Source organism: Flavobacterium gossypii, from assembly GCF_014138495.1.
In the GTDB taxonomy this organism is placed as follows: Bacteria; Bacteroidota; Bacteroidia; order Flavobacteriales; family Flavobacteriaceae; genus Flavobacterium; species Flavobacterium endophyticum.
In genome coordinates, this window is the sequence record NZ_JACJIS010000003.1 from 1 (window position 1) to 368277 (window position 368277).

Genomic DNA, 368277 nt, shown 5'->3' on the forward strand with positions numbered 1-368277 from the left:
ACATCCGCGTCGAGCGTGCCCGAGAAGTCGACAGTAGCGCTGCCGCCTTCGCAGATGACAGGAGACGCAGTAGAGATAGTCGCACTAGGGGCTGCTATGACAGTTACGGTTATCGTTTCTGAAAGAGGTTGCGTGCAGAAAGGCGCCGCATCGGAAATCACACGCACCAGTTCATAGTCGTAGGTACCGGCTGCGGGAAGCGTCTCAAGAAGGATGTACTCGCCAGTAGCGTCTATCTGGATCTGCGGCTGCGGTGTGCCGTTGAGCGTGTAGTCGACGTGCGCCAGAGGCTGACCGTTGATCCTGATGCGTGACTGGCTGCCGAGGCATACTTGCGCGTCGATACGCGTTATCGTTGCAGTCGGAAGCGGCACGACGGTGATCGTCACCGAATCCGAGACGTTCTGCTCGCACGGAGGCGTGCTGGCCGTGGAGGCCTTCACCAGCGTGTAGGTATAGGTGCCCGGAGCCAGCGAGGCGGCGATGGCTATCGTGCCTGCTCCAGCAGCATCAAGGGTGAGCGTCTGCTGCGTCCCCGAAGGGTCGGTGTATGTCACGATGGCGCCAGGGGTCCCCTGGACGTCTATAGTCATACCCATCCCCTCGCATATCGGTGTGTCCGAAGTCGTGATCTGGGCGGTTATTACGTTTTCTGTAACAGTAGCTCCATTTGAAAGCGACTGTGAGCAGATAACAGTATTATCCGAGCCAACTATCCTTCCTTCTACCAATGTATAAGTAGTCGTTGCTGTCAAAGGGCCTGAAAAAATATAAGTACCGCTTGCATCTAGGGTTACTGATTGTACAGTCCCTGCATTTATTCTATAATCTATAACCGCATTTGGTATTCCATTAATCGTAAACGTTACTTCTTGTCCGAGGCAAGCGGAAGAGGGAGATGCTGTTATGGTCGCATTTGGAACGGGATAAACTCTTAGGCTAAAATCGGTAATACTATAGCATTGGGAAGCATTATTTGTCACTCTCGCAAAAATCTGTTGCGGATTAGAAGTATTGCTAATAATGTCTGGCAAAGGCAATATTTTATCAATAGCATTTGCTAATGTCGTGTGAAAAGTAATCGTATTGTTTGTCCTATCAGGGTTAATAAGGTCTCTGTACGTATTGAGGTCAAAAATCCCTACATTAGGCGTAATGCTGCAGGTTCTTCTTTCTCCAATCGCATTGGCTTGCGGCGGCGTTGGAAAGGCACCTCCATTTAACATAGCCGAACCGATCCATTCCAATTCAAAACCACCATCGCCTTCCGGCCTGTCAATCGCAATATAATAGGATTGTCCTGCTACCACATTCAGCCATCGCACATAACCATTTCCGCTAGCTCCGGGACCCGCCTGAGTAGCTGTTGTACTTCCATACATTCCGGTATGGTTACTTGTCAATCCAGCCTCTCCGGGATTTGTTGTCGCGCATCGGATGGGACTTCCTAGATTGGAGCAGGGTCTATTTGGACCGAAGACCCAGAAATCATAGTCCACATTAATATCAGTATCCAAAGGTTTTAAGTTAAACCCTAAAGTTCCTGACTGGACAATATTAATTTTAAGCCAAATCGAATTGTGTTCGAGACCGCCACAGCCAGACACTTCTTGAGTGTTACCTATTCCTTCTGCATTTGACGTGAAATTGCCGTTACCGCATACTGTAATAGCATTGACGCAATCGTTCGGTTCTTGGGCACTGACGTAATTGCTGAAAATTACTAAAAGACCTATAATCAGAAACTTTTTCATCTTTAAATGGTGCAATTTTTGAAAAACCCAACAGCTAATCTTTGTATTTCAAAAGATTAGCTGCCAGGGAATTTGTATTTCTTTTTAAGACTGTTTCGCCTTACTTTTTGATAATCATAAATTCAGAACGTCTGTTTTGTGCATTCTGTTCATCAGAACAATCGGCCTTACAGTCGATTTTTGGCTCTGAACTGCCAAAGCCTTTTCCTGAAAGGCGTTCCTTGGCGATTCCTTTAGAAACCAGATACTGGACAGTAGCTTGTGCTCTTTGGTCTGAAAGCTTCAGATTATAAGCAACGCTACCTTTATTGTCTGTATGGGATTTCACAAAAATAACCATCGATGGATATTTGTTCATTACCGTAACCAGCTTGTCTAGCTCATTGGCTCCCTGTTGGGTGATATTGCTCTTGTTGAATTCAAAATAGATGTTCTTTAGCAATACTTCTTTGTCGGTAATGATGACTTCTACTGGTTCTAGAGCTGCTTCAACAGTTGCTTTTCCTCCTTTAGCTTTGGCTATCGTATAAGTCCCAGGCTCATAGTCTTTTTTGGAAACTTGGAAAACATAGTCGGTATCGCATTCGACATCAAAGGAAGCTTCTCCTTTGGAATTACTTTGCTTGGTCGCAATTATATTACGCTTGTTGTCCAAAATAGCAACGCTGGCATCAGGCAGCAATTGGCCTGTCTTACGATCCTTCACTACGGCTATGGCTTCTACCCTGCAAACTGGAACTGCCTTGATGATATTGTCTACGCCGTTTCTGTTGGATGAAAAATAGCCTTCATTTTTATTGGTATTAAAGCTGAATGAAAAATCATCTTTTTCACTGTTGACCGGTTTTCCGACGTTGACGGCTTCTTCGTTTTTAGCGATATCAGCTTTAAAAACATCCAATCCACCAAAGCCTTGTTTTCCGCTTGAAGCGAAATAAAGCACCGTATTGTCGCTGATAAAAGGGAAACCTTCTTTTCCAGCTGTATTCACATTCGAACCTAAATTTTGCGGCTTGCCATAATTATTTCCGTCGACGGTTACTTTCCATATATCTGAATCGCCGTGTCCTCCTGGCATATTAGACGTAAAATAGAGTGTCTTTCCGTCTTGGCTCAAGCTCGGGTGCGTTACAGAGTAATTTTTGCTATTGAATGGGAGGGCTTGGATGTTGGTCCATTTTCCGTCAACTTTTGTTGCTTTGTATATTCCCTGTTGTCCGATTTTTACATTATTTTTTCTGTCTTTGTCGAAATTTCCGTCATTCAGACCATCTCTTGCAAAGAAGATTGTGTTTCCATCGGCGCTCACAGTTACAGGCCCGTCGTGAAAACTGGTATTCAGTTCGCTTACTGTTTTCGGTTCTGATAGCGTACCATCGGCATTTCGGATGGACTGAAAAACATCTAAATACGGCTGCTTGACCCATTTGTCTGTCTTGTTCGAATTATTGCGGGTACTGACAAAGTATAAGATATTATCGCTTGAGAGTACAGCCCCAAAATCGCTTTGGTCTTTGCTGTTGATAGTCGTCTCACTTATATCGAACAATTTGTCCTTGCTGGCTAGGCTTGGAATATAATTTGGGTTTGCCTTATGGTCTTTTGCTCTCTGGTCGTTTGGAAGCAGGCTTGCAAATTTGTCCATTTGTTTGTTGGCTTCTTGGTATTTGCCTTGTGATTTCAGCGCCTGCGCAAAACGATAATAGGTTTCTGCGTCTTGGTTTGTCGCGACTGCCTTAGCATACCATTTTGAGGCTTCTTCCATATTAAAAACGTTGTAGTAGCTGTCGGCAAGCTGCTTGTAGACATGGCTGTCTGCTTTGTTGCTTTCGGCCAGCTTCAGATATTCTTCTATCGCGGCTACATACTGATAGCTGTCGTATAGATTGTCTGCTTTTTCGGAACTTTTATTCTGCCCATAGCTCGACATAAGAGTTAAAAACAAACCTGCGGCAATGTATATTTTTTTCATTTTTATGCTCTTTTAGGTTAGAAATATCTTGGTGAAACGGATACTTTTTTCGGGAAATTCAAATCAAACAATAGCATTATCTCATGCGATGCTTGAGTCGTTACCTTCAAGTCTGAAATGATATGGTCATAAGCATAACCGATTCGGATATTCGGCGTTATGGCATAATTGACCATCCCTCCAAATGAATCGTCCAGACGATAGGTCGCTCCGATTTCAAAACGGTCATAGAACATCATGTTTGCACAAACATCAAGAGATGTCGGTGCTTCAAAAGCAGATTTCAGCATGAATGACGGTTTAAATTTTGTGTTTTCTGATAAATCGAAAACATAACCTCCCGTCAGGAAATAATGCTGTGTTTCTGAACCAAATTCATATTCTCTACCATCGTCTTTCACATCCAGGTGCTTGCTTTTCAACATGTTCGGTACCGAAAGTGCAAGATAGTATTTCTGGGTATAATAAAAGAAACCTGTTCCTAAATTTAGAAAGGTATTGCTTGAATTTTCCCTAAAAGCTGGGTCATTTATATCTGGCACATGGCCGTTACCGATATCACTGAACAATCCAACTTTATGAAATGTGGCTCCAGCTTTTATTCCTAAAGCAAGACGGTGCTCGCCTCCTAAGTTTAACGTATAGGAGAAATCTGCATAAACGTTATTTTCTTCTACAGGACCGATTTTGTCCGTAATTGCAGAAAGGCCTAATCCTACATTTCTTCCGACAGGACTGTGAATGGATAAGGTTCCTGTTTTTGGCGCTCCTTCGATATCTACCCATTGGGCACGGTATAGCAATCCGATGGCGAGATTTTCTTTAGAACCTGCATAGGCTGGATTCATTACGTTCATGTTATACATGTACTGCGTGTAATGAGGATCCTGCTGTGCCTGGGCGTCTATCATAATCATAAACGCAAAGGCTAATGTAAAATATATTTTTTTCATGTTTCTCTATATTTTTCTTTGATATAACAGGCTGCCTATCTTTTAGACAGGCAGCACTGTCATTACTTTTTATGATTATTAATATTCTCTATTGATATAAACCCATCCTGTTACGGTAGTTCCGTCTTGTTTTGAGATGCTATAGAAATAGGTCGCGTCTGGCAGTTCTTTTCCATCACTGCTTTGGCCATGCCATTCGTTGGTATAGTTTCCTTTAAACTTGTAGACTTCTTTACCATATCTATTGAAGATGCTAATATGTCTCACTCCCATTCCGCTCAAGTCAAAACTGTCGTTGAAGGTGTCGTTATTAGGAGAGATTCCTTTAGGTATCAGCTTGCATGAAGTACCATCAACCGTAAGACTAGCTGTATTTGAGCAAGAACCCGATGTTACAGCTACTGTAAATTCCATCGGCATCGTTGCATTTGGATGTTGTTCGATATATTCGTTTACGTTAAATCTGTCTGAATTTCCACCTACTGTAAGTCCGTTACCATCTTTCCATGTATAACTTGCCGTATCTGGATTGAAAGAACCGTTTACAGGCACTGCAGTAAGCCACAATACTTGATCTACACATTCTTTAGTTACTTCGGCTTGGATATTTTCGGTAATCGTAATCGTAAAATTACTGCTGCCACCAAGATTACAAGTAGCTGTATTTGATACTATTTCATACGTGATCTGATAGATTCCAGGCGTACTTTGTGAAATCGAAATTTCTCCTGTAACGGCATTGATTACTAATCCTGATGGGGCTCTAAAACTACCTCCTGAAGTAAATCCTGCTGCCAGTTCTGGCAAATCATTACTATTACTAGAGCAATAGGTTTCGTTGTATGTAAAGCCTGTCACTGGAGTGATTCCGCTCGTTAATACAATAGTTGCTGTGAATTCTCCTTCTTCTGTACAAGTTGCCGTATTCTGAGCTAACGTATACACGATCTGATGTGTTCCTTCTGTAGCTCCAGCAAGGCTGATCTCACCAGTTGTTGGGTTTACCGTAATTGTAGTCGAAGCAAATGTACCTCCTGTACTGAATCCTGTTGGCAATATCGGCAACGGATTTGCAGTTGAATTGATACAAGCATTATCATAGCTGAATGTTACTTGCGGCGCCACTAAAGCATTTATCGTAATGCTTTGTGTATGGCTTCCACCTGTATTACAGCCTGATGGAGTAACATTGTATGTGATGCTATACGCTCCTGCTGGGCTATTTGCCAAATCAATCTCTCCGGTAGTGGTATTTATAACCAAACTTCCAGTAGCCTCAAAAGCACCTCCTACATAGAAATCCTGAGCCAAGGTTGGCAGTGGATTCGCTTCGGCTTTGCAATACGAAGCTTGATAGGTAAAGTTTGTCACTGGCACTGTATTCTGGTCTATCTGTACTTGGAAACTACTGTTTCCTGCATCTGTACACGTAGCGGTATCTGAATTCAAGTTATAAGTTATAGTATGGTTTCCAGCTGTTGCTGTTGTCATATCGATTTCTCCTGTCAGCGGGTTTACAGAAAGTGTTTCCGATCCGAATGTACCTCCTGCAGTAAAACCTGTACCCAATGCAGGCAAAAGATTTGCATTGTTCAAACATACTGGTGTTTGGTATGTAAAATCAATTACAGGAGCTATAGCTGGTTCAATCGTAACAGAAACTGTGTTTTCTCCAGCATCTGTACAGCCTATCATTCCGATAGCGTATTTAACACTGTACGTTCCTGATGTACTTGCGCTCAGGTTTATTTCTCCTGTTGTCGTATTGATACTTAATCCCTCTGGCGTAGCGTCGAAAGTTCCTCCTGTTGTAAAACCTGGATTCAAAGTAATAATCGGATTAGCTCCAAGAATACAATAGCTTGTATCATCATATAAGAATCCGACTTCAGCAGCCGTTCTTTCGCTTACCGTTACATTAATTGCAACTCTAGGACCTTCGCAACCGTTAGTATCAACATTGCTCACATAATAGGTCGTTGTTCCAACAGCATCTGTTTCTGGCGTAGGGGCCGTTAAAGTACCTGTTCCGCCTACTTCGTCTGTATACCATTTTAATGTATAGTTTTCAGTCGGCGTAGCAGTCAATGGCTGAGAAACAGCGTTTAGGCAATACTCAACTGGACTTACGACTGTTGGTACGTCGCTAAATCCATTATAAGTAACTGTTATGCTTTTATCGCAATATCTTGTTTTCCAATAGAATGTATAGGTTCCTGGCGTATTAAATCCTGAAATTGTTGTTGACTTATTGTTCGGGCTTTCGATAATCGCTTGTGCAGGATTGTTTTCAGCCGCAGACCATGAACCAACGCCTTGTGCCTCTAATAATGTAGAAGTTTCGTGGCAGGCAAGCGTAACAGATTCGGTTTCTATATCGGTGTTTGCAACAATACTAACGGCATCTAAAATATTTCCAATCGCATTATCTTTTGACCTGAAAACAAATCGCGTTACTTCTTGGCCAGCTGGAACATCATAGGTTCCTTCATAAAAATTCCATGAAAGCGTACCTAAATGGTCTTCAACCAATACAAACGGACCTGACGGCGGACCTGCAAGCAATTGTAAAGAGCTGTTGCTACCTCTTGCAGAATGGGCATAACTATATTTAAATTGCGTAATCTCTGAACTGTCAAGATCTTGGAACGTTCCTTTGACGTTTACAAGATCCGAAGGATCAGTAGGTTCATCGGAATCAGGTCCAAGCACTTGGATGACCTGACCACCTTCGTAAGGCATATAACCGTCTATTCCTAATGCATTTCCGAAGAAAAAGTCAGTATAAAGTTCTGTATCTTCTTCTGTGAAATTGCTTCTCCAAGCCGGCACCATATTTTGGGAGTAGAAATTACCCAATCCAAAATCGGCTTCCGGTCTCTCAAAACCTCCATTGACAATGTCCATTGCGCAAAGATCCTGTGGCGTTGTGATACAAACATCAAATGTGCAAGCATTAGGCGCTATATCGTTTAACGTTGCTCTTACTTTGTAAGTTGCTCCTACTTCCAGTTCGGTACTGTAAGCCATCACGATTACATTATTGTAAGTACAAACCATTTCTTCTAAACCTGTACCTCCAACTTTGTATAATGTCAACGTAATTTTTGGCGACACCTCATCTGCGTTATTACCCGATTGATAACGGTTTTTTGCTGAGAAGTTACTTAGTTCTAGTACATGTACTTTTGAAGTAGCTACAAACTCAAACCAGACATCTCCTCTATTGACACCGCTACAGCTCATTGGCTCGGCAGAAACCGTTGCACCGATAAAGCTGGCTTTAGTAACCGATTGTCCGCAAGCTGCAGTTGCATTTACAGGTATAGTGATTGCTCTTGAAGCATCGTCGTTTCTTACAAATTTCTTAGGGCCTGACCAGTAACTAGTGTTATTAGTACCACAGACAGCTCTTACAAAAAATTCGTACGTACCAGCTGTTAAATTGTCGAAATCAGAGGCCAGTGGCGTATAAGAAGTCGTGGTAACTACTGTTCCAGATTGTGGCAGCGTACCATTATTGAGTGGCTGTATGCCTACTTCCCATTGTGTTTCTGTACCGCCAGCTGTCCAAGAAAGCACGCCTGTTTGGCTTACTGCAAGGTTTGTTGGTTGCGGACAGGTAATGACTCCGCAAATTGCCAAACCTCTATATATGGTGCTTCTTGGTGTTATAGTTCCTAAGTCACCTGTCCAGATTGTATTTCCTTCTGAATCTTTTACTTCAACTAAAGCACCTGGGTATTGGCCAGGAGCAGTACCAACTGAATCCCAAAACAATGAAAATTCAACTCCAGTACATAAGAATACTGTAAAATCTACAGGAGCAGGAGTTTCGTTCCATGGGCCTGTTGGGAATTCGAGCGTTTGTAGTTTCACTCCGTTTTGCATTACGTCAATTCCTCCACCAACACCTGATGAACCGGCACCGCTTAAAGTGATTGTATATTCGCAGAGATTCTCGAAACTGCATCTTGTGTTAAATTCAAATGGTCCAATCCATTCGCTTTTTTCAGTAGCACTACATACTGATCTTACATAGTACTCATATCTTATGGCTGGCGTAAGGCCTGTCGCTGTATAAGGGTTTGAAGATGTATTGTGCAAATATTGTGCATCTCCGTCGCCAACAGGAGCTGGCAATTCTTCTGGCTGAACATATACATCCCAAGATGTTTCCGTACCGTTAGAATCCCATGAAATCTTAGCTTCGGTATCGATAATATCGCTAACCGCAAGATTGTTAGGTGCTGGACATGATGGTATATCTTCGACAACCACTTTGTCTAATACCAGCATCTGCCCTCTATAACCCCATGGATTAGGGTCTTTTTGAGGAATATGCCATGCGATATTTATATTGCCTGTAACACCAGCCGGAAGGTTTATTACTTTTTCCTTCCATTCTGGATTGTTAAGCGGCGGAACATCTTCATAATCTACTTCGTATAATACTGTTGTAAACTGAGCAGGCTCAATTCCAGTAGTCGACAATCTTACTGCAAGGTCTTCTTGAAAATCTGACCCAAGAACTCTATAGTAATAGCGCAGGCGCTGGCCAGCTCTCACTGTTATCGTCGGCGAAATAAGCCAATCGTTATTATTACCATTAGAGCCTGTAAACATTACTGCTGCATGCTCGCCTTCGTAAGGATTTAGCGTCATGTTAAGGTTCCATTCAAAAGTATCGGCATTGCCGTTGACTACTCTCCAGCATTCTTCTGATGGAGAACCTGGGTTGAATGTTTCAGTAAATGGCGTGGTAAAGGCTGTACATAAAGTCGTAAATACAAAAGGGCCAACCCATTCGCTTTGTTCAGTGGTACTGCAATACGCTCTTACGTAATATTCATATTGTGTATTAGGCTGTAATGGGTCTGTTCCATACGCAGTATTGGTATTTGTCAGGTCTCCGTTCACTGTTGGAATACCCAAACCTGCGGCTTGTACCACAACCTGCCACTGAGTTTCTTCATAACCAGGAGTCCAAGTTAAAACAGCTGCATTTTGTGTAATATTAATGGCTTTAAGTTCTGATGGAGCTGGACATGCCGGAGCATCTTCCACTTTTACATCATCAATATGCATTACTGAGGTACCTCCTGCTATGGAGAACGATGGCGGTACCCTGAAAGCGATGTATACCGGACCGTTGGCATTGATATAAAGAGATTTTTCGATAAAATCGGTATTTGTAAATTCCATCAGCGGCATGACAACGCTAAAACTCGCTGGATCTGTGTTTGTAGTAGACATCAAGACTTCTACTCCATATCTCGGATTTGGGAAGAAAGGACTCAAGGCTGCTCTGTATTTGAACTTTAACGCTTTTGTACCTACAACATTGATCGCTGGAGAGATAAGCCAGTCGTCATAGGATGCCGTAGGAAAAGGAAAGCCCCTGCCTTGAATTGCGGCTACTGTATTGTCTAAACGCCAAGTAGTACCGTCTGAATTAGCATCAGCAAAACTCCAGCATGATCTGTGCGCGTTTGCATCTGTAATATCAAAGCTCTCGTAAAAAGGCGTATCAAAAACACCGCATACTGTAGTGAAATAAAATGGCCCGGCCCAATTGCTTTGCTGTGTTGATGAACAATACGCTCTTACGTAATATTCATATTGTGTTGCGTGGGTAAGATCTTCGGCTGTATATTCAGGATCATCGATAAGTTCTCCTGTTCCAGTTGGTATGCCTGTGTCTTTTAGCTGTACTACGATCTGCCATTGTGTTTCTGCATCGCCAGCAGTCCATGAAAGATCAGCTGTAGTTGTAGTAATATTTTCTGCTACTAGAAGGATAGGATCCGAGCATTCAGGCTTATCTTCTACTACAACATCATCTATAAAAAAGTTATATGCCGTTTCTCCTATTTCTGGGTGAACATAAAATGCAAAATTTATATTTCCTGTTATCGATTCTGGTATATTGATAATTTTTTCAAGCTGATCATTATCCGTATCGATTATTTGCGAAGGCAATAATACCGTGGTAAAATCTCCTTGCGCTATTCCTGAAGTAGATAAAACCACAGAAAAGCGTACCGCCCCACCTGAAGTTGAATATTTAAACTTAAGTCTTTTAGGAGTTGTGCCAAGGTTAATGATAGGAGAAATCATCATATCATTGTTTTCTCCTTGTCTGTCTCCTGCTCTTAGCCTAATATTATCGAACGATCCTGTCCACTTGCTGCCATCGTTATTGATATCTAAAGGAATCCAACATGGCACTGGGCTAGCTGCTCTAGCTCCAGTAAATGGTTCAACATACGGAGTATTGAACAAACATTGAGTAGCAAATCGATACGGATTACTCCAATTGCTCGGAACTCCACCGCACACAGAACGGACGTATAAATCATACGATGTTCCTGCAGCTAATCCGCTATTTATCAGATTGTCAATATTGGTATTCGTTGACGTTCCCGAACCAGTTGGAATACCTGCTCCTGCGTCTCGTACCACATATTCCCATGAGTTTGCCAAATTACCTACATTATCCCAAGATACCGAAACACTATCTGTTGTCAGGTCTTCAAGGGTAAATGTAGCAGGTGGTGCACAGGTAGCAAAACTCAATTCGAAAGTGAAGCACACACTTGCATCTGAATCGAATGTTGTCGAAATCACGATAATATACGTATGCCCAGCTTCTACATATAAATTAGAAATATATTTGGGAACATTTGTTTCGGTAGTATTCAATCCTGCGATACAGCTTACACCTACATCAGCACAATCTTCATAGACAAATACTCCTGTAATTGCATTTCCAAAACATCCTGATCCTTGCGAATACGGAAGTGTTAGTTGTTTTATATTAACCAAACCATTCTGAGTCGGCGTATACGAAAAGAAAGCTTTTGATCCATTAAGGAAGTTTCCTGTTGTTGAAGGCGACAAGCAGCCTGTGCCTTGAGTCGTATAACTCGTCGGATTATCTGCAAAGAGATTTAGATTGCTTGAAAGCGTATAAGGTGTCGTAGTAAAAGGAATCACTATCGGCGTACTGCAAGACAATCCTAATATTTTTGTCCTGAAAGTAAAAGGTCCGGCCCATGAACTTGCCGTATTGGCATCACAAATAGCCTTTATATAGACATCATACGAAGTATCAGCAGCAAGTGAAGGCGGCGAATAAGAATTCGAAACGCTTACGCCTGTAGCTGCAGGAGTAGTTCCTTGCAACACGACTTGGATTTCAAAATCGGTAGCCGTCGGATGCGTCCATGACAAGTTTGCGCTATTTGAGGTGATATTGCTTGCCGAAAAATCAGTTTGGTTTACTTTTAGGCACGACTCAATTACCCTAACGTTATCTATAAACCAGGCATCACCACTAGGCGTTGCTCCTGTTTGCGTGTTTATAACTACAAATGCGATGTATACAGGCAATCCGACAGGCACATCTGAAGGGATTTCGACTATTTTTTCTTCGTAGGCAGTCTGCGAACCAACATTAAGATCCGCTTCCGTCCATGACTTTAATACTACCGAATATCCAGCGGGATCGTTTTGAGACGCCGTGGATAACCTGATCTGATAGATTGCCCCGTTATTTACGGCACTTGATTGTTTTGTAAAAAAACGTATCTCTCCATGTTCAGGAATTGGAACAGGTGGAGTCGCTAAAAAATATTGCGCCGTAGTACCAGCTCCGATATTTTCTGAGCTTGGGTCTATAAAAGCGGCTTTCGTTCCTTGATAGCTATCTGAGGTAATGCCCCAATTTAATGTACCGTTGACCCTAAAAGATTGCCATGGCGGGATAGGCATGCCGCTTTCAAATGTCTCTGTAGCCATTTGAGCATAGCTGCCCATCGACATAAAGAATAAAAGCAAGGGGATAACGGTTCTTTTTCTAATACTATTATGTATTAGCCAATTCTGAATTTTGGAATAGAATCGATAACGATTAATCAGCAATAGAAGCTGACATATTATCGAGGTAAATAGTAATTCTTTTCTCATAAGTCATTACATTTTTCAGTTAGTGTTTCGTCATAAAAATAGGGACTCTTACTAACGTATTTTGAAAAATGTCTTTGCTATTTACCGAAATTTGAAAGGCTAAAACAAAGTTTAAAATATTAAAAATCAAATGATTAACTATAAAAATTCAAATGATTCGCCTAAACAGATTTTACTCTCGAGTTTTGAAGATTTTCAATAGTTTTGTTTAATTTTAATATATTTTTTTTGTTTTTTCTAAGTAATATAATGAAAAATATAACAACTAATATTATTACTATTAAAGTTGTTAGGATATAATAATTGTATTTATAAATTTCTGTTTTAAGATTTTTATTTTGAGTTTTATATCCTTCAGTAATTAGATTATTGATGGATTTTCGTTCTGATTCTTTGACCTTTAATTGTGTCTCTAAATAACGAGCATGAAATATCTTGTAGTTTTCCCAATCATTAACCGCCAGATAATTTTCTACAAGACCATTATAGATTCCTCTGTTCAGGACTAAATCTCCGACGTCATGTGATATTTTGTGTGCTTCTTCGAGTTCTTTTATGGCATCTCTATACCTACCTTCTAAAGTATAGACTTCTGCCAAGCCTTTTTGAGCGAAAGCCTGAAGGCTTTTAGCTTTTATGCCTTTTGCGATTACAATAGCTTCTAAAAAGCTTTTCTTAGCCGCTTCATTGTCTGATAGCAGAATATAGCAGTTTCCTTTGTTATAATTGGCGATGCTTAAATTGGCATTTACTATGGAATTCTTCACATTAGCAAGTTCCGCTATCCCTTTATTAAAAAAATTAATGGCAATATCGCAATTCAGTTTTTCTTTATAAATAAATCCTCTCACGATATAATTCCTTCCGAGATGGAGCCGCACCGAATCTTTAACTGGATAAGCCAGACATAGCTTTTCCGCTTCATTCAGGTATTGTATGGCCTCATCATAAATCATCAGCTGCTGGTATTGGATTGCCATTTTATTGACAATCTTAATTTTCAAGATCGGGTCGTCGATCTGGCCTGACAGATGGTTTGCCTGGATTACATATTCTAATGATTTCTGATAGTCTCTTTTTGAAGAATAAGCATCCGCAACCAACATCAGCCCTTTTATCTTCGTCTTGACATCGTCTTTAGAATTGGCTATAATCGATTTACCGACCAACAGAGCTTTATCAGGATTTTCATAGATTTCCAAAGTACTGGCCTTGACGATGCTGTCTATGTTCTTGGTCTGCGCCACAACTGTAGTACAGCATAGCGTAACCATGCTTACAAGAAAGGTAAAAAAAGAGTAGCGGTTATGCATGGCTATTTATTTTTTCTTGTTTTTTGGCTTCTGTTTCTTCTTTTAAAAGCTCGATAAAAGTTCCTGGCGCTATTCCTGTGATCGATTTAAATACCGTAGCAAAGCTGCTATGGGATGAAAAACCGCTCTTTTCAGCTAAATAGCTGATTTTATAGTGCATGTAATTTGGGTCTTCTTTCAGCTTTTCGATAATAAAATTGATACGCAGTTTGTTGATATACGTATTGAAATTGTCTTGGTAATGCTTGTTGATTATCTCCGACAAATATTTGGTATTCGTATCAAATTGCCCTGCCAAGACAGCGAGCGACATTTCTTTATTGGTGTATCTGACGGAATTCTCGAAACGTTTTAATTTTGCCAGTATAATCTGTTCGGTCTCCACTGGAATGGCAATTTTTTTGTTCGTTTCTTTCTTCTCCGGATGCAGCTTGACCGTATTATTCGTGCTTATTTCTAGATAGCTGATAATTTCTTTTAAACGTTTTTTCTTGATGTTGCCCTTCAGCCAAAGTAAAAACCCAGCAATCAAAACAAAAATGAAGAGACCTATAGCTACATAAAAATAATCTGCATGTCGATTCTTTGCTTTTTGAAATTCGGCTTCCTGTTCTTGACTGATTAAATTATAAGCGGAGTTGACAGCTTCTTGCTCAGTATTCTCTACATAGCTATGCAGTTTCAGGAATTCATTATCCGTTAACTGATGATTTTCTTTATCATTCAGCGCCAAATAATTGATGCTCAGCTGCCTGTCTATTACTTTGAGAAGGGCATCATTACGCAGTTTTTTTGCCATTTTCATAGATTGCATCAACGTATCGATAGCTCTTGCGTGCTGCTTTTCTTGAAAATAGACAAGACTCAGTTCATTGAGTATTGTTATTGCATTTAGAAGATTAGGACTTGCTACTTTGTTTGGCAATTGTTGCGCTCTTTTTAGATAATACGATGCAGAATCTAATTCGGCCAGACCGACATACGCTTTTCCTTTTGCAATAGTAAAGTCTTGTTGCAAGGAACTGTCTTTGTCTAAAACGGATTTGTATTTGCTCCCAACTTTGTGAAGCTGCTCGAGTGCTTTTTGGTAGCCCTGCCTGTCGAGGTACATCCCGGAATTGCAGATCAGTATCTTGGCTTCAAAATAACCTTTGTCTTCTTTTGATTTTAAATTAGGGATAATTCTGGAAGCTTCTTCAAGACATTTTTTTGCCTGATTGTCAAGATACAACGTTTTTAATAACTGTGCTTTGAAGAGTAATATTTTGATCGTTTCATCTTTTCCTGTATTATCCGAGTATTTTCCTGCTTCAAATGCGTTAATGACTGAATTGTTATAGTCGCCTTTTGCCCAATAGCTTTCGGCCATCAGCAGGTAAAATTTTGTTTTTTGAGCATCGGATTGTGTATTCCTGAGTAGGTATTCGCCAATTTTTAAAGCTTCGTCCGGACTCGAATTCACCAACTCATACGCCTTATCCAGTAAAGCTTCATTTTGAGCCGAAGATTGACTATAGGCACTATTTCCCCATAAGCAAATTGCCGTGGCAAGCAGTAAACAGATATAGTGGCGACAGATTTTCATTTAGCCTATTCTAAATTGAGGTTTTCCGTAAAAAAACACTTTTTACAAATATATCCTCTTTTCTCTTATTTTAGGAAATATAGAAGCATAATCACAAATCCCTTGTGAAATTATTTAAAAAAAGCCGCTAAACAGTATTTAGCGGCTTTTTTTAATCTTTTCTCCATTTTTTAGTTTCTTCAAAAACATGCTCCAAAATCTTAGCCTCTTTTTCATCAAACTCGACATTCCGTCTGGACATCACTATTTTGGCGGTCTCAAAGGCCTTTTTGGTAATATAGGTCGTAAATCCTGAAGCTCCGCCCCAAGAAAAACTCGGCACAAAGTTCCTTGGAAAACCACTGCCGAAAATATTAGCGCTCACGCCGACAACTGTTCCTGTATTAAACATGGTGTTAATTCCGCATTTGCTATGGTCGCCCATCATCAGTCCGCAAAACTGCAAGCCGGTTCTTGCAAAACCTTCTGTTTCGTAGCTCCACAATTTCACTTCCTCATAATTATTCTTGAGATTAGAGTTATTACTATCAGCTCCTATATTGCACCATTCGCCCAAGACAGAATTCCCTAAGAATCCATCATGCCCTTTGTTAGAATATGCAAAAAGAACCGAATTGCTGACTTCTCCGCCAATTCTTGAAAACGGTCCTACAGTCGTAGCTCCATATACTTTAGAAGCTAGCTTTACCTGCGCTCCTTCACACAAGGCAAATGGCCCTCGAATGACAGAACCTTCCATGATTTCAGAGTTCTTTCCGATATAAATTGGTCCTGTAGAAGCATTTAGAGTGACAAATTCCAGCTTTGCTCCTTCTTCAATAAAGATATTTTCTGGCGAAATTACATTGACGCTTTTCGGGATAGGCTGTGAAACCCTATCTTCTGTCAGCAGTTCAAAATCCTCACGGATTGCGGTATCATTTTTCTTGAAAATATCCCAAGTATGCTCGATTGTAAGACAATCATCGTTGTATTCTATTATTTCGTAATTGTCAAAATCAACTTCTTCCTGGCTGTCTTCGGAAAAAAAAGCAATTACTTCTTCACCTTTAAAAATAGCCTGATTTTTCTCTAACGACTTTACCATTTCGGCCAAAACTTCATTAGGAAGAAAAGAGGCATTGATCATGATGTTTTCCTCCATTTCTACCATCGGGAATTTTTCCATCAAGTATTCTTCCGTCAGGCTCGTGGTCGTATAGCCAAGGTATTTTTCCCACTTTTCACGAATGGTCAGAATCCCTACACGAATATCGGCAACAGGGCGGGTAAATGTAAAAGGCAATAAGGCGTTTCGAACGGTTCCGTCAAAAAGTATGTAGTTCATCTTGTTTAGTTTATAGTTGATAGTTATTTAGTTGATAATTTTAAATCTGTGATTTTGGGTTTCTGATTTTAGACTTAGGAACTCAAGGCCTTAGGAACTTTGCTCCTTAAAATCTTAGTCTCTTAGAACCTTAACTCCCCAAAGTTACAAAGTAAAAAGAATAAATTGCAAATAAAAAAGCCTCCCGATATGGAAGGCTTTTTCTTATTTTGAAACAAGCAAAAATTATTTTGCGTGTTTAGCGTATTTCGTTTTGAATTTGTCGATACGTCCTGCAGTATCAATCAATTTAGACTTACCTGTGTAGAAAGGGTGAGATGTTCTTGAGATCTCCATTTTTACAACCGGATATTCAACTCCTTCGTGAATGATTGTTTCTTTTGTTTCAGCTGTAGATTTAGTGATAAAAACATCTTCATTAGACATGTCTTTAAAAGCAACTAATCTGTAATTCTCTGGGTGAATTCCTTTTTTCATCTTATTTGATTTTTATTCGATTTAATTATAATTCGTCTTGAAGCTTTTCATGTTGAAAAGGTATAAACTCCTTATAACTTTTTAATTTTTAAACTTTTATTATTTTGAGTCTGCAAATTTACAATTATTTTTCAATAAACAAATCTTTCCTTCTCTTTTTTTTCTAGTATTATGAATTGATTTTTAGCGTAGTGTAAATGCGGATTTCTTATATTTGTAGATTAATTCTTAAATAGAGAAAAAATGAGCGAAATTACATCTCCTGCTAAATCGGCAGTTCAATATGGATTATTTTTTGGAGTAATTATAATTTTAGAATTTGTGATTCCTTATGTAATGGGACTAGATCTAATAAAAAATCAAGCTCTTGGATTAATAATCAACCTATTGAATTATTTGGTCCTGCCTATTTTATTTATAAGTTTAGCAATAAATAATTTCAAAAAGAACATCAATAACGGCTTCCTTTCTTTTGGCCAAGGGCTAAAAGCAGGAGTTTCAGTAACTACAATAGCAGGTTTACTATCAGCAGTATTTATGATTATCTTCTTTCTGATATTCCCAGAATACGGACAAGAAATCTTAGAAAAAACAAGAGAAGTGATGGTTGAAAAAAATCCCAACATGACTCAAGAGCAACTAGACATGTCGATTTCAATGATGGAAAAATTCACTAAACCGTATATTGTTGCCCCTTTTACAGTAGCCATGTATGCTTTTCTTGGCTTAATTTATTCACTTATAATTAGTGCAATTCTAAAAAATGACAAGCCGCAAGGTTACTAATAAATGAATCTATCCATTATTATCCCTCTTCTCAACGAAGAAGAATCTTTAAAAGAATTACAGCAGTGGATCGAAAAGGTCATGACTGCTAACAATTTTTCCTACGAAGTCATTTTTATTGATGATGGCAGTACCGATAATTCATGGCCAATTATTGAGGAACTGTCAAAAGAAAACCAAAACATAAAAGGAATCCGTTTTTTGCGGAATTACGGAAAATCCCAGGCTTTGCACGCCGGTTTTGCAAAAGCACAAGGCGATGTCATCATTACGATGGACGCTGACTTACAGGACAGTCCGGACGAGATTCCTGAATTATACTCGATGATTATCGACCAGAAATACGATTTGGTTTCTGGCTGGAAGAAAAAACGCTTCGATTCTGTCGTTTCTAAGAACCTTCCTTCCAAATTATTCAATTGGGCCGCCCGAAAAACCTCTGGCGTAGCGCTGAATGATTTTAACTGTGGATTGAAAGCTTACAAAAAAGTAGTCGTCAAAAATATTGAAGTTTCTGGCGAGATGCACCGCTACATCCCCGTTTTGGCAAAAAATGCCGGATTTGCAAAAATCGGCGAAAAAGTTGTAGTACACCAGGCTCGAAAATACGGCTCCACGAAATTTGGCATGGAGCGCTTCATCAACGGTTTCTTAGATCTGATCACGATCTGGTTTCTTTCCCGATTCGGAAAAAGACCGATGCACTTGTTTGGAGCATGGGGCGTGGTAATGTTCTTGATTGGCTTTTTATCAGCCGGATATATCGGTTTCATGAAGCTTTACAGGCTTTATGACAAACAATCTACCATATTAATTACGGATAACCCATGGTTTTATATCGCCTTGACTACCATGATTATCGGAACACAGTTGTTCTTAGCCGGCTTTTTAGGCGAAATAATACTAAGAACCAAAAATAACGAGGAACGTTATAAGGTTTCTAAAGAAATAAATCTTTAAATTTAAAGTTGAATTTTAAATTTTAAATCCCGAATGCACATCGAACAAAATATATTAGACAAAGTAAACATCTGGCTTTCGCCTGTATTTGACGAAAAAACACATAAGGAAATCACAGAAATGATGACTTCTTCTCCAAAAGAATTAGAAGAAAGTTTCTATAAAAACCTTGAATTTGGAACTGGCGGCATGAGAGGAATCATGGGCGTCGGGACCAACCGTATCAACAAATATACGCTTGGCAAAAATACGCAGGGAATTTCTAATTACATGAAAAAGGTATTCCCAAATGAGCAGTTAAAAGTGGCTATTGCTTACGATTGCCGCCACAACAGCGATACGCTTGCAAAAGTAGTCGCTGATGTTTTTTCCGCGAATGGAATCAAAGTGTATTTGTTTTCTGAAATGCGTCCTACTCCAGAATTGTCATTTGCACTAAAATACCTGAAATGCCATGCAGGAATTGTCCTGACTGCTTCGCACAATCCACCTGAATACAACGGATACAAGGTCTATTGGCAAGACGGAGGCCAATTAGTTCCGCCGCAAGATGCCGAAATCATACAAATCATTGAAGCTTTAGGATATGACCAGATCAATTTTAAGGCGAATGAGAACCTAATCGAGTATATCGACAAAAAAATAGACGAAGCTTTTGTGAAGTCAACCATTGAAAACGCAAGTTTCAACACTCCTTCTGAGGCCAAGAAAAATCTAAACATAGTCTACACTTCACTTCACGGAACTTCTATAAAATCAATTCCTGAAGTTTTGTCAAAAGCCGGCTATACAAATGTCAATATTGTTCCAGAACAGGCTGTGCCTGATGGAAATTTTCCTACCGTAAAATCTCCAAATCCAGAAGAACCGGAAGCCTTAACTATGGCGTTGGCGTTGGCAGAAAAATTAAATGCAGATCTTGTTGTAGGTACAGATCCCGATTCTGACCGTCTTGGCGTAGCTGTCAGAGACAATGACGGCAAGATGATTTTACTAAACGGAAACCAGACAATGGTCTTGATGACTGCATTTTTATTGGAGCAATGGCAAAAAGCAGGTAAGATTACTGGAAAAGAATTTATCGGATCGACTATTGTTTCTACGCCAATGATGATGGAATTGGCCACGGCCTATGATGTAGAATGCAAAATCGGCCTGACCGGATTTAAATGGATTGCTAAAATGATCAAGGATTTTCCCGAGCTGAAATTTATCGGCGGTGGTGAAGAAAGCTTCGGATTTATGGTCGGTGATGCTGTTCGTGATAAAGATGCCGTAGCCGCAACCTTATTGGTCTGCGAAATTGCTGCTCAAGCAAAGGCCAATGGAAGCTCACTTTATAAAGAACTTTTGAATTTATATGTAGATTTTGGGTTTTATAAGGAATATCTAATTTCAATAACCAAAAAAGGAATTGAAGGCGCTGCAGAAATCCAAACCATGATGCTACAGCTGCGTCGAAATCCTTTGAAAGAAATCAACGGGCAAAGAGTACTGATGGTTGAAGACTACGAGAATTCAACTGCAAAGAACTTATTTTCTGGAGAGACAGAAACATTGGAAATTCCAAAATCCAACGTCTTGATTTATTATCTGGAAGATGGCACAAAAATATGCGCTCGACCAAGCGGTACAGAACCTAAAATAAAATTCTATTTCAGCGTAAACGAACCACTAGAATCGGTCGAAGATGCCAAGAAAGTGGAAAAAAATCTAGATCAAAAAATAAAAAATATCATTGCAGAAATGCATCTGCAATAATTCATCAATAAATTAATGGATGCAAATTTAAGAAAGTTAATCCCTTTTGCTTTTCGGTATAAAAAAGACATTGTTTTAAATATTGTCTACAACGTTTTTTATGCTTTTTTCTCAACAATTTTAATGGTTTCAATGATTCCAACATTAAATGTATTGTTTGGGCTTAACGAAAAAGTTTTCACAAAACCTGAATATACAGGAATTGAAAATTTAAAATCATTTTCCGAAGATTATCTAAATTATAAAGTTACCCAATTTACAGAAAATAGCGGCTTTGAATACGCCATGATTTTTGTAATTTCTATTATCATCGTAACTGCATTTTTAAAAAATTTCACAAACTACTTAGCATCCTATCACATAACTCGGCTTAGAAATGGCGTTTTAAATGATTTACGGGAAAAATTATACCTTGTAATTATCAATCTTCCTATTTCTTATTATTCAGAAAAAAGAAAAGGAGATGTCATGTCGAGAATGCTGGGCGATGTTAACGAGGTTAAAAATGCATTTTTTCAAGTTTTGGAGCTTGTAGTTAGAGAGCCGTTAACGATTGTATTCTCAATTGCAGCCATGTTTTTTATAAGTGCTAAACTTACATTGTTTGTATTTTTATTTATTCCAATTTCTGGCTTTATCATTTCTAGAGTCGGAAAAAATTTAAAAACTAAATCAACAAGAGCTCAAGAAGAAAACGGACTACAAATATCAATCTTAGACGAAACATTAAGCGGTTTGAAAGTAGTTAAAGGCTTTAATTCTGAAAATGTTTTTATATCAAAATTTAATTTGTCTTTAAAACGATTATTACGTTTATCAAATAGCATTGGAAACAAAAATAATCTGGCTTCACCTTTAAGCGAATTTTTAGGGATTCTAACCATTGCCGTTCTATTATGGTATGGCGCACAATTAGTTATTGTAGACAAATCTTTGTCACCAACAACATTCATTGCTTATATTGCTCTGGCATATACGATTTTAACTCCAGCAAAAGCAATTTCAAAAGCCTCTTATCAAGTAAAAACAGGGCTCGCTGCAGCTGAACGTGTTTTTACATTAATGGAAGAAAAAAATGCAATCACAGATAAACTTGATGCTATTGAGAAAAATACTTTCGAGGACAACATTCATATCGATAACATCAATTTTAGGTACGAAAAAGAAAATGTCCTCAAGAACTTCTCGTTAGATGTCAAAAAAGGACAAACCGTCGCTTTAGTCGGACAATCGGGAAGCGGAAAAAGTACTATTGCCAATTTGCTTACCCGTTTCTATGATGTTCAAGAAGGGATTTTAAAAATTGACGGCGTAAATATAAAAGACATCACTATGAAATCTTTGCGAGACCTGATGGGACTGGTCACACAAGATTCTATTTTATTCAACGATTCTATAAAAAACAACATCAAATTAGGCAAACAAGACGCAACTGATGAAGAAATAATTGACGCGTTGAAAATCGCCAATGCTTATGAATTTGTAAAAGATTTGCCTCTAGGAATCAATACAAATGTGGGCGACAGCGGAAACAAATTATCAGGCGGACAAAAGCAGCGATTGAGCATTGCTAGAGCGGTCTTGAAAAACCCTCCGATCATGATTTTGGATGAAGCCACATCGGCTCTAGATACCGAAAGCGAAAGATTGGTTCAAGTTGCATTGGAAAACATGATGCAGAACAGGACTTCAATTGTAATCGCACACAGGTTATCCACCATCCAAAAGGCGGACAAGATTGTCGTCATGCAGAAAGGTGAAATTGTAGAACAAGGAACCCACGACGAACTGCTAGCCAAAAACGGAGTGTACAAAAAATTGGTAATGATGCAGTCCTTTGAATAACAAACCCTAAATTATGTATCAGAATAATCCAAACATAAGCCTTCCGGAAAATAGCGACACAGTCGTTTGGAAATATTTGGATTTATCTAAGTTCCTGGACCTGTTGTTGTCCAAAAAACTTTTTATGTCACGTTCTGATAAATTTGAGGATCAGTATGAAGGTACTTTCAGCGAGCCTACGTTTGAGGAAATCCGGAAAATTTCTGAAAACAATCCTGAATTTCTAGACGTATACAAAACCCAGAGAAAAAATGTAGTCATCAGCAGCTGGCATATTAATGAATATGAGTCTTTTGCCATGTGGCAGATTTTTACCCAAAACAGCGAAGGACTAGCCATACAATCTACAATCAAGAGAATACAGGAATCGTTGCATTTGGAGAAGCACTACGAACAGCACATTGGTGAAGTAAATTATATCGATTATAAAAAAGAATACATTCCTTTCGATGATGATTTCTTCCCTTTTCTTTTCAAACGCAAAAGTTTCCAGTACGAGAGAGAAGTTCGAATCATCTCAAATCTTTCTTCTCATAACCTTACCATCAACGAAGGCGTCAAAATAGACGTGGATATCAACAAACTAATTGAAAAGATATACATACATCCAAAATCAGAGAACTGGTATAAAAACCTCGTAATTCAGCTCGTAGGACAGCTTGGCTTCGACTTTACAATCGAGAAATCAGATTTAGAAAGCGATATCTTGATTTAAGAATAAAAAAATCCCCAAGTTAAGTGCTTAGGGATTTTTATTTAGGCTCCGTTGTTTCCAATCGGATCATATTTTTCAGTTTTCCAATCAGGAGAAAGCAATTCTACATAATAATAATGCACTAAATCGTCTTTATCAAAAGCTCCATTTTTGTTAATGTCTTCGATAGTCCTGTAATACAGCCTATTTTGAGCTTCAACAATATTCCAATCAATCAATTCTTGGTAATCTTCTGAAAGTTTATGGAAATGCTTTCCGTTAAATTCGCTGATGTAAAGGCATTTGATATCGTTTGCATCTAATTTTCCGTCTTTATTCGTATCCATGTCGACCAAAGAGTAAACCAAAATCTGCTTTTTGGTCTTATCTGAAATCGTATTTAGGAAAGTAACCGTCTGCATTTGTATTTTCTTATCCGTAAGCGGTTTCAAGGCTGTAGAATCAATATGCTGGAATTTGAGGTTTTCAAAATAACCCGTCAGTTCAAAACGATTGTAGTTTGAAATCGCGTAGCTTACAGAATTGGTCTTGCTTGTCCCGTAGGTCTTTGTGTTTCCATCATAGATACGAACATCGCCAATGGCATGAATCAGATATTTGGTACCTTCCATATGAATCGGAAGATCAGCAATTTTTATCTGTGAAGAATCTGCTTTTGCAGTAACTTTTTCAGGCTTCGTATCATAAATCACCTTCGGAGTTTCCTTCTTTTCTTCGCAGCTAGCCAAACAAGCTAATGCTACTGCTAGTATATATATTGGAAATTTTCTCATTTCTTAAGCTTAAATAGTCATTCAAATATAAAGATAAAACTTCAGAATTTCAATTTATAATCTTGCCGTCAGCTTAATATTGAAAACCCTTGTGGTCATATAATTCGGAATTCCGTACTGCACCTTCGTATAAACATCTCTAACCCAAGTATTTGTTATTGCATTTTGGTTATTGAATAAGTTGAATATCTCCAATCCTAAAGACAAATCTTTGAATTTCTTCAGCCAATGTCCGTCAGGTCTTGTTTCGTTTTTCTCTGTAAAGACATAGGAAAAACCTACATCTGCCCTGCGGTAATCACGCAAACGGCTTTGGTACACATACGGATCAGCATAGGACGGAGAGCCGCCTGGCAGGCCAGTATTGTACACAAGGTTCAGATATAATTTCAGGTTAGGAATGTTTTTCACATAATCTTGGAACAAGATGCCGAACTTCAATCTTTGGTCTGTTGGTCTTGCTATGTAACCGCGATCGTTTATATTTTCTTCTGTTTTCATGTATCCGAAACTGAACCAAGATTCGGTGCCAGGAACAAATTCTCCGTTCAAGCGCGCATCAAAACCTGTAGCATAGGCCTTGGCATCGTTATTGGCGCTGTATCGGATTCGTACGTTATCAAGCGTGTAGGTATTTACATCTGACATTGATTTATAATAAGCCTCCGTGACCAGCTTAAATGGTCTTTCCCACATCTTGAAACTATAATCATTGCTCAAGACGACATGTATCGATTGCTGTGCTTTCACATCTGGATTTACCAAACCGTCAGCACCACGGAGTTCTCTGTAAAATGGCGGCTGGTGGTACAAACCTCCCGACAGGCGGAAGACCATATCGCTTTCCCAATCAGGTTTTATGGCAAACTGGGCTCTTGGGCTGAAAGTCGTCTGATTTTTTCCGTCTATATCATCTCCAGAAACTTGCCAATTGTGGGCTCTTACACCGAAGTTATACCAAACATCATGGCTTCCAAGCATGCTTTTTTTGCTCCATTGTACATATCCAGAAAGCCTGTCGATTTTTGTATAATTTAAAGCTCTTACATTTTGATACGGCACTAATGGTCCTGTATACGGATTGTACGGCTGATCGCGAATTGGCAAATCAATAATCGGCGGATTTAATGAAAAACCTGCAGAGTCGATGACTTCCCACTCCACAATCCTATCGCGAATATCCTCACGGGTATATTTGAAGCCCCACTCTATCTTATTTTCGTTAATGTTATGGAAACCCTTTACTTCGGCATTTACGATCAACGCATCCAGATCATTTCTGGCATGGTTTAACTGAGAACCGATTTCTTGTGTATAGACGATGTTTCCTAAATTTCCAGAGCCAATGTTTGTGTCCAATTCGCCAAAGCTATAATCGGCTTTGATATCGAAATATTCTTGTTCTTGGGTATGATAAGCGGAAGCAATAAACTTCAAGGTGAAATCTTCGCTTGCCTTTAAAGTTGTTTTTAAAGCCCCGAAATAGGTATCGTATTGGTCTTTTTCTTGTCCTTGATAGAATACCAGTAATGCTTTCGGATCATCAATCGTTCCGAAATTGGTCTGTCTTGTCAAAGGTTCGTAGTTGTATTTGTTTTGGGAAATGTTCCCAAGAAAGCTCCATTCCCATTTGTTATTCGGATTATAGGTCACATACGTCTGTACATCGGCAAACGTAGGCCTGAAATTGGTCTCAGTTTCTTGACTGTTTACGAAAAGACTGTTATCTCGGTAACGCACGCCTGTAATCGCAGCCCATTTTTGATTTTTTGAAGCGGTTTCGACCATCAGGCTTCCTCCTAGAAAACTAGCTTCTAGAGAAGCACCGAAGCTTTTAGGTCTTCTGTAGGTAATATCCAATACAGACGACAGTTTATCGCCATACTTGGCTTGAAATCCTCCGGCAGAAAAATCTACATTCTGGATCATGTCGGTATTGGTAAAGCTCAATCCTTCTTGCTGGCCCGAACGAATCAAAAAAGGACGGTAGACTTCAATTTCGTTTACATATACTAAATTTTCATCATAATTTCCGCCTCGGACAGCATATTGCGTACTTAATTCGCTATTGGAATTTACGCCTGGCAATGTTTTCAAAAGGTTTTCGACACCTGCGTTAGCACCGGGAATCAATTTTATATCTCTAGGAGCAATATTGGTAATTCCTTCTACTCTTTTTCGGTTGTCATAAATCTCGACAGTACCGATCATCTCAACCTTTTTGCTTAAGACAGGATTGAATTCAAAATCTTCGTTAGGCTTCAACTCAATATCCAAAGAGGAACTTTTATTTGCTAAGTGCGAAAAAACAATTGTTATTTTTTGGTTGGCCGGAACCGTCAGTATGTAAAATCCATTTTCGTTAGAAGTCGTCGAGGTATTTTTATAGCTGACATCTACATCTTCGACTGGCTGGTTGTTTTCATCTAAAATAACACCTTTAATTCTAGCGGTCTGTGCGAATGCGGCCAAGCCTATAAAGAAAAAAAGGACTGCAAATAAATTATTCTTTGTTTTCAAATTATACTCTTTTATTGTTGTTGACTTCTAAAAAAATGCGACTCAAAGGTAGTAGAATTTCCCATATTATCAGAAACAACTATTTTTAAATCATTTCGCCCTTCATCAGCGATATTGTCCTCAAAATTATACGAAAGCTTTTTAGTTTTGTAATCGTATTCTAACAAAATCCATTTTCCGTTCAGATATCCGTTATATTCTGCGATTCCAGACATATTATCGGATATATAAATTTCTAGGAATTGCTGCTTGCTGATCCATTTGCCTTCTACAAAATTTGGATTGCTGATTTTCGGCGCAATCGTATCCCTTGCTAAAACGAATTCACCTAAATCTTTAGTATACGTCGTAAAAATATTTCCTTTTCGATAAGTCTTATTATAGCCAAGACGTTTTCCTTCCTTGGAAGCGATAAACATTTTTGCTTTGTCAGCCTCGGAAGAAACTGCATCTTCAAAAGTCATGGTGATATTATTATGCACAGGAACAGCTTCGTTATGGAGATACAGCACCGTGTCTTTTACATCAAAATCAAGGTAGAAATCTTCATAAAAAGTTCCGGCCGGTACAAAAACAGTAACATTGTCTTTTGCATAACTATTGTCTTTTCGTGCTTTTAGAAAAAAGCCGGAGCGCTTTTCTTCCTTCGGAACGGTTATCGGCAAGGATGAATATTGAATTGGAATGTTGATAATGCTCTTGTTTTTATTAAAATCAGAAACTTCAACTTGAAAATTCTGATAAAGATTAGGAAGCACTTCAACCATCCCATAAGTATTGTTAGACGTTATGATGCTCAAAAGATACGGCTCGATCATAAACAGCTTTTGCACCCTTTGACCGGTCCTCTTGAATCTAGAATAGTCAATCAGCGCATTAATGTAACGTCCTTCATCAAAAGCAAAAGAATCAAATTGGTAACCGAAAAAAGGTTTTCCGTTACACAATCCTTGCACTTTAAACACCCCATTTTTGTTATAACTGTTGTCGAAAAGATCGTAAGTATTGACACCAAATCCAATTTTTCCGTTGGCAACAATTTTTTCTGCGATGTAGCTGCCGTCTTTCTGTAGCGAAAGATTGACTTCCATCGGCCGCTGCATCTGGTTTACGCTAGAACTGTCGCCGATAGGATACACTACAAGATTGTTAATTACAGGAGGCCTAGTATCTTTTATCTGTATGTCAAATCCGAAAAACATCGGATTAATTATCTTTTCTGTTTTTGAATCACGAAATTCAAAATGTAAATGCGGTCCGCCAGATCCGCCCGAATTTCCAGATAATGCGATAATATCTCCCTTTTTAACCACAAGTTCATTTTCTGCAGGAAACATTTCGACTTCAAATGCTTTTTGAGCGTATTGGGCTTTTTTGACATACGCCTCGATTGCAGGGGAAGCTTTTTGAAGATGCCCATAAACAGTGGTATAGCCGTTGGGATGCGTGATATAAATAGCTTTTCCGTAGCCCCATGTAGAAATTTTTATTCGGGATACGTAACCGTCAGCCGCCGCATAGACATTCAATCCTTCTTTTTGCTGCGTCTTGAAATCAAGTCCGGTATGGAAATGATTTCCTCTCAATTCTCCAAATGTTCCAGATAAATAAAGTGGGATATCCAAGGGAGAACGAAAATAATCTTTTGGATAGTCGTTTTGTCCAAAAACCGTGAGGGTAAATAATAAAAAAATTAGGCTAAATCGCATAGTAAAGGTTTTTGCTAATATAAAAAAAAGCGTGAAGAAAATATAGAATTTTCCGAAATTATAACTCCTTATTTTACAAATTATTACAACAAAAGGTTCGATTAAAAAGATAATTTAAGGAAAAATATTGCAATATTTAAATAGGAATAGTAACTTTGTAAATTATGTAATGAATATTGACTCCAATGAGTGAAATTGCGCAAATCATTGATACTCTTGAAAGCAGGCTTGAAAAACTCATCGCAAAAATTGAGGGTTTGGAAAAAACATCACGCGAACTGCAGCAAGAATTGAATCAGGCCGCAATAGTGATGCAGAAACAGTCGAAAGAGATCGAAACGTTGAAATCACAGCATGACACACTCAGAATAGCCAATTCATTATTAGGCAGTGAAGAAAATAAAAGAGATACAAAGCTTAAGATAAATTCATTAATCCGTGAAATTGATTACTGTATAGCACAGCTTTCAGATTAGTAATTATGGACGAAAAGCTTAAAATTAAAATATCAATCGCAGACAGAGTCTATCCCTTAACAGTAGACATGTCACAAGAAGAAGGGTTGCGAAGCGCTTCCAAAAAGATTGATTTAATGATTAAGCAATTCGAAGAGAATTATGCGGTTCGTGACAAACAGGATGTTTTGGCAATGTGCGCCTTGCAATTTGCATCGCAATTAGAGCAGAAACAAATCGATTCTTCGACAGATAATGTTGAAGCCAACGAAAGACTGAAGAAGATTAATGATTTATTAGCAAGCTATCTAGATAAATAAAAAACGTTCTTTAACATAGACTAAAATACTGCCTACATTAGTTCATATTTGGTAAACTCAACACTAACAAATTAAAATGAGCAAATCATCGTTACTAAAGCAAGCTGCCTTGAGCAGATCCTTGAACAGCGAGTTAGCTCAAAACTTGTCTTAACGAGTTTATACAAGCAATCTAATGTAGGCTTTTTTTATATATAAATTTCAACAAACATGGACAGTACATTAATTATAATTATTTCAGGAATCGTAGGCATCGCAGCAGGTTTTGCTATTGCAAAAGTGATGGAAAGGAGCAACGTTTCCAACCTGATAAAAAACGCCAAAAAAGAGGCCGCATCGATTTTAAAAGATGCAAAAGCAGAAGCCGAAACCAACAAGCAGCACAAAATCCTGCAAGCAAAGGAGAAATTCATCGAACTTAAGTCAGAGCACGAACAAGTAATCTTGGCTAGAGACAAAAAAATAGCAGAAGCAGAAAAAAGAACAAGAGATAAAGAATCTCAAGTATCAAATGAACTAGCAAAAACTAAAAAGGCGACCGATGATCTTGAAGCAAAAATCAACGATTATTCTAACAGAATCGAATCGCTAGAAAAAAAGCAAGCTGAAGTAGACAGATTACACAAAAGCCAAGTAGAACAGCTTGAAGTTATCTCTGGATTGTCTGCCGAAGAAGCGAAAAACCAATTGGTTGAAAGCTTGAAAGCTGAAGCAAAAAGCAGCGCTATGTCGCACATCCAAGAAACGCTTGAAGAAGCCAAGCTTACGGCACAACAAGAAGCGAAGAAAATCATTATCAATACAATCCAAAGAGTCGGTACAGAAGAAGCTGTCGAAAACTGCGTTTCTGTATTCAACATCGAATCGGATGATGTAAAAGGACGAATCATCGGCCGTGAAGGTAGAAATATCCGAGCTTTGGAAGCAGCAACAGGTGTTGAAATCATCGTTGATGATACTCCAGAAGCCATTATCCTTTCTTGCTTTGACCCTGTACGTAGAGAAATTGCTCGTTTGGCATTACATAAATTGGTAACCGACGGACGTATTCACCCTGCCAGAATCGAAGAAGTAGTAGCCAAAACCGCTAAACAAATTGATGACGAGATTATCGAAGTTGGTAAGCGTACGGTTATCGATTTAGGAATCCACGGATTACACCCAGAATTGATTAAAGTGGTAGGACGAATGAAATACCGTTCTTCTTACGGACAAAACTTATTACAACACTCCCGTGAAGTTTCTAAGCTTTGTGGAATCATGGCAGCTGAATTAGGACTGAATGTTAAACTGGCAAAAAGAGCCGGATTATTACACGATATAGGAAAAGTGCCTGATACGGAAAGTGATCTTCCACACGCATTGTTAGGTATGCAATGGGCTGAAAAATATGGCGAGAAAGAAGAAGTATGCAATGCAATTGGAGCGCATCACGACGAGATTGAAATGAAATCATTGCTTTCTCCGATCATCCAAGTTTGTGATGCTATTTCTGGAGCGAGACCTGGAGCCAGAAGACAGGTTTTAGACTCATACATCCAACGATTAAAAGATCTTGAAGATATTGCTTATGGTTTCCAAGGAGTGAAAAGCGCCTATGCGATCCAAGCAGGTAGAGAATTGCGTGTTATCGTAGAAAGCGAAAAAGTTTCTGATGATAACGCAGCAAACCTTTCTTTCGAAATCTCACAGAAAATACAGACTGAAATGACTTACCCTGGACAAGTAAAAATCACGGTTATCAGGGAAACAAGAGCTGTAAATATTGCGAAATAATTTACAGAATACATCTAAAAAAAGCTCCTCATTTATTTGAGGAGCTTTTTTTAGTTTAGGAATATCCTGCAGATATCTTCAAGACAGACAGGCTTCAGGAAATAGTCTTTTACTTCGTTAGGAAAATCTTTGGCCTTATTCAAATCGAAAGGGCTGTTAGAAGAGCTTACCATATAAATTACGGTTTCCTTATTCAGCGATCCTTTGATCTTTTGGAATTCTTCCAGAAACTGCCATCCGTCCATTACTGGCATATTGATATCCAAAAGAATCAGGTCTGGTAACGTAGTTCCGTTTTTGGAATTTTCTTTTAGGCCTTCAATTGCTTCCTGCCCATTTTCAAAAAAACGTGAATTGACCTCTATATTATTCTTTTTCAATAAATTTTTTAATATAAAATGGTAGATTTTATCATCATCAACCACGAAAACATCATTAAACTTTTTCATTAAAATATATTTTAAATGCAGTTCCTTCCCCAACTTTGCTTGTAACTTCAATTTTTCCACCCATGGCTTCGACCTGATTTTTTGTTATAAAAAGGCCAATTCCTCTAGAATCCGGATGCTGATGAAACGTCTTATACATCCCAAAAAGCGAATTCCTATATTTATCCAAATCTATCCCGAGTCCATTATCTGAAATCGTCAGTACTTTTTTCCCTTTTTCATAGGTCAGCTGATAGGTGATTTCCAACTGTCTGTCAGGATGGGAATATTTGATCGCATTTGTCGTAAAATTCAAAAGAATGCTTTCCAAATAAGCCGGGTTATAATTTATATACACGTCATCCGGAATCAAGCTTATGATTTTTACATTATGCTTATTTATCTTTTCGCTCAGAACATTCAGCGTTCTCTGAAAAAACTCATTCAGATTCAGGTTTTCTCGAGCAATCTTTATTTCTGTGTGTATGCTGACCAATTCGTTCAGATGTTCTATTGTCTGGGTCAATTCGTTCGAAATTGTTCTCAGGTGCAACAGCGTTTCTTCGCGTTCTTGAGTATCCTGAATATCGTCAACTAGATCAAGAAGCATCGTAAAATTCCCAGCATGCGAACGCAAATTGTGCGAAACGATATGAGCGAAATTCAATAACCTGCTATTCTGTTCGCTTACGATATCAAGCGTTTTTTTTAACTCATCTTCTCTTTCTTTTTGAGAAGAAATATCGGTATGCGTTCCTATAATTCTTAACGGCTTCCCGGCTTTGTCGCGTTCAATTACCTTACCGCGGTCGAGTATCCACTTATATGTTCCTTTTCGCCCCTGTACTCTATGCAGGTTTTCATAAACTGCGGTCACTCCTTTTAAATGCATGTCGATATCCGAAAGATATTCCTTCCTATCGTCAGGATGCACTTTTGAGGTACAGTTTTCAAACGAATTGATTCCTTCTTCTTCATCAAGATCAAGAATTTTCATCGACTGCTCAGAATAGAAAACCGTATTGTTTTGGAGGTTCCAATCCCAAACACCGCCCATAGAAGCTTCTAGTGCAAACTCAAAGCGTTTTTCAGATAAGATCAGTCGTAATTCTTGTTCTTTGTTTGCCGTAACATCGGCAATTCGTCCATAAAATACGACACTCCCATCTTCTAAAGCTTCAGGTTTTGCCGAGCCTTTCAGCCAGCGGATTCCTTTTTTCGGAAGCAGAACCCTATATTCATGGTTCCATCTTGTTAAGGTATCCCTTGATTTTAGGACTGATTTTAAAAATCCTTTCACGTCTTCCTTAAGAATGCGATCTGTTATCACGACTCCAGCATCATGCTCAAGATAATCTTTTTCGAACCCGTAAATCTCCATAGCGGAGTGGCTTACAAATGGCATACTGTAAGTATTATCCTTTTCAATTTTAAACTGAAAAATCAGATCTGGAATTTCTTTCAGAAGCTTTTCATAAAATTGATTCGAAGTGTAAGATTCATCTGAATTTACGTAATTCTCGAATGGCATTAAAGGTTAACATATTGGTTAGGTGGCACAAAAGTATATACCAAAATGTCAAATCCATATAGGAAAAACACAAAATCGTTTAACGGTTATTTTCTTGGATGAAATGCATTCATAACTTGGGTAAGATGCCTTCTGTCGAGGTGTACATAAATCTCTGTAGTCGTAATCGATTCATGTCCAAGCATCAATTGGATTGACCGAAGGTCTGCCCCATTTTCTAAAAGATGGGTAGCAAAAGAATGCCGAAATGTATGCGGGCTGATTGTTTTTTTAAGATTGATTTTTACCGCCAAGTCTTTTATTATCGTAAAAATCATAGCCCTTGTCAGCTGTTTTCCTCGTCGGTTAAGAAACAGCGTGTCTTCATGACCTTTTTGAATGGAAAGATGCGATCGTATCGAAGTCTTATACATATCGATATACTTCTGCGTAAGATTTCCGATTGGGACAAAACGCTGCTTGTCACCCTTTCCTTTTACTTTTATAAAACCTTCTTCAAAAAAAAGGTCCGAGATCTTGAGAGACACTAATTCCGAAACCCGCAATCCGCAACCGTAAAGTGTTTCCAGCATGGCCCGGTTTCTTTCGCCTTCGTTGGAAGACAAGTCTATCGCGCCGATAATCTTGTCAATCTCATCCGTTGACAATGTATCGGGGAGTTTTCTGCCTATTTTGGGGATTTCTACAAGTTCCATCGGATTATCATTTCTATAATCTTCAAAAATCATGTAGCTGAAAAAACTTCTCAATCCCGAAATGATTCTTGCTTGGGAACGAGGATTTACCGTTTTCGAAATATCGTAAATAAATTGCTGTATCACTTCTTCAGAAATAGCAACAGGACTTACATTTATTTGATTTACAGAAAGATACAAAACAATCTTTTCTATATCAAACGTATAATTGTCAATCGTATTTTTTGACAAGCCACGCTCAATCTTTAAAAAAGATTGGAAATTTTTAATGTATGTCTCCCAGTTTGCCATTTGCTGAATGTTGCCGAATTACTATGCTGGCATAATAAATGTACTTGTTTGTCTACTAACAAAAATAATCTAATTATGAAGCTATTAAAAATTATTTCGACAAATGTGCTTTTGATTGGCGGAATGCTATCTTTTTCGACTCAAAAAGTACAGGCCCAATCTGATGGCTCATTTAATAAAGCTGGATTTGGAGTAAAAGGCGGTCTGAATTACGCCACGATTACAAAAGGTGACTTTGATGAAGGTCCTGATGCCAGGACGAGTTTCTATGTAGGTGCTACGGCTGAAATTCCGCTGATAGATGATTCCTTTTCGATTCAGCCCGAAGTTATTTATTCAAGACAAGGTTTTGAAAGGAATTATTCTTTTTTAGGAAGCGATTATACTGCAGAATACCAATTGGATTATATCAATGTTCCTGTATTGGCAAAACTGTACATCGTAAAAGGATTTAGTATTGAAGCTGGTCCTCAGTTCGGATTCAAGATTAATGAGAAAATTGATTTGGATGCTGGCGACGACGATGAAGGAAATGATTTGGATGAAGTAAATGATTTCGATATGGGATTGGCAGCAGGCCTGACTTTTCAATTTGACGGAGGTTTGTTCATTAATGGAAGGTACAATCACAGTTTTAATGAAGTTATCAAAGATTCTGATGCTAAAAACTCCGTTATACAATTCGGATTGGGATATAAATTTTAACATTTCCCATTTCTCCACCAAGTTTAGATAATATAAAATTTAAAAAACAATCAAAAGTTTATATCTAAACAAAAAAATATTATATAATAACCATAAATTATAAACTTTTACACTTAAAATAGTTAATTTTTTGTGAATTATGAAATATTTAGAATTTTAAGACCATTCTTAAATCTAAATTTGACTTACAAACCTTAATTAAAAAAAGAAGATTATGAAGCTATTAAAATTAATCACAGCAGGCTCAATTTTATTGACGGCTATGACAGCAAACGCGCAAGAAGCAGACAACACGACGAGCAGACAACCTAGCTTGGGCGTAAAAGGTGGTGTAAATTTTGCCACCGTTACTGGAGATGATTTTGACAGTCCAGACTCAAGAACAAGTTTCCACGTAGGTCTTGTTGGAGAATTACCATTGGCAGATATTCTTTCGCTTCAGGTGGAAGCATTATATTCTGGACAAGGTTTCAAGTCTGATATTGACGGAGGGCTTATAGGCGGCGATGGAAAAGTAGAATACCAACTTGATTATATTAATGTGCCTGTGTTAGCGAAAATTTATGCTACGAGAGGTTTAAGTTTTGAAGTCGGACCACAGTTCAGCTTTAAGGTAAACGAAGAAATTGATTCTGATGCAAATGACGACGGTGGCGATTTAGATTTAAATGAAGCCAAAGACTTTGATTTCGGAATTGCCGGCGGTATTACTTTTCAAACCGACATGGGACTTTTCGCAACCGGAAGATACATTTATGGCGTAACCGAAATTGTGGAAGATACAGATGTAAAAAACTCTGTTTTTCAAATCGGTATTGGATATAAGTTCTAATACAATCAAAAAGCTATAAAAGACAAAGCCTTTGGAAATTCCAAAGGCTTTCTTTTTTAATTAGTTTCAAGTCTAATAAATTATTTTCTTAGCCACTTTTGCTCCTTCAGCAGTGACTACCTGAACAATAAGTACCTGTTCTGTCGGAGGCAAGCTTTTGATGATGGTTTCCGTAGCATTGATCTTCTGGCCATCAAATAATAGCCTTCCTTGAATATCAAAAACTTTGACTTCCCCAATTATGGCTAATCCAGCATTTACCACAACACTTTTGTCTTTTTTATAGATAATAATGCTTTCTGCATTAAATTCTGGAACTCCAAGTGCGTCATTCTCATACACAATCTTGAACCTGCTATCAAAAGTTCCTATGCTAGATGTGAAACTGTAAGGACCCGATTTCAGATCATGGATAACATTCAGAAGATTGTCTTTTAGATAGATATCTTGAGTTACAAATAATCCGTCTAACATGTCAAGGCTGATTGTGAAGGTTCCTGCAATAGTAGCCTTGATGCCCAGATCTACACTATCAGCTTCATCAAATGGCAGTGCACGTCCTTGGATGGTTAGCTTTTGTGCATTACTGATGGAATAAATTGAAACATAATTTCCTCCAAACAAATTCCCGTCAAAACCTCTATCCAAGCCATTTGTAGCACCTTCGATATATCCGATTAATGTTTGATTGAAAGCGCCTTGGCTGTTTCGTATGTTAAGCCAGAATCGATTCTTTTCAATTCTTGAATTGATCGTATTGCCATGAGGATTCGAATTTCTGAAGAATTGGTTGTTTTCATCTTGAACACGCATGTCGTTTATAAATCTTACTGGAACATTTCCAAGACCTCTTACAAAAAAGGCTTGGCCAGAAGCCAAGTATTTTGTCGGCGTTGTAGTATTGAAATTATTGCTGATTTCAGGGTGCAACGGATCTGGAGTCGCAGGCGAAGTCGCAACACCACCCGAAAGATTATACGTTGCATAATCATTAGCCGTATAATTGTAAGTCTGGTCGCCAGGAATTGCGTTGCTTGGTGCCGAATTATGCGTCCATAAATAAATCGTTCCGTCGACAGCCGCGATATTATCCGGATGCGATAAAAATTCATCTATATCTAAAGCAGATGGATATGGATTTCCCATCAAGTTCCATTTATAATCGGCTGGCAGTATACTCGTATTTCCGTAAACCGGAATTGAAATATTTGCATTATTAGGAATCCCCTCGAATGTCGCAATATAAGGTATAGCTGCCGTAGTAGAAAAACTTTGCGGTGCCCTTACGATATATCCTTTAGCATCAAGCATTGTGGTATTGCCATTCATGTGGGTTACCCAAGCTTGGCTCACTGGATTCCAGCTATAATATTTGTCTGCTAAGGTAGTAGGCGACAAATTGTGTAGCGTCTGTCCTGCAACTGGAGATGACCAATACGTAAAGTCAAGCCTTTTCATCGGCTGTGTATTGCGTTTTGCCTTGATGATTCCGATGTTTGTGTTAGCCGTTCCTGCTGTCTGTAAAAGACTTGCGGTATCTTCGAGAGTAAAGGTAGCCGCCGGTTTTATCCTTACCTGATTTGCAATGGTAATCGTATTATCAGCATTAATAACAACATTGCCGCTATTTACTTGTAAAAGACAGCCCGAAAGATCTCCTGTAGAGCTATAATTGCCGTTAAAGATTATCTTCTCTGTACCGGTTATCGGCGAGGTTCCAGTACTCCACGAAGTACCATTCCATATATTAGAATTTCCAGAAATGATGGAGGTATCGGTTGCATGGCATCCAGAACCGTTTGTTACAGTTGCAGTATAGGTTTGCGCCGTATCAGGATAAGCATAGACCGTAGCACTATTGCCTCCAGTATAAGGAGTCGTAAGCGCTGCATCTGTATACAATCCCGTTACAGGCGTCCATGCTACTGGTGAAGGAACAGAAGTTCCGGTGATTCGAATATCGTCAATATTCCAACCATAATTCCAACCCGAATAATACCTGAATCGGACTCTTAAATTAGGCTGATTGATATAAGCTGACAAATCAATATTCACTGTGGAAAAATTTGTCGGAGCTCCTTGATCGCTTGTATAGGTCTGTAATGCAGTCCAGACTCCATCTAAATCTCCATCGGTATTGACTTCAATAATAGCTCGGTCCGGTGCCTCATCATTCACATATTCGTAGTAATGCCTGAAGTTAAGAGCCAAAGAAGTATAATTATACGTACTGATAGCACCGCTCATGGTCAGGGCGTTATTAGAATAACCAAATAAATCATAAAAAGAATCAATTGCTCCAAAATTGCTTCCCGAACTTACTGTTTCATAGCTTATATACTCACTTGGACTTTCTTCAATATACCAATATCCATTTGCTGAAGATCCATAATCTTGAAGCATCATAAGCGTAGAAGTAGACACTTCAAAATCTTCGTAGAAAAGCGTATCTGTTGTTCCAGAGTTACTTCCAGTTGCTACCAACTCGATTACGCCGTCGCATAAATTCGCAGCAGCTGGAGTTACAGAAGACGCTGGGGAAGAATAAATAAAGGCATTTACCGGAAATCTAGGGCTTTCGCAAATTCCATTATAGGCCGTCACGTAATAGGTTTTTGTAGTTGTCAATGAAGGCGTCACAAAAGAACCTGTAGTTGTGGTTGCAACGGGACTACCGCTGCTTATGTATTCGTACCATCTGTATTGTGTTGTACCCGAACCTCCAACAGCCGTCAAAGTTACTGTTCCGGGACCGCAATGTTGCCCAGAAGTCGCTGTAACCGTAAGCGTACAGGTCGGGATTACGGTAATCAGGTAATCTTCTACTTCTCCATTGTTGAAAGTAGCTTGGCACGGATTATTGCTGGCATTTCTTGCCAATTTTATTCTCAATCGAGTCGTGCCAATAGTTGCGCCGGCCGGAACAGTAATTGTCAAGCTATAGGTACCACTTCCTGCAGCGGCAGTTGGTCCCGCTACGACTTCTCCTCCATCGGCAAAGTCGCCATCCTGATTCCAATCTGCAAAAAGGTAGATGCCATCATTATTATGGCCGCTTGAAGTTGTCACTCTAATTGTCGAGGTAGCTGTTCCTTGCATTACAGAAGCAATAGACCCCAAACCAGTATAATCCGCATAATTTGACTGTGTTGTCGTATTGGTAAATCCTCCGGAAACTACTCTTGAAATATATTCGTTGTTGTTGGTCGATGTTGAAGCACAATAACACATGGTAGCACTTGTAGTAAAACTCCAAGTCGTTGGCGATCCTGCTGTAGCTCCGCAAGCATTCCTTGGCACGATTCTCCAGTAATACGTAGTCGACGCTGCTAATGTGCCTGTGCTATAGCTGTTTGTTGTCACATTGCTTGTTACAAGAGCCGGTAAGCTTCCTGCACCAAAATAAACATCATAAGAAGTAGCGCCAGCCACAGAAGTCCATGTTATAGAAGTTGTCGCTCCTGTTCCTGAAAAGCAAACACCAGTAGCGGCATTAGCTGGCGATGGTCCTGATGCAGTTCCTGGCAAACTATTAACTGTAACAGCCAGACTTCCTGATCCTGTACTCCAGCAACCCGTAGTATTATTTTGGGATCGAATATAATACGTTCCACCAGTCGTTACAGCATATGTATTACCGCTGTTTGCAGTAGATGTCCCTGTTGCTGTTGTCTGCCAATACCAAGTCTGTCCGGCTGGAGGGGTCCCTGATCTTGTCAATGTGACTCCAGGAGAAGTACATTGGGGAGAATTGCTCGTCGGGTTTCCTGGATTAGCAGGCAAAGCATTTACTGTAAATGCCGTACCGAAGTTCGTTGTCCCTCCTGGCGTGGTAACGCTTACATTACCTGTTGTTCCTGTACCTATTGTAACGGTAATCGAAGTTGCCGTATTATTCGTAATTGCCGCTGCAGTTCCTCCAATTGTGACACTAGAGGTACCGGACAAGCTTGTTCCTGTTATTGTTAATGAACTTCCAACACAACCATTAGTTGCGCTGAGTCCTGAAATTACTGGAGCCGCAGGTAAGCTCAATAATGTAACTACAATATTTCCTCCGTTTCTATTTCCTGATGCATTACAATCAAATTCATTAAGCTGAATTCTATAAGTTCCTGTTGTTGCTGGTATAAAATCAATGGAAGCTCTATTGCCAGTACAGGCAGGCCCATCATCATCATTATATCCAACCGCAGTCCCTCCATTATCCCTAATTGTCATTTGGGTATCATATGTAGATGCACAACTCGAAACTCTGTAAGTTGCTCCAGCTTGCATTCCAGTAACAACAAAATTTCTTCTTCCAGCATTATTTTGATTTGGTGAACAAGAAATGTTATTTCCAACAATCGTGGGGGCAGCTGTTGTACATGCTGCATTAGTTGTATAAGCTGCACATTGTGCATAACTTACATCTCCAATTAAAAAAACGATCAAAATTAAGGCAACTTGAAAGATATTCTTAAGAGACAAACTACCATTTATCGAATGAAAAACATCTTTATTTCTTTCAAATCTAAATTCATCAATTGATAAATTATTGTAATTATTTTTCATAGTCTAGGGGTTTAACATCGAAATTTATAATAAAACCAAATGTTTTTAACATAAATTCAAACCCACAAAAGCATTTTCACAATAATTACGATTAACTACATTTCCATATCGTTCAACTACAATATTTGCCTCTTCCTGTTGATAAGTTTTTTTAATTTTTGGACAGAAAATAAAGAAATCAAGTAAGATTAAACCTACTTATTGCTATTAAAATCGTCTAATAAACACATTTATAAGAGAAAAAGTTACATTTTTCATAAAAAAATAAGAGCGATTTCCCAATTTGGAGAATCGCTCTTACCACCTAACCAACCATTAAAACAAAAACTAATTCTTCATGTATTTTTTATAATTCTCAGTATCGATTCTGGCCTTCAAATCGTGCAGCAAGCTATACAATCCGAAGAAGGTCCTATTGATATACAAAAAGTGTTTCGAGCCTCGATTACCATTCATTTTTCGTAGCTTCGAGTCTTTGCTATATTCTTCGCTAAGCTGTGCCATTTCGCCAAAAAATTCTTCATCAGAAAAATCAAAAGCTTCCCTTTGAAAAGGCTTCGTGAACAGATCAAGCAATTGGTGGAACAATTGAGAGAAATAGACTATCTCTTCTTTTGTATCATCATGTCGCAAGATTTCCAATTCATATAATTTTTCTAAGAAAAGCACCGGATTATCAATAATTTCAGGCTTCGCTAATTCAAAATAAGGAACATAAAAATCTTCTGGAACGTGTTTTATACAGCCAAAATCAATCGCAATAAGATTGCCTTTTTCATCAATCAGAAAATTTCCTGGATGCGGATCTGCGTGGACCTGTTTCAATTGGTGCATTTGGAACATATAAAAATCCCATAGCGCCTGCCCGATCTTGTCGCCTTTAGCTCTATCTTCATTATGAGCCGCAAATTCAGACAAATGTTCGCCTTCCATCCAATCCATCGAAATAATCTTTTTAGAAGATAGTTCGGGATAGTATTTCGGAAATTTCAAATTAACAATCTCGCTACAAGCTTCTGCAATAGCAACGCCTTGACGCAGTTCCAATTCATAATCGGTCTCTTCTAGCAACTTATGTTCTACTTCTTTAAAATAGCGTTCAGAATCCTTGCCTTGCAGATTAAACATCTTGATAGCAAATGGTTTTACGATTGCCAAATCAGAACTGATGCTATCTGCTACGCCTGGATACTGGATTTTTACAGCCAGCTTTTTGCCGTCTTTTGCAGCCTTATGTACTTGGCCAATACTTGCGGCATTTACTGAATCGGGCGTAAACGAATCATACAGTTCTTCGGGAAACATGCCCAGATATTTCTTGAACGTTTTCCTTACTAATGGAGCTGACAGCGGCGGTACAGAAAATTGTGCCAATGAAAATTTTTCCACGTAAGCTCTTGGCATGATATTTTTATCCATACTCAGCATCTGCGCTACTTTCAAGGCACTTCCTTTTAAGTTTTTCAAGCCGTCATAAATATCTTCTGCATTATTTTCATTCAGCTTTTCTTTCGTCAGGGAAGGATTTACGATTTTTTCGCCATAATAAGCAATATAATTACCGCCAACTTTGAATCCGGTTTTTACCAGCTGTCCGGCCCTTTCGATTTTATTTACAGGTATCTTGTCTAATGTTTTCATCTTTCTTATGCTCTTTCTTTCCAGATAAATTTTCCCAAATCAAACAGGCTTTCTAACGGCGTCGTATCCAATATGTCAAAAGTTGCTTTTACCGCTTTTTCAATCATGATATCGGTCTTTTCAAATCCTTTTGATGTATCTTCCAGCCAAAACTTCAAAATAAATAAGAACTGAAGCCAAGCACCTTCAGAAAAAACCGGCCTTGTGATTTTTTTCACCTTGCTGTCTTTTTCGGTTTCACCTGACTTTAATATATCTACGATATAATCTTTAAAATGGTTTCGAAGCGATGCCAGCTGTTTTAAATTGCGGAGGCCTTCTTTGTTGTCTTTCAACGCATAAAAGATATAACTCCTGTTCAGCGTCAGGATTTCAAATAGCGTAAAATAAAGCGACAGCAATTTATTCCTGTTTTCATAGCTTGAATAATTGGAATCTTTTTGCAGCATACCGACTACGTTATCAAAAAACTTGACCCAGATAGCTTCTTTTACAGCATCTAGCGAATTAAAGAAAGAATAAAAATCGGCCTCTTCTATCGCGTGCTCTTTGCAAAAAAGGTACACATTTTTTGGAGCCTCATTCTTTTCTAGAACAGCATTCATATAGAGTCCGATCAATTGATCGTCGTCAATAAGCTGTTTTTTTGACTTTGGATTCTTTGCTGTTGCCATGATTCTTTTATCTTTTAAATTGTACAGTAAAGATACGTTTCAATTATTTCTGAAACATATAAACATCTGTTAAATATCTTTCAAAAAAATTGAACTATTCATTTCACAACCAAATAGATTAAGGCATAAAAAAGGCTGCCTTTATAGACAGCCTTTGCAATTTTATAGTGTACAGAATTTAGTTTTTCACCTCTTTTTGAGCGTCCTGAACCATTTTCTCATTTGCAGTAATCGCAAATTCAACACGACGATTCTGAGATCTTCCCTCTGGAGTATCATTTGTTGCAATAGGATCAGCAATTCCTAATCCTGTAGTATTAAATCTTGAAGCCGAGATTCCTTTGCTTGTTAAATAATTTTTTACAGAAGCTGCTCTTTCTCCAGACAATTTCAAATTGTAATCCGCTGGACCAGTACTGTCTGTATAACCATAAATCTGGATATTCGTGTCAGGGTATGAGTTAAACACAGATACCAATTTATCCAAATTAGCTTTTGCAGTTGCTGTTAAAGTAGATTTGTTCGTATCAAAACGCACAGCATTTTCATTCAATGTCAATTTGATTCCTTCACCTACTCTTTCTACCTCAGCACCTGGCAGGGCATTATCAATTTCTCTTGCCTGTTTGTCCATTTTGTTTCCGATAACGCCACCGACAGTTCCACCGACAACGCCTCCAAGAACAGCTCCAAGAGCCGTATTCCCGCCTTTACCTAAATTGTTCCCTAAGACACCACCTATTACGGCACCTGCCACAGCACCAATTCCAGCACCTTTTTGGGTATTATTTGTGTTTTTTACAGACTCACAGCTTGTAAAAAATGTACCTACAGCAAATAGGCATGCCAATGAATATATTGCAATTCTTTTCATATCGATTATTGTTTTTGGGTTAGTTTACTTTTGTAAATTGATATACGACATCAGTCAATTTTCCTCCTACATCAATCTTGTCAATCAATTGGAATGAACTTTCAGTCTGGTTTGCGACTGCCAATACATAACCGTCTCTGACTTTTTTTGCTTTTTCGCCAGCGTCAAGAACCTTAAGGACAAATTGTCCGTCTTTGTTAACGAACCATGTGATTGGCGAACTGAATGCTGGACATCCCGTTTTGGTCAATGCCATTTCTCCTTTATTATTATTAGAGATAAATTTCCAAGTACTTCCTACAAAACATTGAGAATCTGCAAGCTGGAATGAATTTACCTTAATGTATTCTGAGCCCGGATAGTTGACAGAGCTAATAACCCAATTTCCTTTTATCGCAACTTGCGAAGACCTATCCGTCTTGGTGTTTGTTATCGATGAAGTTTTGCAGGATGCAAATAGCACGGCAAATACTCCTAATAAGATTAATTTTTTCATAGATTGGTATTTTTAAAGTTTATTACACTACAAATATACAATGGAATGATTTTGAAATGTTAAAATTTCGATTTTATTATCTTAAAATTAACAATTCAGCCAATTTGTCATTCCAATACTATTTGGTATCCTATTTGAAAATAAAAATCTCGAAAATAATTAACAATATTAATATCAATAGTTTATGACAACAGGAAAAATTAATGTTTCGGTAGAAAACATTTTCCCGCTTATCAAAAAGTTTCTTTATAGCGATCATGAGATTTTCTTGCGCGAACTAGTATCGAACGCTACCGATGCTACCTTGAAGCTTAAACATCTGGCAAACATCGGCGAAGCGAAAGTTGAATATGGAAATCCGATTATCGAAGTAAAAATCGACAAAGAAGGAAAGAAAATCCATATCATCGACCAAGGTTTGGGAATGACAGCGGAAGAAGTTGAAAAGTACATCAACCAGGTGGCTTTCTCCGGTGCTGAAGAATTTCTTGAAAAATATAAAGATTCTGCCAAAGATTCAGGAATCATCGGACATTTCGGTCTTGGATTCTATTCTGCATTTATGGTGGCAGAAAAAGTCGAAATCATTACCAAATCTTTTAAAGACGAGCCTGCCGCACATTGGACCTGCGACGGAAGTCCAGAGTTCACGCTTGAGCCTGCTGACAAAACTTCTCGCGGAACAGAAATCATCCTTCATATTGCCGAAGATTCTCTTGAATTCCTAGAAGAAAATAAAATTTCTGGACTGTTGCAGAAATACAATAAGTTCATGCCGATTCCGATTAAATTCGGGACAACAACGGAAACGCTTCCAAAACCAGAAGATGCTCCAGAAGATTATGTAGCTGAAACTATTGAAGTGGACAACATCATCAACAATCCGAATCCAGCTTGGACAAAACAGCCAGCCGATCTTACGGAAGACGATTATAAAAATTTCTACAGAGAATTGTATCCGATGCAATTCGAAGAGCCGCTTTTCAACATCCATCTGAACGTAGACTATCCTTTTAACCTGACAGGAATTTTGTATTTCCCAAAAATGACAGGCGACCTGCAGATTCAGAAAGATAAAATCCAGCTGTACCAAAATCAAGTCTATGTAACGGATAATGTAGAAGGAATCGTTCCTGAATTCTTGACGATGCTTAAAGGCGTTATCGACTCGCCAGACATTCCGCTGAATGTTTCGCGTTCGTACCTTCAGGCTGACGGCGCAGTAAAAAAGATTTCCAATTACATCACTAGAAAAGTAGCCGACAAGCTAAAATCTTTATTCACTGAAAACCGTGAGGATTTTGAGCAAAAGTGGAACGACATCAAGATCGTATTGGAGTACGGAATGCTTTCTGAACCTAAATTCTATGAAAAAGCTGGCGCATTTGCCTTATATCCTACGGTAGATGACAAGTATTTCACGCTTGACGAACTAAAAGAAAAGACAAAAGATGCCCAGACCGATAAAAACGGAAATCTTGTGATTCTTTATGCCTCTAACAAAGATGCGCAGCACAGCTATATTGCCGAGGCCAAAGCCAAAGGCTATGAAGTACTGCTTTTAGACTCGCCGATTATCTCGCACTTGATCCAAAAGCTGGAAGCTGACAACGAAAAGCTGACATTCACACGTGTAGATTCGGATCATATCAACAACTTAATTAAAAAAGACGAAGAAACGATTTCTAAGCTTTCTGAGGAAGAAAAAGAAAAATTAAAAACCGAATTGGAAAGTGTTATTTCAGATAAGAAATATTCTGTGCAATTAGAAGCTTTAGACAGTCAGTCGGCACCATTCGTAATCACGCAGCCAGAATTTCTGCGCCGTATGAAAGAAATGAGTCAAACCGGAGGTGGCGGTATGTTCGGAATGGGGAATATGCCAGAAATGTACAATTTGGTGGTGAATACCAATCACGAATTAGCTTCCAACATTTTAAATTCTACTGACAAGTTGCACCAAGAAGCTTTAGTGAAACAAGCTCTAGATTTGGCAAAACTATCTCAAAACCTATTAAAAGGCGAAGAGCTGACCGCTTTTGTAAAGAGAAGTTTCGAACTGATCAAATAGTTTTTAGATTACTTATAAAAAGCAAACCTGCAAGTAAAATTGCAGGTTTTTTTATTGCTTACATTAGCACATTAAAAAAGGCGTCCAACCAACTGAACGCCCTTTTTAAAGAAACTTAACTAACTATTTTTTTACAATTTTTAAAGTGTTTTGATTTCCATCAGTATCTCTTGCTTTTACCAGATAGCTACCCGCTGAAAGCTGAGAAGTATTTACGTCAACCGACTTACTATCTCCGACTTGCTGCATTACTTTCTGTCCCAAATAATTATAAACCATTATTTCAGAAATAACAGCCTCCCCAGAAACCGTCAAGACATCGCCCACTGGATTCGGATAGGCTTTAAACTTGATGGCGTCTTTTTCATCCGTCCCTAAAATAACTGCCTGATAGGTTATTGTTACCTTCCACGTATTGTTCGCTACGCGATTGTATATTCCGTTACAGCCTGTCGTTCCATACGTTCTCCAGGCCCTTAGCTCAAATTGTACCGCGCCAGTCGCTCCGTTTGCAATAGTAAGATTAGAACGGTTGTATTGATAGGTTCCTGAAGTATCTCCCGCACCACTTGTTATGGCAGCTTCTTTCAAACCAGTCGTATTACACACTAAGATGGAACGCTGTTCTGACATAAATCCATCTGCAGCTGTCTGCATAGAATATGAAGTCGCTACAGAGGCAATTTGATAACCAGCAGGAACATTCACAGTCATTACCCCAGGGCATGCAGTATTTGAGGAAACAGTAATAGCTGTGCTGGTTGTTTTATCCGTAAGAATATCCCCAGTAGTATGCGTTGTAGTGAGCTGTCCTGTCGTAAAACTGGTAGGTCTCCATACTCCTTTATCTGTTGCACCGCAATTAGATCTCACCCAAAAATAATACAGCTGTCCTATGGTTAAATCGTTAAGCGTCAAGCTTGTTTGAGTAGACGCCACATTGCCTGTAGGTTCCGTATCGTTATTTGGAGCAGTAGCTGTCAATGAATAATAATAGTCATATCCATTGCTTGGCACAGATGGAGGAGCCGTCCACGAAACTGTCGCTCCCGATGCCGTAGTTACAGCTGATAATCCTGTCGGAGATGGGCATGTTGGCAGTATTTCGGCACTGGCGCCAAATAAGTTGAGAACACCCTCTTCAATTGAAGTTTTAGTAATCGTAATTCCAGAAATTTGCTTCGACTGGTTTGATGGCAAGATGGCTACTTCCATCTGATAGAGTCTTGGATTTCCAGAGGGACTTTCAACAACGTCATTGGCCAAATTTACTCTCCCTATACCCGAAATTGCTACAGGCAATGCAGATGAATTAAACCAATCCGGAACTGTGGAAGGACTTAATGCTTGGGTTGTATTGTCCGAAAAGTTAATTGTTCCAGAAATTGTCGCCGTACCGCTGCCAGAAGTCAGGAGTAAAAATAGTCGAGATCCTCTAAGCGGATTTGCAAAAACCAGAGTACCGCTTTCATTTTGTGTCGGAATTCGCAACACATTATTAGCCGAATAGGAAGCCATCTGAAATTGCAAGCCTGCAGTTGCCGTACTGTTTATCAAACCATTGATTGGCAAAGCCGTTGCCAAAGGAGTTCCTGCAGCCGTTGCTTGAAAATCTGCGGTAATAAAGGCAAAATTTGCATTATCTACCGCAATAGTCGTTGAGGATGTCGATAAGCCTATTCCGTTTGCTATAACATCTGCATTAAACCCTGAATTTACCTGAAAGGCAACAAATTCTTGTGCTTGAGAAAATAGGGTCAAAAAGAGGGAAGAAAGACATAGTAAAGTTTTTTTCATAAAAAGAAGTTTAGGTTGAAGAAAGAATTAAAAATCAACCATAAAGACTTATAATTATCATCTTTTTAGTTAATTTACTCGAAACTAATTCTTTTATTTATCAAAAAAAACTACATTTTATTCAAAAACCTATAATAAGAATTATAATCACAAAAAAGTTAAAATTGTAGTCAAAACAAAGCAATATGTCATCTAAAATTAAATTACTTCAAAAAACACGACAGTAGACTAGGAAGCCACTATAATTGTTTCATTTTCAATATAAAACTTATAAAAATAGGTTTGTGATTTTTCTTTTTAGCTTGGTTTTAATTCAAAATAAGATGAACAAACCAGAAGTGATTCATTCAATAATCCAAAGCAGGACGGGCTTGTCGGTTTGCTGCAGCTTTTTGTCCAAAACCCTCATAAAATCATCCGAAACTGCCGGGCAGCCCCAGCTTAAGGGAGCATACTTTGGGTAAATTTCTTTATCTGAAACAGCGCTCCAAGAATGCAGCACTACCACCCTATCTACCGCATTTTTGTTGGTTTCTTCCAATCCATGCAGCCAATATTTAATCTTGATTCCCCAAGTACTAGAATCCCTTTTGCCGATTTTATATTTGCCCTTTGAAGAGCAATGGCTATCGTCTTTATTACTGAATTTTGCCTTTTCCCATTTAGTATCGTTATCTTCTTTGACATCGCAGCTGCCGTGTGTGACGAGATTCTCATTGCTGATTTGGTTGGTCTTGAAATCATACACAAAAAATCGGTTCTTGCCAGAATGAATGCTCAAGTCGATCAGAAAATAATAACCTTCATTGAATTTTTTATCCTTGCAGAATTCCCTAGCCTCTTTATGAAACGCTGCATAATCGCGCTTCTTGACAATTTCCTCCGAAACTGCTACCGAAGATTTATCACAGCTTATAAATTGCAAGGCGACAAACAAGAGGATTTTGTGAATCATACAAAATGGGGGCTTTTAAGTTGAAAGTACATTATTATCTATTAACTAAAATCCTGTTAAAATAGTATCTTTTAATAGCAAAAAAACTTTTAGCAAAAAACTATGCTTTATCTTTGCCCGCTTTTAAAAATTGAAAGAATGTTTGGAAATAAAGTATTGAAAGGAGTTTTTCTTGTAGGCCTAGGCGCTACAAGCTACGGAATGCTGGCAACTTTTGTAAAAATGGCTTACGACCAAGGCTATACGACAGCCGAGGTTACTTCGTCGCAGTTTTTGTTCGGGATTATCGGAATTCTTATCATAAACGCTTTCCAAAAATCAAGAAAAGACAATGTCGTTATCAAAGCGACACGCAAAAATATCACCCACCTGATGATTGCCGGTACCTCTACAGGACTGACCAGCATCTTCTATTACCTTGCCGTTCGCTACATTCCCGTTTCAATCGGAATCGTATTGCTTATGCAGACGGTCTGGATGGGCGTTTTGCTTGAAATGTTTCTCGAAAAAAAGTTGCCTTCAACAACAAAAATAATAGCAGTAATTATCGTCTTGGCGGGTACTGCGTTGGCAACCAATCTTATTAATACCGAAGCTACCCTAGACTGGCGCGGTATTGCGTGGGGATTAATGGCTGCAGCCTCTTTCACGACCACTATGTTTACAGCCAACCGAGTAGCCTTAGGAATATCTTCGGCCCAAAGAAGCTTATACATGCTTTTGGGAGGTGGTATTATCGTACTCACTTTTGCGCTGATTACACAAAATACGCCTTTCGATGTCAGCATATTCTTAAAATGGGGAATCGTCCTTTCCCTATTTGGCACCATAATTCCTCCCATGCTTTTGAATGCTGGTTTTCCGCTTACCGGAATCGGATTGGGAAGTATCGTGTCATCGCTAGAACTTCCAGTTTCTGTGCTTATGGCCTTCTTCCTGCTGAATGAAGAAGTCGTATTGCTGCAATGGATAGGCATCGTGCTTATCATTCTGGCAATCGTCATCATGAACGTCAAATTCAAGAAGAAAGAAATTTAATCCTTTTGAAGCCAGAAATTGCCTAAATTCGTAAAAACGCTTTTATGGATTTACCTTGGCATTTATACCTGATGGCCTTTCTATATATTTTGGCCGGACTGAATCATTTCAGAAACCCTAAAATGTATGTCAGGATAATTCCTCCCTATTTTCCTAACCCAAAACTGCTAAATATCTTGAGTGGACTGGCAGAAATATGCTTCGGACTGCTTTTATGCCTGCCTGATTATTCCACATACGGAGCTTGCGGCATCATCTTTTTGCTTATTGTCTTCCTTCCCGCCCACATCCATATGCTACAAGACAAAAAGGCTAGTTTCGGATTGCCAAAATGGGTTTTGATACTACGTATCCCATTACAATTTCTGCTGATCTATTGGGCCTATTTATATATTTAGAAACCTTCGTACTTTTTTAAACGTATACAACAAAATAATTCCATTATTTTGCAGTGGCATTTTACCGTGCCGCCCCAATTAAAAAAAATACCACAAACCGTTTAAAATGAGAAGACTATCTCTAAAAACCACTATTGACATAACGTTCCTCGTTATTGTCGTTTGCTTTGCAATGTTGGCCTACTCCATCCACAACCGATCTCAATCTGTAAAGCAAAACAGAATTATTGTAAACCATACCAGCAACATCAACAGCGTATTAGAAAAAGTACTTTCTAGCACGATCGATATCGAAACAGGAACACGCGGCTATACCATTACGGGTGATGAGAATTATCTGGAAGTTTACAATCACGGACATAAAAACCTTGAAATTTGGATTGATTCGTTACGTTCCATGAACGAAACCGATGAACTACAGATCAAAAAGCTCGATACGCTTGAAAAGCTGATCGATTCCAAGAAAAAGATCAGCGCAATGGTCATCCAGGCCCGAAAAGAATCTGGCATGGAAAAGGCCGCAGAGATCGTAAAAAAAGGCCGTGGAAAGGAAGTCATGGATTCAATCCGAAAATCCATACGCGATTATCAAAATCAAGCAGTTTTGATATTGACTGAAAATCTAAGCCAGACAGAAGAAAACGTAAAGGCCCGAAACAATAATTTCTTTTTGTTTACAGGCATTACTTTTATCATCTTGATTTTTGCCTACATAAAAATCCGGCAGACTACGCAAAGGCTTCTTCTGGATAAGATTATCCAAGAAAACCTGATGGACGAGCTTACGATACAGAACCAACAGTTGAATGATTTTGCCAACATCACTTCGCACAACCTAAGATCGCCTGCCTCTAACATTACTGCCCTGATCGCTACCATCGAAGAAAACAGTCCGGTTGAAGAATACCGGATGATTTTCGACATGCTTAAGAAAGTAGCGCAGAACCTGAACGATTCCCTAAACCAATTGATGGAAGTTCTCCATATCAAAAAGAATAAGATTGTCGAAAAAGAACTATTGGCATTTCAAGAAATTTTCTCCAAGATTACCGAATCGCTGCAGGGCGAAATCCTGAAATCCGGCGCGATCATTAAGGCCGATTTCAAAGAAGTTCAAGAAATTGCGTATTCCAGAATCTACCTAGAAAGTATCTTCCACAACCTGATCAGCAATGCGATCAAGTATAGAGCAGAAGACAGGACTCCCGAAATTACGATCCGCTCTGAAAGAAAAAATAATATTGTTTATCTTTATGTCATCGATAACGGACTCGGAATTGACTTAGCCAAGAACGGCCACAAAGTTTTTGGCATGCACCAGATTTTCCATAACCATCCCGAAGCCAAAGGCATAGGGCTTTTCATGACGAAAACACAGATAGAAAGCATGAAAGGAAAAATCTCAGTAGCCAGCGAAGTCAATATCGGCACCACGTTTACCGTTATGTTTGGTACTTAAAAACTAAATACTACAGCCTATGAATGATATCGTAAGTTATTTTTCAACTATTCCCTCACTGCACCGAGGCCTTATTCTCGTTGGGGGTATTGCTATCTTTTGGATAATTGAAAATGCATTTCCCTTGTTTCGCTTCAATTATAAAAAATGGAACCACGCGGGAATCAATATCTTCTTCACGCTGACCACGATCGTCGTGAACTTCATCTTGGCTTTTATATTATTGCTTTCTTCAGAATGGGCCATAAAGAATGATTTTGGCGTCTTGCAATGGCTACCAGAACTGCCGCTTTGGCTCTATACGCTGATCGGCCTTCTGCTGCTAGACCTTATCGGCGCCTACCTTGCCCATTTAGTACAGCACAAGACCCGATGGCTGTGGCATTTCCATCTGATCCACCATACAGATACCTGGGTCGATACCACTACTGCCAACAGGCACCATCCCGGCGAAAGCTTTATCCGCTTTGTATTTACCGCCTTGGCTGTCTTGGTTGCAGGTACTCCGATGTGGCTTGCTTTTTTATACCAATCGTTGTCTGTCGTCTTTTCGCAATTCAATCATGCCAATGTTTCGATGCCTGAAAAATTAGACAAATACATCAGCTATATTATCGTTTCGCCAAACATGCATAAGGTACACCACCACTATATGCTACCTTATACCGATTCAAATTACGGCAATATCTTTTCTATCTGGGACAGGCTTTTCGGCACTTTCACCTCCCTTCCGAAAGAAGACATCATCTATGGCGTCGATACGCACATGCAGCCATCCGAAAACAACCGTCTTTCTAATTTGATCAAAATCCCGTTCCAAAAACACAGGTCGCCTCAAAACAATCCCAAATAAAAAAATTTATGCCTGCTTGAAAAAGTAATTATTTTTTTTCTTAATATTGATTAACAATTAAAAAACGTATACAACTATTTTATCTGAATTAATTTTCATGTAATGAAGAAAGGCAAAAACATTGAGCTGACTTGGGAGGAAAATGAAAAGCTTGTTACATTGGCTTTAGAAGAAAGAAATCCTTTTGAGATTATTAAAAAAGAGTTAGGATTAGCCGAAAAAGAGGTAATCGAAATTATGAAAAAGAAACTTACCGCAGATAAATTCGAGCTGTGGAAGAAGAAAGCAATGGCCAGCAAACCAAAACCAAAACCGCCCAAAATTGATGATTTTGACGATGATTTAGATGGCAAATACTACATCAAGAATAAATTTGATTAACATATATTACCCTTAAAAATATTCCGAAAAGGAATATTTTTTTTTGCCTTATCGCAAAATAATTTGAAACTAAAATTAATTTTATTTAAATTTGTATTAATAAAGTTAATATTTATATTAATTAATTTTAGTTTATGACACCAAAGCTTCCCATTCATTGCCCCAGCTGCAGCGATTCCCTTTTGGTCTCCCAGCTCAAGTGTGAGAATTGCCAGACTACCGTTTCGGGCCACTACTCGCTTCCCTTCTATCTCCAGCTTTCGGAAGAAGAACAAAACTTTATCCTCCAATTTTTCCTGACCAGCGGCAGCCTTAAAGAAATGGCTGTGCAGATGGGCAATAGCTACCCCACTGTCAGGAACAAGCTAGACGATATTATTGAAAAGATAAAAAAACTTAAATCTGAAAACCCATGAAAAAACTACTACTCAATCCTTTTGAAAACACTTCCGAAACAAAACTCCTTCTCTTTGGATTAGCACTGACAGCTGCTGGAAGCTATCTCGCCTATCTTTTCAATGGAAGATACGACGGCGTTATCGATCTCCATTTTGCCGGAACCGTAACCTTATTACAGCCTTTTCTAGACAACCTGATCAATATTGCCTGTCTAGCATCGGCCTTGTTTCTTACCGGAAAGCTAATCAACAAAAAGACCCGTTTTATCGACATCTTGAATCCGGCACTCATTGCTCGTGTGCCTTTTTACCTATTGACGCTTACAAACTTCAACAACTTTATTTCCGACATCACAGAAAGCCTACTTGAAAAGATAGACCTAAAAAATATGCCGACTGATATAGACATAGCGCCTTCAAGTGTTTTAATGCTCACCCTGTTTTCACTGCTTGCCATTATCTGCATCATCTGGTTTGTCATCCTGCTGTACAACGGCTTTAAGATTGCCGCCAACAGCAAGACAAGCCTGCATAAAGTATATTTTGCACTGTCGATTCTTGCGGCAGAAATCATTTCTGGAATTGCCATCTCACTTTTAAACTATTAGATCATGATCAAAAAAATACTTGCATTTAGCTTTGCCCTATTCTCGGCTATCGCTGCTTTTTCTCAAGAAAGCAAATTCACAACAGAAGAAATCGCTGTCAGTACTATGCTTAACGGAACTTTATACAAACCGGAAAAAGCATCCAAAAAAACAGACCTTATCATCCTGATTGCAGGTTCTGGTCCGACAGACAGGGACGGAAACCAGCCTGGAGCTTCAAGCAATTCTTTGAAATTTTTAGCTGAAGGATTGGCCAAAAAAGAATACGCCGTTTACAGTTTTGACAAAAGAGTGATTGCCGAAATAAAGTCAGGAAACCTTGACGAGTCCAAATCCAATTTTGACATCCTGATTCAAGACGTAAAGGATATCGTTTCCTATTTCAAGGCCAAAAAACAGTTCAGGAAGATTATCATTGCCGGCCATAGCGAAGGCTCTCTAATCGGGATGAATGCAGCCACAGCCAACACCGATGCTTTTATTTCGCTGGCAGGCGCCGGAAGACCTATTGACGAGGTTTTGGTAGAACAGATCGGAAAGAGGGCTCCTATGCTAAAAGAAGAAACCGCCAAAAGCCTTGAGCTGCTCAAAAAAGGAGAAACCTTTGAATCCAAAAACCCAATGCTGGCAGGCCTTTTCAGAAAAAGCGTACAGCCTTATATGATTTCTTGGCTAAAACACAATCCGCAAGAAGAGATAAAAAAACTTGCTATTCCGATTCTGATTATCAACGGAACCAAAGACATTCAAGTTTCAGTTCAAGATGCCGAGCTGTTGCACAAAGCCAATCCTAAATCAGAACTGGTGCTAATCGAAAACATGAACCATATCTTTAAAGAAATCAAGGGCGACGAGACGGAAAACATGCAAAGCTATACCAATCCAGACCTTCCGGTGATGCCCGAACTTATTGAAAAAATTACTATCTTTCTCAAAAAAGTGTAATTCTTTCTTAAATAAAACCTAAAGCTGTAACAAAAGACAAGCTCAAGGCACTTATCTAGGACAAAATAAAAGATAATGAGAAAAATAGTTTATTCACTGGCCGTTGCCGCATTGCTATGGAGCTGCAAGCCATCTGAAAATGTAGTTTCCAATACTGCAAAAAATGAAGTCCAGGTACAGATCGACCTTACCAATATCAAAGACGATAAAGTAATGGTCACGGTCACGCCGCCAGCGATTAAATCTGAAAAAATAACCTACCATCTTCCGAAAATAATCCCAGGAACCTATTCTGAAGATGATTATGGGAAGTTCCTAGAAAACGTAAAAGCCTACGACGCCAAAGGCAATACCTTGGTTGTAGCCAAAGTAGACGACAACTCATGGACGATCAGCGATGCCAAAAAGCTGGCCAAATTGACCTATTGGGTAAACGACACCTATGATATCGAAGGAACACACGATATCTTTTCGCCAGCCGGAACCAACATCGAGGCAGGAAAAAACATCATGCTGAACACCCACGGTTTTGTCGGCTATTTCAAGGAATTTATAGAAACGCCTTACCAAGTAAGCATTGCGCATCCGGCAACCTTATGGGGCGCCACATCGATGACCGACAAGGATGCTGCAGACACCAACGACGTATTCACGGTTTCCAGATACTCTGAGCTGGTAGAGAACCCAATTATGTATTCCAAACCAGACTACACTACGTTTACCGTAAACGGTATGGAAATCCTGATTGCTGTTTATTCTCCAAATGGCGTATTTACAGCCGAAAGCATCACGCCGGAAATGAAGACGATGATGACGGCCCAGAAAAATTTCTTGGGAAAATTCAATTCTACTAAAAAATACAGCGTGCTGATCTACCTGTCTGACACGTCCCGAAAAGACGCCCAAGGCTTTGGAGCGCTGGAGCATCCTACGGCCACTACTGTGGTAATGCCAGAAGCCATGCCAAAAGAACAATTGGCAGAACAATTGAAAGATGTCGTTTCGCACGAATTCTTTCATATCGTAACTCCGCTGACGATACACTCTAAAGAAATACAGTTTTTCGATTACAATAATCCTAAAATGTCAGAACATTTGTGGATGTATGAAGGCGTTACCGAATATTTTGCCAACCTGTTCCAAGTCAACCAAGGCTTGATTACAGAAGACGAATTCTACCAAAGGATGGCTACCAAGATTGCTAATGCCTCGACTATGGACGATACGATGCCATTTACCAAAATGAGCTCGTCAGTATTGCAAAAGCCTTACAAAGACCAATACCAGAACGTCTATGAAAAAGGTGCGCTGATTGCCATGTGCCTTGACATACAGATCCGCCAAGACAGCAACGGACAAAGAGGCATTCTTGACCTGATGCAGAAGCTTTCTAACGAATACGGAACTCAAAAAGCATTTGACGACACCGAACTTTTCGACAAGATCGAATCGCTGACTTCTCCTGAAGTAAGAAAGTTCCTCGATACCTATGTAGCAGGACCGACACCGATTCCGTACGATGTTTATTTCGCCAAAATGGGCGTTACCAAAGCAATGACCCAAGTTGCCGGCAATGTATTTCTTAAAGGACAGGAGCCGAATTTCTCGATAAACCCGCAGACCAAAGAAATCTATGTCCTTCCAGGCGCCGAGAATCTTGATTTCTACAAAAGCCTAGGCATCAAACCTAACGATATCATAAGTGAAATCAACGGTACCAAATACAATCTGGATAATATATACGACATGATTATTGGCAGTATCGCGTGGAAAGAAAACGACCCGATTACAGTAAAGATAAAGCGCGGCGGCAAAGAAATGTTGCTAAAAGGAACCGTAAAGCTTCCGCATGACGAAATTGAAGGCTTTCAGGCTACCGACGCCAGCAAGGCAAAACTTAGAGAGGCTTGGCTAAAAGGATAATTTAGCCTCTGTCAGAAAACTAATCCCCAATTTAAAATCTAGATTGGGGATTTTTTTATTATTTTGCCGCGAATTAGAAATTTTGGAAACCGCCTGAAAGGCTGTCCATAAGAAAACACCCAGACCAATTATGAAAAAAATAGTGTTTGCTTTAGCAGCATTAGCCATCATCTCTTGTAAGGAAGAGAAAAAAGCAACAGGAAATCTCCACATCAAAGGTAATGTAGAAGGACTCACACAAGGAACGCTTTATATCCAAAAGATGGGCGACAGTACCTTAGTTCCGGTCGACACGATTAACATCAAAGGAAATTCCAATTTTGAAAGCCACCTGCAGATCGACTCGCCAGAAATGCTGTATCTTTTTCTAGACCGCGGAGAAACCAACAGTATCGACAACAACCTGATGTTTTTTGCCGAGCCTGGCAATATGACCATAAACACTACATTGGCCTCTTTCTTTGCGAACGCGAAGATAACCGGTTCTAAAAACCAAAAACTGTTTGAAGACTACAAAAAGATTATGAGCCGCTTTACAAGCAACCAGCTCGCGTTAACCGAGCAGAAGCTGCGTGCCTTGCAGTTCAATCGCGAAGCCCCTTCAGACATCGAAAAGAAAAATGACGAGAACATCAAAAAGAAATACCTGTTTGCCATTAACTTTGCGCTAAACAACAAAGACCATGAAGTCGCGCCTTATATTGCTTTGGCTGACATTTATGACGCCAACATCAAATACTTGGATACGATCAACAAATCGATGACTCCAAAAGTAGCCCAATCCAAATATGGAAAGATGCTTACGAAATATATAGCCGACAGAAAAAAGATCGGAGAATAAAACAAAAAAACGTCTTGAAAATTCAAGACGTTTTTTTATCCATTTTATAATTCGGAAAATTCTTAAAAGCAAAAAACCATCTGAATTAACAGATGGTTTTTTATTGAGCCGATAGAGGGACTCGAACCCACGACCTGCTGATTACAAATCAGCTGCTCTAGCCAACTGAGCTACACCGGCATCTCAATACGGGTGCAAATATAGTTCTGAATTTTAATTTTCCAAAAAAAATCTGCACTTTTTTTTATCTTTTTTCGACTACAAAGCGTTGATTTTAGCAACCAATTGATTAGCAGCTTGTTCTAATTCTGTATGGATTTGCTTGAAATGTGCTTTTTTATTTTCTACATTTTTTGCATTTACTTTTGCGATCAAAGAATCAAAAGTAACGATTGCTTCATCAATTAAAGCCTCAGAAGCTTCAGTCGGTTTTCCTGTTGTAGACATTTCCCAAATGTATACTGCTTCAATAATATCTCCTAAAACGTAGTTGATGTCTTTCTTTAAATTCTTAACGTTTGCCATTTTTATTTTAAATTTTAATTTGCGATTGCAAAATTAAGCATAATCTTTCTATTTGAGGCAATTAAATATAAATTTCTAAAAGCACGGCCTTTCCTTGCAGTGTAAAATCTTCCATAGCTGCCGGAACCAAGATAGTATCTCCCTTTTTATAATTCCATGCCTTTCCTTCATAATCCAGCTGAAATTCTCCTTCCATGCACATATATACCCTAAAGGAATCCTCGGAATTGCTTATGCTTATCTTCCCGCTTAAAGGCAAGTAGTTCGTAGTAAAATAAGGACAGCTTACCGCGGGATTGCTCTTGTTCGCTTCCTGCGCATACTCTCTTTTGGCATCGGCCGTATCATAATGAATCGCGTCCAGTGCCAAGTCAATATGCAGTTCTCTCGATTTGCCTTCCGCATCTACCCTGTCCCAGTCATAGACCCTATAGGTTATATCCGATGTCTGCTGGATTTCGGCAATAACAATTCCTGCGCCTATGGCATGAATCGTGCCTGTTTCCAAGAAAAAGACGTCCCCTTTTTTCACGGGAATCTCCTTCAATATCGATAACAATGTCTTGTTTTCTAGATTTTTTAAATAATCTTCACGGCTTGACTTTTCTTTAAAGCCTACCACAATTCTTGCTCCTTCGTCGGCCTGCATCACATACCACATTTCTGTCTTTCCGAAAGAATTATGGCGTTTTTTAGCCAATTCGTCATTCGGATGCACTTGGATCGACAGGTCTTCCTTCGCATCGATAAATTTGAACAGCAAAGGAAACTCTGTACCGAACTTCTCGTGTATTTTAGTTCCCAGTATTTCTGCCGGAAATCGAGAAAGCAACTCCGAAAGTAATTTTCCTTGATACTCACCTTCAGAAATTCGGCTCACATCACCCTGCACTGTAGACAATTCCCAGCTCTCGCCGGTTATCTCGGATGTTATAGGCTTGTTGAAGATGGTTTTCAACTTGGTGCCACCCCAGATACGCTCTTTGAGTATCGGCTCGAATACCAGTGGATATAGTTGTAGACTCATATTATTTTTTGGAAACAAATTACAGAAATTCCTACTTCTGATTGTAATACTATTTTGCTAATAGCTTATATGATTTTCAATATGCGTATTTCGCTCTCGCCATAAAACAGACTACTCGCCTTTATAGCTGACGAAATTTCGAGGCGTCTCATACAACACGATCTCAAGATCCATGTCGGCACCAAGCCTCTTGCGTATCTTATTCCAGATTACGACCGCAATATTTTCGGCTGTAGGATTCAGCTCAAAAAACTCAGGAACATCTAGGTTTAGGTTCTTATGGTCGAAAGGCTTTTCTACCTCTTCAAGGATGATATCCGCCAAATCCTTAATATCAATCACATAGCCCGTATCCGGATTGATGCTTCCCGTCACGCTGGCTACCAATTCATAATTGTGCCCGTGGAAGTTTGGGTTGTTGCATTTTCCGAAAACCGAATTGTTCTTCTCGTCCGACCAGTCTTTTCGATACAGGCGGTGCGCGGCATTAAAATGGGCTTTTCTGCTGACAGTTACTCTCATTTAATTTATGATTTATGATTTGAGATTTAAGATGTGTATTGTATAATCCAAAATCTAAATCGGAAATTTATAGCTTATGATCTTCAAGAAAATGATAGAATTCGTCAAAAATAATCTTGAACCAGACGGTATAGCTATCCGGATGCTGCTGCATGTCTTCCTTGATGGCATCGATGTCCATCCATTTCCAGCTTTCTACTTCTTCCGGATTTATCTCAGGTTCCCCGTCAAAGTAGCCGATCATGACGTGATCCAGCTCGTGTTCCGTCAGTCCATTGTCAAACGGAGCCTTGTAGATAAAATGAAACAGCTCTTTCAACTCGGTCGAAAATCCCATCTCTTCAAAAAGGCGGCGATTTCCTGCCTGTATATTCGTCTCGCCTTCGCGCTGGTGACTGCAACAGGTGTTCGTCCATAACAGCGGCGAATGGTATTTCTGCGAAGCGCGCTGCTGCAGCATCACTTCGTTTTTTGAATTCAGTATGAATATTGAAAAGGCTCTGTGGAGCTGCGCTTTCTCGTGCGCCTCCAATTTCGGCATCAATCCGATCGGTTCGTCTTGTTCGTTGACTAATATTACTTTCTCTTCTGTCATAACTTTTTATAGCTTGTCAAAAATACAAAAAAGAAATGGCTTGCAGAAATCAATGTCGGCAGTAGGAATTTTACCTGTACTAAAAATGCCTATATTTGATTTTAATAGTTACAAAACCGACATTCCCAACATGAAACCCTTCGCTTTAGCATTCCTAACCTTGCTCTTCTGCAGTTGTGCTGCTCCTAAAAACACAAAAATAGCATCCTATTCTGACCTAATCGACAAAGTCAAGAATATCAAAGACAGTATCAGCGTAGGCAAGATGACCATACATAATGCTTATAAGAGCCAGCTGCTAGCGCATCACAACGGAAGATTCGACAGCACGATGATATTAAAAAAAGTCTACCAGCCCAACAAGCATGTATTTGACAGCTGCCTGTCGCAGATCTTTGGTGAAGAAAACGGAAAGAAATTCAAGCCTGAGGGCTTATATATGTGGAACAGAAAACTATTAGCCGAAAACGAATCCCTGATTCGGCAAAAACTAGCCGTACTCGATTCTGTTAATGTCGACCAGCTCTTTACAAAGCACCTCAACGCACTGCAAAAGATCACAGGCCAGCAAGGAGAAGGCAAATGGCTCGTGTATTTTGGCCCTAAAGGTTTCCAGATTTTTGGGGGCTGCGACAACAACGCCATGATTTTAGACATGTTCGGTTCTGATTGGACAATGCAATCTATCGACAAGGTTTTTGCACATGAACTGGAGCACCTGCTTTTTAATCCGATACTCGAAAAAGATCCTAACGGCCGGACCGGATTGGGCATTACGTTAGACGAGGGACTGGCCGCCTATTTTACGTCGCTCTACCTGAACCAATCCCAAGAAGAAGCCTTATATGGCAAAAACACCCAAATATTGCTAGATAGGGAAAAGGAAATTTTTGAAAAGCTGGAGCCCTATTTTTATAAAACCAACGAAGAGGGCTGTCCTATCTTTAGGCACTGCGGCAGAAACAGCGACTGCAAGCCGGTTGTAGAAGGACTGCCTAAAGAAGCCGAAAACGAGCTCTGCTATTTCTTAGGATTCCGAATCATACAGCACTATGTAGCGCAAAACGGAAAGGATTCCTGGAAAGACATCTACACGATTTCATTAAAAGACTTTTTTGAAAAAAGCGGTTATAAAGAGTATATTCAAGGAAAAAGGCCTTAAACTCTTTTCTTTTAAAATAATCTGTTCTAAGAAGAGTAAGACTTCTTGTATCTTTGTCGTAACAATAAACCCAAACGAATCCTGCGCTACAGCTTTATTCCTCGGCCTGCCCTTTTTTAAAATACTATGAAACGATTTTTCTCCATTCTCCTTATTGCCTTAACAACAATCTGCTCTGCCCAAAAGACCGAAATCTATGTTATCGGCAACATACACGACAGCGTTCCCAACTATCATCCTAAAATACTATTGGGCATGCTAGACAAAATAGGACCCGACATCATCCTGCACGAGGTCGACAAAAAAGGAATGGAAGACTATGCTCAAGGCAAAAATCTTAATGAAAACGAGGTCATAGCCAGCAATCTCTATTCAAAAAAACGTCCCAACACCATGAGGCTCCCTTTTGAATTTGAAGGAAGAAACCAATACCGCAAAGACCAAGGCATGGTACCGACAGATAATTTGACAGTCAAATTAATCGACAGTCTTTATAAGGCAAAGCAATTAACTCCAAAAGAGGCAAAAATATACGAAGACTTTAATGCGTTCACACAAGAGCTGATGAAGATTGCCGAAGGAGCGCCCGAAAAATTCAACAACCCGTCGACAGATCGTATTGCCGAAAAAAGACAAGAATCTCAATACCACGAGCTCTTGAAGATAACCGACAGCAGGCCCGAATTTTCAAAGCGTTTTGTCACCAAACCCAACGGCGAAAAGATAAGCTATAAAGATGGCTTTAAGAAAATGTCTGGTTTTTGGGACCTCAGAAACAAGACCATGGCCCAGAATATCTATACTGTTGCCCAACGGCATCCTGGCAAAAAAATAGTAGTGCTCACAGGCTTCTTGCACCGATATTACCTGATCAAGGAATTAAAGGAATTAAACAAGCAAGATTTTATCCTCAAAGAATTTTACGACTAAAGGCTGTTTACCTTGCTTCAGTCGTATTGTCGTTATAAAGCACGGGCATCTTCCCTTTCCATTTATTCCAAACCGCATCATTTCGCAACAATCTACACATAAAGTGTGCTACGTTGCTGCGGCTAGTATAACCCGGATCAAACAGGGCGCTTCTTGTGGGCGAAGGATGTAGCGAATAGGTTGTTACAGACTTCTCGTCAATCAAGCTATCAGGACGTACAACCGTCCATTCGACAAAGGGATGGTTTGGGCCTATTTTCTTTCTCAAGTAATCAGCTGCTCTTTCATTATCACGATGCGGAGGCAGCAGCAGCCGAAACAAGCCTATCACGATTTTCTGCCTAAAAGAAACCCGCTCGTCCAAATCCCTGTTGCTATTTCCTGCCGTATTCATCAACACCAGCCGAATCGGTTTTTCTGGCGCGTTCCTAATAGCGGCCTCGCAAAACAATCGGATTGTTTCCTCAACCAGCCGTCTTGGCTTTCCATATATTCCTTTAAGGTTCGAGTTATGCCCCAGACAAGAAGCTATCGATTGGCAGTCTTTAAGGTATGCCGCCATCTCATCAACGCTGATAGCAGTAATAGCATTTACCCTGATAACCGTAATACGTTCATGGCTCTCCCATTGCTCTGGAATAAGACTTGAAGAGCGGACAATTACTTTTACCTTTTGCCCAGCTTCCAGCAATTGTGCTACCAATAACTTTCCTGTTGCACCACTTGCTCCCACTACTGCTGTTATCATATTTTGAAAAGTTATATTCTTGTTACGGCTTTTTACTCTCGCTAAAATAACTGCCCCGAATCATTTCTCAAAACGGAAAACCGTAAAACCACCCATTTATTAGGCAACAATCCAGCCTTCCGTGCAAACAAGGCTTATTTTGTGATTGTGCAATTCAGCTAAAATCAAAAAACATTCCGGATTACGAGCCAAAAGTATTGGATGACCGTAGGAAAGAACTATATTTAGCCTCCATCTCGCCCCTAAACCTACAGAGCAAATGTCAGATACTACCAAAAAGCCGGCTACCATAGTCGGAAGAATTATGTACAAGATAAAAATATTTGCCAAACGCTATTATAAGTACCCCTATCCCGAGGAAGCTTTCTTCAAGGATATTGCCGAAAAGACCGTATGCGACGCGCACAGCAACTGCGAAAAAGAGGTTTTTACAAAACAAAAGGTTTTGCTGCTTTGGCTGTATGTCAAGAGCCAGGCCCTGAAATACATAATCATGGTCCAGTGCGAGATGAAAGAGAAGTTTGTCAATCCTGCACAGAAGCTGTTCTATGCCCAGAAAATAGGGACTGACGTTGCACATATCGATGAAAAGCTCGAAAGCCTCAAGCTCCAGTTTTCCGATTCTGAGGACATTATGAAAAAGTGACACTTTTTTTTCGTATATTTGCTATTCACCTTTGCTTTAGTTGAAGTTTTTTCAACATTTCTCTTTCTATTTCATAGGCGACTTAAAAACAACTGCCTATGAAAAATCTAAGGATTTGTCTAGTCGATGACGACAAGGACGACAGGGAAACTTTCCAAGATGCATTTAATGAACTAAATTCAAATAACGTCTTAATGACATTCAAAAACGGTCTAGAAGCCATCGATTATCTGAATGCCATAGAAGATGTTCCTGATATTATTTTTCTTGACTTAAATATGCCGATTATGGGCGGTCTTGAAACATTAAGGGAGATACGAAAAAATGAACGCTACAAATTGCTTTCTGTAGTGATCTATTCTACTTCGTCTTCTGAAAAAGATATCGAAGAAACGCTCGTTGCCGGAGCCAATATCTATATTACAAAGCCGACCAATTACCGAGTCTTAAAAGATATGCTTACAAAAGTAATGAAGATGAACTGGCAGTACCATACATCTGAATTAGATAAGGATACTTTTGTATTTGCTATCTGATTTCTTTTAGTTAGACACGGCCTCTTTTAGTGCTTTTTCTCTTTCCTGCTCAATGTAATATATACAGCAAGCTGTCACTATGATTATAGCAAAGACAAAGTAAAAAATCTTATAATTGAGCTTTTCCTTCTTTTCTTCTATTGGGTCATCATTAGGTATCATAAATACTTCTGGTTACTTTTTTCGGAAAGGTAATCCTATTTCATGCCCTATAGTTATAAGATTCCAACTATAGTTTACAGCTATTACGGTTTTTCGTAATAACAAAATGGAAACCAATCTACCGAATCTGAAATTTACATAAAACTGCTTTCTTAATTTAGTAAAAGCCTTTAAAAACAACAGCTGAGAGCTCATTAGGGCTTTCAGCTGTCTTCTTATTGGATATTTTTTTGCATAAAGTATTGTGTAGTTAAATGGCTTCATATATATTTGCAGTCAAATAACTTCATAATGAATTTAAGACGAGACGTTTTCCAGGCCATAGCCGACCCTACAAGAAGAGCCATCCTTCTATTGGTATCATCACAATCGATGACCGCTGGCGCCATAGCTTCTAACTTTGATACCGCAAGGCCGACGGTTTCAAAGCATTTGCAGATACTTACCGAATGCGAACTGCTCAAGCAGGAACAGAACGGCAGAGAAATGTATTACCACCTAAATCCGAACAAGCTGAAAGAAATAGCCGACTTTATCGAGCCGTTCCAAAAAATGTGGGACGACAGGTTCAACACGCTCGAAACCATCATGAAAAAGTACCAATCAAAAAAATAAGTTTATGGAACGAAAGACAAAAATCAACGCAGAAGAGGATAAGCAGGAACTGCTGATTACCAGAGAATTTGACCTGCCTTTGGAATTGCTTTTCAAGGCGTACGAAGATCCCGAGATTGTAGCACAATGGATGGGCACGAAAGTAATAAAGCTCGAAAACAAAAAGCACGGAGGCTATCAGTATGAAACCTCAGACAAGGAAGGCAATGTACTGTTTAGCGCTAATGGCACCATCCATGAGTTCCTTCCGAACCAAAGGATTACCCGTACTTTTGAGATGGAAAACACGCCTTTTCCGGTACAGCTGGAGTACTTGGAGTTTGAAAAGCTGACGGACACTACCAGCAAGCTCACCATGCACATCGTTTACAAATCGGTCGCCTTTAGGAACCAAGTACTGCAGCTGCCTTTTGCGCAGGGCATCAATATGGCGCATAACCGACTTCAAGAAATTGCAGACCGCTTAAAATAACACACTATGGAAAAAAGAAACAAAATTATTTATTGGATTTCGACACTCTGGCTGGCGCTGGGAATGGTGTCGACCGGAATCGTACAGTTGCTGCACGTAAAAGAAGAAGCCGACATGATGGCCCATCTTGGCTATCCTTTATATTTTCTGACCTTGCTGGCGGTATGGAAATTTTTAGGCGTTATCACGATACTTATTCCTAAATTTACGTTGCTAAAAGAATGGGCCTATGCAGGCTTCTTCTTTGCCATGACGGGAGCCATCTATTCGCACATTGCTTCGGGCGATGCCGTGAAAGAACTATTCCCTCCCCTAGTATTGCTGGTATTGACCATGGTATCGTGGTATTTTAGGCCGGCCAATAGAAAAGTAAATTTCGTCAAACCTTACAATCAATAATGATATGGACAGCAAAAAGAAACTCTCGGCAGAACACAGCCAGACATTGCTCGGCATACTGAAAGCGCGTTTTGAAAAAAACACCCACCGCCATAAAGGCCTGAAATGGGATGATATACAGGCAAAGCTCGAAGCACATCCTGAAAAGCTATGGTCGCTCGACGAAATGGAAGAGACCGGCGGCGAGCCCCATGTTGTAGGCCATGATGCAAAAACAGGCGAATATATCTTTTATGACTGCGCGCCAGAAAGTCCTAAAGGCCGCAGAAGCCTCTGCTTTGATCCGGAAGCCTTGGCTTCAAGAAAAGAGCACAAGCCAAAAGACAGTGCTGTTGCAATGGCCGATGCTATGGGCATCGAAATCCTGACGGAAGAACAATACCGCGAACTGCAGCAGTTCGGTCCGCTCGACACAAAGACTTCGAGCTGGATAGCGACTCCTGCTCCTATCCGAAAGCTGGGCGGCGCGCTCTTTTGCGATTACCGCTATGGTACTGTATTCCTCTATCACAATGGCGCAGAATCATATTATGCGGCCAGGGGATTTAGAGGGTCGTTGAGGGTGTAGAAATCTTAAACAAGAAATGATCAGGAAAGTTCAACTTCCCATAAAGTAATTCGCTAAAATTAATAGAGCGGTTGGCGTGTCGTATCTTCTTATTTCTTGACAAATTTTTTGATAAAAGTGCCTTCATCATTTTCTATCTTAAGCAGATAAATTCCTTTTACCAGATCGCTTACGGCAATTTCTTTAATAGACTGCCCGCTTTGCTTTTTCACCATTTTTCCGGTCATATCATAAATCCAAATATTCGAAACAGCATCAATATTTCCCAAATATAATTGGCCATCAGTTGGCACAGGATATAGTGTTACCTTATTTTTCTTAAAGTCATCAATAGAAAGCATACAGGCCAAATCTTCAAGCTCTTGTGAAGTGCAGAGCGACCCTAAATATTCGTTTGTACTCGCAAGCCCGTATAGAACTTCAGTAGAAGGAAAAACAAAAGGTAATTCAGTAAAGGTCTGGTCTTCAAAATTCATGTCAAGCAATTCGTTATTGGGATTTATTGCTAAAATAGTCCCGCTATCACAGCTATTGTATTTAGTAGTAAGTCCCCACAACTGAAAATAACCCGGATGGCACAGAATATCAACTAAATTGCCAGATGCTAAATTATAGGCCTTAACGATATAAACAGACCCATCGTCAGACCATGTCTGGAAAACGAGATTGCCCTTATAAAAAGTAAGGTCGCCCGAAGTATAAAAGCCCAGATAGGCAACATTCGTAATTGTATTGGTAAGCAAGTTGTATTTGTAAAGGCTTTTTTGGGAAGAATTGATCATATACAATTCAAAATCATTACTGCAAACCAATGATACATAACAACATGGCGGCAATTCGACGATAAAAGTAGTCTGTCCTGTCTGAGGATTAATCTGATAGATGCTATTTTGGGCAACTCCGTACATCACGCCTGTAGGCGAAATAGCAATATCTCCGATTAAAAAGGGCGTTGGTCCTGCTGTTGAAAGATAAGTTGACGTATAATCCTCGTTGATTCGATAAATCTTCTTTTCATTAGAAACTCCATATATTGTCTGGGCTTGTATTGTTGATGATACAAATAATTGCAACAACATGAGCACAGACAAATAGTTCTTTAGCGGCATTCTATACATAGTAGTTTTTAGTACATCAATTAAATTTCTACTACGAAGTTAACATTAATGCTTTAGAAAATAGACAAAAAGAACTAAGTTTCTTACTAAAAGAGCATGTCAAAAACTCACAAAGATGAATTATAAATCTAAACAAGCAGATTTATTTTCTATTTTTGATTTGATTCGTAACAGAGAATATCAGAACCATGGAGTTTGAAACTTGGCAATATAGTATCAATCTTCCTTAACCAACAGATCAATAAAATGTTTACCATAGCACAAATCCAGCAAGCACACAGCAAAGTAAAATCAGGAGCCGACTTTCCGGCCTACATCAAAGAAATCAAGGCATTGGGAGTCACCTATTACGAAACCTTTGTAGCCGATGGTCATACCGAATATCATGGAACTGCCGATTATAAAACAGCGACCGATACTAAATATAACATAGTGCCCATCGCCGACCGCTACAATCTCGAACAGTTTAAAACCGACCTAAAGGTACACCAGCAAGGACAGAGCGATTATCCTGCTTTTATAGCTGTAAGCGCGGCATGCGGCATCGAGAAATGGGCCGTTAGCATGAAAAAAATGACGTGCACGTATTACGACAAGGCGGGCAATGAAGTATTAGTAGAACAGATACCGCAGTAAATTTTACAGCGCTTCTAAAAAGTCCATATATTCAGGTATGCTCTTTTCAATCCATTCGCTTGTGGCATTCAGCTCGATACCGTAATACGCAAAAAAGTAACGGTAGTCTGCCCTGATATAATCAAAAGTCAATTCAAAAGGAGCCGTCAGCTCCCGCAAGGTATATTTGTATTTGCCGTCGGCTCTGTATTCTTCTTCGTCAATTCCTACTGAGAGTGCTAGTGCTATTTTCTTTCCGCCCAACTTATAGCCGCTTTGGCTTCCGTAGGCCCAGCCATACGTGAGCACCTCATCGAGCCATTTTTTAAACAAGGGCGGACAGTTAAACCAATAAAAAGGAAACTGGAATACGATCTTGTCATACGATTCCAGCAGCTGCTGTTCTTTTACCACATCAATCTTTTCATCAGGATAAGCCTCATGCAGACGATGGATAAAATAACGGTCTGGGTATTTTTCTAATTCTTCTATCCATCTTTTATTGATAACGGATTCTTGCAGGTTCGGGTGTATGATGATGACTAGTGTTTTCATGCTATTATTTATTTACAAAACGTAAGCAAAAGTACGCCGCCACGGTCAATTTTGTATATTAGCAACCCATTGTAGGATACTATCAAAAAGGGAAGTAATGACTAAAATCAAGGAAACATCGACTAATTTCGAAAACAAAAAGCTATTGGCAGAAGAATGCCTTGAGGTTTACGCTTCAGGCATCATCGGCGGACAATGGACATTGGCAATATGCTGCTACCTGATTAACGGCAAGCTGCGGTTTGGAGAACTAAAAAAATGCCTGCCCGCTATTACAGAACGAATGCTGACGCTGCAATTGCGCAAATTAGAAGAAAATAAGATTGTAACGCGCACTGTTTTTGCAGAAGTTCCGCCACGAGTCGAATACGAGCTAACTCCTATCGGCTATCAGCTTAGTACCATCATCAAGAATCTTGAAGATTGGGGAAGAAAGCACAAGCAGCTGATGAAATCCTAACACTAATCAAACAAACCCAATGGCAGCGACCTTTTTTGCAACACAGGCCGACTTTAGAAAATGGCTCGAAAAAAACCATACCAAAGAAACAGAACTCCTTGTCGGTTTCTATAAGCTAGGCAGCGGCAAGCCTTCCATGACATGGTCAGAATCTGTAGACCAAGCGCTTTGCTTTGGCTGGATTGACGGCGTACGCAGGTCCATTGACATAGATAGCTATTCCATTCGCTTTACGCCGCGAAAAAAGACAAGCAACTGGAGCGCCATCAACATAAAAAAGATGGAAGCATTGACCAAAGCCGGACTGATGACCGAAGCAGGGCAAAGCGCTTTCACCCAAAGAATAGAAGGCCGATCCAAGATCTACTCCTATGAAAACGAGCCTGTACTTCTTGATGCCGAATATGAAAATCAATTTAGAAAGAACACGGCAGCCTGGGATTTTTTTAATAGACAAGCTCCCTCCTATAAAAAGCTAACAATCCATTGGATCATGGATGCCAAGCAAGAAAAAACCAGACAGTTGCGGCTAGAAAAAACAATACACCAAAGCGAACAGCAAAAAAGAATATAACAATAATTCTCTCTATTTATCGGGCTTTAGCAGCTGCTTTTAGAATTTCCCATATTTTTTTTTCAATTATTTATTGCACAGTTCTAAAATATGTATTTACTTTGAATTACAAAGTACTTTAAATCATTAATCTTAAAATCATTATTATTATGAACAATGCAACATCACATTCAGACCCTACGGCCTTACGAAGAAGACTATTGATTGGCGCAGGAATTGCCACAGCTTTGATTATTTTCTTTCTGTTAAACGCTGGCGAATCGAAACCAGAATGGGGAAAATACTGGAGAATCAAGCCTCTTATAATGGTGCCTCTGGCAGGTGCTTTTGGCGGCGGATTATTCCATTACATCCAGCAATTCATCGGCGGCCAGAAAACTTGGACACGAATAGCCGCTTTCTTAATCGGCGCGATTGCCTTTATCGTTATCTTATGGATCGGCACTGTTTTAGGACTTAACGGTACTCATTGGGATTAATACCTAAAACCATGAACTTGCTTTCCCGATTCGAACAAGCACATCTGCAGGCAAAAGGCAATAGATGGCTACGTTATTTCACCGTCTTTTGCCGCATCGCCTTGGCGGCAGGCTTTTTGCCTTCGGGCTTTGTCAAGATTGCAGGAGAACGCTTTACTTCCCTGTCTGTCAACCATCCCATGGGAAATTATCTAGAAGCCCTGCACGAAACCAGCTATTATTACACCTTTATAGGCATCGTGCAGGTTACAGCCGCTATACTGCTGCTGATTCCCCGTACGGCTACGCTTGGAGCTGTGCTTTATTTTCCAATCATCCTAAACATCTGTATCCTTTCGTTGGCCGTACGTTTTGAAGGTTCCCTCCTCTCCTCTCCGTTAATGGTACTTGCCAACCTGTACCTCCTTTTTTGGGATTATGACAAGCTCAAATTTATACTCCCTTTTAACCGTTCTCCCCAAGATGCCTTTCTAAAACAGCAAACCCAGAGCACTAAATTTCCTGTTGCTTTCTTTGCCATATCCGGGGCAGCTGTTTTTATCCTAGTGCTTATCATTACAAACTTGTTCGAAATCCAGCCTCATAACACCATTTCCGATTGCGAAATACAATGCAAAAACAGTGACAATCCCCAAGCCTGTATCGACTTTTGCAATTGCATTCATGTGCAAGGCAGGCCGATTGAAAAATGTCTGGAAGCATACGAAAAAGCAAAAAAGAAATAATAATCTTAAATCACAATCAAAATGAAAACGAAACTATTTACTAGGGTCACTGCCTTATCCATAGCAGTAACTTTTGTTGCCTTGCTGCTCGGACTTATTGGTGCTGCAATGTCTAGTTTTTATCCCGGGCTTGCCGTCTTGATAGTTATGGCTTTGATTACAATTTCCTCTAGGTTGTACGCTACAAGAATAAGCGCCCGATCTAATGATTTTCAGCGAAACTATTATACAATATTCACAATTATTAATGTGCTGTTAATCCTGATCGCGTTATGGATGACATTTGTAATTGTTCACGACCGTGTTCTTGGGGATTGCTGATAAAGAGTTTTAGGCTATGCTAAAATAATTCCTATATTTGATTTCAAACAGTTAAAAAGGTTCTGTTCTATGCAGAACTTTTCATAAAACAAATAGAATGAAAAACATAGTAAAACTTTTGATCTTGCTGCCTATTCTGTCATATTCACAAAACAAGGAAGAAGCTGACAAGAAAGTCAATGAAGGCGTTTCTTTGCACGACCAAGGAAAATACAATGAAGCCCTTTTAATGTATGAAGATGCCTTGAAACTAGATAAAAACAATTTTCTTGCATTGTCTGAAAAGGCTTTGACACTAAACGCAACAAAACAATATTCTGAAGCTGTTGAGGCTAGCAAACTTGCCATTAAAACACACCCAAAAAACGATTTAAAAAATGTTTATGTCTCTTATGCAAACGCTTTAGATCATCTTGATCAGGTTAAAAATTCTTTAAAAATATACGACGAAGGTTTGGCTAAATATCCAGACTATTATCAGCTTCACTACAACAAAGGCATCACTTTAGTAAATGCGCAGCAAATTGACAAGGCACTCATTTCTTTTCAAAACGCTACAAAATCGAATCCTAATCATTCCAGTTCATTTAATGCGTTGGGAATTTTAAATAAAGTCAGCAACCGCATTCCTTCAATTTTATCTTTTAGCAGATTTTTAGCTTTAGAAAACAAATCGTCTAGAGCAAAAGGAAATTACGAAATGATCATCAGCCTTATGTCGCAAGGCGTTTCTCAAAAAGAAGATAATTCTATCTCTTTAGTTATTAATCCTAATTCTATAAATGAAAACGGCAAAAAAACAGATAATGATTTTTCGTCCGCAGACTTAATATTGTCAATGGCTGCCGCATTAGATTACGATAGCAAAAACAAAGACAAGACAGAATGCCAAAAATTTATAGAAAAGTTTGGAACCCTATGCGAAGCTTTAGACGAATTAAAAAAGGAAAACAAAGGATATTATTGGGAATTCCTTGTGCCTTATTTTATAGAAATGAAAAAGGAAAAACTAATCGAGCCTTTTGCATACATTGTTTTTTTGCCGTCACAAGATAGTGATGTGATTAAGTTCCATAAAAATGAAGCGATTAAAATTCAACAATTCTATGATTGGTCCAATAATTATAAGTGGAAATAAACTATAAAAAACAATTTAAAAGAAGCTTTATAATAAAAATTGACAACCTACTAAAACTACCATGGCACAATCAAACGAAACTACCCAATACTACCACGGCACAAAAGCAGACCTAAAACAAGGAGACCTCATCCAGCCCGGTTTTAATTCCAACTACGGAAAACAGAACAAGGCAAAATATATTTATTTTACGGCAACCCTCGAGGCAGCAACTTGGGGTGCCGAGCTTGCTCTTGGCGAAGGTTCAGAAAGAATCTACATTATAGAACCGACGGGCACTTTTGAAGACGACCCTAACCTGACCGACAAAAAATTCCCTGGCAATCCTACAAAGTCATATCGTTCCCAGCAGCCGCTTCGCGTTATCGGAGAACTAAAAGAATGGCAGCCGCACACTGCCGAACAGCTCAAGACCATGAAAGACCATTTAGAAAAACTAAAACAGCAAGGCATCGAAGCTATAGAAGACTAGCAGCTTGTTGTTCTTAGGCGCAAGATAGATGTTATTTTAACATGCATGATACCACATAAACCTTTCCGAAAGAATCTTTTACGCCACAAAATAATTTAATATATTTGATTAGAAACAGTTACAACTAATATAGCTGACATCCTGCCACCTACCCCCACAAAGGCAAGCAAAAGTTTATACTAACAATCAAAACATAAAAATTATGAATCCAAAAAAAATGTGGGCCAATGTAGCCGTAAGCAATCTAGAACGAACCACTAAATTCTATACCCAATTAGGATTTAAGCACAACGGAAGCTCTAACGACTTGACAAGCTTTTTTTTCGGTGAAGACAATTTTATAATGCACTTCTTCCTGCCAGACATCCTCAAGACCAATACAAACATCGAAATTGCCGACTCGCACCGTTCCAACGAAATCATATTCACCCTTTCTGCCGAAAGCAAAGAACAGGTAGACAATTGGGCAAAAGAAGTAGAAAGCGCAGGCGGAACCCTAATTTCCGAACCCAAAGAATTCGGAGAAGGATATTACGGTTTTGTTTTTGCAGACCCAGACGGACATAAGTTTAATGTCTTTTATATGTAAGACATCGCAAACACATATGCTTTAGAAACTAATTCTAAGGAAGTAGTACAGCTTATTGAGATGTTTATGAAGAACTAAAACTTAAGACATATAGCAAGAATTTTGAGTCACTTCAAAACAATTGAATATATTTGACTTTAAACGATTATATATAATAGCAACCAATGAGCAAGAAATCTACAGCATTGTTCTTTTTAATGATTTTATTTTCTTGTAGTACAAAAAATATAAATCCCAATACCACCTCTATTCAATTGGAGCTTGGAAAACTAGAAAAATTTGTTGATCTCGAAAAAAGACTAAATGCTGTAGAAGTAACCAGAAATCACTATGTAGACATTAGCGAAGGTATCTACCCCTACATAAAAAACCATACATTCAAAATTTCTAAAGACTTTATGTTATCACCCGAAAAAGGAATTGAATTACGAAAAAATTATTACTACACAGATGACAACGAAGTAAAGCTTATTTTTTACAAATGGAGCGATGTTAATTCGGCAGAAACTCCTAAAAACAAGTTTAAGCAAATTTTTAATAATCTCGAAAAAGAAATCACCAACAAACTAGGAGCAAGTTCTTCAAAAAATATAGAAAGCAAAAAAACAAAAAGCGACGATACTTTTAGAGACGACATCAAATGGCAAAATTCCGAAATAAAAGTCTATATGTTTAGATTCGGAGACAGGCAGAATAGCTTTAACGAAATTAACGTAGCAGTGTATAAAGACTAAGCGATACTATAAAATTCTAAATCAAAAACATGAAGAACTATTTATTTTTATTTCTAATAATCATAAGCTGTAATAAAGCAACCCAAAAAGACAATATACAAGCAACAAAACCAGCCTCAAAAAAAGAATTAAAAAAATTTTACGATTCCGATAAGATCGAGCATTTCTATCTCAACATTTCAGAAGACAGTATCCTTAATCTTTTAAAGCTGAAGAATGAAAACAAAGACCAAAAAAAATTAAGGCAATTATTAGTCAGCGATTATCCAGATTCTGTTTCAGGGCCCAATTTTGAAACCGACTTAGTTAAATATAAATTTACCAAAACAGAACTAAGTGAGCTAAAGAAAAAAGAAGTAGAAAAAATATTCAGCCAGCAAGATTCTACACCATCAGAATTTCTTTCTTGTGTGCCCTACTATCGCGACATCTTTATTTTTAAAAAGAACGACTCTATAGTCGGAATTGCAAAAATTTGCTTTGATTGCGGCATTTCGACATTCTTAGGATCAAACGTCGATACCAATGAATTTGGTTTGCATAGTGAATTGAATAAACTTGAGAAAATCGTACGTAACAAATAAGCTCCCGCTTTAATGAAAAAACTAGGCATCCTACTACTCACTATCCTAATCGCTACCCTATTAGCCGGAACCTACGGAGCGTTGCACGACCAGATAACCTATACCATTTCATCAGAATACTTTACAGTATTCAAATTTGAGCAATTTGGCTTCCAAGATTGGGGAAGTAACAATCCCCGTTTAACCACCGCCCTCATCGGCTTTTTAGCAACATGGTGGGTCGGCCTCTACATTGGCATTGTTCAAGGCCTGGTCGGACTAATCCACAAAAGCCCAAGGCTGATGTTCAAATACGTCTTCAATGCCATACTCATTACATTAGGTACAGCTATTATATTTGGAATATTCGGAGGAGTTATTGAAGCCTTAAGCGGAGAAACCGACCCGAGCTGTTTTCCTTATGACGTACAAGATTGCAGAAGTTTTTTTATTGTCGGCTCCATTCATAATTATGGATATCTCGGGGGCGAAATAGGAGCCATTATGGGTTTGGCCTATCAAATTTATCAAAAGAAGAAAGCTGTAGTATAGCAGAAAATAGCAAAACAAATTAAAATGAAATCATTTATTCTTATTTTTTTCCTCTCTCTAACATCAACAATTTTTAGTCAAGATTTTCAAGGAGAGATAAAATTGACAAAAGATAGCGACACTACTTTTTGGTACTATCGTCATTTAAAAGACATTAAAAAATTAAATCTTATCAACCCAAAATCCGAAGCCAGTTTTTTAAGAATAAGTTCCTCAAGATATATCATAGAACTTTCCAAAAATTCAAATAAAATCTACTTTCATGTAAACGGAACATATGACGATAGTCTACCTTCGGAAATATATGTAAAACGTTATGCCTTAAGACAAGAGTAAGTCCGTCAAATTAAAAACCTATACGACACATTAAAAATTCAAGAAATTCCATCAGACAAGCTGATAAAAAATTGGAAGCAAGGATTTGATGGAATTACCTACTTCTTTGAATTAAAAGAAACAAAATCCTATTCATTCAAAAGTTACTGGACTCCTTCTGCACAAGATGAATTTGAAGAATCAAAAAAAATCTTACAATTCATAAATGAGCTTGACAAGATTGTAGACTACCCCGCAAAAAGAAAAAAGTTCGAAAATGAAATCCCCTTTTCGCAATGGTCATATAATAATTCTGGGATAACAGTATCAACAATTCCGAATACAAAAGCATATAAACAAGCAAAAAAGAACCAACGCAAAAACAAAAAATAATACCTTCTAAAAAAACAATCTTTTAACCATTTCTTCTACTATAATTTATATCATAATCTTTAATACTATTTACGCCTCATCAAAACATTTCAATACATTTGATTTATAACCAGAAAACAAAAGCTAACTGTGCATCTGCTATATTTATGAAAAAAATATATTTAATATTCTTATTTCTAGTTTCAATTCCTGTCTTTTCGCAACAAAGCGTCGAAAAAGTAACATTAGGCTATGCATGCGGATATGGAGGTTCAGAAACACCCGTAATCATAAAGTTTGCCAACCTTTTACATGCAAAAGAACACAAACAGATCAGGGCATTATTATACTCAAAAATTCCAGCAGAAAATTTTCTTGCTGTTGTTATTAGTAAAAGATTAGCAGATAAAAAAACCATTACATTAACAGAAGTAGAGCTAAAAAGAATTGACGAGCTATACAAATCAACAGAAAAAGTGCCGCTCTGTGGCGGTTGCACTTATTATAAAGAAATAGAACTGACAAAATTATTGAACTCAAAAGAAAACGTAGCAGAGGCAATAGAGTATTTTTTTGGTTTATAAATAGCAGTAAAAAGACTTAAGCTGTCTTAAAACATTTGACAACCTCTATCCAAAACGTAACATTCCCTTACAGCAAAATACAAAACCGTCCTATGAGGCGGTTTTTTTATTCCATACTACCAAACACTTCATCGTCAAAAACACACGCTTTATCAAATACTTTAGTAAGAATTTACTTTGGATTAAAAAATCAATACATTTGATTTCAAGCAAATAGAATTTCAATATTAAAACTATATCTGCTTCCAGCCAATCTATAAATCAATCCATACAATATGGAAGAGACAACCGCAATAAAACTGATAGCAGACTTTAAAGAAACAAGCCTACAGCTAAAACTTAACGAAATCACGAGCCAATTAATTGGCAAATCGCAAGTTGTTGAGTATAACCAAAACAAAGTATTCGAAGCAGCTCTTATTGTAAAAAAAATTAGCGCACAAATTGACGAAATAGTTCATGCTGCCGGAATACTAAATTCTTTGCCGGCAATCTTACAAGAAAACGAGAAAATCGAAAGCATATCCCTTGCTGCTGGCACAGGAAAAGAAAGATTTGATCTCAGCACGAATCTTAGAATTGCCGAATTCAAATTTTCGGAATGGAAAAATGGCAATGATTCCAGAAAGAGACAAGTTTTCGCAGATTGTGTCAATTTGCTTCTATTTGAAACCGGGAAGAAAAAAGAACTATATGTTGCAAGTTGCCCACAAGTAAAAAACTTTTTTCAAAGTAACGCTGGGTGGAAAAATATGCTTTCAAAAAGTGGCGGATTAGCAATAAGACTGCAAGAATATCTAACTGCCAATAAGCTAGAAATCCAATCAGTAAAAGACGTATTCAGTCTAGCGAATATCGAAGTTTTTGATGTAGACGAAATCATACAAAACCATCAATCCAATTAAATAATCTAATAAAAATGGAAAAAATAAGTATCAAAGAACTCTACCAAAACAAAATAGACGAAATCTGGAACAAAGCAACAATCAATAAAGACTTGTTCACAAGAGGCTATGTTGTTCATGAAGAAGTAATAAAAAATGCCATATTATTTATTGGAATCAATCCTTCTTTTTCTGGAAAAAATCTAACGCTGGGGAGCCATTTTGTAAACAATGAAAAGAATGATAAAATATACAAATATTTTAAAAAGTTCATAAAAATATCCGACAAGGTCCAACTCCCATGGACACACCTCGACCTACTATATTTTCGTGAAACAAAACAAAAATACATTTGGGAGTTATTAAAAGAAAAGAACGGTGTCGATTTTGTCTACAAGCAATTACTGCTCTCAAAAGAAATGATCCTAAAAGCAGAACCCAAAATAATAGTGGTCTCAAACGCAATGGCCAAGCACTTTATGGGATTCGACAAAGACAAAGTTAATGATACAGGCGTTTGGATGGATTTCGATTTTTCATTTGACGATGATTTAGGAACATACCGCATCACAGATACAGAATTTAAAGGCGTACCCATATTTTTCACCAGCATGCTAACCGGACAAAGAGCATTAGACAACGGATCTTTTGAAAGATTGTTCTGGCATATCAATTTCGTACTAGAAAAATTAAACACTCCTAATTCATAAACTGCAATGCAAGACAAAATAACCTCCGTCTGTTTCTATAAAGCTTGGCACGAATCCGTAAAAGACGATAAAAAGCTATTATCCGAAATATGGAGAAAAAGTCATGTCTACACCAGTCATGTCTTTTCTCAAGACGGCATACTCCACACTGTAGCACAAAAATTACAACTACTTTATTATTCAAACTATTATTACCTCGATGCAGTATTCTACAAACCCGAAGACGTCATCAAAGAAAACGAGTTTTGGTTCAAAGACATCAGGATAGCTTTCGAACACGAAAACAATTTCAGAAGCGGATTATACAAAGAAGTCTCCCACTTGCTTACCACCAATGCAGACCTTAAAGTTTTAGTTTCTTATCCAAACGGAGAGATAAACGATGAGTTAGAGTATTTACATTCTATCATTAGCAAAAGCCGACAAGCAAAAGCAATATCAGACGACCAAAGCTTTTTAATAATTCTTGGGTATGAAAATGAATTTGAATGGCAAGGATGGATTTATAATGAAAACAAATGGAGTGACATTTCAGATAATCAAACACAATGCTTTCAAAGCATTTAGCAAATTACACTATTTCATTTCATATCGTGATTATTTTAACGTAAAATATGCGCACTTTGTCTAATAATTGGTAAAAATATTTGATTTTTCTTTATAAAATGTACATTTGACATGCTAAAAAGTTGCAAAACATTAAAAAATTTACAAATCAGCAAAGTATATGAATATTGAAAGCATCTTAAATAAAATTAACCTCTTTGACGAATTAGTAAATAAATCAGGGTTTAGAAGAGATATTGGAGACTATTTTCAGGCAATTCAGCAGTCACAAAATCAGAATTTAGTTTTCATGAAAGATTTGTCAAATAAAATAAAGGCCTATCTAAATGATATACAAAACAACTCGTTAGATTCTGAATTAAAAATTGTTTTGAAAGATAGTACTCCTTTTACTTCCTTAGAAACCATAGAAGATCTAGAAAACATCGATAGTAATAGTCAAATAGATTCGAATGATTATTATCATACCTTGTATGCTATTTTACAGAAACTTATTGATACAATTGATACAAATGCGACAGAACTTAATACTGTAAAAGGCACATTTTCAAAATATGTTTCTGACCAATTAAACAAATGGTCAAATGATGAACAAGCAATTGTTTCACTTGTCTTTAAGGATTTACAATCTACGGGAAATCTTAAGGACTTTGCCAAGGTTCTACATCGTTGGAATAGGACATTATTGGTTTACCATACAATTTTAAAATCAGAATCACCTCAAGAAATACCATTAGTTGAAATACAAAATGGTTCAATAGATGTCATTTTTAATATTGATCTAGATGTTGCAATTGACCTAACAGAATTGATCACAACTGGTTTAAAAGTTTATGGTGCATATCTTCTCTATAAATCCAAAATTGCAAAAGAGATTATTTCTTCTTATATGGGAAATAAAAAACTCATAAAAATGGAAGAAGAACGTGAAATTGTTATGTTAGACAATATTAAAGATTCTATAAAAGAAAAAATATCAGAACAACATAAAGAAAAATTAAAAACGGACAAAAAAATAGACAAGACCGGAATAGATAAAAAAATAGATGAAGTTAGTACAGTAATAACAGATCATATCATAAAAGGAAACGAAATAAAGCTATTAAATGCACATGAAGTTTATGAAGGTGAAGAAGATAATCCTTCTATAGAACTACGTCGAGAAACTGCTATAGTTAAGGATAGATTTAAAAATCTAGAACAAAAAGACAAACAAGTTTTAATCGATAAATTTTTAATTAAAAATGAAGAAGAGTAGAAAGAGATTATCAATGCTAATCCCCAACACCATTACCAAGCTAAACTGTGTTATGAGAAATGTAAAAACCATCAACTATGGAAGATGACAATCCTTTTAAAGAATTTGAATATTTTACTGGAAAAGTTCCAAATAAGACGTACGTCTCAAAAAGAATTTCTTCTAAAAAAATTGACGTTGTAGATGGTGAGTTGAAAGAAGTAATAATTCCTATTCGCTATGCTTCTAAAGTAGTTGATGTTGATCATTCTTTCGAATTCATTAAAGAAAAAGGCGAAGTAAAATTGAGGATTTCAGGTGGTCATAGACAAGAAATCACTGCAAAATTTTTAGAAGATAGTCGCGGCATATTTACCCTTCAGATTCAAAAATATACAACCGCAACAGGAATGCCTCATAAAACTTATTTCTCATTTAGAGGGGATGAACTCAAAATATTACAGGATTTTATAAAAAATATATTTAACCTTCAAATTGAAGATGAAAATAAGTTTAGTATAAGCGATAGCGAATTAGCCAAACTTACTTTAACCAAACAACAAGCATACACTATCTATAAAGAAAACCGTGAAATATTTTCAGAAATATTAGAAAATAAGATAACTGAAGCTGATATAAAGAACTTAGTTTACAAGAAAGCTCAATTAGAAATATTTGAAAAACTACTTACAGATGAAGAATACTTTATTGCTGCTAAATCAAGATTAGATGTAAAAAAAGATGAAGCATTATGGCAATTATATTTTGAACAAAACTCATGGATATTTGGTTATGGATTAGATTACATAATAAATGTTCCACTTCAGGATAAAAAACTTGAACAAGTAGTTCAGGGTTACGACATTGTAAATCGTGGTAAAAGAATCGACGCATTAATGAAATCTCGAGGAATAATTAGTTCCTTATGTTTTGCTGAAATTAAAACTCCAAATACCAAATTGCTAAATGCAGAGTACCGACCTGCTGTTTTCCCTCCATCAAATGAAGTTGTTGGTGGAATTACTCAAATTCAAAAAACAGTACAAAATTCTCTAGAAAATCTCGTAAATAAAATAACACCATCAGATAAATCAGGAAATCCAACTGGAGAAGAAATATTTATGTATAAACCAAAATCATTTCTTTTAATTGGCAAACTAGAAGAATTTCAAACCGAATTCGGGGTTAATAAAGAAAAATTTAGTTCATTTGAAATTTTTAGAAAAAGTATAAATGATATTGAAATAATAACTTTTGACGAGCTTTTAGAACGTGCAAAATTCATTGTTTACAATGCAGAAAATTCGTAAAACATTCTAGAAAAACAAAAAACCGCCTCACAGCGGTTTTTTCAATTTCTTCCCCAAACACCTCACTCCAAAAAGTGCCCGTTTTTCCTCTGCACCAATAGGCACATCAGAATGATATAAAGCCAAATCATGCACGATCCGCAAAGACTTCGACAATTCCGAAGCCCCGTAGAACAGCACAAAATCAATAAATTCACATTGAGACGGTGTTAACCACACCTTTACCTTTGATACGTTTTGGGTATTATCTGTAGCTAGTCTGCTACATTGCTTTTCAGAATTTTGCATAACTCTTCACAAGTATTTCTAATTATACTTAGTAACATTCATAAAGTTTGCATTACAAACATACACCTTATATAAACATATAGCCGTTTGTAATCATTTATATACGGATAATTACAAAACGAATCTATTCATTATTTTCCCACACATACGGAAACCCGTAAGCATCCTAAAAATCAATCCGTTATATTTGATTGTTTTGAACTTTATATTAACCTTTACACACTACCATTTATGAAAAAACTACTTTTATTAGCAATCCCCTTACTACTGTTCGGGTTTACATCACTCAGCAGCAACTCTAAAAAAGAAGAAGCCGCTACTCACAAAAAGATGCTTGCCAACTCTTTGTGCGTGGCATCCTGTACAGCAACGCATATCAGGGTAAAGATAGCAGGAGACCCGCTGCCTCCAGGAACCATCAATTGGTATCTTGACGGAGTTCTTGCCGCTACCGGAGGGCGTATCTTTAATGTCCCAAAAACGGCTACAGTCGTAACGGTTACAGTAGGCAGTCCCGGAGTTTTGATCGCAGGAGATAACATATCAACATTAAATGCGCAATGTGCCGCCCCTCCTTGCCCATAATAAGTACAATACGTGATAAACAAAAAAGCCTCTATCCAATAGAGGCTTTTTTAGTGTAGGGCCGCCGAAAAAAGAAAAATGCGCCCTGCTAGTAGTTTATAGTGAGTAGAAATTCATTTAATGCCTTTAGAAACTCCTTTCACGCTTTTAGAAACTCTTTTCACGCCTTTAGAAACTCCTTTCACGTCTTTAGAAATTCATTTCACGCCTTTAGAAACTCCTTTCACGCCTTTAGAAACTCTTTTCACGTCTTTAGAAATTCTTTTCACGCCTTTAGAAATTCATTTCATGCCTTTAGAAGCTTCTTTCATGCCTTCCGAAGCCCAATGGGCCTAGGCCGTAGCAATCCCCAAGCTTTCCGCAATCTTTAACGCACATTTCTCCCCATCAATAGCGGCCGAAATAATACCGCCCGCATAACCCGCACCCTCGCCGCACGGATACAAGCCTTTCAATTGCACATGCTCCAAAGAATAAGCATCCCTCGGAATCCGCACTGGCGATGAAGTTCTCGATTCAGGCGCATGCAAAATAGCCTCATTCGTCATATACCCTCGCATCGACTTCCCAAACTGAACAAACCCCTCGCGCAAAATCTGCGTCAAGAAGCCCGGAAAAACCTGCCCCAGTTCCACAGGCGTCGTCCCCGGAACATACGAAGTCTTCGGGATATCCGCCGAAACCTTGCCCTGCGTAAAATCTACCATACGCTGTGCCGGAACCCGTTGCGTCTCTCCCGCCAGATGCCATGCCCTTTGTTCAATACTTTTTTGGAATTCCATTCCTGCCAAAGCGCCAAACTTAGCATAGGGCTTAAAATCTTCCAGTTTTAACTCCACCACAATACCCGAGTTGGCCGTTTCCTGATCTCGTTTAGACGGAGACCAGCCATTCGTCACCACTTCCCCACGACTTGTAGCACAAGGCGCAATCACCCCGCCCGGACACATACAAAAAGAATACATCCCCCTTCCATTCACCTGCTTCACAATCGAATAAGGCGCTGGTGGAAGATAGTCTCCCCTATAATCGCAACTATATTGTATGCTGTCAATCAGCGTCTGCGGATGCTCCGCACGAACGCCCAAGGCAAAAGGCTTGGCCTCTATATATATTTTCTTTCGATCCAGCAATTCAAAAATGTCGCGTGCCGAATGTCCTGTTGCCAAGATCATCTTCTCCGCTTTGATAACGTCGCCCTTTTGTGTCTGCACGCCTTCAACAGCATCTCCTTTCACCAAAATATCCGTCACGCGCGTGTCAAACAACACCATGCCGCCAAACTCAATAATCTTTTCGCGCATCGCCTTGATAATCTTCGGCAATTTATTCGTCCCGATATGCGGATGTGCCTCTATCAAGATCTCTTCCGAAGCTCCAAAGCCTACAAACAATTCCAAGATACGGTCCACATCGCCTCGCTTCTTAGAACGCGTGTATAATTTGCCGTCAGAATACGTTCCCGCGCCTCCCTCACCATAACAATAGTTAGAATCCTCATTTACGATATGATCCCTATTAATTGCCTTCAAATCTCGACGGCGTTCCTGCACGTCTTTGCCACGTTCCAGCACGATAGGCCTTAGTCCCAGCTCAATCAATTGCAACGCCGCAAACAAGCCCGCAGGCCCCGCGCCTATCACAATCACCTCCTGCTTTCCAGACACGTCTTTATAATCAGGCAATCCAATTTTAGTTTCCTCATACGCCTCGTTCCAGTAGGCCTGAATCTTAAGATTGATTTTGATTGCCTTTTGGCGCGCGTCAATAGAACGCTTGATGATAGCAACATGCCTGATCTCTGCAGGTTTTACCTGCATCAGCTTGGCAACATGTTCGGTCAATAATTGCGGATTGGCAGCCACCTCTGGCGTCACCTGTATTTGAAATTCTCTTGGCATGGCGCAAAGGTAGAAAAATTTAAAGATGTTTGTAACCCTCCAAAAAGCAGTACAATTTTCAGACTATCGCTTTTCCTCATAAGCCCTCAACGCAAACGAAGCCAGCCAATGCTCGCCCTCATAATTGCCATCTACGACAGAAGGAAGCGAAAAATCAAGATGATGGTCTGCCAAAGCCTTCAAATGCGAAAACTCCTTAGGATATTGGTTGATTAAGTAATACAAATTCCAAGCACGGCTAAAATTCAAACCGTCCAAGTGTACCAGATGTCCGTCCGTTCTGTCCGAAACTCGCGCTACGTCCCAATTAAACTTTTTGTCAAACAGCGGCTTCGAAAAATCCTTTAACCATTTCAAAAATTCCGCTTTAGGCAAAATACGTTGCATGGTTCCAATCTCTTCCAAGCAAGGCGAAAGAAAATCCGTCCCGCTCGGTTCCCAATTCAACGGACATTCCCTATCCTTTTCAAACAACCTGATGGCATTCTCCTTGATGCTTTTCTGCAAAGCTACATTCTTAGAATACACCGCATAATCCCAAGCAAAATTAAGCCCAAAAGCCGTATTCGAATGCGTTCCCGCCCTCACCGGATACAATAGTTTAGGCAAGAATTCGATATACCTTTGAATAATAAGGTCAGACAAAGGCTTTAAGTTGCCTGCCAATTCTTTGGCAAACGGTTCCGAAGAAGTTTCTAGCTCCAACTGCAGTTTCAACAGCCATGTCCAGCCATACGTACGCTCAAACGACTTTTCATGCGCCTTAGAAACATAATCGATTTCCTTTTGGATATTTTCTTTAGAAAGATTAGTATGCAGCTTGCTGATGATTTCCTCCTTTTTGGCCAGATCCGGAAACTTCTTCAACAAATACACCAAGCTCCAATGCCCATGCACCGATGAATGCCAGTCAAAACAACCATAAAATGCAGGATGCAATGCTTTAGGCGATTGCAATTCGGTACTGTCTTGCAACAACTGACCTAATTTGTTCGGATATTCCTGTTGCAAACACTTGATAGGCAGTGTCGCCAGATGGTTCGCCTTTTCTAACGTCAGTTCCTGCGAAAACCCGAACTGGAAGCAAAGAAGAAAAAAGTAGTGAGATAATTTCATGGTGCATCTTTTCCCAAAAATAAACTTTTACGGCTAATTTGCCGCAAAAAAAGAACAAGCCATTTTAAGTTTGTAGATTTGCATTCCTAAACAGAACACACCCATGTCAAGAAAAATAAAACTCATCTGGGATTTCAGAGGACCTGCTGGCGCAAAAACAGCAGAGCACCACGAAATCCATCTTAAAGAATTCATCCAAGCCGAAAAACTACCGCTAAATATCACCGGATTCGAGGCCATCAACGAAATGCACGCTATTGCCTATATGGTCGTTGCCGAAGAAAATATGATTGCCGTTCGTGATGCTTTAAAACCGCACCGTGGAGAAGTTTGGGAGGAATAATTTTGGATTTATGATTTTTGATTTTTGATAGGGTATTTCATATTCTATGACTTTTGATTTCGAATTGAACCAAAAAAAAGATTCCAGAAAGCACTACCTCCTGAAATCTCATATATTAAGCCATAAATCTAAAATCTTATATCAAAAATCCCAAGTTAATTCGCTACTTCGCTAATAAATTTAATCCGCATCAATCGAAGTTCTTCAATATCATAATCGCCATCAAACTCTTTCAACGCATCTTTTATATTGTCCGAATGCGACTCCATAAAATATTCATGGATTTCTTCCTGCTGGTCTTCATCCAAAATGTCGTCAATCCAATATTTGATATTCAATTTCGTTCCAGAATACACGATCTGCTCCATTTCTTTCAGCAAGACATCCATATCCAATCCTTTGGCTTTGGCAATATCGTTTAAAGAAAGTTTTCGATCAACGTTCTGGATAATGTATAATTTCAACGCCGAGTTCGCTCCTGTAGATTTCACCACCAAATCATCCGGACGGATAATATCGTTGTCTTCTACATAGCGGGCAATCAGCTCGACAAAGTCTTTTCCATATTTTTTAGCCTTTCCTTCCCCAACGCCATGAACGCTTCCCAATTCTTCAATAGAAATAGGATATTTCAAAGCCATATCTTCTAAAGACGGATCTTGGAAAACCACAAAAGGAGGAACACCTAGCTTTTTAGCTACTTTTTTACGCAAGTCACGCAACATGCCCATCAAAGCCTCATCAGCAGTACCCGATGATTTTGCCGCCGTAACGATAGCCTCGTCTTCCGTCTCGTTATATTCATGGTCTTCCGACATCATAAATGAAGTCGGATTCTGGATAAAGGCAGCGCCTTTTTCGGTAAGTTTTAATATGCCGTAGGTCTCAATATCTTTTGACAGATAGCCATCAACCAAAACTTGACGAATCAAAGCCATCCAATAACGTTCCTCAAAATCAGAACCGCTACCAAAGAACTTCTGCGTATCGGTCTTATGCGCTTTTATCGTAGCATTAATCTTGCCTATCAGCGTAAAAATAATCTCTTTTGATTTGTATAAATGTTTGGTATCGCGAACTACTTTCAGCAATTTGACCACTTGGTCTTTTGCTTCCACTTTCTTCTTCGGATTTCTAACATTGTCGTCCATATCGGCTCCTTCGCCAGTCTCGCTGTCGAATTCTTCACCAAAATAGTGCAGCAAGAATTTACGTCTCGACATCGAAGTTTCAGCATAAGCAACGACTTCCTGCAACAACGCAAAACCAATTTCTTGTTCCGCCACAGGTTTTCCAGACATGAACTTTTCTAATTTTTCTACATCTTTATACGAATAGTAGGCCAAACAATGACCTTCGCCACCGTCACGTCCTGCCCTGCCCGTTTCTTGATAATAACTCTCTAATGATTTCGGAATATCATGGTGGATCACAAAACGAACGTCTGGCTTGTCGATTCCCATACCAAAGGCAATCGTTGCTACAACAACATCCACATCTTCCATCAAGAACATATCTTGGTGTTTGGCACGTGTTTTAGCGTCCAATCCTGCGTGATACGGAACGGCACTGATACCGTTTACTTGTAATACCTGTGCAATTTCTTCTACCTTTTTACGGCTCAAGCAATAAATAATTCCCGATTTCCCTTTATGTTGTTTGATGAAACGGATAATATCCGATTCAATATTTTTTGTCTTGGTACGTACTTCATAAAACAGATTCGGCCTGTTAAAAGACGCTTTGAACGTATTGGCGTTCACCATATCCAAATTCTTCAAGATGTCTTCTTGCACTTTTGGCGTAGCCGTAGCTGTCAATCCAATCACAGGAATGTCGCCCAGCTGCTTTATGATGGTTCGCAGGTTTCTATATTCCGGACGGAAATCATGTCCCCATTCCGAAATACAGTGTGCTTCGTCTATAGCCACAAACGAAAGCGGCACGCTTCTCAAGAACTGTATGTATTCTTCCTTGGTAAGCGACTCAGGCGCTACGTATAATAATTTGGTGATTCCCGAAACGATATCCTTCTTGACTTGGGCAATTTCGGTCTTGGTAAGTGATGAATTCAAAACGTGGGCGATTCCGTTTTCAGAAGAAAGACTCCTGATAGCATCGACCTGATTTTTCATAAGTGCGATTAGCGGGGAAACTACGATTGCTGTTCCATCCTTAATCAGGGCAGGCAGCTGGTAGCAGAGGGATTTTCCGCCACCCGTGGGCATAATAACGAATGTATTATTTTGGGTTATGATACTCTTGACAACTTGTTCTTGCAATCCTTTAAATTGGCCAAAGCCAAAATATTTTTTTAATTCTTTGTGGATGTCAATTTCGTTTGAATTCATTCTTTTTTAATGGTATTTTACATAAATTTGCACAACATAAAGATACAACTTTCTTTTATAACCACAAATTTTATAAAAAATCTGTTTTGATAGAAAAAGAAGCAATATTGGCCTCTGCCAAAAAAACAATATTAGCTGAAAGTAAAGCAATTGCAAATCTTTCAGAGCTCCTCACCAACGATTTTGCCGAAGCCGTAGAAATCATTTTCAAGTCAAAAGGACGATTGATTGTCACCGGAATTGGAAAAAGCGCCATCATCGCCCAAAAAATTGTGGCAACGCTTAATTCTACTGGAACTCCGTCAATGTTCTTGCATGCCTCCGAAGCCATTCATGGCGATTTGGGAATGGTACAAAAAGACGACGTAGTCATCTGCATTTCAAAAAGCGGCAACAGTCCCGAAATCAAAGTCTTGGTTCCTTTGCTAAAACGTTTCGGAAACATTTTAATTGCGATAACTGGAAATTTAACTTCTTTCCTTGGAAAAGAATCCGATTACGTCTTAAATGCGTATGTTGAATCAGAGTGCGATCCTATAAATCTTGCCCCGACAAACAGCACCACGGCACAGCTTGTTATTGGCGATGCTTTGGCTGTTGCATTGATGGAGCTTCGCGATTTCAAAAGCGAGGATTTTGCTAAGTACCATCCTGGCGGCGCATTGGGCAAAAAGCTTTTGCTTCGCGTAAAGGATATGCTAGACACGACGCACAAACCGGTCGTTTCTCCCGATTCCAGCATCAAGAAAGTGATCGTTGAGATTTCTGAAAAAAGACTGGGCGTTACAGCGGTTGTAGAAAACGAAAAGGTAATCGGCATCATTACTGATGGAGACATCCGAAGAATGCTAAACGACCGAGATACTTTCAGCGACCTGACTGCAAAAGACATCATGACCAAAAATCCTAAAGTGATTAAATCCAACGACATGGTTGTTGACGCTTTAAACATCTTAGAAGATTTTTCAATAACACAGCTTGTCGTTGTTGACGACGGCAATTATTTAGGAGTAATTCACCTTCACGATATTTTAAAAGAGGGAATCGTATAACATGGCAAGAAAGAAAAACGTAAATGAGATGTCGTTTCTCGACCATCTGGAAGAACTCCGATGGTTATTGATCAGAAGCACATTGGCTATAATAATCGCTGCGACCGTCGCATTCTTTTTCAGTGATTTTATCTTTGATGAGATTATATTCGGACCAAAAAATCCTAATTTCATTACCTACCGTTGGTTCTGCGAAGTCAGTAAGTTTTTTGGTAGCGACGGCGATGGTTTTTGTGATTACAAAATCAATTTCGACGTACAAAGCCGTGTCATGTCCGGGCAGTTTAATGCGCATTTATGGACATCCGTTACTGCTGGCTTTATCATTGCCTTCCCTTTTATTCTTTGGGAATGTTGGAAATTCATAAGCCCTGCGCTGTATGACAAAGAGAAAAAGAACGCTAAGTTATTTTTAGCAATTGCTTCTTTCTTGTTTTTCTTGGGCGTATTGTTCGGCTATTTTATCATCACGCCGCTTTCCATCAACTTCTTGGCGGGCTATCAGGTGAGTACGCAGATTCATAATGACATCGACCTTGATTCATACATTTCATTAATACGAAGCACGACGCTGTCTTGCGGATTGGTTTTTGAATTGCCGATCGTCATGTTCTTCCTTTCCAAATTAGGCTTGGTAACCCCTGTATTCTTGAGAAAATATAGGAAGTATGCTATTGTTATTATCCTGATCATTGCGGCCATCGTGACGCCACCAGATGTGGTAAGCCAGATCATTGTTACGATTCCATTATTAATATTATACGAGCTCAGCATCTTTATTTCGGGCTGGGTACAAAAAAACAAATTAAAAGATGAGCAATCTAGTTAAAGAATTCAACGATTACCGTCAAGTGATGAATGAAAAATTGCTTAACGATAACAATAAGGTCATCAAAAGAATCTTCAATCTTGACACCAACGCCTATATGGACGGTGCTTTAAACGTCAAGACCAAAGAATTGCTAGGACTTGTAGCTTCTGCCGTATTGCGTTGCGACGACTGCGTCAAGTACCACCTAGAAACCTGCTACAAAGAAGGTATCTCCAAAGAAGAAATGATGGAAGCCATGAGCATCGCGACTTTGGTTGGCGGTACGATAGTAATCCCGCATTTGAGAAGAGCTTACGAGTTTTGGGAAGCCCTAGAAGAAAATAAATAATTGTTAATTAGTAGGAACGTTAGTCCGAATAGTTGTTTATTTGTTCGGGTAATTTACAATACATTGGAATATGATCTTAAGAGCTGATAATCTGGTCAAAACATACAAAGGAAGAAGTGTCGTAAAAGGCATTTCGGTAGAAGTAAATCAAGGCGAAATCGTTGGTCTTTTGGGTCCGAATGGTGCCGGAAAGACAACTTCTTTTTACATGATCGTAGGCTTGGTCAAGCCAAATAGTGGTAAAATCTATTTGGACAATACTGAAATTACAGATTATCCGATGTATAAAAGAGCGCAAAATGGTATCGGATATTTGGCTCAAGAAGCTTCGGTTTTCAGAAAACTGAGCATTGAAGACAACATCTTAAGCGTACTACAGCTGACCAATCTTTCCAAACAAGAACAGGAAGCTAAAATGGAAAGTCTTATAGCTGAATTCAGCTTGGGACATATCCGTACCAACCGAGGCGACTTGCTTTCGGGTGGTGAAAGACGACGTACTGAAATCGCACGTGCCTTAGCAACAGACCCGAAATTTATCTTATTGGATGAGCCTTTTGCAGGTGTCGATCCAGTTGCAGTTGAAGACATCCAGAGAATCGTAGCGCAGCTAAAAAACAAAAACATCGGTATCTTGATTACCGACCACAACGTTCAGGAAACGCTTGCTATTACAGACAAGACCTACCTGATGTTTGAAGGTGGAATTCTAAAAGCAGGTATTCCAGAAGAACTGGTTCAAGATGAAATGGTTCGAAGAGTATATCTTGGACAGAATTTTGAGCTTCGTAAAAAGAAATTGGAATTTTAAATCGCAGATTTAAGATTTTAGATTGCAGATAATAGAAAACCCAGAAGTTTAAAATCACTTTTGGGTTTTTCTATTTTTAGTTGATGGTAAAATACTGTAGCTGCTTGGGAGTTCCGTTGTAGATATTGACATCTACAGTTCCGTCAATACCAGGAACGGTTGCTTTTTCGGTAAACTGCCAGAACGTCCATTCGTCTTTGATGGTTTCTTCAAAAAAATTGTAGTTGGCAATCCAAAATGTATAACCTTCAAATTCTTCTTTTAAGAAATCATTGTAATAGCTTTCGCCAGAATAGATAATCGGCCTTACGTTGTAATGCTTTTCTACCTTTTTCAGCCATCTTTTCAATCCTATTTTCAAACTGTCAATCGACTGTTCTTTGGGTAATTTCTCGATATCCAAAACAGGCGGCAGGTCGCCTTTGCGCAACTTTACATTCTTGATAAAATTTTCGGCCTGTGCTATAGAATTTTCATTCGGACGGTAATAATGATAGGCGCCTCGAATAAGCTTGTGCTTTTTGGCTTCTTTCCAATTTTCTTTAAAGGTGGCATCCACCCTATTTTTTCCGGCAGTCGCCCGTATAAAGACAAATCCCAACGGAAAAGTCTCTTCGATAGCAGTTGTCTTTTCCCAATCGACCTTGCCTTGATATTCTGACACGTCAAAGCCATATACTTTATTTTCGTGCTTGCTGAGGACTTGGTAGATTCTGACATCTGCAATTCGCTTTTCTTCGTCAGAAAGCTTTTTGTCTGTCTTAAAACTGAAATAATATGCCAGTCCTTCTCGATAATGATAAGCAGTTCCAGCAACCAGAAGAATAAAAAAAGCCCAAATAGAAAACTTTAATACGTTACCCGAAAAGAAACTTTTTTTCTTTTTGGATTTTCGTACTGTCGAAGGTTTTCTTCTTGGAACTGGTTTCTTCATTCAGTAAAAATAAACGTTTTTGGGAATTGTCAGACTTCGGACCGAAAATTAAAACAGTCCTTCCATCATTAAAAAAGAAGAAACGAATTTTAAGCCTTTTTCTTATTTGTCACAATCGACAACAGGATATAGAAAATAATCAGCAACGGAATTCCTAGTGCTTTAAAAAACAGCAAAAGCAGAAGCGATACGGCTAGAAAAATAATCTGAAGCTTGTTTTTGGCAAAACTGGCACTTTTTACTTTTAATGAAAAAAGTGGAATCTCGGCATTCAACATAAAAGCACTTAGCAAAGAAATCACGAGTAAAACCCACTCATTGCCCAAAGCCTGTGACACAAATTCATAGTTATTATCAAGCAAGATAATTGGAAGACTCAGTATGAACAATGCATTAGCAGGTGTTGGAAGTCCGATAAAAGAATCCGTCTGGCGGGTATCGATATTGAAATTCGCCAAACGATAGCAAGAACCGAGCGTAATGATAAAGCCTAAAAATGGAAAGAACATCATAGGCAAATCGGAAGAAGGAAAGCCCAAAGCCTGGTTCATCAGCTGATACATCACAAGTCCGGGAACAACACCGCTGGTTACCATATCGGCCAACGAATCTAATTGCAAACCTAGCGGACTTGAAACTTTAAATAGCCTAGCAAAAAAGCCATCGAAGAAGTCTAAAAAGATACCAAGGCAGACAAAGAAAAAGGCAAGTTTAAAATCTTGATGGAAAGCAAAAATCAATGCAATGCATCCTGAAAAAAGATTGAGCAATGTGATGATGTTCGGAACTTGAGCCTTAATTCGCATGTCTTGTTGTTTTTTAGTTGGCAAGACTGCAAATTTAGCACAATAAGTTTATAGTGCAGTGCGTTTCTTATTACAGATTTTTACTTGATATTGCTTTACTCGGATTTATTGTTGATGGCGAAGAAGGAAGCTCAATAAAAATTTATATTTTTGGACGATAATTTAAGAATACAGATTTCGGTTTGTAAAAACAATTTGCTTTGAAAAAACCCCTTATAGCCTCTTTCCTTTTAGTATGCTCTTTCGCTTACAGCCAAGCGGTTAGAAAATATTCCAATGAATTTATGAATATCGGTGTCGATGCAGCTGCTTTAGGTATGTCGAATGCCGTGACTGCCAGCACAGGCGATGTTAATTCTGGATATTGGAATCCGGCCGGATTGATTCATTTGGAGGACAAACAGGCTTCTCTGATGCATGCCAGCTATTTTGCCAACATTGCTCAGTACGATTATGCCGGATTTGCCATGCCGATTGATGATGACAGCGCTTGGGGATTGTCTGTAATTCGTTTTGGAGTAGATGATATCTTGAACACGACCGAATTGATCGACAGCGAAGGAAATATCGACTACAACCGAATCAGCTTGTTTTCTACTGCAGATTATGGCGTAACTTTTTCATATGCCCGAAAATTAAAGATTCCTGGATTTCAATATGGTGTGAATGCTAAGGTAATCAGAAGGGTTATCGGTGATTTTGCCAATTCTTGGGGATTTGGGTTTGACGTAGGGCTTCAGTTTGAAAGAAACGACTGGAAATTCGGACTTATGGTGCGAGACATCACGACTACTTATAACATCTGGAATATCGACGAAGAAGCCTACAATAAAATCAAGGATGCTATTCCGGGTGAAAACCAAGAATTGCCAGAAGACTCCGAAATTACCTTGCCAAAAGCACAGCTCGGATTGTCTAAGAAATTCATCATCCGATACGATTATAGCATTATGGCCGCGGCAAACTTGAACATGAGCTTTGCCAGAACAAACGATATAATTTCTACCGACGTCGTAAGTATCGATCCTGCTGTCGGATTTGAATTTGGCTATACCGACTTGGTCTTTTTGAGAGGCGGTGTCGGAAACTTCCAGAATGTAAAACAATTGGATGGAAGCGAAAAAGTGGGCTTCCAGCCTAACATAGGCCTCGGATTCAAATACAAAGGTATCCAAGTTGATTATGCGCTGACGGATATCGGCGACCAGAGTGTGGCTTTATATTCGAACATCTTTTCTGTAAAAGTAGATTTGGGCATCTTCAGAAGATAATTTCTTTGTCTTTAAGAATTTATAAAAGCTTGCCTGCCAGCCTAAATTATTGGTTTGTTTTGCGGATATTTGTGTTTTAATTTTTATCCTATGTCAAGAATTAGACTTGTTATCCTCTTCTTATCCTTAGCCTGTCCCCTATTCAAAGGTTTTTCTCAAAGCGCTATCTTATCGGATTCTTCTAAAGTAAGCATACTGACTATCGGCACGGCGAACGAATCGCATACTTTATACGGACATACCGCCATACGCATTTTTGATGCACAGCGCGGATTGGACAATATCTATAATTTTGGCTACTTTGACTTCGACACGCCTTATTTCTTGGCAAAATTCGTAAAAGGCGACCTTCAATATTTTGTAGCGACAGATGCTTATCCGGGCTTTGAATACAATTACAGACAGGAAAACCGCTCTATTTATGAGCAGGTTCTTAATCTGACAACCGTCCAAAAGCAGAAATTGTTGGATGAGCTGAACAAGACTTTGTATTCTGACGAGCGCTTCTATACCTACAAGTTTATCGACAAGAATTGTACTACTATGGTTATCGACAAGATCAATGATGTCTTGGGAAGCAAAGTCATTACCACAAAAAAGCCTGTCACCATAACCTACAGAGAAATTCTTAATCCTTATTTAGAAAACAGCTTTTTTCAAAAACTAGGCATCAATATTATTTTTGGTCCGAAAACCGACAAAAAAGCAGAAGTTCTTTTCTTGCCTCTGGAATTAATGAATGTCTTAAAGACTACTACTTATGAAGGCAAGCCGTTAATTTCTGAGACGAAGACGATTTTTGAAGCCAAGCCCGAAAAGGCTTTTTCTTTCTGGAACAACATTTATTTCTTTTCTGCCTTGATTCTTTTGGTTGTCGTACTGAAAAACAACAAAGTGTATGCTTTTTATTTTGCAATTTTAGGATTGCTGGGCGTTTTCCTATCGCTAGTCGGTTTTTATTCCCTGCATGAAGAAGTACGTTGGAACTACAACGTGCTGCTATTTAATCCTACGTTGCTCGTATTGCTGTATTTCTACAAAAAGAAAAATCGTAAGTGGATTTCCAACCTGTCTTTATTTAACTTGGCTTGCATCGCCATCTACCTCGTCATTATTATCAATAAGGCACAATTGCTATTATTCATGGCACTATTGATTACCTCAACCATTGGCTTGGCTCGATTTGCAAGAAAAAACAGAAAGATAAAACCGGTAAACGGCTAGCTATTGCCCGCGATAGAAGAGAATCGTACTGATCGTCTTGATCGTGATATTGATGTCCAGAAAGACGCTTCGATGCTTGATATAGTACAAGTCATATTGCAGCTTGATCAGGCTATCCTTAATCGAATCTCCATACGAATAATTGACCTGAGCCCAGCCCGTTAATCCAGGTTTTATAACGTGTCTTGTCTGATAGAATGGCATCTGGCTAGCAATCTGCTCCACAAAAAAAGGTCTTTCGGGTCTCGGTCCGATGACAGCCATGTCGCCTTTCAGGACGTTTATAAATTGAGGAAATTCGTCGATTCTTGACTTTCTTAAAAACTTCCCGAAAGCTGTAATCCTTCTATCATTTTGGGTTGCAAAAACAGCCTTATCTGTTTCTGCATTCTTCACCATCGTCCTAAATTTATAAATCTTGAACACTTTGCCGTTCTTGCCGACTCGTTCCTGAATATAAATCAGCGAGCCTTTGTTTCCTATAAAATTGGCCACATAAATAAAGGGCAGCAGATACAGTCCGATTGCAATTCCAAACAACGATACTATAATCTCCAGCAGCCTGACCAGCAGCAGATACAGCTTGTTATGATTGCTGCGACTGAATGGAAAATAACGGTAAAAATCCCTGTCAACATATTGCACGGGAATCCTTTGTGTTATCATCTCGTATACTTGCGTATATTCTCTGATGACAAACCCTTTTTCAAGAAGCATCAAAAGGTCATTATACAAATCAACCGTTATCCCATCTGTCTTTTGCGAAGCTATGACGATTTCAGAGATAGCATTCTTCTTTATAAAGTCATTCAGTTTTGGAATTTCTATATTTTCAATGTCTGGCAAGTCAGATACGATTTCGCCTTTAGAATCGGTATTGACAAATCCGAGTATTTTGTAATGCGGATCTACTTTTACCAATGACATCACGAGTTCTTCCAGCTGGTTCTTGTCGCAGACCATGACTACTCTTTTTAGAAATCTGTGGGAAGCCAGAAAGGACTGATAAAAAATCCTCCATCCAAATAGCGCCAAGGTAATCGCCAAGAAAAAATAGATAATCTGGAGCCTGTTTGAAGGAAGTACAGGCGTGAATATAGGCGTCAGCAGAAAGAACAAAACCGTTGTAGAAGACGTGAGCAGTATGCTCTTGATAACCTGGTATTGGTTACTTGCCGTTTGGAGATTGTACATTTCAAAAACTGTCCCCAAGATATTCAGGTATAATCCTAAAACAATTGTCCAATAAAAATTAGCCTTAGAAATACTAAAATAGTCAAACTTGAAGAGTAATCCAACAACATAAAGCGCTCCAACAACTGTCAAAACATCAAATAACCGTAGCAGGAGCTTTCTTTCAGAAATCTCAAAGTGTATTTTCTTTAAAGGAGGCATTATTATAGGTTTGGGAAAGCATGCAATTTAACATTATTTTAGAAATATAAATCTATTGCTCATGCAAAATTTCATTCCAAAATAACTTTACTTCCTGCCAATCAAAACTTTCCGCTTTCAGGCGAGCATTCTGGGCTAGAGAGTCTGCGGTATTTTTGTCTTTTACGATGGCTTTGATTGCCTCAGCCATGGCTTCTGTATTTCCATCATTGATCAAGAGTGCCGTCTTGTTGTTTTCGAGCAGAAAGGGAATGCCTCCGACATTCGTGCTGACAACAGGAAGTCCTAAAGCCATCGCTTCGATAACGCTGATAGGCGTGTTGTCAAAATGGGTCGTATTCAAAAAAAGATCATAGTCTTCCGAAAGGCGTATCCAGTCGGATTTTGATAGCTTTCCTGTAAATTTAATATCGAGTCCGTATGCCGAAGCCAGCTTTTTTGTTTTCTCCAGAGAACCATCTTTGTCCGGACCGACCATGCACAATGTTGCTTCCGGAAACTGTTCTTTTATAATTTTAAACACCTCAACAGCCATAAAAGGATTGTAAATTGACGCAAAAGCCCTGACCCATAAAAGCTTTGGCTGCTCGATCGCTCTTTTCTTAAAAGGATAGTTATCAATTTCTATCGTATTCGGAATGTAAGTCATGTTCCTAAAACCTTGCTTCTGAAAGTGGTCCAGAAGATAACCAGAAGGCGCTACGTTTTTATACGCATGATTAAAAATCATAGCGCACAATCTTGGGTGATTTGCTAGTCTTTTTGGCAGGTCGCCTCCCCGAAGCATCGTTATATACTTTATACCCAAAACCCTCGCCAGCTGACTGACCAAGAAGGCATACCAAAAGTTTGAGGTACTATAGGTATCGATAAGCACAAAGTCGGCCATGTTTCGCAATCGGACTGTTGCCGACAGCATATCGAGCAGCCTTGCCATCTTGTTCTTTTTTGAAGAAGCATACACCAGACCATAGCCTTCGCTTTCCAAAAGCGGTCCCAGCGTTTCGATAGAGGTTACGGAAAAACCATGACATGATAGCTTATTCCCTATGTACAGCAGGTTTTTCAATAGAATATACTTTTAATAGGGTTAGCGAATAGATAAAAGCGGGGGCTGCGAGCCGCATGGCCGCATGGTTGATGGTCAGCAACCAGAAGATAAAAAGGGACAGGAGATAAAAATGCTGTCGGTTGTCGACATACAGCACAAGCGGCGTAAAGAAAAGAATCAGGATTGCGAAAATACCCAAAGAACCGTGTTCTGCTAGCATACGGGTCAGCTCGTTATGCGAGGCTGCCTTTATTCCGGTCGTTTCTTCGCGATATTCTTTGTTTTTTCCGACTCCGATTCCTAAAATAGGATTATCTAAAAACATCTGGAGTTCGGTCGATGCGATCTGCTCTCTTCCTCCGAGCCGGTCTGTTTTTTCTCTTCCGGCCGCATCTTGGTTGGCATATCGTTTATCGATCAGACCGCTGGTTTGTAAGGAGCTGTACGCCCAGACTCCCATTCCTGCCAAGACTGTCAGGATAATCACAATATTCAGTTTTAATTTGGTCTGTACATTCGCCAGTAAATAGAGTGTTCCTAAAAGCACTACAATCATTGCTATTCCGGTAATCACGCCTCCGCGAGAGAAAGTAACAATCGCCCTAAAAGTAATTACCAATGCGAAAAACAGATTGATAAACAAGTATCTTTTGTTCGATGAATTTAGGAGCATTCTGGCAAAAAAGATAAAAAATCCTAGCCCTAGAATAGTCGAAACCTGATTGGGTCCAAAGCCTCCCGAAGTTTCAAAATTGGAAGAAGTTCCTGTAACCACATCTTTTACATCGGGCGTATAAAAAAACAAATAGCAGACAGTAGAGAGAATAGGCAAGACTACGGCAAGAAGCACATTGGACAATTCTTCCAAAGAAATTCTTCGCCTGTAGGCATAAATTGCACTGACCCCCAAACACACAGGTCCTGTGATATTAAAGGCGATGGCTTTTCGAACGTCTGTCCCTATATCCAGAGTTGTTGTAGAAACTACGACCCCGGGAATCAGAATTAAGAGATAGACCCAATAAGGGATAGAACTTCTAGAGAAACTGCTGTAAAGTATTCCCAAAGTCATGAAAAAGGTAATGGAATACTTCGAAAACTCGTTCAGGAAATTACCGCCCGTCATTCGGAGCAATACCTCTATTCCAACCATGTATCCGGAAATATACAGTACTTCGTTATGCTTATTGGATGTTTTTAAAACAATCAAAAAACCCGTCAATACGGCAAGCAGGCCATAAACTTTAGACAAAAATGGAAATAGGTATACGGCAAAACCAATTGCAATATGCAATCCGATCAGCCCTATATACGTTATCTGTTTTCCGCTACTCTGCATCTACAATTCTTTGATATTGCAATATTAAAGCATTCATTACTATTTCCTCAGAATATTTTAATTGTATTGATTCACTCAAAGCAGCAGCCATCTCTGTCCTGAATTCTTTATCGCGAACCAACCTGTCCAATTGGATCTCTAGTTTTTTTCTATCCGTAGGGTCAAAAACAAGTCCGGTCTTTTCGTCTTGTATTATTTCTGAGCAATAGCCCACATTTGTAGATACCACTGCCAAATCGGAAAGTCCATATTCTAGCAAAGTTACCGGAAATCCTTCATACAATGATGCCAATACGCCTATAGACCCTTGCTCTAAAATGTTATAGACATCAGGAGCGCTGCCGTAAATAAAAACGGCTTCTTCTACATCATTGTTCTTAATGAATTGCTTCAGTTGCAAAGAATAGCCATCGTTATACTCTTTTCCGATAAAATGCAGGCTCCATCCTTTATCTTTCAACCCTAGGTTAAAAAAGGCTTCCAAAAGTGCTATATGATTTTTCGGATTCCTAAGATTTGAAAGGCAGACGATTCTCTTTCCGTCCTCACCTTTTAAAATCGTACGTTTTTCTTCGTTTGCGTCTTTGACGGCAAAATTAGGCAGATACAGAATATTTTTGACTATCAGATTCGCCATGGCCCAGCTTTTCAATTCGGTATTGACAACCACCACTGCCTCAAAGAATCGAGAACAGCTTTTAAGCATTTTATTTTTATAGATGCTTTGCGCTGCCCTTCCTCCATGATGATCGTGCCAAACAATCTTGATCTTCGGATAGGTCAATTTTAGCAATACCGCCAAGAAAAAAGAAGTTCCGTGCGCATGAATGATTTGTATCTGCTGTTCTTTGATAAATTTCTTTAGCTTGGAAACTGCTTTGAGGTCGAAGGTACGCTTGCGCTCTAAAAACAAATACGAAACGTTTTCATTCAGCCGCTCCTTTAAAGGCCCTTCCTTTCGCGTAGCCGCCAATGCCGAAAATTCAATTCTTGAACCCAAGCTGTTGGCATAATTTACAGCCATGCGCTCTGCACCGCCCGCTTCAAGCGAATCTATGAGTTGAAGAATCTTCATGGTCTTTTTAGCAGCTGCTTGATTTCGTTTTCAAAATAGTCCAACGTATACTTTCTCGACCAAAATACGGCTTTTTCAGCTTTCCTCTGATATACTTCTGGCTGTTGTATCAAGTTGATTATCTTTTGGCCGTCTCTTTCAATGTCCATATCTAACAGCACTCCTCTTGCTTCTTTATCAAGCATATTCGGAACGCAAGACACGGCACTAGAAACCGGCACGCAGCCCCAAAACATGGCTTCCGCAACAACTTTCGGCCATCCTTCGCTTTGCGAAGGCAATATCAAAAAATGGCTCTTTTCATAAGCTTCTTGAAGCTGCTCTCTTGTCTGGTTACCCCGCAAGAATACGATATCTTCCAATCGGTTATCTACAATATATTGCTGCAAGGAGCCTCTTTCTGCACCATCTCCAAAAAAATCCAATTGCACGTCCTGTCCGTTGCGAAATAACTTTTCTGCCAGCTGCACGGCATACAAAGGCCGTTTGCCTTTGGCCAATGTTCCTGCGAATAAAAGTCTTATTTTGCCGTCCAAGCTTCTTGCAACAATAGGCTTTTTGTCGTTATCCTGATAGGTTGCCGTAAAGAAAGGCTTGATATTTTTAGTCTGTTGCGGCCATTCGCCATATACCAATACTTGCATGTTTTTAGTTAAAAACGTATTGCTCAAAATCCATTTTTGCAGTCTGTAGCTCAGCGGCTGCTTTGATTTTGGATCCCAGTTTCCTGCATATTTTGCAGTCTTGGGAGTCTTCGGAAAAAAGATTTGCACCAAACAACCTAACAGCCCCATATTGCCTGGACAGCGCAGATGGATGTGATCGGCTTCCTTCATAGCGCTGTATATAGTCCATAAAATTTTAGGCATCTTTACAAACGCCTGCGCTTTTGCTTTTAATCCGATAGCTGTAAAACTAGGTACTTCTAAAAACGTAATGGCTGTATGATCGTACGCCAAATGGATCGGATTTGGTTTTATATGTGTTAGCGGAGCTACCAAAAGCACTTCATCAGCATAACGGTTCCATAGATTCATTTCACGCACATAGGGAGCATAGGCATACAGCCGATGGTCTTCTTTCAAGTGTGGCACGTGCGTGATTATCGCGAATTTCATGGTTAGACGGATTTAGATTTGGGCAGGTTCCTTTTATCTTCGTTTACTAGAGTCAGTCGGCCGTTTCGGAACTTTTCGAAATCAAATTTAGAATAATAGGCCGTATAATACTCCATGCACGACTTTCTCAAAGCCCCATAGACTTGGCTGTCTAGCGCAAGTGCTTTTCTGACGACACTTTCTACAGAATCAAGATTATCGTACGTAAAGCAGTTAACTCCGTCTGTCAAACTGGGATTAAGCCAATCTTTATAATTCAGGATGGGAACTACCCCTACCGACAAGGCTTCGATAACATTATGGCACAACGGCATCGTCATGCCTGGAGCGCAAAAGATAAATTTTGCCGTAGACAGATAGTAGCGCCATTTTGCCGAAGGAATAGCTCCAGACTGCCATTTCATCAGTACCAGCTTGTCTAGATATTCATTTGTTTTATACTTATTTACCAGCTCGTCGCCTGTAATCATGCGGCATTCTGGTAGTGAAATTAGTTTATCGTAGATAACAGAACGGTTCAGTACCCCGAACTTCTCCATCAATGTAGGATTATCATAAATTTTTCGCTCAAAATTACCGCTGATGATGATACCAACATGCTTACTGTCGATAGTCTCTAGCCCGCTGATGTAATTCTGCGGATGCATGATATACGGAATCACATTAGGAATATAGTCTGTCGCTTCATAAACCCGCTGGTACTCATAATCCATCCTAAAATCAGCGCTCTTTTTATGCGAGAACTTTCTAAAAACCTTGGTCTTTTTAAAAGGTTTCGAGAAATAGAGGTTGTCTATCTTGCCAAACCATTTTGAAAGGATAAAAAGGTGGAATAGCGAAAATCGGATCACGATAGGCTGCGAGTACGATTGCTTCAGTAAAAAAATCAAATTCAGATAGCTCCTGACCTTTGTATTCGGCTTTAAGTCAATATAAAGCACAGGTGCTTCCGCCCTATAATAACGGACCTCAGAATAAGATCCCTTAAACTCTTTGACTTTCTTTCGTATTTTTTTTAAAAGGAGGCTCATGCTTTTGGTTTATAAAAAATTAAGCTCCACCAACCCATAGTTCTTCCCAGAGATTCCATAAAGGCTTGTTTCTTGTCTTTGGAAGTAAAGACATTGCTCAATCGAATCAAGGTGAGCAGCAGCGTTATGCTGTGCCATTTCAGCCGGGCTTCAAAAGAAGGCTTCGGATATTTGGCCCGCCATACATACCAGCCGTTCCTTACGACCATCCTGCCATACCGATAGGCATTGGGTCTTCCGGAAGCATCGTGATAATGCGCCAAAGTAGCATTGGTATTGACATACAATTTGCCGGTATTTGAGAGCCTTAGTGTAAAATCGGCATCCTCATACAATCCATACCCTTCAAAATAGGTCGAAAACCGCAGTCGGTCAAAGACATCTCTGCGAAAGGAAGAAACACCGCCCATCAACTGCTGTGTTTCATAGACCTTGCCCGAAGGAGGTAAAAAGCCGATACTCCGTCCATGCGAGTACTCTGGCGCAAAACCTGGCGGCACATTGCTGTCTAATCCTAGTTTCTTTCTGGCGGCAAAACGGGATCCATCCTTGCGTTTCCATCCGTCATAAACAAATTCATTTGTTTTAGGCTGATAATTTTCACCAACAGGCAGCCAAGCCGTCTCGTTAACAATATAGCCTCCAACACCAAGTGCTTCGGGATACTCTTTATATACGTTAAGGATTGCTTCAAAATAATCGGGTTCCAACACAGTATCATCATCTAGGAAACAGATTATCTCCGTGTCGCTGGCAACCCTGTCGATTCCATAATTGCGCTGGCGGGTCAAGCCTCTGTCCTCAGGAGCTACTTTATGATAAAAAAGCGACTCATAGGTTTTCTTTGCTAGTGCTTGCTCGGTATAATCATCTGGGCTTCCATCTACAATCAAGATCTCATTCGGATAGCGGGTCTGCTTTTGTACTGAATCCAAAAGAGTCAGCAAGGGCATCGCCCTTTTATATGTACAGATAACAAGTGAGAATTTCATGCGGTTCCGTTGAGATGGAACAAATATAGAAATTTAGAAGCCAAAATCTGCAAGGCATGATTCTATAATACAGTCGCCCGTCTTTTCCTGTAAATAGCTGCGGCGAAAAGCGATGATAAATAAAATAGAATAAAAAAAGGCGCAAGCTTTTGCTCGCGCCAGTAACTAAAAAACCAGATAGTATCTTTTTTAAAATCCCTTATCAATTCAAGGTCATTCCGCCATCCATTACAAAATCGGCACCCGTAATATACGAAGCTCCTTCGCCACATAAATACGCGACCATTTTGGCAACATCCTCAGGCACTCCTACTTTTTTAAGCGGCACTACGTCGGCAAGATGGTCCCAGATAGAAGCTGCTGTTTTTTCGCCATACGATTTGTTCAGCACATCGGTCCTTGTAGGGCCCGGACTTATGGTATTGACCCTGATTTTTCTCGGTGCCAGTTCTGCCGCTGCTGTTTTGGCTATAGAATTTATAGCCGCCTTGCTGGCTTGGTAAATAGAGCTTTTTGGACTGTGAAGGGTTGCCGTGTTGGAAGAAAGGAAAACTACCGAAGCGCCATCATTCAGCAAAGGGATAAACCTGCTCAACGTAAAATACGCTCCGCGGAAATTGATATTCATCACACTGTCAAAATTTGCTTCGTTTGCTTCCTCTATCAGATCTGGCGTACCCGTAATTCCTGCATTGATAAACAGAATATCTGCCTTGCCAAATTGTTTTTCAACCGTTTCTCCAAGCAGGTCAATATCGTGCAGGTTAGACTGGTCTGCTACAAATGGAATGGCTCCGATTTCGCTCGCTGCTTTGTTAATCGCCTCTTTTCTTCTGCCTGTGATAATTACGGTAGCGCCTTGTGCTATAAGTTCTTTTGCTGCGGCAAGTCCAATTCCACTGTTCCCGCCTGTTACTATGGCTACTTTGTTTTTTAAATTCATTTTGTTTGTATTTTTTGCCAAAGGTATTTCATATTGATATACATTTGTAATCAGTATCACAGAGTATACCAATAAAGAATGGAAAGAAACCAGAAAGAAGAACTTCGAGCACTGCAAGACACGCTCTATGTCATAGGCGGAAAATGGCGCCTGCCTATTATCAACTCCATTTGCAACGGCAATAAGCGTTTTCGCGAAATTGAGCGCAGTATTCCCGGCATTACTACGCGCATGCTATCTAAAGAATTAAAAGACATGGAAATGAACAAGCTGGTCAAAAGGACGGTTTATAACGATACGCCTGTCCTTATCGAATATGAGCCGACGGAATATTGCAGGACTTTTGGCACCATTATCTTATCGATGATCGACTGGGGCAGAGAACACAGAAAAAAAATAATTGAAGGGGATACTTTTTAAGTAAGCCAATATATTCATAGCAAGATTTGCAACTTACACAACTCATCCACCACGTTCAACAGCTTAAAGCAGCTTTGCTTTAACCTGTCTAACTGGTTAGACAGCTTCTTACAACTTGAAACAGCCCGTCTAACAGAGTTGACAGCTTCTTACAACTTGGAACAGCTTGTCTAACAGAGTTGATAGCTTCTTTCAACTCGAAACAGCTCGTCTAACAGAGTTGACGGCTTCTTTCAACTCGAAACAGCCTGTCTAACAGAGTTGACGGCTTCTTTCAACTTGAAACAACCTGTCTAACAGAGTTGACAGCCCCCCATAATTCGGATTTACAATATGTGTCTACAAGAGAAGAAAAAAATAAAGCTAATTTAAAATCAAATAGATTAGAAAATTATTACCTTTTGAAAGTATATGAATTAAAATTTGATAATGTAGAATCTACAGTTAGAATTTACGTGAAATACAACAACATTAAGTTTCATCAACACAAAACCATACCTACCGCTCCACAGCAATACGTTCCAATTGCCGAAACACCGGAATCAGGGATTTTCCTCTTTCTGTCAAAAAATACTCAATATGCAACGGCTTCTGCTTGACGACCACCTTTTCGAGCAGCTCTGCTTCTACCAGCTCTTTTAGGGCAACTGCCAGCGACTGCTTATTAGATCCCTCTATCATACGCAGCAAACTATTAAATCGCAAATCCGACTCAATCGCCAGATAAAATATTTCAGGTTTCCATTTGCCCGAAAGCATTCGCAGAAGCCCTTGCGCCGGACATATCTCTATGGTATTCAGCAACTTTTCGGTAGTCAGATTTTTTTGACTCATTGCACTGTATTTTTTTTTAACGGAAATTTAGGAAAAATAAATCAATTCTAGGCGGTATCCGAAAAGCCTTTAATAGAGTAGGAACAACAACCCTAAATCATACCAAATGAAAAAAAAACTATTTATCGCGGGCGCTTTGATAGCAGCCAATGTTGCTCTTGCCCAATCTTGGAAACTGACCGGAAACTCTGGTACCAATCCTACTTCAGAATATGTAGGAACTAGCGATGCTACCGACCTGGTAGTCAGAACCGCCAACAAAGAAAGATTTCGCGTAGCCGCCAACGGAAGCATTGGTGTAGCCACAGCACCCGATCCTACTATTTCTTTTAAAGTAGGCGGCAGAACTCAAGTTGTTGCCGACGTCAACAGCGACGCTTTTTACATCGGAAACAATGCTACAAACATCGGCAACGGAATGTCGCTTCTCTTTTTGCGATATACCCAATACCAGCCAGAAAACCCTGGCGTGCTAGATGTTTCTGGCATGACAAGCCCTACGCAATATGAGCAGTTCTTTACGCTAAAAGCCAACGGCAAATTAGGGCTTGGTACCATCAATGTAGACTGTGCCGAATGTACCGGCTACCGTCTCTTTGTCAAAGAAGGAATCAAGACCGAAAAAATAAAAGTTGAATTTGCAGACCAACATGGCTGGGCCGATTATGTATTCGAAAAAGAGTACGAATTGATGGACCTTAAAAAACTCGAAGCTTTCGTAAACGAAAACAAACACCTGCCAGAAGTCCCTACTGCCAAAGAAGTCGTAGACAATGGACTGGAACTAAAAGAATTCAACGCCCTGCTATTAAAAAAGATAGAAGAGCTTACACTCTATGTCATCAAGCTAGATAAAGACTTGGAAGAAAGCAATGCCAAGATCAAAAACTTAGAAAACAACGCTTCTAAACAATAGCAGTATGAAAAAAATAAAACTTTTTTTATTCTTCTGCTCTTGTGCGGCTTGGGCGCAAAACCCGCCAGAAAATCTGCTGAGGATGCAATGCATATCTGATAAAGCAGATCACGAACATCTAGACAGCAACAATTTGTTGGAGAAGAAAAACACGCCTTTTTCCTATTGCGGAAACACTTCCCAATACTACAGCCAGAACAGCCTTTATGTCCCAAAGCCTACGCAGGATATCATCTACATCAAGCTGAACTTTATCTTCTTGACCAAACCAGATGGTACCGGCAACTTTGAAGAAAACAACCTTGAGCACCAGCTGGTCTGGGACGATATTATTGCCAATATGAATTACAGGCTGGGCCATATTGAAATTCCGCAAGACGTGACCTGCTACAATTACGATCCCAATCCGGCAAACCATGTCTATGATTCTAGGATAAGAGTAATTGTCAACAGAGTCTGGAAGGTTGATCCGGCATGGAATTTTCTGGTGACAGGCTACGTTCCTTCTGAAGGTCCTTACAGTAATAATAGTATCCTGATACCCGGCTATAATTATTATTACTCCTATTACGACAACGACCCGACTATCCGCGAAGGCATCAATGTCGTATTCGCCAATAACGGCGAGCTTTATGAACAGCTGGCACAAGGCAACTGTGCATCGGGCATTGCAGAAACAGGCTGGGCCGCTTCAGAATTTCCTAGCGAGTACAACCTGAGCCAAAAATCAAGGCAGTTTTGGCCGGATATGTATACCAAGTACTTGTCTATGAAACACTGCGTCACCCAGCAAAGTTATCCTTGGAGCGATGTAAGAGGCTGGTATGTGGGAGTAGGTTATTCTAGCTTTGTGCATGAACTCGGACACAGCCTCATGTTATACCACCAAGGTTGCAATGATCATGTGATGAATGCGCAATGGAATACCAACCACAATTACATCAGCAAGGATGAAATCGGAAAGATGTACCGATACGCTTCTATCTCTAGCGTAAGGCAATATTTTACGGAAGACTCCTATACACACGATGTCTTTAAGGTCAACTCCGATGAAACTTGGGACTTGAATTTCAGAATCTATTCCAACGTACAGGTAGAAAATGGCGCGACACTCAACAGCACCTGCAACATGATCATGCCTGCCGAAAGCCGCGTCATTGTCAAGAACGACAGCCATTATATTATAGAATCGGGAAACATTAGCTCTGCAGATAATGAAAATTGGAACGGAATCAAGATTGAAGGAACGGGCGACCTGCTGATCAAACCCAATACTCTTATAGACAATGGTTATTTTTATGCCTATACAAGCAATAGCGTCTTGCCAGCCTTTAAAGCGCCAGTAGATGAAATCGCGATGAGAAACCAACAGGCAGTTGAGGATAAAACGCTCGTTACCGATATAAAAATATACCCGAATCCAGCACATTCCTATTTTAACATAGATACCGGCAAGGAAAAATTAGTCTCTTGGGAACTCTATGATTTATTTGGAAGGCTGATCTTAAAAGAAAGCACTCCGCAAGTCAACGTGCAACAGCTATCAAAAGCAAATTATATACTAAAAGTAAATCTAGGTACGAAACAGCTCTCAAAAATCGTCAGTGTAAACTAACTAAATTGTAGAGAATTATAAGCCTAAAAAAAATCCTGATAGTAGTATCAGGATTTTTATTTTATAGCTAGCAGAATAATCTCTTATTTTAAAAGTCCTTCCGTCTCGGTTAAAAAAGTATCCAGCGATTTTTTGATATCGACATCCATCCTATCCGCCAAAACAATAAGCCACCAGATACTTTCGCCCAATTTATGTTCCAGTTCGGTAACCGTATCTCCCTTTGGCCAGCGGCCTTGCTGTGACATCGTATGGCGGCCCACTAGACCCGCATCGGTCAAGAATGCCAAAGCATCTTCTTCTACGGTCCATTCGTTCCCATGATGCTTTATTTCCAGCTCATGATATTTTTTTCGTAACGCCAAAGAGCGCGCTATGATAGTGTCAAGATTGTTCTCTTCCATTTTTTAAATATATTAAAGTAAATCTGCTTTTGCTGTTGCTATTTTTCCCTTGCGAAAGGTCAGGTCAAACAGTCCTCCTATTTTTCCTTCGGGAAACGTTCCGGTAAATTCCACTTCCAGATACGCTTTGTTATCCTGAATGTCCAACTTGACGAGTCGGGTCTGTGTCTGGTATCCTATAAAATAGCTCGTAAAATACTCCCGAATTCCGGCATGACCCTTAAACGTTCTCCCGACAGACGGGTCGTCTAGTACGGCATCTTCCCAATAACTTTCCAGATAGCCTTCGGTATCGTAAGCATTGCCTTTATTGATCCAATCTGAAACAAACGATGTGATATCCATTCCTGTAGTTGTGTATTAGTTAAAAGAAGCCCTGAATTCTAAAGGCGTTACATTCGTCTTCTTTTTAAAGACTTTGCTGAACGACTGCGGATGCTCGAAACCCAGTTGGTATGCTACTTCTGCTACAGACAGCTGGGAAGTAGAAAGGTATTCCTTCGCCTTTTCGATCAGCTTTTCATGGATGTGCTGCTGCGCATTCTGTCCCGTCAGCGAACGTAGCATATCGCTCAGATATCTTGGCGATACATTCAAGTGCTGCGCCAGATAGTCTACCGTTATCAGTCCGTTTTTCAAAGGCTCTTCCTGCTCAAAATAGGATTCCAGCACTTCTTCCATCTGGGCCAGCAAGTCGTGATTTACCGCCTTGCGCGTAATAAACTGCCTTTTATAAAAACGATTGCCATAATTCAGCAGTACTTCGATATACGAAATCATCAGGTCTTGGCTAAAATCATCTATCGTTCCGTTCAGTTCCTGCTCTATGCTATCTAGCACTCCAAGGATAATTGTCCTTTCCTTATCCGATAAATGCAAGGCTTCATTGGCTTCATACGAGAAAAAACCGTAGGATTTGATGTTCTTTCCTAAAGGATAATTTCTGACAAAATCAGGGTGCATCAATAACGAATATCCCTTATACTCCGTATCATCGCCGATGATTGAGATCAACTGGTTCGGAGCCGTAAAGACCATACCGCCTTCATCAAAATCATAATATCCTTGTCCGTAGCCGATAACTCCTTTCAGCGTTTTCTTATAGGAAATCTTATAGAAGTTAAACAAAAAAGAACTTTTAAGATACGACCTGTCCAATACCATCTTGGTATTGTCAACCAGGCTGACCAGCGGATGCAGTGGTTTCGGCAGTCCAAGCATCTGGTGCAGCTCTGAAATCGAATTTATTTTTACCGGACTGTTAGGCTCTTTTTTCATATAGCTAATTTACTAAATCCCCGAATACCATCGCGTTCATTTCTTTCACCGCTAATTCGGCACCGATTTCTAGCCTTCTTGCATACAATTCGTTGGCAAATTCTCCGGCAACATAACGCAGCTGGTTCTTGCCGTCGGTAGCGGCTTCATACACTACATCAGCAATCCATTCTACGGGTTCAAAATTAGACGGATTCATCAATCCGAACAGTTTCTCCAGACCCGACTCATACGCAGGGTGTCGTGCGACATCCAAGGCATTTCCTGCAAAATTAGTCTTGATTCCTCCAGGAGCAATTGTTTTTATTCCGATGCTATGAAGTCCTAGCTCATACGACATGCCTTCACTCCAACCTTCTAGTGCCCATTTGGTCGCATGATAGATAGAATCTAGAGGAAATGTCAGCAGTCCGCCGATAGAAGTCGTAGTAATAAACAAGCCTTCCTTTTTTTCTCTGAAATACGGAACAAAAGCCTGAGTCACTCGGATAACTCCTAACAAGTTCGTATCAATCTGACGTACTAACTGCTCATCAGACAAAGCTTCCAGTGCTCCGATAAGCCCATAGCCCGCATTGTTAAACACTACATCAATAGCATATTTTTGCGTCGCTATCTTAACGGTTTCTTGGATGTTGGCTACATTCGTAACATCTAAAGGCAAGAGCGTAACATTCTCTAGCAAGCTCAGTTCTTTTTCCTTGTCTGGGTTTCGCATGGTAGCAATAACGTTCCAGCCTTTGCTTTGGAATAATTTGGCAACTCCTTTGCCTAATCCTGATGATGCTCCTGTAATAAAAATTGTCTTTTGCATTTTTTTGTTGTTTAAAAGTTATAGGACAAAGTTCAGCAGAAGCCATCGCACCCATGTTGCCATAATTCCATTTGTAGTAGCCAAAATGACGGATGTCCCTAAGCACTAGCTATAATAAAAATCAAAAAACTTCTATAAAAAAACCCGACACTTTCATGTCGGGCTTTTGTTTTGCGGATAATCTTACTCTTCATAAATGTAAGGTATTTCAAAAACAACCTTGGCCCCTACAACCTTCTCGTCTTGGTCTTTTATAGTATCGGTCTGCACGACAAAATTTTGGTTTTTGGTGTAATTAATCAATCTTTCTTTAGTAATGGTCATTGCTAGCGATTTGTGATTGCTTATTGTTTTTGAGCCGTCAAATCCTTTCCCGTTATCCAAGATTTCAAAAAACAGCTTGGCATCTATTAGGTAAAAACGGATGGCAATGGTACCATTTTGGTCTTTGTCTGCCAAGCCATGTTTTATGGCATTTTCAATAAACGGCTGTGTCAGCATTGGCGGTAAAAACAGCGATTCGGTATCGATTCCTTCTTCGATTGCAATCGTAAAGCCAAACTTGTTGCTGTATAAGAGCTGCTGGATGAGCAAATAATTTTCCATCATTCCCACTTCTTCGGCCAACGAAATATAATTTTCGTTTGAATTCTCCAGAATCTGTCTGGTCAAGACTGAAAATTTATTCAGGTAGTTTATAGCATCTTCGTCTTTTTTATCACGGATCAATGCTTGGATGTTGCTAATCGAATTAAAAATAAAGTGCGGATTCATCTGCGTGATGAGCAGCTTTTGCTTGATCTGGTTTTTCTCCAATCCCGCAATTGCCTGCTTTTGTTTGGTATTTCTGTAATAGAAATAGCCTCCTAACAGCAATGCCAGAAGTGCTCCGGAAAGTCCGATGAGCCAATTGTTTTTGGTTGCGGTTTTCTTTTGCGCAGTCAGCTTATAGTTCAATTCTTTTTTCTCGAAATCGTATTTAAGAAGCTGTTGTTCCAGCTCATTTTTAGAGGCTTGAATCTGACTGGAATCGACTATCTTCTCATGAAATTGGTACATTTCAAGCGCTCTTTCAAAATTTTTAGTCGCTTTGCTGATATCATAAATAAGATGGGCGCCTTGCTCTTGAAGGTCTTTGCTTCCTGTTTTCTTGCTTAGTGCAAAACCTTTCTCTGCAGCAAGACCCGCTTGGGTGAGATTTCCTTTTTTGATATATAAACTAGCAAGTCCGAAATGAGCACTGGCTAAGGCAGCATCATTTGTGGCCTCTGCTAGCTCTTTTATAGACAAGATCTCGTTAAATATTTTTTCTGCTTCGTCAAGCTTATTGAGATGCATTTTGGCATTTCCCAATCGAGATAAAAGAAGGCCCGTAATGGTATGGTTTTTTATTTTTCTGGATATTTGCAATGCCCTGTTGCAATAGTCTATTGCTTCTTCGAACTGATGGAGCGATGAATAGGAATAGGCTATATTACCATAAGCCAAGCATTTAAGATAGCTGGTGTGGTCATTTGGCTCTTGTGCATACGAATCTTCATAATACAGAATGGCTTTTTCATTATAGGCTATTGCCTTTTGATGCTGCTTCTGGCCGATATAAATCTGTCCCAAAGCAGAATAGGCATAGGCCATATCATCTACATAATATTCTTTATCTTTTTCAAAATATTTGATTGCCGAAAATATCAGCGGTATCGCCTTATCGTCTTGGTTCATCCGCACATAAAGTGATGCTTTTACAATCATTTCGCTGTACATCTCATCATACGCTTTTACCGATTTAAGAAGGGCAATGCTTTTGTCGTGATACGCTAATCCTTTTTCGCGTTCTTTTGTAAAAGAGTACTCCGTTCCTACAGTAGAATAGTAGCCGGAGAGCCACATGGTGTATTTTTTCTTCAGTTCGGGAGGATTGTTTTTTTTATAATTCTTTACCGCAATCTTTCCCAGCATGGCATTCAAGACATAATAATTCTTGTCGTGCTCACTATAGTAATCCATGGCATTCGATACTGCTCTTAGTTTGGTCGTATCGTGAAACTTGGGATTGTTTACTAGGGTCTTTATCGAATCGATAATCTTGTCTTGGGAATAGGAAACAGAAAACGCAAATAAGAGTACTAATAATGTAGTTCGTTTGGTTGTTCTATGCATGGAGGAAAATAGATACGGTTACTAAATTGAGCCTCAAATATAAAAAATTAAAAGAATAGCTGTTGGCATGGAATGTTAGGTTTGCGCCAACAATGCACTCCGTCGAAGCTATTTTTTGTCGCGCAGCTTATTGGCCCAGTGCAAACTGGCTGCCCATCGGGCTTTGAAGTTCTTAAAATAGGCAAAAGGATTGCGTATGGGCTGATATTTATAGAACTTAAAAAAGGAAACTATCTTATAACCGTCTAATTGCCAAGATGTTTCATGTAATAGCTTGTAGAGCATGACTGTAGGCGATGGCTTAGGCAATAGCTTATCATCCTTCCAAGCTAATTTCGGTTTTGTTCTAAAGCCACCTATCGGTGCCTTGAGGTGCATTATCTGAGGGTGCGGGAGATATAACACATCATGTCCTCTTTTTCGCAGCTGCATTCCAAAATCAGCATCCTCGCCAAAACCAAATTCAAAACGCATGTCAAATTGAAGACCTTCTAAGGCACTCCTCTTGACGATGCTGCATCCCGAACCAAAAGTCTTCCATTGAAATACCTTGTCAAAAACGGCCTTTTCGCCCGCCTGCAAACATTGTAATGTATACGCGCTATTCCCATAATGCCGTATCTCGACAGCCGCTTGCTCTAAGAAATCATTACTGATGCGAATATCATCATCGGCCAGAAAAATCCATTCACTTTCTACCTGGGCCAAGGCTAAATTTCTAGCATTGCACGCCCCCGCTTGGTGCGTAAATGTATGCAAAACCAAAAAGGGCCAAGACTCAGACTGCAGATACGCTAGTCCACTTTGGCTTTCCGCTTCAGGGTTCTGTTCTACGATAATCACCCGTTGCGGCAGCAGCGTCTGCTCTGACAAATCCCGCAAAAAATCATGTAAGTATTTTTCCCTCCCGATGGTAGGAATCACCACATCAAAAGTCGCTGATTCCATGATTTCTTTTGAAGATTGCACAGGAATCTGATCAAAAATAGTGTTCGGCAATCTTCTTTTCTGATAAAAAAAGCTCTTAAAAAAAGAAAGCAACGGCAGCTTCTTTTCATGCACTACAAAATTAAGCAACAACAAAAAGATCCATCGTAGCCGATAATGCTGCCTTACGAATCGAAACAGAGTCGCCTTGCCTGTCGGTGCTATTTCAAAAGCAGCACTCCCATTCGCGAGCAGCCGAGGTTCAGAATAGCACAATAGCCCTAGAGGCATAGCAAGTTTTGCAAGAGAATGCAAGAAATAATCAAAATTCCGATCAGGCACTATGTGTTTTTCAAGACACAGCAGTACGCTGCTATGCAGCCCTCCAACCATAGAACTCATTCGCCAGCTGGCAAAGGTCGAATTCAGGTCTGGGTTAGCAAAAAGACTTTCGTCCGCATATCCAATACTTTCTGGAAGATACTTTCCAGACGACGGAGCGTACGAAGCCATTATTTTTTTATGATGAAATACTTCCGAAAGATGTTCCTTATTGAGATGCTCTCTTTGCGATTCATGGCACCAAAGCACCAAAGAATCAGGAAACGTAGATGCAATCTCAAAAAGCGCTTTGGGAATAGAAACTGACTTTATAGGCAGTGCCTTAGAATCCGAATCATTCCAAGCCTCTGTCACCCTATTATTTTTATGATAGAGGATGATCATAGCTGCTGCTGATAAAATTCAATATGCTGCAAGACTGTTTTTCGTATGTCGAAGACCTGCTCGGTACGCACTCGGGCATTACGGCCTATTTGTAGCGCAAGCTCTTTATCTGCCAGCAGTGCCGTGATTTTGGAAGCATACAGAACATGATCCTTCGGATGCACGAGAAATCCGCTTTCACTGTCTATGATAAGCTCCTGTGCCCAGCCAATATTGCTATTGACAACCGCTTTCTGCATGGCCATAGATTCAATGGTAACCATGCCTTGTGTTTCTGCAAAAGTCGGAAAGACGCATACATTGGCTTTTTGCATGTAGCCCTTTACTTGAGCATAAGGTACCTTGCCTAGATAGCTGACTTTGTTTTTTAGCGATTCGTCCAACATCGAATATAACAGTTGCCATGTAGAAGGCGATCCTGTCTGGATGTCAAAAGAATCAGCGCCGATCAAGACCAGCCTTATGTTTGGATAGGTTTCGGCTGCTTTCTCTAAAATAGCAGGAAGCTCCAGCACACCCTTTTTACGGATAAGCGTCCCTATGTATACCACCAGTCCCTGTTCAAAATCTTCGGGAGTTTCGTTGGCAAAATCAGAAAGTAAGATTCCGTAATGCAGAACCCGTATCGCTTTGTCCTTGATTCCGAAGAGCTGTTGCGTAAGCGTACCTGCAAATTGTGTAGGAGCAATAAACGCTTTCGCTTTGGCCATTCCAAGCTTTTCAAACCATAAATTCTTTAGTTTTTGTTTCCTATTTTCTAAGTGGCAGAAATAGGTATCGCTTCCATGAAAACGAATAACCAGAGGCACCTTCAAGTTCATAAAAGCAGCAATACCTGTCCAATCGGGAGCTTCGATAAGGTCAATTTTATCAACAGAAACAAATCGGTTCAGATAATCCTGTAGGTATTTACGATAGAAAAACCATCCAAAATAGCGATATTTCTTGTGCCGTATCAAATGTATTTTTATGCCGTCCTCTACAAAAACAGCATCTGTTTTTTGAGAATAGACAAAAACCGAAACAGCAACTCCTTCCTGTACCAATGCCGTAGCCAGGTTCTTGATGCTAGTTCCGATTCCGGCAGCATGCAAGACTTTTTCATGTGGGTATTCGGGTGTAAGAAAGGCGATGTGCATCATTTAAAAAATTTATCTAGCAGAAATTGGGTAAATACTGTGGCTCCTTTTTCGTTCATGTGTCCGCAAGAAGAAAAACAATCTTCGTCCGTCACGACATCCTCAAAATTATGAACTTCTGGATACAATTTCACTACTTCTTCAAAATAAGCGATATTTTTTACGTTCTCGCACATAGGCGTCGTCACGGCAATCAATCGGATCTGGTTTTCGCTGCATATTTTTTTGATTGCCTCATAGGCCCGATTCTTTTTTGGGTAATGCTTCGAAAGGTCATACTTCATGTTGTTTCCTGTATTTTTTAAAGGATAAAATCCATAATGCTGCAAATTTTTAGAAGGTCGTTCGGCAACTGTAAAAAACAATTCCCGCATCCCGATTTTCGCATCGTATTTCAGATAGCGGTAAAAAGGAAGGTAGTACAATTTGTCAAAATCAGCTATATTTTTATAATAGCCGCTGATTAAGTCCGATTGGTTCAGGTAAGGATAAAAATTAGCCCGTGTTCCTTCAGAATAACCGTTGGAATTAATATTGAGGTCTACCTCAACGATAAGGCTCTTTATTTTTGCGCCTTTTGCCAAGAGCAGTTGCAACAGTAATGCGCTTTCTTCCAGCCGCGAGCCGCTCATTCCGAAATTATAAGCCGTAAGTCCTCTGTTGATAAACGATTGCGGTACAAAATGATTATTTGCTCTAGACGAACCCAAGAAAATTACATCATATTCCTGTGCAGTACCAGTATACGCCAAGGCAATCTTATTCCGAGGCTTGCTGTTGGTATAAAATGCAGTAAAAGTATAATCCAGCAAGTAAGCGGCCAGCAAAATGGCGAGCAACAAACCTAAAAGATAATAGACAAATTTTTTCATGAATAGAAAAGCCTGGGTCTCAAATTAATGTGAATTACGTTCCAAATCCTTAATCTTCTGCGCTAATGCAGCGGAAAACAAATGAGCCCCTTTGGTATTCAGGTGAAAGGTGTCATAAAAATAGTCCGAAGACTGCGATAGGGAATCCTCAGACATATCCAAAAAGTAAACTCCCTTTTGCTCGTTAGCAAAATCAGCCAGTGCCTGTTTTAATGGCTGTGTCAGACGTCTGCCAACTGCTAGTCTCTCTTTATATTCTGGTGCCCAAACCAAGATAACTGTAATAGAATCTTTAATCCTTGCCTTCACGAACGATTTCATCTGTGCCAAGTCTTTTTCATAAGACCTTTTAAAAGCAGGATCCGAAAGTCTTTTGAGGTTATGGCCGTCCCTTTTAAAGGCAATGGATTTTGGAGAAAACCCGTCAGTTACAGCATCCTTATTTTTAAACTTCTTTCCCAAAAAAGACCCTAAACCAATCCCAAGAAATCTTTTTTGGGTATTGTATTTCAGCAACGGAATACGATCTACCCACAAATAACGGCTATCAAACAAACCTAATCCTTTTTTAAGACCTTGATCGTCTAGATAAGGCAAGAATTGATGTTCTTCTGGAAGCTGGACAGAAGGAGTAAAATGAGCCAAGTCGACATTTTGCAAGATTATTTTAGGCTTTTTATTGTGTTCTGCATATAGGTTATATTTCAATTCTTGCAGATTATAAGAACCAGCGTTAAAAGAAAGGTTATGCACTTTCTTATTTGAAGCCGCAGAAAGCAAGTCTGGATCATAAGAAACCACGCCTCTCGAAGACCCTAAGATTACCATATCTGCATTAATGGTGCCTTTTAAGATAGCATTCCATTCTGAAAACAGTGTGCTCTTCATTTTCTTTAATCCAGAATCAGCCGCCAACTGTACCGCATAAGAGAGCAGGAAAGAGCCGACAAGAATCTGTACGATATAAAGCAGGAACTGTTTCATCTAAAACTGGAAATAAATAAAGCTTTTATATTCCGAATAGACGCCAAACAGTAGCAGTACTATGATGGCCAAACAGATTTTAGGATAGCTGTATTTTCCTGAAATCGGCTCGATCTTATAACGGTTAAACCATTCAAAACCTACAAATAGCACCAGCATCAAGACCAGTTCAAAGTTATACCGCTCGATGTTGAAATATTGAGGCTTGAATTGCAAGTTAGAAAACATTCTCTTGATATAGCCAAAAGCATCTGTAATCGTTCGGGCCCTGAAAAAGATCCAAGCCAAACAGGTCAGTGCAAAAGTCAGCCCGATTTGCGGAATCAGTTTCATGCCTTGAATAAACGCTACACGCTCAATATTTCCGGTATGCGTCCTGTTCTTGTTGCTCAAGAGTAATGGCAAGAAATATAGGGCATTTAAGAATCCCCAAGCCAGAAAAGTCCAGTTGGCACCATGCCAGAAGCCGCTGACCAGAAAAATGATAAACGTATTTCGAATCTTCATCCACGTGCCTCCTTGGCTTCCTCCTAGCGGAATATAAAGATAATCCCGAAACCACGACGAGAGCGAGATATGCCATCGGCGCCAAAACTCGGCAATATCCCTTGAAAAATAAGGATAATCGAAATTCTTAAGCAGGTTGATGCCGAATAATTTGGACGTACCCAAAGCAATATCCGAATAGCCCGAGAAATCGCCATAAATCTGGAACGCAAAATAAACCGCCCCTAAAACCAAAGACAAGCTATTCATGCTCTCATAATTGTCAAAAACAGCATTGGCATATTGTGCACAACTGTCGGCAATCACTATTTTTTTGACCAGTCCCCATAAGATCTGGTGGATTCCTTCCTTGGCCTGCTGATAGTCAAAATTGCGTTTGACTTTGACCTGTGGCAGCAAATGCGTGGCTCGCTCAATAGGACCTGCAACCAATAGCGGAAAATAACTTACGAAAAGTGCATAATCGATAAAATTACGCTCTGCCTTTATTCGTTCCTTATAAATATCGATGATATAAGAAAGTCCGTGGAAAGTATAAAACGAAATACCTACTGGCAAGACCAGATTGAGCAGAAACGGATTCGCCTGCATGCCAAAGCCCTCAATCAGTTTGGAAAACGATACCGCGAAAAAGTCATAATATTTAAAGACGCCCAGAAACCCTAGGTTGACACCCACGCTGATCCAGAACCAAGTCTTCCTTTCCGTTTTAGAGCGACTGTTTTCTATTTTCAATGCCGTGAAATAGTCCAGCCCGGTCGAAAAGACCAGCAAGAACAAGAACCTCCAGTCCCAGCAAGAATAGAAATAATAGCTGGCAATAATCAGCAACGTATTTTGTGCCTTCTTCGATGAGTTAAAAACAAACCAGTACAGAAAGAAAACTATAGGAAGAAATATCGCAAAGGATAAGGAGTTAAAAAACATAGATTAGTGGATTATGTTGCGAATGGCTTTCCAGATTCTTACGGACGCATCTTGGAACGGCTGCTGGTTGATGACCTCAAACCATTCTTTCGCATGAGAAATGTTAGATTTTGGGTTTTGCAATGTTGTTCGGATTTGGTCCGCGATTGCTTCAGGCGAATGTAGCCAGACTACGGCTTCAGTAGCCGGCATGGAACGGAAATGTACATAATTATAAATTTTCTTGACCGAAGAGCTCGTATTCGCCGTACGGGCTGTATCATAATTGACAAAACTGCACGGCTTGTCATAGCACGCATAATCAAAAACCATAGAGGAACCCAAGTTCACTACCATTTCTGTATGGAAGATCGTATGCTGCTGCAGCAAGATATCTTCTTTTGTTGGTAATATGGTATTCCAGCCTTCGCCTATTTTTTTCCAAAGCGGTGACAAGCTGGTGATAAGATCTTTGTTTTCTTCCAAAACAGCATCATAACGAGCTGAAAAATCTACCGGGCAGCGTCTAAAAATAATGCCTAGATTATATTCTTCAGCATTCAATTGCCGAACAGCTTTGGCTGTATCCGACAAGTATTGTTGATCGTCTGGCGATGTCGTAATATCATCTCCCGAATAGCAGATGTATTTTTTGGCAATATCCAATCCGTTGGTCTTAAAAAACGCTTCTCTTGACTGCAAGCCATTTCGGTCAGCATGAAGTTCAAACTGAGGAGTCCCTGTCACAAAAACCTGCTGTGGTCGGATATAGTCATAATAATACAAAAGTTCTTTTTTCATGTGCTCGCTCCAGACAAAATAATAATCCGTTTCTACCACCATCGTGGCCTTCGGAAGATTATCCCAAGAAAAGATAAACGAAGCCGTTGGTATACCTAGATCTTTCGCTGCCAAAAGTGGAGCAATGGCCAATACCGGACGCTGGTTGGTGCAAAACACCATAGCTGGCTTTTCTTTTTGCAGCGTTTCAAGCGAATGCTGGTAAAACGGAGTGGTCCGTTCCAGTTTTTTTATTTTTTCGCGTACCCTTTCCAGTCCGCTTTTTGAAGTATGTGTTGCTATCAGTAGACGTGTCGCACTACTCTTGATGGCACTTTTTATATTCTTATACGAAAAAGGAAAACGATAATCGTCATATACCCTGTCATTGCTTTTTTGGATATTCAAGCTCAGCTCGATATGCTTCCGCGCATTTTTATAGATGTCGGTCAACGGATGTGTTTTCGCATGTCGTATTTTTACTTCCTGATAGCCTTCGGCAGCCAAATCAAAAGGCGTATTGTTCCAAAAGACAGGCTCAAAACCCTCTTTTAGTCCCAATTCATAAAAATGAGAATAGGCAAAATTGCGCAATCCTATCCCGTCGGGTAACAATATAAAAATCTTATTTTTCATGTTGCATACAATCTTTGACTAGCATTCTTGTGAAAACTTTGGCGCCCTCCTCATTGAGGTGTCCGCAATTATAAAAAAGCGTATCATCGAGCGTTTTAGAATAATCTTTCAGGCTGGGAATCTTGCGCTTAAGCTTATCAATATAATCCGATTGCCGCACAGTAGAACAAAACGGGGCACAAAAATAAACAACTTCGATGTTTTTATCTTTGCAAAGCTGATCGATTTGATTAAAAACCTTGTTTTGGGCAATAATGCTATCCGGCAACCTGAAATTGTTGTTTTTTATGAACTTGACCTGCTTTGGAACAAAGCCGTCTGTAAAATCAGTCTTGCTTTTTTTGCCTATCACCGAAGAAAAGAATTCGCGAAAGCCTATCTTATAATCATTCACCTGATAACGATAAAACGGAATGTAATAGTAAGCCAAGTAATCGGGGTTGCTTTTTTCGAGGTGATTGCGGATTATTTCGTTTTTTCGAATATAGGGAAGCGATTCCGAACTTACGATAGTCGATATAGATTCTGTATTAAAAATATAATCGACCTGCAGGAAAAGTTTTCCTATTTTCAAATTGTTATGAATAAGCAACTGCAGCAAAAGATAATTGTCATCTAATTTGGCACCCTGTATCCCTAAATTCAAGACTTTCTTCGAGGTCAATGTTTTGATAAGTTGAGTATCTATATGGTTTTCAACTCTTGAAGATCCTAAAAAGACATAATCGATTTTCTGGTCCTTTAGGCCCAGCACATATTTTGTTTTGTTTCGCGGAATTGAACGTGTGTATACTTCTGTGTAGGCCCAGTCAAAAAGACAAAGCAACAGCACGGTTGTCAGCAGGATAACACCTATTTTTCTTATAAATTGCTGCATCAGGATGGAAGATAAAAGATATTATCTTCTGCAGATCGTAAAAATGTATTTTTAGGCGAATCCAATATCATCTATAAATCTCTAAATTGTTTCTGATGGTTCAATTGCCAAATATCTTGATTTTTTAGGGAATCAAGGAACAATTCGGCACTATTCCCTGCACCAAAATCTTCTTGCTGCAGCTGTACTTGATGGCTGTCGACAATTTTGAGCGCTTCGCTTATACTTTCAATGCTGTAATCTGTATTTATAATATCAGAATGCACGGCCCTATTCTGCTGACGCGTCCCTATATTGATAATCGGGATACCATAATACGGCGCTTCCCGAATTCCAGCGCTGCTGTTTCCTATGATGAATTGGCTGTTCTTGAGCAGCGTAAGGAAATATTCAAAACGCAAGGACGGAAATATCCTGAACCTTGGATGTCCTTTCAATTTTTCATAAGAATTTAGGATAGCCTTGCTTCCCAAGTCGTTGTTCGGATAGATAACGACATAGTTATGATGGTCGTTGAGCAAAGCCTGGGTAAAGTTATCCGAATACTGAATCATGTGTGTTGCCTCGGTCGTTACGGGATGGAACATCGCAATGGCAAAATCGTCAAACCCGATTCCGTAGTAACTTTTCGCAATCTCCAACTCAGGAAGATTTTCAGAAAACATAATATCTACGTCAGGAGAACCGATGATAAAGACAGAAGAAGCCATCTCCCCCATCTGAATCAGCCTTTTGGCAGCCTGTTCGTTAGACACAAAATGCACGTGGCACAGCTTGCTGACGCTATGGCGAATCAGTTCGTCAACGGTTCCCGAAATTTCTCCTCCTTCGATATGCGCCACCAGAATGTTATTGAGAGAACCTACAATAGCTCCTGCCAAGGTTTCTACTCTGTCACCATGAACAACAATCAGGTCAGGCTGGCATTCTTTTACGTAGGCAGACAATCCTTCGATAGTTTTTGCCAAGGTCAGATCCATCGTCGTCTCGTCTGTATGGTTAGAGAACGTATGAATGTTCTGGAAGTCACAGCGCTCGATTTCAATAAGCGTATACCCGTATTCTTCCTGCAGGTGCATTCCGGTCACGGCAATATAGGGCACAAATCCTGAGTCTTTTTCCAATATTTGGATCAAGGATTTGATTTTCCCGAAATCAGCTCGGGTTCCGGTAAGGAAAAGTATTTTTTTCACGGCTTACTGAATATCGTTCCAAATTAGCTGTTCATCATTTTCTATGGCTCTTGTTGCCTTTTTTCCAAGAATATTATTGAAATGCTCGGCAAGAATCTTTCCGGTTCCAGGGCGCTTTACCCAGATATTTTCTTTTGTAAAAACCTCCCCTTCTGCTATAGGTCGGATAGAACAGACCGTAGCAAAAGCAAAGTCGATAGTAACCTGTTCTTCTTTTGCGGGTTCTTTGCTGCCTCCTCGCATCTGCCAGATCTCATGGCTGCCTGCTATCAGTTCTTGGCAAGCCGTCTCATCCATACTGCAGATGATATCGGGTCCTGTTCGGTTCATATGATCCGTAAAATGCCTTTCTAAGATGGAAGCGCCTACGGCCACGGCACCCAGACAGGCATTGTTGTTCAGCGTATGATCGCTCAGACCGAAAACCTTATTCGGAAATGCCTCATGCAGCTGTGTCATGGCACCATAACGTACCAAATGAATCGGTGTCGGATATAAGTTGGTCGTATGCAGAAGCGCTACGGGAATATTGTGTTTGTCAAAAATAGCAACTGCTTTACTGACACTTTCGATGGTATTCATTCCGGTACTTAAGATGACCGGCTTTCCAAAGCCGGCAATATGTTCGAGCAACGGATAATTATTGCATTCGCCGGAACCAATCTTATAGGCTGGAATATCAAATTGTTTCAAGCGTTCGGCTGCAGCACGAGAAAAAGGTGTCGAGATAAAGATCATGCCTTTGCTTTCGACATATTCTTTGAGTTCCCGCTCATCTGCTTCGTTCAAAGCGCAGCGTTCCATGATTTCATAAATAGAAACCGTGGCATTGCCCGGCACTACTTTTTTGGCGGCTCCGCTCATTTCATCTTCCACGATATGGGTCTGGTGTTTTACTACTTCTGCGCCCGCTCGATGTGCAGCGTCTACCATTTCTTTTGCAACAGCCAGAGATCCTTCATGATTGATGCCTATTTCTGCAATTACTAAGGGCGGATAATCAGGTCCAATTTTTCTTCCTGCAATTTCTATGTATGGATTCATTGTTGTATGTTCAGGGGTTTTTCTATGTTTTATAGGGTATGCTTTTTATGCAGGTAAACTGCATAGTCAAAATCTTCTAAAGTATCAATATCGACACTGCCAAAAGGATGGTCGATTAACATTGGATAGGCTTCTTTACTGATAATCGTATCGTTAAGGATTAGTTCCGATTTGCAGATATACAACAATCCGTTTTCAAAATACAAAGGCTCTAGGTCTTGGCTTCGTTGTCCCGGTTCGTAATTAAAGGGAATGAATTTATCTTCTTTAATTTTGCCTAGTTTTTGGTGGCTTTGGGTTACAGTAAAAAGGTTTTTGTATCTTCCTTTTTCATAAATCTCAAAAGCATTCTGTAGCAAATTTTTAGGCCTAAGCGGATTGGTCGGTTGCAGCAGCACTACCGTTTCAGGTTTCGATTCTAATGATTCCAGTACATGCTTTAAGGCTGTCACTGTCGGTTCTAGATCGCCTGCCAAATGTTGCGGCCTATCAATTACTTGCGCACCATAGGCTATGGCTATTTTTTTAATCTCGGCATCGTCTGTGCTGACATACACAGCATCAATACGGCTGTCCGCTTGGGCATATAAAATACTATGCGCCACGAGCGGGATACCGCCCAACAGCATGCTGTTTTTCCCCGGCAGTCTTTTGGATCCGCCTCTCGCTGGAATTATGGCTATCGTCTTCATCGTTCTAGGCTTTTTTTAGCATCAAAGATTCTTTCTTCCATACCTTGACTCCATGTTTCTTTGGAATAAAGTTCTTTGGGTATAGAAGGATAACTACTGCTTTCTGACAGAAATTCTTCAATTGCCTCTATCCATTCTGAAATAAAATGCGGGTTTTCAATCAGCCTGCCTAATTTTCCATGCTGTAGTACTTCTGGAACACCGCCCAAAGCGGAAGCAATGCAATAGCACCCGCAATGCAAGGCTTCAATCAAGCTCAGGCCAAATCCTTCGTGCCATAGTGTCGGAAACAGATAAGCATCGGTAGCTTGATAATATTCAGGAAGCTCGCTATTAGGCATTTTCCCTAAAAAAACAACGCCTTTTATAGTCTCTTTTCTATTGGTTCCTATGACAAGCAATGTACAGTTGTCATGATTTTCTTGTATGCGATTCCATACATCCAGCATCAGATCCAGTCCTTTTTTTGGTCGGTCCTGCGAGCACCAGATAAAGATTTTTTCAGAGGTAAATCCTAGTTTCTCTCTAAGCGCTTTCTTTTTCTCAGGAGCTATTTTGTAAAATTTGTCGGTATCAATTCCGTTGTGCAATACCGAAAATCGGCACGGCAATATCGTATAATATTCTTTATGTGCTTTGTAGCTGTCGTAGGTCAAGAGTACCATTTCATCAATAAACTCGTAGAAATTTCGGCTGTCTAGATTGCCATAAAAGGGCGCGAAGCCATGATAAAAAAACTGTATGTAGTATCGGTTTTTCAATCCTTTGGAGGTTAGAAATTCCTGTAGCGGTTTGATGATTCCAAAATTATCAACAACCTGAATAATATGCTTTTCTCCAGTTGCCAGAATCTTTTCAAGCGCTTCGAGATAGCCGATATAATTATTTTTATGGTATTTTTTCTTAAGCTTGAGTGTCAGCGTCTGCCCTACGATTTCATAGTGTATGTTTGGGAATCGGGTTTCGGGCTGCTCGCAAATGATATAGTCGATGGAGTGCTTGCCTTCTAGGTAGTTTTGGTACAAAGTAGTCCAGCTTCCAATCTTGGAATACGGTAGCGGGAATTGGGATATCAAAATTACTTTAGCCATAACTATTATTTAAACGGACAGGTTTCCATCAGGCCATCCTGTATTTCTTTAATTTTTTCTGGTGTGGCAGTCGATTGGACGGCATTAAAAAGAGCTTCGATTTGATTATCTTCCAACTTTTCCGACACAAACTTTGGAGCATAATTCTCGATGCCTACAGACTCGAAATAATCTTGATATTTGATTCCGTCTCCAAAAACATTGTCCGAAAACTTGACCCAGACAGCCGGAATATGATAGGCCTGCGAAATAATAATTCCGTGCAAGGAAGAAGAAATTATCCTTCTGCATTGCAAGATCAGGTCGGTCACGCTCTCGACATCATTGGTCATCAGGTCGATTATAAGAACATTGCTTTGTTCTTTATACATTTCTGTTCCCAGCTTATAATCGGCATAATGCGGAATGATTCCCAAATCGTATTTTGCCTGTTTCTTCGGATTATAAAATCGCGGCAACAAAAGCGCCGGATCTCCATATACTTCAGGAACTTCATAACCTTGCGCTATCAGATGTTTTCTGGTCTGCGGTCCACGGACGGCTAAAAATACGGCTTTTTTTATTTTATATTCTTTTGAAATGATGCCGCTTCCCCAGACTACACATTTTCCTTCTACTTGAGCCAAAATACTTCCTGCGGTCAGGTAGACAGTCTTGAATGTATCCAAGAAAGAACGCTTTTTAGGATGGGTCCAAACCGCTTTTTTTCCAGAAATCTTTTCGACAAGATAGCATCCCACGAGATCGCCGTAGTTTTCTTTTGTCTTGCCAGCAAGGTGGATTTCGCTCCACCAAAAAAGCCTGATATTTCCGTTTTGGGACATAAACCGGGTAAGATTAGCTTTAGGTTTTTATTTTAAAAATAATGCTGCTTGGGTTTTCTTTGACCTGATAAATATAGGGGTTTGTATGGTAAAATGAAACGATATGCAGCAGGATTTGGTCATTGATTTCTTTAAGGCTGTAGAACTGCGGTACTTTTTTGCCCAATTGCTTCTTCAGCATGTATTTGGCCGTAGCCTGAACAGGATTTTCCTTAATCTCAATCGCCAAGATTTGGTTTTTAGCATTGGAAAGCTGTTGATAGAGGAAATAGTCTATCAATTTCTTCTCATTATAGAGAGTGGATACTGGAAAAGATTGCAATTCGTTCAGTTCTATGTCGGCCATAACATTTCCCCAACCTTTAGGATTTACTTTGGTGGCATTTGTCTTTAGATTATGCAACAAATGCTGGTGGTTGGTTTCTACAATTCCAGACAATTGCAGTTCTTTGTTCAGGGTCTTGGTTTCTCTCTTTCTATAATTAGGATGCCACTGGTGCAACATTAAGAGCTTTTCATCATAGTATTCAACCTGACATCCGGTATTTTTTAAGCGATTGTGGATGTCGGTATCTTCGGCTCCCCAAAAATGAAAAAACTCATCAAAGCCATTTATTTCTTTTAGATAGGAAACTGGAAAAAGTGTCATTCCTGTAGCTTCTTCGTTGGTCTTGAAATTAATTTGATAAGACTCAAAGGCCTTATCTTTTTTTGTCTCCTGTTCGGAAAGAAATCCTACTTGAAAATAAGTAGCTTTATTCGGGTCGAGATGCTGTTCTAAAACAGCCGTGAATTGTGAGTGGAAGATCATGTCGATATCCGCTACAAAACAATAGCCGGAATCCATGTTTTTTACGGCATAATTTAAGGCTTTGCATTTGTTCCAAGGCTGGTCTTTTACAGGAAGGTAAACATAAGACACAAAATCATATTTCTTGAGCAAGGTTTGCGCTACTTCCGCCAATTTTTCCTCAGAGCCATAGTCTATGAATACTACCTTGAAATTCTGCTTCGATTGCTGCGCCAACGAATCGATAGAACGCTGAATGCGCTTTATTTCACGGTTTCGGTAAGGGTAGACAATGGTTATCATAAATAATGTTCTGCAGCTTCTTTGGAAAGCCCTTTATATCTTAAGCATTGGGTCAGTATTTTTTTTCTCAAAAAGAACTTGGCAAATAACTTATTTTTTATCCAATATCCCAACTGGGTTGAAGGAATCGTATTTAAATTCAATTTGCTTTCTGCTACATACTCATTAGGCTCGATTTCGTCTAATTTCTGCTGCATCCAGTCTTCTTTACTGTTGCCCATGTGATAGGCAAAATTATCCAGCGTAGATAACCTCCATAGTCCTTTTTTAACAACCGGAAGATCCAACAGTTCCTTTTCGCTATCGCCTCCGAGCTTATAGCCTGAATACTTTTTCTCCAGCTTTTCAAATATCGCTCCTCTATAGGTCGTAATAAAATGTCCCGCTCCGACAACAGCCTTAAAATCTTTGCTGGAAACAGTCAGGTATTTATCTAATTGGTACTTATTATAGAATCGTGGATAGCCGATGCTGGCAGCAAATTCTTCTAGTGCTTTGGGATTTTTTACATCCGTAAAGTATAATTTTTTAGAAAAGAACAATTCATACCATATATTGGTTGTATAGGTTTTGAAGGATTTGGCCGATGGTGTCGGACAAACGGCTCCGGCTTTTGGAAACGCATTAAAGACAGCATAGGTTTCCTTCTGCCACTGATTCAAAAACAGCACGTCGGAATCTGCGATGGTAACCAGTTGGAAATTATTCCCTGATAAGCCTTTCAATACAGCATTTAGTTTTCCGATGCTTGGGCAGTGGATGACCTCGTGAATTTTGTGCTCTTCAAACAAGTTGTTCAAATAATCGACAATCTCTTGACAGCTTCCATTATTGACAATCGTGAAATACGTCTTTTTATGGCTGGTCAGCAACAGCGACTCCATACAGTATTTTAATATTGCAAAACTGTCCTTAAAATAATCGTCTTGGTTGGGAATATAAACAGGAATCACGACCTGATGGAAGTACTCTGAGGCCTCCTGCTTTTTATCTTTATGTGGATTAAATCCTATTCGCATACCTGTCGTTTATTATTTGGAATACCTCAAAGCTCTTTTTGCAATTATCGTAATGAAACTGAAATAGCTTCGTATCCATCCTTTTTTTAGATGCAATTTTGTTATCCTCAACAGAAACGAAATTACCTTTTTATTGGTTAAATAGCAATTGTGCGTCTTTTCTATAAGGTAATTAATTTGGGCAGGATTAAAATAGTGTGAATGTTTGTCTAACAAATAGATGTAAAATCTGAAGCTTGCTTCTAGTTTTTGAGCGTTGAAAAAAGAACTTCCTGAAATGCTTTCGGAAGATATTCTCACATAGACCACCGCGTTGTTTAGTGTAAATATATTTTTAAAATCCGAAAATTCCATTACGGCTAATACATCTGAAAACCATGCTAATGGAAAATCTTTGAATCTTATTTTTTGTATTTTTTCCTTTCTAAAAACATATTCGCTCAATGAGCTTCTAGTTTTTCTAAAGAACGAATCAATTGAATTCTCGATTTTTGGATGTTGATAAACAGTAGAAATGAGACTTCCTTCTTCATTTATTTTATAGGTCGCATACCTGACAACTGCTATTTCTTCTGCTTGGATTTCTTGGAAATGATTATAAAATTCTTCGACAGCATTTTCACCCAGCACATCATCATCTCCCAAAATCATTATCCATTCTTGATTTTCTGCTAATGCGATACACCTTTCCCACTGCTTGACTAACGATTGGCTTCCTAAATTAGCATCAAATCTTTGATAGGAATAGTCAATTTTGTCTTTATATTTTTCTAACAAATCACTTGGGTCTTCGTTGCTTGCATCATCGCCAATATACACCTTAAAATCTTTATTGCTTTGTTGGGCCAAAGATTCTAGGGTTGCTTCAAAGAAGCGAATTTTATAATATGGAATAACAATTGCAAGCATGAACAGTAGCGCTGTTAAACAGCGGATATTATTGGGTTCCTAATAATTTTGCCAGAGATTCTGTCATTCTTTTTTCATCAGAACGGAGCTTGCTTCTTCCGTGCAGTCCGTCAATATAAATGTTAGGCAGATGATGGATCAGGTTATCTTCAAAATCAGAGACGCAGATCATTTTTTTCATGCCTCCAAATTGGAAAACATCGGTATTGACTTTGCATTTGCTGCTGTATTTGTTGGTTCTTTCGATTTTTAATCCTAGCGTCTTTTTAATTTTTCGGGCTATCTTAGAATACAAAGTATTTTCTACTACCAATTCTTTAAAATCCAGCTGCTTTCCGATTCTCGCTAGCTGTTCCTTAGTCAATATGAAAGTGGCTTGGTGAAGGTTTGAAAAATGGGCAAACTTTTTCCCGTTATAAATTTCAACAGAATTAAAATCCCATTCAAAATCTAAATGATAGGCCGGATAATATTTTCCTGTTTCGTTTTCTTCAAATTGTATCAGTCCCGTAATCCTGTTTTTAGGCAGTATTTTGGAATAGCTCAAATGGTTGTCGATATGCTTTTCGGTAAACAAATGGTCGTTTTCTCCATATAAAAACACATCAAAATTATCCTTGTTTTCCCAAATAGTCGTTCGGCAAGTCAAGGGCAATAACTGATAATCGTCTAATATAAAAACATTTACTATGTCAATTCCGTCGATATTCAGGTCGATATTCGAATTTACGATTATCGTGACGTCATATTTTTTAAAGCTCTTCAATTCGGCCACAACTCTTTCCAGAAAACGAAGCTGTTCGTTTCCGTAATTAACTAATACAGCTAAGATTTTAGTTAAATCTTGATTCATTTGGTGGAGTTATTTACTATTAGAGAGAATTAGTTAAGAAAAGGATAAGGATTGTTTTTTATTTCATTCTTAATTTTTGCAACCTGTTTTTTACTACTGTAGAGTTTTTTCAGATATCGTATCGAATCTAAAAAATCGGATTTATTCCAATTAACCAGCGCTTTAATTGCTTTCTTGAAGGTCAGTCGTATCATTTTGTTCACAGACAAATTATTGCTAGGATTCATGAGCTTTAAATCCTGAAGATTTGCCAAATTTCTAGGATTAGAATTTCTGACTTGCTGTTCTCTGTCGTGATAGGCGAAAGCATCGGGTACAACGCCAACTTTTAAGCTTTTAAACTTGCATCTATTGACATAATCGTTGTCTTCTGCATAATGAAAAAAATAGGGATTGAAACCTCCTACTTCATGCAACGTTTTTTTGGAAAGCAGCCAAATGGCGGCATTGACAAATCTGACGTCATAGATCGGCTTCATTTTTTTATTCAGATAAATATCAGAATACAGGTTCTTACAATTGCTTGGATTGATATAGGTTTGGAAATACAAATCAATCTGATTTCCTTGTCCATCCAAATGAATCGGGCTCAAGATTCCATAGCCTTTATGAGTTTCCATTTGAAGCATCAATTTCTGCAACGTGTCTTCTTTCAGATAAGCATCTTGATTTAGCAGTAAAAAATAGTTTCCTCCTTTTTCCAAAGCTATTTTCAGTCCGATATTGTTTGCTTTCCCAAAGCCTAAATTTTCTTTATTTTCTACGAGAATGGCTTGGGGATATTTATTTTTAATGGTTTTTACAGTAGCATCTGACGAATTGTTATCGACAATTACTAACGTAGTTTTATAAGAGGAATTTAGAACAGAATTTACACATTTTTCAATCCAACGCATGGCATTATAGGTCACAATTATGACATATATTTTATGATCCATGGACGCAGATTCCGACATATACTCTTCTTTTATTTTAATTTTCTTTTCAAAAACTTAAACGGACTTAATATAAAATGTCCTGCTTTATAGGTAGCGCTATTTTGGATTTCATTCACCAATTCTTTCTTGCTGATGCTTCCTCCGTCAAAAACTGAAATGTTTTGTCTTTTAAAATCGCCGTCACAAGCTATGATTATTAAAAAGAGTGCATTCCATTTTTTTTCTCTAATTGCAGCATAATCTCCTGAAAAGAATTTCAATTCTTTGAGATACTGCTCGTCCAGCACCATGGAATTGCCATTATTATAAATTTGCGACAGCAATTGAGTTTGGCTGAAATATCGAGATGCTAAGTCTGAAAATTCCTCTTTGTACAATTCTTTCACATGGAATTCGTTTTCCAGTTTCCTCATGTCAGAATAATACAATTTATCTGGAGTAGAAATAATCAATAGGCCGTTTGGTTTCAACACTCTTTTTATTTCCGTCATCATTTCATCATGTTCATCATGATGTTCGATCGTTTCATAACTTACGACAATATCAACAGAATTGTCTTCTAAAGGTATTTTGCTCGTACTGCCGACTAAAAACTCAATGTTTTGTTTTTTGTATTTCAGCTTTGCCTGTGAAATGCATTCGTTGTCAATATCAACTCCATAAACAAAAGAAGCTTTTTCGCTCATCAAATGGCTACCATAACCTTCGCCACAAGCTATATCGAGGACTATCTTATCACTGCAATATTCTGTTGCAATAGAATACCTGTGCAGATGTTCGATTGCTATCCTGTTATATACGAAAGTTTCCAGCCTTTCTCCTGTCCAGTTTTTCATTATGCTTTTATTCCCAGTTTAATAACGGCCTGACTACTCCAGGTATTTTTCCTGAATAATCACCCCGTGCGGATGTATCATTTTTAATTTCTATCACGTTGAAGCCTACAATATCCATTTCATGAAATTCTACAAAAAAGGGCTTGTAGCGCATGATGGCAAAACTGCAGGTGTAGCTCCCTTCGGCTAAAAGAAATTTAGGAATGGTGATGGTCTTTTTGTGCACTCCTAAAGAAAGAGGTTCTTCTAAAGTTGAAGAGTCTTTGTCATGTGAACTCAAAATATGCAGTCCTTGATTGTTGAACAAATTAAAACCATGCGTAAACCGCTGCCCTTCTTTTAAAATTTCATAGGTGAATTCTACTTTTATATCCTGCGACATCAGATGGTTTAGCGCTACTTTGTCAGTAGAGTCTAAAACTTTAACTTCCTTCAGCTTGATAAAATCGGAACTCGGAGCTTCTTCAACACTCCAATCTCTATACGGCTGCTGTTCGGCATTTTTTAAATATCGGTCAATACAGTCTTCCACCGCGCCTTCAAAACTAACTTGTCCTTTTTCGAGCAGAATTCCTCTAGTACACAAACCCTTGACCGCTGCCATGTTATGGCTCACGAACAAAACCGTTCTCCCTTCGCCTTTTGAAATGTCTTGCATCTTTCCAATAGCTTTTTTCTGAAATTCGGCATCACCAACAGCTAGTACTTCATCGACAACTAAAATTTCAGGTTCTAAAAAGGCAGCGACGGCAAATGCTAAACGAACCGTCATTCCAGAACTGTATCTTTTTACAGGCGTATCAATATAACGCTGGCAGCCGCTGAACTCAATGATTTCATCAATTTTAGATTTGATTTCTTTTTTGGTCATTCCGAGAATGGCCCCGTTCAGGTAAATATTTTCCCGCCCGGTCATTTCGCTATGAAAACCCGTTCCTACTTCCAACAGAGAAGCAATGCGCCCTTTTGTTTTTATGACTCCGGTTGTCGGTGCCGTAACTCTTGAAAGTATTTTGAGCAGTGTTGATTTGCCAGCTCCATTTTTGCCAATTATGCCTAAAACTTCGCCTTTGTGGACTTCAAAATTAATATCATGCAAAGCCCAGACATAATCTGATGTGGCTTTTGAGGAACGATCATTGACATCGCCTACTTTAAGGTAAGGATCTTCTTTGCCGCGGATGTTTGCCCACCAGCGGTTAAGATCATGGCTGAGTGTTCCTGTTCCCACTTTACCTAAGCGGTATTGTTTTGAGATTCCTTCAGCTTTCAGTATTATTTCATTGCTCATTTTTGTGGTAGAAACTTAAAATGTTGCGATTGTAATGTGGCCTGCCAAATATAACAATTATAATGCAATAAGAAATTTAATTTAAACGATTCCGTCTTGTCAAAATACCTCTAAAGACTGCACCGTTTCATATATTCTGTTATAAAAAATAAGGATTATTAAATTTATGCCATAAATTTGCAACTGAATCTTAAATCCATACAACTTTGTTCTTCTTTACTAAAAACAAGCCGATTCTTAAAGACCTTATTGAGAGCTATGTTGATATCCATTCCCACCTGTTACCGGGAATTGATGATGGCTCTAAAAACTTCGAAACCACACTTTTTCTGGTCCAATCTTTACAGAAAACAGGTTTTGAGCAGTTCATCACGACTCCTCATGTCATCAAAAATATCTGGGACAATTCAAGGTCTGGAATTGAAACGCTTCTTGCTTCAACAACTGAAAAGCTTGCACAAGAAAATATAAATCCATTGTTTAATGCCGCCGCAGAATACATGATGGATGATTCTTTCTCAAAGCTAATCGAATCTGAGAAATTACTTACGCTAAAAGACAATTATATTCTTGTGGAAATGTCTTATATCAATCCACCCATGCAATTGTATGAGATCATCTTCAACATACGTGTGGCGGGATATCAGCCTGTATTGGCGCATCCAGAACGGTATATTTTTTATCACAATAATTTTGACGAGTATAAAAAATTAAAGAAGGCCGGTTGTTTGTTTCAGTTAAACCTTCTTTCGACCGTAGGATATTATGGATCAGGCGTTGCCAAGGTTGCGCAAAAGCTTCTAGAAAAAGGAATGATTGATTTTACGGGTTCTGACCTGCATCACGAAAATCACTTGAGAAGTTTTGACAAAAAATTATTATTCTCAGATACAACCGCATTGAAAGAAGCAATAAAAGGTAATAACTTTTTTAAACGATAATAAAAAAAGCCCTTTAAAAAGGGCTTTTCTGTTTCTGTAAGATATTTATTTCTTGAATATGTTTTTGTACCAAGGTTTTACTTCTTCTTGAACTCCATAACCGTAGCCATAACCGTAGCCATAGCCTTTCTTGGTTACCTCTGTAGCATTTAATACAAGAGACATGTTTGGTAATTTCTTTTGATTATAGAACATTTCTGGTATATGAAGCAATCGCTTATCTAAATAATTTGCTCTAACCACATAAATAAATGCATCTGCATTTTTAGCAATCAATAGCGTATCCGTAACAACGCTTACTGGAGCTGTATCTACAATAATATAATCGTAAGCCTCCTTTAGTTCAGCAAACATCTTATTTATCTTGTCATTCATCAAAAGCTCTACCGGATTTGGAGGTATAACTCCAGAAGATAGTACATGGAAATTTTCAAAATTATCAAGCTTCGTAATATAGCTGTCTAAATTTTTATCATGTTTCGAAAGGTAGTTTGTAACTCCCTCAGACTTAATTGGTATATATTCTGCTAATTTCGGATTTCTAATATCCATTCCTACAAGCAGTACTTTTTTTCCAGATAGTGCAATTGTGCCAGCTAAGTTTACAGAAATAAAAGTCTTCCCTTCGCCTGGAATTGTCGAAGTGACAAAAATCGTCTTTCCTTTGTCGCCTTCAACACCTGTCAGCATGAATTCTAAATTGGTTCTCACAATGCGGATCGCCTCAGCTGAACTAGAGCGGCTATTGGTATTGATCATTTCTTCATGTGATTCAGATTTAGGAACATCTCCTAGGAATGGAATTGCCAGACGTTTTTCAATATCCATTCTGCCTTTAATTTTTGTATTCAGCAATTCTTGCAAATAAATAATTGCACCTGGAATAGCTATCCCGATAACTAAAGCAATAAGATAAATAACGCTTTTTTTAGGCGAAACTGGAACTCCAGAATAATAACTTGCATCAATAACTTTTGCACTTTGCTCTGTTGCAGCAAGAGTTAAAGCAGTTTCTTCTCTTTTTTGGAGAAGATAAAGATATAAAGCTTCTTTTACTTTTTGTTGTCTGTCAATAATCCTGAATTCTCTTTCTAGACGTGGCACTTCGGCTTTCTTACCGCCAATTAAGGATTCTTGTCTGTCTAAATTTCTCTTTGTAATTGCTAAAGAAGATTGCATTCTGTTTAAGCTTTGGCTAATGTTTGATTTCATTGCCTGAATCTTCTTTGCTGCATTTACTACTACTGGATTTTCTTTAGTAGCTCCCGCTGCAATCCTACTATATTCAATAATAAGCCTATTGTATTCTGTTATTAATTCCGATGCTTCAGACTGCGTAGAAAGAAGGTTGCTTGGAATGAGGTCTTCGGGACCGCTTGAATTTAAAAACTGTCGCATCGATGCAACAACATTTAACTGGATCTCCGTTTCAATCAGCTTCTTTTGATATTCAGCAGCATTTTCAAGAAACATGGTGGCTTCAGTTGGAATATCTGTAAGATTATTTTGTTTCTTAAATCCTTCTACATCTTTTTCTACATCTGTAAGTTCATCTGTAATTAGCTTCAAACGTGTAGCGATAAAATCGGATGTTTTTTCGGCAACAATATTCTTGTCTTCAATAGCATCTTGATTGTAGATATTCACTAGAGTATTTAGAAAATCTGCAGCCCTTTGTGAGTTTGGATCAACAACAGAAAGTTCTATGACACTTGTATTTTTACCAACAGGAATAATTCCTAGGGCGCCTCTATAATAATTTGTGGTACTTTCAATAGGATAAATGATACAATCCATAGAAAAAGCTTCTTGTTTCTCATCAAGGTTAGTTTTTGAAACAGAAAGTGTGCCTTCAGGAATTTTAATTAATTTTCCATATTGAAAAATTCCTAATTCTACATCTTCATCCCTAGAAAGCTTGAATTTGTTTGCATCTACAGATTCAACAGTAAATACATGTGTTTCTTTTTTATATTGCTCATTTAATGGTGAAAAAACTACTATAATAGGAGAAGCCTTATAAAGCTCTGAAGATTTAACTCGACCGTGGCTTATGTAATTAACGTTTAGATGCAGCTCATTTACTGTTTTTTCTGTCAGAGTCCTTGATTTTAAAATCTCAACTTCATTATCAACATTACTTTTTGAAGTACCGACCCCTAGATCTGATAAAACGGAAAGTTCGGAAGCCAATCCTCCTTTTTTGTCGTCTTTTACTAAAATTGTAGCTGTAGCCCTAAATAATGGAGTTGTATATCTTAGATACAGGAAAGCCACGCCTAAAGCAATAATTCCTGAAAGTACAAACCATTTCCAATGCACAAGATATTGCTCTATCTGTTCTCTTATATTAAAATCAGATTCTTGATTTTCATGCGGAATTTCTTGCTTGTCGCTCATATTAATTATCGTATAGTTAAGGCTATTATAGTTACCAATAAAGATATAGAAGAAAGAACGATTGCTGTATTTGGGCCAACTACAGAAGAATTAATCTTTGTTTTATTGGGCTCAACATATACCACGTCATTTTGCTTAAGATAGTAAAATGGAGAATTCAAAAAGTCTGCTTTTGTAATATCTACTCTTGTCGCTTGTTTTTTACCATTTTCTTCTCTGATGACCAAGATATTATCTCTTTTGCCATAAACGGTCAAATCGCCAGACATACTTAATGCTTCCGTCAATGTGATTCTTTCGCTAGTAATAGTATGAATTCCTGGCTGTGTAACCTCTCCCTGAACCGTAATCTTATAGTTGAGAATTCTAAGATTTATTGACGGCTTGTTTATGTATTTTTCAAGCTCTTTAGTCATTTTAGCAACAGCTTCTGTTCTTGTCAGACCACCGAGCTGGATAGCTCCAAGTATAGGAAATTGAATAAATCCCTTAGAATCAACTAGATAACTATTCATTCTAACTTGCTGATTTTCAACTTCAGATGTTGACTGCAATACTAAAGATGGCATATTAAATGGTGCCGCTACTTCTGGATTTTCGGCCATAACGACAATCATAAGTAAATCATCTGGCTGTAATCTTGTTTCGTAAGATGTTGAATTTTCAAGCTTTGAAAGCTGATCTATGTTTTGATAGTAAGTCATATCTTTTCTTGAAGCACAAGAAAAGACCGCTAGCGATAAAAAAATTAAAATTATTGGCCTAAAATAAATCAGCTGTTTCATATGGGTTTTTAGTGCAAAGATACTATTTAACAATTAACACACTAGTCGAGCGACTATATTTGGTCTACGTGATTGTTGTCTAATGTTTCGAAAACAGAATTCATACTTTTAAATTCGGGAACAATAAATTTCATTTTTGCAACAATTTCTTCGTTGGAAGTAATTTCTGAGCTGTCTATCAAATCATGGATAGCCTCGCTGACTGCATCAAAATCATCAAAAATTTCTTCAGCAATCATTATTTTTTCGTGATGTGTCGGAAGTGTTTTTGCTGTATCGTTTAGCAATTCTTCATATAATTTCTCACCAGGACGCAATCCTACTACCTTAATCTTTATTTGTTTGTCGGGCATAAAACCTGCCAGCTTAATCATCTTTCTTGCCAAATCAATAATTTTAACAGGGTCACCCATATCAAAAATATAAATCTCGCCTCCATTACCCATAGCACCTGCTTCAAGAACTAATTGACAGGCTTCTGGAATAGTCATGAAATACCGTATAATGTCTGGATGCGTAATTGTGATAGGCCCTCCTTCTTCGATTTGCTTCTTAAAAAGCGGTACGACTGAGCCATTGGATCCTAAAACATTTCCAAATCGTGTGGTAATGAATTTAGTTCCGTTATTCTCAGAATCATTCCTATATTTATAATTCAAAGATTGTACATACTTTTCTGCAATTCTTTTACTCGCTCCCATGACACTGCTTGGATTCACAGCCTTATCTGTAGAAACCATAACAAAACGTTCTACTTTATACTTATGGGATAAATCGGCAAGAATTTTAGTACCTAATATATTTGTAAATACTGCTTGTGAAGGATTCTCTTCCATCAAGGGCACATGTTTGTATGCTGCGGCATGATATACTACTTGCGGTTGGTATAGTTTAAAAACCTGCTTTAGAAGTTGTTTATTCCTTACATCAGCCAAAACGTTATGAATCATTATCTCAGGATTGCAATTTGCAATTTCCAGCGACAAGCTATGCAAAGGCGTTTCCGCTTGATCGAGAATAACGATTGTTTTTGGGTTAAATCCTATAATCTGCCTTACGATTTCACTTCCAATAGAACCAGCAGCTCCAGTAACCATAATGGTTTTGCCTCTTAATTGAGAAGATATAGAATGTGTATCTAGAACAATCGGTTTTCTTTCTAGCAGATCCTGAATCTCGAAACTTTTAATGTTTTTCGAGATTTCCTCTTGATTTTCCCAATCCGTAATTAATGGTATTGTATATACTTTATAGTTGTATTCTAGGCATTCGTCTACGATAGCTAGTCTTTCTTCTTTGGTAAGTGTTTTGTCTGCAATAATTAAAGCTTCGGCTCCAACAGAACGCATTACGACAGGAACTCTTCTTTTGAGCTGCAGAATAGGAAGGTCAAGAATTCTTTTTGAGCTATTCTGTCCAAATTTATCAATAAAACCAATTAATTTAAATCGGCTTGGATTTTCTGACCTTAAAGCATTGGCTACCGCTATTGCATTGTTGTCAAACCCATAAATTAGGGCTCTCATCTGTCCGTCTTTTCTTGAAATATTAAGATATTTTTCGAAAGTCTGCTTTACTACAATACGATAGAAAAACAAAAAACAGAAAGAAATTACTCCATTAATGAATATACCCGTATTCAGGAATATTTTATATTCATGATCAAGCATGAATACAAAATTGACAAATACCAAGGTTATAAGAGCACAAAATTGGGCGAAAAATATTTTTACAGCATCAATAAAAGAGGAGTGTCGTATAATTCCAGAATAGGTTCGGAAAACCCAAAAGAAAAAAATATTTACAGCAAAATAAAGAATTGTCCCATAAAAGAGATAGCCGTCAGGAATATAGGTAAGTTTAATTCCTTTTAGCAACAGGTATGTTATGAGCCCTGCAGCAAATACAATACTCAAATCCAACAATAAGACTACCCATCTGGGAAGATATCCCAAATTCTTAAAACTAAAATTTAATTTTAGCGCTGACATTGCCGTAAACAAATCAGATCTAAAGGATTTTTTATCCAATTCTTTCAATTTTTATTTTTTTAATTTGGGGGAAATTCTAATAGTCCGGCTATTGCTTGGCAAAGTTATGTAAAAAAGAACTATGTTAAGCAAATACTAAAATTTTAAGTATTTATTAACTATTTTTGTTAATAAATCCCCTGCAAATCATAACAGACGCTACAATATCACAATTATTTTTTAAAATTATGATAATTTTTTAATTATGCTTTTTATTGAAAAAAGTTATTTAAAACCGTCTTAATTCTATTTTTGTCGTCATCAGATAAGTTAGATCCAGAAGGCAAACAAAGTCCGTTGTCAAATAATTTTTCAGAAACATCTTTTCCATAATAAGGATATTTTTCAAAAACAGGCTGAAGATGCATTGGTTTCCATAGTGGACGGCTTTCAATATTTTCTTGTTCTAAAGCCAATCGTAAATCTTCTCTTGTCTTGCCATTATTTTTAGAAGGGTCTATCACAATAGCAGAAAGCCAATGGTTTGAAAAATAATCTTCATTAGGCTCGCTTAATACGGTTACACCATCAATATCTTTAAAATAATCTGCATAAAAATCATGCATCTTTCTTCTTAAAGCTACATGCTTATCTAGGATTTCCATCTGACCGCGACCAATTCCCGCACAGATATTGCTCATCCTATAATTATAACCCACTTCACTATGCTGGTAATGTGGCGCATTATCTCTGGCTTGCGTAGAAAGAAAAACTACTTTGTCTTTGGCCTCTTGATTTTTGGTTACGATAGCACCGCCTCCAGAAGTTGTTATAATCTTGTTCCCATTAAATGACAATACTCCGATTTCTCCGAAAGTACCACATCTTTGGTTTTTATAATGACTTCCCAGTGCTTCTGCGCTATCTTCTAGAATAGGAATTTCATGTTTTTTTGCTACTGCATGGATCTCATCTACTTTGTATGGCATACCGTAAAGGTGCACCGCAATTATTGCTTTTGGTTTTTTGCCATTTGCTATCCTATCAATTATTGCTTCTTCTAAAGCAATTGGACAAAGATTCCAGGTTTCTTTTTCGCTGTCAATGAAAATTGGCGTCGCTCCTTGATACATAATTGGGTTGGCAGACGCAGAAAATGTCATGCTTTGGCAGATTACTTCATCTCCAGCTTTCACTCCTAGAATTATTAGGCCCAGGTGTAAAGCTGCTGTACCAGAACTCAGAGCTCCAACAAAGCTCTCTTGTCCGATATATTTTTCTAAATCTTTTTCGAATCCGTTTACGTTTGGCCCTAGCGGTGCAACCCAATTGGATTCAAAAGCTTCATTGACATAATTTTGCTCGGTTCCTCCCATGTGTGGGGAAGAAAGCCATATTTTTTGATTGCTCATTTTATCTTATCTATTTTTCTGTATATTTTATAATTCTGCCTGGGTTTCCAACAACAACAGCATAATCTTCAACATCTTTCAACACTACTGATCCGGCCCCGATAACCGCCCATTTCCCAATCGTAACGCCTTGTATTACAGAGGCTCCAATGCCAACATGTGTCCCCTCGCCTACTTTGACATCTCCTGCCAATGAAGCATTTGGTGAAATATGGGCATAGTCGCCTATGTTGCAATCATGATCTATTACTGCGCCTGTATTAATAATGCAATGTTTCCCAACAACTGAGTCAGGGTTTACAATAGCTCCCGCCATCACTACTGTTCCTTCTCCGATGGAAGAATATTCAGAAAGTATGGCTTTTGGATGTATTACCGTATGAAATTTTGCACTGATTTTTTCAGATATCATTTTGCGAACCTTATTATCCCCAATAGAAATGGTCAAAAGAGTGTCGCTGCTCACTTTAAAATCTTCCGCTTTAATGATAGGAATTTCATAAAGATGCTTTTTCTTCGGGCTATCATCTAAGATAGCTTCTATAGTATCGCCCTGCAAAAAAACGGAATCCATAATTACTTTGCAGTGCCCACTTGCTCCATATAATACAATGTTATTCTCCATTAAAAGGTTCTATTGTGGCAGCATCTGCTGCGTTTATACCTTCACTTATTATTACTTTTTTTACTGTCATAAAAAGTATTTTCATATCTAATTTAAAAGAGATATTATCAACATACCAAACGTCTAGTTCAAATTTTTTATCCCAACTGATGGCGTTTCTGCCATTCACTTGAGCCCAACCCGTAATTCCAGGTTTCACTTCGTGTCTTCTGTTCTGAAAATCCGAATACAAATGCAGATAGTGGACCAATAATGGCCTAGGACCTATAAGGCTCATATCTCCTTTTATAACGTTTATCAACTGCGGAATCTCATCAAGTGAAGTCTTACGGACAAAAGCACCAATTTTGGTCAATCGATCAGCATCAGGAAGCAGTTTGCCTTGCTTGTCTTTCCTATCGTTCATAGTCTTAAACTTGACTATTTTGAAAATCTCACCATTTTTCCCAGGCCGTTTCTGTACAAAAAAAGGTTTTCCCTGATTGGCAAAAAACAAAAAGATCGTTATTACCAAAAATATGGGCAACAAGCATATAAATCCCATCAGGGACAAACTAAAATCAATTATTCTTTTTATATATCTTTTATATATCATGTACTAAATCAGTTTTTTAGCAACGAATTATAATATTCACGCCATAGTCCTGTCAGGATGTTTTTTGAAAAATGTTCTTCAACATACTTCCTGCCGTTTATCCCAAGATTTTGTCTTAATGTACTATCTTTTATCAAAACTTCCATCTGATTATAAATGGAATCTACATCATGAGCTTTATGTCTTAAACCTGTAACATTTTCTATAATAGTGTCTTTAAGTCCATACGTATCACTGCACAATATTGGTCTCCCGCAAGCCGAAGCTTCAATTATACTTAAGCCGAATGCTTCTCTATGGCTAGGCAGGCAAAAAACGTCTCCTACTTGCATCAGGTTTTCGGGCTTATCCGTAGAACCATACAAAGTATAAGTTCCCTGGTCTAACTCCGCTGTGATTTTTGCGCTTATATTCTCTTCATCAGGTCCAATTACCAAAAGCTTTGCTTCGGGATACTTTGCATTGATTTTTTTAAAAGCCCGGACTAAATCCATTATGCCCTTGTCTGTATTTAATCTTCCTAGGAACATAAAAACGAAGTCTTCCGGAGAATAGTTAAATTCTGATCTGATTTTTTCTCTGATTTCATTTTTCAACGAAAATTTTGAAATATCAATACCGCTTATTGTTCCTTTTCCTAACACGATTGATCTGTTAGGTTTGATAATTTTATTTTCTATTAAAAAATTTCTTTGTGGCTCTCCATCAACAATTATATCTGTACTTAAAGCCACCACAAACTTATCCAAAGTCATCAGAAATTTTTTAAAAACTCCTTTTTTAGTATGCCAAACCTGTCCGGTAAAAAAATAAACTCTCTTCTTTACGCCTACTATCTTACTGGCAAGAATACCTATAAGTCCTGCTTTGGGTGTAAACGTTGTCGTCACATCAAAGTTGTTCTTATTGAGATAACGAATCAACAGAAACAGTGCTTTGATATCTTTTAACAGACTAATTTTTCTAAAAATGGGTATGTGCTTTACTTCCTGTAAGTAGCCATTCGAATAATTTTTAATTTCCGGGTCGTCCAAATTAGCCACAAGGTAAACATCATAATCTTTGGAAAGCACTTCAAAATGGTTCTCCAAAAAAGCTTTTGCCGTATAAGGAGTAGATACTATAAAACAAATTTTCTTTTTCATAGCGCTATTCCTTTTTTAGGGCTTCCAGATTATCCTCAAAATTCTTTAGTACATCTTTTTTATTATGCTTTTCTTTTCCAAAATTCCATGCTTTTAAGCCCTTATCATTTAAGCTTTCTGTATGGTCAATTAGATTTTTTAACTTATCTAAAACTTCCTGATTATTGTTTGCCGTAACGCCAATGCCATTATCATAAAGATATTTGATTGATGCTGCTTCTTTCCAACCCATTGCAAAGATAGGTTTTCCAGCTTCTAAATAATCTACTATTTTGGTAGAGAATGACAGAGAAGTGGCTAACATCTGCTGTTTTTCAAAAGACTCCACATGTACGAGTATATCGCCATCATTTAAAATTCCCGGAATTTGAGAATACGGAACTTTGCCCATTATTTCAACCGAACCGGAGCTTTCTAATCTGTGCCTTACCTCTGGAGTAATTTCATTTGCAGTATACAAATATAACGTTGCTTTAATTCCATTTGAATTAATCGTCTTTAAAGCATCAGCTATAGAAAATAGGCTATGAATCCTTCCATAAATTATATTACCGGTATAGATTAGCTTTAAAGGTACATTTGGAGAATGTGTTGGTGGAAAATTTGTAAAATCTCCTGTTTTATATAAGATATCGAAATCGAGGTTATAGATTTTTTTATAAACTCTAGATTGCTCATCAATGATACAATAGTTTTTAGCTGCCAATCGTATGCTTTTGTCCATATGTTTCCGAAGGACAAATCTATTTACCCAATACAAAGGCGACCAGGAATATTGCCTGTAAGTAACCAAATCATCGCAGTGAAAATATACGACTTTTACACCTGATTCTTTTTGGACAAATTTTAAAATGTCATGCATGTAAAAGGAATCATACGAAGGCGAATAGATAACATCAGGATTAAAGTCTTTAATAAAATCTTTTAATTCTTTGCTTTTCCAGTTTACCATTTTCCAAAGTAGTTCCCTGCCCCATAAAAATATGTGGAATCTATTTTTTCTAAAAAAGTCATAGATTTTCTTCTCATTCTGCTCATCTTTGACTTCAGATGTGGCTAGAACAGTTTCTTGTCTGTGAACCTTGATGCCCGCCACGGGGGTTTTCCGCAGGAGTTTCTTAAGAAGAAGACTTTCTGATATTTTGAAATAATTTGAACAAATCTTGTTGTTTGGAATTTCGTCTCTGCAGTATATATTGGCAATATTCTCCGCATCCCAATTTTGAAAGAGATTGGACAAAGTATTCCCGCTATTGTTCGTATCATTCCAGGAATCACGACTTATTACTAAAACTTTTGGCTGTTTTTTCATTCCTTGATTTAGATTTACCAGTAACAAGCGCCTTCAATAGCTTCTGCTTTCTTAGGCTTTTCTGTTTCTAAAGGGCGAATCCAATTTTCGTTGAAAATTTTCTCAAAAATCGGCTTATAATTTCCCTGTTCCCAACGACTGCCTTTTATACCAAACAATAATTGTGTTGCTCCTGCCAAATGTATCGCCTGCTTGTTCATCTTTTTCACTCTTGCTGCCAAAGGAAAACCATAGGCTCCGCATCCGATAATGGCTATATCAAAATCAATCTTTTCAATTTCTCTTGTCATATAATCCAATGCGTCAAACCAAGTTTCAAATCCTTCCGGCTGATTGCCTGCTATTGACTGAACTGCCTTGAATGTTTTTAATTCAAATTCTGGTAAAATATCAGAACCTGGGAATAACAGTTCTCTTTTTTTATATTGCAGTTCGATTGAATCCTGAAACGGATGTACAACCAATACTTTCTTTCCTTTTAAAGCTGCACTCCATGGTTTTTCAGAAAACCAGGGTTCTAAATTTCCAAGTGTCGTAATTTGGGATTGAGGAGCAAAAGTCCCGATGATATAATCTTCTAAAAACCAATTCCAGGCGCCAAGAATATCAACCTGCGTAGCTGCAGTTTCCATTTCATTTACATATCCTTGCAAAAGAGAAATATCCTTGGGAAAAAATCCAGCATTGGAACACAAATAATTGAATTTTAATTTAGATATAGGAGCACCTAATTTTTTGTGCAGGTAATAACTCGCCAAAATATCATTTTCACACCCTCCGTATCTGCCTGCCATAAATGGTTTGCCAGATAGGATTCCTTCGTAGATAATCTTATTTGCCTGTTGGATATCTAAAACTTTTTTACCTGCCACAACTTGTCCTTGTGGAACACTTTTCTTTAAAAACCGTACCGTGGAGTATTTGTAAACTGTTTTAAAAAGGCTTTTTATAAAAATCATGATTATTTGTTTTTAAATTTTGCTGCCAGCTTTAAAAGTACCGATTTAAAAAGTTCTTTTTCGTCAGCACGCAGTCCCGTAAACCATACCGAAATTATATAAAAAAGAGATATAAGAACAGCTTTAAAGGAAAAACGAATCAAAGTTTCTGCCGGCAGAAAATAATTCAATAAAAATCCGACAGAAAGCGTCAATACAAAAGTTCCAATCAAGCTGTAATAGCATTCTTTAAAAAATCGTGGTATCTCTAGTTTTATTTTTTTCCAGTAGATAAAATTCATACCTATAACATGACAGAGCATAGTGCCAGAAAAGATTCCTATGGCACATCCCATAGCTCCATAATGAGGTGCTAAAATAAAAGAGATTATAACGCTGAGAATAGAGGCACCTACAAATATCACGGCTCTATATCGCAATTCGTTTATAACAAATAAATAGGTATAGGCAATTTCCTGGGTTAGGGTCACAAATCCCGGCAAGATTAATAGCAAAATAACATAATATGACTCACTAAAACCACTTCCCATCCATAGAACTACAAATTCTTGTCCAAGAACCACAAGTCCTATGATTAATAGTCCCATCAATATCAATTGAATCCTGCCAACCCGAATCATCAGATTGGTGATCTCATGAAGATTATTTTTTTGTGTATCAAGTTGTGACACTTTAGGCAAAAACAAACCGTTCAAAGCATGTGCTAATGTCCAGGTATAACCTTCAATAATGATTCCGATTGAGAAAATGGCTATTTGCTCTGTTCCGGAAACTATACCCAAAATAAACGGAGCAATATTGATTAAAAGCCTTTGTGCAATTCCGATAATCGATACCCAAAAAGAAAACTTGACCAACTCTCCCAAGAGTTTTTTGCTTTTATACCTGAAGTCAATCTTAACGGATGTTTTCTTTGAGAGATAGAAAAACTTTATGCCTATAATAAGCATTCCAATGGCTGCATTTATGGCAACCAAGGCATATAGCTTATAGCCTAACAGTAATGCTATGATCATTAAGATTACAATTCCTACCTTACTGATGATGTCGCATAATTTTAAAAGAACAAAGCGTTCATAGGCAATCAGAACTCCATCCAACGGCATAAACGGAAAGGAAATCAAGCTAAAACCGCCAGCAATCAGATAGACTATTTTAAACTTTTCAATTTCAACTGGACTTAACTCAACAAATATGTGCTCTATAAAAAAATAAACAACAATTAGCGTAATCAGGATCAAGCCATTAATCAGCAAATAAAACTTTGAAGTAAGCCCCAACATCTGGTTTATTTTTTCGGGCTCATTATTTGCCTTGTATTTGGATAGAAAACGTGCAATTGTCTGTCCCAAACCAAAATCCATCACAAAATAAGACAGAAATGCCGTAACCAAAATATACAAACCATAATCTGATTTGCCTATTTGCTTAATCATCCAGGGCGTGTATAGGAAGCCTACAATAATATTAAATACTATTGCACCATAAGATATGATAGCTCCTAATTTAATTTGACTTGAACTGTTCATCGAATACAATTTAGATTATCGAATACCCAACAATGTATTATATAGTTTCAGCAAGTTTATTCTTTTGGCAACCTCTCTTCCAATCCATATCAATAAAAGGCAGGCTAACATATAGATAATTGGATTTAAAAATTGTGACCAATAATTCTGAATCAAAAATCTTCTCAAAGGAAAAACCAAAAAGTGGGTTAAATATATGGTAAAAGTAAAATCTGCTATCCTTAAAAAATTAACTCTATTAAAAAACTTAAAAGTAGAAATTGAAAAAATTAAGAGCATTCCCATCACTTCATTTACTAATGCAAATTTTGAAAAATACCCATATTCGTCTTCAAGCCTGACCGAAAATAAAAGAAAAATCACATACGTTATCAGTACGTAAATGGCGTATTTATTCAAAAAATGAAGTACATCTGTAAATTTATCCTTTATAATATAACCGAGAGAGAAGAAACCTATCCAATTAAATGGGTTTAAATAATTATTTATCTCATGCAAATTAATATACTGCAGATATCCTTGGCTTGTAATAAATAGAGAAATTATGTTTAAAAATATAAAAACATACGCAAATATTTTTTTATTAAAAAATGCAAAAACTCCGTAGCTAAAGATCAATACTGTCAGGTAATACAAATATGTTCCGTTTCCAATAACCCAATTAAACCAGGAAATAAAATTTTTCGGATGATCGCTTATAACAAAAGTGATAGAACCCAAAAATGCCCATGGTATAATGACGCTGGTTATTTTTTTTTTGAAAAATTTTCCTGTTCCATACTTGGATATATTGAAAAAAAATCCTGAAATAAAAAAAAATGTTACTACCCCTAAACAGCCTATCCTCTCAGCTATGGCACTATAATAAGAATCATCATTAATTCTCGAATGTGCTAAAATCACAGATAAGATGGAAAATATCTTTGCGATATTGAAAGAAGAGCTAACTTCTGGAGTTGTATTGTGGCTCATTATTTGTTAAATCGTCTTTTTGCTCCGTTTAGAATACTTTTAAAATCTCCATCTAAAGCCCTGTAAGTTATAGATTCAAAAAAACGGTACATTTTTACAAATGGATGTCCATGTGCCATAATTCTATCTATTCTTTTTTTATAGTTCACGTCTTCAATGACATACTTGGGATGTTTTAAAGGAAATTCAATTTCATGAGGTTTCATGTAGAATATTTTTTTAATTCCTTTGGGAAGTATGTGCATAGAAGTGGCTCCATGTGTGGCGTTAGAATCTATTCCAATATTAGAAATCAGGTTATATTTAGGAACAATATTTAGCCTGCTGTTTAAAATTGCTGCAGAACCAAAAATAGATTCATAATGTGCCTTACCGCTATTCTTGTGGTTTGTGGCATTTTGGACAAAATGTTTATAGGCTTTAGTTCCCAAAACACCTTTTGCACTTTTCAGGGCATATTCGTCTTTTAAAAAATCATAATGTTCTTCCCATTTATCAAAAACTCTTCGCCATGAAGCCCAGCCCGTAATGGAACCAGATTTTGAGAATGTATAACTATAAGGCGTGTCTTCATAAACCTCCATCTGATTCATTCCGCAAATCATATTTATGCGTTCATCATCTTTGTAATAGTGTAAAAGTTCATTACAATATCTAAAAAAGCTTTGAGAAGGAACATCGTCATCTTCAAGAACAATCCCATGTTCTTCATTAGTAAAAAGCCATTTTTGAGAAATAAACTCAGAAGGATCACATCCAAAATTCTCTTCTTGGTACATGTGTTTTACTTCACAATCCCAATCTATGTCTGCAACAATTTCACGACATTGTTTAATATTTTCAATATCGTCCTGCCTATTCAGCCTAGGACCGTCCTGATATAAATATAATTTTGATGGTCTTGCAATTTTTATTTGTTCAAAAACCTTTTCCAACGGTCTTGGACGTGCAAAGAAAAGGATCAAAACGGGTATATCAATTAAATATGGTTTTTTATCATTCTGCATCATTTCAGTATATTTGTTCTTAACTCATTTATAAATTGTTCATCTAATAATTTGATTGTTTCTCTGCTATTATAAGGCAAATTAACGTCTATTTTTTGTATTGCCCGTGCTATCTCCTCAGGAAAATCATTTTCATAAAAATAAATCTGATTTCCTATTTTCGATTTTTCAACACAGTCAACCTTACCAGACACTACCCTGAGACCAAGGCCCATATAGGATAATATTTTACTTGGAAATGAGGTTTCTAAATATTTACCTTCCATTTTTTGGGTACTTAGCCCTATATGGCATTGTTGTGCATACCTGATATAATCATCTCCGTAATATGCCCCATCAAAAAGAATTTTACAGGCAGAAACCGGACTTACTTCTTCAATTCTTTTTTTCAAAATATCTACTTCTCCAAAGCCAATAATATGAAGGACGTAATTTTCATTTAAGAATAACGCACTTTCAATCGCATTAAATGCTCCTGCTTTAATCTGGTCAATAATTCCGGCATAAAGTATATGGATTTTACCATCCTGTATCGGCTTTGCAAATATCTCATTGACAGTATAGCTTCCATATATTACATAACCAGGCCTGCCTTTTGCTATTTTATCAACGAGGAGATCCGTGGAAAACAGAAATGAATCTGCAGCTTTAAATATTTTTATCTCAAGTTTATCAAAGAAAGAATGCAAAGACGAAACATCCGAATAAATTTCTTCCACTTCCAAAACCAGATAGAATCCTTTTATTTTTTTTGCCAATAAGACAGGAAGACATAGCCAAGGAGAATGGTATACAATTATCTTTTCATTCTTTTTTGCATTTTTGAGAAGAAAGAAAAACAGCCATGATAAAGAAAAAAATATTTTGATAAATTTTGTAATTCTTCCTGAAAACGCAATACTTGGCGAAAAAGTTATTTGCTTTTTTCTATTTACTTTTAAAACAGTTTTTCTAAGAAGCGGTTTGTTTTTTACCTCATCATAAAACCACGAAGGAGATATCAAATGCAACTTATATCCTGCATTTAAGATTGAACTACAAATATAATCCATCTTACTAATTGCTGCTGGCGATGATACCCTCACACCATTTCCAGCAATATCATATAATCCTATATATTTTATTTCTCTTTCCATACTATAGATAAACTTCTTCGAGTCTCATTTCCTGCCAAAAAAACTTGTATCGCATATCCATATTCGATTTTAAGAAAAAGAAAAGTAATATGGCTATCGTATAGAAATACGCTAATCGTTCTATCTTCTTACTCGAAGAGCCAAATGATCTTAAAATTAAAGGGATGATCAGCATAATAAATATTGAGAAATATTGCACTATTCTCATATATCCGTGTATAGCAAAAACTAATGAGAGAAATAGTATTCCAATCATTAAAGCAAAATAGTAAAATGTCGATTCAGGATTAAGTTTAATAATCCTTTTATACCGTACTAAAGCCATAATTGACACTAAGAGCATCAAACACACAAACGTTATTGGTCTCAATTCTTCCATATGCTGGTATTCTTCATATGAATTAGTCAAGCTAAAGATATATAAGGCAATACTGTTACTGATTAACAACAGGATAGGAAATAATGCTATAACTATCCAAAAATAATAATTGGGTTTCTTAAGATAAGTTATAAAATATAGAGGTATAAATACAAGGCTGGTTTTATGTATAGTTGATGCAATCAAAATAATTAGGAGAAAATAGAATAGTTTTCTTTTCTTCAAAAACTCAAAAGCAAAAAGAGTTCCTGCTGTTGCTATAGTCTGCCGATGTCCTGTTATTGAAAAAAAACTATAAAATAACACTGAATAAATCACAAAAGCTACCATTGTTCCCCGAAGTTGATTGGTATTACTGTAGATAAAACGGCCTAAGGCAGTAAAAAACAATATGGCGATTATGAAAAGAAAAAGCTGATATTCACCAAAAACTGAGGACACTACTTTTTCTAAAACCGTAAATCCTGGGTCTTTACCCAGATTATATTTATAATAATCTATAACGACTTGCCAGACTCTGTCCCATGACATGTTTTTTGTTTCCTCAAAAGACAAAAAATAGTTATAGGTATCTGTACCGACGGCTACATTTCGTAGTCCGGATTGAAGTATTAAAATAAAACATATCGTTTTTATATATCTTTTTCTATTAAAGTCGCTATCCTTATTCCTTTTTCTGGAATAATGAAATCCTATTAATAGAATAAGCGCTATAACGATCAGGTTAACTATCATAGCCTAAAATATCTTTATATATACCAATTGTCTGATTTATATTGGTATAATAATCAAAATTTTCAATTACCCTTTTTCTACAGCTAGCAGAAAAATACTCCCTGCCCTTTTCTTTAACCTTATTAATGGCTTCAGACAGCTGCTCAACATTTCTTTTTTCTACTACATAGCCGCAATTTTCACCTAACACTTCAGGACAGGCCGTCGAATCATAAACTATTGCAGGAGTTCCGCAACTTAAGGCTTCTGCTATTACTTTTCCAAATGTATCTTCGGTTGAAAGATGAACATATACATCTGAAAAAGAATAAGCCTTGGCTAATTCTTCTTTTCCATGCACATAAGGAATATGTTTTATGTTATGTGGCAGCAACTTCTTACCGTCTATATTTCCAATCATCACGATTTGCATATCATCAGAGATAATTTTTGACAATTTTAAGGCATCCTGAAATTTCGGATCATTGGAATGCCAACTGGCGCTAACCAATAAAATTGTAAACTTCCCGGAATCTACATCATACGTGGTTGAAAAATTCTGCTCTCCAAAATCTTTAAAAGTAGTATGGTCAATCCAGTTGTATATCGGGCTGATAGTATACTTATTCAAAAAAGATTTTTTTACCTCGTCTGCCAGCCAATTTGAAACCGGAATAACGGTCATTTGCGATACGTTCGTAAACCATTTCTTTTTGTCATCATACATTTCGCTCGAACTGTCAAAAAACAGACTTGGCGGGTATTTTTTTACTTGCGGACACGCATAACAATGGGTCTGCCATTTATAACATTGTACATCTGTATAATGGGCACATTTTCCTGTAAAAGCCCAACAATCATGTAGCGTCCATGCCAATGGAGTTCCAGATTCAATCAAATATTCAAACAAAATCTGAAGATTCAGATAATTGCCATGAAGATTGTGAAGATGGATAACATCCGGGTTTATTTCCTGAATATAGGAAACCAACTTTTGAGTGCCTTTTTTTGTAAAATAGCCTTGCTTTCCCAATAATCTTGAACCCACATTATGCAGATGATTTTCGATGACTGTCCCAATTTTATAACTCCTGGCATAATCTGTCGTCAGCTGTCCATAAGCAATAAAGCATTCGTGTCCTTGATGTTCCAAGACATTTGCAATATCTTCACAGATAGAGCCAGTACTTCCGTAACCGGAAACGGTATTAATCATCAGGACTTTCATGCTTTTCTTAGTTTTTTTTCCAAACAGTACGATTCACATAATCGGTATAGCTCAGTATAATACGAACCATTTTCTCAGACACATTGGGCATCAAATAGTCTGCAACAGGTCTGAAATTACGTTCATCACCTGTTTTTTGATATTGAAGCTGTACCAATCCCTGCATTATTCTTTCCGGGCTAAGCCCTACCATCATTACTGATGCTTCTTCCATTGCCTCTGGCCTTTCGTGAGCTTCACGGATATTTAATGCCCTGAAATTCAAAACAGAAGATTCTTCTGAAATGGTTCCGCTATCAGAAAGCACTGCAAAAGATTTCATTTGTAGAGCGTTATAGTCATTGAATCCTAATGGTTTTAAAAACTGAACATTTTTATGCATTTGGATGTTTTTCTTTTCGATCATATTACGTGTCCGTGGGTGTGTACTTACTATAATTGGATAATCATATTTCTCTGCAATCATATTCAAGCTCTGCATTAAGCCTTCGAAATTTTTCTCGCTGTTAATATTTTCTTCTCGATGTGATGAAACTACGAAGAATTTCTCTTCTTGCAGTCCTAATCTTTCTAATACATCAGAAAATTTGATTGACGGAAGATAATGATTTAAAACCTCAAACATTGGAGAGCCAGTCTTTATAATTCTGTCTGCAGGCAATCCTTCTCGTAAAAGATATTCTCTTGCAATGTCACTATATGTCAAATTAATATCAGAAATATGGTCGACAATCTTTCGGTTTGTTTCTTCAGGAACCCTCTGATCAAAGCAACGATTTCCTGCTTCCATATGGAAAATAGGTATTTGTCTTTTCTTTGCCGGTATAGCACAAAGGCAGCTATTGGTATCGCCTAATACTAGGAAAGCATCTGGATTTTCACTTTCTAATAGCGGGTCTATCTTGATTAAAATTTGGCCGACAGTTTCGGTAGCTGTGGCACCTGCCGCATTTAAGAAAAAGTCAGGCTTGCGAATACCCAAATCATCAAAGAAAATCTGATTTAATTCATAATCATAATTTTGTCCAGTATGGACAATAATATGCTCAATTGCTTCTGATTTATCTAAAGCGGCCATAACACGAGAAAGACGGATAATCTCCGGCCTTGTCCCAACCACTGTCATTACTTTTAGTCTTGATTTCATTATAATCTTTCTCTGGTCCAGTTAGTTTTTTCCTTTAGTATTTTTGCGGGTGTTCCTGCAATCAATAAATTTTCATCAAAAGTTTTGCCCACTAATGAACGAATTCCTATTACGCAATTATCCCCAATTGTTGTGTTTTTTAGCACAATAACATCTTGTCCTATCCAGACATGGTTCCCTATATAAATATTTCCCGCCGGGTTTATTCTTATATTTTTCTCAGCATCAATTATGCTATGGGAATCTCCTGTTTTGAATTTAACTCCCGAAGAAAGCATACAATCTTTTCCTATATAAACTTTGCTGTTATTTTCTGAAACTCCAAAATCAACAGATTCTATTGTTGTTTTGCTATCTATAAATATCTCACAGTTATTATCTTCTATCCAAAAAACTCCAGATTTAATGACACAGTTATCTGCTATCGTAATCTTATTATCATTCCCATAAATAAAAATGGTAATATCTCCTAAAAAACTATTTGACTCGAATTTTATTTGATTATTGTTTCCTCTTATTTCAACTTTTAAGTTTCTTGGAAAAGATTTTTTAGTAAAGCTATTATTGACTCCGTTTATTTTTTTTCTAAAAACATTATAAACAGGAATTATTAATCTCTTTACATTCGATATTAATCTACTTTGTCTCATACATTTTCAAAATAAGTATCAGGGTCGTTTGGATCATAAAATTCATTTATCCAAAAAATCGTATATAATTCCTCCTCGCCTACGTTCTTGATGTTATGCGTATACCAGACAGGCATGTCTACATAAGCAGGTTCATTTCCATCTAAATAAAAATCGAGTACTTCATCTGTACCAATTTGTCTCAGTTGTATTAGTGCCTTACCTTTAATTACTGCAAAACGTTCAATTTTTCGGGTATGGAAATGATTTCCTCTTGTAATTCCGGGAACGGTCGTAGAAAACGAAACTTGGCCGCCCACATTCAATCGTATTACCTCAACAAAAGCGCCTCTTGGATCTGTATGTTGGGTGAATTTGATTGGGAAATAATTTGGAATGTCCATATAACAGCGAAATGTGTTGAAGAGATTTACTTCGAACTTGCTGTTTAATTGAGGAATGATTCCTTTGTCTTGGTATTCTGATTTGTATTTTTCAAGTAAGGAAAGTAATCTAGAAACTTTAGATTCTGAAGTATGTGGAACAAAGACTTGTTCTTTACTTTCACTGCTTCTGATTTCTTTTATGATCTCATCAACTAATTCGCCTACATAAATCAGTTTCAAATCACCATCGACTTCAATTGTCGGTGTTTCATTTCGAGCTATTTTATGGGCAAAAGTAGCTACAACAGAATTGTAGTTGGGATGTCCAAAAGGTCCAAAAACATTTGGGATAATCATTCCAGTAAATTTTCCATCAGAACTTTTAGCCCAATCAGCCATCAATTCGCGGCCTTCTCTTTTTGATTTTCCATACAGATTATCTCGTTCTTCTTGAGTAGAAGAAGAAAAAAGAACATGGGCTTTGCTATTGGTATTTTTTAATGAGGTCACAAGTTTTTGCACCAAACCTAAATTGGTATCATAAATGACCTGAGGGTCATTATGCCGATTCATGGCGGCCAAATGGACAATTACATCGCATTGTGAAACAAAATCATTTAATTTTGATTCTTCATCAAAAAAATCTTTGTGAAAATCAATCCTTTGAAACTCTTCTTGGAACAGCCCCAAAGTATTGTACAAATGTTTTCCAACAAATCCGGCTTGGCCTGTAATTCCTACTTTTAGCATCTTATTTTTTTACTATATTATATTTCATTTTTCCAATCCAACCACATTTGGCTCTCAAACCTGAAATTATCTTTTGAAGATTCTTCTACTGAAAAATCAGAAAAAACAATCATTCTTGAATTGGGTTCTAAAGCTTTAAATCCGTTTGCAAAATTACCCGGAATATGCAAAACTTGGTTCTTATCGGCTTTAAGTATTACTTTTCTAACTTCTAGTTTTTCGGAAGGTTTTTCCCAGTTATCAGGTCTTACGACTGCGACTAAGAAACTTCCAGAAATTACCTGAAACCATTTTTGTTCTTTTTTATGAGCTTGCCATGCTCGTATCACGCTTGTATCAGGGTGTTCGATGATATAATAACGCTTAACAGCTGAAAGATCAAAATCATTGACAAAACTCAATTTTCCTCTTTCGTCTTCGTAGGCTCCACCTTGAATTATCTTTGGTTCCTCGTTCATTATCCTGGCATTTGTGCTACATCTTCACCAAAGACTTCTTTTCTTATCAAAGGCAATTTCACTAAAAGCTTTTTCATTCCTTCAACGCCTAATTGCTCTGTGTTGTGAGAATGATAATCTTCTATTACAGAAATATCCTTTTCACCTTCAGAAAAATATTGGGCATAATTTAAATCTCTATTATCTGCAGGGATTCTATAAAATTCGCCCATGTCTTCGGCTTTTGCCATTTCTTCGCGAGTACAGAGTGTTTCATATAATTTCTCTCCATGGCGTGTTCCGATAATTTTGACTTCATTGTCTGCTTGGCATAAATCTTTTAATGCCAAAGCCAGATCATTTATCGTTCCTGCTGGAGCTTTATTTACGAAAAGGTCGCCTTGATTTCCGTGTTCAAAGGCAAAAAGAACCAATTCAACTGCTTCATCCAATGACATTAAAAAACGAGTCATTTTTGGGTCAGTAATAGTAATCGTCTTTCCTGTCTTGATCTGATTTAGAAATAATGGGATAACAGACCCTCTGGAAGCCATTACATTACCGTATCGTGTCAAGCAAACAGTTGTTTTATTTTCGCGGATATTTCTTGCGGCTGCGATAGCTACTTTTTCCATCAATGCTTTAGAAATACCCATAGCATTTATTGGATATGCCGCCTTATCTGTACTGAGACAGATTATTTTCTGCACACCATTTGCTACAGCGGCGTCAATTGTATTTTGAGTTCCAAAAACATTGGTTTTTGTGGCTTCAATCGGAAAAAATTCACATGAAGGCACTTGTTTCAAAGCAGCAGCGTGAAAAACATAATCTACGCCATGCATTGCTTTTTCGATACTGCTATAATCGCGCACATCTCCAATATAGAATTTCAGCTTGTCATTTTTCAGCTGATTTCTCATATCGTCTTGTTTTTTCTCATCGCGAGAAAAAATCCTGATTTCTTTAAAATGATCCGTGCGCAAGAAACGATGTAAGACTGCGTTTCCAAATGAGCCGGTTCCTCCTGTTATTAAAAGTGTTTTATTTTTCAACATACTTATTCTGCTTTTAAGCTTGTGTCAAGCTATAAATTATTTAAATTTTACAATCTGCCGTCAACCGTATTTCCTAATACTCCTTTTACATCATAGAGAATACTTTTTTCTGCTTGAAGTGATTTATAATCTAGGTTTAAAAATTCTTCATGTGCAACTCCAAGCACAATGGCATCAAACTGATATTTTGGACATTGATTAGTTGCATCTAAGTTATACTCATGTTTCACAGATGAAGGATCTGCTAATGGATCATAAATCGTAACTGATATTTCATATTCTTCAAAAGCTTTGATCATATCCACAATTTTGGTATTCCTTACGTCAGGGCAGTTTTCTTTAAAAGTAATTCCAAGCATTAAAAGATTTGAGCCGTTGACTTTGATTCCTTTTTTGATCATGAGTTTTACCACCTGCGATGCCACATATTCCCCCATGCTGTCGTTCAATCTTCTTCCTGCCAAGATAATCTCTGGATTGTATCCAACTTCTTGCGCTTTTTGTGCCAAATAATAAGGATCAACTCCTATACAATGTCCTCCTACCAATCCTGGCTTGAAAGGCAAGAAATTCCACTTCGTTCCTGCTGCTTCAAGAACAGAATGTGTATCAATCCCTAATAAGTTGAATATTTTTGCCAGTTCATTAACAAAGGCGATATTGATGTCTCTTTGTGAGTTTTCGATTACTTTTGCTGCCTCGGCTATTTTAATGGACGGTGCCAAATGTGTGCCTGCAGTGATTACCGATTTGTATAATTCATTTACTTCTTGTCCGATTTCGGGTGTAGACCCAGCTGTCACTTTAAGTATTTTTTCTACAGTATGTTCTTTATCGCCTGGATTGATACGTTCTGGAGAATAACCTACATGAAAATCTATATTAAATTTTAAGCCTGATATTTTTTCCAAAACAGGTACACATTCTTCTTCAGTAACTCCTGGATAAACAGTGGATTCATAAATAACGATATCTCCTTTTTTTAACACTTTGCCTACTGTTTCACTTGCCTTATATAGCGGATGCAAATCGGGGCGATTATTTTTGTCTACAGGAGTGGGAACTGTAACAATGTAGTAATTACAATCTGCTATATCATGTAAGGAAGAAGAGCACAGCAATCCATTTTGATTATTATCAAAATTTTCTACCAATACTTCTTGCAGTAAATCATCGGATATTTCTAAAGTACTGTCAATACCTGACCGCAAACCATCTATCCTGTTTTGATTAATATCAAATCCTACCACAGAATATTTTGTTGCAAACAGTCTTGCTAGCGGCAACCCCACATAACCTAGACCAATTATTGCAATTTTTTTTAAACCCATTGAAACGTATTTTTATTATTTGCCGACTATTGTTCTGTAAATTAGCGATGTTCTTATCTTTTGTCAAAAATTATTTAAACTGATGCTTATTTTAAATTTTTCCAATACCAATCTACAGCTTCTTTTAGTCCTTCCCTTATTTTATATGTTGGTTCATAACCTAATAATTTTCGAGCTTTTTCAATACTCGCTAGCGAATGGGGGATATCGCCTTTTCTATTAGGTCCGTGCTTGATTTCAACAGAACCAATTTTTGAATCCAAAATAGTCAAAAATTCTTTTAAATAGCCTGCCAATTCATTCAGAGTCGTCCTATCACCAACTGCTGTATTATATATTGTGTTGAGTGCTTCTTCATTGGTAACAAGAATGGCTTTTTCATTCATTTGTACTACATTGTCAATGTATGTAAAATCACGTGAAAAATCTCCGTTCCCATTTATCACAGGGCTTTCATAATTCATAAATTGCTTCACAAATAACGGAATAACCGCTGCATAGGCTCCGTTTGGATCTTGACGTCGACCAAAAACGTTGAAATACCTCAAACCAATAGTTTCTAACCCATAGGTTTTGCTGAAAATATCTGCGTATAATTCGTTGACATACTTCGTAATTGCATAAGGAGACAAAGGCTTTCCTATTTTCTCTTCAACCTTGGGCAACGTTTCAGAATCACCATACGTAGAGGAACTTGCCGCATATATAAAGCGTTTTATCTTCGCATCTTTAGAAGCAACAAGCATGTTTAAAAATCCAGAAACATTGACTTCATTGCTTGTTATAGGATCATTTATAGAACGTGGCACTGATCCGAGCGCTGCTTGATGCAATACATAATCCACGCCTTGTACAGCTTCTCTGCAAATATCCAGATTTCGAATGTCACCCTCCATCATTCTAAAGTTTGGATTGCTAAGAAAGGGAGCGATATTATCTTTATGGCCTGTCGAAAAATTGTCCAAACAAATAACCTCATTTCCTTTTTCCAGGAAATATTCGCATAAATTAGATCCTATAAATCCCGCACCCCCCGTTATTAGTATCTTCGACATTTTCTTTACCGTTTCTTACTATTCTGAAATAATTATTTTTCATGTCAATATACAAAAGCTACCTGACTTTTTATTTCTTAAGGTACTTTTCTTGCAATTTACTTTTTATTCGCCAATCGTAACAAATACTGTCCATATTCATTCTTTTGTAATGGAGTTGCTAGATCAATCAATTTTTCTTTTGTGATATAGCCCATTTCAAAAGCAATTTCTTCTAGACAAGCCACCTTAAGCCCTTGTCTTTTTTCAATAGTCTGGATAAAGTTCGAGGCTTCTAATAATGATTCATGGGTTCCTGTATCTAGCCAGGCGTAACCGCGTCCCATTAGTTCTACTTTTAGATTTTTTGAATGTAGGTAGTCTTGATTCACCGTCGTAATTTCTAATTCTCCCCTATTGCTAGGCTTTATTGTTTTTGCAATGTTTACGACTGAGTTCGGATAAAAATACAATCCCACAACAGCATAATTGCTTTTTGCTTCTTTAGGTTTTTCTTCGATTGAAATTACATTTCCGGACTTATCAAATTCGGCTACTCCATAACGTTCTGGATCTTGTACATAATATCCAAAAACGGTAGCTTTTTTCTCAATCTGAACGTTTTTAACAGCTGTTTTAAGCAGGTCTGTCAAACCATGGCCATAAAAAATATTATCTCCTAAAATCAGACATACGTCATCTGATCCGATAAATTTTTCGCCTATAATGAAAGCTTGGGCCAATCCATCAGGACTTGGCTGTTCAGCATATTCGATCTTTATCCCGAAATCATCTCCATCTCCTAAAAGATTCCTGAAATTAGGCAAATCATGAGGAGTCGATATCACCAAAACTTCGTCAATTCCTGCCAACATCAGAACAGAAAGCGGATAATAAATCATCGGCTTGTCATAAATCGCCATTAATTGCTTTGATATGGATCTTGTCAAAGGATACAGTCTTGTTCCCGAACCTCCAGCTAATATTATCCCTTTCATACTTGTATTTTTAAGCTTTTAGTATACCTAAAACTTATTGTTTTTATTTATATTGTCTAAGCATTTCTCTAAGCTATGCTTATAATCTGAAATTTCTATTTTGTAAACTTCTTTAATCTTGGTCTTATCTAATAATGAATAGGCCGGCCTCTTTGCTGGAGTCGGATATTCTGTTGAAGGAATTCCGTTTACATTGCAATTGCTTTTGGAAATTTCTTTAATAGCCAAAGCAAACTCAAACCAGCTTATTTCTCCTTCATTTGAAAAATTATAAACGCCTTCATGCCAATCTTCAGATGTTATAATTTTTAGTATAGCTTCGGCCAAATCTTTCGCATACGTTGGGCTTCCGATTTGGTCATTGACAACGTTTATCGAATCGCGTTCTTTCATTAATCGCAACATCGTCTTTACAAAATTGTTTCCGAATTCTGAATAAACCCACGAAGTCCTGATAATAATGCTATTTGGATTATTTTTCAAACAGGCTAACTCACCTAATAATTTTGTCTTGCCGTATTGGCTTTGAGGATTTGTTGAGTCATTTTCTTTTAAAGGAACAGCTGATGTGCCATCAAAAACATAGTCTGTCGAAATATGAATTAGCTTGCAATTATTCTGAAAACACCATTGAGCTATAATGTCAACAGCTTTGTGATTGATTGAATCTGCAAGTTCTATTTCTGTTTCTGCTTTGTCTACTGCTGTATAAGCGGCGCAATTGATAATGTAATCAGCTTTTGTTTTATTCAAAAAAGTCGTTATATCTTCTTCATTTTCAAGTGAAAAATCAGACCTGTCTACAAAAACAAAATCAAACGCTGGATAGTGAGAGGCCAAAACCCTTAGCTCACTTCCTACTTGTCCGTTTGAACCTGTTACTAGTATTTTTTTCATAAGATGCTCCTACTCTAAGTCTTTCAGTCCGCCAAGAATTTGATCTTTTGCTGAAACGATGCATTCTTTACTATCGATTTTCCAATCAATATTTAAGTTTGGATCGTCAAAACGAATTCCTCTTTCGCTATTCTTGTCATAAAGTTGGTCTACTTTATAAGAAACAACTGCCGTAGGACTCAAAACCGAAAAACCGTGTGCGAAACCTTGCGGTATCAACAACTGTTTTTTGTTTTCGTCAGATAAAAGAACGCTGAAATGTTGTCCGTACGTTTTAGAATCTTTTCTGATATCTACAGCAACGTCTAAAATTTCACCTTGCAAAACACGCACTAATTTTGTCTGAGCAAAAGGCGGCAACTGTAAATGGAGTCCTCTAATGACTCCATATTTTGAAAAGGACTGATTGTCCTGAATAAACTTTATATGAATGCCGTTTTCTCTGAATAGTGCTTCATTATAAGATTCGAAGAAATAGCCTCTTTCATCTTCAAATACTTTTGGAGTAATGACTAGCAAATCTTCTATTGGCGTATTTTCAATTTTCATTTCAATGTATTTTGCAATTGGAATCTTGGAATGACTAATTATATTGCTTTTCGTAATATTTGCTGTATTCTCCGCTGGTTACGTTTTTCAACCAATCTTCATTTGACAAGTACCAATCGATGGTTTTTTCTAAACCTTGCTCAAATGTTACGGAAGGTTTCCAACCTAACTCTTTGTGTATTTTTGAGGCATCGATAGCATAGCGCAAATCGTGTCCTGGACGGTCTTTTACGTACGTAATCAGTTTTTCAGAAGTTCCTTCTGGTCTTCCGAGCTTGCTGTCCATAATCTTGCAGAGCAATTTTACTAGATCAATATTTTTCCACTCGTTAAATCCTCCAATATTATAGGTTTCATGATTCTTACCTTCATGGAAGACCAAATCGATTGCGACTGCATGGTCTTCTACGAAAAGCCAATCGCGTGTATAATTTCCATCACCATAAACGGGCAAGGATTTATTATTGATAATATTATTGATGAAAAGCGGTATTAATTTTTCAGGGAAATGGTTCGGTCCGTAGTTGTTCGAGCAGTTTGTCAAGACGTACGGCATACCATACGTTTCTCCATAAGCACGAACAAAATGATCGGAACTTGCTTTCGATGCAGAATAAGGTGAGTTTGGATCGTATGGGGTAGTTTCTGTAAACAATCCCTCTGTTCCTAGGCTTCCATACACCTCATCGGTACTGATATGATAAAAACGTTTTCCTTCGAAATTTCCTTTCCAGGTTTCCTTAAAGGCGTTCAAAAGGTTCATTGTGCCGATAACGTTTGTCTTTACAAAGGCTAAAGGATCGGTTATGGAACGATCTACATGTGATTCTGCTGCCAAGTGCAATACGCCTTCAAACTGGTGTTTTGTAAACAAGTCGTTTATAAAATCGGCATCTACGATATCGCCTTTTATAAAAGTATAATTCTGTTCATTTTCAATATCTGCAATATTCTCAAGATTTCCCGCATAGGTCAAGGCATCGAGATTAAAGATATGGTATTGAGGATAACTCTTCACAAATCTTCTGACAACATGAGAGCCAATAAAACCAGCTCCTCCCGTAATTAGTATGTGTTTCATCTTTCTGATTTTATGAACCAATTCCTTTGTATATAAAGCCCATTTCTGTTAATTGTTTTGCATCTAGAATATTTCTTCCGTCAAACACAAAGGCTGGCTTCATCATATTGTCATAGATTTTTTTCCAGTCATAATCACGGAATTCATCCCATTCTGTCAAAACAGCGATAGCATGGGCATCTTTGCAAGCTTCATAAGGTGAGGCAGCTACAGTTACTTGCTTCTTGTTTTCTTCAGCAGTTCTTGAATCTAAATAATTTAAGTCTGAAAGTATCTGTCCTTCGGCTACTTTTGGATCAAAAACATAAAGTTCTGCTTGCTCATTAATCAAGTCATCTGCTACATATATCGCAGCTGATTCTCTTGTATCGTTTGTGTCTTTTTTAAAAGCCCAACCCAAGAAAGCAATCTTTTTTCCTGAAACAGTGTTATAAAGCGTAGTAACAATTTTATGCGAAAATCTTCTTTTTTGGTGATCGTTCATGATAATCACTTGCTCCCAATAATCGGCTACTTCGTTTAAGCCATACGCTTTAGCAATATAGACTAGATTCAAGATGTCTTTTTGAAAACAAGAACCGCCAAATCCTACTGAAGCTTTTAAAAACTTAGGTCCAATTCTGCTGTCCATTCCAATAGCTTTGGCTACTTCGCTGACATCAGCACCTGTCTTTTCGCAGAGTTCTGACAATGCGTTTATAGAAGATACTCTTTGTGCTAAGAAAGCATTTGCTGTCAGTTTAGACAACTCTGAAGACCAAAGATTGGTTGTCAAAATTTTCTCTTTTGCTACCCAGTTTGCATATACATCTACAAGAGCGTTTATCGCATGCTGCCCTTCTTCTGTTGTATCGCCACCTATTAAAATCCTATCTGGATTTAACAAATCTTGCACGGCCGTTCCTTCTGCCAAAAACTCTGGATTGGAAAGAATCTGAAAACGGACGCCATTTCCAGTATTGTCCAAAATATTTTTGATGGCTTCCGCTGTACGAACCGGAAGCGTCGATTTTTCGACAACTATTTTATTTGATTTTGAAACTCTTGCTATCTGTCTAGCACAAAGCTCAATATATTTTAAGTCAGCCGCCATTCCTTTACCAGAACCGTAGGTTTTTGTAGGCGTATTTACAGATATGAAAATCATTTCTGCTTCGTCGATAGCTTTTTCAACGTCTGTAGAGAAGAACAAATTTCTACCTCTGGCTTCGGCTACGACTTCTGCGAGCCCTGGTTCATATATTGGAATATTATTGGTGTCTTTATCATTCCAAGCAGCTATTCTTGCTCCATTCAAATCAACAACAGTAACTTTAATATCAGGACATTTTTGCGCAATAACGGCCATAGTTGGCCCTCCTACATATCCTGCACCAATACAGCAAATCTTTGTTATCTTCATTCTTATTTTTTGTTCTTATTGCAATTAATTTAAATTTTGAGCAGCAGATTATCGCCATTACTACTCTTTTTAAAGAGAATGTCAGTATATTCTTAATGACGTTCATCCTAATAAATACTATTTTAGTATAGTATAAATCTTGGCAAAAGTAAGGCTTTTTAACATTATAACACATTTATAGTATCATTCAATTTCTAAATATAGAAAAATTTAAAATCTCATGATTGGCCTATAGATATTGACATAAATTTTATTTCATTACCTTTTTGTGATTTAACCCAAAAATACAAACAATTTAACAAGCGCACTTTATTTAGTATTGTAATTAATTCTAATTTTACTGCCCCTTTTTATAACTTTAACATAATTCAAAAACTTATTCTTTTTATTACTACCACTTATGATAAAAAAAGTATTTTTTCTTCTCATCCCCATGGGAATTTTTGCACAAAACAAACCATTTGACCCCGTAAAAACACAAGAGCGAATTACCCAGTTCATTTTTTCAAAACCAGACAGTGCCAAAGTTTATCTTGACATAATGCTAAAGCACAATTATCAACTTCATGACACGGTTGTTTCTAAAAACTATAACAATTATGGTGTTTATTATAGCTTGACTTCTAAGCACGATTCAGCAAAAATATTTTTTAATAAGGCCGTATCAAAATCAGCCAAATATCCTAAAAATAGGGCTGGAAGCCTTATCAATCTTTCTATCGCTTATCGAAATACAGGAGATTATAAAGCTTCGCTGGATTATCTGGAAGATGCTCTAAAAATTTATGAGTCTTTAGACAATGAAAAAGGAAAAGCGATTGTCTATGGAGAAATGGCTTCGAACTATGCTTATATGATCGACAATAAAGCTGCCACAAAATATTTATTGAGAGGCATCGAAATCTTGAGCAAGTTGAATGACAAAAAAAGTTTGATGGTTCAAAAGCAGAAGCTGGCTAATATTTATTTTAAGGTCGAAAACTTCAAGTTTGCTATTGATCTCTACGAGGAATGCCTCCCGGCGATGAAAGAGGTAAAGGATTTAAAAAATTATTACCTAACGCTTATCAATTATGGCGATTGCCTAACGTATGTCAAAGACAATTCTAAAGCAAAAAGAGTGCTTTTAGAAGCTGCAGAAGGACTTGAAGATTTTCACAACATGGAATTCATAAGCTTGGCTTATAGCAAATTAGGAAAAATAGCTTTACAGGAAAAAAAATACGACCTTTCCAGCATTTATTACAAAAAAGCATTTGACGGGATAAAAAACACCAATTCTTTTCGATTCATGCTCATTGGCGCCGAATATATCCAGCTTTTGAATCAGACTGAAGAATTCGAAAAAGCACTGGGAATCATCAAATTAGTAGAAAATTCGCCAAACAGAAAAACGTTCAATGCAGAAGACCAAATGTTTTTCTACCAAGTGTCTGCAGTCACTTTTAAGCATACTAATATAAAAGACAAAGGAATCGAGGCATTAGAAAAGGCAATAACCATCAAAGATTCTTTGTCCAAGGCCAATAATGAAACCATCACGAAAGAATTACAAGCAAAATTCCAGACAGAAATCCAGCACGAAAAGAATATTTCTTTAAAAAGGAAAAATGAACTGCTAAGCCAAAAAGTGAAAGCCCAAAGAGGAAACTATTTTGTTATTGGAATTGGAATCCTAATTCTTTGTATAGCCGGATTTGCTGTTTCAAGAGCTTATTGGCTCAAGCATAAACTGCAAAAAGCAAAACTGAGAGAATCTGAAGCAGAGAAAAATAACCTTTTAGAAAGAAATGCCTATAAAAGGAAGATTACCGATAATCAAAAACAGATCATACAGCTTCGCGAACAAGAATTAACATCTATGACTCTGCAGCTTGCCAATTTGCAGGATCAAATTTCTTCTATTATTGAAAGCGAATCTTCAAATGCTGATCCGAAATCGAATACTGTCAAATCTTCATTGCAACAACTCATAAAGCAAAAAGACTACTGGAAAGAGTTTTCAATTAAATTTGGGCAGATACATCCTGACTTTAAAGGCAAGCTTCAAGAACGCTTTCCTATACTGACCAAGAATGATATCAATTTCTGCTCTTTACTAAAATTGAATCTTTCGAATAAAGAAATTGCTACCCTGCTCCAAATCTCGCATGAAAGCGTGATTACAAAAAAGTACCGTATCAAGAAAAAAATACAAATTCAAGATGATAATGAATTTGAAAAAATAATTTCAGAAATCTAAACTGAAATTTTAGTCTAAAAAAAGCCTGCTAAATGCAGGCTTTTTTATTACGTGATTTCTGTATTTTTTTTCAAATAAGCAAAAACGAAAAGCTATCGTCAAAATGAAAAAACGACGAACTTACTTATTTCTTCGACGAACTGCAAAAAATCAAAAAATGGGTAGTTTAAAAAGTCATTATGACTTTTTAATACGTAAAAATTACGTGTTCGGTTTTGTTGTTTTATAGACAAAATATAGATTAAATTATAACGCATTTAAAATCAAATAGTTACATATTAATTTTCTTCTTCTAAAAATACCGTTGTCTATATTTTATCTATATCCTTTTCAAGTCTTTTCGCGTAATTATAGGCTTAATTTGTCACAACATTAACAAATACCACACCCCAATCTATTTTAATTACACTTTCAAGGCAATAGGCTTTCCCATCTGTTTGTAAGAGAAGGAAAGCATATCCAGCGGAAAGTAAAAAACAAAAAAATAATTCTTAACATGATTGTCTATGCTAAAAAAAATCCCCTACCGACTGCGGTTCCTACTGTATCTTTTTACAGGCATAATTCTGTTTACAGTTGTCAGACTGCTACTTCTCTAAACACATTCATTATTTAATAAATAACGAATACAGATAAACTGCCGGGAACAATGATTTTTGTTTCTGTCCCCTATTTCAATAAATATTAACCAATCAATTAAACATGAGAAAATTATCACTAATTCTCTTCATGGTCCTCTTGTGCGCTACTTCTACTTATGCACAATCCCCCGAGGATCAAAACAAGGTACTGCAAAAATGCATTGACCTTAAAGAACTCCAGGGTTATTTGCCTGGAAAAACGGCTCAGCCGCTTTATGTTATGCAACACGGTGTTTCATTTGGCAAAGAAATCAATGCTTCAAAAAACGGAAAATCTTTGGTGTTTTTATCCAAGAATGAAATCAACATGCAGCACCCTGATTCTTACTTTTTGTTTTGGCTGTTTGAGATCAACGAAAAAACAGCTCGTGTGTCATTTGTCTATAATTATGACCAAAATCAAAGCAAAAAAGCTGTCAGGGCTGACCTAGAGCTTAACAGAAATGGCTCTGAATGGACGATAACTTCAGTAACAATTAATAAAGTCTAATTTATGGAAAATAGGAAAAATTACTTTCAGAAATTATTCTTGACGGCTTTGTTGGCGATACAAACTTTTGTGCTTTTAACTTCTTCTGGAGCCGAAGCACAGCAAAGAATCATCAACAATAATAAACTCCGTGTTGGAAATGGTGCAGAAAACTCTATCAACAACACAGGAAACATGCAGCAACCTTTTTATTACAACTCAATTGCTGCACAATGGCGAAAATTGACATATAGCAATTATGCTCTTGACAATGCCTATGCAGTTGGAGGAGATGGAACCAGTGAATGGAATTTAAATGGAACCATCGTTCAAAATCCAGCCTTGACCAACCAAACGATCGATTATTCAGGATTCACGTATACTACCGCTCCAAATGGATATGGTACGGTCGTATCAAAAGGAAATATAAATGTGGGTGGTTCGCTTCTTGAAGTCGAAAATACTTTTAGTCTTTTGCAAAATGCTGGCTACATTGAAGTAAAAGTAAAAGTAAAAAATGTGAGTGCCGCACCAATCAGCAATGTTAGAATCTGGGTGGGTACTCGAGATGATTTTGTTGGTCTGACAGACGATAACATTAAACAAAAAGGAAATTTAGTAAATGGGGCATTTGTATTAAACACTTTGCCATCACAACCTTCCGCCGCATTAAAGATTTATAATAATGACGAGGCTATTCTTTTTTATTCCAATTCTCCAAGAGGAAATACAATCGTAAATAGTTGTTGCAATTGGACCAACGTCATCAATCAAAATCCGCAGACTTCTGTAGTAAATTCAGGAACTACCGATGGCTCTTATGGTTTCTATGTGCGTTTCAACAATTTAGCCGTAAATGCCAGCGATGAATTCACTTGGTATTATGCTGCAGGAACAATCGCTGATATTGATGAAATCATTGAAGATGTTGCACAAGCAAGTGGAGCCGTAAATAATATCACGTATACCTCAGCTATTTTTAATTCTACTTCAGAAAATGCTGTAAATGGTTATTATATTGTCGTACCGCAAGGCTCAACAGCTCCAACAGAAGCTCAAATCCAAGCAGGTACCAACTACGGATCTGTTACATCAATAGCCCATGGTTCCTCTGCTATGCCTGCTAATGTTGAAACTGCGTTTCCGATTACGGGATTATCTCCTAATACAACTTATGAATTGTATTTTGTAACTCGAGATGCTGTTCCTGCCTATTCAACAATTTACCACACTACGTTTACCACGCTAGCATACACAATTCCAAATGTAACAGCTACGACAGCTGCGAGTTCAATAACCGCAATCACAGCTGCATCAGGAGGAACAGTAGGTTCCGACGGCGGACAAGCGGTTACGGCGCGAGGAATTTGCTGGAGCACTTCCGCAAATCCGACAATTGCAAATAGCGTAACAACGGATGGTTCTGGTCTTGGCACATTTACAAGCTCAATGGCTGGATTGAATTCAGGAACAACCTATTATGTCAGAGCTTATGCTACAAACTCTGTAGGAACTGGTTACGGACCTCAAGTTACATTTACAACTGTAGCAAATAACAATCCGACAATTTCAGCTGTAACAAATCAGGCCGTATGTGCAAATGCAGCAACTACAGCCCTAGCCTTTACAGTTGCCGATGTTGAAACTGCTGCAGCCAACCTGACAGTGACTAGAAGTTCTTCTAATACAACTCTTGTCCCAGTTTCAAATATCGTTTTAGGAGGTACAGGCGCTAATAGAACAGTCACAGTAACGCCAGCAGCCAACCAACATGGAACGGCCACAATAACACTTACAGTCACTGACCAATTGGGCGCTACTGCCACGACGACATTTACTCTAACAGTAAACCAGTTTCCTGTAATTTCGTACGCATCGGCTACCTATAATTTATACCAAAGCCAGACGATTACTCCTATTGCCGTTACAAATACAGGCGGTACTAGTACAAACTGGAGTATTTCGCCAGCTTTGCCTGCCGGGTTAACTTTTAACACTGCCAACGGAACCATTTCAGGAACTCCAACAGGGTCGCAATCTTCTGTTAGCTATACTGTAACAGCAAACAACAATAGCTGTACTGCCACAACAAGCTTTTCAATCTACATAACTCCATGCAACACTTTTAACGCATCAGATGTTATAACAAATGGAAATGCTATCTTAATCGGAAATGAAGCACGTCTTACAGAAAACATAGGCAATCTATTCGGTTCTGTTTGGGGGAAAGCAAGACTTGACTTGAACGAAAACTTCAAAATCAGTACGCAGCTTTATTTCGGCTCATCCGACGCAGGAGCTGACGGACTTGCTTTTGTATTGCAACCTTTATCATCCAACCAAGGCACTTTGGGAGGCGGAGTAGGATATCAAGGCATTATGCCTTCTCTAGCGGTAGAGTTTGATACATATTACAATCCTGGTTCAGATCCTATTTCGAATGACCATATCGCGATTGTAAGAAATGGCCAAGCACAAATCATTTCAGCTCATTCTGAGTTTGCACCTTACTATAATGCCGGACAGATAGAAGATGGCAATTGGCACGATGCTGTTTTTGAGTGGATCGCGGCTTCAAAAACGTTTAAGGTAACTTATGAAGGCTCGGTAATCTTCAATACCGTAATCGATATACCTACTACCATTTTAGGAAATCAGTATGCGTATTGGGGATTCACGGCAGCAACTGGAGGTTCTACAAGCGAACACAGAGTACGTTTTAACGGCTACTGCTTAACATCGATTGTAAGCACGCCACCTACAATTTCAGCTATTGCAAACCAAAGCTACTGCTATAATACTCCAGGTTCAGTTACTGCTACCGTAGCTGACAGTGAATCACCTGTAGCTAACATTTCGCTTCAGGCTACTGGCTCTACGAATACGGCTTTGCTTCCTTTGACCAATATTTCGATTTCAGGAACTGGAGCTACAAGAACAGTAAATTTCACTCCTGTAACGGGACAATTCGGAACTTCAACCGTAACTTTAACAGTAACAGATGGCGATGGTTCTACAGCTACAAGAACATTTAATGTTACTTTTAACGATACTGTAAATCCTACAGCTATTGCCCAAAACGTTACTGTTTATTTAGGAACAAACGGGCAAGGCTCAACAACAGCTACGGCTATAAACAATGGCTCGTCTGACAATTGCGGTATTGCTACTATTACAGCTTCGCCGCTTACTTTCAACGGAACAAATCTTGGAGCCAATACAGTAACATTGACTGTAACTGATGCAAAAGGAAATGTGGGCACGGCAACATCAACCGTAACGGTTATTGATAACATCGCTCCAACAGTAATAACGCAAAACACAACTGTATCAATTGCTGCCAATGGTCAAGTGGTCCTAACTCCTGCCCAAGTAAACAACGGTTCTTTTGACAACGTAGGAATTACTTCATTAACAGTAAGTCCAAGCACGTTCAACTGTTCTAATCTAGGTCCAAATACAGTAACGCTTACAGCCACTGATGCTAGCGGAAATACTTCTTCATCAACAGCAGTAGTAACGGTTCAAGACACTACAAATCCGACTATTATTACCCAAAATATCACCGTACATCTAAATGCGGCCGGTATTTACAATTTAGTCCCGTCAGAAGTAAACAATGGTTCTTATGACAATTGCAGTATTTCTAATCTCGGAATTACCAGAGCTTTATTTACCTGCGCTGATGCTGGACAAAGTTTCACTATTACGCTTTTTGGGAATGACCCTTCAGGAAATTTAGGCGCGACTACCGCGGTTGTAACCGTAGCCGACGTGATGGTTCCTAATGTAATTACTCAAAACATTACAGTACAGTTAGATGCAAACGGACAAGCTACGATTACTCCTGGGCAAATCAACAATGGTTCAACAGACAATTGCGGTATTGCTTCTTATTCGTTAAGCAAAACTACTTTTAATTGTTCTGAGACTGGAGCAAACACGGTAACATTATCGGTGACAGATATTCATGGAAATGTAGGAACCTCAACAGCAGTTGTAACGGTTCAAGACATTATCAATCCAACAATCATCACTCAGAACATTACGGTTCAATTAGACGCTAATGGACAAGCAGTAATTGTTCCTGCAGCTGTAAATAATGGTTCTTTCGACAATTGTGCTATCGTAACTTATGCTTTAGACAACACGGCTTTTGACTGTACAAACGTAGGATCGAATACCGTGACTTTGACAGGAATAGATGCTAGTGGCAACTCAGCTTCAAATACTGCTATAGTAACTGTCGAAGATACAATCGCACCTATCGTGCTTACTCAGAATATCACCGTTCAGCTAGATGCCAACGGACAGGCAACAATCACGCCTGCACAGATTAACAATGCGTCGACTGACAACTGCGCTATCGCAACTTATGTTTTAGACATAACAAGTTTCAACTGTACGAACGTTGGATCGAATACCGTAACCTTGACTGTGACTGACGTAAACGGAAATTCAGCTTCGAATACCGCTGTTGTAACTGTAGAAGATTCAATCGCGCCGATCGTGCTTACTCAGAATATCACCGTTCAGCTAGATGCCAACGGACAGGCTACGATTACTCCGGCTCAGATTGACAATGCGTCGACTGACAACTGTACTATCGCAACTTATGCTCTAGACATAACAAGTTTCGACTGTACAAACGTTGGACCGAATACCGTAACCTTGACTGTGACTGACGTAAACGGAAACTCGGCTTCAAATACTGCAGTAGTAACTGTAGAAGATTCAATCGCGCCGATCGTGCTTACGCAGAATATCACCGTTCAGCTAGATACCAACGGACAGGCTACGATTACTCCTGCACAGATTGACAATGCGTCGACTGACAATTGTACTATCGCAACTTATGCTTTAGACACTACGGCTTTTGACTGTACAAACGTTGGATCGAATACCGTAACCTTGACTGTGACTGACGTAAACGGAAACTCGGCTTCGAATACCGCTATCGTGACTGTGGAAGATTCAATTGCACCGATCGTGCTTACGCAGAATATCACCGTTCAGCTAGATGCCAACGGGCAGGCTACGATTACTCCGGCTCAGATTGACAATGCATCGACTGACAACTGTACTATCGCGACTTATGCTTTAGACATAACAAGTTTCGACTGTACAAACGTTGGAGCGAATACCGTAACCTTGACTATAAATGACGTTAACGGAAATTCGGCTTCAAATACCGCTGTCGTGACTGTAGAAGATGTTATAGCCCCTGTAGTATTGACCCAAAATATCACTATTGAATTAGATACAAACGGTCAGGCAACGATTACGCCTGCACAAATAAACAATGTGTCTACCGACAACTGTGCTATTGCAACTTATTCATTAGATAAGACAGCTTTTAACTGTACAAATGTAGGTCCGAATACCGTGATCTTGACAGTGACAGATATCTATGGAAATGCCGCTTCGAATACCGCTGTAGTAACAGTAGAAGACAATATCAACCCTAGTGTTCTTACACAAAATATTACGGTACAATTAGATGCTAATGGTCAGGCAACAATCACGCCTGCACAAATAAATAACGGTTCATTTGACAATTGCGCTATTGCAACGTATACTTTAGACACAACTGCTTTCAACTGTACAAATGTTGGTCCAAACACAGTGACTTTGACTATAACAGATGTCAATGGAAATGTGGCTTCAAATACTGCTGTAGTAACTGTTGAAGATAACATCCTTCCAACAATGATTGCTCAAAACGTGACGGTTCATCTAAATATCAATGGTGAATATACTTTGACTATTGCAGATGTAAACAATGGTTCTTTTGACAACTGTGCTATCGAAACGATGGGAATCTCTCGTTCTTTCTTTAATTGTTCAGATATTGGATCTACAAACACGATTACGCTATTTGGTGTTGATGTAAACGGAAATTATGCTTCTACAACAGCTATAATTACTGTTGCCGACATGATGGCTCCTACTGTAGTTACTCAAAACATTACAGTACAATTAGACGCTGCTGGACAAGCAACAATTATTCCTGCTCAAATCAATAATGGTTCGACAGATAATTGTGGTATTGCTTCGTATGCTCTTGACATAACTGCTTTCAATTGCACGAATGTGGGTCCAAACACAGTGACGCTTACCGTAACAGACAATTATGGAAATGCTGCTTCAAATACAGCTATCGTAACTGTAGTTGATCAAATTGCTCCGACAGTAATTACGCAGAACATCACTGTCCAATTAGATGCTAACGGACAAGCGACAATTACTCCTGCTCAGATCAACAATGGCTCTACAGACAATTGTACGATTGCAACTTATGCGCTAGATGTAACAAGTTTTGACTGCACAAACGTTGGTCCAAACACAGTAACACTTACGGTAACTGATGTCAACGGAAATGTTTCGGCCCAAACAGCTATCGTGACGGTAGTCGATCAAATTGCTCCGACAGTAATTACGCAGAATATCACGGTTCAATTGGATGAAAACGGACAAGCGGTAATCACTCCTGCTCAAATAAACAATGGTTCTTCAGACAACTGTTCAGGCGTTGTGTATACTCTTGACATTTCTGACTTTACTTGTGCCAATGTGGGGGCGAACACAGTAACCCTTACAGCAACGGATGCAAGTGGAAACGTTTCTTCTAACACGGCTATTGTAACCGTTCAAGATGTGATCGCTCCGACAGTAATCACTCAGAACATCACTGTCCAGTTAGATAGTAACGGACAAGCAACGATTACTCCGGATCAGATCAACGATGGTTCATCAGACAATTGTACTATTGCAACGTATGCACTGGATGTAACAAGTTTTAATTGTGCCAACGTAGGTACAAATACAGTGACTTTAACAGCAACTGACGTAAACGGAAATACAGCTTCAAATACAGCAATCGTAACTGTAGTTGATTCTATTGTTCCGACAGTAATTACGCAGAATATCACAGTTCAGTTAGATGTAAATGGACAGGTGACAATTGCTCCAGCCCAGATTAATAATGGTTCTATAGATAATTGCGCAATTGCAACTTATGTGCTAGATGTAACAAGTTTTAACTGTACGAACGTGGGTCCAAACACAGTGACTTTAACAGTGACTGATGTCAACGGAAATACAACTTCAAATACGGCTATAGTAACCGTTCAAGATGTAATGGCTCCATTTGCAATCACGCAAGACATAACCATTTCTCTTGACGCAGAAGGAATGGCGTATGTTACCGCTATGGATATTAATAATGGTTCTTCAGATAATTGCGGCATCGCCTCTATTACAATAAGCCAGACCGCATTTAACTGTGGCGAAACAGGAACCAATTTCGTGACAATGACCGTTACAGATGTTCATGGAAATGTTTCAGAAGCTGAAGCTATCGTTACCGTAATCAATACTTTTGGCGATAATGATGGCGATGGAATACCAGACAACTGTGATTCTGACGATGACAACGACGGTATTGAAGATTCAATCGACAACTGTCCGCTTACTTCCAATCCAGATCAGATTGATACTGACAACGACGGAATTGGCGATGCTTGCGACGACGATTACGATAATGACGGTGTTCTAAACGAATCAGACAACTGTCCGTTCACCTATAACCCAGGTCAGGAAGATATCGATAAAGATGGAATCGGAGACGTTTGCGACTTGACAGAAATCAACATTTCTCAAGCCTTTACACCAAACGGCGACGGAGTCAATGATACTTGGCAAATTATCAACATCACGAACTATCCAAATTCTGTAGTAAAAGTATTCAACAGATGGGGTTCTGAAGTATTCAGTGCCAAAGGATACAAAAATGATTGGAATGGTCATTATAAAGGTTCTAGCAATCCGCTTCCAGAGTCCTCATACTATTATCAAATTGATTTAGGAAATGGAACTCCTGCTTATGAAGGATGGATTTACCTTACACGATAATCAGCAATAAATAAAAATGACAATCATTATGAAAACATTATATAAATTAAACGCTGTACTGTTATTTTTCTTTGCCGCTTTCGCGTACGGACAACAGGAAACCAACTTTACAATCTACAGAAATAACATGAACATCATCAACCCTGCTTATGCAGGGGCTGATGGTGAAACCATAATCTCAAGCAGTTTCAAGAGCCAATGGGCCGGAGTAAAAGATGCTCCCGAAACTCAGGCTGTTTCTTTCGGAACGCCTACCGGAAAAAGATTAGGTATTGGACTTTCTGTGATAAACGACAAAACCTTCGTAGAAAAGCAAACTTCGGTTTTTGCAGACTTCTCTTATTTGATTCCTATGAACGAAACCCTTAATCTTTATTTAGGAGTAAAAGCAGGAGGAAATTTCTATGACGTAAATGTGAATGGATTACAGACCTACAATGTGTCTCCAGATCCGTCATTGGTCAACATCAGCAGGTTTAATCCAAATTTTGGAATTGGAGCTTATTTGAAGCATGAAAAGTATTACATCTCGCTTTCTTCTCCAAAAATGCTCAGCACGCAACGTGCTAAAAATGAAGATGGCGTTGCAACAGTTGCTTCAGACAGGCCGCATATTTATTTAAGCGGAGGTTATGATATCAAATTGAATGAAAATTTCATGCTGAAGCCTTCGACATTGCTTCGCTATGTAAACGGAGCTCCTACTTCTTTAGATATTACAGGAGTTTTAAATTACAAGAAACAATTTGAACTGGGTGCTGCTTATAGAACTGACAAAGCTATCAGTGGATTAGCAACCATAAAAGTCAACAACTGGCTTGATTTCGGATACGCTTACGAGCATTCGCTAAGAGATGAAATTGCAAGCGTGACTAATGGAACACATGAGTTTTACTTGCGATTCAACTTAACGCCAAAAGCAAACTAAATGTTTTGATTACAAATTTTGGCAAACAGAAAGCGGGGACAATTGTCCCCGCTTTTTATTTATATTTAGAGCTCTTTTTAAACAGTATCAATAAAATTCTTTTCGGTCTTATTAAAAACTAAAAGGCCTAACAAGAAAATCACGATTGAAAATACCACAGAATAGATAAGTCCAAAGGCTGTAAACTCACCTTTTCCTAAAAAAGAGTATTTAAAAAACTCAAAAAGACTTGTCAGCGGATTTAGATAAACAAGATTTTCGTAACCATACGGCTTCAATTTTTTTACTACCAAAGAAGTCGGATAAACGACAGGAGTCAAGTACATATAAAGCTGCACTCCGAAACCCACCAAAAAAGTCAAGTCTCTATATTTTGTCGTAAGAGAAGAAATTATCATTCCAAATCCGAGAGAAATCAATGCCATTAAAAGCAAAAGGATTGGTGTAAAAACGATTTCCCAATTCGGCAGCGTTGCTTTTCCTTTCGCGATAAAATAGAACATCACGCAAATAAAAAACAAAAACTGTATCCCGAATTTTAAAAGATTAGATATCGTTACCGACATCGGCATGATAACCCTTGGAAAATAAACCTTGCCAAAAATATTCTGGTTGGATTTAAAAGTATCTGATGTAGACTTAAAACAGTCTGAAAAATAAAACCATAATGTGTTTCCGGCCAGTGCAAAAAGGAAGTAGTTAATTCCGTCCGACTCAATCTGGGCAATCTTATTGAAAATTACAAATTGGATTATAGAAGTCAATAGCGGCTGAATCAAAAACCACAATGGCCCAAGAATCGTTTGCTTGTAATACGTCACTATATCTCTTTTGACAAACAGCAACAGCAAGTCGCGATACCGCCAAACTTCTCTAAAATTAAAGGAAACTAATTTCCTCTTCGGTGTTATTTCATAGAGCCATTGCTGGTCTTTCAGGCTGTTTTCCATCTCTTTTGTTATTTTCTCAGCCATTTTTTAGATATTCTTTTTAAACGATTTCCTGACTCCTCTTCGTCATGATATCCATTGCTGTAGTCTCCGTAGCCATAGCCATAGCCGTAACCATATCTGGCCTTGCTTTCGTAGCCATTAAAAATAATGCTGATATTGCTGAGCTCGCCTCTCTTATGTTTGTCGTTTACCAAAGCAAGCATTCCTTTTTTGGTCACATTTTGGCGGACAACATATAAAGTAGCATCACAATATTGTGCCAGTTCCAACGCATCAGAAACCAAGCCTACTGGCGGCGTATCTAAAATAATATAATCGTATCGGCTCTTTAGATCATCTAAAAGTTCCTTCATGCTATCGCCCAAGATCAATTCTGCTGGATTTGGAGGAATAGGTCCCGAGGTAATAACATCTAAAAATGAAATTTGTGTTTTTTGGATGATCTCATCTGCTGTTTTTTGTCCGATCAAATAATTGACCACCCCGAAAGTATTGTCAAGATTGAAATCGCCAAAAATCTTCGGCTTTCTCAAATCCAATCCCACGATAACGGTCTTTTTTTCGCTCAAGGCAAAAACAGTAGCAATATTAATCGAGCAGAAGGTTTTTCCTTCACCACTGATAGACGAAGTCAGCATCAAGGTTTTTGCACCCGAAAGGTTTTGCTTTTTATACAAAAATTGAAGGGAAGAACGTATAGCCCTAAAAGATTCTGCCAAAGCCGATTTAGGCTTTTCAAGAACCGCAAGATTGCTAGGCGTCTTCTTTTTGCCGACAACACCAAGGAGCGGAATTTTTGTCAACCTAGAAATATCTTCGGCCGTATGAATACTGTTGTCCATAAATGTGATGATGAAAACAATCATCAGAGGAATCATCAATCCTAAAAACAAAGCCAGTACATAGTTTACGCTGGTTTTCGGACCAATCAGTCCGCCGCCGGTATCTTTTGCAGAATCAATAAAATGAATATCCGAAAGATTGGCCGCCTTGACAATGTTGGCTTCATTCCTTTTTTCAAGAAAAGTATTGAAGATGTTTTCGGCTAGATCGTATTTTCTCGTAATCTTAAGCAAATCTTGCTGGTCTTCAGGAAGTCGCTTAATAGTACTTTCGGCTTGTCCGATTCGGGCATTGACCAGCGCCAAGTCGTTCTGGATTACCGATTTTGCCGATGCAATATTTTCTAAAAGGACTTTTTTGATAGACTCCATCTCATTGTCAAAATCTCTAAAAAATCTATCGTTCTTTACCGCATAAGCTTTTTCTGAACGCTGGATAGAAAGCGCTATTAGCCTAGAAACGTTTCCGACAATATTTGGATCGTCGATTCCAGCAACAGCTGGAGCCGGCAGTTTTGAATAATCGACACTGTTATTCAGATACGATTTCAAAGTGTTATAATAAGATATCTTACGATTGATAGCGTCTCTTTCGACGTCTAAGCTTGTAAGTTTTTCGGATATTATTCCGCCTCCGTTTTCTAATTCAAGAACATTTTTTCCTCTTCTAAAATCTTTCAATTGGCCTTCGGTACCCTTCAACTGGCCTTCCATTTCTATCAAGGTACTGTCGATAAAAGCAATCGTATTGATGGCAAATTGGTTCTTGCTGTCGAGTTGGTTCTTTTTTAAAACCTCAACCGTTGTATTCAGATAATCGACCATACGGGCCTTATTTGTACCCTGCATAGCCAGCTTCAATATCGAGCCTCCTTTATTGTCGCTCTCTACGCTGATACCTTGGTATTGGCCGACAACGCTATTGACATTGTCAAATCGTACAAAATATTCTTTCCCGGCATAGGAATTTGCATCGGGTTTTAATTGCAGTTTCCAGTTCAGATACGGTAATTGTACCTGCTGCCCTACTTTAAATTTCTTGGTATATTCTCCTACTGGAACGGCAATCTGGCTGTTGCTTTCATCATAATAATTGATGAGATTGACGCTTTCACTTTCAAAGGCTAGCGAAAGTTCGTATTCGGAAGCATTTACAAATTTTATTTTGATAGGAATTCCTGAAAGTTGTCCTTTGGTTTTATCAATATTGACCTTAAAAGGAGCTTCGCCATAAGCATCAATCATATTGTATTTTCCTTGCTTGAAATATTTGATATAATATTCCAATTTGGCCACGACGATTTCATTATGGGAACGCGATTTCAGGGTAGTTATGATGGTCTGTACTTTATCTGACGTACCGCCCCAGTTAAAAACCAAGCTCGTATTTGAGGTAAAAAACGGATTGCTTTCTTCACGAATGGCGATAAGGCTCTCCATTCCGTAGATTTTCTCTTTTCGGACATTTACCTGATAGGCAATCACGAAACAAACGATAAGGCTTGCCAAAAACCATTTCCAGTAGCTCAATATTTTTATCAAGAAACCTTTGAAATCGAAATTGTTTTGATTCTCAAAAAATGAAAAGTCTTTTGGGTCAAGCATGGTTATGATTATCTATTTAAAAGCACTATTGTTGTGGTAACCAAAGAAATCAGGGTAATGATGGTTCCGAGCGACTGAATTCCAGTCGTACCGGTTCCCCAAGATTTTTGTTTTAATGGCTTAATATAAATATAATCGTTAGGCTGTATATAATAGTAAGGGGAATTCATCACGTTTCTATCGGTCAGGTCAAGCGTATGCATTTCGGTTCCGTGCGGGTATTGGCGAATGATTGTTACTTCTTTTCTGTTTCCGACCATGGTTATGTCGCCAGAATTGGCAATGGCTTCCAGTACATTGACCTTTTCTTGAAATAAGGTTTTGGTTCCTGGTGACGCAATTTCGCCATTTACAGTATAACGAAGCCCGGCAAGTTTGACATTCACAAAAATATTGGCTTCTTTGTTAAAGTATTCATCCAGCAATTGCTTTTCAATCTTAATTCTGATTTCTTCCAGAGTAAATCCGAGTACATTTACTTCTCCTAAAACGGGAATTCGTATGTTTCCATGATCGTCAACAGAATAACCATTGAAGTATAAGCTTTGTTCACTTTGAGCATTTAGATTCGTCTCCGAAGCATTGAACATTTCGACCAATTTGGCGTCTAATGCCTTGATTTTGATGCTTAAGATATCGTTAGTTTGTACTCTATAAGGCTTTGCCATTACCGGATTTACGGAAGGAGTACTTTCAGAATCATTTTTTTTCTGAAGGTAGATCAAATCTTGGCTAGGGACGCAAGAGGTAAAAATAACAGCCGTCAATATCAAAAGAAACAGAAGCGCCTTCTTCATTATCAATTTTTTAGTAAACAAATATAGTTTTTCATTTAGAATCTGGTAAACAATTCTACGTATTTTTGAATGAATTTTCGAAGGGTACGCGGTGCAGGATACTCCTTCCAAGCGTTACTTCATCTGCATATTCCAGCTCATCACCTACTGAAATTCCTCGGGCAATCGTAGATGTAACGATATCGCATTCTTTTATCTGCCTGTAGATGTAAAAATTGGTGGTATCGCCTTCCATAGTCGAGCTTAAGGCAAAAATAAGCTCGCGGATATTTCCTGTTTTTATTTTTTCGACCAATGTTGGAATGTTGAGCTGGCTCGGTCCGATTCCGTCGATAGGGGAAATCTTGCCTCCTAAAACGTGGTAAATCCCTCTAAATTGCCCTGTGTTTTCAATGGCCATGACATCACGGATGTCTTCAACGACGCAAATCAGCTGATGATCACGGTTTTGATTGGAACATATCTCACAGATGGCAACATCGGAAATATTGTGGCAGCTTTGACAGAATTTGATTTCTTCACGCATGTTCAAAAGCGCTTGAGACAGCAAACCGGTCTGCTCTTTAGGCTGTTTTAGCAAATGCAACACCAATCGCAATGCAGTCCGCTTGCCTATTCCTGGCAATTGCGACATTTCATAAACTGCTTTTTCTAAAAGTTTTGAAGAAAATTCCATAGACTGCAAATATACTAAACAGCGCCTTGATTCCTAATATGCATAAAAACTGTTTTAAACAAAAAAGCCTCCTGATGAACAGGAAGCTTTTTATTTGTTTTTTATATAAAAGCTATTTGACTGCTTTTGCAGATACTGCCGCTTTTTTTATCTCGTCTTTGAAAGTCGTCTTAGCTTTGACATCATAACCGCCAGAAACCATAATCGTATTCTGCTCATCGACTTTTACAACATAAATCTCCATAACCAAATCTTCTCCTTGATCGTTTTTGATCATGGCTGTCTGGTATAAGATGCTTTTGCCTTTTTCATTCAGTTCGCCTTTCTTTACTTCTGTCAGATCTTTGTCTTCTCCAATAGCCTGCATTTCTTTTTTTGCTTCTTCATAAGACTGCGACATCAGGTTAGCCATTATAAAGGCAACAGGTTCTGTCGACATGTACATATTTCCTTCTGCCATTGGGAATAAGGACTTATTGAAATTCATATCAATCTTGACGTCAGAAACGGCTTCTTCTTGTGCAAAGCCTGCATAGGAAACTAAAAACAGGACAACTGCAGTAACGATTTTTTTCATTTATTTTCTTTTTGATTTATATCAAATTTAGAATAAAACTATGATTAATTGCTATTTTTGATTAAATTTTATTTGCTTTGCAATAAACTCAGACTGATGCAGCCACTTACCATTCTACTCATAATCGTCATTTATTTCGGGATATTGATATTGATTTCCAATAGGGTCAGCAAGAAAGATTCAGGCAATGACGCTTTTTTTAAGGCCAATAAAAATTCGAAATGGTATCTTGTAGCTTTTGGAATGATTGGGACAGCCTTGTCTGGCGTGACTTTTATTTCTGTTCCTGGACAGGTCGGTTCGCCTGATATCCAATTTAAATATTTTCAGTTTGTTTTGGGAAATGCGATTGGTTTTATCTTGATTGCAAAAGTACTGCTTCCGTTGTATTACCGCATGAACCTGACATCAATTTATGGATATATCGAACAGCGACTGGGCCATATTTCGTACAAAACGGCGGCTTCTATTTTTTTAATAAGCCGTACGATTGGTTCTGCAGCACGGCTTTACCTAGTGGTTATTGTTTTACAACGTTATGTATTTGATGCTTTTGGAGTTCCGTTTTGGGTAACAGTCTTGATTTCGCTCGGATTGATTTTTGCTTATACCTATCGCGGCGGCCTAAAAACGATTATTATTACTGATACTTTACAGACCTTATTCTTAGTTTCTTCTGTCATTTTTACGATTTATTTTATCTGCGACAGCTTGGATTATAATATCCCTGAAGCATTTGAAGCCGTAAAAAACAGCAATTATTCTAAAATATTTTTCTTCGAAGATTGGCTCAAAAGCAATTATTTCTGGAAGCAGATTTTGGGAGGTATTTTTGTGACCATAGCCATGGTCGGACTTGACCAAGACTTAATGCAGAAAAACTTAAGCTGTAAAAATATCGGTGAGGCTCAAAAAAACATGTTTACATTTACGGGAATATTTGTGGTTATCAATATTTTCTTCTTGAGCGTAGGTGCGTTGCTTTATATCTATGCAGAAAAAAATGGCATCAGTGTTCCTTTGGATGCTGTGACTGGAAAGCCAAGAACGGATTTGTTATTCCCTGAAATTGCTTTTAATTACTTGACTTTGATTCCGTCGATTGTATTTTTATTAGGCTTAACAGCAGCTACTTTTGCAACGACAGATTCAGCATTAACTGCATTGACGACTTCTTTCTGCGTTGACTTTTTAGGAATGGACAAGGCCGAGAATGCTTTGAACCCGAATATGGTGCGAACTAGGCATTTTGTCCATATTGGGTTTTCGCTATTAATGTTCCTTGTGATTTTGGTAATCTATCTTTTAAACAGCGATGCTGTAGTAGGATTGATTTTTAAAGTTGCGGCATACACATATGGCCCGCTCTTGGGATTGTATTCTTTTGGGCTATTTATGAAAACAAAAACGGTCAATGACAAACTTGTTCCGATTGTCTGCATATTGGCTCCGGCAATTACTTTCTGTATCAGTTCGTATTCTACGGAGTTATTTGGAAATTACCAATTTGCCGAAGAACTGATTATTCTTAACGGCGGCCTGACCTTTTTAGGATTGCTTTTAATCAGCAAAAAGGCTACGAAAGAAACACGATTTTAATGTTCTTCTTCAAAATAAAAATGACTTGGAATATCCAAGCCATTTCGTATTCTTAAAACTGATTCGTTGAAAGCAGTACTAAAGTACAAGCAACTTCCACTTTGATATTATTTACTTTTAAAAGCTGGTAAAATTCTGGATTTTCCGTACCAGGATTAAAGATTACTCTTTTTGGAGACAAGGAAATGATATAATTATAATAATCTCTTTGGCGTTGCGGGTTTAGGTATAAAGTAACCGTATCAATATTTGTAAACGGAATTTGTTTGGTCTGGATTTTTACGCCCAAAACTTCTTCTTCTTTCAAGCCTATCGCAACTACAGAATGTCCTTTTCCAGTTAGGCTTCTGATTGCCATATACGAATAGCGTGCCGGGTTCGACGAGGCTCCTAATACTAATGTCTTTTTGTTTTTCATGGATAAATATATAGATGCAAATTTACTTATTTTCAGGGCGGAAGCACTATTTTTTATTAAAACAATAACATCAATAAGTTCCTTTGATGGTTTGGTAATAATCTATCGGGAGCATGTCCCCTACTTTCAAAGAACCTAGATATCCTCCAACCATCACGCCATATAAAGGCTGAAAGTTTCCGTTATTGTCAACTATGAGAACTTTTTCGATAAAGTCAGCAAGCGATTGCTTTTTGCCGTCATACATAATATTAAAAGGTATTTTAACTTCTTCGTATTTTAAAACTTCTATTTTTTTCGTCCCGTCAAAATTAGTAGCAGTGCCTTCTTTTTTATATACGGCAGTTTTCTTTGTGGGCTCTTTAATGAGCGTAACTTTTTTCATGCCCAAAGTATCGCTCACTTTAAAATATTCTTTTGGATCTACTTTAAATCGGTCTACAAAAAGAGCCAGTTTTTCTTTCTCCCAGCTTTCGTTCGCTATCGTATTTACAAAATGAGAAGTCGATCCCAAATAAGATTGCGTCCTTCTTTTATTTATCTTTTTAGTTTGGGACAATTCTTTATAAAATGTTGAACCTGCAAAATAGCTTTTCGCAATAGAAAAACTGGACAGACTTCTTTTCCTATATTCAACATTAAAATCTACCAATTCGAAGAAAACTTCATAGCCCAGATAAGCGTTTTTTATTTTGATCGGTTTATGCGAAGTAGCGCTCAAAGTATTTGTTGTGATATCGTAAAACACATTAATATCGTCTTCATTTAGGATTTTGCACGAAAGTCCGGCTTCTGTAGTTCCAAGAAATTGTTCCTTGAAAGCTTTCAGCATCTCTTTTCGGGTAAAGGGTCCTTTTTCGAGAACAACCTCAACCATGGCGATTGCTTCTTCTTCCATCAAAGCCCGAATCTGTTTGTTTTGAAAAGGATTCTCCAATCTTATCGTCTTATATCCGACATAGCTTATTATCAAAGCAGCCTGACTATTTCCGTTTCCATTAATCTTGAAATAGCCCTCGGCATCTGTCACAGTCGAGATAGTAGTTCCATCGAGATACACTGTTGCGGCTTGCAAAACATTATTTTGCATGTCATAGACATGGCCTTCCAATGTCTGTGAATGAACTTGCGATATGGAAAACAAAATCAGTAAAAGGGTAATTTTATTTAAGAGCTTCATTTTAAAAAGAATGGTGAATTACAAATATATCGAATATGGAATTTCCTTCCTATGCCGTGCGTATAAAATATAACTTGGTGTTTGATAATGATAATTTATTTATAACTTTACTACATCCAGCATTTCCGATTTTAATTTTACAACAAAAACTATGGAGATTTTCATTTATGTTTTCGCTGCACTTTTTTCAGTTATCAATCCTTTAGGAGCCGTACCAATTTTTGTGGGACTGACTCAGCAAGACACCAAAGAAGAGCGCTCCAGGATATCGCTTTGGACAGCGATCAATGTTTTTATAATTCTGATTATCTCCTTTTTTATAGGACAATATGTGCTAAACTTTTTCGGAATCAGCATTGATGCCTTAAGGATTGCTGGAGGATTAATCATTTTGAACTCCGGATTTGCCTTGCTTTCCGGAAGGTTCAACAAGACCAGAGGCGTCAATAAAAAAGTGGAAAACGATGCCCAAAATAGAAATGACATTGCCTTGACACCGCTTGCAATCCCGATGCTTGCCGGTCCTGGTTCGATATCGCTTTTGATCGCCTTATATCAGGATTATAAATTACTGGACGAACAAATTATCGTCTGCCTTTCGATAGCTACAGTTGCCATTGTTATTTTTTTAGTCATGCGAAGCGCTCATTATCTTTCGAGAATCTTGGGAGCTTCTGGAATTGTCGCAATCTCAAGAATTATTGGTTTTATAGTAATTGCAATCGGAGTGCAGTACATAAGCAGTTCCGTAGTAAATATCATAAAAACGATATCTTTTCAATAAAAAAAGCCCCGAGAAGTTCGGGGTTTTTTGCTTATTTTTCTATGTCATTATTCTTTAGGAAGGAATATCTCCGCCATCATGCATCGTGCACTTCCGCCGCCACAAGCTTCAATGGTATCGAGGCTTGAGCTGATAATTTCGCAGTGGTATTCTAATTTCTCAATCTGTACAGGCTTTAGGCTTTTATAAGCCGCTGCACTCATGATCAAATATCGCTTATCGTCTTTCCCTCTAACTTCCAGCATGTTTCCTGCAAAGTTATTGACTTGATCTTCGGTAATCAGGATAATTTCTTTTCCATCGGCTTTTAGATTGTCCAAGACCATTTTTCTTTCTTTTTTATCATCAATGCAATCAGCACAGATTACCGCAAAGGTCTCACCCAAACACATCATGACGTTGGTGTGGTAAATTAGTTTTCTTTCGCTATTGACTGTCTGGAAAGCTTCAAAAATTACCGGAGCATAATCAAAGTCTTCGCAGAATTCAATAAAAAGTTCTTCATCGGCTCTTGGAGACAGGGCACAATAGGCTTTTCCATTCGCTCTGTCCAACAACAAACTGCCCGTTCCTTCTAGAAAGATATTATCTTCTTCGGCAGAAGTATAATCTACGATATTGTCGATTCTGTAACCTTCGTCTTCCAATAAGTCTAAGATATCTTCGCGACGTTCTTCACGGCGGTTTTCGGCAAACATCGGATATAAGGCAACGTCGCCATTTTCATGAAAAGAAATCCAGTTGTTTGGAAAAATAGAATCAGGCGTATCTGGAGTTTTAGTGTCTTCAACAACCGTCACATTGATTCCAACCGCTCTTAGTTTTTCTACAAAAGCATCAAATTCCTGTTGCGCCTTTGCGTTCACCGTTTCTGGAAGCAATCCATCCAATACTTTTTGGTAATAATTGTTTACCGCTGTCTGTTCATTCATTCGGAAAGCTACCGGACGAATCATCAAAATGGAATTTGTCGTTTGTTTCATAATTTATAGTTGATAGTTGGTAGTTTACAGTTGATAATTGATAGTTGATAGTTGAAATATCAAAATCGACACAAAGACTGTATTCTAAAAACTGATTAATCTCTAATTAATGGCAAGGTGGAGCATCTAAGCAAGCCTTCTTGTTTTGCAATTTCGGCATATGGAATTTCCTCAACCGTAAATCCTTGGCTACGCAACCAATTGTTCAATCTTGTAAAGTTTCTTTCTGAAACGACTACATCTTCTGCAATAGAAAAGACATTCGAGTTCATATTGTACATTTCGTCCCTGTCAATATGGAAAAGATTGTCTTTCCCGAAAAGCTCCACTAAAAACATATAGTCCGATTCTTGTCGGAAACCGCTTTTATAGATAATTCCTTTTTCTTTTCCTACAGGCTGAAAGCAGCAATCCAAATGCAAAGCATTATCTCTGGCTTCGATTTTTGACTTTACTAAATCAAATTCTCTTACTTTTTTATGCGGAAATAATTCTTTGATATAATTAACGCCCTGCATGTTCGTTCGGGCCGTAATATAATCTTTATAATCTGTTCCTTTATAAGTCCCAATAAAAATATAATCGTTCCAAAGCATCACATCACCGCCCTCGATATGTACTTCTTCTGGCGGACGTACAACTTTTGCTGGATTGATCTGTTCTATAACGTATTGGATTGCGTCTAATTCTCTTTCGCGATCGGGCAGAATGTTTGCTTTTACGAAAACATCGTCAATTACAAATCCAATATCTCTAGTGAAAATCTGATTGTAATTTTCAATCATTTCAGGACGGAATACTTTTACGTCATATTTTTGAAATACTTTATTGAAAGCTTCCATTTCATTGACCATGTCTTTTTCTATAGGATAGGTTCCTGCAAGGATATGCTCTAATGATTTTGGATCATAAGCTTCTTCAGCAGTCGGCGTCGGACCATTATTTAGGGCAGAGCCCAACACTACTGCTCTTAATCTTGACGTTTCGTTTTTTACATTTAATTGCAACATAGCTTTTGGCTTTTGACAAAGATAAAAAAGGCTTTTTTATTATTTGTTAAGTTTATTTTTCTTCGTGATATTCTTGCTCCGTATTGATGGCCCAGATATTGTCTTTGCTGGAAACACCGTTTTTTATATTTTGGACGGCTTGGATAGCGGTAAGCATCGAATGATCTTGATTGTTGTATTTGTGCATTCCGTTTCTTCCGATCAAAAACAGGTTTTCGAATTGGTTCGTATAATCGATAATTTCATTAAATTTCTCATACGTTCCGAAATATGCTGGATAGGTTTTTGGCATTTTGATGACTACGCTATCCAAAACATCTTCACGGCGAATCATTCCAATTTCGACCATTTCGTCGATGGCTAGTTGTTTCATGTCATCTTCGGTTTTGCTCCAAAGATCGTCGCCTTCATAGCAGAAATATTCCAGTCCGACCCATTTCGTAGTTTCGTCTTTTACCAAAAACGGACTCCAATTATTAAAAATCTGCAATCTTCCCACTTTCACATATGGTTCTTGAATGTAAATCCAATTGTCTGTAATCTCCTCTTTCGTCATTTTTTTTAGGAGCAGTCCAACCGTTATAAAATCACGATATACCAGTCCTTCAGCAATTTCATTGACATTTTGTGGAACTTCAGTTTCAAGAGAAGCAATGAGCTCCTGAACAGGCATTGTTGAAATAAAATAATCTCCTTCAAAGACAACTTCTTCTTTAGTACGTTGGTTTTGTGCTGTAACAGATACTATCTTATTGCCTTGCGTTTCAATTTTAAGAACTTTCAAATTCTGGTGAAGCTCACCTTTGTTTTCAACAACTTTTCGGGCCACTTCTTCCCACATCTGTCCTGGGCCGAATTTAGGATATAGGAAATATTCAATCAAAGACGTTTCGGTATCTTTTTGACTGATGTTCTTGTCTGTTTTTTTGGAGAACTTTTTATTCAAGAAATGAGCAACCGATTTCCTGATCGAAAGTCCCTTGATTCTTTGCGCTCCCCATTCCGAACTGATTTCTGTGCATTTTATGCCCCAGACTTTCTCCGTATAATCTTTAAAAAATGTCTTATATAGTTTTTTACCAAAGCGATTGATAAAAAAATCTTCTAAATTCTTTTCATGTTTAATTGGAAACGCAACACTTTTAAGATAGCTCATTCCGATCAAGAACGTATTAAAAAGTCCCAGTTTCAAAACAGTTTCTGGTGTAAGCGAAATCGGATAATCAAAGAATTGTTTTTGATAATATATTCTTGATTTACGACTACGTACCAACATTACGTTATCAAGATTTTTACCCTCAGAAGGAAAATCAATCGTATTTAATTCTTTCGATTTATTCTGATAGGAAATCTTGATTGTCTTTTCTTCTGATAAAATGGGCAAAATCTTGCACCACCAATCCATAATGACGTCCGATTTTGAGAAAAAGCGATGTCCTCCAATATCAATACGATTTCCTTTGTAGTTGACGGTTCTGGAAATCCCCCCCCAAAACTCGCTTTGTTCTAAAACAACAGGCTGAATATCGGTATTTTGAATAAATTCATACGCAGCAGTCAAGCCAGCCGGACCACCTCCGATAATAATTGCCTTTTTATTTTTCATCTTACTCCTATGGTTGACAAATCTACATTTCCTAAAATTAGTTTCCAATATTTTGAGTAAGTTTGTTTGCTTGAAAACTCTTAAAAAACACGATTGACGACTTTTTTCAACAACCCAGCCGAATCTGAATTCAAGAAATATTTTTTGTTGCTGAGTTTTTTTATGCTTGTTTTTTTAGGGCTCAGGATTGCGCAAGGAGATTTCCGACTACCTGATTCTGATGATTATTTCGCAACAGCAGAACTTTTAAAAAGCGGAGAATATTTTTCTTCCACCTCCGATTTTGCCAAAGGTACTTTATTAACCAAAAGACCTTTTTTATATCCGTTATTGATTCTTTTCCCTGGATTTTCAAACGATTTGGTTATCATCTTGCTTCAAACACTAGTAGGATTCTTCAACATTTATCTGATTTTAAGGTTATTTCAAAAATTAGGCGGGAAATCATTCCGACTATTATCAATATTTATTCTGCTAACGCCCTCTATTTTTATCTATACTCATCTGATCATGACAGAAGTTCTTGTCATGACTTTGTTTCTTTTGCTGGTCTTGCTACTTATTGCTCCGCTTAACGCAAAGAAAATGTTACTTATCCAGCTCATTCTTACGGCTTTGATATTTTTAAAGCCTGCCTTTTATCTTTTTTCGTTTGCCAATATTATATTGTTTGGCTTTTATTTTATAAAGACAAGGACTTTTAGTTTTTCTGTTCTTATTGCCTTGCTATTTACGATTGGCTATATGAGCTTTAATAAAGAAAGAACTGGCTATTTTCATTTTTCGTCTATGCAGAATATCAACCTGATTGATTATAATCTTTATCTTTTTAAAGCTCAAAAGGAAAGCACTGAAGTTGCTGATTCATGGAAAGAAGGTATTTATGTCGAAGCAGAAAAACTATCTACCTTTAAAGAACGAAGCGAGTTTTTGGCTTTAGAAGGAAAAAAGGTTATTAAAGAAAATCTTGTTCCCTATACGGCTTTTCATGTTTACGGAGCAGTACGCGGGACGATTGATCCAGGAAGGTTCGACTTGATGACGCTTATTGAAAAATACGACACAAATAGCGGGTTTTTAAATATGCTAGGCACAGCGGGACTTAAAACAACTGTGACTAACTTCTTGGATTATAAATACTTTTGGATAATCCTTATATTGATTCCGCTATTTCTTATTGCCATATTAAAATGGGCGCTTATATTCAAGCATCTTTGGAAAAAAAGAAAAGAGATTAATTTCAGAAATAGCTACATTATCCTTTTTATAGCGTATGCTATTTTAATCACAGGTCCTGTGAATGCTTCGCGTTATATGATGCCATTACAGGGAATTCTTATAGTCATTGCCGTAATCAGCTGGGAAAATTTTAGAGCAAAAAAAAGCTCCACAATCAAGTGAAGCTTTTTTAAAACTATTTTTTGAAAATTATCTTTTCTCGAAAGGAACGAAATCTCTCAATGGAGCTCCCACATAAACTTGTCTTGGACGGCCAATTGGCTCTTTGTTTACACGCATTTCTTTCCATTGTGCGATCCATCCTGGAAGACGTCCGATAGCAAAAAGAACCGTAAACATATCTGTTGGGATTCCTAAAGCACGGTAGATGATTCCAGAATAGAAATCTACGTTTGGATATAATTTTCTTGATACGAAGTATTCGTCAACTAATGCCGCTTCTTCTAATTTCTTAGCGATGTTCAAAATTGGGTCGTTAACACCTAAAGTAGCAAGCACCTCATCAGCTGCTTTTTTGATGATTTTTGCTCTTGGATCAAAGTTTTTATACACTCTATGTCCAAAGCCCATCAAACGGAAAGGATCGTTTTTGTCTTTTGCTTTTTCCAAATATTTATCAGCATCACCTCCATTTTTTTGGATTTCTTCAAGCATTTCCAAAACTGCTTGATTAGCACCACCGTGAAGAGGCCCCCAAAGAGCCGAAACTCCAGCTGAGATAGAAGCAAACAATCCTGCATGAGAAGAACCCACCATTCTTACTGTTGAAGTAGAACAGTTTTGCTCGTGGTCAGCGTGAAGGATAAACAATTTATCTAAAGCCGCAACAATTGTCGGATTAGCAGTATAAGGTCCTGTTGGCAATTCAAACATCAAACGCATGAAGTTTTCAACATATCCTTTGGTATTGTCATAATAGTTTAATGGGAAGCCCATGCTTTTTCTGTACGTCCAAGTTGCAATTACAAGGAATTTACCCATGGTTTTGCAAACGGCCTCGTACATGTCTTTTTCATTTTCAACATTTACAGATTTCGGATTAAAAGCTGTAAGCGCACTGGTCAAGCACGACAAAACGCCCATTGGGTGTGCATTTTTTGGAAAACCGTCAATGATATTTTTCATTTCTTCGTTCACCAAAGTGTATTTTCTGATATCAGTCTCGAATTGCTCTAATTGTTTTGCTGTTGGCAATTCACCGAAAATAAGAAGGTAAGAAACTTCAAGGAAATCGGCTTTTTCTGCCAATTCTTCGATTGAATAACCTCTGTAGCGCAAGATTCCTTCTTCTCCATCTAGGAAAGTAATTTCGCTTTTGCATGATCCTGAATTTTTATAACCTGGATCGAGAGTTATGGCGCCGGTCGCGCTGCGTAGTTTATCGATATCGATAGCAACTTCGTTTTCAGTTCCAACTATTACTGGAAATTCGTGTCTGTTGCCGTCAATTTCTAATATTGCTGTTTTTGACATAATATTATTGGGAATTATTTAAAATTGAAAAATATAATTTAACAAAAATAGGCAATTCGGCAATAACTAAAAAGTAATACGGTAACGATTTCGTTAATATTTCTTTAAATTTTGCAAACTTGATATATATGGCTTAGTCAAAAAAAAGCCTGCCAAAGTCAATCGGCAGGCTGAAACTAAATTATTTCTTTAACCTTAATAATTCGAATGGATTTTGTTTCAATATACTATTTCAAGTTTCCTTTGTTAGTTTTTCTTATTGACTACTTTCTCTGTTTTCGCCCCTTCATCGGTAAGGATTTTAATATAGTATACACCGTTGGCATATGCTGAAAGATCTAAGCTTGTATTGTTTTCTCCAAGCAATTGGGTCATCAATATTCTTCCTTGCGCATCGAATAGCTGTATAGAACGGATTATACCGTCTGCTTTCACATTCAGCAGCTTGCTTACAGGGTTCGGATAAATCATAATCGATTTGTCTACTTCATGCTCACCAACTGACAATGCTTTGAAAATAGTGGTTGCATCGTTAGTCATTACCGGAGAATTATAATCGAAATAGATGCCTACTCTATGTGAAACAGTGCTTTCTGCTGAAAGGTCTTGTTTCGATTTAATCTTCAATAAAATATTGCCATGTCCGCCAGAATCTATAGAAACATTTTTCAGAATGAACTCTGCTAGATTGCCTTTTACATTAGCCCTTGTCATTTTATGAGAGGTATTTAATATCTGTATGCTGGAAGCATCGTATTCTGCATCATTAATTTCATCGCGGATGACTATGTTTTGAGCTGCAGCTGTTCCTGTATTTTCAAAACGGATTAAATAGTGAAGATAATCTCCTATTTCTGAAGGTGGAACAATATCACCTTGAAGACATTGTATATCGTTCGGATCATACGAACCTACCACAGTCTGGCGGAGCGCAAAGGAGTTGTCAGCCATATTTTCGTCGCCGTTTGGCAACGTAACAGAGGCTGTAAAATTCAGCACATCATTAATATTTACAGGATTGCCATCGGTAGGCCTGTTGATATTCATCGTCACATTAAAGCTTCTGGCTTCAAAAGGATGCAGGTTTGTGTAATCCCAGCTAATCCTTCCAAGGCCCTGAGAGCGTTCTGTTGGAGTTGAAGATACAAAGCTCATAAGATTTTGATTATACAGCAGCGTTATTCCTGAAGTCTGTGATATTGTTTGGTTTCCGTTGTTTTTGTAAACTACTTTATAAACCGCATCAAACCCTGGCCTTGCCGGAACAATTGGCGCAATAGCAATTTCGACATCTGGGTGCGTACCGTTAGGCGTAATACAGAAGTTCTGCGTATAGACCGTGTTGTCTACATCTGGAAAATTGACCACGGCGTTCGTTGGGCCAAAAGAAAAGAACGAAGCGTTTTCAGTAGCAGGAGTTACCGTAAACGTACCCTCCTGAGTATAAAAAGCATAGTTTGTTTCTGAATTTAAAAAGACGGCTTCTTCTTCTATCCCATCGCTTATTTTCATTTTTATAAAAGGCTGTGCAGCATCACTAGCATCGCATCCGTTGCCATTTGCATCCAATCTGACAATGCCTGTAATCGTGTTATAGTCGCCGCCAGGAGTAAAAGTACAATAAGGAGAAACGGATATATTCGCCCCTAACCCTGAGAAGAAGTTTTGCAATAGCTCGCTTTCTTCTTCGTCTGAGCAAACATAAGCCAAGCTTGGCGTATTTTGAAATTCAAATCCAGTGATCGGAATTTCTGTAAAAGAAGTACCATTTTTCAAATTAACTGTTGCCAGCAAAGAATTGTTCTCGCAAGACAAAAAAGTTACATGAGGCGAATGGCTCATATCCAGTGCTGTAATTGCATTGTTACCACAAAGGATTCTAACAAGACTATCCAGTCCGTGCGTGCCTATGGCTGTAATCGCATTGTTGCTGCAATCTAAATATTCAAGGTTTGTCAATCCTGACAAATCTAGAGCAACAAGGTCATTATAACCGCACATCAAAGAAGTCATGCTGGTCAAATTCGAGACATTGAGAGATGTTAATTGGTTAGCACCACATTCTAATGTTACTAAGTTGTCAGAATTTGAAAGATCCAGAGAAGACAGCAGATTGCTATGGCAGCTCAAAAAAACCAAATTTGGAAATGGTGACAAATCCAAAGACGTAAGACCAATCGAATTGCATGATAATTTCTTTAATGAGGTTAATGAAGAAATATTTAGCGACGCAAGATTGTTATAGGAATAATCAAAATTCTCCAGACTCACTAAAGGCGTGACATCTAAAGAAGAAAGAAGATTCAAACTGCAATCCAGCGATTTTAAATTCACGAGTCCTGAAAGATTCAGGCTCGATATATCAGAAATGCTACAATCCAATTCTATTAGATTTGTCAGCGAAGAGACATTTAAAGATGTTAGATTATTACGTCCGCACTTCAGTGTTTTCAATCCCGTTAGTCCGGCAAGATTTAGCGAGGTAAGCTGTCCTGCCATAAGCCTACAATCCAAATAAGACAAGTTAACAAGTCCTGCCAAATTCAGAGAAGAAATCATATTGTCGTAACATTCTACAAATTCAAGACTAGTATTGCCCGAAAGATCGAGCGTTTGTATTGTATTATGTCCGCATTTAAGTGTTTTTAAATTTGAAAAAGCATCAATCCCAAGCAGATGAAAAATATTGGAAGAAGAAATATCTAATTCAACAACTTGCAGTGCTTCGCTTGCTTGGATTTCCCCGTCCTGATTGGCATCAATTCGTATCGGATTGCCACTGTTATCCTTCGCAATAGCGTTAGAACTATCGGCAGCAAGTAATTTGTTTTTAAAAGATGAGTCAAGGATATAAACGTTTTGCGCGTTTATAAATCCATAAAAGAAAAGCAACCCATAAAGTAATAGTCTTTTCATATAACCATCATTTTTAGCTTTTTACCTAAATATATATTTCCAAATATAATAAAGTAGGTATTAAAAAAAGAATTTAACTAGAATTTTGTGATTTTGAGTTAGAATTCGCTAAATCAATTTCAACAATTCTTGCAATCGTTCTTTTTTTCGTTGCGAGATTGGAAGCTTGCTATTGTCGGCCATAATCACATAGCCACCGTCTTTTTTGATGTAGGATTTCAGGCAAGAAAGGTTGATTAAATGGGACTGATGGATTCTTTCGAATCCGTGCTCCCCTAATAATTCCTCATATTCTTTCAGTGTTTTCGAAATCAATATGGGCTTGCCGTTCTTGACATAGAATTTAGTGTAATTGTCTTCGGATTCGCACCGTATGATATCGCTGACTTCCAACAGATGTATGCCATCTGCTGTAGAAAGCGCTATTCTTTTAAAATTATCGACTTTTTTCCTGATGTTTTCCAACAGCAGGTCAATGTGTGCGTAGTTATCGTTTTTTTCTAAAGCATTTTTGATTTTTTCGATAACTTTCTCTAATTCTTCGGGATCAACAGGTTTCAAAAGAAAATCTAAAGCGCTGAAACGAAATGCCTTTATTGCATATTCTTCATGGGCCGTAACAAAAACAATATGAGAAGATGATTTGCCGTTCTTCTGGGCTAGTTTTTCTAAAATATCAAAACCGGTACCGTCTGTAAGCTGGATATCCAAAAAGACTACTTGCGGCTTAAGGCTGTCAATAGCCTTGATACCTGTTTTTACGCTGTCTGCTTCTCCTAATATCTTAATTTCTGGCGCATAGCGATTCAACAGGCTTTTCATGCCGTTTCTTAAATTGCTATCATCATCAATCAATAAAGCTGTTATCATATTCTATTTGATGTATTGTATTGGCAGGTACAGAATCACTTCTGTCCCTTTTGGATTTCCATGATCGTCTTTTAATTCTTTTATCTCGACTTTTGAAGTCTTTGACGTGACGGCTTCCATCATTTCGAGTCGCTTTCTCGTAATATCTAAAGCCATTGATTTATGAATGGAAACAGACGATGCTTTTAATTCTTGTGATTTTTCAAAACCAATACCATTGTCAACAATCGTACAGATCAAGCTTTCACCTTGCAATAAAAATTCGATATCGATTTTACCAACTTCTTTTTTAGGAATCAATCCATGAAGGATCGCATTCTCTACAAAAGGTTGCAATAAAAGAGGCGGCAGCGCCACATCGTCTTCTATCTCATCACTTTTGGTGATGCTGAAATTAAACATTTTATCGGAACGAAGCTGCTCCAGTTCCAAATAATTTTGCATGCCTTCGATTTCCTTGTCGATTGGGATTAATGATTCTTTGGAATACTCAAGCGTCAATCGCATTAGTTTAGAGAACTTTGAAAGGTATTTAATGGCCGAATCTGTACCGTTCTGTACAATAAAGCTGGAAATCGAACCGAGGCAATTAAACACAAAATGCGGATTCATTTGCAGATGAAGCGCTTTTTGTTCATATTCTGCTAATTCTTTTTGCAGTGTCAGTGTTTTTTTCAGCTGCATCCTATTATAGATAAGGAAGATGATTCCAAAAAACAGAAGGACTAGCAATGCTCCGAAAATAGTCTGAAGCCTGTACCTCTTATTTTGTTCTTTAAAAAGCAATTCTTTCTTTTCATGAGCTTCTTCTTGCAGTGCCTCTCTTTTTTCAAAGTCGAAGTTCATTTCTGCCTGCACGCTTTTTCTGATATTCTCGTGACTGATAAGGCTGTCTTTTGCAGCGGTATACAGCTTATAATGCTGAAAAGCAAGAATCGGATTGTTTTGCGCTTCATAAATGGCGCTTATCAGCTTTTGGGAATTCATGGTCTGCTCTAAAACATCTAGTTCTTTTGCAAGACGCAACGCGTTATTTGCATTCTCTAAGGCCTCGTTGTATTTCTTTTGGCTAAAATAAAAATTCCCAAGATGCGAATAGGTATCCGAAACTCCAAATTTATCATCTATCGACCTGAACTCGGCAATGGCTTTGTTCCAGCTGTCTAGAGCCATTGTTGGATTTCCTGTCTGCGAATAATAAGAACCTAAGTTATTGTATAATTCTCCGAGTCCTCTAACATCCTTGCTCTTGTCGAATGTATTTTTTGATTTTGTATAATATTCGAGCGCTTTAGGATAGTTTTTCTGCCTTAAATAGATGTTGCCGATATTCGTAGTGGTGATACCGACAGTCATGTCGCCTGTTTTTTCTTGAAGTTTTTGAGCCTTTATAAAATAGTCTAAAGCTTTGAAATCTTCTTTTAGTGCTTGGTAGACGATTCCGATATTATTATAAATCCGGGCGGTCCGTCCTTCGTCCTTGATTTCTTCATATACCTTTACCGCTTTCAGGTGATATTGTAAAGCTTTGGCATAGTTGCTTTGTTCTGAAAATACAATCCCTAAGCTACCGTAGGCACGAGCCAGGCCTTTTTTTATTTCTAAGCTATTTTTAGCATCGGAGGTGATTTCTGTTTCAAAGATATTCTGCGCATTATAAAAATGGTCAAGGGCGGCAGCATATTTCCCCAGAATGACATTCACATTCCCTAAATTCAAATAGGCATTACCTTCTTCAATTTTATATTTAATTCTTTGGGAGAGTTCTAGAGCCTTAGCAGCATACTCCTGCATCATTTTGGGATCGCTCGACATATATTCTGTCGCGATAGCATTAAGGAGTACAGTCCTGTCGATATCGTTTTTAGAATGCTCCAAAACCCCTTTTAAGCTGTCAATAGTCTTTTCTTGTGAATAGAAATCAGCATAAAACAGTATAAAAAAGCAGATAAATAGGGCTTTTAACTTCATTCTAAAACGTTTTTTATCTCTTAAAATGCAATGATATGCTTTTTAAAAACAATGACATAAACAAAAATAACATTTCCACAGTGCCACTAGCGACCAGACTTAGAATTCGATGGTTTCAAATTAGAATTTGATTTCATAAAAAAACCCTTTTAGAGGTTGAAATCTAAAAGGGCTTATAGTTCTAAAGATAACTAAATTATTTAATCTTGAAAGCTTTTTCTCCAGGAAAATAAGCTGTGCTTCCCAATTCTTCTTCGATGCGCAGCAATTGGTTGTATTTTGCCATACGGTCAGAACGCGATGCAGAACCTGTCTTGATCTGTCCGCAATTCAATGCTACAGCCAAATCAGCAATCGTATTGTCTTCTGTTTCACCAGAACGGTGCGACATTACAGAGGTATATCCTGCATTGTGCGCCATGTTTACGGCTGCGATGGTTTCAGTCAAAGTACCAATTTGGTTCACTTTTACCAAGATTGAATTCGCAATTCCTTTATCGATTCCTGTCTTAAGGCGCTCTACATTCGTCACAAACAAATCGTCTCCTACTAATTGTACTTTATCTCCGATAAGCTCAGTAAGGTATTTCCAGCCGTCCCAATCATTTTCCTGCATACCGTCTTCGATAGAGATAATCGGATATTTTGAAGCCAATTCGGCCAAATATTCTGCTTGTTCTTTTGAAGAACGGATTTTTCCGGTTTCGCCTTCAAATTTTTTATAATCGTAATTTCCGTTTACATAAAACTCCGAAGCCGCACAGTCAAGTGCAATCTTTACATCATCGCCAAAAGTATAGCCTGCATTTTCAACGGCTTTCTTGATTGAATCTAGCGCATCTTCTGTTCCGCCAGCTAAGTTTGGCGCGAAACCTCCTTCATCTCCAACAGCCGTACTCAAGCCTCTGTCGTGTAATACTTTTTTGAGATTGTGGAAAATCTCAGTTCCCATCTGCATGGCTTGAGAAAATGTTTTTGCTTTAACAGGCATAATCATAAATTCCTGGAAAGCAATCGGAGCATCGGAGTGAGAGCCTCCATTGATGATATTCATCATCGGAACCGGAAGGGTATTTCCAGAAACACCGCCAACATAACGATATAAAGGCATTCCTAATTCATTGGCAGCCGCTTTTGCAACTGCTAAAGAAACGCCAAGAATTGCATTGGCTCCAAGCGTCGATTTGTTTGGAGTGCCATCCAACTCAATCATTCTTTGGTCAATCAGGTTTTGCTCAAAAACAGAAGTTCCTAATAATTCTTCAGCAATTTTAATATTTACATTTTCTACAGCTTTCATAACTCCTTTGCCCATGAATGCTTTTCCGCCATCGCGAAGTTCTACCGCTTCATGTTCTCCAGTTGAAGCTCCAGATGGAACAGCAGCTCTTCCAAGAATTCCGTGTTCTGTTACTACATCGACTTCAATAGTTGGATTTCCTCTAGAATCAAGAATCTGTCTAGCGTGGATTTTAATAATTCTGCTCATTATTGATTGTTTATTTGTTATTATTTGATTGTTTCTTTCAATAAAAAACAAATTTAAGGATTTTAAAATCCGAAATCTTTTATTTTTTAAAAACTTATAAACGCAAACGTTTTAGCAATTAGTATTTCTTTTTTGCATTTAATCGTTTTTTGATTTTGGACTTTGCTTGCAAAAAGGGCTTATAAATTGCCTTGTACGTTCTTTCTTATTTTTACGAATTCTAAATCAAACCTATCGAATTCTAAATCGCAATTGTATTTCGCTCATAAAATGCACATATTAGATTCTTGTTAATCAAACAACTAACTAATATGAAAAAACAACTATTTTTATTTGCCTTATTTGCTTTTTATTGGCAGACGTATGCGCAAGCGCCTAGCAATGACAACTGCGCAAATGCAGTTTCACTAAGCGTAAATCCTGGTCTTAATTGTACGGGAGGAACTTCTGGAACATTATCTGGAGCAACCGATTCTGGATTCGAAGCGGATACTGGAGATGCAGACGATGATGTCTGGTACTCTTTCGTGGCAACGGCCACAGCTCACAAAATTAGCCTATCGAATGTAGAAGGCGACGAAACTGATCTTGCTCATGAAGTGATGGGCGGTACTTGCGGATCCTTGACTATCTTAAGCTCTGCAGATCTAGATTCTAGTATTGTTTCTGGACTTACTGTTGGCACAACCTATTATGTAAGGGTCTATAGCTATTATGACGATCCTGCATCTACAACTTTTGACATCTGTGTCAGCACGCTGCCAGCTCTTACCAATGACAATTGTGCTACAGCCATTGCTTTAACCGCAAATCCAAACCTAACTTGTTCTTCAATGGGCAGCGGTGTTTTGGTTGGCGCTACTGATTCTGGAATAGAAACCGAGACCGGAACTGCAGACGATGACGTTTGGTATAGCTTTGTAGCAACAGCGGCTTCCCACAGAATCAGCTTGAAAGATGTAGAAGGCGACACTACTGACTTAGTACATGAAGTTCTGGGCGGAACTTGTGGAACCTTGGCAGTCTTAAGCTCAAGCGACAACGACACAAGCCTTATTTCTGGATTGACCGTAGGCACTACGTATTACATAAGAGTATTCAGCTACGGATCTGATCCTGCTGCAACTACTTTTAACATCTGCATCACCACATTGCCGACGTTAACTAATGATGAATGTACCGATGCCATCGCTCTTACTGTAAATACGGATGCGTCTTGCTCTTCTAGAACGGGAGGAATCTTAGCAGGCGCTACAGATTCTGGAATTACGACAGCCACGGGAAGTGCGGATGATGATGTATGGTATAGCTTTGTAGCTACAGCAACTTCGCATAGAATCAAAATATTAGATGCAGAAGGTGATTTGACAGATCTTGTTCATGAAGTAATGGATGGCGCCTGCGGATCGTTGGTTACCTTGACTTCAAATGATAACGATTCAAGCCTTGCTACGGGACTGACTGTAGGTACTACCTATTATATTCGCGTTTTTAGTTACAGCGATACAGTTCCAGAATCGACAACTTTTAATATCTGCGTAGGTGTTCCACCTGCAGCTCCGGCTAACGACGATTGTACGGGCGCTATTTCGGTTGCCGTAAATACTAACAATTCTTGTACTTTAAGAACATCTGGAACTGTAGTAAGCGCAACAGATTCAGGAGAAGTGGTTAGCGGTGTTGGAACAGCCGATGATGATGTATGGTTTACTTTTACTGCTACAGCAACTTCACACAGGATAAAACTACTAAATGTAGAAGGTGATGAAACGGATCTTGTACATGAAGTATTGGAAGGGTCTTGCGGCGGACAGTTATTGAGCCTACAGGCAAGCGATAGCGATTCGAGCTTAATTACTGGGCTGACTATAGGCACTACCTACTACCTTAGAGTATTCACTTATGGAGATAGCGGAGCAGAATCAACTACTTTTGATATCTGTATCGGAATTCCTCCTACGGCTCCTGCAAATGACGAATGTGCGGGCGCAGTGGCACTAACGGTTAATTCTGATTTATTGTGTACATCAAAAACTGCCGGAACATTAGTTAGCGCTACCAATTCTGGTATTGGTGCTGACACTGGAACAGCTGATGATGACGTTTGGTTTAGCTTTGTAGCAACTTCTACGACTCACAAAATCAGCTTACTGAATTCAAATGGAGACCAAACAGATCTGGTACATGAAGTGATGGATGGAAATTGTACTGCATTGACAATCTTAAATAGCAGCGATGATGATATAAGCACAGCCTCTGGACTTACTATCGGCACGACCTATTATGTAAGGGTATTCAGTTATGGCACAAATGCTCCTGAATCGACAACTTTTGATATCTGTATCGGTACCTTGCCTCCAGCTCCGGTAAATGACGAATGTACAGGCGCGGTAGTACTTACCGTAAATCCTGATTTGTCTTGCACAGCAACAACAGCAGGTACATTAGCCAGCGCTACAGATTCTGGAGTAGAAACAGAAAACGGCGAGGCAGATGATGACGTATGGTATAGCTTTGTAGCAACAGCAACTTCTCATAAAATCAGTATACTTAACGTAGAAGGCGACATAACTTATCTCGTACATGAGTTAATGGATGGAACCTGCACATCGTTAATAAGCTTAGATAACAGCACTTCTGAATCTAGCTTTGCGACAGGATTAACTGTAGGCGCGACATATTACGTAAGGGTATATAGCTATTACGATGATATTCCGGAATCAACTACATTTGATATCTGTATAGGATCACAGCCTGCAGCTCCAGCAAATGATGATTGTACTGCTGCTGTAGCGCTTACAGTTAACACAGATGGGTCTTGCACTGCAAAAACAGCAGGTACGATAGCTGGAGCAACAGACTCTGGAGAGGGAGATAATGGTTCTGGGACTCCAGATGACGACGTTTGGTATACTTTTGTAGCAACAGCTACTTCTCATAAAATTAGCTTATTAGATGTAGACGGCGATCCGTCTGATCTTGTTCATGAGGTGCTGCAAGGAATGTGCGGCGGACAGTTGGAAAGCTTAAACGTTAGCGACCCGGATTCAAGTATTATTTCTGGATTGGTTGTTGGCACTACGTATTATGTAAGAGTATTTAGTTATGGTGAAGATATTATCGGATCGACTACTTTTGATATCTGTGTAGGCATTTTGCCTCCTCCTCCAGCCAACGACGATTGCGCCAATGCCATAACGCTTACTGCAGCTACTACGTATGCAGGCGGAGCTGTAAATTCAACTATCATCGGAGCTACAGATTCTGCAGCCACAACTTCTATTCCTGATCCGGATTGCGCTAGCTATAGCGGTGGTGATGTTTGGTATAAGGTGGTTATTCCTGCTGATGGAAAACTTACGATTCAAACTGGAAACCCTACTGGTTCTAGTGATACTTCTTTCGATTCTGGCCTAGCTGTTTATTCTGGTACTTGTGATGCTCTTGAATTGGTGGAATGTGATGATGATTCTGGTTCGTCTGGAAACTATTCAAGAATCAACTTGACAGGAAGAACTCCTGGAGAAACAGTCTACATCAGAGTATGGGAATATTCGAATGACGAAGAAGAACTGTTTTCTATAGGAGCTTGGAGCCCGACATTGAGCACTCCTGCATTTGACAGCACGAACTTTAGGGCCTATCCAAACCCAGTAAGCGGTGTTTTAAATTTATCGTATGACCAAGATATTTCTGATGTCCAAGTATTTAATTTATTAGGACAAAATGTAGCTTCAAAAGTCATTAATAGTACCGAAGGAAAAATTGATATGTCTGCACTTCCTACGGGATCGTACTTGGTAAAAGTGACGTCTCAAGGACAGACAAAAACAATAAAGGTGGTGAAACAATAATAATCCTAAGTACCACAAATTGAAAGAGCCACTGTATAGTGGCTCTTTTTTTTGGTTGGCTGTCAAGCAATACAGATTCAATTTATAGCAAGCAAAAAAAAGACGCCTTGCGGCGTCTTTTTATAGTAGTTAAGCTTTAACAGCTTTGTTTATGTTATCGATAAATTGGTCAAACAGATAAGAGGAATCATGCGGACCAGGGCTTGCTTCTGGATGGTATTGTACAGAAAAGCAGTTTTTGTTCTTCATGCGCATTCCGGCTACCGTGCCATCATTGATATGAAGGTGCGTGATTTCTAGGTCTGGATGTTTTTCTAGTTCTTCGCGGTTTACGGCAAATCCGTGGTTTTGCGACGTGATTTCTCCTTTTCCGGTAATCTCATTCTTCACAGGATGGTTTATTCCCCTATGCCCGTTAAACATCTTATACGTAGAGATTCCGTTAGCTAGCGCCAAGACTTGATGTCCGAGGCAGATTCCGAAAACAGGATCGTCGTTGGCCAAGATTTTCTTAGCAATATCAATAGCGCCATAAAGAGGGTCTGGGTCACCAGGACCATTGGAAAGGAAGAATCCATCTGGATTAAACGCTTTCATCTCTTCGTAGGTTGCATTAAAAGGAAACACTTTTATATAACAGTCTCTTTTGGCGAGATTTCTCAAGATGTTCTTCTTTATGCCCAGATCTAAGGCAGCAATTTTATAAGTTGCCGTTTCTTGTCCGACGAAGTAAGGCTCTTTAGTAGAAACTTTTGACGCTAATTCCAACCCTTTCATGTCTGGAACTTTTGCCAATAAGGCTTTTAGTTCATCAATAGATTTTCCGTCGGTAGAGATTACAGCGTTCATCGCTCCATTATCGCGGATATAGCTTACCAAGGCTCTTGTATCTACATCAGAAATGCAAACCAAGTTTTGCTTTTTGAAATAGTCCTCCAAGCTTCCGGAAGAATTTGCACGGGAATGGCTGAATGAAAAGTTTTTGCACACTAAACCCGAAATCATGATCTGGTCCGCCTCGATATCTTCGGCATTGACACCGTAGTTACCGATGTGCGCATTAGTCGCCACCATGATCTGTCCGAAATAAGACGGATCGGTAAAGATTTCTTGATAGCCTGTCATTCCGGTATTGAAGCAGACTTCGCCAAACGTAGTTCCTTCTATTCCAATGGATTTTCCATAAAAAATTGTTCCGTCACTTAGCAGGAGGATTGCTTTTTGTCGTGTTGTGTATTTCATTTTTTAGTGTTGTGTTGTGTAGTTGCGGAATGCGATTGCAAATTTAATTCAAATTTGGAGTTTCTGAAAATTTATTTCTCCAAGAATTTTTCTGTCTCGTTTTATACCCAAGTAGTATTGGAATGGGCAAAAAAAAAGGATAAACTATAATAGCTTATCCTTTTTTTATTTATGAAATGAATTTCTTCATTATTCTGCAGCGTCTGTAGAAGTTTCGGCAGCTGGTGCAGCTGGAGCTTCAGCCTTTGGAGCTTCTTCAACAGCAGTTTCTTCTGCTTTTTTAGCTTTTCCACCACGACGGCTTTTAGCTTTTTTAACCTCTTTTTTACCACCGTTGTAAAGTTCGTTGAAATCAACTAGCTCGATCATCGCCATATCAGCGTTATCACCTAGACGATTTCCAAGTTTGATGATACGTGTGTATCCACCTGGACGATCTCCAACTTTAGCAGCTACGTCTCTGAAAAGATCAGTTACCGCATATTTGCTTCTAAGGTAAGCAAAAACAATACGTCTGTTATGAGTAGTGTCTTGTTTTGATTTTGTAATCAAAGGCTCAACAAATTGTTTAAGCGCTTTAGCTTTAGCAACAGTAGTATTAATACGTTTGTGCTCGATTAGAGAACAAGCCATATTAGACAACATAGCTTTTCTATGCGCTGTCTGTCTGCTTAAGTGGTTGAATTTTTTTCCGTGTCTCATGACGTGTTTTTTTTAACTCCATCTTGCTTCAATCCTCTTTGGAGAGCAAAATATGAAGTAATTTATTCTTTATCTAATTTGTATTTTGCTAGATCCATTCCGAAATGTAGGTTTTTCACAGCCACAAGCTCATCAAGCTCAGTCAATGATTTTTTACCGAAATTACGGAACTTCATCAAGTCATTCTTATTGAAAGATACTAGATCTCCGAGTGTATCCACTTCAGCCGCTTTCAAGCAATTTAATGCTCTCACTGACAAATCCATATCAACAAGCTTAGTTTTAAGCAATTGTCTCATGTGCAATGACTCTTCGTCATATGATTCTGTCTGAGCGATTTCATCAGCTTCAAGTGTTATTCTTTCATCAGAGAACAGCATGAAATGGTGTATCAAAACTTTAGCAGCTTCTGTAAGAGCATCTTTTGGATTGATTGATCCATCAGTTTTGATTTCAAAAACTAATTTCTCGTAATCTGTTTTTTGCTCAACACGGAAGTTCTCGATTGCATATTTCACGTTCTTTACCGGAGTAAAGATAGAATCCGTGAAGATAGTACCGATGGCAGCGTTTTGTTTCTTGTTCTCTTCTGCAGGAACGTATCCTCTACCTTTTTCAATAGTTAACTCCATATTCAAGTTAACTTTGCTATCTAAGTTGCAGATAACCAATTCTGGGTTCAATACTTGGAATCCAGAAATAAATTTTTGAAAATCTCCAGCAGTAATCTGGTCTTTGCCAGAAATTGAGATAGAAACAGACTCGTTATCGATATCTTCAATCTGACGTTTGAAACGTACTTGTTTTAGATTAAGGATAATTTCTGTAACATCTTCAACTACTCCTGAAATTGTAGAAAACTCGTGATCTACACCTTCGATACGAACAGATGTAATTGCATATCCTTCTAAAGCGGAAAGCAAGACTCTTCTAAGTGCATTACCAACAGTCAATCCATAGCCAGGTTCTAAAGGTCTGAATTCAAACTTACCTTCAAAATCGGTTGAATCGATCATGATAACTTTATCGGGCTTCTGAAAATTAAATATTGCCATATGTTCGACTAGTGTCTATTATTTGTTATACAACTCTACGATTAGCTGTTCTTTGATATTTTCTGGAATTTGAAGTCTCGCTGGAACTGAAACGAAAGTACCTTCTTTAAGGTCATTGTTCCAAGTAATCCACTCGTAAACGTGACTAGAATTAGATAATGAACGCTCGATAGCTTCTAAAGATTTAGATTTTTCACGAACAGCTACTTTATCTCCAGGTTTTAGGTGATAAGAAGGAATATTTACATTTTCACCGTTAACAGTGATGTGTCTGTGAGAAACGATTTGACGTGCAGCTCTTCTAGAAGGAGCGATACCCATTCTGAATACTACGTTATCTAATCTAGCCTCACAAAGTTGTAAAAGAACCTCACCTGTTACTCCTTTAGTAGCAGAAGCTTTTTCGAATAAGTTTCTGAATTGTTTTTCTAAAATTCCGTAAGAATATTTAGCTTTTTGCTTTTCCATCAACTGGACAGCATATTCAGATTTCTTACCTCTTTTTTTAGCCATCCCGTGTTGTCCAGGTGGATAATTTCTTTTTTCGAAAGATTTGTCATCTCCGAAGATTGCTTCGCCGAATTTACGAGCAATTTTAGTTTTTGGACCAGTATATCTTGCCATTTCTAAAAATTAAATTAAGGTAGAGATTATGAATTCAGGTCATATCCTCCGATAATCTATGATCTACCTAGTTATACTTAAATATAATTAAACTCTACGTCTTTTTGGAGGACGACATCCATTGTGAGGCATTGGAGTAACGTCAATGATTTCTGTTACTTCAATTCCACCGTTATGTAGTGAACGGATAGCAGACTCACGTCCGTTTCCTGGTCCTTTTACATAAACTTTCACTTTTTTAAGTCCAGCTTCTAACGCTACTTTGCTACAATCTTCTGCTGCCATTTGAGCTGCATATGGAGTATTCTTTTTAGAACCTCTGAAGCCCATTTTACCAGCTGAAGACCAAGAAATAACTTCACCCTTTTTGTTAGTCAAAGAAATGATGATGTTGTTAAAAGTTGCACTAATATGAGCTTCGCCTGTTGATTCAACGATAACTTTACGTTTTTTTGCACTTGCCTTAGCCATACTACTTATTATTTAGTTGCTTTTTTCTTGTTAGCAACAGTTTTTCTTTTACCTTTTCTTGTTCTAGAGTTGTTCTTAGTTCTTTGTCCTCTTAATGGAAGACCAGATCTGTGACGGATTCCTCTGTAGCATCCGATATCCATCAAACGTTTGATGTTTAATGAAATCTCTGAACGCAATTCACCTTCGATTTTGAAATATGAAACGGCATCACGGATAGCTCCGATTTCGTCATCATTCCAATCTTGAACTTTAGTATCTTGGCTTACTTGAGCTTTTTCTAAAATCTCAATAGCTCTGCTTTTTCCTATTCCGAAGATATAAGTTAAAGCGATAACTCCTCTTTTGTTTTTAGGTATATCTACCCCTGCTATTCTTGCCATAACTATCCTTGTCTTTGTTTAAATCTAGGATTCTTTTTATTAATAACGTACAATCTTCCTTTTCTTCGTACGATAATGCACTCGGCACTTCTTTTTTTAACTGATGCTCTTACTTTCATTTTAATAGCTTTAGTATCTATAAGTAATTCTTGCTTTTGACAGATCGTAAGGACTCATTTCTAGTTTCACTTTATCGCCAGGCAATAACTTGATATAATGCATACGCATTTTTCCAGAGATGTGAGCAATTACAATATGTCCATTTTCTAACTCTACACGGAACATCGCATTTGATAATGCTTCGATGATGGATCCGTCTTGTTCTATTGCTGATTGTTTTGCCATAAAAATTAAGCTACTGCTTTTCTATTTTTACCACTTTTCATCAAACCGTCGTAATGCTTGTTCAACAAATAAGAATTAATTTGCTGGATAGTATCACTTGCAACTCCAACCATAATCAATAACGATGTACCTCCATAAAACAAGGCCCAAGATGGTTGAACACTCAAAACACTTACAACAATTGCTGGGAACACAGCTATTAAAGCAAGAAATAATGAACCTGGGAACGTTATATAGGACATGATTTTATCTAAAAACTCAGAAGTTTCTGCTCCCGGTCTAATTCCAGGAATGAAACCACCACTTCTTTTTAGATCATCTGCCATTTTATTTGTAGGTACTGTAATTGCGGTGTAAAAGTAAGTAAAAACTATGATTAACAGAGCAAAAACCAGATTATACTGCCATCCGAAGATATTCTGGAAAGCGGTACTCACTGAAGTAGCTGTTTCTGAACTAGATAGACCAGCCAAAGCAGCAGGAATGAACATAATTGCTTGAGCAAAAATGATTGGCATAACTCCAGAAGCGTTAAGCTTCAATGGAATCCACTGTCTGTTTCCTCCTTGCTCGAATTCACCAGAAGCGGTACGACGAGCATACTGCACCGGAATCTTTCGAACGGCCATTACTAATAGAACACAAGCTACGATGACGAGCAACCAAATTATTACTTCGAAAACCAATAGCATTGGACCACCGTTATTGTTTGTTACTCTAGTAGAGAATTCTTGGATGAATGCTTGTGGCATTCTCGCAATAATACCTACCATGATCAATAACGATATACCGTTTCCAATTCCTTTATCAGTAATTTTTTCACCCAGCCACATTGCGAAGATAGTACCTGAAACAAGTATTACCACAGATAAGAACTGGAACGCAAAAGGCGAGATCAATCCTGGGTTCACATTAGAAAGGAAAGCTTCTCCTGGCAAAGTTCTGTAAAGATTGAAAATATAACCCGGAGCTTGAACTAAAGTAATAACGATAGTCAACCAACGCGTGATTTGGTTCATTTTCTTTCTTCCGCTTTCACCATCTTTCTGTAGTTTTTGAAGGTAAGGCACAGCAATACCCATCAATTGAACTACGATAGATGCAGAGATATACGGCATGATACCCAATGCAAATACAGATGCTTGCGAAAACGCACCACCTGTAAATACATCGATTAACCATCCGATTCCTTCTTTTGTTTGATCAGTAAGTCCATTTAACTTAGTCGCATCAATACCTGGAAGTGTTACCTGAGCACCAAAACGATACACCAATAACAAACCAAGAGTAACTAAAATTCTATTTTTTAGTTCTTCAATCTTCCAAACATTGCTTAACGATTCTATAAATTTCTTCATCTTGATTATAAGAATTATAAAGTTACGGCTTCTCCACCAGCAGCTTCGATTGCAGCTTTTGCAGTAGCAGTAAATTTATGAGCGGTTACCTTTAATTTAGCTTTCAATTCACCTCTTCCCAAAATCTTTACGATTTCGTTTTTAGTTGCCAAACGGTTAGCTACGAAAACTGTCATATCAACAGTATTATCTGTAACAATTCCATTATCAACCAAAGCTTGAAGCGTATCAAGGTTTACACCTTCGTATTCTTTACGATTGATGTTTTTGAAACCAAATTTAGGCACACGTCTTTGAAGTGGCATTTGACCTCCTTCAAAACCAATCTTTTTAGAATAACCAGAACGAGATTTAGCTCCTTTGTGACCTCTTGCAGAAGTACCACCTTTTCCAGAACCTTCTCCTCTACCTAATCTTTTGTTTTGATTGTGTGTTGAGCCTTCAGCTGGCTGTAAGTTACTTAAATTCATAACTATAATTTGTTATTTAGCTTCTTCAACAGAAACTAAGTGTTTTACTTTGTTTATCATCCCAAGGATAGCAGGATTTGAATCATGCTCCACAACTTGTCCCATTTTACGAAGACCTAAAGCTTCAAGACCTCTTTTCTGAGATAGAGGACAATTGATTTTGCTTCTAACTTGTTTTACTAATAATTTCGCCATAATTTCCTTGAATTAACCTTTAAAAACTTTCTCTAAAGAAACACCTCTTTGTTTTGCAACAGTATAAGCGCTTCTCATTTGCAATAAAGCATCAAAAGTTGCTTTTACCACGTTGTGAGGATTCGAAGAACCTTGAGATTTTGACAATACGTCGTGAATTCCAACTGATTCAAGAACTGAACGAACAGCTCCACCAGCGATAACTCCTGTACCATGAGATGCAGGGATCAAGAAAACACGTGCTCCACCAAATTTACCTTTTTGTTCATGAGGAACAGTTTTGCTGCTCAATGGAATTTTCACAAGATTTTTCTTTGCATCTTCTACTGCTTTAGCAATAGCTTCAGAAACATCTTTAGATTTTCCAAGACCATGTCCAACTACACCATTCTCGTCGCCTACAACTACAATTGCAGAAAAACCAAAAGCTCTACCACCTTTTGTAACTTTAGTTACACGGTTCACACTCACCAAACGATCCTTTAATTCAAGTCCACTTGGTTTTACTAACTCTACGTTTTTGTATTTATGATACATAATTTCTTAGAATTTAAGTCCAGCCGCTCTAGCGCCTTCTGCTAATGATTTAATACGACCGTGATATAGATACCCACCTCTATCGAAGGTAACAGTTTCAATTCCGGCTTTTAACGCTTTTTCTGCTACCAATTTTCCAACTGATGCTGCAACTTCAACGTTTGTACCTTTAGTACCTACTTCTTTCTCTCTAGATGAAGCAGCCAATAAAGTAACACCATTTACATCGTCTATGAGCTGTGCATAGATTTCTTTGTTACTTCTGAATACAGAAAGTCTTGGTTTTGCGGCAGTACCGCTTACGATTTTTCTGATTCTGAATTTAATTCTCTGTCTTCTTTCAGATTTTGTTAATGACATAATCTTTTATTTTTAAGCTGATTTACCTGCTTTTCTTCTTAATACTTCACCAACAAACTTAACTCCTTTTCCTTTGTAAGGTTCTGGTTTACGGAAATTTCTAATTTTCGCAGCCACTTGTCCTACAAGTTGTTTATCGAAAGATGTTAATTTTACGATTGGATTTTTACCTTTCTCAGAAACTGTCTCCAATTTAACTTCAGGAGCGATTTCTAAAATGATGTTATGAGAAAATCCAAGAGCCAAGTCAAGTTTTTGTCCTTGGTTAGAAGCTCTGTAACCTACCCCAACCAATTCTAATTCTTTTGTAAAACCTTCAGATACACCAATAATCATGTTATTGATTAATGATCTGTATAATCCGTGTTTTGCTCTTTGATCTTTTTGATCAGATGATCTTTCAACTAGAACTTGACCATCTTCAACTTTTACAGTAACATCAGAATATTCCTGAGTAAGTTGACCTAATTTTCCTTTTACTGTAATTACTCCTTCTGCAACTTCTACAGTTACTCCAGCTGGAACTACAATTGGATTTTTACCTATTCTTGACATCGTTAAGTCGTTTTATTAGTATACGTAACAAATTACCTCACCACCAATGTTCAATTGCTTAGCTTGTTTTCCAGTCATCAATCCTCTTGATGTAGAAACAATAGCAATTCCTAATCCGTTAAGGATTCTTGGAAGGTTAGAAGCACCTGCATATTTACGCAAACCTGGTTTACTAATTCTTTGGATATCTTTGATTACTGGCTCTTTAGTATCTTTATCATACTTCAAAGCAATTTTGATTGAACCCTGAACAGAGTTGTCTTCAAATTTGTAGCTCAAGATATAACCTTGATCAAATAAAATCTTTGTGATTTCTTTTTTAAGATTAGAAGCAGGAATTTCAACGACTTTGTGGTTTGCAGCCACAGCGTTTCTAACTCTTGTCAAATAATCCGCAATAGGATCTGTATACATATAATTAAAATTGCGGTTTTGGTATTCGTCCCGGACTTTCCGGTAGAACCTGAAACCATTAAAACTTACTAATTAATCAACAGATAGTTGCCGGTTCGCGGCAAAAATCCGGCAAACTTACAACTATCTGTCGAGAAAACAAAATTTTTGATTTTACCAGCTGGCTTTTTTAACTCCTGGTATCAATCCATTATTAGCCATTTCACGGAAAGTTACACGTGAAATACCGAATTGACGCATATACCCTCTAGGTCTTCCAGTTAATTTGCAACGGTTGTGCAAACGAACAGGAGAAGCATTTTTCGGTAATTTTTGTAGGCCTTCATAATCTCCAGCTTCTAATAAAGCTTTTCTTTTTTCAGCATACTTTGCTACCGTTTTTTCTCTTTTTACCTCACGGGCTTTCATTGATTCTTTAGCCATAACTTAATTCTTTTTAAAAGGTAATCCTAATTCTGCTAATAATGACTTCGCTTCTTTGTCTGTTTTTGCAGTCGTAACGAAAGTAATGTCCATTCCTGAGATTTTGTTTACTTTGTCAATATCAATTTCTGGGAAAATGATTTGCTCCAAAACTCCAAGGTTGTAATTTCCTCTTCCGTCAAAACCAGTAGCTTTGATTCCGCTAAAGTCTCTTACTCGTGGCAATGAAGATGTAATCAATCTGTCTAAGAACTCATACATTCTTTCACCACGCAAAGTAACTTTTGCACCAATTGGCATTCCTTTTCTCAATTTGAATGACGCAACGTCTTTCTTAGAAATAGTTGATACTGCTTTTTGACCTGTAATTTTTGTCAACTCTTCAACTGCATAATCGATAAGTTTTTTATCAGATACAGCGGCACCAACTCCACGGCTCAAAACGATTTTTTCCAATTTAGGAACTTGCATTACGTTTTTGTAACCGAATTCTTCTTTAAGTGCAGAGATCACTCTGTCCTTATATTCTTGTTTTAGTCTAGGTATATAAGCCATCACTATAATACTTGATTAGATTTTTTTGAAAATCTTACTTTCTTATCTCCTTCTACTTTCACACCTGTTCTTGTAGCTTCCTTAGTTTTAGGATCTATAAGAGATAGGTTAGAAATATGTATTGGAGCTTCTTTCTTAACGATACCACCTTGAGGGTTTTTCGCACTTGGTTTCGTGTGTTTTGAAACCATGTTAACACCTTCAACAATCGCTTTATTTTTTTCACGATCTACACGTACAACCTTACCTTCAGAACCTTTATGGTCACCTGCGATAACTCTTACTGTATCTCCTGATTTGATTTTTAGCTTTATCATCTTGTAAATAATTAAAGCACTTCTGGTGCTAATGATACAATCTTCATGAATTGTTTTTCACGAAGCTCTCTTGCTACTGGACCAAAAACACGAGTTCCTCTCATTTCACCTGCAGCGTTCAAAAGAACACAAGCATTGTCATCGAAACGGATATAAGAACCATCGGCTCTTCTCACTTCTTTTTTGGTACGTACAACAACTGCAGTTGAAACAGCTCCTTTTTTTACGTTTCCGTTTGGAGTTGCATCTTTGATAGATACTACAATCTTGTCACCAACAGAGGCATACCTTCTTTTGGTACCTCCTAAAACACGGATAGTTAAAACTTCTTTAGCTCCTGTGTTATCTGCTACTTTTAGTCTTGATTCTTGTTGTACCATAATTATTTAGCTCTTTCAATGATTTCAACTAATCTCCAACATTTTGATTTACTTAAAGGACGCGTTTCGCTAATTCTTACAGTATCTCCAATGTTACAGTCGTTTGTTTCGTCGTGTGCAACGTATTTTTTAGTTTTCAACACGAACTTACCGTATAAAGGGTGTTTTACTCTTCTTGTTTCAGAAACAACAATAGATTTCTCCATTTTGTTGCTAGTAACAACACCGATTCTCTCTTTTCTTAAATTTCTTTTTTCTTCCATCTTTTAGCAGAATACAATTACTGTAGCTCTCTTTTGCTTAACTCTGTAGCGATTCTTGCAACTGATCTTCTTAGGCTTCTGATTTGAAGCGGATTTTCAATTGGAGAAATAGCGTGAGCATTTTTTAGGTCGGCATATGTCTTTTTTAACTGACTAAGTTTCTCTTGTAACTCAGCTGCAGACAGATCTTTAATTTCTGATTGTTTCATAATAAAAATTGATTATGCTTCGAAATCTCTAGCTACGACAAACTTAGTTTTTACTGGAAGTTTTTGTGCTGCAAGACGCAAAGCTTCTTTTGCAACAGACAAAGGTACTCCTCCAACTTCAAACATAATTCTTCCGGGTTTAACAACTGCAGCCCAATATTCAACTGCACCTTTACCTTTACCCATACGTACTTCAAGAGGCTTCTTTGTGATTGGTTTGTCTGGAAATATTTTGATCCATAATTGACCTTCTCTTTTCATAAAACGAGTTGCAGCGATACGTGCCGCCTCGATTTGACGAGAAGTTAGGAACATTCCAGTTTCATGAACAGATTTAATACCAAACATTCCATTAGAAAGTTCATGCCCTCTTTGAGAGTTTCCTTTCATTTTACCCTTCTGTACCTTGCGGTATTTTGTTCTTTTAGGCTGTAACATTTTTCTTTAATTTAAAAATTACTTTCTTTTACGTGGGTTTGGTTTGCTGTTTCTGTCAGATTTGCCACGAGGAGCATCTCCGCCTTTACCGCTTCCAGCTTGTTTTTTGTCCATTCCAACTAGTGGAGACAAATCACGTTTGCCGTAAACTTCACCTTTCATGATCCACACTTTGATTCCCATTCTACCGTAAGTAGTGTGAGCCTCAGCAAGTGCGTAATCAATGTCAGCTCTGAAAGTTGATAGAGGAATTCTTCCTTCTTTGAACATTTCTGAACGTGCCATCTCAGCACCGTTCAAACGACCTGAAATCATAACTTTCACACCTTCTGCGTTCATACGCATAGCGGCAGCGATAGCCATTTTAATTGCTCTTCTGTAAGAAATACGACTTTCAATTTGACGAGCAATGCTAGTACCTACTAGGTAAGCATCTAGTTCTGGTCTTTTAATTTCAAAGATGTTGATTTGAACCTCTTTGTCAGTAATTTTCTTAAGTTCTTCTTTCAACTTGTCTACCTCTTGGCCACCTTTCCCGATAATGATACCTGGTCTAGCAGTAGTGATAGTAACGGTTACAAGTTTCAAAGTTCTCTCGATGATTACTTTTGATACACTAGCTTTTGATAAACGAGCGTGGATGTACTTTCTGATTTTGTGATCTTCGGCAAGTTTGTCACCGTAATCATTTCCACCATACCAGTTTGAATCCCATCCTCTGATGATACCAAGCCTGTTTCCAATCGGATTTGTCTTTTGTCCCATCTTTATTAATTGCTTTGTGTGTTATCTAATTGTCCTAATACGATAGTTACGTGGTTAGAACGTTTTCTAATTCTATGTGCGCGACCTTGTGGAGCTGGACGAAGTCTTTTCAACATCATTCCACCATCTACTCTGATCTCTTTAATAATCAAGCCTGCTTCAGCTACGTTACCTTCTGCATTTTTCTGCTCCCAGTTGTTGATTGCAGATAACAAAAGTTTTTCTAACTTTCTTGAAGCTTCTTTAGAGCTGAATCTTAAAATATTCAAAGCTCTTTCCACTTTCTGACCTCTTACTAGATCTGCTACTAAGCGCATTTTTCTAGGTGAAGTAGGGCAGTTATTCAATTTTGCGAAGGCAACTTGCTTATTAGCTTCTTTGATGCCTTCAGCTCTTTCTCTTTTACGAACTCCCATTGCTTCTTATTTTTTACCTTTATTTTTTGCTCCAGCGTGACCTCTAAAAGATCTTGTTGGTGAAAATTCTCCTAATTTGTGACCTACCATGTTTTCTGTTACGTAAACCGGTACAAACTGACGACCGTTATGAACTGCGATAGTTTGTCCAACAAAATCTGGAGTAATCATCGAAGCTCTAGACCAAGTCTTTACAACTCCTTTGTTACCTTTTTCAATATTTTCTTGAACTTTCTTATCTAATTTATAGTGAACGAAAGGTCCTTTTTTTAATGAACGTGCCATATCTTATTATTTCTTTCTACGTTCTACGATATACTTGTTACTCGGATTTTGCTTAGAACGCGTTCTGTAACCTTTAGCAGGAACTCCGTTTCTTGAACGTGGGTGTCCTCCTGAAGAACGTCCTTCTCCACCACCCATTGGGTGATCAACAGGGTTCATCGCAACTGGTCTTGTTCTAGGTCTTCTACCCAACCATCTAGTTCTACCTGCTTTACCAGACACTACTAATTGATGATCAGAATTAGATACAGCTCCAATTGTAGCAGAACAAGTAAGCAAGATTAATCTTGTCTCACCTGAAGGCATTTTGATTGTAGCATATTTTCCATCTCTTGCCATTAATTGAGCGAAAGTTCCAGCAGAACGAGCAATAACAGCTCCTTGACCTGGACGCAACTCAATACAAGAGATAACAGTTCCCAAAGGAATTTTACTCAAAGGCAATGTATTACCGATTTCTGGAGATGCTTCTGGACCAGAAACTACTTTCTGACCAACTTGCAATCCGTTTTGAGCGATAATATAAGTTTTCTCTCCATCAGCATAAGCTAACAAAGCGATGAATGCAGTACGATTTGGATCGTATTCAATTGATTTCACAGAAGCTGGAATTCCATCTTTTGTTCTTTTGAAATCAATAATACGATATCTCTGCTTGTGACCACCACCCGTATAACGCATGGTCATCTTTCCTTGACTATTTCTACCTCCTGAGTTTTTTATCGGTGCGATCAATGAACGCTCCGGCTTATCAGTTGTAATGGCGTCAAAACCATTAACAACTCTAAAACGCTGACCCGGGGTAATAGGTTTTAATTTTCTAACTGACATGTTTCTGCCTTATTTATTAGATATTATTATAAAAATCTATCGTTTCTCCTTCTTGTACTTGAACAATTGCTTTTTTATAAGCATTTGTCTTTCCATTGATAATACCACTTTTAGTGTATTTAGTAGATCTATCAGCTCTGTAGTTCATTGTGTTCACTTCAACAACTGTAATTCCATAAGCTGCCTCGATAGCATTCTTAATTTGAATTTTGTTTGCTCTTTTGTCAACAATGAATCCAAAGCGATTGAAAACCTCACCATCTTTGGTAATTTTTTCTGTAATTATAGGTTTAATTATGATACTCATGGCCTATTATTTGCTTAAATTTTCTTCAATTCCTTCTAAAGACCCTTCTAAAAGCACTAAATTATTTGCATTTAAAATAGCATAAGTACTTAATTCTGAACTAGTTACAACGCTAGATGCCTTTAAATTGCGTGAGGACAAATATACATTTTTATTTGACTCTCCCAACACAAACAAAGATTTTTTATTCTCTAACCCTAAAGCTTTCAAAACGTTAATGAAATTTTTAGTGTTTGGAACTTCAAAATTGAAATCTTCTAATACTATAATATTTGACTCTTTTGCTTTGATTGAGAAAGCCGATTTTCTTGCCAAACGTTTCAAGTTTTTATTCAATTTGAATGAATAACTTCTTGGTCTTGGGCCGAAAACTGTACCTCCACCTTTAAACAAAGGGTTCTTAGCACTACCAGCACGAGCTGTACCTGTTCCTTTTTGCTTTTTAATCTTACGAGTAGATCCCGCAACTTCAGCTCTTTCTTTAGCTTTGTGCGTTCCTTGTCTTTGGTTAGCAAGATATTGCTTTACATCAAGGTATACTGCGTGATTATTTGGCTCAATTGCGAATACTGAATCAGAAAGAGTGATCGTTCTGCCAGTTTCTTTTCCGTTGAAATTTAAAACTTTTACTTCCATTACTTCTGAATGATTACATAAGAGTTATTGTGTCCTGGAACACATCCTTTTACTAAAAGTAGGTTCTTCTCAGCAACAACTTTCAAAACTCTTAAATTTTGAACAGTCACATTATCAGTTCCCATTCTTCCTGCCATACGCATTCCTTTGAATACTCTAGAAGGATAAGAAGAAGCTCCTACAGATCCTGGCGCTCTTAAACGGTTGTGCTGACCATGTGTAGCCTGTCCAACACCACCAAAACCGTGACGTTTTACAACACCTTGGAAACCTTTACCTTTAGATACACCTTGAACATCTACAAATTCGCCTTCTGTAAAAACATCAACTGTTAATACATCACCTAATTTGTGTTCGTTTTCAAACTTGAATTCAACGACTTTTTTCTTAGCAACAGTACCAGCTTTTTTAAAGTGACCTAAGTCAGCTTTAGTGGAGTGTTTCTCGTTTTTGTCATCGAAACCAAGTTGTAACGCTTCATACCCGTCAACACCTTTGGTTCTGACTTGGGTAACAACGCATGGTCCAGCTTCGATTACTGTACAAGGAATGTTTTTCCCGTTTTCATCGAAAATACTAGTCATGCCGATTTTTCTACCAATTAACCCAGACATAAAATATTAATTATTAATTATTAAAATACAAAATATAGAACACATTATTTAAACGACGTTCTATTTTTGGAGGCGCAAAAGTATAAATAATTTGCGGTTATTCCTAAAAATATTTTTTCGTCTAAATAATGTGTTACTTTCTTAATGAGATACTTATACTTTGATCTCTACTTCAACTCCACTTGGCAACTCTAATTTCATTAGAGCGTCGATTGTTTTTGATGAAGAAGAATAAATGTCTAACAATCTTTTGTATGACATTACTTCAAATTGCTCTCTTGATTTTTTGTTAACGTGCGGAGAACGCAACACAGTAAAAATCTTTTTGTGAGTTGGCAACGGAATTGGTCCTGTTACCACTGCACCTGTACTTTTTACAGTTTTTACAATCTTCTCAGCAGACTTGTCTACCAAATTGTGATCGTAAGATTTTAGTTTTATTCTGATTTTTTGACTCATTTTTCTTTAGAATTAAGCGTTACCTTTTGCTTTTTTGATTACCGCTTCTGAAATATTAGAAGGCGTTTCAGCATAGTGAGAAAACTCCATTGTTGAAGTAGCTCTACCTGATGACAATGTTCTTAATGTTGTAACATAACCGAACATTTCTGATAATGGCACATCAGCCTTGATAGTTTTAGCACCATTTCTGTCACCCATATCATTTACTTGACCTCTACGACGGTTCAAGTCGCCAACGATATCACCCATGTTTTCTTCTGGAGTAATAACCTCAATTTTCATGATAGGCTCAAGGATAACAGCACCTGCAGCTTTTCCAGACTCTTTGTAACCCATTTTCGCAGCTAATTCGAAAGAAAGAGCATCAGAATCCACAGGATGGAAAGATCCGTCTAATAAAGTTACTTTCAAGCTGTCTACTGCATATCCTGCTAGAGGACCTTGCTTCATCGCTTCTCTGAAACCTTTTTCAACAGCCGGGATATATTCTTTAGGAACGTTACCACCTTTTACTTCGTTAACAAACTGCAATCCAACTGGAACTTTACCGTCAACCTCATCAGCAGGCTCGATTCTAAATACGATATCACCGAATTTACCACGACCTCCAGATTGTTTTTTGTACGTTTCTCTATGTTGAGCTGATCTTGTGAACGCTTCTTTATATTCTACTTGAGGCTCACCTTGGTTTACCTCTACTTTGAACTCACGTTTCATTCTATCAACCAAGATATCCAAGTGAAGCTCACCCATACCTGAGATAATAGTTTGACCTGAAGCCTCATCTGTTCTAACTGTAAACGTTGGATCTTCTTCAGCCAATTTAGCCAAAGCCATACCCATTTTATCTACGTCAGCCTTAGTCTTAGGCTCAATCGCGATACCAATTACCGGATCAGGGAATTTCATTGACTCAAGAATGATTGGGTGTTTTTCATCACACAATGTATCTCCAGTTTTGATATCCTTAAATCCAACAGCAGCTCCAATATCTCCAGCCTCAATGTACTCGATAGGATTTTGCTTGTTAGCGTGCATTTGGTAGATACGAGAAATTCTTTCTTTGTTTCCAGAACGAGTGTTCAAAACATAAGAACCTGCATCTAAACGACCAGAATAAGCACGGAAGAAAGCCAAACGACCTACGAATGGGTCAGTTGCAATCTTAAATGCAAGAGCAGCAAATGGCTCTTTTACATCTGGCTTACGCAAGATTTTAGTTTGGTCTTCTTCTAATAAATCAGCATCATCAGGATCAATTCCTTCGATACCTTCTTTATCTAGCGGAGAAGGCAAATATTTACATACAGCGTCTAACATGAACTGAACTCCTTTGTTTTTGAAAGAAGAACCAGCAATCATAGGAATGATAGCCATGTCAATTGTAGCCGCTCTTAATGCTGTGTTGATTTCCTCTTCAGTAATAGAAGATTCATCTTCCATATACTTATCTAAAAGGTTTTCATCATAATCAGCAACTGCCTCGATCAAGATAGAACGGTATTGTTTAACTTCGTCAACCATATCCGCAGGGATAGGCACGATATCAAACGTAGCACCTTGTGTTTCATCATGCCATACGATAGCTTGATTTTTCACTAAGTCAACCACACCTTTAAAGTCGATCTCATCACCGATTGGCAACGTAATTGCCACAGCGTTTGATTTCAACATATCACGAACCTGTTGGCAAACTCCTAAGAAGTTTGAACCTTGACGGTCCATTTTATTTACGAATCCCATACGAGGAACTCTGTATTGGTCAGCAAGTCTCCAGTTAGTCTCAGATTGAGGCTCAACACCATCAACTGCACTAAACAAGAAAACCAATCCATCTAATACTCTCAAAGAACGGTTTACCTCAACGGTAAAGTCAACGTGTCCAGGAGTATCGATGATGTTAAAGTGATAAGGCTTGCTTTCTGGAAGTGCTTTTCCTTGTTCAGTTGGAAAGTTCCACTCACAAGTTGTAGCAGCAGAAGTAATTGTAATACCTCTCTCTTGCTCTTGAGCCATCCAGTCCATTGTTGCAGCACCATCGTGCACCTCACCAATCTTATGTGATTTTCCAGTATAAAAAAGGATACGCTCAGTTGTTGTTGTTTTACCAGCATCAATATGAGCAGCAATTCCGATATTTCTTGTGTATTTTAAATCTCTAGCCATTTCTTAATGATTAAAATCTAAAGTGAGAGAATGCTTTGTTTGCTTCAGCCATCTTGTGAGTATCCATTCTCTTTTTAACAGCAGCACCTTCTTCTTTAGCAGCAGCTAAAACTTCAGAAGCTAGTTTTTGAGCCATAGATTTCTCATTTCTTCTACGAGCATAAAGTATCATCCACTTCATTGCCATAGAGATTTTACGATCTGGTCTGATTTGCATTGGGATTTGGAATGTAGCTCCACCAACTCTACGGCTACGTACTTCTACGTGAGGCATAACGTTAGTCAAAGCATCTTTCCAGATTTCCAATGAAGATTTTTCTGCGTCTTGTTTCTTGTTTTCTACGATTTCCAATGCATCATAGAATACTTTGAAAGCAGTTGATTTTTTACCATCCCACATTAAGTTGTTCACAAAACGCGTTACTAACTGATCGTTAAATTTTGGATCTGGTAAAAGAGGTCTTTTTTTGGCCTGTCTTTTTCTCATGTCTTTACTTTAAAAGTTTAAATTACTTTTTTGCTTCTTTTGGGCGTTTTGCACCATACTTAGATCTTCTTTGCGTTCTTCCTGCAACACCTGATGTATCAAGCGCTCCACGAACGATGTGGTATCTAACTCCTGGTAAATCTTTTACCCTTCCACCCCTAACTAATACTATCGAGTGCTCTTGTAGGTTATGTCCTTCTCCAGGGATGTAAGCATTCACCTCATTACCATTTGTCAAACGTACACGCGCTACTTTACGCATTGCAGAGTTTGGTTTTTTTGGTGTAGTAGTGTAAACACGCGTACAAACCCCTCTTCTTTGAGGACAAGAATCTAAAGCAACCGATTTACTCTTCTTAGTTATCTGAGTTCTTCCAGTTCTTACTAATTGTTGAATTGTTGGCATAATTAATACTAAAATATATTATGATTTAATTTCCCGCTTTTTACGGGGTTGCAAATGTAATAATTATTTTTTTTTAAACAAACCTTAATTCATTAATTTTCAAACAGATTAGCCAACATTTATTTTTTATATATTATTCGTTGGATTTTTGCGTTACTTTTACTGAGGCTTATAAATAGCAAAATGCTTAAAAATATTTGAACATCAAAAGCCAGCCGTTTTAACAATTAACTTATTTTGAAAAGATTTCTTTTTATTTCTTTTTGTATTTTTTTCAGCCTAAACGCATTAGGCCAAAAGCTTCATTTAAAGATTACGGCCGATTCTCAAAGTGATTTAAAAACAATAGACTCTATAGGTTATGTAAAAAATCACAGCAATGCCAAAAGCATTGTTGATGAAGCCAATAGTTTTTCAGAAAAACTGAAACGTTTCGGCTTTTTAGAAAATGAAATTTTAGAAAACAAGAAACAAAACGACAGCACTTTCCTGTTCAAGTTTCAATTGGGCCAAAGGACCAAATCCATACATATATATATAGGTCGCAATTCGGAATTACAAAAACTGGGGATTTTAGAAAATACTGAAGACACTTTAAAACTTGCTTTTAGCGAAACCGAAACCTTCCTAACTACTACTTTGAACACTTTGGAACGCCGCGGGTACTCCTTAGCGAAGCTTCAATTGGTAAACTTGAAAAAACAGAAAGGCATTCTCTTGGCCGATTTGAGTTTCGAAACTGAAAAATTACGTCAAGTCAATGATATTGTAATCAACGGTTATGATAAATTTCCCGAAGGACATAAAAAAGAAATCAAGCGCCGCTATCGCAACAAGGTCTTTAATCAGGAAAGCCTTAAAAACATCCATAATGATTTCAATCAGTTTCAGTTCGTCACTCAGACCAAATACCCTGAGATCTTATTTATGAATGACACGACTAAAGTCTATGTCTATGTAGAAAAATCAAAACCAAATCGTTTTGACGGTTTTATAGGTTTTGGAAATGACGACAATGGCAACTTGAAAGTAAATGGCTATCTCGACCTGCTGCTTGTCAATTCCCTAAATGTAGGCGAACGTTTCAATTTATACTGGAAAAGTGATGGAAACGACCAGAAAACCTTCAACGTCAATATCGAGCTACCTTATATTTTCAGGAGCCCTCTAGGTATCAAGGCACAATTAAACATTTTTAAGCAGGACAGCACATTCCAAAACACGCAGACGGCTATTGACCTGGGCTATTATTTTAATTACAACACGAGACTGTACGTCGGATACCAGTCAACAGAATCTAATGATATCCAAAACCTGAACAGTTCAACGATAACTGATTTTGACAACTCTTTCTTTACTTCCAATTTTGAGTTTACCAAATTCAGAAACGAAGATTTTTTATTTCCGGACAAAACGTTAATCAATATCAAAGGAGGTGTCGGGAAGAGAAATTCTGAAGCTTCAAAAAACAACCAATTTTTCACCAATATTGATCTCCGGCATAACTTCTATTTGAACAATAAAAATATCGTCGCCATCCGGAGCCAGAATTTCCTACTGCAAAGCGACAGTTATATCACCAACGAGCTCTTCCGTTTCGGAGGCATCAACTCGATTCGCGGCTTTAACGAAAACAGCCTACAGGCCAATCTTTTCTCTTCGATACTTACAGAATACAGATATGTCTTGGCCCCGACAATTTATATCCATTCTATTATCGACTTTGGCTACTACCAAGACAAGACCACAGACAATGATGGCAACTTGCTTGGCTTGGGTTTTGGATTTGGCTTATTGACAAAAAACGGGTTGTTCAATATTGTCTATGCAAACGGAAGCACGGGCAATCAACAAATCAAGCTATCTAACTCAATTGTTCATATTAGCTTTAAAGCTAGATTTTAACAATTAATGCTTCAAAACATCAATATAGTAAAAACAATTTTAAAAAAAGTATAGGTTTGTTAAGATTTTATTAAGAAATTTGATTTAACTAATTCAAACCTATACATAATGAAAACAAAGTTAAATGGTCTATTAACGCTAGTCCTGGCGTTAATTATGCAGATTTCATTTGCGCAAGAAAGGACAATTTCAGGCACTGTTGCAGACGAAAGCGGATTACCGCTCCCTGGAGTCAGTATCGCCATCAAAGGAACTACAAACGGCACGCAAACCGATTTCGATGGCAAATTCCAAATCAAGGCCTCTCCTACTGACATCCTAGTTTTCAGTTTCATGGGGATGGCAACTCAAGAAGTTCCAGCCACCGCTACTAATTTCAACATTATTTTAAAAGACGATGCTACACAGCTTGAGACCGTTGTAGTAACCGCTCTTGGGATAAAAAGAAACCCAAAAGAGCTGAGTTATTCCACGCAGGTTGTCAAATCCGATGAGCTGAACCAAGCCAAAGCCGTAAATGCTGCAACTGCCTTGGTCGGAAAAGTTTCAGGATTGCAGATTAACACGATCAACAGCGGTGTTAATCCGCAAACAAGAGTTGTGCTTAGAGGCGCAAGATCTATCTCTGGGAATAACGAAGCTTTGATCGTAATTGACGGAGTTCCTTCCGCCTTGAATACGTTAAGCGAGCTGAATCCGAATGATATCGAGAGCACTACTATCTTAAAAGGAGCTAATGCTGCTGCTCTTTATGGTTCCGCCGGATCGAACGGAGCTATCATGATTACTACTAAAAAAGGGAAAAATGGCAAGATGACCTTACAAGTCAACTCGACAATTACATTTGAGAAGGTACAATTTATTCCAGATAGACAGACAAAATTCGGACAAGGATGGGCTGGAGAGCTTGATCCTGTAGAAAACACAAACTGGGGAGCTCCATTAGACGGATCATTAGTACAAGTTGGTCCTGAATTAGCTGATGGAACCATCAGAGAATTTACATATATTGCCAGAAAAAACAACATTAAAGATTTCTTTAATGTCGGTACAACAAAACAAAATGGTTTTTCTATATCGCAAGGCGACGAAAACAGCAACCTGTTCTTCTCGGCTCAAGATGTAAAAACCGAAGGAATTATACCTGGAGATGTTTATCACAAAAACACATTTAGATTAAACACGAGCAAAACCTCTGGTAACTGGAATGTTGCTGGAAATGTTTCTTACTTTACAGACAAGACCGATGTTGCTGGAAACCTAACAGGAAGCGATGACGAATCATCCTTTTTTAGCGAGCCTGACGGCGGACGAAGCGTCTATAGCCAGTTACTGCAAACTCCTATCAACATCCCATTAGAAGTTTATTCGCAAGGAGATTTACAAGATTATTTTACAAATTATGCCTATAACCCATATTGGATTTTAAAGAATTCGCGTCAAGTTTCGTATTCTGACAGGTTCCAAGGTTCTATCGACTTAGGCTACAAAGTAAACGATTGGTTCAATGTATTATACAGAGGAGGTTTAAGCTTATTGACATCCACTTTCAAAAACACCAACAATGGGCATATTTTCACCGACGGAAGCGGTCGTGAAGATTTAAACCAAGGAGTTTCTGACGGTTCAAATTATGAAAGAAGAATCAACAGCGACTTGATGTTCAATTTCGACTTTAAGCTTAACGATGACATTAGCGCAAAAATTACGCTTGGCCAAAACATCAGAGACATCAAAACAAAAGAATTGGGAATCCGAGGGGACAACTTAGTGGTTGAAGGGCTCTATAACGTATCTATGAGAACTGGAGAGTTGAGAGGAGCCGAATTCAATTCTAGGCTAAGAAGCATCGGACTTTACGGCAGTGCTGAAATTGGATTTAGAGACTATTTGTTCTTGAACGTTACGGGAAGAAACGACTGGTCTTCTGCCTTGATAAAAGAGAACAATTCTTTCTTCTACCCTAGTTATGGCGTTTCGTTCATACCAACATCTGCTTTCCCTGAATTGAAAGGAAACGTATTAACGTTCGCAAAAGTAACAGCGAGTTATACTAAAGTAGGAAATTCAACTTCTGCCTATGCCAATCAAAACACATACATCAGATCGGTAGGGTTTCCTTATGGCGACTTGACTTCTTTCAACCTGAGCAACACTGTAGCTTTGGCTAATTTAAAACCAGAGTTTACGACTTCAAAAGAATTTGACCTGAATTTAGAGTTCTTCAAAAAAAGAATATCACTTGATGCCAGCTATTATATTTCTAACTCTACAGACCAAATCATTAATGCGGCAGCCTCTTCTTCTTCAGGAGCGACAAGAGCATTGCTGAATGCTGGAGAATTACAGACGAAAGGATTTGAATTGGATTTAGGCTTCACACCAATACAGACCGAAGATTGGAACTGGGATCTAAGAGTAAGCTATAGTGCTCCAAAAACAGAAGTAAAAAGCTTATTGCCTGGTGTTAACGAACTTTCTTTAGGTGGATTTACTACAGCTGGAGTTTATGCTGTTGTTGGTGAAGAATATCCGATCATCAAAGGAACTGCTTATGAAAGAGACGATCAAGGAAGAGTAATCATTGACCAAGCAACGGGTAATCCTATACAGTCTTCTGCCTTGAAAAATCTCGGAAAAACAACTCCTGACTATATCGTAGGTCTTTCAACAAACTTGAACTACAAAGGATTTAGGCTATCGGCTGTTTTTGATTACAGAACTGGCCACGTATTCTATAACGAAATTGGGCAGATGCTTGATTTTACAGGTTCATCAGTACAAAGTGCTGAATCTGGAAGATTGCCTTTTGTGTTTCCTAATTCATCGTACCAAAGCGCTCCAGGAGTGTATACGCCAAATACGAGCATTACCACTTCAAGCGGAGGTCAGCCATTCTGGGATTCGGTATACAGCAACATTTCAGAAAACTACGTAGTAGATGCGACCGCTTTCAAATGTCGTGAGATTGCATTCAGCTATACTTTTTCTAAAAAAATGCTGGACAATTCTCCTTTTGAAGGCATAACTATCGGTGCTAATGCAAGAAACGTATTTATGATCCTGCCAAAAGCAAATAGATACACAGATCCAGAGTTTGGATTCACTACCGGAAATGCTGTAGGAGTTGGAAGCGTAGATGAAGTTCCTCCGACTAGAACCTATGGTTTCAACGTTACATTAACCTTCTAATTCAAGAAAAATGAAAAATATATTCAAAAAAAGCGCATTATTAATTGCTCCTTTTTTCTTGCTGTTTTCCTGCAGCGACTATCTAGACATCAATGAAGATCCAAATAATCCGACAAACGTTAAACCTGAATTGCTGTTGGCCAGTTCGCAAAATTCAGGAGCCCAAAGGCTGAATGTCAGGATGAACCAAGTTGGGAATTTCATGGTATACAACTGGTCTAATAACATCGAAGAATTTATTGCCTATCAAGATGAAATGCAATATATCGTCAACAGTACTTTCTATAATGATGTTTGGGACAATCTATATTTGACGATTTCCAATTTTAACCAAATTGACCAGACTACCTTAGAAGGCTATGACAATTACAGAGGAATTGCTAAGATAATGAAGGCTTTCTATTTTCAATACCTTGTAGATCTATATGGAGATATCCCTTACACAGAGGCATTACAAAGAGATAAAGAATTGACTCCTGTATATGACGATGCAGAATTTGTATATGATGACTTAATCGTGCAGTTAGATGCAGCTATCGACTTGATCAAAAATGCTCCTTCAGATGCTTTAAGTCCCGAAGACAATGACATTATGCTTCATGGCGATATGGACGAATGGGTAAAATTTGCCAATACTATAAAAATGAGAATCCTGATCCGTCAATCTGGTATGCCTTCTAAACAAGCTTATATTGCTGATAAATTCCAAGACATCATAGAAGAAGGAAGCGGGTTCATAACTGAAAATGTGACAAGCAATCCTGGGTATATAACCAGTACAGGAAAGATGAATCCGTTTTTTGAAACGTACGGAACAACACTATCAGGAAGTCCAACCAGTGACAACCGATCTTTAAAAGGAACGAAATACACTATCGATTATCTTTCTAACACAAACGATACCCGATTGGAAAAAATCTATGCTCCAATTCCTGGCGGAGGTTTTGCAGGAATAAACCAAGGCGCTCCAGATGAACAAGGAACAGTGGTTGTCCCATTCTCAGGATTAGGAAACGGCGTATTAAAGAACTTCACTCAAGACGCTTATATATTAACTGCTGCAGAAAGCTATTTGCTGCAAGCGGAAGCTGTCGTTAAAGGATATATGCCGGGAACTGCGCAAACATTGTATGAGTCAGGAATTCAAGCTTCTTATGAAACTTTAGGACTGACAGCAGCCCAAGCAACTACTTATTATTCTCAGTCTACCAATCTTATCGGATGGACAGCCTCTGCTGGAAATGAGTTGGAAGCTATTGGAACTCAAAAATGGATTGCCTTAAACAGCATAAACGGAATCGAATCTTGGATTGAATACACGAGAACCGGCTTCCCTTCTGGAATCCCTTTATCATTGATTGCCAGCAGGCCGCAACGCCCTATCCGATTAATGTATCCTAATTCAGAATATGTAGCAAATTCTGCAAATGTTCCAAACCAGACTACAGACGATGCTTTTACATCTCCTATTTTTTGGGATAACTAATAAAATATGACTATGAAAAACTTTAAATTCAAAATAGCGATTGTTGCCATTATAGTAGCAACACTCTCCTCCTGCCTCGTAGATGATGATGTAACAGATTTTGGCAACGGAGTAAACATTATCGATTTTCCATCTAGCAGTATTGACGGTACGTTTGATATCGGCATGGAAGAAGCCGAATTCGAGGTTCCGGCTAGATTGGTTGGCGGCAATGGCTCGGCAGCTCCTTCTGATGTGGCAGTTACCTATGAAATTGACCCTACAAAGACAACTGCTGTAGAAGGCACTAACTTTGTGATTCTAAACAATGGGACTTTCACTTTTCCAGCTGGCGAAACGGAAACTACATTCCCGATCAAGATACTTTCTTCATCTTTAGATCCTGATCTGCCAGTTCCTTTGACAATAGCATTAAAATTGACAGCGGCAACTGGAAACTTCCCTGTTGGAGTTTCCACAAAAGAATCTACTGGAACGATTATAATCAACCTAAAACCATTATGTCCGATTACAGACGATTTGTCTGGAACGCATTCTTATACGCAAACAGCAATGCAAGTAGGTGATGGTGAAGGAACTAGTACTGGCAATGCAATTTCTGGCACAATCAGCGGTACCGTGACATGGACTGAAGCGGCTCCAGGTACAGGTCAAGAAGCTGGGCGAGTAGGAAAATACAGTCTTGATGATGCTTCGTTCGGTCTTTATGAGCAAGTGTATGAAGACGATCCTGCAGTTGGACCAGATGGCGCCTTCTTTACATGGGTTTGCCGTGAATTCCTTTTTAGCGGATCCGACCAATATGCAGATACGTTTACTTACAACATCATCAGCGTTACGGGACCTGTCATGGTATTCACATGGAGAAATACATGGGGAGATGGCGGAACAGTTACGCTAACCCGAGAAGGCAATGTAGACTGGCCTGAGGTTTTCCAAACAAATTAGTTTTTACTTTTAAATAACAGAAAGCTGGCGGTTAAATCTGCCAGCTTTTTTATTTTTATTTCTTTATAACTTTACGCTATCTTTGCCCCATGGAAAAAGAACACCAAATTTTCGGAATCAGGGCAATTATTGAAGCCATTCAGGCAGGAAAAGAGATTGATAAAGTATTCATCCAAAAAGATGCGCAAGGCGAATTGATGAAAGACCTGATGAAGGTCATGAAACGTGCCAGCGTAAATTTCTCCTACGTTCCTGTAGAAAAATTGAACAAGCTGACGCCAAGCAATCACCAAGGCGCTGTTGCCACGATTGCTCCGATTTCTTTCCATAATCTTGAAACTTTGATAGAAGAAGTTGCAGAAAGCGGAAAGACTCCCCTATTTCTTATCCTAGACCAAATATCCGATGCCCGTAATTTCGGTGCTATAATCAGGACAGCAGAATGTACTGGCGTAAACGGAATCATCGTTCAAAAACAAGGCTCTGCTCCTGTAAACGGCGATACCGTAAAAACATCTGCCGGAGCTGTTTTTAATGTGCCTATCTGCAAAGTAGAACATATCAAAGATGCTATCTTCCACCTTCAAGGATCAGGAATAAAAACCATTGCGGCTACCGAAAAAACAGACCAGAACATTTATGACCTTGAATTAAACGAGCCGATAGCAATTATCATGGGTTCTGAAGATCGAGGCGTTAATCCATCTGTTTTAAAGATTGTAGATGAAAAAGCAAAACTTCCAATGTTTGGTACGATTGCTTCACTAAATGTATCTGTAGCTTGCGGCGCTTTTCTTTATGAAGCTGTAAGGCAAAGAAGCTAAAAGCAATCAATCTTCCTTCTTTTCGATAATGCCATCATGACTATCTTCTGGATTGGCAGGAACGACGTTATAGAATACATTAAAATTTGATCTGAAAAATTCCTCATTCCTAATTTCAATATCTTCTTCTGGTTTAGGAAGATTCTGGAAATTACCGTTTTCATCAAAATGCCTCATAAATAAATCTTCCTCGGGATTAAAATCGGGTTTTTCCCAGTCATACACAATTGGCTTTTGGTATTCGGGAGTCTTTATGGCTAAAGAAAAAATATAGCCTGTAATAAGTCCTGCTAGATGACCTTCCCAAGAAATTCCCTGCTGTACGCCTGGAAAAATATACCATATCATTCCTCCGTACAATAAAATGATGGTCAGCGACAAAGCAACCAGTCTGTAATATTTTGTCTGGATACCTTTAAAAAAGATAAAACTCACTAAGACATAAATCAAGCCGCTGGCACCAATATGATAAGACTCTCTTCCGATAACCCATGTCAGGAAGCCGGAAAGTAATATGCCATACCCTATCACTTTCAACGCCTGATTTCGATAAAAGAAACGAAGTGCTGCCACCAAAAGAAATAACGGAATAGAGTTATTATAAAGATGCTCGATATCCCCATGAAGAAAGGGACTGAACAAAATGCCTCTCAATCCTGAAAAAGTTCTAGGATAAATTCCAAATTCCGTGAGGTTAAGCTTAAAGCGTATTTCTGCCCAAAAAATAATCCACAAAAAGACTACGAAAAATAATGGCCATGCCAAAACTGAGGGGGAGAATTTTAGATTTTTGTCGTCCATTGCTTTTGTAAGATTATTATTCTTCAAAAAGCAGTCAAAAATTTATCCACTTTTTTTTGGGTGCTATTTTGTCAGCATCGAAGAAAAAAACAACTCATTGTATAAGGTAAAAAGGATACAAACCTAAATTGGTTTATCTAAATTTTCACAAAAGTTTGTGCGCTTCAAACTCAAAAAAACTTGTACAATTCTGTAATTTTACAAAATGGAAGCACCATTAGCAGAACGAATTCGTCCACAACAACTCGAAGATTACCTCGGCCAGCCGCAATTGGTAGGCCCGAACGGGTCATTGACACAGCAAATCGCCAAAGGAATCATTCCTTCATTAATTTTCTGGGGACCACCCGGTACCGGAAAAACGACTTTAGCTCAAATTATCGCGCAAGAATCAAAGCGTCCGTTTTATATCTTGAGCGCCATCAATTCTGGCGTAAAAGACGTGCGTGATGTTATTGACAAAGCCAAACAGAGCGGCGGACTGTTTACTACTAAAAACCCTATCCTCTTTATTGATGAGATACATCGCTTTAGCAAATCACAGCAAGATTCACTTTTAGCAGCTGTAGAAAAAGGCTGGGTCACATTAATTGGCGCGACTACAGAAAATCCTAGTTTTGAAGTAATTCCCGCCTTACTGTCGCGTTGTCAGGTCTACATATTAAATGCTTTCTCAAAATCAGACCTCGAAGCCTTGCTCGAAAGAGCCATGAAAACAGATGTTTTTTTAAAAGAAAAGAATATCAAATTAAAAGAAACTGAAGCTTTACTAAGACTTTCAGGTGGAGACGGCCGTAAACTGCTGAATATTTTCGACCTTGTAGTGAATGCTTCAAACGACGAAAAGATTATAATCACCAATGATTCTGTCCTAAAACTCGTACAGCAAAACACCGTATTGTATGACAAAACTGGTGAGCAGCATTATGATATCATCTCTGCTTTTATAAAATCCATACGCGGCAGCGACCCGAATGGAGCAGTATATTGGCTGGCGCGAATGATTGAAGGAGGCGAAGACGTGAAATTTATCGCAAGACGTATGCTGATTCTTTCTAGTGAAGATATTGGCAATGCCAACCCAACTGCCTTCATCATGGCTAATAATACGTTTCAGGCCGTTTCAACAATCGGCTATCCAGAGAGCAGGATAATCTTGAGTCAATGTGCGGTGTATCTGGCAACTTCTCCTAAAAGTAATTCCTCTTATATGGCAATCGGAAAAGCACAGCAGATTGTAAAACAGACTGGAGACTTGCCCATTCCGATCCATTTGAGAAATGCGCCTACAAAACTGATGAAAGAGTTAGGCTATGGAGAAGATTATAAATATGCCCATGACTATCAAAACAACTTTGCAGAACAAGAGTTCTTGCCGGATGAAATAAAAAATACCCCTATCTATATTCCAGGAAATAATTCCAGGGAAAATTCGACAAGGGAATTTTTAAAAAATCGTTGGAAAGACAAATACGGATATTAGCCTAGAATTTAATTAGTAGTTTTTCTGAAACCAGCTTTTCGTCTTTATAGTATTCTAAAATCCATTCCCCATTCTTTTTTATTACTGCACCATTAATCGTTTCGGATTGTGCCGTAAAATAATCAGGTTGTGAAGTCTTAAATATTTTAAGTACAACTTTTGGTGTTTTATCTATTAATTGGTAGCCATTAGGAATTGGCTGAGCGAAAAGCATCTCAGCTGCATCTTCAGGTGCTGCTGAAGATTTAGGAGCTGTGCTCATAGAGGCTGTGTTAGTTGCAATAGCTGGTCCTTTATACTTATAGCCGTAATTGTAAAGCTGCCCAAACGCTTTTTCTAAAGCTTCAGGATAGGCAACTTCATATTCTTTTACTGTACTTTTACCTGCCTCTGTTTTATAAACCACCTTGTTATTGCAGTCCTTAAACACGATTACAAGTTTTGTAGCCAACAAGGAATTTTCTTTTTCTACATCAACAAACAACTTGTTGCATCTATCGCCACCGGCTTCTTGAGGCAGGTTTTCATTTTCATAAAAAGCAAGGAATCCTATTTTTGTAAGGTTGAATTTGGTAATCGTATTAAGTCTAAATTTATTATCTCCTTGCAAAAAATCATAACGCACGGGAACGATGACATATTTATAGTCATTTAGCACTTTTTGTGCTGAAGCTGCTAGGGAAATAAATAACGATAAAATCAGGATGTATTTTTTCATATTGAGTAACTCTTAAGTGTTTAAAGATATTTTTTTAAAGCCAGTAAATGATTTACCTGCTTGATATTTGGATGTGTTTCTAAATTATGTTCATTAAAAAAGATGACATCGAGTCCTACATTCAATGCGCCTTCGATATCCGCTTCTAGATTATCGCCAATCATAATGCTTGTTTCTTTGGAACATTTTGCCAGATCTAAAGCATAATTAAATATTTGAGGATGAGGCTTCTTCACCCCAGCATTTTCAGAATTTGTAATCGTTTCAAAATAATGCACTATGTTAGAATTGACCAGTTTATTATTCTGAATCTGGTGAAATCCATTTGTAATGATATGCAGTCGGTATTTTGGCTTCAAATATTCTAAAAGCTCAATCGTTCCATCATAAAGATGGTTGAATTGTGGAAGATAGTGAATGTATTCTTCCGCAAGCAGATGAATCATGGCATCATCAATCTCAAATTCCAATTCAGTAAAAGCATCTTTCAGCCTACCATAACGCAATTGCTCTTGCGTGACTTCATCATTTTGATACAGCTTCCAATATTTGGTATTTATAGGCACATATCGCGTCACAAAATCCTGAACATTTACGCCTATTTTATGCTTTTCAAGAACCGTTTCAAATGCCAGTGCCGAGTTCTTTTCAAAATCCCACAACGTGTGGTCTAAATCAAAGAATATATCTAAAATCTTCGTTCCCAATTTATTTTCCTTTTACGATTACTGCATCCTCAATATGGTAGATCCAGTCTTCTACATCATTTTCATTTATCCTGAAGTTACCTTCTAAGGTAACATATTGATCTGTCTTCAATTTAGGAGTGCTACCTCTGAATTTAATTCCCATAATAGTTTCTGGTCCTGCCTGGCCGCAAAAAAAGCAGGCCGCAAAAACATTCTTGCTCAACGCATAAGTCGTATTATCTATCGGGACGATAAACCCAGACATTGCTATCCTTTTCTTGTTTTTTGCCTTTAGCGTAGAGTTTATTATCGGAAACATCACGCCGTCGGGATATGTCTTGCTCGGTTTTTTGACAAACTTGATAGCTCCCAGCAATTTCCAATTCAAAGTATCAATTGCAACAAAAGATTTCGATTCAAATTTGGAAAAAGCCTTGATTTCTGGCAAAAAACTCGCCCTCTGCACAGCAGGAGAATTAGATTCTTTTATCGTTAGATTCTGTTTCTGCAAAAAAGTTGCGTCAGAAAAAATAAAAAAAACAAAAAGGGCTATACTAAAATAATAAGTCTTACGCATTTGCTAAAGTTTTTGAAATATTCAATCGGTATGCTTTTACGGCAGGAATGACTGCCGCTAATAGTCCTACAAAGATAGCAGCTAAGAACAGAATTCCCTCCTTCTCCCATACAAAAGCAAAAGGGTTAAAAGTCATCTTATATTCTTGGTCTGTTGAAGAGGATATGAGCAATAACGCAACTCTTCCAACAATAGTGCCGAAAATAAATCCGACAACACATAATAATATGCTCTCAAACAATACTAAATTCAGTAATTGCAATCGGCTGGCTCCGCTTACTCGTAACAGGGCAAATTCGTATTTGCGTTCTTTCAAGGTAGTATAGAGGGCTATAAAAATACTGATTCCAGAAATCAGCATGATGCCATAAGCCAAGTACTGCAAGGCCTGTAGCCCTATTCCAAATAAAGAAAATAGTCTGTTGATTTCGATTGCTGGCGAAGCGGCCTGCATCTTCGTATTTTGTGCTATCAATCTCGGCCAGGTCACAAATCCCATCTTATTCCTGAATTTTATCAAGACTGCCGTTATTTCTTTTCCTTGCTCTGATGTTTCAGCTTGATGGTCATGATCGTGATGTTCGTGCTCATCGCCTTCAAAATGAATATGCCCTTCTTCACCATGTTCTGGATTTTCTTCGGCGTGTTCGTGAGCATCATGCATCGCCCAGACGCTAGGAATGTTGCACAAAATAAGGTTGTCTATGACTTTTCCTGTTGGACCTGCAATACCGCTGACATGATAGGCGAATTCTTCATGAACTTCTCCTTCTGCCGCATCGCCATGTGAGCCGAAGAATTTATCTCCAACCTTTATGTTTAATTTTTTTGCGATTTCGCTTCCAATTACGACTTCAAAATCTTTCTGAAATAGCTTGCCTTCTGAAACAGTGGCTCCGTATTTTTCAAGATAGTCAGGTGTAGTACCGACAATCTTAAAACCTCTATAGTTATCTCCAAAAGCCAAGGGTATCGCGCTTTTCACAAAAGGGTGTTTCATCCACGTTTTAGCTTCATCATAGCTAATGTTGCCCGTCGGTGCATCCACCTGATATACGGAAGAAAGTATTAATTGCAAAGGGCTTCCTTGAGCACCTAACACCACATCAACACCGTCAATATTACTTGAGAACTGTTTTTCAAATTGTTCCTGAAGCAAAATCAACAGAGAAATTATAGCAACACTGGCCGTCAGCAAGATGATGCTCAGTATCGTATTTAAAGGTTTGAACCAGATATTTTTCCAAGCTAATTTGACAATCATAACAATGTAATTTGATTAGAAAAACGATCTTTCAATCTCTGATCGTGAGTAACTATAATTAGTGCTGCTCCGTATTCTTTCGACAACTTCGAAAGCAGATCGGCTACCTTAAAAGCATTTTCATCATCTAAGCTTGATGTAGGCTCATCTGCCAAAAGCAGCTGCGGCTCATTTATCAAGGCTCTTGCAATAGAAACTCTTTGCTGTTGTCCGATACTCAAACGTGATGTTAATTTGGTCATTTGGTCAGCCAAGCCTAATTCTGTCAAAAGCGATGTTGCTTTTTCTTCAGCTTTTTGTCCAGTTGCCAGCCAAGAAGAAAGAACCACGTTTTCTAAAACAGAAAATGCTTCTACAAAATGTGACTGCTGCAGGATCAGGCCTATATTCTTACCTCTAAATTTATCTAGATTTTTATCCGAAAGGCTTTCAATATTTGTATCACCAATACGGATAGAGCCCGACTGGGCTTTGAGCAATCCTCCTAACAGATGGAGCAATGTAGTTTTCCCTTTTCCAGAACCACCGGTAATCAAAAGTACCTGGCCGCTTTCCAAGGAAATATCGGGGAAATTAAAATTCACTTTCCCGCTGTAGGAAAAAGCGAGATTTTTGGTCTGGATCATAGATAAAGTCATTTCTGCAAGCGGAGTGCAAGATACTGAAATACTTTAAAACAAATTGTTAACCAGAACTTATAAAATACTCTCCGCTAACTAAAAACTATTGGAAAAATGGGCATCATTGAGCAATCCATTTTCATTGGCAAAATTAATTAGCTCGAGAGAATTTTTAACATCAAACTTTTGGAGCAGGTTCCTTCTGTGAGTTTGTATGGTCAGAAAGCTCAAAAACAATTCTTCTGATATTTCTTGTGTAGATTTTCCTTTTATTAATAGAGCCAATATTTCTTTTTCTCTTTTAGTCAGTCTAGGAATCGATTTTAAATCAGACAATTGTATCTTATCTAGCATAACCTGCACTTCTTTGCTAAAGACCATCTTCCCTTTCGCCGCTTCTTTTATGCAATGGATGTATTCTTCATTTTTTGCGGTTTTTAATAGATAGCCGGAAGCGCCTTGTTTAATCAATTGCAACACGATACTCCTTTCAGACTGGCTACTGATTCCTAATATGATCATCTTAGGATATTTCTTCTTTAACTCAAAACAAATATCAATTCCATTATTATCTCCAAAAAAGATATCCAAGAGCAAGACATCTATTTTATCAATTTCTTCAAAATTATATAAATCCTCACTTTTATTAAAACCGCCCAATAAATCAAATTCTTCATGATTTGAAAAAAGAGTAGACAATCCCTCAATAATTAAAGGATGATCGTCTAAAATAGCAATACTCAGTTTTTTATTTTCCATAATTTGTCAGACTTCAAGTTCAATATTATAGGAAGTGCCATTGGAGTTACTTTCACAATCAAGGCTTCCTTTTAAAAGCTCTATTCTGCTTTTTATATTTTTTATTCCTAGCCCTAGATTTTCTTCTATTCTTGAACTATCAAAACCAATTCCGTTATCTTCTACAGAAATAAAGAATCTATTCGCGTTTTGGCTGCAAGAAACTAAAATCTGGGTCGCTCTTGCATGTTTTAAGGCATTATTTAATAGTTCTTGAACAATCCTAAAAATAGTGGTCTGTGTGGTCAGCGGCATCGAATTATCAATTTCATACGAATGAAATTCTATCGAAACACTATCCGATCTTAGAGTAAAGCACAAATCACCGAGAGCCTTGTCTAAACCTAATTTCAACAACGATTCTGGAACCAAATTATACGAAATCTGTCGTAATTCAGATATCGAAGTTTCCAAAATAGCATTAATTTTAATCGCATCAGTATCCTTTTTGGCTTGCGTATTGGCAAATATAATTTTTAAGGCAGATAGCTTACTGCCTATGCTATCATGCAAATCCCTAGCGACTCTTTTTCTTTCTGCTTCTTCTACATCGATCATGGTTTGCATAATCTCAATTTCCTTTTCTCTTTTTAAATTATTTAGTTTCTGAAAATGATTTATCTCTTTTTGAGCCGTTATCTTTTTTTGGTTTTTTAAGTTTTTCCAAATAAAATAAGTAAATATCAAAACACAGATAAGTGCAAAAGACAATAGCAAATGAAACAGCGTGTTCTTCTTCTGATTTAATAAAGTAGCTTGTTTTTCAATGGTTAGCTTTTTTATCTTATTCTCATTTTCTAGTTTATTGTATTTAGCCTCAATGTCTGCAATTTTATCCGCTTCAAATGCTACACCCAAGCTATCTTTTAGTTGAATATACTGCTCATTATACAGGTAAGCCTTTTCAAAATCATTTAATTTTCGATAAATTTTCGATAGCTCATACGAATAATAAGCCTTATCCTTAATATTCATGTCGCCGTTTTTAAAAACATCCAACAGTAAATTTTTAGCACTTTCGAGTTTATTCTGAAGTATAAAAACCTCGTACTTCATAAGCTTAAATCGTTGTACTAAAGTAGAGTTTGCATTACGTTCTGATAATTTGATGCCCTTGTCATAATCTGAAATCGCCAAATCATAGTTTTTAATTTCTTGGTTCAAGCTCCCTTTAGCAAAATAATATTCGATGTATAGCGATTTTAGCGGATACGATTGTAATAAATTTTCAGCTTTTCCGAGATACTCAAAAGCTTCTTTTGTTTTTTTCTGAACCGACAAAACCTCTACATTAAACAAATACAATTCGATCAAATCTTCGTTGTAGCGGCTTTTTTTATTCTTCCCCTGCTCCAAAGTCTTAATAGACAGGTCTAAATAATATTTCGTTTTGTCTATATCTTCATTATTATAAAAAACAACAGCAATTAGCTTATACAAATTAGACAGCTCTTGGCTATCCTTACTTTTTTCTGCAACAGGAATTGCTCGTTTTAGTAAGACTTCTATTGTTTTTAAAGGTTCGTTTTCCCGCTGATACAATAGCCCGATATTAAAAAGTATTTTAGACCTTACTACATATATCTCTTTGCTATTGTATTTTTTTAAGACTTCGTCAGCTTTTTCAAACTTTGCCAAATTCCCTTTTTCCAAAGTAAGGAAAAGCGAATTATAATAGTACGATACATCTTTTAAGTAGCTGTTATTTTTTACTAATTCATTCCCTTTTTTTAAATAGGCAAGTCCTACTTCTTTTTTATCGACATTTTTAGTATAAATATAAGCCAGCCTGTAGTTCATGATGCATCTCAAGCTATCCGATGTACTAGCGGCAATAGCATTTTTCAAGCTATCAATAGAAACCTCATAATCATTTAATGTACTGATTTTTTGAGCATGCCCCAGATACGCAGCAAACACCAAGAAAAAAAGATACAATCGCTTCATTTTGTTGAGATAAGCCACAAATGTAATGACCATTCTCTGGATTTTCAGTAAAACACTAAAAATTACCTGATTTCAGGTATTCAATTATACCTTTTTATGATTAATTCGAATTTAAATGTCCTATCTAAATTTGCACAACACCTTAAAAAACAAATCAATTAAAAAAAATTAAATGAAAAGACTTATCAACTTATCTGTGCTTTTACTCACAATTTCTTCCTTTGCTCAGGCCCCACTCGAAAAAGGAAAAATTCAACTAAATGCCGGTTTCGGAACATCCAACTGGTCAACCCCAATTTATTTTGGTGCAGATTACATGATTTCAAATCCGATTACCGTCGGTCTTGAAGCTTCCTATCAGTCCTATACCACGTATGGAATTAAAAGCACCATTATAGGACTACAAGCCAATGGTAATTATCATTTTAATGAACTACTAGAAATTTCAAACGAATGGGATGCATATGCGGGTCTTAACCTAAACTATTACAACTGGAAATTCAAAGACTCAGATACCAATACCTATTTAGTAGATGATGAACCATTTGGTGTTGGAGTTCAAATTGGCGGAAGGTATTTCTTTAATGAAAAGTTTGCCGTAAACCTAGAACTCAGAAGTGGAAATGTGACCACCGGAGGAAAAATTGGAATTACTTATTTATTAAATTAAAAAATACAACCATGAAAAAAAGACTAACAGCATTTTTTGCAATCCTATTAATTGCAATAACCATTTCTTGTAGCAGTGACGATAGCAATGGCAATGGCGGCAATCCATCGCCAAATAAAACGGCAAAATTTGAAATAACAGGCAACTTTACCGGTCATATATTTATCGTATACAACAATAATGTAACCGGAAATACGACCGAAACGATTACTTCATTGCCATGGAGCAAAACTATCAATTACCAAGATAATGTTACAGGTATCGGAATCAGCGGTAATGCCGTATTACAAAATCCTGGCGTTGTAGGTCAAAACGTCAGTTTAAAAATATACCATAACAACAGCATCGTGCGCCAAAGCAACAAGATTGCAGATTCAAATGGTTCCTTTAGTTTTGAGACTTTGACTTTTATGTTCCCTTAACACCTACTTTCAACAAGACAATAGGCATGAGGCAATAGTGCATAATCAAGTAAAAGAAAATATATTTATGGCAAAATAATTATCTGGTTAGCACAATAGAAATCACAACCATTATGAGACACAGCTTTAAGTATATTTTCATTTTACTTTTTACTCTAAAAATTGCAGCTCAGGCTGATAAAGAAACATATCTGTTTTCAAAAGATATTGAAGCGAAAATTCAAAAAGATACCCTGCCATGGAGATATCAGATGGGAGCAACCGATTATTCAATCAGTGAATATTACACAAAAGCTCTAGAAACCTGGGATAAGAATGGAGGTACGATCAAAAAAATAAGCAAAGAAGACAGCCTATACTTCAATTCATTCCAGAAAAAGAATGCAAAGGAATACATTATAAATCGCTCAAAAGACGAAAAAATCATCATTATCAATGAAGCGCATCATAACAACAGGCACAGAGTTTTTACCGCTTCGCTTTTACAAGGCTTATACGATAATGGATATCGCTTTTTCGGTCTCGAAGCACTTGCAGACTCATTAATAAACGAACGAAAATTTCCAGTCATGGAAAGCGGCTTCTATGTAAAAGAACCACAAATGGCGAATTTATTAAAAGAAGCATTGAAAATCGGTTTTGTCTTATTTGAATATGAAGCAGCAAGTGGCAAGAATGGCAAAGAAAGAGAAATTGAAGAAGCAGAGAATATTGCGCAATTAATCAGAAAAAATCCAAATTCAAAATTTCTGATTCATTGTGGTTGGGATCATGTGATAGAAGGAACCCCGACCAACAAAAATTGGGAAAAAGCTATGGCTGGCCGATTAAAAGAAAAAACAAATATCGATCCTTTTACGATTGACCAAGTGACGTATACCGAAAAAGGCAATCCTAAATTTACCAGTCCTTATGTCTTGATGGCCAACCCTAAAGAATCGGCAGTCCTAGTTAATGGAAACGGAAAATTATTCAATGGCGGAGAAACAAATGACCAAACAGATTGCAGGATAATTCATCCCATCACCGAATATATAAACGGCCGTCCCGATTGGTTGACAATAAACGGACAACGAAAAACACATACCCTTCCAAAATCTAAAATTACCCAATATCCCATTTTGGCTCTTGCTTACAGAAAAAATGAAGTTGAGCAGAATGGAGTTCCGGCCGATATTATTGAAATCACAAATAAGGAAACTAAAGCCGATTTCATTTTAGAAAAAGGCATGTACAAAATCATCATTAAGGATAAAAACTATAAAATTATCCAAGAATTTGATGCAAACGTAAAATAATAACAAGGCCCTTTTTGAGCCGTTAACATTAAAAAAATGAAAAACTACAGTATCATAGTACTCCTACTACTAGCATTCACGAGCAGCAAGGCTCAGACAAAATTACCTGAATTTAATGACAAGCCGGCCTATTTCAACACCAGCACTAACGAATTAATCGAGCTTGAAAAATCGCAGTACAATACAATGGCCAAAGCCAAAGGATTATTTAGCGCAGAAGGAGGCTTCTATTTAAACGGAACCAAATCTTCCGTCAAGATTGCAAATAAAAACCCTCTAAAATTTATAGTGAAGGTAAATCCAGGAACCGATCCAACCTCTGTTTTCGACTTAGTAAAATTTGAAGTACGAAAAGACAAAAGAGTTTTGGTAACCACTAAAGCTAAAGCTACCAGTACCTCAACCTCCTACGAAAAGATTAGCTACACTCTAGAAAAAATAAAAGACGGATACTATTTCCTAGTAGCTAAAAATTTGGCTCCAGGAGAATACTTTTTTGGTTCCAATGATTTTATGTTTGCCTTTAGCTTAGAATAAAAATTTATTATAAAATACCATCATCGCCAAAACTATAATACGAGTTTTCGGTAATTATAACATGATCCAAAACCCTGATATCCAAATTTTCGCCGGCAGTCTTTAATTTCTTAGTAATCTTCCTGTCGGCTTCGCTTGGATACAACACCCCAGAAGGATGATTGTGAATCTTATGTAAAACTTTCCATAAGCATCATTATGTAAACAAAAAGATTATGCATAGTTGTTCGTTAAGGATACATCTATCTCTTAAATATCCTCAACTTTACTAAACATAAAAATTGCTGAATATTTTTATTTATTAGCATAAATAAGATGTTAATTTTTTGTTATTATTACAGTTTTTCAAGTGCTAAAAAAAAAAAGAAAAAATTCTGCCTTTCCTTATTATCATTACATTTTCAAATAGTAGAGCGATAAGAAATAAAATCTCGGAAAAAATTTATTCGAGTTTGTATAAAAAAATACAATCTTCAAAGAATAAAATTAAGTATTACCTTGGCTATCAGTTAATTGAAAATAAAAAATTATGGAAAGCCAATTTATTTATCTTGAAAGTATCATTCCCAAAGTTGAAGAATATCTGTATGTAAACTTAAATTTTACACCTATTCATATCGATTTCTGCAAAAGAGACTGGAAAAGAATCCGTATTTATTTGGCGTCGCGAGGATATACTGATTTTTCGCTTGATTATGAATCCGAGATATGCCAGTATTTTTTACCACAAAATGCAAAGGGCAGAATGTCCAGAGTAGCCGAAAGGATGAAAAATTCAATAACAGCGCTTTGCGAATTTATCCGCACATCTAAAATATCCTTGAGGACCAGGAGTACTAAAAACAATATAATTTTTACTGGAGAGATAGGCATCGTAATAGAACAATTCCTGCATAATCAGAAAATACAGAAAAGGCTATCCTATATCCGGACATGTTGCTACCAAAGACAGCTTATCAAATTTTATAATTTCTGTAAAACGAATGACACTATATCAGTAAGTAAAATTGACCTGCCCTTTCTCCTAAACTACATCAATCAGATCGATCCCAGCGGCACGACTACCGTCGAGACGGCTATCGGGGTCTTGAGAGGGTTCATGAAATATCTATTCTTGGATGGCCTGACAGACATAGATTTTTCCATTGCTATCCCAAGATACAAGTCTGTAAGACAGCCCGATCTTTCCGCGTCCTATTCTCAAGATGAGATCGAGCTTCTTATCAAGAGTATCGACAGGACTTCTCCAAGCGGCAAACGCAATTACGCAATGATACTTCTCATGGCCAGACTGGGTCTCCGCGCATCTGATGTATCTAACTTAAAATTTGAGAATATTGATTGGGAATCGGATACTATCACCCTCAGTCAGGTTAAAACCGGAAGGGAGGTAATCCTGCCATTACTACCAGACGTAGGCAATGCCATAATAGATTATCTAAAGTATGGCCGGGCCAAATCCTACGAAAGCCTTGTCTTCTTATCATGTGTACCGCCTTATAACGGACTTGTCACTGGAAGCGCAATTTCATCAAGAGTGAGAGATATATTTAAAAAAGCGGGTATTAAGACTGAAGGCAAAAGATATGGATCCCACTCTCTCCGGCACAGCCTAGGGTTCAGGCTTCTGCAGGAAAGCACTGCAATACCTGTGATTTCAGAAATACTGGGCCACCAAAATACGCAATCAACAAAGTATTATCTGCGAATCGACATACAGTCTATGAAAAGTTGCATGTTGTATGTTCCCCCTGTCCCTAAAGATTTTTATGAACAGAAAGAAAGCTTTTTTTATGGCGGCTAGAATCTATTATTACAGCATTTATGCCGAAAAAATACGGCAGTATGTCGAGATGCGGAGGAAGTTGGGGTACAAGTATACAACCAACGAGCAATATCTTCGATCACTAGATCGTTTTGCCACACTCAAGGGTGAGACATCAATTGGCTTTACGAAAGCCTTTGCAGATGAATGGGGAATCAAGAGACCCAACGAAACCGAAACGAACAGAGGTACCAGAATTTCCATCCTATCATACTTTTCATCTTTTTTGCGTGACATAGGTATCGATTCCTATATCCCGAAAATCCCTCCTTACCAAAAACCTAAATTTATTCCATGTATCTTTTCAAATCTACAGATGGATAGGATCTTTAAGGCATCTGATGGACTGAGGTCAGGTAGAAATGCATCGATGAATACCTGCATTATGGCAATTCCCGCAATCATCAGAGTATTATATGGGACAGGTATCCGAATAGGCGAAGTACTGAACCTTAAAATCTCAGATCTAATCATGGAACACAGGTGCATAAAAATTCGAGACGTCAAGAGCAAAAAGGAACGTATCATACCCATTTCTGATTCTTTATGGAATGTCGTTCAGACTTATATTGGTTACAGAAACTCCCTTCCTGAAGATAATTTGTATTCTGAATATCTTTTTATTAAGCCTGATGGGAGAAGATGTACGGACGAAGGGATAAGGAGATGGTTCAGAAAGTGTGTGCAAACAGCTAAAATCAACGAAGATATTCCTGGTGTAATTCCAAGAGTTCATGACTTGAGGCATAGTTTCGCTGTAAATTCTCTTGCAGGCATGGTGGCAGATAGTATCGACCTTTATGTAGCACTACCTATTTTATCAAATTATCTAGGCCATCAAAATATCAACTCTACCGAACACTATGTTCGATTGACAACAAACATGTTTCCCGATCTGAGAAAGGCACTTGACCGCGCATGCATTGACATCTTTCCAAAATTTATTAATTATGAATAATTTAGATTTTCCCAAATACGTGACCAACTTTATATCAAAACACCTGCCTTTTGAAAGAGGGCTAAGCCATAATACAGTCAGGGCATACAGGGATGCGATAGTCCTCCTGATAATCTTCTTAAAAGTTGCAAAAAAACTAAAAGAGGCAAACATAACTGTTGGCTTCATAACAAAAGACACCATACTGGAGTTTCTCGAATGGCTACAAGTCGAAAGAAACAGTAGTGATTCCACTAGAAATTCCCGCCTGGCAGCTATTAAATCATTTTTTAAATACATAAAAGAAGAAGACATTGGATATATATATCAATTTCAGCAGATACAATCGATCAGAATTAAAAAAACCGTTAGTAAATTAATGTCCTACCTGACTATTGACGGATTAAAGCTATTGTTGCAGCAGCCGGACATAAGCAGTATGAGGGGAAGGCGAGATCTTGTACTAATTTCACTTATATATGATTCTGGCGCAAGGGTCCAAGAAATTATAGATCTGACCCCATCGATGATAAGGATAGACAGGCACCCGACGATACAGCTTCTTGGCAAGGGGAAAAAAATGAGGCTTGTTCCCCTCATATTTGAACAGGTTATAAATTTAAAACACTACTTAAAAGAGCAAAAACTACTAGAGCCGCAAGCTAATAGGTATCCCGTCTTTTTTAACAGTAGGAAAGAGAAACTGACCCGAGCTGGAATAAACCATATAATATCCAAATATGCCGAAAAAGCGAGATTGAAAGATTCCAGCCTGATTCCCAAGGAACTCACATGCCATTCCCTTAGGCACTCAAAAGCGATGCATTTATTCCAACATGGCTATAACATTGTGTACATAAGAGATTTTCTTGGGCATTCCTCTATTATCACCACCGAAAGATATGCAAGGGCCGATTCTAAATTTAAGCGGGAAGCGCTTGAAAAAGCATCTATAAATATTAATCAGACGGAAGAGGCAATGTGGAATAAAAATGACAGCCTGATCAATTGGCTAAATCATTTTTAATGTGGTATCTGTTCAATTCAAATCCCGCCGAAACTTTATGAATATAGTCCTTGTTGATTTTCATAAAAATAAAAAGCAATCTTTAATTTTACAATGGATAAGGCAACCTTTTCAAATTTCCTAAATGAAATTTTTCCAATCTATTCCATCAAATAATTGTACGTTGATTTTCATACTACTTTCACTTTTATAAAAACGGTAAGTTTTCAGGATTAGTTTGCCTATCTCTGCATTAGCATCCTCAATTGAATTATATTTAATATTTGATGTGCTTCTATTCAATTTTTTTGCAGGTTGCAAAATATTGTTTTTAATATTATAATATTTCGTACATATTAATCGCGTTTTTGAAAATTTTCTTTTTGAGTTATCATAAAAAAGTGAATCGTCAATATGAAATTCGTAGTACCAAAAATTATATTTATTAATATTAAAACATAAACGAATTTGATTGTTTTTAAATACACAAAACTTTAGCGTATTAAAAATTGAAATGGCTAACCCATTTTCAAAAATTTCCTTTATACAATTATCTATTTCTTTCAAATCTCTCTTATAAGTATTCACAGAGCTATTAAAATGAGATAGTGGATGAAGCAGAATGAATAGATAAGAATGTATAACTTTTAACTCTTTAATTTCTCTATCAATATTATTCAGAAAAGTCAAGCAAATACTAAAAATTTTAGAAAGTTTATATGATTCTAATTCAAGCAAATCATTGTTTTTAAAAATTTCTGAAGGAAAAAATTCCTTTAATTTGCTTTCAAGAAATTTTCTATAATAATTAGCCGCCGCCGGATAATCTGGCCTTTCAAGATTATAAAGGTAATATCGAGCTTTTGATAGATCATCAGAATCAGACAGAATAATGGGCACATCTATATGATTGTGGTTAATTTCCTTATCTCCTACGTAGAGCTCTATAGATTTCCATGGATTAGCTGTGTTATCTTTTGATTCAACAAATACCAAATATACCTACCCTAAAATTGGTATAATTTATTTATATTTACTACTTCTCTAATATCCATCAATATGAAAGCAAGATATATCAGGGTGTCGACTACAAATCAAAAAATAGAACGACAGATGTTAAAACAGCATGCCGGAGAAAAATTATATATTGATAAGATAAGTGGCTCTATACCATTTGTCCAAAGACCTCAAGCAAAGGCTCTTTTAAAAGATATTAGTCTGGGAGTAATAAATTATATTGTTGTGTCAAGCATAGATAGGCTAGGCAGGAATACTTTAGATGTGCTTCAAACAATTGAGCAATTACATAAGCAAGAAATATGCCTTAAGGTTGAAAATCTTGGGTTAGAGAGCTGGACAAATGGAAAAGAAAACCCGACTTTCAAACTGATTATCAGTGTTCTGGCAAACATCAGTGAAATGGAAAGAAGTTCTATTTTAGAAAGACAAAAGGAAGGCATAGCAATTGCCAAGGCAAAAGGTGTTTATAAAGGAAGAGAAAAAAACAGTAAGGAATCTATAGAAAGTTTCCTTGCAAAATATCCGACTGCTGTAAAATACCTTAAAAAGAAGGTTCCACCAACTATTGTTGAAATTGCAAAGCTTGCTGATTGCTCTAAAAATACAGTGCAAAAAATTAAAAGTATACTCCGTATGCAAATATCAGATAATGAAAATGCATTATTAATTAAGCAGGCTATCCGTAGCTTAAAAGGTAAAAAACTATTTGAAAAACAAAATCAGGAGGCAAACAGGCAGTTGGATGCATCAACTTTCAAAATTTCAACAAGAAGTTAATAATCTATACAAATTTATTCACAATTAGTAATGCCCCTTACTAAGCTAAATAATCCCTATTTTTTTTGCTATATCCTTTTTAAATTTAGTCAGCGGTTGGTTGTTTTCGGAAGCATTGAAAATAGATGAACCGAATATGTCTCTTTTTATGGACATTTCATCTGTAGAACGAATCGCTCTTGCAATTTCAGCAATTGTACTGTCTGAATACTTTTGGCGCTTAAGCACCATGTTCAGTGCTTCTTTTTTGTGGAAGGCGTACCGACCCTGAATAGCAAAAATTTCCAAAAATCTTTTTTCGCCTATCCCAAGGGCATCAAATGTTATAGTAATATCTGTAAGTTCCTTTGTGGTATTCTCATCTTTTCCATCTGAAAAATACAAGCTAAAGAGAGGGTTGTCTTCCAAAACAAAATCGGGAGATGTAGGTGAAAGTAATATAGTACTAGCATTAAGTTCAAATTCTTTAATTCCTTTAAATTTTGAATTACATGCATAACACGAGGGAACCAAGTTGTATAAAGAAAGTGCAAAGTATGGGTAATTGCCTTTAGGAAGAAAATGATCCAAGGTAAAATGATTTTTATAACGGTTTGCCATGCTAAGAGAATATTTTCTTATCAATTCCCTTTTTTTTTTAGTTAAAAAGCCAGGATCAGAATTTGTTAGAGGACGTTCCGCTATGATCTTATTGATAGTTGCTTTTGAAATGCCTGGGATAAGATTCAATTCTTCATATTGCGCTACATTGAGGAAATGAAGTTTATCTTTATATTGACCAATATCATTAAAAACATTTATGTAGTCAATATTGCAATAATAGCAAGAACACATATCTATTAAGCCCAGATTGTTCATTCTCATAAAGAAATCAGCGATTGCAGGCTGTAAGTTTTCGTAATCAAAAAGTTTAATAAATTCAATACGTTTAGTCTCACTAAGAGCAGTAGCATAGCTTTTCAAAAGTGGCTCAGTTGCAATAAGCTCGACTAAACTAAACGTCAGAAGATTATTGAGGGTAAGTATCTCACCTTTATAAGGAATCTCCTTTAGATGAGCATCAATACTAGCTTCATTACGTAAATTATCTTTAATCGCTTTTGAAAATTCATCATGGAAGATTTTCATATTATCGTTGTCTTGGGAGGGATATTTAATCTTTATCATGGCATTTTTTTTAGTGTTTCCAATGCTTCTATTTGAGTATTGAGATTCTTTATTTTTTCAGCAATAGTATTTTTTGAGTAAATTCCAAGACGTTTTTCAATATATGAAAGATTGTTTTCTAGAATTTCTTTAATATATTTTTCGCCAATCATTGAACATAACTTTTCAAATTCAATTATTCTATCTTTAAATCTGATTCTTAATTCTTCCAATTTTTCCTCTTCTGACACTTGCTTGACTTTTTCGTAGAAATCAATTAATTCCGAAATCTTCTCCAAAGCAACTTCACCTTTAGTATATCTCATAAAAAAGCCATTGGATAAAAGTTCGTGGATATTAGCTGCAAATGTTTGCTCCGTATTTTTTTTTGGTTCTGCCAGTTTTGAATCTTTTGGTATGTCCAGAAATAATATGTTACTGTTTGGTATGTCAGAAAGTATAAATGGCGAATGTGTTATGAATGTTATGTTAATACCTGAAAAAATATAATTAGTTCGTAAAATGTATGAAATCAGATCTTTTATAAAAGTTCTTTGGAATTCTGGATGGAAATATAATTCTACTTCGTCGAAAATAAGATTCACATAATCATATCTTACTTTAGTTGTACCATCTACCGATTTAAGATTGACAAGATGATAGACTATGGAATTTATACTATATACTTTTTGTCGTTCCCCTGAACTCAGTTCACTGAAGGATCCCATGTCTTCAAAAAGAATATCTAATTCAAAGAATGAGGGGGGAAGAAAATTAATGAGCTCAAATCTGGCTTTAGGCAGGGTCATTTGAGTTCCTTCGGGAAGAACCCGTGAAGCTAACCCTTTTCTTTTGTCTTCTTCTCTTTCTTCTAATTGCTCTTGCTTATCCTTTTCAACAAGGTCGGTAATTAATTTGTCAATATTTAACGATAGGATATCATTATCTATGCTGTGGAAGAGTGAATCTTTATCAATCGAATCAAGACCGTAGAGTAAGAAATTAACAGCTTGTCGCAACTTAAATGTAATATGGCTGAATTCGTTTTCAAGATCATCAAGCAGAGCGGTAACAAGTCTGTCTTCTTTTAAATTAAATTTTTCTCCATATATTTTTCCATCAATAGGGTAAGTCTTGGCTATTTTTTCAATCTTATGTAAAATATATTCTATTGTAATCTTATCAAGCTGGTTTGGAGTTCTATATTTTCGGTTTATTTCTGAAATCGACTTCTTTTCTTGCTTTAGATTTGAGAACGCGTTAAGCACTTTGTAAAGAATTTTTTTACTGTATTTGGAGAAATAGTCAAATCGTATTTTCCCCTTATTTTTTCCACTTTTATAAATTGCGAATTTTTGATGATCAATTTGTAATACAAGCTTGTGAACCACCTTATCATTAACTAAGTTCCTAAGACTATCTATAGAACTTGAGCCTTGGGGAATTGGCCTTAAAATATTAGAAAGCAATCTTGACTTTGATAGATAAGTTACTTTGTTTATATCAATTATACCCTCTGTTCTCATTGGGTTCAGCACTAATGGAGTTTGGTATGCGTCATTTTTATGAAAGAGGGGCTTTAACCACAATCCTATTTCTTTTGTATTTAATCCATATAATGAGTAATTTACGGCAATAGAATAAAAGAAATTCTCAGCTATAAATTTTTTGCTTAATCTTAATTCCGTTTCTTCAACAGGAATAAAAATATTATCCTTAAGTTCGAATTGCTTAATATAGAAATTCCTTTCCTTTCGAATTCTGAATATTTTATCTTTTATGAGATAAAATATTTCGAGCTTAAGTCCATTCATTTTTTTTACCTCATCATCATATTTTTTGGATTCTTCTATTGTAAATTCATGATCTTCTTTTACTTTGATATTTCTTAGAAAGCCAACATTCTTGTCTCGGGAAAGGCAAAATATAAATGCATAAAGTAATTCAGCTAGCGAGCTTTTGCCTGTTCCATTCTTTCCTACAATAGCATTAATATTTATGCTAGCTCCATTAGAGGAATAAAGATCAAAATCAAGTTGTGGATTATAGGAAATAATCTCGTTAATTTCATCTTTATACTCAGAGAAGCTGAAGGCGCCATGAAGCACATAAAATTCATTTCTCTTTAATATCTTAGTATAACTGGTATCACACTCAGAGAGAGGCCGTAATGCTATAATTTTAAAACTCACTTTGATATGTTTTAATATTTGTATTGCTAATATAATACGAATTATTTTTCTTACAGCTTATATTGTTCTTTTTAATAGGTATCTATCAGAATAAAAATAATCATGAAAAGAAATATAAGCCATATATTTTTTGACGAGTTTATTGGCCGTTTATCGAATATAATTTATGATAATGTTTTATTGTTTTAAATTCGTGTATCTATTTTTCCATTAAATGAGTGCTTAGACTCATCAATATTACTCCCAGTTACTAAAAAATTGTTAAAATACTATTTTTAGTAACTGGGAGTAATTTTTTTAATATATTTGTATCAGTTCTTTGAAATTGTTTCGAGTCGGATATTAAATGAGGTATCACTATAGCCTATAATTTAGGCAACCCTTAGGGGTAAAGTAGCAACGACACAGAAGATATGAAAGCGCATGAAGCGCGCGTACTGCAGAAGAATGCAGAGAAGTAGTAAGACAGCCACGCAGTCAACCGCTTTTTCACGCCGCCTTGACGCCCATTGAAGTTTCCAGTCCTTGGCAGATTATAGCCAAAGCGATTGAATGCATCTGAAGTTGCGAATAAACTGTTCAAATTTTATTAAATGAGCAGGAAACATTAAGTGAGTGCATAGAGAACATTGTCTACGCATTTAATATCAGGCACAGCTTCGACATGAGCAGGGACGAACGTCGTCCTGTATATTAATTTTAAAAAAAATATCATGTCCAGAGTTAAAAGAAATCGAAACATGGATTTCCTTATCAATGCGATTGAGGAAATCAAACTAAAGAACCAGTGTTCTCTTTCGGAAACGGATGTTACAATCCTTAATGACGCAAAAGCGAAATTGCAGATGCTGAAATGTAAGAAAGGTCTAACGGATAAACATCTCAAACAAGAGGTAGCCGAAATTGTCTTGTTAGTTTTAAATTTTCTGACCAAATCAAATTCAAACGCTAAGTAAAACCGACACTCCTTAATTTTTTTTCCAAAAACAACCATGGACTTAGGAACTGTAATTAAAAATATAAGAAAAGATAGGCAGCAAACTCAAAATGAGTTAGCTGCTAATTGCGATATTACACAAACATATCTTTCTCAAATTGAAGGAAATAAAAAAGAACCTAACCTATCGGTACTGAAAAAAATAAGTGCTTGCCTCGATGTGCCTCTTCCAGTATTATTTTTCCTATCTCTTAATGAACAAGATATTGATCCAAACAAGCGCGAAGCTTTCAAGCTACTAAATTTACCCTTAAAAAATCTTGTCGGTGACGTCTTCGGGCTTTAAAAAATATCAATTGAAGCAACTTTCGGCGATACTAAAAATGTCGCCTGAAAGAATTGTATATATTTTAGACAACATAGACAGCTTTTATCGCCAAAAAGAAGAAAAAAAATTTGATCCCAAAAAAGGTTCTTTTAAAACTTATAAAAATGGGAATCTTAAAATTCGCATTATCAATCCCTCCCAAGGAGATTTAAAACTTGCACAACAAAGAGCAAAAAATAGAATTTTGTCAAAGATTGCATTGCCAGATAATGTTCATGGTGGGACCAAGAAAAAAAGTAATATTACCAACGCTAAGGTTCATCAAGGAAATAAATATATTTTTGCAACAGATTTACAAGAGTTTTATCCTTCTATATCATCGAAAATGGTTTATGATGCATTTCTGAAATTAGGATATAGTAATCATTTTGCTAGCCACCTCTGTAAATTGGTTACCTATAAACACAAGGTGCCCCAAGGCGCCCCAACAAGCACGCATATTTCTAATATTGTATTTCTTCAGACTGATAGGAAGCTGATTGAATATTGTAATACTTATGGCATTACCTATACTAGATATGTTGATGATTTGACTTTTTCAAGTCAACAAGATTTTAGCGTCCATACTGTAGAGTTAATGAAGATAGTATGTGATAATGGATATAAAATGAGTTATCGAAAAACGTCATATTCTGGAGAGCAAACTATTACTGGACTGATTGTCCAATTGAACAAAATTGATGTCCCGGATAGTATAAAATATAGAGCTTCCCTTGAAAAGGATGATCCCTTGCAACCAGTAACCGATTACATGAAGAGGGTTACTTCTACAAATAGGCATAATTATCGCCAATAAAAATTCGTAAACGCAAATATAGAGTGTTACATTCAAGAATTGCTGCTATGTTTGCTTTAAATAGTAAAATAATTTTAAATTAAAGTTAAGATAGAATATTTATGGTTGCAAGGAGATCAACTGATCCTGTATCGCAAAATTGGTATGAAGAACCAATTAAAAAGTGGTTTGCCATAATAAGTGGCTTTATTGCTGTTGCTTCCATGGGGTATGGTATTGCAACTGTAAAGCTTAATCTTGAATTTAGAATGGAAAAATTCGAGATGCAACAAGATTTTAATGAAAAATTAAGGGAACAGATAGATAACTGCAGAACAGAAAAACAGAATTACGAAAACAAAAGAGTTGAGGATATAGAAGAAGGCATTAAGAATCTAGAAAAAAAAGTCAATGGAAAGTAAATATATTAAATATCGAATATATATATTAATCTTATTGGCTAGTTTGCTGGTTTCTTTAGCTCTCTTGTTTATTTTAATTTTAGACAATAAGAAGCTCGAAAAACAAGTGCAAAAGAGAGAAAATTTAATTGAAAAGACAGTAATTAAAGAAGCTCAACTTTCTAAACAGAAAACCAAGAATGATAGTATTATTGAACGATTTATTGATGATTGTGGGATTCGTATCAATAATAAAAAAGTATCTTCCGAAGATTTATTGAAGTTAATTAATGAGCAGGTTAAAGAGATTGAAAGTTTAAAGAATAAGAATGCACAGATAGGTGATTCACTTCAAGTATATGAATCATACGTTTCTCTTTCTAAAAAAAATATCGATGTAAAATACAGTACTAAAAGAAAGGATAACCAACTAATTTCAACAATCAGTCTGAAACAAGACTCTTTAAATATTTACAGAAAGCTTTATAACATGATGCAAAGAGATTATGGCATTGCTTATAAAATTGAAGATAATAATGATTCCAGGACATACATAAAAAAATACACAAAATTAGATTCTGCTCTTTTTGTATATAAACATTACAAGCATGTCTTAAGCGTTGATGATAATGGTGACTTAATGATTGATTTGCCTACAAAAAGAGAAATTAGAAGAAGTACTTCCAATCAAAAAAAGAATTAGAAACAAGATAATACATACGATCCGGTTCTCAAGCTCTCATTACATAAAGCTTTTTACCTTCGAAAGACACTGAAGCAATTTATATTTCGATTCGAAAATATTGCCCGATTGATGTATGTTTTTCTTATAAACTCATCTATGCTTTCTGAAAATTGCTTTATTTTTTGAACTTGACTTGAACAACTAAAGTCTGTTGAATTTGAATTGGAGCATTTATATCACCTATTGAAATTGTATGACTTTTTGTTCCATTTTTAGATTTTTTAAATCTAACCCATTTTGGATTATTCTTGTATATGATTTACGGTTTCCTCAATAAACTAAAGGTAAATAACATATTTTATTTGTGAAAACTTTTGCCTCTAAGTAAATTCGCGATTCAAGTGTGCCGAATATAAACATTCTTCGTGAAACAACAACTTCCAGCAACTCTAAACAAACTCAATTCGCTTACGGGCGTTTTATTAAGCGGCTTATATGTATTTTTCAAAATCTAAAATTCTCTCAGCTCGAATGACCGTTCCAAGATTCAAAGGAATGTCCGTCATTGAAATTTGTTTTTTCTTAGCTGGAATTTTTACAACTTTGATTTTACCTTCTGATGTATAATATCGAGCCGAATAAAGTATTCCTAAAAGAACAATTCTATAGGAAACAAAATAGTGGTTATCGGCACCATCTAAATATTGTCCTACATTGTAAATCAAAACTGGAGAACCACTAGAGCCCAAGAAGCAAGCAATATCAATTAAAAATTCTTTTTCACCACAGTAATCCAGTCTTGGATTAGTTGCTGTAATCCCTTTACGAATAAGTGGTTTATTGTTGCTTTCATCCCAAATTCCATGAGGATACCCTATCATTGTAACTTCTTCGATAGCACATAAATTTTCAAGACCTTCTTTTGTTGGAATATGACTTCGATCGAACGCTCCAAAATAAAAGTTCTCAGGAATTTGATGCAAAATGGATTTTATTGGTAGAATTGCCAAATCGACTTCGTGATTGGGATGAGGAATCCAAAGTGATTCAAAGTTATCTAAAACTATTGTTAGATGTTCAGTATCGATAGGTTTTCCAGTGTTATCAATTTTTGTAAAGATCAATTGTTCAGTTGAAGAATTTTCAATCACGTGCCAATTTGTTACGATTATCAATTTATCGGTATTACCTAAATCAGCGTCATTGAAATCGAAGAAAAAACCAGTTCCAGTTCCACCTTCTTCATGGAAAGTTTCGATTATTATAGTTGAATATGTAGTGAGTTCTGAAATTGACATTCTTTCTATTTAGTTTTTCAAACTTACCAAAATTTGAAGTATTTTTTTTTCGATAAATGGCTTATAACGTTTTGCCTGTAACTATCAGTCGCGGATCGAAGCGAACTGAGTTTCTCCTGCTGAAGATAATGTATCTTCGTAAAAGCAAAACGTTCTACAACCGAAATTTCCGCAATTGCGGTTGCAGGCTGTTATAGCTAGTTTCTTTGCTATTTACATTTAGTACATTCGCACATTTGCCGGACTACCGGTTTCTCATTCCGAATTATAACTGTTGAGTCTGAAGAATGCCCCGCCTTATTCATTTTCCAAAATTGCGTTAATTTGATCGTTTACAGTTACTTTATAAACAGGTAGTTGTACACATGATGTATTTAATATTTATTAGTTTTCATTCATCTTTTTTCGCAAGCTCTATTCTATAATATTCTCCTTCTGTTCCAAGCAAAACATTAAAAGATTTATCATCGTTATGATATTCAAATGTTGCAGGAATATTGTCTAAATCAATAGTTTCTTCATCATTTTCCTCAAAAATCGAATTAAGAATCCCTAAGAAATCTTTTATAATTGCGGACGGAACAAATAAGACTGTACTTTTCCATCTTTCTCTTGTATTTTCCCAATGCTCACATTTTCTAAAATAATGATGATTGGAATCTTGCCGGTTTCTTAACATAATCCCATCCCCATCCTTTTGGTCAAAATCTAAATCAAATAGTTTTCTATTAATTCCTGCTCTTTCAGATATTCCGTCCACTAATTTATTATATTCCATGTTGCTTTGGTTCTTGAAGTTAGTTATAATGTTTTTCAAAATTGGCTATAAGCTTCCGTGACTTGGTAGTTTTGGCGGTTTTCGGAACGATTTATTTCTGTTAAAGATATGAGTTTTTCGGAAACGGTAAGAATAAAACCAGCCATTTCGCCAAACCCCTGTTGCCAACAACTTAAATCAACTCATAAATTTACCATGAACTCTTTCTTTGAATCCTATAAAATAAGCCATGAGTTTTACATAGTCAACATCATCTATATCTTTCACAATTCTAATTTCATTTCTTAGAAATTCTGTAAGTTCTGGAATTGATACTGAGTTTTCTTTGTCATATGTATAGTGCAAATAAGCCGGAATGTGTGCCCCAAAAGATTTTTCAGAAACCTGCCTGTAAATATCCATAGAAATATAACCAAATAACATGTTCTCTAAAATCATTCCTTGATTTCTCGTTAATCTTGCACCTTGTCTTGCTAAGTTTATTTGCTCAATATAATGATTAAATTGATTTATGACACCAGACTTTGAGTTTTGACTTTCTGTTTTATCTTTAATATCTCTCAATTCAATTTTTACCAATTCAATTTTATCGTCAATATCATTCTTTCTAGAGAGCGCAACATACTTTTCTTTGTCATCTTTTGCGAAATGAATGTCTAGTAAAATCATTTGTAATTCACTCTCGGTTTTGATTAAAAGTTCTAATAACTCTAATTCAGTCATAATATCTTTGGTTGAATAATTAATTATAAGCTCTCTTTATGTAATGGTCTTTAAGTTACTCGTAAGCTTTAAAATTAAAGCTCGTCAAACTTTACCGTAAAATCGTTATGCCATTTTTCGTATATCCCACATTTTTCAGGAATTCGTTTTATTATAAAGTTGGAATATGCTATTATTAAACATGTTAATATTTCAGATACAATATGCTTGGCTTCGTAGCTTTCGCGCATTGATTTCATAATTATCTCACCCTTTTTTTCTACTAAATTACTTTTTACAATATTTGAAATATGAATGTCCTCAGAGTACCCCCTATAAAAAGCCTCATACAAAGAATGGTGATTTAAGTATTTAGCCAAGTTTTCAATATTATGTGGACCATCATATAATGAATACCAATTAGGATTTTTAATTCTGATTAATGTTCTTTGATATTCCTGTTCCGTTTCTAAAAATGCAGGTAATTGTAATTTATTTTCAAAGCTTTCTTTTTTTTTTTCGATGGTTGGAAGCTCAAAGAAAGGAACATTTTTAAAGATTTTGTCTTTTTTAAGTTGTGCCTTAAATTCTTTTCCGACTTGCGTATTATCCTCAAGCTTGGAGAAAAATTTAATTTCCTTATGAATTGTCGTAACTATGTAGGCTAATGCTCTTTTTTTAAAATCATTTTCTAAAAGATACTCTAAGTAAAGGATATTTTCTAACAGTACTCTAAATAATACTTTGGTATTATCTATTGAGGATTTTTTTACTAGTATGGAAATTCCATCGACTATTTCTAAAATATTTTTAAAAAAAATTTGACTTATAGCATTTTCTCTATGTGAATTATTTTTTTCAATCTCCCAATTTAGAATATGCGTACCAAAATTCACAGCTTCATCGATTAGCAATGATAAATCATCTAACTCTTTAGTTTCTGAATTTCTTAAAAGGATATTTTTTATTTCTTGAATTTCCATTAATGTTTGTTGAGCTTGGCTAATGTGTTGTGGCTTGGCGCAGTAGCGGAGCCAGCAAACCAATTATTTTCTGTTAAAGATAGAGTTTTTTGTGAAATTGACTAAACAACTAATTATTGAGCTAAGCGGCTGTTATAGATAAGCTTGTGATTAGTATTTTTCAAATTCGTCGGTAGGAATTTCGGTAGTTCTTGAGTAATTGTCTTTTGGAAAATATTTTACCATGTGGTAGAATAAAGATAAATAAATTCCCTTTTGAGTAATTTCTGCCTTAAACGAGCTATTGCACTAAACTGCTATTCCAGCAGTATAATTACGAAATGAATTCTAAAAACTTCACTGAAATTTCTTCATTTACCTCTTCCGATATATTGTGCTTTTCACAAAATGCATTAAAATTGTCGAATAAGACAAATACGAAATCTTTAGCTTTTTTTGTATCATATTCAAGATATCTTTTTGTCGTAGTATTTTTTTCAGGATGCAACTCGTATTGAATATTTGAAATAAATATAAGTTTAAGAAACTGACCAGAGTCTGACATATTTAAAAAATATAGCCAGCCTTCAACTTTATTTATGATTTCATGTAACCATTCAACAACTTCTTTAATTTGATATAGTTCCCTGAAATCGTTATCATAGCCATGAATTGATATTTCTACATTATCTTTATAATTCATTATTAGTTCGGGGTTTGTTTGTATTCTTTCAAATACCGAAACTATATCTGAAAAGTTTTTCTTTTCAACGCTGTCCTTATCAACAATTAAAATCAGCCTCTTAAACTTTAACAACATTTTATTCTCTTCCCAAAAATGCTCTAATTGAGAGACATAATCTGTGACTGGACTTACATGTTTTTCAAGTTCAGATTTGCTTTTTTTTAATAATTTTTGATTTGAGGAAACATTAATTTTCCAATTTTCTCCAGCTCGAATAGTTTTGTCAGGTTCACAAGCAGTCCAAAAAACTTCTTTTTTTACATTATCTACAAGAATTATTATAACTGGGATATCATGATTTAAATAGTAATTTAAATGCTTCATTTCACCCCTGTAAACCCAGCCAAGATCATTTTTCTCCTTGAAATATGATTCCCCAGTTTTAATCTGCAAAGCGATTGACTTTCCAGTCACATGGCCAGCTTCAGAAATTATGTCAATATAAGCATCAATACCGAAATCCGTTTCTTGATGATTTTTCCTAAACACCCAATTTAACTCGTTCTCAACGATTGTTTTTACAATGGTAATTCCATCTTCTCCTTTTTTAGATGCGTTGTCGTATTTTGGTAAGTCCATAATATTGCTAGTAACGTTTAGTCTGTAACCGACAGTTGCGGATCAAAGCGGATTGATTTCTCTCTGCTAATATAAAACTTTCTTGGTTTAAAAAATTATTTCAATCATCAATAAACCAGCGATTTATTAAATATACTGTTTGTGTCAGTGCCTTGGTATTTCTTGATTAATAATTTGTTTTTTTCGTTCTCCACCTAATCGAAGGAAATTAATTAAACGCATCGCTCCCTCTTGGCTTCTGCAACCAAACAACGTTTCAGGTAAGTTTAATTCCCGATTAACTTCATTTAAAATATCTTCAATTTGATTGCAGATAAATATTAAATCATCTAATTCAATAACTTCTAAAGTTTTTTGTGAAGTCATTGTTTCTAAATCAAAATGTGCAAATGCTTTGTTTCTAACTTTTCTAAAAGGCTTTAATTTTTCAAGAATTATTTCTTGTTTAGATTTTATAGTATTTAGACAATTTAGATTTAATTTTTCAATTACATCAATGAGTTTTGGAACTGTCAAGTTTTCATTTGAACCTGTAAATTTATTATCCATTAAAGCACAAACTCTAATTGTAATGAAGTTCCAATATAACCAATATAAGTCTGAAAAAAATCTTGAATTGACATCAGCAATAATATTTTGTATTTCAGGATTATCATTATACAACATTTCATATTCAGTAACATAATGAAAAAGTTCTGTAAGTTTATCTCGTATTTTATTAATTACTAATGTTAATTCTTCTGCTGGCTCTTTCATTGGATTTTCGTTCTTTGGTATTGCACACAACGTTCTGACACTTTGCGCAGTTGCGAGGTTCGGAACCTATTATTTCCTGTTAAAGGTAAAAATTATTGCGAAATGCAAAATGTGAACTTACCATAAAATTCGCAATTGCACGAAACCGCTGTTAGGCATTGTAATTATTGAATTTTGTTAATAAAGAAATCTGCTAATTTCGAACAAAATTCGAGTTCTATTTTGCCGTTTAAAGTTTTAAAATAGCTAATTCCATCTAAAGTTGCATTTTCTAAATATTCAATATGTAATTTGAGATTTATAAGTGGTAATATAAAATTATCTGTTTCCGACTGCTTATTTAGTTCAATAACGAATTTAAATTTTTCCAAAATTTGTTTCGTTGTGTAATCAAGTTTTTCCTGACCATTAAATGTAAAATATAAAAATGAGTTTAATAGCTGATTATCATATAAGTCTATAGATGAGTAATTTATAAATACCGCGAAATTTGATTCATAATCTGAAAATTTATGGTATGCTTCCAATTCTGAATAATCTTTTGTTGAAGGGAAAGCTATACCTCCATATTTATTTTCAAGTAATGCAGTAGTTAACATTTGAGGCAGAACATATTCAGACATAAATGGATGTTTACTTTCTACTGGAAATGTTAATACCTGAGACAATATAGATTTCTGTAAATCATTCTTTAATGACTTTCTGTTTGGAGTTAAATCAGAATTGTAGTAATCTAATTTACTGCCTACTTCCGCAATACTGGGAAGACTCTTTACTATTGTATTAAATAAAGTATTTTTAATTGTATAGTAATTTTTCGAGTAGAAATCTTTATATAAAGGTAAAAAAGCTGAAATCGCTAGCTTATTGGTTGGATTACAAAGTTCTTTTTCAATTCCAATCATTGATTTAGCGAGATATAGCATAGGTTGTCCAGATATACTAAATCTTTGATTTCCGATCAATTCTCTTTTGTCAAAAGGTACATGAAAGAAATTGTTTATGTCATTTTTATCAAAAGAACCATCATCAATTCTTGCTCTGTAGAATAATGTTGAATATGAAAAGCCGCCTTCAGTATCTTTCAATAAATCATTTTTAACCAAAAAATCCCATATTTTGTTTGTGGCGACCTTGATGTTTTCAGAAATATAACTTTTATAAATATTTATCAATTCATCAAACGTGTCTTCAATGATGTCAATAGAATTTTTAGTTTCATTTAGAAAACAATCTGTCCATTTTACATACTCAGCATTTGTATTTTTATAGTCACAATTACATTTTGAAACACTTTGTAAATTATTGACTTCATAAAGAAATAATTGTTTGTATTTAAGCAGTTTGTCTTCAAATCTGCGAATTCCAAAACATTTCTCTTTTAATTTATTTTGATATTTATTATCTATGAAGCAAGCAATGCATTTCATTTTATGAGTTTGTTGGAGATTATTATGCATAACGTTCAGCAGCTTTACGCAGTAATGGCAACTTTATGAGTAGTTGTAAATATATGCAATTTTCCGGTTTTGAGTAAGAGCGGTTCTGCAGTTCTTATTTACAATCATCAAAATCAAATGCTTTTTTGTGTGCAAGATAAATGTTTCGCAAAGCAAGATCAAAAAGTATTTCTGCCATATGAGGTGGAATATCAGCTCCAATTTCATTTTTTACTTGTTTAACTGATTCATTGAGCATTTCATTGCGCAAGCCATCTTTTAATTGTTGCATTGAACTATTAAAGGCTTCTTCGAAAATTCTCTTAGAATCTTTATAATAAAAGTTTGATCCTGTTTTTTCCATTTCGAGATAACTTTCAACAATGTTTCCCCGATTAATTAATTCTTCAAATAGTTTTCCAAATTTTATATAAACTTCCTCGGGATTAACTTCTATGCTCGCGGATATGTAGCCCGAATATGGCGATTTTTTATATGGATTAACTCCTTTGTATAAAAATCTACCGAAACATGTTCCCAACGTAATGAAAAGTTTATCACAAGTATTTATATTGATTTCTCGAAATAAATCGGCGAGTTCTTCCCATTTTATTAGACTTCCATCTGTCAAAATTAATCCACCCAATTTTTCATCGCCATGCATTTCAAGATGTATTAAAATTCCTTCTTCAAGTTCTTTTGCTTTTGGAACATAAGAAGAAATAGTTTCAATTAAATCTTGTTTGGTTGGAGCTTTATAAAAAGCATGTGTAAAATCACGCTCGTATAAATCTATGTGTCTTCTTATTATATCATCGTAAAGAGCCTCACCTGTGAAATTAGCACCATCGCGATTTGTGAGACTTTCGATTACGATTATATGTTTGATGTTTCCTATCATTTTTATAGAATTTTAACCAACTTACTGATATGTATGAGAAAATCATACATATACATTACATCTTAAACTAGTTGGATAGTATGACAAATTCATCTAATTAATAATACCAAAAACAAAAAAGGTTTACACAATTTTAATTAAAAAGAAGTTATGAATTATTTTCAAGAATTGTTTAATCTTCAGTATCATAATTGTATTGAACTCATTACAGAGGTAAAGTTGGTGAGAAACGAATCAATATTAACGTTTTATCAACAACTTTTATAAAATTATTATCTTCTTGTTTAATTCACATAACATGACTCTGACAATTAAGGGGGTTGAATTGCGCTTTTGGCTTCTTATTCCGATGGATTTCAAATTGGATAATCGTTACATAAACTTATTTGCAAATTGGTACCTATGCTAACAATATTCATTAATATATTCGGATCACTTCTCTATTCTCTTCTTTTCCCCATTGCACCTGCCACGTTCTACCGTCTATTTGGTCGAGCAGAATGAAATTGTATATGTTTGTTGTTGGATAAAGAAAGAATCTACCATTCTTTTCTTCATCTTTATTTACTAGAGACATGTCTGATAGTATATTCTCAAACCTATATTTACTTTCTGTATCCCATTGAACTTGCCACATTTGTCCATTTCTTGTGTTCAATTTGATGAATGTATACATATTTCGCGTAGAAAAAAGTCTATACACGACAGTACTGTCTGTAGAAATGTTTTGAGTAGGGGCTTCAGATGTACTTTGAGCAAAAGCTGTAATTGATGTCAAACCAATAACTAGAAAAAATACTGTTCTTTTCATATCGTCAATTTATATCTTTTAAAATCGTCAATATTCCATTTAGTTTCCTTCGTTGGGATTTTTTTCAGAGCCACTGACACATAACTTTTGTATATATGATAAAATCATACATCTTCAGATAATTTGTATAAAATGATATATTAGTTAACATCAAAAGTAGCAAAAAAGAATAAAGACTTTCCAATAAACTTCTTATATATACCAAATACTTATATAAGAATTATGATTAAATAGAAAACCATACACTATTTCTTAATTCCAAATAAGATTTAAAAATTTGTTTAATCAGCAACTTATATAAAACAATCATCTACTGGAATCAAATTATCGTATTTAAATTTAATTCATATTTATCGAGTGATTAGCAAATTCTCATCTTCTTATTTAATTCACAACAAACACTAAGATAATTATCATACACTTCGAAAATTTATCATCCTCTTCAAAACTTTCTAACTTTCTTTGATTATTGACACTAATAACACGAATGGACAAATGGAAATATAATTCAAGTTTGTATGTCTTATAATTTCCTATAATATTAGAAAATTTCTCAAATTAGTTGAAAGATTCTCAAACTCTAAGACAATTAACAATTTCATCAAAAAACAAATAGCAATCTTCCATCGATACTTTTTATTGCTCAAAAAAAAAATTAAAACGAGGGGTTGAATTGCACATTAACAGGCTTTATTTTACTACCGAATGATATATTTACAAATTATCTTTCAAAGTAAATAGTTACCATTCATTATATTTTATTGAGGTAAGTTTCTCATATTATGAATGCAAATTAACAAGCTGTCTCATTACAAGTGATCTTTTCTCATAATAAGTGAATTATTCTCATCAGGAAAAAAATTTGACAATAATCTCAACGACTTATAAATCGGACAGCAAATTAACAAACTATCTCATTACGAGTGATCTTTTCTCATAATAAGTGAAATATTCTCATCAGCAAAAAAATTTGATATATACAGCTTAATTTTGTACATTAAAACTTTTCTCAACAACTCCTATAAAATTCTCACTTACTTGTAGCGAATTCTCATCTTCTTATTTAATTCACACAAATGCTTATATTTTTCACTTTTGAAGTCGTATAGTGTGGACTGCGAAATGTCTTATTTATGTCAAGCTAAGCATACTAAAATTCATAAATTTCAACATATTAAGAGCTTCTCTTTACATAACAAAAGACTTTACATAATGCGCCAAGATTATTGCCGTAGCATTCTGTTCAATGGCCACTTTAAAGACAAGACGGACATCAACGACCGTCCCTGTTATTCCTCCTTTACTTAACTGGTATTTGTGAAGTATTCCATTGGAATTATTCAAATAGATAATCCAAAATTCTTCGTGTGGAAGCTCGCCTATTATGGGCTGCATTATTTCAAAAACAACCTTGCTAGAAGTTATTTTGATATTCTTGCCCATATCTTCAGAACGACGACAGCGTCCCAATTCCATTGCGGCAATTATGGTAATCGCCTTTGCTTCCCCAATTCCGTTAAAAGTTATCAATTGTTCTCTAGAAAGCTTTCCTAAAGCATTTAGGTTTTCAACGCTTGCTAATATGCGTTTGCTTAAGGCGACGGCACTTTCAGTAAAATTTCCAGAACCAATCAAGATGGCGATAAGTTCTGCATTGCTCAAGGCTTCTTTGCCTTTGTCTTTTAGTTTTTCACGAGGCTTGTCATCATCAGCCCAATTCTTGATAGAAGGAGGTCTATTGCTTTGCATGGCGTTTAAATTAAAATAGAAGTATAAGATACAAATATAGCAGAAGATCAAATATCTTCCGCAATAATTCTCATCCAACACAAAATATTTCTCCTCTTTAACGTTATAGCTATAAACAACTTAGTTCATGAAGTATTTTTATCCACTGGCACTCCTACTATTCTGTTCCATTACTGTTGAAAAGACTTTTTCCGAAAGACTTTCCGATGCAGCAATTACGCTGACAAAAGATAAAGTTACCTACGACTCAAGCTATTTTTCTATAAAATATCCTAACGGAGATGTTCCAAAAGACAAAGGCGTATGTACTGATGTCGTCATACGAGCCTACAGAAAATTAGGAATCGACCTGCAGAAAGAAGTACATGAAGACATGAAGCAGAACTTCTCAAAATATCCCAAAAACTGGGGATTAAAAAACACAGATACCAATATCGACCACCGCAGGGTTCCAAACCTTCAAGTCTTTTTTACTCGTTTTGGCAAAAGCCTAAAAGTGACAGATGCAGCTGCCGATTACAAAACAGGCGATCTGGTGACGTGGATGATTGGCGAAAGAATGCCTCATATCGGAATCGTGACAAACAGAAAAACATCCGATGGAAAACGCAACCTCATTGTCCATAATGTAGGAGCTGGACAAGTTTTAGAAGACTGTCTTTTCAAGTATAAGATAACCGGGCATTATCAATTCAAAAAATAAGCGAGCCAAATCTGACCCGCCTAATCTATTCTTTTACAGTAACGTTTTTACTTCATCAAAATTCAAGCCTCCATAATTTCCAGAACTCATCAACAATAAGGCAATAGCCTCAGTATCAAATTTCAGATGGAAAAGATACTCCTTAAAAGCGGCTGGGTTGGTATAAATTATCAAGTCCTCACGATTAAACGATTTTGCAATCTGTTCATACGTTACCTCTTCAAGCTGCTTGATTTTTACAGCATCAGGCGAATAAAAAACTACCGCAACATCAGCCGAATCAAGAGCCCCTTCATATTCTTTCAAGAACTCAGCATTAAGGCTGCTGTAAGTATGCAATTCTAGGCAAGCAATTAATTTTCTATCAGGATATTGCTCCTTAACCGCTTTGGTCGTCGCGGCCACTTTGCTTGGAGAATGCGCAAAATCTTTATAAGCCACATTCTTCTTGCTCTCCCCAATTTTTTCCAGACGCTTTGAAGCGCCTTTAAAACTCGAAATCGCTTCATAAAAATCAGCCTCATCAACGCCCATATTTTGGCAGATCCATTTAGCCCCGGCCAGATTGTTCAAATTGTGCGCGCCAAAAACCTCGATGGGCATAGCGCCCTCTGGAGTCTCGAGCAAAGTAGTTCCGTTCTCTACGGTATATTTAGGCGTAGAATACGGAATCTTTCGAATAGGATTTGTCGCAGCTTCGGCAACTCTTTTCACTTCAGCATCATCCTCATTATAAACCAAGATGCCTCCGTTCGTTATTTTTTGGATAAAAATCTCAAACTGTTCCACATAATTTTCATACGTCGGAAAAACATTGATATGATCCCAAGCAATTCCCGAAATCAAGGCAATATTCGGCTGATAAAGATGAAACTTCGGACGTCTGTCCATTGGCGAAGACAAATACTCGTCACCTTCTAAAACAATAAAATCATTTTCCTCTGTCAGATGCACCATCGTATCAAACCCCTCCAATTGAGCCCCAACCATATAATCCACTTTAATGCCATGATAATGCATCACATGAAGAATCATTGACGTAATGGTAGTCTTTCCGTGCGATCCGCCTATCACTACTCTCGTCTTGTTCTTTGACTGCTCATACAGAAATTCTGGATACGAATAAATCTTCAAGCCCAATTCCTGCGCTTTCAACAATTCCGGATTATCCGCTTTAGCATGCATCCCGAGAATTACAGATTCGATATCCGATGTTATTTTCTCCGGAAACCAGCCCAATTCTTCTGGCAGTAGCCCTCTTTTTTCCAAACGCGTTTTTGACGGCTCAAAAATAGCATCATCGCTTCCAGTTACTTGGTAGCCTTTTTCATGCAGCGCTATGGCAAGATTGTGCATGGCACTTCCGCCAATTGCTATAAAATGTGTTCTCATTTAAATGTCTGATACGGAACCAGATTAGAATCGTATAGAATGCAATCCTAGAATGGTTCCTAAATTATGTTTTGCTCTTTTCAGTATATTCGTCCAGAACCGCTTTCGCTTTTTCCGGCTGTTTCATCTTATTCTTATACAAATCAGCCAACTTTTTATAAGTCGTTTTTGATCCGCCAGTCTCCACTGCTTTTTTATAATACTTCTCCGCTTCTTTATACCGTTTAAAATATTCCGCGATATGCCCTTTAGAAAGATAACCGTCTACAGTAGAAAGCACCATCAATTCATCCGCATACTTCTGCGCTTTTCTTTCGCTTCCGCCAATAATTCCAGGCAACTGCAGATACAATTCGACCAAAGCCCAACGCGCCTCTATGTGCTTTGGATTTAACTCGATTGCCTTCTTAAAAGCATCTTCCACATCATCAATCATCCCCAAAGCCTTGAACTTGCTGCTCTCTTTAGCCTTCATCGCCAAAGCGCCGCCATATTTATAATGATAATTAGCCTCCGAAGGCTTAAGCTCTACTAACTTCTCATAGTAACCAAAAGCCCCATCCCACTTTTTAGCATGCCCATCAATATCCCCTAAATACTCAATAACACCAAGATCCTTAGGCTTCTTTTGATAAATAGCCAAAAAGATTTCCTTCGCCTTTTCGTACTCCCCCCTCTTAAAAAACTGCTCCCCTTTCGCATATTCTGATTGCGAAAAGACGACCATTGGAAATAAGAGTAAAATTAAAAAAAAGCGTTTCAATAGATTTTGTTTTAGCGTTTCAAAAATAGGAAAATGATTTGGAATAGCAGGCTGGATTTTATCCATTTGGGACAATAAATAAAAGCAGTATATTGTTGACAAATTTATGTCTGCTTTTTTATTTCTGGCCTTTACAACCTTTTTATAAAAATAATGCTCCATAGTATAAAACGTCTTTTATGAAAAAATTATACAATTACTGATCCTATTTTTCTCCCTTTCAATAACAGCCCAAAATTTAGATAAACATTGGAGCAAGGTTTATGAAGCTTTTGAACCTGTAGATGTGCTTTCGCAATACAAATGGCAAGACGGCTTAGGATATTATATGAGTACAAAAGATGCAGCGACACACTTTTTCTTTGACAATATTAGCAAAGGGAAGTACATTCTCGAATACGATGTTCGAGTAAACAATCAAGGTGAATTCTCAAATGGGATTACGACAATCCAAAGCATGTATGCGCCAGAATTTTCAAGTCACAGTAAAGGAATCCGCGTAAAAGTAAAAGAATAAACTACAATCACAATTGTAAAAACAAAAAATGCCTAGTCTTATCCTAGGCATTTTTATACGTTAAGTATAGCATAAAATAGTTTTTAAAAACATCAAATTCCAGAGACATACTCTCAGAAAACTTTATTAGAGAATTGACTCGACAGGTAGCAATGTAAAGTTTCAGGACCCGAAACGGTCAAAATACATAAATTCGAATTACTGCCTATATTTTACTTTAGCAACTTTTTCTATTTCTCTGGATCTTGACTCTTCTATATTTCTATTAATTCTTATGGCCAGGTAAGCCATGATCAACAGGGCAAAAAAGAAGAACAAAACGTTAATAGCGGAGGCCGTAAATCGCAATTCCTTTTTGTAAGCATACCTTTGGGGGTGATTGGTAGTTTTATACATAATGTCAAGCGTTAAGTTTCCTCAAACTTAAATATCCTTGTTTTAAAAACATTTACATAATTTCAATTTTTAATTATTTTTTTTTAAGTAACTAGGAGAAGATATATGCGGTGGTTTTCAGCGCACATTCGTAAGAGAATTTTGCAGAAAAAATATTTTTCAATAAAAAAGGAGGCATTTCGCTTCCTTTTCCTAGCTACTTTTTTTAAAATATAAATTATTGAAAACCAAATACAGTCAATTACAACACTATATTTCATCTTCCGAAATTCATTTGCTGCCATAGGAAGCTGCTTCTCCGTCTTTCGAAGCCTTTTTGCCACCTACGGAAACTTTTATAACCTTTTGGAAAGCTAATTTGCCGCTTTCCGAAATTCATTTTACGTCTTCCGAAACTTCTTTTCCAGCTACGGAAGCTTATTTTCCGCCGTAGGAAACTGCTTTTCCAACTGTGGAAATTCGTTTGCCACCATAGGAAACTCCTTTGCCGCTTTCCAAAATCCTTTTTCCACCTACGGAAGCCTATTTTCCACTTTAGGAAGCCAATTTTCCCGCTTCCGAAATTAATTTGTCGCCTACGGAAGCTCTTTTGCCGCTTACGGAAGTCCCGTCATCCCTCAAGTTCAATACATCATAAAAAAAAGCCGTTTCAAAATTGAAACGGCTTTTTAAACTATTTGAACTAATAACTAATCTAAAAAATTATTTTGCGATTGTCATTTCGTCAACAATATGTTTCGCTCCCGCATATTTATCGATGATGAACAATACATAACGAATATCCACATTGATGGTTCTTTGCAATTTAGAATCAAAGATTACGTCTCCAGCCATAGCCTCGATGTTTCCGTCAAAAGCAACACCGATAAGCTCTCCTTTTCCATTCAATACAGGAGAACCTGAGTTACCTCCCGTAATATCATTATCTGTCAAGAAGTTAACAGGCATGTACCCGTTTTTGTCAGCATACTGTCCGAAATCTTTTTTCTCGTTCAATTCGATCAATCTTTTTGGCAAGTCAAACTCTTGATCGTTTGGCTTGTACTTTTTGATTGTTCCTTGAAGCGTAGTATAGTTGTTGATTTTTGCATCATTTCTCTTGTCAGCAGGCAAAGCACGAACTTTTCCATACGTTAGACGCAAAGTCGAATTCGCATCTGGATATTGGATTTTGTTCAATTTAGATTCACGCAATCCTTCTACAAGTAGACGGAATGATTTTTGGAAATCATTCTCCAATTTCGCAAGATCCTCAGGCTTGTTTCTGTAAGTAGCCAAAATGCTAGAAGAAAGCAAGTACAATTTGTCGGTTTTCAACACTTCAAGATTTGGATTTTTCAAAAATGCCTCTGCTTTTTCTTTCGTAGCAAAAACACTTTCAGCCAAAGCCTCATCTACAAATTTTGTAAAATCGTTTTTGTTCACTTTTGCCAATTCTTCAACATAAGGAGCCAATTTATAACCCGCTTTTGAAGCATATAAGTTTAATTCAGCAATCAATACGTCTCTTTCCACAGGAAGGTAGAATCCTTCGTAGATACCATCAACCATTGCTTGGATTCTTGGAAGCATTTCCGCTTTTTTAGCATCGTTTTCTTTAGCATAAGCAGCAGCAGCATTTCCTATGCTTGACGGACCTGCAGCCAAGCTGCTGTTTCTCAAGATAGAAGTCAAGTAGTTATCATGTCTTGACTTTTCGTTTGTTGCAGCATAATATTTATTGATGGTAGCAACAACATCGCCATACTTTTGTTTGTTTTCAGGCTTGTTTGCCCATTTGTTAAATTCAGCCTCTTCTTTTTGCTTAGTAGCCGCAGTTTTGAATTTAGTCAACGCATCAATCATTCCTTGACGGTTTTTCCAGTAGTTTGCTACAGAAGCATATTTAGATGCATAGTCCAAACGAACTTGGTCGCTTTTATCCATGTGGAATTTCATAGCGTCCATTCCTGTTTTAGAACCTTCAACCCAAGCAGGGTATGCAAATTTCACGTTTTGCTCGATTCCTCCAGCTGGCATCCAACGGTTGGTTCTTCCAGGATATCCTAAGATCATCGCAAAATCATTTTCTTGAACACCTTTCAAGCTGATTGGCAAGTGGTGTTTTGGTTTCAACGGAACGTTGTCTACAGAATATTCAGCAGGATTTCCGTCTTTATCAGCATATACTCTGAACATAGAGAAATCTCCCGTATGACGAGGCCATTCCCAGTTGTCTGTATCGCCACCGAATTTACCGATGCTTTCTGGCGGAGTTCCCACTAAACGAACATCTTTATAATCTTGGTAAACGAAATAGTAGTATTCATTTCCTTGGAAAAACGAACGAACAGAAACTGTATATTTTCCACCTTCGTCATTTTCTTTTTGGATTTTTGCAATTTCTTGGTTGATCGCTTTCTCACGCTCCGCCTCGTTCATGTTATCCGTAACTTTAGAAAGGATTCGTTTAGAAACATCGTCCATTCTTACAAAGAAACGCACATAAAGAGAGCTTGGCTTGATTTCAGACTTTTTGTCTTTTGCCCAAAAACCATCTCTCAAATAATTTTCTTTTGGAGTAGAAACTTCTGCAATCGCATCGTAACCACAGTGGTGGTTTGTCAAAACCAAACCTTGGTTAGAAATAATTTCAGCCGTACAGCCACCATTAAATTGGACGATAGCGTCTTTGATACTTGAATGGTTGATGCTGTAGATTTCTTCTGATGTCAGCTGCAATCCCATTTTTTGCATGTCACGGTGATTCAAACGCTCGATGAACATCAAAAACCACATTCCTTCGTCAGCCTTTACCGTTGTCGGAACAAGCAGTATCGCCGTAATTAAGGATAAAATAATTTTTTTCATTGAATAGTATTTAAAGTTTAATAGATATATGCTAGTAGTCTTTAAAAATGCATTTTTGTTACATTTTTGACCGCGAACATATATATTTTCGCGATGCGAATATACTTCATTTTACAATTTTAGGCCCATAATCAAGGAGAAAACTAAATCGTTATCGCAATTTTTAACTTTTACTTTAGACTTATCCCTAAAGAAATTTGCTTCCTGATCTTACTTATACAGATCCGCAAACTCCTTGGTTCTCTTGGTGGCTTTTTCAGGCAGGAAATTCCTTTCGCCCAAGTGGAAATAGTATTGTTGGATGAACGCCTTAAAATACTTGATGTCTTTTTCGTCTTCCGCTGTCTTCTTTTTAATAAGATTATTTTTCCAGAGCGGATCTTTTCTATAATCTGCCTTGACCAGTACGTCCTTTTCATTAAACTGATAATAATGCGAATCTGTCGTACAGTTAAAAGCACTATTTGAAAAATTGATAGCAAAATGATCCTTTTGAGCTTCGGTATCAAAATGATTCTTTCCAAAAGCAAAATAAGGCTTATGGTAATCTAGCATTCCTAAAAGTGTTGGCATGATGTCAATATGCTGCATGATTTTGTCATCTGTTCCCTTAAAGTTTTTGCCCGGATGATAAAACAAAATCGGAATCGAGTAATCATACGGCGGTTTCAAAAACTTTGGCGAATCTGCTCCCGATGCATGATCGGCCGTAATGATAAACAACGTATTCTTAAACCATGGCTCATTCCTGATACTTTCAAAAAAGGTCTTGAGTGCATAATCCGAATACTTTATGGCACGATGTATCGGAAGCGTTCCTTCGGAGAATTTATTTTCAAATCCTTTTGGAATGCTAAACGGATGGTGAGATGACAAAGTAAAAACAGTCGTAAAAAAAGGCTTCGGCATTTGGTTGACCTTTTCATGCACGAAAGGCCAGAATTTATGATCCCAGATTCCCCATTTGCCATCAAAATCATCATCGCCTCTTTCCTCTTCATATTCTTCTCTCGATTGGAATTCTTTAATATCAAGATTTTTTCCAAACGAAACAAAGCCCATCGATTCCTTTACAGCGCCATGCATGAAAGCTGTATGATAGCCCATTTCGTTCATACAAGCCGGAAGCGCATAATAATCTGCAACCGAGTTCGGCAATGACAAAAACGGTTCCTTAAATGTCGGGATGGAAGCCCAAATAGCAGGTAGGGCATCCATAGAACGGTAGCCGTTCTGGTAGGCATTCGTAAAAAGATAGCCTTCATTAAAAAGCGAATCCAAAAAAGGAGTATTCGTCGGCTGCTTCGGCTTGAACTGGTCCGAAAGACTCTTGATGTGCGCCTTACCAAAACTTTCCAAAATTATTATAAAGACATTTGTTTTCTTGTCGATGGAAAACATATTTGAAGAAGAAGGCTTGTGTGTGGTCGGCAAATAAGCCGCGGCAGTTCGTTTATCAAAATATTCAAGCTTCGGGACTTTCTTAGATTTGCCTATAGTACGGAAAAGGCAAAAAGGATTGCTTAATATCAAAGAAGTATGAGAAGCATTATCCGTATAAAGAAAGGCGTCGCTCATGGAAATCGGAAACGAAGCTTTAGAAAGACTTGCTCCCCTGACAAAAAACACAGTCAAGAAAACCATTACGCCTAGATAAGCCGAATTGACAAGATAGTAATCGCGATTATTCGTAAGAACCGATTTTCCGTTTCCGATAAGCTTATAGCCCACGCTGAGCAATCCGAGGATAATGAAATAGAAAATAAAGCCATACCAATAATCGGCTATGAAATCGATTATAAGAAGCGAAAAACTATCTTCTTTTACCAGAAACAAGTCGCCTAAAACCAGTCTAGATTGTTTGTATGGATAGTAAAATACGTCTGCAAAATTGACTAGCAGTCCAAGACTGTTCAAGCCCATATAAACCCAAAAAAGCTTCTTTTGGTAATTTGCTTTTTCCCTAAATCGAAATGGCACTAGCGATAAAAAGATAAACGGAAGGTTCAGATACAATATCGAAACCGTATCAAACATCAGGCTTCCCCTGAGCAGCGAAATGATATCTTTTCCACGGATCGGATCGATCAGGTCATCATTAAAATAATAAAAGAGTAATCTTCCGAGCATAAAAGCGACATACACGACCAAAAGCCGCAATGCCATGACAGTAAAATCATTTTTCCAGTTGATTTTCATAAAATCTAACCATTGTGTCCTTCTGAAGATGAGGCTTATACAGCATCGATTCTGCGGTGTCAGAAGAACGGGTGGGGGACTCAAAATATATTCACGCAAAAATAACGAATAATTTACATTTGATTAATAATCTCTAGAAAATTACAGTCAGATGCTGCCGATAGGCGCTATCTATAGTGATGAGTTTTTCAAACGAATTGATGAAAACAAAATATAAAAAAAGCGACTCAATGAGTCGCTTTTTTTATGCTTCTGGAGTAGCCTGAATTTGATTTTCTTCAGAATTCAGCATTTCCCAAAGTTTGTCTTTCAATTCTAGCAAGCCTTGATTGGCTATCGAAGAGATGAAATGGTATTTTAATCCTTTGAAATCTTTATCTAGCTGTACTTTCATTTCGGCCTTCAGTTCCTCATCGAGCATGTCTGATTTTGAAATCACGATAAATCTTTCCTTATCTAAAATCTCTGGATTGTAGCGACGTAATTCATCCAAAAGAATTTCGTATTCTTTTTTGATATCATCAGCATCTGCCGGAATCAAAAACAACAGGACTGAATTTCTTTCGATATGTCTTAAGAAATAATGCCCGAGTCCTTTTCCTTCTGCAGCGCCTTCAATAATACCCGGAATATCGGCCATTACAAACGATTGAAAATCCCTGTAGGCTACAATTCCTAAATTTGGCTTTAATGTCGTAAAAGGATAGTCGGCAATTTTTGGCTTAGCCGAAGTCAGTACCGACAGCAAAGTCGATTTTCCTGCATTTGGAAAACCTACCAAACCAACATCTGCCAGAACTTTAAGTTCTAAGATTACGTCAATTTCGTTGGCTGGCATTCCAGGCTGCGAATATCTTGGCGTCTGGTTGGTAGAGCTTCTAAAGTGCCAGTTTCCTAGACCTCCTTTTCCTCCTTTTGCCACAATTTTTTTCTCGCCGTGTTCGGTAATCTCAAATAAAATCTCGTTGGTTTCTTTATCACGGACAACAGTTCCTAACGGAACTTCGATAAATTTATCTTCTCCATCAGCACCCGTGCTTCTCGCACTTCCACCATCACCGCCGTGACCCGCTTTAACGTGTTTTGCAAACTTTAAGTGAAACAATGTCCAAAGCCCTTTGTTTCCCACTAAATATACGTGTCCACCGCGTCCACCGTCACCACCATCCGGGCCGCCTTTTTCAATAAATTTCTCTCTATGCAAATGCGTCGATCCTTTCCCTCCTTTTCCGGAAGAAACATAAATCTTAACGTAATCTACAAAATTTCCCTCTGTCATTTTCTTTGTTTAAAGTGTAAATTTTAAGGTTTAAAGCAACAGTATTCTGCTGACTCTAAACCTTAAACTCTATACTGTTTCTTTTTATTTATTCTTTTAGTGAACGCACCAAAACCTTGTCGATTTTAACGCCGTCCATATCTATAACTTCTAGTTCGAATAGGTTCCAGATTAGTTTTTCGCCTTGTTTCGGAATATAGGAAAGCTCTGTCATGATCAAGCCGCTCACTGTCGTAACTTCATAATCATTAATAAGCTCGTCCAAATCAAAATAGGTCAAAAAGTCATGGAGCGAATAATGTCCGTCCACTAACCAAGTTCCATCTTCTCTAGCTACAAGCTGGAATTCTTCATGATAAAAATCAGAAGCATCGCCAACTAGAGCTTCCAAGATATCATTTAAGGTAATCATCCCTTGCGTGATTCCGTACTCGTCGGTCACGATAGCATAATGTACTTTGGTCTTCTTGAAAATATCCAACGCCTTATAAGCCGAAGTGTGTTCGATCAAATAGACCGGTTCCTTCATTATTTCTCTTAGGTTGAAGTTGCCGTTTTCAAATTTGGCGAACAAATCCTTAAGCAATACAACCCCTACTACTTCATCTAAACTTTCTTCGCATACCGGATAAACGGAGTGGATTTCGTCTAAAACTTTTTGCTTTAACGTAGCAAAATCATCTTCTAAAGAAAGATAATCAACCGATTTCCTGTGGGTCATCAAGGAGTTTACCTTTCTGTCACCAATGTGGAAAACACGTTCCACGATATCTTGCTCGATTTCTTGTACTTCGCCGACCTCAGTTCCTTCTTTGATAATGGCCTTGATTTCTTCCTCAGTTACTTTTCCATCGGCAGTAGGCCTGATTCGGAATAATTTTAGTAATGATTCTGTAGAAATGGTCAAAAGCCAGATAAACGGAGCCGTGATAACCGAAATTATTTTCATCGGCAAGGCTACCGTTTTAGCGATAGACTCTGGATAATTCAATCCTATCCTTTTTGGAAGCAATTCGCCCAATACCAGCGAGAAGAAAGTCAGCACAACAACTACAATTCCAACAGAAAGATTGGCAGAATACGGTTGAAGGACTTCAAACTGGTCTAAGAAAATCTTTACATCATCAGTGACTTTATCACCTGAATAAATACCTGTTAAGATTCCGATTAATGTGATTCCGATTTGAACAGTCGACAAAAATTTGTTTGGTGAATTGGCCAAATCCAGTGCGGTTTTAGCGCTCGTATTCCCCTTTTTTGCAGAAGTTTCCAATCTGTTTTTTCGCGCTGATATCAATGCGATTTCCGACATCGAAAAAACACCATTCAAAAGGATTAAAAAGAAAATTATAGCTATTTCCAAGATTTATAAATTAAGTTAAAGGCTATCGATTACAGTACTTAATCGATGTGTAATTTCTTCTATGGAACCGATTCCGTCCACAGCATGAAATTTATTTTGTGCTTTATAATAGTCCATTAATGGAGCTGTTTTTTCGTTGTATTCTTGATAACGGTTCCTGATTTTTTCTTCATCTTGGTCATCAGGTCTACCTGATGTTTTTCCTCTTTCTAAAAGTCTTTTTACCAATATCTCATCATTGGCTTCCAAAGCAACCGTTGCCGTAATTTTTTCGTCTTTAGACTCCAAAAATTTATCTAAAGCTTCTGCTTGCGACAAAGTTCTTGGAAATCCGTCAAAAAGAAACCCTCTAGATTCTGGGTTTTTATCAACCTCGCTTTGCAGCATCTGTATTGTTACTTCATCTGGAACTAAATCACCTTTGTCCATATAGGTCTTCGCCAATTTGCCAAGTTCCGTTTCATTTTTAATATTAAATCTAAAAATATCACCCGTTGAAAGATGGGTCAGATTGTATTTTCCTTTTAAGAATTCAGCCTGTGTTCCTTTTCCTGCCCCAGGCTTTCCAAATAATACGATATTAATCATTGTGTTAGTTGTGAGTTATTATATGCCAGGATTTTTCAATCCAAAATGTTGTAATCTTTAGATTTTATTATTCTTTCAATTGGTATACTTCCGGAATGTTTCTTCCCAGTCCGTCATAATCCAAACCAAACCCAACGATGAATCTGTTTGGAATTTCAATACCAATATAATCAATTTTTATATCTTTTTTATATGCTTCGGGCTTTAAAAACAAAGTAGCGATTTTGAGCCGCTTTACATTTTGCGCTTCAAACATGGCTTTCAGTTCGACCAAAGTATTTCCCGTGTCGACAATATCTTCTATCACGACAACGGTTCTTCCCGATAAATCTTGATTAAGTCCAATGAGTTTTTTTACTTCATTGGTTGTAGAAATGCCTTCATAGGAGGCTAATTTCACAAAGCTCACTTCGCAAGCTTTTGGATAGTGTTTCATGAAGTCTGAAACAACCATAAAGGCGCCGTTCAAAACGCCCACAAACAGGGGTATCTCTTCGTCTAGGTCTTCTGCCACTTCCTGCGCCATCTTGGCTATGGCAGCATCAATTTCCTTTGCGCTGATGAAAGGAACAAAATGTTTGTCGTGAAGCTGTATCACAATTATATTGTTAAATAATAAGTTGCAAATATACTAAAATAGAATCCAGCTATTTTACAATTTATTTCAGTTTTATTACAATTTTATTTTTGTTAAATAATATTTAATATTCTGCAGGTCCAGAGGATAAAAAATTTAAAATCAGTAAATTCAAGCTCCGAAAAAAGAACCGCTAAAACTTTTCCAGCTATGAAAACGAGAATTTCACTCCTAATAACAAGCATCGCTTTTTCTTTCCTATCTTGTAATGGACAGGTTTCAAAACAAGAAAAAAAACAGGCCTCAAAACAAGGCGATGTTGTCGTAAAAACGGCTATTGGCGACCTTACGCTTCCTGCTCCCTATTCTTCTGAATCTGTCACCAAAAGAAGTCAGATGAAAGAATGGCCTGCAGGAGTCACTCCCAAAGCTCCTGAAGGCTTTGTAGTCACCAAATTTGCCGACGGCCTCAAGAATCCGCGTTGGACTTACATCGCTCCAAACAATGACATTTTTGTAGTAGAAAGCAGCACTTTTAAAAGCGCCAACCAGATTACTGTTTTTCGAGACAAAGACAACGATGGTGTTTTTGAAACTAGAGAAGTCTTTAAGGAAGGCCTAAATATGCCTTTCGGAATGCTCATCCTTGGGAACTATTTTTATATCGCCAATACCGATGGATTATACCGTTTTCCTTACAAACAAGGTGACCTGAAGCTCAAAGGAAGCGGAGAGAAGATTTTGGAGCTTCCTGCCGGAGGCTACAACAATCATTGGACGAGAAACCTTTTGGCTAGTCCAGACGGATCAAAAATATATGTTTCTGTCGGATCGGCTAGCAACAATGCCGAGCATGGCATGGAAGTGGAAAAAAGACGCGCCAACATACTTGAAATAAATCCAGACGGTACGGGAGAAAAAATCTATGCCAGCGGATTAAGAAATCCTGTCGGAATGGACTGGAATCCTGCGAACAATGAACTTTGGACAGCCGTAAACGAGCGTGATGACTTGGGCGACGAACTCGTTCCGGATTATATTACCAGCGTTAAAAGAGGAGGATTTTATGGCTGGCCTTATTCCTATTATGGACAGATTGAAGACCCTCGAATGAAAGGCCAGGGCAAAGAACTCGTAGCCAAAGCCATTATTCCAGACATTCCTGTAGGCACGCACACGGCATCACTTGGACTAGCCTTTTATGACAAGCAGGCATTTCCTGCCGAATATAGAAACGGCGCTTTTGTCGGACAGCACGGCTCGTGGAATCGTTCGATATTAAGCGGCTACAAAATACTTTTTGTCCCTTTCAAAAATGGAAAACCTGCTGGAAAACCAATAGATTTCTTAACCGGATTTATAGCCGATGAGAAAAAAGCAGAAGTTTATGGTCGTCCTGTTGCTGTAACCGTCATGAACGACGGATCGCTTTTAGTAAATGACGACAGCGGCAATACAATCTGGAGAGTGGCCGTTAAAAAATAAACTTCCAAAACAAATTATTTTAATAATTTTACGCCAAATAGCGTAATCTATGAATGCAATATGCAAAAACTGCGGGCAAGAAATTAATGGAAATTTCTGTAGCAAATGCGGCCAGTCTGCTGATACGCATCCGATAAATCTTCATTATCTCTGGCACGACATACAGCATGGCGTTTTTCATTTTGACAAAGGATTGCTTTACACCGCCAAGGAGCTTTTTACGAGACCCGGCCATTCTATTAGGGAATTTATTGAAGGCAAAAGAGTCAGCCATTTCAAGCCGACAGCAATGATTTTTCTGCTCGGTTCTTTCTATGGTCTGCTGTATCATTATTTTCATATTGAGATTCCAGACAATACAGCCAGTGGAGATTCCAAGCAAGCAACACAAATCATGAGCAACTGGATTATTGAGCATTATGCTTTGGCTACTCTGTTCACTATTCCTCTCATATCCATCGCGTCTTTTTTTTCCTTTTGGAAAAGAGGATACAATCTGGTAGAGCATCTAGTGCTAAATTCTTTTATTGCCGGACAGAAATTGATGCTACAATTCGTTTTTTTTCCACTGCTTTATATATTTAATGGGTCGAAAACAATGCTGCTTCTTTCTGGAATATCCATATTAATTGATTTCCTATTGGCAATCTGGACCTACAATCAGTTTTTCAATACGCAATCTACCCTAAGAAATCTTTTGAGAACCCTTCTGACCTATGTGTACTTTTTTATACTGACTGTAATAATAAGTACAGTTATGGAAATGTTTATCAACGGAAATCATTGATATGAATTCAGATTTTATCCAAATTTTAGAGAAAAGCACTGCGCACCGCCTCAGCAGAGAATCACTATCTGACGATGTCATTAAAAAACCTGAGTTATTACAGAATCTGATGGCAGTATTGCTGAATACAAAAGACAAGAAACACCACAAAGCCTGCTGGGTTTCGGAACTGGTTTTTGAAAAAAACATCGACTGGCTTTCTCCTTATCTGGATGTTTTCTGCAAGACGCTTTCTTCTTATTCGCATGACGGCGCACTTCGTTCCGTTTCAAAAATTTGTCTTTTTTCGGCGAGCCACCATCTCAAAAAGCTAAAATCAGGAGAAGTCTTTCTGACAGACAATCAGCTCGAACTCATGATCGAATCTTGCTTTGATTGGCTCATTACCGACCAAAAAGTCGCAACAAAAGCGTATGCCATGAGAGCGCTTTATTCTTTTGGAAAAGTGAAAGATTGGGTTTATCCGGAGCTGAAAGTTATTTTGCAACAAGACTATCCGAATCATTCGGCTGCTTATAAATTGGCTTCCAAAGAAATTCTGACGAAACTAAAATAGGAGTATTTTTAATTCATTTAGAAAGGCAGAACCATAACGATTTTCTCTGCATTGAAACTTGATAGCCCATCAAGCTTTTTCAGACAAGTATTCATAGATTTTTTCCTGCGAACGTACTAGTGTCTTATCATTTCTAACTGGAATATTTTGAAGCGTTGAACCGATCCATACCGCTTTGACGTTATCTTCAAGCTGAAAGTCCAAGATATCCAATAATTCCTTTTTTAAATTTGGATCATAAATCGGGAAGCAGACTTCTATCCTATTATAAATATTTCGATTCATCCAATCCGCAGAACCCATATAAATCAATGGATCGCCATTATTATCAAACACAAAAATCCTTCCATGTTCCAGATTCCTGTCCACAATTCGCCTTACGGAAATTGTTTCGCTCATACCCGGAATCCCTGGAACAAGACAGCATATTCCCCTGACAATTAATTGGATTTTTACGCCTGATTTAGACGCTTCGTATAATTTTTCAATCAGACTCTTCTCTTCCAGATTGTTCAGCTTGATTGTTATTCCGGAACTCAAGCCTTTTTTATGATTCTGGATTTCGTTATCAATCAAAGCAATGAACTTCTCTCTCAAGCTGAATTTGGCTACCAGCAGATGCTTGAAATCAATCTTATATTTCTTGGGATTTTTCTTAATGGTTGCCAGTAAATGGAAGGCTTTCTCCAAGTCCTTCAGCATTTCTTTATGGGCGGTCATCAAGATATGGTCCGTATAAAATCGTGCCGTGTTTTCATTCAGGTTGCCAGTCGCAAACAAACCTATAGGAGCTAGTTTGCTCTGTTTCTTGAACTTTACGAGCGCTATCTTGGCGTGTACTTTTAGCGACGGAATGCTATAGACGATCTTCACTCCTGCTTTTTTCAACTGCTTGGACCATTTTATATTGTTGGCTTCATCAAACCTTGCTTTTAATTCCACCACAACCGTAACCTTCTTGCCATTTTTTGCCGCACTGATCAAAGCATTGGCAATTTTCGAATCACTGGCCACGCGATACAGCGTTACATACACTTCTTCGACATCTTGGTTTATAGATGCTTCATTAAAAAAGCGCAACACACCATCATACGACTGATAAGGCACGTGAAACAGCATGTCTTTTTCTGCAACAACTTCAAAAAGATTTTTCCCTAAAGGCACGGCTGTAGAAATCGGCGTTATTTTAGGATAGGACAGGCTCTCTTTTCTCAGCGGCAACGAAGCCAAATCTTTCAGATTGTGATAACATCCGCCCAAAACAACAGTAGCGTCTTTTAGCTTAAAGGCATCAATCAGCGATTGCAAAAATGGCGGCGGCATCCTATAATCAAACAAAAAACGGGTCGCAAAGCTATAATCGCGCTTGGCAATTTTTTTCTCCATTTTTTCGGCCATGGCTTCATCATATTCGTCATCGAGTTCCAAGGCCGCATCGCGAGTAATCTTGAAATTATAATCTGCTAGCAGTTTTTGATCTTTAAAGATAAGCGAGAGTCCGAATTTTATGATATCATCTAAAAAGAGAATGTAGTTTTTGGTTCCTTTTTTTACAGAAAAAAAGCGCGGCAAATCGTCTGAAGGAATGTTCAAGATAAACAGCTTGTACAAGTCGGCTCCTTCTTCAATCGCGACAAGCTTATACAGTTTATTATTTTCTGGAAAGAAGTCTATTTCTTTAGCCGACATGTCGACAACTTGTATAAACGCCAGCACTTCGGTAAAAAAATAATGGGTAATTTCTTCATGAATGCTGTCCGGAATAAGCTCGTTATAGAGCAGATGGAATTTTTCTTTCTTAAGGGCAGGAAGTATTTTTTCTGATATTATAGTCCCAAAAACATGCTGCTGGTCATCTACGATATGCTGGATCTTGTCCAATATATGCTGGTAGGCAAACCCATTTTCGGCTTCGCTTTTAGAAATTTTCTTCAGTGCCATCAATGACGGTATCCTTACTCGGTAAAATTCGTCGAGATTAGAAGAGTAGATAGAAAGAAATTTTATCCTTTCAAAAAGCGGCACATCAGCGGCCGCCGCTTCATGAAGCACTCTTTCGTTAAACGACAGCCAGCTGACATCTCTGTCAAAAAAATTAGGTTTTAAGCCAGCTTCTTTGCTCTTGGTTTCCAGAATCATATAGTATCAAAATAGATATAAAAATATTAATTTAGGATGACTAAATCATTAAGACACTATTATTCTTTTCTGGCATTGTCATGATTTCACGATGCGCTGTACCTGTGTTCCCGAATCGGTTGTTACCTTCATCAGGTAGACTCCCGCAGCAAGAGCGTCAAAGTGTACGACTGGATTGGTGCCGTGTGCAAAATCTTCTGAATATACAAGCTGTCCGAAAAGCGAATACACATCAGCCTTCAGCGCTTGTACTCCTGAAGGCAGCGTCAAATAAAGCGATGCCGCAACTGGATTTGGATAAAAGCGGATATTTTTTGCTTCCGGATTTTCTGTACCCAGAAAAAGCTCGTTAAGAAAAAGCTTTGATATCGTTCCAGCTTCAGACAGTCCGGTGAGCAAAAAGTCCAAATCAATATCGCCATCCACATCGGCAAATGCCACATCAGCATTATTCAATCCTTGAAAAGGAACTGTCGCTGGAGTAAATCCTCCCGAAGCGCCATTATTCATATACAGATCTGCCCTCCTATTCGGATTCCTGTAGCCTGAGATAAAAACATCGGGATAGCCATCATTGTTCACATCGGCAAAAACACTTCTTCCGTACTGCGCGCCTATAAAAGGAACGTCAGGAACCAGCGTAAAATTGCCATTGCCGTCATTGCTATACAAAAGCGCCACTTTCGCGCTTACAGCATCCGCACCAACAACAAGCAGATCTTTGTCACCATCATTATCAAAATCCCCTGCCGAAACAGAACCTGTCTGGATAGGCGCTATCGGCGTGGCACGTATCGTAAAACTGCCATTTCCGTTATTCTTATACAAAGTATTCACGAGTATATTGTTTGAGGTATTTCCGGTAACAAAAACATCAAGAAAGCCGTCGCCGTCAAAGTCTTCCAGAACTACAGAACTCCTAAAAACACCCGGTGCAGTAAAGCCGCTCTGGGCCGCAGTAAGTAGCGTAAATTGCCATTGCCATCATTTTTATACAATTCCGTAATGCCATAGAAGCTGGTAGAAAAACCTGTAACTACCAAATCATTATCACCGTCATTATCGATATCGCCAAAAGCCAAAGCGCCATAGGTGCTCTGCGTAAATTCTACCGTTGAAAGGCTATAGTTTCCAGAACCATTGTTGATATACAGCTTGGTTGTCGGACCCGGCGTATTACCAGCAACAACCAAATCTGGAAAATTATCGCCATTCACGTCTCCGAAAGCCGCAGCACCTTCACGGATCTTGATAAAAGTAGTTCCGTCCGATAGCGTAAAATTCCCACTGCCGTCATTTTTATACATCCTTGACGTTAGTATGTAGCTTGGATCGGCGCCTCCAGTAAAAAGATCAAGATCGCCATCGCCGTCGATATCTGCAAAATCAACAGAACTATATTGGAGTCCTACTATATCAGGAGTGGGTTTTAACGTAAAATTTTGGGCTTTTGATGCCGTGCACAGCGAAAGAAATACAAGAGAAGAAAGTAAAATTATCTTCATAAGGAACTCATTTAGGGGTTAATAGCTCCTGCAATGTAAGAAATTTATAATCAAGAATAAATAAGCGACTGTATAGAAAATGCGTCCGCACTGCTATCAAAAAAACGCACCGTCTGATAGCCTACAGAAATCAGGGTATTTTTTTTAGTTTTTGCCTATTGCAAATACGAAAAAAACAATAACTTTACGTTTTTGGCAGAAACGCAAAGCCATGGCAAGATTATTAAATATGCCATCGTATGCCATATTTTTCTATATTGGTTCTTGCGTTTTATCACAATAATAGCTGATATGTCTATTATATGTCACAAAGTAAACATATTTATTTATAATAAACAAATTTATTTTCATATGGACGGGAAAATTTTAAAGAAAAAGTTGCAATTACTTGACATACAACTAAATGAAGTTGCAAAAAGATTAGACATTTCTCCCCAAAACCTGCAAAACCGTTTCAAATCGAAAGAAATCACTTTAGATTTCTTGATTGAGATCTCGAAAGCGGTAAATGTTTCTGTTTATTATTTTATAAAAGGAACTATTTATGAAAATGACTTCCTTCAGCCTGACAACCATACGCTAAAAGAACCTGAAAGCGAGTTTCTTATCAACAAAGGCAGTGTTGTGGATGCCAAAAACCAGACAATTGAGATATTAGAACGTGAAGTGGAAGACTTAAGAAACGACAAAGATTTCTTAAAAAAGATAATCGATGCTAAAATAGAATTCGGCAAAAATACTGATAGCGCTTCCGACAACTAATAAACAATTTCGTGAATCACCCCGATTATCACAAAAAGAGATAGTCCTACTAAGATTTTCGGATTTATTACTTCCTACAGGAAATATTTTTCTCTTTCCCAACAATAAAATACAATTGGATTAGCATTCTTAATTACACCTCTATGATTTCAGAATATCGAAATCGATAGACATAGCAAAAAGAATCGAAACAAAATAGCTTCTATAAAAATTAGGCTTCTTTTTAAATCTCCTGCCCTTTTCTTTACGCCCTTTTTGACTTCACAAAATGTGAACATAACGACCATCATTCGATAGGCAAATGCCTTGCTACGCCTGTTTCTATACTAAAATTAGTACAAAAAAGCACTCAAAATCACCTCACTAAATTAGGTGAGGCAAAAATATACCAAAATTGTGGTATTGTATGCGATTTCTAAAAATCGCAATTTTGGAAAGTCGAAAAACAAAGCATTCGAAGAGAAAGTCCCAACTAACCTGCTAAATCTTTTGTTATGTATACTCTTGCTGTCCAAGAAACTCCCTCACTAGCAATTGCACGAAGCATTTTTATGGTCTTTCGCTCCTTATCCTTCTCAAAAAAGAGGATAAAATGCGACATAGCTGCATTTCAACACCCTCATGAAATGCAAGAAGACTGGCAGATGAAAGAAAAATCTGCTTTTCAGTGCAAAAATTCCCTCCTCACAATTGATTTAAAACTAAACAAACAATAAACATTTTAACTTAAAACCTTTAAAACTATGTTCGAACCTTTTCTTGGCCAAATTCAGGCTTATGGATTTAACTTCCCTCCTAGAGGATGGGCTTTCTGCGATGGACAGATCATGTCAATTGCTCAAAACACAGCATTATTTTCCCTTTTAGGTACTACCTATGGCGGAAATGGGCAAACTACATTTGCACTTCCTGATTTGAGAGGAAGATCTATTGTTCACCCAGGATCTGGCCCAGGACTTTCAAACATCTCACAAGGTGAAGTTGCTGGTGTTGAAAGCGTATCTATCCTTATTTCAAACTTACCAGCTCATGCTCACGCATTAGTAAACGGACAAGCAAATGTTGCTACAAAAGTATTGGCAACTAACAATGCAAACGGCAGTAACACTACTGATGGTGGTTCTAACGGATTTGGAGATTCTGGAAACATGCCAGAAATCTACAGAGAATCCCCAACAGGAACAAATGTTGTTGGTGGTGTATCTTCTGTGATTAGCGGTACTACGAGCCTAATTGGTAATAACATTCCAATCGGAATACGTAATCCTTACTTAGGAATATACATGAGCATTGCTCTAGAAGGAATTTTCCCTTCAAGAAACTAATTTTAATGGGGGAGTCAGATCCCCCTTTATTTTACAATTATGATTTCTGAACTAAAAATCGGAATGTTGCTGCCCCAATCAAAGCAATACCCTTTCCTTGACCGCGATTTTATGCGCGGTATTAAGCTGAATGGCCTAAATGTTAAATTTTATGTTGAAAGCATAGGCATTGGAGCAGACGAAAAGATGATTATTGACAAGATGCAAAAACTTTCTTTTCAAGAAGATATCATTTTTTTTGTCGGTTTCTTTGGCCATCGCAACATTGCTAGCGTATATGAATATGCCTCTAGCCATGACCTTTTTCTGTTAGCCACGGACATCGGTTCTAATCTGCCATATCCCGTACAAAAGAAACGAGGCATATACATCAATTCATTTGGTATAGCGGAGTCTTCTTATTATTTGGGACAGTACTTAGCCCAGAACTACAAGAACATCGCAACCTCTTCTTCTTACTATGATTCTGGTTATGGCATCAATCAAGCCGTAGAGATCGGACTGTATCAAAACAATTCAGAATTTTCAGGACATTACATCACTCCCCTGAATCCAAGAGAAAATGAAGCAGACTGCATGCAAGAAACGTTGGCTCCTTTAAAACCAGAAGCCATTTTTGCGTTTCACAGCGGCATCTATGCTGAAGAACACGCTTCCTATCTTATAAAAAACAAGCTGGCGCAAAGCTACCCTTTCTATTTTACCTCATTTTCGATAAGCGACAAGATAAGGCAAGAATATAAAGACGCTTTTGAAGGCGATATTTTGGTTGTAGCTCCTTGGTCAGAAAATCTTAAAAACAAGAAAAACACCCTGTTCATAGAAAAATACAAGGCCATACTCCATGAAAAACCAAGCGTTTTTAGCATGCTCGGATACGAATCAGGACTCATAATCGAGTCGCTGCTTAGAGACGCCGATAGCATTCCTGCTTTGGATAGGCTGATAGAAAGAATGGAAGACGCTCCTGAAGGCCCAAGAGGGAAAATGGAGTTTCATCCAGATACGAACAGGACCCGTTTTGACCACTATATTTTCAAGATGACAGAAGACGAAACACAGGTCGAAGCCGTCTTGAAAAACAACGGAGAATTTATCCAAAAAATCATGTCAGACAGCACGCCGGTAGCGGCTGGCGGCTGGCATAACGCTTATTTATGTCATTAAACCTTAAATTAACCATATGAAAACAAAAATTACTTTTTTTAAAGCCTGTCTGTTTTTCATGATTTGCCTCCTGAGCGGAGTAAAATCGGAAGCGCAGACAATGGCAGCAGGCGACATAGCCTTTATAGGCTATAATACCAGCTCCCCGGAGGGCTTTGCATTTATTGCATTAAATGATCTCCCTGCGGGGCAAACATTGTATTTCACAGAACAGGGATGGGATGGAAATATGTGGATGAACACACTTAACGAACCGCATCTTGCCTATGTCATTCCAGCAGGAATTACTTGCGGAACAGTCATTACTCTCGTAGAAACAGCACCAGATGTACTAACTGTAACTGGAGGCGGAAGCATGACTTTCGCCCAAGGAAGCAGCTTTAACCTCTCTGCTGGAGACCAAATCCTTGCCTACCAATCTACTTCAGGCGTAGCACCAGCTTCGCCTATATTTATTTCTGGTGTTCACGGAGATTATAATTCTTCAAAGTATGATCCAATTACAACATGGAATCCTATTTCCCCGAACAGTACGACATGGGCTACTTCAGACTCTGCCTTGCCTACTGGACTAACAAATGGGACAAATTGTATTTCATTATTTCCGGCACCTGGTCCTGAATATGCAAATGCAAAATACAATGGTACTTTAACAGGAACTTCAATTGCACTTCGTGCTGCAATCAACAATCCTGCAAACTGGATTCATGATGCTACAAATACCACAAGTTATCCTATACAACCTGGAAATTATCCAGCGAGATCTGTAACATGCATCAACTGTACGAACCCTACGGGACCTACATTGGCTGTAGCTTCAGGAACAACTACAATTTGTAATGGAGCAAGCAAGACAATCAACATTACAGGAGCGCTAAACAGCGCTACTACTTGGCGTATCTACTCTGGATCATGCGGCGGAACGTTGGTTACCAGCACCGCTACAGGATCTTTCACAGTAACTCCATCTGCAACAACCACTTACTATGTTCGTGGAGAAGGCGGCTGTGTGACTCCAGGATCATGTGCCACGATAACAATAACTGTAAATCCAGCTATTGTATTAACTACCGGAGGAGGAGTAACAAATACAAGCTGTAATGGTGGAACTAACGGTACGGCTACTGTAGCTCCAACAGGAGGAACACCTCCATATACGTATTCATGGTCTCCATCAGGAGGGACGAATGCTACAGCTACAGGATTAAGTGCAGGAGCTTATACTGTAACTGTAACCGATAATATCGGATGTACGGCTACAAGAACCTTTAGTGTTTTACAACCATCTGCATTAAATGGAAGTACAGTAGTAACGAATATTGCCTGCTTTGGCAACAGTACTGGTGCAATCAACCTGACACCATCAGGCGGTACACCACCTTATACATTTAGCTGGGTTGGTGGTGCTACTACAGAAGACCGTACAGGACTAGCAGCAGGAACTTATTCAGTAACTATTACTGATGCTAATGCTTGTACACATACAATTAGCAACATTGCAGTAGGCCAGCCGGCAGCAGCAATATCTGGAACTACAGTAGTAACCAACGTTGCTTGCTTTGGAGGCAATACAGGCGCTATCAACCTTACGCCAACAGGCGGTGTAGGCCCTTATACCTTTAACTGGGTTGGCGGTGCTACTACCGAAGACCGTGTATTGTTGACGGCAGGTACCTACTCAGTAACCATTACTGACGCCAACGGCTGTACTGGTACCGTTTCTGGTATTACAGTAGGCCAGCCAGCAGCAGCCGTATCTGGAACTGTAGTAGTAACCAACGTAGCTTGTTTTGGAGGCAATACAGGTGCTATCAACCTTACGCCAACAGGCGGAGTAGGCCCTTATACTTTTAACTGGGGCGGCGGTGTCACTACCGAAGACCGTACTACATTGACAGCAGGAACCTATTCGGTAACCATTACTGATGCTAACGGCTGTACAGGTACCGTTTCTGGCATTGTGGTAACCCAACCAGCAGCAGCTGTATCTGCAGTTACTGTAGTGACCAATATTGCTTGTTTTGGTAACTCTACTGGAGCTATCAACCTGACACCAACTGGAGGTGTAGGTCCTTATACCTTTAACTGGGGCGGCGGTATTACTACCGAAGACCGCACCGGATTGGCAGCAGGAACCTATACGGTAACCATTACGGATGCCAATGGTTGTACTGGTACAGTTTCTCCAACGGTAAGTAACGTGTCGGCGGCCGCACTAGGCGGAACGGCTACTAAAACAGACGTAAGCTGCAACGGCGGTTCTAACGGAACGGCAACAGTATCTGTGACCGGAGGAACAACTCCATATTCTTACTCATGGGCTCCATCTGGAGGAACTAATGCTACCGCAACAGGATTGGCAGCAGGAACTTATACCGTAACTGTAACTGATTTCAATGGTTGCCAGATTACAAGAACTGTGACTGTCAATCAGCCAGCAACTGCACTTGGCGGAATAATTACTAAAACAGACATAAGCTGCAACGGCGGTTCTAATGGAACAGCATCTGTAGCCGTGACTGGAGGAACAACCCCATACTCTTACTCATGGTCGCCTTCTGGAGGAACTAATGCTATGGCTACTGGCCTTACAGCAGGAACCTATACCGTAACGGTAACCGATTTCAATGGCTGCCAGATTACAAGAACTACTACTATCAACCAGCCAGCGGCTGCACTTGGTGGAACGATTTCTAAAACAGACATAAGCTGCAACGGCGGGTCTAACGGAACAGCAACTGTAGTCGTGACTGGAGGAACAACTCCATATTCTTACTCATGGTCGCCTTCAGGAGGAACTAATGCCTCTGCAACAGGTCTGGCATCAGGAACCTATACTGTGACCGTTACGGATTTCAACGGATGTCAGATTACAAGAACGGTAACAGTCAACCAGCCAGCAACAGCCTTATCAGCTGCAACAGGCGGTGGCAAAACCGACGTAAGCTGCAACGGCGGTGCTAACGGAACAGCTACAGTAGCGCCAACTGGCGGTACGCCTCCGTATACTTATTCTTGGGCTCCGTCTGGAGGAACCAATGCTACGGCAACAGGATTGGCAGCAGGAACCTATACGGTGACTGTAACCGATAATAATGCATGCCAGGCTACTCGAAGCTTTACCATCAACCAGCCTACTGCTTTGGCTGGAACGGCTTCAAAAACTGACGTAAGCTGCAATGGTGGAAATAACGGTACGGCAACTGTAGCCGTAACTGGAGGTACACCTTCTTATACTTATTCTTGGGCTCCATCTGGAGGAACTGCAGCTACTGCTACAGGACTGGCTGCAGGAACATATACAGTAACGGTAACAGACGCTAATGCTTGCCAGATCACAAGAACCGTTACAGTCAACCAACCAGCGGCTGCTTTGGCAGGAACGGCTTCAAAAACTGACGTAAGCTGCAATGGCGGTGCTAACGGTACGGCAACTGTAGCCGTAACTGGAGGTACCCCTTCTTATACTTATTCTTGGGCTCCATCTGGAGGAACTGCAGCTACTGCTACAGGACTAGCAGCAGGAACATATACAGTAACGGTAACAGATGCTAATGCTTGCCAAATTACAAGAACCGTTACAGTCAACCAGCCAGCGGCTGCATTGGGAGGTACTATATCAAAAACAGACGTAAGCTGCAATGGCGGTGCTAACGGAACAGCAACCGTATCGGCTACTGGAGGAACAACGCCTTATAGCTATTCATGGGCTCCATCTGGAGGAACGAATGCTACTGCTTCAGGATTGGCTTCTGGAACCTATACCGTAACTGTAACCGATTTCAATGGTTGCCAGATTACAAGAACCGTTACAGTCAACCAGCCTGCGGCTCTTACCGCTACAACATCTCAGACTAACGTAAGCTGCAACGGCGGTGCTAACGGAACTGCTTCTGTTACAGCAACGGGAGGAACAGGCGCTTATACGTATTCATGGGCACCTTCAGGAGGTACTGGAGCTACGGCTTCTGGACTGAGTGCTGGAACATACACAGTAACTATTACTGACGCTAATACTTGCCAGATTACAAGAACAGTTACGGTAACTGAGCCTGTTGTCCTTACGGCTACAACATCTCAGACTAACGTAAGCTGCAACGGCGGCACTAACGGAACTGCTTCTGTAACAGTAACAGGCGGAACAGGCGCTTATACGTATTCATGGGCACCTTCAGGAGGTACTGGAGCTACGGCTTCTGGACTATCTGCTGGAACATACACAGTAACTATTACTGACGCTAATACTTGCCAGATTACAAGAACAGTTACGGTAACTGAGCCTGCTGTCCTTACGGCTGCAACATCTCAGACTAACGTAAGCTGCAATGGCGGTGCTAACGGTACTGCATCAGTAGCAGTAACTGGAGGAACAGGTGCTTATACGTATTCATGGGCTCCTTCGGGAGGTACTGCAGCGACTGCTTCAGGATTGGCTGCTGGAACATACACAGTTACTATTACTGATGCTAATTTGTGTCAGATTACAAGAACGGTTACTTTGACTGAGCCTGCTGCTCTTGCAGCTACCACATCACAGATCAACTTGCTCTGTAATGGAGGTGCTAACGGTAGTGCTTCTGTAACAGTAACAGGAGGAACAGGTGCATATACTTATGCTTGGGCTCCATCAGGAGGTACTGCAGCTACGGCTTCAGGACTTTCAGCTGGTACTTATACTGTAACTATAACTGACGCTAACACATGTCAGATTACAAGAACAGTTACGTTGACTGAGCCTGCTGCTCTTGCGGCTACGACGACTCAGACTAACGTAAGCTGCAATGGTGGTGCTAACGGATCGGCTTCTGTTACAGTAACAGGTGGAACAGGTGCTTATACGTATGTATGGGCTCCATCAGGAGGTACTGCGGCTACGGCTTCAGGACTGGCCGCAGGAACGTATACAGTAACTATAAAAGATGCTAATTTGTGTCAGATTACAAGAACGGTTACTATTACAGCACCATCTGCAATTGCTATCGTTCCATCACAGACTAACGTAAGCTGTACTGGAGGTTCTAATGGATCTGCATCAGTAGGAGTATCTGGAGGAACAGGTTCTTACACGTTCTCATGGGCTCCGTCTGGAGGCACTGGAGCTACGGCTACAGGATTGGCAGCAGGAACCTATACAGTAACTGTTACCGACGCTAACTCTTGTATGACTACGCAAAGCTTTACAATTACTACGGTTGCCGACACAACACCACCGACTGTTGTTACAAGCAATATTACCGTACCGCTTACGGCTGGAGCTGCTACAATCACTGCGGCTCAGGTTAACAACGGAAGTACAGACAATTGCGGCATAGCAAGCGTGACTGTTTCACCTAGCACTTTCAACTGTAGTAATGTTGGGGCGAATACCGTAACATTGACAGTAACTGACAACAGCGGTAATGTCGCAACAGGTACTGCTACTGTAACTATTACAGACCCTAGCAATTTCTGCGGTCTTTCTGTTCCTGAATTTGGAGATATCAAAATGAGATTGTATCCAAACCCTACAAACGGAATCGTGACTGTTGAATTCTCTAGAGATGTAACAGCAGAAAAAATAGAAGTATATTCTATCACTGGACAATTGATCCTTTCTGATACGAACAAGACTGCACATTCAAGCCGTCAGTTCAACATGGAAAGATTCCCTTCTGGAGTTTATCTGGTTAAGATAACAACTGCTCAAGGAACTCAAGTAAAACGCTTGATGAGAGAATAATTAGTTAGGTTAAAGTGAATATAGTTCCCCGAAACCGCCTGTGCATCTTGCATGGGCGGTTTTTTTTTACGCCTGTAGAAAAGCTAAAAATAGCTTAACAAAATCAATTGCTTTTTTCCCTACCTTAGTAGTTACGAATTCTAATCCCTTAAAACACAACAAAAATGATAACAACAAAATCATACGCTGCACAGGACAATCAAAGTCCTTTAGCGCCATGGACCTTTGAAAGACGCGAAGTAGGACCTCACGACGTACAGTTCGACATCCAATATTGCGGTGTCTGCCACTCCGACTTACACCAGATCAAAGACGACTGGTTTCCTGGAATCTTTCCGATGGTTCCCGGACATGAAATCATAGGACGCGTAGTCAAAGTAGGCGAGCATGTCAAGAAATTCAAGGTAGGCGATATAGCCGGAACGGGATGTATGGTAGACTCTTGCCGCGAATGTGAAAACTGCCAGAAAGATTTAGAGCAATACTGCCTGAAAGGTAACTCGCAGACCTATAATGGCTTGGAACAAGACGGAAAGACCCCAACGTATGGTGGCTACTCCAATACCATAGTCGTAAACGAAGACTTCGTGCTTCATGTTTCAGACAAATTAAACCTTGCGGCTGTCGCTCCCCTATTGTGTGCCGGAATCACTACCTACTCGCCTCTTAGACATTGGAAAGTAGGAAAAGGACACAAATTAGCTGTATTAGGATTGGGCGGACTAGGCCATATGGCGGTGAAGTTTGGAGTATCGTTTGGTGCCGAAGTGACCGTATTGAGCACTTCGCCTAGCAAAGAAGAAGATGCGCGAAAATTGGGCGCCCATAATTTTGTCGTAACAACCGACGAAGCACAGCTGGCAGCAGCCCGAAACTCTTTTGATTTCATACTCGATACCGTTTCGGCAGAACATGACCTCAACCTCTATCTTTCTTTATTGAAGACAGACGGTACCCATATCTGCGTAGGCGTTCCTTCAAAACCTTCTCCAGTAGCAGCGTTCAGCTTGTTAGGAGGCAGAAAGAGTTTGGCAGGATCTGGAATCGGAGGCATAGCCGAAACTCAAGAAATGCTGGACTATTGCGCCGAGCATGGTATCGTATCTGAAATCGAGATGATCGATATCAAAGACATACAGAATGCGTATGACAGGATGCTGAAAGGCGATGTACGCTACCGTTTTGTTATCGACATGGCAACGCTTTAAAAGCAAACCCTAAATAAATAATTGGCTTTATGCACAGGATACTGTCTTGCGTATAAAGCCAATTATTTTTTAGCGTTACAGAAAAAGAAATCATAAAATCTTATTGCAAGTTAGCTACTATAAAGCGGCTCGCCATTGGCATCGGTTGTCAGCACTTCGCTCATGTAATCAAAAAACGGACGCATGTTCTTGAACGTCTGGTCGGCCTCTTTCAAAAAAGAAGGACTCAGCACCTCATCATCTGTAAATCTCTTGACGAGTAGGAACTGCTTGTAACGTAATAAGTCTATCGCGCTATCGGCAGCATTAAAACCTTTGGGCGTCGTCTTGAGCTGTTCGCCCTGCAATGACCCAAAAGTTGCTTTAAAGGTCTTGCTCTCTATAATTTTCCGAAGCGTATCGGGGTCGGAACTGATGTCTTCGCGGATGCGTTTTATGTCTTCTGTATTGGGAGCCCAAAAACCTCCAGCAATAAAACTGTTGCCCGGCTCGATATGAAAATAATAGCCTCCCCTACGGAGTGCGGTAGCTCTTTTATAGCCGCCGCTCCAATTGGTCTTATACGGCGTCTTGTCTTTAGAAAATCGCGTATCCCTATAAATACGGTGCAGGCTTTTTTTGCCCGATGCAGTCTCGATAACATCATGGCTGCGGAGCTCCTGCAGCAGGGCATCGGCAAAATGTTCTAGGCTGTCGTATTCTTTTAGGTAGCGGTCTTTGTTCTCGTTAAACCAGTCCCTATCGTTATTCTTTTTGAGCATTTTGAGGTAGTCGAGACTAGAAGCAGGTATGCGGGCGGGCATTTTCGTATCCATATCGTGCAATTTTAGCTTTGCAAAGTTAGCTTCTTTTCAAAAGATTTTATGTTGTTTCCTGAGTATTTGCATCAACAAATCAGCTTGTAGCCAAACCCCCTGATATTAAGGATTTCTATGCTTTGGTCGCCCTCTAGTTTTTTCCGAAGCTTCGTTATATAGACATCCATCGTACGAGTATTAAAAAAAGTGTCGTCGCCCCAAAGCAGCAGTAAGGCCGATTTCCTGTCAAGCACTTGATTCTTGTGCTGCAATAGCAAGACGAGCAATTGGGCTTCTCTATGAGAAAGCTTTACGGTCTCGCCGTTATGTTTTAGTTCTTGTCTTTTCGGCAAAAAGACATAGCTCCCTATCCGATGCTCGTCGCTTTTCTCGTTTTCTGGTTCTGCCCTTCGGAGCAGTTCTTTTACCCTGAGAAAGAGCTCGTCCAGACTGAACGGCTTCTTGAGATAATCATTCCCTCCGCTGGCATAACCTGCCATCACGTCTTTTATATCCGATTTGGCCGTAAGGAACATCAAAGGTATTTTCGGATCATCATTCCGTATCTGCGAAGCCAGCGAGAACCCGTCTTTGTACGGCATCATCACGTCTAATATGCATAAAGAAAATGCATGGCTCTTGTAGATTTCCCATGCCCTTTTTCCGTCAGGAGCCAGTTCGACTGCATAGCCCTCCTTTTCCAGACTGTCTTTGATGACCTTTCCTAAGAACGGCTCATCTTCTGCCAAAAGGATCGTGTGCTTCATGACAAGGGCAATTTGATGGTGAATACGCTTCCGTTCGGGACATTATCTTTCAGGCTGATACTGCCTTTGTGGGCGGCTATTACTTTCCTGACATAGTTCAGTCCCAAACCATAGCCTTTGACATCATGCACGTTGCCCGACGGTATGCGGTAAAACGGACTGAAGACTGCTTCTTTATGCTCATCGGAAATCCCAGGCCCATTGTCGGCAACCCTGATCGTCAGCTGTTTGTGTTCTGCAAAACTTTGTATCTCGATAATTGGCTTTTCTGATCCTGCATATTTTATCGCATTATCGATCAGGTTGGCAATTGCCCTACTCAGGTGCTTTTTATTGCCTTTTACTTTATTACCCTCTTCATAAGAAATAGAGATTTGTGCGCTGCCTTCTGCTCCTGCGACAATTTCCTGCAGCAGCGTGCTGATGGCTATCGTATCTTTTAGTTCCATTTCAGAACTTTCGAGTCGCGCTGCAGCCAGTATCTCATCGGTAAGCGAGATGAGCTTGCCGCTTTGGTGGCGTATGATTTCAATATAATTCTCCTGTGTTTCCTTATCGTGGTTGAACTTTTTTAGCGCTTCGGCAGTAATAGCAATCGAGGTCAAGGGCGTATTGATTTCGTGCGTCATGTTGTTGATAAAATCGTCTTTTATCGTGTTGATCTTGTGCTGGGTGAGCAGCAGCCTCAAGGTGTACCAGAAGCAGGAAAGCGTAATGAGTATAAGCAGCACCGAGCCTATCAGCACCCATTTGAGCTGCCGGAGCAAGAACAGGTCGGTGTTGACGATAGTCGCCTGCAATAGCTTTTGCTTATGCGGCCTTCTCAAGGAAATGTTTACTTTTTTAGTCTGAAAGGTCTGGCCGTCGGGTTTTCTATTAAAGTCAAAAGATAATGATATGCCTCTTTTCTGCAATGAAGCTTGGTATTCTTTCTTTAAGATTCCCAATTCCAGAGGCATGTCATACGATAGCTTGTTAAGGCTGTCTCCCAATTTTTGCGTATAGAACCATATATAGCCCTTTTTAAGTTCAGTATCCACCTGCCTTGCCATGTGGTTGACGAGCACTCTCCTGCCTTTGGGAGTAATGCTATCCAGCCTTTCTTTAAAATCTTCGATGCCCATGCTAAACTGACTCTGCCCTATGGCCGAAGGTTCTGTTTCTTTTATCGTAAATACCGTCTGCTTGGTATCTGGATTCCATCGGGCCGTAATCTTGATGAAAGAAGGATCGTAAAGCCATGCCTTGAACTCTCCGACCACGATACGGCGGTGCCTGGCAAAAGAACTGTCGACTGCTTCTTCAAGCGCCTCGTTGCAATCTCTTTCAAACTGCCTGCGCTCTGCGGTATAGGTCGCATAGTTATAATAGAGCTGCAGCGCCGCTATTCCCGCAACGCAAAAGGACATCAGGACAAACGCCAATAGTATCTTTCGCTTCATACGAGCCAAAGATAAAATTTTAAAAGCGCCCTTGCCATTTTCATTAACACTAATTAACCCTTATTCAGGGCGGTTAACCTCAGCGCCTTTACCGCCAGCCTACTTTTGCACTATAACCTCTAATACTTTAGTGATGAAAAAAAATGCGATTAAAACGGCTGCTTTAGGCTGGGCAGGACTGTGGTTCTTTTTTCCTTTTTTTACGGCAACAGCGCAAGAAAATGCATTGCCTCCTATAAAAATGAAAAGCGATTCCTATTCTAAAAATAAGGCACTGACGGATGTCATGCGGTTTGACAATATGGATTATTATACTACGAAATTTACGGGAGCTGCTTTAAAGGGCACGGAATATTATATGGTAGCCAAAGAAATTTGGGATGGCAAGGTAAAAAAGACCGATACGATCTTCAGTTCGGCCACAAACTCCTACATCGGAAAAATTGAAAATGACAGCCTGAATCTCACGGTAATTGCCAAAAAATCATCGGACAAGTCCTTGAAGATAAAGTTTTTGTTTGACCGTTTCGAGATTCAAAAAGAATACAAAAGCATGCGTTCTGACGATTACAGCCTTAGGGATTTCGGCACCCATTTCCCCATCGTATCAGGCAAGCCGTTCTATGCTTTTGCGTATATACTGCCGTATGAAGACAAAGAGGGCAACAAATACTGGTGCGCGGTTGAAAGCAGCGGCAAGGACATCGAAACCTGGGGCAAAGAATTCGGGATACAGCACTATATCTTGTTCGAGATGAGATTCGGGAACTAGCTGTTTGCAAACTAAGCAACGGGGGCTCTGGCAAACCGAGAAGAATTTCCTTAACGGTTGCCGTTCATGGCACGTATGACCCTATTTGTCCTACGGTCGGCATACATCCGGTTCAAGGCGGTAGCGGCCCAGATAAAAGCCGGAATCCATCCGATGATAGTAAGCTGCAGAATAAGACATAGTATTCCTGAAAGAACTTTCCCTTGCAGTATCAAAGAGAGCCAAGGAAGAAAAAAAGCTAAAACATAACGCATGATGATTGGATTGATGATTGACAATCAAAAATAGCAAATTATATTCTTTCTTATTCATAAAAAAATAAGCCAGACTGTTGCCTGGCTTATATACTTTCTAGCTTTTTCTTTTTAACACAAGGTATTTTATACTGATCTTACTATAGTTTAGCGCTATACAAATGCTGGTCATGATAGCACTTTTGTTTGGGTTTTATTGCAGGTGAGTCCATAGTGAGTCTATAATGAGTCTATAGTGACTCTATAAAAAGTACAGTTTTTATAGAGTCACTATAGACATACTATGAAGGCAATATGCTGTTATGCAGAATAAAAGTGTAATTATCCCTTATCCATCCTAAAGCTTTTCCTGTCTGTAGCAGTAGATTTGTTGATTGTCTTTACGGATCTTTTGTATTCTTTATTTCTCTCCAAACTTATTGGAGAGAATACGATGGATAGCATAAAGGCTCCCGATTTTCCATTGATTTTTTCAGTGGTAAAAGAATAGCCTGCATTGGCTTGGATAGCAAGAAGGTCAAAACCTATGGAAGGCCCGAAGTGAAAAAACTGTCCCGGCATAGCTTCTTTCGCACTGAATGAATATCCGGCTCCCAATTCTCCATACAGAAACAAATATCGGTAGCCATAATGAAGGCTTATATCGCCCGTTTTTGTATGAGGATAATAGCCCGCAGCAGCCCTATAAGTAGCTCCCGCAGCATAACATAGCGAGCCCATAGTAGAAGAACAATCGCAATTCTTTTGTGCGTTTACCTTTTTGATTCCTAAAAATACGCCATGCTTTAGATGGTCGTCAAACCTATATTCTAGCGAAGGCAGCACAAACGAGCAGGATGCCAGATTGTCTAATGACTCAGCCGTAGCAGCGGCAGACAAGGTCGTACTGCCTGCCTGCAGTTGGGCCAGATCTTGCGCGACAGCGCTTTCAGAAAAAACAGCCAGCAGTATCAGTACCTGTATTATTTTTTTCATCGTTTTCTTTTTTAAAAGTGGTCTGAATTGTCTTTATGCCTTAAGCTTAAGATAGCCGCTTATGATCTTGGAGCCGGTACAGCTTCCGCTTACCTTGACTACGACTAATTTTCCTTTTCCTATAAGACTGCTCCCGTTCCAAAATGTAAGCGTATTGTTGCTGCTGTCTTTTACGGGAACATTATCAATAAATACCTGAAAGGCCGCATCGTTGCAGTCAAGACTGCCGTGGATTTCGATAATAAATTCCTGCTCCGTCTTGAGGCTGGCTACAAGAATTTCTTTGTTCAGCGAAGGATAGCCCACCCAAGGTATGACTGTGGCTGCTGTTTCGGGCTGCTGAATAGTCTTCCAGTTGCCCTTGATCTGCTTGCCAGGCTTGGTCTGGCGGATAAAGATGCTTTTGCCTTCAACAGCAACAACGCCGCCTTCATATATTTTTGTCGGTATTGTTACGCCGTCTGCTATAATCTCAAATTCCAAAATCGCATCATCCATATGGATGGTATTTTGTATAGAATATACTTTTTGGTCAAGGTTGTTGGTCGCGGTGATACGCGTATAGGATCCCGGTCCGGAAGTAGACCATCCGCCTGCATTGAGCGTATTCTGAGAATAGGAGGCCATTGCGATAAGGCAAAAGATAAGGGAGAAGCTATTTTTCATTGCGGTATGTTTTTACATTAGAGGTATATTTATTCAGAAACAGCATTCAGCTTGTCTTTTAGCTCTTTTATCTTGACGTCTTGTTCCAGCTGCTTGATCAGCTTGTCTTTAGGATCTTCAGGTTCTTCTTTTTTAAACTTGTCCAGAATGCCTGAAATTTTTTCAGGAGCAGCATTAAGCTTTTCTAAATCTACCGTAGCAGTCGTTCCAGAAATGGACAAGATGGAGCCGAGGCCTGGGTGCAATTTAAAAACCATGTTTTTCATGTTTGAAGGGCCTGCTGCTACGATTCCGTATTGCGGCACCATAAGGTCTGCTTGTTTTTCGACCGTGTTTTTGTCTTTTGTTTCTTTAAGTATCTGGAAGCGGGCTTCGGCTGGAATATTATAATAGAAAGATGCTTTTTTATCGTCTTTTTTATTATGGCTGGCGACTACCTCTCCTATCCCCTTTTCTATTTTATGAAGCTGGATATAGATAGTTTCTGTTGGCGTAATTTCTTCTTTTTCAAATCCGGTAGTGACATAATTGGAGAACTCGGGCGCCATCTTGATTCCTTTGGTCTTGTCGATAGAAAAGAGCTTGATCTTGTTGTAGGTGCTTGCTCCATTTCCGATATCATCCATATCTTCTGGGTCAATCTCAAATTGAATTTTTACGCTTTTTGTGGTAATCTTTCCTGTAAAATCGCTTAACAGTTCGTCTCGTAATTGATTGACTTTTTGAAGCTTGAACTCCACTACTTCTTTATTGGAGCCGTCTGAATTCTCCAGAATTTTTTTCAGCATGCTTTGGTAAATCAATATCTTATCGTAGTTTTCCTTGGCCAGCTTGTATTTCTTTTCTTCTTGGTTATTGCATGGACTATGTAGTGATGCTACAGGTTCGCTTCCTAATCCGGCTATCCCCGGAATCAGCGTTGCATAATTGACTACGGTGCTGATCAGCGGTACTATCTGGCTTTCGTTTTTTATATCCGAAGAAGTCAGTTCCCCTTCTTTTGAATATTCAAGGGAGAAGTCATTCTTGTTCAAAAAATTTCGGCTCATATTCATTTGGTAGACTTTGTTCTTATCTAGTATAGACCTAGAGGTAATTTCCATATTCTTGATTTTATAGGAAGTGCCAGCGGCTTCTTCTACTTCAATATCAAAGCATGGGGCATATTCGCTGTATTTACCTGCTTCGATAGTCTTCTTTTCGATTTCAAAAGAGGCCATCAATATGGTTTTCGGCAGGGCATAGTAAAATCCATTTGCATTGGATGCTGTTCCTGAATTCAGCTGCGATGTCCTTAACGTGGAGCAGCTCCACAATACTACAATTGCGAGAAGGGGGGTGATTTTTTTCATAATTAATTGATTTTAAAAGGTTGTTGTTCTAAAAATTGGGGCGAAGCGTAGCCTGTCTCGAAAGTTGGAAAAATTTTATCTTCCCACATGGCTTTGCTTAGGATGCCGAAATAGTCTTTATAATTTCCTTCAAAAGATTTGTCTTTTAGTACCGACTCTATCAATGAAGTGAAGGGGCTGGTAGAACCGTATACTGTAGCGATGCTTCCGTCTTGCGTAGCTCCTAGGTATAAGAAATCTAATTGCATACCATTATCTTGCTTCGCTTCAAGATATCCGAAAGCTGGAATAGCCTGGCCTTTGTTTCTGAAACTCAGCATCGATTTATAAATGGTGCCGGAGTTGCAGGCATCTACAATAAACAGTACTCTTGCCTTGGTCTTGATACTAGTCAGTATTTCATATATCTCATCATCAACCAGCTTCCTGTCTGCCGTAATCAATACCTCATCTTTATTGTCCCCTGTTTCGTCTAAAACTCCGGTATCAGGAACTTGGTCGCCATGCCCGAAAAAGTAAAAAACAAAAAGATCGTTTTCCGTGAGCTTATGGAGCTGCGACAGGAGATTTGCTTTCAGCACATCTGCTTTTGGCGAGTGCAGTTTGGCAATATGCTGCTCTTGGAAGTCATTTTTTATCAATATTCTTTCTAGGGCATCTACATTATAGGGTGCGCTTTCGGTAAACACATTGCTATAGCCCGAAAGGCTAGTTCTTGCTGCTCCTACCAGCAAGGCATATCCGGTTCCTTGGGGCAGTGCCAGTCCTTCGGTTGTTTCCATTTTATCTGTTTTCATCGTGCAGGAAATGAAGAGCAAACAGCTGCATAAAAAGATAGCACCTTGCTGAACATTTTGTAATCGGATATAAGAGGTTGTTTTCATGATGCGCCTGTTTGCTGTTGTATAGGCCAAAGCTACCGCGACACTTAGACTGCAACAATAGGGTTTTCCCTATTGCACCAAAGGCTTTTCCCTAACTCATTGAAATAGCAACAAATACATAAATTATTAAGAAAAAAGTGATATTTTAGCTAGGCTGTGGTGCGATGGGGAAATAACCCAGACGAAATAGGGAAAACCCTATTGAGTCAGAAATGGATATGGGCCAACTTTGTCATGAACTTAATTATAAACCTCCAATATTTAAATTATGAAAAAAACAGTACTATTCTTATTCCTGTCGTTGGCAATGATAGGATGCAAGGAGAAAGAAGAAACGCAAGACGACACAAGGGCTATGGCAGCTGCCAAAAACCAGCAAGAATGCTTGGGACTGGAAGAGTATAGAAAAATTGATGATTTAAAGCTAGAGCCTCCAAAAAAAGATTCACTGAGAGCAGATTGGCTTAGAAAATACGGGAAGGCTGTATGTATTGATACGCTTTATCTGAGTGCCTTAGAAACGCATGAGATAAAACACACACCGTTTAAGCTCGGTACAGGCAAGTCTTTTGCAATCAAATGGGAAGATTTGAAAAAGCTGACAGAATCCTATTCAGCATATGAAAAATATGTGGGCTTTAAGCTTGATGCGTCTAAAGAAATCGCAGGCATTGAGATAGAACCTAAATTTAGCGATACAAAAGTTTGCTATTCTCTTCCTCTTTTTAGGAGTATTGCTAGAGAAAACGAAGGCCTTGACATTAGTTTTGAATTTATGTGGGCGCTAGTCGGCAACAGCAAGCAGGAGACAATTATTTTCAGGGTCTTGAACGGCAAAAACCCGGCAACCTTTTTCGACTTTTCTGATGAGCCTAGAATCGATGCTTCGGGATACAAAAAAGCACCGCTTTAAAACAGCAACAATTAATTATCTTACTAAAGAATGGTAGAGTTTATTTATCAATTTTCAAAGCCCCTAAAGATTCTCGTACTGCTGACTTTGCTTTTTGCTTTGTCTAGCTTGAAATGGAAAAACATCACACATCGGTTTTTGCTCGTAATTCTGTTGGTGTGCTTTTTTATGGAATTGACAAATTCAATATTGCTATTCTATTCAAAGTCTATAGTCTTGGAATCCACAATTGGCGCTATCCTGCATCATGGATTATGGCTGTGGCTATTAGCCAGGAATGCGGTTTTTCAAAAAACTGCATTCTTGTTGCTATATGCTTTTTTACTCTTTGCCATTGCCAGCCTTCTTTTTATTGACGGGACACAAAAATTCAACTATTATACTTTTGTCGTTGGTGCCTTTCTGTATATAATCATCTTTATTTATGAGAGTTCTTATAGGCTCAGGAAAGAAAGTTTCGATTTTTTTCTGTCTAACACATATATCCTGCTTACAGCGCCCGTACTGTTTTTCTTCGGACTGAGCTTTATGTTTGGTTTCAACAGCAAAAACGTTACCTCATTCCTTCTTTTCGGCCATATAAAACTTTATACCTTTATTACTTACTTTGTGAATATCGTCTATTATTCTTTGATAAACATTTATATTTATCGTGAAAAAAAGTTGAAATATGGTGAATGATGTAGCCTTCGGAATCGTTATCGGACTGCTATTTATCAGTCTCCTCATCCTCTTTTGCGTGGTACTGGTAAAGCTGTATATCCGCAAAATCAAAAACTACACTAAGGTCATCTACCAAAAAGATATTGATTTCCAAAAGGCAATGAATGCGGCTATCATCGAAACACAGGAACAGGTATTGCAGAACATATCGCAAGACCTGCATGATGATGCCGGACAGCAGCTCACCTATATTAATTTCCAGATCGAAAATCTCAAGCTCGATTCGCCAGAGCTGAACCAGACCTTGCAGCCGCTGTCGCAGTCGGTCAGCGGACTTTCGCAGTCCATACGCAGCATCAGCCATTCCCTGAACAACCAAGTACTGCTGCAGCAGGATTTGACAAAAGCTATCGAATCGGAAATACTGCGTCTGCAGAAAGGGCCTATTCCTATTGAGCTTGTACAGAAAGGAAGCGCAAAAAGGATATTTTCGACGAATGAAAAGATCGTGGTTTATAGAATCTTTCAGGAAATCATGAACAACTGTTTCAAGCATTCGAAAGCCGGACGTATCGAAATTCGCTTAAGGACTGGCCCAAGTTTTGAAATGGTCATTGCCGACAACGGCAAGGGATTCGACTATGAAAAGATAAAGGACACTACCGCTACAATGGGACTACAAAACATCATCAGCCGTGCCGCTATTATTGATTATTCCGTAAACATTTATTCTGTAATCGGCGAAGGCACAAAGATTCGGCTATCAGAAAACAAAATCTCCCAGACATGGAAAAGACAACTATAGGCATCATCGACGACCATAAGATCGTCAGGCAGGGTTTAAAAGAACTGCTGGAAAAAATCAGCAATTATACGATTACGGCAGAATTTGACAATGGTGCCGACTTTTTAGCGGCGCTCCCTTTAGAAAGTCCGCCCGATTTGTTCATACTCGACTATTCCATGCCCGGAATGAACGGCATAGAAGTACTGAAAGCGCTGGAAGAAATAGAAGGCGAATACAAAGTACTGCTGCTTACGCAGCATTTTGACGAGCAGATTATCGATGCGGCCTACCATCACGGAGCCAGAGGTTTTTTACATAAAAACTGTACCGCACACGATTTGAAGTTTGCCATCGACAACATCGTAAAAATCGGCTACAACAACGTTTCTGAAATACTAAAGCGGATGCGGAATTATGACGAATCTCCGAGCAAAGACGCCAAAAGCCAGATCTTATTGTCCGATAGAGAGCTGGAATTCTTAAAGCTGGTGTGCGACGAAAGAGAACTGACCTATGACCAGATGGCCGACAGCATGGGATTGTCTGTAAAATCTATAGAATCGTACCGGACAGCTTTGTTTGAACGGTTCGGCATCAAATCGAAAGTGGGACTGGTTTTATTTTCGTTTAAATACCAGATAACGCCACCTTTTATATAATACTGCAGCAGTGCTTGTCTTGAGGTTGTAACTGGGTAACCATTTTTGTCGTCCAAAGCGCTAAAATCAACCTCTCACAAATGAAGAAATTCCTAGCGACTTCCCTACTGCTTATTGCTGCCTTTATAGCTGCTCCTGCCCAAAATTTTGAACGCAAGGTCGACAGCCTGATCTCGAACGTTTTTACCGATAAAAAAGGGCCGGGTGCCGTGTTCTTAGTAGCAAAAGACGGAAAGCCCGTTTACCATAAGGCATTTGGCAAAGCGAATCTGGAATTGGATGTCAATATGACCACAGACCAAGTCTTCCAGATAGGCTCGATTACCAAACAATTCACGGCTGTTGCCATACTGATGCTCGAACAAGAAGGCAAGGTTGACCTCAACAGCAGCATTTCTAAATACATTCCAGACTATCCTGCGGGCGACAAGATTACCTTGCACCATCTGCTGACGCATACTTCGGGTATTAAAGATTTCACCAAAATGAAGTCCCTGCAGCAGATTGCCCAGAAAGACCTAACGCCAAAAGAAATAATCGATTTCTTCAAGAATGAGCCTGTTGATTTTCTGCCAGGCACAAAATTCGAATACAACAACTCGGGTTATGTGATTTTGGGCCATATCATCGAGTTGGTTTCTGGAGAAATCTATGAGGCCTATATCCGGAAGCATATTTTCGAAAAAGCCGGAATGTCTGATTCACGTTATGCCGATGATACCGCTATTATTAAAAACAGGGCTTACGGCTATCGCAAGAAAGACAATGCGTATGTCAACAAAGGGCGCATCAGCTTTACGATTCCGTTTTCTTCTGGCTCGCTGATGGCAACCACAGGAGATATGCTGCGATGGCAGCATGCCCTAAACAATAATCTGCTGCTGGATAAAAAGACGGCAAAAAAGGCTTTCACTAAAAAAAGCTTGAACAATGGCGACCCCATTAAGTACGGCTATGGCTGGCATCTGACGGAACTGGACGGAACCGCAACGAGAGAGCATGGCGGAAGCATATTTGGCTTCAAGTCGATGGCAGTGTATATCCCAAGCGAAGATATTTATGTCATCGGATTCAGCAACTGCGACTGCAATTCGCCTACCCAACTCACCCGAGATATCGCATCGGAAGCATTGAAAGCATTTAAATCTAAACGATGATATTCCATCATTCTAAAGAATGATTATCTTTGTGGCAAACAACAACACAGCAATGAATTACTTCTCATCCGATTTCAAGCTCGGAATACTAGGAGGCGGACAGCTTGGCAAGATGCTGCTGGCCGACACCCGAAAATTTGATATACAGACGTATGTCTTAGACCCAAGTGCAGAGGCTCCCAGCCGAATGGGATGCAATAAATTCTTTCAGGGCGACCTTATGGATTTTGATACTGTTTATGAATTCGGAAAAAAGGTAGATGTCCTGACTTTTGAAATCGAGCTCGTAAATCTGGAGGCTTTGGAGAAATTAGAATCCGAAGGGCTAAAAGTCTATCCTTCTCCAAAAACATTACGCAAGATCCAGAACAAAGGAAGGCAGAAAGATTTTTATACAGCAAGCAGCCTGCCTACTTCCCCATTCAAAAGATTCAACACTTTAGGAGCATTAAAAGAGGCTGTAGAAAATACTACTGTTTCCTTTCCTTTTGTATGGAAAAGTGCCGAATTCGGTTATGATGGCAACGGAGTGAAAGTCGCAAGATCTATAACGGACTTGGCGAATCTTCCCGACGTGGAATGCATTGCCGAAGACATGGTGCCATTTAAGAATGAATTGGCCGTAATCGTAGTCCGTAACCCGAAAGGCGACATCAAGACGTATCCTGTGGTAGAGATGGAATTTCATCCAGAAGCCAATCAGGTAGAATATGTTATCTGTCCGGCGCGCATTGACGAAAAGGTAGCTGCAAAAGCAAGAGCCATTGCCTTGCAAGTTTCTGAAGCCTTTGGACATGTAGGCTTGCTTGCAGTTGAAATGTTCCAGACAGAAGATGATACCATATTGATTAATGAAGTAGCACCGAGGCCGCATAATTCTGGCCACTACAGCATTGAGGCCAGCTACACGTCGCAGTTTGAAAACCACTTAAGGGCCATCTTAGATTTGCCTTTGGGCAATACCGACAGCAAGGTTGCAGGAATTATGGTGAATCTTGTAGGCGAAGAAGGCCATTCCGGACAAGTCGTATACCAAAACATTGAAAAGATATTAGCCATTGATGGCGTGACGCCGCATATTTACGGAAAACGCGAAACAAGACCGTTCAGAAAAATGGGCCATGTGACCATCGTAAATAAAAATATAGCCGAAGCAAGAAAGACTGCAGAGGAAGTAAAAAAGCTGATACGCGTGATCAGCAACTCATAAAGAATCTAAACCATTAAATCGTATACAATGAAAATCGCAATCGTAATGGGAAGTGTTTCAGACATGCCAGTCATGCAAGAAGCCATCGACATACTAAAAGAATTCGGAATCGAGACGGAAGTCGATATCGTTTCGGCACACCGCACGCCAGAGAAGCTGTTTGACTTTAGCAAAAATGCCCATAACCGAGGCATTGCTGTCATCATTGCCGGAGCAGGCGGAGCAGCACACTTACCGGGAATGGTAGCGTCAATGTCGCCGCTTCCTGTAATTGGAGTCCCTGTAAAATCGAGCAATTCTATCGACGGCTGGGACAGTATTCTTTCTATCCTACAGATGCCAGGCGGTGTTCCTGTCGCAACTGTAGCTTTAAATGGCGCTAAAAACGCAGGCATATTGGCCGCACAGATTATCGGGAGTTCCGACAAATCTGTACTCGATAAAATCATCGCTTACAAGGAAAGTCTAAGAGAAGGAGTTATCAAGGCTTCGGAAGGTTTAAAGAAATAAGATCAAATTACTTTGAGAAATCAGGTCCAGCTACAAAGCAGGGGCCTGATTTTTTGTTTTAAACGGTAACGTTTTCATAACGGCATAGGTATTTATCCATCAATTTTATACTTTTGAAAACAGCATGCCGAGAGATAATTTTCGGGCATAAAAAAACATATTCTCTATTCTCAAAATATTAAAAAGACCCGATATGTCAGTCCTTACAAAAAAATTTACGACAAAATACGATACAGCACCTTTCTCCCAAATCAAGAATGATGATTTTCTTCCTGCCTTCCAAGAGGCTATTGCAGACGCCAAAAAAGAAATAGACGAGATTGTCAATAATCCAGAAGAGCCTACTTTTGAAAACACTATAGAAGCCATGGCTTTTAGCGGTGCTACGTTAGACAGGATATCGAATATTTTCTTTAACCTGCATTCGGCCGAAACCAACGATGAGCTTCAAAAGATAGCACAGGAAGTTTCTCCCCTATTATCTGAATTTGGGAATGACATCCGACTTAATGCCGACTTATTCAAAAAGGTCAAGGCCGTATATGACAATAAAAACAACCTCTCGCTCACGGCAGAACAGGCTACCTTGCTCGACAAGCAGTACAAAAGCTTTTCGCGAAACGGAGCCAACCTATCTGAAGACAAAAAAAGCAAATTGCGCGAAATCGACAAGGAACTTTCGCGATTGAGCTTGGAGTTTGGAGAAAATGTACTGTCGGAAACACATGCCTTCCAGCTTCATATTACCGATGAAAAAGACCTTTCCGGATTACCAGAAGGAACGATAGAAGCTGCCAGAGAACTGGCCCAAAACCAAGAAAAAGAAGGCTGGGTTTTTACGCTGGATTATCCGAGTTATGTGCCTTTTGTGACGTATGCAGGTAACAGGGAACTGCGCAAGAAGATGGCAGTTGCCTTCGGTTCTAAAGGTTTTCAGAAAAATGAATATGATAATCAGGAAATTGTTTTGCAGATTGCCAAGCTTCGCTATGAAAGAGCCAAGCTTTTAGGTTATGCTTCGCATGCGCATTTCGTGCTCGAAGAAAGAATGGCAGAAAGTCCTGAAAAAGTAACTACCTTCCTTAACGACTTACTGGCAAAAGCACGACCTGCGGCCGAAAAAGAATTCAAACAGCTGACAAATTTTGCTAAGGAACTAGACGGCATTGAGCAGTTGGAAAAATGGGACGGCGCCTACTATTCTGAAAAGCTGAAACAGCAGTTGTTCAATCTGGACGATGAAAAGCTAAAGCCTTATTTCAAACTAGAAAATGTATTGGAAGGCGCTTTTACCGTAGCCGGAAGATTATATGGGCTGACGTTTGTAGAAATAAATGATATCGAGAAATACCATGCTGATGTAAGAACGTATGAAGTAAAAGACGTTGCTGGCAATCTCGTTTCTATTTTTTATGCGGATTTCTTTCCGAGAAAAGGAAAAAGGAATGGCGCATGGATGACGTCTTTCAAATCGCAATATGTTTTGGGCGGCATCAACGAAAGACCGCATGTTTCTATCGTATGCAATTTTACAAAGCCTACAGAAACCAAGCCTTCTTTATTGACTTTTAATGAAGTGACTACTTTATTCCATGAGTTCGGACATGCTTTGCACGGGATGCTGGCGGATACGGTTTATCCTAGCTTATCGGGTACCAGCGTGTATTGGGACTTTGTGGAATTGCCAAGTCAGATTTTCGAAAATTGGTGTTATGAGCCGGAAGCACTGGCTTTGTTCGCGCGCCATTATCAAACCGGAGAAGTTATTCCTACGGAATACATCCAGAAAATAAAAGAAAGCGCAAGTTTCCAAGAAGGCATAGCCACTATGAGACAGCTGAGCTTCGGCTTGCTTGACATGGGATGGCATGGCCAGGATCCTACGTTTATCAAAGATGTAAAGGAATTTGAGAATGAGCAGTTTGCCTCGACGAAGCTGTATCCGGATGTAAAAGAAAATGCTATGAGCACTGCTTTTTCACATATTTTCCAAGGCGGCTATTCCTCTGGATATTACAGCTACAAATGGGCTGAGGTATTGGATGCGGATGCTTTTGAGTATTTTAAAGAACAGGGAATATTTAGTCCGGAAGTGGCTACTAAGTTCAAAGAAAATGTCCTTTCTAAAGGCGGAACGGAGCATCCAATGATTTTATACAAGAGATTTAGAGGCAATGAGCCAAAACCTGACGCACTGCTCAAAAGAGCAGGACTGCTTTAGTTTTTAATTATTTGATTTTAAAATATTTGGGATTGCCAGTAAAATAAGGCAATCCCTTTTTTTATTCTATACTTTAACTTTTGGAATTATGGAAATCCATAATTTTTCTTACAGTTTTTCATATATTTGATACCTTTCTTAACTTCTTTTTATGAAAAAACTTTACCAGAACTTTATCTTTGCGTTAATTTTTTCCTTGAATGTAATCAGCTCCTACGGGCAGCTACCAGATTTCACTCTTACGGTCACATCAACTGATGAGACTTGTAATAGAAACGGAATACTTTCCTTTACAGTAAGCGGGACACATCCCAATGCTAACATTATCTATACTATTTACAAGCTGCCGAACACAACCTCTCCGTATGCAACCGTGAGCACAAATACCTTGTCGGGTCTTGTTGGAGGTACGTATAGGGTCATTGCTACCCAAACCTTGGGAACCGAAAGCAATAACAAGCAGCAGGATGTCGTCATCAACAGCACGGTCACTGCATTACAATTCAACATGACATACAGTGATATTCCCTGCAGTCTTAATAGAAACATCAATGTTATTGTTACTTCTGGAAATCCCACAGGATATGAAATTATAGCAGGACCTGTTATAAAGTCACGACAGCCATCTAATGTTTTTACCAATCTCGTAGCCGGAAATTACCTGATCAAAGTATATGATTCTTGTGGCAATGCGGTAACCCGATCGTATACTTTAGTGACGCCTGAAAGCATATCAAATCCGCTTGCTATTTCGGAACATTTAGTTCCAGATCCAGAATTGTCTGCGTGCAGCTCAGTTGGAGTGAGACATGTATTAAGCATCGATCCAGACTATATTATCAATTATCCACTTACCATTGTATATACTATTTATCCACCAGGCGGTGGCGCACCGATTATAAGAACTTTTACAATCAACAGAATTGAAGATTTTACTTCATCCGACCTTACATCTAACCCAAACACTTACGTTTTTGAAGCCGACTTGCCTTATTACGATCAGCCTTATAGCTATAATTTATTGATTACAGATGCCTGTGGCAATCAATTCCAAAAAGAAAGTAATCAAGTCATTGAAATGTATGAAGCATCCATACAAACGCAAATCAACAACTGTGGCATAAAAACATTTTCTGTCAAAGCATCAAATTTCGTCTACCCTATTACGGTGCAATTTCTTTCTGCTCCAGCTGGTTTTAATCCGAATCTCTATAACCCATCGCATCCTACTTTTTTTAGCGATCCGACGTATGGAAATACTACAAATATACTTCCCGAAGGCAGTTATCTGGTTAGGGTAACGGATGCCTGCGGAAGAACAGATACCGCTGAGGTAAATATTGTCCATGAAACCACAGCCGAAGTGACAGCAACGGGCTCTTGCGGCGCTTCAGGAACTATTAGCGGAGAAATTTTGGGCTCCAATATTGTTTCTGCCACTATACAAATTGCTCCTTCAAATTTTGCTTTTCCTACGCCTTATAACGTCAATGCTTATATTCAGCCAGATGGAACTATTTTTATCTCGGGCATACTGGTCCCTGGCCAATATACTATCATTCTTTATGATGATTGTGGAAATTCTTATACAAAACCCATAACGGTACCTCCCGCCAGTTCTAATGTTCCGAGAGTCAATTATCTAGGAGGATGTGCTCCTGGTTTCGGTTCAGTCTATATTGGAGGCGCGCAAGATGTGCAGCTTTTAGATGCCGAATTTATAACAGTACCTAGTAGTTATAATGGCCCTATGAATGTCTCTAGCAATATCCGGGGAGCCTATTTTATGATGAGCTCGCTTCCGGTCGGGACTTATCGCATCAAGATCAAAGATTCCTGCAATTCCGAGTATATACTGACGCTACAGATTAAAGAATACATTGGAAATACAACTTTTGAAATTGTTGAAGGATGTTCTTCGTTTAATTTCAAGATCAACCATACTAACAACAACGGCTCTTTTCCAAATCTTGGGTATTGGTTGCAGAAATTCAATCCGGTAACCGGCCAATGGGGACATCCGAACACCAATGTAGCCTATCCAGAAAACACTACTCCAAATGGTAATAACTCAATTACTATTGCCAACAATGCTTGGAATCTGAATTTAGCTATCGGAGGGCGCTTCAGAGTTCTAACTGCATCATCTATTTATGGTAGCGTGGGCGTTAGCAGCAATTGCTTATTTGTAATCAAAGAATTCGAGACAGGAAGTCTTCCTGAAATAAAGGGAGCCTTAAATTTTTCGTGCTCAGGCACGCTTTCTGATGTATTATTAAATGTAGAAGGCGAAGGAAATTATGCTTTTAGCATCATTAAAAAAAATGACGTCCCATTTGATTTTTCAAATGGCAATAGTCCTTTATTTACAGATTTAGAATCTGCAGTATACGTCTTTCAAATAGTTGACGAATGCCAAAACACAAGCACTTATACTCATGACGTGACAACGCCATTTGTCTTTTCTATAGCAGCCACATTATGTGACGGACAGAACAGTAGTCTTTCTGTTCCGAATTTCCCTTACTTGCAATACAGATGGTATAAGCAAGGTGCCGAAAACGTTACGTTGAGCACAAATGCCAGCCTCAACTTTAATCCTTTAAATGTCAGCACTAATTCTGGTATTTATCATGTAGCTGTCACCTATCCTGCAGAACCTGATTCATGCTTGAACCAGACTTTGAACTACGAAATCAATGCAGGAACACAACCAAATGCAGGAGAAGACAATACAGTTAATATATGCGACATTCCACCTTCTATCAACTTATTTGACTATTTATTAGATAATGCAGACAGAAACGGTACTTGGGAGCAAATCACTCCAGTCGGTACTCTTTCTGCCAACGTATGGAGTACAGAAGGCGCCCAACAGGGTTCTACTTATTATTTTAGCTATGTGGTAAATGGTTTCTGCGGCGTAGAGGATGAAGCCATAATAGCGATTCATTTCCTCAATATCTTGCCTGCTCCTATTATCAATAGTATAGGACCAGTTTGTGTCGGGGCTCCGATAAATCTGAGAATCCAAAATCCGAATATTCTTTACCATTATGTTTGGTCGGGACCTAACGGATTTACGGCAACGGGCATCGCTCCAGTGTTTCCTAACGCGACCGTAGCCATGTCGGGAACTTATTCTGTCACGGCCAATCTGGTGAATTGTCCGTCGCAGCCCGTAACATTTGAATTGGTCGTGACGCCATTGCCGGAATTCCATTTCGCTAACGAAAACAACAGAATCTGTTCCGGACAAGAAATTTCGCTAAAAGTTGTTCCTGATAATTTTAACGAATTACAAGCTTCTTACCTCTGGAGCAATGAAGCCGGAGAAGTCATCGGAGGAAATTTTGCAGAAGTTGAAGTAAACGAACCCGGATTATATAACGTACTTGTTGATGTAGACGGTTGTACATTTTCGAAAGCAATTGAAGTTGAGGAAAACACAGATACTTTCTCCGTAGGAGCCGAGGCAAAATGTGAAGACGACCACTATATGCTTTCTGCCTATGCAATCGATAATTCTTTTAACGAGTCAACTGCTAGCTATGTGTGGACAGGCCCAAATAATTTTTATGCCACGACACAATCTACAGACATTACCGGATTAGAGTCAGGAACTTATACCGTGGTAGTTACAAATGAGGAAGGATGTTCTGAAACGATATCCATTCCAGTTGAAAAAAGCTATTGCAAGATTCCGAAAGGAGTTTCTCCTAATGGCGATAATGATAACGACACATGGAATTTGGCAGGACTCGACATCTTGAGGGTAAAAATCTTTAACCGTTACGGAATGGAAGTCTATGAAATGAACAACTACGTAAACCAATGGCACGGCCAATGTTCTGATGGAAAATTATTGCCAACAGCAACCTATTACTACTATATCTCTTTCCGAAGCGGAAAAGAAAAAACCGGATGGGTGTATCTGAATCGAGAAGTGCATTGATAACTTTTTGACACAAAATAAGAGGTTGCCAGTACTGCTGGCAGCCTTTTTAATTGAAAATGATAGAAAATAAAATATCTTTCAATTATTTTTGAAAGTTTAAAAATATATTCTTACCTTTGGACTATGGAATTCAAGGAAGCAAAAAATAAATTCATTCAGACGTGGGGAGCATTAGGCTCTCAATGGGGCATTAATAAAACGATGGCCCAAATTCATGCACTGCTGATGATTTCTCCAGAACCGCTTTCTATGGAAGACATCATGGAAGAATTATTGATTTCTAGAGGAAATGCCAGCATGAACCTCCGTGCCTTGATGGACTGGGGCATTGTGTACAAAGAATACAAATCGGGCGAGCGCAAAGAGTTTTTTACAGCCGAAAAAGACCTAGATGAATTGGCCGTAAAAATTGCACAAGAAAGAAGCAAAAGAGAAATCAAGCCAGCCTTAAGAGTCTTAAAAGACGTATCTTCTATCAAAGGCAACGAAACCAAAGAAACAAAGCATTTTGTAGATCAGACCTCCAAACTATACGATTTTGTTTTAAAAGCCGACAATATGATTGACAAAGTAACCGAATTTAAAGACAATTGGATTGGCCGTTTGGTCATGAAAATCATGAAGTAAAAAAATTTGATTAAAAGTTTCATTTTTTTCTGAAAGTTTAAAACACTATTATAACCATTAATCAAAACTATTGATTATGAAAACACTTGAGCACCAAACCTTGCTTTATGACGAAGATTGCCCGCTTTGCCAAGCCTATAGTACAGGTTTTATAAAAGCAGGAATGTTGGATAAGAATGGCAAAAAACCTTTCTCAAACCTTACTGATGAAGAACACCGTTTCATTGATTTTAAAAGAGCTTCTAATGAAATTGCTTTAGTCGATAACCAAAACAAAACCGTAATTTATGGAATCGACAGCTTGCTGAAAGTGATTGGAAATTCTTTTCCTTGGATGGAAAAAGTCGGAAACATTTCTCCAATAAAATACTTGTTGAAAAAACTGTATTCATTTATCTCTTATAACCGAAAAGTAATTATTCCGAATAAAAAAACAGAACAGAATATTTTGCAATGCATTCCAAGTTTTAATTACAAATACAGAATTATTTACATCCTTTTTGCAATAATCATTACGGCTTTCACGCTTTATAATTACTCAGGATTGTTTCAAGATTTACCAAAAGGGAATTTTAGCAGGGAAGCTAGTTTAGCCTTCGGACAAATTATTTTTCAAAGCTCATTTCTATTAAAATTCGACAAAAAGACTGTTCTAAATTATGTCGGAAATCTGATGACAGTTTCCCTATTTGGCTCTCTTCTTTTGACTCCGGTTTTACTCCTAAATCAATTCCTAGAAATCCCAGAAATTATAATTCTAGGCTGGTTCGCCATTACCGTTTTGCTGATGTTTATGGAACATTTCCGAAGAATTAAAATTCTACAACTCCCTCCCTATCTTTCTTACACTTGGGCAGTCTACAGGATTATTGCCTTAATTATCATCTTAAATTTATACGTATGAAAAAGCTTGTAATCGCAGCAGGAACAGGATTCTTAGGCCAAGTTTTGGCGAATCATTTTAAAGATAAATTCAAAGAAATAATTATCCTTACGAGAGGAGATTCTAAAATAAAAGACGGCATCAACTATATAAAATGGAACGCCAAAACATTTTCTGGCTGGGAAAAAGAATTAGAAAATACCGACGTGCTTATTAATCTTGCAGGCAAATCTGTAGATTGTAGGTATACGGAAGAAAACAAAAAAGAGATTCTCGATTCAAGACTCGAAAGCACTCGCATTCTAAATCTTGCCGTTCTTCATTGTCAAAACCCTCCAAAACATTGGCTAAACTCTTCAACTTCCACAATATATAGGCATTCATTAGACAAACAAATGGATGAGGTCGATGGTGAAATCGGAGATGATTTTTCTATGAATGTTGCCAAATCTTGGGAAAAGGCTTTTTTTGAAACCGAAACGCCAACAACTAGAAAAACAGCGCTGAGAACTTCAATAGTATTAGGCAAAAAAGGAGGTGCATTTCTTCCTTTGAAAAATCTAGCGAAAATAGGTTTTGGAGGTAAACAAGGAAAAGGCAACCAATTTATCAGCTGGGTTCATGAAAAGGATTTTGCCAGGGCGTTAGAATTTATTCTTGAAAAAGAATTGACCGGAGTCGTAAATATTGTTTCTCCAAAACCGATTCGAAATGCTGCTTTCATGAAAATACTTCGTAAAAGCTTAGGCATTCCAACTGGAATTCCGATTAACGAAAAGCTTTTGAAATTTGGAGCAAAAATTATCGGTACCGAAACTGAATTAGTATTAAAAAGCAGAAATGTAATTCCGAAACGATTATTAGAAAATGGTTTTGAGTTTGAATTTGGAGATTTGGAAATGGCTTTAAAGAATTTAAAATAACCAACCCTGACAGCGTTTTAAACGCTGTCAGGGTTATAAAAATCAAACCAAATAAATCATCCCTAACCAAAAAATCGGAATACTTTCCACCCAAAAAGAAGTATAATATTTCGAACGATTCTCATTAGCAAACAACATAAAAAGAGCAGTCGTAATAACCAAAATAGCATTGACAAAAAGCTGGTTAATATCGATTGTGCTTTTCAAAAACTCCAAGAAATAAAGCGGAATAAGTATAAGTATTCCTAAGATTTTGGTTTTTGCCACTCCTATTCTTTGAGGTACGGTTTTCAGAGCAGGATCATCTGTTTTCAGATCAATGATTTCAAAAATCAAGATCAAGCTGATGACCAATAAAAATCGCTGGCAGCATTTGAGAATTACATCTGAAAAGACTTCTGTTCCTGCGTTCATCAAAGGCAGCAAAGTGGTAACGCCAGACCAGCAAATAGCTACGATATAAATCTTGACACCGCTCCAATTCCGTATATTTTTTTTCTTTGAAAAAACAGGAACCGTATACAAAAATGTCAGTCCAAAGAAGATTATGGCAGTTATCTGAGTAACACTGCCCAAACAAAAAAAGAAAAAAATAGATGCCAAAAGCGAAATAACGCTCACTATTGCAATCGCTTTTAATTCAAATCGCAATGGCTTTTTATTTCGAAAAAAATCTTCGTACTTGATAAAGTTATATCCGAAAATTGTTCCAAAAAACGCAAAGCCGGCCATCGGTAAATCAAAGCTATTTTGGAACATGTGATTGGTCATCAGAACCAGGGACAGAACTGCAATAGCTACATGGATGCTTCCGTTTATATAAAAATCAAATAGTCGTCTGATAGCCTGCATACTGCAAAAATAACGAAACTGTTAACAACACGGTATTTTCGTTGAAAATTTCCTAAAAAAACCATGTTAAAAAAGGATTTATTTTTGAGATTAATAAGTACTTTTGTGCCACAAAAAACAACCCACTACAATATTATATGAAAACAGATACTTTTGCTTTAAGACATATCGGTCCGAGAGAAAACGATTTGCAGCACATGCTGAAAACTATTGGTGTTGAATCAATTGACCAGTTGATTTATGAAACGCTTCCGGATGACATCCGTCTAAAAGCGCCATTGAATTTAGAACCAGCAATGACTGAATATGAATATTTGAATCACATTCAGAAATTAGGAAATAAAAATAAAGTATTCAAATCATATATTGGTTTGGGTTATCATCCAGCTATCGTTCCTGCGGCTATCCAAAGAAATGTTTTTGAAAATCCAGGATGGTACACGGCTTACACACCTTATCAAGCTGAAATCGCACAAGGCCGTTTGGAAGCTTTGTTGAATTACCAAACGACTGTTATCGAATTGACAGGCATGGAAATTGCCAACGCTTCTTTACTTGACGAAGGAACTGCCGCTGCAGAAGCCATGGCATTGCTTTTCGACGTAAGAACACGCGACCAAAAGAAAAACAATGCAAACAAATTCTTCGTTTCTGAAGAAATATTGCCACAGACTTTATCAGTCCTACAAACTCGTTCGACTCCAATTGGCGTAGAATTAGTTATCGGAAACCATGAAGAATTTACTTTCGGAAATGATTTCTTTGGAACTATTCTTCAATACCCAGGTAAATTTGGACAAGTCTATGATTACGCTGGATTTATTTCTCAAGCAAAATCAAACGAAATAAAAGTAGCCGTTGCTGCTGATATCTTAAGCTTGGTAAAATTAACTTCTCCTGGTGAATTAGGAGCTGATGTAGTTGTTGGAACAACGCAACGTTTCGGAATTCCGATGGGTTACGGCGGCCCACACGCAGCTTATTTTGCTACAAAAGAAGAATACAAAAGAAGCATGCCGGGAAGAATCATCGGCGTGACTGTTGATACGAACGGAAACCGTGCACTTCGTATGGCTTTGCAGACTCGTGAACAGCATATCAAACGCGAAAAAGCAACTTCAAATATTTGTACGGCTCAAGTACTTTTGGCTGTTATGGCCGGAATGTATGCAGTATACCACGGTCCAAAAGGATTGGAATATATCGCTGATAAAGTTCATGCTTCGGCAGTAACTACAGCAGAAGCCTTGAATAAAATCGGAATTACCCAAACGAACACTTCTTTCTTCGACACGATTGTCGTGAAAGCAGATGCTCAAAAAGTAAAAGCGATTGCCGAGAAAAACGAATTCAATTTCTATTATATCGATAACGAAACGGTTTCCATTTCATTTAACGAAACAACCAGCTTGGCAGATATCAACACGATTGTGGCTATTTTTGCTGAAGCTGCAGGAAAAGAAACTGTGAAAGTAACCGAATTAGCTACACAAATCAGCTACCAAGAAAGCTTAAACAGAACAAGTACTTTCTTGACACACGAGGTTTTCAACAAACACCATTCGGAAACAGCTTTGATGCGTTACATCAAAATGCTGGAAAGAAAAGATTTGGCATTGAACCACTCGATGATTTCATTAGGATCTTGTACGATGAAATTGAACGCTGCAGCAGAAATGCTGCCGCTAAGCATGGCAAATTGGAACAACATTCACCCATTTGCTCCAGTAGAACAAGCGGAAGGATACCAAATCATGCTTAAAAAATTAGAAGAGCAGTTAAACGTTGTGACTGGTTTTGCCGGAACAACTTTACAGCCTAATTCTGGTGCTCAAGGCGAATATGCCGGTTTGATGGTTATTCGTGCGTACCATCAGTCAAGAGGCGAATCACACAGAAACATCGCTTTGATTCCAGCTTCGGCTCATGGAACAAACCCAGCAACGGCAACAATGGCAGGAATGCATGTTGTGGTAACAAAAACATCTGAAAACGGAAACATTGACGTTGAAGATTTAAGAGCAAAAGCAATCCAATATAAAGATAACTTGGCGTGTTTGATGGTAACCTATCCATCGACTCACGGGGTATACGAAGCATCTATTATTGAGGTGACAAAAATTATCCACGAAAATGGAGGTCAGGTTTATATGGACGGTGCCAACATGAATGCACAAGTTGGATTGACAAACCCAGCAACTATTGGTGCTGATGTTTGCCACTTGAACCTACATAAAACGTTTGCTATCCCTCACGGCGGCGGCGGACCTGGAGTTGGACCGATCTGTGTTGCAAAACACTTGGTAGAATTCTTGCCAACGAATCCAGTAATTGCAACAGGAGGCGACAATGCAATCACGGCAATTTCTGCAGCACCTTGGGGTTCTGCTTTGGTTTGCTTGATTTCTTACGGATACATCACAATGCTTGGTGCTGAAGGCTTGACAAGTTCAACACATCATGCTATTTTGAATGCCAATTATATCAAAGAAAGATTAAACGGCCATTATGCGACTTTATATTCTGGAGAAATGGGACGTGCGGCTCACGAAATGATTATCGAATGCCGTCCGTTTAAAGAAAAAGGAATTGAAGTAACAGACATCGCAAAACGTTTGATGGATTATGGCTTCCATGCTCCGACAGTTTCTTTCCCTGTAGCTGGAACTTTGATGATTGAGCCAACAGAAAGCGAAAACTTAGAAGAATTAGACCGTTTCTGCGATGCGATGATTTCCATCAGAAAAGAAATCGAGAACGCTTCTACAGACGACAAAAATAACGTCTTAAAAAATTCTCCTCATACATTGGCAATGCTAACGGCGGACACTTGGGATTTCCCATACACAAGAGAAGACGCAGCTTTCCCTTTAGAATATATTGCTGAGAATAAATTCTGGCCATCAGTTCGTAGAGTTGATGATGCTTATGGAGACAGAAACTTAGTTTGTTCTTGTGCTCCGATAGAAGCTTATATGGAAAGTTAATTCCTTAAAATAGATCGATAAAAACCGATAGTTTAAAAGCTATCGGTTTTTTTATATCTGAACATAAAAAATTACAGCATAAAAAAATGCACCGACTTCTCGAGGCATTTGATTTATTAAGAAAACTTATATTAGTATTTGTAAGCTACTCCTTTTTTGATAGCTTGAGAGCCGCCTAATGAATTTGAACTAGCTCCAACAGTAGTCTTGTCAGCAGTTAATAAAATAAAAGGACATCCAAGTTTGGCCGCTTCCATTTTTAGTTTTTTCTCTGCTTTTTTATCTCCTGTATTTCCTGTTTGGAAGTTAATTAAACCTGTTTTTCCTCTAACTTCTTCACCTTTTTTCAATCCAGCGATATACGATTTTTCTTCTAGGATTACGACTTTTTCCCAATCTTTTTCAGAGTTCACGATAATTTTTTCAGAAACCTCTTCAACTCTTCCGCTTTTTCCGTAAACGATTTTTTCAATGGCATACTTACCAATAGAATTTTCTGCATCTTCACCATCATATTTAAACACGATAACATATTCATCCAAACGGATTACTTTTCCATTAACAGTTTCTCCATTGTGCTTGAAGATTTTGTCAGTCTGTGCAAAAATTAATGAGGAGGTCATTAACAACATCAGTAATAAAATACTTTTTTTCATTTTTTCTAAGTTAATTGTTGATTTTGGCGCCAAATATAACATTTTTACTTACAAAAAAAACATAATTTGTTTTTTAATCCTCAAGATATTAACCTAATTTTAAACTTTTCCGAAATAACATGATAAAAGATATTGAAAATCGTGAGGATTTAGTAATGTTAATGTCCAAATTCTACAATAAACTACTTAAAGACAACACGATAAGCTACTTATTTACTGACATCGCCAAAATAAACCTTGAAGAACATCTTCCTATTATTACAGATTTCTGGAACCTGAGCTTGTTTGGCAAAGGCAATTATAAAAATAACGTACTCCAACTTCACTTAGACCTCAATAAAAAGTCAAATTTAACGCCTGAACACTTCAAAACATGGCTTGCTACCTTTAATTTGACTGTTGATGAAAACTTTTCAGGAGAAAATTCGGAACAGATTAAAACCAAAGCTTTATCCATTTCGACCGTTATGCAGATTAAATTACACAAATCAGCATAAAATAAAAGCATATCATTAATATTCTTTCAAAAAAATGACGATATCATAATTATATGCATGCATAGCATTTTTTGTTGTCGGCCCATTAATTTTTAATACATTAGCATAATCTATAAACTTTCAAGATGAATATAAAAATAATTGGTTCTGGCAGTTACATTCCAGAAATCAAAATAACAAACCAAGATTTTGATAAGCATGTTTTTCTAAGTGAAGATGGAACGCCTTTGTCTCATTCTACAGAAGTCATTATTGGAAAATTTAAAGATATTACCGGAATAGAAGAACGTCGTTATGTCGACAACGAATTGCTTGCTTCCGACATTGCTTTTTTGGCCTCACAACGTGCCATAGAAGATGCAAAAATTGACCCTGAAACAATTGACTATATCATACTTGCGCATAATTTTGGAGATGTAAAACACGGCAAAATTCAGTCAGACATGATTCCGAGTTTGGCCTCAAGAGTCAAACATAGGCTTCAGATTAAAAATCCGAAATGCGTGGCCTATGATATTCTTTTCGGATGTCCGGGATGGATTGAAGGTACGCTCCAAGCTAATGCTTACATCAAATCAGGAATGGCCAAACGTTGCCTTGTGATTGGAGCCGAAACACTTTCAAGAGTTATCGATCCGCATGATCGCGATTCGATGATTTATGCCGATGGTGCCGGAGCGACCATTGTAGAAGGCACGGAAGATAGCGAAGGAATATTATCGTATGAAAGCGCCACATTTGCATATGAAGAAGCCAACTACTTGTATTTTGGAGAATCCTATAATAAAGATTTGGATCCAGACGTACGTTATATCAAAATGTTCGGCCGAAAAATCTATGAATTTGCATTGAGCCAGGTTCCATGTGCCATGAAGAGCTGCCTTGAGAAAAGTGGTATTGATATTTCTGAAGTCAAAAAGGTTCTTATACACCAGGCCAACGAAAAAATGGACGAGGCGATAATTCATCGATTTTATAAATTATTTCAGCAAACGCCGCCCAAAGACATTATGCCGATGAGCATCCATAAATTTGGCAATAGCAGCGTTGCAACAGTCCCAACCTTATACGACCTTTTAATGAAAGGAAAAATCGAAAATCAGAAACTTCATAAGGGAGATGTTATTATCTTTGCATCCGTTGGCGCAGGAATGAATGTCAACGCATTTACTTATAGACTATAAAAAGTTCCAGTTTCAGGTTTCAAGCTGTCATTGCAATACTTTGAAAACTTGAAACCTTAAACTTGAAACACGATGTACGAAAAAACGTTTCCTAACAAAAGATTCAAGCATACGCTGGATTTTTTAAACAAGCATATTACTTCTTCAGAAACAATCCTTGATTTAGGAGTGGAAAATCCATTCTCAAAAATCATGAAAGAGGAGGGTTTTAAAGTCCTAAACACGACGGGTGAAGATCTGGATGATAATCAGACTGCACTTCAGGAACAGCACTATACTGTAACAACAGCATTTGAGATATTCGAGCATCTGCTGAATCCTTATACCGTATTGCAAAATATAAAATCCGACAAGCTATTTATTTCTATACCGTTGCGCCTTTGGTTTTCTCCGGCTTATCGCAGTAAAACTGATATGTGGGACCGCCATTATCACGAATTTGAGGATTGGCAGCTTGACTGGCTGTTGGAAAAAACAGGCTGGAAAATAATCGACAGGCAAAAATGGACAAATCCAGTCAAGAAATTTGGAATCAGACCCTTATTGCGAAGATTCACAAACAGGTATTATATTGTCTACGCAGAGAAAATTCATAATTCATAATTCATAATTCATAATTCATAATTCATAATTCATAATTCATAATTCATTATGAACTATTATATCGTCATTCCAGCACATAACGAAGAAGCTTTTATCGCTTTAACTTTGCAGTCTTTAGCAGATCAAACGCTCCTGCCTACAAAAGTCGTGGTGGTTGATGATAATTCGACAGACAAGACATCAGAAATAGTTCAAGAATTTGCTGCAAAATATCCTTTTATAAATCTGGTAAAAAGAACTTCTGAAGCCATCCATCTTCCTGGAAGCAAGGTCATCCAAGCTTTTCACAAAGGATATGAAACGTTGGATAAAAGTTATGATGTAATCGTAAAACTGGATGCCGACTTGATTCTGCCAGCAAATTATTTCGAAACGATTATCACTATTTTCAAATCGGACTCAAAAATCGGCATGGCCGGAGGATTTGCGTATATCGAGAAAAACGGTGATTGGATACTTGAAAACCTTACCGACAAAGATCATATACGTGGCGCTTTTAAAGCATATCGAAAAGAATGCTTTCTACAAATCGGGACTCTAAAGCCTGCTATGGGCTGGGACACAGTAGACGAACTGCTTTGCAAATTCTACGGCTGGAAAGTAGTAACCGACGCCTCCTTAAAAGTAAAACATCTCAAACCAACTGGAGCTAACTACAACAAAACTGCCCGTTATAAACAAGGCGAAGCATTCTATAGTTTAGGCTATGGGTTTCTGATTACAGCTATTGCTTCGGCTAAATTAGCAATGCTTAAGAAAAAACCTTTCTTGTTTTTTGACTACATCAAAGGTTTTCTAAAGGCAAAAACAGCAAAAAAGCCTCTTTTGGTAACAGAAGAACAAGCCCGGTTTATTAGAAACTACCGCCTGAAAAAAATGAAGGAAAAGTTAATTTAATGGTACGTTACCATTTTCATGACTATCTTTAGTCCAATCGCTTTTATCTATTTAGCAGTTTCTCAAAAAAACTCATAATCCATAACCAGCAACTCATAACAAATTTCGTATTTTAGCCATAATTTAGAAACGTATAATGATAATTCGATACTTAACCCAAATAGGCCGCTATTTTATCATGTTGAAGGAAATCTTCAATAAACCGACAAAATGGTCCTATATGAAGCAGCTCATCTTAAAAGAAATAGACGATTTGATCATCGGATCTTTAGGAATAGTTGCTTTTATTTCTTTCTTTATTGGCGGTGTTGTTGCGATACAAACTGCCTTAAACTTGACCAATCCGCTGATTCCAAAAACCTTGATCGCTTTTGCCACAAGGCAGTCTGTAATATTAGAATTTGCGCCTACTTTTATTTCGATCATCATGGCCGGAAAAGTAGGATCTTTCATTACTTCCAGTATCGGAACAATGAGGGTTACGGAGCAGATTGATGCTTTAGAAGTTATGGGAGTAAATTCGCTAAACTACTTAGTTTTCCCAAAAATAGCTGCTTTGATGCTTTACCCGTTCGTAATTGCATTAAGTATGTTTTTAGGGATTTTAGGCGGTTATATGGCTTCTGTTTATGGCGACCTGACCTCTAGCGATGAGTTTATTACCGGATTACAAACCGATTTTATTCCGTTTCACATTGTGTACGCGTTTATAAAAACAATGGTGTACGCCTTTATCTTGGCAACAATTCCTTCTTTTCATGGTTACTACATGAAAGGCGGTGCTTTAGAAGTAGGTAAAGCGAGTACGGTTTCATTTGTTTGGACGAGTGTCGTGGTTATTCTCATGAACTTTATACTAACACAATTACTTTTAAGCTCATGATCGAAGTAAAAGACATAAAAAAATCGTTTGGCGATTCACAAATCTTAAAAGGGATTTCTACCACTTTTGAGGCTGGAAAAACCAATCTTATTATCGGGCGAAGCGGTTCTGGAAAAACCGTTTTGCTTAAGACATTGCTTGGAATTCACACTCCAGATGAAGGATCTATCTCTTTCAACGGAAGAATTTATTCGGAATTGACTCCAGATGAAAAACGAGAATTAAGAACAGAAATCGGAATGGTTTTTCAAGGAAGTGCTCTTTTTGATTCCATGACAGTGGAAGAAAATGTTGGCTTTCCGCTAAAAATGTTTTCCAACAAGAAAAAGAGCGAAATCCGCGATCGCGTCAATCAAGTACTAGAAAGAGTTAATCTTGTGGATGCCAATAAAAAATTTCCTTCTGAAATTTCTGGAGGTATGCAGAAGCGTGTTGCCATTGCAAGAGCTATTGTAAACAATCCGAAATATCTTTTTTGTGATGAGCCAAACTCGGGGTTAGACCCAGAAACGTCTATCCTTATTGATGTCCTGATCCAAGAAATCACGAAAGAATACAATATGACTACGGTCATAAATACGCACGACATGAACTCTGTCTTGCAAATTGGCGAAAAAATCGTCTTCTTAAAAAACGGACTGAAAGAATGGGAAGGAAACAACGAAGAAATTTTAGAGACTAAGAACAAATCTATCGTTGAGTTTGTCTACTCATCAGACCTATTCAAAAAAGTCAGAGAAAGCCTTTTGGCCGATGCTGATGAAGAAGAAAACAACAATAAATAAAAAAAGCCTGCAGAAGCAGGCTTTTTTTATTTATTTATAATCGCTGTAATTCGTTTTATCTCTTGTTCTTTATCCTTTGGATAAATCAGTAACACGTCTTCTCTATCTACGATTATATAATCATTCAGTCCATCAATAACAATCAATTTCTTTGCATCGGTTCGGATGATATTATTTGAGGCATTTTCTAGAAAAACTGTAGCGTTAACCACAGCGTTCAACTGATTATCTTTAGGAAGTTTCTCATACAGAGAACCCCATGTACCCAAATCATTCCAATCAAAAGTAGCAGGAAGCACAAATACATTTGATGCTTTTTCCATAACCGCATAATCGATAGAAATATTTTCCGCATCGGCATAATTCTCTTCAATAAAGACTTTTTCCAAATCAGAATTATAGTTTTCATAGCCTTTCATAAACAAGCTATATAGCTGTGGCTGAAAAACCTCAAAGGCTTGGATAATTGATTTTACGCTCCAAATAAATATGCCTGCATTCCACAGAAAATTTCCGCTTTTCAAAAACTCTTTGGCAGTTTCATAATCTGGTTTTTCTCTAAATTGGCTTACTTTTTTTATAGGATTTTCATCCGATTTATCATATTCAATATAGCCAAAACCTGTATTAGGAAAAGTCGGCTGTATACCTAGAGTCATTAAAGCATTATCTTTTTCGCAAAAGTCAAAAGCAACCTGAAGATCGTTTATGAATGCTCCTTCATCTTCAATCCAATGGTCACTTGGAGCTACAACCATTACGGCATCCGGATTTATTTTTTTTATTTTTAAGGAAGCGTATAAAATACAAGGCGCCGTATTTCTCATTGCTGGCTCCAACAAAACCTGTTCTTGTTTGGCTTCAGGAAGTTGAGCCAAGACCAAATCATTGTATTTTTCGTTTGTCAGGATAAAAATATTTTCTGCCGGAATGAGCTTAGATAGCCTACTAAATGTTTTTTGGATAAGGGTTTCCCCCGTCCCTAGCATATCGTGAAACTGCTTTGGAAATTCGCTAGTGCTCACTGGCCAAAATCGAGAGCCAACACCACCAGCCATTAGTATGGCAAAATAATTCTTATTCATCTTTGGATTATATTTTTACAATCTATGTAAATATTCTTAATTCTAAACTTAAATCAAAATGGTTTAATTAACATTTAACATCAGCTGGGCAAAAGTTCTACTTCTGCATTCGGATTAAATAAATAAATCCTTCCTGAATTTACTTCTAGGCATTCAAACCGTTTGATCCTTTGAGCACCTTTTTTAAATATCTTTCCGTTATGGATTCTAAACAAACTTCCATAAGGTATCTCAAATATATAATTCTTATCGTTTCCTTCGTCAAATTGTTTTAAGGCCAAAGACAAGGTCGCATCCGTGTCGCTGCTTGCTGCCGGATTTCTAAAATGCCTTGCCATCAGTGGCAATATATGGCTTGGGAAAATTTCAGGGCGTATAAAAGGAACCATCAATTGCTGAAAGGTATATTTCCATTCATTCCCATGGGGCTTGATATTCCTGCCAAACTTTTTAAAAGCGACCAGATGCGCTATTTCATGAATCAAAGTCATGAGAAATTTATATTTATTCAGGCTGGAATTTATAGTGATTTCATGTTTGCCGCTGGCTCCTTTCCTATAATCGCCATGGCGTGTCATACGTTCATTGACAATTTTTAGATGGACTTCATTGGCTTTAATTAACTCGAAACATGGCTCTACAGCGTGTTCAGGGAGATATTTTGACAAGACTTCACTCATTATTACAAATTTATTTATTTTTGGTAGAAATGCTATACATTTATGATATGATTGAAGAAATAAAAATATATTATGATGAATTAGCATCGACTTATGATCAGAATAGGTTTGGGAATTCGTATGGCACTTATATCGATTCTCAAGAAAGAGCCTACTTGAAAAAGAACTTGCCTCTTCTTATTTCCAGCAACATCTTGGATTTAGGTTGCGGAACAGGAAGATTTTTAGATCATGCAACCCATGGCGCTGACATTAGTCCAAGAATGATTGAAGTTGCAAAAAGCAAATTTTCAGATAAAGAAATCAGATTAGGCAGTGTTTCTGAAATTCCATATCCCGATGCTTTTTTTGACGTCATATTTTCTCTTCATGTATTAATGCATCTTGACAAGACAATCGTTAATGAATTTCTTCAAGAATCACATCAAAAATTAAAAAAAGAAGGCCGGTTGATTTTCGACTTTCCTTCTAAAAAGAGAAGAAGACTGTTCAAATACAAAAACGAAGGCTGGCATGGCGCTAATGATTTTTCAATTAAAGACATAGAAAACTTGATCGAATTGAATTGGAAGATAAAGCATCGTCAGGGAATTCTTTTTTTTCCTATCCATCGGTTTCCTTCTTCTATCCGACCTTTATTGCAAAAGATCGATACTTTTTTTTGCAAGACCTTTCTCAAAGAGTATTCTTCTTACCTCATTATTGAATTAGAAAAAACATGAATGCGAAAAGACTTATCCCGACGGTCGTAAAGCTAAAATTCAAAATACTAAAAAGGTATATTACTGATCTAGAATTTATTTCTAAAAATCGTTTTGCCAAAAAAAGACCACTAGAAAATATTTCTGGCTTCTCGATCACAAACGAGCAGGAAATAAAAAAAGGAACTTTTTTAGAAAACAAAATCCACAACTTGCAGCTGGCTTCAAAAGCTATTAATGAAATTTGCGTCCTCCCGAACGAATTATTTTCTTTTTGGAAAATAGTTGGAAATCCTTCGGAAAGAAACGGATTTAAAAAAGGGCGGAATATCGTAAACCAAAAAATTTCCGAAGAAGTCGGCGGAGGACTCTGCCAGCTTTCGGGAATCATCTATCATACGGCATTGAAAGCCAATCTTAAGATATTGGAAAGGCACAATCATTCCGTCGATATCTATTCAGAAGAAGAACGGTTCACTCCTTTGGGTGCCGATGCTACTGTAGTTTATGGCTACAAAGATTTGAGAATTGTAAACAACAATCATTTTCCGATACAATTCAAAATCGAAATCGAAGGTTCTCGTATTATTTGTGCACTAAACAGTCCACATGAAATAGAAGAGCATAAAATAACCTTCAATATTGTCGATAAGGGTAAAAAAATAGAAGTAATTACTTTTATAGACACCAAAAAGGTTGCTATTTCTTTTTACAACAAATTAAGGAGTCGATGAAGAAACCTGCAAGACTTTGCCATTATAAAACTTATTCCCTTTTAAGGTAAAATCATAAATATAATCTGCCATTTCTTTTGCCGAAAGCGGAGCTTGATATCCTGGGAAGGCTTCCGCTAGCATTTCTGTCTGTACCGAGCCTAATGCCAAAACATTAAACGAGATTCCTCTTTCTTTATATTCTTCTGAAAGCAGTTCGGAAAGTGTTATTACTGCTCCCTTGCTGGAACTGTAGGCAGAAAGACCTGCAAACTTCATGCTCCCTTGTATTCCGCCCATGCTGCTGATGGTCACGACATGGCTTCCTTGTTTCAGATAAGGCAAAGAAATTCGTGTCAGCGAAGCAACTCCGAAAACATTTACCTTATAAATCTTCTCGAAATCTTGAGTAGAAGTTTCTGAAAATGGCTTTAGCAATAGCGCTCCTGCATTATGAACTATTGCATCGACTTGCTTCCACGCAGAAGAAAGGAAATTTTCGATTTTTGCTAGATCTTCTTCAATTGATAAATCAACAGACAAGCAAGTAATGTTTTTATTTTCTAAAAGTGCCTGTGGCGTTTTTCGAGAAATTGCCAAAACTTGATGTCCTGCGTTTGCAAACAGCAAGGTTAATTCGTAACCGATTCCCCTGCTTGTTCCTGTTATGATGATGTTTTTCATTTCAATTAAACTCGCGATCCCTTTCGGACCGCATTCATTATTTTTTTAGGGTAATTTCCTTTGTAGAAGTATTTGCCATTTTTTCGATTACCGGCAGCATGTCTTGGATAAAGGAAGTCATGTGGGCTGTATCCATTAGCTTAAACTCATCTTGTACTTGGTGATAATAGTCGAAATTCTCAAAATCGAAAGTACAAACTGTCTGGGCTGGAATATTGAATTCTGTAAAAAACGGATAATTATCAGAAGCCATAAACAGCCTATAGGTGAGTTCTTGCTGTACAAACCCAATCAGATTTTTGCCTGAATACTCATTGAATTTTGAAGCCATGTTCGATTTCCCATAACCTGTAATATAGGCCGTGAAATCACGTTTCATAGGAACTCCGATCATTTCAAAATTCAACATCGTATAAATATTAAAGTTTTTTTCTTTCAGCTTTTTAGCCAAATGCTTTGAACCTAGCAGTCCTTCTTCTTCGGCAGAAAAGAACACAAAAAGAATGCTTCTTTTATTCGATTTTGTCTTACCGAAATATTTCACGATTTCAGTTACCGCTGTAGTTCCAGAAGCATTATCATTTGCTCCGTTATTTATATTATCTCCGTCAATTGCCTTTTCCGCCAAACCGATATGGTCATAATGGGCACCGACTACGACAAATTCTTTTTTAAGCTTTGGATCTGTTCCTTCCAAATAACCTACAATATTATAAGTGGTTTTAGGATAGTTGGAGAGTGTATCTTTATAAGTGGAAAAATACGGCTTGATAGAATTCTCTGAAAAAACTTTTTCAAGATATTGGGCCGCCTTATCAATTCCGGGTGAACCCGCAGCTCTCCCTTGCAATTCGTCGGAAGCAAGAAACTCTAATGTTTTAGCGACTGACTGTTGCTCTACTTTATAAGCAACAACTGGGGAATTTGATTTGCAGCTTACTAGGGCACACAAAAAAAACAGAGAAACTATTTTTTTAATCATCGGTCTATAATTGACGGGTTGGCTTTGGCTAAAGTAAAAAAAATACGGCAATAATTGAGAATCTGTAAAGGATAAATAAGGAAACAATTACATCGCATTTTTCTAAAAATAGAGCACAAAGGTGTCATTTCGCATTTTTTTATATCTGATATCAGCGATTCCACATTCTCAAAACGCCACTAAATTTGTTGAATTCCACACTTTTTCTGTTCGTTTTCCACACAATTACACAAATTCCCCATTAGCAACAAAAAATAAAAACAAACAAAAACCATTGATTATCAGATATTTAAACATAATCAGCATTGCCTTTCACGTAATGGCACATTTATTTCTATTAACTAATCGAAAAAGAAAACAACACAATACCACAAAAAAATTGTTATGAAAAAGATTTTAATATTAGCCGCATTAGTATTAGGTTTTGGAATAAACGCTACGGCATCAGAAAAAACGACAACTGAAATTTCCGTTATCCAGGAAAAACAATATAAACCAATTGAACCATCTGCTATTCCAGCTGATGCGTTAAAAACCATCAGTTCAAAATATGGTGGATATACAATAAAGGAAGCTCACGTAGCTGACGATGGAGAGTACAAATTGATTCTGTCAAAAGATGATAAAACTGTAACTGCATACTTCACGTCAAAAGGTGAGTTTATAAAAGAAGCATAGTTTAAGTTAAGTTTGTTGAAGGAAGAATTTATATTCTTCGCAATATTAAAGGAGATGTGGGGGCATCTCCTTTATTGTTTTTATATTATAACATATATTAACACTTAAAATTGGTTTAAAATTTTAAATTTGTGAAAAACATTACTACACCCCTGTCTTATGAGTTCGAAAATTTTGGTGATTGATGATGACACGTCTTTTTGCGTAATGCTGAAAACCTTTTTACAAAAAAAAGGTTATGATGTTACCAATGCTTTTACTGCCAGAGAAGCAGAAGAAGCAATAAAAAATCAAGTTTTCGATGTGGTCTTGACGGATATCCGACTGCCAGACAGCGACGGCATCCAGATCCTAAAATCCATCAAAGAAACTTCTTTCAAAACCCAAGTCGTATTGATGACGGGTTATACTGATATCAAAACAGCCGTAAGTGCCATGAAAATGGGAGCTTATGATTATGTCGGAAAGCCAATCAATCCTGACGAGATTCTTCATACCATTGAACAATCTTTAAAAAAGAGAGCTGAAAAACCGGAACCTGTTGCCACAAAAAGCGAAAAGAAAGAAACTACTGATCTTGCTTTTGTGAAAGGGATAAGCTCTACTTCAAACCAATTACACGAATACATTAGCCTTGTCTCGCCAACCAATATGTCAGTACTGATTATTGGCGACAGTGGTACGGGAAAAGAATATATTGCGCATACCATACACACGCAAAGCAAGCGAAAAGACAAGCCTTTTATTCCGGTAGATTGCGGTGCCATTCCAAAAGAATTGGCTTCTAGCGAGTTTTTCGGACATATAAAAGGTTCTTTTACGGGAGCTATCAATGACAAGACGGGCCATTTTGAAGCGGCCAATGGTGGTACCTTATTTTTGGATGAAGTCGGAAACCTTTCGTATGAAGTCCAAATCCAACTGCTTCGTGCTTTGCAAGAACGCAAAGTAAAACCTGTTGGCAGCAATCACGAAATCAAAGTAGATATCAGGGTCATTGCGGCTACAAATGAAGATTTATCAGAAGCTGTTAAGCGTGGCGATTTCAGAGAAGATTTGTATCATAGGCTCAATGAATTTTGCATCCAAGCTCCTAAATTAAGCGAAAGAAAACATGACATCATGGTGTTTGCGCATCACTTCTTAGCCTTGGCCAATGAAGATTTGGAAAAAGACATTGAAGGCTTTGATGACGAAGTCATTGAACTGTTTATGAATTATGACTGGCCGGGAAATCTTCGCGAGATGAAAAATACGATCAAGCGATCTGTATTGCTTACCAAAACCAATTCAGTGCCTATTGATGTCTTGCCTCAAGAAATGCGTTCGGCTATTGAGCAAGAAAATGCTGTTTCGTATTATTCAAAAGAAAATGAGGAATCTGCAATTCGCTCTGCTCTGGAAAAAGCAGGTTTCAACAAAACCAAGGCGGCAAAACTTTTGAATATAGATCGAAAAACGCTTTACAACAAGCTGAAATTATACAGCATAGACCTTTAGTTAATTTCCTTTTCAAGCTCTGAAATTAGTACCGATAGTTTTTGGAAAATGACTCCGACATACTTTTCCATGTCCTCTTTGTCATACCCTAAAGTTTGGTCTTCTATAGGCTCCAGCAAATCTGAAATTGTATAGACTTCCATCTGTTTCAACATCGGAATCATCTTATGCGCTATTTCAGCCATCCTTTGATGATTCATTTCCGCAACGGCTGTTCGCAATGATTCTGAATTTTCGGCAACGCTGGTTATAAACGTATCGACAATTAGCTTTAAGGAAACAGGATCATTTTGCGTAAACTTGTTCAGACTGGACAAATCAAACAATTTCTCGTCCTTTTTGGCATTGGTCACCTGAACGGCAACATCCATTGGCTTTCCATTGAAAATAGATTTCATCAAAAGAAGCAATTCTTCCAATCGCAATGGCTTTGGGTGAAAAGCTGTAAATCCTTTGCTTGTAAAGTCTTCCGGATTCAGGTTTCTTTTGCCAGACAAGGCAATTACAGGAATAGATGCTACTTCTGGACTGTTATTATTCCTGATAATCCTCACCAATTCAAATCCGTCGATATTCGGCATCTGAATATCACTCAAGACCAAATCGAAATGCTCATGCTCCAGCAAATTTCTTACTTTAGAAGCATCAACCAACGTGGTTATTGATACCGGATAATTCGAGAAAATTTCTTTCATCAAAGAAAGTTGCATCGCATCATCATCAACAATCAAGATTCTTTTGTCTCGTAAAAATTCCGTTTCAGAATCTAAAATCGACACGCTTTCCTCTACTGCTTTTATTCCCGACTTGATTGCCGGAATAGTAATCGTAAATATCGATCCTTTGTTTTCCTCACTATCCAACACAATGCTACCGTCTAAAAGGTATAGCATTCTTTTGGCAATTGTCAAGCCGAGACCGGTTCCGCCGAATTTCTTCTCGATTCCTGCATGCGCTTGCGTAAATTCCTTAAAAACAGCTTTTTGCTTGTTTTTGGCAATCCCGATTCCTGTATCGATAACCGAAACCACGATATTGTTTGCTTCAATCTTCGCCAAGACCTCAACAGAGCCTTCTTGCGTAAATTTTATCGCATTCGAAACCAGATTGGTCAATATCTGTTTCAATCTATAAGGATCCGAAACAAAATTATCATCAAGCGCTTCTTCTACATCCCAATTCAGCTCGATATCTTTATTTTCGGCGTTTGGCTCTAACGGCTTGCAGGTACTTTCTATCAAGTCTTTAAAATTAAAGCTGATTTTTTCTATAGTAATACGGTCATTTTCAAGTTTTGAGAAGTCGACCAAGTCGTTGACAAGCTTTAGTATATAATTAGACGAATGTTTTATATTGTCGAGATACTGTTGTTGCTTTGGATTAATCTCTGTATTTTTTAACAAGTCCGAAAAGCCGATAACGCTTCCTAAAGGTGTTTGTATATCATGGGTTACAGTTGCCAAAAGCATCATCTTGCTTCGTAACAAATCTTCTTTTTCAGCATTCAAAACCTCGAGCTGGTTCCTATAATTTTGATTGATGGTCAGGTCCCTGATAATGATGTAGGCAAAAAGAATCAGCAAGCAAAAAGTTATGGCTCCAACCCAGGCAATGGTTTGGATAGTATTATCAATTGCGTGTTTGGATTCATTGATTTTTGCATACGATTTCTGCAATATCTGCTTTTCAAGAGACGAAAGAACGGTTCTTAGCTGATCAGAAATAAAACGGTTCTCATCCAGCATTTTTTGTTCTTTCTCAAACAGCTCATAGTGCAGTTTGTTATCTTTTATAAGCAGTTTTGTCAGCACGCCTTCAAATGCCATCGTAAGCGAATCATTCGAAAGTGGCAACCTGCTCAAAGAATCTAATTGATTTTTCGTAAGGACTTCATTTAAAAAGGCCCTGTACTGCTGTCGGCCGGAAAACTTAACCGGCTTTATTTTTTTGACCAGCGAATCTTTGGTATTATAAATTTTCCGTACGGCTCTCTTGAAAGTTGATTTTTCATCAACATAATTTTGGAATTTTATAATTTCGTTGATGCTATTTTTCTTTTTCTGAAGCAGGTATTGAATCGTATCCAGCTTAGCAAGTTGTGTTTTGTCTGCTTCGGATTTTATCGCTTCGATTTCAGACTTTACGCTATCGAGCAACTTATTGTATTCGTTATAATCGGCTCTTGAACCTGTCAATATAGAATTTCTTCCTGCCGACTCAGAAGCATACAAGCTTGCAATCGCATTACTAATTCGGATAATCTTTTGATTGTCAGCAGTGACATCTTTATTGGGAGTTGCTATTTTTAAAATTTCAGAATAGACAAACCAAATAGACAAAACGGCTATTACAAAAAGCAATAGATAACCAACAATAACTTTACCTTTTAACGATCTCGGCTTCTGACTCATGAGATAAAGATAGTATTTAAAAATAATCTGTTCCAAAAAAAATCCAGCTGAAATTGCTGGATTTTTATATTTGGCTATGCCAATGTCATTGAAATTATCCGTTCAAGATACTTCTAGAAATTACGATTCTTTGTATTTCTGATGTACCTTCATAAATCTGAGTGATTTTTGCATCACGCATCATTCTTTCTACATGATACTCTCTTACGTAACCGTTACCACCATGGATTTGTACCGCTTCAATAGTAGTATCCATTGCTGTTTGAGAAGCAAATAATTTTGCCATCGCACCCGACTGAGAAATATCTTGTCCAGCATCTTTTTCACAAGCTGCTTTCATACACAACATTTCTGCCGCGCTAATCTGCGTTGCCATATCGGCCAATTTGAAAGCAATGGCTTGGTGTTTGGAAATTTCCTTCCCAAAAGCTTTTCTTTCTTTTGAATATTTCAAAGCCAATTCATAAGCTCCGGAAGCAATTCCTAAAGCTTGAGAAGCAATTCCGATTCTTCCTCCGTTCAATACTGCCATGGCAAAATTGAATCCGAAACCATCTTCTCCGATTCTATTTTCTTTAGGAACTTTTACGTCTGTAAACATTAATGAATGTGTATCAGATCCGCGGATTCCCATTTTTTGTTCTTTCGGACCGATCTCGAATCCAGCCCATCCTCTTTCAACAAGAAAAGCATTGATTCCTTTGTGTCCTTTTTCAACATCAGTTTGAGCGATTACGATATATGTCGAAGCAGTAGCTCCATTCGTAATCCAGTTTTTTGTACCATTTAAAAGATAATGGTCACCTTTGTCGATTGCTGTTGTTTTTTGAGAAGTCGCATCGCTTCCTGCTTCTGGTTCAGAAAGGCAGAAGGCACCAATTACCTCACCTTTTGCCAACGGCACAAGATATTTTTGCTTTTGCTCTTCGTTGCAATATTTTTCAATACCTGCACAAACTAAAGAGTTGTTTACAGACATTACTACGGCTGCCGAAGCGTCTACTTTTGCAATTTCTTTCATTGCCAAAACATAAGAAACGCTATCCAATCCAGCACCTCCGTATTTAGGGTCAACCATCATGCCTAGAAACCCTAGTTCAGCCATCATTTTGACCTGTTCTGTCGGAAATTTTGAATGTTCGTCTCTTTCAATTACACCCGGAAGCAATTCTGCTTGAGCAAAATCTCTTGCCGCTTGCTGAATCATTAGGTGTTCTTCGGTTAATTTAAAATCCATAATTTGTAAAGGTATTATTTGCCGTTCGTTGTTTTTTTGTGCCCAAATGTAAATATTAATTATCAAATTTTCAATAAGATTGCCTAATTTTGGCGCTATGGTCAAAGAAAACTATAACGTTATCGGGGTTATGTCGGGAACATCCTTAGATGGTATCGATCTGGCCCATATCCTTCTTAGCCGCCATGAGAACCGATGGCGCTTTGAAATTAAAGAAGCTGTCGCTATCCCTTATTCTGAAGATTGGATAGCCCGACTTAAAAATGCCGTAGATTTTTCAACTACAGAACTCGAGATCTTAAATAAAGAATATACCTTATTATTAGGCAAGGTGATTTCCAGCTTTATTAAAGACAATAAATTGGAAAATTTAGATGCAGTCTGTTCGCATGGACATACTATTTTGCATCAGCCACAAAACGGCTTCACATTGCAGATTGGAAATCTTCCAAACATTGCGAACTTGGTCGGACAAAAAATAATCTGCGATTTTAGAGTGCAGGATGTAGAATTAGGCGGACAAGGTGCTCCTCTTGTTCCGATTGGCGACCGATTTTTATTCCCATATTATGATTACTGCCTAAATCTGGGCGGTTTTTCAAACATTTCTTTTGAAGAAAACAACACTAGAATTGCCTTTGATATTTCTCCCGTAAATACTGTCCTTAATTATTATGCTAATCTAGCAGGATTGGAATATGACGATAAGGGGAAAATAGCCCGAAGCGGAAAAGTTTCCGAAGCACTATTGCAAGAACTGAATGCACTTGATTTTTATTCGAAAAGCTATCCTAAATCTTTAGGTTTTGAATTCGTAAAGACAATCGTTCTTCCAATGATTGAAAAACATTCAATCTCGTTGGAAGACAAATTGCGGACTTTTGTAGAGCATATTGCAATCCAAACTGCTTTGGCCGTTCCAAAAAAATCGGGAAGGCTTTTGGCGACAGGCGGCGGCGCTTATAATGATTTCTTACTCGAAAGAATGGCCTTCCACCTTCCGCAAATGACATTTGAAATTCCCGACGACAAAACGATACAATATAAGGAAGCGCTAATTTTCGGACTCTTAGGCGTTTTGAAATTGCGAAACGAAATCAACGTATTGGCAAGCGTGACCGGTGCCAAACACGATCACAGTTCTGGAAAAATATTCTTGCCTTAAATTAGGATTGTGATTCTCAAAACTTTGCTCTTTTGAAGCTTTAAAACTATATTTGCAAACCAATAAAACAATACATACAAACAGTACACATAATGAAAGATTTACTTAAGAAATTTGAAAATAAAGAACCTGAAATAGTATTTAACTGGAAAGATGCCGAAACAGAGGCAGAAGGCTGGACAGTTATCAATTCGCTTCGCGGTGGTGCTGCAGGCGGTGGAACAAGAATGAGAAAAGGATTAGACATGAACGAAGTTCTTTCTTTGGCAAAAACTATGGAAGTAAAATTTTCAGTTTCCGGGCCTGCTATTGGCGGTGCCAAATCTGGAATCAACTTTGATCCGAATGACCCAAGAAAAAAAGGCGTTTTGCAAAGATGGTACAAAGCTGTTTCTCCGTTGTTGAAAAGCTATTACGGAACTGGAGGCGACTTGAATGTAGACGAAATCCACGAAGTAATTCCGATGACCGAAGAATGTGGCGTTTGGCATCCACAAGAAGGTGTTTTCAACGGACATTTTAAACCGACTGAAGCTGACAAAATCAACCGAATCGGACAATTGCGTCAAGGTGTTGTAAAGGTGATTGAAAATCCAGTTTATTCTCCAGATGTCAACCAAAAATATACCGTAGCCGATATGATTACTGGTTTTGGCGTAGCCGAAGCAGTGCGTCATTTTTATGATATCTATGGCGGAAGCATCAAAGGAAAAAAAGCTATCGTTCAAGGATTCGGAAACGTAGGTTCAGCAGCAGCCTATTACTTAGCTAATTCTGGAGCAAAAGTGGTCGGTATCATTGACCGAAACGGCGGTGTTATCAATGAAGATGGGTTTACTTTTGAAGAAATCCGAAACTTATTCGTGAACAAAAACGGAAACCAGCTGGTAGCCGATAATATGATTCCTTTTGAAGAAATCAACCAAAAAATATGGACCATCGGAGCAGAAATCTTCACGCCTTGCGCTGCTTCAAGATTGGTTACTCAAGAACAATTAGACAATATGACCGCTTCTGGATTGGAAGTTATTTCATGCGGTGCGAACGTTCCGTTTGCTGACAAAGAAATTTTCTTCGGCCCAATTATGGAAGCGACCGATAAAAAAGTAAGCTTGATTCCTGACTTTATCTCTAACTGCGGTATGGCCAGAGTATTTGCTTATTTTATGGAGAAAAAAGTTCACATGACTGATGAAGCTATCTTTAACGATACTTCTGAAATAATCAAAAATGCGATCCAAAAGGCACACGCCTTAAATTCTGACAAGAAAAACATCAGCGCGACTGCTTTCGAGATTGCCTTGAAACAGTTGGTCTAATTATTGATTATAGTAGTTCAGATAACATTTTTTCAATAATTCCGTTATCTTTATGATACTTTTATCAAGAATAATTTTTTAAAGCTATGAGTTACACCATTTCTGAAGAGCAAAAAAAGTCGTTGGCGATCACAACTGTATTGTTTGTGATTTTCATCCTGCTTTTGATTTTAATAAAATTTGCTACCGAAGAGAGAATCCAAGAACTTGCCGGAGGCGGTGGAGGCGGTGTAACTGTAAACTTTGGAGACAGCGAGTTTGGTTCTGGAGCTGATTATACGAGCGAGGTTTTAAAAGTAAGCCAGACTGCAAAATCAGCTCCGCAATCATCCGCGAGTGCTCAAGAAGATATTTTGACTCAGGCTTCTGATGATGAAGATGCGGTTTCTGTGGTTGAAAATAAAAAACCAGTCAAAACGGAAATTAAAAAAACGGATAAGCCTGTTGTTGTTCCGGAAAAGCCTAAACCTTCAAAATCCACTAACGATGCGCTTGCGAATATCTTAGGCGGAAATAACAAAGGAGGCGATGGCGACGACGGCGTTGCCGGAAACAAAGGAAAACTCAACGGCGATAAAAATTCAAACAATTATTATGGCGACGGAGGTTCTGGAGGCGGAACAGGCGGCGGTAATGGTCCTGGAAATGGACCAGGCAATGGCCCTGGAAGCGGACCAGGTTCTGGAGGAGGAACAGGCGGCGGTTATTCATTAGGAAACCGAAAAGCCATATCCAAACCAGCTCCTGCCTACAAATGCAATGAAGAAGGAAAAGTTGTTGTTCAAGTGACTGTTGACAGAAGCGGAAAAACAATAGGCGCTGTTCCTGGCGTAAAAGGAACAACTAATGCTGCGCGTTGCTTATTGGATCAAGCAAAAATTGCCGCAATGAATACCAAATGGTCTTCAGACAATGATGCCGCCGAAAAACAAGTCGGAACAATCGTATATAATTTCAGCTTGAATTAATATTCAAACGTATATTCATCATTTTCAATTCTGAAAAATGACCTATCCTGAAACTTTAGACTGGATGTTCAACCAGTTGCCAATGTATCAAAAACAAGGCGCTTCAGCCTATAAGGAAGATTTGACCAATACTATTTTATTAGCAAATCATCTCCATAATCCTGAAAAGGAAATCAAAACTATTCATGTTGCCGGAACCAATGGAAAAGGCTCTACCTCACACTTTTTAGCATCGATTTTACAAGAAGCGGGATACAAGACCGGATTATACACTTCTCCACATCTAAAAGATTTTCGCGAAAGAATAAAGATTGACGGAGAAGACATCTCCGAAGATTTTGTCGTAAGCTTTATTGCCCAAAACAAATCCTTCTTTGAAGAAAACCAATTGAGCTTTTTCGAGATGACCGTCGGTTTGGCCTTTGATTATTTCCACCAAGAAAAAGTTGATATCGCGATTATCGAAGTCGGTCTGGGCGGACGATTAGATTCTACAAATATTATTACTCCTCTCCTTTCCGTTATTACCAATATCGGAATGGACCATGTACAGTTTTTAGGAAATACGATGAAAAAAATCGCTTTTGAAAAAGCGGGAATCATCAAGCCTAATATACCTGTTGTCATCGGAGAATACACTTCCGAAACAAAGCCTGTTTTTGAGAAAAAAGCGAGTGAAACCCAATCCGAAATTTTCTTTGCTTCCGATATAATCCAAGAAACCTATCCTTCAGTGCTTCTTGGCGATTACCAAAAGCAGAACAAAAAAACGGTTCTGCAAGCGATTCGCGTGTTACAATCCCAAAACCAGTTTCAAATTTCAGAAGAAAATATAAAAGACGGATTCTGGAATGTGGTCAAAAATACCGGACTGCAAGGCCGTTGGCAGCAATTGAAAGAAGCTCCAAAAGTAATCTGCGATACGGCACATAACAAGCACGGACTTGAAATCGTAATAAATCAAGTAAACAATCAGAAATTTGATAATCTTCATATCGTATTGGGAGTCGTAAACGACAAAGATTTAGACGATGTGTTGCCTCTCTTCCCAAAAAACGCTATTTATTATTTTTGCAGGCCTGATATTCCTCGCGGATTAGATGCTTCGACTTTACAGCAAAAAGCAACATCATTCGGACTCAATGGAAAAGTATACAACTCTGTTACAGAAGCTTACAAAAACGCTCTAGAAAATGCTTCGGAATCTGACTTTATCTATGTTGGCGGAAGCACATTTGTAGTAGCAGAAATTTTATAATTTTTGTAAATATAATTTGCAGATATAAAAAAACAGTCTATATTTGCACTCGCAATCAGGGCGATTAGCTCAGTTGGTTCAGAGCATCTGGTTTACACCCAGAGGGTCGGGGGTTCGAATCCCTCATCGCCCACAAGAAAAGCCGAAACTTACGTTTCGGCTTTTTGCATTCTACAAGTGTGGAAAAATTTCTTCCTAACTCTTCAGAATGCAAAAAAGCAAACTGACTAGAGAGAGGTTTTACTTCATAAGTAAAATATTAAGTTGTTAGTAATTTCGTTTAGCGGCCACTGCGTAAGCTTTCAGCGCGCTTATTTTTGGCAATTAAAAACGCGAACACTGCTGCGATGACTACCGGAATCCCTGTTAAAAGAGCCAATGTTCTGCTTGGAAGTCCAGAATATTCACCTCGTTCGAGATTAGGAGAAGCAAAATAGGCCGCCAACAAAAGCACTACAGAAGACACTAGTAACATTCTGGAAAAATTTAAATTCGGGCGGAAAAGAAATACGCTTAGTATTAATGAAATTACGACAAGAAAACCAAGCAACATCTGTACCGTCGTATATACTGATTCTGACGGAAGTTTTTTTAGACCCTCTTCTGCCGTAGCAATCTGCTCGTCTATTTGTGTTTTTGATTCGCCTGTCATGTTCTTTGCTTCTTCTTTTAATAAAGAAAGGCTTTGTTCCGCTTCAACAATTTCCATGCGACTTTCGCGAAGATCATCTTTATCGCGCTGGGCTCTCCAGATTGACATGGTTCCAAAGAGTAATGCAAATAAAATGACAAGGATTCCAAAAATTCGTAATGCTGTTCTCATGTTCTTTTTTAATTGATTTAGGTTACATAAAAAGTTAAGTCCGCACAGTTCCAAAACAGCATCGTTTCTGAACTGCATTGCAATACTAAATCAAAAAGAAATATGATTTTTGGCCGATGAACATACGCGCTATTTTGCGAGATTATCGTCGGCAATGAGAGGAAAAGCGTTTAAGGATATAAGACCGACTTTCGAGCAGCAAGAGGAATTCTTTTTTTTTACGTACGGATAGCGACACACTGAGTTTGTTCTGCATCACGATTGTATACCACCATCAGCCTTAATAAAATGGTCAAAATATGCCATGTTAATCAAGTACGATTGTGCATGTGGAAAAAGCTGTACGGCGAAAGTATCATTTCGTACTCTTTGAGATTGGCAGAAACGACGAGTTTTGGCGTATTCATAAAGTTGACGGTCGTGTAATTCTTATCGGCTTCACAACTTACGATATCTTCCCTACTCCTTTACAAACTTTCCACTTCTATTACCCACTTTCAAAATGTAAATTCCGGTTGGCAAAGAAGTAACACTGACTGTATTTACATCTATTTGACGACAGCTCATCTGTCTGCCGGTCAGGTCAAATATCTGTGCTGTCGCATTGTCTTCTAGTCCAGCCGTATCAAACTGCAATTCTTCTTTTACAGGATTCGGATAAATCGACAATAGGCTTTTTTGAGTATAAGTATATTCTGGAGTTCCCAATACAGAAAATTGGAAAGTCGCGCTTACCGGCAAATGGTTGGAAGTCGTATTATAATAATTGCTGATATTTTGCACTATCGCCGCTTCTTGGGCCGTACTGCTCGAAACATAGTTGGTCGACAGCTCGTTAGAAATGATGATGTTTTCGATAATTGGGTGCGTTCCCCAAGTCTGGTTCACATCAACCATGTTTTTGGTAATGCTGTTGTAATTGACCTCATCGTCGACAAAGTTTTTATAGGGCGACAGCGTACAGGCACAGGCATCGCTTGTTGTTCCGATAAGATAATCGTTGAAATCTCCAATCAGTATCAGGTTTTTAGAATTATAGCTAGTTCCGTCAAGAATCATCTTTAAAGCTTGTGAAGCCCCTAATCGGCGCGTATAGCTCGCAGCATTGCCGTCTTCAGCCTTAGCATGAATGTTTACGATAGATACCGGAACTAATGTAGTTCCCGAAATAAGATTGACGGTATACAACGCAGGATAGCGTCCGCCAGACCAATTATAATTATAAGAGTTGCCTTGCGACGGACTGCCGCTGCTTAATTGCGTAGCGCTCACAAACTGCACTTTTGATTTTTTATAGATGATACCTTGTCTCTGGTCGCAATCGCCTGTTGTTGTAGGCACGATCTTGCCTTCCCATTCGTCACTACCCAAAAGCGACACGAGTGTTGCGATAGAAGGATTTGCTGCAGAGTTGGAAACTTCTTGGATGCAGTATATATCCGAATTCATCGAAAGCATGGCCGCCGCAACATTAGCAATCTGTTGGCTTTCGTTAGTCGGCCCGAATGAAGTACAGCCCAACCATTCCGTATTCCAGTTTGTAATTTTAAAAACACCGGCATTCGGATTTGTTGCTTGCGGTTGACCTACAACTTTTACGTTCTTTATTTCCCATGTAGCGCTCTGGGTTGCGCTGCTTTTATAGCGAAAAGCAATTCGTGAGTTTTCTGATTTTGCAGCATCTGGTAACACAAGCTGACCCGAAGCCACATATTGCCAGGCAGTAGGAACCGTTTGGTTCAATCCTGTCAGTTCAACCCATGTTGTTGTTGCCGGATCGCCTGTGTAGTTAGCCGTAGCAAAGACTTTATACCAGCCTTCTGCCACGCCTACATTTAGGACTCCAGCATTGCCGCGCGTATGGTTAAACGTGAGCTTTACGTTATCTGTCTGATATAGATTCATTGCCGAACTGATAAGCCAATCTTCGTTTTCAAAGCTCTGTCCTCCTGCATACCCATTACACATGGCTCCATAAGTCGTACTATGCGACCAGTTTTGCGAACCCGTAACGCTGAAAGCGGTAAACGTATTGAAACTTTGCGCCGTAAGCAACGTCTGATCTAGAATTGTGGTCTGCGCCGATGACAGGTTTGGAGTAAAGCCCGAAAGGACCAATAAAACAAGCAATCTGAAATAGTTTTGCATTTTGTAGGGGTATCGATCTGAACAGCCGCACGAAAATTGCCAAGAGCTGTACAGAAAATGTTTGTTGGACGCAAACATACAAATAAAACCGATTTGCTTTTTTACTAAAACATTAAGATTGACGACTTTTGGAAATTTATTGGCTGTTTTCTTTTGGCCGTGACTAAGTTCTTAATGGATTTTCACAATTACCCTAATAACCTTAAATTTGTATTATGAGATTAAATGACGATGACATAAAAAAGGTTGAAGCCCTATTCAGGCAAATACTAATTATTGGGATTGATTCTTCACAGTTCTACAATCCTGAAGAGGAATACCGAACAAGATACCTTATAAAAAAAGCCAATACGCTTTATGTAAATGTTCCTGCAGGAAAAATGAACAAATGGCACATGACGATATTTGATAAAAAGAAAAAGCATATTTCATTGACTCCTTTTATTGAAGAATTTCCTGAACAAGGTATTACAAGGATTGGTTTCAAGAAGTAGTTTATTCCTGCACGTTCAGTCTTATCAATAACGCATCCTTATTTTTTTTACCTTAAAAATAAAAGCCCGCTTTTAGGAGCGGGCTTGTCTTATTATACTAATGTAATAAAATTAGTTTTTTATAATTTTTGTAGTTCCATATCCAGAATCGGTCTGAACATTTAAGAAGTACATTCCTGTAGTCAGATCAGAGATGTTGATTTGAGTTTCAGAAACACCTTTTGTATTGACATTTTTAACAACGCGTCCGTTCAAGTCTGTGATTTGGATGGTGTTGATAGCCATGTTGTTTTTGCCTGCTAAATTTACTATTCCCATTGATGGATTTGGATACACTGAGAAATTATTTGCAAAGAAATCATCCGTACTCAATGCCCTGTTTACATCAAAAGTATCAATCCCGATAAGATCTGAATTAGCACCACTCGGCCCTCCATTTGTCACAAAATATCTAAATCCAAATTTCACAGCTGTTGGACCCGAAAGACCAGAAACTGTAAAACTATACTGTGTCCAAACTTTAGGATACACAAATCCAGCAGCCAATGTTGGGTTGACATGCGTTGCAGCCGTACTCATCCTTAGTTCCAAACGATCCAGATAATCGTCTGTGGCCGAAGTTCCTTTTCTAGACCAAAAAGAAACAACATCGCCATTTTGTACCGTAACCACAGGACTAATCAACCAGTTGCTGATTGTTCCAGCTCCAGTCGTACTTCTAAAATTAACCAACGCAAATGAATTAGGCCCTCCCGATTGGCCATTCGGAACCGGACTTACCTCACCGTTAGTATAAACCCTGTCATTGAAGGGGTTGCCTTGAATTGCCGGTGTTACAGTCGTATTTACAGTAACAGGAGTGTAAGAGGCAATCGTCCATAATGCTGTTGTTATAGGATTACTTTGGTTAGTCCTCATCCATCCAGCCGTCTCCATTTCTGCTGTGGTGCCGCTAAAACCGAAACTATAAACGGTTTGAGCATTAACAAATCCTGAAACAGAAAGTAAAAAAACAGAAAGTAGCGTTTTTTTCATAAAATAAAGTATTAAAAAATTAATAATAAAATACATTTTGATACTCTAGGAAGCATAAAAAAAACTACTTGGAAAAGCAGGTTTTCACAAGTAAAAAATCACGCCCTTTTACTTTCCTAGAAGCAAGCAATGCATCTTCATAAAAAATTAGTTAATACGTGGGCAATTTATAAAAAAATAATAAATTATACAACAAAAAAGAATTTTTTAAACAAAAGCAACTCATTAAACAAAACAGACTCCTTTTAACGAGAATTTATAACACATTTTATAGCTCCATTTTCTGCAAAAAGCATTTTCTGATAGGTTGCGTTTTTGTTAAGGAAAGAGTATACTGCTATGGCCAGTAGCAATTGACTATTCACATGTTAAAAAATATGGTATGTTTGCCTAAAATAAACTGAAATGACCAAAAGCAAGAAACTGAAATTCTTAAAAACCATAGGCGTATTTGCTTTACTACTGCTGCTGCCGTTAAGCCTTTTTGCACAAGATGAATTTTCTAAGATTCCGCTAAAAGGAAAAATCAAATCCTATACAACCTACAAACTTTCTGGCGACAGCCTAAATCCTGTTTTGGTTGTTGTCAAAAAAGTAACCTATGATAAAAAGAACCGCCTGCTTACTTCGTTTGCCGAAACAGGGAGAGGCAGCCAATCTAACGAGGTCAATATTTTTAATGGCACTACCGTAACCAATTACAGCTGCCGGTGCAAGGATATTGAGGCGTTTATAAAAAAGTTTGAAATACGAGATAATGCCGAACTTAAGAACATGCGAGGATACGGCACGGGGCAAGAACCTACAAAGTTTGTAAAAATAACGCAGCTCGACAAGCGGGGCAATGCAGCCGTAATAAGCAATTATTCTGAAACGGGCTATAAGACCTCGGAAGAGAAGCTGTGGTATGATGCTGCCGATAACGAGACAAAGAAAGAACGGTATGATTTTGACGGAAATCTAGAAGAAACCGTCCTAAATACTTATAATAAGGCAAGAAAGCAGATAAGCCAAACGATAAACAGGCCAAAAGAAGGCGAATATAAATATGCCTGGTCGTATAACAAACAAGGCAACACTACAGAGTTTTTGACTTACCGCAACAGCACGCTAGACCAGCACCAAAAATATAGCATCGCAGACAAAGGCACTTATAAAGAATTTAATACGACCAACGTACTTAAAAATGTAACCTACCTGCAAAAGCAAGTTTATTATGATGCCAAAGGCAATGAAATTAAGGTCATTAATTTTAATCCTGATGGCAGCATGCAATCGCGTCATGAGTTTGCCTATGATAAAAATGGCAACTTAAAAACCTATTCGGTCTATTATAAAGAAGATGTGCTAAGTACGCAATATGACTATACAGTTGATGCAAAAGGCAATGCAATCGAAGTGAAAAAAAAGCAACTGGTGACATATCATCATCCAGACGGCAGAAAAGAACCACGTTATGAAGCTTCAAAATACAAAAGAGAGATTGATTATTGAAAATAAGAGCATCTGTCTTAAATCTAATCTCTGATATGCTACAAGTTTACAATCCGATACATTGCAACGTGTCGGATTTTTTCTTTTTACACCTTTCCCAACACCAATCCTACCCTGTTTTTTCCTTTTTTGGAGCCAATCAAAAAAACAGTTACACCGTAAAACTGACCAGTTACGCCCGTATTTGACCACTTATTACTTTTCGGTTGCGTTTTTCCGATTGAACTTTTAGTATTGTATCCAGAAAACAGAAGCATCCGGGTTCTGGTCTGCTTCACTATCAAAAAACAGGTATGGGAGTTATTCATTACAGCAAACAGAAAAATCAGCAGACAGCCTATTGGTTTGGCACTGCATTCAATAAATGTTGTCAGATTCTGGCGGGTTCCGATAGCAATTTTGAATTGCTATATAGAAAAAAGTTTTTCCAAATAGAACCGCGCAGTTTCTGATAGAAATTTTAAACTTCTATATAGGAATTCTAAAAAACAGACAGAAAAAAATTAGTCTATTTAGAACCGCACAATTTCTGAGAGAAATTTTAAACCTCTATATAGGAGTTCTAAAAAACAAATAGAAAAAAATTTAGTCTATGTAGAACCGCCCGGCTTTTGATAGAAATTCTAAAGTTCTATATAGAAAAAGTTTTCTTCAACAGGATTGCACAGATTCTGTAATTCCGTTGGGAATTTTTTAGGCTTTGAATGCCAAAATTGATTTATTAATTAAAAAAAGCAAAGAAATGACACGTATCAAGATCATTACTTCGTTCGGCAAATATAGTGATGCCGAACTAGAGCAAAAGGCAGAACTGATTGTAGACAGCATGACAGGCAATGCCAATTTCACAAATCCGATGCCACTTATTGCCGATCTAAAAGCAGCTACAACCGCTTTTGACACGGCCATCATCAAGGCCAAAGAGGGCGGCAAGACAGAACATCTGAATCGAGAAATCAAAAGACACGAGCTTATCGCCATGTTAGAAAAGCTGGCGCTTTATGTGCAGATTGAAGCAGACGGTATCGATGCTGTATTGGCCAGCTCGGGCTTTACGCTCAGCAAGCAGCGGCAGCCAGTAGGCATCTTGCCTAAGCCGCAAAACTTTGCCGTGCATGCAGAAAATGTAGGCACAATAAAGCTAAGCCTAAAAACCATACAGGGTGCAAAAAGCTACCAGTATGAATACCGCAAAAAGGGAGAAAAGGCGTGGGAAGTTATTGTGTTTACCAAAGCCACACTACTGCTTACAGAACTCGAAAGCGGCCAGCAGTATGAATTTAGAGTTGCTGCGATAGGCACGGTATTGCAAAGAATCTATAGCGATGTGCTGAGCAGTTATGCACTTTAAATAATGGAAAGTGGATAGGTGGCAGTAGATAGTTGGTTGCGTTGGGGTTTGAAAATGTTTTTGGTTTTGTAGGTTGCTTGCTCTTACTTGTAGTCTCTGGTTCCACTTCCTTTCTGACTTTTCAACTTTATAACTTTCAACTATAAACTATCAACTATAAACTATCAACTATAAACTATCCGCTTTCTTAATTACAATCATATTCTTTTTTACCGTAACCGTCACGTTATCGTCTATATTAAAGCCACATTCTTGCACCCATTTGCCTTGAATCCTGATTTCTGGAAACCAGACTAAATAGGCAAGCATAGAGTATCTTACTCCTCTCGGAAAGGACTTAGCAAAAACCTTGAGCCTGCGTTCTTGCATCTTTTTGTTTGTGTTTCTGTTTGGTTTTGAATTTTCCATGTGTGTATAATTTTATACGACGAAGCTAACACCGGCACAAAATCATAAGCAAGTCAGTAAAAGGATAGTTTATTCTTGGGCACGCATAATTCAGAACCAAATATTTATTTATATTTAACAAAAATTTTATACTTACGATTATGATACACAATGACATGCCACACAAAAAAATACACCAAGGAAGAAACATCAAACGCTTTCGCGAAATGCTGGGAATCAAACAAGAAGCTCTTGCTTTTGAACTGGGTGACGACTGGAATCAAAAGAAAATATCTTTGCTAGAACAGAAAGAAACCGTAGAAGCCAATATATTGGCGCAAGTTGCTAAAATATTAAAAGTGCCTGTAGAAGCATTTGAGAATTTTGATGAAGAACAGGCTGTGAATATTATTGCGAATACTTATTCTTTTCAAGATTTTAAAGATAATGCCAGTGCTTCGGGATTTAATTACCAACCATCCTTCAATCCAATTGATAAGATGGTGGAGCTTTATGAGCGTATGTTGCAACAGCAAAAGGAAATGATTGAGAAGTTAGAGAGGTTAATTGGGGGAAAGTAAATTTTCCGGAAATTTTCATATATAGACAAGTAATAGCCAACCTTAAAAAAATAAAGATGGAGCAGAGATATATCAATTCTCAACAATTATCGGAATTTATAAATAGACATGATTTAATGAACAACGAATCAAATGTTCTATTTAATGCAGTAATCTCAATTACAACTGTAAATAACAAAATAAGAAATCAACAAATGAAAGTTATGATTTTGTTAGATAGTTTTGGTAGTTTAGGTAAGATATTATTAATGCAAAGTGGTCTTGATCCAAAACTCTACCCTACTATCTTTGAAGCCAATTGGCAGGATATGGAGCATATTGACGAAGAATATTTATTGATAAAAGATGTACATACCAAAAATGCATCAATTGGGGAATATTCAGTAAAGATAGTTCCCTTAGAAAAAACAAATGAATAGGACCCCTAACTGCGTCAAACCATAGCATATTTGCGATAATATTAAAACAATTTATCTGAAATTGAAACCTCAAGATTTAATTGACGGGATTTTACTAGAATTCTATAAGAAATATAACGTTCGACATAAAACGCAAAGTAACCAATTATTAAACTTATCTCGATATTTTAATTTTAGATTAAAATTGATTGAGATAAAACCTAGAAAAGTACACGTTGCTAAAGAATGTATAACTAAAATCTTTCTTTCTGAACATAAAAATGATATTCTTCTTCTAATTGATAAGATTAAAAAAGGCTTTGACATAAACCCCTATCAAAGTAAGCAGTCGTTCAACGTTGATTATCATGACATGATGTTTAATGATTGGGGAATTCATCATTTACATTTGAATCACAATAAAGAAAAAGCTAAAGATTACTTTAATAAAAGAACAGGAGATTTATTGATTATAAAATTTGACAAGGATAACGCTTACGTAATTACGATTAAACATCACCATGACAAAAATGTATGGAGTGATACAGATACTATTCGTTCAATAAGAGATAACTGGAATTATTTATTAAAACCGTTTGAGGTAGGAAATGGAAATTGGAACCCAAAACTAAAAGATAGCGAAATAGCAATCATGAGAAACAAAGGGTATACTTTCCCCATTAATGTTGATGACAAAACATATTTAATGCTAGGTCATGGTTATGCCAGTTCTGGTGATAATATAGCAGCCGGAACTTTAGCAGGTAACGTATATAGGTGGATTGGAGAAAATCTTGAGCTATTTAATAAGGACAAAGAATACTTTAAAGTTTTGTTGAAAAAGAAAATGCATCTATAAGTACTGTTAGCAAACCTCCTTTTACGCTATTACTGCTTCAGTTATCCCAAGCTAATACTAGCGTTATGATCGTATCATCTAAATATTTGGTTATAGAATATTTAGATCAGACAGAAAAAAGAGCCTATCGCTCGTATCTGCAAAGAAATACGTTTACTATTATTCTATTTCAGGATTAACGCAAAAAAACATACATAGATGGAAAGAATCGCTTTTTATATGATTTATATTCTACCCGTTTTACAAATTTTATTATATCTATATACCGATGCTAAAAAAGTTAGATACGGAAAACTATATGTTTTTTTAGCTATTCTTGTAACCTATTTCTGTATTCCATTTGTTGTTGATTATTTTTCGCCCAATAAAAATGGATGCTTATTGCCCGTAATTTCGATGTTCTGTGGGATTTGGATTATTGGGATATGTTTCACATGCATAACGCATTTGCTTTATATGGCATTTAAAAAAATTAAGTTTGCCTATAATAAAACTCAAAAAAAGAATCCTAAATGAAAAAAAAGCTTTTCCTTATTCTGTTCACTGTCTTGAGCTCTTATCTGTATTCTCAAAGCAAGATAAATGTTCCTACAAAATTCCCTACCGAATATGGAAAGTTTACTTTTTCTCTCGGTTCTAAAATAACACTAGAACTAAAAGAGATTGAGAACAGCAAATACGAATATAAAGTCTTGACAATCGAGCCTATTAAAGGCTACTATGATTTGGATAAAAATGAAGATCTTTTTTCAAAAAAACCACAAAAGAACACCATAGAATTATTTTTTATGGGCGCCTTTTATAACGGAGGAAAAGAGGATAAGGATTGGAAAAGTGTATTATTGCTTAGAAACAATCTTGAAAAGCCAATAACATATAAAGCTGATATAAAATATTATTTTTCGGATAAATTTGAAAATACCAGCATTGTGGGCGCTTTTCCTAAAACAGCTACTAGTGAGCTTTGGGGACATAAAATTGATTATATAACATTGTATGGTTTTGAAAAGCTAAAATAGAACTATACTTTAACCTTGAATTTTAACAATGGCACCTGTTCATCTAATCCTTCCAATGTTTGTTATTCAAGTTGTTGCTTATATCTTGCTTGATAAATATAATTTAAGCAGGTGGAAATATTTGGTATTGGTTCTGTACTTGATCTTAGATTTCTTTATACTTCCGGATTACTTAATTCCAGATTATAAAGATGGCGAAATAAGATGCGGCATGCCTGCCTTGGCAATTACATTTGCATTTTGGATTTTTGGCGGAGGCTTAACTATCATTACGCATTTTATTTACTCAATTATAAATAGTAGTAATAGAATGAAAATGGAACGTCGCAACGGTTAGACATCCCAGCAAGACGTATAAAAAACAAACAGTTGCGTTGATATGAACACAAAAGAACAAATCAAAACCTATATCGAAAGCCAAGAAGAACCTAAACGTGCTGATATGCAAATGTTGCATCAGCACATGCTTCAACTGTTGCCTAATAGTAAATTATGGTTTTTAGACGGCACAGACGCTACGGGTAAAGTGATTGCAAATCCGAATATAGGCTACGGACAGTTTATGATGTGCCATAAAGATGGTTCTTTCAAAGAATTTTATCAAATCGGCATAAGCGCGAATACAACAGGTATTTCGGTTTATATTATGGGACTCGAAGACAAAACCTATTTACCCAACAACTTTGGAGCTACAATAGGCAAGACAACAGTAACTGGCTATTGCATTAAATTCAAATCGCTGAAAGATATAAATATTGATGTGCTTGATGAGGCAATACGATATGGATTGAGCAAACAGATAGAATTAACATAGTTATCGGCAAAAGGACGAATAGCTTAACTGATGAAAAATCCGTTGGGCGGCTGACCCCTTGTATTTGCGAAAACTCTATCTTTAACAGAAATTAGTCCATCTGTTTTAAACTCAACTCACAAGAATTTTGAAAAATATTAAAGAATTAATGTATCATAAAAAAATTACTATGAGAAATATTTACATGTTTGTAGTTATGCTAATTTCGACCAGTTCGTTCTCACAGCTTACCTATATACCAAACAGTTCATTCGAAGAAAAACTTATTTACTTAGGTTATGATTCTGGCCCAATAGATCATTATGTGCCTACTGCAAATATTAGCGGCGTGACATCATTAACCCTAGACTTTATAGGTTCTGTTACTGGAATTGAGGATTTTGTTTCGTTAACAGAACTTCATATCTATAACTATTCTTTACAGAGCTTGAATTTGTCACAAAATATTGCTTTAAAAACGTTAACTTTAGATATTAGCGGATATGAATTACATACTCTGGATTTATCGAGCAATACTGCATTAACAACTTTAGATCTCTACAGCAATACGCTAAATAATGTAAATTTTTCAAATAATACCGCATTGACCAAACTCACACTTGGTGCCGGCTTTTTTGGCTCTACTATATACCATTTCGATGTCTCACCATTAGTTGGATTAACAGATTTTAGGCTTTATGGCAATGTGACATCTATAGATTTAAGCACTAATACATTATTGCAAAAAGTAGACATCCGTACATTCGACGCACCGTTAACCACACTAAACTTAGCATCTAATACATTGCTAACGGACTTATCTATAGATAGCCCAGTTGCTAATGATGATTTTCTTTCGAACCATCCTTTATTAGAAAACTTATATGTTAAATCAAACTCTATTTTAGAAATTGATGCCTCTGTCGCACCTAATTTAAAATCGGTCAGAATTAACAGTGAATCGCTGAATCATCTAAATGTCGAACAAAATTCGGTATTAGATTCATTATCAGTTGACGCACTTCAAATGCGAGCAATCAACCTTACCAATTCACCCCATTTAACATACCTGTATCTTAGAGGAGGTTATACATCTTTAGATTTATCGCAAAACCATACCTTGAAGAGCCTAGCATTATCTCGCGTTACTTTGCCAACCCTAGATTTATCGCAAAACCAATTATTAGAAAAGATGACTCTATATTCAAGTCAACAATTACAACATTTGGATTTATCATCTAATACTGCTCTAACTCGACTTGACATTTATAATAATTATCAATTAGCCGCATTAGACTTAAGAAATGGAAATAACCAAAACATACAATATGCTCATATCGGTTTGAATCCCATGCTGACTTGTGTTTATGTAGATAATAAAAATGCTAATTACCTACTAAATACCGAAATTTGGTCGGCTGGTTTTAGTGGAAGTTACGTCAACAATGAAGCAGATTGTAGTCTAGGCATTTCGAATAAATTACAACCCTTTGCTTCTGTTTATCCAAATCCGGTAAAAAATACTCTGTATATCGAAACAACAAATAATTCTATACCTGAAACCATTATTATTAGTGATGCCACTGGTAAAGTTATTGAGCAAGTGAAAAATACTTCTCAAATTGATGTCTCTTCATATGAAACAGGTTTATATTTTATGAGTTTTCCGTTTTCAGAAAAAAAGGTAACGGTAAAGTTTATCAAGATGTAAACCGACTAGACTATTTTTAGGAATATAAAGTTCAGATAGTTTAAGAAAAATTATTAAACAAACTAATAAAATTAAACCCTTCTTTAATTTCGAAGAAACATTAGAAAACATGGAAAACAAACAAGCATCATCATTTATTTTTGGCATTATAGCCATCATCGTAGGATCGGCATTGTATAGGGAATTCGACTTTCAAAATCTAAAGTTTAAGAATATAGGATTAGGTATTATTTACTTAGTCGTTTTTGTATTTTCTGTTTATATTCTTGTAAAAAATTATAAGAATAGGGTTAGGAAATAACGTTTAAATGATTAGCTACTTGAAAATATTGGGTTGGAATCCCAACAAAAAACGCTCCGGTTTCCCGAAGCGTTTTTTTTATCTCTTGTATTTTTTATTTCTTATCTGTAGCGATCACAAACTTTAAGTTGTTCTTGACACCAATCTGAAGCAGATCGACCAAGTCTTGTACTTGCAGGTTATACGGTATTCTTACAATTACGGTCTGGTCTTTGGCATCGCCCATTTTGTTTAATAGCGTCGCTTCCAATTCTTCGAAAGAAACATTTTGCTTGTCGACATAATACTGTTTCTCTTCCGAAACCGACAGCGTAATGTGCTGCTTGTTCGTTTTATCATTCTGCTGCGTTTTAGGCAGCGTCATCTTGATTACGTTCGGATTTGCCAGTGTTGATATGATCAAAAAGAACAACAGCAAAAAGAACATAATGTCACTTAGGGAAGAAGTAGCTACTTCCGCGTGAAATCTTCTATTTCGTTTTAGAGCCATCGTTAGGTCTTTGGATTATACTTACAAATTCCAATATCTGCTTTTGGACGTTCAGGGAGAAATTATCAATCACCCCATTGAATAAGTGATAGCCTGCATAGGCAATGATTCCTACAACAAGTCCGGCACCACTACTGATCATCTTTTCATACAAACCGCCAGAAATATTACCGATACTAATATCTTCGGTCTGCGAAATGCTGTAGAAAATCTTGATAACTCCAGAAATCGTACCTACGAAACCTAAAGTCGGCGCAATACCGGCAATAAGCCCCAAGTGTCCCATTCTTTTCTCCATTTCGCCAATTTCGATATTGGCAGCTCTTTCCATATTCGATTCGATTTCAGAAATCGGTCTCCCGATGGTCAGGATTCCTTCTCTCAAGACATTGCCAGAGGCTGTGTTTGATCTTTCGGCCAAAGACAGGGCAGCGTTGATGTTTCCAGAATTCAACTGAATGCTGATATCTTTGATCAGGTGCGAATCTTGCTTGGTTGCTTTCTTGATCGAAAGGTATCTTTCGAAAATCAAGTAGAAGGTATAAAAAAGAAGGATGACGATTGGAACCAGGAAGGCTCCTCCTTTCATCAAGAAACTAAACAGATTCATTTCTTCATTTTTTGCGATTCCCTCAATTACTGTATTGGTAGAAGCTTTTGCAATGGTATCAGTCTGCAGTAAAATGGTTGAAAATATCATAAATATCGTTCGGAATTTTGGTTATTTGAATCGTAAAGCATTTTATTGCTTCAAGACAAAAATAAGTTTTTTATTTAGTTTTAAAAGTATAACGGCAGTTTTTAAAATATAGTATCTCTCGGCACTCTCTAATTGCTGTCTCGGCTATAACAATTCTAGCGTTCTTTCTAATGCCATGCCTCGAGATCCTTTAATCAGCATCGTTTTATTTTCTATCTTTTCTTTCGTAAAAGCTTCTGAAAATTCATCGAACGTCTCAAAAAAGAGCAGGTTCTTTTTGTCTAGCTTGTTAGAATAAAAGTCTTTGCCGATAAAATAGGTGGTAGCTTCTTTTTCATTCTTAAGCAATGCTACTATATGCTTGTGTTCGCGCAAGCTCTCTTTGCCCAGCTCAAACATATCGCCTAAAATTGCGACCTTATTTGGCTTGTCGAGCTGCAAGAAGTTCTTGATGGCTACTTCCATGCTGCTCGGATTCGCGTTATAGGCGTCCAATATGATTTCGTTAGAATTCTTGACCAGCATCTGCGAGCGATTATTTTCTGGAATATAGCTTTCGATGGCTTCTTTTATTTCGTCGTCTGAAATCTTGAAATAACGGCCGATCGTAATGGCAGCGTTGATGTTGTTTGCATTATACAGGCCAATCAGGTGCGACTTGACTTTTATTCCATCAAATTCGACAGCGACAAATGGATTCGCCGTAATCTTGTTAATCAAGACAGAAGCATTTTTGTCGGAATGGCTGAATGTAATGCGGAGATTTTTTTCTGTCTTTTCTCTTTGGATGGTATCATCAAGGTTTACAAAGACGTATTTATTGTTTTCGGAAAGAAATTGGTACATCTCGCTTTTGCCTTTGATAACGCCTTCTACTCCTCCAAAGCCTTCTAAGTGCGCCTTTCCGAAATTGGTAATATAGCCAAAATCGGGACGGGCAATGCTACACAAGAATTCTATTTCTTTTTGATGGTTGGCTCCCATTTCTACAATTCCGATTTCAGTATCCGAATTAAAAGAAAGCAATGTGAGCGGCACGCCGATATGATTGTTTAGGTTTCCGATCGTAGCTTTTGTAGTGTATCTTTTTGAAAGCACTACATTGATTAGTTCTTTAGTAGTTGTTTTTCCATTACTTCCTGTCAACCCAATAATCGGCAGTCCTAGATAATCTCTATGGAACTTAGCTACTTCCTGCAATGTTTCCAGAGTATTGCTAACCAGAATTGTCCTGTCGTCTATAAAATATTGTTTGTTATCAATAATAACAAACGAAGCTCCTTTTTCTAAGGCTTCTGCGGCAAAAGTATTGGCGTCAAAACGCTCGCCTTTGATAGCAAAGAACATGCAGTTATCTTCAATCTTTCGAGTATCGATCGAGACGGAAGCGCATCTTAAAAATAAATCGTGTATGTCTTTAATTTCCATTACAAGTGGTTTAAAAAAACAAAAGCCCTAATAAAAGGGCTTTTGTAGAATTTAGTATAGAAAATTAGTTTCTTGCTTTTTTCTTTTTGTCAGATTTAGGACCTACTCTAGACATTGCACATCTGAATCCGATGTAATCAGTAGCCATATCTTGAGGGAAATATCTTCTTTGAGCTGGGTCTAACCAATACGCTCTGTCTCTCCAAGAACCACCTTTGTAAACTCTAACATTATCATCTACCAAAGTTGTTCTTTTTGATGAATGGTCATATTTACGAACCATATTTCCTAAACTGTCAGTAGTTACATTATGTTTTGGAGAATCGTACATTCTTTTAGAATCATCTACTTTCTCACCGTCTTCAGAACTTCCGAAGTCATAATATCTAGTTGACTGCTTGTCACCATCTCTGTAGTTTCTGTTATCAGACTTGTCGAAATTTTGTCTCAAGTAAGTTTCTTTCTCATCAACCGGAACTTGAGCAATTTGTCCAGGGAAGTTTCTTGCGATGATCTTACCGTTTGCCAGCGTATCATAAGCGATGTTTTCTCCTGTAACGATTTCAGCTTTTCCGTCTTCGCCGATTTTGTTTTTCATGTAAACGTTACCTCTGTAGTAGTTGAAGTCATTTGCTTCATCATCAACAATCGGTCTGTAAACATCGGCAACCCATTCTGCAACGTTACCTGCCATGTCATACAATCCAAAATCGTTTGGTGGGTAATATTTAACTACGTTCGTGATATCAGCACCGTCATCAGACCATCCTGCAATTCCGCCGTAATCTCCTTTACCTTGTTTGAAGTTAGCCAATTGGTCACCTCTAACTTGTCTTTTTCCAGAACGAGTGTAGTTTCCTTTCCAAGGATATTTCTTTTGACCTCTGTAAAGGTTATATTCTCTGTTTCCTACGTCAGCAGCAGCAGCATATTCCCACTCAGCTTCAGTTGGAAGTCTGTATTCTGGAAGTATGATACCAGAAGTTCTTTGAGCATATAAGTTAACACTGTCTTTAGATTTTCCTCTTCTTCCTTTCAAGACGATTTCTTCGTTACCACCGTACGTTTTAGTCGGCGTATTCAAGTAAGTCTCAGTACTGAAAGTGTTGTCACCTTTAGCATCTGTAACTTTAGCATCTCTTTTAAGGTAGCCTTCTCTTTCAAGAACATTTTCGTTCACACGGTCTGTTCTCCATTTGCTGAATTCAACAGCTTGGATCCAGTTTACACCAACTACAGGATAGTTTGCATAAGCAGGATGTCTTAAATAGTTATTGGTCATTGTTTCGTTATAACCTAATCTATTTCTCCAAACTAATGTATCAGGAAGCGCACCTTCGTAGATATTTTTATAATTTTCATCTTCTGGATCAAAAACTCTTTTTAACCAGTCAAGATATTCCATATACATAAGATTGGTAACTTCAGTCTCATCCATATAGAAAGACTGAACGTGCTGCTGGTTAGGAGTATTATTCCAATCGTGCATCACATCGTCTTGAACCTTACCCATAGTGAACGTTCCTCCTTCAACCAAAACCAATCCAGGTGCAGTCTCTTGCTTCTTGAATTTAGAGTTGTATTGGAACCCGCCTTTCTTGTCATTGATTTTCCAACCCGTGGCAGAAGATGCGTTTTTTGAACTGGATTTTTTACTACAACTAGTAAAACCCATAACCAATGCTAAGGACAGCATCAGCTTCAAAGCCATAATTTTGTTTACTTTCATACTTTCAGTAGGTAATAAATTTCGAGCCGCAATATAATAATTAACCATTAAACTGCAACAACAATTTTCAAATATTAATAAAAAACTAATTTTTTGTTAAAAGCCTTTTTTAAGAACGCAAATTTAATGGGTTTATTGTACTTAATATTAAGTTAAAAAAATTATTTTTACTTTTCGTAATAATTAAGCGCAGTCAGCGTTATTCAAGTTAATGAAAAAGATTACCTTCCTCTTATTGCTTATGTGTTCTTATGTTTCTTTTGCCCAGCAGAGAGACAATATTTCCATTGAATGGATTGACAACTCAGGTATTTATTCTGAGCAGATCCAGATAAAAGCACCTATCTTTAAATCGTCCAGCTTTCAGTATGATTATGATAAGAAAGCTATTTTTTTCAATATTAAAATCCCTGTATCGGGTTTTGCCGACGAAAGCAGCCTGCAGATTACCAATATTGTTTACGAAACGATTAGTCGCGAACAGCTGGGCGATTTAAGAACAGCATCGATTCCTTCTACTATAGGAGCGACTATCACGAATATGAACAACGCTGCCTCTCAAAGAGCGGTGCTTGCCTTGTCGCCTATCATTAAATCGGGCACAGGTTTTCAAAGAGTAAAATCGTTCACCTATTCATTTACGACAACAGCCAACAGGCCGAGCCGTTATTCTATCCAGAGTTCTGCATCTATTTCAAATTCTGTCTTGAGTTCGGGTGACTGGTACCGATTTTACGTCCTAAAATCTGGAGTATATAAAATATCAAGGAGCTTCCTGCAAAGTTTAGGCATGAACCTAAATGGCGTAGATGCCCGAAACATAAAAATTTATGGCAACGGAGGCCGAATGCTTCCGCTGCTCAACGGAACTTTTTATCCCGAAGATTTGGCCGAAAACGCTATTACTATTATAGGAGAAAACGACGGCTCTCTTGACAACCAAGATTACATTCTTTTTTATGCCGAAGGACTTGACAACTGGAACAGCGAAAGCCAGACACACAACAATTTGTATGCAGACCGGTCGTATTATTATGTAACAGCGCAAGGCGGACCGGGAAAAAGAATCGGAAATATGGACGTTATTAACGACAACCCGACGCTTAACGCTACTACTTTTGACGATTATCAATATCATGAGCAAGACAAGACAAACATAGGCCGCTTGGGAAGAAAATGGTTTGGAGAACGGTTTAATATCGAAAACGAACAGACTTTTGACTTCAAGTTCCCGAATATTGCTACAGGAACCCAGATAAAACTTACCGTTAACACAGCCGCAGCTGCTTTTTCGGCAACGACTATGAGCGTTACTGCTAACAGCCAAAATATAGGCGCGATGAATTTCCCACCTACAAGTACTGATGGCGATGTTGCATTTGAACGAAGCCTTACAGGCAATTTCCCTGCAGCAGAAAATGTTGCTGTAAAATTAAGCTATAACAACGGAGGCGTTCCTAGCGCCGATGCTTATCTGGACTATATTATAGTAGAAGCCAAAAGAAACCTGCAAGGTTATGGAAAACAATTCCGATTCCAATATAATGATGCCGATGTCAACACGGGAGTAATTCAATACCAGCTTTCGAACGCGGCAGGTATAACGCAGATATGGGATATTACAGACATCTATAATGTAAGAAAAGTAGAAAATAACGGAGCGGCCACATTTGCTTTTAAAGCATATTTGGGCGAAGACCGAAAATACATTGCCATTGATGCCTCTGATTATTATTCGCCGTTAAAGGAATCCAAAACCCGCGTAGCAAATCAGAACCTGAAAGGAACTATCCTTAAAAATTCTCAAGGCGCATTTCAAGACGTCGATTACTTAATCGTGACTCCTGCATTTCTGAATTCACAAGCAGAACGATTGGCAAATTTCCACAGGACACATTCGCAATTGAACGTAAAAGTTGTCAATCTTGAAAATATCTACGAAGAGTTTTCTTCTGGAAAGCAAGATATCGGAGCAATCAGAAATTTTGTAAAATACATCTATAACAACGGATCGATTCCTACCAAGCGAATCAAATACCTGAATTTGTTTGGAGATGCTTCTTTCGATTACAAAAACAGGATTTCAAACAATACGAACATCGTACCCGTATTTCAAGCCCTGAACAGTTTTTCGCTAGGCGGCTCTTATATGTCTGACGATTATTTTGCCATGCTAGACGACAACGAAGGAACAATGACTTTAAGCGGCTCTGTTCAAGATATGGAACTTGCCGTTGGAAGAATGCTCGTTTCGGATGCAAGACAAGCACAAGAAATGGTCACTAAGGTTATTGAGTACCACGCTATCGAATCGTACGGAAAATGGAGAAATAACTTTGTATTGGTTTCTGACGACGTAGATGTGGCTTGGGAAAATTCAATCCAAACTGGAATTGATGCTTTAGGAAACCAGATTGCAGCACAGAAACCCTTCGTGAACGTAGAAAAAATACACACCGATTCTTATGTACAAGAAGCTTCGGCAGGAGGTTTCCGTTATCCAAAAGCCAGAAAGGATTTTGTGGATGCGATCAACCAAGGCGCTTTGGTCTTTAATTATTTCGGACATGGCGGTGAAGACGGACTGGCAAAGGAAAGAATTTTTGAAAAAGCCGACGCTCAAAACTTAAACAACCGTTATAAGTATCCGCTGTTTGTGACTGTGACTTGTGAATTCACAAGATTTGATAATCCTTTTAGACCAACGGCCGGAGAATATACGTATTGGAATCCGAAAGGCGGCGCCATATCAATGGTAACGACCACAAGACAGATAAGCGTAACAACCGGACAAGATATCAATGAAGCTTTTTCTAGTGAATTATACGGCTATGGTACCACGAGCAATGTTCCAATATCAGAAGCACTAAGGGTTGCAAAAAACAATTACAACGGCACGGCCTTGATGGTTTCATATGTCGGCGACCCGGCATTAAGATTAGCCATCCCGAAGCCTACGATAGTCTTGACCAAAATAAACGACCAGCCAGTAGCTTCTTCTACTTTTATTTTTAATGCTTTGAGTCCAGTAAAATTATCGGGTGAGGTAAGGAATGTAGACGGAAATGCTATACTTCCTAACTACAACGGCAATTTATCCGTAAATATATTCGATAAAAACGTACAGCGAACTACTTTAGGAAACGATGGCATAACCGATGGGACGGGCAACCTAATCCTGATGGATTTTGTCTTATTAGGAGAAACTGTTTTCCGCGGCAACGCATCGGTTACCAACGGACAGTTTGAATTTAATTTTGTAGTACCAAGAGACATTTCTATACCTGTCGGAAACGGAAGAATCAGCTTTTACGCGAAAAAGAACCAAGTCCTCGAAGACCAGACAGGCTACAATACTGATATAAAAATTGGAGGAATCAATCCGAATGCCGTCGCCGACAACATAGGCCCGAGAGTGCGATTGTACATGAACGACGAAACGTTTATTTCGGGAGGCATTACCAATGAGTCACCTATATTTTTAGCTTTCTTGGAAGATGAAAACGGAATCAACACCGCCAGCGGAATCGGGCACGATATTGTCGCAATTTTAGACGGAGACGAAAACAATCCGTACATACTTAATGACTATTACGAAACCGAATTAGACAATCATACAAAAGGAAAAGTACGTTTCCCTTTCCGAAATTTAGCAGTTGGACTGCACACAATTACCTTCAAGGCTTGGGATGTGTACAACAATCCGGTGACAGCAGAAATACAATTTATTGTGGTTGGAGATGAAACCGTGACCTTAAAAAATGTACTGAACTATCCTAATCCGTTTGTGAGCTACACGCAATTCTGGTTTACCCATAACCGCCCGTACGAGCCGTTAGAAGTACAGGTACAAGTCATTACCATTACTGGAAAAATCGTAAAGACAATCAATCAGATAGTAACGACAGAAGGCTTCTTATCTAGAGAGATTTCTTGGGACGGAAAAGATGATTTTGGCGACAAGATAGGCAAAGGAGTATATGTCTATAAGCTGACGGTCAAATCGACCCAGACTAACAAAAAAACAGAAAAATACGAAAAACTTGTTATACTTTAATAAAATACTATATTTGTTCAATTCAATTAATACCAATCTCAGAATGAAAAAAACCGCATTATTTATTATCTGCATATTAGGATTCAACATAGCCAATGCCCAAGAAGAAAGCCGAGTGATTACAACTGGAGTGCCTTTTCTTCTTATTGCTGGTGATGCAAGATCTGCTGGTATGGGCGACATCGGTGTTGCTTCGTCTCCAGATGCTTATTCACAGCAATGGAACCCTGCAAAATATGCCTTTTCGTTAGACAAACAAGGCTTTTCTGTAAGTTATACACCTTATCTTCCAGAACTTGTAAATGATATTTCTTTAAGCCAGTTGACTTATTTTAACCGAATCAGCGAAAGAAGTGCTTTTGCCGGAAGCTTGCGTTACTTCAGCCTTGGAGTTATCGAATTCAGAAATGACAACCCAGATGATCCAGCGGTAGAAGTAAATCCTAGCGAATTTGCCGTAGACTTATCTTATTCTTTGAAATTAAGTGAAAGATTCTCTATGTCGGTTGCCGGAAGATACATTCGTTCCAACCTGAGATTGGCGCAATTGAGCAATGATGCTTCAGCAGCAAGCTCATTTGCAGTCGACATTTCTGGTTACTATCAATCTGAAGAAGTAGCCTACGAAGATTTTAACGGAAGATGGAGAGGTGGTTTCAATTTCCAAAATTTAGGTCCAAAAATCAATTATGACTTAGACGATTCAGATGAAGGCTCAAACTTCCTTCCATCAAACTTGAAACTTGGAGGAGGATTCGACTTTATCTTTGACGAATACAACAAGGTTTCTTTAAATGCAGAAATAAACAAGCTATTGGTTCCAACTCCGCAAAATCCAGATTTAAATGGTGACGGCGACATCACCGATGAGGAAAGAGCACAAAACAATAGAGATTACCGTTCCATCGGATGGACAGAAGGAATCTTCAAATCATTTGGAGATGCGCCTGACGGAATAAAAGAAGAATTAAAAGAAGTTACTTGGGCTTTAGGAGCTGAATATTGGTATCAAGATTCATTTGCTGTAAGAGCAGGTTACTTTAACGAAAGTAAAGAAAAAGGAGCCAGAAAGTTCATTTCGCTTGGAGCCGGATTTAAATACAATATCGTAAAATTAGACGTATCGTACTTATTCTCTGCTTCAAAAGTCAGAAACCCATTAGAAAACACATTGCGTTTTTCTCTTAGCTTTGCCTTCGGAGATCAATATGATGAATATTAGTATATAATTTAAAGTCTAAAAAATCCAAATTGCTTTCATTAGTAATTTGGATTTTTTTTCCTCAAAACATTTATGAAACAAATCAACATTACGACCACTTTCTCAGTATTTGACAACAAAGAAGAATTGCCAGAAGATGTGCAAAATCTGATGAATCAAGCTATTGAAATACGAAAAAGAGCCTATGCGCCTTATTCAAAATTCAGAGTCGGAGCCGCCATCTTTTTAGATAATGGCAAAGTTGTTTTGGGATCCAATCAGGAAAGCGCTGCCTATCCGTCTGGACTTTGTGCCGAAAGAGTTGCCATATTCCAGGCAGGAGCTATTTATCCGGATGCTAAAATCTTGAAAATCGCGATTTCCGCCACATCCGATGAAAAGCCGGTCACTTCCCCTATTCCACCCTGCGGGGCCTGCCGCCAATCCATATCCGAATACGAATTCAAGCAGAATTATCCGATTGAAATTTATTTTATGGGAGAAACGGGAGCCGTTTACAAATCAGACTCTCTCAAAAATCTGCTTCCATTTATGTTTGATAAAAACTTCTTATAAAAAAACCTAAAATTTACCTTTTAAGTTTTACTTCTAAGTTGGAATGTCTTATTTTTGCCTTTCGCAAATTTGTGTGAGGAAACTATTTTGCGTCTTATTATTTTTAGCAATTTACTGGCACAATAACGTTTAGCAAAAAACAAACAATGAAAGAAGTTACAAAAGAAGTTTATTTGAAGTGGTATGAAGACATGCTGCTTTGGAGAAAGTTTGAAGACAAATTAGCCGCTTTATACATTCAGCAAAAAGTAAGAGGATTTCTTCACTTATATAATGGTCAGGAAGCTGTCTTGGCAGGCGCTTTGCATGCAATGGATTTATCCAAAGACAAGATGATTACTGCCTACAGAAACCACGTTCAGCCAATCGGAATGGGCGTTGACCCTAAAGCCGTTATGGCAGAATTGCTGGGCAAAGTTACCGGAACATCAAAAGGGATGGGCGGTTCTATGCACATATTCTCAAAAGAAAAAGGATTCTACGGAGGCCATGGTATCGTTGGAGCTCAAATTCCTGTAGGTGCTGGTATCGCTTTCGCTGATAAATATTTTAATACTGGCGGCGTTACATTAACCTATTTTGGTGATGGAGCAGCACGTCAAGGTTCTTTGCATGAAGCTTTCAATATGGCCATGCTTTGGAAACTTCCTGTTGTATTCATTGTAGAAAACAATGGCTATGCGATGGGAACTTCTGTAGAAAGAACAGCAAACCATACAGATATCTGGAAACTTGGTTTAGGGTATGAAATGCCATGCGGACCGGTTGACGGAATGAACCCTGTTAAAGTTGCAGAAGCAATGCACGAAGCAATCGACAGAGCACGCCGAGGTGACGGACCGACATTCTTAGAAATGAAAACGTACCGTTACAGAGGACACTCAATGTCTGATGCACAATTATACAGAACTAAAGAAGAAGTGGAAGAATACAGAAAAATCGACCCAATCACTCAAGTTCTAGATGTGATCAAAGAAAACAAGTATGCTACCGAAGCAGAAATTGAAGCAATTGACGAAAGAGTTAAAGACTTGGTAGAAGAATGCGCTCAATTTGCAGAAGAATCACCATTCCCAGAAGTACAACAACTTTACGATGTTGTTTACGAACAAGAAAACTATCCTTTTTTACCTCATAAACTTTAATCATTATGGCAACAAAAATCACAATGCCTCGCTTAAGCGACACGATGACAGAAGGAACTGTAGCCACATGGTTGAAAAAAGTTGGAGACAAAATTAACGAAGGCGATATCCTTGCTGAAATCGAAACTGACAAAGCAACAATGGAATTTGAATCTTTCAATTCAGGCACCTTATTGCACATCGGGATCCAAGAAGGAGAATCTGCTCCAGTTGACTCGCTTCTCGCAATTATCGGAAAAGAAGGCGAAGATATTTCAGATTTATTAGCTGGCGGAAGTTCTTCAGACAAAAAAGAAGAAGCTCCTAAGGCAGAAACCAAATCCGAAGAAGCACCAAAAGAAAAAACAGAAGAAACGAAAGAAACTCCAAAAACAGAAAGCACAACGGCAGCTTTACCAAAAGGTGTTGTAGTTGTAACCATGCCGCGTCTAAGCGACACCATGACCGATGGAACGGTGGCGACCTGGTTGAAAAAAGTTGGAGATAAAATTAACGAAGGCGACATTCTTGCTGAAATCGAAACCGACAAAGCAACAATGGAATTCGAATCTTTCAATTCTGGAACTTTATTGTCCATCGGAATCAAAGAAGGCGAAACAGCTCCTGTTGACAGCGTTTTGGCTATCATCGGTCCAGAAGGAACTGACATTACTGGTATCGCAGAAAACTTCAAAAAAGGCGGTGCAGCTCCTGCTCCATCAAAAGAAGAAAAAACGGAAGAACCTAAAGCAGAAACAGCCGAATCAAAAGAAGAAACTGTAGAAACTGTTTCAGACGGAAAAAGAATCTTCATTTCTCCTTTGGCTAAAAAAATTGCCGAAGAGAAAGGCATTTCAATTTCACAAGTTAAAGGAACAGGAGAAAACGGTCGTATCGTAAAAAGCGATATCGAAAACTTTAAGCCTGCTGCGACTTCTCAAGCATCAGCTCCCCAACAAGAAACAGCTGCTAAATCAGAAACAGCCGCTACTCCTGCTGTAAAACCTTTTGTTCCAGCTGGCGAAACCTATTCAGAAGAAATCAAAAACTCACAGATGCGCAAAGTTATCGCTAAGCGTTTATCAGAGTCTAAATTTACGGCACCGCATTATTATTTGACAATCGAAGTTGCAATGGATAGTGCCATAGCTTCTAGAAATACAATCAATTCATTACCAGACACGAAAGTTTCATTTAATGATATGGTAATCAAAGCTTGTGCAATGGCCTTGAAGAAGCATCCAAAAGTAAACTCCCAATGGAAAGAGGATGTGACGGTAATCCACCATCACGTACACATTGGAGTTGCTGTTGCTGTTGAAGACGGTTTGGTTGTTCCTGTGTTAAAATTTGCTGACCAATTGAGCTTGTCTCAAATCGGAGCAAATGTAAAAGATGTTGCTGGAAGAGCCAAAAACAAAAAACTACAGCCAGCCGAAATGGAAGGAAGTACTTTTACCGTTTCAAATTTAGGTATGTTTGGTATTACTGAATTCACTTCAATCATCAACCAGCCAAACTCTGCGATTCTTTCTGTTGGAGCAATTGTTGAAAAACCAGTTGTCAGAAACGGCGAGATTGTAGTCGGCAATACTATGAAAGTAACGCTAGCTTGCGATCACAGAACCGTTGACGGAGCTACTGGAGCACAATTCTTACAAACACTAAGACAATACTTAGAAAATCCAGTTACGATGTTAGCATAAGCTAATTTCTCTATAAACAAAAAACCCGTCTTACGTTTAAGACGGGTTTTTTATTGCAATTTATTTTTAGCTTCAATCCACCGCGACATGTATTCAGTACTTTTTAGCATATGATGTTGTAGAATTTGTCCAATGAAATTTTTATTTCGATGGTGTTGTAGATTGTTTCGAAGTTTCTCCATCATTTCTATAAAACCTTTTGCATATAAATCCTTAGAGAATTTATTTTGCAAAATGACCACACCCTCTTTTTGAGCCTTTTCCCAAGTGATTTTTTCTTGATAAAGCTGTATAGCCCGATTTGCAAAATCTTCTGGATTATCGGCGATAAAGCCGTTCCAAACCAAATTAAGATGCATACCTTCCGCACCTATTGTTGTAGTGATACTAGGCGTCCCATATTGCATCGCTTCTAGAAGCTTTCCTTTTATTCCAGCACCAAATCGTAATGGCGCTAACATTACTTTTGCCTTTTCAATAACTTCTCTAGCCTCTTCAACCCTACCCATAATATGAAAATTTAATTTCGTATTATGCAATTGCAAAGCTTTAGCCGAAGGATAGGCACCATAAATATACAAATTAGCATCTGGAAGTTCTGCATGAATTATAGGCCAAAGGATTTCTCTCAAATAACGGACAGCATTCCAATTGGGTTCATGTAAAAAGTTGCCGATAAACATAAAATCTTTTCTTTCTTCATAAGGAGGAAAATCCAAAACTGGTGTAGCAAAAATAGGAAGATAAAACAGCAAGGAAGGGTCTACCTTGAATTCTTCAATCAAGAGATTCATTTCAAATTCAGAAATGATTAAGGAAATGTCTGATCGTAGAATGCTTGCAATCTCTCTTTTTGCAGTATCGCTAAACAAATCAGTAGTAACGAATTCTCTTTTTTCTTTAAAAGCATTTTGCCGAGCTAAGCGCAAACAATGTAAATCTTCTGTATCCAGAATTTTTAGAGCATCTGGGCAACAATTCGTAACCCTCCAGCCAAATTGTTCTTCAATTACAAAACGATCAAACAATACAATATTTGGATTCAAATCCTTGATAAAATCATCAAAGTTTTCATCATTTAAGCTGACAATTTGCTCGTGAACACCTATTGAAGTTAAATCAAATTGATATTTACTATACTGGGCCGGACTAACAAAGGTAATTTCATATCCAATCTCTTTAAACAATTGGATTAATTGCAATATCCTACTGCCAGCTGCCGAAGAATTTGGCTCAGGAAAGACGAGCCCTATTATTAAAAGTTTTAGTTTATGCATGTTGCAAAGAACGCCAATTTGATCAAGATGCCTTGCATATCTGCAAAAAAAAGAGTCCCTACGATATGTAAGGACTCTTTCAAAGGAAGGCGGCGACATACTCTCCCACAGGATTGCAGTACCATCTGCGCAGGCGGGCTTAACTTCTCTGTTCGGGATGGG

General features: G+C 37.9%; 336 protein-coding genes, 2 tRNA genes, 1 rRNA gene, 1 other RNA gene and 4 pseudogenes. 143 read left to right on the forward strand and 201 right to left on the reverse strand.

The features are described 5' to 3' along the window. The 8 genes and pseudogenes from GGR22_RS13015 to GGR22_RS13050 form a co-directional block, all read right to left on the reverse strand. Positions 1–1754 (reverse strand): annotated as a pseudogene (locus GGR22_RS13015) (hypothetical protein); the annotation flags it as partial. A 100-nt stretch (positions 1755–1854) separates the two neighbouring features. Continuing rightward, positions 1855–3726 carry an OmpA family protein gene (locus tag GGR22_RS13020; RefSeq protein WP_182494026.1) on the reverse strand — a complete coding sequence of 624 codons (1872 nt, stop codon included), beginning with the start codon at positions 3724–3726 and terminating at the stop codon, positions 1855–1857. A 17-nt stretch (positions 3727–3743) separates the two neighbouring features. Beyond that, entirely contained in the window at positions 3744–4679 is a 936-nt protein-coding gene (locus GGR22_RS13025) for a PorP/SprF family type IX secretion system membrane protein (protein WP_182494027.1), read from the reverse strand. A 78-nt stretch (positions 4680–4757) separates the two neighbouring features. Beyond that, on the reverse strand, positions 4758–12482 hold the full coding sequence (locus GGR22_RS13030; RefSeq protein ID WP_182494028.1) for a choice-of-anchor J domain-containing protein: 7725 nt from the start codon (positions 12480–12482) through the stop codon (positions 4758–4760). Positions 12483–12811: 329 nt separating this feature from the next. Further along, positions 12812–13963: a tetratricopeptide repeat protein gene (locus tag GGR22_RS13035; RefSeq protein ID WP_121376641.1), complete on the reverse strand. Its 1152-nt coding sequence runs from the start codon at positions 13961–13963 to the stop codon at positions 12812–12814. Beyond that, positions 13956–15548: a helix-turn-helix domain-containing protein gene (locus tag GGR22_RS13040; RefSeq protein WP_182494029.1), complete on the reverse strand. Its 1593-nt coding sequence runs from the start codon at positions 15546–15548 to the stop codon at positions 13956–13958. Before GGR22_RS13040 ends, GGR22_RS13035 begins: the two co-directional genes overlap by 8 nt. A gap of 151 nt (positions 15549–15699) precedes the next feature. After that, positions 15700–16875 (reverse strand): GlmU family protein, encoded by a 1176-nt coding sequence (locus tag GGR22_RS13045; RefSeq protein WP_182494030.1) that lies wholly within the window; start codon positions 16873–16875, stop codon positions 15700–15702. A 225-nt stretch (positions 16876–17100) separates the two neighbouring features. Continuing rightward, positions 17101–17352 (reverse strand): type B 50S ribosomal protein L31, encoded by a 252-nt coding sequence (locus tag GGR22_RS13050; RefSeq protein ID WP_121376644.1) that lies wholly within the window; start codon positions 17350–17352, stop codon positions 17101–17103. A 243-nt stretch (positions 17353–17595) separates the two neighbouring features. On the opposite strand from GGR22_RS13050, the gene GGR22_RS13055 reads away from it, so the two are divergent. The 5 genes from GGR22_RS13055 to GGR22_RS13075 are packed head-to-tail and all read left to right on the forward strand — an operon-like array spanning position 17596 to position 23419. Next, positions 17596–18138 carry a DUF4199 domain-containing protein gene (locus tag GGR22_RS13055; protein WP_121376645.1) on the forward strand — a complete coding sequence of 181 codons (543 nt, stop codon included), beginning with the start codon at positions 17596–17598 and terminating at the stop codon, positions 18136–18138. A gap of 3 nt (positions 18139–18141) precedes the next feature. Beyond that, positions 18142–19098, forward strand: coding sequence for a glycosyltransferase family 2 protein (locus GGR22_RS13060; RefSeq protein ID WP_182494031.1), 957 nt, complete (start codon positions 18142–18144; stop codon positions 19096–19098). A gap of 33 nt (positions 19099–19131) precedes the next feature. Continuing rightward, the gene (locus GGR22_RS13065) at positions 19132–20859 is read left to right on the forward strand and encodes a phospho-sugar mutase (protein ID WP_182494032.1); all 1728 of its coding nucleotides are present in this window, start codon (positions 19132–19134) and stop codon (positions 20857–20859) included. Between the two features lie 15 nt (positions 20860–20874). Next, complete coding sequence (locus tag GGR22_RS13070) at positions 20875–22704, forward strand: ABC transporter ATP-binding protein (RefSeq protein ID WP_182494033.1); 1830 nt, start codon at positions 20875–20877, stop codon at positions 22702–22704. Between the two features lie 13 nt (positions 22705–22717). Next, complete coding sequence (locus GGR22_RS13075; protein ID WP_121376649.1) at positions 22718–23419, forward strand: hypothetical protein; 702 nt, start codon at positions 22718–22720, stop codon at positions 23417–23419. A 41-nt stretch (positions 23420–23460) separates the two neighbouring features. On the opposite strand, the gene GGR22_RS13080 is transcribed toward GGR22_RS13075, so the two are convergent. Genes GGR22_RS13080 through GGR22_RS13090 form a run of 3 tightly spaced genes read right to left on the reverse strand, consistent with a single transcriptional unit; the run spans position 23461 to position 28421 of the window. Beyond that, on the reverse strand, positions 23461–24192 hold the full coding sequence (locus tag GGR22_RS13080) for an EF-hand domain-containing protein (protein ID WP_182494034.1): 732 nt from the start codon (positions 24190–24192) through the stop codon (positions 23461–23463). Between the two features lie 54 nt (positions 24193–24246). Further along, positions 24247–26712, reverse strand: coding sequence for a TonB-dependent receptor (locus GGR22_RS13085; RefSeq protein ID WP_220477664.1), 2466 nt, complete (start codon positions 26710–26712; stop codon positions 24247–24249). Positions 26713–26723: 11 nt separating this feature from the next. Then, a complete protein-coding gene (locus GGR22_RS13090) occupies positions 26724–28421 on the reverse strand; it encodes a M23 family metallopeptidase (RefSeq protein WP_182494035.1) in 1698 nt (565 codons plus the stop codon). A gap of 185 nt (positions 28422–28606) precedes the next feature. Between GGR22_RS13090 and GGR22_RS13095 the strand changes: the two genes are divergently transcribed. The 4 genes from GGR22_RS13095 to rny all read left to right on the forward strand — a co-directional run bounded on the left by GGR22_RS13095 (position 28607) and on the right by rny (position 30972). After that, complete coding sequence (locus tag GGR22_RS13095; protein WP_121376652.1) at positions 28607–28897, forward strand: hypothetical protein; 291 nt, start codon at positions 28607–28609, stop codon at positions 28895–28897. A 5-nt stretch (positions 28898–28902) separates the two neighbouring features. After that, complete coding sequence (locus GGR22_RS13100) at positions 28903–29196, forward strand: cell division protein ZapA (RefSeq protein ID WP_121376653.1); 294 nt, start codon at positions 28903–28905, stop codon at positions 29194–29196. A gap of 55 nt (positions 29197–29251) precedes the next feature. Next, positions 29252–29357, forward strand: a non-coding RNA gene (gene ssrS, locus GGR22_RS13105) — 6S RNA. 49 nt (positions 29358–29406) lie between these two features. Continuing rightward, positions 29407–30972, forward strand: coding sequence for a ribonuclease Y (rny, locus tag GGR22_RS13110; RefSeq protein ID WP_121376654.1), 1566 nt, complete (start codon positions 29407–29409; stop codon positions 30970–30972). A gap of 50 nt (positions 30973–31022) precedes the next feature. Here rny and GGR22_RS13115 read toward each other — a convergent pair whose 3' ends face one another. The 3 genes from GGR22_RS13115 to xerD form a co-directional block, all read right to left on the reverse strand. Beyond that, positions 31023–31421, reverse strand: coding sequence for a response regulator (locus GGR22_RS13115; RefSeq protein WP_121376655.1), 399 nt, complete (start codon positions 31419–31421; stop codon positions 31023–31025). After that, the gene (locus tag GGR22_RS13120) at positions 31408–32931 is read right to left on the reverse strand and encodes a PAS domain-containing sensor histidine kinase (RefSeq protein WP_121376656.1); all 1524 of its coding nucleotides are present in this window, start codon (positions 32929–32931) and stop codon (positions 31408–31410) included. The genes GGR22_RS13115 and GGR22_RS13120 overlap by 14 nt, the downstream gene beginning before the upstream one ends. Positions 32932–33017: 86 nt before the next feature. Beyond that, positions 33018–33917 carry a site-specific tyrosine recombinase XerD gene (xerD, locus tag GGR22_RS13125; RefSeq protein WP_182494036.1) on the reverse strand — a complete coding sequence of 300 codons (900 nt, stop codon included), beginning with the start codon at positions 33915–33917 and terminating at the stop codon, positions 33018–33020. 75 nt (positions 33918–33992) lie between these two features. Between xerD and GGR22_RS13130 the strand changes: the two genes are divergently transcribed. Both GGR22_RS13130 and GGR22_RS13135 read left to right on the forward strand, forming a co-directional pair. Continuing rightward, a complete protein-coding gene (locus GGR22_RS13130) occupies positions 33993–34622 on the forward strand; it encodes a porin family protein (protein WP_182494037.1) in 630 nt (209 codons plus the stop codon). A gap of 214 nt (positions 34623–34836) precedes the next feature. Then, a complete protein-coding gene (locus GGR22_RS13135) occupies positions 34837–35454 on the forward strand; it encodes a porin family protein (protein ID WP_182494038.1) in 618 nt (205 codons plus the stop codon). 72 nt (positions 35455–35526) lie between these two features. Here the strand turns inward: GGR22_RS13135 and GGR22_RS13140 are convergent, their stop codons facing one another. The 5 genes from GGR22_RS13140 to GGR22_RS13160 form a co-directional block, all read right to left on the reverse strand. Next, complete coding sequence (locus GGR22_RS13140) at positions 35527–40011, reverse strand: GEVED domain-containing protein (RefSeq protein ID WP_182494039.1); 4485 nt, start codon at positions 40009–40011, stop codon at positions 35527–35529. A 327-nt stretch (positions 40012–40338) separates the two neighbouring features. After that, positions 40339–41652, reverse strand: coding sequence for an ABC1 kinase family protein (locus GGR22_RS13145; RefSeq protein WP_182494040.1), 1314 nt, complete (start codon positions 41650–41652; stop codon positions 40339–40341). A 5-nt stretch (positions 41653–41657) separates the two neighbouring features. Then, positions 41658–42326 (reverse strand): TetR family transcriptional regulator C-terminal domain-containing protein, encoded by a 669-nt coding sequence (locus tag GGR22_RS13150; protein WP_182494041.1) that lies wholly within the window; start codon positions 42324–42326, stop codon positions 41658–41660. 178 nt (positions 42327–42504) lie between these two features. After that, positions 42505–43200 (reverse strand): OmpA family protein, encoded by a 696-nt coding sequence (locus GGR22_RS13155; protein ID WP_182494042.1) that lies wholly within the window; start codon positions 43198–43200, stop codon positions 42505–42507. Between the two features lie 19 nt (positions 43201–43219). Then, positions 43220–43696 (reverse strand): lipocalin family protein, encoded by a 477-nt coding sequence (locus tag GGR22_RS13160; protein WP_121376663.1) that lies wholly within the window; start codon positions 43694–43696, stop codon positions 43220–43222. 184 nt (positions 43697–43880) lie between these two features. Between GGR22_RS13160 and htpG the strand changes: the two genes are divergently transcribed. Continuing rightward, the gene (htpG, locus tag GGR22_RS13165) at positions 43881–45767 is read left to right on the forward strand and encodes a molecular chaperone HtpG (RefSeq protein WP_182494043.1); all 1887 of its coding nucleotides are present in this window, start codon (positions 43881–43883) and stop codon (positions 45765–45767) included. Positions 45768–45890: 123 nt separating this feature from the next. Here the strand turns inward: htpG and GGR22_RS13170 are convergent, their stop codons facing one another. Then, positions 45891–47564, reverse strand: a complete 1674-nt coding sequence (locus GGR22_RS13170; RefSeq protein WP_182494044.1) for a T9SS type A sorting domain-containing protein — start codon at positions 47562–47564, stop codon at positions 45891–45893. Between the two features lie 343 nt (positions 47565–47907). Next, positions 47908–48519 (reverse strand): murein L,D-transpeptidase catalytic domain-containing protein, encoded by a 612-nt coding sequence (locus tag GGR22_RS13175; protein WP_121376666.1) that lies wholly within the window; start codon positions 48517–48519, stop codon positions 47908–47910. Positions 48520–48657: 138 nt separating this feature from the next. Here GGR22_RS13175 and GGR22_RS13180 point away from each other — a divergent pair, with 138 nt between their 5' ends. The 10 genes from GGR22_RS13180 (at position 48658) to GGR22_RS13225 (ending at position 57363) form a co-directional block, all read left to right on the forward strand. Beyond that, positions 48658–49557, forward strand: a complete 900-nt coding sequence (locus GGR22_RS13180; RefSeq protein WP_121376667.1) for an EamA family transporter — start codon at positions 48658–48660, stop codon at positions 49555–49557. A gap of 44 nt (positions 49558–49601) precedes the next feature. Further along, on the forward strand, positions 49602–49955 hold the full coding sequence (locus tag GGR22_RS13185; protein WP_182494045.1) for a DoxX family protein: 354 nt from the start codon (positions 49602–49604) through the stop codon (positions 49953–49955). Between the two features lie 106 nt (positions 49956–50061). Beyond that, the gene (locus GGR22_RS13190; RefSeq protein WP_182494046.1) at positions 50062–51414 is read left to right on the forward strand and encodes a sensor histidine kinase; all 1353 of its coding nucleotides are present in this window, start codon (positions 50062–50064) and stop codon (positions 51412–51414) included. Positions 51415–51433: 19 nt separating this feature from the next. Next, on the forward strand, positions 51434–52267 hold the full coding sequence (locus GGR22_RS13195; RefSeq protein ID WP_182494047.1) for a sterol desaturase family protein: 834 nt from the start codon (positions 51434–51436) through the stop codon (positions 52265–52267). A gap of 102 nt (positions 52268–52369) precedes the next feature. Next, entirely contained in the window at positions 52370–52648 is a 279-nt protein-coding gene (locus tag GGR22_RS13200; protein WP_121376670.1) for a DUF2805 domain-containing protein, read from the forward strand. Positions 52649–52782: 134 nt separating this feature from the next. After that, positions 52783–53064 (forward strand): DUF2089 family protein, encoded by a 282-nt coding sequence (locus GGR22_RS13205; RefSeq protein WP_182494048.1) that lies wholly within the window; start codon positions 52783–52785, stop codon positions 53062–53064. Beyond that, entirely contained in the window at positions 53061–53654 is a 594-nt protein-coding gene (locus tag GGR22_RS13210) for a hypothetical protein (protein ID WP_182494049.1), read from the forward strand. Before GGR22_RS13205 ends, GGR22_RS13210 begins: the two co-directional genes overlap by 4 nt. Before the next feature lie 3 nt (positions 53655–53657). Further along, positions 53658–54599: an alpha/beta hydrolase family protein gene (locus GGR22_RS13215; protein ID WP_182494050.1), complete on the forward strand. Its 942-nt coding sequence runs from the start codon at positions 53658–53660 to the stop codon at positions 54597–54599. 75 nt (positions 54600–54674) lie between these two features. Continuing rightward, positions 54675–56522 (forward strand): M61 family metallopeptidase, encoded by a 1848-nt coding sequence (locus GGR22_RS13220; protein ID WP_182494051.1) that lies wholly within the window; start codon positions 54675–54677, stop codon positions 56520–56522. Positions 56523–56652: 130 nt separating this feature from the next. After that, positions 56653–57363, forward strand: a complete 711-nt coding sequence (locus GGR22_RS13225; RefSeq protein WP_182494052.1) for a DUF4369 domain-containing protein — start codon at positions 56653–56655, stop codon at positions 57361–57363. 106 nt (positions 57364–57469) lie between these two features. On the opposite strand, the gene GGR22_RS13230 is transcribed toward GGR22_RS13225, so the two are convergent. The 5 genes from GGR22_RS13230 to idi form a co-directional block, all read right to left on the reverse strand. After that, positions 57470–57543 (reverse strand) — tRNA-Thr (locus GGR22_RS13230). Between the two features lie 78 nt (positions 57544–57621). Then, positions 57622–57888 (reverse strand): hypothetical protein, encoded by a 267-nt coding sequence (locus GGR22_RS13235; RefSeq protein WP_121376677.1) that lies wholly within the window; start codon positions 57886–57888, stop codon positions 57622–57624. A 61-nt stretch (positions 57889–57949) separates the two neighbouring features. After that, positions 57950–58915 (reverse strand): type I phosphomannose isomerase catalytic subunit, encoded by a 966-nt coding sequence (locus GGR22_RS13240; RefSeq protein ID WP_182494053.1) that lies wholly within the window; start codon positions 58913–58915, stop codon positions 57950–57952. Positions 58916–59026: 111 nt separating this feature from the next. After that, positions 59027–59437: a 6-carboxytetrahydropterin synthase gene (locus tag GGR22_RS13245; RefSeq protein ID WP_121376679.1), complete on the reverse strand. Its 411-nt coding sequence runs from the start codon at positions 59435–59437 to the stop codon at positions 59027–59029. Positions 59438–59504: 67 nt separating this feature from the next. Beyond that, complete coding sequence (gene idi, locus GGR22_RS13250) at positions 59505–60032, reverse strand: isopentenyl-diphosphate Delta-isomerase (RefSeq protein WP_121376680.1); 528 nt, start codon at positions 60030–60032, stop codon at positions 59505–59507. Between the two features lie 130 nt (positions 60033–60162). On the opposite strand from idi, the gene GGR22_RS13255 reads away from it, so the two are divergent. Further along, positions 60163–61194, forward strand: a complete 1032-nt coding sequence (locus GGR22_RS13255; RefSeq protein ID WP_182494054.1) for a DUF2268 domain-containing putative Zn-dependent protease — start codon at positions 60163–60165, stop codon at positions 61192–61194. Between the two features lie 126 nt (positions 61195–61320). After that, on the forward strand, positions 61321–62124 hold the full coding sequence (locus tag GGR22_RS13260) for a hypothetical protein (protein ID WP_182494055.1): 804 nt from the start codon (positions 61321–61323) through the stop codon (positions 62122–62124). 7 nt (positions 62125–62131) lie between these two features. Here the strand turns inward: GGR22_RS13260 and GGR22_RS13265 are convergent, their stop codons facing one another. Next, complete coding sequence (locus GGR22_RS13265; protein ID WP_182494056.1) at positions 62132–62872, reverse strand: NAD(P)-dependent oxidoreductase; 741 nt, start codon at positions 62870–62872, stop codon at positions 62132–62134. A 259-nt stretch (positions 62873–63131) separates the two neighbouring features. Here GGR22_RS13265 and GGR22_RS13270 point away from each other — a divergent pair, with 259 nt between their 5' ends. The 6 genes from GGR22_RS13270 (at position 63132) to GGR22_RS13295 (ending at position 66270) form a co-directional block, all read left to right on the forward strand. After that, positions 63132–63518, forward strand: coding sequence for a hypothetical protein (locus tag GGR22_RS13270; RefSeq protein WP_182494057.1), 387 nt, complete (start codon positions 63132–63134; stop codon positions 63516–63518). A 98-nt stretch (positions 63519–63616) separates the two neighbouring features. Beyond that, positions 63617–64054 carry a response regulator gene (locus tag GGR22_RS13275; protein WP_182494058.1) on the forward strand — a complete coding sequence of 146 codons (438 nt, stop codon included), beginning with the start codon at positions 63617–63619 and terminating at the stop codon, positions 64052–64054. Between the two features lie 453 nt (positions 64055–64507). Next, positions 64508–64831, forward strand: coding sequence for an ArsR/SmtB family transcription factor (locus tag GGR22_RS13280; RefSeq protein ID WP_121376693.1), 324 nt, complete (start codon positions 64508–64510; stop codon positions 64829–64831). Positions 64832–64835: 4 nt separating this feature from the next. Further along, positions 64836–65303, forward strand: a complete 468-nt coding sequence (locus tag GGR22_RS13285) for an SRPBCC family protein (RefSeq protein WP_182494059.1) — start codon at positions 64836–64838, stop codon at positions 65301–65303. 6 nt (positions 65304–65309) lie between these two features. Further along, complete coding sequence (locus GGR22_RS13290; protein ID WP_182494060.1) at positions 65310–65702, forward strand: DoxX family protein; 393 nt, start codon at positions 65310–65312, stop codon at positions 65700–65702. A gap of 4 nt (positions 65703–65706) precedes the next feature. Then, positions 65707–66270, forward strand: coding sequence for a DUF4256 domain-containing protein (locus GGR22_RS13295; protein WP_182494061.1), 564 nt, complete (start codon positions 65707–65709; stop codon positions 66268–66270). An 89-nt stretch (positions 66271–66359) separates the two neighbouring features. Here the strand turns inward: GGR22_RS13295 and GGR22_RS13300 are convergent, their stop codons facing one another. Continuing rightward, positions 66360–67379: a T9SS type A sorting domain-containing protein gene (locus GGR22_RS13300; protein WP_182494062.1), complete on the reverse strand. Its 1020-nt coding sequence runs from the start codon at positions 67377–67379 to the stop codon at positions 66360–66362. A gap of 255 nt (positions 67380–67634) precedes the next feature. Between GGR22_RS13300 and GGR22_RS13305 the strand changes: the two genes are divergently transcribed. Then, entirely contained in the window at positions 67635–68024 is a 390-nt protein-coding gene (locus GGR22_RS13305) for a DUF1398 domain-containing protein (RefSeq protein ID WP_182494063.1), read from the forward strand. A gap of 3 nt (positions 68025–68027) precedes the next feature. On the opposite strand, the gene GGR22_RS13310 is transcribed toward GGR22_RS13305, so the two are convergent. Further along, on the reverse strand, positions 68028–68558 hold the full coding sequence (locus tag GGR22_RS13310) for an NAD(P)H-dependent oxidoreductase (protein WP_182494064.1): 531 nt from the start codon (positions 68556–68558) through the stop codon (positions 68028–68030). Between the two features lie 97 nt (positions 68559–68655). On the opposite strand from GGR22_RS13310, the gene GGR22_RS13315 reads away from it, so the two are divergent. The 19 genes from GGR22_RS13315 (at position 68656) to GGR22_RS13405 (ending at position 82353) form a co-directional block, all read left to right on the forward strand. Then, on the forward strand, positions 68656–69018 hold the full coding sequence (locus tag GGR22_RS13315) for a winged helix-turn-helix transcriptional regulator (RefSeq protein ID WP_182494065.1): 363 nt from the start codon (positions 68656–68658) through the stop codon (positions 69016–69018). A 19-nt stretch (positions 69019–69037) separates the two neighbouring features. Further along, positions 69038–69592 carry a YdeI/OmpD-associated family protein gene (locus GGR22_RS13320; protein ID WP_182494066.1) on the forward strand — a complete coding sequence of 185 codons (555 nt, stop codon included), beginning with the start codon at positions 69038–69040 and terminating at the stop codon, positions 69590–69592. Positions 69593–69741: 149 nt separating this feature from the next. Then, a complete protein-coding gene (locus GGR22_RS13325) occupies positions 69742–70071 on the forward strand; it encodes a potassium transporter KefB (protein ID WP_182494067.1) in 330 nt (109 codons plus the stop codon). A gap of 11 nt (positions 70072–70082) precedes the next feature. Then, on the forward strand, positions 70083–70796 hold the full coding sequence (locus GGR22_RS13330; RefSeq protein WP_182494068.1) for a DoxX family protein: 714 nt from the start codon (positions 70083–70085) through the stop codon (positions 70794–70796). Between the two features lie 418 nt (positions 70797–71214). Then, a complete protein-coding gene (locus tag GGR22_RS13335; protein WP_182494069.1) occupies positions 71215–72255 on the forward strand; it encodes a tetratricopeptide repeat protein in 1041 nt (346 codons plus the stop codon). Positions 72256–72316: 61 nt separating this feature from the next. Next, on the forward strand, positions 72317–72727 hold the full coding sequence (gene arr / locus GGR22_RS13340; protein WP_182494070.1) for an NAD(+)--rifampin ADP-ribosyltransferase: 411 nt from the start codon (positions 72317–72319) through the stop codon (positions 72725–72727). Between the two features lie 202 nt (positions 72728–72929). Further along, positions 72930–73316 carry a VOC family protein gene (locus GGR22_RS13345; RefSeq protein ID WP_182494071.1) on the forward strand — a complete coding sequence of 129 codons (387 nt, stop codon included), beginning with the start codon at positions 72930–72932 and terminating at the stop codon, positions 73314–73316. A gap of 164 nt (positions 73317–73480) precedes the next feature. Continuing rightward, positions 73481–74050: a hypothetical protein gene (locus GGR22_RS13350; protein ID WP_182494072.1), complete on the forward strand. Its 570-nt coding sequence runs from the start codon at positions 73481–73483 to the stop codon at positions 74048–74050. A 29-nt stretch (positions 74051–74079) separates the two neighbouring features. Next, positions 74080–74634 (forward strand): hypothetical protein, encoded by a 555-nt coding sequence (locus tag GGR22_RS13355; RefSeq protein WP_182494073.1) that lies wholly within the window; start codon positions 74080–74082, stop codon positions 74632–74634. 12 nt (positions 74635–74646) lie between these two features. Next, a complete protein-coding gene (locus GGR22_RS13360) occupies positions 74647–75165 on the forward strand; it encodes a hypothetical protein (RefSeq protein WP_182494074.1) in 519 nt (172 codons plus the stop codon). Between the two features lie 24 nt (positions 75166–75189). Next, positions 75190–75501 carry a hypothetical protein gene (locus GGR22_RS13365; RefSeq protein WP_182494075.1) on the forward strand — a complete coding sequence of 104 codons (312 nt, stop codon included), beginning with the start codon at positions 75190–75192 and terminating at the stop codon, positions 75499–75501. A gap of 518 nt (positions 75502–76019) precedes the next feature. Beyond that, positions 76020–76436 carry a hypothetical protein gene (locus tag GGR22_RS13370; protein ID WP_182494076.1) on the forward strand — a complete coding sequence of 139 codons (417 nt, stop codon included), beginning with the start codon at positions 76020–76022 and terminating at the stop codon, positions 76434–76436. Between the two features lie 275 nt (positions 76437–76711). Continuing rightward, the gene (locus GGR22_RS13375; protein ID WP_182494077.1) at positions 76712–77341 is read left to right on the forward strand and encodes a hypothetical protein; all 630 of its coding nucleotides are present in this window, start codon (positions 76712–76714) and stop codon (positions 77339–77341) included. Positions 77342–77355: 14 nt separating this feature from the next. Further along, the gene (locus GGR22_RS13380; RefSeq protein ID WP_182494078.1) at positions 77356–78030 is read left to right on the forward strand and encodes a hypothetical protein; all 675 of its coding nucleotides are present in this window, start codon (positions 77356–77358) and stop codon (positions 78028–78030) included. 6 nt (positions 78031–78036) lie between these two features. Further along, entirely contained in the window at positions 78037–78597 is a 561-nt protein-coding gene (locus GGR22_RS13385) for a hypothetical protein (protein WP_182494079.1), read from the forward strand. A 160-nt stretch (positions 78598–78757) separates the two neighbouring features. Beyond that, positions 78758–79855: a hypothetical protein gene (locus tag GGR22_RS13390; protein WP_182494080.1), complete on the forward strand. Its 1098-nt coding sequence runs from the start codon at positions 78758–78760 to the stop codon at positions 79853–79855. Positions 79856–79932: 77 nt separating this feature from the next. Further along, the gene (locus GGR22_RS13395; protein WP_182494081.1) at positions 79933–81144 is read left to right on the forward strand and encodes a Shedu immune nuclease family protein; all 1212 of its coding nucleotides are present in this window, start codon (positions 79933–79935) and stop codon (positions 81142–81144) included. Positions 81145–81663: 519 nt separating this feature from the next. Beyond that, positions 81664–82017, forward strand: a complete 354-nt coding sequence (locus tag GGR22_RS13400; RefSeq protein ID WP_182494082.1) for a hypothetical protein — start codon at positions 81664–81666, stop codon at positions 82015–82017. 120 nt (positions 82018–82137) lie between these two features. Beyond that, positions 82138–82353, forward strand: coding sequence for a hypothetical protein (locus GGR22_RS13405; RefSeq protein WP_182494083.1), 216 nt, complete (start codon positions 82138–82140; stop codon positions 82351–82353). Here GGR22_RS13405 and GGR22_RS13410 read toward each other — a convergent pair. Next, the gene (locus tag GGR22_RS13410; protein WP_182494084.1) at positions 82350–83918 is read right to left on the reverse strand and encodes an NAD(P)/FAD-dependent oxidoreductase; all 1569 of its coding nucleotides are present in this window, start codon (positions 83916–83918) and stop codon (positions 82350–82352) included. The genes GGR22_RS13405 and GGR22_RS13410 overlap by 4 nt on opposite strands. A gap of 63 nt (positions 83919–83981) precedes the next feature. Next, positions 83982–85034 carry a DUF2891 domain-containing protein gene (locus GGR22_RS13415; RefSeq protein ID WP_182494085.1) on the reverse strand — a complete coding sequence of 351 codons (1053 nt, stop codon included), beginning with the start codon at positions 85032–85034 and terminating at the stop codon, positions 83982–83984. 103 nt (positions 85035–85137) lie between these two features. Here GGR22_RS13415 and GGR22_RS13420 point away from each other — a divergent pair, with 103 nt between their 5' ends. Then, a complete protein-coding gene (locus GGR22_RS13420; RefSeq protein ID WP_182494086.1) occupies positions 85138–85377 on the forward strand; it encodes a hypothetical protein in 240 nt (79 codons plus the stop codon). A 155-nt stretch (positions 85378–85532) separates the two neighbouring features. Here GGR22_RS13420 and recQ read toward each other — a convergent pair whose 3' ends face one another. Continuing rightward, positions 85533–87728, reverse strand: coding sequence for a DNA helicase RecQ (gene recQ / locus GGR22_RS13425; RefSeq protein ID WP_121376725.1), 2196 nt, complete (start codon positions 87726–87728; stop codon positions 85533–85535). A gap of 86 nt (positions 87729–87814) precedes the next feature. Between recQ and GGR22_RS13430 the strand changes: the two genes are divergently transcribed. The 4 genes from GGR22_RS13430 to lptB all read left to right on the forward strand — a co-directional run bounded on the left by GGR22_RS13430 (position 87815) and on the right by lptB (position 90751). Beyond that, positions 87815–88780 (forward strand): KpsF/GutQ family sugar-phosphate isomerase, encoded by a 966-nt coding sequence (locus GGR22_RS13430; protein ID WP_170148794.1) that lies wholly within the window; start codon positions 87815–87817, stop codon positions 88778–88780. A gap of 1 nt (position 88781) precedes the next feature. Further along, positions 88782–89609, forward strand: coding sequence for a twin-arginine translocase subunit TatC (gene tatC / locus GGR22_RS13435; protein WP_182494087.1), 828 nt, complete (start codon positions 88782–88784; stop codon positions 89607–89609). Continuing rightward, positions 89593–89940: a carboxymuconolactone decarboxylase family protein gene (locus GGR22_RS13440; protein WP_182494088.1), complete on the forward strand. Its 348-nt coding sequence runs from the start codon at positions 89593–89595 to the stop codon at positions 89938–89940. Before tatC ends, GGR22_RS13440 begins: the two co-directional genes overlap by 17 nt. A gap of 70 nt (positions 89941–90010) precedes the next feature. Then, complete coding sequence (gene lptB, locus GGR22_RS13445) at positions 90011–90751, forward strand: LPS export ABC transporter ATP-binding protein (protein WP_121376728.1); 741 nt, start codon at positions 90011–90013, stop codon at positions 90749–90751. 76 nt (positions 90752–90827) lie between these two features. On the opposite strand, the gene GGR22_RS13450 is transcribed toward lptB, so the two are convergent. Next, the gene (locus GGR22_RS13450) at positions 90828–91685 is read right to left on the reverse strand and encodes a glycoside hydrolase family 25 protein (RefSeq protein WP_182494089.1); all 858 of its coding nucleotides are present in this window, start codon (positions 91683–91685) and stop codon (positions 90828–90830) included. An 89-nt stretch (positions 91686–91774) separates the two neighbouring features. Next, positions 91775–92491 carry a CDP-alcohol phosphatidyltransferase family protein gene (locus tag GGR22_RS13455; RefSeq protein WP_182494277.1) on the reverse strand — a complete coding sequence of 239 codons (717 nt, stop codon included), beginning with the start codon at positions 92489–92491 and terminating at the stop codon, positions 91775–91777. A gap of 200 nt (positions 92492–92691) precedes the next feature. On the opposite strand from GGR22_RS13455, the gene GGR22_RS13460 reads away from it, so the two are divergent. Both GGR22_RS13460 and GGR22_RS13465 read left to right on the forward strand, forming a co-directional pair. Next, a complete protein-coding gene (locus GGR22_RS13460; RefSeq protein ID WP_443135215.1) occupies positions 92692–93762 on the forward strand; it encodes a putative type IX sorting system protein PorV2 in 1071 nt (356 codons plus the stop codon). Between the two features lie 90 nt (positions 93763–93852). Further along, positions 93853–94986 carry a lipoprotein N-acyltransferase Lnb domain-containing protein gene (locus GGR22_RS13465; protein ID WP_182494090.1) on the forward strand — a complete coding sequence of 378 codons (1134 nt, stop codon included), beginning with the start codon at positions 93853–93855 and terminating at the stop codon, positions 94984–94986. On the opposite strand, the gene GGR22_RS13470 is transcribed toward GGR22_RS13465, so the two are convergent. The 8 genes from GGR22_RS13470 to GGR22_RS13505 form a co-directional block, all read right to left on the reverse strand. Continuing rightward, positions 94987–96381 carry a sugar transferase gene (locus GGR22_RS13470; RefSeq protein ID WP_182494091.1) on the reverse strand — a complete coding sequence of 465 codons (1395 nt, stop codon included), beginning with the start codon at positions 96379–96381 and terminating at the stop codon, positions 94987–94989. A 52-nt stretch (positions 96382–96433) separates the two neighbouring features. Further along, positions 96434–97450: a glycosyltransferase family 4 protein gene (locus GGR22_RS13475; protein WP_182494092.1), complete on the reverse strand. Its 1017-nt coding sequence runs from the start codon at positions 97448–97450 to the stop codon at positions 96434–96436. After that, complete coding sequence (locus GGR22_RS13480; protein ID WP_182494093.1) at positions 97422–98771, reverse strand: O-antigen ligase family protein; 1350 nt, start codon at positions 98769–98771, stop codon at positions 97422–97424. The genes GGR22_RS13475 and GGR22_RS13480 overlap by 29 nt, the downstream gene beginning before the upstream one ends. Then, positions 98761–99846 carry a glycosyltransferase gene (locus GGR22_RS13485; RefSeq protein WP_182494094.1) on the reverse strand — a complete coding sequence of 362 codons (1086 nt, stop codon included), beginning with the start codon at positions 99844–99846 and terminating at the stop codon, positions 98761–98763. Before GGR22_RS13485 ends, GGR22_RS13480 begins: the two co-directional genes overlap by 11 nt. Further along, the gene (locus GGR22_RS13490) at positions 99843–100964 is read right to left on the reverse strand and encodes a glycosyltransferase family 4 protein (RefSeq protein ID WP_182494095.1); all 1122 of its coding nucleotides are present in this window, start codon (positions 100962–100964) and stop codon (positions 99843–99845) included. Before GGR22_RS13490 ends, GGR22_RS13485 begins: the two co-directional genes overlap by 4 nt. A 2-nt stretch (positions 100965–100966) precedes the next feature. Further along, on the reverse strand, positions 100967–101995 hold the full coding sequence (locus GGR22_RS13495) for an ATPase (protein ID WP_182494096.1): 1029 nt from the start codon (positions 101993–101995) through the stop codon (positions 100967–100969). Beyond that, entirely contained in the window at positions 101992–102987 is a 996-nt protein-coding gene (locus GGR22_RS13500) for a glycosyltransferase family 2 protein (protein WP_182494097.1), read from the reverse strand. Before GGR22_RS13500 ends, GGR22_RS13495 begins: the two co-directional genes overlap by 4 nt. A 202-nt stretch (positions 102988–103189) precedes the next feature. Continuing rightward, entirely contained in the window at positions 103190–103930 is a 741-nt protein-coding gene (locus GGR22_RS13505) for an SDR family NAD(P)-dependent oxidoreductase (RefSeq protein ID WP_182494098.1), read from the reverse strand. 78 nt (positions 103931–104008) lie between these two features. Between GGR22_RS13505 and GGR22_RS13510 the strand changes: the two genes are divergently transcribed. Further along, a complete protein-coding gene (locus tag GGR22_RS13510; protein ID WP_182494099.1) occupies positions 104009–104350 on the forward strand; it encodes a winged helix-turn-helix transcriptional regulator in 342 nt (113 codons plus the stop codon). A 498-nt stretch (positions 104351–104848) separates the two neighbouring features. Here GGR22_RS13510 and GGR22_RS13515 read toward each other — a convergent pair whose 3' ends face one another. Next, positions 104849–105184 (reverse strand): winged helix-turn-helix transcriptional regulator, encoded by a 336-nt coding sequence (locus tag GGR22_RS13515; RefSeq protein ID WP_121376743.1) that lies wholly within the window; start codon positions 105182–105184, stop codon positions 104849–104851. A 106-nt stretch (positions 105185–105290) separates the two neighbouring features. On the opposite strand from GGR22_RS13515, the gene GGR22_RS13520 reads away from it, so the two are divergent. Then, complete coding sequence (locus GGR22_RS13520) at positions 105291–106100, forward strand: hypothetical protein (protein WP_182494100.1); 810 nt, start codon at positions 105291–105293, stop codon at positions 106098–106100. Positions 106101–106104: 4 nt separating this feature from the next. Beyond that, on the forward strand, positions 106105–107715 hold the full coding sequence (locus GGR22_RS13525) for a T9SS type A sorting domain-containing protein (RefSeq protein ID WP_182494101.1): 1611 nt from the start codon (positions 106105–106107) through the stop codon (positions 107713–107715). An 83-nt stretch (positions 107716–107798) separates the two neighbouring features. On the opposite strand, the gene GGR22_RS13530 is transcribed toward GGR22_RS13525, so the two are convergent. The 24 genes from GGR22_RS13530 to GGR22_RS13645 all read right to left on the reverse strand — a co-directional run bounded on the left by GGR22_RS13530 (position 107799) and on the right by GGR22_RS13645 (position 132505). Further along, positions 107799–108119 carry a nucleoside triphosphate pyrophosphohydrolase family protein gene (locus GGR22_RS13530; protein WP_182494102.1) on the reverse strand — a complete coding sequence of 107 codons (321 nt, stop codon included), beginning with the start codon at positions 108117–108119 and terminating at the stop codon, positions 107799–107801. A 12-nt stretch (positions 108120–108131) separates the two neighbouring features. After that, positions 108132–108464 (reverse strand): nuclear transport factor 2 family protein, encoded by a 333-nt coding sequence (locus tag GGR22_RS13535; protein ID WP_182494103.1) that lies wholly within the window; start codon positions 108462–108464, stop codon positions 108132–108134. A 15-nt stretch (positions 108465–108479) separates the two neighbouring features. Beyond that, the gene (locus GGR22_RS13540; RefSeq protein ID WP_182494104.1) at positions 108480–109397 is read right to left on the reverse strand and encodes a helix-turn-helix domain-containing protein; all 918 of its coding nucleotides are present in this window, start codon (positions 109395–109397) and stop codon (positions 108480–108482) included. Between the two features lie 4 nt (positions 109398–109401). Next, the gene (locus tag GGR22_RS13545; RefSeq protein ID WP_182494105.1) at positions 109402–110211 is read right to left on the reverse strand and encodes an SDR family oxidoreductase; all 810 of its coding nucleotides are present in this window, start codon (positions 110209–110211) and stop codon (positions 109402–109404) included. 183 nt (positions 110212–110394) lie between these two features. Further along, entirely contained in the window at positions 110395–112368 is a 1974-nt protein-coding gene (locus GGR22_RS13550; RefSeq protein ID WP_182494106.1) for a tetratricopeptide repeat-containing sensor histidine kinase, read from the reverse strand. A 108-nt stretch (positions 112369–112476) separates the two neighbouring features. Then, the gene (locus GGR22_RS13555; protein WP_182494107.1) at positions 112477–114021 is read right to left on the reverse strand and encodes a glycosyltransferase family 2 protein; all 1545 of its coding nucleotides are present in this window, start codon (positions 114019–114021) and stop codon (positions 112477–112479) included. Continuing rightward, positions 114018–115163 (reverse strand): glycosyltransferase family 4 protein, encoded by a 1146-nt coding sequence (locus tag GGR22_RS13560; protein WP_317169793.1) that lies wholly within the window; start codon positions 115161–115163, stop codon positions 114018–114020. The genes GGR22_RS13555 and GGR22_RS13560 overlap by 4 nt, the downstream gene beginning before the upstream one ends. Further along, positions 115160–116032 (reverse strand): hypothetical protein, encoded by an 873-nt coding sequence (locus tag GGR22_RS13565; protein WP_182494108.1) that lies wholly within the window; start codon positions 116030–116032, stop codon positions 115160–115162. The genes GGR22_RS13560 and GGR22_RS13565 overlap by 4 nt, the downstream gene beginning before the upstream one ends. 24 nt (positions 116033–116056) lie before the next feature. Then, positions 116057–117016: a hypothetical protein gene (locus GGR22_RS13570; RefSeq protein WP_182494109.1), complete on the reverse strand. Its 960-nt coding sequence runs from the start codon at positions 117014–117016 to the stop codon at positions 116057–116059. Beyond that, a complete protein-coding gene (locus tag GGR22_RS13575) occupies positions 117017–118450 on the reverse strand; it encodes an MBOAT family O-acyltransferase (protein WP_182494110.1) in 1434 nt (477 codons plus the stop codon). It abuts the gene before it with no gap. A 3-nt stretch (positions 118451–118453) separates the two neighbouring features. Then, positions 118454–119845, reverse strand: a complete 1392-nt coding sequence (locus GGR22_RS13580) for a glycosyltransferase family protein (protein ID WP_182494111.1) — start codon at positions 119843–119845, stop codon at positions 118454–118456. After that, positions 119835–120722, reverse strand: coding sequence for a hypothetical protein (locus tag GGR22_RS13585; protein WP_182494112.1), 888 nt, complete (start codon positions 120720–120722; stop codon positions 119835–119837). Before GGR22_RS13585 ends, GGR22_RS13580 begins: the two co-directional genes overlap by 11 nt. 71 nt (positions 120723–120793) lie before the next feature. Beyond that, positions 120794–121915 (reverse strand): UDP-N-acetylglucosamine 2-epimerase, encoded by a 1122-nt coding sequence (gene neuC, locus GGR22_RS13590; RefSeq protein ID WP_182494113.1) that lies wholly within the window; start codon positions 121913–121915, stop codon positions 120794–120796. A 3-nt stretch (positions 121916–121918) separates the two neighbouring features. After that, on the reverse strand, positions 121919–122959 hold the full coding sequence (neuB, locus tag GGR22_RS13595; RefSeq protein ID WP_182494114.1) for an N-acetylneuraminate synthase: 1041 nt from the start codon (positions 122957–122959) through the stop codon (positions 121919–121921). A 29-nt stretch (positions 122960–122988) separates the two neighbouring features. Next, entirely contained in the window at positions 122989–123651 is a 663-nt protein-coding gene (locus tag GGR22_RS13600; RefSeq protein ID WP_182494115.1) for an acylneuraminate cytidylyltransferase family protein, read from the reverse strand. After that, positions 123648–124742, reverse strand: coding sequence for a glycosyltransferase family 4 protein (locus GGR22_RS13605; protein WP_182494116.1), 1095 nt, complete (start codon positions 124740–124742; stop codon positions 123648–123650). The genes GGR22_RS13600 and GGR22_RS13605 overlap by 4 nt, the downstream gene beginning before the upstream one ends. A gap of 5 nt (positions 124743–124747) precedes the next feature. Next, on the reverse strand, positions 124748–125566 hold the full coding sequence (locus GGR22_RS13610) for a polysaccharide pyruvyl transferase family protein (protein WP_182494117.1): 819 nt from the start codon (positions 125564–125566) through the stop codon (positions 124748–124750). 19 nt (positions 125567–125585) lie between these two features. Beyond that, positions 125586–126659, reverse strand: a complete 1074-nt coding sequence (locus tag GGR22_RS13615; RefSeq protein ID WP_182494118.1) for a glycosyltransferase family 2 protein — start codon at positions 126657–126659, stop codon at positions 125586–125588. Further along, positions 126656–127678 (reverse strand): glycosyltransferase family A protein, encoded by a 1023-nt coding sequence (locus tag GGR22_RS13620; RefSeq protein WP_182494119.1) that lies wholly within the window; start codon positions 127676–127678, stop codon positions 126656–126658. The genes GGR22_RS13615 and GGR22_RS13620 overlap by 4 nt, the downstream gene beginning before the upstream one ends. A gap of 12 nt (positions 127679–127690) precedes the next feature. Continuing rightward, positions 127691–128587: a glycosyltransferase family 2 protein gene (locus GGR22_RS13625; RefSeq protein ID WP_182494120.1), complete on the reverse strand. Its 897-nt coding sequence runs from the start codon at positions 128585–128587 to the stop codon at positions 127691–127693. Positions 128588–128615: 28 nt separating this feature from the next. Next, a complete protein-coding gene (locus GGR22_RS13630) occupies positions 128616–129440 on the reverse strand; it encodes a hypothetical protein (protein ID WP_182494121.1) in 825 nt (274 codons plus the stop codon). A 29-nt stretch (positions 129441–129469) separates the two neighbouring features. After that, positions 129470–130396 (reverse strand): glycosyltransferase family 2 protein, encoded by a 927-nt coding sequence (locus tag GGR22_RS13635; RefSeq protein ID WP_182494122.1) that lies wholly within the window; start codon positions 130394–130396, stop codon positions 129470–129472. A gap of 11 nt (positions 130397–130407) precedes the next feature. Beyond that, positions 130408–131214 (reverse strand): class I SAM-dependent methyltransferase, encoded by an 807-nt coding sequence (locus GGR22_RS13640; RefSeq protein WP_182494123.1) that lies wholly within the window; start codon positions 131212–131214, stop codon positions 130408–130410. A 7-nt stretch (positions 131215–131221) separates the two neighbouring features. Continuing rightward, positions 131222–132505 carry an ABC transporter ATP-binding protein gene (locus GGR22_RS13645; protein WP_182494124.1) on the reverse strand — a complete coding sequence of 428 codons (1284 nt, stop codon included), beginning with the start codon at positions 132503–132505 and terminating at the stop codon, positions 131222–131224. Positions 132506–132711: 206 nt separating this feature from the next. Between GGR22_RS13645 and GGR22_RS13650 the strand changes: the two genes are divergently transcribed. Next, complete coding sequence (locus tag GGR22_RS13650; protein WP_182494125.1) at positions 132712–133446, forward strand: tyrosine-protein phosphatase; 735 nt, start codon at positions 132712–132714, stop codon at positions 133444–133446. Between the two features lie 45 nt (positions 133447–133491). Here GGR22_RS13650 and GGR22_RS13655 read toward each other — a convergent pair whose 3' ends face one another. The 27 genes from GGR22_RS13655 to GGR22_RS13785 form a co-directional block, all read right to left on the reverse strand. Continuing rightward, complete coding sequence (locus GGR22_RS13655) at positions 133492–135846, reverse strand: GumC family protein (RefSeq protein WP_182494126.1); 2355 nt, start codon at positions 135844–135846, stop codon at positions 133492–133494. Between the two features lie 5 nt (positions 135847–135851). Further along, positions 135852–136631, reverse strand: coding sequence for a polysaccharide biosynthesis/export family protein (locus GGR22_RS13660; RefSeq protein WP_182494127.1), 780 nt, complete (start codon positions 136629–136631; stop codon positions 135852–135854). Positions 136632–136684: 53 nt separating this feature from the next. Continuing rightward, positions 136685–138622, reverse strand: coding sequence for a polysaccharide biosynthesis protein (locus tag GGR22_RS13665; protein WP_182494279.1), 1938 nt, complete (start codon positions 138620–138622; stop codon positions 136685–136687). A 251-nt stretch (positions 138623–138873) separates the two neighbouring features. Further along, positions 138874–140013: a DegT/DnrJ/EryC1/StrS family aminotransferase gene (locus tag GGR22_RS13670; RefSeq protein WP_182494128.1), complete on the reverse strand. Its 1140-nt coding sequence runs from the start codon at positions 140011–140013 to the stop codon at positions 138874–138876. Positions 140014–140023: 10 nt separating this feature from the next. Continuing rightward, positions 140024–140638: an acetyltransferase gene (locus GGR22_RS13675; RefSeq protein ID WP_182494129.1), complete on the reverse strand. Its 615-nt coding sequence runs from the start codon at positions 140636–140638 to the stop codon at positions 140024–140026. Further along, complete coding sequence (locus tag GGR22_RS13680) at positions 140628–141230, reverse strand: sugar transferase (RefSeq protein WP_182494280.1); 603 nt, start codon at positions 141228–141230, stop codon at positions 140628–140630. The genes GGR22_RS13675 and GGR22_RS13680 overlap by 11 nt, the downstream gene beginning before the upstream one ends. An 11-nt stretch (positions 141231–141241) precedes the next feature. Next, positions 141242–142378 (reverse strand): glycosyltransferase family 4 protein, encoded by a 1137-nt coding sequence (locus GGR22_RS13685; protein WP_182494130.1) that lies wholly within the window; start codon positions 142376–142378, stop codon positions 141242–141244. 4 nt (positions 142379–142382) lie between these two features. Continuing rightward, on the reverse strand, positions 142383–143690 hold the full coding sequence (locus tag GGR22_RS13690) for a glycosyltransferase family protein (RefSeq protein WP_182494131.1): 1308 nt from the start codon (positions 143688–143690) through the stop codon (positions 142383–142385). Between the two features lie 14 nt (positions 143691–143704). Next, entirely contained in the window at positions 143705–144649 is a 945-nt protein-coding gene (locus tag GGR22_RS13695; protein WP_182494132.1) for a hypothetical protein, read from the reverse strand. A 2-nt stretch (positions 144650–144651) separates the two neighbouring features. After that, positions 144652–146178 (reverse strand): lipopolysaccharide biosynthesis protein, encoded by a 1527-nt coding sequence (locus GGR22_RS13700; protein WP_182494133.1) that lies wholly within the window; start codon positions 146176–146178, stop codon positions 144652–144654. A 15-nt stretch (positions 146179–146193) separates the two neighbouring features. Continuing rightward, on the reverse strand, positions 146194–147150 hold the full coding sequence (locus tag GGR22_RS13705; RefSeq protein WP_182494134.1) for an acyltransferase family protein: 957 nt from the start codon (positions 147148–147150) through the stop codon (positions 146194–146196). Then, positions 147150–148160 (reverse strand): hypothetical protein, encoded by a 1011-nt coding sequence (locus GGR22_RS13710; RefSeq protein WP_220477666.1) that lies wholly within the window; start codon positions 148158–148160, stop codon positions 147150–147152. The genes GGR22_RS13705 and GGR22_RS13710 overlap by 1 nt, the downstream gene beginning before the upstream one ends. Then, positions 148157–149293 carry a glycosyltransferase family protein gene (locus GGR22_RS13715; RefSeq protein ID WP_182494135.1) on the reverse strand — a complete coding sequence of 379 codons (1137 nt, stop codon included), beginning with the start codon at positions 149291–149293 and terminating at the stop codon, positions 148157–148159. The genes GGR22_RS13710 and GGR22_RS13715 overlap by 4 nt, the downstream gene beginning before the upstream one ends. A gap of 1 nt (position 149294) precedes the next feature. Beyond that, positions 149295–150407 carry an EpsG family protein gene (locus tag GGR22_RS13720; RefSeq protein WP_182494136.1) on the reverse strand — a complete coding sequence of 371 codons (1113 nt, stop codon included), beginning with the start codon at positions 150405–150407 and terminating at the stop codon, positions 149295–149297. Continuing rightward, positions 150397–151614 (reverse strand): glycosyltransferase, encoded by a 1218-nt coding sequence (locus GGR22_RS13725; protein ID WP_182494137.1) that lies wholly within the window; start codon positions 151612–151614, stop codon positions 150397–150399. Before GGR22_RS13725 ends, GGR22_RS13720 begins: the two co-directional genes overlap by 11 nt. Before the next feature lie 7 nt (positions 151615–151621). Then, positions 151622–152761 (reverse strand): non-hydrolyzing UDP-N-acetylglucosamine 2-epimerase, encoded by a 1140-nt coding sequence (gene wecB, locus GGR22_RS13730; protein WP_182494138.1) that lies wholly within the window; start codon positions 152759–152761, stop codon positions 151622–151624. Further along, the gene (locus GGR22_RS13735; protein ID WP_182494139.1) at positions 152761–153411 is read right to left on the reverse strand and encodes an acyltransferase; all 651 of its coding nucleotides are present in this window, start codon (positions 153409–153411) and stop codon (positions 152761–152763) included. The genes wecB and GGR22_RS13735 overlap by 1 nt, the downstream gene beginning before the upstream one ends. After that, a complete protein-coding gene (locus GGR22_RS13740) occupies positions 153408–154526 on the reverse strand; it encodes a polysaccharide biosynthesis C-terminal domain-containing protein (RefSeq protein ID WP_182494140.1) in 1119 nt (372 codons plus the stop codon). Before GGR22_RS13740 ends, GGR22_RS13735 begins: the two co-directional genes overlap by 4 nt. A 17-nt stretch (positions 154527–154543) precedes the next feature. Next, a complete protein-coding gene (locus GGR22_RS13745) occupies positions 154544–154984 on the reverse strand; it encodes a dTDP-4-dehydrorhamnose 3,5-epimerase family protein (protein ID WP_182494141.1) in 441 nt (146 codons plus the stop codon). Next, positions 154984–156021 (reverse strand): polysaccharide biosynthesis protein, encoded by a 1038-nt coding sequence (locus GGR22_RS13750; RefSeq protein WP_182494142.1) that lies wholly within the window; start codon positions 156019–156021, stop codon positions 154984–154986. Before GGR22_RS13750 ends, GGR22_RS13745 begins: the two co-directional genes overlap by 1 nt. 47 nt (positions 156022–156068) lie before the next feature. Beyond that, positions 156069–157352 carry a nucleotide sugar dehydrogenase gene (locus GGR22_RS13755; protein WP_182494143.1) on the reverse strand — a complete coding sequence of 428 codons (1284 nt, stop codon included), beginning with the start codon at positions 157350–157352 and terminating at the stop codon, positions 156069–156071. An 86-nt stretch (positions 157353–157438) separates the two neighbouring features. Continuing rightward, positions 157439–158407 carry an SDR family oxidoreductase gene (locus GGR22_RS13760; protein ID WP_182494144.1) on the reverse strand — a complete coding sequence of 323 codons (969 nt, stop codon included), beginning with the start codon at positions 158405–158407 and terminating at the stop codon, positions 157439–157441. Between the two features lie 98 nt (positions 158408–158505). Beyond that, complete coding sequence (gene rfbA, locus GGR22_RS13765; RefSeq protein ID WP_182494145.1) at positions 158506–159384, reverse strand: glucose-1-phosphate thymidylyltransferase RfbA; 879 nt, start codon at positions 159382–159384, stop codon at positions 158506–158508. A 27-nt stretch (positions 159385–159411) separates the two neighbouring features. Next, positions 159412–160281, reverse strand: a complete 870-nt coding sequence (rfbD, locus tag GGR22_RS13770) for a dTDP-4-dehydrorhamnose reductase (RefSeq protein ID WP_182494146.1) — start codon at positions 160279–160281, stop codon at positions 159412–159414. Positions 160282–160290: 9 nt separating this feature from the next. After that, positions 160291–160830: a dTDP-4-dehydrorhamnose 3,5-epimerase gene (rfbC, locus tag GGR22_RS13775; protein WP_182494147.1), complete on the reverse strand. Its 540-nt coding sequence runs from the start codon at positions 160828–160830 to the stop codon at positions 160291–160293. Between the two features lie 34 nt (positions 160831–160864). After that, entirely contained in the window at positions 160865–161911 is a 1047-nt protein-coding gene (rfbB, locus tag GGR22_RS13780; RefSeq protein WP_182494148.1) for a dTDP-glucose 4,6-dehydratase, read from the reverse strand. Between the two features lie 10 nt (positions 161912–161921). After that, a complete protein-coding gene (locus GGR22_RS13785; protein ID WP_182494149.1) occupies positions 161922–163313 on the reverse strand; it encodes a UDP-glucose 6-dehydrogenase in 1392 nt (463 codons plus the stop codon). Between the two features lie 400 nt (positions 163314–163713). Here GGR22_RS13785 and GGR22_RS13790 point away from each other — a divergent pair, with 400 nt between their 5' ends. The 4 genes from GGR22_RS13790 (at position 163714) to GGR22_RS13805 (ending at position 175507) form a co-directional block, all read left to right on the forward strand. Next, positions 163714–165555: a tetratricopeptide repeat protein gene (locus tag GGR22_RS13790; protein ID WP_182494150.1), complete on the forward strand. Its 1842-nt coding sequence runs from the start codon at positions 163714–163716 to the stop codon at positions 165553–165555. Positions 165556–166257: 702 nt separating this feature from the next. Then, complete coding sequence (locus GGR22_RS13795) at positions 166258–166686, forward strand: hypothetical protein (RefSeq protein WP_182494151.1); 429 nt, start codon at positions 166258–166260, stop codon at positions 166684–166686. Between the two features lie 3 nt (positions 166687–166689). Beyond that, positions 166690–174579, forward strand: a complete 7890-nt coding sequence (locus GGR22_RS13800; RefSeq protein ID WP_182494152.1) for a lectin-like domain-containing protein — start codon at positions 166690–166692, stop codon at positions 174577–174579. A 28-nt stretch (positions 174580–174607) separates the two neighbouring features. Further along, positions 174608–175507, forward strand: coding sequence for a PorP/SprF family type IX secretion system membrane protein (locus GGR22_RS13805; protein WP_182494153.1), 900 nt, complete (start codon positions 174608–174610; stop codon positions 175505–175507). Positions 175508–175584: 77 nt separating this feature from the next. On the opposite strand, the gene GGR22_RS13810 is transcribed toward GGR22_RS13805, so the two are convergent. The 5 genes from GGR22_RS13810 to GGR22_RS13830 form a co-directional block, all read right to left on the reverse strand. Continuing rightward, positions 175585–176481 carry an ABC transporter permease gene (locus GGR22_RS13810; protein WP_245982556.1) on the reverse strand — a complete coding sequence of 299 codons (897 nt, stop codon included), beginning with the start codon at positions 176479–176481 and terminating at the stop codon, positions 175585–175587. After that, a complete protein-coding gene (locus GGR22_RS13815) occupies positions 176466–178907 on the reverse strand; it encodes a polysaccharide biosynthesis tyrosine autokinase (RefSeq protein ID WP_182494154.1) in 2442 nt (813 codons plus the stop codon). The genes GGR22_RS13810 and GGR22_RS13815 overlap by 16 nt, the downstream gene beginning before the upstream one ends. An 8-nt stretch (positions 178908–178915) precedes the next feature. Next, positions 178916–179704 (reverse strand): polysaccharide biosynthesis/export family protein, encoded by a 789-nt coding sequence (locus GGR22_RS13820; protein WP_121376793.1) that lies wholly within the window; start codon positions 179702–179704, stop codon positions 178916–178918. 55 nt (positions 179705–179759) lie between these two features. Beyond that, on the reverse strand, positions 179760–180380 hold the full coding sequence (gene recR / locus GGR22_RS13825; protein ID WP_182494155.1) for a recombination mediator RecR: 621 nt from the start codon (positions 180378–180380) through the stop codon (positions 179760–179762). Between the two features lie 112 nt (positions 180381–180492). Further along, on the reverse strand, positions 180493–180957 hold the full coding sequence (locus GGR22_RS13830; RefSeq protein ID WP_182494156.1) for a hypothetical protein: 465 nt from the start codon (positions 180955–180957) through the stop codon (positions 180493–180495). A 96-nt stretch (positions 180958–181053) separates the two neighbouring features. Here GGR22_RS13830 and GGR22_RS13835 point away from each other — a divergent pair, with 96 nt between their 5' ends. Beyond that, positions 181054–182556 carry a sodium:solute symporter gene (locus tag GGR22_RS13835; RefSeq protein ID WP_182494157.1) on the forward strand — a complete coding sequence of 501 codons (1503 nt, stop codon included), beginning with the start codon at positions 181054–181056 and terminating at the stop codon, positions 182554–182556. A gap of 52 nt (positions 182557–182608) precedes the next feature. On the opposite strand, the gene GGR22_RS13840 is transcribed toward GGR22_RS13835, so the two are convergent. Beyond that, entirely contained in the window at positions 182609–182974 is a 366-nt protein-coding gene (locus tag GGR22_RS13840) for a CoA-binding protein (RefSeq protein WP_182494158.1), read from the reverse strand. Between the two features lie 70 nt (positions 182975–183044). Continuing rightward, positions 183045–184154: a carboxypeptidase-like regulatory domain-containing protein gene (locus GGR22_RS13845; protein ID WP_182494159.1), complete on the reverse strand. Its 1110-nt coding sequence runs from the start codon at positions 184152–184154 to the stop codon at positions 183045–183047. A gap of 151 nt (positions 184155–184305) precedes the next feature. Here GGR22_RS13845 and GGR22_RS13850 point away from each other — a divergent pair, with 151 nt between their 5' ends. Continuing rightward, on the forward strand, positions 184306–184938 hold the full coding sequence (locus tag GGR22_RS13850) for a MarC family NAAT transporter (RefSeq protein ID WP_121376799.1): 633 nt from the start codon (positions 184306–184308) through the stop codon (positions 184936–184938). Between the two features lie 47 nt (positions 184939–184985). On the opposite strand, the gene ctlX is transcribed toward GGR22_RS13850, so the two are convergent. The 3 genes from ctlX to GGR22_RS13865 all read right to left on the reverse strand — a co-directional run bounded on the left by ctlX (position 184986) and on the right by GGR22_RS13865 (position 188537). Beyond that, complete coding sequence (gene ctlX / locus GGR22_RS13855; protein WP_182494160.1) at positions 184986–185921, reverse strand: citrulline utilization hydrolase CtlX; 936 nt, start codon at positions 185919–185921, stop codon at positions 184986–184988. A gap of 95 nt (positions 185922–186016) precedes the next feature. Further along, positions 186017–186931 (reverse strand): dimethylarginine dimethylaminohydrolase family protein, encoded by a 915-nt coding sequence (locus tag GGR22_RS13860; protein ID WP_182494161.1) that lies wholly within the window; start codon positions 186929–186931, stop codon positions 186017–186019. Between the two features lie 52 nt (positions 186932–186983). Next, positions 186984–188537, reverse strand: coding sequence for an NAD(P)/FAD-dependent oxidoreductase (locus GGR22_RS13865; RefSeq protein WP_182494162.1), 1554 nt, complete (start codon positions 188535–188537; stop codon positions 186984–186986). A 93-nt stretch (positions 188538–188630) separates the two neighbouring features. On the opposite strand from GGR22_RS13865, the gene GGR22_RS13870 reads away from it, so the two are divergent. Then, positions 188631–189938, forward strand: a complete 1308-nt coding sequence (locus tag GGR22_RS13870; protein ID WP_182494163.1) for a hypothetical protein — start codon at positions 188631–188633, stop codon at positions 189936–189938. Positions 189939–189965: 27 nt separating this feature from the next. Here the strand turns inward: GGR22_RS13870 and GGR22_RS13875 are convergent, their stop codons facing one another. The 5 genes from GGR22_RS13875 to eno all read right to left on the reverse strand — a co-directional run bounded on the left by GGR22_RS13875 (position 189966) and on the right by eno (position 198495). After that, positions 189966–191249: a citrate synthase gene (locus tag GGR22_RS13875; protein WP_121376804.1), complete on the reverse strand. Its 1284-nt coding sequence runs from the start codon at positions 191247–191249 to the stop codon at positions 189966–189968. 246 nt (positions 191250–191495) lie between these two features. Then, the gene (locus GGR22_RS13880) at positions 191496–194165 is read right to left on the reverse strand and encodes a T9SS type A sorting domain-containing protein (RefSeq protein WP_182494164.1); all 2670 of its coding nucleotides are present in this window, start codon (positions 194163–194165) and stop codon (positions 191496–191498) included. Positions 194166–194273: 108 nt separating this feature from the next. After that, a complete protein-coding gene (locus GGR22_RS13885; RefSeq protein ID WP_121376806.1) occupies positions 194274–195035 on the reverse strand; it encodes a LytR/AlgR family response regulator transcription factor in 762 nt (253 codons plus the stop codon). Between the two features lie 3 nt (positions 195036–195038). Beyond that, a complete protein-coding gene (locus tag GGR22_RS13890; RefSeq protein WP_182494165.1) occupies positions 195039–197006 on the reverse strand; it encodes a tetratricopeptide repeat-containing sensor histidine kinase in 1968 nt (655 codons plus the stop codon). A 196-nt stretch (positions 197007–197202) separates the two neighbouring features. Continuing rightward, positions 197203–198495 (reverse strand): phosphopyruvate hydratase, encoded by a 1293-nt coding sequence (gene eno / locus GGR22_RS13895; protein WP_121376945.1) that lies wholly within the window; start codon positions 198493–198495, stop codon positions 197203–197205. A 311-nt stretch (positions 198496–198806) separates the two neighbouring features. Between eno and GGR22_RS13900 the strand changes: the two genes are divergently transcribed. Then, positions 198807–202349, forward strand: a complete 3543-nt coding sequence (locus GGR22_RS13900; RefSeq protein ID WP_182494166.1) for a T9SS type A sorting domain-containing protein — start codon at positions 198807–198809, stop codon at positions 202347–202349. Between the two features lie 129 nt (positions 202350–202478). Here GGR22_RS13900 and carA read toward each other — a convergent pair whose 3' ends face one another. The 33 genes from carA to rpsL form a co-directional block, all read right to left on the reverse strand. Beyond that, a complete protein-coding gene (gene carA / locus GGR22_RS13905) occupies positions 202479–203591 on the reverse strand; it encodes a glutamine-hydrolyzing carbamoyl-phosphate synthase small subunit (RefSeq protein ID WP_182494167.1) in 1113 nt (370 codons plus the stop codon). A gap of 189 nt (positions 203592–203780) precedes the next feature. Next, positions 203781–204293, reverse strand: coding sequence for a 50S ribosomal protein L17 (gene rplQ, locus GGR22_RS13910; RefSeq protein WP_121376810.1), 513 nt, complete (start codon positions 204291–204293; stop codon positions 203781–203783). A 62-nt stretch (positions 204294–204355) separates the two neighbouring features. Beyond that, a complete protein-coding gene (locus GGR22_RS13915; RefSeq protein ID WP_121376811.1) occupies positions 204356–205348 on the reverse strand; it encodes a DNA-directed RNA polymerase subunit alpha in 993 nt (330 codons plus the stop codon). 18 nt (positions 205349–205366) lie between these two features. Continuing rightward, positions 205367–205972, reverse strand: coding sequence for a 30S ribosomal protein S4 (gene rpsD, locus GGR22_RS13920; RefSeq protein WP_121376812.1), 606 nt, complete (start codon positions 205970–205972; stop codon positions 205367–205369). Positions 205973–206059: 87 nt separating this feature from the next. Then, positions 206060–206443: a 30S ribosomal protein S11 gene (rpsK, locus tag GGR22_RS13925; protein WP_027310821.1), complete on the reverse strand. Its 384-nt coding sequence runs from the start codon at positions 206441–206443 to the stop codon at positions 206060–206062. 8 nt (positions 206444–206451) lie between these two features. Next, entirely contained in the window at positions 206452–206826 is a 375-nt protein-coding gene (gene rpsM / locus GGR22_RS13930; protein ID WP_121376813.1) for a 30S ribosomal protein S13, read from the reverse strand. A gap of 2 nt (positions 206827–206828) precedes the next feature. Then, complete coding sequence (gene ykgO / locus GGR22_RS13935; RefSeq protein ID WP_002987490.1) at positions 206829–206945, reverse strand: type B 50S ribosomal protein L36; 117 nt, start codon at positions 206943–206945, stop codon at positions 206829–206831. 10 nt (positions 206946–206955) lie between these two features. Continuing rightward, positions 206956–207171, reverse strand: a complete 216-nt coding sequence (gene infA / locus GGR22_RS13940; protein WP_007136545.1) for a translation initiation factor IF-1 — start codon at positions 207169–207171, stop codon at positions 206956–206958. A 5-nt stretch (positions 207172–207176) separates the two neighbouring features. Further along, positions 207177–208529, reverse strand: coding sequence for a preprotein translocase subunit SecY (gene secY, locus GGR22_RS13945; RefSeq protein WP_121376814.1), 1353 nt, complete (start codon positions 208527–208529; stop codon positions 207177–207179). Positions 208530–208543: 14 nt separating this feature from the next. Continuing rightward, on the reverse strand, positions 208544–208999 hold the full coding sequence (gene rplO / locus GGR22_RS13950) for a 50S ribosomal protein L15 (protein WP_056068809.1): 456 nt from the start codon (positions 208997–208999) through the stop codon (positions 208544–208546). A 12-nt stretch (positions 209000–209011) separates the two neighbouring features. After that, positions 209012–209194 (reverse strand): 50S ribosomal protein L30, encoded by a 183-nt coding sequence (rpmD, locus tag GGR22_RS13955; protein ID WP_017495010.1) that lies wholly within the window; start codon positions 209192–209194, stop codon positions 209012–209014. Between the two features lie 12 nt (positions 209195–209206). Beyond that, positions 209207–209731, reverse strand: a complete 525-nt coding sequence (gene rpsE, locus GGR22_RS13960; protein WP_121376815.1) for a 30S ribosomal protein S5 — start codon at positions 209729–209731, stop codon at positions 209207–209209. Between the two features lie 6 nt (positions 209732–209737). Further along, entirely contained in the window at positions 209738–210091 is a 354-nt protein-coding gene (rplR, locus tag GGR22_RS13965; RefSeq protein WP_121376816.1) for a 50S ribosomal protein L18, read from the reverse strand. Between the two features lie 12 nt (positions 210092–210103). Beyond that, positions 210104–210646 (reverse strand): 50S ribosomal protein L6, encoded by a 543-nt coding sequence (rplF, locus tag GGR22_RS13970; RefSeq protein ID WP_121376817.1) that lies wholly within the window; start codon positions 210644–210646, stop codon positions 210104–210106. Between the two features lie 15 nt (positions 210647–210661). Beyond that, positions 210662–211060, reverse strand: a complete 399-nt coding sequence (rpsH, locus tag GGR22_RS13975) for a 30S ribosomal protein S8 (RefSeq protein WP_121376818.1) — start codon at positions 211058–211060, stop codon at positions 210662–210664. Between the two features lie 153 nt (positions 211061–211213). After that, positions 211214–211483, reverse strand: coding sequence for a 30S ribosomal protein S14 (gene rpsN / locus GGR22_RS13980; RefSeq protein WP_035637316.1), 270 nt, complete (start codon positions 211481–211483; stop codon positions 211214–211216). 3 nt (positions 211484–211486) lie between these two features. Continuing rightward, positions 211487–212038, reverse strand: coding sequence for a 50S ribosomal protein L5 (gene rplE / locus GGR22_RS13985; RefSeq protein WP_121376819.1), 552 nt, complete (start codon positions 212036–212038; stop codon positions 211487–211489). A gap of 2 nt (positions 212039–212040) precedes the next feature. Next, positions 212041–212355: a 50S ribosomal protein L24 gene (gene rplX, locus GGR22_RS13990; RefSeq protein ID WP_121376820.1), complete on the reverse strand. Its 315-nt coding sequence runs from the start codon at positions 212353–212355 to the stop codon at positions 212041–212043. 11 nt (positions 212356–212366) lie between these two features. Then, positions 212367–212735 (reverse strand): 50S ribosomal protein L14, encoded by a 369-nt coding sequence (gene rplN / locus GGR22_RS13995; RefSeq protein WP_007803649.1) that lies wholly within the window; start codon positions 212733–212735, stop codon positions 212367–212369. A gap of 2 nt (positions 212736–212737) precedes the next feature. Further along, positions 212738–212998 (reverse strand): 30S ribosomal protein S17, encoded by a 261-nt coding sequence (gene rpsQ / locus GGR22_RS14000; protein ID WP_121376821.1) that lies wholly within the window; start codon positions 212996–212998, stop codon positions 212738–212740. Positions 212999–213015: 17 nt separating this feature from the next. Then, positions 213016–213207 (reverse strand): 50S ribosomal protein L29, encoded by a 192-nt coding sequence (gene rpmC / locus GGR22_RS14005; protein ID WP_121376822.1) that lies wholly within the window; start codon positions 213205–213207, stop codon positions 213016–213018. 12 nt (positions 213208–213219) lie between these two features. Continuing rightward, entirely contained in the window at positions 213220–213645 is a 426-nt protein-coding gene (gene rplP, locus GGR22_RS14010; RefSeq protein WP_121376823.1) for a 50S ribosomal protein L16, read from the reverse strand. Positions 213646–213663: 18 nt separating this feature from the next. After that, positions 213664–214410: a 30S ribosomal protein S3 gene (gene rpsC / locus GGR22_RS14015; RefSeq protein ID WP_121376824.1), complete on the reverse strand. Its 747-nt coding sequence runs from the start codon at positions 214408–214410 to the stop codon at positions 213664–213666. A gap of 5 nt (positions 214411–214415) precedes the next feature. Then, positions 214416–214826: a 50S ribosomal protein L22 gene (gene rplV / locus GGR22_RS14020; RefSeq protein ID WP_121376825.1), complete on the reverse strand. Its 411-nt coding sequence runs from the start codon at positions 214824–214826 to the stop codon at positions 214416–214418. Between the two features lie 6 nt (positions 214827–214832). Next, the gene (gene rpsS, locus GGR22_RS14025) at positions 214833–215111 is read right to left on the reverse strand and encodes a 30S ribosomal protein S19 (RefSeq protein WP_014085019.1); all 279 of its coding nucleotides are present in this window, start codon (positions 215109–215111) and stop codon (positions 214833–214835) included. A gap of 6 nt (positions 215112–215117) precedes the next feature. Then, positions 215118–215942 carry a 50S ribosomal protein L2 gene (gene rplB / locus GGR22_RS14030; protein WP_121376826.1) on the reverse strand — a complete coding sequence of 275 codons (825 nt, stop codon included), beginning with the start codon at positions 215940–215942 and terminating at the stop codon, positions 215118–215120. Positions 215943–215958: 16 nt separating this feature from the next. Next, the gene (rplW, locus tag GGR22_RS14035) at positions 215959–216249 is read right to left on the reverse strand and encodes a 50S ribosomal protein L23 (protein ID WP_121376827.1); all 291 of its coding nucleotides are present in this window, start codon (positions 216247–216249) and stop codon (positions 215959–215961) included. Between the two features lie 6 nt (positions 216250–216255). Further along, positions 216256–216885: a 50S ribosomal protein L4 gene (gene rplD, locus GGR22_RS14040; protein ID WP_121376828.1), complete on the reverse strand. Its 630-nt coding sequence runs from the start codon at positions 216883–216885 to the stop codon at positions 216256–216258. After that, positions 216885–217499 carry a 50S ribosomal protein L3 gene (rplC, locus tag GGR22_RS14045; protein WP_121376829.1) on the reverse strand — a complete coding sequence of 205 codons (615 nt, stop codon included), beginning with the start codon at positions 217497–217499 and terminating at the stop codon, positions 216885–216887. The genes rplD and rplC overlap by 1 nt, the downstream gene beginning before the upstream one ends. 153 nt (positions 217500–217652) lie before the next feature. After that, the gene (rpsJ, locus tag GGR22_RS14050) at positions 217653–217958 is read right to left on the reverse strand and encodes a 30S ribosomal protein S10 (protein WP_056068841.1); all 306 of its coding nucleotides are present in this window, start codon (positions 217956–217958) and stop codon (positions 217653–217655) included. A gap of 12 nt (positions 217959–217970) precedes the next feature. Next, complete coding sequence (gene fusA / locus GGR22_RS14055; protein WP_121376830.1) at positions 217971–220127, reverse strand: elongation factor G; 2157 nt, start codon at positions 220125–220127, stop codon at positions 217971–217973. A gap of 10 nt (positions 220128–220137) precedes the next feature. Next, positions 220138–220614 carry a 30S ribosomal protein S7 gene (rpsG, locus tag GGR22_RS14060; protein WP_121376831.1) on the reverse strand — a complete coding sequence of 159 codons (477 nt, stop codon included), beginning with the start codon at positions 220612–220614 and terminating at the stop codon, positions 220138–220140. A 22-nt stretch (positions 220615–220636) separates the two neighbouring features. Beyond that, entirely contained in the window at positions 220637–221020 is a 384-nt protein-coding gene (gene rpsL / locus GGR22_RS14065) for a 30S ribosomal protein S12 (protein ID WP_007136570.1), read from the reverse strand. A gap of 237 nt (positions 221021–221257) precedes the next feature. On the opposite strand from rpsL, the gene GGR22_RS14070 reads away from it, so the two are divergent. The 5 genes from GGR22_RS14070 to rlmB all read left to right on the forward strand — a co-directional run bounded on the left by GGR22_RS14070 (position 221258) and on the right by rlmB (position 229375). Continuing rightward, a complete protein-coding gene (locus GGR22_RS14070) occupies positions 221258–222925 on the forward strand; it encodes a BamA/TamA family outer membrane protein (protein ID WP_220477667.1) in 1668 nt (555 codons plus the stop codon). Positions 222926–223033: 108 nt separating this feature from the next. Beyond that, on the forward strand, positions 223034–226117 hold the full coding sequence (locus tag GGR22_RS14075) for a SusC/RagA family TonB-linked outer membrane protein (RefSeq protein ID WP_182494168.1): 3084 nt from the start codon (positions 223034–223036) through the stop codon (positions 226115–226117). 10 nt (positions 226118–226127) lie between these two features. Beyond that, the gene (locus GGR22_RS14080) at positions 226128–227603 is read left to right on the forward strand and encodes a SusD/RagB family nutrient-binding outer membrane lipoprotein (RefSeq protein WP_121376834.1); all 1476 of its coding nucleotides are present in this window, start codon (positions 226128–226130) and stop codon (positions 227601–227603) included. A 12-nt stretch (positions 227604–227615) separates the two neighbouring features. Next, positions 227616–228551, forward strand: coding sequence for a DUF1735 domain-containing protein (locus GGR22_RS14085; protein WP_182494169.1), 936 nt, complete (start codon positions 227616–227618; stop codon positions 228549–228551). An 89-nt stretch (positions 228552–228640) separates the two neighbouring features. Next, on the forward strand, positions 228641–229375 hold the full coding sequence (gene rlmB, locus GGR22_RS14090; protein WP_121376836.1) for a 23S rRNA (guanosine(2251)-2'-O)-methyltransferase RlmB: 735 nt from the start codon (positions 228641–228643) through the stop codon (positions 229373–229375). A 6-nt stretch (positions 229376–229381) separates the two neighbouring features. Here rlmB and GGR22_RS14095 read toward each other — a convergent pair whose 3' ends face one another. Continuing rightward, complete coding sequence (locus GGR22_RS14095; protein WP_182494170.1) at positions 229382–230176, reverse strand: rhomboid family intramembrane serine protease; 795 nt, start codon at positions 230174–230176, stop codon at positions 229382–229384. A 205-nt stretch (positions 230177–230381) separates the two neighbouring features. Between GGR22_RS14095 and GGR22_RS14100 the strand changes: the two genes are divergently transcribed. After that, entirely contained in the window at positions 230382–231659 is a 1278-nt protein-coding gene (locus GGR22_RS14100; protein WP_182494171.1) for a replication-associated recombination protein A, read from the forward strand. Position 231660: 1 nt separating this feature from the next. On the opposite strand, the gene GGR22_RS14105 is transcribed toward GGR22_RS14100, so the two are convergent. The 7 genes from GGR22_RS14105 to GGR22_RS14135 form a co-directional block, all read right to left on the reverse strand. Continuing rightward, positions 231661–232377 carry a hypothetical protein gene (locus tag GGR22_RS14105; protein ID WP_182494172.1) on the reverse strand — a complete coding sequence of 239 codons (717 nt, stop codon included), beginning with the start codon at positions 232375–232377 and terminating at the stop codon, positions 231661–231663. A 20-nt stretch (positions 232378–232397) separates the two neighbouring features. Next, positions 232398–233084 carry a YjjG family noncanonical pyrimidine nucleotidase gene (locus GGR22_RS14110; protein WP_182494173.1) on the reverse strand — a complete coding sequence of 229 codons (687 nt, stop codon included), beginning with the start codon at positions 233082–233084 and terminating at the stop codon, positions 232398–232400. Between the two features lies 1 nt (position 233085). Next, positions 233086–233643, reverse strand: coding sequence for a hypothetical protein (locus GGR22_RS14115; protein ID WP_245982561.1), 558 nt, complete (start codon positions 233641–233643; stop codon positions 233086–233088). Beyond that, entirely contained in the window at positions 233636–234907 is a 1272-nt protein-coding gene (locus tag GGR22_RS14120; RefSeq protein ID WP_182494174.1) for an ABC transporter permease, read from the reverse strand. Before GGR22_RS14120 ends, GGR22_RS14115 begins: the two co-directional genes overlap by 8 nt. Beyond that, entirely contained in the window at positions 234904–235533 is a 630-nt protein-coding gene (locus GGR22_RS14125; RefSeq protein ID WP_182494175.1) for an ABC transporter ATP-binding protein, read from the reverse strand. Before GGR22_RS14125 ends, GGR22_RS14120 begins: the two co-directional genes overlap by 4 nt. Before the next feature lie 90 nt (positions 235534–235623). Then, a complete protein-coding gene (locus GGR22_RS14130) occupies positions 235624–236286 on the reverse strand; it encodes a LuxR C-terminal-related transcriptional regulator (RefSeq protein ID WP_182494176.1) in 663 nt (220 codons plus the stop codon). A gap of 6 nt (positions 236287–236292) precedes the next feature. Continuing rightward, on the reverse strand, positions 236293–238305 hold the full coding sequence (locus GGR22_RS14135; RefSeq protein WP_182494177.1) for a tetratricopeptide repeat-containing sensor histidine kinase: 2013 nt from the start codon (positions 238303–238305) through the stop codon (positions 236293–236295). A 139-nt stretch (positions 238306–238444) separates the two neighbouring features. Here GGR22_RS14135 and GGR22_RS14140 point away from each other — a divergent pair, with 139 nt between their 5' ends. From GGR22_RS14140 to GGR22_RS14155, 4 genes are all read left to right on the forward strand, one after another. Further along, entirely contained in the window at positions 238445–238942 is a 498-nt protein-coding gene (locus tag GGR22_RS14140) for an outer membrane beta-barrel protein (protein ID WP_121376844.1), read from the forward strand. 11 nt (positions 238943–238953) lie between these two features. Then, complete coding sequence (locus GGR22_RS14145; protein ID WP_182494178.1) at positions 238954–239364, forward strand: hypothetical protein; 411 nt, start codon at positions 238954–238956, stop codon at positions 239362–239364. A 113-nt stretch (positions 239365–239477) separates the two neighbouring features. Next, entirely contained in the window at positions 239478–240662 is a 1185-nt protein-coding gene (locus GGR22_RS14150) for a hypothetical protein (RefSeq protein WP_182494179.1), read from the forward strand. A 36-nt stretch (positions 240663–240698) separates the two neighbouring features. Next, positions 240699–241199: a hypothetical protein gene (locus GGR22_RS14155; protein WP_182494180.1), complete on the forward strand. Its 501-nt coding sequence runs from the start codon at positions 240699–240701 to the stop codon at positions 241197–241199. A gap of 7 nt (positions 241200–241206) precedes the next feature. Here the strand turns inward: GGR22_RS14155 and GGR22_RS14160 are convergent. Then, positions 241207–241365: pseudogene (locus GGR22_RS14160) on the reverse strand (JAB domain-containing protein); the annotation flags it as partial. A 363-nt stretch (positions 241366–241728) separates the two neighbouring features. On the opposite strand from GGR22_RS14160, the gene GGR22_RS14165 reads away from it, so the two are divergent. The 3 genes from GGR22_RS14165 to GGR22_RS14175 are packed head-to-tail and all read left to right on the forward strand — an operon-like array spanning position 241729 to position 244988. Beyond that, positions 241729–243003 carry a site-specific integrase gene (locus GGR22_RS14165; protein WP_182494181.1) on the forward strand — a complete coding sequence of 425 codons (1275 nt, stop codon included), beginning with the start codon at positions 241729–241731 and terminating at the stop codon, positions 243001–243003. Then, positions 242942–243982: a tyrosine-type recombinase/integrase gene (locus tag GGR22_RS14170; RefSeq protein WP_246336967.1), complete on the forward strand. Its 1041-nt coding sequence runs from the start codon at positions 242942–242944 to the stop codon at positions 243980–243982. The genes GGR22_RS14165 and GGR22_RS14170 overlap by 62 nt, the downstream gene beginning before the upstream one ends. After that, the gene (locus tag GGR22_RS14175) at positions 243975–244988 is read left to right on the forward strand and encodes a tyrosine-type recombinase/integrase (RefSeq protein WP_182494182.1); all 1014 of its coding nucleotides are present in this window, start codon (positions 243975–243977) and stop codon (positions 244986–244988) included. Before GGR22_RS14170 ends, GGR22_RS14175 begins: the two co-directional genes overlap by 8 nt. Positions 244989–245108: 120 nt before the next feature. On the opposite strand, the gene GGR22_RS14180 is transcribed toward GGR22_RS14175, so the two are convergent. Continuing rightward, a complete protein-coding gene (locus tag GGR22_RS14180; protein WP_182494183.1) occupies positions 245109–245963 on the reverse strand; it encodes a hypothetical protein in 855 nt (284 codons plus the stop codon). A gap of 63 nt (positions 245964–246026) precedes the next feature. Between GGR22_RS14180 and GGR22_RS14185 the strand changes: the two genes are divergently transcribed. Beyond that, entirely contained in the window at positions 246027–246764 is a 738-nt protein-coding gene (locus GGR22_RS14185) for a recombinase family protein (protein WP_182494184.1), read from the forward strand. Between the two features lie 45 nt (positions 246765–246809). Here the strand turns inward: GGR22_RS14185 and GGR22_RS14190 are convergent, their stop codons facing one another. Together GGR22_RS14190 and GGR22_RS14195 are read right to left on the reverse strand one after the other, a co-directional pair. Next, entirely contained in the window at positions 246810–247931 is a 1122-nt protein-coding gene (locus GGR22_RS14190; protein ID WP_182494185.1) for a hypothetical protein, read from the reverse strand. Beyond that, positions 247928–250102, reverse strand: a complete 2175-nt coding sequence (locus GGR22_RS14195) for a hypothetical protein (protein ID WP_182494186.1) — start codon at positions 250100–250102, stop codon at positions 247928–247930. Before GGR22_RS14195 ends, GGR22_RS14190 begins: the two co-directional genes overlap by 4 nt. Before the next feature lie 713 nt (positions 250103–250815). Here GGR22_RS14195 and GGR22_RS14200 point away from each other — a divergent pair. The 5 genes from GGR22_RS14200 (at position 250816) to GGR22_RS14220 (ending at position 253306) form a co-directional block, all read left to right on the forward strand. After that, entirely contained in the window at positions 250816–251058 is a 243-nt protein-coding gene (locus GGR22_RS14200) for a hypothetical protein (RefSeq protein ID WP_182494187.1), read from the forward strand. Between the two features lie 36 nt (positions 251059–251094). Continuing rightward, positions 251095–251385, forward strand: a complete 291-nt coding sequence (locus tag GGR22_RS14205; RefSeq protein WP_182494188.1) for a helix-turn-helix domain-containing protein — start codon at positions 251095–251097, stop codon at positions 251383–251385. 10 nt (positions 251386–251395) lie between these two features. Further along, complete coding sequence (locus GGR22_RS14210; protein WP_182494189.1) at positions 251396–252223, forward strand: reverse transcriptase family protein; 828 nt, start codon at positions 251396–251398, stop codon at positions 252221–252223. A gap of 101 nt (positions 252224–252324) precedes the next feature. Beyond that, positions 252325–252624, forward strand: coding sequence for a hypothetical protein (locus tag GGR22_RS14215; RefSeq protein WP_182494190.1), 300 nt, complete (start codon positions 252325–252327; stop codon positions 252622–252624). Then, positions 252614–253306 (forward strand): hypothetical protein, encoded by a 693-nt coding sequence (locus tag GGR22_RS14220; RefSeq protein WP_182494191.1) that lies wholly within the window; start codon positions 252614–252616, stop codon positions 253304–253306. Before GGR22_RS14215 ends, GGR22_RS14220 begins: the two co-directional genes overlap by 11 nt. A gap of 473 nt (positions 253307–253779) precedes the next feature. Here the strand turns inward: GGR22_RS14220 and GGR22_RS14225 are convergent, their stop codons facing one another. The 10 genes and pseudogenes from GGR22_RS14225 to GGR22_RS14270 all read right to left on the reverse strand — a co-directional run. Further along, on the reverse strand, positions 253780–254586 hold the full coding sequence (locus tag GGR22_RS14225; protein ID WP_182494192.1) for a S1 family peptidase: 807 nt from the start codon (positions 254584–254586) through the stop codon (positions 253780–253782). Positions 254587–254977: 391 nt separating this feature from the next. Continuing rightward, complete coding sequence (locus GGR22_RS14230; protein WP_182494193.1) at positions 254978–255364, reverse strand: hypothetical protein; 387 nt, start codon at positions 255362–255364, stop codon at positions 254978–254980. Between the two features lie 177 nt (positions 255365–255541). Then, positions 255542–256087 (reverse strand): hypothetical protein, encoded by a 546-nt coding sequence (locus GGR22_RS14235; RefSeq protein WP_182494194.1) that lies wholly within the window; start codon positions 256085–256087, stop codon positions 255542–255544. A 74-nt stretch (positions 256088–256161) separates the two neighbouring features. After that, positions 256162–257049: a DUF5677 domain-containing protein gene (locus tag GGR22_RS14240; protein ID WP_182494195.1), complete on the reverse strand. Its 888-nt coding sequence runs from the start codon at positions 257047–257049 to the stop codon at positions 256162–256164. A 313-nt stretch (positions 257050–257362) separates the two neighbouring features. Beyond that, positions 257363–258352: a DUF4365 domain-containing protein gene (locus tag GGR22_RS14245; RefSeq protein ID WP_182494196.1), complete on the reverse strand. Its 990-nt coding sequence runs from the start codon at positions 258350–258352 to the stop codon at positions 257363–257365. A gap of 144 nt (positions 258353–258496) precedes the next feature. Next, positions 258497–259108, reverse strand: a complete 612-nt coding sequence (locus tag GGR22_RS14250; RefSeq protein WP_182494197.1) for an AbiU2 domain-containing protein — start codon at positions 259106–259108, stop codon at positions 258497–258499. 164 nt (positions 259109–259272) lie between these two features. Then, positions 259273–260538 carry a hypothetical protein gene (locus GGR22_RS14255; RefSeq protein WP_182494198.1) on the reverse strand — a complete coding sequence of 422 codons (1266 nt, stop codon included), beginning with the start codon at positions 260536–260538 and terminating at the stop codon, positions 259273–259275. Positions 260539–260662: 124 nt separating this feature from the next. Then, a complete protein-coding gene (locus GGR22_RS14260) occupies positions 260663–261448 on the reverse strand; it encodes a hypothetical protein (RefSeq protein ID WP_182494199.1) in 786 nt (261 codons plus the stop codon). Between the two features lie 418 nt (positions 261449–261866). Further along, the gene (locus GGR22_RS14265) at positions 261867–262259 is read right to left on the reverse strand and encodes a hypothetical protein (RefSeq protein ID WP_182494200.1); all 393 of its coding nucleotides are present in this window, start codon (positions 262257–262259) and stop codon (positions 261867–261869) included. Between the two features lie 1212 nt (positions 262260–263471). Beyond that, a pseudogene (locus tag GGR22_RS14270) lies at positions 263472–264008 on the reverse strand (JAB domain-containing protein); the annotation flags it as partial. Positions 264009–264135: 127 nt separating this feature from the next. On the opposite strand from GGR22_RS14270, the gene GGR22_RS14275 reads away from it, so the two are divergent. Further along, on the forward strand, positions 264136–264711 hold the full coding sequence (locus GGR22_RS14275; protein WP_121376849.1) for a DUF1287 domain-containing protein: 576 nt from the start codon (positions 264136–264138) through the stop codon (positions 264709–264711). A 33-nt stretch (positions 264712–264744) separates the two neighbouring features. On the opposite strand, the gene GGR22_RS14280 is transcribed toward GGR22_RS14275, so the two are convergent. Together GGR22_RS14280 and GGR22_RS14285 are read right to left on the reverse strand one after the other, a co-directional pair. Then, on the reverse strand, positions 264745–266103 hold the full coding sequence (locus GGR22_RS14280) for a UDP-N-acetylmuramate--L-alanine ligase (RefSeq protein ID WP_121376850.1): 1359 nt from the start codon (positions 266101–266103) through the stop codon (positions 264745–264747). Positions 266104–266167: 64 nt separating this feature from the next. Beyond that, positions 266168–267028 (reverse strand): tetratricopeptide repeat protein, encoded by an 861-nt coding sequence (locus GGR22_RS14285; RefSeq protein WP_317169794.1) that lies wholly within the window; start codon positions 267026–267028, stop codon positions 266168–266170. A 112-nt stretch (positions 267029–267140) separates the two neighbouring features. Here GGR22_RS14285 and GGR22_RS17200 point away from each other — a divergent pair. After that, a pseudogene (locus tag GGR22_RS17200) lies at positions 267141–267383 on the forward strand (alpha-2-macroglobulin family protein); the annotation flags it as partial. Between the two features lie 1098 nt (positions 267384–268481). On the opposite strand, the gene GGR22_RS14295 reads toward GGR22_RS17200, so the two are convergent. The 6 genes from GGR22_RS14295 to GGR22_RS14320 all read right to left on the reverse strand — a co-directional run bounded on the left by GGR22_RS14295 (position 268482) and on the right by GGR22_RS14320 (position 276656). Continuing rightward, a complete protein-coding gene (locus GGR22_RS14295) occupies positions 268482–270629 on the reverse strand; it encodes a S46 family peptidase (protein ID WP_182494203.1) in 2148 nt (715 codons plus the stop codon). A 210-nt stretch (positions 270630–270839) separates the two neighbouring features. After that, positions 270840–272828 (reverse strand): LTA synthase family protein, encoded by a 1989-nt coding sequence (locus tag GGR22_RS14300; protein WP_182494204.1) that lies wholly within the window; start codon positions 272826–272828, stop codon positions 270840–270842. A 244-nt stretch (positions 272829–273072) separates the two neighbouring features. Next, the gene (gene obgE, locus GGR22_RS14305) at positions 273073–274107 is read right to left on the reverse strand and encodes a GTPase ObgE (protein WP_182494205.1); all 1035 of its coding nucleotides are present in this window, start codon (positions 274105–274107) and stop codon (positions 273073–273075) included. A gap of 88 nt (positions 274108–274195) precedes the next feature. Further along, positions 274196–275470, reverse strand: coding sequence for a hemolysin family protein (locus tag GGR22_RS14310; RefSeq protein ID WP_121376856.1), 1275 nt, complete (start codon positions 275468–275470; stop codon positions 274196–274198). Positions 275471–275485: 15 nt separating this feature from the next. Beyond that, complete coding sequence (locus tag GGR22_RS14315; RefSeq protein WP_121376857.1) at positions 275486–276058, reverse strand: adenylate kinase; 573 nt, start codon at positions 276056–276058, stop codon at positions 275486–275488. Between the two features lie 67 nt (positions 276059–276125). Next, the gene (locus GGR22_RS14320) at positions 276126–276656 is read right to left on the reverse strand and encodes a phosphoribosyltransferase (protein WP_182494206.1); all 531 of its coding nucleotides are present in this window, start codon (positions 276654–276656) and stop codon (positions 276126–276128) included. Between the two features lie 189 nt (positions 276657–276845). On the opposite strand from GGR22_RS14320, the gene GGR22_RS14325 reads away from it, so the two are divergent. Genes GGR22_RS14325 through GGR22_RS14335 form a run of 3 tightly spaced genes read left to right on the forward strand, consistent with a single transcriptional unit; the run spans position 276846 to position 279463 of the window. Further along, positions 276846–278120, forward strand: a complete 1275-nt coding sequence (locus tag GGR22_RS14325; RefSeq protein WP_182494207.1) for a PQQ-dependent sugar dehydrogenase — start codon at positions 276846–276848, stop codon at positions 278118–278120. A 49-nt stretch (positions 278121–278169) separates the two neighbouring features. Beyond that, positions 278170–278907 carry a DUF3667 domain-containing protein gene (locus GGR22_RS14330; protein ID WP_182494208.1) on the forward strand — a complete coding sequence of 246 codons (738 nt, stop codon included), beginning with the start codon at positions 278170–278172 and terminating at the stop codon, positions 278905–278907. Position 278908: 1 nt separating this feature from the next. Next, on the forward strand, positions 278909–279463 hold the full coding sequence (locus tag GGR22_RS14335) for a hypothetical protein (protein ID WP_182494209.1): 555 nt from the start codon (positions 278909–278911) through the stop codon (positions 279461–279463). Between the two features lie 69 nt (positions 279464–279532). On the opposite strand, the gene ppk1 is transcribed toward GGR22_RS14335, so the two are convergent. The 3 genes from ppk1 to GGR22_RS14350 all read right to left on the reverse strand — a co-directional run bounded on the left by ppk1 (position 279533) and on the right by GGR22_RS14350 (position 283107). After that, positions 279533–281602, reverse strand: coding sequence for a polyphosphate kinase 1 (ppk1, locus tag GGR22_RS14340; protein WP_182494210.1), 2070 nt, complete (start codon positions 281600–281602; stop codon positions 279533–279535). A gap of 78 nt (positions 281603–281680) precedes the next feature. Then, complete coding sequence (locus tag GGR22_RS14345) at positions 281681–282508, reverse strand: T9SS type A sorting domain-containing protein (protein ID WP_246336970.1); 828 nt, start codon at positions 282506–282508, stop codon at positions 281681–281683. A 2-nt stretch (positions 282509–282510) separates the two neighbouring features. Further along, entirely contained in the window at positions 282511–283107 is a 597-nt protein-coding gene (locus GGR22_RS14350) for an FG-GAP-like repeat-containing protein (RefSeq protein WP_182494212.1), read from the reverse strand. 351 nt (positions 283108–283458) lie between these two features. On the opposite strand from GGR22_RS14350, the gene GGR22_RS14355 reads away from it, so the two are divergent. The 5 genes from GGR22_RS14355 (at position 283459) to GGR22_RS14375 (ending at position 293288) form a co-directional block, all read left to right on the forward strand. Next, positions 283459–283869, forward strand: coding sequence for a helix-turn-helix domain-containing protein (locus GGR22_RS14355; RefSeq protein ID WP_182494213.1), 411 nt, complete (start codon positions 283459–283461; stop codon positions 283867–283869). 743 nt (positions 283870–284612) lie between these two features. Further along, positions 284613–285194: a phage tail protein gene (locus GGR22_RS14360; RefSeq protein ID WP_182494214.1), complete on the forward strand. Its 582-nt coding sequence runs from the start codon at positions 284613–284615 to the stop codon at positions 285192–285194. A gap of 39 nt (positions 285195–285233) precedes the next feature. Next, positions 285234–286361, forward strand: coding sequence for an ABC transporter substrate-binding protein (locus GGR22_RS14365; protein WP_182494215.1), 1128 nt, complete (start codon positions 285234–285236; stop codon positions 286359–286361). A gap of 16 nt (positions 286362–286377) precedes the next feature. Further along, positions 286378–292080, forward strand: a complete 5703-nt coding sequence (locus GGR22_RS14370; RefSeq protein WP_182494216.1) for a T9SS type A sorting domain-containing protein — start codon at positions 286378–286380, stop codon at positions 292078–292080. 164 nt (positions 292081–292244) lie between these two features. Further along, on the forward strand, positions 292245–293288 hold the full coding sequence (locus GGR22_RS14375) for an NAD(P)-dependent alcohol dehydrogenase (protein ID WP_182494217.1): 1044 nt from the start codon (positions 292245–292247) through the stop codon (positions 293286–293288). Between the two features lie 110 nt (positions 293289–293398). Here the strand turns inward: GGR22_RS14375 and GGR22_RS14380 are convergent, their stop codons facing one another. The 3 genes from GGR22_RS14380 to GGR22_RS14390 all read right to left on the reverse strand — a co-directional run bounded on the left by GGR22_RS14380 (position 293399) and on the right by GGR22_RS14390 (position 296294). Then, entirely contained in the window at positions 293399–294103 is a 705-nt protein-coding gene (locus GGR22_RS14380; protein ID WP_182494218.1) for a DUF2461 domain-containing protein, read from the reverse strand. 71 nt (positions 294104–294174) lie between these two features. Then, positions 294175–294852 (reverse strand): response regulator transcription factor, encoded by a 678-nt coding sequence (locus GGR22_RS14385; RefSeq protein ID WP_121376870.1) that lies wholly within the window; start codon positions 294850–294852, stop codon positions 294175–294177. Continuing rightward, a complete protein-coding gene (locus GGR22_RS14390) occupies positions 294849–296294 on the reverse strand; it encodes a sensor histidine kinase (RefSeq protein WP_182494219.1) in 1446 nt (481 codons plus the stop codon). Before GGR22_RS14390 ends, GGR22_RS14385 begins: the two co-directional genes overlap by 4 nt. A gap of 133 nt (positions 296295–296427) precedes the next feature. Here GGR22_RS14390 and GGR22_RS14395 point away from each other — a divergent pair, with 133 nt between their 5' ends. Then, positions 296428–297066 (forward strand): hypothetical protein, encoded by a 639-nt coding sequence (locus GGR22_RS14395; protein ID WP_182494220.1) that lies wholly within the window; start codon positions 296428–296430, stop codon positions 297064–297066. Positions 297067–297116: 50 nt separating this feature from the next. On the opposite strand, the gene GGR22_RS14400 is transcribed toward GGR22_RS14395, so the two are convergent. The 5 genes from GGR22_RS14400 to GGR22_RS14420 form a co-directional block, all read right to left on the reverse strand. Then, a complete protein-coding gene (locus GGR22_RS14400) occupies positions 297117–297344 on the reverse strand; it encodes a YqaE/Pmp3 family membrane protein (protein ID WP_317125119.1) in 228 nt (75 codons plus the stop codon). A gap of 297 nt (positions 297345–297641) precedes the next feature. Beyond that, entirely contained in the window at positions 297642–298295 is a 654-nt protein-coding gene (locus GGR22_RS14405; protein ID WP_182494221.1) for a hypothetical protein, read from the reverse strand. Positions 298296–298328: 33 nt separating this feature from the next. Beyond that, positions 298329–298961 carry a hypothetical protein gene (locus tag GGR22_RS14410; RefSeq protein ID WP_147406626.1) on the reverse strand — a complete coding sequence of 211 codons (633 nt, stop codon included), beginning with the start codon at positions 298959–298961 and terminating at the stop codon, positions 298329–298331. A 29-nt stretch (positions 298962–298990) separates the two neighbouring features. Then, a complete protein-coding gene (locus GGR22_RS14415) occupies positions 298991–300313 on the reverse strand; it encodes a DUF4831 family protein (RefSeq protein ID WP_182494222.1) in 1323 nt (440 codons plus the stop codon). A gap of 2 nt (positions 300314–300315) precedes the next feature. Further along, positions 300316–301197, reverse strand: coding sequence for a caspase family protein (locus tag GGR22_RS14420; RefSeq protein ID WP_182494223.1), 882 nt, complete (start codon positions 301195–301197; stop codon positions 300316–300318). A gap of 268 nt (positions 301198–301465) precedes the next feature. Here GGR22_RS14420 and GGR22_RS14425 point away from each other — a divergent pair, with 268 nt between their 5' ends. From GGR22_RS14425 to GGR22_RS14480, 12 genes are all read left to right on the forward strand, one after another. Continuing rightward, a complete protein-coding gene (locus GGR22_RS14425) occupies positions 301466–302110 on the forward strand; it encodes a hypothetical protein (RefSeq protein WP_182494224.1) in 645 nt (214 codons plus the stop codon). A 30-nt stretch (positions 302111–302140) separates the two neighbouring features. Then, positions 302141–302791 carry a hypothetical protein gene (locus tag GGR22_RS14430; protein WP_182494225.1) on the forward strand — a complete coding sequence of 217 codons (651 nt, stop codon included), beginning with the start codon at positions 302141–302143 and terminating at the stop codon, positions 302789–302791. Continuing rightward, on the forward strand, positions 302781–303578 hold the full coding sequence (locus tag GGR22_RS14435; RefSeq protein WP_182494226.1) for a sensor histidine kinase: 798 nt from the start codon (positions 302781–302783) through the stop codon (positions 303576–303578). The genes GGR22_RS14430 and GGR22_RS14435 overlap by 11 nt, the downstream gene beginning before the upstream one ends. Beyond that, the gene (locus GGR22_RS14440; RefSeq protein WP_182494227.1) at positions 303560–304219 is read left to right on the forward strand and encodes a response regulator transcription factor; all 660 of its coding nucleotides are present in this window, start codon (positions 303560–303562) and stop codon (positions 304217–304219) included. Before GGR22_RS14435 ends, GGR22_RS14440 begins: the two co-directional genes overlap by 19 nt. A gap of 80 nt (positions 304220–304299) precedes the next feature. Next, a complete protein-coding gene (locus GGR22_RS14445; RefSeq protein ID WP_182494228.1) occupies positions 304300–305376 on the forward strand; it encodes a serine hydrolase domain-containing protein in 1077 nt (358 codons plus the stop codon). Between the two features lie 52 nt (positions 305377–305428). After that, a complete protein-coding gene (locus GGR22_RS14450) occupies positions 305429–306586 on the forward strand; it encodes a 5-(carboxyamino)imidazole ribonucleotide synthase (RefSeq protein ID WP_182494229.1) in 1158 nt (385 codons plus the stop codon). 27 nt (positions 306587–306613) lie between these two features. Then, positions 306614–307096 carry a 5-(carboxyamino)imidazole ribonucleotide mutase gene (purE, locus tag GGR22_RS14455; protein ID WP_182494230.1) on the forward strand — a complete coding sequence of 161 codons (483 nt, stop codon included), beginning with the start codon at positions 306614–306616 and terminating at the stop codon, positions 307094–307096. Between the two features lie 193 nt (positions 307097–307289). Beyond that, positions 307290–309317: a M3 family metallopeptidase gene (locus GGR22_RS14460; RefSeq protein ID WP_182494231.1), complete on the forward strand. Its 2028-nt coding sequence runs from the start codon at positions 307290–307292 to the stop codon at positions 309315–309317. Between the two features lie 151 nt (positions 309318–309468). Next, positions 309469–313272, forward strand: coding sequence for a gliding motility-associated C-terminal domain-containing protein (locus GGR22_RS14465; protein ID WP_182494232.1), 3804 nt, complete (start codon positions 309469–309471; stop codon positions 313270–313272). 126 nt (positions 313273–313398) lie between these two features. Further along, a complete protein-coding gene (locus GGR22_RS14470) occupies positions 313399–313902 on the forward strand; it encodes a GbsR/MarR family transcriptional regulator (protein WP_182494233.1) in 504 nt (167 codons plus the stop codon). 76 nt (positions 313903–313978) lie between these two features. Further along, positions 313979–314806 (forward strand): DCC1-like thiol-disulfide oxidoreductase family protein, encoded by an 828-nt coding sequence (locus GGR22_RS14475; protein ID WP_182494234.1) that lies wholly within the window; start codon positions 313979–313981, stop codon positions 314804–314806. Continuing rightward, the gene (locus GGR22_RS14480; RefSeq protein WP_182494235.1) at positions 314803–315708 is read left to right on the forward strand and encodes a TIGR01777 family oxidoreductase; all 906 of its coding nucleotides are present in this window, start codon (positions 314803–314805) and stop codon (positions 315706–315708) included. Before GGR22_RS14475 ends, GGR22_RS14480 begins: the two co-directional genes overlap by 4 nt. A 42-nt stretch (positions 315709–315750) precedes the next feature. Here the strand turns inward: GGR22_RS14480 and GGR22_RS14485 are convergent, their stop codons facing one another. After that, positions 315751–316560 carry a UbiA prenyltransferase family protein gene (locus GGR22_RS14485; RefSeq protein WP_182494236.1) on the reverse strand — a complete coding sequence of 270 codons (810 nt, stop codon included), beginning with the start codon at positions 316558–316560 and terminating at the stop codon, positions 315751–315753. Positions 316561–316697: 137 nt separating this feature from the next. Here GGR22_RS14485 and gcvP point away from each other — a divergent pair, with 137 nt between their 5' ends. Then, positions 316698–319547 carry an aminomethyl-transferring glycine dehydrogenase gene (gene gcvP, locus GGR22_RS14490; RefSeq protein WP_182494237.1) on the forward strand — a complete coding sequence of 950 codons (2850 nt, stop codon included), beginning with the start codon at positions 316698–316700 and terminating at the stop codon, positions 319545–319547. A 131-nt stretch (positions 319548–319678) separates the two neighbouring features. Here the strand turns inward: gcvP and GGR22_RS14495 are convergent, their stop codons facing one another. Further along, positions 319679–320203, reverse strand: a complete 525-nt coding sequence (locus tag GGR22_RS14495) for a hypothetical protein (RefSeq protein ID WP_121376950.1) — start codon at positions 320201–320203, stop codon at positions 319679–319681. Positions 320204–320322: 119 nt separating this feature from the next. Between GGR22_RS14495 and GGR22_RS14500 the strand changes: the two genes are divergently transcribed. The 6 genes from GGR22_RS14500 (at position 320323) to GGR22_RS14525 (ending at position 325052) form a co-directional block, all read left to right on the forward strand. Continuing rightward, positions 320323–320700 carry a group III truncated hemoglobin gene (locus tag GGR22_RS14500; protein ID WP_220477668.1) on the forward strand — a complete coding sequence of 126 codons (378 nt, stop codon included), beginning with the start codon at positions 320323–320325 and terminating at the stop codon, positions 320698–320700. 125 nt (positions 320701–320825) lie between these two features. Beyond that, on the forward strand, positions 320826–321884 hold the full coding sequence (locus GGR22_RS14505) for a 3-oxoacyl-ACP synthase III family protein (protein ID WP_182494238.1): 1059 nt from the start codon (positions 320826–320828) through the stop codon (positions 321882–321884). 72 nt (positions 321885–321956) lie between these two features. Beyond that, the gene (locus tag GGR22_RS14510) at positions 321957–322487 is read left to right on the forward strand and encodes a methyltransferase domain-containing protein (RefSeq protein ID WP_182494239.1); all 531 of its coding nucleotides are present in this window, start codon (positions 321957–321959) and stop codon (positions 322485–322487) included. A gap of 48 nt (positions 322488–322535) precedes the next feature. Further along, the gene (locus GGR22_RS14515; RefSeq protein WP_182494240.1) at positions 322536–323384 is read left to right on the forward strand and encodes a glycosyltransferase; all 849 of its coding nucleotides are present in this window, start codon (positions 322536–322538) and stop codon (positions 323382–323384) included. Between the two features lie 133 nt (positions 323385–323517). Further along, the gene (locus tag GGR22_RS14520) at positions 323518–324267 is read left to right on the forward strand and encodes an MlaE family ABC transporter permease (RefSeq protein WP_121376894.1); all 750 of its coding nucleotides are present in this window, start codon (positions 323518–323520) and stop codon (positions 324265–324267) included. Further along, complete coding sequence (locus GGR22_RS14525) at positions 324264–325052, forward strand: ABC transporter ATP-binding protein (RefSeq protein ID WP_182494242.1); 789 nt, start codon at positions 324264–324266, stop codon at positions 325050–325052. The genes GGR22_RS14520 and GGR22_RS14525 overlap by 4 nt, the downstream gene beginning before the upstream one ends. 26 nt (positions 325053–325078) lie before the next feature. On the opposite strand, the gene GGR22_RS14530 is transcribed toward GGR22_RS14525, so the two are convergent. Both GGR22_RS14530 and GGR22_RS14535 read right to left on the reverse strand, forming a co-directional pair. Next, positions 325079–326137 carry a mannose-1-phosphate guanylyltransferase gene (locus GGR22_RS14530; protein ID WP_182494243.1) on the reverse strand — a complete coding sequence of 353 codons (1059 nt, stop codon included), beginning with the start codon at positions 326135–326137 and terminating at the stop codon, positions 325079–325081. 80 nt (positions 326138–326217) lie between these two features. Beyond that, positions 326218–326817, reverse strand: a complete 600-nt coding sequence (locus GGR22_RS14535) for a SprT-like domain-containing protein (protein WP_182494244.1) — start codon at positions 326815–326817, stop codon at positions 326218–326220. Between the two features lie 47 nt (positions 326818–326864). Between GGR22_RS14535 and GGR22_RS14540 the strand changes: the two genes are divergently transcribed. Both GGR22_RS14540 and GGR22_RS14545 read left to right on the forward strand, forming a co-directional pair. Then, a complete protein-coding gene (locus GGR22_RS14540) occupies positions 326865–327539 on the forward strand; it encodes a class I SAM-dependent methyltransferase (RefSeq protein WP_182494245.1) in 675 nt (224 codons plus the stop codon). Then, on the forward strand, positions 327536–328252 hold the full coding sequence (locus GGR22_RS14545; RefSeq protein WP_182494246.1) for a VanW family protein: 717 nt from the start codon (positions 327536–327538) through the stop codon (positions 328250–328252). The genes GGR22_RS14540 and GGR22_RS14545 overlap by 4 nt, the downstream gene beginning before the upstream one ends. Here the strand turns inward: GGR22_RS14545 and GGR22_RS14550 are convergent. Together GGR22_RS14550 and GGR22_RS14555 are read right to left on the reverse strand one after the other, a co-directional pair. Further along, the gene (locus GGR22_RS14550; protein WP_182494247.1) at positions 328238–328915 is read right to left on the reverse strand and encodes an SDR family NAD(P)-dependent oxidoreductase; all 678 of its coding nucleotides are present in this window, start codon (positions 328913–328915) and stop codon (positions 328238–328240) included. The genes GGR22_RS14545 and GGR22_RS14550 overlap by 15 nt on opposite strands. Positions 328916–328952: 37 nt before the next feature. Then, positions 328953–329897: a M28 family peptidase gene (locus GGR22_RS14555; RefSeq protein ID WP_182494248.1), complete on the reverse strand. Its 945-nt coding sequence runs from the start codon at positions 329895–329897 to the stop codon at positions 328953–328955. Between the two features lie 384 nt (positions 329898–330281). Between GGR22_RS14555 and GGR22_RS14560 the strand changes: the two genes are divergently transcribed. Next, positions 330282–330575 carry a hypothetical protein gene (locus GGR22_RS14560; protein WP_121376903.1) on the forward strand — a complete coding sequence of 98 codons (294 nt, stop codon included), beginning with the start codon at positions 330282–330284 and terminating at the stop codon, positions 330573–330575. A gap of 159 nt (positions 330576–330734) precedes the next feature. Next, complete coding sequence (locus tag GGR22_RS14565) at positions 330735–332075, forward strand: sigma-54-dependent transcriptional regulator (protein WP_182494249.1); 1341 nt, start codon at positions 330735–330737, stop codon at positions 332073–332075. Here the strand turns inward: GGR22_RS14565 and GGR22_RS14570 are convergent. Beyond that, positions 332072–334486 carry an ATP-binding protein gene (locus GGR22_RS14570; protein WP_182494250.1) on the reverse strand — a complete coding sequence of 805 codons (2415 nt, stop codon included), beginning with the start codon at positions 334484–334486 and terminating at the stop codon, positions 332072–332074. The genes GGR22_RS14565 and GGR22_RS14570 overlap by 4 nt on opposite strands. Positions 334487–334580: 94 nt before the next feature. After that, the gene (locus tag GGR22_RS14575) at positions 334581–335723 is read right to left on the reverse strand and encodes an acyl-CoA dehydrogenase (protein WP_182494251.1); all 1143 of its coding nucleotides are present in this window, start codon (positions 335721–335723) and stop codon (positions 334581–334583) included. Positions 335724–335820: 97 nt separating this feature from the next. On the opposite strand from GGR22_RS14575, the gene GGR22_RS14580 reads away from it, so the two are divergent. The 5 genes from GGR22_RS14580 (at position 335821) to GGR22_RS14600 (ending at position 340566) form a co-directional block, all read left to right on the forward strand. Beyond that, positions 335821–336888, forward strand: a complete 1068-nt coding sequence (locus GGR22_RS14580) for an anhydro-N-acetylmuramic acid kinase (protein WP_182494252.1) — start codon at positions 335821–335823, stop codon at positions 336886–336888. Between the two features lie 92 nt (positions 336889–336980). Next, positions 336981–338207: a Glu/Leu/Phe/Val dehydrogenase gene (locus tag GGR22_RS14585; RefSeq protein WP_182494253.1), complete on the forward strand. Its 1227-nt coding sequence runs from the start codon at positions 336981–336983 to the stop codon at positions 338205–338207. Positions 338208–338293: 86 nt separating this feature from the next. After that, positions 338294–339175 carry an energy transducer TonB gene (locus GGR22_RS14590; RefSeq protein ID WP_182494254.1) on the forward strand — a complete coding sequence of 294 codons (882 nt, stop codon included), beginning with the start codon at positions 338294–338296 and terminating at the stop codon, positions 339173–339175. Between the two features lie 37 nt (positions 339176–339212). Then, positions 339213–340433, forward strand: a complete 1221-nt coding sequence (locus tag GGR22_RS14595) for a bifunctional folylpolyglutamate synthase/dihydrofolate synthase (protein ID WP_182494255.1) — start codon at positions 339213–339215, stop codon at positions 340431–340433. Positions 340434–340491: 58 nt separating this feature from the next. Next, positions 340492–340566: transfer RNA gene (locus tag GGR22_RS14600), tRNA-Val, on the forward strand. A 147-nt stretch (positions 340567–340713) separates the two neighbouring features. Here GGR22_RS14600 and GGR22_RS14605 read toward each other — a convergent pair. Then, positions 340714–341256 (reverse strand): hypothetical protein, encoded by a 543-nt coding sequence (locus tag GGR22_RS14605; protein ID WP_182494256.1) that lies wholly within the window; start codon positions 341254–341256, stop codon positions 340714–340716. 288 nt (positions 341257–341544) lie between these two features. On the opposite strand from GGR22_RS14605, the gene GGR22_RS14610 reads away from it, so the two are divergent. Further along, the gene (locus tag GGR22_RS14610) at positions 341545–341682 is read left to right on the forward strand and encodes a hypothetical protein (RefSeq protein WP_182494257.1); all 138 of its coding nucleotides are present in this window, start codon (positions 341545–341547) and stop codon (positions 341680–341682) included. 33 nt (positions 341683–341715) lie between these two features. Here GGR22_RS14610 and GGR22_RS14615 read toward each other — a convergent pair whose 3' ends face one another. Next, positions 341716–343404, reverse strand: a complete 1689-nt coding sequence (locus GGR22_RS14615) for a T9SS-dependent choice-of-anchor J family protein (RefSeq protein WP_182494258.1) — start codon at positions 343402–343404, stop codon at positions 341716–341718. A gap of 215 nt (positions 343405–343619) precedes the next feature. Here GGR22_RS14615 and GGR22_RS14620 point away from each other — a divergent pair, with 215 nt between their 5' ends. Further along, complete coding sequence (locus GGR22_RS14620; protein ID WP_182494259.1) at positions 343620–343898, forward strand: hypothetical protein; 279 nt, start codon at positions 343620–343622, stop codon at positions 343896–343898. 111 nt (positions 343899–344009) lie between these two features. On the opposite strand, the gene GGR22_RS14625 is transcribed toward GGR22_RS14620, so the two are convergent. After that, complete coding sequence (locus GGR22_RS14625) at positions 344010–344933, reverse strand: T9SS-dependent choice-of-anchor J family protein (protein ID WP_182494260.1); 924 nt, start codon at positions 344931–344933, stop codon at positions 344010–344012. A 405-nt stretch (positions 344934–345338) separates the two neighbouring features. Between GGR22_RS14625 and GGR22_RS14630 the strand changes: the two genes are divergently transcribed. Both GGR22_RS14630 and GGR22_RS14635 read left to right on the forward strand, forming a co-directional pair. Continuing rightward, complete coding sequence (locus GGR22_RS14630; protein ID WP_182494261.1) at positions 345339–346427, forward strand: hypothetical protein; 1089 nt, start codon at positions 345339–345341, stop codon at positions 346425–346427. 742 nt (positions 346428–347169) lie between these two features. Beyond that, positions 347170–347778, forward strand: coding sequence for a fibronectin type III domain-containing protein (locus GGR22_RS14635; protein ID WP_182494262.1), 609 nt, complete (start codon positions 347170–347172; stop codon positions 347776–347778). 168 nt (positions 347779–347946) lie between these two features. Here the strand turns inward: GGR22_RS14635 and GGR22_RS14640 are convergent, their stop codons facing one another. Further along, entirely contained in the window at positions 347947–348186 is a 240-nt protein-coding gene (locus GGR22_RS14640; RefSeq protein ID WP_220477669.1) for a SymE family type I addiction module toxin, read from the reverse strand. A gap of 140 nt (positions 348187–348326) precedes the next feature. Here GGR22_RS14640 and GGR22_RS14645 point away from each other — a divergent pair, with 140 nt between their 5' ends. The 7 genes from GGR22_RS14645 (at position 348327) to GGR22_RS14675 (ending at position 353526) form a co-directional block, all read left to right on the forward strand. Then, the gene (locus GGR22_RS14645; protein WP_182494263.1) at positions 348327–348746 is read left to right on the forward strand and encodes a helix-turn-helix domain-containing protein; all 420 of its coding nucleotides are present in this window, start codon (positions 348327–348329) and stop codon (positions 348744–348746) included. Between the two features lie 56 nt (positions 348747–348802). Further along, positions 348803–349165 carry a hypothetical protein gene (locus tag GGR22_RS14650; protein ID WP_182494264.1) on the forward strand — a complete coding sequence of 121 codons (363 nt, stop codon included), beginning with the start codon at positions 348803–348805 and terminating at the stop codon, positions 349163–349165. Between the two features lie 61 nt (positions 349166–349226). Further along, positions 349227–350003 (forward strand): hypothetical protein, encoded by a 777-nt coding sequence (locus tag GGR22_RS14655; RefSeq protein ID WP_182494265.1) that lies wholly within the window; start codon positions 349227–349229, stop codon positions 350001–350003. Positions 350004–350515: 512 nt separating this feature from the next. Beyond that, positions 350516–351022 (forward strand): hypothetical protein, encoded by a 507-nt coding sequence (locus GGR22_RS14660; RefSeq protein WP_182494266.1) that lies wholly within the window; start codon positions 350516–350518, stop codon positions 351020–351022. Positions 351023–351050: 28 nt separating this feature from the next. Continuing rightward, positions 351051–351359: a hypothetical protein gene (locus GGR22_RS14665; protein WP_182494267.1), complete on the forward strand. Its 309-nt coding sequence runs from the start codon at positions 351051–351053 to the stop codon at positions 351357–351359. A 42-nt stretch (positions 351360–351401) separates the two neighbouring features. Continuing rightward, the gene (locus tag GGR22_RS14670) at positions 351402–351836 is read left to right on the forward strand and encodes a DUF1801 domain-containing protein (RefSeq protein WP_182494268.1); all 435 of its coding nucleotides are present in this window, start codon (positions 351402–351404) and stop codon (positions 351834–351836) included. A gap of 127 nt (positions 351837–351963) precedes the next feature. After that, the gene (locus GGR22_RS14675; RefSeq protein WP_182494269.1) at positions 351964–353526 is read left to right on the forward strand and encodes a T9SS type A sorting domain-containing protein; all 1563 of its coding nucleotides are present in this window, start codon (positions 351964–351966) and stop codon (positions 353524–353526) included. A 395-nt stretch (positions 353527–353921) separates the two neighbouring features. Here the strand turns inward: GGR22_RS14675 and GGR22_RS14680 are convergent, their stop codons facing one another. The 4 genes from GGR22_RS14680 to gldJ all read right to left on the reverse strand — a co-directional run bounded on the left by GGR22_RS14680 (position 353922) and on the right by gldJ (position 358174). Beyond that, positions 353922–354317 (reverse strand): ExbD/TolR family protein, encoded by a 396-nt coding sequence (locus GGR22_RS14680; RefSeq protein WP_121376927.1) that lies wholly within the window; start codon positions 354315–354317, stop codon positions 353922–353924. Further along, positions 354298–355014 (reverse strand): MotA/TolQ/ExbB proton channel family protein, encoded by a 717-nt coding sequence (locus tag GGR22_RS14685; protein ID WP_182494287.1) that lies wholly within the window; start codon positions 355012–355014, stop codon positions 354298–354300. The genes GGR22_RS14680 and GGR22_RS14685 overlap by 20 nt, the downstream gene beginning before the upstream one ends. Before the next feature lie 147 nt (positions 355015–355161). After that, the gene (locus tag GGR22_RS14690) at positions 355162–356445 is read right to left on the reverse strand and encodes a UDP-N-acetylmuramoyl-tripeptide--D-alanyl-D-alanine ligase (RefSeq protein WP_182494270.1); all 1284 of its coding nucleotides are present in this window, start codon (positions 356443–356445) and stop codon (positions 355162–355164) included. A 64-nt stretch (positions 356446–356509) separates the two neighbouring features. Then, positions 356510–358174, reverse strand: coding sequence for a gliding motility lipoprotein GldJ (gldJ, locus tag GGR22_RS14695; protein ID WP_121376954.1), 1665 nt, complete (start codon positions 358172–358174; stop codon positions 356510–356512). 211 nt (positions 358175–358385) lie between these two features. On the opposite strand from gldJ, the gene porU reads away from it, so the two are divergent. From porU to GGR22_RS14720, 5 genes are all read left to right on the forward strand, one after another. Beyond that, a complete protein-coding gene (porU, locus tag GGR22_RS14700) occupies positions 358386–362231 on the forward strand; it encodes a type IX secretion system sortase PorU (RefSeq protein ID WP_182494271.1) in 3846 nt (1281 codons plus the stop codon). 43 nt (positions 362232–362274) lie between these two features. Continuing rightward, a complete protein-coding gene (gene porV, locus GGR22_RS14705) occupies positions 362275–363453 on the forward strand; it encodes a type IX secretion system outer membrane channel protein PorV (protein ID WP_121376930.1) in 1179 nt (392 codons plus the stop codon). A gap of 72 nt (positions 363454–363525) precedes the next feature. After that, positions 363526–364008 carry a cytidine deaminase gene (gene cdd / locus GGR22_RS14710; RefSeq protein WP_182494272.1) on the forward strand — a complete coding sequence of 161 codons (483 nt, stop codon included), beginning with the start codon at positions 363526–363528 and terminating at the stop codon, positions 364006–364008. Between the two features lie 146 nt (positions 364009–364154). Next, positions 364155–365153 carry a pyruvate dehydrogenase (acetyl-transferring) E1 component subunit alpha gene (gene pdhA, locus GGR22_RS14715; protein ID WP_182494273.1) on the forward strand — a complete coding sequence of 333 codons (999 nt, stop codon included), beginning with the start codon at positions 364155–364157 and terminating at the stop codon, positions 365151–365153. A gap of 5 nt (positions 365154–365158) precedes the next feature. Further along, the gene (locus tag GGR22_RS14720; protein ID WP_182494274.1) at positions 365159–366838 is read left to right on the forward strand and encodes a pyruvate dehydrogenase complex dihydrolipoamide acetyltransferase; all 1680 of its coding nucleotides are present in this window, start codon (positions 365159–365161) and stop codon (positions 366836–366838) included. A gap of 50 nt (positions 366839–366888) precedes the next feature. Here GGR22_RS14720 and GGR22_RS14725 read toward each other — a convergent pair whose 3' ends face one another. Continuing rightward, a complete protein-coding gene (locus GGR22_RS14725) occupies positions 366889–368214 on the reverse strand; it encodes a glycosyltransferase (RefSeq protein ID WP_317169797.1) in 1326 nt (441 codons plus the stop codon). After that, positions 368200–368277: ribosomal RNA gene (rrf, locus tag GGR22_RS14730) — 5S ribosomal RNA — on the reverse strand; the annotation flags it as partial. The genes rrf and GGR22_RS14725, both read right to left, overlap by 15 nt.

What these genes read in the sequence shown, in the direction of transcription:
- xerD (WP_182494036.1), bottom strand. Translation starts at nt 33,917, where the DNA reads ATGGCAAACTGGGAGACATACATTAAAAATTTCCAATCTTTTTTAAAG.
- GGR22_RS14385 (WP_121376870.1), bottom strand. Translation starts at nt 294,852, where the DNA reads ATGAAGCACACGATCCTTTTGGCAGAAGATGAGCCGTTCTTAGGAAAG.
- GGR22_RS14560 (WP_121376903.1), top strand. Translation starts at nt 330,282, where the DNA reads ATGAAAAAGATTTTAATATTAGCCGCATTAGTATTAGGTTTTGGAATA.
- GGR22_RS14670 (WP_182494268.1), top strand. Translation starts at nt 351,402, where the DNA reads ATGAACACAAAAGAACAAATCAAAACCTATATCGAAAGCCAAGAAGAA.
- GGR22_RS13560 (WP_317169793.1), bottom strand. Translation starts at nt 115,163, where the DNA reads ATGATGCACATCGCCTTTCTTACACCCGAATACCCACATGAAAAAGTC.
- GGR22_RS13570 (WP_182494109.1), bottom strand. Translation starts at nt 117,016, where the DNA reads ATGAAACAGTTCCTGCTTTATATCGTACAGATTCTTGTCGGCTCTTTC.
- GGR22_RS13655 (WP_182494126.1), bottom strand. Translation starts at nt 135,846, where the DNA reads ATGAGCGACAAGCAAGAAATTCCGCATGAAAATCAAGAATCTGATTTT.
- GGR22_RS14080 (WP_121376834.1), top strand. Translation starts at nt 226,128, where the DNA reads ATGAAAAATATATTCAAAAAAAGCGCATTATTAATTGCTCCTTTTTTC.
- GGR22_RS13395 (WP_182494081.1), top strand. Translation starts at nt 79,933, where the DNA reads ATGGAAGATGACAATCCTTTTAAAGAATTTGAATATTTTACTGGAAAA.
- GGR22_RS13185 (WP_182494045.1), top strand. Translation starts at nt 49,602, where the DNA reads ATGGATTTACCTTGGCATTTATACCTGATGGCCTTTCTATATATTTTG.
- GGR22_RS13120 (WP_121376656.1), bottom strand. Translation starts at nt 32,931, where the DNA reads ATGCCATTCGAGAATTACGTAAATTCAGATGAATCTTACACTTCGAAT.
- GGR22_RS13485 (WP_182494094.1), bottom strand. Translation starts at nt 99,846, where the DNA reads ATGAAGATTCTTCAACTCATAGATTCGCTTGAAGCGGGCGGTGCAGAG.
- rpsK (WP_027310821.1), bottom strand. Translation starts at nt 206,443, where the DNA reads ATGGCTAAGGCAAGTGCAAAAAAACGTAAAGTTATCGTTGAATCAACA.
- GGR22_RS13525 (WP_182494101.1), top strand. Translation starts at nt 106,105, where the DNA reads ATGAAAAAAATAAAACTTTTTTTATTCTTCTGCTCTTGTGCGGCTTGG.
- GGR22_RS14630 (WP_182494261.1), top strand. Translation starts at nt 345,339, where the DNA reads ATGACCAAAAGCAAGAAACTGAAATTCTTAAAAACCATAGGCGTATTT.
- GGR22_RS13415 (WP_182494085.1), bottom strand. Translation starts at nt 85,034, where the DNA reads ATGAAATTATCTCACTACTTTTTTCTTCTTTGCTTCCAGTTCGGGTTT.
- GGR22_RS13535 (WP_182494103.1), bottom strand. Translation starts at nt 108,464, where the DNA reads ATGGATATCACATCGTTTGTTTCAGATTGGATCAATAAAGGCAATGCT.
- GGR22_RS14265 (WP_182494200.1), bottom strand. Translation starts at nt 262,259, where the DNA reads ATGAAAAGAACAGTATTTTTTCTAGTTATTGGTTTGACATCAATTACA.
- GGR22_RS13180 (WP_121376667.1), top strand. Translation starts at nt 48,658, where the DNA reads ATGTTTGGAAATAAAGTATTGAAAGGAGTTTTTCTTGTAGGCCTAGGC.
- GGR22_RS14450 (WP_182494229.1), top strand. Translation starts at nt 305,429, where the DNA reads ATGAATTACTTCTCATCCGATTTCAAGCTCGGAATACTAGGAGGCGGA.
- GGR22_RS14515 (WP_182494240.1), top strand. Translation starts at nt 322,536, where the DNA reads ATGAACTATTATATCGTCATTCCAGCACATAACGAAGAAGCTTTTATC.
- GGR22_RS14170 (WP_246336967.1), top strand. Translation starts at nt 242,942, where the DNA reads ATGTTCCCCCTGTCCCTAAAGATTTTTATGAACAGAAAGAAAGCTTTT.
- GGR22_RS14615 (WP_182494258.1), bottom strand. Translation starts at nt 343,404, where the DNA reads ATGCAAAACTATTTCAGATTGCTTGTTTTATTGGTCCTTTCGGGCTTT.
- GGR22_RS13845 (WP_182494159.1), bottom strand. Translation starts at nt 184,154, where the DNA reads ATGAAGCTCTTAAATAAAATTACCCTTTTACTGATTTTGTTTTCCATA.
- GGR22_RS13725 (WP_182494137.1), bottom strand. Translation starts at nt 151,614, where the DNA reads ATGAAAGTCCTGATGATTAATACCGTTTCCGGTTACGGAAGTACTGGC.
- GGR22_RS13265 (WP_182494056.1), bottom strand. Translation starts at nt 62,872, where the DNA reads ATGATAACAGCAGTAGTGGGAGCAAGTGGTGCAACAGGAAAGTTATTG.
- GGR22_RS13365 (WP_182494075.1), top strand. Translation starts at nt 75,190, where the DNA reads ATGAAATCATTTATTCTTATTTTTTTCCTCTCTCTAACATCAACAATT.
- GGR22_RS13600 (WP_182494115.1), bottom strand. Translation starts at nt 123,651, where the DNA reads ATGAAGACGATAGCCATAATTCCAGCGAGAGGCGGATCCAAAAGACTG.
- ykgO (WP_002987490.1), bottom strand. Translation starts at nt 206,945, where the DNA reads ATGAAAGTAAGAGCATCAGTTAAAAAAAGAAGTGCCGAGTGCATTATC.
- rplE (WP_121376819.1), bottom strand. Translation starts at nt 212,038, where the DNA reads ATGGCTTATATACCTAGACTAAAACAAGAATATAAGGACAGAGTGATC.
- ppk1 (WP_182494210.1), bottom strand. Translation starts at nt 281,602, where the DNA reads ATGATTCTGGAAACCAAGAGCAAAGAAGCTGGCTTAAAACCTAATTTT.
- GGR22_RS14240 (WP_182494195.1), bottom strand. Translation starts at nt 257,049, where the DNA reads ATGGAAATTCAAGAAATAAAAAATATCCTTTTAAGAAATTCAGAAACT.
- GGR22_RS13215 (WP_182494050.1), top strand. Translation starts at nt 53,658, where the DNA reads ATGATCAAAAAAATACTTGCATTTAGCTTTGCCCTATTCTCGGCTATC.
- GGR22_RS13270 (WP_182494057.1), top strand. Translation starts at nt 63,132, where the DNA reads ATGTCAGATACTACCAAAAAGCCGGCTACCATAGTCGGAAGAATTATG.
- GGR22_RS14690 (WP_182494270.1), bottom strand. Translation starts at nt 356,445, where the DNA reads ATGGAAATTAAAGACATACACGATTTATTTTTAAGATGCGCTTCCGTC.
- rplW (WP_121376827.1), bottom strand. Translation starts at nt 216,249, where the DNA reads ATGAGTATCATAATTAAACCTATAATTACAGAAAAAATTACCAAAGAT.
- GGR22_RS14580 (WP_182494252.1), top strand. Translation starts at nt 335,821, where the DNA reads ATGGTCAAAGAAAACTATAACGTTATCGGGGTTATGTCGGGAACATCC.
- GGR22_RS14370 (WP_182494216.1), top strand. Translation starts at nt 286,378, where the DNA reads ATGAAAACAAAAATTACTTTTTTTAAAGCCTGTCTGTTTTTCATGATT.
- GGR22_RS13565 (WP_182494108.1), bottom strand. Translation starts at nt 116,032, where the DNA reads ATGAAAAAATTTGTCTATTATCTTTTAGGTTTGTTGCTCGCCATTTTG.
- GGR22_RS13545 (WP_182494105.1), bottom strand. Translation starts at nt 110,211, where the DNA reads ATGCAAAAGACAATTTTTATTACAGGAGCATCATCAGGATTAGGCAAA.
- GGR22_RS13880 (WP_182494164.1), bottom strand. Translation starts at nt 194,165, where the DNA reads ATGAAAAGACTATTACTTTATGGGTTGCTTTTCTTTTATGGATTTATA.
- htpG (WP_182494043.1), top strand. Translation starts at nt 43,881, where the DNA reads ATGACAACAGGAAAAATTAATGTTTCGGTAGAAAACATTTTCCCGCTT.
- GGR22_RS13695 (WP_182494132.1), bottom strand. Translation starts at nt 144,649, where the DNA reads ATGATTTTTATAAAAAGCCTTTTTAAAACAGTTTACAAATACTCCACG.
- GGR22_RS13315 (WP_182494065.1), top strand. Translation starts at nt 68,656, where the DNA reads ATGACTAAAATCAAGGAAACATCGACTAATTTCGAAAACAAAAAGCTA.
- GGR22_RS14365 (WP_182494215.1), top strand. Translation starts at nt 285,234, where the DNA reads ATGATTTCTGAACTAAAAATCGGAATGTTGCTGCCCCAATCAAAGCAA.
- GGR22_RS13050 (WP_121376644.1), bottom strand. Translation starts at nt 17,352, where the DNA reads ATGAAAAAAGGAATTCACCCAGAGAATTACAGATTAGTTGCTTTTAAA.
- GGR22_RS13330 (WP_182494068.1), top strand. Translation starts at nt 70,083, where the DNA reads ATGAACTTGCTTTCCCGATTCGAACAAGCACATCTGCAGGCAAAAGGC.
- GGR22_RS14725 (WP_317169797.1), bottom strand. Translation starts at nt 368,214, where the DNA reads ATGTCGCCGCCTTCCTTTGAAAGAGTCCTTACATATCGTAGGGACTCT.
- GGR22_RS13455 (WP_182494277.1), bottom strand. Translation starts at nt 92,491, where the DNA reads ATGCGAATTAAGGCTCAAGTTCCGAACATCATCACATTGCTCAATCTT.
- GGR22_RS13065 (WP_182494032.1), top strand. Translation starts at nt 19,132, where the DNA reads ATGCACATCGAACAAAATATATTAGACAAAGTAAACATCTGGCTTTCG.
- GGR22_RS13850 (WP_121376799.1), top strand. Translation starts at nt 184,306, where the DNA reads ATGGAGATTTTCATTTATGTTTTCGCTGCACTTTTTTCAGTTATCAAT.
- GGR22_RS14220 (WP_182494191.1), top strand. Translation starts at nt 252,614, where the DNA reads ATGGAAAGTAAATATATTAAATATCGAATATATATATTAATCTTATTG.
- GGR22_RS13175 (WP_121376666.1), bottom strand. Translation starts at nt 48,519, where the DNA reads ATGATTCACAAAATCCTCTTGTTTGTCGCCTTGCAATTTATAAGCTGT.
- GGR22_RS14190 (WP_182494185.1), bottom strand. Translation starts at nt 247,931, where the DNA reads ATGATAAAGATTAAATATCCCTCCCAAGACAACGATAATATGAAAATC.
- rpsS (WP_014085019.1), bottom strand. Translation starts at nt 215,111, where the DNA reads ATGGCACGTTCATTAAAAAAAGGACCTTTCGTTCACTATAAATTAGAT.
- GGR22_RS13310 (WP_182494064.1), bottom strand. Translation starts at nt 68,558, where the DNA reads ATGAAAACACTAGTCATCATCATACACCCGAACCTGCAAGAATCCGTT.
- rpsM (WP_121376813.1), bottom strand. Translation starts at nt 206,826, where the DNA reads ATGGCAAGAATAGCAGGGGTAGATATACCTAAAAACAAAAGAGGAGTT.
- GGR22_RS13615 (WP_182494118.1), bottom strand. Translation starts at nt 126,659, where the DNA reads ATGATAACCATTGTCTACCCTTACCGAAACCGTGAAATAAAGCGCATT.
- GGR22_RS14625 (WP_182494260.1), bottom strand. Translation starts at nt 344,933, where the DNA reads ATGAAAAAAACGCTACTTTCTGTTTTTTTACTTTCTGTTTCAGGATTT.
- GGR22_RS13900 (WP_182494166.1), top strand. Translation starts at nt 198,807, where the DNA reads ATGAAAAAACAACTATTTTTATTTGCCTTATTTGCTTTTTATTGGCAG.
- GGR22_RS13510 (WP_182494099.1), top strand. Translation starts at nt 104,009, where the DNA reads ATGGAAAGAAACCAGAAAGAAGAACTTCGAGCACTGCAAGACACGCTC.
- GGR22_RS13800 (WP_182494152.1), top strand. Translation starts at nt 166,690, where the DNA reads ATGGAAAATAGGAAAAATTACTTTCAGAAATTATTCTTGACGGCTTTG.
- GGR22_RS13335 (WP_182494069.1), top strand. Translation starts at nt 71,215, where the DNA reads ATGAAAAACATAGTAAAACTTTTGATCTTGCTGCCTATTCTGTCATAT.
- GGR22_RS14330 (WP_182494208.1), top strand. Translation starts at nt 278,170, where the DNA reads ATGAATGCAATATGCAAAAACTGCGGGCAAGAAATTAATGGAAATTTC.
- GGR22_RS13865 (WP_182494162.1), bottom strand. Translation starts at nt 188,537, where the DNA reads ATGAAAAATAAAAAGGCAATTATTATCGGAGGTGGTCCGGCTGGCTTG.
- GGR22_RS14415 (WP_182494222.1), bottom strand. Translation starts at nt 300,313, where the DNA reads ATGAAAAAAATCACCCCCCTTCTCGCAATTGTAGTATTGTGGAGCTGC.
- GGR22_RS13750 (WP_182494142.1), bottom strand. Translation starts at nt 156,021, where the DNA reads ATGTTGAAAAATAAAACACTTTTAATAACAGGAGGAACCGGCTCATTT.
- rpsD (WP_121376812.1), bottom strand. Translation starts at nt 205,972, where the DNA reads ATGGCAAGATATACTGGTCCAAAAACTAAAATTGCTCGTAAATTCGGC.
- GGR22_RS14230 (WP_182494193.1), bottom strand. Translation starts at nt 255,364, where the DNA reads ATGGAATATAATAAATTAGTGGACGGAATATCTGAAAGAGCAGGAATT.
- GGR22_RS13690 (WP_182494131.1), bottom strand. Translation starts at nt 143,690, where the DNA reads ATGAAAAAACAGCCAAAAGTTTTAGTAATAAGTCGTGATTCCTGGAAT.
- GGR22_RS13170 (WP_182494044.1), bottom strand. Translation starts at nt 47,564, where the DNA reads ATGAAAAAAACTTTACTATGTCTTTCTTCCCTCTTTTTGACCCTATTT.
- GGR22_RS13520 (WP_182494100.1), top strand. Translation starts at nt 105,291, where the DNA reads ATGAAAAAAAAACTATTTATCGCGGGCGCTTTGATAGCAGCCAATGTT.
- GGR22_RS14165 (WP_182494181.1), top strand. Translation starts at nt 241,729, where the DNA reads ATGGAAAGCCAATTTATTTATCTTGAAAGTATCATTCCCAAAGTTGAA.
- GGR22_RS13285 (WP_182494059.1), top strand. Translation starts at nt 64,836, where the DNA reads ATGGAACGAAAGACAAAAATCAACGCAGAAGAGGATAAGCAGGAACTG.
- GGR22_RS14135 (WP_182494177.1), bottom strand. Translation starts at nt 238,305, where the DNA reads ATGGTCATTACATTTGTGGCTTATCTCAACAAAATGAAGCGATTGTAT.
- GGR22_RS14360 (WP_182494214.1), top strand. Translation starts at nt 284,613, where the DNA reads ATGTTCGAACCTTTTCTTGGCCAAATTCAGGCTTATGGATTTAACTTC.
- GGR22_RS14395 (WP_182494220.1), top strand. Translation starts at nt 296,428, where the DNA reads ATGAAAAAAAATGCGATTAAAACGGCTGCTTTAGGCTGGGCAGGACTG.
- GGR22_RS14590 (WP_182494254.1), top strand. Translation starts at nt 338,294, where the DNA reads ATGAGTTACACCATTTCTGAAGAGCAAAAAAAGTCGTTGGCGATCACA.
- GGR22_RS13715 (WP_182494135.1), bottom strand. Translation starts at nt 149,293, where the DNA reads ATGGAAAGAGAAATAAAATATATAGGATTATATGATATTGCTGGAAAT.
- GGR22_RS14255 (WP_182494198.1), bottom strand. Translation starts at nt 260,538, where the DNA reads ATGAAATGCATTGCTTGCTTCATAGATAATAAATATCAAAATAAATTA.
- pdhA (WP_182494273.1), top strand. Translation starts at nt 364,155, where the DNA reads ATGAAAGAAGTTACAAAAGAAGTTTATTTGAAGTGGTATGAAGACATG.
- GGR22_RS13890 (WP_182494165.1), bottom strand. Translation starts at nt 197,006, where the DNA reads ATGAAGTTAAAAGCCCTATTTATCTGCTTTTTTATACTGTTTTATGCT.
- GGR22_RS13540 (WP_182494104.1), bottom strand. Translation starts at nt 109,397, where the DNA reads ATGAAAAAAGAGCCTAACAGTCCGGTAAAAATAAATTCGATTTCAGAG.
- GGR22_RS13275 (WP_182494058.1), top strand. Translation starts at nt 63,617, where the DNA reads ATGAAAAATCTAAGGATTTGTCTAGTCGATGACGACAAGGACGACAGG.
- rplV (WP_121376825.1), bottom strand. Translation starts at nt 214,826, where the DNA reads ATGGGAGTTCGTAAAAGAGAAAGAGCTGAAGGCATCAAAGAAGCTAAT.
- GGR22_RS14405 (WP_182494221.1), bottom strand. Translation starts at nt 298,295, where the DNA reads ATGAAAAAAATAATACAGGTACTGATACTGCTGGCTGTTTTTTCTGAA.
- rpsE (WP_121376815.1), bottom strand. Translation starts at nt 209,731, where the DNA reads ATGTATCATAAATACAAAAACGTAGAGTTAGTAAAACCAAGTGGACTT.
- GGR22_RS14280 (WP_121376850.1), bottom strand. Translation starts at nt 266,103, where the DNA reads ATGAGAACACATTTTATAGCAATTGGCGGAAGTGCCATGCACAATCTT.
- GGR22_RS13305 (WP_182494063.1), top strand. Translation starts at nt 67,635, where the DNA reads ATGTTTACCATAGCACAAATCCAGCAAGCACACAGCAAAGTAAAATCA.
- GGR22_RS14475 (WP_182494234.1), top strand. Translation starts at nt 313,979, where the DNA reads ATGAAAACACTTGAGCACCAAACCTTGCTTTATGACGAAGATTGCCCG.
- GGR22_RS14380 (WP_182494218.1), bottom strand. Translation starts at nt 294,103, where the DNA reads ATGGATACGAAAATGCCCGCCCGCATACCTGCTTCTAGTCTCGACTAC.
- GGR22_RS14460 (WP_182494231.1), top strand. Translation starts at nt 307,290, where the DNA reads ATGTCAGTCCTTACAAAAAAATTTACGACAAAATACGATACAGCACCT.
- GGR22_RS14505 (WP_182494238.1), top strand. Translation starts at nt 320,826, where the DNA reads ATGAATATAAAAATAATTGGTTCTGGCAGTTACATTCCAGAAATCAAA.
- rplP (WP_121376823.1), bottom strand. Translation starts at nt 213,645, where the DNA reads ATGTTACAGCCTAAAAGAACAAAATACCGCAAGGTACAGAAGGGTAAA.
- GGR22_RS14390 (WP_182494219.1), bottom strand. Translation starts at nt 296,294, where the DNA reads ATGAAGCGAAAGATACTATTGGCGTTTGTCCTGATGTCCTTTTGCGTT.
- GGR22_RS13040 (WP_182494029.1), bottom strand. Translation starts at nt 15,548, where the DNA reads ATGAAAATCTGTCGCCACTATATCTGTTTACTGCTTGCCACGGCAATT.
- GGR22_RS13470 (WP_182494091.1), bottom strand. Translation starts at nt 96,381, where the DNA reads ATGCCTCCTTTAAAGAAAATACACTTTGAGATTTCTGAAAGAAAGCTC.
- GGR22_RS14215 (WP_182494190.1), top strand. Translation starts at nt 252,325, where the DNA reads ATGGTTGCAAGGAGATCAACTGATCCTGTATCGCAAAATTGGTATGAA.
- GGR22_RS13145 (WP_182494040.1), bottom strand. Translation starts at nt 41,652, where the DNA reads ATGAAAACATTAGACAAGATACCTGTAAATAAAATCGAAAGGGCCGGA.
- GGR22_RS14285 (WP_317169794.1), bottom strand. Translation starts at nt 267,028, where the DNA reads ATGGAGCATTATTTTTATAAAAAGGTTGTAAAGGCCAGAAATAAAAAA.
- purE (WP_182494230.1), top strand. Translation starts at nt 306,614, where the DNA reads ATGAAAATCGCAATCGTAATGGGAAGTGTTTCAGACATGCCAGTCATG.
- GGR22_RS13245 (WP_121376679.1), bottom strand. Translation starts at nt 59,437, where the DNA reads ATGAGAGTAACTGTCAGCAGAAAAGCCCATTTTAATGCCGCGCACCGC.
- GGR22_RS14470 (WP_182494233.1), top strand. Translation starts at nt 313,399, where the DNA reads ATGGAATTCAAGGAAGCAAAAAATAAATTCATTCAGACGTGGGGAGCA.
- GGR22_RS13135 (WP_182494038.1), top strand. Translation starts at nt 34,837, where the DNA reads ATGAAGCTATTAAAATTAATCACAGCAGGCTCAATTTTATTGACGGCT.
- GGR22_RS14085 (WP_182494169.1), top strand. Translation starts at nt 227,616, where the DNA reads ATGAAAAACTTTAAATTCAAAATAGCGATTGTTGCCATTATAGTAGCA.
- obgE (WP_182494205.1), bottom strand. Translation starts at nt 274,107, where the DNA reads ATGACAGAGGGAAATTTTGTAGATTACGTTAAGATTTATGTTTCTTCC.
- GGR22_RS14570 (WP_182494250.1), bottom strand. Translation starts at nt 334,486, where the DNA reads ATGAGTCAGAAGCCGAGATCGTTAAAAGGTAAAGTTATTGTTGGTTAT.
- GGR22_RS13420 (WP_182494086.1), top strand. Translation starts at nt 85,138, where the DNA reads ATGTCAAGAAAAATAAAACTCATCTGGGATTTCAGAGGACCTGCTGGC.
- GGR22_RS14155 (WP_182494180.1), top strand. Translation starts at nt 240,699, where the DNA reads ATGAAAAACTACAGTATCATAGTACTCCTACTACTAGCATTCACGAGC.
- GGR22_RS13140 (WP_182494039.1), bottom strand. Translation starts at nt 40,011, where the DNA reads ATGAAAAATAATTACAATAATTTATCAATTGATGAATTTAGATTTGAA.
- GGR22_RS13915 (WP_121376811.1), bottom strand. Translation starts at nt 205,348, where the DNA reads ATGGCAATATTTAATTTTCAGAAGCCCGATAAAGTTATCATGATCGAT.
- GGR22_RS14420 (WP_182494223.1), bottom strand. Translation starts at nt 301,197, where the DNA reads ATGAAAACAACCTCTTATATCCGATTACAAAATGTTCAGCAAGGTGCT.
- rpsQ (WP_121376821.1), bottom strand. Translation starts at nt 212,998, where the DNA reads ATGGAAGAAAAAAGAAATTTAAGAAAAGAGAGAATCGGTGTTGTTACT.
- GGR22_RS13115 (WP_121376655.1), bottom strand. Translation starts at nt 31,421, where the DNA reads ATGAAAAAGTTTAATGATGTTTTCGTGGTTGATGATGATAAAATCTAC.
- recQ (WP_121376725.1), bottom strand. Translation starts at nt 87,728, where the DNA reads ATGAATTCAAACGAAATTGACATCCACAAAGAATTAAAAAAATATTTT.
- rplB (WP_121376826.1), bottom strand. Translation starts at nt 215,942, where the DNA reads ATGTCAGTTAGAAAATTAAAACCTATTACCCCGGGTCAGCGTTTTAGA.
- GGR22_RS14105 (WP_182494172.1), bottom strand. Translation starts at nt 232,377, where the DNA reads ATGAAAAAATACATCCTGATTTTATCGTTATTTATTTCCCTAGCAGCT.
- GGR22_RS13400 (WP_182494082.1), top strand. Translation starts at nt 81,664, where the DNA reads ATGAAAAAACTACTTTTATTAGCAATCCCCTTACTACTGTTCGGGTTT.
- GGR22_RS14605 (WP_182494256.1), bottom strand. Translation starts at nt 341,256, where the DNA reads ATGAGAACAGCATTACGAATTTTTGGAATCCTTGTCATTTTATTTGCA.
- GGR22_RS13325 (WP_182494067.1), top strand. Translation starts at nt 69,742, where the DNA reads ATGAACAATGCAACATCACATTCAGACCCTACGGCCTTACGAAGAAGA.
- GGR22_RS14525 (WP_182494242.1), top strand. Translation starts at nt 324,264, where the DNA reads ATGATCGAAGTAAAAGACATAAAAAAATCGTTTGGCGATTCACAAATC.
- GGR22_RS13205 (WP_182494048.1), top strand. Translation starts at nt 52,783, where the DNA reads ATGACACCAAAGCTTCCCATTCATTGCCCCAGCTGCAGCGATTCCCTT.
- GGR22_RS14095 (WP_182494170.1), bottom strand. Translation starts at nt 230,176, where the DNA reads ATGGACGACAAAAATCTAAAATTCTCCCCCTCAGTTTTGGCATGGCCA.
- GGR22_RS14375 (WP_182494217.1), top strand. Translation starts at nt 292,245, where the DNA reads ATGATAACAACAAAATCATACGCTGCACAGGACAATCAAAGTCCTTTA.
- GGR22_RS14645 (WP_182494263.1), top strand. Translation starts at nt 348,327, where the DNA reads ATGATACACAATGACATGCCACACAAAAAAATACACCAAGGAAGAAAC.
- GGR22_RS14435 (WP_182494226.1), top strand. Translation starts at nt 302,781, where the DNA reads ATGGTGAATGATGTAGCCTTCGGAATCGTTATCGGACTGCTATTTATC.
- GGR22_RS14465 (WP_182494232.1), top strand. Translation starts at nt 309,469, where the DNA reads ATGAAAAAACTTTACCAGAACTTTATCTTTGCGTTAATTTTTTCCTTG.
- GGR22_RS13500 (WP_182494097.1), bottom strand. Translation starts at nt 102,987, where the DNA reads ATGAAATTCTCACTTGTTATCTGTACATATAAAAGGGCGATGCCCTTG.
- GGR22_RS13735 (WP_182494139.1), bottom strand. Translation starts at nt 153,411, where the DNA reads ATGAGACAAAGTAGATTAATATCGAATGTAAAGAGATTAATAATTCCT.
- cdd (WP_182494272.1), top strand. Translation starts at nt 363,526, where the DNA reads ATGAAACAAATCAACATTACGACCACTTTCTCAGTATTTGACAACAAA.
- GGR22_RS14575 (WP_182494251.1), bottom strand. Translation starts at nt 335,723, where the DNA reads ATGGATTTTAAATTAACCGAAGAACACCTAATGATTCAGCAAGCGGCA.
- GGR22_RS13295 (WP_182494061.1), top strand. Translation starts at nt 65,707, where the DNA reads ATGGACAGCAAAAAGAAACTCTCGGCAGAACACAGCCAGACATTGCTC.
- GGR22_RS13370 (WP_182494076.1), top strand. Translation starts at nt 76,020, where the DNA reads ATGAAAAAAATATATTTAATATTCTTATTTCTAGTTTCAATTCCTGTC.
- GGR22_RS14485 (WP_182494236.1), bottom strand. Translation starts at nt 316,560, where the DNA reads ATGCAGGCTATCAGACGACTATTTGATTTTTATATAAACGGAAGCATC.
- carA (WP_182494167.1), bottom strand. Translation starts at nt 203,591, where the DNA reads ATGAAATACACAACACGACAAAAAGCAATCCTCCTGCTAAGTGACGGA.
- GGR22_RS14335 (WP_182494209.1), top strand. Translation starts at nt 278,909, where the DNA reads ATGAATTCAGATTTTATCCAAATTTTAGAGAAAAGCACTGCGCACCGC.
- GGR22_RS13290 (WP_182494060.1), top strand. Translation starts at nt 65,310, where the DNA reads ATGGAAAAAAGAAACAAAATTATTTATTGGATTTCGACACTCTGGCTG.
- recR (WP_182494155.1), bottom strand. Translation starts at nt 180,380, where the DNA reads ATGGAATTTTCTTCAAAACTTTTAGAAAAAGCAGTTTATGAAATGTCG.
- GGR22_RS13830 (WP_182494156.1), bottom strand. Translation starts at nt 180,957, where the DNA reads ATGAAAAAAATCGTTACTGCAGTTGTCCTGTTTTTAGTTTCCTATGCA.
- GGR22_RS13645 (WP_182494124.1), bottom strand. Translation starts at nt 132,505, where the DNA reads ATGAGCAATGAAATAATACTGAAAGCTGAAGGAATCTCAAAACAATAC.
- GGR22_RS14440 (WP_182494227.1), top strand. Translation starts at nt 303,560, where the DNA reads ATGGAAAAGACAACTATAGGCATCATCGACGACCATAAGATCGTCAGG.
- GGR22_RS13025 (WP_182494027.1), bottom strand. Translation starts at nt 4,679, where the DNA reads ATGAAAAAAATATATTTTACATTAGCCTTTGCGTTTATGATTATGATA.
- GGR22_RS14595 (WP_182494255.1), top strand. Translation starts at nt 339,213, where the DNA reads ATGACCTATCCTGAAACTTTAGACTGGATGTTCAACCAGTTGCCAATG.
- GGR22_RS14680 (WP_121376927.1), bottom strand. Translation starts at nt 354,317, where the DNA reads ATGGCTCTAAAACGAAATAGAAGATTTCACGCGGAAGTAGCTACTTCT.
- GGR22_RS14650 (WP_182494264.1), top strand. Translation starts at nt 348,803, where the DNA reads ATGGAGCAGAGATATATCAATTCTCAACAATTATCGGAATTTATAAAT.
- GGR22_RS13220 (WP_182494051.1), top strand. Translation starts at nt 54,675, where the DNA reads ATGAGAAAAATAGTTTATTCACTGGCCGTTGCCGCATTGCTATGGAGC.
- GGR22_RS13030 (WP_182494028.1), bottom strand. Translation starts at nt 12,482, where the DNA reads ATGGCTACAGAGACATTTGAAAGCGGCATGCCTATCCCGCCATGGCAA.
- GGR22_RS13785 (WP_182494149.1), bottom strand. Translation starts at nt 163,313, where the DNA reads ATGAAGATAACAAAGATTTGCTGTATTGGTGCAGGATATGTAGGAGGG.
- GGR22_RS14325 (WP_182494207.1), top strand. Translation starts at nt 276,846, where the DNA reads ATGAAAACGAGAATTTCACTCCTAATAACAAGCATCGCTTTTTCTTTC.
- GGR22_RS13515 (WP_121376743.1), bottom strand. Translation starts at nt 105,184, where the DNA reads ATGAGTCAAAAAAATCTGACTACCGAAAAGTTGCTGAATACCATAGAG.
- GGR22_RS14150 (WP_182494179.1), top strand. Translation starts at nt 239,478, where the DNA reads ATGAGACACAGCTTTAAGTATATTTTCATTTTACTTTTTACTCTAAAA.
- GGR22_RS13685 (WP_182494130.1), bottom strand. Translation starts at nt 142,378, where the DNA reads ATGAAAAAGAAAATTTGTTTTATAGTATCTACTCCTTATACGGCAAAA.
- GGR22_RS13150 (WP_182494041.1), bottom strand. Translation starts at nt 42,326, where the DNA reads ATGGCAACAGCAAAGAATCCAAAGTCAAAAAAACAGCTTATTGACGAC.
- rpsG (WP_121376831.1), bottom strand. Translation starts at nt 220,614, where the DNA reads ATGAGAAAAAGACAGGCCAAAAAAAGACCTCTTTTACCAGATCCAAAA.
- GGR22_RS13385 (WP_182494079.1), top strand. Translation starts at nt 78,037, where the DNA reads ATGCAAGACAAAATAACCTCCGTCTGTTTCTATAAAGCTTGGCACGAA.
- GGR22_RS14100 (WP_182494171.1), top strand. Translation starts at nt 230,382, where the DNA reads ATGGAAGCACCATTAGCAGAACGAATTCGTCCACAACAACTCGAAGAT.
- GGR22_RS13440 (WP_182494088.1), top strand. Translation starts at nt 89,593, where the DNA reads ATGAGCAATCTAGTTAAAGAATTCAACGATTACCGTCAAGTGATGAAT.
- GGR22_RS13375 (WP_182494077.1), top strand. Translation starts at nt 76,712, where the DNA reads ATGGAAGAGACAACCGCAATAAAACTGATAGCAGACTTTAAAGAAACA.
- gldJ (WP_121376954.1), bottom strand. Translation starts at nt 358,174, where the DNA reads ATGAAAGTAAACAAAATTATGGCTTTGAAGCTGATGCTGTCCTTAGCA.
- rplO (WP_056068809.1), bottom strand. Translation starts at nt 208,999, where the DNA reads ATGAATTTAAGTAACTTACAGCCAGCTGAAGGCTCAACACACAATCAA.
- GGR22_RS14585 (WP_182494253.1), top strand. Translation starts at nt 336,981, where the DNA reads ATGAAAGATTTACTTAAGAAATTTGAAAATAAAGAACCTGAAATAGTA.
- GGR22_RS13860 (WP_182494161.1), bottom strand. Translation starts at nt 186,931, where the DNA reads ATGTTGCAATTAAATGTAAAAAACGAAACGTCAAGATTAAGAGCAGTA.
- rplQ (WP_121376810.1), bottom strand. Translation starts at nt 204,293, where the DNA reads ATGAGACACGGAAAAAAATTCAACCACTTAAGCAGACAGACAGCGCAT.
- GGR22_RS14555 (WP_182494248.1), bottom strand. Translation starts at nt 329,897, where the DNA reads ATGATTAAAAAAATAGTTTCTCTGTTTTTTTTGTGTGCCCTAGTAAGC.
- gcvP (WP_182494237.1), top strand. Translation starts at nt 316,698, where the DNA reads ATGAAAACAGATACTTTTGCTTTAAGACATATCGGTCCGAGAGAAAAC.
- GGR22_RS13820 (WP_121376793.1), bottom strand. Translation starts at nt 179,704, where the DNA reads ATGAAGAAGGCGCTTCTGTTTCTTTTGATATTGACGGCTGTTATTTTT.
- GGR22_RS13035 (WP_121376641.1), bottom strand. Translation starts at nt 13,963, where the DNA reads ATGCATAACCGCTACTCTTTTTTTACCTTTCTTGTAAGCATGGTTACG.
- GGR22_RS14620 (WP_182494259.1), top strand. Translation starts at nt 343,620, where the DNA reads ATGAGATTAAATGACGATGACATAAAAAAGGTTGAAGCCCTATTCAGG.
- GGR22_RS13795 (WP_182494151.1), top strand. Translation starts at nt 166,258, where the DNA reads ATGAGAAAATTATCACTAATTCTCTTCATGGTCCTCTTGTGCGCTACT.
- GGR22_RS13660 (WP_182494127.1), bottom strand. Translation starts at nt 136,631, where the DNA reads ATGAAACAGCTGATTTATTTTAGGCCAATAATTTTAATTTTTTTATCG.
- GGR22_RS14540 (WP_182494245.1), top strand. Translation starts at nt 326,865, where the DNA reads ATGATTGAAGAAATAAAAATATATTATGATGAATTAGCATCGACTTAT.
- rfbC (WP_182494147.1), bottom strand. Translation starts at nt 160,830, where the DNA reads ATGAAAATTGAAAATACGCCAATAGAAGATTTGCTAGTCATTACTCCA.
- GGR22_RS14510 (WP_182494239.1), top strand. Translation starts at nt 321,957, where the DNA reads ATGTACGAAAAAACGTTTCCTAACAAAAGATTCAAGCATACGCTGGAT.
- GGR22_RS14445 (WP_182494228.1), top strand. Translation starts at nt 304,300, where the DNA reads ATGAAGAAATTCCTAGCGACTTCCCTACTGCTTATTGCTGCCTTTATA.
- GGR22_RS14130 (WP_182494176.1), bottom strand. Translation starts at nt 236,286, where the DNA reads ATGGAAAATAAAAAACTGAGTATTGCTATTTTAGACGATCATCCTTTA.
- GGR22_RS13630 (WP_182494121.1), bottom strand. Translation starts at nt 129,440, where the DNA reads ATGAATCAAGATTTAACTAAAATCTTAGCTGTATTAGTTAATTACGGA.
- GGR22_RS13260 (WP_182494055.1), top strand. Translation starts at nt 61,321, where the DNA reads ATGAAACGATTTTTCTCCATTCTCCTTATTGCCTTAACAACAATCTGC.
- GGR22_RS13605 (WP_182494116.1), bottom strand. Translation starts at nt 124,742, where the DNA reads ATGGCTAAAGTAATTTTGATATCCCAATTCCCGCTACCGTATTCCAAG.
- tatC (WP_182494087.1), top strand. Translation starts at nt 88,782, where the DNA reads ATGGCAAGAAAGAAAAACGTAAATGAGATGTCGTTTCTCGACCATCTG.
- idi (WP_121376680.1), bottom strand. Translation starts at nt 60,032, where the DNA reads ATGACAGAAGAGAAAGTAATATTAGTCAACGAACAAGACGAACCGATC.
- GGR22_RS14300 (WP_182494204.1), bottom strand. Translation starts at nt 272,828, where the DNA reads ATGAAAATCAACTGGAAAAATGATTTTACTGTCATGGCATTGCGGCTT.
- GGR22_RS13705 (WP_182494134.1), bottom strand. Translation starts at nt 147,150, where the DNA reads ATGAGCCACAATACAACTCCAGAAGTTAGCTCTTCTTTCAATATCGCA.
- GGR22_RS14565 (WP_182494249.1), top strand. Translation starts at nt 330,735, where the DNA reads ATGAGTTCGAAAATTTTGGTGATTGATGATGACACGTCTTTTTGCGTA.
- GGR22_RS13665 (WP_182494279.1), bottom strand. Translation starts at nt 138,622, where the DNA reads ATGTCAGCGCTAAAATTAAATTTTAGTTTTAAGAATTTGGGATATCTT.
- GGR22_RS14315 (WP_121376857.1), bottom strand. Translation starts at nt 276,058, where the DNA reads ATGATTAATATCGTATTATTTGGAAAGCCTGGGGCAGGAAAAGGAACA.
- GGR22_RS13675 (WP_182494129.1), bottom strand. Translation starts at nt 140,638, where the DNA reads ATGGAGAATAACATTGTATTATATGGAGCAAGTGGGCACTGCAAAGTA.
- rlmB (WP_121376836.1), top strand. Translation starts at nt 228,641, where the DNA reads ATGGAAAAAGAACACCAAATTTTCGGAATCAGGGCAATTATTGAAGCC.
- GGR22_RS13810 (WP_245982556.1), bottom strand. Translation starts at nt 176,481, where the DNA reads ATGGCTGAGAAAATAACAAAAGAGATGGAAAACAGCCTGAAAGACCAG.
- GGR22_RS13090 (WP_182494035.1), bottom strand. Translation starts at nt 28,421, where the DNA reads ATGCGATTTAGCCTAATTTTTTTATTATTTACCCTCACGGTTTTTGGA.
- GGR22_RS14140 (WP_121376844.1), top strand. Translation starts at nt 238,445, where the DNA reads ATGAAAAGACTTATCAACTTATCTGTGCTTTTACTCACAATTTCTTCC.
- GGR22_RS13095 (WP_121376652.1), top strand. Translation starts at nt 28,607, where the DNA reads ATGAGTGAAATTGCGCAAATCATTGATACTCTTGAAAGCAGGCTTGAA.
- GGR22_RS13555 (WP_182494107.1), bottom strand. Translation starts at nt 114,021, where the DNA reads ATGATCATCCTCTATCATAAAAATAATAGGGTGACAGAGGCTTGGAAT.
- GGR22_RS14545 (WP_182494246.1), top strand. Translation starts at nt 327,536, where the DNA reads ATGAATGCGAAAAGACTTATCCCGACGGTCGTAAAGCTAAAATTCAAA.
- GGR22_RS13055 (WP_121376645.1), top strand. Translation starts at nt 17,596, where the DNA reads ATGAGCGAAATTACATCTCCTGCTAAATCGGCAGTTCAATATGGATTA.
- rplF (WP_121376817.1), bottom strand. Translation starts at nt 210,646, where the DNA reads ATGTCAAGAATAGGTAAAAATCCAATTGTAGTTCCAGCTGGAGTAACT.
- wecB (WP_182494138.1), bottom strand. Translation starts at nt 152,761, where the DNA reads ATGAAATCAAGACTAAAAGTAATGACAGTGGTTGGGACAAGGCCGGAG.
- GGR22_RS14185 (WP_182494184.1), top strand. Translation starts at nt 246,027, where the DNA reads ATGAAAGCAAGATATATCAGGGTGTCGACTACAAATCAAAAAATAGAA.
- GGR22_RS14120 (WP_182494174.1), bottom strand. Translation starts at nt 234,907, where the DNA reads ATGATTGTCAAATTAGCTTGGAAAAATATCTGGTTCAAACCTTTAAAT.
- GGR22_RS13480 (WP_182494093.1), bottom strand. Translation starts at nt 98,771, where the DNA reads ATGCAGAGTAGCGGAAAACAGATAACGTATATAGGGCTGATCGGATTG.
- GGR22_RS13875 (WP_121376804.1), bottom strand. Translation starts at nt 191,249, where the DNA reads ATGTCAAAAACAGCAATATTAGAAATTGACGGCAACAGACACGAATTT.
- GGR22_RS13130 (WP_182494037.1), top strand. Translation starts at nt 33,993, where the DNA reads ATGAAGCTATTAAAAATTATTTCGACAAATGTGCTTTTGATTGGCGGA.
- GGR22_RS14665 (WP_182494267.1), top strand. Translation starts at nt 351,051, where the DNA reads ATGGCACCTGTTCATCTAATCCTTCCAATGTTTGTTATTCAAGTTGTT.
- GGR22_RS13280 (WP_121376693.1), top strand. Translation starts at nt 64,508, where the DNA reads ATGAATTTAAGACGAGACGTTTTCCAGGCCATAGCCGACCCTACAAGA.
- GGR22_RS13835 (WP_182494157.1), top strand. Translation starts at nt 181,054, where the DNA reads ATGCAGCCACTTACCATTCTACTCATAATCGTCATTTATTTCGGGATA.
- GGR22_RS13670 (WP_182494128.1), bottom strand. Translation starts at nt 140,013, where the DNA reads ATGAGCAATCAAAAAATATGGCTTTCTTCCCCACACATGGGAGGAACC.
- GGR22_RS13710 (WP_220477666.1), bottom strand. Translation starts at nt 148,160, where the DNA reads ATGATGCAGAATGATAAAAAACCATATTTAATTGATATACCCGTTTTG.
- GGR22_RS14295 (WP_182494203.1), bottom strand. Translation starts at nt 270,629, where the DNA reads ATGAAAAAAATTATTTTATCCTTAATTACGGCGATACTGCTTGTTCCG.
- GGR22_RS14145 (WP_182494178.1), top strand. Translation starts at nt 238,954, where the DNA reads ATGAAAAAAAGACTAACAGCATTTTTTGCAATCCTATTAATTGCAATA.
- GGR22_RS14355 (WP_182494213.1), top strand. Translation starts at nt 283,459, where the DNA reads ATGGACGGGAAAATTTTAAAGAAAAAGTTGCAATTACTTGACATACAA.
- GGR22_RS14500 (WP_220477668.1), top strand. Translation starts at nt 320,323, where the DNA reads ATGATAAAAGATATTGAAAATCGTGAGGATTTAGTAATGTTAATGTCC.
- GGR22_RS13815 (WP_182494154.1), bottom strand. Translation starts at nt 178,907, where the DNA reads ATGCTTGACCCAAAAGACTTTTCATTTTTTGAGAATCAAAACAATTTC.
- GGR22_RS13465 (WP_182494090.1), top strand. Translation starts at nt 93,853, where the DNA reads ATGTCAAGAATTAGACTTGTTATCCTCTTCTTATCCTTAGCCTGTCCC.
- GGR22_RS13045 (WP_182494030.1), bottom strand. Translation starts at nt 16,875, where the DNA reads ATGAACTACATACTTTTTGACGGAACCGTTCGAAACGCCTTATTGCCT.
- GGR22_RS13550 (WP_182494106.1), bottom strand. Translation starts at nt 112,368, where the DNA reads ATGCATAGAACAACCAAACGAACTACATTATTAGTACTCTTATTTGCG.
- GGR22_RS13490 (WP_182494095.1), bottom strand. Translation starts at nt 100,964, where the DNA reads ATGAAATTCGCGATAATCACGCACGTGCCACACTTGAAAGAAGACCAT.
- GGR22_RS13790 (WP_182494150.1), top strand. Translation starts at nt 163,714, where the DNA reads ATGATAAAAAAAGTATTTTTTCTTCTCATCCCCATGGGAATTTTTGCA.
- GGR22_RS13405 (WP_182494083.1), top strand. Translation starts at nt 82,138, where the DNA reads ATGCCTTTAGAAACTCCTTTCACGCTTTTAGAAACTCTTTTCACGCCT.
- GGR22_RS13840 (WP_182494158.1), bottom strand. Translation starts at nt 182,974, where the DNA reads ATGAAAAACAAAAAGACATTAGTATTAGGAGCCTCGTCGAACCCGGCA.
- GGR22_RS13805 (WP_182494153.1), top strand. Translation starts at nt 174,608, where the DNA reads ATGAAAACATTATATAAATTAAACGCTGTACTGTTATTTTTCTTTGCC.
- ctlX (WP_182494160.1), bottom strand. Translation starts at nt 185,921, where the DNA reads ATGAAACAAACGACAAATTCCATTTTGATGATTCGTCCGGTAGCTTTC.
- GGR22_RS13240 (WP_182494053.1), bottom strand. Translation starts at nt 58,915, where the DNA reads ATGAGTCTACAACTATATCCACTGGTATTCGAGCCGATACTCAAAGAG.
- GGR22_RS14530 (WP_182494243.1), bottom strand. Translation starts at nt 326,137, where the DNA reads ATGAATAAGAATTATTTTGCCATACTAATGGCTGGTGGTGTTGGCTCT.
- rplX (WP_121376820.1), bottom strand. Translation starts at nt 212,355, where the DNA reads ATGATAAAGCTAAAAATCAAATCAGGAGATACAGTAAGAGTTATCGCA.
- GGR22_RS13640 (WP_182494123.1), bottom strand. Translation starts at nt 131,214, where the DNA reads ATGAAAAACTGGACAGGAGAAAGGCTGGAAACTTTCGTATATAACAGG.
- GGR22_RS14115 (WP_245982561.1), bottom strand. Translation starts at nt 233,643, where the DNA reads ATGCGTAAGACTTATTATTTTAGTATAGCCCTTTTTGTTTTTTTTATT.
- rpmC (WP_121376822.1), bottom strand. Translation starts at nt 213,207, where the DNA reads ATGAAACAATCAGAAATTAAAGATCTGTCTGCAGCTGAGTTACAAGAG.
- GGR22_RS13505 (WP_182494098.1), bottom strand. Translation starts at nt 103,930, where the DNA reads ATGAATTTAAAAAACAAAGTAGCCATAGTAACAGGCGGGAACAGTGGA.
- GGR22_RS13390 (WP_182494080.1), top strand. Translation starts at nt 78,758, where the DNA reads ATGAATATTGAAAGCATCTTAAATAAAATTAACCTCTTTGACGAATTA.
- GGR22_RS13255 (WP_182494054.1), top strand. Translation starts at nt 60,163, where the DNA reads ATGAAACCCTTCGCTTTAGCATTCCTAACCTTGCTCTTCTGCAGTTGT.
- GGR22_RS13380 (WP_182494078.1), top strand. Translation starts at nt 77,356, where the DNA reads ATGGAAAAAATAAGTATCAAAGAACTCTACCAAAACAAAATAGACGAA.
- rpsJ (WP_056068841.1), bottom strand. Translation starts at nt 217,958, where the DNA reads ATGAGTCAAAAAATCAGAATAAAACTAAAATCTTACGATCACAATTTG.
- GGR22_RS13075 (WP_121376649.1), top strand. Translation starts at nt 22,718, where the DNA reads ATGTATCAGAATAATCCAAACATAAGCCTTCCGGAAAATAGCGACACA.
- GGR22_RS13720 (WP_182494136.1), bottom strand. Translation starts at nt 150,407, where the DNA reads ATGATAGTTAACCTGATCGTTATAGCGCTTATTCTATTAATAGGATTT.
- GGR22_RS14075 (WP_182494168.1), top strand. Translation starts at nt 223,034, where the DNA reads ATGAAAACAAAGTTAAATGGTCTATTAACGCTAGTCCTGGCGTTAATT.
- GGR22_RS14495 (WP_121376950.1), bottom strand. Translation starts at nt 320,203, where the DNA reads ATGAAAAAAAGTATTTTATTACTGATGTTGTTAATGACCTCCTCATTA.
- GGR22_RS14430 (WP_182494225.1), top strand. Translation starts at nt 302,141, where the DNA reads ATGGTAGAGTTTATTTATCAATTTTCAAAGCCCCTAAAGATTCTCGTA.
- GGR22_RS14250 (WP_182494197.1), bottom strand. Translation starts at nt 259,108, where the DNA reads ATGAAAGAGCCAGCAGAAGAATTAACATTAGTAATTAATAAAATACGA.
- GGR22_RS13160 (WP_121376663.1), bottom strand. Translation starts at nt 43,696, where the DNA reads ATGAAAAAATTAATCTTATTAGGAGTATTTGCCGTGCTATTTGCATCC.
- neuB (WP_182494114.1), bottom strand. Translation starts at nt 122,959, where the DNA reads ATGAATCCATACATAGAAATTGCAGGAAGAAAAATTGGACCTGATTAT.
- GGR22_RS13300 (WP_182494062.1), bottom strand. Translation starts at nt 67,379, where the DNA reads ATGCCGCTAAAGAACTATTTGTCTGTGCTCATGTTGTTGCAATTATTT.
- GGR22_RS13410 (WP_182494084.1), bottom strand. Translation starts at nt 83,918, where the DNA reads ATGCCAAGAGAATTTCAAATACAGGTGACGCCAGAGGTGGCTGCCAAT.
- GGR22_RS14410 (WP_147406626.1), bottom strand. Translation starts at nt 298,961, where the DNA reads ATGAAAAATAGCTTCTCCCTTATCTTTTGCCTTATCGCAATGGCCTCC.
- GGR22_RS13355 (WP_182494073.1), top strand. Translation starts at nt 74,080, where the DNA reads ATGAAGAACTATTTATTTTTATTTCTAATAATCATAAGCTGTAATAAA.
- GGR22_RS13350 (WP_182494072.1), top strand. Translation starts at nt 73,481, where the DNA reads ATGAGCAAGAAATCTACAGCATTGTTCTTTTTAATGATTTTATTTTCT.
- GGR22_RS14480 (WP_182494235.1), top strand. Translation starts at nt 314,803, where the DNA reads ATGAAAAAGCTTGTAATCGCAGCAGGAACAGGATTCTTAGGCCAAGTT.
- GGR22_RS13740 (WP_182494140.1), bottom strand. Translation starts at nt 154,526, where the DNA reads ATGCTAAAAGTAGGAATTACAGGCCAAGCCGGATTTGTTGGAAAACAT.
- GGR22_RS13885 (WP_121376806.1), bottom strand. Translation starts at nt 195,035, where the DNA reads ATGATAACAGCTTTATTGATTGATGATGATAGCAATTTAAGAAACGGC.
- GGR22_RS14225 (WP_182494192.1), bottom strand. Translation starts at nt 254,586, where the DNA reads ATGTCAATTTCAGAACTCACTACATATTCAACTATAATAATCGAAACT.
- GGR22_RS14350 (WP_182494212.1), bottom strand. Translation starts at nt 283,107, where the DNA reads ATGAAGATAATTTTACTTTCTTCTCTTGTATTTCTTTCGCTGTGCACG.
- GGR22_RS13450 (WP_182494089.1), bottom strand. Translation starts at nt 91,685, where the DNA reads ATGAAGAAACCAGTTCCAAGAAGAAAACCTTCGACAGTACGAAAATCC.
- GGR22_RS13360 (WP_182494074.1), top strand. Translation starts at nt 74,647, where the DNA reads ATGAAAAAACTAGGCATCCTACTACTCACTATCCTAATCGCTACCCTA.
- GGR22_RS14635 (WP_182494262.1), top strand. Translation starts at nt 347,170, where the DNA reads ATGACACGTATCAAGATCATTACTTCGTTCGGCAAATATAGTGATGCC.
- GGR22_RS13155 (WP_182494042.1), bottom strand. Translation starts at nt 43,200, where the DNA reads ATGAAAAGAATTGCAATATATTCATTGGCATGCCTATTTGCTGTAGGT.
- GGR22_RS14245 (WP_182494196.1), bottom strand. Translation starts at nt 258,352, where the DNA reads ATGGACTTACCAAAATACGACAACGCATCTAAAAAAGGAGAAGATGGA.
- rfbB (WP_182494148.1), bottom strand. Translation starts at nt 161,911, where the DNA reads ATGAAACACATACTAATTACGGGAGGAGCTGGTTTTATTGGCTCTCAT.
- porV (WP_121376930.1), top strand. Translation starts at nt 362,275, where the DNA reads ATGAAAAAAACCGCATTATTTATTATCTGCATATTAGGATTCAACATA.
- GGR22_RS13755 (WP_182494143.1), bottom strand. Translation starts at nt 157,352, where the DNA reads ATGGGTTTAAAAAAAATTGCAATAATTGGTCTAGGTTATGTGGGGTTG.
- GGR22_RS14660 (WP_182494266.1), top strand. Translation starts at nt 350,516, where the DNA reads ATGAAAAAAAAGCTTTTCCTTATTCTGTTCACTGTCTTGAGCTCTTAT.
- rplC (WP_121376829.1), bottom strand. Translation starts at nt 217,499, where the DNA reads ATGTCTGGGTTAATTGGTAGAAAAATCGGCATGACTAGTATTTTCGAT.
- rplN (WP_007803649.1), bottom strand. Translation starts at nt 212,735, where the DNA reads ATGGTACAACAAGAATCAAGACTAAAAGTAGCAGATAACACAGGAGCT.
- GGR22_RS14425 (WP_182494224.1), top strand. Translation starts at nt 301,466, where the DNA reads ATGAAAAAAACAGTACTATTCTTATTCCTGTCGTTGGCAATGATAGGA.
- GGR22_RS14235 (WP_182494194.1), bottom strand. Translation starts at nt 256,087, where the DNA reads ATGACTGAATTAGAGTTATTAGAACTTTTAATCAAAACCGAGAGTGAA.
- GGR22_RS13745 (WP_182494141.1), bottom strand. Translation starts at nt 154,984, where the DNA reads ATGAACGAGGAACCAAAGATAATTCAAGGTGGAGCCTACGAAGACGAA.
- GGR22_RS14175 (WP_182494182.1), top strand. Translation starts at nt 243,975, where the DNA reads ATGAATAATTTAGATTTTCCCAAATACGTGACCAACTTTATATCAAAA.
- GGR22_RS13320 (WP_182494066.1), top strand. Translation starts at nt 69,038, where the DNA reads ATGGCAGCGACCTTTTTTGCAACACAGGCCGACTTTAGAAAATGGCTC.
- fusA (WP_121376830.1), bottom strand. Translation starts at nt 220,127, where the DNA reads ATGGCTAGAGATTTAAAATACACAAGAAATATCGGAATTGCTGCTCAT.
- GGR22_RS14275 (WP_121376849.1), top strand. Translation starts at nt 264,136, where the DNA reads ATGAAGTATTTTTATCCACTGGCACTCCTACTATTCTGTTCCATTACT.
- GGR22_RS14550 (WP_182494247.1), bottom strand. Translation starts at nt 328,915, where the DNA reads ATGAAAAACATCATCATAACAGGAACAAGCAGGGGAATCGGTTACGAA.
- GGR22_RS14640 (WP_220477669.1), bottom strand. Translation starts at nt 348,186, where the DNA reads ATGGAAAATTCAAAACCAAACAGAAACACAAACAAAAAGATGCAAGAA.
- rplR (WP_121376816.1), bottom strand. Translation starts at nt 210,091, where the DNA reads ATGTCATTAACAAAATCTGAAAGAAGACAGAGAATTAAATTCAGAATC.
- GGR22_RS13700 (WP_182494133.1), bottom strand. Translation starts at nt 146,178, where the DNA reads ATGAACAGTTCAAGTCAAATTAAATTAGGAGCTATCATATCTTATGGT.
- GGR22_RS13195 (WP_182494047.1), top strand. Translation starts at nt 51,434, where the DNA reads ATGAATGATATCGTAAGTTATTTTTCAACTATTCCCTCACTGCACCGA.
- arr (WP_182494070.1), top strand. Translation starts at nt 72,317, where the DNA reads ATGGCACAATCAAACGAAACTACCCAATACTACCACGGCACAAAAGCA.
- lptB (WP_121376728.1), top strand. Translation starts at nt 90,011, where the DNA reads ATGATCTTAAGAGCTGATAATCTGGTCAAAACATACAAAGGAAGAAGT.
- GGR22_RS13070 (WP_182494033.1), top strand. Translation starts at nt 20,875, where the DNA reads ATGGATGCAAATTTAAGAAAGTTAATCCCTTTTGCTTTTCGGTATAAA.
- GGR22_RS14610 (WP_182494257.1), top strand. Translation starts at nt 341,545, where the DNA reads ATGGTCAAAATATGCCATGTTAATCAAGTACGATTGTGCATGTGGAAA.
- GGR22_RS13080 (WP_182494034.1), bottom strand. Translation starts at nt 24,192, where the DNA reads ATGAGAAAATTTCCAATATATATACTAGCAGTAGCATTAGCTTGTTTG.
- GGR22_RS13530 (WP_182494102.1), bottom strand. Translation starts at nt 108,119, where the DNA reads ATGGAAGAGAACAATCTTGACACTATCATAGCGCGCTCTTTGGCGTTA.
- rpsL (WP_007136570.1), bottom strand. Translation starts at nt 221,020, where the DNA reads ATGCCAACAATTCAACAATTAGTAAGAACTGGAAGAACTCAGATAACT.
- rfbA (WP_182494145.1), bottom strand. Translation starts at nt 159,384, where the DNA reads ATGAAAGGGATAATATTAGCTGGAGGTTCGGGAACAAGACTGTATCCT.
- GGR22_RS14535 (WP_182494244.1), bottom strand. Translation starts at nt 326,817, where the DNA reads ATGAGTGAAGTCTTGTCAAAATATCTCCCTGAACACGCTGTAGAGCCA.
- GGR22_RS13200 (WP_121376670.1), top strand. Translation starts at nt 52,370, where the DNA reads ATGAAGAAAGGCAAAAACATTGAGCTGACTTGGGAGGAAAATGAAAAG.
- rny (WP_121376654.1), top strand. Translation starts at nt 29,407, where the DNA reads ATGGACAGTACATTAATTATAATTATTTCAGGAATCGTAGGCATCGCA.
- GGR22_RS14720 (WP_182494274.1), top strand. Translation starts at nt 365,159, where the DNA reads ATGGCAACAAAAATCACAATGCCTCGCTTAAGCGACACGATGACAGAA.
- GGR22_RS14125 (WP_182494175.1), bottom strand. Translation starts at nt 235,533, where the DNA reads ATGATCCAGACCAAAAATCTCGCTTTTTCCTACAGCGGGAAAGTGAAT.
- GGR22_RS14200 (WP_182494187.1), top strand. Translation starts at nt 250,816, where the DNA reads ATGTCCAGAGTTAAAAGAAATCGAAACATGGATTTCCTTATCAATGCG.
- secY (WP_121376814.1), bottom strand. Translation starts at nt 208,529, where the DNA reads ATGAAGAAATTTATAGAATCGTTAAGCAATGTTTGGAAGATTGAAGAA.
- GGR22_RS13060 (WP_182494031.1), top strand. Translation starts at nt 18,142, where the DNA reads ATGAATCTATCCATTATTATCCCTCTTCTCAACGAAGAAGAATCTTTA.
- rpsH (WP_121376818.1), bottom strand. Translation starts at nt 211,060, where the DNA reads ATGTATACAGATCCTATTGCGGATTATTTGACAAGAGTTAGAAACGCT.
- rpmD (WP_017495010.1), bottom strand. Translation starts at nt 209,194, where the DNA reads ATGGCGAAATTATTAGTAAAACAAGTTAGAAGCAAAATCAATTGTCCT.
- GGR22_RS13210 (WP_182494049.1), top strand. Translation starts at nt 53,061, where the DNA reads ATGAAAAAACTACTACTCAATCCTTTTGAAAACACTTCCGAAACAAAA.
- GGR22_RS13635 (WP_182494122.1), bottom strand. Translation starts at nt 130,396, where the DNA reads ATGTCGGAATCTGCGTCCATGGATCATAAAATATATGTCATAATTGTG.
- infA (WP_007136545.1), bottom strand. Translation starts at nt 207,171, where the DNA reads ATGGCAAAACAATCAGCAATAGAACAAGACGGATCCATCATCGAAGCA.
- rplD (WP_121376828.1), bottom strand. Translation starts at nt 216,885, where the DNA reads ATGGAAGTAAAAGTTTTAAATTTCAACGGAAAAGAAACTGGCAGAACG.
- GGR22_RS13100 (WP_121376653.1), top strand. Translation starts at nt 28,903, where the DNA reads ATGGACGAAAAGCTTAAAATTAAAATATCAATCGCAGACAGAGTCTAT.
- rpsC (WP_121376824.1), bottom strand. Translation starts at nt 214,410, where the DNA reads ATGGGACAAAAGACAAATCCGATTGGAAACAGGCTTGGTATCATCAGA.
- GGR22_RS13585 (WP_182494112.1), bottom strand. Translation starts at nt 120,722, where the DNA reads ATGCAGCAATTTATAAGAAAAATAGGTGTTATCCTGCTGACAACCGTG.
- porU (WP_182494271.1), top strand. Translation starts at nt 358,386, where the DNA reads ATGAAAAAGATTACCTTCCTCTTATTGCTTATGTGTTCTTATGTTTCT.
- GGR22_RS13225 (WP_182494052.1), top strand. Translation starts at nt 56,653, where the DNA reads ATGAAAAAAATAGTGTTTGCTTTAGCAGCATTAGCCATCATCTCTTGT.
- GGR22_RS14260 (WP_182494199.1), bottom strand. Translation starts at nt 261,448, where the DNA reads ATGATAGGAAACATCAAACATATAATCGTAATCGAAAGTCTCACAAAT.
- GGR22_RS13190 (WP_182494046.1), top strand. Translation starts at nt 50,062, where the DNA reads ATGAGAAGACTATCTCTAAAAACCACTATTGACATAACGTTCCTCGTT.
- GGR22_RS13020 (WP_182494026.1), bottom strand. Translation starts at nt 3,726, where the DNA reads ATGAAAAAAATATACATTGCCGCAGGTTTGTTTTTAACTCTTATGTCG.
- GGR22_RS14205 (WP_182494188.1), top strand. Translation starts at nt 251,095, where the DNA reads ATGGACTTAGGAACTGTAATTAAAAATATAAGAAAAGATAGGCAGCAA.
- rpsN (WP_035637316.1), bottom strand. Translation starts at nt 211,483, where the DNA reads ATGGCTAAAGAATCAATGAAAGCCCGTGAGGTAAAAAGAGAAAAAACG.
- GGR22_RS13345 (WP_182494071.1), top strand. Translation starts at nt 72,930, where the DNA reads ATGAATCCAAAAAAAATGTGGGCCAATGTAGCCGTAAGCAATCTAGAA.
- GGR22_RS13235 (WP_121376677.1), bottom strand. Translation starts at nt 57,888, where the DNA reads ATGGCAAACGTTAAGAATTTAAAGAAAGACATCAACTACGTTTTAGGA.
- GGR22_RS13580 (WP_182494111.1), bottom strand. Translation starts at nt 119,845, where the DNA reads ATGAAAAATAAGATTTTTATATTGTTACCCGACGGGATAGGATTGCGC.
- GGR22_RS13620 (WP_182494119.1), bottom strand. Translation starts at nt 127,678, where the DNA reads ATGCGAATAGGATTTAATCCACATAAAGATAAAAAGCAGGAGGCCTCA.
- GGR22_RS13495 (WP_182494096.1), bottom strand. Translation starts at nt 101,995, where the DNA reads ATGAGCCTCCTTTTAAAAAAAATACGAAAGAAAGTCAAAGAGTTTAAG.
- GGR22_RS13575 (WP_182494110.1), bottom strand. Translation starts at nt 118,450, where the DNA reads ATGTTTTTTAACTCCTTATCCTTTGCGATATTTCTTCCTATAGTTTTC.
- eno (WP_121376945.1), bottom strand. Translation starts at nt 198,495, where the DNA reads ATGAGCAGAATTATTAAAATCCACGCTAGACAGATTCTTGATTCTAGA.
- GGR22_RS13760 (WP_182494144.1), bottom strand. Translation starts at nt 158,407, where the DNA reads ATGTCGAAGATACTAATAACGGGGGGTGCGGGATTTATAGGATCTAAT.
- GGR22_RS13610 (WP_182494117.1), bottom strand. Translation starts at nt 125,566, where the DNA reads ATGTCCCAAAACGGAAATATCAGGCTTTTTTGGTGGAGCGAAATCCAC.
- GGR22_RS13625 (WP_182494120.1), bottom strand. Translation starts at nt 128,587, where the DNA reads ATGCTTGCAATTGTTATTCCATATTATAAAATTCGCTTCTTTGAAGCA.
- rfbD (WP_182494146.1), bottom strand. Translation starts at nt 160,281, where the DNA reads ATGAAAAAAATACTAGTAACAGGTTCAAACGGACAAGTAGGAAGTGAG.